The following is a 461373-nucleotide window of genomic DNA, read 5'->3' as shown; positions in this document are numbered from 1 at the left end:
ACGGTACGCCGTTAACAGTGTAAAAAAGCTCCTGTGTTGAAATCGGAACAGCGAATGTTGACGGATTTGAGAAGATATTAACTGCCGATTTTGGCGTTAACCTCGGTGTTGCATAGCCCTGGCATGGAAAGGTTGGGTTTAATGCCCAGATCAGTTCGGGGTTTACATCCCATTTTTCGGTAACCGCGTTTTGAATGGTTAGCTCGTTACGCAACTGATCTGAAAGGGAACCAACTGTAGGTGGTGCGACAAAGGTGTAAAGTTTAAGCCCGTTGGCTTCGCAGGCATCAATGGCAGCTTTACAGGCATCGGCGGCACGTTTCCATTTTTGCGGATCGGCAGTACTTGAAAATAAAGGCTGGCCATCTTTGTTTTTCATGCTGGCGTAGTCCGGGTTGCCGTTGAAAAGGGGACTGGCCTGAGTGGCTAACATTTCGGCTTTAATTGATAAAGCGGTTAGCTGGGTAATGCGGCCAAGCTCTTTTGCCTGGTTGGTGATAACCGGCGGCAAATCTGGAATAGCCTCATCCAGTAATTGTACGCAATAGTTAAATACCGAATCAACCGGCGAGCGTTTTACCCTTACCTCTTCGGTGCTGGCCGTAATATCGATATTGGTTTTTACCAGTGGTACCGGCCCATACAAGCGGCACAGGTAATAATGGTAATATGCTTTAAGGAACTTTACCTCGGCTATCCACCTTGCTTTTTCAGCTGGTGAAAGGTCAATAGGTTTGTCAATGTTTTCAAGCATGATGTTACACCTGCGGATAGAACGGAACAATGCCTGCCCGCCATTTTCGCCATCCCACCAGTTCACACCTGGGCTTGCGCTGTTTTGCGTGCCACGGATAAGGCTAAAGCCATTTTCATTAAGCGGGTGATTGGTGAGGTTGTTGGGATAAATGATTTCCGATGATGTGGTGAAACCTATGTTTGAAGTGGGGTCATAAAACTGCTGTAAGGTTGCGTAGCAGGTAAACAGGTAGTTTTCGGCCTCGTTACGGTTTCTGAACGCGTACTCAAGCGTGCCTGTATTATCTGGTGTTACATCAAGGTATTTTTTACATGATGCGCCCGAAACCAGGAGCCCTACCAGTAATAAAAGTTTATAATATTGTTTCATAATACTAAGTATTGATTTGTAAAAAATTATAGGTTAACGTTGATGCCTAAGTTGAACACCTTTTGTATTGGGTAGGCAAAACCATTACCGCCAAGCTCAGGGTCCCAAAGTTTAAAGGCGCTCCATGTATACAGGTTAAGGCCGTTAAAGTAGATGCGGCATTTGGTAACATTTAAGCGTTTTAAAATAGATGGCGGTAATGAGTAACCTATCTCCACCGATTTAAGCCTCAGGAAACTACCATCACGCATCCACCAGGTACTGTTTTGACGGTTGTTTTCGATCTGGTTTCCGGTTACACCTAACCTTGGATAGGTTGCATATAAATCCTGGTTCTCCTCGCTCCAGTGGCTGTCGGCAAAAGCTTTGATCAACTGTGTATTGCCGTAGATATATGGATCGGGGCTTTGAATGAATGGACTGGTACGGCTGGGGTCAATAAAGAACGATACACGCGCCTGGCCCTGGAAAAAGCAGGAAATGTCAAAGTTTTTGATCCCTGCTGATAAGCCGTAGCCATATACAATTTCGGGCACTGTTGGATAACCAATAAAAGTTTGATCGGCGCCGTCAATTTTACCGTCGCCGTTTAAGTCGCGGTATTTAATATCGCCACCACCCGGAGGGATGCCATTGGTTGAAAAGATCTGTGACGGAGAGTTTCTGGCTTCATTATCGTCAACAAATAAACGCTCGGCAATGTAACCGTACTGCCTGTTTATTTCCTGGCCTTTGTGGTAACGGTAAGCTTCTTTATACTGAGGCTCTTCATAGTTGCCATATTTGCTGCTTGCCAGGGTAAAGTTGCCGCGACCCTGCAGCCAAACATCTTTGTTTATAGCGGCCTTATAATCCATTTGCAGGTCGATACCTTTTGTATCGGCCGTGCCTATATTGGCAGTAACATTTGGGTTTCCATATTGGTCAAGTGCCTCAAGACCCAGTGTTGTTGGCAGCGAACTGCGTGTTTGAAGAATATTATAACGGTGATATTTGTAAACCTCGGCTACTACATTGAGGTTTTTAAACATGGTGAACTCCAGGCCAAGGTTTAGCTGGCGCGATGTTTCCCAGGTTACGTTAGGGTTTTCGTAGTTGTTAATGTAAACGCCCTCGCGCCTGTAACCGTTAAAGGTACCGAAGTAGGCAGGATTGCCGCCGTTAAGATTAACATCCGAAAGGAAGAAGAAACGTTGTGAACCGATGGCATCATTACCTACTAAACCATAGCTGGCCCTCACCTTCATGCGGGAGATAACATCATAAATCCCCTGTCCCCAGAATTTTTCGTCAGATACGATCCATGAACCGCCAATGGTTGGGAAGAAACCAAACCTGTGATTGGCCGAAAAGCGCTCGGTGCCGTTATACCCAAAGTTAAATTCCAGAAAATAGCGGCTTTTAAATGAATAAGTAGCGCGGCCTGCAATGGTGAGGTTACGGTAAGGCAGCGAGTATTGAAGGGTTGGCCTGTCAAGTACCGGATCTTTAGCTGCTGAATAAACTGTTTGCTGGCGCGTACCTATCAATGATGCGCTCAGATTATGACTGCCAAATGCGTGATTATAATCCAATACACCCTGGAAATAGATGTAGGTATTCAGGTTATCGGTGCTTGGGTCGCGGTAATAGCTCAGGTACTCTGTGGCTACGTTATTGCCGGTTGGCTGCGGGTTAAGCCAGGTTAAAGTATATTTATTAGTGGCTTTATCGTAGGTATTTACATTATAGTAAAATGGAGAGTAACCCATTTGCGACTGAAAGTATGAATACCTGTTGGTATGGAATAAGCCGTGAAAGTTAAATCCGTCAGTTATAAAATCCAGTTTCTGATTTAACTCCAGCTGAGCAGATAACCTTGATTCTGAATAGTTTTTATGGCCGCGCAATAACGCCGCATATGGGTTATTGTACGCGATGGCGTTTGACGTTGAACCTGCGTTGGCTGGCGCGGCGTTACCGAACAGGATATGTTTAACATCACGATTGGCGGAATCGGCAGGGAAATAAGCAGGAAACAATACCGGGCTGGTGTGTACAGCAACGTTATAAAGATCGGTCGAAAATGAAGCATCGGCAGTAAGAGGGCCATTATACTCATTGAATGAACCGGCAAGCCTTACAATAAGCTCGGTGCTTTTACTTAAGTTGATATTAACGTTTGATCGCAGTTGGTAATTTTCAAACTTTACGTTGTTGTTGTTATTGTTGGCAATATCCTGCCTCAAAATGCCATGGTCAACATTGTATGAGCCTGACACATAGTAGCGGGCTACGTCGCCGCCACCGCTTACGCTCATATCTGCACGCTGCGTAGCTGTGCGTTTTTTGAAAAGCATATCCAGCCAGTCCACGGCAGGGTAAACATATTTATTGCTACCGGGCGCATTACTGAGCGTTGCTTCGGTATTTAATATTTTATTTTGAGAGAAGGGGAGCGGGCTTAACGGATCGCGGGTTATGGTAGCTTCGTTAAACAGCTTCATATAAGTAATAGGATCGGCCAGCTGCAGCGTTTTGGCCGATTTCGATATGGAGTTTTCCACACGTACATTGATCTTGGCTTTGCCAATTTTACCTTCTTTGGTGCTTACTAAAATTACACCGTTGGCACCACGCGCACCATAAAGTGCAGTAGCACTTGCGTCTTTCAGTATTGAAAAGCTGGCGATATCGTCAACCTGTAAGCGGGCAAGGTCGGTTGTGGAAAGTTCAACGTTATCTATCAAAATAAGCGGATCTTTTTTGTAACCAAAAGTGGTTACACCGCGGATAAAGAAACTGGAATTATCCTGCCCTGGCTGGCCGCTTGGCTGAAAGGCGATGATACCTGCAACCTGTCCGGCAAGTGCATTGGTTAAGTTACTGGCGGGTATTTTCAGGTCGGCGGGTTTAACGGTGGTTACCGAACCTACCACGGCTTCCTTGCGTTCTTTTTTACCGTAAGCTAATACTACAACCTCATCGAGGCCTCGTTTTGATTCTTTAAGTACAATGTTTACTACCAGTTTGCCGGCCGAAACGGTGAAGGTTTGATCAATAAAAGTTACGTACGATACTTTAAGGATAGTACCGGGTTCGGCATCTATCACAAACTTGCCGTTAACGTCGGTAGTAGTGCCCAGGTTTTTGCGGTTGACAGCCACAATATTGGCACCTGCAATTTTGCCGCCCAGTGTGTCGGTCACGAGGCCGGTAACAGTTACCTTACTTTGTGCGTGCGTAAATTGGGCTGAGCAGATAAAACTCAGCAGTAATAATACAAAGTAATAAAAACCCGGTGCAGGCCTGTGAAACTGTCTAGGCTCCCGCCGGTTTTTGATCCGTTGGTAAAATTCTTTCATAAAAATTGGTTTGATAATGGTTCTTTATTTTTGAGATTTGGTTGATGGGTTTATTGGTTTCAGGCGCCGTTTAAATGCGCAGATGGTAAAAGGTTTTTTCACTGGTAAAAGGTTTGATCATTTTTTAGATATGTTAAGTTGACAATTAAAAGTTTTGAGCTGCGTTTACAGCGTATTGCTGTTTTTTAAAAAAATCAATTGGTTAAAAAATAGACTACCTGGCACGTGTTCCCCTTGCTGTTTTTGTTGTTATCGGTTTCAATTTTCAGGCTGAGCGTGTGCGGGCCTTTTTTGAGGTCGGTACTAAAGGTTACATACCAGGGCAGATAAATCCATGAGCTGAACTCTGTGTACAGGTCCATCTTTTTTTCAATGCCACCATCGATATTGTAGCTGATGATTCCTGCATCAGGCCCGGATACAATGGCTATGCCTATAGCGGTGCCGGTAAATGGCAATGTTAATGATGAGCCCGGTTTTGTGGCAATAAGCATTGGTTTGTGTACAAAACCTTCGCGGGTGCTCAGGTTATTGTTGGGTGCCCAATCGGGATTAATGGCCCATCCGTTCAAATTTTTTGCGTTTTGAATGCTGTAATAGCGGCCATTATTGAGGTTAAGCGCGTTAAGCGGTTTGGGCAAGTGATTTGCTTTAGTAGCAGCAGCCTGCTGTTTGTTAAAACATGAATTGAACAGGCTTTTTATGGTGGCGAAGTAAAGTTCCTGTCCGTAAATGGCTGGGTGCAAGTCTTTAAAATCATATTGCCATGAAAATTCATGGTTATTAAGTTTATCCGTAACCTCTTTGGCCAGGTTAATGGATGGCAAGCCATAATTTTCTGCAATTAATTCGTGATTTTTGATTTGCATCGGGATTTTGCCATTGTTGTAATCTTTGATCTTATCCGGATCAACAAATGACATCATGACGATGTCAATCAGCGGATTGGCTTTTTTTGCATGCCTTACAATTCCTTCCAGCGCCCGTACTTCGGTAAGGCTGTCCAGTCCGTTCACTTTATCGTTTACCGCGGCTTCAACAAACATCAAATCAACCTTGCCCGAATCAAGCACATCCCGCTGTAAACGGAATGCATGCGGTACACTACCTAACGAGGGGATGCCGGCTTGTATAAAATGAAAACTGGTTGCGGGAAAACGCTCGGTAAGGTAACGGCTTATCTTTTCGCGCCAGCCGGGGTTATAGGTAATTGATCCGCCTAAAAAAGCTACTGTAGCTTTCTTGCCCGCACTGAATACACTAAGACTGTTGGCCAAGCCGTTACGGGTTATAAAGTAATCGGTATATGGCAGCATTTTTTTTACAGGATAGCTGTAGCTTATGATCATATCGGCCCAGTGCCCGGGATTTTCGATAGGGAAGTGGTGCCCGTTCAACTCCTGCGGACCGGCAGTTACCGGGTATATCATCATCGGCCCGCCTAATGCGATATAACGTTGAGCAAGGATATTGGTGTTTTCGGCATTGGGTACCACTTTATCATTAATGTCTATAATATGCATAACTGGTACCTTAAAGGCAGCCAGCCCGTCAAGGTTATCAATAGGGTTGTCTTTATAATCAAGGGCTTGTTGTTCGGTAAAGTGATACACCTGTTGCAGCTGTTTCCACAGAGCGGCATCGCCCGGGGCACTTAGTTTACCTCCCGGCCAGCTTTGAATATTGCAAACAGGGGCTTCATTATAAATGCAACTAATTTTATCAGGATTGCGTTTGGCCCAGCCATATACATATAAACCGCCACGACTAACGCCTTCAAGGGCAACTTTGGCAGCGAAAGCTTGTTTAGCTGTTAAATACTGATAAAAAGCATCCCAAACCTGCAATGCATAGGGGCTGCCATATTGATCATCAACATTTACGAAAGCTACATGAAAGCCTTTGGTTAGCAGGATGCTGTCAATATCGGTATGCCAGTCAGGAAATGAAGCCCGCCACACCCAAGGGTTACCTTCAAGCGCCTTTTTAGGTTTTACATAGTAGGCCTTGTGAGTGCCTATAGCAATATTAACACGTTCAAAACCCTTCCAGCTATCATTAGCTGTATGTTGAATGGCATATACGGCTGGGGCATTGCCCGCACTCACATTTTCATGGTTTTGTGCTGAGGCAATACCGGCCGTGAACCCAAATAATAGCGTAATTAGTAAAGTTTTAATCATTCAATTTTGGATATAAAAATTCCACTTCAAAAACTTCGTCCTTTTTTGGGATTGTGGTTTTTGATTAAAAAATGTTTTGTAAACTTTTAGTAGCTGGCGTTTATAATCAAGGGTAAAAATATGGAGGGTATTAGCAATAAATTGTACATAAATTGATTTGTTTCGATACTATTTTGACATCGGTTTTTTGATTTTGAGTAAAAAATGACTTGCTGAAACAATTTAGTTGTATTAAGTGTGGTTTTCACAACAAAATAATATTGAAACGCAAAAAGTTGCGCAATATGGTATTGGTTACTTTTAGTTCGTGGTTCATTGCTGATGGTTCATGGAAGCATTAGGCGCAGCGAACTTTCAGAAACTTACGAAGTACTTAAAACTTCGTAAGCTTAATTGGTAGGTTAGTGTCCTATTACTGTCAACTGTGGTTCTTCCGATTCATCCGAATAAGTTTTGTTTTTTACCACATAGCCTTTAATTCCGTAATATAGTACGTACACATAGCACACCAGTGGTGCAATGAATGCCATCCTGATGCCTGATTGGTCTGATATCAAGCCCATTATTGGCGGGATAATGGCGCCGCCTACCACACCCATAATAAGCAATGACGAAGCCACTTTGGTGTAATCGCCAATGTTTTTAATGCTTAGTGTAAAAATGATAGGATACATCACCGAGGTAAACAGTCCTACTATTGACAGTGAAATTATGGATAGGTAACCACCTGTAAGCACCGATACCAGTATCAGTATAAAAGCGCCAATACTGCATAGGGTAAGCACTTTATTGGGTTTAACCTGCTTAAGCAAAAACGCACCCAGCAAGCGCCCGGTTAAAACCAGCGCCATGTAAAGTGTAATAAACAGGGCCGATTTTTGCTCGGTAATACCTGCAATATTTAAGGACTTTGTATACCTAATGATAAAACTCACCACGCCAACTTCGGCACCCAAATAGGCAAAAACTGCTAATACGCCCAGCATAGTATGCCTGAATTTAAATACTCCCGATAGTTTTTGACGGTTGTTGCCTTCATGTATAACCGGCAATTTCAAAAAATAAAGTACCGCGCAAAGGGCAATAAATAGCGCAGCCAGTGTCAGATAGGGTGGGATAACCAAATGCGCCTCGTTGTTTAAAAACGTCTTTAGTTGTTCGGGGCTAAAGGATTTGATAAGGTTTGCAGGAATATCCTTTTCATGCAATAAAAATTTGGAGCCGATGAAGGGCCCTATGGTAGCGCCCATTGAACCAACGGCTGCAGCTAAGCTTAGCCGGCTTGAGGCATAATTCGGATCGCCGAGTTTTGATATGTAGGGGGTAGCGGTAACTTCCAGTATAGCAAAACCCGACGCCATGGTAAATAAAGCCAGCAGGAACACAGGATAATACCTGGTGGTTGCTGCCGGATAAAATATGGCAGCCCCTATAGCGGCCAGAATTAGACCGGTAAGCATTCCTGCCCTGTAACCCATTTTTTCAATAAAGCGCCCCGCAGGTAAGGCCATCAAAAAATAAGCCCCAAAAAATGCCGACTGGATAAGTGACGATTGCAGGTCGGTTAGCTGGCATGCCCGTTTCAGGTGTGGGATAAGCACATCGTTGATATTACGGCTAAAATTCCAGAAAAACATCAGGCTCATTACTATCAGCAGCGGAGCCAGGTATTTTGATGTATTACCGTTGGTTTTGTTCATGGTTAAGATCTTGTTTTATCGTCTGTATCCAAGTTCGGCGCCACCGCTTACGGGCATAATGCAGCCGGTTACAAACCGGGCCGCGTCCGAAAGCAGGAAAACTGCGGCATCTGCTACTACATCGCCCTCTGGGCAGTAGCCTAAGGCATGGATATCGTTTAAGTATTTTTCTATCGATCCGGGATCAGGTTGTTCGGCGGCCCATTGTTTAAGCAATGGGGTCCACACACCCGCCGGCGAAACAGCATTTACCCTTATGCCATATTGTGCATAATCAAGCGCCATTGATTTGGTAAGGGCATTGATGCCGCCTTTGGTTGCTGTATAAGCAGCATGCAGACTTTGCCCAATATCTCCGGCCATACTGCTGGTATTCAAAATGCAACCTTTTGATGCTTTAAGCAAAGCGATGCCATACTTGGTTGTCCAAAACAGGCTCTTGAGGTTAATGCTCATCAGCGCATCCCATTCATCCTCTTCGGTTTCATCAACCGGTTTTGAGGGATGGGCTATAGCTGCATTGTTATGAATAGCATCGAGCTTGCCATAATGTTTCTTTATCGCATCGAAGGCTGCTTTTACATCCGCAGCTTTTGATACATCGCCCGGAATACCTTCATGATTGCCGCCAAAACGGTCAAGCGTTTTATAAAGGGCGCGTTCATTTACATCCATTATAAAAACGGTTGCTCCCTCACGGATGTAGGCTTCGGCGCAGGCCAAGCCAATGCCCGATGCACCTCCGGTAATAAATATTACTTTATTTAATAATTGGTTCATTTTTGGTTTTTAGCTGGTTACAAGGTCGCTGCTGTTGCCTGCTTCGGCAGGTACGGCGTAATAGCCCCCGCTAATATTGGCCGGATTTTTAAAGTATTTGGCCAAATGCGGTATATGTTCCAAAAATAAGTTTTCGTGTCCAATAGCCACATGGTTAAACAATACCAAATGCTGATGGATCTGCCCCATATCGCCCACATGCGGTACAACAGGGATACCGAACTTTTTTGCCAGCAGGCTTATCGTCAAAAATTCGGATACACCGCCAACCCGCACGCAATCAACCTGGCAAAAATCCATGGCGCCGGCCTGCAAAAAGTTTTTAAATATGATTTTATTAGGGATATGCTCGCCCGCAGCGATTTTAAGGGGCGCAATTTCTTTAGATAATGTTTGATGCGCCAAGACATCATCAGGATGAGTGGGTTCCTCTATCCAGTAAGGGTTTATGCTGTTCAGTTCTTTACAAATGGAGATGGCCTGAGGCAGGTTCCATTTTTGGTTGGCATCCAGCATAATAGTTGTTTTATCACCGGCTTCGGCCCTAACCAGCTTTGCCCTGCGGATATCACGTTGCGGATCATTTGAGCCAACTTTTAACTTCATGGCGGTAAATCCCCGGTCAATGGCGCGTGCTACGTTTTCTTTGATCTTCTCGTCAGAATAGTTAAACCAGCCTACTGATGTATCGTAAGCCTTATAACCTGTTTGTAAAACACCATTGCGTAATGTTCGGTCTGTAAAATTGCCCTTTAAAATGTTTTCTGCTTCTTCAACAGTCAATACATCTTCAAGGTAGTTTAGGTCGAGCGTTGCCACCAGTTCTTTCGGGCTTAAATCAAGTAAAAGTTTCCAGAGCGGTACCTGGCGACTCTTGGCCCAAAGATCGAAGCATGCATTTACTATAGCTGCAAGGGCTAATTGCATAACGCCTTTGTGCGGACCCAGCCAGCGGTAGGTGGGCGAATCCAGTATCGAACGGTAAACCGAACCAAAGTCGGCCATAAGTTCCTCAATTTCTCGCCCCTTTAATGTTTCGGAAAGGTATTGGATGGCTTTGCATACCAGGTCATTACCGGCACCAAGGGTAAAGGCCAGGCCAATGCCGTTTACGCTGCTATCGGTATGCAGTTCGCAAATGGCATAAGCATATTGGGTTGAATCGTTTACTGCATCAGAGCCGGCGCCATTGCCTAAATTAAAACGCTTGTCGGTAACTTCAATTTTATTGATATACATGTGGGTAAATATATTTTGCAAATAGTCCCGGGCCGTTCTATGTCGAAAAGCCCTAATGAAATCTTGTTCCTTGTGTTTATAAATCGGTTTATTATACCTTTCCGGATAAGGTATGATGCTGTAAAATTAGTGCCGTTTGATTTTTTACTTTCACTTTAATTGGCAACTTTCGATAGTATTTTTGCTTATATTTAGCTTTTCTCTTCATGTTTTGTTAAAATGAAACCAATTTTAGCCGTATTGTCTGACGGGGTACAGTCGGATGACCTATTTGTTGCACGGGAGGTGAAGCTTCCTTTTTTCTCAAGTGAGTTCCATTTTCATGAAGAATGCCAGTTGGTACACATTGTAAAAGGCTCGGGTAAGCGCATCATCGGCGATCTGGTTGATTATTTTGAAAGCGGCGAGCTTATTTTTCTTGGTTCAAATATTCCGCATGTTTGGCATAATACCCAGGAACAACCCAATGAGGATGACCCTGAACATTATGCGCATTCACTATCTATTCACTTCAATCCGTCAAAATTGCTCATGAATCTTTCGGCATTTGGTAACATACGCAAAGTGGAGTCGTTTTTAAGTAAGGCGCAAAGAGGGATGGAGCTAAAGGGTAAAAGCCGTGATATGGTAATAAAACTGATGTACCAGATAGTACAGCAGGAAGGGTTGCAAAGGATCATCACCCTGCTCGAGATCCTCAATATCATGAGTGCAGACCCGGAGCATAACCTGCTGGCCAGTATCAACTATATCAACTATTATCAATACCATGATAGTAAGCGCATGGACCAGGTATTTAAGTACATCTTTGATAATTTCAGGGAGGATATTTCACTAAATACCATTGCCGATGTGGCTAACATGAATACATTTGCCTTTTGCCGGTTTTTTAAGGCGCGTACCCAAAAGTCGTTTACCCAGTTTGTAAATGAAACAAGAATTGGTTATGCCTGCAAACTGCTAAGTAATAAAGATAACAGTATTACAGATATAGCCTATGAGTGCGGTTTTAATAATGTATCAAACTTTAACCGCTTTTTTAAAGTGATTAAAAAGGTAAGCCCGCGCCAGTACCGGAACCAGATTTTGTCTTAATATATGATGGTTACTTACCGGCGAAGTGAGCTTTCGCTGCAAGGTGACTTACTTCATTAAAAATGTCCCTCAGCTTACCTTCAGAATGAAGCCGGCGGAGGCTCGGTTATGCACTTCTGCATCCGGCAGGTCCCATCTTGTATTGATGGTAGTAACAATTCAATTACAAATCCATTCCTGCTAAAAATAAAAGTGTAATTAATACACAGTGAGTTTTTTAAATAGTAATATTGTGTTAGCCAATTGTTGAACAGCTTTTTAGCGATACTGCATTTCATATTTTTTGCCTTGTTTATAAATCCTTTTAGCAAGGTGATGGATTAATGCTGCTTTTATGGCTATTCATTAACTGTAAACCAATAATAACCTCAAACATGTCATTAAAAACAAAACTCACCTTCGTTTTTTTGACAGGATTAACTTTCCTGCTCTATTCCTTTAAAAAGCCGTCTGATAAGCCGCGTGTGCTGGTGTTTTCAAAAACTTTGGGCTGGCACCATTCATGCATCCCGTTTGGGATAGCGGCCATTCAAAAATTAGGTAACGAGAATGGCTTTGATGTGGATACCACCACCAATTCTGCTAATTTTAACGACGATAATCTGAGGAAATACCAGGCAGTGATATTTAACTGCACTACAGGCAATGTGCTTAATGCCGTTGAGCAGGCAGCTTTTGAACGTTACATACAGGCAGGCGGTGGTTTTATGGGTGTACACTCTGCGGCTGATACCGAGTACGACTGGCCATGGTACGGCAAACTGGTTGGTGCCTATTTTTCAAGCCATCCTAATAATTCCAACATTCGCAAGGCAACAATAGATGTAAACGATAAAAGCCAGCCGGCCACCGCCAACCTGCCCACAAGGTGGGAGCGTACTGACGAATGGTATAATTACAAATCTATATATAGTGGCATCCATGTGCTGGCAAGCCTCGATGAAAATACTTACGATGGGGGTACCAACGGCGCTAATCATCCCATAACCTGGTATCATGAGTTTGATGGCGGCCGGGCATTTTATACAGGCTGCGGCCATACCGACGAAAGCTACAGCGATCCCCTGTTTTTGGGACAATTGCTCGGCGGGATCAAATATGCGATGGGCAGTGGCAAACCGCTTGATTATGGTAAATCATATTCTAAAGTAGCGCCCGATCAAACCAGGTTTATCAAAACGGTGCTGGTAAGTAACATCGCTTCGCCCATGGAACTGGCGGCGGCAAAGGATGGCCGTGTGTTTTTCACCCAGTTATTGGGCAATTTTTCCGTTTATAACACCAAAACTAATAAGTTTAAATTAATCCATAAATTCCCGATCACCTATGAAGGCGGTACGGGTGTTATCGGTCTCACGCTCGACCCTGATTTTGACAGGAACCAGTTTGTTTACATTTACTACATGCCCGCCGGACAAACCATTGAACCGCTTAATTTCCAGCTTTCACGCTTCAAGTTAAGTCCGGCGGACGTGCTCGACCTTAAATCAGAGAAAATCCTCCTTAAAGTACCTGTACAAAAGGTAAGCGGCGCTCACCATGGTGGTTCGCTGGCATGGGATAAGGATAAAAACCTGTACTTGTCAACAGGTGATAGCTCAAGTCCCTTTCCTTCTGATGGTTATGCACCGCTGGATGAGCGCCCCGGAACGGAACATTACAGCCTTGACGCGCAGCGGAGCGCTGGCAATACCAACGATTTTAAAGGCAAGATCCTGCGGATCCACCCCGAGGCTGATGGAACTTACACCATCCCCGAAGGAAATCTTTTCCCGAAAGGGATGGCTAAAACCAAGCCCGAAATTTATGTTATGGGCTGCCGTAATCCATACCGGATTGCGGTAAATCCTAAAACATCGGTTTTATACTGGGGCGAGATTGGGCCTGATGCAGGTAAAGATTCACCGCGGGGGCCGCGCGGGTATGATGAGTTTAACCAGGCGCGCAAAGCAGGAAACTTTGGCTGGCCATATTTTGTGGGCAACAACTTTGCTTACTCGCACTGGGATTTTGTGAATGCCAAACCAGGGCCAAATTTTGATCCTAAAGCACCGGTAAACAATTCGCCGAATAACACCGGCTTAAATATACTACCTCCTGCTACCCCGGCCATGATCTGGTATCCGTATGCTGCTTCCGACGAGTTTCCTGAGTTGGGTATGGGTGGCCGCTGTGCCATTGGCGGCGATTTTTATGAGTTTGATAAGAATATCAAAAATCCGAACAAATTCCCTGAATATTATGACGGCGCCTTGTTTGTGGCCGACTGGATGCGCAACTGGGTAATAGACCTGAGGTTTGATAAGGATGAAAACTATTTACGCAACGAAGCCTTCATGCCCGCTAACGGCGATTTCCGCCGACCAATTGATATGGAGTTTGGCCCGGATGGTGCCTTGTATATGCTGGAGTATGGCTCGGTTTATGGTGCCCAAAATGAAGACGCTCGTTTGGTTAAGATTGAATACAATACCGGTAACCGTGCGCCGATTGCCAAAGCAAGTATTTCGGATACAGCGGCATTTAATAAATTCGCCAAAACCAAGTTTTTAACCGCGGAGTTAAAAGAGTTTCCGGCTAAAAAGGAAATAGCCGGCCAGGCGCCGCTTAAGGTAACTTTCAGCAGCCAGAACAGTAAAGATCTGGATGACGATGATAAGATTACTTATCAGTGGTTGTTTGATGGTAAAACTGTTGGGGCTGCCACTCCATCGGCAAGTTATACTTTTACAAAGCCGGGTGTTTATAAAACCATATTGAAGGTAACTGACAAGGGCGGCTTGTCCGGTCGGGATACGGTAATTGTAAGGGTTGGCAATACCAAACCCGAAGTTACCATAGCCAGTGCTGATAACAAATCATTCATCTGGAAAGGCAAACCTTTCCGCTATCATGTAGTGGTTAGTGACAAGGAGGACCGTAAAATAGATCCCAAAAGGGTAAAATTATTTTATATCTATAACCCGCAGCCCTCGGCCAATAGCACCACACAAAACTTAACGGCTTTGTCAACTACCGAGGTAAGCTATCCGGGTAAGGGGCTGATGGCTAATAGTGATTGCAAATCGTGCCATACTATTAACAAAACTGCCGTTGGGCCAAGCTTTTTAGCTATTGCAAAACGGTACAAAACACAAAAGGGAGCTATTGATCAGCTCTCCAAAAAGATAATTGCGGGCGGCGCGGGTAGCTGGGGTACCGAGCATGTAATGAGTGCGCATCCGCAACTATCAAATGCCGATACGCGAGAAATAGTGAAATACATTTTTTCGCTTACGGATAAAAAGAGCCCGGTATTGCCTTTGCCCTTAACCGGAACACTCAATCTGAAATTTAATGATGCCGAACCGCGCGGAGAATACACGTTGCTGGCATCTTATACCGATAAGGGCGGTAAAGTTGTTGGTCCACTGAAGGCTACAGATATGGTGGTGTTGCGTAATGCTGCAGAGAAGGCTGTTTATGCCGATGAGTTGAAAGGCTTTAATAGATTTAAAGATGACCTGTCGGCAGGTAACCATAAATCATATGTACTGTTTAGGAATATTGACCTGACCAACATCAGCAAGTTTGCTTATAAATATGCCTCGAAGGATTATGACGGGGAGATAGAGGTGAGGCTCGATTCGCAGGCCGGGCCGGTGATCAGTTCCGTAGCTTACCAAACCACTGGTTCATGGGATAAAACCGGTGAAGTAACCGGGGTGTTGGGTAAGCCAGTAAGGGGAAAGCATGATGTATATTTCTTCGCCATAAAACATTCTAAACCGAGTGATGGTATTTTAAATTTAAAGGATATTCAGTTTGTTGAGTAACGATTTCGAAGCGCAAAAATATGCAACCTCTGAAAGTGAAATGACAAAGCAGCTAAAGACTTACGAAGTTTTTAAAACTTCGTAAGTCTTTAGCTGCAATTATTAATCGTTAACCAATTTTAACAATGAAAAAATCAACCATTTTTATAGCCCTCGTAGCCGTCATGGCTTCGGGACAAAACAAAGCTTCAGCACAAGGTAAACCATTATTTACCGGCCCGATAGGGGTGCAGGCTTACACATTTCGCAGTAGTATGCCAAAAGCTACCGCTGCCGTGCTGGATACTATAAAATCATTGGGCATCACTGAAATTGAAGGCGAAGGGCCGAAAGGGATGCCACCCGAAGAGTTCAGGAAAATGTGCGATGACCGCGGTATCAGCATCCCATCAACCGGGGCGGGGTATGACGCAATTGTTAATGATCCGGGTAGTGTGATCAAGCTGGCTAAAATATTGGGCGCCAAATATGTGATGGTTGCCTGGATCCCGCATGGTAAAGAGTTTACTTTGGATGATGCCAAAAAAGCCGCTGCCGATTTTAATCGGGTTGGCAAGATATTGAGTGAAGCGGGTTTAACCTTCTGTTATCATAACCACGGTTACGAGTTTGGAACTTATAACGATGGTACACTGTTTGATTATATCGCCCAAAATACCGATCCGAAATATGTCTCGTTCGAGATAGATATCCTGTGGTCGTTCCATGGCGGGCAGGACCCGGCTGCATTGATCAATAAGTATCCGTCGAGGATGAAACTGATGCATCTGAAAGATATCCGCAAAGGCGTAGCTAACGACCTTACAGGTGGCACCGATACCAAAAATGATGTTGCCTTAGGCACCGGGCAAATTGATATCCCCGAAGTGCTGAAAGCTGCAAAAAAGGCGGGTATTAAACACTACTTTATTGAGGATGAAAGTCCCTCGTACAGCCAGCAATTGCCTGTTACCATTGCCTATCTGAAAGGTTTAAAGGATTAGTATATGAGTAATTTAAACCGTAGGCAAGTGTTAAAAGCGATAGGTTTAACGGCTGGGGCTGCCGTATTGAGCGAAACTGGAGCGGTAGCAGCGCCCATAGCTGGCAGCGGCTTTGTTTACTCATTAAATATGAGCACCATCCACGGGCATAATCTTGGTTTTGTTAAAGAGCTTGAAGTAGCTGCCAAAGCCGGTTTTACCTCAGTAGAGATCTGGATAGATACCCTGCAAACTTATCTGCAAAGCGGCGGGTCATTGACTGAAGCCAAAAAGATCATCGAGGGATTAGGCCTTAAAGTTGAAGATGCTATCGGTTTTGCCCCATGGCTGGCTGATGATGAACCTACCCGTAAAAAAGCGATGGAGCAGCTTCAACGGGAAATGAAAATGCTGGCACAGATAGGCTGTTATCGTATTGCAGCCCCTCCGGCGGGCGTAACCAAAGGCCCTGTACTTGATCTGGATGTGGTAACCGAACGATATCTTACCATCCTGAAGATGGGTGAACAAACCGGTGTTATGCCTCAACTGGAAATGTGGGGCGGCTCACAAAATCTGAAACACATAAGCCAGGTACTTTATGTAGCTACGCAATGCGGTAAAGCGAATGCCCGCATTTTGCTCGATGTATTCCACATTTTTAAGGGGCGATCAGCAGTAGAGAGCCTAAATTATGTTGGTCATCACGCACTGGATATTTTTCATGTAAATGACTATCCGGCAGGTATCAGTCCTGAGCTCATCTCCGAACCCGACAGAATCTATTGCGGAGATGGCATCGCCCCGATTAAACAGATCCTGCAAATAGTTAAAAACCCCGAACGGCCGCTGGTGATCTCGTTCGAGGTTTTTAATAAAAGTTATTATGCACAGGATGCTTTAACGGTGGCTAAAACAGCATTGAAGAAAATGAAGGAGGTAGCCTCTTGATTTTCGGAGGGATTAAACACCGTATAGACTCACCCCGACATCGCTGCGCTCGTCCCCCCTCTCTACGCGAGCGTAAAGAGGGGGGCATTTTTTATTTCCGTTTCCCTCTTTGCGGCGAAGCCGGAGAGAGGGTGGTCCAGCGAAGCGCAGACCGGGTGAGTTGACTTTGCGCGAAGATGGGGGTTTACTTCCCTTCATAAACAAAAGCTACACTGTCTTTCACGGTAAGCCCGCTCATATTTTGCCCTACGTAAATAACAGTATATTTCGACGGTTTACTGATGTCATAAGCCTTTAGCAGGTCAATGGTGGCCGATAGGCTATCTTTAGGATTAACCTTAATATAGCTGCTGGGCGGGGGCGGCATGATTCTTTTGGCCATTGCGCCTTTGTATAGTATTTCCTGACCGCTTGCATCTTTAACGTCAAGATATTTGCTCATCAACGGCTCAAATGGGGTATGCCATTTGCAAAATTGACGGGCAGTGTCGGCATCGTTGTAAACGGTGAATTTTAGCTCAACGGCGTCTCCAATTTTAATTGTGGGCTTTATTTGCATTTTGGCAAACAGGCTCGCGCTTACAGCATGGGCAGAACTTTGATTTTTAGCAGAATCAGAACCGGCAGATGTGTTTTTAACATGATTAACGCTACATGCCGATAAAGTAAGCAGGGTTGCAGATAAGATTATTTTGTAGTTTTTCATGCCGCAAAGGTAAGCACTTCAATTACCATTGGCCTGATAGAATTTTGAACCCCAGGGCCGACGCATTAGAAATTTTTGTTAGCTATAAGTGTTAGGAGAAACTTGTGATTCCACCCAGCCATTTTTCTTTTGGCCTTTATGCTGGCTTTGCTGGTTTTGTCAGCCTTTAGAATATTTAAAGCTATCTTTCTGACTACAGCAAGATTTTGTGCAGCCTGACTATTTCGTGTGGTATTATAATCTTCGGCAAAACCAACATCCAGTTGCCAGTGCAACTGGTTTTCTATTCCCCAATGTGTGCGGATGGCTTGGTTAAAATAGGCAGCGTCTGCCTGAAGGCTGGAGATGTAATAACGATTTTGTGTAGTACGGCTGTCCCCAATTATGCGTTCGGAGGTGATTTTGATAATACTCTTTATTCCTTTCCAATTTTCCTTTTCGTCAATCCAGTTAAGTTCATGTATGACCTTGCAGGTTCTGATCTCAGACCGCCCGTGCCCTTTATCCAGATGCTGGCTGTAACTGTCTTCCCTGAAGTTAAACTGGTTGGTTACCTGGTCATAAAACGTTTCATGGTTTTGCTTCAGGGCCAGGATATAATCCCCCTGACTTTCGATAATCTTTTCAGCGATTGCTTTTTGGGTGCCCATCGCATCGATGCTGACTACTGCCCCCTTAATGTTCAATAAAGATAGTAACGCCGGGATGGCACTAATCTCATTACTCTTGTCAGCCACCTTTTGTTGCCCAAGTACCAACTGATTACGGCCTGACCAGGCACTTACCAAATGTAATGCCCCCAATCCCTGATGCTTGCAGGCGCTATTGCAGACGCTCTTTCCATCGATAGCAATCAGTTCCCTTTCGCCAGATGTACCTGTTGTTTGAAGGCTCTGGCCAAGTTCCGCCGTCCAGGCGCGGAAACAGCGTTCAAAAACATCCGCATCGATCATCATAAAAACGCGATTGATCGTATCATGACTCGGTATGCCATTTTCAAGCGGTAGCAACTGTTTTAAAAAGTCTTCTTTTTCCTTGCCAAACTCCTCCATTTCGTACCAGCTTTCCGCACCGCATACAACCGCCAATACCGATAGGATTATTACTTCCAGTAAATTATGTTTCTTATTATTGCCCGTGCGCGGATCGGGTATCCATCTGAAATGATCATGGAGTGAGGTTGTCATATTCTTTTTACAAAGAAAAAACTCTAAAAGCCTTTACCCCCCCCGAACATTTAAACTTATTCCCTCTTTACCAACATTTTGTTGGTAACACTACTCATTTTTACCGTTTCTTATACGTCAGCCCTGTTTTGAACCCGTGATTTCAGGCTGGCCCTGTTAAACCCTAAACCCCAATTTAACCCTGCCTTAATATTAGGTTGCGTAATTTTGTTGACATCATGGAGCAGATGGCTTTAATTTCCTCGTTAAAACACACAGGCCCGGTCATCAAAAAAGATCAGCCGGATGACAGCTATAAATTTCAGCCCCTGCCCGAACCCTCCGGCAATTATCCCTATCATCTATTCATACATGATGTAGTGCCCGGCATTGCTGATGACAAAATGGTTTTTCATATGGTAGGGGATACCGGCAGCATCCGTAATCCGGGTTCGCAAAGGCGCATAGCAGCTTTAATGGCTGCACAGTATAAAGTGCTTTCCGGCGCTTGTAAACCAAAGTTTTTGTACCATTTAGGTGATGTTGTTTACAACTACGGAGAGGCTCAAAACTATTATGAACAGTTTTTTGAACCCTATAGCCTTTATCCGGGACCGATATTCGCGATAGCCGGTAACCATGATAGTGATGTAAACCCTGCTGCTGCAATGCCGTATCAAAGTCTTGATGCTTTTACAACTGTGTTTTGTGATACTGTTTCGCGCCCGGTAATGCTAAGCCGAAGGATAGACCGCAAAAGCATGCCGCAACCCAATATTTACTGGACAATGGACACCCCGCTGGCAACCATCATCGGTTTACATACCAATGTACCTAAGTACGGCGTTGTTACCCGCGAGCAGCGTGAATGGTTTATGGAGGAACTGCGATCTGCCGATATGCAGCGGCCAGATAAGGCAATTATCCTTTGTATGCACCATGCCCCTTACTCGGCAGATATTAATCATGGAGCCAGTTTACCAATGATTGATTTCCTGGAAGGTGTTTTTGAAGAAACCGGTATCCGGCCTGATATAGTTTTTAGCGGGCACGTACACAATTATCAGCGTTTCAGTAAGCAATATGATGAGTTAACCATGATGCCTTATATTGTAGCCGGTACAGGTGGTTTTGACGAATTGCATCCAATTGCTTTGACCGACAACACGGGTTTTATTCCCGATGATTCCAGGTTTGATGGGGTTAGCCTTGAATACAGTTGCGACACCCGCCACGGCTTTTTAAAGATCGCTGTTGAAAAGATTAACAATGGGCTCACCTTAACCGGTGAATATTACACCGTAGCTGATGAGGACGAAAATACATCTGTTTTGACAGACTGCTTTGTTGTTAAAATTTAAAACAAAAACACCCGAAGAAAGCAACTACTTCCTCCGGATGTTTTAATATTAAAGCTCAATTGCCTGTATCGCTTTATCTAAAGCAGTTTCCTGCATGCCCGGTACCTTTACACCTTCAACTCTAAATGCTTTAATATCCGTCATCCCCATAAAGCCCAGTACAGCCCTTAAATAGGACTCGGTGAAATCATAAGCTTTCATGAATCCTTCAGAATATACTCCGCCAGATGAAATGGCAAGGTATACTTTTTTATTTGTAACTAATCCCTCAGGTGTTTTTCCATCGTATTTGAAAGTTTTGCCCGCACGGGCAATATGGTCTATCCATGTTTTTAAGGTTGATGGAATGCCGAAGTTGTACATTGGTGCATCAATAACTACGGCATCGGCATTCATTAGTTCGGCAATTGCCTCGTCCGAATGTTTAACGGCTTCAACAAGCTCGGGTGTCCTTTTTTCTTCAGGAGTGAAAAAAGATGTTATGTGTGCTTCTTCCAGGTGCGGGAAGGGGGTAGCTGTTAAATCATGTGTGATTAAAGTATGATCCGGGTGGGCCGATTGTAATTCACTTACGATGGCCCTGCCTAATTTTACGCTGAATGATGCTTCGCCCCTCGGGCTGCTGATTAGATGTAATATTTTCATTGCTGTATGTTTTGTAGCAGCAAAATTACCCCTAACAGATATCAAAAAGATACTACTATCCTAAAGGATACCGGTATCCTTTAGGATAGCAGTATCCTGATTTTGAGATATTTGTTTGAACATCAATTAGATATGAGGTTCTCCGGTTTTGTCGATGTTACGCCGCGCTTAAATTATGGACTTTGAAGAAGAGTGCGCCGTGACAACTGGTTATCCATTTTAAAAAGTTCGTTTTTGATGAAATTTGCAGGTTTTGTGTTGTTTTAACCTGTTCATTACCACGTATTTATACGTGCCCTAATTGCGTATAAATACGTGTTAATTAACGTGCATACACTTGCAGGTTACTAAAGCCTGATGCCCAATTTTGGATTAACATCAGCAGCTAACCTGCAACCACCTATAAACATCTAATTATCATGATTTACCAAACCGTAAGTTTTTTAGCCGAGCAGTTAAATAACTATCTCAAAACAACCGACGGGAACAGCGGGCTCAGCTCAAGCTTCACCCAGCTTAAAAACGTAGCCCACCTGAGCGATGATGAGATCAAAGGGCTTGAGAATATCCTGGTAACGCTGGTAAATATATCTGAGGAGTTTACCATGAAAAATATACCCAATTATGTACGCAACGGCGATGATATTAACTATCGTAACGCGCCGATGTACCTTAACCTGTATGTTTTGTTTTCGGCCTGTTTGCATTCTTCTTATGAAAAATCACTGATCTTCCTGTCGCATATCGTCGAATTTTTTCAGGGCAAGAGCACTTTTACCAAACAAAACAGCCCGACCACGAAAGTAGGCCTCGGCGATTTTCGCCTTATACTTGATATCTACTCGCCCACATTTGAGCAGGCCAATTACCTGTGGAGCACGTTGGGTGGTAAACAATTTCCATATGTATTGTACCGCGTCAGGCTGATTGAAATACTGCGCGATAATGTGACCGAAACACGGGGCATCATTAAAAAGATAGAACTGAGCGATAAACTAAGCTAACGATTAGTGCCGGCGATTAACCTGTAAATTATAAACCCGATGGTACTGGACCTGAACTACGAAACGCTTTTTGAGGTTGACATCCGTCATCACTATCACCTGGATGACGGGATCACACTCTTTGACACGCTGAGCGCCGATGCACGCCTGGCCATGCTGGAGCGTTATGACATAGGCAGTTTCATGAGCGTAACGCCTACTAAAGCTACAAGGGCAAAGTTCGCAGGCTTGCACATGGTTTATAAACAAACAGAAACCGGCATTATTACCGGTATTCCTTATACCCCGAACGGCACCAAGGAACAGCCGCAGATAGTACCACCGGATAACACCGTATTTAGCTTTAGTTTGGCCATTAACGACGGGCTTTTTGCCAACTATAGCTCACTGCCTTTAAAAGCGCCGGATGGTATGGTATACTTTTTTACTAATGATCCTTCGTATTCGCCGCGTGTGGCGCCGTTTTTAACAGCGACACCGAATGTGTACAAGGCTGCTACCGATTATTACCCTGGCGATATGCTGGTTGACAACCAGGCTGCGCCAACTAAATTATTTATAGCCCAGAAAAAGAATAACCTTGACCCGGCAGCGGGCGCTACCCCGGCGGGCAACTGGGTAACTGATCCGCTGGTAGGCGGAAAACCACTGGCGTATGCAAGTAACAATGATTTGATCCGCCAGTTTGGACGCATATTTACTTACCAGGTTACGGTGGCTAATAAGACTCCGGCACTCACTATAAAAGATCGCTTTGGCAATGTTGTAAACGTGCCCGGCAGTGTGGAAACCGGGCCTTTGAACATCATCAAAGCTGATATGGGCAATTTGCCCGAAGGCTTATATACTGCCCACCTGGCAACCGCAGGTTATACTGACGATTTTCCGTTTTATTACAGTATGGACTCATCGGCCTGGGCTTTTATTGATATCTGTGTTAAAACAAGCGGTGCAACTTATAACCTGCTACAGGCGGATACCACACTTAAATCGCCGGTGTTTAGTTTACGGTTCAAAAACAGGGCCACTTATTGGCGGTATATAGGTACAGCTTTTGGTGCGGCATCAGTAAGCGATAACGCACTACCGCTTACAAGGCAGGGTTTTATATCGGTGAAGGTGAAGGATAAAAATAATCATCCAACCACTATCGACCTGCCCAATGCAACGGCATCCCTTATTAAACCAGAAACCAACCAGATTTTTTCAGACATATTTTTTTAGGAAGTAAAAAACAGTAATATGGCAACAACATACAAAACTCCGGGTGTTTACGTGGAAGAAATTCCGCTCCTACCTCCATCGGTAGCCGAGGTTGAAACGGCTATCCCGGCCTTTATAGGCTATACACAAAATATTAGCTATAACGGGGCATCGCTGCAGTACAACCCTGTCAGGATCAAATCGCTTAAAGAGTATGAGCAGATTTTTGGTTTTGCCGAGAATACCCTGTTCACCACAACCGGAACGGCAACCGGTATCAAAATCAAAAAGGCGGCCGGTGTATTTTCATTTGATGCCGCGGTTGACGATCCTTACGCAGCCCTGAAATTCAGGATGTACTATTGCCTGCAGCTTTACTTTGCCAATGGCGGCGGCCCTTGTTATATTGTTTCGGCAGGTCAAACAGGTGCAGCTGTTAATGTTGACAAAGCTTTGCTTGGAAACGCGCTTGCCGCGGTTCAAAAGGAAGATGAGCCCACAATCTTGCTGTTTACTGATGCCGTAACCCTTACCGCACCTGCAGATTATTATGGCTTGTTTACTGCGGCATTGGCCCAGGCTGCATTTCTGCAGGATAGGGTAGTACTTATTGACCCCTATGTGGCAGTAGCCGATAAAGGGAAAAAAGCGTTTGGCGATATCGCAACTGCGTTCCGCACAGCTATCGGGGTTAATAATCTTAGTTATGGTGCTGCCTATTATCCATGGCTGCAAACCAGCATCAACTATTTCAGCAATGAAAGCAAACAGCTGATCGTTTCCGGAACAGGTGTTACACCAACGGACTTTCCGGCCACTGCCGTTCTGCGCGATGATGCCAACACAGCCAATTCTATCTATCACTTAAACAGTGATCTGTATAATTATATCAAACAGCAAACCAGCCTGTTCTCGGTTATTTTACCTCCCGCAGCGGCAATAGCAGGTGTATACGCTTCTGTTGATAATACGCGGGGTGTTTGGAAAGCGCCGGCAAATGTGAGCCTTAACATGGTAGCAGCCCCAATGGTAAAAATTGATGATGCCGACCAGGAAGATATGAATGTTACCAGTACCGGTAAATCAGTAAATGCTATCAGGGCATTTTCGGGCAAGGGGGTACTGGTTTGGGGAGCACGTACGCTGGCAGGTAATGACAACGAATGGCGCTACATATCGGTAAGACGTTTCTTTAACATGGTCGAAGAATCGGTTAAAAACTCAACCCAGCCCTTTGTATTTGAGCCTAATGATGGTAATACCTGGGCAAAGGTACGTGGAATGATAGCCAACTTTTTAATACTGCAATGGCGTGCAGGTGCTTTACAGGGCGCCAAGCCTGAAGATGCCTTCTTTGTACACGTTGGTCTTGGTGAAACGATGACCTCGCTGGATATACTGGAAGGCAGGCTTATTGTTGAGGTAGGCATGGCTGTGGTCCGTCCGGCCGAGTTTATCATTCTTCGTTTCAGTCATAAAATGGTTCAATCTTAAATCAATTAGTCATGGCTTATAAAACACCCGGAGTTTACGTGCAGGAGATTGCACTGTTTCCGCCATCAGTTGCCCAGGTTGAAACCGCTATACCCGCCTTTATAGGTTTTACAGCTTTTGCATTAACTCCTGAAAGCAAATCATTGGTAAATGTACCAACCCGCATAAAATCGTTGCTGGAGTTTGAAAGCTTATTTGGCGGCGGCTATGTACCGGCAACCATTAAGGTTACTGTTAACCCGGCTACAAACCAGATCCTGAACGTGGTACCCGATAAGCGGTTTCACCTGTATGTATCTCTCAGGCAGTACTTTGATAATGGCGGCGGGCCATGTTATATCATTTCGGTGGGAGATTTCTCATCTGCAGTAACAGCGCCACCCATATCAGGAGGTATCGATACCCTATCGGCCGAGGATGAGCCTACACTGATCCTGTTTCCTGATGCGGTTGAGCTGGTAAGCGGCGGTAACCCCGACCTTGTTGCTTTTAGCGGTTTGCAAACCAAAGCGTTGGGCTTGTGCGCTTCTATGCAAGACAGGTTCTCAATACTTGATGTGCTGCAGGGCGATAAACGCCAGGATGTTAGCAATAAGCCTATTGACAACTTCCGCAGCTCGATAGGGATCAACAACCTCAATTACGGCGCGGCTTATTATCCCTGGATCATAACCACTTATAATGTCAATGTTGATTTCAGGCAGATGGAGTTTTGGAACAATGCGGGGGTACCGGCCAAGATCACCAATTATGATGGCTTTTCAAAAAGCACTGATGAAAAGGCGCTGGTCACCAACCTGCAAAATGCTATCAAAGATACTGATAAAGTAATCGGATCTGTATTTAGCAACGCTGCCGATGCAACTGCGTTGAGGGTAGGCGGGGTTGATGCAGTTAAGTCAAAGTTAACCGCATTGGCAAATAATATTGCCAAAAATATAACGCCCGATGTACAGCTAACCAGTTACCTCGATTTGTTGGCCGCCATTGTTACCGCGGGTAAAAAGGCTAAAGATGCGCCCGCTGTTGGTGCGTTATATGGCAAAGATATTGATGCATTGAGCAAAGATGCAAAGCTTTCCGCTGCCGTCACCAACCTCATTGCCTACGAAAAAAATGTCAAGGTGGCTGCTAATACAACCGCTGGTCGTAATCCAACGCCTGTTTATTCGGTATTGGATAATACAGCATGGATAACCAATTCAACCTATGCGGCGATAGCTGCCAATGCAGATAATTTTACCAAAGATGCAGCCGGTGCACTTTCCATTGTACAGGCATTACAGGATACAGTTGCCACCATTTTAACTGGTTTTGGCGCATTAATAAATGGTGCCCTGTTTTATGAAAACCTTGCTGAGCAGGCTTTATTCTCGGGCAACGTATTTTTCAGCGCTGCTAACTCGGCAATAACGCTTAAAATGAGCACTATTCCGCCGTCTGGGGCAATAGCAGGGGTGTATGCCAATGTTGACGGTACCCGGGGTGTTTGGAAAGCACCTGCCAACGTAAGCCTTAACAATGTCATAGGCCCCGCTGTGAAAATTGATAACAGCGACCAGGATGATATGAATGTTACTGCCACTGGTAAATCAATCAATGCTATCAGAGCCTTTGCGGGCCGGGGCACTTTGGTTTGGGGCGCGCGTACCTTAGCAGGTAATGATAATGAATGGCGTTATATCCCTGTCAGGCGTTTCTTTATTATGGTTGAAGAATCGGTTAAAAAGGCTACTTATCCTTTTGTATTCGAGAACAATGATGCCAATACCTGGACAAAGGTGCGGGTGATGATCCAGAACTTTTTAACGCTGCAATGGCGTGCCGGGGCCTTACAGGGCGCTAAACCCGAAGACGCATTTTTTGTACACGTTGGCCTTAACGAAACCATGACCGCACTCGATATTTTGGAGGGCCGCATGATCGTTGAAATTGGTATGGCTGTAGTAAGGCCTGCCGAGTTCATCATCCTCCGCTTCTCGCACAAAATGCAGGAGAGTTAATAATATAAAAGCTTAAAGCAGAATGCACAAAGCCTAAAGCTAACGGCTTTATTATTAATCGCTTTATGTGAAACTAATCAATAGGTTCTATATAAATCAATGAATTTCATTTAAAACAAATAAAATGGCAAATTATCCTCTACCCAAATTCCATTTCCAGGTTGACTGGGGTGGCACACGCATCGGTTTTACCGAAGTAACCGGCTTACAAATTGAAACCGAAGTGGTTGAATACCGCGAAGGTAGCAGTAAGGAATACAATAAGATAAAAATGCCCGGCATGCGCAAATATGGTAACATCACCCTAAAACGCGGCACATTTGCTAATGATAACGAGTTTTATGACTGGATGAACACCGTAAAACTAAACCAGATAGATCGCCGCGACCTTACCATTAACCTGCTTAACGAAGAGCATCAGCCGGTAGTTACCTGGTCGGTTAAAAATGCCTTCCCGGTTAAGATCCAGTCGGCCGATTTGAAAGCAGATGCCAACGAGGCTGCAATTGAAACGCTTGAGGTTGCACACGAAGGTTTAACCATCAAAAACGGCTAATCATGGCCTTCGACGCTAAATCGGGTTATCCGCCTTTAGGTTTTCACTTTAAGGTGGTGTTTACGGGCATTGGCGATGAAGAAATCGACAGCCGGTTCCAGAACGTATCGGGCCTATCCATGGAGATGGAAACAGAATCCAAAAAAGAGGGCGGCGAAAATCGTTTTGAACACGCGCTGCCGGTAAGGGCCAAGTTTCCGGCACTGGTGCTAAAGCGAGGGCTCATTACCGAATCAAAACTGCTGATGGACTGGTGCAATAACGTGTTCAATAATTTTATTATCGAACCCAAAGACCTGACTGTAAGCCTGCTTAACGAAGAACATGACCCGCTTTTAACCTGGAACGTAGTGCAGGCCTGGCCCAAAAAATGGAGCCTGAGCGATTTGAATGCCGAGCAAAACAGCATCGCAATTGAAAGCTTTGAGCTGCAATACCAGTATTACACCCTTCAAACCTGATGTTATGCCAATTGAGATCAGAGAACTGAACATCCGCGTGAGCGTAAATCAAAGCCCTGCCGAACAGGATTCAAAGCCCTCAGGTGGCGGTGGTGGTAGTGGCGGCGGCGATAAAGATGAGATCATTGCCGAGTGCGTAGAACAGATACTGGAGATTTTGAAAAATAAAAACGAACGCTGATGGCCGATAACGTAACCAAAATGAAGATCGTGGCCTGGTCCGATCCGAAGAGCAAAAATGAAGAAGGCTCTATGACGGTACAGGTTAACCCCGAAAGCTATAGCCAGAAGATCGAGATCAAGTATTCTGACAAGCAGGCGCAGGGAACCTCGGGCAAGCTGCCCAAGTTTTCCAAGATTGAGCCGCAGAAGATGGATTTCGAGCTGATGTTTGATCGTACCGGGGTAATCAATGGTGCTACCGCCGGTGAGTTGGGAGTTGACGAGGATATCGACAACCTGCAGAAACTCATCATCGAATACCAGGGCGATAAGCACCGGCCAAGGTTTGTAAGTATCTATTGGGGAACGCTTCAGTTTGACGGTGCGCTGGAAACAATGGATATCAGTTATAAACTGTTTGACAGCCAGGGCCGCCCGCTCAGGGCAATTGTAAAAGCTTCGTTCATTGGTTCGGTTGAGGACAAAAAGCGGGTAGCTAAAGAAAATGCCCAGTCGCCCGATTTAACAAAAGTGAGGGTGATTAACGAAGGGGACACATTGCCGCTGCTCTGCTACCAGATATACGGCGATTCAAAGTATTACATAGAAGTAGCCCGGGCAAACAGTCTTAACGATTTCAGGTACCTTAAAACAGGCACAAAGCTCAAATTTCCACCATTAAATCAATAACAGATCATGGCAGATAGCCGCACCATAGAAACCACCCGGCCAAGTACCGTTGTTACCCCGATTGTGAAAATTGAGGGCACCGAGATACCCCGCACCATGCAGGTGGAGGCTATGGTGATTGATAAAGGCGTAAACCGGATAGCAGCCGCCAAACTGGTGATCATTGATGGTGATACTTCGGCCCAAAAGTTTGATGCCAGTAACGGCGATTTGTTTGTGCCGGGTAAAAACATCGAGATTTTGTGTGGTTACGAATCGGATAATTATACGCTGTTTAAAGGTGTGGTTATTAAACACAGTATCAAGCTGCGCAACAGCGGCTCGCAACTGGTTATTGAATGCCGCGATAAGGCCATAGCCATGACACTTGCCCGCCACAGCAAGTACTTTGGCGAAAACGTGAAGGACAGCGATGCTATAACTACTATAGCAGGCACTTACAGCGGTTTAAGCACCGATGTTGCCGATATGAACATCACCACCAGCGATCTGGTGCAGTACGAAGCCACCGACTGGGATTTTATAACCGGTCGCGCCGAACTGAACGGGATGCTGGTTTATACCGATGATAATACCCTCTCCATCAAAAAGCCGGAAATAAGCGGCACCGCGGTTGTGGAATTATCATTTGGCGCCACCATGCTGGAGTTGGATGCCGAGATTGATTCAAGGATCCAGTTCCCCTCCATAACAGGCCGCACCTGGAACCCGGCATCACAGGAAATTGAAAAGGTTGATGCTAATCCGCCATCGGGCGAGTTGAACGGCAATCTTTCAAGTGATGATCTGGCTGGCGTATTTAATGAAAGTAAATATCAGCTTAACCATGGCGGCAAGCTTTCACAGCCCGAGTTGCAGGCCTGGGCAACATCGCTCAAGCAAAAACAGGTGCTTTCAAAAGTGCGGGGCAGGGTGAAATTTAAAGGCATTCATACGGTGAAACCGGGGATGATCATTAAGCTCAGTAACCTGAGCGACAGGTTTAACGGCAACACCTTTGTAAGCCATATTCAGCATCATATCTCGGCCGGCGACTGGCAACTGGAAGTACAGTTTGGTTTGGATCCGCAGTGGTTTACCGAAAAGTTTGAAACCAGTATAAAGCCCGCTTCGGCTTTGATCCAGGCAGTGCCCGGTTTGCAGATTGGCGTTGTAACCCAATTGGAAAGTGATCCCGATGGTGAATGCCGCATCCTGGTACGTATGCCGGTGATCAGCGCTGATGATCAGGGGATTTGGGCGCGGGTAGCAACTCTGGATGCCGGCAAGGAACGCGGAAGTTTCTTTTTGCCCGAAGTTGGGGATGAGGTAATTGTTGGTTTTTTAAACAGCGATCCTCGTAAGCCGGTGGTACTGGGCATGCTTAACAGCAGCAATAAAACCGCTCCTTTAACCGCGGCCGATGCCAACAACCAAAAGGGTTTTGTAACCCGCAGCAAAATGAAGCTCATTTTTGATGACGATAAAAAATCAGTAACCATAGAAACGCCGGCAGGGAAAAAGATAACTATGGATGAAGACGCCGGGGCGATTGAGTTAAAGGATGAGAACAATAACTCGATAAAAATGAACAGCGATGGTATTACCATCGAAACCCAGGGCAAACTGGTGCTTAAGGCCCAGCAGGATTTTAATGCCGAGGGAATGAACCTGGGCCTGAAAGCCAATACCGCCCTTTCGGCCGAAGGATCGGCCAGCGTGGAAGTAAAATCAAGCGGAACAGCAGCACTGAAAGGCTCAATTGTACAAATAAACTAATAACAAAAAATGGGAGCAGCAGCAAGGATAGGCGATATGCACGTATGCCCTATGTTCAACGGGCCTTCGCCTCACGTAGGGGGGCCGGTAATAGGGCCGGGGGTACCAACGGTGCTCATTGGTGGTATGCCGGCCGTATGCGTGGGCGATATGTGTACCTGCGCCGGTCCGCCTGACTCGATAATCATGGGTTCGGCAACGGTGCTGATAGGAGGGAAACCCGCCGCCCGTATGGGCGATAGCACGGCCCACGGCGGATCAATAGTGTTAGGCTGCCCAACAGTAATAATCGGAGGCTGATCAATGGAACCAAAAATACCTTTTATAGGCAGGGGATGGAGTTTCCCGCCAAGCTTTGACAAGGCTGCCGGTAAAGTTGAAATGCTTACCGACGAGGCCGATATTGAAAGCAGTTTGGGCATACTGTTCAGCACCCGGCTGGGCGAGCGCATTATGCAGCCAACTTTCGGGTGCGATTTACAAAAGATAGTTTTTGAGGCTGTAAACCTCACCCTCAAAACCTATATCAAAGATTTGATTGAAACCGCCATACTGTATTTTGAACCCAGGATAACGCTCAACAGCACCGAGGTTGACACCAGTATGGATAACGAAGGGATATTGCTTATTAAGCTCAATTACACGGTACGTACCACCAATTCAAGGTACAACTACGTGTTCCCTTATTATAAAAATGACATTACCAGCATAACTACCAACCAATAAGAACTAACCATGGCCTGTAACGATAAAAATCCGCTTCAACGTGATGGCTCAAGCCAGTCACAGCGCTTCCTGAAAGCGCTTGACCCAGCAAGCGCCCCAATTGAGGAATTGGGCATGGAAGACTGGCTGACGTTCGCTGCTGCTTATGCCGATAAAATAAACTATTATACCTTGAAAGACAGCAATTACCCCCAGGGCGATTGGAAACCGTTTTTCATCCAGGATAAAAAAGCGCTGCAGGATTTTTTGAAGCAGGTTGAGGTTAAAATGCAGAATGCCGGCCTGGGTTTTCCCGACTCAAGAATCAAAAGCGATGTTGAACCGCACCTGGCCCTGTTTATGTGTTTTATTATGCTTTTACAGCATTCGGAAGATGCATTGAACCAGTTTACCGGCCGGCACCTTGATTTTTATTTTAAACGGGTATTGCAGCTGCGCAACCGCCCCGAAGTACCCGATAAGGTACATGCAATATTTGAGCTTGCCCGTAACCTCACCGGTTTCCTGTTGCCGGAAGGCACACCACTTGATGCCGGTAAAGATAAAAGCCCCAAACCCAAACCGGTTGTTTTTAAAACAAACGCAGAGCTGGCTGTAAACAGCGCCACTATAGCGGCTATGAAAAGCTGGTACCAATCGCCCGCGGATAAGAAGGTAGCCTATGCCGATGTTACTTTTTCGGCCGATGGTTTGGGTACGCCTTTTAAAGATGATGTACCTAAGTGGAACCCTTTTGGCAGCAAGAGCTGGCCAACGGCATCAATGGGCTTTGCTTTTGCATCAAAAGTATTGCTCATGAGCGAGGGTGACCGTACCATAACTTTAACACTCAACTTTTCGGGGCTCGGTACTATTGATCCTGCACTGCTTGCCCAACTGTTTAAGGTTTTTTTAACATCAGAAAAAGAATGGCTGCAGGCCGATTTTCCAACTACAGATGCCTTTAAGGTTAATCAGCAGCAAATTATTATTACAGTAAATATACCGGCAAAGGCTAAGGCTGTTGTGCCCTATGATCAGGCTATTCATAAAGAAAATTATAAAACCGATTTCCCGGTAATCCGCCTGCTGATGAGTGTTCAGAATAATGCCTATCCTGTTTATATCGCGCTGAGTAAAGCTAAGCTCAATAATGTGCAGATAGATGTGACTGTGAAAGGCATGAAAAACCTGTCCGTTGAAAATGATAACGGTAAAATTGATCCGTCAAAGCCCTTCTTTGCCTTTGGCGCACTGCCAAAAGTTGGCTCAACCCTATATATCGGCAGCGCTGAGATCTTTCAAAAAGAGTGGACGGAAATTACGCCCAATATTGAATGGAAAGGTGTACCTGCTGACTTGAAAAGTTATTATACGGCTTATCGTACAGATTATCTCAAGTCGACATTAAGCCCCGGTGCATATAACATTAACGCCAGTAATGAGGCTTCAGATACTACGGGGACTTCGAGGGTGATAACTGCCAAAAGTGATTTTAAAGCAAAAGTAGCCTATATCAAAAATGGTGCATTGTTCCCAAGCGAAGGCAGCGAAATCAATGTGCTCGATAATGCCTTTACACTTAAGCCGGATGGCGTTCAGCAAGCGGTAAATCCCGCACCTTATTTTATTAATAAATACCTGTATTTTAATGTGTCGGGCTCTTTTAAACAAGGTAGCTGGCCACAGGCCGAAAAGGCGCTGGTGCAACAGTATGTGCAACCTATGCAGATGTTTTTCCCGGTGCTGGGTTTTGTTGGTTTTCAGCAAACTGCTACCACAGTTCAAACACAAACCGAAAATTTCTCAGCAGGAGTTAAGGATAATTATATCCTTATAAGCCTTGCAAAGGATTTTATGCATAGTATATATCCGCAATTGTTTGCCGCTGCCATGACAGATACAACAAGGGCCGCGCTTATCCCTAAAGAACCCTATACTCCCGAAATAGCATCGCTAAAGCTCGATTACAAGGCATCGGCTAAAAATAAGATTGACGATTTGACCGGCAGTAATGATAACCCTGGTTTGCTGGCTGATTACGTGAACCATAACGTTCAATTTTTTCACGAAACACCATTTGGCCAGGCCGAACAGCATGCTTTCCTCAAAAAACAATATCACGGGCTTATCGACGGGAATATTACAGCTATACCGCAAGCTCCTGATCTTGCAGCTTTTTACATAGGTATTGCAGGTATTGAAACGGGGTCTGTAGCCAGTATTCTTTTCCAGGTAGCCGAGGGCAGTGAAGACGCGCTTGCTCCCTCGTTCTCGGATACTATTCAACCTAAATGGTATTATTTATCAGGCAATGAATGGCTTGCTTTGGATAAAAGCAATATCATCAGCGATGATACCAATGATTTTTTGCGCTCGGGGATCATCAAATTTTTAATCCCCGAAGGCGCTAGAACCAACAATACATTCCTAAACCAAAGCCTCACCTGGCTTGGGGTTGAACTGCCAACTGCAGTAACGATAGATTCGGTTTGTAAATTCATCAACGTACATATCCAGGCTGCCGAAGCCGAATTTGCCGATAATGATAATGAACTTTCGCACCTGGAAACCGGGCTGCCCGCAGGTACAATCAGCAAACTGGTCGACAGGCTGCCGCAAATCAAATCGGTTACTCAGCCATATGCTTCGTTTGGCGGTTTGCTGCCGGAGGATGATGGCGCTTTCCGCCTGAGGGTAAGTGAACGGCTGAGGCATAAACACCGGGCTATCACCATCTGGGATTATGAGCACCTGGTGATGGCGCAGTTTCCGCAGGTGTTCAGGGTTAAATGCCTTAACCATACCAACGATAATATTGAAGTTGCCCCGGGCAGTGTAAGGGTGGTAGCCATACCTGATATCCGTAACCAGATCAGTTTTGATCCATTTAAACCTCGCGTAAGCAAAAATACCCTGAGCGAGATTACCAAATACCTGTCGGGATTAAACTCTATGCATGTTGACCTGCTGGCTATTAATCCTGATTATGAAGAGGTAATCCTTGATTTTAAGGTGAAATTTTACTTCGGGTTGGATGAAAACCTATATGCAGCCAGGTTGAATACCGATGTGATTAATTACCTGTCGCCCTGGGCTTTTAACCGTAATGCCGATATTGATTTTGGCGGCATCCTGTACAAAAGCGTGGTGATCCGCTTTATTGAAGAACTACCCTATGTTGATTATATAGCCGATTTTAAGATGTACTTCACAGCATCGGGGCCTGCAAACCCCGATGTTTTGGAGGCAGGCAATTCAAAGGCCATCCTTGTATCGGCAAAGCAACATTTAATTGATACCAAAACCATACCTACATGCCCATGATTGATCAGTTAACCATACCGAAACAAATTGATACCAGCCTTGGGCCTGAGTATAATACTTTGCGCACCGAAGGTATGCAGCATATCCGCGACCTGGCCAGCGCCATTTGGTCGGATTATAACGTGCATGATCCGGGCATTACCACGCTGGAGATGCTTTGCTATGCGCTCACCGATCTTAACTACCGCATTACCCTGCCCGTTGAAAATATTTTAGCGGTTGATCATGACAATACCACCAGTATGCATGAGCAGTTCTTATCTGCTATAAAAATATTGCCCACTTACCCGGTTTCCCCCGACGACTACCGTCAATTATTTGTGCGGATAGATGGTGTGCGGAATGCCTGGATCAAAAAATCGCCCCATAGTATTATAGCCAACTATAAACAACCTGATGGTAAACCGCTGCTTCGTTATGCCAAACCCGGCGAAAATGCCTTGACCGGTAAAGAGGTTAAATTCGATCTAAAAGGCATCAACGATATCCTGATAGATTTTGAGGATTTTCCTGAATTGGGGGGCGATGCAGCCAAGATCAAAGCGAAACAGGATGACATCATCAAACAAATAAAATCGGTATATCATTACTTCCGCGAATTGTGTGAGGATCTTGACCAGGTAAAGGCCGTTGAAAACCAGGAAATAGTTATCTGCGCGGAAATTGAGCTTCAGCCCCAGGCCGATCCTGAAATGATCTGGGCGCAGATCATGTTTAATATTGAGCAATACCTTACACCCGATATTAAATTTTACCTGCTTAAAGAATTGCTGGATAAAGGCATGCAGCCCGACGAGATCTTTGAGGGCCCGGTACTTGATTTTGAAAACCTGCAGGGTATCGACACCAAGTTTGCTAAACAAGGATTTATTATCCCTGCCGAGCTTGCAGCCTCGCAGTTGCGTACAGAGGTGCGCCTATCTGATCTGTACCGCATTATCATGGAAATTGACGGTGTACGATTGGTGAAAAGAATTTCCTTTGGTTTTTGCGGCTGTACCGCGCCGCAGAGAGAGGTTGCCGATAAGATCTATAAATCAAACGAATGGCTGCTTTGTGTACAGGATGGCCACAAGCCTGTTTTGTGCGAAACCAACTCCTCGTTCACATTTTACAAAGATGTGGTGCCTATCGAACTGAAACAGTCCGAAGCCCAGGCAGATCTAAACCAGCTTCGTAAAGACTGGCAGGACAATGTAGAGGCTAAAAAGATAGTTGATTTGCCGGTACCCGAAGGCGATTACAGGGATATAGGGCACTATGAAACCCTGCAAAATCAGTTTCCTGAAAATTACGGTATCTCGCCGCTGGGCCTGCCAGATACTGCTACAACTGAACAACGGTCGTTGGCTTTACAACTTAAAGGCTACCTGCTGTTTTATGACCAGGTGCTGGCCAATTACTTCGCGCAGCTTTCAAATGCCAGGATTTTGCTTACTGCCGATGACAGCATTCGCAAAACCTATTTCAGTAATACGGTAAATGGCATCCGCGATGCGGAAAAGCTGTTGGATGGTTATGCCCAATGGGAGAAAACGGTTGATGATGTAATTAAAGAAACCGGGCAGGATAACTATCCCGAACGGAAAAATAAATTCCTCGATCATTTGCTGGCCCGTTTTGCCGAGCAGTTTAACGAGTACGTATTTTTAATGTACCGCATTTACGGCGAAGATTATCAGCGCAACATCATCAGGCATAAGGTTAAGTTTTTGAAAGACTATGACCAGATGAGCATTTGCCGCGGCAGCGGGATGGATTTGTACAATGTCAAAACACCGGATCAGCAACTGGTGAATGTATCGGGCATGGAAAAACGGATTTCAATGCTGCTCGGTTTCTCTAACTATAAAATGCAGCAGCTAAGCGTTGAGGATTACCTTTTGTTTAAGGCCGATGCCCTGCATTACAACTGGACAATATCGCAGCTTGGCGTAGTTAAATTTAAAGGCAATGCCAACTTCCTGAAGGAGATAGATGCTTATGAAGATCTTGGCCTGGTATCCGTGCTGGCCTGCGACAGGGAAAATTACCGCTTAAGTCCTGGAGTTACCGTGGGTAAGTATGTTTATAATATAGCCAACTCCGCAGGTACTTTGCTTACCCATAATGATATGGAGTTCAGCGCCGCCGCCATCGAAACCGAGATTGCGTTCATTATCAAATTTATGCAAAACGATTTCAAGATGGAGGGTATGTACGTGATAGAAAATATCCTGCTGCGCCCGCCATTTGATTATACCGGCGATGACAGCACTCATCACCAGTTTATGCCGGTTTGCCTTGATCCTAACGGTGTGTACTGCGAGCCGCTTGATCCATACTCGTTCCGGGTTTGTGTGATACTGCCGGGATATAGCGTAAGGTTACGTAACACAGCTTTCCGCACCTATGCCGAGCGGCTCATCCGCACGGAAACACCCGCTCATATTTTGCCGCGGATCTGTTTCATCGGACATGACCAGATGGTTGGTTTTGAAGCGGTTTATAAAGATTGGCTTGCTGCCAAACACATAGCGATAAGTACTGATACGCCTATCGATCCGGTATTAAACAGCAAATTCATCGACGTGATTGAAAAACTGTACACCGTTTATCAGCAGGGCCAGCTAAGTGATTGCAATGACGACACCCAGGAAACCAACCCGATAATATTGAACAAAACCAGCCTTGGCACCTTGCAGGGCGGCACAAATAATAACAGTTAAAACCTAAATGAAAAAGCCATGCCACCAGTAACCAACATAAAGCTCACCGATATAACTTTAGAGTATAACTCCTTTGTTGACAGCCAGGTGCTTACAGCCAAACAGCTGAATGATATTGTAGAGTTTTTTGAAGATCAGCAGCGCCTTACCCGTACCTGTTTAATTGGTGTTGGCCTGGTATGCGGCTTAAGTTTCAAAGGCGATGCCAACGGCATAACCATAGGCAAGGGCTGCGGCGTAACTACCGACGGCGATTTGCTTTATATGCCCGAAACAACCTATAAAAACTTCAGGGCCTATGATAATTCGCTGATCAAATACCCGCCGTTTTATCCCATGGGCACCGATGCCGCGCAAATGGCTTTATGGGAGCTGGTAACACCCGATGATAAAGGCGCTTTCCCGGTTGATAGTTTTGCCCTTACCAATTTTAAATCAAAGGCCGGTAAGGACCTGACTGAAATGTACGGCCTGCTTTACCTGGAATATTACTCTAAGGATCCCGATGCCTGTACCGCTATTGATTGTGATAACCAGGGCCGCAAGCAGGTAGCCAAACCCAAAGTGTTGCTAATTGCCCAGGCTGATATGAACCAGATTATTGAGCAAACCGGTTCGGAGGTTATTTATGACGATATCTACAAAAAGTATTTTAACGCTTATAATGCCTATTTTGATGCTCCTGTATTAGCTGCAAAACGCGTGTTCTTTAACACGCAAACAACCGCTTCATCATCAGCGCTTACCGCGGCCTTTTCAAAAATTGCAAATGATGGCGCCGGTGGTTTATCAAGTGCTGTTCAAACGCTCTACAACACATTCAAATTCGCGCTCGATCCGCAATCTGTTTATCCTATTACCGGTATCGTTGCCAATATCAATACAACGCTGAGTAAAGTTACAGCCCCAATGCAGGCACAGTACCTGTATGATTTTTATAAGGACCTGTTAACCGGCTATAATGAATTGAGGGCCATACTTTCGGATATCATTTACCAGTGCTGCCCTAATATCTATGCTTTCCCGAAACATATTATGCTGGGTGCCTTAAATATTATACCAACGGCCAAGCCAACGCCTTATCGCCATAAGTTTTATGCTTCACCGGCTATCAGCGCCAATAAAGATAAGCTGAACATTGCTATTAACCTCCTCGACAGGTTGAACATCATGAGCAGCGGGTTTACGCTGCCTCCGAGCCCGGTGGTGAAAATAACGCCATCTACAGATAACAGTAAACCTTTAGAGGCAAGGGCTATTCCCTTTTATTATGGCAAACCGATTGACCTGGCTCAAAAATGGAGTTATAGCCGGTGGCTGCAGGGCACAGATAAACTGATCCTTGGTTATAATGCCGGGGCCTATTCGCCTGCAAATGATATGGTGGTAAACCCCCTGGCCTATTCAATCGACTCCAATAATTTTTTCAGGATTGAAGGGCACATCGGTAAAAAATATACCGAGGCTATTGCCGCGGTTGATAAGATCAGGCAGGACAGTAACCTGCCATTTGATGTGGTTGCCATTCGTTTAGGCGATGTAACGCTTAGCGATATCAATATAGATGATTATGCCTGCCAGTTTAATGATCTTGAAGCCACATTAAAAGCTTTTCAGGCCGAGCAGAATTGCCTTTATGGTGATGTTAGCAAGTTTTTTTCAAGCTTTAATACCCAAACAGGTTATTCGGTGGCGAATGATATCCGGTATCAGGCGGCCCAGCAAAGACTGGAATTGGCCAATGAGGAGGAAGCAGCCGCTCCTAAAATGCGAATGGCTGCTGCCAAAACAGCGGATACCGGCGAAATACAGGCAACTGCGCGTGAGGTAAGCAGCGGATTTGCGATCAATAAAAGCACCGATAGATATGTAATGGACGGCGGCATCGACGCGGTTGACAATAATATCAATATTGCTCAAGGCAGTATAGGTTACTATGTAGATCAGATCCGCAGGCAGGGCGGGGCCATCAGTATTTCTGACTATGCAGATGCCGCAGGCAAAACTGTGGATACCTCGGCAACAGGCTCATATGAGCAAGCTATTGCAGTTGATATCCCTGTGCGTATGATAGCCGGTACCCGTAACATAAGCCAGTGGCTGCCCGACAGGCTGGTTGATATTGACGAAGACACCATTGATAATTTTACAGCCCGCCTGGATGAACTTTGCAACGAAGTAAAGTTGGCTGCTCAAAAAAGCCGCCAGATTTTTGCTAAAAGCGATTATATACGCAAAGGGTACGAAGATGACTATGAATTACAATTATGGCGCTTATCTGAAAATTGCTGTGCAGGTCAGGCGCTTGCTGTAATATTAAAGGAAATACAGGACCGCAAAACCAAGCTGCTGCAACAGCTTACCTTTTCGGCCTATGCCGCCAATCATACCGGGTTAGAACACCTGGCAGGTGTGCCGGCGGGTGGTACCTTTGTAATGGTTTATGCTACCGCGGTAGCTGCACCCAGTCCAACCACCCCTTCAACCAAATCTCCGCTCGAAGACAGGCTAAAGTCGCTTGAAAGCGAACAGCAGTTTGTAAAAGGTTTTGCAAGTGATAGCGACGCGATGGCTTATATCGCCAAAAATACCGAGTATGATGACATTGCCGATGCTGTAAAATATTATGAACGCCGGTCGAAACGTAAGTATACCCCCACAAATGAGGCCGAGATCATCAAGAAAACTCAGGCTTTAGCGCTCGAACTGGGAAAATCAAGGGCCGTAGCTGCAAACCCTGATGTGCCTGCCGATATCGTATTTGCCGATTTTTGCCTGCCCTATATGTGCTGTTCCGATTGTCCGCCGGTAGCATTTATCATGCCTAAGCCACAGGTAGGACTTAGTTTACCTAAAGCCGTAGCATGTTCTGACGAAGGGTTGCTGCAGTTTAAAGTTAGCCCGGCTGATGGCGTAATCAAAGCCTCGGCTGGTTTTGAAACTACAGTTGTAACTAAAGACACAATAACCTATTTTGATACAACTAAAGTTAAAGACGGTGCATTTGGTCAGCAGATTAAATTTACTGTAAATGATCAGCCAACCGATTGCACTATTACCGTATTTAAACACCCGGCTGTTAAACCTGCGGCCAGCATAAGTGATACAACCCAGTTTGCCGTATTTGTTCAGCTAACGGCTACAACCAATCAGGCAGCAGGGGATACATTTGCTTACACCTGGACTATGCCTGACGGACAGGTACATGCTAATCTTACCACACCGGATGATAACATTACCTTCCAATACGCTGATCTTCGTGCCAAATTCCCTGATGGCAAGCTTACATTCACCTTATCTGCCAATAACCACGATTGTACCGATACCCAACAGGTTGTGCTTACTGTACAAATCCCCGAAGAGCCGGTAGACCTGCAGTTAGCCGCCAGCGAAGTCTGTTCAGATCAGGGTAATATAAACTTCACTGCCGTACAACCCGCAACAGGGATTATCACCTCAAAAATAGCGGGAGATGCTGTGAAATTGCTGGGCAGCAAGTGGGTTGTTGACCCATCCAAAGGTCCTTATGATGTCAGCATCAACGACTTTATGGTGAACGGCAAACCGGTTCCTGCTTGTATGCTCATAATCCATGAGCATCCGCAGGCTTCGTTTGACTATAAGGTAACTATGGATAATGAAAAAGGTGCTGCTACGGTTACTTTAACAAATAAAACACCTAATCCGGGCAGCTTCAAGTTTACATGGACATTTGACGATGGAACTACCAGTAATGAGGTAAACACAGTAAAAGTGTTTGATATGCGCCAGTTTCCGCGTGGCCGTAATACAGTTATTACACTTACAGCAGTGAATGGTAAATTTGAGAAGTGTCGTGCCGTGTTTACGCCTACGCCGCCTGTTGCTTTGCCTCCTATAACCACCACTCCGGTACTTACCCACTTGCCGCCGGAAACCACTACACCGGTAATTACTAAAGTTCCGCCTGTGGTTACTACGCCGCCAACGGGTACTACTGTACCGCCGGTGATTACAGTTAGGGATACACCTGCGGTAACACCATCGGTAACACCAACACCAACGGTAGACCCATCTGTGATTAAAACGAGTACAACTGTAACACCGGCGGCTACACCGAAGACAGATCCGGCTGTAACTCCTGTGACACCCAAAATAGCTTCGAAGATTATCAAAAAAGATCCGGGTACTACAGATCCGGGCACTGTTAAATAATGTTGAGCTATGGCAGGAAGCACACATATCATCCATAAGCTGGTACTTGATATAGAAGTATCGCATCGAAGCACTGCCCAAAAGGTGCAGGACGAGGCCGTGCGGTACTTTGAACAGGTACTGCTCAAAAAACTGGAGCAATTGCTGGATGATATGGATCTGCCTGCTCATGTTTTGATAGATAAGATTGATCTTGACCTGGGCTCCGGTAAGCTGGAGGATGTATTTGAACAATTGCAGGCAAGCCTGGCTAAGGTGCTTGAGCCGGTTTTAAATCCTGCCGTATTACCCGTAGGTGATGAGCCAGATAACGAGATCAGCTATTCATTGCTTACTGAAGAGCAGCAGGCCTTTAATGTATTTGTTTATTTCCTTAACACGGGCAGGCTTCCTTGGTACGCAGTGGCTGCAACAGAATGGCTGCAGCAGGAAAATGTTTGGTTGAGTGAACTGTCAGAATTATTGACAAAAGATCCAACTTATCAATCAAAACTTATCAATCTTTTTAAAGGTTCACAACTTACCGTAAGCAGGTTCTTTAGCCAGTTTGGTATAGCATTTATTAAAAAGCTTGCAGCGGCTCTGCTGGGTATAGATGTACATGAACTCCAAAAAAGACTCGATGCTGCCATAGCCGAAATTAAGGCTTTGATAAGCAGCCAATCAACAGATGGCCGTACAGGTTTGTCATTGGCAGAACTTACTGGTAACAAGGAGTATATCATCGAAAAACTTTTGCTGAGGATATCCCTCCGCACAGGTCTTGATGAATTACCTGTTGATAGCACAATCCCGAAAAAGTTAGCCACTTTAATATTGGGAGAGTCAGCTAATACGACTTCATTGTCAGCAACGAACCTTATTCAAGTTGCAGAAGCGTTTATCCAATCAACAGAAAATAAACCGCTACTACAAAGTAATAAGCCTATAACCACGCCCGATAATACTCCGGAAACAAGCTCAAAAAAAGAAGAAGAAATTGCCGGAACGTATGTAAATCAGGCCGGTTTGGTGATCTTGCACCCCTTTTTGGAGTATTTCTTTAAAGATTTCGGCTTGCTGCAGGACAACGATTTTGTTGATCTGCCTGCAAGGCAACTGGCCGTTCACCTGCTGCACTATTTAGGTACCGGTAATGTGAACGCTTTTGAATATGACCTTTATTTTGAAAAGTTTTTATGCCGGTGGCCACTTGACGAGCCCTTAGAACGTGAAGCTGAAATACCGCAGCGTATGCTTGATGAAGGAGACAATATGCTCCGAACTGTGATAAAATACTGGAAAGCATTAAAAAATACATCGCCCGGCGGCTTGCGCGAGGCATTCTTAATTCGCAACGGGAAACTAATTGAAGCAGAACAGCCTGCCCGCCTTATTGTAGAGCGGATGGACCTGGATATCCTGCTTTCATCATTGCCATGGGGCATTGGCGTAGTTAAACTGCCCTGGATGAATGAACCTTTTTACGTGGAATGGCAATGAAGACACCTCAAAAGGCAGCACCCGCAAACACCAAACAGAATCAGCCCGCAAACATGCAGGCGGCAGGGAAAGATCCTTTTTTTTCTGCCGCTCATGATGTTGAACAGGTACGGGAATCTCCTTTTTTTGAAGGGAATAAGGTTCAGCGTAAAATGACGGTGAATGAACCTGGCGATCATTTTGAACGGCAGGCCGACCAGGTGGCTGATAAAGTTGTTCAACATATTAATCAGCCTAAAACCGTAGCCAACGCTGCAACTGGTTCTACTACTACCACGGGTCCTGCTACTGCAGCTACCTCCGCTGTGCAAAAGAAAGAAGATAAGAAGGAAGATAAACAGGAAAAAGAGCAGAACGGAGCCGATAAAGAATTACAGCGCCGCCCCATTTTTGAAAGTGATGGCGATCCCAACGAGGGGAATACATTAAAACGCAGCAGCCAGTCGGCCGCACCTGATGTATCTCCACAAACGCAACAAAAGATCGAAGGCAGCAAAGGCGGCGGCGAACCATTGCCTGTCAATACCCGCGAGGAAATGGAAGGTGCCATGGGTGCAGATCTGAGTGCGATACGGATCCATAATAACAGTGAAGCCGCCGGTTTAAGTAACGACTTACAGGCGCAGGCGTTTACGCATGGTAATGATATTTATTTCGGGGCGGGCAAGTATGACCCGCAAAGTAAATCGGGGCAGCACTTGTTAGCGCATGAGGTGACGCATACGGTACAACAGGGTGGAAATGGTGTTAAAAAGAAAGGGGTTATTCAACGGGCGGAAACCGGCGTTGCAGAAAGTGGAAAAGCCAAGGCGCACACTGGTGAAGATAAAATTGACCAAACCAATAAAACTATAAAGGTTGAGAAAATAGATATTCCAGGTTTTAAATATGACATGATGCCATCTAAAACCGATTACTCGTTTAAAAAAACGACGAGAAGCGGGAAACATTTGGCTACCTGGGAAAAAGATGCAGCTACAGATGCTGGCTTTGGGAAAAAGTTTGATGATCTGAAAAAGGTTGAATTACCCAATGGCGGGACATCTCCCGCAGGAAATAATACTTATTTCATGGTATCAAAAACCAATGTTACCGGGGGCATATTGTTTGGTAATCCCGATGAGATAAGGACCCGGTCGGTAAGGCCTAACTGGCGGCGGGCGGGGCAAATGCATGAGTTTGAAGTTGACCATAAAGTAGAGTTGCAAATTGGAGGGGCCGATAACGATATCGGCAACTTATGGCTTCTTTCCCAAAAAATTAACGGCTCATCAGGCGGCACTATTCAGGCCAATATAAAAAGTGCTGTAGACGAAACTATTAAAGCCGAAAAAGCCAAGGACCCTGAAAAAGTAAAAGGTCTGTCGGTACAGGGCATTGTAGATAATTACAGTATCACCACTGCAAAGTTAAATAAAGCCGGATCGCCGGACAGTGTGGGCGATCAGGAAAAATATTCGCTTTCTGAAATTCAGAAGGGAGAGCATCTCAACGGTATGCGCTTTTTAGTGCCCGGCAAAGATGATAAGATTTTAAAAGAGCTTGTAGATACCAATACTGTACACCTGTTTTTGAATGAGAGGCGGAGTAAAGCTATCAAAATGCCTAAAAAAGGGCCTTTTAAACTTCAAAACTCAAAAAAGTATACTGCCAATATCGATTCTGTTACCTATGACCCCCAAACAGATATTATGCAACAGGGTGGAGCCGGCAGCATAACAGTAACCATGTTTAAAACCAGTAAAACTGCTGACAAGATTACTGAAAGTTTTACATTGAATCCTATTCCGGGGGTGTACGGGGGATACGTTTCGAGACAAGACATTTTAGATAAATTACGTCCGCAGGTCAAGGCCTTAAGCCCGGTTCAACTCTCTGAAGCCGGCTTCAGTGATGATGGCGAGCTTGAAGCAAAAGGAAAAGTACATACAACCATTCCACTTATCGACAATGCGGATATTGATATTATCATAAATAGCAACGGCTTAAGTATCCGGAAAGTTTTTGATGGCGGCGAGATCAAGCTTCCCCCTCCATTTAAAATTACAGATACTTCGCTCGGTATTACTTTGGGCGATTCGGGTTTGACGGTTGATGGTAACATGAACTTTGAGATCAAAAAACTCGGGAAAGGCGAAGTTCATGCAAAAGCAGGTACTTCAGGGGCTTTCGCGCTGGGTGGTTCATTTGATTTCGACTCCAAAACTTTTAATCCTGCCCGTATTACGGTTGACTATGTTAAGCCGGGTGATGGCGGCAGTGGCGGAGGTTTATCTGCTACAGGCGAGATAGGAATCGGCCCTAATAAGATAAAGGGGATCAAATCGGCCCATATTAATATAACTTATGCAAACAATGAGTTTACAGCTACAGGCACTGCCGAACCGGATATTAAAGGGGTAAAAAGTGCCGAGATCCACGTTAGTTACGCTAATGAAACCTTAGTTATTGGTGGCAGCTTCGTTCTTGACGAGAATATGCCGGGCATTCAAAGCGGCAGCGGCAGTGTGGAAGTTACACGCGGGCCGGACGAAATTTACCATGTTAAAGCCAGCGGTAAAGCCATTCCCAAAATACCGAAAATCAATACAGAGCTGTCAATATCTTATGACGATGGCGCGCTGACTATTGAAGGCAAGGCATCTTACGCTGCCGACAGGGTATCGGGCGAGGTAACTGTTGGTGCAACCAACCGTGCTATTGCCGCTGATGGCACACCATCAGGCCCGGCAGGGGATAAGTTTACTGCCTACGGCTCGGGTAAATTAACGCTTAAAGTTACCGATTGGCTGCAGGCTTCGGCAAGTGTAAGGGTGACCCCGGCCGGTGAAATTGAAGTCGTAGGCCGTTTGGACCTGCCTTCGGCGGTTGATGTTTTTCCGAAGAAGAGCATTAATAAAGAGCTTTTTAAAGTACCAACCATCCAGATCCCCATATTCGCCATCCCGCTTGGTCCTAAAAGCATAGGTATCGTAGCTACTATTGATGGCGGCCTCGATTTTGACGCTGCGGTTGGCCCCGGCCAACTCAAAGACGTTTTTGGACAGATAGAATTTAACCCTTCACATCCCGAAAATACCCGGATCAGCGGTGGGGCAAAATTTGTGATCCCGGCGCATGCCGGTTTAAAGTTAAAAGCCGCGCTTGGTATTGGTTTAAGTATTGGCCCGGCCAGCGTTACCGGTGGTATTCAGATAGTCGGCGGATTAGGGTTGGAGGGGGAGGCAAGCGCGGCTGCCGACCTGGCCTGGTCGCCCACAACCGGGTTTGAGTTTAACGCTTTGGGTGAGATCGAGGTACACCCTAAGTTTACGTTTGATGTAAACGCATTTATTAAAGCCGAACTTGATCTTTTGGTTACCGATATTTCAAAAGAGTGGACTAAAAACCTTGCGTCATTTAGTTATGGCCCGGATCTGCAGGTTAAAGTTTCGCTGCCAATCCACTATAAAGATGGCGAACCGTTTGATGTGAAAACCGATGATATTAAAGTTACCTATCCTGAAATCAGCATTTCTGATATAGCAGGTGGTATAGCAGATAAAGTAAAAGAAGAAATGTTATGAGCAACCGAAGCCAACTAACCGAACTGATAAACCTTGGTGCTATACAGCAGCTTAACGGCAATTTTGAAGCTGCCGAGGCTTATTATGCAAAAGCTGCCGATTTAAATGAACCCAATGTTACCCTGCTCAATAACCGGGGAATGTTGTTTTACCAGCAAAATAAATTTGCCGAAGCGAAGCCGCTGTTTGAACGTGCTTTAGAAATTGACAGCCAAAATGCTTCGGCATGGCTTAATTTGGCTAATACCGAAGTTTTGCTGGGGCAGTATGATAAGGCTCTAAACGCTTTCAGGCAAACCATTACGCTTAAGGCCGATCAGTTTGAAGCCTGGGAGGGCTTGGCAAAACTGTATATGTTATCGGCAGATATGGAAAGCGCTGAAACATGCTGGCTTAAAGCGGTGGAACTTAACCCCACAAGTTTAAATTTATTGATGGGACTGGCGCAGGTCTATCTTTCAACCGGCAGGTATGATGAAGCTTTTGAAATGGCCGACTATGTTTTATCAGAGAACCCGCAAAACAGCAGGGCATTGCAAACTGCGGGTCTGTCCCAATTAATGATAAAAAACTATGCGTCGGCTACAGGGTACCTGATCAGGTATTTGATGCTGTTTCCTGGCGATATTGCGGTACGTAACCACCTGGCCGTTGCTTATTTGCAAAGCGGTCAGTTAAATGAAGGGGCGGCAGAATACGAGCGGATCCTGGAATATGACCCTGAAAACGAGGAAATAAGGCTAAATACAGGAGTGCTTTGCCTTGGGCTTAACCGTTTTGACGCCGCGTTTGCACACCTGGAACTATTGCTTGAACAACATCCCGAAAACAAAAAAGGAAAACTATACCTGGGCATAGCGTTAGCTAATTTAAATCAGAGAGATAAGGCAAAGATGATTTTTGAAGACCTGCTGCATGACCCCGGCGAATGGGCCGCTCATGCCAAAAAGCAATTGGATCTGTTAAACAATTTAAACTAAACCTCCTATGAAATACATCCAAAATACACGCCAGCCGCTTAGTCAGAAACAGGCGGATAAAGCCGAGAAACCGTTTTTTAATGGCAGCCGCGAAAAAAGCAAGCAGGATAGTGATGCCTTTTTCCAGGCGAGGAAGATTGACGGCAACCAGGACAGTGCCCTTGAACAGGAGGCCGATGCGGTAGCACATAAGGTGACTATGGCACAGCAGGCAACTGCTAATTCATCGCAGCGAATGGGGCAAATGAGCGTTCAAAAAAAGGGGGCGGATGAGGAAAAGGATGCGAAATCGACTCAGAAAAAAGAACAAAAGGACGAGAAGGAGGAAGGCAAGCCGCAGAAAAAAGACGAAAAGAAAGAAGAAGAGAAACCAACTCAGAAGAAAGAGGAGGATAAAAAAGATAAAGAGCCCAAAATAAAGAAGAAGATAAAAAGGATAAAGAAGGGGTTCAGAAAAAAGAGAAAGAGAAAAAGGACAAAGAACCGCAAAAGAAGGAAGAAGACAAAAAAGACAAGGAGCCGCAAAAAAAAGGCGAAGAAGATAAAAAGGACGAAGGCAAGCCCAGAAAAAGGAAAAAGGCGACGAAAAAGACGATAAGGCCGCTGCCCAAAAAAAGGAAGAAAAAGGTGGCAGTGTGGAAAAAACCGAAGGCAGGCCCGAACCCCGGAAGCAAAGTTTGACAGGTTGCTGAACGAAAGCAAAGGCGGAGGTAGTCCCTTACCTGCCAAAGTACGCACACAGTTGGAGCATCAGATGAATGCCAATTTTGAGCAGGTAAAAATCCACACCGGGCAGCAGGCTGTTGAGCTTTGCAACCTTTCAAAAGCGCAGGCGTTTACGCATGGTAACGATATTTATTTTAACGCAGCCAAGTTTGACCCTGAAAGCACCGCCGGTATGAACCTGCTGGCGCACGAGTTAACCCATGTTGTACAGCAAAACGGCCCGCGTAAATAAAATGGATACTAATATTAAGCAATTAAAAGCGCTGATGCAGTATACAGCCGGTTGTGTTGAAGCCAGGTTGCAAACTGTATTTGGTAACGACGCAACTTATTTGCCTCCGCTGCTGCCCCAGTTGGAGCGAAATGGTAGTGTGCTCGAAAAATTAATTGATGATCATGGCTTGAACAGCAATGAGGTTATTATACTAATGATGGCCCTGGTACCTCATTTACAGGTTGAGTTTTTTGATGAAATTATTCAGCCTTACATGCGTGAATCGGGCGATTTTCAGCAGATTGGTGGAGTTAGGAGCCGTAACGGACGCAGCTTTTTGCCAACCGGTCAAACAGCGGTTTTTGTTTTGGCAGGCGATGACCTGGAAAAGCGGCTGGAGATAGCTGATCTTTTTCATCATCATAGTAATTTGGCGAAGCAGCACATTTTATACCTGGAGGATGTGCCCGAAGGTGAGCCTGCTTTATCCGGTAGATTATTGTTACAGCCCGAATATGTTGAACTTTTGATCAGCGGCACCGAATCTATTCCCAAACTAAGTATGAACTTTCCGGCACAACACCTTGAAACTACCTACAACTGGGACGACCTTGTATTGAACGATACTACCCGCAGGCAAATTGCTGAGCTGGAAAACTGGGTGAACTACCAGCAGGTATTAATGACCGACTGGGGCATGGAACGGAAACTGAAACCGGGTTACCGCGCATTATTCCACGGCCCGCCGGGAACGGGGAAAACACTTACCGCATCTCTGCTTGGTAAGTACACGGGTAAGCCGGTTTTCAGGATCGATCTGTCAATGATCGTATCCAAGTTTATAGGCGAAACAGAAAAGAATCTCTCCAAGCTATTTGAAAAGGCCGATAATAAAAACTGGATCCTGTTTTTTGACGAAGCCGATGCGCTTTTTGGCAAACGGACTAACGTTAAAGATGCGCACGATAAATATGCTAACCAGGAAGCATCGTACCTGCTGCAGCGTGTGGAGCAGCACAATGGCCTGGTGATACTGGCAACCAATTTTAAAAATAACATTGATGAGGCCTTTATGCGCCGGTTTCAGTCGGTTATTAACTTCCCGCTGCCTAATGCCGATGAACGCTATACTATCTGGCAAAAATCATTTCCGCCTAAAGCCAACCTCAACGGGCACATTAACCTTGAGCAGATCTCGCGTAAATATGAGCTCAGTGGTTCCGGGATCTTGAATGTAGTACAATTTGCATGCCTGCAAATGCTGGCCCGCAAGGAAAGCCGCATAACCTCTGAACTAATATTGGAAGGTATTGAAAGAGAGTATACTAAAGAGAACCGGGTTTGGTAGGAACCTCCGGGATATAAATCCGAAATTTTCCGTCGATCTATAATCTGTACAATGGAATCCATGATCTGTACATTGACCGGTTCAGCAGCGTTCGGGATTTTTATGCCGGTCCGGATCTTGGTTATTTCAGCAATAAAGAAAATTTAGCTTTCTGCTTATTGATGCCGTTTGCATAAAATTGAATAAATTTAGCAAATCATCGCCTATCACTATTCCGTGACTTTCACAGGAGATGATTTCGTTATGGTTTTGTCGGTAATTATCTCTGGGGCAATAAAATACTAAGTGTATGTTTAAATATATAGCGACATGTTTTATTGTTTTAATTTTTGCCCCAAGCGTATCCGGGCAAAAAAAGATGGACATTGCTACCATTAAACTAAACCTCGATAACCAAAAAAACAAAGCCGACACCAATACAATTAAACTACAAATACAATTAGGCAGCTATTATCTAAACAAGCAAGGCGACCACACAGAGGTGCTGGATAGCGGCATCAACGCTTTTAATAAAGCCATACAAATGAGTGTTGCCATCCATTCGGCAAAGTGGCTTAACGAAGCTATGATGCTTAAAGGGGCAGCGTATCTCAAGCAGGACAACCTGAAGCAGGGTAAAGCTGTTTTTTTGGAAGTGGTTGGTTATTACCATAAAACAGGTGATCAGTACCAGGAAGGTAAAACCCTGGCCCGCTTAGGCGATAATATATCAATAGATAATACAGTTGCCATTCCTGATAAAATAAATAGTTATGAGCAGGCCCGGGCTTTATTTCAGCAAACGGGCCATAAACTGGATGAGGCTGATATGAACAAGAACATAGCCGACATCCATCTTAGCCAAAAGAAACTTGATCTGGCCGAAACCGAACTGCGCCAGGTGCTGGCCCAATACAAAGCAATAGGCTACAAAAAACTTCATTATACCTATCATTCCCTTGCCGAGATAAGCAAACAAAAGGTTGATCTGCATAACGAGCTTTTATATCGCCACGAGGTAATAAAAAGTATGAACGCCACGGCTGATACGGCTTTGGCCGATTTTTATTACGCCAAACTTGCATTGGTGTATGCCGACCTGGATAAGTACGACCAAAGCCTTATTTACATCCTTAAATCGGCCGAGATATTAAAGCATAGAAAACAGTACGAGGATTTTTATGGGTACCTGAGCCTCATTATTTATGATTTCATAACAGCTAAAAGGCCTAAAGAAGCACTGGTATACTTGAAACAGGCGGTAAAAGATGTACCACCAAAGATCCTGGCGCAAAAGGTTGATATGTATGAGGCATTTGGCAATATCTACGTTGCCCTGAAAGATTACCCGGAAGCCGAGCGATACTATCTGAAAATGATGGACGTATATAAGGTTACTAACTTTAGTAAAGACTTTTATACCACCAACGAGCAAAAGGTTACTGATTTTGTTCATTACAACGAAACCATGGCCGGCTTTTACCTGCTTATTCAACAATATAAAAAGGCGGGCATTTATACAAAACAGATCTTATCGCTGCCATCAAATACCATCAGGCCTATCACACTCACCAAGATTCATAACTTGCAGTTTCGGGTCGATTCTGCATCGGGCAACTATGTAGCTGCGATAAAACATTTTGAGATCCATAAACGCCTTGATGACTCGTTGTTTAATGCCATTAAAAACAAGCAGATAGAAGAGCTCGATATCAGATATAAAACTAATGAAAACAAGCAGTCGATAAGGTTTTTACAGGAACAGAGTAAGAATCAAAAAGCCGAGCTGCAAAAGGTAAACATGCAGCGTAACATTACTTTTGGTGGTGTGGCCATGCTCATCATTATAGCAGGTTTGGCATTTAATGGTTACCGGCACAAGCAAAGGAGCAATCTGCAATTACAGTTAAAACAAACGGAAATTAATAATCAGAACCTATCGTTACAAATTCTGCTTAATGAAAAGGATGGCCTGTTAGATGAAAAGGACTGGCTTTTAAAGGAAGTGCATCACCGGGTAAAAAACAACCTGCAAATTGTAATGAGCCTGCTTAATACACAATCGGCATTTTTGAAGAACAACGCGGCACTTGCCGCAATCCGGGAAAGTCAAAACCGGGTACAGGCTATAGCGCTTATTCATCAAAAGCTGTACAGTAATTCGGATGTGGCTTATATCGATATGGCGGTTTATATTAATGAGCTGATCAATTACCTGGCCGATTGTTATGATCCCGGCGATAGGGGAATTCGTTTTGAGCAAATGATACAGCCTGTTAAGCTTGATGTTGCACAGGCCGTACCTGTAGGCCTGATACTAAACGAGGCCATTACAAACGCCATAAAATATGCCTTCCCCGTGCAGTGGGGCGAAATTAAAGTAACCTTACAACTGGCCGAGGAAACCATTATACTCACCATAGCTGATAATGGAATAGGCCTGCCTGTTAATTTTGACATCCAAAAAGCAAGCTCATTAGGAATGGAAATGATGAAAGCATTAAGTAAACAACTGGGCGGTTATTTTAAAATAGAAAATTACGGCGGCGCTATAATCACCGTCGAATTCAGGTCCGAGAAGATGTTAAGTAATATTGAACGAAAAACTTTTGCAGCTAATTAAAATATGAACAAAAAGATATTAATAGTTGAGGATGAGTCGCTGGTGGCGTATGATCTGAAATTAATATTAACCCGCGCCGGTTATAAAGTTTGCGGCATTGCCGATTCTGTATCCGAAGCCTTGGAGATCATTGAGGAGCAAAAACCGGAAATGGTATTACTTGATATATTTTTAAAGGGTAGCCTGAACGGTATCGACCTTGCCAAAGTGCTCACTTCAAAAAATATAGCATTTGTATACCTGTCGGCTAATTTTCAGGAAAGTATCCTGGAACGGGCAAAGGCTACGCAGCCCTATGGTTTTTTGGTAAAGCCATTCCGCGAAAAGGAGTTGCTGATAACCCTGGATGTTGCTTTTTACCGACATCAAAACAGTATCGAATCAAAATTGCGCCAGGAGCAGGCCCTGGAGCAGGTGTTTAAAAATATTGTTGCCGAACCGATAAACTGGAAACAGAAGCTGTTGAAAATAGCAATGAGCATCCAGCCGCATGTACCGTTTGATTATTTGACCGTTACTATGAAAAATGATACGGGTTTTCCTGATAACGCCCTCTCATTTTTACGCACAGGGTTTGATGAATACCAGGTTATTGGCAAGGATGAATTGGTAAACATCATAAAAACAAACAAGGCACAATTGAGCCAGATGCAGGAAGACAGTCCGCGGATAACCAAGGCTGATTTTTATAATGCTGCTAATTTTGTTAAGATTTGGCCGCAGTTTCCCGTTAAAAAGCTTATTGCCCAGTTTTTTAATATGCAATCGTTTTTAGGATTGCCTTTGCTTTCGTCAGGAGGGGATGTTATTCATTTTTCGTTTTACAGCCGCAAAACCGACTGTTATACCCATGATCATTTGATCTTGTTAGATCGGCTGCACAGATTATTACTGAGCACGGTGGAGGAGATCATCCCATTTGATGTGCCTGAGCCGTCACTAACGAGGGTTGATAAATTAGGCCAAAATCAATTGAGTGAAAAAAGCAAAGTTGCAGGTTTTAAAGATATTATCGGTAAAAGCCATCAGATGCTCACCGTACTTGACCACATTGGCATAGTAGCTCCGCTTGATACATCGGTATTGGTTTTAGGCGAAAGCGGTACAGGTAAGGAGCAGATAGCTAAGAGTATCCACTATCTGTCGCCTCGTAAAAACAAGCCTTTGGTAGTGGTAAACTGTGCCTCCATGCCGGCGACCCTGATTGAGTCCGAACTGTTCGGGCATGAAAAAGGTGCTTTTACGGGAGCTGTTGAAAAGCGTACCGGCAAATTTGAACTGGCCGATGGCGGTACTATTTTCCTGGATGAGATAGGTGAAATGCCGGCCGAATTACAGGTTAAGCTATTACGTGTTTTACAGGAGCAGGAGATTGAACGCATTGGCGGCAGAGGCCCGGTGAAGATCAACGTACGCATAGTTGCGGCTACTAATCGCAACCTTGAAAAAGAAGTTGAAGAAGGCCGCTTCCGGCTCGATTTATATTACAGGCTGTTTGTGTTCCCGATCATAATTCCACCTTTAAGAGAACGTAAAGATGATATCCCGGTATTGGCTAATCATTTTCTGGCACGTTACGCGCAAAAGATCGGTAAAGCGGTAACGGGGATCTCAGCAAACGTAATGGCCCAACTGCTTGAATACCACTGGCCGGGCAACGTGCGCGAGCTGGAACATTTTATTGAACGCAGTATCCTGTTAACGGATGGCCCGGTAATAAAAGACGCTTACCTGCCCAAGCTGCAGGGAAAAAAAGAAAGCCCTGTTTATGCCGAAATGCCGACCGACAGATTAAAAACCATTGATGAACACGCCCGCGACCATATTTTAGATGTACTGAAACGTTGCAATGGCAAAATAAGCGGTAAGGATGGGGCAGCTTCTAAATTAGGTTTGCCGCCATCAACCCTGCATTCAAAAATGCAAAAGCTGGGCATAAAAAAATGGGAATGAATGTTTGAAATTGAACAGTATTTATTTCCAAACCAAACAATAAATCCCGGCGCGGGGCCGGGACTGCTTACTTTTCTAAAGCCTGTTTAATATCCGCTATCAAATATTGAGGATCTTCCAAACCAATATACATCCGGATTAATTGATGATGGTCGTTATCCGCCGAATATTCATCCTCACTAAAAGAGGCAATGGCCGGCACAACAAGACTTTCATGGCCTCCCCACGACACTGCAAGTAAAATATGTTTCAGGCTGTTGCAAAACCTTTCAATTTTATTAAATGAACTGTGTTTTAATATGAGGCTAAATAAACCTCCGCAGCCCTGCATTTGTTGGCTAACTAAATCGGCCTGATTGAATTTGGGACTAAAAGGCCAGATCACATCCTGTACAGCCGGATGAGAGGCAAGCCATTCTGTAATGATCCTGGTACTTTCAAAACTGCGTTGCAGCCGGAGCGGGAGCGTTCTTAATCCCCGCAAAAGCAGCCATGCCGAGTGGGGCGACAGCGCCGGGCCGGTATTCATGAACTCGTGATCAAAGATTTTTTTAAGCACAGCTTTGCTGCCGGTAAGCACACCTGCCACAACATCCGAATGGCCGCCAATATATTTGGTAGCTGATTGCGCCACAAGGTCAACCCCCATAGATATTGGTTGCTGGTAAAGGGGGCTGCAATAGCTGTTATCAATCATGGTTATGATACCTCTTGATTTCGCAAAATCGGTCACTTTCCTGATGTCCTGCAGCTCATAGCAAAATGTGTTAGGGCTTTCGAGGTAAATTAGGCGTGTTTGCGGAGTTGCGGCTTGTCCAAAATTTTCAAAAACTGTTCCGTCAATAAATGTGGTTGTAATGCCAAATTTGGGTAAAAAGTCTTTAAATAATTTAATTGTCCAACTGTACAGGTTATCCACGGCTATAATATGATCACCGGATTTTAACAGCGATAAAATGGGGACACTTATAGCACTGATACCGCTGCTGAACAGCAGGGCGTCTTCAGCCCCGTCTAACGCGGCAAGTTTTTTCCTGAGGATATTAAGTGTCGGGTTTTGTCCCCTTGAGTACAGGCTGCTTTCAAATTCGTCACTCATTGCCTCCCTAAGCCCGGCAACATCTTTAAAACTGAAGTTGCTTGATTGCATAATTGGCGGCGAAACGGCGTTAAAGTAGTTTTCTCTTTCCTCCCCAAGCTCATTTAAAATAAATGACAAATCCATAATTAAAGTATAGTGTTAGGTTTTTGGCTTCGTTTTGTGATATAGTAAATAATAAGGCCGGCAATAAAAGCACAAATGCATATTAAAGCAGCCTGCGGGTTTTCAATAAAAATGCTGATAGTAACAAACCAATAAGTGGTAATAAATATGACAGGTATAACAGGGTACCACTTCATGATATAGATGCCGGTATTATTGAGCTGTTTGGTTTTACGCCGCAAAATGAAGATGGTTATAGCTGCAGTTGAAAGCCCAATTGTATCAAAAAACATTACATAATTTAATATGGTTTGAAACGAATTGGCAAAAAACAGGATAATGAGCACCGCGCCAACAAAAAAGCTCAATCCAAACTCCTGTACCTGGGTTTGGCTGTTTACACGTTTAAAGCGGGCAGGTAATATACCATCTTCGGCCATGGCATAATAAACACGCGGATTGGCCATAATATTAACGTTAACGAAAGCCAGTACCGAAACAAACATCAGCAGCGATACTATTTTATATCCCGCAGCACCAAACAAAACCCCTGCAAGGGTTGCCGCTAACGTAGTTTTATGCTGTAGCCCGCTAATGCCTAAAACCGAATAATAGGCAAAGTTGATAAGCATGTATAATGATATCACGGTAGCTATCCCAAAAAATATAGCCTTGGGGATATTGATCTTCGGGTTTATAATATCGCCTCCAAAATTTATAGTTTGCTGGTAACCGCCATAGGTGAAAAATACAGCTACCAAACTTATTCCGAACGCGCTTATATTGGTATTATTATGATATGCGATAACTTCTTTGGTAGTATTGATGTTACCTTTAAATACTGCCGCACACAAAATCAGGATCATGCCTATTTTAAAAAGGGTAAGCACATTTTGTGTGCGTGCACTCATTTTAATGCCCAGGTAGTTTATAATATATAAAACAACTACGGAAGTTATAGTCATGATTTTGATGCCCGCATCGTTTTGCAGGCTTTGTGGCATAATAATGGGGTTAATGTATTCCGCGCCTATAAGCGCTACGGCAGCAACGGAGGCCGCGTTGCTTATTACCAGCACCCAATTGATCATAAAGGCAAAAGCCGGGTGAAAGCAGTACGAAAAAACCTTGTAAAAGCCACCGGTGGTGGGGTAGCGGGCGCCAATTTCGGCAAAGGTGAGCGCCCCGCACAGGCTTACTGCTCCCCCAAGCAGCCAGGCTCCGAAATACAAAAGAGGTGTGCTTGAGTTTTTTGCTACTTCTGCCGGTGCTGCAAAAATGCCCATGCCTATTACCAGGCTCACAACAATCATTGAAAGATCAAAGCGGTTGAGTTTCGGGGTTATACTCATGAAGTTTTAAAATACCAATTAATCAGGGAAAACACAAAATCTAAATTTAGCATTAATTTGTTAGCAATTGATACGATGAAAGCTTTTATACACAGGTCTTCTATTTTAATTTTTTAATGATCTTAATGAAAGTTTATAACTGTATTGCAATAAATTGTTGTTGAAAAGGTCGAAAATGGAAGCCATACGCTATATTTACCAGTCCGGTTTTAAATGTTTATATTATAAGGTTAAAATATTGGCAATTAGCAAAATTAACTTGCCGGGTTTGATTGAAAAAAAAGCAAAAAGTTGAATTTTGACAGAGATACCTGTTTGACGAATTGCCGGTTTAACATAAAAATTGATAAGACTTTAAGATGTCGGGCATACTAAACCTTAAACCTGAATTTAAAAACGATGATGAAAAAAAAAATATCCATTAAGGATATAGCCAAACTTACCGATACATCAATAACTACTGTTTCATTTGTTTTAAATGGCAAGGGCCGTATTAGCAAAGAGATCAGTAAGAAGATATTGGATGTGGCCCAAAAAAATGGTTATGAACCTAATCGTATGGCGGTTGGTTTGCGTACGGGTGTTTCAAAAGTTATCGGACTGATAGTGGAGAGCATTGGCGGGCCGTTTTTTGGAGAGATGGCAAAGGTAATTGAAGAGGAGGCTGAAAAAGACGGCTATCGTATTATTTATTGCAGCACCAATAATAACCTGCAAAAAGGCAAGGACATGATCAGGATGCTGAGCCAGCAACTGGTTGATGGTTATATTATTACCCCGATGAAAGGGCTGGAAAAAGATATCCAGAACCTGGTTGATAATGAAAAGCCTGTAGTGCTCATTGACGGATATTTCCCCGGGACAAGCATCCCTCATGTGCTGGTTGATAATTATGCAAGCGCTTATAACGCGGTTGATTGTTTTGTACGATCGGGATATAAAAATATCGGGATGGTAACTGCCGACCTCGGGCTGATCCAGCTAAACGACCGGAGCCTGGGCTATAAAGCTGCTTTAAAAGATAATAACCTGAAAGATAGCAGTAAGATGGTTTTAAAGGTTCCCTTTGATATGGACAAGAATGAAGGAGTTGAGGCTGTTAAAGCATTTATTGAAAAGCAAAAACAAATGGATGCTGTTTTCTTTACCACCAATTATTTGGGTACCATGGGTTTGCAGGCCATCAAAGATCTTAAGCTTAGTATCCCGGATGATTTGGCCGTGATAAGTTTTGATGATAATGAAGTGTTTAGTCTATACCCGCCGGGTATTACTACCATACAACAACCTACTTACGACATTGCAAAATCGGCAATTGATATTTTAATGGCGCAAATCAACACACACAAACTTGATGCTTCAAAAATTGATCTGAAGATCCCGTCGAAACTGATTGAGCGGGGATCAACCCTGTCGAAGGCTACAGCGTGACAATAGTTTAGTATTGGGGCCACTAATTTCCTTAAAAATCATTTGGTAAAACGTTTTATTTAATTAGCTTTGAACATTGATGCTGCTCACCTGGTTAGTTAGAACCGGTTGAGGTAGTTGGGGGGCTAACTCCACCATAGTTCAACTGCTTCATAGTTCTTTTTCGATAATATTGTTTAATTAATAAAACGCCTGTTGTTTGAAGAGCAACAGGCGTTTGTTTTTGAATAAATTGAAAGGGAACTATTAATAATATTACAGCGTAATATGCTTTAATGATAAAACGTTTTATCTATATTTGGATGGTTTAATTATTATCAATCGTAAAAACCAAAACTATTCATGAAAAAAATATTTATTTTCTCACTATTCTTAATTTCGGGCTTGTTCATGGGTTTGAATGCCAATGCGCAGGAAGTTTTTAAACAAAAAGGCTACCAGGTAACTTTTATCAGTAAGGATGCTGCATTTAGCACAGATTTGAAAGACAGGCTGATCAAAACCTTTTTTGAAGTGTATCCAAAACTTTCAAAGGAGTACAACAAAAAAACATCTAAAAAAGTAACGTTTGTTATCGACACTGCTTATGACGGCGTAGCTGCTACCGGAAATGATACCGTAGTATTCAGCGCGAAATACATGACCAAACATCCCGGCGATATTGACGTGGTTACTCACGAAGTAATGCACATTGTACAGGCTTATGGCAACAGCGATGGCCCCGGATGGTTAACCGAAGGGATTGCTGATTATGCCAGGTTTAAATTTGGAGTAGACAACGCCGGGGCCAAATGGGCATTGCCAGCATTTAAATCAACCCAAAACTATGATAATGCATATCGCGTAACTGCACGCTTTTTGGTATGGGCAGAAAAAAACGCGAAGCCCGATCTGGTAAAAATACTTGATAAGCAACTGCGTGAGCATACTTTCACCAACGAGAGTTGGAAAAATCTAACAGGTAAAACAGTGGATGAATTGTGGGCCGCTTATGCTTTAAATCCCGCGGTTTAAACCGTTTTTTACAGGTATCTGTAACAAATACCACGTACTCCCATATTTAGCGGGCTGCTTTACATAAATTAGTTGCTTTGTTAAAAAAAAGATTACAAGGCCAGCGGCCACGACGCAGAATTTCCTCGTATATGAGAGGAAAAAATGAATATACTTAAAGATTACAATGAGAAGATTACTTACAGCATTATTAATAGGTACGGCCGTTTATAGCCAGGCTCAAACCAAAACAGAAAAGCTGGTTGATTATGTTAACCCTATTATAGGCACACAACGTATGGGGCATACCTATCCGGGAGCAACGGTACCTTTTGGTATGGTGCAACTAAGCCCCGAAACAGACACTGCCAGCTATGAAAAGGACGGTCATTACAATCCGGATGTATATAAATATTGTGCAGGATATCAGTATGACGATAAAACGATAGTAGGCTTTAGTCATACCCACTTCAGCGGTACCGGTCACTCAGATTTGGGCGACTTTTTAATTATGCCAACCGTTGGGGTTTTAAAACTCAATCCGGGTGTGGCCGATAAACCAGGCAGCGGCTACCGTTCGGCATTTTCGCATCAGAATGAGGTTAGTGGTGCCAATTATTACAAGGTGAAGCTGGATGATCATAACATCACTGCCGAGTTAACGACTACAGCGAGAGTTGGTTTTCACCAATATACTTTTCCTAAGTCAGATCAGTCGCACATTATCCTTGACCTCATGGCTGGGATCTATAACTATCCCGATAAAAACGTGTGGACTTACCTTAAAGTAGTTAATGATTCAACTGTTGTTGGCTTCCGCCAAACTAATGGCTGGGCCCGTACACGTACGTTGTATTTTGCCATGAGTTTTTCAAAACCTTTTTATCAGCATGGCTATAAAAAGTTTGATAAACGTGAAGTATACGGTGGTTTCTGGGGTAAATTCAATCAAACCAAAAACTTCCTGAAATTGCCGGCAGGCAGATCCGTACATACTTCGACTTTAAAACAGAAGAAGGGGAGAAGATTAAGATCAAATTTGCAATATCTCCTGTAAGTATGGATGGTGCGATGAACAACATGCGCACCGAAGCACCGGGCTGGGATTTTGATAAAGTAAAAAATGATGGTCAGCAACTTTGGGAAAAAGAACTGCACAAAATAGAGATTGCCGGAAGTAAAGAAACCAAACTGAACTTCTATACTTCTATGTATCATACCATGATCAACCCAACGTTGTACATGGATGCCGATGGTCAATACAAAGGCCTTGACCAAAATGTGCACAAGGCAGATGGTTTTACTAACTACACTACATTTTCGCTTTGGGATACCTACAGGGCGTTACACCCGCTGTTTAACATCATTGAGCCGAAACGTAACGCGGATATGATCCAGTCGATGTTGGCGCACTTTGATCAAAGCCCGGAGCATATGCTGCCGGTATGGTCAAATTCGGGTAACGAAAACTGGTGTATGAGCGGTTATCACAGTGTTGCAGTAATTGCAGATGCTGTAATAAAAGGCAATGTAAATTTTGATGCTAACAAAGCGCTTGATGCCTGCGTTGCTACAGCCCGTCACCGCGATTATGAAGGTATTGGCGAGTATATGGATAAAGGCTTCATCCCTGATGAAAAAAGTGGCGTATCGGTGTCTTCAACCCTGGAGTATGCTTTTGACGACTGGGCCATTGCTCAGCTTGCAAAAAAACTAAACAGAAACGATATCTACGAGGAGTTTATCAAGCGCTCAGAAAACTATAAAAACGTTTATGACGCCTCAATAGGTTTCATGCGCCCAAAACTGGCCAATGGTTCATTCAGGACTAAGTTTGACCCGTTGAGCACCATTAACGAAGGTTTTATTGAAGGTAACAGCTGGAACTATACCCTGTTCGCTCCGCAGGATCCCGAAAGCCTGATCAAACTGATGGGGGGCGATAAGCGCTTTGTACGTTACCTGGATTCATTGTTTACCATGAACCTGCCTGATAAATATTTTGCCGAAACAGAAGATATTACCCGCGACGGCATTATCGGTAACTACGTGCACGGCAACGAGCCGTCGCACCACGTAGCCTACCTGTACAACTGGACAGATAAACCATGGAAAACGCAAGAACGCGTACGCATGATTTTACCGATGATGTACAAGCCAACCCCCGACGGTTTAGGAGGCAATGATGATACAGGCCAGATGAGCGCCTGGTACATATTCACCTCACTTGGTTTTTACCCGGTTGCTCCGGGTTCAGATCAATATTCAACCGGCAGTCCAGCTGTTGATCATGCGGTGATCAATCTGGATAACGGTAAAAAGTTTACGATCAACGTGAAAAATCAAAGCGCTAAAAACGTTTATGTGCAAAAGATGGTATTAAACGGCAAACCGCTTGATAAGTTGTTCATCAGCCATGATGAGATCATGAATGGTGGTGAGATCACTTTTTATATGAGCGCCAAACACAAGTAGTGATCAGAGGTTAGTGATTAGAGATCAGCCAAAAGGGCCGTTCCTAACTGGAATGGCCCTTTTCGATTTTAAGGTGTGGTTAAAATTGATCAGCTATGATAATGTATCAGAAAAACGTCATTGCAACGACGTTTTTAATAGCTATAATACTTAAATTAAAACTGATTACTGTGGTAAAATTCAGCTCTTATTTGCAATAAAATGTCTTCGGCCTTTTGCAGGTCCGGTTTATCAGGTAGGGTAGAGGCTCGATACGTTTCATTGATTTGCTCCATTTTTTCGTCAACCATATTCATCAGTGCATCAAATTCAAACTCGCCGTTGCGTATTTTTAGCAGGAAATCCCTGTCGGGCCGGTTTACGATTACATGGCCGCATTGTGCTATTTCTCCGGCCATATTGAGCAGGCGAAAAGTGTGCATCATGTTTTTGGCATCGTAGCTTTTGCCGTGCAATAACGTGCTTTGATAGCGCGCCTCATTTCTCTTTGCTTCCCACTCGCGGTACTCCTTAAACTCTTTACAGTATACCGAATAGCTATCTTTATTAAAGTTCATCACCGCCAGATGTTCTACTCCTTCGGGTACGGGGCTCAGTTGTACATCATCAGCGTCGGCACCAGATGTTATTCCCCTGAAGTAGCCTGCCTTCAATTGTTTTTGGTGATAAAGTAGGTATACATCCCTGAAATGGTCCAGGTTTACCAAGCCGCAAGCCTGCTGTTCAAAATTATTTTCCTTAAGCCAGTCTTTTAGCGGGATGCTACCGTTATTATGGATCACATAGCAAAAATCCAATACAGATCTCCGTTCCTCATCCATCGGCTTATTGATCTTTTTGTTTAAACCGCGGGCCTTTTTTATTTGCGAATGTGCATATCCTGCAAAGGTATCCAGGCAAAGTTTCGACAGAAAATCTTCCGGCTTTACCAAGTCCATCAGCGGATGGCGGTACAATACAAATTGACTGGGCGTGCTTAATAACTCCAGTATATTGGGATTGTTTTTGGTTAGCAATTCCAGAAAACGCCTGATTTCAAAATAAACCTCGTCGTTAGTATTATTGGCAACCTGATCGGTTTGGGTAAAGCCATACAATTGCTTTTGAGGCATGATAAATATGCCTTTCTTATCCGTATCTGAGCCTTTAACGTTGAGATTATAAGCAGTGCTCCCGCTGATACAATCAAGCAGGAGCAGTTGCGGGTTTTGTTGCAGATGATCAAAGGTCATTGTAATATGTATTTTCTGAACAGTCGGTTCAATTCGTGTGGTTGCTTTTTTTCAGATGACAGCAGAGATATCTGCTGTTGGCAATAAGCCAGCATATCCTGCAGCCAGGTTTGTAATAGCGGTACTGGCTGTATCAACGTTTTTTCATCTGCTGTTTGCTTCTGAACAAGCAGGTCGTCTACGGTATTCTGAAAATGCGTGTCGGTTATCAAACTTCTTAGTTTGCTAAACTCCATAGGTGGCACTGTTTTACGGTCGACTATCCAAAGGCAGGCCAGTGTTGATCTTAGTGCATAAAAATAGCGTTTCAGTTTAACTTCGCTTCCCTGCAAATCATCTCGCAAGGTATTAAAAACCAATGACGAATAGTGGTTGGCCGATGCCCTTGGCGAAAAGTATTCCGACATTATGTTCCTTATCTCATTGGCAAAATCACTGGCTTCACGGTAAACTATAGGTGATTGTATCCATTCAAACAAGGATATGTTTGACTTCAGGAATAGCTTCAATGTTTTACGTATATCCCAGCCGCGTATATCCAGCACATCATTTATAGGCAGGTCTATAAAATCGGGCATATCTGTTATACTGAGGTAATAGTTTACCGGGCGGGCGTATATAAAACGCACATCGAAGTCACTGTCGGGTGAGGCAAAGCCCCAGGCCCGGCTTCCGGACTCGCAGGTATAAAGTATTTTTATGTTTTCGGTCTGCTCCAATTCAAGTAGTTTTTGTTGTATAGTATCAGTCATGGTTTTAATGTTAAAAGTTAAAAATGAAAGAGCTACTGGCAGCAGGTGGCTTTCAGGATTCGAACCTGTCTTCATGTATTGCTACATGTTTCAACCAACGAAGTAACACCCGCTTACGGCATCTTCCATTACTTATTCCCCAAAGGGGATGTTTTTGTTTAAAAATCATGGAATAAAGAGCAACAATTGACAAGTGCTGTGATTTTGCGTGACAGGCGAAGTAACACTTATCTACGGCATCTTTATTCCTGATTGCAACAGGTTTAGGTAAAAAAGTTTTAATGAACAACAGCTTAAAGGCAATTGCCAACAAGTGGTTCAGTCGTCCCATGCTCTAAACTTAATCTCTAAGCTACCTTAGCTTGCGGCTAAAGGCCGGGCTTTTACCGGCGACCTTGGGGTTAAAAAGCGAAGTAATACTTGTTTACGGCACTTTAACCTGTTGTTCATTTAAAAATAAGGGCGATGGTCAACAAATCTTCTGCATTATGCTCTACCAACTGAGCTACCGCGGTTACCAGCGGGCCGGGCTCGAACCGGCGACCCTAACGTCCCTAAACGAAGTAGTACTTGTTTACGGCACCTTATTTATTTTCAAAATTTTAAAAGAAGGGCAATAAGCTATAAGTGCTTGCTTACACCGTGTTTTAACCATCTCAACTACCCTTTCGGGGCCGGACTCGAACCGACGTCTCAGTTTTGGAAATCGAAGTAACACTTATAAACGGCACCTTCTGTATAAAGAGCAAAGGCGGCAAGAGACTTAGGGGACTTGCATGCGAGGACTCGAACCTCCATCATGGCTTTCGCCACAATGCCCTCCCCATTATTGGCTGCGAAGTAACTCTCGCCTACGGCATCTTTATTTTTTTAAGTGCAAGGATGTTAGCTAACATTCCTGCACATTTCTATAAATCTATATTGTTAATAATGTTCAGTGCTGAGCTTCCGTTTTCGATTGCTGCTAACACATCAAAAACTTTATCGCTCCAGCCTGCAATTAAATACACATCGTTTTGCAACAGCTGCAATGGTGCCTGTCCATAACCCGCCAAATCAAACAGGTACAGTTTTGCCTTTGGCGCAATGTGTTGTTTATAATAAACCCATTGCTCCTGGATGTGGTTGTTACCGCCATTACTGTTCCATAACTGGCAGTCAGTAAATAACATTACCTTATCCATTTGCACGCGGCGGGTACTTAGGTCATGGATAACCAGGTAACCATTGGTAGAGTAGCCCACTTCACCTTCGCGGCGGTAAAACTCCTGCACGTTGCCTAAAATATTACCGCGAGGCACTGTAATGGTTTTCCAGAAGTTACCAAACATACCCACTTCTACATTTTTACAACGCGACTGCAACAACATCGCCAGCATTAAACCAATATCATACAGCAGCACTTTTGATTTTGCCGAGATCGGTTTCTGCATGGAACCAGACACGTCGCAGGCCAGCAACACACGGGTATTTTCATCAAAGCCCCTGATATTGGCAGCGCTTGCCTGTACTGCTTTTTCCAAAGCATCCAGCAGTTCGCCGGTATAGCCTTTGTTGCCTGTTATGGCTGCTTTGGCCGCCCTTGCAATGTTTTGTACCGCAGATGCAGGTGTTATCAGCTCACGGTAAGCCGCCAAATAACGAAATGGAAACTGTTTGGCTTTAGCCACCTGTTCGCCATCGGCAATGGTTGTGCACACTTTTTTAAAGTGGGCATAGCTTACACCGGCTTCCTGTATATTACGCAGGTTACGCAGCAAAGCCATATAACCTATTTTACCACTGTCAATCAGTTCTTCCCATTTGGCACGGAACGCTATCGCTTTAGCTTCCGCACTGTCAAAATTCAGCTGGCCAAGGGCCGAGAGTTCTGTTTCCCAGGTGTAAGGCGTTTGCAGTTCGTTCGCTGCTATCTTGTTAAAGATCTGCTGCTGCAAATCATCTTTGGCACGTGGGTGTACCAGGAACAAAGCATCACGCATTTTTATGGCGCCATCGCGGTTATATTTGGCAAACTGGTATTCGTCAAAGCGGTTAAACGCCTGCGATAAACCTTTTTGCATTTGCTTTGACAAGCGGTTGAGCTTTTTAGTGCCTTTACGCTGATTTAATGTTTCGTAGCAGGCCAGCAATTCGGTGATCTCATCTGCGCGACCGATAACCCCGTCGGTAACCCGGGCAACCAGATCGTTGCCCGAGTGCAGCTTAGCCAATTCGGTAACCAGCACCAGCGGTACCGAACGCATATACATTTTGGTACGTGCATAAACTGCCAGTTTACCAACAAATACCGGGTTGCATTTAGCTATCAAGTTGCGCAGGCGCTCCATACGTGCCTGGTCTTTTTCATAAAAGGTGTCGTTTAAGCTCCAGGTTACCACCGTGGTGTACAATTCCAGTTCGGCACTCATGGTAAAGGCTTTTGCACCTTCATGGTTTACCGTTTTGGTTTTTACTCTGCTTAACAGGTTGAATTTCATTTTGAACCTCCTTTATTTCGTTTTGTTGATACAAAGGTTAGAGGCTACTGCGCAGTGTATTTGCGCAGTGAAAAATATTTTTATTTTTTTCAGAACCTTGGTTTGTAGGATTAAAAGATGGACTTGATGCTTTAATGATTTGCAGAAATTGGGAAGCTTAAATGTTACTTTAGGGTTCTAACTCAAGTAATCCTTTAATCCTATGAATCAAGGTTCAAATCCAATTGAAAAAAAATATTTTTCATAATTATTTTTTAATTAAAATATTGTTTGTATCATTGCATTATGAAAACAACAATATGTATACAGTGTCCATCACCCATACTGATTTATCAGAGGAGATAGCTATGTATATATAGTAAGTATATAACGACATTGAAAAATCCTCTTAGATAAAACTAAGGGGATTTTTTGCTTTACAGGGTAGTATATCAATTGGTCAGATTACCACATTTGGGATGTAGAGGTTCCCGGTTCGAGTCCGGGTTACCCTACTGATTTACAGCTGGAAATATAGCTCAATGGTAAGAGCAGCACCCTTATACGGTGTCGGTTAAAGGTTCAAGTCCTTTTATTTCCACAACATGGCCGGTTGCCCGAGTGGTTCAAGGGAGTCCTCTGCAAAAGGAATGCTCGCAAGTTCGAATCTTGTACCGGCCTCTTTTATTTTTGCCTGCGTAATAGCATTACGCAGGGCCTTAACTTTCATAATTCCGGCGCAGAGCCGGGTATGGATAGTTATTGTTTTTATTTATTTAATAATATTTTAATGATATTTTATTGAGTATTTTTGATTTTTATAATGATTGATAAAAGGTCATGAGTCTCAGGAAAAATTGCGCTCCGTTTGGCCCTCTCAAAACCAGGGTCTTTTGGCTCTAACCAAGGCAATATTTATTTAAAACAAATGTTGAAACAGGCAGTAGGGGAATTAAGGGGAATATGGGTTTTGAAAAGGCTTAATATTTCCTCGTCAAATACATCCACAGATTATTTGCTGATAAATGGTTTATGCACTATCGAAGCCTTGCTCATGGTTTGTTTTATCTTGTACAAACGGGTAGCATTTGAAAGCGCTCTTTATAACCTCGTTTCAAGCCTTCTTTCAGAAGTTCAATCTCAGCCTCGCTGAGTGTTTACCTGTTTGCCTCCATATCGTGGCTAATAAATTTATGAAAAATATGCTGTATGATGAAATTCGAAAAGGCCGTTGATAAGCAAGACTTACGAAGTTTCCAAAACTTCGTAAGTCTGTAAAAAATTAAATCTGTGAATAAGTTGTTGGCATCAGCATAGTTGATGTTATTTTGCTCACCAGTAGGGCATCAGCATATTCCGGTACGGCGCTGATCTTTTTCCATTGCGGATCACTACCAAAAGCTTTCCAGTGAGCATTCTTGGCATCAAGGTCATCAAAGGTGATCATATAGGTAAGGTTAGGCCTTTGTGAACCTATTACGGTTTCGCCCCAAAAAACGGGCTTGAAACCGAGGCGTTTAAATACGTCTATTTCGCCTTCATCATTAAACATTTCAATCTTCTTTTTACCTGCGGCTTCAGTTGCGCTTTGATACTGCCTCAACTCAAAGATCCTCGTTTTATTTTCAGGTGCTTCCAGGTGCGGCATGTGTACAAATGCTTTTAACAAAGAGCTTTCTATCCGTTCATAAGCAGGTGCAGCGGCCGGGGCATTAAGGTAAGCAGCGCCTTTGGCCTGCAGTTCTGCATCGCCGGCGAAACTATCGGTCACTGTTGCGAAATGGGCAAAACTGTTAAACTGCACCAGCACAAAAAGCCTGGTTTGACCTTCGGGCTTCATTTCGGTAAATACGCCTACATGTTTTACACCTAACCGGTTGAAGGCTGGTATAGCAGTATCTTTCAGGAAATCCTCTACCAGTTTTTGCTGTTCCGAATTTTTCAGGTTGTATACCCTTAGCTCATAGTATTCGGCAGCTTTGGGAGAAGTTTCTGTAGCTTTGCTCATGGCAGGTAAAACAGTTGCGGTAACACCGGTTAACAGGGTTGATTTAACAAAGGAGCGCCTTTTCATAGCAGGTTTGATTGTTTGGCTAAGATAGGTTTTTCGGCAAAAAACAAGTGTCACATTTTTGTTTTGAGGGGAAATCCGGTTGCTTAAGCATCATCCGAATGTATTATTAAACAGTGCAGGCGGAATCAATTTTGGACTGCCTGCAAATTTCTCTAATTTGGCTTTTCTGCTTTTTGCAGATCATTTTTAATTATGAGCCAGCTAATACTACCCGCCTCCACCTTTGATTTTATGAGGCAACTGAAACAGAACAATAACCGCGACTGGTTTTCGCAGCATAAAGAAACATACCAAGAGCAGCTTGAACTGGTGGAGGTTTTTACTGCCGGCTTATTGAACCTGCTCAATACGCATGACGTTATCGAAACGCCCAGCGCAAAAAAGGCCCTGCACCGCATCTACCGCGATATCCGTTTTTCAAAAGATAAAACGCCTTTTAAAACTAACTGGAGCGGGAATTTTAAACGGGCGGGAAAGCACCGCCGCGGTGGTTATTATTTTCACCTTGAACCGGGCAATACATTTATAGCAGGTGGCTTTTGGGCCCCGGATGCACCCGATCTTAAGCGGATCCGCGATGATATCGCTTTTGATGCCTCGCCGTTGAAGCAAATCATCGGCAGTACGGAGTTTACAAAAACTTTTGGCGTTTTAGAAGGCGAACAGCTGAAAACCGCACCCAAAGGTTATGCTGTAGATCATGAAGCTATTGAGCTGCTGCGTTATAAACAGTTTTTAGTAAGACGATGCTTTACCGATGAGGAGGCTTTACGCCCGGATTTCATCATAAAGGCTTCTGATACTTTTAAAAATATGCGCCCCTTTTTTGATTATATGAGCGATGTGCTCACTGCAAATGTAAATGGCGAGGAAGATTAACTATTAGTGCCTCGTTGAGCCGTCATTGGCCTCGGTGATCTTGCTTAGATTGTAATGCATCTGCCCGTTATGTTCTTCGCCCTTAATAAGACCTTTATTGTAAAGGCTGACAAGAGTGGTTTTAACCAGCGCGGTGACCTGTTCGTTCACAATGCCGGGCTGCAGGGTTTCCAACTCTTTCAGTACGCTATCTGCCGTACCTTCGCGAATTTGCGCCAGCGCATATATGGCTTTATTTTGCTGGGTATCCTGTGGATCAAAATGTGAAGGGATATGCAGTGGTTTATATTCTTCCCTGAATTCTTCGTCGCTTAATGTCATCGTAGTAAAACTTATAATAACACTACAAACGTTATTAAAGTTTGTGTGACATTTTTAGCTAAATCCCAAAACAATAAACGCGGGCTTGCGGCCCGCGTTCTGTTTTCTTATAAAAAAATAGTTTTTAAACTGTTGAAGGGCTTCTGATAATGCCAAGTAAAAATGAAATTACGGCAATTACCAATAAAGCATGAATTAATCCTGTTGCCGAATAGGCAAAAACACTGATCGCCCATCCTATTATCAGGATAACTGCGATGATATACAATAGTGATCTCATAGTTTGATGTTTTAGTTTGTTATATATAACACTTTAAAAATCGTGCCATAATTCAATCTTTATTGAAAAATATTATTTATACTGAAAGTAAATTAATTTTATAGAAATAATGATTGTGGCATCCCTCTTGCTATATTTTGATGTTATACTTAATGCTACATATGAAACCATTCTTTATTGCTATAGCTAAAAATTTAACTCTTCTTATAGTACCGGACAGTGATGCCCATGCAGACGGCCACCCGGTGCTAACCTATACTTATAGTATTTATCGCCGCGGTAAATCAACTGTAGCCAAGCTTAACCAGCCTGATAAGCTTTTACAGGCGAATAAAAAAAACAACCCCGATTACCTGGGTTATATCGCTTTTGAGCAACCGGGAAAAGTGTTTAGTTATGTTGCCGACGGTGAAAATGAACTGTCGCCCGATGAAGTTCTGGATGTGATTGAGGAGATCAATCATTTCAGGGATACCCCGCAATTGTGGACCATTTAAATTATTTATAAACACGCAAAACCGCGAAGGCGCAAAATAATTATTTTGCGCCTTCGCGGTTTGTGGGAGATTGCAGAGCGCAATGCTTATTTCTTAGTTGGCGGTATCAATTGCATGAAAGTTACAATGCTGCTGGCTTCATATGATTGAATATCGCCGGTTGGGGTAGGTACGGCGTAATTACGATAAGTAAGATTCCGGCCATCGCGATTATTCCAGCCTGTTTTAACATTGGTTTGAAGCCAGCTGAGGTATTGGCTTTGGGCACCCTCGTTGATCAGTTGCACTATATATTGCGCGAAGATAGCTTTCAGAACGCCCTGTTCGTTAAAATCTCCTTCGGCAGGTAATATACCGTTGGTGCACATATTGTTTTTTACATAATCGGCGTATAGTTTGGCATCGTTAAGGTAAGCTGCATCGTTGGTTTGTTTGTATAAGGCCATGGCTGCGCCAATTGCAGTACCTGAGTTATAAGTATAATCCTGGCCACCCGGAGGGTTATTGCCTATTTTGTTATCGTTCACTTTGCCCGATGCGTCAACCAAATTAGTTTTCGACCATGAATAGATAGATTTGGCCTTGTTGAGATAAGAAACATCCTTAGTGATATTATACAATTTCATGGCTGCTATAACGGTAGGGAAGTTGATACATGAGTTTTTTCCACTGTGCTGAAAATCCCAGAACATGCCGCCATCTACAGGGTCATAAGAGCCGTTCCAAACCCTGTCGAACCCGGATTTTGCTTTTTCAAGATAAGTGGCATTGCCGGTAAGCTGGTTGGCGCGCGCCAGGGCAATAACCCACCACATCATATCGTCGTAAATAAACCAAACGGTGGTGTTGTTCCAGTTGTAGCCATCGTAATGATTATAATTACCCTGGTATATATCGCCAATGCGGGTAAGCTGTGCAGCGGTTTTGGTACGCTCATAAACGTTCATGGCCATATCCCAGTAAATAGCCTGCGTCCATATAGCTGCAACGCCATCTTTTTTAGTGGTGCTGAAGTAAAGTTTATTATTTGAATCGTAAAAAGCGTTATTGAATGCTGTATAGGCAAGGTCGGCATCGGCACTGCTAAATCCGGTACTGTTATCGGTTTGGGTAGTATCTGTTCCCGGCTTAGCGGTAACGGGCGTAATATCCTTGCCCTTGCTGCAGCTTACAATAGTAATGAATAAGCTCAGGATCAAAAAGCGGATTGGTTTTTTCATATGATAAATGTTGGTTAGTAATAGGCTTATGTCTGGTAGCGGAATAAGGTAGTTATTCGCAGGCAAGGCAATTATAGGTTAAAAAACAACCGCTAACCAAGGTTTTAACCCACAAAAAATCATTAACCCAATTCTTAACCGTGATTTTAACCGGGGAAGGACACTGTTAAAAAGTGAATGTCAAACAAAAAATGTCATTGCGAGGAGGAACGACGAAGCAATCGCATGCTATACAGAGCCGATTTGCTTCCGTGCGATTGCTTCGTTCCTCGCAATGACATTTTTTTGGTGGATAATCTTATCTTGTAAACGCTTGTGTGCGATAGCAAAGCGATGTTTGAGTGAGGAAAACAGTAAGGAATTGTCTTACCCTTACGCGGGTTTACGTTTTGCGGCCGGTGGATTATTTCCCTTTTTCTCTGGCGAAGGTACCGCCGCGGTGGCCGTCGGAAGCTGGGGCTTATGTCCGTGTACCAGCCGCTCATGCATGAAGTGTGTAAGCTTATGATGGAATGGTACCAGCACGGAGGCCAGGCATACCAGGATCACCAACTCAAGTACGGGTAAATGGTTACTGAGGCGCTGCACAAAAGGATGAATAAACAGGGTTAGAAATTCAAAAGCCAGCAGCAGGCATAACACACTCATAAACTCAATCACCTTGCGGTGGGTACGGCTTTTGCTCAGCAGTAACACTACCAAAAAAAATGTCGGGATAAAAACAGCTATGCCTACCATTTGCAGATTAATTATCCGGGCCTCTTCTTCGCGGTGCTTTTCTTCGGCAATCTCTTCCTGCCGGGCTGCTTCGTTGAAACTTAGCGTTTGGATCTGCTTAATTTTTTCTGCATTGAACATACTATCTTTGGCGGCGAGTGCGGTTTTTAAATAAAGCAGTTCAAGGTGCTCATTTTTGCCCCGGTACACATCGGTAAGCAGGTTGCTGGCGTGAAAAATCCCCTCGGGATATAGCGCGGCTTTTGCAGCATTAAGGGCCAGCGTTGCATAATAGATGCTTGAATCGGCCATGCCTTTTTGCTTATAGAGTTGTGCTACGCTGTTATAGCTGTCGGCAAGGCTGTTTTGATCGTTTACTTTTGCAGCATAACTTATACTCACCCGGTAATAATCAAGCGCCAGGGCGGTGTGTCCCATTTTATAGTTAATGTCGCCTAAAATGGATAAAGTGTTAGGCATGGTAGCCGTATCTTTCAGGGTTTGCTTTATGGCATAAGCCTGCATCTCATAGTTTAAAGCCGAATCAACCTTGTTAAGCTTGATGTAGCAGTTGCCGATATTGGCCAGGATAATCCCCAGGCGCGCTGTTTCATGCAGTTCTTCGGCAACAGCTTTAGCCTTAAAATGGTAGGATAGGGCTTTTACGTTATCTAATTGGTCGGAGTAAATGATGCCTATATCGCTGAGACTTTTTAAAATACCCAGGCGGTCGTTAATTTCTTCGCGTATTTTTAGTGAGTTGAGCAGAAAAGAAAGGGCCTGGTCATACTTGCCGTTTTTCCATAAAACCACACCCAGGCGGTTCATGCAATCGGCCTCGCCTTTTTTGAACGAGAATTTGCGGGCCAGTTCAAGCCCCTGCTGCGCATAAATCAGCGCGCTATCAGGCCGGGTGGCCTGCAATTGTAAGCTTAATTGGCGTAATGGTTCAACACCCGCGGTATCATTTTTATGCCGGGCCGCTTCTGATCTTAACTGATTTATTATATTTTTTTGAGCATAGGTATCCGCGGCGATGCCGGTTAAAAGGCATACGCAAACCATTCCCTTTAGTATGTGGTTTAACATAAATTATAAAATAAAACAAAGCCCCAGTTTTTAGGAAGGGGATAGATATACAGGGCAATGGTACCAGCCGGATAAAACAGTTTCCTAACTATCCATCGAAGGTTCTTCAGCTGCATCATCCGGGTCGGGCGAAGCTACAAATCCGTCGGCGGCTTCGTCTTCGGGCTCAAGCCCTGTTTCATTATCAGCAAATCCCATTGAGGTATTTTTGTCCCTAAAACCCATAGAGGTGTTTTTGTCGAATGCTTTGGTTGATGTACTCATGGCTTTAATGTTTAAAAATCAGTTTGAGTTCAGTTAATGGCTAAGCGAGCAGGTATATAAATATACATTTATATTTTACTGATGGTCAAATCTTTACGCATTATGTGAAATGCTGTGCCGTTTTATGCGGATAGTTGCCGGTTTTGCGGAAAGTATATTAAATGAGACTGAAAAAAAGAAACCGTCAGCTCATAAAGGAGTGGATAAAATAGAAGTGACCGAAACAAATTTATTTACACTTGCGACAGGGCTTTTTTTCGATGAAGTAAGGCTTCTTTTACATATTCACCATGGTTTTTATGCCAGGTGGTTATTTCGGCCGGATCGACAAATTTTATTTCGAGGCTTTCTATGGATGTTTCGATATTGCCGCTAACGTATTTGCATAAATAAAGCACCACTACCGAACTATGGGGCTGCTGAAACTTTCCGGCGGGGACAGCGAAGAATTTAATGATCTCAACCGGTTCAACAATTAGCCGGGCCTCTTCCCAAAACTCACGTTTCATGGCTGTTTCCGGGTCTTCACCAATATCAACCCAGCCGCCGGGCAACCCCCATAAAAAGTCGTCGCTGCGGTGCTCAACCAACAGGCGGCCATGCTCATCAAACAAAATGCCGTTAACACCTACTTTAGGAGTAGCATAACCAAGGTCTTTGCGAAAGCGTTCCTTTAATACTTCGGTCTCCAGGCCGGTAAATTCGCTGTATTCCTGTGTGGCTATATCCAACAGCTTTTGATAGCGCTCCATATCGAAAGGGCTTTTGGTATACCTGATACCGGTTTGTGCCAGGGCATAGATGTTTTCAAGCAGGTCGATATAGTTCTTTTTCATATGGTGCCTGCAATATAGCTAACAGCTGATATAACCGGGGTAAAGAAATTATAAAATCATTGGTTAAAGATGTTTGCAGATGGAAGGAATTTATTACTTTTAAAAATCCTTGGATTTTCCTGTACCTGCTTCCTACCGATTAGGTTCGGGATATACGAGTTCGAATCTCGTTCTGGGCACACTTTATAGTTTCACGGCAATCTATAACTCTTGAGAGTTCGAGTCTCTCTTCGGAAATGAGTACTTTATTCTCTGTCGCATTCACCCTATCATTGGTCGCATATACACCGCAAGTATTATTGCCTTATTGCTGAGATTTGTATCATAATAAAAAACAAATTTTAAACATCAACCACATTGGGAGGTAAATCTTATGAGAAAGATAATCGTTTTAACATTCATGACATTAGATGGCGTAATGCAGGCACCGGGTGGCCCGGAAGAAGATCAATCAGGCAGTTTTAAATATGGCGGCTGGTCGGCACCTTTTATGGATGAAGTTTCGGGTAAGATTATGCAGCAACAGATGGAAGCGACAGATATTCTGTTAGGCCGAAAAACGTTCGACATTTTTGAGGAGTATTGGCCTAAACATGCAGATTACTGGCCAGGTATCAATGAGGTAACAAAATATGTGTTATCCAATACAAAGGATAAATCCGATTGGAGTAACAGCGTGTTCCTTACAAGCATAGAAGATATTAAAAAGCTAAAAGATTCAGAAGGTTCGGATATTAAAGTGTGGGGCAGCGGGGAATTGGTTAAGTTGTTACTGAGACATGACCTGGTAGACGAGCTTTGGCTCAAAATATACCCGGTACTTCTTGGCAAAGGAAAAACCATATTCAGTGAGGACACCGTGCCTACTACTTTGGAGGTAACAGAAAGCACCGTTACACCAAGCGGAGTGATCTTTGTTAATTACAAGCGCGCCGGAGAAGTTAAGACCGGTAATATGGGAGCTTAAATTGTCACAATTGTGTTTTAATAAAAGGGTGGACACTAATACAATAGTTTTATTAGAATCTTAAAAGGGTAGTTTGAAAATGATTGTATTACAGTGGTTTGTTTTGAGATTTGAATGACTTTGTGGAGGCGACTAATCGGTTGAAGAGGCAGTAATGAATGTTATTTTATTTGTTCTTGAATCATATATTGTCCAGCAAAAAGTGCCCCACCACTCTTTCCCGTCATCAAAATAGTTGCTCCAATTATCTGACCAGGAAATTATGTGTAGAAATTGAACATCAGAAATAGAATCACAACATAAAATCTTACTCAGGTAAGATTTTGTTATTGCAGAGTAGGCATCGTTTTCGCTTGCCTGGTAATCTTCACTTGCAAAATTGCCCCGTTTTTCAATCCTTAACCCATGCGGTGGATTTACCAGTGCCTTAGCAAAGCCTTTCTCAACCGTGTGATAGATAACCTTATTTTCACTATCGTAAGAAAATAGCTTGATTGTGCTTGTTGCAAAATCGAAGCCAACACCCAGAAAACTCTTGAAGTCTATTTTTTCGCCAGTTGGTTCTACCTCCGGGAAAATTTGAAACTTAAAATAATCATTGATGTTTAAATCGGGGGCGCGCAACCTAAATTGTAATCCAAACCTTTCCGCCAAAATCCCAATCCCCTTTTTTATGACTTCTTTAGAGGCTTTATAAATATCCGTTGGTGATTCTTCAAGATCAAAAATGACTGTTTCTAATATTACACCTAAATTCTCAAGATAATTAAGGAGTTCTTTTTGCTCTTGAGTATAATCGGTCTCTACTAATTTCACTGATGTTTGATTTATAATTTTCTATAATTCGTATGAAACTATCTATTCCCCAAATAGGATCCGCGTCATTTCGGCATGGTTATTCAGGAAGTGTCTGGTAACCATGTAATGTTCCGTTTCCTCATATTGTACCTGCTTTATGCCCGAATCGTCTAACTGGTAAATGGTTGCGCCCGGGTAGGCTAATAAAATAGGAGAGTGGGTAGCGATAATGAATTGTGAGTTTTCATTCACAAGCGTATTGATGAGCGAGAGTGCCGCCATTTGCCGGTTGGGCGATAAGGCAGCCTCGGGCTCATCAAATATGTAAAGCCCGTTGCCGGTAAGCCTGTTGGTTAGCGTAGCCATGAACGATTCGCCATGTGAGCATTCATGAAGCGACCTTACTCCGTATTGCCTTTCAAAGGTACCTTTATCATTTTCATAAACATCTTCCATATAAGTAGCCAGGTTGTAATAGCTTTCGGCCCGGAGAAAGAAGTAATCAGTTGGCTTTTTGAAGCTTTTTATACTGGTTGAGTAATTGAAAAGTTTCGAAGAATTATTATGCGTTTGAAACCGGGCATTTTTTGAACCGCCCTCTGTACCGAAACCCATATGCAAAGCTATGGCCTCAATTAAGGTTGACTTCCCCGAACCATTTTCGCCAATAATAAAAGTAACATCGCGATGGAACTTTAACGACTTTAGGCTCCTGATGGAAGGGATGTGAAATGGATAGGCATCAAAAGATGGTACCGTATCGCGTTTCAGTTGGATTTCTTTGAGGAAAGGTTTGACTTCCATAGTAGCATAAAGATAAGGATTGATAGATTATACTCGGAATAGCTTAATTAGGCTGCGATATATTATCCACACGAAAGGGTAACACATAGCAATTCCAAATACCAATAACGATAAAGCATACATATCTCTATTGAATTTATATTCTAAATTGGGTTTTGCAATAATTACTATTTCGGCCCCCAATATTAGCGTGTATAAGACCAATTTAATGGTAAATTTGTGCGCGGCAGCGGTTTGCTTTTGCTCCTTGGCATAGGCTTCATTTTCCTCGTTAACTTGTTGAATTGCGTTGAATTTATGCGTTTCAGTTCGCTCAGTTATTGTAGGCCATTCATGGTAATTATGAAGGGTGAAATCTTTGTATAAAATTAAAAAATCCAATATATCGGTGCGCAGATTATCAAAATGTTCCGGACGAAATGCCTCTTGGAACTCATCGCAAAATTGATATAACATGCCTTTTTCGTAACCGGCCATCGTATCATTTGAAGCAATGCGGTCCATGATATTACATGCTTGCTGTAATTCCAAATTACTGCTATTGAGTTTATGATAAATCAAGCCAAGTAACGCGTTGCCAATAATAGTGGCATTACTGATACTTATTTCATCTTTTATAAGCATCATTGCTTCTGTAATACTCCTGCTCATTGAAAGTTCAATGAAAAAGTAATCAGGAATATCCTCTGTAGCTATGATAATATCATCAGCCCATTTTACTACATCGGCTTTAGGAATAAGTCCCCATTGTAGCCCCCAATAAAATACTTCAAGCAGGAGGTTGTATGATTGTGGTGTTGTGGGCATTTAATGATTTGTGATTGAGGTATAAGTTAATCAAGTAAACTTTTAAAGCAATCCACAGCCATTCTTCATGGCATCGAAATAGTTTTTGTAATAATATTCCTTATACTTTGTGTGGAATTTAATAAAATTATCAGTGCGAGAATCGATATGTTGAAACGCAAACTCGTAATCAAATACAGATGTACAATTATCCATTATTAATTTAAACTTTTTTAAGTGTTCAGATCCCTCTTGAATTTCGCCATCAGAGAAACTATGAAAAGAAAAAGGGTCGGAATAATTTGAATCTGCATGTGCAAATTTTTTATCTCTGTCTCCTTTGAGTTTATTAAAAAAGTCTGAGGCTCTAATCTCTGATAGGAGATCTAAGTTGAGTTCGTGCTTTTGCTTGAAGTTATCTCCGTGATTTTTAAAAACAGTAATTGACAGCTTCTCTAAACTTGCATAATGATTTGTGGGATATTGTTCTTTATTTAATTCCATCAGCTTTATATATTCCATAGTAAACATATAATGCAATGAGACGCGATAGAAATCAAATGGTGGGCCATTAACTAATTCGATCTCGTTCGGGGTTCTCGCTCTATTAATAAAAGAAATCTCCGATAATGATTTAAATGACCGTTGTAAACTTGCTTCAACAAAATGAAAATTTTCAATTTCTTGTTTCATGATTTCTTGTAAACTAATACGTTAATATAAATAATTTTTACAATTGGGAATTCATTAACCCTCTTGTGTTTTGCATATATCTTCACTGCTATTGCAAGGTAGTGCCGTGGTAATGTGCTATGTTTAGACAAACTCCCCCTTTAGGGGGCCGGGGGGCTTCTAATCCTCCGGCTTTTCCTTAGCATCAGCCATCCTCACAATCCTCGGCTGAAAGCTTGCCAATACATCAACCAAATCATGTTGGGCGGCCATTACTGCATGGATATCCTTGTACACCATCGGCGCTTCGTCCAAATCGCTTCCCATTAGGGTAATGCGTTTATCTACCAGGTTAGCAGCAACCGCTTTGGGATCCACAGTTTTAAAGGCGGCGCTTCGGCTCATTAAACGGCCTGCGCCATGCGATGCGGAGTTGATAGAAACCGCATCGCCTTTACCGCGCACTACAAAGCCAGGTGTGCTCATACTGCCGGGAATGATCCCTAATACACCTTCGCCTGCCGGAGTAGCGCCCTTTCGGTGTACCATTACTTCGGTACCATCGGCAAGCTGCTCTTTCCAGGCAAAGTTGTGGTGGTTTTCTATCATCATAACCGGTTTAAGGTTAAGCGCACGGGCAATTTTATTATGGATTTCATGGTGATTGGCGCTGGCATAGTCGCCGGCCAGGTTCATGGCAATCCAGTATTCCTGCCCTTCGTCGTTATCCAAGTTTAACCATGCCAAATGTTTGGCCTCCTGCGGAAGCTTGGTTTTGCTCATAGCAATTTTTGAGTAATGATCGGCAATGCTTCCGCCAAACCCTCGTGAACCTGAGTGCGACAATAAAGCCAGGTAACTACCGGCCGGGATGCCTTCAAGCGCGCCTTCGGTAACAGTAAGCTCACCCCATTCAACAAAGTGGTTGCCGGTACCTGAAGTTCCCAATTGGGCATAAGCCTTATTCTTCAGGTTCCGGATCACCTTGGTTTCGCTCCATACAGGGCTGTCGAACAGCGAGGTATCAAAATGCGTTTTGGTAACCCCGCCAATCCCAAAGTTGGTATGATCAAGCAAAAGGCCTTTAAGCATGTCGGTTTCGGTATCAACCACACCGGCAGGTAAATCAAAAATGCTCAAACACATACGGCAGGCAATATCCACCCCAACAGCAAAGGGGATGATGGTGTTGGCAGTTGTAGCCAGCACGCCGCCAATAGGCAAGCCGTAACCCTGGTGGGCATCGGGCATTAAAGCGCCTGCCACGGCTATGGGTAATTTAACCGCGGTTTTCATCTGCGCAAGCGCACCCACTTCAATATGCTCAAGGCCGTAAACCGGAAAATCGGCAATTTCCTGCTTCAGGGCAAACGAAGTTCGCGGTTGTTTCAAAAATTTCCCTTCTTTACGCAGATCGATCACGGCTTCGGCCAGGTTCTTGAACTTACCGCCTTTTTTAAGGGCGTAAGGCATCGGTTCATCAATAAGGGCTTCCAGGTTAGCCAGGATCTGTTCCTTATCCATTACGCCGTGTTTTAACAGGCCATTGGCCACGCGGCTAAAGTTCTCTAATATCTTTACGTCGTTAATACCTAATGAGGTTAATTCGTTGTTGCTTATTTTTATCTTTTCCATAAAGTTGCCCCTCTAATCTCCCCGGTAGGGGAGACTTGGTTGTCTATTGATTTTTTTTAAAAGCCCTCTCCCTCCGGGGAGGGTTGGGTGGGGCTGATGATACAAAGTAAATTTTCAACTACGCAATGTATTTGCGTAGTTGAAAATAATTTAATAATATTATAACAAAAGTCATGAACTGGTATGTCGACTCACCCCGACATCACTTCGCTCGTCGACCTTCTCTCCGGCTGCGCTTCAAAGAGGGTAGGGAAATTAAAGAATAAATAAATCCGAAATCAAAATATGCCTGTAAACCGCAATGCCCTTATCCGTTACCGAACCATCGACAGTTGCCTGCAAAACCGCCGCCGGCAGTGGACACTTGATGATCTGATTGAAGCCTGCTCCGAAGCTTTGTACGAATATCAGGGTATAGACAGCGGGGTAAGCCGCCGCACCGTACAGGCCGATATGGAGATGATGCGCAGTAATAAGCTGGGGTACGAAGCGCCTATTGTAGTGGTTGATAAAAAGTATTACACCTACTCCGACAAAAATTACAGCATCAATAACATCCCCCTCAATAACCAGGACATGCAGGTGCTTAGCGAAGTGGCCGGTTTGCTGGGCCAGTTTAAAGGCCTGGGGCATTTTGCCGACCTTAACGAAATGGTAACCAAACTGGAAGACAAGATCTACAGCCAGAAAACACATAGCATACCTGTAGTTGATTTTGAAAAGAACGATAACCTGAAAGGGCTTGAATGGATAGAGATCATCCGCAAGGCTATTGTAAGCAAGAATACGTTGTGTGTTAGCTATCAGTCGTTCAAAGCAAGGGAGGCCAGTACATTTTGTTTCAGTGCCTATTTGTTGAAGGAATACCGTAACCGGTGGTTTGTTTTGGGTGTATCGCACGTAAGAAATAAGCCGCTGCTTACCCTGGCGCTCGACAGGATCCAGACTGTTGAAGTACATGCTGATGAATATATTGAAAACACCAGGATCAATCTCGCTACTTATTATAATGATGTGCTTGGCGTTACCAAATCGCCCGGTCAGCGCGATAATGAAGTCATATTTTGGGTAGATGATAAAAATGCCCCGTATGTTATTACCAAACCATTGCACCACACGCAAAAAATATTAAAAGTTACGGCAGACGGAACGATATTCAGTATCAGGGTAATCATGAACTTCGAGTTGGAGCGCGAACTGCTTGGTTTCGGGCCTAAACTGAAGGTGCTTGGTCCGCGGATACTGGTTAAACAAATGAAGGATCTGTACCGGAAATCACTGGAGCATTATGCTGGGGATAGCCCTGTACCGCAGGGAAAGAATTTGAGCAGTTTGTTAAATTCATGACGTAAAGCATTTATATTAGTGCTAATGATAAGCGAAAAAGAAACTACCAGCTTAAGTAAATTTTTAAGCCTGGTATTACGTCATCAACCCGAAGCAATAAATATTAAACTTGATGAGCAGGGCTGGGTAGCCGTTGACGAGTTGCTGCTTAAAGCGGCTGCACATGGTAAAGCCATAACTCTTGAAATACTGAACCACATAGTTGAAACTAACGCCAAAAAGCGTTTCGCATTTGATGTTGCCCGGCAGAAGATCCGCGCCAGCCAGGGGCATTCGGTTGAGGTTGAGTTGGGTTATGAAGCACAAATACCGCCGGATGTGCTGTATCACGGCACGGGGAGCCAGTCGGTTGAGGCGATTTTGCAAACCGGGCTCGAAAAGCGGAGCCGGCAACACGTACACCTGAGCAGCGACCTGGAAAGGGCTGTTAAGGTTGGTCAACGCCATGGTAAACCGGTTGTGTTAACCGTTGCGGCGGGTGAAACGCACCGGCTGGGCCATAAATTCTACCTGTCGGAAAACAAGGTGTGGCTTACCGATTTTGTCCCCAAAGATTTTATTTGTATAAATTAATCCAAACCCTGCAAATCCCAAATCGAACATCCGAATTTTGAAATTGGAAAATGACATTTTCTTGACTTTTGTACCAAATTAGTCGAAACTTTATTTTAAAAAACGCTTGCAGGTTAAGTAGCAAACCTGTTACATTTAGGAAATTATAAACTGAAATGCCAAAGCACATCCTAATTATTTACGTATTGGTTGCCTGTTGTATCCTGGTTATTATGGTCAACTCATTTGTTAAAAACAGGTTAAACAAAAAAGCTGAAGACCGGCGGATCCTGAAACCCGTTAACCGTTCTTAATTGTTTTTCAAATCCATTAAGAGGGCCGGCCCTGTGATCAAAGCGGGGCCGGCTCTGCAAAGCATTGATATCTCCTGATGCTCATATTGTTTATCTCCCGTCGTTTTTTTGAAGTTTAAACAAGCCTGTATTAAAATATACGTTGAGGAAAATATTTTTCCCTAAGACGCAAAGATTTTTTTGCCTTTGCGTATCAGTGAGCTTATTTAATCGCGGACGTTTGCTATTCTGCTAAAATCCATCAAAAACAAAAGTTTCGTTTACAAGCGGTTTCCTTGGCAGCATTTCGGGGCGGATACTGGCCTGGTACACAAATGAGGCTACGATGATGGCGGCTTGTTTCAGATCGTCTATCATCAGGTGGTCGTAGTCGTCCATATTGCTGTGGTGTGTGCGGGTTTCATAATCAATAGGGTCCTGCACAAACTGGAAACCCGGTATGCCAGCCCAATCAAACGCCAGGTGATCGGTTGACCCGGTATTGGCCATAGTTACCGTTGTGGCACCAAGGTCATTAAAGGGTTTTAGCCACTGTTCAAATATCGGTTTCATTTTTTCGTTGCTTTGCGCAAAGATCCCCCTGATTTTTCCGGTTCCATTGTCCAAATTAAAATAGGCCGATACTTTAGCTTGCTCGGGCTTTACAGTAAATTTAACGCCATCCCTGAAATGGTTTTTAACGTACCCGAATGAACCCAGCAAACCCTGCTCTTCGCCACTCCATAGTGCAATGCGGATGGTGCGTTTAGGTTTAAGTCCAAGCGAATCGAGCAGGCGAACAGCCTCCAGCATTACAATGCAGCCTGCCGCATTATCGGTTGCACCGGTAGCTGCCTGCCACGAATCAAGATGGCCGCCCAGCATCACCAACTGCGATTTTAATTTGGGGTCGGTACCGGGGATTTCACCTACCACGTTGTAGCCGTTTGTATCTTCGGTAGATGTTTTGTCCGTAAAACTCATGGCCAGCTCAACTTTCTGGCCCGATTGGATCAGCCGTTTGATCTTCTGCCCGTCCTCCGAAGCCATGGTAACCTGCGGTACAGTTTCCGGATCAGTTAATTTATAGCCGTAGCGGCCTTGCACAAAAACGGTTCCGTTAACATTGCTGCGGCCTGCGCTAATGAATCCCAGTGCACCGGCGTTTTTCAGTATCCGGTCTGCTGTTTTAAAGATCTTCAGGTATTTAGTAGTATACATGTCAATCATGGAGCGAGACACCATATAAGTATCCTTCAGGTTGGCTAACGCGGTGTCGGCCAGTCTTTCGGCCGATGGCTCAAAGTCTTTTTTATAATCGGTCGCATCACCGGTAACCAACACAAATTTTCCTTTAAACCCGGCGGCGTGACTATTCAGATAAGTTGTATCTATAGCCTGTGCCGATGTAATTATCATAACTTCACCTTGCAGCAGGCCTTTGCTGCCCGGGCTCCATGGATTAGGATAAGCCCTGATCTGGGCATTATAGGGTGCGCGCATCATCATACTGAAATCCTGCACTTCCCATTGTTTGCCAAAAGTGCCCCAGGGCTCGGTAGCGGCATTGGTCATTCCCCATTTTTTCATGGTGGCAACTGCCCAACTTGCTGCCCGGGCATAACCCGGCGAATTGGTTAACCGCGGACCGGATACATCGGTTAAATAATGCGCTATCTGCGGAATTTGTGAGCTGCTAAGCTCGGCCTTACGAATACGGCTGAAAGCCGTAGTATCAATAATTTCCTGTTGGGCATAGCTACTGGTGCCGGCAAGCAACAACGCGCCGAAAATAAAATTGCGTTTTATATATTTCATAGTGAGGGTTTTAGATTTGAATATAAGATTTTAGTTTGAAAAACATAAAATAAGAAAGGGTAAAACCTGAACTGAGCCGTGCCGTTAACACAATAAAACATTGGTAACACCGCCGATATCATTAAATAACGTAAAAACCGCATTCCGAAAGCGTATAAACACTATGTTACCCGGCTGTTTTTATCGTCAATTTTATCTTCTCTAATTAAAGTCATTTACCCGGAGGCTATTTGCAGTTTTCTGAATTTGCAAATAGCTTAAATCAATAGTATTTATAGTGTTCGGGCCGCCTGTATATGGCTTTAAATGTTTGTGAACCAACAATCAAATTATATAAACTTAAAACTACAACCTATGTCTTTTTTATCAAAAATGTGGGATCATGTAAAATCCCTGTTCCACAACGCTTCAGACGTTGTACATGAAATCATAACCGTAGCCGACAAAGTTGCTAACGGAATCAAAAACCTTGAAGCAAGCCAGGCCGGCCAGTTTTTGGAAACAACACTGGAAACCCTGGTGCCGGCATCAGCAGTAATTGTGAATGGCATTAAATTATGGCTGCCCAAAGTGGTTACCGATTTAAACTGGGCTGTACAGGAAGATGGTAAAACAGATGCGCAAAAAATAGCCGACGCGGTGGCTTATTTAGCAAAACTGAAAGGCGCCAATCCCGATGCTTATGCCAGCCAGCTGAACACGTTAAATGCACTGATCCAAAAATGGATGTCGGACCAGCAGGGTGCCGGGCTCAACATTCAACAGGCCCTCACCATTAGCCAGGTAAACCATAATCCAGACCTGGTTTCGGCCCAATGATATTAAATTGCAGAGGAGAAGCATCCCCGTGGCCGCATCATAAAACAAATGATGCGGCCTTCTTTTTTGCATATATATATATAAATATGACCTGTTTTTTCTTAAGCTTGTGGTTGGCCCATTAGCAACTGCTTGTCGGTAAGGATATTAGCGTACTTAAAGCGGCAGATAATAAATAAGCTCCTATTTTTTTGAAGTAGCAACTACAACAATACCGCCTATAACTAATAATCCGCCAAGGTAGGGCGGCCAGTTAACAGTTTTTTCCCTGTCGGCCGATACCTGTATAGGGCCGGCATCAATGATCTTTTCTTTTTTGGTGTAAGTAAAGCCTGTCCAGATGAGCATGGCCGCACCTACAATAATGAGTACAATCCCTATGGCTTTGTTCATGGTTATATAATTTGGTTATTGATAATAAATAGCGTTTAGTTACTATTTGTTTTGCGCTTGTCGTTCAGATTGGCATATTAAGTTTTTTTGCTTTCAACTTTTCTTTAGATTAGAAGCCTGGATCCAGGGTGAATGGTTTTCCTATAACATCCTGAAAATTAATTACCGTAGATGCAAGATGATCTGATACTGGAAACCATATCGGTTACTAAAAACTTTTTTGGGGATAAGTCTTCGGGGGTTAATAACGTTACCATTTTTATTCCGAAAGGAAAGATAACAGCGATAGTAGGTGAAAGCGGCAGCGGGAAAACCACTTTGCTTAACCTGTTATATGGTACCCTGGAGCCCGACCATGGCGAGGTGTTTTTTAAGGAAGAGCAGGTATTAAGCAGGCAAAAAGGTATTCAGCATGCCCATAAGGTTATGCGGATGGTAGCGCAGCAAGATAACGATCTTGATCCGCGAATATCGGTATGGGACACCATATGTGAAGGTTTGCCTGCCGAAGATCAAAGTCAGGCTATCCATCATGTTACTGAAGCCTTGAACCTTTTAAATATCTACACCATTAGAGAAATGCCCTTTGGTAAATTAAGCGGTGGCGAAAAGCAGCGCGTAACCATTGCCAAAGCATTGATTAGCCGCCCGGAAGTTTTACTGCTTGATGAACCTTTAACCAGGTAGATGCAACCTATCGGGAAGGTTTACAGCACGATATCAGGTATATTGTAAAGGAATGGGGAGTTACCGTAGTACTGGTATCGCATGATCCTGCCGAGATCCTTTCCATGGCCGATGAACTTATTGTACTTAAAGAAGGGGAGATTGTGGAGAATGGCAGTCCTGAGCAGTTATATCATTCGCCTAAATTATTGTACACAGCACAAATACTGGCCAGTTGTACCCGGCTAACATCGGCCCAGGCAAAAGTTTGCGGCATAAAAAGTAGACGCAGCGTGGTAGTTGTTTACGCCGAGCATATTAAAATTAGCAGCCTGGGCAGCAAATGGCTGGTAAAAATGGTGTTGTTCAAGGGCTTTTTTGAAGAGCTTATTGTTGAAAAAGATGGTTTAACATTGCGGATACTCAATTACGACAGGCGTAAGTACCCGGTTGGCAGTAAAGTTAGCATCAGTATCAGTAAATATTTTGAATTTGGGAAGTGGGAGAGTTGAGGTTAAAGGTTATTTAGTCCCCAATAATCTATTGTAAAGTAGAAAGCGGAGATCAGTCTCATCTTTTGAGGATTATTGCTTTTAAATAAAATGGATGCATAAAATCCTTTCTTTCCATGCTCAGAGGATGAACTATGCTTTTCAAGTCCATTATTTAATTCGTGATACCAGTTATTAAAGATAATATGCCTATTCCTTGCTTTACCGTCATTGGTCATACACATATATAAAATGGCATCGTTTGGTTGGTTAGCAAAAAAAATATTGATGATATGAACGATAGTGTGCTTTACCTTGCTATCATAACGTTGTTTATGCTGACCGGACCGTTTACAGGTGAAACCAAACGAAATCACAGTAATTTCGTTTTCATCGGGATCAAGCATTATGAATTCAGTAAAGTATGCTATGTAAATATCCCAGAAGATGTGTTGAATTTATATACGTTACCTTCCTCTAAAAGTTCAACGTTATAGCGGGCGGACAAATTTGATATCTTTTAACGTTGAGAGGATTGATCATTATCAACAGCATTGGCAATACGATCTTTGTCCTCCAATAATTTTTTGAATGGATTAACCTTTTTAGAGGTCGACTGGTTTTTATCCGAAGACTTGTCGATATTTGTTTTTGCTGTTTTCAATTAAACAAAGTTCGTTAAAAAATTCATCAAAACAAAACCATATCATTCCGTGACAGCCAGTTTGTGTTCTCCGTGTTTTGCCTTCCTATACTTCGATAAATTGATCAGCAACACACTGCTCAATATTACAACCAGTCCAATAACCTGGATCAGCGTTACATGTTCGCCTGCAAAAATTACCCCTAATAATACAGCTATCACCGGGTTAACATAGGCATAGGTACCAACCTGGGTAGCCGGTCGCACCTGTAAAAGCCATACATAAGCACTAAATGCCGCTATCGATCCAAATAGAATGAGATAAGCCAGGGCATACCAGCTTTGTACCGGTATGGCATGCCATTGTACGGTTTGTACCTCGTTGTTTAAAAAACTTGCGGGAATAAAAAATATGCCGGCTCCAAGCATTTGCCAGGCCGTATTTACCGATACCGATCCTTTAGTGTTATAATGTTTTGAATATAATGAACCGGAGGCCCAGCCCAGTGTACCAAGTAAAAGCAATATCATTCCTGGTAATTTTGATGGACCTGCCGATGATCCCAATACGTCCGCGATCTGATCCCGAAATAAAAGTATCACACCTATAAAGCCAATGATGAGGCCGACAATGGTGCTTTTGCTTTTAAAGTTGGTGCTCCAGTTGGGTTTATCAAGCAGCACGAACCAAATTGGCGGCGATGTTACCATAATGGCCACCATAGCGCTTGGTAAAGTTTGTTCGGCCCATATTACTGCACCGTTACCTATTACCAGCAGCAGGAAACCGCTTACTGCTGCATGTAATATGTTTTGTTTTACAAAAATCTTTTCACCCTTAATTGCACACCACGCCATTAACAGCAAACCCGCTGTGAAGAAACGCAGCGCGCCCAACAGCAGCGGCGGAAAACCAGCTACTGCAATTTTTATAAAAAAGTAGGTAGAGCCCCATACTATATAAACAGTGGCGAAAGCTATAATAACTAATAAGGGCGAAGTGGATTTTGCAGTAGTAGGTGCCATGGTATATTATTTTTCGGGTATAACCAATTGTTGTTGTTCTTTTTTGGTTTCGAGCACTATGGTGGTGCGGGTGCTCAAAATATTGGGTATTTTACTGAAGTGAGTGCGCATTAAATTCATTAGCGAGGCGGAGTCATAAGTACGCACTTTTATTAAATAGCAATCGTCGCCGGCTATGTGGTGCACTTCCTGTACTTCGGGTATCTTGGCCAGCTCGCCTGATGTAGCATCGCTTCCTGGCCCATCGGCCGCTTTCATAAATATAAAAGCAAGCATTTTTTGCTGCAGGGCCGCCGGATTGATGCGCGTTGTATATTGTTGGATCACATTTTTTTGTTCCAGTTTTTTTACGCGTTCAAGTATGCCGGATGGCGCCATGCCAAGCTCACGGGCCAGGTCGGCATTAGAGATCCGGGCGTTTTCCTGCATCAATCGCAAAATATGCAGGTCGGTTTTATCTAAAATAATTTCCGGTTCGTTAATCATACAGTAATATTCGGTATAAATCGAATAAAGTTCAAATATTTTTAATTAAAATGAATTTAATTCGACAAAACTATCTTCATGATGTTTAAACATCAGTTGCTCAAACCGCTTCTGCAATCAAATAAATACTGTTTTAGCTGTCTGAAATGACTTTTTGATATGCAATAAACTTTTTTGAAAAAAAATTAAAATGTTTTTAAATCACAATCGTCTTTATCTTTAAAAAGGATAAAGAAATTGACAACAGCGATAATGCCCCAGGACAAAAACAGCCACATCATACAAACAATTGCGTCGTATGGTAAAAGCCTGTTGGGATTTATTCGCCGGAGGGTAAAAAACGATGCCGACGCCGAGGATATACTCCAGGATGTTTGGTACCAGTTTAGCGCTGTTATTAATTCTGAACCGATTGAACAAACCAGCGCCTGGCTATACCGGGTGGCCCGGAACAAAATAACTGATAAGCATAAAAAAAAGACGGAAACCCTACTTGATGATATGCTGGCCGATGATGAGGATTATGACGATGAGGCACCGGACTTTAAAGCCATACTCCTTACTGAAGCTACCACTCCCGAAACCGAGTATTTGCGCAACCTTTTTTGGGAGCAGTTATTTTTTGCGCTGGATGAATTGCCCGAAGAACAAAAACAGGTATTTGTTTGGCATGAGCTTGAAGATATCCCCTTTGAGGAAATTGCCAAACGTACCGGGCTAAATACCAACACGCTGGTATCAAGGAAACGTTACGCCGTACTACACTTGCGTAAACGGCTTGCCCAGCTTTACACCGAAATTACTGAATATTAAAAATTAAGACATTATATAACATGAAACCATTTTTTTATAAAAGGCGATTTTTCTTCATCCCGCTTGGGTGATCGCTTGCCTGGCTGTCATCAGCTTTGTGGTAATGCAGCTGTGGAATAATTTATTGCCGGATATTTTACATGTAACAACCATTACTTACTGGCAGGCCGTTGGCATATTTATTTTATGCAAAATTTTGTTTGGTTTTGGAAAGGCGGCCCTAAAGGTGGGGGAGGAGCGCCCTGGATGCGCGGACGCATGGCCGAACGTTTTAAGAATATGAGCCCCGAAGACAGAGATAAATTCCGCGCTCAGTGGGAAGATCGCATGTGCGGATGGAAAGGCCACGGGCATGGCAGGTTTAGCCGTGACTGGGACGATTTTAAGACTACCACAAACGAAGAAAAGAAGGCTGAGTAAGCGATCAGGAATATCAGCTTTAAGCTTTATGCATTCCGCTTTCAGTTCTAAATAAATTGATATTTATCTACCTCAAATAACATAACAATGGATGTACTGGTATTTGCAACAAGTGTACGGCAGAGACGGCAGGTGAGCCGGGTACAAAATTTATTAACCAAAATACCCGCTATAGCCCAATGGAACTTTGACCTGGAAGACTGCGATAATATTTTACGGGTGGAAGCTAAGGATCTTTCGCCTCGTTACATCGAATCGTTGTTGCAAAACGCCGGCATCTATTGCCAGGAGCTGGATTATTAATACCTGTTTACAATGACAGCCTCGCTTGAACGTAAGCTGATCCGATGGGTCCATATCTTGTTAAGCATACCAGTTGTAGGGTATATTTATGGCCCGGTTGCTCAAATTCCTAACGCGGCTGCGGCGGTAAAATGGGTGTTCTTCCCAATAATAGTACTTTCGGGCTTTTGGCTGTGGAAAGGCTATTGGTTTAAAAAGAAATACAAAAATTTAGTTAAGTGATTGTTTTGCAGCCCGGTTTATTTTTTAGCCGGGCTGTTTATTTCAATCCAGTAGCCATCCGGATCCTGGAAATAAAGTTGCAATACGCCATCTGCCCGGTAGGTAGGTTCTTTACTGTCGCCTTTCCAGTTTGAGTACGGGATATTCATTTGATCGAGTGTTTTTGCAAACTCTTTTACCGACGAAACGGTGAAGCAAAGGTGTATGCCTTTAACCTGTTTTTCTTTGCGTTCGGCCTGTATAACATGTAGTTTTACATTATTGCCAAGGCTATACCATTGGTGTACGGTATCTGCAAAGGGGTTGTCAACTTTTTTAAGGTGTAATACTTTGGTATAAAATTCGGTGCTTTTTTTAAGGTTACCGGTAGTAATGGCAATATGATCAATTACCGGCGAAATATCGGTACCGTTTTGGGCTTTGCACACCACAGGCAAAAACAGAGTTATTGCCAGCAGCAACGTGGTTAGTTTGGCTGTTTTAAAGATTATTGATAAAGATCTCATTGTTAGGATTTGTAGTTTAAATGCCTAAAGATATAGGTTTAGCATTATGGTTAAAGTAATGCACAAATAAATTACACAAGCATTCAATGAAAACTGAATATCAATTTTTCGTCCTCTTGGTTAATACAATTGATATTGTGTAAATTCCAGTCATTAATATCAATAAGGCCCGCATGGGTCCTGTAATGACTGTCATCAACAGGGCATTTTACTACATATCCAATATCTTTAATCAGCACAATTATTGGTCTTGCACCGCAAACCTTGCAGCAGTTACAATCAACCGATCCTGGTATATTTACATAGCCCCTCATACTTCATCCGGCGTTTAATTAAGTTTTTAATTGCGATTAGTTATCAGGTCAATCAACTTGTTAAAGTACTCGTATTTTATCCTCAAAAGTTAAAAAAATGCTAATTGAGAATAAAATCCTCCATGAAAATATAATACGTATGAAACTGGGTTTATGTTACTGCCCTTTGCAGATTATTATTTATTTATGGAGATAATAATAGTTGTTTGTGTTTTACAGTATCGTTTTATATTAATTTAACGCTGCAAACAGCTATGGAGCAATATCATTATTGATCCTTATAACCTTTCTGGCCATCGGTTTTCTGTTTGTTTGGATTAACCGGGTTATGGCGCGACGGAGTTGCTGAGTTGTCGCTCGAAATAGTTATCGACTGATGATTATCCTACTGTAACATTCCTTTTACCGCTTTGTTGCCGCACTCTTATGGCATGATAACTGTTTGGCCATAGTTTATCTATCGAAAACTAATAAATCATTTGCTATGAAAACCACTGTTTCACGCTCAATTTCATTATTAATATTAGCAGCAATGGGCTTTACAAGCTGTTCGGCCGAATACCGGGAACGACACAGGCGACGACACGACGAAAGGGTTCGTGTACACGAACGTGTAGTTATACATAATTAAAACAAGTAAATACAGCAAAACAGGCCGTGCTGATAAAGCACGGCCTGTTTTGTTTATGGCGTTTAAAAACCGGGATTGTTTATGGTAAAATCAATCGTTCCAGAGGTGCCGTGAATGAAGGCTACCTTCCAGTTTGTTTTTAATTATAAGGTCGTCTTTATGCAAAATGCAATCGCCCTGATTGATGTCTTCTTCGGCAGTAACTTTGATGATGCTGCCTGATATCTGTTCAACTATACTTGATAAAGTAAAGATCTCTGAGTCGGGTATTTGTACGGTTAATATTGCCATGGGTAGATGATGTTATTTTTAATAATTCAAAAATATGGCAATAAAATTTAACCAATGTTTTATGAAAGTAAAATTTAAATAACCTTTATTTTACAAATGTATCAACAATATTAAATCACAGTTTTAGTTATCAGCACCCAGTCGACAATGGTTTTGGCATCACCGGCTTTTATTTTGTTAACTGTATTTTCTGATAAGCCATGATAGGGTTTGGTAACCTTGTTAACACCACCAGGATAGCCACCACCTAATGCAAAATTAAGGATGATGAATTTTTTATTATCAAAAGCCCAGCGGCCATATTTTTCAACCATTGCTTTTGTTACTGTATAGGTGATTTTGCCATCAACCTTAAAAACAAGGCTCTCAGGCAACCAGTCTACCGAATATACATGCCACTGGGTAACATCAATGCCTGCGGGGAAAAATACACGTTTTGCAAGCGGTGTATCGCCAAAATAGCCGGGGCCATGTAAAGCATGGCTTACCCAGCTCGAGTCGCCTACAGTTTCCATTACGTCAATTTCGCCGCAATTGGGCCATTTACCGTTTCCCAGCAGCCAAAAGGCTGGCCATAGGCCTGCGCCTGCCGCCATTTTCATTCTGCATGAGGCCGTACCATATGTAAACTCCATTTTAGCTCGGGTATTAATGCGGCCTGAAATGAAATCATATTTACGCTGCTCTTTACTGGTAAAGCCGGGTTTATATAAAGCCTTTAAAACAAGCGCGCCATGTTCGGCACCTTCGGCTTTACCATCTATCATATAAATGGTAGCCGCCGAATCAACATAGGCCTGCTGCTCGTCATTAACAGTGTTGCCCGTAACTTCAACATTCCACCTGCTCCTGTTGAGGGTTGGTTTATTAAAATCTTCAAAGAAAACAGTATCCGTAGTTTTATTCTGGGCGAATGCCTGTAACGCTAATAAAAGTGGAGCTGATAGCAGCAGATATTTTAGATTCATTTGAGGTGTGAGATAAGGGTTTAAAAGTAGATAAATTGGATGAGAGGAACTTAGTATTTACCAATTGCGATCATAATTTTACAGTGGCGTCCTGGTTTGAAACTAAAATACATCGATAAATAAACAGATGAAGAATCTCTGCTTGCATTGTTATATTTGTGTAATACTCATCTTAAGGTCATGGGTAAAAACACAACAAACTTATATTTCAGGTCAAAACAGGTTTCGTTAATAATGTTGGCGGTCATGGCTATCATTTGCTCCAGGTTGCTGTTCTTTTTTTTTAATGACCCTGAAGGCCCAAATCTTTTAATAGTTGGAGGTCTGGCACTGGCTGTATTTTTGTTATCCTGGGCAGTATATATATTTATCCCGTCCAAAATGAATGGTTTTAAACGCCTTTCTGCAGCAATTTGTATCCAAATACTATTGATTATTGGTCTTTATTTTTGCATGAAGTAATTTCCCGTCTTTCTCAAAATCTTTAAACCTGGCCTGCATCAGCAATTTTACCCTCTAATTACCTTTACTTTTTTAAATTGCAGTCTTATACGTATTTATATGCACAGTAGTGGTTTTTTGAAGGTATTCGCAATTATTGCGTTGATTAGTTTGTTGTTTGATTGGTACATCCATTCCGGCCTTAAAACCTTAACTGCCGACTGGCAATCAAACCTGTGGCGCAATGTTGTTTTATGGGGGTATCTGATCACATCTGTTGGTGTAACTGCGTTGTTTTTAATTGGCTTTGGCGCTTTTAGTACAGCAAGCGGCATGCGCCCGTTTCATGAGTGGATGCTAAGCCTGTTCCTGACGTTTTTTATTACCAAATTGGTTTTCATAATCGTGCTATCCCTCGGCGATCTGGGGCGGTTTTTCGTAGGTGTATTCAACTTGATCAGTGGTTCGGGCAGGGTTGCCGGGCAGCCGGCTTTTCCGGGCCGGCGTAAGTTCATCAGTGAAATAGCGGTACTGGCGGCTGCCGTGCCTTTTACTTCGTTTTTTTATGCCATGCTTAAAGGTAAATACGATTATAAGCTGCATAAAACCACTCTTTATTTTGATGATTTGCCCGATGCCTTCGATGGCTTTACCATCACCCAGCTTTCTGACATCCATTCCGGAAGTTTTGATAATACCGAGGCTATGCAAAGCGGTATCGACCTGGCTAAAGCGCAAAAAAGCGACCTGTTTGTTTTTACCGGCGACCTGGTGAATAATGCAGCATCGGAAATTGAGCCCTATATCGAAAGGTTCGGGCAGATCAAAGCGCCCTACGGACAGTTTTCCATTTTAGGTAACCACGATTACGGTGATTATATCCATTGGGATAACATGCAGGAAAAAGCAGCCAACCTCGATAAGCTTAAACAACATCACAAAGCCTTAGGCTATCGTTTGCTGCTGGATGAAAATGTCACCATTGAAAAAGGCGGGCAATCGATCTCCCTCATCGGGATCCAAAACTGGGGCAGAGGTTTCATCCAGATAGGCGATTTGAATAAGGCGCTTCAGGACGTACCCCGGGATGCCTTTAAAATACTGCTTTCGCATGACCCTACCCATTGGGAAGAACAGGTTCGTTATAACCCAACAACCATTCATCTTACCTTATCGGGCCATACTCACGGCGCGCAGTTTGGTGTAGAGATTCCCGGCTTTAGGTGGAGCCCGGTAAAATATCGTTATGTTGACTGGGCCGGCCTCGCTAGTGAAAAGAACCGGTATCTGTACGTAAACCGTGGTTTTGGTTTCCTGGCATTTTCTGGAAGGTTAGGTATTTGGCCGGAGGTTACAGTTATTGAGCTGAAGAAAAAGGTAGTGTAACGTTATAAAATAAGGATTTGATTTATCCGGGTTGATTTGTGGCAGGGTTTTTATGCTTATTATACTAGGCATTTAAACTTAAAATTATGGCAACTAATAATATAAAAAGGATAGGCAAACAAGGTCCCCAGGTACAGCATCAGCATAGCAATGCCTGGCAAGTGATGAAGCCTTTTGTACATTTTGGTGTGAAAGCTATAAGCGCAATAGCCCATACGCTTGTCTACATTGTAAAACATATTCCCAAACATGATTCGCCTAAACCTTCCGGGCAAAAAGGCGGTAAGATCATCAAAATATAGTAATGTACCCCGGTCTTTACCGACCGGGGGTATTAAGCCGGTGAATCACATTAATATCCTTTTTCCATTTGCTAAATCTTCTAAAACTTTATTTACCTGCTGCTTTAAATCCTCATCTTTGCAGCGAGTAGTAAAAGTTCGTTCATCTCTACCGTATTGGAAATGACCATTAATTTCAAACAGTTGGTTGCATAAATTAGCACCTATTAGTTTGATTGTTTCTCTTTTTGTCATAATGCGTTGTTGTTCTTGTTTTAAAATCATTGTTTTTGTTTTTATACTTCTATATATCGCTTTGCCTTTTTTGTTTCCCTTTAGGGAATTGATTTTTATTTCTATTAATTGTTGAAATGAAAACTTGTTAACGAAATTTACAGTCTCTAACATGATGGTATATATAATTTGCTTTTTTGTTTCCTTTAAAAAAATCCCAATTTTACTTTTTTTGTCACTCTAAAAGAGAAAGAAAGTAAGCTAAAGGTGAAATTTCTTTCCTGCACCTCTCCCAAATTTCAAACCTCTGAAAACGCATTGAACGCACGTTTTAAATTTTGTTTCCCCGTTAAAACACCCTTTTAAATACCGTGTTTTCACGGATTGCGGCGATGTTTTTAAATGTCGAGATTTAAGCGTTGATTAAATCCTGCAAAACAAGAACTGCCATTACCTATCACGGGTTGCTAATATTGCCTTCAATAATAATTGATATAATATTTAAAACCTAAACCTTAACTTTAACCTTGTCCTTACACCCGTCAGTTTGATGGGTGTTTTTTGTTTTATACCAGTTCAAATTCATAAGCGTTCAGTAAGTGGCTTGTTGTTTAAATTACAATTTGTACTTACTTTCACCCTCAATGAATCATCTGTTTACCGGTTACAAAACGCTTCAAAAATTAATACTTCCGGCGCTGTTACTTTCTGCTACATTATCAAAAGCGCAGGTGTTTGGCGGTAATCCGCCATCTATAAAATGGAAACAGGTAAACACACCGCCCGCCCGGGTGATATTCCCGGCCGGCTTGGATTCGGCGGGGTTAAGGGTTGCCAATATCGTGCAGCAAATGAACGGCCCGATCCGGCCAACAATCGGTTTTAAGCAAAAACAAATCAGTATTGTATTGCAAAATCAAACTACTGTAGCCAACGGTTATGTAGGATTGGCCCCCTTCAGAAGCGAGTTTTTTTTAACTCCCGAACAAAATAGCTTTGATATAGGCAGCCTGCCATGGCCGCAACAACTTGCTATTCACGAGTACAGGCATGTGCAGCAGTACAATAATTTTAATGTAGGCCTGTCGCATTTACTCCGCATAATTTTTGGCGAGGGCGGGCAGGCGCTGGGTAACGATTTGGCTGTACCCAACTGGTTTTTTGAGGGCGACGCTGTTTTTAACGAAACCCTGGTGAGCGAACAGGGCAGGGGCCGGTTGCCTTATTTTTTTACCGGTTACCGTGCGCTATGGGCGGCGGATAAAAACTACAGCTATATGAAGCTCCGAAATGGCTCGTACCGCGACTATGTGCCCGATCATTACCCGCTCGGCTACATGATGGTAGCCTACGGCCGCGAAAAATATGGAAGCGAATTATGGAAAAACGTGACACATGACGCCGCGGCCTATCGCGGTGGCTTTTATCCTTTTCAATGGGCTGTTAAAAAATACACCGGCGAAAGTTTCAAAACCTTTTCAAATAACGGGTTTGCTTATTTCAAAAAGCAATTTGCCGAAGATAACAATCAGCCCGTTGCCGAACGGAAGAAACATTTTGACGCCAACCGGCAATACCCGGCTTTTGTGAAGGATAGTACGCTCATCTATGCCAAAAATACTTACGATCATTTGCCCGCCTTTGTTGTTAAAACCGGTGATAAAGAAGTGAAAATCAGCACCCGTTCCTATTCATTGGATAGTTATTTTGATTATCACAACGGTAAAATAATTTATACATCCTATCGGCCGGATTTACGCTGGGGCTACCGTAATTATAGTGAATTGATGCTGCTTGATACAAAAACAGGCCAGGAACACCGGATCACATCAAAAGCAAAATACTTTTCGCCTGCTTTTAGTGCGATGGCCAGAGTATTGTTGCCGTACAGGTTGATCCATCAGGAATGAGTCAATTGCACATTTTAGATACAGCAGGGAAACTGCAACAGGAAATTCCAAATCCGCGGGGCTGTTTTATACGTATCCTAAGTTTTATGGCGATGGCAAACTGCTATCGGCGGCACGTAATAAGGACGGTAAAATGGGGATAGCCCTTACAGAGATTGCTACCGGTAAAACAGCGTATTTAACGCCGCTGAGTTATCGCCCGATAGGTTTTATCGCCCTGAAAAAAGATACACTTTACTTTACCCAAACCGATGGCAAAAACGACCGCCTGTTTGTAATGATGCTTAACGATAAAAGTGTTTATGAGATGCTGCCTACCGCTAACGACACTGGTATTGGCTATTATCAACCTGCTGTAAGCGACAATAAACTGGCCTGGGTAGGTTTTACTGCCGATGGTTACCGGATTAACCAGGCCAATAAAAAAGATTTAAAATGGATAGCGGCAGGCGGCGATTACGCCCGCTACCTGCCCGATCTGGGTATCACAGCACTCAAAAAAGATTCGGCTGTCAATTTAGTAACAGGGATAGTTGATAAGCCATTGCCGGTTACTAACTATTCCAAAGCGCATGGTTTGTTTAATTTTCACAGTATCATCCCCAATATCAGCGACCCTAATTATTCATTCGCTATCACGGGCGAGAATGTGCTGAATACTTTTCAGTCCGAGTTGTCTTTTGATTATAATACCAACGAAGGCTACAAGCAGTTTGGTTTCGATGCCATTTACGGGGCTTTGTTCCCCTATATTTCGGCCGGGGCCGATTACACACTCGACAGGCGGAGCTTTTATAAGGGCCAATACGTTTACTGGAACGAGACTGCTGTGCATGGTGGTTTGCGGGTTCCCCTGAATTTTAGTGAGGGCAAGCGCTTAACCAGTCTTACCTTTGGCAGCGACCTGTATTTTAACAGTATCAACTTTCAACAAGCCTACAAAGGCAGTTTTGCCGACCGGTCATATAGCTATTTGAATAATTATTTCAGCTTTAGCAATCAAACGCAACAGGCACAGAAAAATATTTATCCCCGGTTTGCGCAAAGCATAGGCGTCAATTATAAATCGGCAGTTTCAGGATCGGGCGCAACGCAGCTATTGGCTACGGGAAGTTTCTATTTCCCTGGTTTGTTTGTGAACCACAACTTTGTGATCAGCTTGGCGCATCAGCAAAAAGGGAAAGATAACGTGATCAGTTTCTCCAATGATTTTCCTTTCTCCAAAGGTTACACTGCCGAAAACCTGGATAATATGAATAAAGTTGGCTTAACCTATCATTTGCCGATAGCTTATCCCGATGCAGGTTTCGGTAATTTGTTTTACCTGTTACGCCTGCGTGCAGCTTTGTTTTTCGATTATACACATGCAAACGCATCCAACTTTTTTACCGACGGCAGCGGTTTTAAGCAAAACTTCAGGTCGGCAGGTGGTACCCTGTATTTTGATACCAAATTCTTTAATCAAAACAGTATCACATTCGGTATCAGATATAGCAGGCTGCTGGACGAAGATTTTTTTGGCGGGACAGGGCGCAATAGGATAGAGCTGGTTTTGCCGGTAACTTTCTTTTAGTTGGATGGTTGATCTAATAATCAGTACTTATGATGCCCACTATACAACCCGAACAGGTGATCAACTCTGATTTTCTATCGTTAACATAGGAGGCTATTCGAATGATCTCAACAGGAATTTTGACATTCTTTTTTTGAAGAGTTTTTATTCCGGCAACGCCGTAGGCTTGTTCCTCGCAGCAAAAGCTGAACAACAGATTTTTAAGTTTTTTGATATCCCTGTTTTTTACAAGCTCGTCAATATATTCCCCCATCTTCGTTTTAGGACTTGCGTCACCACAATAAAAGGCATACATTTTATATAGATTTAACTCTTTTACTAAATCTTCAATGTTTTTGGATGATTTGTAAAAGTCGTTGCGTCTTTTTAAGTATTGCAACACTTTCGTAGTATCTATTTTTGGATGATTTTCTCTTTTATTTAGTTTATCGTAAAGCGGATCTCCAAAGAATGAGTTATCATAGCACACAGAACTAATTAGAATGCTGTCGCCCATTGTTAGTAAATTAACATAGTAACGATTCGATCCATTAAAAATAACAGTTATGCGCTGGTGCTTATAACCAAAATCCACATCTCTGTTAAAGTAAGTAGTTACTTTGCTATCATGGGGCTGCCGGGTTTGTTTAATGCTGTCAATTCTTTGGAAAAGCCTGGTAGCGCTCTTTTCATTATTAGATACTGATTCTATTTTATGATAATAAGTCTGAAGCTGGGCATAACTTTTTAAAACGGTAACTTGGAATAAAAACAGAAAAAGTATTTTTCTATTCATAAATTTAACTGTTAGCCAGCCTGATCAATTCCTTAACGCGGTCAACCCCGGTTACATCAATGCTGTATTCATCCCCGGCTTCGGCGCTCATCATAATACTTTCATTATGAAACTTCATTTTACTGGCAACCTTGATCCTTGCCGATGAGTGAACTTCTTTTACCCCGGTAAAATGTATGAGGTCGGCCACATTTGCTTCGCTCACGCCACTGCCGGGCATAATACTGATACGGTCGGCGGCTTGTTCAACAAGGCGGTTCAAATTGCTGGCACCTTCAATAGCCGTGCTTTTGCCTCCTGAGGTAAGCACGCGCTCGCAGCCCATTTCAATAATTTCTTCAAGGGCTTTATGCTGATCGGCACACATATCGAAAGCCCGGTGGAACGTTACACCCAGGCCCCATTGCCGGGCAAGGCGTACCATTTCGGTACAGCGTTCTATATCGATAGAGCCATCTTCTTTAAGAATACCTATTACAACACCGTCGCAACCGGCATCAATACAATACCTGATATCGGCCATCATGAGCTTGTACTCCATATCATTGTACAAAAAATCACCACCGCGCGGCGGATGAGCACATACAGCTTGATATGGAGCAGGCTGCGGGCCATTAATATGGTGCCGTGCGATGGGGTGGTGCCGCCATCCTTCAAATTTTCACAAAGTTCAACACGCACAGCGCCGCCCTCCTGGCCGCCAGGGCCGATGTTACCGAATTAGCACAAACTTCGAGCGATACGGGTTGATACATTTTTCTTTTATGTTTTTTAGTTCATGGATCATAGTTGATAGTTCATAGCCAGATCCCTCTATTTAACCCAACGTCCTAATAGCTTTTCGCCATGAACCATGATCTATCAACCATGAACCAAATAAATCTATTTATAATAACTCTTGCCAGGTATTAACAGGTCCTGTTGTTGCGCATTACAAACGGCGTATGAAAAACCACTTTGTATAGCATAGGCACCATATTCGCCTTTTTTATTGATGGCTAAAAATCCTACCTGGATCTTTTTAGCTATTTCGGGCTTCTTTTTGATAATGCGGTTTACAGCTTCCTTGCAGGCATCCTCGGGCGATAAACCCTGGCGCATTAATTCAACCACCAAGAAGCTGCCCACATTGCGGATCACCTCCTCACCAACACCAGTTGATGTTGCTCCGCCAACTTCATTATCTACATAAAGGCCGGCACCTATAATCGGGCTATCACCAACGCGGCCATGCAACTTAAAGGCCATGCCGCTGGTAGTACATCCTCCTGAGATGTTGCCTTTGGCGTCAATAGCAAGCATACCAATGGTATCATGGTTGTATTTATTGCCCGGTTTACCGCCGTTTTCGATATTCATAACGGGGCTGTACTGAGCTTTTTTAAGCCACTCCTTCCAGATCTTTTCTGTTTCGGGGGTTAACAGTTTTTCTTTTTTCATACCCTGCTCAACGGCAAACTGGGTAGCACCTTCGCCAACCAGCATTACGTGAGGGGTTTTCTCCATCACCAAACGGGCTACCGAAATAGGGTGGGCTATATTCTCCATGGCAGCTACCGAGCCACAGTTGCCAAACTCGTCCATAATACATGAGTCGAGGGTTACATGTCCGTCACGATCGGGCAGGCCGGTGCGGCCTACAGTATGATTGGTAATATCTTCGGCTTCAGGAATGCGGGCCCCGGCTTCGATGGCGTCGAGCGCGCGGCCTCCGGCTGATAATACTTTCCAGGCTCCTTTGTTGGCTATAATGCCAAAATCCCAGGTTGAAATTACAATAGGATAACCGCCTTCGGGCTTTGATATGACAGTTTTTGCGATGGCAGATTTAGAAAGCGCTGCAAATGAAGCACCTGCGGCGGATAATTTAATGAACTTACGGCGGTTGTACATACCGCTAATATATGAAAAACAGTTTTAAGTCATAAGTTCTAAGTCTTCAGTCTGAAGTCGTAACTCTTGAGTTTTAAGTTAAGACCCTATCGGGTTATAAAAATGAAGACTTTTGACTCGCGACTTAAGACTTTCGACTTTGAAAAAAGCTATTCAAAATCCCGCTGGCAATTAAAACAATGCCATGCTTTGCGGCTATAAAAAGGGAATATCATCAATAAAAATGAGATGATGGCGGTGAACCAATGAACCTTTTTTTCGGTTGCTGAACCATAACGTACATTGGTTGAGCCACAATAAGGGCAAATCACGGCATTAAGCGTTTCGTCATCAATTTCAATATGGTCCTGGTCGTGCAGGTCACCTTCGGCGGCTAAAATCTCCCGGCATCGCTCCAGGTCGCGCTCAAATATTTTGAGTTTAATGCCGCCTACAGCCTGGTTATAAAGAGGATTGGAACCAATGGTGTTTTCATCGGCAATAAAGCAGGGGATACCATAACCTTCCAGTTTGGTGCGGATGATATGAGCAAGCATCACATCATAATAGGTTTCAAACGTTATGATCTTTTCTTCTGGTTGAACGGCCATATTGTAGATAAATATTAATCAAAGGTAAATTGTTTTTTATTTAATTTGGACGCCATGAACCGCATCGACCGAATATCAGCCATTTTGATCCAACTACAATCACGCAGGGTAGTAAAGGCCGGTGATATTGCCGATAGGTTCAATATTAGCCTGCGTACGGTTTACCGCGACATAAAAACGCTGGAAGAAGCGGGCATCCCCCTAATAGGAGAAGCCGGGGTTGGCTACTCTATTATGGATGGTTATCGCCTGCCCCCGGTAATGTTTACCCGCGAGGAAGCCACAGCTTTTTTAACCGCCGAAAAGTTTGTTGAAAAGCTTACAGATACCTCAACCATGGCACAGTACCAGTCGGCCATGTACAAGGTGAGGGCTATTCTCAAATCATCTGAAAAAGATGCCCTGGAAAACCTTGACGGGAGCATAGAAGTATTGAAAAGCCATAGTCAGAAAAGGGCCGGAAGTACCGATCATATCCAAACCATACTGGATTGCATTATCTGTAAAAAGATCATGAGCATTGATTACTTTGCCGCCCACTCACAGGAAAATACCAAACGCGAAGTTGAACCGGTAGGCGTTTTTTTTCTGGATAGTTTCTGGCACCTGATAGCCTACTGCCGTCTGCGTAGTGACTATCGCGATTTCAGGATAGACCGTATCAGGAAGCTGGTGGTTACCGATAAAAGTTATGTAAACAGTAAGCACCCTACGCTAAAAGATTATATTGACAAAATGGCCTGCGAAAAGCAGCTTGAACAGGTGGTGATAAAAGTTGACAAGGAGATTCACAGCTATCTTGATCATCAAAAATACTATGGCGGTTTTGTATCTGAGAAAACTGTAGGAAATAAAATTGAGATGACTTTTTTGACCATCTCATTGGAAGGTTTTGCCCGATGGTATATGACCTTTGGCGACCGTGCCGAGATCATCAAACCCGACACCTTGCTGCAGCGTGTGCGTGAAATCACCGCAACCATAGCACAAAAAATAAATTAATTTCTTTTCTTTTTTCCTGCTGACATAAGGCTGTCACCAGCGCGTTGTTACTTTGTTTCATAATGGCAGGGGCAGGGCTTTTATTGGTCGTGTTTTTGCGGTTAATTTAAACCATACACTTATGAAACATTGGATAATAGTAGTATCAAAAGATCACATTGGCCGTGGCATTTCCGGGGGATTTATTCAGGCCAATCATGGTAAACTGGCGCCGCTTAAACGTATGGAAGTTGGCGACTGGGTGGCGGTATATTCGCCCAAACAAAAGATGAACGGCAATGAGCCTTTGCAGGCTTTTACAGCCATTGGCCAGGTGCGTGACGAGGATATTTATCAGAAGCAAATGGCTATTGATTTTATCCCATATCGCCGCAATGTAAATTACTACGAATGTGCCGAAGTTCCGATAGCCCCGATGATTGACGAACTCGATTTTATTACCAACAAAAAAGCGTGGGGATACAACTTCAGGTTTGGATTTTTTGAAGTTCCCGGCGCAGATTTTAAGAAGATAAAGGAACAAATGATCACTGCAAAACAACCACTATTAAATAAGGCTACGTTATGGAAAAATTAACAGTAAATGTGCAGGTAAAATTTAAAGCCCCGATGGCTAAAGTTTGGCAAGGCCTGACTGATCCTGCTATGGTGAAAAAATATTTTTTTGGTACCGATCTTGAATCGAGCTGGAGGGTAGGGGAGCCCATAAAATTCAGCGGGGAGTGGGGGGGTAAAAAGTATGAAGACCATGGAACTATACTGGACATTGATCCGGGCACATTTGTAAAATACAGCTACTGGAGCAGCATGAGTGGCACTGACGACAAGCCCGAAAACTATGCCAATGTTACCTACAACCTCACCGAAAATAATGGCGAGACTGAACTTACTGTTACCCAGGACAACGTAAAAAACGAGGAAGCTAAAGCGCATTCAGAACAAAACTGGAAGGGGATTTTTGAAGAATTGAGGAAACTGATAGAGTAATTATAATATTAAATTAATAATTTATATAATCATTATAATTATTTGTAAAAAAGTTGATTATAAGTCAATATAACCAATAGTAATAACTCCGAAAATGGATAAAGTAACAATAAAAGGTTTCTATTTAGTTGGGATTTCGGTACGTACTACAAACCAAAACGGGCAGGCAATGAAAGATATAGCAGGGCTTTGGAACTGGTTTATGAGTGAAGCGGTTTTACAGCAGGTGGTGAACCGTCTTAGTGATGATATTTATTGTGTTTACACCGATTATGAAAGCGATGAGAACGGCTTTTATACCACAGTACTTGGTTGTAAGGTAGCTACTAAAGACAATATACCTGAAGGGCTTATCTGCATTACCGTGCCGCCCGGAAGTTATAACCGGTACGTGGCTAAGGGTGCACTGCCGCAGTCGGTAGGCGAAACCTGGCACCAGGTCTGGACCAGTGATATCGACAGGAGGTATATGGCCGATTTCGACGTATATGGAGAAAGGTCACAAAATGCTGATAATGCCGAGGTAGAGGTTTTTGTGGGAGTGAATAACTAACTATCGTCATGCTGAACTTGTTTCAGCACCCCATCAGAAGAGCCGCGTGGAATCTTGCTTGTGAGGTGCCGAAATAAATTCGGCATGACTTTTTAGTTAAAAGAATATAACGTTTAAACTCCAGAAAATTCTGTAATTTCTAAAATTTTATAAATTGTAATTAATATTACCTGTTAAAAGTCAAGCGCTTGCCGGCTTTACCTTCAATAAGACTTCCATTCGCATATGCCAGGTTTCCCGATATCAAAGTATAAGCTACCTGCGAACGGAAAGTATTGCCTTCAAAGGGGCTCCAGTTACATTTATACAGGATATTGCTTTTATTTACGTTCCATGGTTTGTTGAGGTTAACCAATACCAGGTCGGCCCAATAACCTTCGCGGATGAAGCCGCGTTTTTCTATTTGAAAGAGGGTAGCTACGTTATGCGCCATTTTTTCTGCAATTTGCTCGAGGCTTATTTTACCATGGTGATACAGCTCAAGCATGGCTGGCAAAGCATGCTGAACCAATGGGCCGCCGGATGGCGCCTGCAGGTAAGGCTGCTCTTTTTCTTCTATAGTATGCGGGGCGTGGTCGGTAGCAATAACGTCAATCCTTCCATCAAGTACAGCACGTAAAATACCATCACGGTCTGCCTCTGTTTTTACTGCCGGGTTCCACTTAATGTAGTTGCCTTTTGTGTCATAATCTGCATCGGTAAACCAAAGGTGATGGATGCAGGCTTCGGCAGTAATTCGTTTATCTTTTAATGGAATTGTGTTGTCAAAAAGATGTGTCTCCCGCTCTGTAGAAATGTGCAAAATATGCAAACGAGTGTTGTGCTTTTTTGCCAGCTCAACCGCCATTGATGACGACAAATAGCAGGCCTCTGCACTCCTGATTTTTGGATGCATCCGCACCGGAATATTTTCGCCAAGCAGTTGTTTGTAATGGGCAAGATTGCTCTTGATCGTAGCCTCATCTTCGCAGTGTGTAGCGATGAGCATGGGTGATTGCGCGAAGAGTTTTTCGAGGGTGTGCGGGTCATCAACAAGCATGTTACCGGTAGAGGATCCCATGAACACTTTGATGCCGCAAACCTTGCTGATATCGGTGCGCAAAACCTCATCTAAATTGTTGTTAGACGCGCCCATAAAAAAAGAATAATTAGCCAGCGAATTGCGCGATGCGATCTGGTATTTGTCCTCCAAAAGTTCCTGCGTTAAAGTGTTGGGAACGGTGTTTGGCATCTCCATAAACGAAGTGATGCCGCCCGCAACAGCAGCTCTTGATTCTGAATAAATATCGGCCTTATAAGTTAAGCCCGGCTCGCGGAAGTGCACCTGGTCGTCGATGCAGCCAGGTAACAAATGCAGTCCTTCTGCATTAATCACTTCATCTGCCTTGTGGTCGATAACTGAGTCGATACGGTCTATCAAACCATCTTTGATCAATATGTCGGCAACGTATTGTTTATGCTCGTTAACTATGGCGGCTGCTTTTATCAGAATTGTAGACATGTTTTGAAATTTCGGATTTGGGATATTCGATTTCGGATTTGTTGATTGAGCTCAAACTTACGAAGTTTTTAAAACTTTGTAAGTTTTGAAGGTAAACTACTGAAGCATGAAGCCCTGTTGCTCCAGTATTTCGGCATTTTTCAATATACCGTATGTTCCAGTCTTTTTAACGGCCATTTTGTTATGGATGTGGTATTTTAGTTTCCGCGAGGCTTTATTGATTTCCTCCCAATTCCATACACTTGCCGGTCCCATAATTGAGTTGGGTAATTCATGACCAATTGCACCTTTCTCATTAAAATGCCCGATGTGTGATTTGCTAAGTACGTTCCCCTTAATTTGTCCCAGATAAAGTCGTATCAACCCCCAACCCATGGTTGAGTACCGGAACGTATGCCCTTTACAGCGCTTAGGATCAAGATTGATTTTTTCGAAAACAGGTTGCCCCTTAAACTCCGGTGACCATAATGCGAAATTTAATCCAAAAGAGCCTCCGTTGTATAAATCAAATTTTGCGGTTATATCTGTTGCCGATGTATAACGAAGCACCTCTTCGTCATAAGCAGAATAATGATCAATAATTTGAAGTTTAGTCTCGGTCAAAATAAAATCGAGTAAGTCAATTTGGTCTTGTTTAATCGCGTAAAAGTCGTAAGTCATTCTATTCGTTTTTACATTTTGGCAAAAGTTTCTTCAGATGGAAACTCTCCTAAACTTCTGTAAATTGCATTACCGCTCGCCTCGCTGTCCTTCACTGCCCATGTTGCCATTGCGTACATTACCGGCCGCAATTCCATGCCTGATTCGCTGAGCCGGTAGGTTACATGGGGCGGTACAACCGGTTTGGATTCCCTGATCAGCAGTCCGTCTGCTTCCAGTTGTTTCAGGTGCTGGATCAACATTTTTTCGGTGATGGTTGGGATAGATTTTTTTAGCTCGCTGTAACGCTTGCTTCCGGCTAAGAGGTGAAACAAAATGATCGGTTTCCAATATCCACCTATGCGTTCCATAACATAAGTTACCGGGCATTCTTTAAATGCGGCTTGTTTGTTTTCCTGTATGGTTGAGCTTTCTTTTATCGCAGTCATGGTAATACATACTTTAGGGTAAGTACTTGTAAAAAAGTAAGTGTAAAAATACCTTTGCTTTCAATAAAAACAAAAACATTATGAAAATTATAGTAACAGGTTCAACAGGCAATATAAGCAAACCTTTAACACAAACTTTAATAGTCGCAGGGCATAACGTAACAGTAATTAGCAGCAATGCCGATAAGGTAGCCGAGATAGAATCATTAGGCGCTAAAGCAGCAATAGGTTCATTAGCCGATGCTGATTTCTTAACACAAACATTTACTGGTGCCGATGCGCTTTACGCCATGGTGCCGCCAAGCTTTAGTGCCGAAAGTTTAAGGGCATACCAAAACGAAACAGGTAAAAGCTATGCCGAAGCTATCAAACGCTCGGGTATAAAAAAAGTAGTTGCATTAAGCAGCATAGGTGCGCATTTGGATAGCGGCGTAGGCCCTATAAAAGGCATTCACGATGTTGAAGGTGTTTTGAGCGGATTAGATGGTGTGGCCGTTAAATTTATCCGTGCACCATTCTTCTATATCAATTTTTTCAGTAATATCCCGCTTATCAAGCACCAGGGTATCCTTGGATCAAATTATCCTGCAGATGCAAGACTGATCATGGTACATCCTAAAGATATTGCAGCCGCAATAGCAGAAGAGTTGCAAAAGGATTTTACTGGTAAAAGCATACGCTACATTGTAAGCGAAGAGTCGACACCCGGCAAGGCAGCTGCAATTTTAGGTGAGGCAATCGGCAACCCTAACTTGCCATGGATTGAGTTTACTGATGAACAGCTTGCAGAAGGCTTATCACAGGCAGGCGTTCCTCCTGAAATGACCCGCAACTTTGTTGAAATGGGCACAGCTGTAAAAAGCGGAAAAATCTGGGAGGATTATGATAAGCATAGGCCTGTATCGTCCGGTAAGGTGAGTTTGCAGGATTTTGCCAGGGAGTTTGCTGCGGTATACAACGGCTAAATTTTCTCATGTAAAAGTCATTATTGCTGTAAAAGCAGTAGTTGGCCTCACCCACCCTCCACCTCAGGTGGGGGGTGTTTACTTTTCTGAAGGCTTCACTTTTGGGAAATTTAGAGGTCCCCCATTGATTTGTACCCAGCGATGATTACTTGTGAACGATGCGCTCTTCTTGTTTCCTGGTTCTTACTTTCCTGACTCGCACTTTCCGCATTGTTCCTACTTCAACAAAAAGCCTATCTTTGCGGCATGGCAGTAACCTTTGAAGATCTTAAATTTAACCGGCAAATTTTAAACGCTATAGCCGATGCCGGTTATACCGAAGCTACGCCTATTCAGCAAAAAGCTATTCCGCCGATATTGAACGGACAGGATGTAATGGGTATAGCGCAAACAGGAACCGGTAAAACCGCGGCCTACGTATTGCCCATCATTATGAAGCTTAAATATGCGCAGGGCGAACATGCCCGGGCGTTGATTATTTCGCCGACGCGTGAACTGGCCATGCAGATTGAGGAAAACATTAAAGCATTTGCCGCTTATACCGATTTACGGGTTGTTTTACTTTACGGAGGTATTGGCCCCAAAACACAAATAGAGCAGGTAAAAAAGGGTGTCGACATTATTGTGGCAACGCCCGGCCGTTTTATGGATATTTACCTTGCCGGGCATATCATGACCAAGCCATTACAGGTGTTGGTGCTTGACGAGGCCGATAAAATGATGGATATGGGCTTTATGCCCCAGATAAACCGGATATTGGAAGTAGTGCCGGTGAAAAGGCAAAACCTGCTTTTTTCGGCTACCATGAGCGAGAAGGTGCACCAGCTTTCGGCTAACTTCCTGGAATTTCCTACGGTTATTGAGGTTACCCCGCAGGCTACGCCGGCGCAAACGGTTAATCAGCATTTATACCATGTGCCCAATATCAAAACCAAAATCAACCTGCTTAAAAGGTTGCTCGATAACGAGGGGGAGATCACCAAACTGATTGTTTTTTGTAAAACCCGTGCAGTGGCCGAGGATGTATTTAAATTTCTGACCCGCAAATTTGGCGAAGAAGAAGTGAAAGTGCTGCACGCCAATAAAGGGCAAAATACGCGCATCAACTCCATCAATTCATTCAAAAACGACGATGTGAAGATATTGGTGGCTACCGATGTGGCATCGCGAGGTATTGATGTTAGCGATGTAAGCCATGTGATCAATTTTGATGTACCGGTGGTGTATGAGGATTATGTACACAGGATCGGTCGTACAGGTCGTGCGTTGCAATCGGGCGAAGCCATTACTTTTGCTACACCGTCTGAAGAGTATTATATCCGCAAGATTGAGAAACTCATCAAGCAAACCATTCCCGTTGAGCGTATCCCCGACGATGTGTTTATTGAAGAAACCCCATATGAGGAAAGGCAGGACCAGGCGCGGGAAATAGATATGCAAAAGCGCAAAGAAGACCCCGATTTTAAAGGCGCCTTCCACGAAAAGAAATCCCTTAACCAGCGCAAAAAGTTTGATGCCAATAAGGATAAAGCTAAATACGGCTCAAAAGCAGCAAGGCAGGGTACAGGCCGATCATCCAAAAGCAAAAAAAGACACTAAGCTCCATCAATGAAATTCAGATTTACCCCTTTAAACTTTTTTACCGCGTTTTTGGTGGCGGTAGCAGCCTATGTTTTTATTTATGGGGCTGGTATGGCCGGACGCCCGCTTGAACACTGGGGTGGCACCATAGGCTGGATCTTTTTATTGTTTGCCTTCGTGGTTTTTGTGATTGATATCATGTTCCGCAACTTTTTTATCGAAACCAAAAAAATATGGATGGTGGAGACCTTCTTCATCGTTCTGGTTATAATTATATTCTTACTTGTTAAATAAAATTTGAAATGAAAACCGCTGAAATAAAGCTTACCGTTACGCTTGATGATAATAATGTTCCTGAGCACATTCTTTGGGAATCGACCGACTCAACCAACAAAGAGGCGTTGCCTGTAAAATCAATGATGCTTGCCCTGTGGGACCAAAGCTATAAAAATACCCTGCGCATTGACCTTTGGACAAAAGATATGCCTGTTGATGAGATGAAGCGATTTTTTTATGAAACCCTGCAAACCATGGGCGACAGCTTTTTACGTGCAACCGGCGAGAAAAATATTGTTGAAGACCTGCGCGACTATTGTGCCCACTTTGCCGATAAAATGGAAATAACACAAAAATAACAACCTAAATATGCGCCTTAGCTCAATTTTATCATTTGCAGGTTTTGCATTGCTTTTTGCTGCAACCTACTGCCCGCTGCTGCGGGTATTCCACGTAACCAGCTGGAATATTTACAAGCTTAACCAACCTTACGGGCTGGTACTTTTGTTGGTGGCTGTTGTTGGCATTATTGTATCGTTCCTTAACCAGGCTAAGATTATGCGTGTGGCGGCCTGGCTGTCGGTAGTACTTGTTGTACTGTTGCTGGTTGCTGCCATTTTTAAAGTAAATTCGGCATTTAGCTTTATTCCGTTTAAAGGCATTAACAGGTTTTTAACCAGCCAGCTTAAATTTCAATGGGGTTGGTATGTGATGTTTGCTGGCCCTGTTTTGGCTTTGATCGGCGCTTTGAGCAGCCGCCCTAAAGTTTTTATCTCAAACACTACCGATACTACGACAGTAAATTAATATTCCTGGTATGTTTAATTAGCTGTAATATTAACATTACAGCTTTTTTTAAACATATTTGTAATTCAGATTAATACGGATACCTAATGTTAAAGTTTTCCTTCCGCCAGCAGGTTTTAGCTGGCTTTGTAGTATCAATCATTCTTGTTTTTGTGGTGGGCATCTTGTCTTTTAACAGCCTGCGCCAATTCGAGGAGGATAACACCTGGGTTAATCATACTCAAAGGGTGATCCGTACTTCAACAAGTTTATTGCAGGAGTTAATTAATGCCGAAACAGGCATGCGTGGTTATGGAGCTACCGCTAAAAAGGTATTTCTTGAACCGTATAATGCCGCTTTACCTAAAGTAGCCGATGACCTGGCCACGCTAAAAGACATGGTGAAGGATAACCCTGTGCAGGTAAAACGCGTCGATTCAATCAATAAGCTCGTGAAGGAGCAATTGCTGATCCTTAAAACCAATGTTGAAACGCGCGATAGCCAGGGGCTTGATTACATGGTGCAGCGCAACATGTTTGTAAATGGCAAGGAAAATATGGATCAGGTCAGAATGCTGATCGACCACATGACCAACACAGAGGAGAGATTGCTTGCCAATAGGAAAGAAAATTCGCAGGAGGCATCAACCTTTGCCAAGATCGTAATCGCATGCGGTTCATTGGTTTTCCTGTTCATCATCCTCATGCTGTTCTTCTACATTCAAAAAACTTTCGATCAACAAAAGAAAATTGAGGACGAAATCAGGGTTGCTAATATTGAACTTGGAAAAGTGCTTGCCGATAACGAAGCCAAAAACTGGCTGCTCACCGGAACCGGTCAGCTTAATGAAAAAATGCAGGGCCAGCAGGTTGAAAAAGAATTATCCAATAATATATTAACCGAAGTTTGTACCTATACCAATGCCGCGGCAGGTACATTTTACCTTTATAACGAAGCAAGCAACAGGCTTGAGTTTTATGCTTCATACGCGTTCCACAATCCTGATTTTGTTAAAAAGTCGGTACAAATGACCGAAGGCTGGCTTGGCCAGGTAGCTAAGGATGGTAAAGCGGCGGTTGTAAAAGGTAAACTGAACGATAAGCTTGAGCTTTCATCATCGGTATTAAAAACTGAACTGGCCGAATCATTTATCATACCTTTCTTTTTTGATAAAAAGCTTAAAGGAGTAATGGAGGTTGCTTTTAATGAAGGGATCTCGAAAAATAAATCAGAATACATTTTAGCTATCGCTAATGATATAGGTATAGCTGTTAATACATCGCAGGCGCGTACTATTATGCACGACCTGTACGAGGAAACCCAGCAGCAGGCCGAAGAGCTGGAAGCACAACAGGAAGAACTGCGGGTTACCAATGAGGAGCTTGTTCAAAAAACTGAAGAGCTGCAAGCCTCAGAAGAAGAGCTCCGGGTACAGCAGGAAGAACTGCGTACCACCAATGCCGAACTGGAAGAAAAAGCCAGTTTGCTTGAAGAAAAAAACCAGGCCATTGAACAGGCCCGCCAGGCTATCAATCTTAAGGTTGAGGAACTGGAAACCACGGGTAAATACAAATCGGAGTTTTTGGCCAACATGAGCCATGAGCTGCGCACGCCGCTTAACAGTATCCTGGTACTGGCACGGATACTTAAAGATAACAAGCCTGCCAATCTTTCTGAAGACCAGATCAAATATGCCAGCGTTATCTTCAACGCCGGTAATGACCTGCTTACTTTGATCAATGATATCCTCGACCTTTCCAAAATTGAATCGGGCAAGCTGGATATGCAAAATGAGGATATTAAGGTAAGCGATATTGTTGGCGATATGGAAATGCTGTTTGCCGAAGTAGCCAGCAACAAAAAAATTAATTATACAACAAATATAGACAGGCAACTGCCGCAAACCATATTTACCGATAAGGTACGCATAGAACAGGTGATCAAAAACCTGTTAAGTAACGCGTTTAAGTTTACTTCTGAAAATGGTTCTATCGCTATCAATGTAAAGCCGGGTATTAAAGATAAAACCATCAGCTTTGCTATCAAAGATTCGGGTATCGGGATCCCTGCGGATAAGCAAAAAGTAATATTTGAGGCATTTCAGCAGGCCGATGGTTCAACAAGCCGTAAATATGGCGGTACCGGTTTAGGTTTGTCTATAAGCCGCGAACTTGCTTTCCTTTTAGGCGGCAGCATAACCCTGAGCAGTGAGCCGGGCATAGGCAGCGAATTTGTACTTACCGTGCCTTATGAAGCTAAATTAACACCCGCCACCTTAATTGAAGAGGTATTGCCAACTGCCGAAACTTTTAAACCTGTAACAGAGTTCCTGAGCCCGGTTAAAGCTGCCCCGCGTGACCCCGGTAAAGAACCCTTGGTTGTAATTGTTGAGGATGATAAAAACTTTGCAAACATATTGCAGGATTATGCCCGCGATCATGGTTATAAATCAATTATGGTATATGAGGGTACCCGGGCGGTTGAAATTGTGAAGGAAGCCAAACCCGATGCGGTGATCCTGGATATTATGCTGCCGGGTAAAGACGGCTGGCAGATTTTGAAGGAGTTAAAGAATGATGAGGATACAATGCACATTCCGGTTCACCTGATGTCGGCCGGGGATGCCGCGGCAAACCGCGTACGCCGGGAAGGTGCTATCAACTTCATGAAAAAGCCTATCAACACCGAAACGCTGGATAAACTTTTTGCCGATATCATGGTACAAAGCGGCACCAGGTTTAAACAGATCCTGCTGGTTGAAGATCACAAAGCCCAGAGCCAGGCTTTGAAAGACCTAATGCAGGGCCAGGGTATCACCGTCGACCAGGCTTTTGACGGCGAATCGGCATTCAGGATGTTGCATGAAAACGAGTACCAGTGTGTGATCCTTGATCTTAACCTGCCTGATATTTCGGGCTTGGATTTGCTGGATAAGATCAAAGAGGTTGACCGCTTTGCTTCGCTTCCGGTTATTATCAATACAGCAATGGAGCTTGATAAAACATCGGTAAACAGGCTAATGCACTATGCCAACGCCATGGTGGTTAAAACCAATAAATCATCCGACAGGCTGATTGATGAGGTTAACCTGTTCCTGAACAAGATCAGCGAAACGGCGATTGCCCCGGCACAGCAGGCACCATCATCGCCCAAACCTAAAACACTAACTAAAGGCAAGGATGCCATTAAAGGCAAGAAGGTGCTCATTGTTGATGACGACATGCGCAATATTTTTGCGCTGAGCAGCGCCCTGCAAAGCTATGACCTCAATGTAGAGATAGCTAATGATGGTGAAGAAGCCATAGCTAAACTTGAGGATATAAAGGATATTGACATAGTGCTTATGGATATCATGATGCCTAAAATGGATGGCTATGAGGCTACCAGGCATATCCGTAAGCAAAACAAATGGGCTAAATTACCCGTAATAGCCTTAACTGCAAAAGCAATGAAAGACGACCGCGAAAAATGTATAGCGGCCGGCGCCAATGATTATATCACAAAACCGGTCGACATGGACAGGCTGATATCGCTGATGCAGCTTTGGCTTGAAAGTTAGTTATGGACACAGAGCAGGGAATTATATCACATGCACAGGTTCATGAACTTATTGATATTGTAAAAAAGGTTCATGGCTTTGATTTTTCGGGTTATACCAAAGCTTCATTAAAACGGAGGTTGACCCGTATTATGCTGCTCAACAAGTTTGAGTTTTATGACCTTAAACATGTGCTTATTAATGATGCGGATTTTTTTCAGAATTTCCTGGAAGAGATTACGGTTAACGTAACCGAGATGTTCCGCGATCCTTCATTCTATCGTGCGGTTAACTCACAGGTTGTTCCATATCTTTCAACCTATCAGCACGTCAAAATCTGGAGTGCAGGCTGCTCAACGGGCGAAGAGGTTTACTCTATGGCCATATTGCTGAACGAGGCCGGTTTGGGCAAAAAGTCGTTCATATACGGTACGGATATCAATACCGAGGTTTTAAAGGAGGCCCGCAAAGGGATCTACAGTTTGCGTAATATAAAAAGCTACGCAGAAAATTATCAATACACTGATTTAAAAGGTTCAATTACAGATCATTTTACCATTTTGTACGATGCTGCGTCGATACACAATGAGTTAAAACAAAATACACTGTTTTCGGTGCATAATTTAATATCTGATACCGTATTTAATGAGTTTCAGATGATAAGTTGCCGGAATGTTTTTATTTATTTTGAAACGTACCTGCAGGAACGGATCCTTGACCTGTTTTATAAAAGCCTTTGTCCGCTGGGTTATTTATGCCTTGGCAGTAAAGAAACTATCCGGTCAGATTCGTTTAAGAGCAAGTTTAAGGTGATCAACCAAAAAGAAAACATTTACCAAAAAGTTGGGACCTGATAAGAAGTTACTGGAAAGATGGCACGCCGCCCAGATCGTATTATTGGGCGGATCGGCAGGCTCGTTCAAAATTTTATTCCGGATCATAAAAGATCTTCCCGAAAAACTGGGGAAAACCGTAATTCTTATCATACACAGGAAAAAAAATTTTTTCAGCGAAATAGAAAAACTATTTGCCGAGAACAGTCGTATGTACATGCGCGAAATTGAGGACAAGGATATTCTTAAAACGGACACTATGTATATTGCCCCGGCAAACTATCATACCTTAATTGAACCCGGCGGTTATTTTAGCCTGGATGTTTCGGAACCGGTATGGTATTCAAAACCATCAATTGATGTTACTTTTGAAAGCGCCGCCGAGGTTTATGGCGACAGGTGCATGGCGATATTGCTGTCGGGAGCCAACCAGGATGGCGCCAAAGGCTTATTGAAATTAAAGAAAAGCGGCAGCCTTACCATAGCGCAGGAGCCCGGCGACGCGGAAATGGCCGAAATGCCAAAGGCAGCTATAAATTTAGGTGCTGCCGATTATGTTTTAACACAGGATGAGATCTTTAAACTTTTACTTTCATAACAATCACCAGCCCCCTAATTAATATTAAATGACCCCGTTAATATTCTTATAGTTGATGACAGAGAAGAGAACATCATTGCTCTGGAGGCATTGCTTAAGCGCGATGATATCAAAATATTTTCTACTACCTCGCCAAATGAAGCCCTTAAAATTGCCTGGGAAACCAATATAGCCATTGCTTTAGTTGATGTGCAGATGCCCGAAATGGACGGCTTTGAACTGGTGGAAATGCTTAAATCAAACCCACGTACCAAAGATATCCTGGTTATTTTTGTTACAGCTATTTCAAAGGAGGCTAAATATGCTGTTAAAGGCCTCGGTACCGGCGCCGTAGATTATCTTTACAAACCGCTTGATCCTTACATTACATCGGCCAAGGTTGATTCATTTGTACAACTGGCCCGTACCCAGGCAGAAATAAAACAAAAGAACGATGAGCTGCAGAATTATGCCATCGTTGTAAAAAACTCGGCCGATATTATCACATCGGTCGACGCGCAAAGTCTCCGCATTGACAATATCAACCCCACTGTCGAAAAGATAATGGGTTTCAGGCCCGATGAACTTATTGGCAAAAGTATTGTTGACCTGGCCATAGACGATCATAAGCCGCCGTTTCGCAAAAAACTGGGCGAGATCATTAAAGACAACCTGAATTATGCCATTTTTGAATTTAAGTTTGAAACCTTTGATAAAAGGGTAATTTGGGTAGAGTGCCGGGCGGCATACCGTAACAAAACCATATTTATTAATATCAGCGATATTTCTCCGCAAAAAAGTTACCAGGAGCAGCTCATCAAATCGAAAGAAAACGCGGAGTACAGCAAAAAGGTGAAAGAAACTTTTTTGGCCAATATGAGCCATGAGCTGCGTACACCGGTTAATGGCATTATAGGTATTACTTCGCTTTTGCGTAAAACAGGCCTTACCGATCAGCAAGTGGGGATGCTTGATTTGCTTGATACCTCATCAAAATCGCTGTTGGGCGTGATCAATGATGTACTCGATATCTCAAAAATTGAGGCCGGTAAGTTCAGTATCATCCGCACCGCCAATAATGTTTATGACATTGTAAACTCGGTTTTTAACCTGCTTAAGTTTAAAGCCGACGAAAATAATATTGAGTTTTTGCTGGATATTGAAGATGAAGTACCTGAATACCTTATGGTGGATTCATTGCGCCTGAACCAGATCTTGATGAACCTGCTGAGTAACGCCCTTAAGTTTACCGAAAGGGGCTATGTAAAGCTGAAGATTACCGTACTTCAAAAACACAATGAAAAGGTAAAGCTGAAATTCAGTGTTGAGGATACGGGCATCGGGATCCCGGCCGACAGGCTTAACAGCATCTTTGATTCATTTGAACAGGCCGAAGACGATACCGTAAGCAAATATGGTGGTACCGGGCTTGGGTTAACCATAGTGAAAAAGCTGGCCGAGCTAAAGGGAGGCGAACTTACCGTAAGCAGCCAGGTAGGCAGGGGTAGTACTTTTAACTTTGTATGCTGGTATACCATCACTGTTAAACCCAAAACTAAGGTAACTCCCAAAACTGATAAGATATTGCCGCCGTTTAATAACGTACGGGTGCTGGTAGCCGAAGATAACATGGTTAACCAGTTTATGCTCTCCAAAATATTAAAGGACTGGAATGTAGAGGTAGAGATGGTTGATAACGGCCGCAAGGTTATTGAGAGGCTTACCAATAAAGACTATGACATTATTTTAATGGATACCCATATGCCCGAAATGAACGGTTACCAGGCAGCTAAAACCATCAGGGTTGATTTTGAGGAGCCTAAACGGAGTATTCCCATCATATCGCTTTCGGCAGCAAGTTATGACCATGAGCAGCAGGAAGCATTATCGGCAGGGATGAACGATGTGCTTTCAAAGCCGTTTCAGCCATACCAACTGCATGATAAAATATCGAGGTTATTGAAGGTGGGCGTTTAAAACTCAAGCCTGGTTTGCCCAACACCCATTACCTTTGCTTCATGCTCAAGCAGCCATTTTTTGCGCCATATACCGCCTGCATAGCCGGTCAAACTGCCATTTGAACCTATTACCCGGTGGCAGGGCACTACAACCCATAGGTTGTTACGGCCGTTGGCAGATGCTATTGCCCTTATAGCCAAGGGGTTGTTCATTTGGTTTGATTGCTGGGCGTAAGTAATGGTTGTTCCATAAGGGATCTGGATCAACTCGTCCCAAACCTGTTGTTGAAACTCACTGCCTTCCTGCTTTATAGGAAAAGTAAATTCCTTCCTTGTACCGGCAAAGTATTCATTTAACTCATCAATAGCAGCTTGCAGCAACGGGGTGGGAGCAGGAGCAATCTCATATTCCTCATCGCGTATCGATACTGATGCTATAAAGCCATCTTCTTCGGTAATGCGGGCAATGCCAACTGGCGTGCGGAAATAAGCTACAGGCATGGTAATTGGTATGTTATATTCAAAATTAAGCTAATTTTTTTAGCTTGTCAAATGCCCTTACTCACTCGCAGGTAATTATTACATTTGCGGTGATGAAACTTGTTAATGAAACCTGGTACCTGCTCAAAAAGGAAGTTTTGCTGGAGTGGCGGTCCAAATATGCTTTTAATGGCGTTTTGCTGTATGTGGTTTCAACGGTTTTTGTTTGTTATATCTCCCTCAACTTAAACCCCGGCTTTTCCAACAGCAGTGGTTACCCCATAGTTTGGAACGTGTTGTTTTGGATCATTATGCTGTTTGCATCGGTAAATGCCATAGCCAAAAGCTTTATGCAGGAAAGCAAAAGCCGGCTGCTATATTATTATTCTATTGCCAGTCCGCAGGCAATCATCCTGTCAAAAACAATTTATAATATTTTGCTGATGGCTTTACTGAGCACTTTGGCATTAATTATCTATAAAGTATTTTTCCCCAATGCACTTGGCGACCCACTGTATTATTTCCTGGCTGTGTTGTTGGGGAGCGTCAGTTTTTCAACCGTGTTCACCATGATCTCGGCTATTGCGTCAAAGGCCGGTAATAACGGTACCCTAATGGCCATATTAAGCTTCCCGGTTATTATCCCTGTTATATTGGTGCTTATTAAGTTAAGTAAAAGCGCAATGGACGGGGTAGACCGGAGTTTCTTTTACGGCAACATAGGCGTTTTGTGCGCTATCAATGCCATTGTAATAGCTACAGCTTTACTGCTTTTCCCATACTTGTGGAGGGACTAATTTGAATTGGCCGAACCGGATTTAAGAATCAAGAAACAGGCTGAATTAAAAAGATTAAAAATATAAATTCTCTAATTCAATAAATTCGGGTTCAGACATTACCGCAACAAAAATTATACACCGGCAATTCATTAACCGTTCATAAAAAATGCGTTTTTTAGCGGATTGAAAAAATATCCTAATTTTAATTAATGCGTTTTTATTGGTTTTTGCTTATCGCGTTTATATGTCCGCTCATAGTTTCGGCACAAACCGGTACTATTACAGGTAAGGTAGTGCGGGCCGATACTAAAAGCCCGGTAGCCAATGCCAGCGTATTTTTAAATAATGCCACCTACGGTACCTCAACTGCCGAGGATGGTACTTTTACCCTGGCCGGAGTTAAACCAGGCCAATACCAGTTGGTGGTTACCGGCGTTAGCATTGAAGAATACTCCACAACGGTACTGGTTGGCCGCGAACCTGCAAAATTAAGTATCGAGGTCAACCAAAAAGTGCTGATGCTGCGCGAAGTAGTGATCAGCAGCAGCGCCGACTGGAAAAAGAACTATGAACTGTTCCGTAAGGAATTTGTTGGTGATACCGAAAACGGCAAGGAGTGTAAAGTTACCAACCCTCATATTTTAAATATTATCTACCACAGGGGTAAACAGCAGTTGGAGGCCTCTGGCGATGAGTTTTTGGTGGTAGAGAACCAGGCCCTGGGCTACCGCACCAAATTTTTGCTCAAAAACTTTTTGTACGATGCTATTGAGCATACCATATCCTATTCGGGAAGTGCGCTTTTTGAAAACCTGCCCGGTAGTTCGGTACAAAAAAAACTCTGGAAGCAGAAACGCGAACAGGCCTATTACGGATCGGCCCAGCATTTTTACCGCTCGCTTTATAAAGGAAAGTTAAAAGAAGAAGGGTTTGAAGCGCATGATTTTACGAGGCAAATTAATCCGGAGCGGCCGGAAGAAGCCGTACTGATGCAGAAGATGAAAAAATACCGGGAAGGGCCGCGCGATTCGGCCATGCGTTATTATAACCTGTCGAAAATGACCAAATGGTACCGCGAAAACCTTGCGAAGCTGCCCTATCAGGAGTTTGAGATCCTGCGGAAAACACCACAGGATGGGATTTACGCGCTCACCTTTCCGCACTTTTTATATGTAGTATATACCAAACGTGAAGAAACTACCGAATTTAAAGATGTTTATCATCCTCTGGATATGCCTAATTATGAAACCAGTATCATGACCAAATATTCGGGCTATATTGCTTTTGATATGAACGGTATTGTGGTATCAAGCCCGAGCCCGCTTTATGAGGGTTCATGGTCAAAAGCAAAGCTTGGTGATTTGCTGCCGGTGGATTACGAACCGGGGGATTGATTAATTTCAGGAAGACTTTGCTTATTTCGAATTATATTTGCCGCCACCATCGCAGATATAATTCTTGTTACCATCCTTTATGAAATATATAAGCTATTTAGTGTTAGCTGTTGTTTTTGTTGCGCAGGGAGTTTCAGCACAACAAATAGTATTTAAAGACCAAAATTTAAAATCGGCTTTACTTAAAAGAGGCTATGATTTTAATAAAAACGGCGAAATAGAAGTATCCGAAATTGACACTGTGGCGAATTTAAACATTGCCAAAAGTGATATTAGGCTGTTAGATGATTTAAAATATTTTAAAAGTTTAGAAAGGGTTTATGCAATGTCTAACCAGATTGCGAACCTGGATGTGTTTTTTGACAATAATACGATTAAGGAAATTTATATCGGAGGCAATGTTCTCGGAAAAAAGTTGACGCTAAAGAATCTTAGAAATCTGACCGTTTTGGCGGCGGCCCATAATGACTTGGAAACAGTCGAATTAAATGGCACTGATAGCATCAGACAACTTTATTTACAGAGCAATGCTTTTAAAAACATCAAATTAGAAAACCTAACTAATCTCAGTGTATTAGAATTGATAGATAATAAGGCGTTAAAGACTATTGACATCAGACCAAACGTTGCTCTCACTTACATTGGACTGCTTTCAACGGCTGTATCCCAATTAGATATTTCCAATAACAAATTGCTGTCAACGTTTTATGTAAGTAATACTGTGAAAGTAATAAAGAGTGCCGGTCAGGAGAATTTTAAGTCCGCACCAGTTATAAGAGAGATTCACTAAAATGTGTAATACTTTATGTTTGCCTAAACTTAGCGTCGAATCAATGAGCAAATAATTAGTTACCTTTGCCTCCATAAATCATATGAAGTTTATTTATCAAACATGGTGGAAGGTTGCGGCTGTTTTGCTGGTACTGTCCACCTTTTACACCGGCCTGGTTTTCAAAGCGCCGAGGCTGCCAATTATTCACGAAACCATCCGTAATTTGTATTTCCACGTACCTATGTGGATGGGGATGCTGACGGTTTTTGTGGTATCGGTTTATTTCAGTATTAAATACCTGCAAACGGGTAAAGAAGAGCACGACCTTGCCGCCGTTGAGAGCGTTAATACGGGCTTGCTGTTTTACACCTTGGGCCTTTTAACCGGTATGCTGTGGGCAAAATTTACCTGGGGCGAATTTTGGAGCGGCGACCCCAAACAAAATAGCGCGGCCATTGCATTTTTGTTGTATTGTGCTTATCTGGTGCTCCGTAACTCTATTGATGAGGAGCAGAAGCGGGCCAAGATTTCGGCCATCTACAATATCTTCGCTTTCCCCATCATGATTGTGCTGATATTTGTTTTGCCCCGCATGACAGATTCATTGCACCCCGGCAGCGGCGGTAACCCGGCATTTGGTAAATACGACCTTGATAACGGTATGAAGATAGCCTTTTACCCGGCTATGTTAGGCTGGAGTTTTATTGCCCTTTGGATAGCAACTATCCGTTACCGCATCCGTTTAATTGAGAATAAGAAGAACGCTATAAATTAAGATGAAGAAATTAACGCTTTTATTGCTACTGCTTACGTTTTGTACCGCTGTTTTTGCACAACCAGGGCAGCAGGTTGAAATGGCCGATGCCCTGCGCCAGTCGGGAAAAATTTACGTGGTTGTAGCAACTATTTCCATAATTTTTGTTGGACTGGCCATTTACCTGTTTACTATAGACCGCAGATTAAAAAAAGTCGAAAACGAAAAGTAGTTCAAATAATATGTTTAAACAATTTAAACATATCATTCGTGACGATGTTGACTGGTGTATAGGGCACACTAACTAAGAAATATTTGCAATATTGATAAAAATTGTACCAAATTTGCTCACTTTTTTAAGAGATTAATATTTATACAATAGTTATGGCTACGAATATTTTGATTGCCGACCAGGAAACACACTTCTTCAGCGACGTGTGCAAAAACTTCGATCATGCTGCCCAATTCACCAAACACGATGCAGGCCTGCTTGATCAAATTAAATCATGTAACAGTGTTTACCGCTTCCGTTTCCCCATTCGCAAGGGTAACAGCTTTGAGGTAATTGACGCCTGGCGTGTGGAGCACTCGCACCACCAGTCGCCAACCAAAGGTGGCATCCGCTACAGCGAAATGGTGAACGAGGATGAGGTGATGGCCCTCGCCGCGCTCATGACTTACAAATGCGCCATTGTTAACGTTCCGTTTGGCGGCGCCAAAGGCGGTATCAAAATTAATCCTAAAAACTACACCGTGAGCGAGCTGGAAAACATCACCCGCCGTTATACCGTTGAGTTAATCAAAAAGAACTTTATTGGCCCAAGCATTGACGTGCCGGCACCTGACTATGGATCGGGCGAGCGTGAAATGAGCTGGATTGCCGATACGTATGCTACTATGAACCCTGGCCAGCTGGACGCTATGGGCGCTGTAACCGGTAAGCCTATTGCGCTGCATGGTATCGCGGGCAGGAGGGAAGCTACCGGCCGTGGTGTGGCCATCGCCACCCGCGAGTGTGTAAGCGTTGGCGAGGATATGCAAAGGATTGGCCTGCTGCCGGGTTTATCAGGTAAAAGGGTAATTGTACAGGGCCTTGGTAACGTAGGTTACTATTCGGCTAAGTTTTTATCCGAAATGGGTGCGATAATAGTTGGTCTTTGTGAGTTTGAAGGCGCTATTTATAACGAGAATGGTTTAGATATCGAAGCTGTATTTCAGCACCGCAAAGCAACCGGTTCTATTTTAGGATATGCTGCCGCAATACAGGAATTTACCAATACCATGGAAGGCCTTGAGCAGCCATGCGATATCCTGGTTCCGGCAGCTCTTGAAAACCAGATCACCGAAGCAAACATCCGCAACATACAAGCTAAGATCATTGTCGAGGGCGCTAACGGCCCAACCTCGCCAGAGGCTGAAGCCATATTTTATGCCAACGGCGGTATCATTGTACCCGATATGTTTGCCAACGCAGGCGGTGTTACCGTATCATATTTTGAATGGTTAAAAAACCTGAGCCACGTAGCTTTCGGCCGTATGAACCGCAGGTTTGAAGAAAACTCCAACCTTAACCTGGTGAACATGGTTGAAGGGATCACGGGCGTAGCTTTAACCCCGGTACAACGTTCAACCATTATCAAAGGTGCATCAGAGCTTGAACTGGTAAATTCAGGACTGGAAGATACCATGATCCGCTCATACCATGAGATCAGGGAGATCTACAAAAGCAACCCTGAAATTGGCACCCTGCGTAACGCAGCTATGGTTGGCGCCATTAATAAAATAGCGGTGTCATATCAAAATTTGGGTATCTGGCCATAATTAAGGATTTAATAGTTTTATATATGGCGAGGTGGGTTTGAAAAAGCCCGCCTCGTTTTGGTTTTCAATCATGCCGCGATAGGGATCGCAGCGGATACCGGCCAATGAGCGTAAAGCCTGCAGGCGTATGAGCGGAAAGCCCGGGCCGCAGGCATCGCCAAAATATTGTCAGAACTCGAATTAAACGAATTTCAAGAATTTATGGAATTTCTTCGCTTTTCGCAAAAGCACGTTTAACAGATGAGCACAACTATTAACATTCGACCAATTCCTGAAATTCATCAAATTCGAGTTTTGATGTTTTAATCAAGAATGATTCTAAATAATACATATGTCTTGTAATAAACATTATTCGCTGCACGTTTTGTATTTTTGCAAATCGTTATTTTAATAATATAAACCGCAGATGAAAAAAAGTGCAATTTTTGGTCTTGTTGTTATCGCTATAGCCATAGCGGTTATCATAAGTGTTTATTCAAGCTCAAGCACCTATGCAACCTTTGCCGAAGCGCAGCAAACCAGCAGTGAACTGCATGTAATAGGCCATTTTAGCAAGGGAAAAGAAATGGTTTATGACGCTGCTAAGGATGCCAATTATTTTTCATTTTATATGAAAGATAATAAAGGCGAAGAGCGTAAAGTTGTTTTTACCGGTACCAAACCGGAAGATTTTGAGCGTTCGGAGCAACTGGTACTTACCGGCCAGATGGTTGGGAGTGAGTTTCATGCATCAAAGATCCTGATGAAATGTCCTTCCAAATACACGCAGGATAAGTTAGAAGTTACAGAAGCGAAGGCTAAACAAGCCAGCATTTAATCATTTTTGATGAATACAGTTTTTAAGGGCGAACACCTTTTACCGGGACAAATCGGCCAGTTTTTTATTGTTCTTTCGTTTGGTGCAGCCCTGCTGTCATTTATAAGTTACTATTTTGCTACTACTGATGATGCCGGTAAGGCCGACAGCAGCTGGCAGCGTTTAGGCCGTTTAGGTTTTTACGTAAATTCTATCTCTATTTTAGGAATGGGCACCTGCCTGTTCTATGTGCTTTACAATCACTATTTCGAGTACCATTATGCCTGGGCTTATACCTCGCGCTCATTGCCTGTTTACTACTTGGTATCGGGTTTCTGGAACGGACAGGAGGGTGGCTTTTTGCTTTGGGCCTTTTGGCAGGCTGTTTTAGGTAATGTGCTTATTGCAAGGGCCAAATCATGGGAGCGCCCGGTAATGACGGTTGTAGCCCTGTCGCAAGTGATATTGGGTACTATGGTATTGGGTATCGATATTTTTGGTCAGCGGATAGGTAGTTCGCCGTTCTTGTTGTTACGTAATTCAGGTATCGAAGCGCCTATATTTTCGCAACCAAACTACCTGGATTTTATAAAAGACGGACAGGGGATGAATCCATCCTTACAGAACTACTGGATGGTCATTCACCCGCCTACGCTGTTCCTGGGTTTTGCATCTATTATAGTTCCGTTTGCTTACGCGGTTGCCGGGCTTTGGCAAAAACGTTATAAAGAGTGGGTACAGCCCGCTATATCATACGCCTTGTTTGGTTCTATGATATTGGGTACCGGGGTGATCATGGGTTCGTTTTGGGCGTATGAATCATTGAACTTCGGTGGCTTTTGGGCCTGGGACCCGGTTGAGAATGGATCTATTTTTCCGTGGTTAACCATGGTTGCGGCGTTGCATGTGCTTATCGTATTTAAAAATACAGGTCATTCCTATTTTACAGCTACACTGCTGGTATTGCTGAGTTTTGTACTGGTGTGGTACACTTCGTTCCTCTCAAGGAGCGGTATCCTTGGCGAAAGCTCTGTACATGCGTTTACCGATTTAGGTATGTTTTGGCAGCTGGTTATCGGCATCCTGATATTCCTTGTTTTATCTGTTTGGGTTTTGGTTTGGCGATGGAAAGAACTGCCTATCACCAAAAAAGACGAAGAAACCTACTCACGTGAGTTTTGGATGTTTGTAGGTTCGGTATTTTTAGGCCTGTCATGCTTCCACCTTATCGTTGTAACATCGGTGCCTGTATGGAATGCCATGTTTGGTACCAAAATAGCACCTCCTTCTGATGCTGTTAAACATTATAACGTGATCCAGTCGTCATTTGCGTTTGTAGTGACTTTACTTACCGGCTTTACGCAATTCCTGAAATATAAAAAGACTGATATTACCCGGTTCTTCATTACTACCGGTGTTTACCTTGTGTTTGCCATACTGGTAACAGCGCTTGTTGTTTACTTAACCGGGGTTTATCGCCTTAATTTCGTGTTTAACCTGGTGATGTGCGGTTCGGTTTACTCGGTGATCGCCAATGCCAAAGTATTGGTTGATGCCTTTAAAGGTAAGTTCAAGCTGGCCGGTTCGGCAGTGGCGCATTTAGGGTTCGGTTTGTTGATGGTGGGCGCGGTTATAGCGGCAGGTACCAGCAAAGTGGTTTCTGAAAATGCAAGCGGTGTGGTTAATGTGCAGGGCTTTGATGCCAAAGCCGGCAATGCCCGCGAAAACATCATGATCTACAAAAACACCCCGGTAAAAATGGGCGATTATACAGTTACCTATCTTGGCGATTCGATATCATCACCTTACCATTTTTACAGGGTTGATTATAAAAAGTTTGATGCCAATGGTAAATTGCTCGAAAACTTTGTACTTAAACCCAAAGTGCAGGCCAGCCGTGATGCGGGAATGTCTTCATCGCCCGATACCAAGCATTATTTATTAAATGACCTTTATACTCACGTTACCGCTATACCAAGCGAAGGTTTTGCCATGCAGGGCGAGGCCGGGCACGACGAAGGTAACGATGATAAAAACTACGATGAGCCTGTAGCCCATGAAGTGGCTATCGGCGATACCATCAGGTACCGTGATGGCTTTATGCTGGTTAAATCATTAAACAAACAGGCCACGGTACAAAATATCCCGCTTACCGCTAATGATGTAGCTATTGGCGCTAATATCGAAGTTCATGCCCGCGACGGCAAAGTATACAATGCCGAGCCCATATTTATGATCAGGGGCGGTAACGTGTTTGATTTTGCCCGTAAGGTTGAGGATGCCGGTTTAAAACTGCGTTTCTCAAGGATCAACCCTGAGAATAAAAAAGTGGAGATCACTGTTTATCAGCAGCCGCAAAACAAACGCCCATGGATTGTGATGCGAGCCATCAGTTTCCCGTATATTAACTTCTTCTGGAGCGGTACTATCATTATGGTGATAGGCTTCCTGCTTTCAATTCAAAGACGTAATAAAGAACTTAAAACTGTTTAACTTTTGTTAAATGGATATTACCAGGCATCAGTATGAAATAGTCCGGCAGGGGTTTTCTGTTGTTGAGCATATTTATACTGATGCTGAAGTAAAAGTCATCGTCGCCGGTATTGAAAACGTGGATAAAGCCAGTCCGCTGTTCAGGCAAACAGATGACCTGTTTGCGATAAGGCAGTTTTTAAAGGCAGTGCCCGAAATAAGCCCACTGATTTTTACGGGGAGATTAAAAACCTGCTTACAGCAATTGTTTGGTGACGGATATTTCGCCGTTAAATCCATCTATTTCGATAAACCCGGATCATCCAACTGGTTTGTAGCCTGGCACCAGGACCTGACCATTTCTGTTGATAAAAAGATTGAGATAACAGGCTACGGCCCCGGGACGGTTAAGCATAACCAATTTGCCGTGCAACCGCCTCTCCATATTTTGCAGGATAACTTCACCATCCGGATCCATCTTGATGATACAGATGAAGGTAACGGTGCCCTGAAAGTGTTGCCAGGTTCGCATCTCAAAGAGATCTATCGTCCTGAAAATATCGACTGGCAGCAGGAAACCGAGGTAAGCTGCAATGTACAGGCAGGTGGTATCATGATCATGCGGCCTTTACTCATGCATGCCTCAAACCGTACTACCAACAGCAAACGGCGTAGGGTAGTACATATTGAGTTTAGCAGGGCAACGCTTGCTGATGGGATTGATTGGGCGGAAAGGATTTATTGATCGTACTTCCTTGTTCCGTAAGGTACTCCGACGCTTATGAAGAACGCTTTCAACATATCGTATTTCTGTTTACAATCTATTCCTACGTTTATTTTTCGTGAACCGGAATCACTCGCGTGGCAAGTGAAACAGATATCAAGATGGTCGATTACCCTGTCATTTTTATCAAGAAATACGATCGAATTACGCGGTTCGAAGCAGCCAGGCAGGGATGTTATCAGGTAGTTTTTCATACCGCTGTAGCCATAGTTGAAGATAATGTCAGAGAATTTTTCAATTTGTTCACGTGTTAAGAATTTAGACTGCTTAACATTGTCGTATTTTAGGTGATCGTTTTCAATAATAATGCCGCCAATAGTATCCGGCTCTTCTGGGGCTTTAGGAAAACCTGCCGAATCAATAGTTCTGTTTGAATTCTTTGGCACACCTACGTATGATATAGCTAATATTTTTGCTGCGATTGAAAAAGGATATTTCTTTAATCGCTGGGTAACAGTGAACATTTTTGTATATAAGCAATTATCAAATTCCGGTTTATAGCCCTTAATGCTTTCACGCGTATAACTTACGTGATATACAATTTTTCGTTTGAAAATATGTTTTACTTTTTGATGAACCGTTGTATCTGTAAAATAATAACCATTGCGACTGCAGTTTGCGTAACAGGCAAGGTTTATCAATAACAAAAAGCAGGTAATCAATCTAAATTTCATCTGATAAAACTACAGATAAAATTGATTTTCCTACCCCTTCAAAAACGAAAGGATCTTAGCATTTACGGTGTCGGCCTTTTCAATCATGGGTAAATGTGCTGCGCTATCAACAGGGAAAAAGTCGGTCTTCAATACACTACGGATGGAATCACTAAAACGTAGGGGTAGGGTTTTATCAGCTTTGCCCCATATCAGTAATACGCTTTTGCCTGCACTGTTGAGGCAGGTATTGCTTTCACGACCATTTTGGTTGTAATTGTACAGGGTTGAAACCAGCGCGTTTCTAAACCCCTTATACGCCATTTGCGCGAGGTAGCGGTTTATCCACCCTGGGTGGTTTTTCGGATAAAGAAAATCGGTTGTTTGTCCTTTTGCTCTTTCGTCGGAGTTCACGGCTTCGTTATAAAGTGTGAAATATTGCGGAGCTACCGGCTTTTTTTGTTCATATACCGGGTCAACAAGAATAACTTTATTAATTAGGTTGGGGTGGCTACATGTAAAGTTTGTTATTACCGCGCCGCCGAATGATACGCCAGCTAAATTTACTTTGTTCCCTAATTTAAGCTGATTGATAAGATCAAGAATTTGCGTATTGTAAAGATTCTGAGTGTAAGGGACATCAGGCCTGTCTGAATAACCGCGCCCATACATATCATAGCGTAATACCCGGTATCCTTTTTTTATCAAAAAATCGTACGTTGGGTCCCAGATATAATAGGGTACGCTAAAACCGTGAACAAGTATAACAACCTGGGCACTATCAGGGCCTTCAAGCTGGTAATGGGTTACCCCCTGGCTTAATTTGATAAAGCTGCCAGGGATGTTTTTGCGGCTTGCATCGGTTAAGGTTTTGGTTTCTTTATTGTTATATCTATAGAAGCCGTATAGTATTAATGACGCGGCCCCGACAAGAAATATCACAATTATAATGCTTACTTTAAGTATTTTCATGCGGTATTAGATGTTGGTTTCTAAAATACAGAAATATTTATACTACAGTTAGTTAAATAATTATATCTATTGTAAAGAATATATGAACATTACTATAATAGGCTCTGGCAACGTAGCAACCCATATGGCAGCAGCGTTTAAAAATGCAGGCCACCGTATTGTGCAGGTATACAGCCGCGATATACAGCATGCCGCTTTATTGGCCTACCATGTTAGCGCCGAAGCGATAGATAGCCTTGACAATATTAATCCTGATACGGGATTGTTTGTTGTTTCGGTTAAGGACGATGCTATAACGACTGTTGTTAAAGCGTTGTCGGCCCATAAAAAGTTAATAGTACATACATCGGGCTCAACCGATTTGAACAGTTTGCTGGCTTTTACCCCGAAGGCCGGTGTATTTTACCCCCTGCAAACGTTTAGCAAGATAAGAGAGGTTGATTTCAGATCTGTCCCGCTCTGTCTTGAAGGTGCTGATGATGGTATACTTGCTGATTTAAAGCAGCTGGCATTTACCATCAGTAATAATGTATATAGCGTTAACTCCGCCCGGCGCAAAATATTGCACCTCGCCGCGGTATTTGCCTGTAATTTCCCCAATTATTTGTACGGGGTTGCCCAGGACCTGCTTGCGCAAAATCAAATGGAGTTTAACATGCTGCGCCCCCTGATCCTGGAAACTGCCCAAAAAGTGCTTGAACAGGAACCACGCAATGTACAAACCGGCCCTGCAGTACGCAATGATGAGGGCACTATGGCCACTCACATGCAGATGTTAAGTGAGATGCCTATGTTACAGGATATTTACAGTTTGTTAAGTCAGGGTATTATCAAAAACAACAAAGGGATTACCGCACCCGAGTAATTTTGTTACTTTTGCTTAAATGAACATTTATAAAATAAAGATCAATTTCGAGGAAAAAGGGCACGAAAGCGTTGAGTTACCTATAGCCGAAGGAGAATCTGTATTAGACGTATGCCTGGAGAATGGCATTGAACTACAGCACAATTGCGGTGGTGTTTGCGGATGCAGCACATGCCATGTTTATGTAAACAAGGGGATGGATAATATCCAGGAGATATCCGATAAAGAAGAGGATTTTATTGACAGGGCTGTTAACCCGCGCATTAATTCGCGCCTGGGTTGCCAGTGTGTGATTGTTGATGGCGACATTGAAGTTACCCTGCCGGATCAGTCGCAGTTTTTAGGCCACTAATATTTGCATCAATCCGTTTAAACAATAAATAAAACGTATAATTTACAACGTATTAGCGTAACCCCCGGGTAGTACGTAAAATCAACAACAATGAGTGATAATAAATTTGCCTTACCAATTCACTGGAATGATTATGAAGATATTGCCATTGAACTTTATGAAAAGTTTGGTGACGATTTTGACGAATCAAGAATATACCGCATCCGTTTTACCGAACTGCTGGAATGGGTATTGAGCCTGCCTAATTTTGCCGGTACCCGTGCCGAATCAAACGAAGGCCACTTGGAGCAGATCCAATCGGCCTGGGTATATGAGTGGCGGGATAATCAATAATTCAGTTGGCAGTTTTGAGCCGGCGGTTTGCAGTTTTAAATTTGCGATTAGCAGTTTAGCACGAAGCAAACATCTGTAATCAAAAAATCGGTGAAATCACCTCAATAAATCGGTGGGATCACGAAACAAAATCGGTGTAATCACAACCATGGAATCATTCCTGAATAAATTAAAAGATATTACTACCCTCATTTTTGATGTGGATGGCGTTTTGACCGACGGGTCTGTTTTTGTAACGGAAGCTGGCGAACAAAGCCGCGCCTTTAATATTAAAGATGGCTACGCGCTGCAGTTAGCTGTTAAATGCGGTTATAATGTTTGCGCGATATCGGGCAGCCGCTCAAAAAGTGCCATGTACAGGTTAAACAGCCTTGGCATCCAGGATGTGTATATGGGCACACATACCAAATCACAAAGGTTCAAGATTTACCTGGAAGAAAAAAGCATAATAGCCACTAACGTTTTATACATGGGCGATGATATTCCCGACCTGGAAGTGATGAAGCTTGCAGGCCTGCCTGTTTGCCCTGCCGATGCTGTTGAAGAGATCAAAGCGGTTAGCGCCTACGTATCGCCCTACGGCGGCGGCAAAGGCTGTGCCCGCGATATCATTGAAAAAGTGCTGAAGGTTCAGGATAAATGGATGAGCAAACAGGCGTATAGCTGGTAAACCCCACCCAAACCCTCCCCGAAAGGGAGGGCTTTAAGAAGAGTTCCTATCATATATTGGTTATGAATTTATCATCTACAAACACAATGCACAAGAAAGTCTCCCCTATCGGGGGAGATTTAGAGGGGGTGTTCCCACCCGTAATTCTCGCATCAAAATCGCCAAGACGGCAGGAGTTGCTCCGGCTTATGGATATTAATTTCAGGGTTGTGCTTAAAGAGGTTGATGAGTCTTTCCCCGATGGGCTTACCCCAACAGAGGTTGCCCTGCATATAGCCCGTAAAAAAGCAGAAGCATTTGACGAAACGGTAGGAGATGAGGTTGTGCTTACTGCCGATACTATAGTTTGTATTGATGGCCTGATACTGGGTAAACCCGAAACCCGCGCACATGCTATCGAAATGCTGCAAATGCTATCGGGCCGTGTACACCAGGTTATTACCGGTGTATGTTTGTTATATAAAGGGCGTTATAACAATTTTTATGATCTTACCGAAGTGCTCTTCCGCAAGCTTTCTGATGCCGAGATCAGTAATTATGTAGATAAGTACCAGCCGCTTGATAAGGCCGGATCATACGGCATCCAGGAGCTGATAGGCCTGATAGGCATCGAACGGATTGAAGGCTCATATACCAACGTTGTCGGCTTACCTACCGAAAAGGTTTATGCGCAATTGCGCAGCTTAAGCAAATAGATTTCACATACAGGCGCAAGTATTGTGCGGCTGCCTGTGCGGGGATTACTTGTGCCTTTCGCAAACCATTTTATTCGTCGTTACAGTTTCGGTAAACATCGTCAATTTTGATAAAGCGTGTTTTTTCCGGTACAATTAAATAAATAATTATTTAATTTAAACCTTTGTTTACTGCATAGTCTAACGTATTAAATAAAGGGAGTAATTTGTCATGAAAAAAACTATTAATACAGGGCTGGTGTTACTGCTGGTGGCTGCCTTGTCTGCATGCAGCAGTTACAACTATTACACCGCAGCCCGAAACAAAACAGATTTATCCGCTTACCGTACATTTGCCTGGCTACCTCCTGCAACCATGACCAATAAAGCCGGCGCAGTTGTAAAAAAGGAAGTGGCTGATGAAAGGGTTAAGGACGCGGCTATTTCGGCATTGGAAAACAAGGGGTTAAAATTTCAGGAAAATAACCCCGATCTGTTGGTAAGTTATACCACAGTTACCGGCCGGGGAATGAAAACTGAGTTTTATCCTTATTACTATGGCGGTTACCCGGGCTTCGGTTTAGGATTTGGCTGGGGTTGGGGCGGTGGCTGGGGCTATCGTCCGTTTTATGGCTACGGCGGCTGGGGTTGGGGATATCCTTATGGTTACGGTTATGGTGGCGGCGGTTATGCCCGCGTGCCTTACAAAGAAGGTACCCTGATTATCGACATTATGGATACCAAATCGCGCAAACTGGTATGGCGTGGTTTTGGTGTTGGCGAACTGCACAACCCGCAAAAAACTGTAAAGGAACTGCCCAAAGTAGTTAACGGCATTATTGAACAACTACAGCTTAACCAGGTACAGCAAGACCAGGTGCCAATGAAAAAAGCATAGGAAATTTGCTGATCAATTATTGAACTAATGCAAAAATCCCTTCGGGCGCTAAGCCTGGAGGGATTTTTGTTTGCGGTATAAATGGGTTACAGTAAAAATAAGGACGGCTACAGCTAAAACAATAACCCAGCCATCAAGCGGGCAGTTAGCGTCGCCGTCGGCATTATCACAGGGATTATCTAACTGGGCAAAACAGCTTAAGGTGCCGGCCGCAAAAACAAGGGCGGTTAAAAAGAACTTTTTTTTCATATGCGCAAATCGCTTGTTATTGTTTTAAAAATTTACCGGTGCCAATCAACTGTTTGGTTTTATTATCGGTAACTCTTATAATATATGTTCCCGGCACTAAACCGGTTACGTTGTTTTTCCAGTAAAGCTGTGTGATATTTACTGCCTTCAGTATCACACCACTGCTGTTGGTTAACTGAATATTATAGTTTGCTGAAGCGTTGGTTTGCCCTATGGTTAGGTTTAATGTTTCTGTTACAGGGTTTGGATATATCGTAAGCAGGCTATTGCTTATGTTATTTTTTGTATTGGCATACATTAATGGCAGCTCTTTTGACAGGCTGATATCATTGTTTAAATCAGTTAACTGAACACGGTAATTATTTAAGCCTTTTGCCGGGTTAGGGTCAGTATAAGAGTAAGTTCCCAAACCGTTCGATTTTATCACATCCAGGTTTTCCCAGGTTTTGCCGTTATCTGTGCTTCTTTGCAGCGTAAATGTGGTGTAGTTTGCCTCGTTTTCAACAATCCAGGTTGTTTTAGCCCCGCCGGTTGCTTTTACGGCATTAAAATCAAGCAGCCGCAAGCCCAATGCAGGTGATTGGCGCAATATCAGCTGAAAACGTTTTTTACCAAAAGTAGCCGGGATACTTTTATCAATATTGTAGCTGTAAATGTTGTTGTGTTTAAGATCCAACGAATCTTTAGTAAAGTTATCCTTAAGCCATATTTCATAAATGGCAGGTACGTTGCTAAGTGCTCTTAGTTTTAATTGATAAGGCCCGGATGAGGTAGCGTCAGACGTTAGGGGAATGATCTCCTGTTGCTTTTTGGGGAAAGGCCGGTGATGGATAACGGTTTTAACGCTATCGCTTGACAGGGCCGACAAGGCTATCTGTGCACCATTGGTGCCCAGGTCTTCCGCATCTTTACTATTTTCAAACGCTGTACTGGCGTCGTTATTAAATGCAATAACAATATCATCGGTATTAATGGAGTCCTTTATCATTTGCAGCCTTAATATCGGTTCGGCCGATGATGATGAAGTTTGTTGTGATGCTGCTGATTGTACTTCGGCAGCCTTCAATATGCCTATGTCGGCAGCTGTGGCAGCCAGTTTCTGTAACCCCTTATCAACAGGGACATTTAATAAGGCTATCAGATTTGATGCCGTTGGTTGCGTTGTTGACTTCGCCGATTCCCTGAAAGTTAATGACTGCGAAGCTGAGGTAGCCTGTATAAAAAACGCCTGCCCGCTGGCTATCATATTACTTGCGTAGCCATCGCTCGAAATACCGGGGTTAATATTGGTAGTCGTGTCTGCCGTAGATATGGCAGTCGCTTTTTGCATATAGCTTGCATACTGCTTAGTTTTGGGATTGTAAACCCAAATTTTGCCCGGAGCCGATAGGGTTGCAGCCGAAGATACTTCTGAAGGGAAACCGGCCCCGTAAATTGAGGATGTGGCGGAAACGGTTGTTGTTGTGCCCCTGCGGTTAAATTTTTCCCAATTGATGGTGGCTGCGTAAGGATTTCCAACCAGGTTATATCCGTTAACCTGGCTGCCTGTAGTATTGCTGAACAAGAGGCTGGTTGTGCCGCTGTACCAGTTGGTTACTGTAATGTCACCTGTGTTTAATGTACCTGTTGTTGTTAAAGTGGTGTTGGTGGGTACATAGCTTGCGGTTGTTGAAGTTGCAAGATCGGCGGCTGTCCTGTCTCCCCTGAAGAAAAAAAGGAAGCCGTTTCCGACAGGTATGGTATGTGAGCCGTCGGTATCAAAAATATAAGTTGGCGGGGAGTTGATATTGTTGATGCCCCTGAAATTACCGGCTGTAAAAGACGCTTGCGACGAGGCTATGTTTTCCCTGAAGCAATAAATTGTGGGATTGCCCGATTTATCAAAGCCGCCCGTTGTGCCTGTAGTACCGGTTACCCACGATGAGTTTTTAAGATAATTTATACTGATTACCTTGGCTGATGAACCTGTATTAACGGGTGATGAAAGTAACCTGTACCCCCTGTTATATGAATTGCCGCCGCTTATAAAACGCTGTACGTTTACATTGCCTGTAATTGCAGTGCCGGAAGGAATAGCATCTACAGTGGCTGAGCCTGTTGCATCGGAGTTTAACGTTAAAACACCGCCGGCAGCAAGGGTAGCTGTACCGCCCATAGTAAGTATACCCGAGGATGATACCGCGAATTTACCTGTGCCCGACATGGTTTTTATACCGCTGCCATTAACAGTAACATTATTAAATTTTGTGCCGTTGGTGCTGTTGTCTGTAAGAGATTGAGCGCCTGCTTTACTAAAAAACACTGTTCCGGTGCCTGCCGTAAACGTACCCGTGTTGGTGTAATCGCCATTTAAGGTTAGTGTGCCCGACCCGCCTGTAATAAAAGCGCTGTTAGTAGTGTTGCCGGTAATACTAATATTGCCCGAACCCTGGGTTACGTTTGCCGAATTGCTCCAGGTTCCTGTAACAGTTATAACAGGGTTGTTCGTGTTAAGGCCTATTGCACCACCGCTTGTGATCCAGTTTCCGCTTACGGTTAGCGCGCCGCCGTCGACAGTTTTGGCTGCCGCCCCTGATAAGGTGAGGTTATCATAGTTGGAGGGGGTTGTACCTATAAAGCTGTCATTAGTAGCGTGTACAGTTTGCGTGCCCGAAGTAGCTGCATAGTTAACAAGCCCGGTGCCGCTGCCGCCTGTGGTGAAATCGATAGTACCGCCTGTAGCAGCATTTATTGGGGTATTGCCTGTTAAGTTTAAAGTGGTAGCCCCGGTACCGGTATCCATATCAATGAGGGCCGTATTGGTAATAGTAAGTGCGCCGTCGTTTTTGTTTACATAGTTTGAATTTGTGGTTGCAATATTGCTTACCGTTAATGTACCCGAATTTAAATGGAATGTGGCGTTATTAACAGAATAGTTTTGCAATAAGGCAACTGCATAGGTTCCCAACGCCGAGGCTGTTGTATTTAAGGTTAATGAGTTGGTGATGTTAAATAAAGGAACTGTAGCATTTATTATAGTTGTGTTTGATGTTGGAGTGGTAAGCGAAGTAGGGGCAGGGGGAGTAGTATTATCGCCTAATACAAATGAATTGCAGTTTAAAGTAGCAGTTCCCGCGCCCGTAATAGTTGTTGTTACGCCGCCGGCACTGCTATTGTGATTTTGAGTAATTGCACCATTTACAGTAAGTGAATAGGTATTATTAATGGTTAACGTAATTGACGGAGACCCGGATAGCGTGCTGGTTAGAGGGCCAAATATCAGGGATGCTATGCTGGGTACGCTACTTTGAACAATAGGCTGGTTTTTAAATGAAACAACACCAATACGAGCCACGTTGCTTGAAGTTGGTACTGTTGCCGGGCTCCAGTTTCCGGTGTTGTTCCAGTTGTTATCTGAAGCGCCTGTCCAGTCAATCGCGTTCACAAAGGTGATGGTATTACCATTTGACGAGGGACCCGTATAGGTAATGGCTGAGCTGTTTCCATTCCCCGTAAGGGTATTAATGCTGGTGACGGTAATGGTACCGGTAGGGCTGCCACCATAATTTAGTTGGCTTTTTACCGTACCTGTATAAAAATAATAGCCGGGGACAGAGTAGGATCCATCTGTATTGCCCGAGCTTGAGATAAGGTCGCCCACACTATAATCTTGTATAGCGTTACCGGTGTACGTTACTGAACTTATCAATGCATCAGATGAGGTAGAATAATACGAATCATCTGATCGGTACAAGCTCCCTGAACTATTGAAATAGGCCTCGAACCCTGCACCGGATGTGTTCATTACCAGTTGATTAATAACAAAGTTGCCCCTTGATATTATTTTGAGGCCATAGAGGATTACACTTTCGCTTTCATAATAAGCAGGTTGCGTTACATTATTAGCCGTTCCGTTTGCTCCTGTAGTGGTAAATTGAAGCACACGGGTATACATATCAAAATTATCCCACTGAAAACGGCCATCTGTTGTGCATGTTGATTCAAGATAGGAATAATAATAAGTATTATATCCGCTGCCGGTTGTACTGGTACTTGAAGCCACAAGCGTTTTGGCCGTAGTCATGCCTGCTACAAAAACATCTTTAAAAATTGCCCAGCGGCCATTTTTTAAACGCTGTACCTTGATCATATATGTTTGCTGATCATTAGCCATTGTTGCATTAAGGAGTTCATTATAATGGCCCGAGTTCGTGCCACTATCATACCTGTACCGCAAACTGAGTGTCGTACCTGTATGAGTTATATAAATACCCTGCATATTATTGGTGGTATAACCATTGGCAATAAGCCAATAACGCCAGGTATTGTTACCAACAGCCATCACGTCAGGATCAGAGGGGCCTGTACTGCTGTTGTTTTTATAAATGAAGTTCCACTCAAAATCATTGGCGGTAAGATCTACGCTCCCTGATGTGCCGCTTCCGACAAAATCCCACCTGATAGCGCTTATAGCGTTGGTTGCAGGTACCGCGGATCGCAGGCTTACCGAGCCGTTTAAAGGGCTTGTAGTTGATGCGTCTATGGTAACCGATGAACTTGTGCGGGCGGCATTACCAACCCCGGTTGCTCCTAATGATGTTATATTACCGGCAGAGGAAGTTTCAAAGTTATTGTAATAGTAGGTAAGGTTATCGCTGGTTTCCTGGGCCGCAACTGCGCTCATCAGGCATAGCAGATATCCGGTAAATAAAACGCAGCGTAATTGTGATTTCAAATTAATAGGGTTTCGGGCAAGTAATATCAATAATGATGCTGGTTCAATAAAACCGGATTAAAGTACAAATTTCAACTCAAATATGCGGTTGTGTTGCCAATGGCATCGGTTGTGATGTTTTTTATTGAAAAAATGGAAAATTTAGAGAAATTAATTATTGATTACTGTTTACACATTTTGGGGAATATTTTCTACTATGCTTTTAATCAATAAGCAGGCTGTTAACTTACAGTAAGGACTAATTAATCACCGGGTAACGATAAATATTAAAAAATATTCCTGTTAGGAGTGAGGATTTTTGTTGCCGGTAAAAACTGTTCAGATTTGATTGGTGGTTATGTGTCCTGTAACAATCATCACCATTTTGACTTTAGTCAACCGAATGCCAATTAATGTGACGATGACTATACGCTACATGGGGTGTTTCGGAGCGGCGTCGGACAAGTGTTCAATTTTTAAAAAAGCGGGTGTTCAACTTTTTGCAGTGTGGAATTGCAATGTGCTGATTATCAAAGCGCATGTGTTCAATTTGTATTTTATGGAAAATGCAAGTAGTTGATAATCAGTATTTGTTTATTTAAAAAAATACGCCAGGTGTTCCACATTAAAAAATTGAACACCTGGCGTTATATGCTTTATTTAACCTTTTGACTGTTATTGCTGCGGTTAAGATCAGGCAGGGCGTTGTCGGGATCAATGGTCACCGATTCAGCTTCCTGTGTAGTAGGCAGCGTATACGTGATTTGCCTGGATTGCAGCCAGGTTTCAACCGGCAGGTAAAAACGTTTCTTATTGCCATCTTTAAATTCTACCTCAACAGTAAACGGCATGGGCAACTGCTCTTTGTTTACAGCTTTGATGGTGATACCTTTGGATGCATCTTTACCTGCATATTTTGTGTCGATAAGCGCTATATCAATCAGCCAGTTATTGTAAAACCAGCCCTTCCAAAACCAGGAAAGGTCTTCGCCCGCCCCATTCTCTATCGAACGGAAAAAATCATCAGGTTGTGGGTGTTTGTAAGCCCACTGGTTAATGTAATTTTTAAAGGCATAGTCAAATCTGTCTTTCCCTAAAATTTGCTCGCGCAGCAATACCAGGCCAAATGCCGGCTTATAGTAGGTAAGCGGATGGCGGTATTTTTCGGGGATAGCATCAGGAGCGGTCATAATACTTGGCGATTGCGGATCAAGCAGTGATGGGATAATTTCATCGGCAGGGTTGCCGCCGCCGGGAGCATACTCACTATCACGCTTGGGGGCATACTCGCCTTTATTAAAAGCATCGGATGCATATATATCGATAAAAGTATTGAGGCCTTCATCCATCCAGGCATAGCGGCGCTCGTTTGATCCTACAATCATCGGGAACCAGTTATGGCCTATCTCGTGGGCTGTTACCCAGTAAAGTACGCTGCCTTTATCGGTGATGCCGTCAAACACAATGCCGGGATATTCCATTCCTCCGGCAATACCAGCTTCGTTAATAGCAACCGGGTAAGGATATACAAACCACTTTTCCGAAAAGTATTCAATTGATTTTTTGAGATATTCGGTAGCCCGGCCCCAGGCATCGTTGCCATAGCTTTCGGCCGGATAAACGCTCATTGCTAATGATTTTTTTCCACCAGGCAGGTTAACCCTTGCTGCATCCCATATGTAAGCTTTTGATGCACCAAAGGCAACATCGCGGGTGTTGAGCATTTTAAAATGCCAGGTGAGGGTACCCTTGTTAACCGGGCGACTGGCCGGGTCATTAACTTCGGCCAAATCACGGACCATGATGGTTTTATCACTGTTGCGGGCTTGGCCTAAGCGGGCTATTTGTTTGGCGGTCAAAACCTCCTTTGGGTTAAGTAATTCGCCTGAGCCTGCTACGATCATATCCCATGGCACGGTTACGGAATAATCTATATCGCCATAATCTAAATAAAACTCACCGCTGCCCAGAAATGGTAGGGTATCCCAGCCGTGACTGTCGTCATAAACACACATGCGCGGAAACCACTGTGCAATTTCGTAGATCTTGCCATTTTTGGTATCGCAATAATCAGTACGGCCTCCAAAGGCACCGGGAATGGTGTAATGATAATTAATACGCAGTTTTATTGCCCCCTTTTGCAGCGGGTGTGCAAGGCGTACCTGCATGCGGGCATCTGTAATTACAAATGGTACGGGTTTAACTACATCGCCATTATCAACCGAAACGGATTCTATCTGGTAACCGCTGGTATGCTGGTCGGCGCCGGGTGTATGGTCTGTGAAGAAATTAGAGCGGGCATCCTGTTTATAAGTATTTTGATCAAGCTGCAGCCAAAGGTAAGGCAATGCATCCGGGCTGTTATTGGTATAGTTAATCACCACAGTACCGCTGATGGTTTTCTTTACGGTATCCAGGGTAACTTTCAGATTATAGTCTGCCCGGTTTTGCCAGTATCTTGGTCCGGGTGCGCCATTAGCCGAATGAAATTCGTTTCCTTTTTCGGTATAAAACATAGGCAAAAAAGCCGCCGACGGGTTGTAGTTTGATGAAGTATCGTTTGGATTGAGTTTCCCTTTTTGCGCGAATGCGCCGAGTGCTAACACCGACAGTAAACCAATGCCGATAAATTTTAATTTCATGGTGTGCATTTAAGCACCCAATATACAAAGGATGGGACTGAAATTTGATTTTATAGATATTTACTTATCAGCATAATAAAAAAACTATTTTAGTGCTATAAAAGCTAAACTTGCATTTTCCTGTAAATATACCTTTAGGCAACTCATCTATCCCGGTACATTTTGTTTGCGAAACATTGTCGTACTTTTTAGGTTACCGGTATTACGCCTGGTTACGGAAACATACTGCTGATAAGATCAGTACCGAACATCGACTTATCATCTTTATCGGTGCGGCGGCAGGCGCATTTATTGGCTCGCACCTTGTAGGGATCTTTGAAAACCCACCGTTGCTGTTCTCGCATTTCAATATCATCTATATTATGGGCAATAAAACCATAGTGGGTGGGATGCTTGGTGGATTGATAGGTGTTGAGCTTACCAAAAAACAATTGGGAGTAACCGCGTCATCTGGCGATTTGATGGTTTATCCATTGATCCTGGCTATGGTTATTGGCCGTACCGGGTGTTTTTTGGCCGGGCTGGAAGATGGGACTTATGGCATAGCCTCCAACCTGCCCTGGGCTATTGATTTTGGTGACGGAATCCGCCGACATCCTACTAATTTATATGAAATTGTATTTTGGGGAATGCTTTGGGTTGTACTCAAACTCATTGAACAAAATTATCGTTTTGCCGATGGTGCAAGATTTAAAGTATTCATGGCAAGTTACCTTGTTTTCAGGCTACTGGTTGAATTTATCAAGCCAGATTATTTTTTCGGTTTTGGTTTATCGGTAATTCAGTTAGTTTCTCTCGCCGGTATTTTGTATTATTATAAAGTATTTTTATATCCTAAAAAGCTGTTTGTAAACCATGCCTGAACGCCCGTATATATACTATGATTTTACGTTAAGCATTTGCTCCACCTGTTTACGACGGGTTGATGCCAAGATTGTTTTTGAGGATAATAAGGTTTACATGCTTAAAAACTGCCGCCGGCATGGTTTTGAAAAGGTGCTGATTGCCACAGATGTGGAATATTATAAAAACTGTCGCAACTATGCAAAGCGAAGTGAGATGCCGCTTAAGTTCAACGCCAAAACACATTATGGCTGCCCTTATGATTGCGGCTTGTGCCAGGATCATGAGCAGCACTCGTGCCTTACCGTTGTTGAAGTAACCGACCGATGTAATTTAAGCTGCCCTACCTGCTATGCCATGTCATCGCCCACATACGGCAGGCACCGCACTTTGACCGAAATAGAACAGATGCTGGATGTTGTAGTAGCGAATGAAGGTCAGCCGGATGTGGTGCAGATCAGTGGAGGAGAGCCCACGGTGCATCCTCAGTTTTTTGAGATCCTGGATATTGCCAAAACCAAACCTATTAAACATTTAATGGTAAACACCAACGGCATCCGCATAGCTAAAGATGAAAATTTTGTAAAGCAGCTGGCCACATACATGCCCGATTTTGAGATTTACCTGCAATTTGATTCTTTAAAAAAAGAGGCACTTGAGCAGTTGCGCGGTGAGGATTTGCGCGAAGTAAGGCAGAAGGCTATTGAAAATCTTAATAAGTACAATCTGTCCACAACGTTGGTAGTCACTTTGCAAAAAGGTTTAAATACCGATGAATTAGGTACAATTATTGAATACGCGTTGCAGCAACCCTGTGTCCGCGGCGTAACTTTTCAGCCTACGCAACAGGCCGGCAGGTTAGAGAATTTTAATGAACAAACCGACCGTTACACCCTAACCGAAGTACGTAACGCGATCCTTGAACAAACCAGTGTATTCAATAAAAACGACCTGATCCCGGTACCTTGTAACCCGGATGCCCTGGTGATGGGTTATGCCCTTAAGCTTGGAGGCGAAGTGATTCCGCTGACCCGGATGATAAACCCGGATGACCTGTTGGATAACTCAAAAAATACTATTGTTTATGAAAACGATGAACGCCTGAAAGGCCATCTGCTTAATATGTTCAGCACAGGTAATTCGGTTGATAAAGCTAACGAACACCTGCACTCGTTGTTATGTTGCCTGCCTGAAATTGACGCGCCAAGTTTAAGCTATGATAACCTGTTCAGGGTGATCATTATGCAATTTATAGATGCGCAGAATTTTGATGTTCGGGCTATCAAAAAATCATGTGTGCACATCGTAAATAAAGACATGCAGATCATCCCTTTTGAAACCATGAACATTTTTTACAGGGACGATAAGCGGGAATATCTTGAACAATTAAGAGGAGAAATTTTGGTATGATCGAAGGCGAAAATAATAATATACAATCTCAAGCGAATAGTAAGGTTCCCGATAATAATGAGGGAAAGAAGCCATCTGCAATGAAAATAGTTGGGTATAACCTGCTGGTATTCGCTGCTTACACCGTTATTTGTGCAGTTACGAGTAAAGATGGCGGGTTTGTTTTTGATATGTTTTTTATAGGTATACAGTTTTTTGCTTGTATCATATTTGCCATCATCAATAGAAGTTGGGGGTGGATATTAAGCGCGCTAATGGTTTTAATCATCGGGTTTTCGACCTGTGTAAGCATGTTGAGCATCAGCGGAATTTAACCGCGTTCCAACATCCCCGCCAAAACCCCTTCTTTTAACGAATTGGTACACATGCTTACCTTATGAATATCCAGCGCGTGCATAATAAAGCGTGTAATCAAAGAGGCAGCTACGATCATATCAACCCGAACAGGAATAATCCCCGGATTACCCAGTCTTTCTTTATGGCTTGAGAGAATGAGCTTATTGGTGATGGTTAACAGTTCTTCCTCATCAAAATCATAATGCTGAATACTCTTTAAATCAAAAACTCGGGCCTTTTCTGTTTCAATCAATCCGGCGAAAGTTTCAAACGAGCCTGATGAGCCAACAAGGGTATCAATTTCAATGCTCGTAGTTGCGATGAACAAATCATGTAGCCTATCCTCAAGATACAAATTCATAGCCTCGATAGATGCGGGCGGAATAGGGTCCGTGTGGTGAAACTGGTCCATAAGGCGTGCGGCGCCAACTTCAAAGCTCTGTTTCCACAGGATTTTATCGGTGTTGCCCAAAATAAACTCCACACTGCCGCCTCCAATATCCATGATGAGCGAATTTTTAGCCGATAGGCATCCACTTAACTTTACGCCATTATAAATAAAAACGGCTTCCTGTTCTCCGTCGATAATTTCGATAGCGATGCCTGTTTGGGCCTCCACTTCTTTAATGAAATCTTTACCGTTTGAGGCACTCCGCAAGGCCGAAGTAGCAATTGCCCTTACACTGGTGACATTGTTGGCAGCAATGAGTCCTTGAAAATATTGCATGGTATTCACGCCGCGCTGAAAGGCATCAGGCAAAATATAACCCTTATTAATGCCTCCCTCGCCTAACTTAACGGCTTCCGTAATATGTACAATTTCACGGTAGTCATGGATATCGCCTTCGGCAATCAATAAATGGAAGGTGTTTGTACCCAAATCCATTACTGCAACGCGTTTACTCATACGGCTAAAATAAATAATCCCCGAAAATGTTTATCATTCCCGGGAATTTTATTCAGTAAATCCGAAATCGAACATCCGATATCCGAAATCCAAAAACTATTCTTTATAAAAGAACCACTTAACCAATTCTTTATAACTTGCTTTTTTGCCATACATCAGCACGCCTACACGATAGATCCTTGCCGCGACATAGGTAGTAAATAAGAAGCCTACCACCATCATACACATAGATACTGCTACCTGCCAGGGTGCCGGATCAAAAGGAAGGCGTACCATCATGGCAACTGGGGCTGTAAAAGGAATTATAGACAACCAAACAGCCAGTGGGCTATCAGGAGCCCTAAAAAGTACTGATACCGATAAAATATAAGTGAACAGCAACGGCATGGTAATCGGAAACATGAATTGCTGGGTTTCTGTTTCACTATCTACTGCCGACCCTACTGCCGCAAACAGGGCTGCATATAACATGTACCCACTTAAAAAATAAAATATAAAACAGCCCAAAATATATCCAAATGGGATTGTTGATAAAGTAGCTATTATACCAGCCATTGGGCTTACCGGCGAATTGAAAGCATGCCCGGCTATTTTAGATGAAATTAGCGATAAGATTATCCAGGCACTGAACTGTGTTAAACCAACCAGTCCAACACCGATAATTTTACCCAGCATTAGCTGAAAGGGTTTAACGGATGATATTACTACCTCGATAATGCGGTTGGTTTTTTCCTCAATAACACCGCGCATAACCTGTCCTCCATAAATTAAAAGCGAGAGGTATATAAATATGGCACAGGCTATACTAACGCCTATATTGGCGCCGAGATTGGCATCTTTATCGCCTGCCTTCGTAATTTCGACCGCTGTTACTGAAAAATCTACTTTTTTTAGTGTATGAAGAACGGCAGTGTCAATATGATTTTTCTCCATAATATTAGCTGCCGTGATTTCATTCAATTGTTTTTGAATTTCATCGGTGATCTGTATAGCTGCCTTTTTCTTTGAAAAAACCTGTATAGCGCCAGATTTATGATAATTACCGGGTATATATAATGTTGATACAGTTTCATCGTCTTTAAATTTCGCTTTCGCTGTTTTTATATCGTCGTTTGTTACTGTAAATTTGATGTTTGGCGTATCATGAAATTTGTTTGCATATAATTTGGTATCATCAACAACATTTATTACATGCAATCCGGCGAGTTGCTCGCTGCTTTTTGCTATCCAGACAATAGCTCCACCCATAGCTAAAATCAACAAGGGCACTACAAATATCATAATGATGAATGATTTTTTGCGTACCCGTGTAAGGTACTCGCGTTGTATAATGAGTAATACTTTATTCATGGCCGGTGGAATTTAGGTTTACTTTTTCAATAAAAATTTCGTGCATGCTCGGGATAACTTCCTGCAGCATATTTACCCGCGCTTTAGGAATTAAGTATTGCAATACATCATTGGAATTATGCCCTTCCTTTAGTTTTATCTTGATATTGTGACTGTCGTCATCGGCAATAACTTCGCTCATTATTTCAAATGGCTGGCTGCCATCAAATGCAATACGTTTGCCGGCATACTCAATAAGGTAGGTTTCGTTACGGTATGAGTTGCGGATGTGTTTAACCTTGCCATCCAATATCTTGTGCGATTTATGGATAAGGGCGATGGCATCACAAAGCTCCTCAACTGATTCCATGCGGTGGGTGGAAAATAAAATAGTGGCTCCTTTTCTATTTAGCTCCAATATTTCGTCTTTAATCTGTTCGGCATTTACAGGGTCAAATCCGCTGAAAGGCTCATCTAAAATGATCAAATCGGGCTCATGGAGTACGGTTGCCACAAACTGGGCTTTTTGCTGCATGCCCTTTGAAAGCTCTTCTATTTTCTTTTTCCACCAGGTTTCCATCCCCAGTTTCTCAAACCAAAATTTGAGGCGTTTTTGAGCTTCAGCCCGGTTTAAGCCTTTTAACCGGGCCAGGTAGATCATTTGTTCACCAATCTCCATTTTTTTATAAAGGCCGCGTTCTTCGGGCAGGTAACCGATACGTTCGATATGAGATTGACTAAGTTTTTCACCGTTAAAATAAATCTCGCCCGAATCGGGAGCTGTAATTTGGTTAACTATACGGATAAGGGATGTTTTACCGGCGCCGTTAGGGCCAAGCAGGCCAAAAATTTGCCCGCTTTCAACTTCCAAACTTACATCACTGAGTGCACGGTGACCGGCGTATTGTTTAACAATATTGCGGATGCTTAGCATTTATTAAGGTTTATGTATCTGTTTTGCTTGTTAGATGGAGTTAATCAATAAAAGTTACAGGTTGGGTTTATCATACGGCCAGTTAACATTGAAATCGCTTTTATATTGTGCGGTGTTTAGGCCTTGTTCGCTGTTAAGCAGGTTTAATACTGTTACTCCGAGGTATATTCCTCCTATCGGTATAAGGATGTATACCAAATTTAGGTACTTCATGAAGTCTAATTGCGTTAATACGGAAAAATTCTCTGCTAAGTATCGTAAGGCGAAAGGTACAATATTATAAAATAGCATTATTATCAGTCTGCACAATACGAAAAATAGTAAAGGGGTTTTAATTTCCTTATGCCTGACCATAAAAGTTATTATAGTTAAATAGATTACGATAATAATTCCTGTTATGGCTGAAATCGAAGAATACAACATTAGGAATTGTTGATTCAATTGCATTGTACCGATTACTAAGCTGGCTAAATATTGGGTCAAACTAAAAATTATATAAATGGCAAAAGCGTTTGCTATAAGTTTCTTTTCATTTGCCGTTTTCAGTAGGCTTATCACAAATAGAATGATCCATAAGTAGCAAGCCATGATTGCAAATGATGATAAATAGTATCCCCATTCTGGCAAAAAAACATGTAGTACTGTGATAGCAAATGAGAGGATCAACAACGCCGCATATATAATTGAAAATGCAATGGTAGCATAGGTATTATTCAGGTTTATTTTCATTATTCAGGTATAGGTTAATTATATAAAAATATAAAGTAAAATTGCATAAACTAACCAGTCTCTTACTTCAGTTGCTTTAAACTAAACCTAAGCGTTTCAATTGCCTCCTTTTGCCTTGAAATGATCACGTACATATAGCCATTATAAATAATGGTATGCGGGTAACCGTATTGCCCGCCTTTCCATAAGCCTTCTTTTTTTAGATGGTACAGCTCATTTGCTATGATATAGTTTTTATCGAATGATTTGCCATCGGCAGAAAGGGATAACACCAGCGGGTTACGGTCATAATGGTGGAGCGTATCAGGGATACCGACATAATAAAATCGCTTATCCGGCAACCGGCCGAAATGAAATTTACTGTCATTATCCGAAAATGGAGCTTCCGCCGGGCGCGACCAATTGCTACCGTTATCCCTGCTTTCGGTTAGCCATAAATGGCCTTTCCAGCCTTTGCCGGTTACCCTGAGCAGCATGTGCAGTATATTGTCGTTTGTTTGGAAAAACGAACCTTCGCAAAGCGGCGGTAAACCGGATTTGGTAGCTGGTGCATAAAACATAGCGGGGTTATCCTGCTTATAAAGTGAATCGGGATAGAAACTGCTTAGTTTCCAACCCGAAAGCCCGCGGGGATCATCTGTGTAAGGGAAAGTGAAATTACCGCTGATGATCAGCCTTCCGCTATTGGTAACCTCCGGGCCATGGTTTGGTACGACAGGCAAATGCATATCAAGCGGTTCGCTCCAATGTTCGCCATCGGTACTGGTTTTGGCCCACAAGTGGGTGTTATTACGGTGTTTGTCATAATCGCCGTAATAGGCTACCAAAGTTCCTTTATATTGATAAAGCCCGGCGGCGGTGAGAACCGTGAGCGTATCGTTGACTTTGCCAGGATTGGCTAAGGTTTTTAATGCCGACCAATGTTTAAAGTCTTTAGAAGTGGCATAAACTACCCTTTGCCCCGGCGAATCCTCATCAACCATTCCGTTGCTCCATATAGCCACAAAGCGGTCTTTAAAATGGATAATGGATGCATGATGGTTGTAAAGCCACTCTTTATCCGGCGAGTAGATCATTGATCGTTCGATATTTAGCTTTGGTACGCCGGCTTCGGTTTGGTAATTGTTGCTAATGGCCGTAGTTTGTGCGTGGGTATTAAGAACGGATAAAAAAAGGCAGATAACAAAAGGGAGCTTTAATTTTGTAGACATGATTCTAATTAACGCAAATTATCCGGTTAGTGAAAGCTGAGTTGAAATTTGCCGAAGTAAAAGCCAGGTTTCTGCAGGGCGGTACTAATAATTGTAGTGTCCGTTACTCAAAAATATCGTGAGTAATAAAGGGTAAACATGTCTGAAAGGGGAGTTAACAGGGTTAACACTTTTTTAATATTTTAATTTGAATGTATTTATAATCAATTGCTTGTGTTTTTTAGGGGTTACACTAAACTGATATTTAGGTTAGCTAAGTTTGATGCTGATGGTTTACCTGCATCGCAACCATATTTCGTAACTATATTGCAACATTCATTGCTACTAAATATTTAAATGTGTTTGCCCTGGTCATTAATATGCCAGAATTTTGTAATCCCGGTCATGGCAATCCTTTTATCCCCAAAAATCAAGGTTCTTTTACTAAATTACAGGCGCTATCAAATACATCATTTATGAAGCGAACATTACTTCTAATCCTCGCGCTTTCAGCTGCATTTAACGTATTCGCCCAGCAAAAAAAAACTTTAAAACCTGCCGATGTGTATCGGATCCCAACGGTGAGCGATCCCCAATTATCGCCCGATGGCAAGTGGGTGGCTTATAGTGTTTCTGAAGTTGATACTGCTAAAGACCGCCGTGTATCACACCTTTGGATGCAGAGTTTTGATGGCAAAGAGTCCATCGAACTGACCCATGGTGAGGAGGCTGCCTCGTCGCCGCGCTGGAGCCCGGATGGTAAGTATTTATCATTCCTGTCTTCGCGCGATTCAAAAACAGGCTCACAGGTTTGGCTCATCGACCGCCGGGGTGGCGAAGGGGTAAAACTGACCAATATTAAAGGTGATTTGAGCGATTACGCCTGGAGCCCTGATGGAAAGCGTTTGGTGATGGTGATAGGCGACCCCGAAAATAAAGGCAAAGAAGAACCTAAAACCCCCAAACCCATAGTTATTGACCGCTATCATTTTAAACAGGATATAGTAGGATATCTTCAGCACTTGCATAGCCATCTATATTTAATTGATGTAACCACAAAAAAACTGGATACATTAACCAGGGGTGATAAAGATGAAAGTTCGCCGGTATGGTCGCCAGATAGTAAGACTATTGCATTTGTGAGTAACCGCAGTGCCGATCCTGATAAAAATCAAAATACCGATATTTTTACCATTGATGCCCGGCCGGGTGCCAGCATGTTGCAGCTAACCACATGGAAGGGGAGGGACGGTAACCCGCAATGGAGCCCCGATGGCAGATATATTTCTTACCTCCGTTCAACCAGCGACGCCGATTATATGATGTATGATCAGAGCGTGGTGTGCATTATGGATGTAGTTGGCCAAAATAATAAACCATTCACGCTTCAGCTGGATCGCCCGGCTGGTGCACAAACCTGGGCTAAAGACAGCAAGAATATTGTATTTATAGTAACGGACGACCGTACACGTTATTTGGCCAACATCAATATCAACAGCGGCAAGATAACTACGATAAACAAAGGCGATTACGTTTTTAACGACATAGCTACCAATCTTTCGGGCAATTGGGTAGTTCAAAAAACCGACCCGTATACTCCTGCCGAATTATTCGCTTTGGAAGATAAAAAACTTCGCAGGCTAACTTTCCATCACGACGAATGGTTAAATACAGTGCAATTGGCATACGCAAAAGGCTTTGAGTCAACAAGTGTCGATGGTACCAAGGTATCAGGCATTGTTTTAACGCCCGACAGTATTCCTAATAAGAAATATCCTTTGATCCTATTTATTCATGGTGGACCGGTAGGGCAGGATGAATTTGGTTTTGATGCTACAAGGCAAACGCTGGCTGCTGCCGGTTACGCTGTAGCGGCTGTGAACTACAGGGGCAGTAATGGCCGCGGGCTGGATTATTGTAAAGCCATTTATGCCGATTGGGGCAATAAGGAGGTAAAAGATTTGCTTGGTGCGGTCGATCAACTCGAGAAATTAGGCATCGCAGATCCTGATAAGCTGGGTATAGGTGGCTGGAGTTATGGCGGCATACTTACCGATTATACAATAGCCTCCGATACCCGCTTTAAAGCAGCAGCCAGCGGAGCGGGCAGTGCGCTGCAGCTTTCGGTTTATGGTAGCGACCAATATGTGTTACAATACGAAAACGAAATAGGTACGCCCTGGAAAAATGCAGACAAATGGATCCAGATTTCGTACCCGTTTTTTCATGCTGATAAAATAAAGACCCCGGTACTGTTTATGTCGGGCCTGAAGGATTTTAATGTGCCGACCATCGGCAGTGAGCAAATGTACGAGGCATTGAGAACCCAAGGCATTCCAACCGAACTGATATTGTATCCTAATCAATTTCATGGGCTTACTAAGCCAAGTTACCAGGTTGACAGGTTGCAGCGCTATGTGGAATGGTATGATAAGTATTTGAAAAAATAATATTTTTATGCCCTCGAAACGGTTTTTTTATCCTGTTTTATGAAATATGTCCTGTTGATTTTAAGTAGTTTGGCTTCTTCGCCTTTGATGGCTCAAACCACCAAAAAGCCGCTTAAACCTACCGATCTGTATAAACAACCAACGCTGATGGCGCCACAGCTTTCTCCGGATGGCAAATGGGTGGTTTATGAATTATCTGAAGTGGATACAGCTAAAGATAAGCGTGTGTCGCACTTGTGGATGCAGAGTTTTGACGGCAAGCAATCCATTCAGCTTACTTATGGTGATGAGCCGGCATCCACTCCTAAATGGACCCCTGATGGTAAGTTTATTTCTTATCTGTCCGAAAAGGATTCAAAAAACGGCGGGCAGGTTTGGTTGATGGACAGGCGCGGTGGCGAGGGGCACAAGCTCACCGATATTAAAGGTGAACTTGAAGAGTATGTTTGGTCGCCGGATAGTAAAAGGCTGGCATTGATCATTAAAGATCCCGAAAACAAAGGAAAGGAAACGCCCAAAACTCCTCCTCCTATAAAAATAGACCGTTACCATTTTAAGCAGGATATTGAAGGGTATCTGCAACATCTGCATTCGCATTTGTACTTGTATGATGTGGGTTCGAAAAAACTGGACACTCTTACGAGTGGTAACATGGACGATAGCTCGCCGCAATGGAGCCCAGACGGAAAAAAGATTGCCTACATAAGTAATCATACAGCCGATCCGGATCGGAATGAAAACACAGATATCTTTACGATAGAAGCTAAACCCGGTACCGAGCCGCAACAGCTTACTACTTTTACCGGCCATGATATTAACCCCATTTGGAGCCCTGATGGAAAGCGCATAGCCTACCTGCGGTCAACAAGCGATGCCGATTATTTCATTTATCAGCACGATGTTTTGTACCTGATGGATGCCGACGGAAAAAATAATCGTCCATTAACAGATCAGTTGGACAGGCCTGTTAGCAATATTGCATGGAGCAAGGACGGCAAAGACCTTGAATACGTAGTAAGTAGCGACAGGATCCGCTATATCAACAGGTATAATTTGCTTCTCCGTAAATCTGTGTTGGTTTATAAGGGGAACGAATGCAGTTTTTCTGATATCATTGGCCATTCCTTAGGCGTATGGATGGGTAAAATGACCACTCCATACATACCCAACGAATTGGTGGCTGTTGAAAATGGCAAGATCCGCCGTTTAACTTTTCACCAGGAGAAATGGTTAAGCGAGGTTAAACTGGCTTATGTGAAAGGTTTCCAGTCGTTCAGCAGCGATGGCACACTGGTTTCGGGGATACTTTATACGCCCGATAGCGTAGTTACTAAGAAAATGCCTTTCATTCTTTACATTCACGGCGGCCCTACCGATCAGGACGAGTTTGAGTTTGATGAGATCAGGCAAACGTTGGCTTGTGCGGGTTATGCAGTAGCCGCTGTAAATTATCGTGGCAGTACAGGGCGAGGCATTGAATATACCAAAGCTATTTATGCTGATTGGGGCAATAAGGAAGTGAAAGACTTACTGGGTGCTGTAGACGAATTGGTTAAACTTGGGATAGCCGATAAAGACCGCCTCGGCATTGGTGGTTGGAGTTACGGGGGCATCCTTACCGATTATACCATAGCTACTGATCCCCGCTTTAAAGCAGCATCAAGCGGGGCGGGAAGTGCCTTACAGTTAGCCATTTATGGATCAGATCAATGGGTGATGCAATACGATAATGAATTGGGAGCACCCTGGAAAAATGCTGATAAGTACATTAAGCTATCGTACCCGTTTTTTCATGCCGATAAAATAAAAACGCCAACCCAGTTCATGTCGGGTTTAAAAGATTTTAACGTGCCCACCGGCGGAGGCGAACAAATGTATGAAGCGCTGAGATCGCAGGGTATACCAACACAACTGGTACTTTATCCTGGCCAATATCATGGCATCACCGTGCCCAGTTACCAGGTTGACCGACTGAAGCGCTATATTGAATGGTTTGATAAATATTTGGCTCCCCAACCCCCTAAAGCGGGAGCTTTTTGATTAACAAAACTTAAGAGCAAGAGCGGCTTAGATAATTATACCTAAGCCGCTTTTTATTCTGTAAATTCAATAATTCAGACATTCTGATTTCAGACAACCAGCTTTCCCTCAACCGAATCATCAATGGTTTTGCCGATAGCTGCACCGGCGAGCCGTTTTACAAATGCAACGGCATTGCCATGTTTATTGTCCCAGTAATAGCCTTCAGTTGGTTCAACTTTAATAACGCTGATGCGCGGATCGTCGATACCTTCCGTAAACCACACTTTGAGTGTCGGTTCCCATAGTTCTTTGATCTTTTCTTTATCTTCGGTAATAGTAGCTATGCCATAAAGGTTTAAAAAGTCTGAATATCCTGACCCCTGGAAAAGCAGATGGACAAAGGGATCTTTAGCTAACTCATCATTTTTATGGCTGTCATTAGCACTCAGAAACCAGAAGTTGCCCTCATCATCAATTTTCTGTGCCGACATTGGCCTCACTGAAGCAGGTACGCCTGTTTTAAGACTGCTCACAAAGAAGCAGCTTTTTGCGCTTTCGGCAAGTTCTTTAATCTTGGCCAGGGCTTCAGGTCCATTCAAGTCCTTCATATTATCCTCAGGCTGTTGTTGATTGATACTATCCATTGTTTCAAGTTTTTGGTGGTAAATGTTATCAGAGTAACAAATCAAAAACTCAATTGTGTGGATTTATTTAACTTAGTAGATAATTATTTAGTTATAAGTTTTTATTAGAGGGATAGTCTACCCAAACACCACCATCCTGTCTGGATATTTTGAAGCATAAGTTGCTACAATATTTTTGATATAGTCATTCCCCGGATAAGGTGTGAGATAGCTTTTGAGTTGCTGTATGTTATTGGCATCAAAATAATGGGAGATATAGCCCATGCCATAAAACTGGCCTTTTTCTACCAAAATACAGCTATGTTCATCGCCGGTACGGCCCTCATCCCTGATAGCGTACGTTGGTAAAGCTTGCTTAAGCTGATCGATGGCATTGTTGACCTTTTCGTTATAACTGTCGGGAGGTTCAACACCTTCGCAGGCACAGGAACTTCCTGCTGCACTAACGCAGGGCTCATTGTTTTTTTGTATAAAACAAAGCTTAGGGCACAGGTCAAATGCTTCTATCAGTTTGTTGAGCAGGTTATAGCCATCAAGCAGGGAATTGCAGGTATATATTGGGTCGCTGTATTTGCGGTATTTATCAACTGCCAGGCGAATATACCCGCGTTGATCTTCAAAGGCATAAAGGCAGAACGCATTTTCAAAGCGTTTTAACGAGCGATTATATTTGGGCCATAAGCGTTTGATCTCAATAGCTTCCAACACAAAGGCGATGAGCTCGGTGCCGCAAACCTGATAAGTGATCTGGTATATATTGCGTAAAAATTCCTGGCGCTGAAAGCCGGGGTTGTTGCCTGTAAAGTGGCTGCTTACCCTTTTTTTAACGTTTTTGGCTTTGCCTACATATATCACTTTGCCTTTTTGATCATGAAAGTAATATACGCCCGGTGTATATGGCAACTGGTCAATGTCTTTTTTGGATAAGTTGGGTGGCAGCACCTGATCTTTTGAACCTTGCTTAAGCGACTGTTTGATGTGGTTCTCTGTATCACTGTTCAGCAATAAGGTAAACAGCTCGGCAGTAGCTTCAGCATCGCCCATGGCACGGTGGCGGCTTTGATTATCAATACCCAAATGTTTACACAATCTGCCAAGACTATATGAAGGCAAACCTGGCAATATCTTACGCCCAAGCCTTACAGTACAAAGCTTATTTGTTTGCAGATCATATCCCGCGGCAGCGAGATGATATCTGACAAAAGAAAAATCAAAATTTACATTGTGCGCTACAAAGATTTTACCGTGAATGAGGTGGTAAATATCAGCTGCCACATCCTCAAAAGGGGGGGCATCCTTTACCATCTCGTTGGTAATACCTGTTAAGGCGCTGATGTAAATAGGGATTTCACGCTGCGGATTAACAAGCGTTTCAAACCGCTTCACTACTTTTTTCCCATCATGTATGCATATCGCTATTTCGGTGATACCATTAGCGCTGGCATGCCCCCCAGTAGTTTCTATATCGACAATTGCATACATGATATTTCAAATGTAATATAAATTTGCTAATTATTTTAGTGTTGTTTAAAAAAGTCGGAAAGTTTGCAGTTGGAAAGTCCGAAAGTTAAAAAGTTTGGTTTGTGAGGAATTGAGCAGCTTTACAGCATGAAAATTAGGCACCAAAACAAAAGCCCCTGAGAAAGTTTCTCAAGGGCTTCAATATCTTTCGGACTGCGGACTTTCCGACTAAAGACTTAAGACTTCTTATTCTTATTTGCCTGGATCTGCTGTTGCTGGCGCATCATCTCTTCCATTTTAGCACCAAAGCCTGATTTTTTCTTCTTGGTATCTTCAGGTTTCTTTTTGTTTTCCTGGATCTGGGCATGGATCTTCTTGTCATCAACCATGAATTTGATCAGGTACTGCTGTAAAAAGGTGAACATGTTGGCCAAAAAGTAATAATAGTTCAAACCGGCAGGGTAGCTGTTAAGCGTGAAGAGGAATACCAAAGGAGTGATGTAACCAATGTATTTCATTTGCCCTGTAGCACCGGAGATCTGGTTGTTGAAATAAGTATAGATCAACGTTGAAATGGTCATCAGTAAACACATTAAACTAATGTGGTTAACGCCGCCAAGGAAAGCTATCGGAGCGAATTTAATAACCGAATCATAAGTTGAAAGGTCATGCATCCACAGGAAACTTTCGCCCCTTAGCTCAAATAAACTTGGGAAAAAGCGGAAGAACGCAATAACTATAGGCATCTGGATCAGCAATGGTAAACAGCCGCCCAATGGGTTAACACCTGCCTTTTTGTACAGCTTTAGGTACTCCTGTTGTAACAACGTAGGGTTATCCTCACCAACTTTAGCTTTAATTTCATCCATTTCGGGCTTCAGCACACGCATTTTGGCCATTGAAAGGTATGACTTGTAAGTAAGAGGTGATAATACCAGCTTAAGCAATACAGTCAATACCAGGATGATCAAACCATAGTTCCAGTTAAACTTGTTAAGGAAGTTAAATACCGGCAATACCGCGAAACGGTTGATGTATTTTAATGGTCCCCAGCCAAGGTTAACCAGTTTATCAAGGTCATGCCCCTGGTCTTTAAGCGTATTAAAACGGTTAGGGCCAAAGTAAAACTCCAAGGGTAAAGAACCATCTGTGCCGCGGGTAAGCGACAGGTCGGCTTTCATTTGTTTTACATCGGTGGTATCGTTAAAATCAGTAGCAACAGCAATATCTGTTTTGGTAATGCCCCCTTTAGCTATCAGCACATTTGAAAAGAAGTGTTGTTTAAAAGCAACCCAGGCCATTTTTTTATCGCTGATGCTTTTTTGATCGTCTTTGCCTTCGCTCAGGTAATCAGCATCCCCATCGGTATTATAATAGTACACCGTTGAATACTGGCGCTCCATTTTGATGTCTTTTTCCTGTTTGTGCAGGCTGGTGGCCCAGTTAAGGTTAATGGTGCTGCTATTGGCAATAACGCCGTCAAGACCGGTAGGCTTAATGGTTAACCCAAGTTTAAAACCATCACCTTTTAAGCTGTATATATAATCAATATATTGGGTAGGGCTATAGCTCAAACGCATAGTAACCGAACCGGAATCTTTTTCGGCTATGTTAAGTTCCTTTGCACTTGGGGTAAAATAGTAATTGTTAGTGTTGATATTGGCAACACCGGCGGCAAACTTCAATCCAAATTGGTTATTGTCACCGCTGAAAAGCACCAGGGGCTTCTTATCAAAAGTTTTGTAGTTTTTTAACTCAACGGAAGCTACTTTGCCTCCGTGGGTGCTTAATTTAATAAGCAGCTCTTTATTACCAATGGTAACAAACTCTTCTTTACCAACAGATGCGGCGCCAAAAGGCATTTTTAACAAGACCGAATCAACTTTGGCTGTTTTGGCGGTATCAAACTTAGCTGTGGTTTTAGCAGCAGCGGCAGCTACAGCGGCACCAGCTTTTTTCAGCGAATCCTGGTGCTGTACCTCGCGCTCTTTTTTAAGGTCGGCTTCTGATGGCTTTAAAAAGTATATCGAGCCGGCAATGATCGCCATGATCAGGAATAATCCTGTAAACGTATTTTTATCCATTATCTAATTATCGTACAATTACTTATTTTTTGCGGGCATAAGCTAGCGAAGCGGCGACAAAGTTAATAAAAAGTGGGTGCGGATTAGCAACTGTTGATTTTAATTCGGGGTGAAATTGCGAACCGACAAAAAACGGGTGGTTTTTAAGCTCTACAATCTCCACCAGGCCATTGTCAGGATTTATGCCGGATGGGGTAAGGCCCGCAGCCTCGTATTGCTTAAGGTACTCGTTATTAAACTCATAACGGTGACGGTGCCTTTCCGAAATATGGTTTTTTCCGTAAATAGCCGCCGCTTTAGTGCCTTTTTTAATATCGCAGGGATAAGCGCCTAAACGCATGGTACCGCCTTTGTTGGTGATATTTTTCTGATCTTCCATCATGCCGATAACCGGGTAAGGGGTTTCGGGGTTCATTTCGGTACTGTTGGCATTCTCAAATCCTAATACATTACGGCCAAACTCAACTACCGCACATTGCATACCTAAACAGATACCAAAGAAAGGGATATTATTTTCGCGCACATGGCGGATAGCCTGGATCTTACCTTCAAAGCCACGCTCGCCAAATCCTGGGGCAACCAGTACGCCGTGCATGCCTTTTAATTTTTCAACAGCGTTTTCGGGCGTAAGCTGTTCCGAAGGGATATATTCAAGCCGCACTTTACATTCCTGTTTAGCGCCCGCATGGATAAAGGCTTCGGTAATGGATTTATAAGCATCCGGCAGCTCCACATATTTACCAACTAACGCAATACGTACATCGGCAGTCGGGTTTTTCAGGCGGCCAAGAAATTCTTTCCAGTTTTCGAGGTTTGGCTCATTTTTGTGCGGAAGTTTTAATTTGGTCAATACGGTTTTGTCAAGCTGTTCTTTCAGCATTAACAGGGGTACATCGTAAATACTTGGTGCGTCAATCGACTCAATAACAGCATTGATATTCACGTTACAAAACAGCGCTATCTTTTTGCGGATATCGTTGGTAAGGTGGTGTTCGGTACGGCAAACCAGGATATCGGGCTGGATACCATACTCTAATAACATTTTTACCGAGTGCTGCGTAGGTTTGGTTTTTAATTCGCCTGCTGCTGCAAGGAATGGTACCAGTGTAAGATGGATAACCAGAGAGTTAGCCGATCCAATTTCCCAGCGGAATTGCCTTACAGCCTCAATATATGGTAATGATTCAATATCGCCTACCGTACCGCCAAGCTCGGTGATCACAATATCGTAATCGCCGCTTTCGCCCAATATGCGGAAGTTTCTTTTTATTTCATCGGTAATGTGGGGCACTACCTGTACAGTTTTTCCTAAAAAAGCCCCTTCACGTTCTTTATTAATTACATTTTGATAAATGCGGCCGGTAGTGATGTTGTTGGCCTTTGACGTAGGAGTGTTCAGGAAACGCTCGTAGTGGCCAAGGTCAAGATCGGTTTCGGCACCGTCTTCGGTTACATAGCATTCGCCGTGCTCATAAGGGTTAAGTGTTCCCGGATCAATATTGATGTAAGGATCAAACTTTTGGATGGTTACGCGGTAACCGCGCGATTGAAGGAGTTTGGCTAAAGAAGCAGAGATTATACCTTTTCCTAACGATGAGGTAACACCGCCCGTAACAAAAATATATTTAGTCATGATTTTTTTTGAAAATGACCGGGCTTTTATACCGCGGCCAATTGTTTCTGTACGGGATACAAAAGTAAGAAAATTTTCACGCTTCGCCGTATCTGTTTTTAAAAAATGGAACTGTAAATGTCTTTTGTTTGTAATTGGTTTTTACAGAGTGTATTATGCGCGTTTTGGAGCTGATACTTTTATAAACGGAAGTGAACTGGTTGACGGCTTTAACGGCGATAATTCTGGTAAGGTCCCCATAAGGGGGGAGGGCCGGTGACGCTGCCCGGTTACCGTCTGATATAATGAATACGTAATTTCAGTCATTTTTCTCGAGCTGTGCCTCCAAAAAGGTACTGTTTCGGCACTGTTGGCCTGTTTGTTTACATGGGTAGAAGTGCAGACTATAATGATTTTTCCAACTCAACCGCGGTACAACAATGCTGTCGTCATACACATCACTGCCCATGATTTCCCCAGTTGTGGAGGCAAAAACTACATTAGCATTAGGATAGCTCTTTTTAAGATAATCATAAATTTCAGGACCGATAATTAACTTCGGTGCACCGAAAGCAAGTACCAACTGACATTTTTCAGCACTAAATTCAGGGTCTGTAAAGTAATTTACCCAACCCTTGTTTACAAAATGATGCTGCCTTATCTTCAGGATGATTTTAGGTTAATAATAAGGTGATGCTACAGATGAAGTTAACAAATTAAAAAACAAAAATTTGTTAAAATACTAAAGTATTAAACGCATTGTTATTATGGTAAACATTTAATAGTATAGCTATGTTTCAATAGCTTAAATGGCCTCTGATATGGCGTATCTGCTTTATGCGCGTGAGCGGCCATAAGGTTTAGATCGGGTTAAAATATGGTACTAATGACAGCCTTTGTTTAGGAAAAGAAAGGCGAACGAGACAATTAAGATTCCAAAAACTATCTGCCAGCCGATTTTATTTTCTGCCGGTTGATCCGACCAATCTTTTGATTTAGACCGGAGGGGCGCTATGTTGTGGACGTAATTCCCAAAAATAAAATTCAGGTAATTGAAAACGTCAAAGTGAGCAATTTCCCGGTCACGGGCATTAATAAGTAAATCGAGATAATAATCGTATAGCTGAAATCTACGCCCGGAGGAATCAAGTACTTTTTGGATAATATGATAAACGGCAAAATTAATTGGGAGGCCCTTATCAAGCAGCTGTTTGTAAATTGATAATAATTGAGGCAGGTCATCTTGCCGCATGAATGTTTTGGCCAGGAAATAAGCAATTTCTGGATTGGGTTTGGGATTAGGATTACTTTTTAAATAAGTGATATACTCTGAAAATAGCTCGTAATTATTTACAGCTTCGCCGTTTTCTTTCAAACTTATTAATAGTTCCCGCTTATTGAAAAAGTTACTTTCACGTACAATTTTAATCAGTTGCGCCTTTATTGTTTCGGTTTCCTGATCGTCAATATTCAGCTTTTTTATTATTTGCTCACAACGCATCAAATAATATAAGCGATAGTAGTTTTCTGAAATATCGGTTGTAGCAAGTTTTTTAAAATAAATAAACAATGCTCTCTTTTCGTTGGCGTCAATGTAATGATAGGCGAGTGCTTTATCAAAGTAGCCATGATTATAGTAATGTTGAGCAGCTTCTATTAAATACTCATTGAGATTTGAAGCTTTGGGGCACATGGGATTACCTGTTAAATCAAGCGCAAAGGGGCTGTGTGGATCGGTTGGGAAAGGTGTGGTGATACAATTATTGCGCAAACTTATCCTATATAAATTAGGCAAGGAAAACAGGGGACTCGCATCTTCTATGATATTGTTGTCCAGTTCAATGTAATAGAGGTCAGTTAGGGTCTTGGCAAATGAAACATCCGAAATATTGCAATGTGTTAAGCTAAGACCTGTCAGTTTCCCAAACCTTCCAATTATAGTTCCATCAATGTATTTAATATGGCTCGCCGTGAGCTTTTTTAGATTTGAAGCATCACGGATAGGCAACAAATCATCGCAATAAACACCACCAATTTCTAAAAGTTCGAGTTTTTTAAGAGGTTCAAGGGGGCCAAGACTAATCAATTGATTTCCTGAAAGAATGAGCGATGTAAGTTTTAATAGGTGTTTTAGCGGGCTGATATCAGCTATTCTATTTCGCGCAGCGTGTAATACTTTGAGGTCGCTAAGTTCGGCGATTGGATAAAGATCTGTTATTTGATTACCATCTATAATTAATTGTTGGAGACTAAGTGATGATTTTAACGCCAAAATGTTTGTTATCGCATTACAGGATAACTTTACTGTAATTAATTTTGTATGCTCATTTAAAGCGGATATATCCGTTATTTTATTAGTTGATAAGTTTAAGTCGGTTAATTCTACAAGGTTCCTTACAGGCTCTATATTTTCTATAAGACCACCAGGTAAGTATAAAGTTCTGAGGCGTAGCATTCGACTCAACGGCGAAATGTCTTTATATCCGCCATTGATTATCACGAGGCATTCCAAATGGGTTAATGCGTCAATGTGATTAAGATCGTCTATAATTACATCACTATTTTCAACAGAAATGGATAAGTCTGTTAAAAAGTGAAATGATCCAATAAACTGCAATAAATTTCCGCTATATTCAAATGAGACATATTCGCTGTCATATACTTGTAAGCCAATTAATCTGCCAAATGCATCGAATTTTGCGTCATAGTTGGAATCCGGAAGTGTTGTTTCGTCTCTTAGTCGTTGTTCATCGGTCATTGATTAAAAATAGAGATAAATATTTGCAGGAGTCAGTGCAACATAACGTACTATTTTCCACTTACATTTTTATTTGATTCAGGCAGTGGTTCTGTCTGGAACAAATGAGGTTTAAAACGAATTCCCAGAGTTATATATCAAACTTCAGTTTCTCCAGATCTTCAGGCACATCAACGGCATGGGTTTCCAGCTCGGTTTCGGCAACTTTGATACGGTAACCGTTGTCTATCCAGCGAAGCTGCTCAAGGCTTTCGGCCTTTTCAAGCGGGGATACCGGTAGTTTGGTAACTTCCTGCAATATATCTGCCCGATAGCCATAAATGCCGATGTGTTTAAAAAAAGTGTGGAATTCGAGCCAGTTTTCGGGCTCCTGGCCGCGAATATGGGGCAGGGTAGCACGGGAGAAATAAATAGCTTCGGATAATTTATTGATCACCACCTTGGGCGAATTGGTATTATGCAGTTCCTGTTCGGTCAGGATCCTTTTTATAAGAGTGGCCAGTTGGGTTTCCGGATCGTTAAAGCAGGCTGTTAATTTGGTGATCTGCTCAGGGGCAATAAAAGGCTCATCGCCCTGAATATTGATGATCACATCATACCCGGGGTGCAGGCGGGCAACTTCGGCACAACGGTCGGTGCCGCTTTGGTGGTTGGCGCCTGTCATTACCGCAACGCCGCCAAAACCGTTTACGTGGTTAAAAATCCGGTCGTCATCGGTAGCAACGATAACTTCGCTCAGGCTCCGGCATTTTTTTGCCTGCTCATATACGCGTTGGATCATAGTTTTACCGCCGATATCAACCAATGGTTTACCGGGAAAACGTGACGACGCATAACGGGCTGGGATAATGCCTAAGATTTTCATTTGATTTTTATTACAATGGTTTTAAACATTTGCAAAGCTAATTCCTGATCCTGCTTTGATAAATTACGGCCTGACAGTTGGAAGTTTAAAGTTGATGATTTACTTTGATAATAAATACCAGTAATTCCTTTTGAAGGATTTTTTGGCCAGATTGTTTTTATAATAAAATCTTGTTTCGACTCTTCATTAAAGTTGTGATCTTTTATCTCTGCAGGGATTTCTATCGGAATATACACTGTGCTGTCCTTAGTAAGCATATTTGCGATGTAGTCAGCCTTAGGAAATTTGTTTTTTTGCTTAGCTGCAGGTTTATGCATCGAGATTTTGACTTTTATATTGGGAACGTCACTATATGTACGTTCTCTATCGCAAAAATCACATCCGCGTTGCCAATCGTTAGTTTTTATATACTCCTGTTCTGATAGTAATAGGTGATTAGCGTACCCCATCGAACTGATTTCGAAAGAAAGAGTATCTGTTGGAGCAATAATTCTACCTACAAAAGAGTCTATGCCTTGTTCCTGTTGGAAATGCCAGTTAGGAGGCAGCCATAGTTTGAAACCATTCAAACGGAGCAGATGCCATGTGCTGATATTTACTTGTTTTTCTGAACTATGTTCGCAGGCGAATAAAAGAATAGATAATAAAGCGAAGATCAAAAGCTTCTTCATACCCTATTAACTATTAAAACAACCCGTTAATCTCCCTTTCAATCAGGTTCACAATGGTAGCCATGTCCTCGGTATTGTTAGCAAAATCCAGATTATCCTTATCAAGGATCAACAGTTTGCCCAATTTATAATTGTTGATCCATTTATCATATTTTTCGTTCAGTTTGGAAAGATAATCTAAACGGATACCTATTTCATACTCACGGCCGCGGCGCTGAATATTGCTTACCAGGGTAGGCACAGATGCTTTAAGGTAAACCAGCAGATCGGGCGGTTTAATAAACTCGGTGATATTTTGAAAAATTGATTCATAGTTTTCGTAATCGCGGGTAGTCATCAAACCCATATCATGCAGGTTTTCGGCAAAAATATAGGCATCCTCGTAAATGGTGCGGTCCTGTATAATATTACGCCCACTTTTTTGGATATCGATGATCTGGCGGTAACGGCTATTCAGGAAGTAGATCTGAAGGTTAAAGCTCCAGCGTTTCATGTCGCTGTAAAAATCCTCTAAATAGGGGTTGTTATCTACAGCTTCATACAAAGGGTCCCATCCGTAATTTTTGGTCAGCATCTCGGTAAGGGTGGTCTTTCCGGCGCCTATATTTCCTACAATAGCTATGTGCATATATTTTAGTTCATGTCTGAATCAGAATTTTCCTAATTTACAGAATTGTCAGAATTAAAAAAGTTTTAGCCTAAATTCTGACAATTCTTGAATTCTGAAAATCCTGATCAAAATTTCCTGAAGCCGATGATCTCTCTAACTTCCCTTATCGTTTTTGACGCGCTTTCACGGGCCTTTTCGGCACCCATTTCGGCTACTTTACGCAGGTAATCTGCGTCATTGGCAATGGCGTTGATCTTGTCGCGGATAGGGGCTGTTGCCAGTACCATATCTTCGGCAAGCTGCTTCTTTAAATCGCCGTAACGGATAGCCATTTTGTTATAAAGCTCGTCAAAGTGGGCAAGTGTATCGGGTGTTGAAACAACCTTCATTAAATCGAACAGGTTTTGGATCTCCTGTGGTTTTTGCTGGTTTTCAACGGTAGGGCCGCTATCGGTTACCGCGCGCATTACTTTTTTGCGGATGGCTTCGGGTGTATCGCCCAAAAATATTGCATTGCCTTCGCCTTCTGATTTGCCCATTTTTCCCTTGCCATCCAATCCCGGAATTTTCACCAAACTTTCGCCAAAGCTAAAGGCAAAAGGCTCGGGGAAATAATCATGGTTATAAAGCCTGTTGAAACGGTTACCAAAAGTGCGGGCCATTTCAAGGTGCTGCTCCTGATCTTTACCTACAGGCACTTTAGTAGCTTTGTGGATAATAATATCCGCCGCCATTAAAACCGGGTAGGTAAGCAGGCCGGCGTTCACATTTTCGGGATTGGCGCGCACCTTGTCTTTAAATGATGTTGCTCGTTCCAGTTCGCCCAAATAAGCGTTCATGTTCAGGTACAGGTATAATTCGGTAACCTCCGGAACGTCGGATTGCACGTATATGGTAGCCTTTTCAGGGTCGATGCCCGCGGCTAAATATTCTATCAGCACCTGTTTTACGTTGCCATGTAAATTGGCAGGCGTAGGGTGGGTAGTTAACGAGTGGAGGTCGGCAATAAAAAAAAAGCAGTTGTATTCATCCTGCATTTTTATAAAGTTTTGCAACGCCCCGTAATAATTTCCTAAGTGTAAGTTTCCGGTCGAACGGATGCCACTAACAACAATCTCCATAGTGTGGCGAAAGTAAGGAATTTTTCTATTTTTGGTAATGATGAAAATGATATTGAGAAAAGTACACGTATATCTTTACATTGTGAGCGTGGCCCTGGGCTACGTTATATTATGGCCTTTTTTCTATTATTTTTCGCGTAAACCCGAACGCTATCATACGCTCAATTCATTCAGAAGGCTTTGGGGATTAGTGAGTTCTGCTTTTGTAGGTATATTTTACCAGTTTGAATATGAACAACCGATTGACTGGAACAGGCCTTATATCATTTGTCCTAATCACACCTCAAACCTTGATATTTCGGCTATGTGTATCCTGGTTAAAAGCAATTGCTGTTTTATGGGCAAACATGAGCTGGAAAATGGCCTGGTAACCGGTCTGTTTTTTCGTACGGTGGATATTCCTGTTAACCGTGATAGTAAAATGTCATCGTTTAGGGCGTTTAAAAAAGCATCCGAGAAATTACAGGAGGGCGTTTCTCTTATCATTTTCCCCGAAGGCGGAATTTCGGATCATTATCCTCCGCAGCTTTGCCCGTTTAAAAATGGCCCTTTCAGGCTGGCTATCGAGCTGAAAATACCTGTCATCCCGGTATCATCGGCTAATACCTGGCAAATACTTTGGGACACCGGCATTAAGCACGGCAGCAGGCCAGGAATCTCTAAATTTAAGGTTCATAAGCCTATTGAAACGGCACACCTGAGTATTGACGATGCCGATGCTTTACGGGATGAGGTATTTGAGATTATGAACAATGATTTAATGTTTGAAGGCGCTGTTTCTACTCTGGCTTAGTCAATAATATGACAGCAGACCGGGAATTTGTAATATATTTGTGCATAAACCCATTGAAGCGGCCCAGTTAAGCATAGATAATGCCGGCGCACTGCGCGATGAGGATCACGCTATTATAAAACAAAAAACAACAGGCATGACCATTGATAAAGAAACCGTTGAAAAAGTAGCCCACCTGGCCCGCCTTGAACTTACTGAAAGCGAAGTACAGGATACGATGAAGGATATGAGCAAGATCCTTGATTTTATGGCTAAATTGAACGAGGTGGATACCACGGGTGTTGAACCACTGGTTTATATGACCACCGGTGCCAACGTGCTGCGAGAGGACGTAGTTAAACAACAAATTACCCACGAAGAAGCTTTGGAAAATGCCCCTAAGCATGACGAAGACTACTTTTTGGTGGCCAAGGTGATTGAGAAATAGTTTTTTGTCCGAAAGTCCGAAAGTCGGTAAGTCGGAGAAGTCCGAAAGTTAAGACGGTAGTAAGTCAGACTAAAAACTTGCGGACATCGGACTTACGGACTACCGACCACTAAAAATAAAAACCACTGTAACATTCGGCACCCCAGTGCAGTCCAAACAAAAAATAATTCATGGAGCCAATAAATACTGCCAAGCCGTTAATAACCATAAAAGATATCGGGCGTAAATATGTAATAGGTGCCGAAGTGATCCACGCACTTAAATCAGTTTCGCTTACTATTAACAAAGGCGAATTTGTGGCTTTGATGGGCCCTTCCGGCTCCGGCAAATCAACCCTCATGAATATTTTGGGCTGTTTGGATACCCCAACCAAAGGGCAGTACATCCTTAACGGAATAGATGTAAGCCACATGACCGATAGCCAACTTGCCGAAGTACGTAACTCGGAAATTGGTTTCGTGTTCCAGACATTTAACCTGTTGCCCCGTAATACTGCTTTGGATAATGTGGCGCTTCCACTAATCTACGCTGGCGTTAATAAAGAAAAACGTAAGGAACGTGCCGGCAATGCATTGAAAAATGTTGGTCTTGGTCACCGTATGGATCATAAACCCAATGAACTTTCGGGCGGGCAAAGACAGCGTGTTGCCGTGGCAAGGGCGCTGATCAATAATCCATCCATTATACTTGCCGATGAACCAACAGGTAACCTTGATACCAAAACATCCATCGAAATCATGGGCCTTATCGAAGATATCCACGCCAAAGGTAACACTATTATCCTGGTAACACATGAAGAAGATATTGCTCTGCATGCCCACCGCATAGTGAGGATGCGCGATGGATTGATAGAAAATGACTACGTTAATACCAATGTTCAAACCGTTGACCGCAGGGTAGAGGAGGTGTAAGCCCCCGGCCGCTGAAGGAGGAGTTATAGCGTTTATTAACTCAATAATCTTCGCCGTGAAACAACTACAAACAGGCAGCTTCTACGGGCAAACCAATCATACAACGCATTTACAGGGTATCACCATAACTGATACCGAATATACCCTTGATAAGGTGGACTGGCATTACCATGAAAATGCCTACTTCACTTTTATATTGGCCGGTAATGTTATTGAAGGCAATAAAAAGGAAGTTTATCATTGCCCGGCAGGCACTCTACTGTTTCATAACTGGCATGATCCGCACTATAACATCAAGCCCAAAGGCTTTACCCGCGGCTTTCATATTGAATTGCAAAAGTGCTGGTTCGATAACCTGGAATTAAAACAGGATAAACTGGAAGGCAGCTTTGCTATTCAGGACCCGGATGTGAAATTTCTTTTATACCGGATCTTTAAAGAATCAAAGATTTGTGACGAGCTGACTGCAATGACTGTAGAAATGTTATTGCTGCAAACGCTCAATAAAATGCAGGTAAATAACGCCGGCATGTCACGACAAGTTCCTGCATGGGTTGGCAAGCTGAAAATATTGCTGGCCGATGATCCTGCCCGGAAGCATACGCTTGCCGAACTTTCCGGTCTATTACAACTCCATCCGGTTCATTTATCCCGTGATTTTTCGAGATATTTCAATTGTACCATGGGCGAATATATCCGAAAGCTCAGGGTTGAAAAAGCGTTTGCTTTATTGGCAGATGGCGGGTTATCCTTAACAGATATCGCCTTTACCTGCGGATTTGCCGATCAAAGCCATTTTTTACGCTGTTTTAAAAAGTTTAGCGGCAGTAATCCGTCGGTATATCGTAAGTTTTTATTAAGGCCATGTTAATTCTGTTCTATTTTAAAAGTGTTGATAAAAGCAGATTTGTAATATCTAAACAATTAAAATGAAACGTTATTTACTCATAATCTCCATTATACTTACAACCGCCTGTAAAACATTCGCGCAGGCGGGCAATATCATCGAACCTGAACCTATAACCTCCGTTCTTCAAAAAGCCAATATGGGTAAGGTTGTTTTTGAGGCGGATACTATCCCGCTTGAAAAACTGGAACAAACCGATCTGTTAACAAGCTATGAGGCTAAACCTGCCAATAATTTGTACATGCGGCTTTTGCTGGCCAATTCATTAACCAATTACCAGCATAGCTTAGCGCCGTCGTTAAGTATTGAACAATTGAACGGGGGAAATTTTCAATTTGTTTTTTATGTAGATGGCAGGCAGGTTTACCAGGAAAATCTGCATAAAGGGGCCAATTTACCCATCGCAAAAAATACAAAGACCACTATTTTTGTCCCGCTCATCAGTAGCCGGGGAGAAGATTCATGGGGACGCTTTTTGTGGGGGCGGTTTATGGCCCATGGCGGGGAAGATGCACTTACTACAGGTGCGCACCTGCTTAAAATTGAAGTAAGGCCCTATGTTGCTATCCCTGATTTGAAAGTAGGTGAGCTGATAGCACAGGGAGAGATCAGGGTTACCGTACCGGCAATTGATTTCAGAGACGCCGAACTGCAAAATATAAAACCGGGCAGCGGCTGGCAGGTATCAAAAGAAGACTTTGATAAAAAGAAGATCATGGAGATGAATGCCCTTATTGCCGGCAACAGGTTTAAACAGATCACCAGCGTGGTAGTGATCAGCAACGGCAAGTTGCTAATTGAGGAGTATTTTAACGGTAGCGCGCGCGATTCATTGCACAATCCCCGTTCGGTTGGTAAAACATTTGCTTCGGCCCTGATGGGGATAGCAGTTCATGATGGGTATATCAAAAGCGTTGATCAAACCTTGAAGGAGTTTTATGACCTTAAAAAGTTCAGTAACTACTCGCCTCAAAAAGAAAATGTAACACTAAAAAGCCTGCTTACCATGAGCTCTGTTTTTGGTGCGGATGATAATCAAAGTGATTCGCCGGGGAATGAAGAAAATATGTACCCCACCGATGATTGGGTGAAATTTGCCCTCAGCCTTAAAACAGACAGCAATAAAATGGCAGGTAAACAATGGAATTATTTTACAGCCGGAGTGGTGGTATTGGGAGATATTCTGAACAAATCGGTACCCGGCGGGCTTGATAAATATTCGGCCGAAAAGCTGTTCAAGCCATTGGTTATCAGTAATTATCGCTGGCAATACACACCGCAGAATGTACCCAATACCGCGGGCGGCCTGCAAATGCGCTCGCTTGATTATGCCAAATTCGGGCAGTTGTATAAAAATGGCGGTGTATGGAATGGCAAACAGGTAATTTCGCAAAACTGGGTTAAGGAATCATTTACCAAACACCTTACGTTACCAAAAGATGTGGTAGGTGAGGGCTTTTACGGTTACCTGTTCTGGAACAAAACCTATACGGTAAACAACAAAGCTTACGAAACTTACTACTGCTCAGGCAATGGCGGTAACAAGATCTTTATTTTTACTAATCAGCCGCTGGTTGTCATTATAACCGCCGAGGCCTACAACACACCGTATGCGCATCCGCAGGTTGATAAAATGATGAAGGAGTATATTTTACCGGCGGTGTTGAAATGATTGCTGTAGAGGCGCATAACATGAGTCTCCGAATATATTGTAGGGATAGGTTACGGGAGACGCAATTATGCGTCTCTACACACAACGGGAATTATTTTATCCGCTACTGTTATTACTATTCACATCTAAATTGTGTGCTCAATCGCAGGTGGTACACAACCTCGAAACAAACTCTGCCAGGTGCGTAGCTTTTTCTGCAGATATGGCGTGGGTATTACCGATAATGAGGGTGTGCTCAACAATCTCTATTACAAAATCATCCAGCCTGATATCCATTACCACGTTGCGGAAATTACGATCGGCACCAGTAATTGCTTTTTGGCGGTCGCTTACCAGCATATAAAAAGTGTCACTAAAGGCCTTGTCTTCGGCAAAATCAAGCTCAACCGGGTGGATCAGTTCAATGATCTTGTCAACCAATGTTTCGCGCCTGATGAGTACCCGGCCAAAATCATGCTTTAAATAAGCCAGTGCCCAGGTTTGATATGGTGTGTAGGTTACGGCCTTGTCATGATGATGCCCGATATGTTTTGACTGGCATTCGGTGAATAGCATATAGCTATCGTTATTTTTATTTTTTATAGCGTATGATTCCTTTACACTAATGTCGAGATAGTCTTTGAAAATGCTAAACTGCTCTAAATGAAAATCAATATGCCCGGTTTGTTCAATCCTGAATCTGTTTTTCAGGCTGGCCAGGACATCACCGAACTGGTCGGTTGCCGGGGATACAAACCGGCGTTTTCAATAGCGGATTCCAAATGTTAAAGTTTAGTGTTGTAGATGCTAATACAATAATAACTTTTTTGCTTTGAAATTCAAAAATATAGCCGTTAATAATGATAAGGCTTCATTTTACCGCATGAACAAGCGCAATTGGCATCGGTAATACCTAATTTCTTCAGGAAAAACTGGTAAAAGCCAATCCTGTCGTTCATATTATACATATTTTCGCCCTTGTTGCATTCTACTTCGCCGTTCACAATATTAATGGTCATACCAAAACCTGGCGTGCGGCCTGCGGCTTTATCTTCTGCATTGGGTTGCCACTTGCCTGTCATTACATCATGCGCCGATGGTTTGTGGGTTTGGGGCGTCATCCAGAAATAGATGGCGGTTTTAAAAGCCATCACCGGGTCGGTTTCTACCATCTCGGGATTTTGGAGCAAAATTTTATCATCGCCTAATATGCAATCTGAAGCATAGCCGTAATTGCCGTTATAGCTCAACTGCATCGGCCCGCGACCATAGTATTTTTTACCGGCCACGGGTGGGTATTCATCATTTTCGGCAACGTAAGGCAAACTGGTATTGCTTTCATGGATCAGCATGAGGCCATCGGTATATGTAGCATTTATGCCATGACGGGTTTCGTGCGCAATGTGCGCAAAAAAGGCGGCGAGCTCTTTTTTATTTACATCGGCATTGTATTCGGTGCAGAAATTGCCATAATCAATAGTGTAGGTGCTATCTGGTTTGGCTTTGGCCCATTCTTCGCTCCAATCAACATCCTGGCGTACAACGGCCTTTTTGCCTGTTTTTTTATCGGTACGTATCAACTGGTAAACGGATGTTGCCCGGCGGGTTACTTTTATACTGATCATGCCAAGGTCATCGGCTGCTTTGATAAAGGCAGCATAGGTATAAAATTTATCGCGTTGCGGAAAAAGATCATTAAATTGTTTTTCGCTTAATAAACTGGCCATGCTTACTTTGGGAGTGGCCGGTTTATCTGCTACTGCCTTGTTACTGTCGCTGCCACTGCTACTTTTACTGTTACCGCCGCAGCTAAACCCGGTTGAAAGCAGGATGATAAGAGATAAGGAGAGCAGCTTTGATGATAATATGATAGGTTTCATGAGTTTCACGCTAAGTATGTTTGATGTTATCACAGATGCAAGTTTAAGCTAACATATTAAAAATTACACTTTATTGGCAAAAAATATGCTAAAGTGTTATGAAATACAAAATTTAAGATGATAGATTTGAAATAACACCAATCATGAAAAAAGATTTATCGGGCTTGGTTTTAATTGCCTGATAATCAGAGTTAGCTTTTTTGTAACCTGATTGTTGGTAGCTTATTTGTTAAATTAAGTATGAAAATATATACTAAAACGGGCGATAAAGGGTTTACCTCATTAATTGGCGGTACACGCGTGCCCAAGCATCATATCCGCATTGAAAGCTATGGTACGGTTGATGAGCTTAACTCGTACATCGGGCTTATTGGTGATCAGGATATTGATGCACATGATAAGGAGGTATTGAAGCAGATACAGGACAGGTTGTTTACAATCGGCTCTTCACTGGCAGCCGACCCTGAACGGTCAAGGATGGTTATTCCGGACCTTAACATGAGTGATGTGGAAATGCTGGAAGCAGAAATGGATACCATGAATGAAAGCCTGCCGGCGCTTAGACATTTTATTTTACCTGGTGGCAGTAATGTGATTTCATTTTGCCATATTGCAAGATGTGTTTGCCGCCGTGCCGAGAGGATAACCGTTCAGCTTGCCGAAGAAAGTACAGTTGATGAAAAAGTGAATATTTATCTGAACAGGTTGAGTGATTACCTGTTCACTTTGGCTCGCAAAATTGCTAATGCTAATAAAATAGCTGAAAATCAGTGGATACCACGGGTTTAAAAAAATGAAAAAAAATATTGATATTCAATTTGAAAATGTTATACTTTTGCGAAAAAGTAAATTTTACTGATAATTATAAATATAAATAAAAACGATGTATTGGACACTTGAACTGGCATCGCACCTGGAAGATGCACCATGGCCGCAACTAAAGATGAATTAATTGATTATGCTATCCGTTCAGGCGCTCCTGTTGAGGTTATCGAAAACCTTCAGGCACTTGAAGACGATGGCGAACCGTACGAAAACATAGAAGAGATCTGGCCGGATTATCCGACTAAAGACGACTTCTTCTTTAATGAAGACGAGTACTAAACACGATAATGAAACCCTTAGCAATGAGGGTTTTTTTATTAACCGCTAATTTTGGAATGGTTTTGGTATAGGTAATTACACATTTACTTAACTACTAAAAACTAACAAAATGAGAGGTTTATTGTACATTATCGCTGTTATCCTGGTTATAGGATGGCTTTTTGGAGCATTTATACACCCATTTGGGGGTGGTTTGATTCACATACTATTGGTAATAGCTATCATAGCTGTACTTTTAGGTGTAATCAGACGGGCATAGCAAATTTAACCTTGTATTGCAAATCGAAAAAAGCCGCAGACTTTATAGCTGTGGCTTTTTGCTTAAAAGCAGTTCGGCAATGGCAATATCTTCAGGAAAGGTGATCTTGATGTTGCTATGATCGCCTTCGGTAAGTTTTATTTCGGCGCCATATTGCTCAACAACGCTGGCATCATCTGTAAACCTGGTATCAAATGGTTGTTCATAAGCTTTTCTTAATAGCGAAGCCCTGAAGGTTTGCGGGGTTTGCACCAGGTAAATCTCATCCCTTACCAGGCTTACCGACCGCCCTTCTTTTACCTGGCGTACCGAATCGCGACTTTTGACGGCCACTACGGCTGTACCATACTTAGCGGCGCATTGGTAAGCTTCATCAATAATATAGGGTGCAGTAAGCGGCCGTACGGCATCCTGTACAGCAACCAGGGCTTCCTGATCGGTAATCAGGTTAAGCCCGTTTTTTACCGAATGAAAACGGGTTTCTCCGCCCATAACCAACTGGTGGGAAATGGTAAATGAATATTCCTGAATCAATTGCTGCCAGTAAGTATGGTAAGCTGCTGGTAAAACCAGTATAATGGCTGGTTTCGCCTCCGATTGTTCAAAGGCTTCAATGCTATGCATTAATACGGGTTTACCGTTAAGTAGTAAAAATTGTTTAGGTACCGCCGATTGCATCCGGCTACCCGAACCTCCTGCTACTATAATAACGTAGTTGTTATTTTTAGATATGGGATGTGAGATATGAGATGTGAGATTGGACGTTGTCATAATTTAAGTTAACTAATATCTAACAAAATTGGCCGCAAAAAAATTAGACCTGAAAACAAATAGAATGTCTCAGATCTAATAAACTACAAAAAAAATGAGATATGAAACCATGGTCTCATATCTCAAATCTCATATCTCACATCTAAAAAGATTAGATGATCAACATCGCGTCGCCGTAGCTGTAAAAGCGGTATTTTTCTTTTACAGCTACTTCGTAAGCGTTCATTACATTTTCGTAGCCACCAAATGCCGCAATCATCATCAATAAAGTCGATTCGGGCGTATGAAAGTTGGTGATCATTGAGTTGGCAATGCTAAAGTCGTAAGGAGGAAAGATAAACTTGCTGGTCCAGTCATTAGCTGCTTTCAGTGTTTTGTTTGCAGATACTGCAGATTCGATGGTACGCATTGATGTAGTACCAACAGCACAGATGCGTGCTTTACGCTCGATGCCGCGGTTTACAATATCAGCTTGTTTTTGCTCGATAATGAATTGCTCCGAATCCATTTTGTGTTTGGTTAAATCCTCAACTTCCACCGGGCGGAAGGTGCCTAAACCAACGTGCAAAGTAACTTCTGCAAAATCAACACCTTTTAATTCAAGGCGTTTCATAAGTTCACGGCTGAAGTGTAAACCGGCAGTAGGAGCAGCAACGGCACCTTCATGTTTAGCGAAGATGGTTTGGTAACGCTCTTTATCTTCGGCGGTAGCTTTACGTTTAATGTATTTTGGAAGCGGTGTTTCGCCTAAAATTTCAACATTGCGGCGGAATTCCTCATCGGTACCGTCAAACAAAAAGCGGATGGTACGGCCGCGTGAAGTAGTGTTGTCAACAACTTCGGCAATCAGCAAATCGTCGTCGCCAAAATATAATTTATTACCTACGCGTATTTTACGTGCCGGATCAACCAGTACATCCCATAAGCGCAGTTCTTTGTTCAGCTCGCGAAGTAAAAAAACTTCGATAGTGGCACCTGTTTTTTCTTTGTTGCCATATAAACGGGCAGGGAAAACTTTGGTGTTATTAAGGATCATTACATCCTTATCATGAAAGTAATCCAGCACGTCTTTAAATATTTTATGCTCAATTTTGCCCGAATCTTTGTGTAAAACCATTAAACGTGATTCATCGCGGGTGGCAGAGGGTGTATGGGCGATAAGGGATTCAGGTAAGTTGAATTTAAATTGAGATAATTTCATGCTTGTTTTTATGAATTTTCAAGGGCGCAAATGTACGAATTTTTTTGTTAATTTAACAGATTTTTTTAAGAAGCAGTTTAATTACACTACCATTATATTAATTGCAAAATGCTGTAACTTAAATCATGTACTGTTGTCTAAAAAAATATTAGCAGGCGGCTTAACATATCAGTAATAAAAGCGCCTGTTATATTATTATTACCTCCACGCTTTAACCGTGCAATTAGGATTGATTAACAAGTAAGATCAAAATAAGTTATATGCTTTTTTTAAAACTTTTAAGGGAAAGTTTTTTGTTTGCCGGCGATGCCCTGCGGCAGAACAAAACGCGTACGTTGCTGTCATTGCTTGGGGTAACCATTGGTATATTTACTATCATAGCTGTACAATCGGCTGTTGATACCTTGCGTAATAACCTGCAAAATAGTGTTAATAAGTTGGGTAATAACAGTATATATGTGCAAAAGTGGCCCTGGGTGGGCGGGAGCGATTTTCCCTGGTGGAAATACCTGCAAAGGCCCGAATCTGATCTTCGCGATTTTAACGAACTTTCGCGCCGCATCACAACCGCCGAGGCATTATCATACGAAATAAATATTGATAACCGCACCATAAAGTATAAAAGCAACACAGTTGAAGGCGCCCAGGTAGACGCTGCTTCGCAGGATCATGACAAAACCTGGAATTTTGACCTTGAGAGTGGTCGTTACTTTACCGAAATGGAATCAAAAACCGGTGCGCCTATAACCGATATCGGTTATGATATAGCCCAGGCCCTTTTCCCCGATGGCGATGCCGTAGGTAAGCAGATTAAGGTGATGGGGCGGTATGTGACCATTGTAGGCGTGTTTTCAAAACAGGGTAAGGATATGCTTGGTATCTCTACAGATAAAGAGGTGCTGCTGCCCCTTAACTTTGCCCGCAACTTAATTGATATACAGAGTTCAAAATATGGTCCGTCAATTATTGTGCGTGGAAAAAAAGGAATCCCGACCGATGATGTTGAAAGCGAAATTAAAGGGCTTATGCGTTCTATCAGGAGGCTGAGGCCCGGTGCCGATGATAATTTTTCGCTAAACCGTACAACCATGATCACCCAGCAGCTCGACGATCTTTTTAAAGTGGTCAACATTGCCGGTGCTATCATTGGCGGGTTCTCCATTTTAGTTGGTGGTTTTGGTATCGCTAATATCATGTTCGTATCGGTAAAGGAACGCACCAATATCATAGGGATACAAAAATCATTAGGGGCTAAAAACTATTTCATATTATTGCAGTTTTTAATTGAATCGGTTTTGCTTTGTTTTGTGGGCGGGATCATCGGGTTGTTTTTTGTATATCTGGCCACGTTTGCCGTAAAGGCCGCTTTAGATGTACAGGTAATACTTGATGCTGCTAACGTTACGCGGGGTTTAAGCTATTCAATTATAATAGGGGTGATAGCTGGCATTATTCCCGCGTATTCGGCCTCGAGGCTGGACCCGGTAGAAGCTATCCGTACAAACTAATTTTAATATGAAAATAATTAAAGGATTTTGTTTTTTAGCGGCTTTAGCCGTTGCCGCTGCATGTAACCAGCCTGCCAAACAACAGGATACTGCTAAAGTGGATACGACTGCTGATGCTAAGCCTGCAGCGGAAACCCAGGTTGCAGATACAGGTAACACCAGTGATGTTTTTAAGGCTTATATCGCTTTAAAAGATGAGTTTATTAAATCAGACCCCGCCGGCATAAAAACAGCCGCTACAGCTTTGGAAGATAAGCTTTCGGGTATAAAAGGTTGCAGCGAAACAGCTGCTGTGGCGCACCAGATAAGCAATGCAGCAGATATCAAAGGCCAGCGCGAAGCGTTTTTGATATTAAGTAAAGATGTTATCGCTTTGGTAAAAGGCGCGAAATTCAAGTCGGCGCCAATTTATGTTGATTTTTGCCCGATGGCCGATGGGGGAAAAGGAGGGTACTGGCTTTCGTCAACAAAACCAATTGTAAACCCCTATTTTCCGGAGCATATGAAGGAGTGCGGAACGGTGAAGGAACAGATTAACTAAGACCGTTGATCTTACTGATTAGTTTGATTTCGTTGATCTTATTTAAAGCGATAGGCTATCCCTATCGCTTTTTTATTTTGAACCATGATTTTCATGATTGAAGGATTTTATGATATTTTAAAGCGGTTTGTATACTTATCGCTTCGCTGCCCGTAGACTTCGTCTACGGAGGATTTATGTATGTAGTTTGCAACCACATACATAGGCTATTGTGACATGATTTCGTTAGTGTGCAGGGCTGGAGTTGCAAACTCCAGGTATAGTTTAGTCGAAGGCATATGCTTCGAATAGCGGGACTTCGAATAGCGGAGGTTTTTAAACCTTTAGCCTTTAGTTTTTTACCTTTCGCCTCTATCCAAAATCGAACATCCGAACTCCGAAGTTACACTGATTGTTTGATATGTTTTGCTAATTTGCTGTACAGTACTTCCGGCACAAAAGGCTTAGTCAGATAATCACACATACCTGCTTCCAGCGCTTGTTGGTAGGTTTCGGGCATGGCGTCGGCCGTGAGGGCTATGATGGGCAAGTCGGGCTGAGTTTGTTTAATCATCGCCGTTGCTTCAAAGCCGTCCATAACCGGCATTTGCAGGTCCATAATAATAAGGTCATAAGAATTTTGATTAGCCAGGTCGACAGCTATTTGCCCGTTTAATGCTTCCTGAACGTGGGCATTCCATCGTTTTAAAAATTTGCCGGCTATCATCAGGTTCATTTTGTTGTCGTCAACAACTAAAATATTCATACCCTGTAAATTGTTGTTTGAAGCATTAGCCGTAACAGCAACCTGTTTCAGAGCGGTGGCTTCGGGGGCGAGAGCGAAATTTATAGCAAAACTAAATGTAGTACCCTTACCCAGTTCGCTTGATACTGCAATTGTACCTTTATGCAGCTCAACCAGCCGTTTGGTAATAGCGAGGCCTAAACCGGTACCTCCATAGTCATTATCAATTACCTGTTGGTCCTGCATAAAAGGATCAAAAACAATGTTGAAGCTTTCGGGCGAAATACCTATACCTGTATCGGTAACCGCAAATTTAATATTAACGGTGTTTGGGGTTATCACATCCTTATCCAACCGGATAATAACCTTACCTGTATGTGTAAATTTAATGGCATTACTGATCAGATTATTAAATACCTGGCTCAGCCGCATTGCATCGCCAATTAAATCTCCGGGAATGGTATCATCTGCTATCAATTCAAGCGTCAGTTTTTTTTCGGCCGCCTTTGGCTCAAAAGATTGCTTTATTTTATGGATTAGCTGGTGAATATTGAACCTTGAGTTATTCAGTTCCAGCTTGCCAGCCTCAATCTTATTATAATCTAAAATGTCATTGATAATGGCCAACAGGTTTTCGCCCGAAAACTTGAGCGTATTGAGGTATTCCATCTGTTCGGGCCTTGGGTTTTCGTCAAGTAACAGGTTGGTTGTGCCAATAACCGCGTTCATCGGCGTACGGATCTCATGGCTCATGATGGATAAAAATTCCGACTTGAACTTAGACGACTTTTCGGCCATTTCTTTAGCCCAGATCAGGTCCTGCCGCGCTTTCTCCTGGTCTGTTATGTCTTCGCCAAGCGCTGTGGTCTCCTTAAAAACGCCGTTTTCATCATAAAAAACCGTATTTTGCCAGCTTATTATCCGTTGCTCGCCGTTACGGCAAATAATAGGGTTAATGTAATGCGGTAAAAAACTGTCATTTATAAACCAGTTCTTTAAAAAATCTTTCAGATCATCGGGAATAAAATTGTCCATCCAATTCATGCCAATGATCTCGGCTTGACTATATCCTACCAGGTTTGCCAGGTATTTGTTGCAAAAGGTAACAATGCCACTGTCGTTAACCGTTATTGCTATCATATTAACAGTTTCTAATACCCGCCGGTATTTGCTTTCAACGTTTCTGAAATCAAGCTCAGCCTGTTTGCGTTCCGTAATATCCTGCAGGGTACCTATAATTTTACGCACACTTCCGTCGTCATTATACAGACGTTTGCCCGCTATAATGCTCAGGTGTTTGATATTGCTGCCAGTAGTTATGATGCGGTATTCATAGGATGAATCCATGTTGCTTAACTCGTTACGCAATAAGCTCCTGACAATAAACCTGTCGTTAGGATGTACATGCTTAAGTAGCAACTTTATAAAACAGCGCTGGCATGAAGAGGTATCCTGGTCAAGTTCATAAATGCCGTTCAACTCTTCCGACCATGACAGGTGACGCGACGCTACGTCATATTTCCAGTTGCCTATTTTAGCAATGGCCTGGGCTTCCATCAGTTCAAGCTGGCTTAGTTTAACCGCTTTATCGGCAAGGCGGGCCTCGGTAATATCCTGGATAATGCCAAATGTTCGTGTAACTGTGTCTGACAGTAATTTCTTTTCGCCGCGTTGGATCCTGATATATTTTAAGTTGCCCGCCGGTGTGATAAATTTATGCTCAAGTTGGTTTTGTGTTGTTGTACGGATGGATGCAAGGTATTCAAAAACGTTCTCCCTATCGTCAGGATGTGCCAGGCTTATATAATATTGAAAGTGGTTCATACCTGTGGGGATATCTTCAATCCCGAGCAGGTCATTGAGGTTGGCCGACCAAAATGTTTCCTTACTCTCGTGGTCATACCACCAATTGCCTATTTTAGCAATGTTTTGAGCTTCCAGTAACTGATCTTCGTTTTCTTTAAGGGCCCGTTCATATTTCTTTTGTTCGGTTATATCCACTACTGAAGCCGAGATCCGGCCGGTATAACCTGTTGTTTTATCAAATACGGGGGTAAAGTTAGCTGTAAAGGAATGTCCGGTTTCGTAGTCTGATAAAAACTCTATTGATATGGGTTTGCGGTTTTCTATTACATAGTTTAAAGCCCTGTCATACTTCTCGGCTTTTTGGGGGCCTACTACCTTATCGAGCGTTTTGCCAATCGCTATCCGCGGATCAACTACGCGCTCGGTCATTTCATTAAACCATACGTTAATACAGGTTTTGTTTTCATCAAACTCAAAAATGATGTCATTTAACGAGTTAATGAGCGCGTTGAGATGATTGCGACTTTCACGCAGCTTGGCATCATTAACCATAAGGCTTTGGTTAAGCTTCATTACGTTATTAACAGCATTTTTTAACTGGTATTGATAAGCCATCACCACTAAAAATGAGACATAGGCTATTACAGTGAAAACCAAAATAAGCACTATCAGCACTGCTGGCGAAATGGCAAGCCTGGGCGCGGTAAAATAGGCGGTTATAATAGCCGCAAGGTTAGCTTCGCAGATAATTATGAATTCCCTGCTTTTTTTGCAAAAAAGGGTTAAGGCAATAAAAATGGTTATTGCGCTAAACAGGTACACATGTTCAAACCCGTTTTTGGCAAGTAAAATGCAGTTGTTTATGACCAGGAAAGACAAAACGGTTGCAAAAATCCCCGCTTTGTAAAAAAAATTATTGTTACCGAAAGAAAAAAATAGCGTTATAGCACAAAAAAAACAGTTTATAGCCCTTAACCAAAAAGGATCGTAAGAATTGTGGAAGCAAAGATAGTGTAACGAGGGACTTGCAATAAATAAGCCTATGAGTAAAAGGCGGTAAACGGTAGCTTGGTTTTGGATCATTACCAATGAGTTACCTTTTAACGACATGTTTTGCAGTAATTTTTTAATCAATTATTAACGTCTATAAGCATAAATACAGGTTGTAAAATAATAAATTTGGCCGAAAATTTTTACAAACAGTAAATTATATTAGCGGTTATTAATACGCAGATTTATTTACATTTGTTGCAGATACAAATTTCTATGGCGGAAACAGCACAACTAAAAATTGGTGATAAAACATTTGAGCTCCCGGTAATTGAGGGCACTGAAGGTGAAAAGGCAATCGATATTTCTAAGCTTCGCGATCAAACCGGTTATGTAACACTTGACATCGGGTACAAAAATACAGGCGCTACCAAAAGCGCCATTACTTTTTTAGATGGCGAGCAGGGAATACTTAAATATCGTGGTTATCCAATTGAGCAGTTAGCCGAAAAATCATCATTTATTGAAGTTGCTTATTTGCTGATCTATGGTGAGCTGCCATCTGCCGAAAAGCTAAAATCATTCCAGTACGAGCTAAGCCGTCATACTTTGGTGCATGAGGACATGAAAAAGTTTTTTGATGGCTTTCCGTCAAAATCGCACCCAATGGGGCAGTTGTCGTCATTGGTATCTGCATTATCGGCTTTTTATCCCGAATCATTAAAGCCATCCCAAACCACCGAAGAACTTAACCAAAGCATTATTAAAATGCTTGCTAAAATGGCTACCGTGGTCTCGTGGATCTATAAAAAATCGTTAGGGCACCCTGTTATATATCCCCAAAATAAATACGATTACGTTACCAACTTCCTGCACATGACCTTTGGTCAGCGTACAGAGGAGGTGGAGATTGATCCGGTGGTTATTGACGCTATGAACAAGCTGTTGATTTTACATGCCGATCATGAGCAAAACTGTTCTGCTTCTACCGTTCGTATAGTAGGTTCGTCTGATTCCAATATTTATGCTTCGGTATCTGCAGGTATTTCAGCGCTTTGGGGACCATTACATGGCGGCGCCAACCAGGCTGTAATTGAAATGCTGGAGAAGATTAAAGAAGATGGTGGTGATACTGATAAATGGATTGCTAAGGCTAAAGACAAAAACGATCCTTTTCGTTTAATGGGTTTTGGCCACCGCGTTTATAAAAACTTTGATCCGCGTGCAAGGATCATCAAAAAGGCATGTGATGATATTTTAGAAAAACTGGGCATCAACGATGAGGTATTGGAAATAGCCAAAAAACTGGAAGAAGTTGCCCTGAAAGATCCTTACTTTGTTGAGCGTAAACTTTATCCTAACGTTGATTTTTACTCCGGTATCATTTACCGCGCCTTAGGCTTCCCTACAGATATGTTTACTGTACTGTTTGCGCTTGGCCGTTTACCGGGATGGATTGCTCAGTGGAAAGAAATGAAAGAAAACAAAGAACCTATCGGTCGTCCGCGCCAGATTTACGTTGGTGCCACCTCTAAAGAGTATGTGGAGATAGCAAACCGGTAAATTTATATGGTTCACAGTTGATGGATCATAGGTCATAGAAGAAAAAAATTACTTAAATAAAAAGGCGATGGGGGATGACCTCATCGCTTTTTTCGTCTGAACCTTGATTTTTAGGATTTTAGGATTTCCTTGATATCATATGCTTTCGGGGATTGATCTTATCAAAAGAAGAGCCATGTTAATATTCGTGTTTTATCAGGTTATCTTTAAAACGTGGAAGTGACCGTTTTTTTTAATGATCCTATAATTCTAAAATCATGCAAATCAAGGTTCAGTTAAAAAGCCCCGCAGGTTTTCACCGTGCGGGGCCATATAAATAAATCAATCAACTGCAGTGGTTAATCTTAAAGCTTAGTAATAGTAAAGGTGTTGGCCTTAGTATCTAATACTATTTTGTACGTACCGGCGGTTGTTATGGTATAATTACCTCCGCCTGGTGTAAGTGCCGCTGGCGTTCCGCCTAAGTTTAAATCCCAGCTGTGATTAAACCTGAATTTTATATCCTTGCCCCCTATTAAAACAGCGGTAACGCTCCAGGTTTTGGTGGTAGCATCGTAAAGCATATCGGTATCGGTGCTCCAGCCGCCCGGGGTGGCATCGCCGATAATGCTCCAGAACACAGGGGTAGCCGTAAATGTGCCTTTTGTTTTATCGTTTTGATCAATAACAGCATGCAATGCATAGTATCCTGCGGCAGGTACTGAAAGGTTACCGCCGGTAGTACTTATTTTTCCGCTGCCTGCATCTCCGTATGCAACGTCCCAAACCTTTTTAGGAGTAAGTTTAAATTCAAGCTTACCTGCAGGGAAACCGATATAACCATCATACACACCGTCATTATTTGGCGAAGTAAGGCTGTCGGCAGTTTTGGGGTCCCATCCCTGGTAAGCACCGGGAACATAAATATAGCCTGTACCCTGGTATGGTAATACAGTTAATGTAATAACGTTTGAGTAGGTAGCAGCCAGGTTTGGAGCCGCTGATGATTTAATGCGCACCTCAACTTGCGATGGGTTGTCATAAGATAGCTTCAATGCTGTTAACATATCGTTAAGTACACCCACTTTAAGCGTTTGGGTAAGCTTATCGGTGCTTACTTCTCTTGCGTTTTTAAAACTATTGCCTTTTACATCTAACTGTATAGTATAGGTGATAGGGGCATTGTAACCAGTTACCGGGGTTGCGGCCCAACTAAAGTTAATAGCATCATTATTGGCATTGGGCTTTGAAAGTTCAGGGGCGGTTGTTGTTGATGTTAAAGCGCCTACTTTGCCCACGTTTGCTACAACCTTTACTTCATCTTTTTTACATGATGCCAGCATCAGCAGCGCGATACCGCCAATTGCCAGGAGCGTGGTAAATATTTTTTTCATGTCCTTTTTTAGGTTTTATGGTTTTACGGGAGATACTTTAAGAGCATCTCCCGGTATATTATTAATATCCTGTATTTTGTTTCAGATTAGGGTTAGCTGTAACATCTGCCGATGGTAACGGATATACCGTGCGGAAGCTTTCAACGCCTTTTCCATCTTTTGAACCGCCTTTAAACGGCCACAAATAGGTAGCCTCTACAAACTTTTTGTAACGGATAAGATCCGTACGGCGGAAACCTTCCCAGTACAGCTCACGTCCTCTTTCATCAAGCAACAGGTCGGTTGTTAAGGCGGTTAACTGGCCGGTGGTAGCACTTTGGTAGGCACGGGCCCTTAATTTGTTAACATAGCTTAAAGCAAGTGCAGCATCACCGCCACCGCCGCGTGTAGTAGCTTCGGCATAGATCAAATATTGTTCGGCTAAACGAAAAATAGGAAGGTCCATATCTGCATAATCCAAACTTTGCGGGGGGGCACCGTTTATCTTAACATCTTTGAATTTACTGATAGCGTAGCCATCGGTAAAGCTACTTATGGTATTGATATCGATATTTTGGCCATCAGTATAAAACTGGGCACGTTTATCAGCGCTTGAAGCGCCTCCCGGAAACAGGTTTACAAAAGCTTTGGTAGTACGTAAACCGGCCCAGCCGCCTGAAATACCATAATCAGCAGCAGGCATTGAGCCACCAACGGGGGCATGGGTCATAAATGTGGCACCACCATAGCTTTGTGTATGCAAGCCATCGTAGTTAATGGTTAAAATAAACTCATTTTTATTGAGGTTGTTATCAGCGCGCATTAGTTTGGTGTAGTCACTAACTAATGAATAACCGGCATCAATTACCTTTTTTGAATAGGTTACCGCAGCTGCATAATTAGCTGTACCGGTATAAACCTCAGCATTAAGATAGATCCTGGCTAATAATGCCCATGCAGCCGCTTTATCTGCGCGGCCATATTCGTTAGTGCGGGCATCAGCAAGGCTTCCATCAATTGCTTTAAGCTCGCCTTCAATATAGGTAAACAGATCTTTACGGCTTATTTGCTTAGGCAAAGCACCACCCAAAGCATCGTTTTCGGTAACGAACGGAGGGTTCCCAAATAAATCCATTAAAATCGAATATTGATAAGCTCTCAAAAAGCGCGCCTCAGCAACATATTGATGAACTTTATCAGCATCGGCGCCGGTAATTCCCCTGCTGCTTAGTTTAGCATCAGACGACTGGCGGATAAAATCATTAGCCAATGTAATCTGATACATACAACGATAGTATAAACCTGTAAGGAACAGGTTGCTTGATGACCAGGTCATGCTGTGAAAATCCGGCAGCCCCACATCTCCCCAGCCAACAACAGCTTCATCGGTCGGTAATTCCTGAGCACACCACATCAGGCGGAAAAAATCAGACGTGCCTTCGTCAATACCTTGTACATCACCGTTGCCGGCAGGCCCTGTATTACCGGTGAGCGCGTATGCTGCATAAACCTTGGCAAATGCTTGTTTGTAACCCTCGGGCGAGCTGTAAACCTGCTCCGCCGTTACATCATTGGTAGGAAGCAAATTAAGCTTCTTGGTGCACGATGTTAAACTCCCGGCTATCAAACCGGTTATTAATATATATTTTAATGAATTTCTTTTCATGTCAATCTTTTTTGCGTTATCAGCTTTATATTATAATGAAAGGTTTAAACCTAACACATAGGTACGCGGCCTTGGGTAAAAATTGTTATCAATGCCGCTGCTAACTTCGGGGTCGAGGCCTTTATATTTGGTAATGGTAAATACGTTTTGTACGTTAGCACTTACACGTAAATTGCCGGTGTTGCCAAACACTTTGCCAAAGTTATAGCCGAGGTTAATGTTATCCATTTTTATAAACGACGCGTTCTGTATGTAGTAATCGGATAGCCTCATCTTATCAGAAGAGCCCACTATACCAGTTTGAAGCAAACTTGTAGAAGCGTTGTTCAAAATTCCTATGCCGTTAAATACGCTTAATTGTGTGCCCGAGCTTGCAAGCACGTTGTTGTAAGCATAATTACCTACACTTGCCCTTGCTGAGAAGCCCGCTGACCATTTTTTATAATTGAAGTTTGAATTAAGACCGAAGTATGCCTTAGGATCTGAGCTTTTATATCTGTAAAGGTCGCTGCTATTGATAATGCCATCCTTATTGCGGTCAACAAAAACGCCGTCAAGCGGTCTGCCATCGGCACCGTAAACCTGTTGATAAACGTAAAAGGAAAGGCGGGGATAATTAACCGAATTGATTTGGATTGTATTACCGGTGCCGCCTGATATGCCCCCCGTTAACACACCGGGATAGCTTGGATCAGGAGCCAGGGTAAGCCGGGTAATTTTGTTGGTATTGTAGGTGGCATTAAAGCCGATGCTCCAGTTCATATCCTGAGATCTGATCACATCTGCATTAATACTTAATTCTACACCCTTGCTGGTTAAATCGCCAATGTTGGCCACAATGGTATTTGAAAAGTTAGTACCTGCGGGCTGGGGTATGCTGTTAAGGAGTTTTGATGTTTTGCGGTAGTAAAAATCAAGGGTACCGGTAATGCGGTTGTCAAGAAATCCAAAATCAAGCCCGGCGTTTGATGATGCTGTTTGCTCCCAGGTACGTTGGGAATAATAACCGCCCGGACGGTACAGGTTGTATAAAATATCGCCTAACTGATATTTGGCGGCGTTACCACTAAGATTATAAAACGATATCACATCATAGTTACCAATGCCATCCTGCTGGCCGGTTATACCGTAACCCAGGCGTAATTTAAGATCAGATAATGCGGTTATTCCCTTAAACATCTGCTCTTGTTTTAATTTCCAGGCAAATGCTACAGAAGGGAAGGTACCAAATCTTCTATCGGGGTTGAATTTTGATGAACCATCGCGGCGTACAGTACCGGTTAGGATATATTTATCTTGAAATACGTAATTTAAACGACCATAAACGGATATTAACCTGTTTTCCGGTTCATCAAAATTAAAGTTTGGATTAGAGCCGGGTCTTTCGGTTCCGTCAAATGCATAGGATCCGTAATAGTAATTTTTTGTGCTAAAATCCTGGTATGAGTAACCGGCAACCGCATCGATATGGCTTGCGATGTTTTTTAGGTCTTTAGCATAGCTGAAGTAACCTTCAAATATAGTATTTGATTGTGTGCCTCTATACGGGTTTCGCTGGCCGCGGTGAGTGATCCCTTTACCGTCCTGAAATCCGTTATAGTTTGAAGCCGCACTATCAGGAATGTTCACACTGCCCGAGCCTTTAGATACATCGTAGCCTAAGTTAACATTTGCATGTAATTCGGGTAAAAAATGAAACTTATAATCCAATTGGAGATTGCCTATGCTACGATAAACATTACTGCGGTTGTCTTGCTCTTCAAGTAGGCCCAGTGGGTTAAGCGTGGCTAACCCTTTAAGCTGGCTTGTAGATGGTTTTGACGGATCATTCAGCCATTCATAATAGCCACCAAAACGATTGCTGCCCGAGTAAACAGGTTTAGTAGGATCAAAGCTAGCTGCCGCTCCAATTGCCCCCTCATTTGCAAACCGCTGTTTCACCTGTGAGCCTTTAGCATTCAGGGTTACTTTCAAATGGTCTGTAAAAAAGCTTGGGCTTAAGTTAATTGCGCCGGTAAACCGCTGTAATGAACTGGTTTTTAAAATACCTGTCTGATCAAAATACCCGGCAGAGACGCGATACGGCAGGTGTTTCGTTGCACCTGATATACTGATGTTATTGTCGGTAGTGATGCCTGTTTGGTAAATTTGCTTTTGCCAATTGGTATTTGCTGTGCCAAGCTGTGATTTTTGTATGGCTGTGCCATTGGCATTCACATAATCGCGTATTTGATCGCCTGTAAGCACGTCGACATACTTGTTGAGCTTGCTGGCCGAAAATTGAGTGCTGAAATCGATAACCGGTTTACCGCTTTTGCCCTTTTTAGTAGTAATCAATATGACGCCGTTTGAGGCCCTGTTACCATAAATAGCAGCAGCCGACGCATCTTTCAGAATGGAAAACGATTCAATATCATTTGGGTTAATCAAGCTCAACGGGTCTGCAACCCCCGGTATTTTCGATGTGCCATCACCGTTGCGCGGACGATCGATAGGTACACCATCAATTACGATCAGCGGATCATTGCCTGCCGCCAGTGATACACCCGCACGCACGCGAATCGTACTACCTGCACCAGGCGCGCCGCTGTTTGATATTACGGATACACCTGCAACCTTACCGGCAATTAACTGCTCGGGGGTGGTAATAACGCCTTTTTGGAAATCTTTGGCGGTTACGTTGGTGATTGCGCCTGAAAGATCTTTTTTGCGCTGGGTACCGTAACCTATAACCACTACCTCGTTCAGGCTTTTGCTTTCGGGAGCGAGGCTGAAGTTTTCGACCGTCGCGCCGTTAACGGTTACTGTTTTTTTGATGGTAATATAACCGATAAATTTTACACTTAGGGTGTAAGTACCGGCTTTTACATTGTTAATGGCATAGTTACCATTAGGGTCGGTAGTTGAACCAATAGTGGTACCATCGACGGTAACCGTAGCACCGGGGAGGGGCTGGTTGGTTTCGTCAGATACCTTTCCTTTAATACTCCCGGTTTGTGAAAACGCCATGAATGACATCATCAGGAAAGCACAAAGAAGAACATACTTTTTTGAGTAATTTTTTCTCATTTACTTATTGATTTTTATGAATAAAAAAAGGCTTATTTTGCCGTCTATAATTGGTTTATTATTGTGGCCGAAACAGCATGCGACTAATTTACATTTACAAATATCAATTGCAAATTTTATATAAAAGATAATTTCAAAGCGTTTAATTAAGTCTTTTTTAACTGTAAAGAAATATTGAAATTTATTAAAGTAGTGGGGAAAAATTATTGTTTTTATGCGAAATTTAGATTTAAACGCATATTTGTGAAATAAGTAAGTGTCAGGTGTACACAATAGGTGATTTTACTATTATGCAACCCCTTTCCGGGAACGTTCCCGGCAACGTTCCCGGTTTTTAGCTTTTTATGATAATGAAAAAAATAATTTTCTGCGCGTTTTTGCTTTTTGGACAAAATTTTTTGCTTTTTAGCCAGGTGAAAATCTCCTTTTTTACCGGCAAAATAGCAACCCTGAAAAGCTCGTCTGAACACCTGTTCCTGGCGGGCGATTTTAACGGCTGGAATCCTGCTGATAAAACCTGGGAACTGCTCAAAACCCCGGGCGGGAATTATGTATTGAACAAAGAACTGCCGGTTGGTATCGTGCATTTTAAAGTGACCCGTGGCAGTTGGAACTCCGTTGAATGCGATGTTGCTGGCAAGCCCATTGATAACCGCAACCTAAAAATAGCCGCAGATACAACTATTAAGCTGGACATTGAAGCCTGGCAGGATAACTTTGGCGTACCCGAAAAGAAACATACCGCTACAACGAGGGTACATTTGATCAGCGAAAAATTTCAGATGCCGCAATTAGGCAGGCAGCGGAGGGTTTGGATCTATCTGCCGGCCGGGTACGAGGCAGGCAAAAAGAAATACCCGGTAATTTATATGCACGATGGGCAAAACCTTTTTGATGATTACACCTCAAGCTATGGCGAATGGGGCATTGATGAATTGATGGATAAAATACCAGTACGGCAGGAAAGTATTATAGTAGGTATCGATCATGGAGGCGAGTACCGCATAACCGAGTATGACCCGTATAATTCAAAATATGGTGAAGGCAGGGGAGACGATTATGTTCAATTTTTGATTAAAGAGCTTAAGCCATATATTGATGCTCATTACCGTACCCAAACTGATGCCGCACACACAACCATTGCGGGCAGCTCCATGGGCGGACTTATTTCCATGTATGCCGCACTTAAGTATCCCGGGGTGTTTGGAAATGCAGGAGTATTTTCGCCCGCGTTCTGGATCGCGCCGCAAATTTATGACCAGGCACAACAGGCTGCAATAAATAAAAATAGCCGTTTTTATTTTGTTTGCGGCGATGCAGAAAGCGCCAGTATGGTAGCCGATATGCAAAAAATGGCCAATTTGCTGAAATCAAGAGGGGTAAAACCCGAAAACGCCCCCGTTACTGTAATCAAAGGCGCATCCCACAATGAAAAGCAATGGAACGGCGACTGGCCTGGGTTTTATAAATGGTTGATGGAGTTTTAATTAACTACCTGTTTTGCGTTAGCGATAGTAGCGGATACCGGCCAAGCGGCTAAGGCCTGCGCAGTATGAGCGGATAGCGCGGGCCGAAGGTAACGCCCACAATGATAATTTGGGATTTCGGATGTTCGATTTCGAATTTCTTTGCATTTGTAAATCCTTAATTCTATAAATTCTGATTCCGACCTTAACGTTCTATCCATAACCCGCCCAAATTTCCCTTAAATTTAATAGTTTTGAGGTCAGCGTTTACCCATGACCATCGAAGAAATATTAAAACAGTACTGGAACCATGATACCTTCAGGCCCATGCAGGCCGAGATCATCCAATCTGTTTTATTAGGAAATGATACTTTGGCGCTGTTGCCTACCGGTGGCGGTAAATCAGTTTGTTTCCAGGTGCCGGCGTTGGCTAAAGAGGGGATCTGTATAGTGGTGTCGCCGCTTATCGCACTCATGAAAGACCAGGTTGAAAACCTGCGGGCCAAAGGCATCAATGCTATATCGATAGTATCGGGGATGGGCCGCCGTGAGATAGACCTGGCGCTGGATAATTGCATTTATGGTTCGGTAAAGTTCCTGTACCTGTCGCCCGAGCGCTTGCTGAGTGAATTGGTGCGCGAGCGGGTGAAGTACATGAAAGTAAACCTCTTCGCGGTGGACGAGGCGCATTGTATTTCGCAATGGGGGTACGATTTCAGGCCACCGTACCTGCATATTGCCGATCTGAGGGAGTTGCACCCCAATGTGCCGGTGCTTGCGCTTACAGCAACCGCTACTGCTGATGTTAAGGCCGATATTCAGGAAAAGCTGAAATTCAAAAATCCGGTAGTTTACCAGCAAAGTTTCGAACGGCGAAATATCAGCTATGTAGTGCAGCATGAGGAAGATAAGTTCCGTAAAATGTTAAATATTGTACGCGGTGTTAAGGGAAGCGGCATTGTATATGTACGGAGCAGGAAGGAAACTTTTGAGATAGCAAAGTTCCTGACGGATAACGGTATACGGGCCGATTATTACAACGCAGGCCTGACTGTTGACCAGCGCGCCGAAAAGCAGGAGGCCTGGAAAAATAACCGGGTACGGGTGATCGTGGCTACCAATGCTTTTGGTATGGGGATAGATAAACCGGATGTACGGTTTGTGATCCACAAGGATATTCCCGAAAGTTTGGAAGCCTATTACCAGGAAGCCGGCCGGGGCGGCCGCGACGGTAATAAAGCCTTTGGCGTACTGTTATATAACCCTGCCGATAAGCTGAAACAGGAAAAGATGTATGAGCTTAATTTTCCATCGGTTGAGGAAATTAAGCAGGTATACCATAACCTGGCCAATTATTACCAGGTGGCTTATGAGGCCGGCGAGGGTCTAAGCTTTGATCTCGACCTTGGCGAATTTTGCAGCCGCTTTAAGCTCGATGCTATTAAAACACTCAACGCCCTTAAGTTTTTAGAGCGTGATGAATACCTGGCTTTTAACGAAAGCGTATTTTTGCCCTCGCGTTTTCAGTTTGAGGTAGTTAACGAACAACTATACAACTTCCAGATCCAGAACGCCGGCTGGGACCCGTTTATCAAAACCCTGCTGCGCTCATACGGTGGCGCGTTTGAAAATTATGTACGTATCAAGGAGTTTGATATCGCAAGGCGAACAGGTTTAAGCGTTCAGCAGGTTATTGAGGGGATGTTACAATTGCAGCAATACGGCCTGATAAGCTATATGCAGCAAACAGATAAGCCCCAGGTTACCTATTTAAAACCACGGGTACAGGGAAGCCACCTCATCATCGACCGGAAATATATTGAGCAGCGCAAAGAAGTGTACCGCCAAAAAATGGAAGCTGTTTTTGCCTACGCCATTCATAAACGCTGCCGGAGCCAGATGTTGCTGGCTTATTTTGATGAGCCAAATGGTCGTAAATGCGGGATCTGCGATGTTTGCCTTGAGGAAAAACGCAGGGTAAATCAAGACGAAATTTTCGACAACATCACCACCGAAATAGTACAATTGCTCAGGATCAGCAACCCCGATATCGGCGGACTGATAACCGGGATCAACATCGGTACCGAAAAAGAAAAAATGGAGGCCGTACGCCTGCTGCTCGATGCAGGGAAGATTAAGACCGACGGTGAGGCTTATTATTTAAGTTGATGAATAGCTCTCTTTTAATACCCACCCGTCATCCTGAACTTGTTTCAGGACCCCACAGGACAGGGCAACGCTTTGCTTAGCACGCAGAAGCTTAGCGAGTGGGGTGCCGAAACAAGGTTCGGCATGACGTTAATAATCATTTATGTGCTATAATCTTCATCTTATCCTCAAATTTTCTCCCCCACTTCACCGGGAAAAATCAGCCCTTTACCGACAAAAACCTGCCCTACAGCTAATTAGGCTCAACCTGCTGTAACGTTTTTTATTTGAGATCGTCATATGTATGTATTCAATGAAATAAAATAATAATCACTTGACAATCAAAATATTAATACCATGAAAACTACATTAACCGCCATCGCTACCGTACTGTTTATGGTACTTGGCTTCGCAAACATCGCATCTGCAAATACTGCTAAAACTGATGCAGGCATAATTTTAACCGACATCAGCAAAATCAACAAAATTGAAGTTTACGGCAATGTTGAACTTTATATATCAAGCGGCCCGGCCGACCAGGTGAAAGTTTACAACCGCTACTATTCTGAAAACGCTCTGGTTCAGTCACAAAAAGGCGTATTGCGCATCTCATCATATAAAGCCGAAAAATTGGTAGTTTGGGTAACTGCAAACCAATTAAGCGCCATTAACGCCTATGATAATGCCGAGATCAAATCATTCGGTTGCCTTTCAGGCATCGAGCTTGATGTTAAATTAAACAACAATGCATCTGCCAATCTTAACCTGGATACTTATAGCGCCAGCATCACCCTAAGCGGTAATGCCAAAGCCGAGCTTAAAGGTAATACCAATGAGTATAGTCTAACAAGAAATGCAACTTCAAACGTAAACAGCAACGGTTTAGCCTACACTCACGCTACCGAAACTTTGAATAAAGAAACCAAGCCAGCGGTTGATCAATTTGCAACTTTATAACAGCCATTTTTTTGAGTCAATTATATATAGTGCAGCCGCCCTGAAAGGGGCGGCTTTTTTGTGTGCTTTTGCGTTGCAAAGGGGCGCGTGTTAAAAGATGCTTTAATATTATTACCAATAAGATAACTAAAAAGTTATTGTTATGTTGAACTTGTTTCAATAATAGGCAGCGTTTATTTCAGGCGATATTCGCCATCTGCAACACCTTAATTGATGGTCTCAACAAAGTTTTTCTGCTCTGCCTCGATCAGCCTTTGGCGAAGAACTGCCATGGTAATTTGAACTGACCTCAAATTGTTTTCCGGAGCGTCGTTACCGTTAATAGGGTGGCGACGTTTTTGTTTTTTTATTAATAAAACTATTTTCAAAAAATACTTGCGCAAGCAAATGCTTGCATTTATATTTGCAAGTACTTACTTGCGCAATTATGAAAGCCAGACGAGATGTTTACCAGGCGATAGCCGACCCCACCCGAAGAGCGATTATCAATATGATTGCTGTACAGCCGCATAACGTGAATGCGATAGCTGCAAACTTTGATGTTACACGGCAGGCAATTTCACTGCATATCCAGATCCTGGCCGATTGCGGTTTGATAAACGTTAAACAGCAGGGCCGCGATAGGGTCTGCGAAGCCCGGCTTGATCAGCTTGGCGAAATATCAGTTTGGGTTGATCAATATCGCCAGCACTGGGAAAATAAACTGGATAACCTTGAGAAATATGTTGTAAACCTAAAAAATGAAAGAAATGGAAAACAATCAAAGTAGCACTGCAGATCGTGAACTGCGCTTAACCAGAACTTTAGATGCCCCGGTTGAGCTGGTATGGGAAGTTTGGACCCAACCCGAACATATTGCCCAGTGGTGGGGCCCCAACGGCTTCACCAATACCATTAGTAAAATGGAAATTAAACCGGGAGGGGAGTGGGATTTGGTGATGCATGGCCCCGACGGGACAGATTATAAAAATAAGAGTGTATTTAAAGAAGTTATTCCACTTAAAAAGATAGTATACGAGCATGTCAGCAGTCCAAAATTTGTTGCAACCATTGAGTTTGACGAACGGGGAGAGCAAACCTTTTTGAGCTGGCACATGCTTTTTGAAACGCATGAGCAGTTTGTACAGGTAGTAAAAACATTTAAAGCTGATGAAGGCTTAAAGCAAAACATCGAAAAGCTGAACCTGTATTTAAAAGGTGTGAGGAAGGGATAAACTCTATCGAAGGTCACATAGATATCTTCTTTTGTTAATGTATAAAGCGTTATTGAACAATAACGCTTTTTGCGTTTATAGCAGCCCCAATTAAAGAGGTTTCGAATGGCATTAATAGCATTGCCGTCATTACTTTTCATCTGCACATCTGAAATCTGCATATCTGCGCACAAAAATTCTTCCGCTGTTTACCGATGTAATTCCGCTGTTCGCCGACTAAAACCTGCTGTACATCTAATTTGCCCGAAACTGCTGTAACGTTTTAAAAATGGGGGCGTCTTATCTGTGTATTAAATGAAATAACAACACAAATAATTGACAATCAAAATATTAATCATCATGAAAACTACAATATTAACAATCGTAACCTCTTTAGTTTTAGCACTTGGAGTATCAACAGCAGCTAACGCAGCAACCAAAATTGACAACGGCGCAGCCGTAGTTTTAAACAACGTAAGCAAGATCAACAAGATCGAAGTTCGCGGTAACGTTGAAGTATATGTATCAGCCGGCGAAAACGAAAATGTTAAAGTTTACAACAAATATTATTCAGAAAACGCATTGGTACAAAATAACAATGGTACCCTGCGTATCACCTCGTACAAAAACGAAAAACTCGTAGTTTGGGTAACTGCCAATGATTTGAAAGCTATCGACGCTTATGACAATGCCGAAGTTAAATCATTCGGGAAACTTGCTGCCCTTGATTTGAATGTTAACCTTTACAACAATGCATCTGCTAAATTAAATATTGATGCTTACGCTGCCACTGTAAACGTTAACGATAAAGCTAAAGCAGAGTTTACAGGTACTGCCGATGTTTACACCCTTAACCACACCCGCGAATCATTTGTAAACAACAATGCTTTCGCTGCGGTAAACTTTACCGATAAAGTAACCAATGCCCCTGCTAAATACACCGTTGAAAACGAGTTTGCAGGCCTTTAATAACTCACTTTTGCAAAAGTCCATCATATATTCAAAAGCTATCACTCAAAATGTGATAGCTTTTTTTAATTTTGATGTAACACTAAACTGCCATTCGGCGTCATAACAACCATACTATGAAAAAATACCTTTTTACCTTCACTATAGCAGGCGCATTAATAACTACAGCCATATTATCATCATGTAATTACAGATGCGTACACGGTTCGGGAAACCAGACTACAGAAAAGCGCAAGGCCGAAGATTTTAAAAAAGTTGAGATCTCAGGCGCTTTTAAAGTACACCTGAAGCAGGATAGTTCGTTAACTATCGATATCAAAGCCGATGATAACCTGATCAAATATATTTCAACTTCGGTTGAAGGTGGTGTATTACATATTAAATCAAAAAAGAATTTCTGCGATCCCGGTGATATGGTGATCAACATCGGCGTGAAAAACCTTGAAGAAATTAAAGCTTCGGGCGCGGTTGAAGTTAATTCTGACGGCAAGCTCAACGCTAAAGATTTCAAGCTTGATCTTTCAGGTGCTACTAAAGTTACGCTTGACCTTAACGCCGCCAATGTTTCAACCGACGGCAGTGGTGCCACAGATGTACACCTTACAGGCCAGGCAGCATCGCACAAGATTGACCTGAGCGGCGCCGGTAAAATAGAAGCCTTTGATTTTGTTGTTGGTGACTATGATATCGAAACATCGGGCATTGGACATTGCAAGATCAATGTGCTTAAAACGCTGAACGTGCACACCAGTGGTGCTTCCGAAATTCAATACAAAGGCTCCCCATCTACCGTGAATAACGATAAATCGGGCGCTTCATCTATCAAAAAAGTTGACTGATCCACTTTATAATAATTAACGAAGAGGCCGGGGATATAACTAATTCGCGGCTTTTTTTGATTTTACAACCTATCACTGTTAAAAATTTGAATGAAAAAGTTTTTAAAATGGACGGCCTATGCAATTATAGCGCTTGTTCTTGTCGCTGTTGCCGGCATCTCCTACATAACCCTGGCATTGCCCAATGTAGGCCAACCCGAAGCTATTAAAGTTGATGCCACGCCACAACGCATTGCCCGCGGTAAGTATCTGGCCAATAATGTTACGGTTTGTCTGGATTGTCATTCTACCCGTAGTTGGGATAAATTCGCGGGCCCTTCAGATTCTACAGTTTCCGGTGCCGGCGGTGAAAAATTTGATGCTTCAGCAGGTTTCCCCGGCACGGTTTATTCGCCTAACATTACTCCTTTAAACCTAAGTAACTGGACTGATGGCGAAATCTTCAGGGCAATGACCACTGGTGTTAAAAAAGATGGGTCGGCCATATTTCCGATAATGCCATGGCCTTATTATGCAAAAATGGATAGGGAAGACCTTTATTCCATTATAGCCTATATACGTACATTGAAACCCAGTGGCAAAAACTATCCGGGCCATCAGCTCGATTTTCCGCTGAATGTTATTGTACATACCATGCCGCAAAAGGCTGCGTTGGGTAATATCCCCAATCCGGCAGATACTGTTAAATATGGAGCCTATTTGCTTGACGCCGCGGCCTGTAAAGAATGCCACACGCAATCAGATAAAGGTAAATTGAACGAGGCTATGGCCTTTGCCGGCGGACAGGGTTATATAGTACCCGGTGGAAGTAAAGTGTTTTCAGCTAATATTACGCCCGATAAGGAAACAGGCATTGGCAGCTGGACAAAAGAGCAATTTGTAAGTCGCTTTACTCAATTTGCCAATGGTAAAATGCAGCCGACACCGGTAAAACCGGGTGAATTTCAAACCATAATGCCATGGTGGAGATATGGCGCCATGAAAGTGTCAGATCTGGAAGCAATTTACGCTTATTTGAAAACAATAAAGCCCATCAGTAACCACGTTGTAAAATTTCAAAACAATATAAATTCAAGCGCTAATTAAAAATAAATTCATACTTTTGCGCCTCGAATTTTGTATAGCACGGATTAGGTTTTAGGCTATATTTCAAAGGATTAAATTAAATACCCGGTAAAAAGATGAATATTACACAGGAAAAAATTAATGACCTGAACGCAGTTGTTAAAATTAACATCAACCCTGAAGATTACCAGCCACGTGTTGAAAAAGCTATAAAGGAAAACGCTAAAAAAGCAAAAATTCCTGGTTTTCGCCCGGGCATGGTGCCTGCATCGCACATCAAAAAAATGTACGGCAAAAGCATCCTTGTTGATGAGATCAACAACCTGTTACAAGATACTTTAAATAACTATATCGACGAGCAAAAACTGGCCGTATTGGGTCAGCCATTGCCTGCTGCAGATGATAACAAAGAATACAACTGGGATTTTGCCGATAACTTTGAGTTTAGCTATGAATTAGGTTTAGCTCCTGAGTTCAGCATCGACTTTTCATCAAAAGATAAATTAACCCAATACGTAATCAAAGTTGATGACGAAACGCTGGCTTCAAGGATCAAAAATATCCGCCGCAGCTATGGCAAAATGACAAATCCTGACGTATCGGCAGATGATGACGTTCTTTACAGCGAATTGGTTCAACTTTCGGCTGATGGTAGTGTTTTTGAGGGTGGAATAACCAATACAGCGTCTGTACGTTTAGATCAGATCAAGGATGAAGCAATCAAAGCTTCACTGATCGGTTTGAAAAAAGGCGATGTGTTAACATTCGATATTCGTAAAGCTTTTGATAACGACGCGGCTAAAATTGCCGGTTTATTGAAAATTGAAGAAGACGATGCAGCTGATTTAAGAGGCGATTTCCAATTAACTGTTAAAAACGTTAACCGTTTAGAAGAAAGTGATCTTAATCAGGAGTTCTTTGACAAATTATTTGGTGAAGGTACTGTAACTACCGAAGAGGAGTTCACAGCTAAAATTACTGAAGAACTTGAAAGCATGATGGTTCAGGATGCCGACCGCAAATTGCAGGACGACATGTACAAACTGGCTATCGCTAAAGTTGATTTCGCCCTTCCTGATGAGTTCCTGAAACGTTGGTTAAAAGCAACTAACGAAAAACTGAGCGACGAGGAATTAGAAGGCGGTTACAACGATTTTGCTCAAAACTTGAAATGGACTTTGATTGAAAACAAGATCATTACTGATAACACAATCGAAATTAAATATGAAGATGTGTTTGAATTAGCTAAGATCCGTTTAGATCAGCAGTTCAGGATGTACAGCCCGACTGCTATCCCTGAGGATCAATTAGGCCAGTACACTGTTCAGTACCTGCAAAACAAAGACAACGCTAACAAGATATTTGAAGAGGTAAAAGCATTAAAGGTATTTGATTATATCAAAAATGTGATCACTTTAGATAAGCAGGATATCCTTTACACTGATTTCAGTGCATTGGTTACCGCAGCACAGTAAGCAGTTTTTCAATCGCCCTGAAAAGGGATAGATTTTATAGCATATTCACCAAAAGCAACTCAAAAGGTTGCTTTTGGTGTTTTATCTGTCGTTAAGATTATATGTCATTGCTTCGTCGCTACACTCGCAATGACATAAGAGAGTATCTGCCCGATGTTGGTATTTTCACCAACATCTTCCTGCCGACTCTACTGTTAGTTTTGACCAAAAAAAATCAGGTTTAGTCACGTAGGCCTCATCAAAAAATTACGTAATAAAAACTATCTTGCAAAAAATCTATTGAACTAAAAACTATATTTATCGCGGGTAAGACGCCCGCATTTCCTAACGAACAACAAACAAAAACCATGAGCAGTAATATCGATAAAAACGAATTCAGAAAATATGCTGTTAAGCATCACCGTATTAACAGTCTTTATGTAGACAAATATATTGCAGGTGTTGAAAGAGGCAATATGCCAACAGGTGGTATCACTACTGTACCAACCGGCATGACCCCTTACATCCTTGAAGAACGCCAGCTTAATGTACAGGCCATGGACGTGTTTTCACGTTTGATGATGGACCGTATCATTTTCCTGGGCGATGCCATTTATGATAATATTGCAAACATTATCCAGGCTCAGTTGCTATTCTTACAATCGGCTGATGCTAAACGCGATATTCAGATCTACATTAACTCACCAGGTGGCTCGGTTTATGCAGGTTTAGGTATCTATGATACTATGCAGTTTATATCAAATGACGTGGCCACTATTTGTACAGGTATGGCGGCGTCAATGGCTGCAGTACTGTTAGTAGCCGGTACTGAAGGTAAAAGGGCAGCGCTTCCGCATGCAAGGGTAATGATCCACCAGCCATCAGGCGGTGCTCAGGGCCAGCAGTCGGATATCGAGATCACTTATCAGGAGATCACTAAATTGAAAAAAGAACTGTACCAGATCATTGCCGATCACAGCGGTGCACCTTACCAAAAAGTTTGGGATGCATCTGACCGTGACTACTGGATGATTGCAGAAGAAGCCAAAGAATTTGGTATGGTTGACGAGATTTTAAGAGGTAACAAAGGGAAATAATTCTTGAAAGTCCGGATTCCGATAAGTCGGAAAGTCTGGATGTTTGGAATGTTAAAAAGTTATTAAAGTCCGGAAGCTGAGCTGCTTCCGGACTTGCTCACTTTCCCGACTTACGGGCAGGATTTTTTTTTTTGCCACTAATTTTTTAACTTTGAGTAAGAAGACAAATCAGATGAATAAAAACAGCAAAGAGATCAGGTGTTCATTTTGCGGTGCCGGTAAACAGGATTCCCTGATGTTAATAGCAGGACTTGATGCACACATTTGTGATAAATGTGTGAACCAGGCCAATGAAATATTGGCTGAGGAGTTGAAGGTACGTAAAGTCAAGTCATCGCCTCTGGCGCCGGCCTTGCTTAAGCCATCAGAGATGAAGGCACATCTTGATCAGTATGTTATTGGGCAGGATGATGCCAAAAAGATACTTTCGGTAGCTGTATATAATCATTATAAACGCTTAAATCAGCGTATTGATAAAGATGAGGTTGAGATTGAAAAATCAAACATCATCATGGTGGGTGAAACAGGTACGGGTAAAACCCTGCTTGCTAAAACACTCGCCAAAGTACTTAACGTTCCATTTTGCATTTGCGACGCTACTGTGCTAACCGAAGCAGGCTATGTAGGGGAGGACGTTGAAAGCATCCTAACCCGCTTACTGCAATCGGCCGATTATGATGTAACCCTTGCCGAAAAAGGTATTGTTTACATTGATGAGGTTGATAAAATAGCCCGTAAAAGCGATAATGCTTCTATCACCCGCGACGTATCCGGAGAAGGTGTACAACAAGCACTATTGAAGATATTAGAAGGTACCATGGTTAACGTACCACCACAAGGTGGCCGTAAACACCCGGATCAGAAAATGATCACGGTAAATACCAGCAACATCCTTTTCATTTGCGGTGGAGCATTTGACGGTATTGAAAGAAAGATCGCCAATCGACTGCGTACCCAAACTGTTGGTTACAAGTTTAAGCACGATGAGGGCGATATCGATACTAAAAACTTCTATAAGTATATTACACCGCAGGATTTGAAATCATTTGGTTTAATCCCTGAGTTGATAGGCCGTTTGCCGGTGCTTACCTACCTCAACCCGCTTGATAGAGAAGCATTGCACAATATCCTTACCGAGCCTAAAAACTCATTATTGAAACAGTACAAAAAACTGTTTGAATATGAAGGTGTAAAGCTTGATTTTGAAGACGAAGTGCTGGAGTTTATTGTTGATAAAGCAATGGAATTTAAACTTGGTGCGAGGGGATTACGCTCAATATGCGAAGCTATCATGATCGATGCTATGTTCGAGTTTCCATCCAAAAAAGATGTGAAACGTTTGAACGTAACTTTGGATTACGCACGCGAGAAGTTTGAAAAATCTGATCTGAAAAAGTTAAAAGTAGCTTAACGCACAGTATATAAGCAAACACTTATATTTATTAAAAAATAAAGCGCGCCCTGGTTCTTATACCGGGGTTTGCTGTATAAAAAGAAATCATATGAACGAAGAATTAAACATTAAAAAGGACGGAGATGCCTTGCCACCGCCGGTGAAGGAAGTGCAATCGCCCGTAAAATCAGGATTAAAAACAAAAGAAGCAATTGTTGCTAACTGGCTGCCACGCTATACCGGCAGACCACTTGAAGCATTTGGTGAGTATATTATCCTTACCAATTTTTCAAAGTATATCCAGCTGTTTTCGCAATGGAATGATAACGCGCCTATTATGGGGCTTGAAAAACCAATGCAAAGCGTTACAGCAAACGGTATTACCATTATTAACTTTGGTATGGGCAGTTCGGTTGCGGCTACTGTTATGGACTTACTTACAGCCATTCACCCTAAAGCTGTTATATTTTTGGGCAAATGCGGAGGCCTTAAGAAAAAGAACAACGTAGGCGACCTGATCCTGCCGATAGCCGCCATTCGTGGCGAAGGTACATCCAACGATTATTTACCTCCCGAAGTGCCTGCTTTGCCGGCATTCGCATTGCAAAAGGCTATCTCAACTACCATTCGTGATTACTCACGCGATTACTGGACCGGTACCTGCTATACCACTAACCGCCGCGTTTGGGAGCACGACAAAGTATTCAAGAAATACCTTAAAGATCTGCGTGCCATGGCCGTTGATATGGAGACTGCAACCATATTTACAACCGGCTTCGCCAATAAGATCCCTACAGGTGCGCTGCTGCTGGTATCAGATCAGCCGATGATCCCCGAAGGTGTTAAAACCGCCGAAAGCGATTCATCAGTAACCGAGCAATTTGTTGAAACACACCTGCATATCGGTATCGAATCCTTAAAGCAGTTGATCAATAACGGGTTAACGGTTAAGCATTTGAAGTTTTAAGTTCATTAGTTCACTGGTTCATTAGTTCATTTGTCTTAGCAAGCGCTAAACAAATGAACCAGATACCAATGAGCCAAGCATACCAATGAACTAATGAACAAATGAACCAATGACAATCTGTTTCATCCCCTCTCTGCCGTAAAATACCGGGAAATACATCAGTTCAGCTTTGGCCGGATTTAGGGTGTATTTGCCGTTGTATCGGGGGATGAGGTTTACGGTGAATGTATATTTGCCCTGTTTAAGACTGCGGCAAAATATACTTACCTTCTCCTTAAAATATTCGCGGTGTACTTCATTGTTGTCCCATTGCTGATCCTTGCTTTCGTACGAGCATCCGGCAGGTATCGGGATATCTATCATCACAAAATCAGCATCGCCGCGGGCTGTTACTTCTGCTTTTAATAATACAGGTTCGCCGCCTTTCAGGGTGGTTATTGTTTTTTCCTTACGCTCAAACCAGGTATTTACTGTAAAATCTTTACTTACTTTTTCGGGTTTACTGTTCCAATACTGCTGGTAGCCGGTGAGGTACACGGGCAGGCTGCCTTTTTTGCTGATACTGATCGTTTTATCAGTTAGCGTTGTCGAATAAGGGAATTTGTCGATCGTTTTTGTATCTGTGCCTGTAAGCGTGATCTGCGATGGTTTAACCTGTTTATTTTCTGTCAACAGATCTGGCAGAATAGTTTCCAGTATCAGCGCCGATTCATAAGTATTACGCCAGTCACCAAGACGGCGTTGTTCAAGAAAGTAGCCACGTATTTTGGCCAGTAGCTCAGGGTGCCTGCCTTCGCTTTTGATAATGCGGTAGGCTAATACACTTAACTGTACCGAATTGTCAAAAAAACGATAACCGTCTTCGCCCCAATATAGGTTACCAAACATAGTATGTTTGCTTGTGTTGATTAAACTGTCCATTTTTATGGGTAGGGTAGATTCCTGTCGTAGTAACATCATTCTTAACTTATCATAGCCTGATAACTTATAGTCGAAGTTTTTTTGATCCTTAGCCTGCTCTTTTTCAATGCCTGTTACATACTTCTGATAATCAACTTTGGCCCCCAGTTTATGAAGCAACTGAAGACAAAGTATTTTGTCCCTGCGTTTGTAACTTTCAAGCTGAAAGACGAGATAGTCAGTTAATTTTTGTTTATCCAGTTCAACAGCGTAGCCCTCTTTTTGCGCATCTATCAATGCTTCTACCACATGCAGGCTAATCCAGAGTTCTTCGTTACTATCTTTCCACCAGCCCCAGGTGCCGTTACTTTTGCGGTTTTCCTGTAGTTTTTTAATTACGTCTTTTATATTTCTCTCGTATTTAAACTCTTCGCCCAAAAACTTTTTAATGCGCCGTTCCATGAGCAGGCCTTTCAATTTTGAAGCCAGCTGCTCATTGCATAGATACTTGTACTCCCTCAGCTTACGGGTTTCTTCAGTCAACGCGGGCAATACAGAAGCCTCTGCCCGGAAAGTGACAGGTCCCAAAGCCGGATCAAATTTCATGTTCACTGTGGTATCGCGGTCAAGTGCTTCAAAAACTCCTTTGGTTTCTTTAACCCCCTGAGGCATCACCGGGATCCTGCGCTGCTCGCCGTCAAAATAGCCGTTATCCCGTTTAATGGTATATTCAAAAGTGAGGCTGTCGGTAGGAGCGATAGAAGCAGCGGCAGTAGCAGTAATAGTAAGTGTGTCAATTTTAGAGTTTTTAACTTCCAGCTCGTCTTGTTTCAAGGTTTGGCCGTTGTATTTAAAAATTCGGGTAAGCTTCGCGGAGGTATTGTTGTAGTTCATTACCTTACCAATCAAGTTCATTTCGTCGCCGGCTATGGCAAATTGCGGTGCGATAAAATTTGCGCTTAATGGTTTATATGATTTGATGCTGCTTTCGGTAAAGCCGGTTTGCCTATTGCCGGTAATGCCGATGATAAACGTTCGCCAGTTGGTGATATCATCAGGGTAAGTAACCATAAAGCTGGCTTTACCATGCTCGTCGGTAGTGAGTTTAGGCTGCCAGTAGGCGTAATCTGAAAAGTTTTTGCGCATGGTTTGCGTGCTGCCGGTTTGTGTACTGTCAGCCCTTTTGCTTCCGGCCAAACCGGGTTTAGCTTTGGTTCTGATCACGATGACGCCATTTGAGCCCCGGGCACCGTATATTGCCGTGGCAGCAGCGTCTTTCAATACACTAATTTCTGCAATGTCATCTTTATTTACGTCAGATAGCTTATCAACAATTTCTCCATCTACCACAATCAGCGGCTGGGCCGACGGTAATGATGCCATTCCTCTAATCATAATATTGATACCGCCTCCGGGCCCGCCATCGTTTATATTCAGACCGGCAACCCTCCCCTCTAAGGAAGATACCATTGCCAACGCGCCTGTAGTCTCACTTCTTTTTACCGCACCATATCCAATAACCATAACCTCCTGCAATAATTTTGAGCTTGGTTTTAAGGTTATCCTGACAGTTGCCCCGGGTTGTATGTTTAGCTCCTGCGTGTCGTAGCCTATAAAGCTTATAATGAGCTTGCCGGTTTTGGGAACTTTTAATTTAAAGCGCCCGGCTAAATCCGTGAGTGTGCCTGTTGATGAACCTTTTACCTTTATGGTTACACCGGGCACTGCTAATTTATCATCGCTGGCGATAATTGTTCCGCTCATCATGTCGCCGAAAGTACCGGTATCAAGATATTTATCATTAAAGGCCTCTTTTATTTTCAGGGCATCGTTTTCTATTTCGCGGTCACCGTGATTATAGCTGCCCGTCCTGTTATTGATAATGTTGCTGATCCGGGTACCTACCGAATCTTTGCCATGAGTGGGCAGTATCTCAAAATTGTAAAAATTAGTACCACCTTTTTTTATGGTTATATTTTCTTTAATATCATAACTATCGCCTTTAAGCAAAAATAAAAGCCTGTAGCTGCCGGCGTTTAGGTTATTAATGTATGTGGTATTGCCGGGATAGATCAATAAAAAGTCCGGGTCATCATATTTATAAACGATCAGGTTTTTAACCAGCAGTTTTTTGCCCTTAGGTTGATCGATGCTCATACTTAGTTTACCTGTTTCGCCCGTAATAACGGGGTTTACAAAAAGTGATTGCGTGTTGCTGCGCAGGTCAAGATATTGCTGCCAGATACTTTCGGCCTCAGGTTGGGTAAGTACCTGCTGTGTATAATCATCGGCAGGGCCGTGGTATGAAGATAGTATGGGATTGAAGGGATAGGCAGCAGCGATGCTTTTTTGTTTGATAAGACCGGGCTCAAACTGAAAAGAATAGCCTGGTTCGGTAACAAAATATCGCGAACCACTGCCCTGTACATCTAAATTGGCAAAGTTTTCGACCGAAGGACCTATGAGTACGCTGTTGTTCCGGTAACCATAGTTCGGGTCGGGATTGATCATTAATACCTTTTCGTTTTGGGTAAGGAGGGCCATCTTCCAGCCAAAATTATTGATAACGGTAATCAGGTAACGGTTGATGAGGTCGCTTTCATAGGTACTCAATGTATCCAAAACCTTTGTTGAGTGCGCATTATCAGCATTAATGCTGAAGATCAGCTTTTTCGATTTTTGTACATCTACACTATCTACCCAAATGTTTTGATGGCTGGTCCTGAACCGGAACATGTGCCTGCCCGGCGATACCGCGAAACTGTAGCGTTTAAGCTGTTGTGTTTGGTCAAAGTACACCGGCCGGTCATCAATATAGAGGATATGTACGGGCAGTACATCGCCGTTTTTAATCACAAAAGGCGCTACCTGTGTTAGCGAGTCTTTGGCGTCTTCTTCAACCCTGTAAATTTTGTTGGGGTGAATAAACCGGTAGTAAGCAATACTGTCAAGCCCCATTTCCTTACTCCAGCGCTTCCAGTTGAGCTGTAATGAACCATCACCATTTATATTGCCGGTATTAAAACCCATTTTTTGCTTGCGATATGCAAAGCCTTTGCCAAGGTAGGGTACATAGGGTGTCTTGTAGTCGATAAACTTACTCGTCATTGACCAGGCCGTTAAATCGGCATTGGCTACAGGCTGGCCTTTGGCATCGGTAACAACGATGTCGGTTTTAGCCTGTTGTCCCGGATAAACAGACACCGGCTGACGAACGTTGATGGTCAGCAGCTTATCACGGTACATGATATCGGTGGCTTCGGTTTTGCTTTCACCCGCCCAGATATAATGCACCTGAAAGTTTAGGAGGTTTTGATCATTATAAGCACGTATATAAAACAGGTTATTGGCCTGCCCAGCATCAATTAATTTGTTGCCGCCAAATACCGAATACCAAAAATGCAGGTGCTGCGTGTTGTCAACCTTTACAAACACCGAATCGGCGGTGCGGTAGCCCGATAGCGAGATGCCGGCGTTATTATCTTTTAGGTCGAGGTCGGCATAGGCGCTGTCTGTTTCGATATTGTAACTATCGGCATAAGGATTGATGATGGTTTTTGCCGGGAGCATTACCCTGACCCTGGTTATGGTATCATACTTTGCGTTAAGGGCGCTGATGGTAGCCATAGCATTTACGGCCTTCCCATTATCAAAGGCGGTACTCATCAATGTATCACCGTTTAACTTGGCGGTAATACTAAATCGGCTGTACCGGTAACTCATATCGTTATTGGCCGATTGCTGTTCGTTATTACTGTTCAGAAATTCTGAATTAATGGTGTAAGTAATATCTGCCTTAGGAAAGATGGAATCGGGGATAATTAGCCTGGTTTCACCAACCGGGTCAAGCTGTAGCTGGTGTGTCCAAAACTGGTCGGGCACAAAAGTGTAGCTTTGCCTGCGCGTACCGGTGCCACGGGTATTGAGTGTAACAGTAACCCTGCCATCCGTAACCGGCAGGTTATTTTCGTCAATTGCTTTTAAATATAATGTAGCCGGATTTCCGGGCCCGTGTTCTTCTTTATCAACCCTGGTGCTGAAGGTTATTGATTTAAGCTCGTATTCTTCATATTTAAACCGGCCCGTCAAAAAAACCTTGCGTTTGGCTAAAAAGCCCTGATCGTCATCGCCTTCATAATCGTCAAGTTTGTACTTTTCGCTTGACGGATCTTCGAGCGAGATGGTATAATCTTCATCAAGAGAAAGGTTAAGGCTATCAGTAAGCGCGAAACTATATTCATAAGCTCCTTCCCGGTAACTGTTTACTTTGCCTATGATCTTACCGTCATCCTCATACCGTTCTTTGAGCCGTACTAAAAGCTGAGCTGCGGTTACAGGTTGTTTTGATTTTTTATTTAAGATGATCGCCTTGAATTTTACCGTATCGTGTGGTTTATAAATGGCCTTGTTAAACACCATGAAGCCTTCATAATTATCTGCGGGCTGGCGGCTGTAATATTTATCGTGTCCCTTAAACAGGTTTTTAAAGCGTTTCCAGGCAGCTTTAAAAAAGCTCATATGGCGATACGGATTGTAATGATAGTAAGATGAGCGCTGCTGTTTTTTTATAACGTAATAGTTGGTAACGCCCGCGTAATCAACTTTTAGTATGGTATCCCTTTTTGAAGGATTGGCTATATATAAGCCGGCTTTTGAATCATAAGTAACGGTATGATTGTTAAACTGTACTAACGCGTTGTTAATGGCTTTACCTGCCTGGTCAACCAAAATAAAGCGGAGGTCATAGTTATTAGCCAGCAGTTTTAAATTGGCCGAGCGGTTTTCGATAAGCGAATAGCTTAGCAAGTTCTTTTTGGCAACTACTTTCAAATAGTTGCCGGGAGGGAGGGTATTGTTCCATTTATCGTTTGTTTTAAACGAGTCAATGGGGTTGTGCAATATTTGCTCATCAGGTTTTTTACGTGGGTAGCGGTAAAATTTAAGCACATCACTGGCCGTTATTTTATATATGTAGGTATAATAACTGCTTTGCCGGCTTAGGGTAAGCGGCTTTTGCCCAAATGCGGCAGTTGTACAAAAACTTAAGAAACTAAAAAATAATAACAATTTTTTTATTGGTGCCTGCATGTTTAGGTATATTTTGTGGTAATTGTCACCGGTTTAAATTTATTACATTTATGCTTGTGTGTTTATAGGATGCAGATCTATTTACTATTCCATAAAAGAAATATCATTTAAGAAACTTATTTTTGAGGCGTAACCCTGCTTTATATACCGGGTTAGTAGAGATTTAAATTATGTGGTACAACAACATACTCGATACCATTGGCAATACGCCGCTGGTAAAACTGAATAAAGTAGCAAAAGACATCCCTGCTACCGTTTTAGCCAAGATAGAGACAACCAACCCCGGCAACTCCATTAAAGACCGCATGGCCCTTAAAATGATTGAGGATGCCGAAAGAAGCGGCAAACTAAAACCCGGCGGAACCATTATTGAAGGCACATCGGGCAATACCGGTATGGGCCTGGCAATTGCAGCTGTGATAAAAGGCTACAAGTGTATTTTTACCAGCACCGATAAACAATCAAAAGAAAAGTTTGACGCTTTGCGCGCCTTTGGAGCGGAGGTAATTGTTTGCCCTACTAACGTGGAGCCTGAAGATCCACGATCATACTATTCGGTATCGTCACGCCTGGAGCGGGAAGTCCCTAACTCATGGAAGCCCAATCAGTATGATAACCTGAGCAACTCGCAGGCGCACTATGAAAGTACTGGTCCCGAAATTTGGGAGCAAACTGAGGGCAAGATCACGCACCTTATTGCAGGCGTAGGCACCGGTGGTACTATATCAGGTATTGCCCGTTATCTGAAAGAGAAGAACCCTGCCATACAGATTTTAGGTATTGATACTTACGGTTCGGTATTTAAAAAATACAAGGAAACAGGTGTTTTTGACAAAAATGAGATCTATCCATATATCACCGAAGGTATCGGCGAAGATTTCCTACCGCAAAACGTTGATTTTAGCCTGATAGATCATTTTGAAAAGGTGACCGACAAGGATGCCGCCCTCATGACCCGCGAAATCGCCCGTAAGGAAGGCATCTTCTCCGGCAACTCAACCGGCTCAGCCGTGGCGGGTTTGCTGCAGATGAAGGATAAGTTTAAAGAGGGCGATGTGGTGGTGATCATCTTCCCTGACCATGGTACGCGCTACCTTGGCAAAATGTACAACGACGACTGGCTGCGCGACCGCGGTTTCCTGAAAGACGAAAAACTAACTGCCCGTGATATCATTAGCAAAAAAGATGTGCAAGAGATCATCACTATTGATTGTGAAAAGAGCGTGCTGGAGGCTATCAATACTATCAAATCGCTCAATATCTCACAGATCCCGGTTACGCAAAAAGGTATGGTAATAGGCAAGATCACCGAAAGTGATATCCTGGATTCGCTGATCGAAAACCCATCTATCAAATCGCAGCCGATCAAGAATATCACCACAGCGCCATTCCCATTTGTAGATCTGAATACATCGATAGACAGGATTTCGGCCATGATCAATAAAGATAACATTGCCGTGCTGGTTGAAGATGGGCAGGGTAAAATTGAGATTATTACCCAGTATGATATTATAAATGCAATTTCGGCCTGATTTTAAGGTAAAAGGATAAGGCGAAAGGCAAAAGGTGTTGTGCGATGACACCTTTTGTCTTTAGCCTCTAATCGTAGTCGTCAATTTTACGCCATTTCCATTGCTGCGCATTTACATCATAAAAGTTGAACCCGATATCGATGGTTTGAGATTTATCTTTTATTTTGAATGTGAAAAACCGGCCGTCGGTAGTAATGGTATCTCGCGGCAAGTCACTGTATTCGATGAGAAGGTTAAACCGTTGAGAAAAAGTAGTATCAGTAACCTTTCCATTACGTAGGTAATCAGATAATAAAAAAGCTTCTGACTCGGTTAATTCTGCAATATTTTTTCCTTTTCTAAAACTTGAGCCTCTTATTTTATTAAATCTTGGACTAATAAATGGAAGTATAGACATCTTTGTTAAGGTCAATTGCTGATAAAGGTAGCGTACAGGGATATACGCCCAGGTAAACTCAAAAGGGGCAGATCTACCATAGTCATCAATGGTTTTGTAAATTCTCCCTTTTCGTATGAATGTGGTGCTTATTGTTTCATCATCTGACCAAGATCCGTTATATCTATCTTTTAGTGAAGCAATATCAGCTTTCGAAAAGTTTGCTTGTAGCTGTTGGAACTTTTCTTTCGTGATTTTACCTTCAAACATGCCTTTTTTACCGGTATATTCCAGTCCTTTAAATAATATGGTTCCATCATCATTCAATATAATGCTCATGATCGGACACGATCCATAACATCCGGATGTAGATAAAACGATTTTTTCGAAGGTGGGATTTTTATGGCTTCCGGGTTTGTAATGCTTAAAGGTTGCAAGCTTATTATCCCATAAGTCAAATTGCAAGGTATCAGGAGTTAACTTGGTTAATAGGTGGGCTTCCCATTTATTGCTGTTTGGATTTAACAAGTACAGACTATCAGCATTGATCCGGTATTTTGAACCACCTCCAAGGTTTATTGTGGTACTGTCTGTTCGCCTTAAATAACTGGTTTTATTTTCAAAAGTGCCATTTTTATAAAAGCTAAAGCCTGCTTTATCAAAATACGGAGCTTCAAGAACAATATTTTTATTTGCCGTGGTCGGATTTTTAACTTTAACCCAATTGCCTAAAATGTTCTTTTCATTTTGCTGGCGTGTATCATTGCACGATAAGATGAGGAGCAGCAAAAATAATGATAGAACATATTTCATGATATGGCAGGTTTAATTCAACTGCGTTAAAACGTTTGAAAAAAGCGATTTATTACCTGGCTTTTAAAAATAAGATTGTAACTGGCAAAAGCCTTTTGCCCTTAACCTTTCGCCTTTCACCTCAACATTACTCCAACCTCTTCTTCGCCAATTCCGGGCTATACCGTTGGTTTAGGCGGTAATTCGGTGTAATAATAAACACAGCCGTGCCTTTTTCGCGGGCAAGGGGATTGGTTATCTCACCAACCTTGGTAAAACTGCCTATCATATTGCCGGCCACAAATTCCTTAATATTTTTTCCGCCGTTTTCATCTACATAAATCAGGTATTTGCATTTGAGGCTATCGGGAGCCCAAAGGGTAAAGCTGCTGTTCAGCGATATTGCATCGGGATAGCCGTATTGCTTGCGGTAATGGTGGATTGCACCGGCTTCACCGTAGTTATCGGCATAAACCATAGTCTGTTTTTGATCTTCAGGGTTTAAGCTTTTGTAAGCTTTATCAACCAATGCCGCCATATCATCCCATCCCAGCATGTCGGCATAATCCTGTGTGGTAGCGTGTTTTTTACCGTCTTCCCAGGTCATCGAAAAACGAGCAGGGGGGAGATGTTTATCGGCAAATCGAAAAAATGCCAGGGTTTGGTCCATTGGTAAAATGGGCAATAAGATTGGCAGTAACAAAGCATTGGGCAACGTAAACAATATTACCAGGGCAGTACGCAAAATATAGCCAGTGGTTTTTAATAAACGCTCAAAACCAAAGGCCCCTGCTGCAAACAACATGGGGTAGGCTCCAAATATGTAATAGCTTTTACCATCCATCATCAGTAAAAAAAAGAAGATGAGCGCATAAGCCAATGCCAGAAACTGGAAATTACGCAGCCTGAATGAAAATATCAGGAACGCCAGTCCGTTAAGCCATACAAATAACGCTACGCCATTGACCAGTAATTGCTGTTTAATAAAGTCGGTTGGGGTAATGTAATCCAACTGCTCCTCGCGCAGGGCTTTCATATGCGTAAATACAGGCATGTGGTGCGTTATTTGCCAGATGAGGTTAGGCAGTACGATAACTATTGTTAGCAAGGCAGCGCCAAGAATATGCTTATTGAACAATAATTTACGCTGTTTGCTGATAAGGATACCGATAACCAGCGAACCGGTAAAAAACAGCATAGTGTACTTAGTAAGTACGCCAAAGCCGACGGCTGCGCCAAGCCAGTACAGGTACCTTACATCGGTAGTGTTGAGGTATTTTACGAGCAGCCAAACCGTTAATACCCACCAAAACTGATCGAATACTACAGGCTGAAAAAGATAGTCACTTGCTGCGAAGGCAGGCGCAAAAATGAGCGACAAACAGGCAAGGGTGATAGCAAATTTTTTTCCGCCAAATTCAATAACGATGAGGCCGGTAAGCAGGACAATGAGCCCACCAAACAGGGTAGGGAACAATCGCGCCGCAAAAACCGAGTTGCCAAAACAAGTTACAGAGATTTTTGCCAGGATGGCTATAAATGGCGGTACTTCCTTGTATCCCCAATCCAGGTGATCGGCCAATACAAGGTGCAGAAACTCATCTCTGTGGAAACCAAAATGCGATATCGCGAAAAGATTAAGAACAACTTTAATAAATACAAATATCAGTACAAAATAAACGTAGGTAGATTTCCGGTTTTTGTAAGGCATTGTTTATATAATGGGTTTTGAGCTGAAGGCCGAATGCTGAAAGCATAAAGCTATAAAAATATATTTATAAAGCAGAAAGCTCAAAGCCCCATTAAGCTAAAAGCTCAAAGCATAAGGCCGAAAGCTTTTGCTTGTCCTTATGTTTTGAGCTTTTAATAAGCTTCGGCTTTATGCTTTTAGCCTTACGCCTTAAGCTTTCAGCTTAAATACGGGTTATATCAGCGCCCAAAGCTTTAAGCCTGGTATCAATATGCTGATAGCCGCGTTCAATTTGTTCAATATTGTAAATGGTTGACTGGCCTTGTGCCGAAAGTGCGGCAATCAGCAATGAAACCCCGGCGCGGATATCTGGCGAGGTCATGGAGATGCCGCGCAGTTTAACCTGGTTATCCAGGCCAATAACGGTTGCACGGTGCGGATCGCAAAGAATGATCTGCGCGCCCATATCCAACAGTTTATCCACGAAGAATAAGCGGCTCTCAAACATTTTTTGATGGATCAGTACCGAGCCTTTGGCCTGGATAGCTACAACCAGCACGATGCTTAATAAATCGGGGGTAAAGCCAGGCCATGGTGCATCGGCAATGGTCATGATACTGCCGTCAATGAAAGTCTCTATTTCGTAATGTTCCTGGGCCGGGATAAAGATATCATCACCTCTAAGCTCCAGTTTAATACCTAAACGCCTGAAAACGTCGGGGATCATACCCAGTTCTTTGTATTGAACATCTTTAATGGTAATCTCAGATCCCGTCATGGCTGCAAGGCCGATAAATGAACCGATCTCGATCATGTCGGGCAATAATCGGTGCTCTGTACCGCCTAATTTTTCAACACCTTCAATAGTTAGCAAGTTTGAGCCAATACCGCTGATCTTAGCACCCATACGGCTCAGCATTTTACAAAGCTGCTGCAGGTAAGGCTCGCAGGCGGCGTTGTAAATAGTAGTAGTGCCTTTGGCTAATACCGCGGCCATTACCACGTTGGCCGTTCCTGTTACCGAAGCTTCGTCCAGCAGGATGTAAGTACCCTGCAGGTTAGAGGCATCCACATTAAAGAAACCATTTTCGGGATTGTAATTGAATTGTGCACCCAGTTTTTCAAAACCCAAAAAGTGGGTATCCAACCTGCGGCGACCGATTTTATCGCCACCTGGTTTAGGGATTGATGCCTTGCCAAAGCGGGCCAGTAATGGGCCAACAATCATAATAGAGCCGCGTAAACCACCGCCCTTTGATTTAAAAGCTTCAGACAGGAAAAAGTCCTGGTTGATATCTTTTGCTTCGAAGGTGTAAGTATGCTCGTTAATACGTTCAACAATAACGCCCATATCGCCAAGCAGCTCTATCAGTTTGTTTACATCCTTAATATCGGGGATGTTGCTGATGGTTACTTTTTCTTCAGTAAGCAATACAGCAGATATAACCTGTAAAGCTTCGTTTTTTGCACCCTGAGGGGTTATTTCACCTTTTAGCGGTTTGCCGCCATTTATTACAAATGCGTTAGTCATGCGGAGTTTCGGATAATTGATAAGATCACCAATGATAAACTGTAAAAGCTATGATCGGTTTTGTCAAATAATTTATATGCGGCAAAGATTAGAAAATTAATGCAGATAAAATAAAAGCCGGGTTGGATTTATCATTAATGATATTAACGCAAAACGTCGTTGCTGAGAGGTAAGCACAGGGAAACCCCGGAAAAATATGATAACGTTTAAGATATATTTTAGAGAGATAGTGCACGGGGCCGCGTTAGGGATGGGAGCGGATACCGGCCTGTGACTAAGGCCTTGTGCAGTATGAGCATACAGCCCGGGCCGCAGGCAACGCCCACATTTTATAAATCTATCAGTTTGCACTCGTTACAAATGAACGCAAAATTAAAAGCCTGATAAATAAAAAGATATGTCACTGTGAGTGCATCGTGGCAATCCCGTAGCCAATGCATGACAGTTTTGCAAAGCTATGGGATTGCCACGTCGCGCCGCATGCTCTGACCTGTGCTGCTCCTCGCAATGACATTTTTTCTTGTATCTGAGTCCTCCGGAAATATCTCGGGGTTAATATTTTTTTGCGCCGCCGTTGTTACGGTTGCGGTTTTGGTTGTTGTTACGGTTTTGGTTATTATTTTGCCTGCCGCCACTACCACCGCCACGGTTTTGATTGTTTTGATTATTGTTGCGGCCGCGGTTGTTATTATTAGTATTGTTTTGCTGGAAGTTATTAGGGCGGAAATCAACGCGGTTAAGGTTGATGTTCTCTTCCAGTTTCAATGTACCGCCCGATAAAGCGTATAGATCTGACAAGATGCTTTCGTCGCTCACCGAGTCTTTGTTCCATTGCACATAAGCCATTTTCATAAAGTTAGCTATCGCCTGGATCATGTGGCGTTTGCGTTCCGGCTCCTCAATGGCTTTGGCCTTTTCAATCATCAGTTCAATGGTTTTGCCATAGTGCTTGTATTTGATACGCTGATGAGGATAATTTAATGGCGCGGGTTTAATATGCACGGCATCAGGCGATGGCTTGGGGTACGGTGAATCTACATCAATCTGGTAATCAGATATGATATGCAAGTGGTCCCAAAGTTTGTGCTTAAAATCGGCCACATCGCGCAGGTGGGGGTTAAGGAAACCCATCAGGTCAATAACTACCTGTGCGTAGCGGTTGCGTTCTTCTTTGGTTGGCAGCGCTACAATATATTTAACCATATTTTGTACGTTACGGCCATATTCAGACAGGATCAGTTTGTTCCTGGTTGAGTTATAATCAAAATTTGCAGGCGTGTTTTCTTTAGCCATGGTAATAATTTTTTAAGAAAGTTGAAAGTTAGCCAGGCAAATTTCCCTGATTGGAAGGGCAAAAGAGGCTAAAATTGAATTGTTACTTGTATTGAAGTAGTGCAAATATAAACTAATACTTATAATACGCAAATTACGTTGGTTAATTGTTGCAAATATTTGTTTTATTTTAGCTTTTAAACATCTACAATTTGGAAAATCAGCAAATTACCATTACGCATACAGAGATCTACCGCTTCAGCATCCCGATGGAGCCGTTTACCATTGCCACCGGAACTTTATCTCACGCCCAAAATGTTTTTATCCGTGTACATACCGATGCCGGTTTTTACGGTGTAGGAGAATGCTCAGCTTTCCCGATGATTGTTGGCGAAACACAGGATACCTGCTTGATTATGGCGCGTGAGTTTGCCCGCTTATGGAAAGGTAAAGATGCACTTGATATCGAAGCCCGGCTTGGCGAACTTCACAGTTTTACTGCTGGTAATACCACTATAAAAAGCGCCTTTGATAACGCCCTGTTTGATATAGCAGCAAAAAACGCAGGCCTGCCATTATACCAGTTTTTGGGTGGCGAAAAACGCGTTGTTGAATCAGATATTACAATAGGAATCGCCGGCCATCATACCATGGCTTTAAAAGCGCTTGATTTTAAGGCCTCCGGTGCTAATATATTGAAAGTGAAGCTGGGCAAAAATGCAGTGGAAGATGTTGAGCGCATCAAACAGATCCGTGAAGCTGTTGGGCCGGCCATGAAAATCCGTATTGATGCCAATCAGGGATGGACTTTTAACGAAGCGGTTTTCGCCTTGCAGTCAATTGCGCAATATGATATTGAATTTTGTGAGCAGCCTATGCGTACCTGGTATGATGATAGGCTGCCTGAATTGATGCAGCTATCACCGGTTAAGATCATGGCCGACGAAAGTGTGTATAATCATCATGATGCCCGCAAGCAGATCAACGCGGGCGCCTGCCATTATATTAATATAAAGATGGCCAAGTCGGGCGGTATTTATGAGGCTAAAAGGATTCACGACGTTGCTGCTTCATACGGGATACCCTGTATGATGGGAGGGATGCTGGAAAGCCGGATAGCATTAAGCGCTAAATTACACTTTGTATATGCCAGCCCCAATATCCGGTTTTATGACATGGATACCTGTAAACTGGGGCATTTGGTTGACCCGTGTGTTGGCGGGGCCATATATGATGGATATCATTTAACCATCGACGACGCGCCAGGCATAGGCGCCGATGCCGATGAAGCATTTTTGGCCGATTGCGAACGATTTACTATTTAACGAATATGCTGATCAGAAAAGCTACCATTGAAGACCTGCCCGTATTGCTTCAATTTGAGCAGGGTATAATTACTGCCGAACGCCCTTTTGATAGCACACTCAAACCCGATCCTATCAGTTATTATGATTTGAAGGCGTTCATAACCTCAACAGATGTGCAGGTTTTGGTAGCCGAAATTGACGGGGAGATAGCGGGCAGCGGATATGCCCGAATTAAAAAGAACCCCGACGCGTACTATGACTTTGAAAAATATGCTTACCTGGGTTTTATGTATGTGCTGCCTGCATACCGGGGTATGGGAGTAAACCAAGCAATAATAGAAGAATTGAAGAAATGGATAGTTGAGCAGGGGGTGACCGAAATAAGGCTCGAGGTATATAATGATAATATTGGAGCCATTAAAGCCTATGAAAAGGCAGGATTTAAAAAACGTATGATTGAAATGCGGATAAGACTGTAATGGAATTATATAAAACGAGCCGGTAAGTTTCCCTTGCCGGCTCGTGGGGTGTTATAAATATCTTATAGCAGAGGCTTTCGCTTCATTTTATTTTCGCTTAAAGCCTTAGCTGTTTTTGTTTTGTCCTGTTTTGATGATTTTAGATCGCGCAACTGCTTAGATGCATCGGTCTTTTCTTTGTCCAATTCTTTAGTTGCCATGGTTTTGATTTTTGTATAGTTAGATAATATCATAAATATATTATTTGTTTTACCTAAATCAAAAAATAACTGTCGTTATCGCGCAAATTAAAGCTTCATGACATTAGTTTGATAACTCCGCAAAGTATTTGTGAAACAACGGAATGGTTTCTATGCCTTTATAATAATTGTAAATATCATATTTCTCATTAGGCGAGTGCAGAGCATCGCTATCAAGCCCGAAACCCATCAATACAGTTTTTAAACCAAGCTCGGCTTCAAACAAAGCAACAATTGGGATACTGCCGCCGCCACGGGTAGGGATGGGCTCTTTGCCAAATGATTCGGCAATGGCTTTTTGAGCAGCACGGTAAGCCACACTGTCGGTTGGAGTTACAGCAGGTTCGCCGCCATGATGTGGAGTTACCTTAACCTTAACATAGGGAGGTGCAATACTTAAAAAATGGTCGGTAAACAGTTTGGTTATAGCATCTGACGTTTGGTTGGGCACTAAACGCATAGAGATTTTGGCATTGGCTTTTGAAGGTAACACCGTTTTGGCGCCTTCGCCTATATAGCCGCCCCAAATGCCGTTTAGCTCAAGGGTAGGACGGGTGCCGGTACGCTCAAAAGTACTGTAGCCCTTTTCGCCCCAAAGCTCGGCTACATCAAGGTCTTGTTTGTACCCGGCTTCATCATAAGGCGCGCTGTTAAGGGCCTTGCGTTCTGCTTCGCTCAAAGGTACTACATCATTATAAAAACCGGGAATGGTGATATGATTGTTTTCATCATGCAGGCTGGCAATCATTTGGGCCAGTATGGTGATAGGGTTAGCTACGGCGCCGCCGTAAACACCCGAATGCAGGTCGCGGTTTGGGCCGGTTACTTCTACTTCAAGGTAGGAGAGGCCACGTAAGCCGGTTTCAAGTGAAGGGTGCTCCATGCTGATCATCGATGTATCGGAGATCAGCACCACATCGGCTTTCAACTTTTCCTTGTTGGCTTTCACAAAGATGCCCAAGTTGGATGAACCTACTTCTTCTTCCCCTTCAATCATAAACTTAATATTGCATGGCAGGGTACCGGTTTGCATCATCAGCTCAAAGGCTTTTACATGCATGTAAAACTGTCCTTTGTCATCGCAGGCGCCGCGGGCATATATCTTTCCATCACGAACAGTTGGTTCGAATGGCGGTGTTTTCCACAGTTCCAACGGATCTGGCGGTTGTACGTCGTAGTGCCCATAAACCAATACGGTAGGTTTGGAAGCATCTATGATCTTTTCGCCGTATACAATAGGGTAGCCGGCGGTTTGGCATATTTCAACATTATCGGCTCCGGCATCGCGGAGCTTTGCTGCCACATAGTCGGCAGTTTTTAATACTTCGGGTTTGTATTTTGGATCGGCACTAACCGATGCCAAACGTAACAGGTCAAATAACTCATCAAGTAAACGCTGTTTGTTTTGCTCAACATATTGCTTTATGTGCTGCATAATATTATTGTTTGCAGCAAATATAGTTAGTTCATCGGTTCACTCGTTCATTAGTTTATTGGTGAATAAAATTAATCGCGAAAACCGTAATTCACCAATTCAATAATTCCCTAATTGATTATCAATCTGCCGAACCCAGATCTGATTTTGGTGTATTTGCAGTCTTAGTGGCAAACTCAACTTTCTCGACTTTTATTTTAGCTTCTTGTTTAGGCGCTTTATGAGTTAATGATACAGCGGTAAGGCCTGTAGCTATTAAAACCGCTGCTGCAATGATGAATTTTTTCATGTTGTTAACTATTCAAATTTTAGTTTATAACATATGATTTTATAATGGAAGAGTTGTGGATTATGCCATAAAATCAGCAGAGCCTAAATCTCTTTTTGGACCAGGGCCAGACATAGCGAAGTCAGCAGAACCTAAATCTCTTTTTGGACCAGGGCCAGACATAGCGAAGTCAGCAGAGCCTAAATCTCTTTTTGGACCAGGACCAGACATAGCAAAATCAGCAGAGCCTAAATCTCTTTTTGGACCAGGGCCAGACATAGCAAAATCAGCAGAACCTAAATCTCTTTTTGGACCAGGACCAGACATAGCGAAATCAGCGGAGCCTAAATCTCTTTTTGGACCGGGACCAGACATAGCAAAATCAGCAGAACCTAAATCTCTTTTTGGACCAGGGCCAGACATAGCGAAGTCAGCAGAACCTAAGTCGCGTTTTGGCTGAGGACCGAAGGCGAAATCAGCAGAACCTAAATCGCGTTTTGGCTGAGGACCGAAGGCGAAATCAGCAGAACCTAAGTCGCGTTTTGGTTGAGGGCCGAAGGCAAAATCAGCAGAACCAAGATCACGTTTTGGCTGAGGACCGAAGGCGAAATCAGCAGAACCTAAGTCGCGTTTTGGCTGAGGACCGAAGGCGAAATCAGCAGAACCTAAGTCGCGTTTTGGCTGAGGACCGAAGGCGAAATCAGCAGAACCTAAATCTCTTTTTGGTTGAGGACCACGGGCGAAATCAGCGGAACCTAAATCTCTTTTTGGTTGAGGGCCACGGGCAAAATCAGCAGAACCTAAGTCACGTTTTGGCTGAGGACCGCGGGCAAAATCAGCAGAACCTAAATCACGTTTTGGCTGAGGACCACGGGCAAAATCAGCGGAACCAAGATCTCTTTTTGGTTGAGGGCCACGAGCATCAGCAGAACCTAAGTCACGTTTTGGTTGAGGACCGCGGGCAAAATCAGCAGAACCTAAATCACGTTTTGGCTGAGGACCACGGGCAAAATCAGCGGAACCAAGATCTCTTTTTGGTTGAGGGCCACGAGCATCAGCAGAACCTAAGTCACGTTTTGGTTGAGGTCCGTTAGCGGCATTTGCAAATGTGGCGGTCGATAATATGGTGCTTAATGCTAAAGTTGCTATTAGTGTTAAATTTTTCATGATGTTTTTAATGTGGGGGTACGTAAATATTTTTTGTTTATTAAATCTCTCGTTCGTTATTGTTTGTTTTTTAGTCGGCGCTGCCTAAGTCTCTTTTAAAACCGGTTGTCAGCGAGTTTACTGGTGCAATCACCATTTTGGTTTTGTTTTCATTTTTGTTTGTAGCTGATGATAATGCACCTGCGCTAAGGGCTACTGTTGCTATGAGGATGAATTTTTTCATGTTGTTTTATGTTTTATTGATCTTGAATGGATAAATCAGTCAGCACTTCCCAGGTCTCTTTTGTAACCGGTTGCGAATAAGTGAAGGTTAGCAAACTCAGCTTTTGGTCTTTCCTTTTTGCAGGATGAAATGGCCCCGGTGAACAGAATTGCTAAAGCGATGGTGATTATCTTTTTCATGATCGTGTTATATTATCGATGTGGAACTTCCTGTATGATTTAATTGAATTTCAGTCGGCGCTTCCCAGGTCGCGTTTAAAACCTGCCGGCGTTTTGTTGAAATTGACAGCTGTTGGCTGTACGTCTTTTTTTGCCGATGATGACAAAACTGATGACGATGAGAGCACTCCGGCGCCTATGGTAAAGAGTACAAAAAACACTGTTTTTTTCATATTGATTAATTATTGTATTTAATATTCTATTTTTTAAATTAATACGATATATAATATTTATTAAAATCCGTCAAGCTTATATAAAGCTTATCACAAATATTCTAAAAGTCTGATTTTACTCTCTGTTTTTTAAAAACTCTGTTTTTCTAAAATTTTAAATAAGATTCTCTGTTTCGTATTTTTATACTGTTAATTATGGCGTTAAATTACTAATTTTAAATGTAATATCATCTGGATTAATTACCGGTATGGTATACAATTTATTGCACGATTTTCACATTATTTCATTTATTTGATATACAAACTATAATTATATTGTTAATCTCAGGATATATGTTGCAATATTATTTGTAATTGCCTGTAATTTATTTGAAGTGATATTGAATAGGGTGTTTTTGTATTTAATATATTGTTTTTCAGATATTTAACAATGCAAATATAGATATGTTTTTAATAGGAGTAAAAAACATATGAAAATAATTTTCAACAATGTTTTTTATTCTTAACATTAAATATAATTCAGCATTATTTTATAACTTTCACCCCAACAGAACGTAAAAGTGTTTCAATGAAAAAAATCGGCACATTTATATTATTCTTTTTATTATCGCTGTCGGTATACGCGAATGATATAATTGATGTTGCTGCGAAAGATACTAATGAGGTAATAAGCCTGAACACCAGCGCTTATTCAAATAGGCTTACAAATCCGGAGCAAACCGTTGAAGATGCCACCAGGGCGCTGAAGCTATCTGTCAAACTCAATTATATTAATGGTATTGCAGAAGCTTACCGTGTTATAGGTATTGGTAAATACTACCTTGATCAGCCTGAAAAGGCTATTGAAAACTATCTGAACTCCCTTTCATATTTTACCCGCAACAATAACCTGAGGGGCGAAGCCAAGGTTTATAATAATATCGGGATCCTGTTCCGTGACCACGACTACGAACGCTCCCTTACCTATCTTAACCGATCGCTGGAGATAGCACAAAAAATAAATGATACCAAATTGGTAGGCTCATTGTATTTAAATATAGGTAACGTTTACACGCGAAAAAATAACCTGTATATGGCGCTTAAGTTTTATGATAAAAGCTTTCCCATATTTCAAAAACTGAGGGACTCGGTAAACCTGATCCAATGTTTGCAAAACCGTGGTGTTATTTATTTTAAACTTAAGGATTACGATAAGGCCCTGGGTTTACTGCTGGAGGCTAATGCCGGCGCAAAAGCACGTGACCTGAACGAGTCGGTAGCCAGCGTTGACCTTACGCTGGCAGCGCTTTACATGACAAAAGGCGATTTTAAAAATGCGGAAAAGATGGTGCAGGAGGGGACTGCTTACACCCAGTTAGTAAAGGACCCTAAGCTTGACTACGATTATAAATACACTACTTACGAACTGGAATATAACAAAAAGAATTTCGCCCGCGCGGTAAATTTATTACGGGAAATATATACCCAGGATAGTGTTACCTATAAAACCAACGTATCGGCTCAAATGAACCTGGTTGAAGCCAAACGCCGGCAGGAAGAGCAACTGAAAGAAAACGAAAGAATTGCAGAGCGGCAGGCTTACGACCGGTCGAAATTTTGGGCAGTAACGGTAGTTGCCGGTTTGATGCTTGTAGTAATTGGTTTGCTGATCAGCAATGTAAAACGTAAAGCCAAAACCAATGCACAGCTTACATTGCTAAACGGTGAGGTATCCCGGCAAAAAGATAACCTTGATAGGATCAATCATCATCTTGAAGAGATCATTGATGAACGTACCAAGGATCTGCAGTTAAAAAATAAAAAGCTTTCTGAGCATTCGTCATACCTGTCGCATCAAATAAGGGGGCCTATAGCTACGTTACGCGGTTTGATCAACCTTGAAAAAGAAGGCTTGGTTGACCAGGCCGAATGTTTGGATATGATGGATAAATGCGTATCCGAAATTGATGAAAAGATCATCGAAATGAGCGACATGCTACATAACCCTCCAAGAGTTTAGCTGCGTCCGGTTCTCCTCCAGGTTTAACTAAAGTGTACAGGCAGGCTGGAGTGGATCTGTGCTTCTATAAGCCCAAGGTAAATACAATACCACGATATCATTTGCAAAACCAGCAGCTGTCTGTGTTTATTATAGCCCTGTGTTTCAAAAGCCAATGTTGTCTCATCGCCGGCAGTTACAAAAAACCTTACTTCGCCTTGGCTTGGTTTAAAACGTGCCCGCAGCAAATCAAACGCCTTAACTTTTAGCTTACTTTTAGGATCATGGATGATACCGTCGCTCGAGGTTTCGTTTTTTGATATGGAAATAAGATAATTTGACATACAGTTTGCTTTAGTAACCTGCATGCCACAATTATTACTCCAAAATGGCTATAAAACGCTCATTACGGATAAATTAGCTAATACATTGGGAAGCTTTTTTATTCAAATTTCCTTTTGCTAAATATTGTTAACTACTATGCAATGTAGTAAGTAGGGCAGGACACTGATGCGACGCAAACAATGTACACTATCGGTAAATTGTAATGTTTACTGCACACCTTTAGATAGCTACACCGGCCTTATTACGCAGCTCTTCATAAAGTAATATTACCTTACGCTGTAAATTGGCGATTTCTGATTCGCGATCTATCAGTTTTTTTTGTGCAAGACTTAAACTCGACGGTTTCATATCAGTTTCTTCAGCATCGAGGGCCAGTATGTTCACAACGTTTACATCAAAAATATTGGCAATTTGTTCAAGACGCGACAGGTTTATATCAGTTACTCCAGTTTCAATTTTTGAAAACGCAGGAATAGAGATGCCCAAACGGTTAGCCACATCTTCCTGGCTCCATCCATGCTGATGGCGTAATACCCGGATGTTTTTACCAACGGATTTGTTTGTTTGCTTTTTAATAGTATCGCTCATATCAATTAATATTAATTAGGGAAAGGGGATACTTATGCAATCCAAATGGTATGCCATCATTAAATTACCTTTAAATTAGTGTTATTAAGGCGATTTAATGATGGACTGTGGCGGGGGGTGGGGAATCATTTCCTCAAAGTAGGGATTTTAACTCTTGGTTTATGTTTACTGAACTATGTAAAGTTTCGCAAATTTTAATAGCAACTGCTTTTGGCCAATTTCCTTAAAGAAGATTGTGGCTTTTATATCGGGCTTATTACCCTCAAGAGCGAGTACTTTGCCAAAGCCAAAACGTTCGTGTTCAACCTCCATACCCACTTGTAAACCGGATGTATCAGAAGGTTTGAAATTGGCCGAAGGTACATGCGCCTTGGCCAGTATCGAAGTGGTTTTTACCGGTGCTGCAGCTGCCGGTTTTGGTCGCGAAAATGTGTCGGGCTGCTTATCTCTGCTCCATGCTTTACGCTCATCATCAAAAAATGGATTATTGCCCGAAGCAGGTTTTGCGGTGTAGTCGAGCTCGAGATATTTTGCATCAATTTCGTCCAAAAAGCGGCTTGGCTCGCAATTAATCAGTGTTCCAAACTTAAAACGCGAGGTGGCGTAACTGATATGGAGCTTGCTTTCGGCACGGGTAACGGCTACATAAAACAGGCGGCGCTCTTCTTCAAGGTCGCTGCGTGAGTTAAGCGACATCTGCGAAGGAAAGAGGTTTTCTTCCAGTCCTACAACATAAACCTGCGGAAACTCAAGCCCTTTTGACGAGTGGATGGTCATGAGCGATACCGTATCGGCATCTTTGTTTTTGTCATTATCATCGTTAGTTAACAATGCCACATCCTGCATGAAAACATCGAGGCCTTTTTCTTCAATATCCTCCCGCTCTGAAAACTCCTTGATCCCGTTTAAAAGCTCCTGGATATTTTCGTAACGGTTAAGCCCCTCTACCGATTTATCTTCATAAAGGTCCTTTAATAAGCCCGAATGCTGCGCGATATATAAAGCCGACTCATAGGCAGACTTGGTTTTGGTCAGCACCTGGAAGCTTTGGATCATGGTAGCAAAAGTGGATACTGCCCCCGATATTTTACCCTCGAGGTATTTGCCCGGCTCAACAATAACTTCCCAGGGCGTTATACCATGCTGATCGGCAGCTACAATGATCTTATCAACCGAGGTATCGCCAATGCCACGTTTAGGGTAATTGATAACGCGCTTTAAAGCTTCTTCATCATTAGGGTTAAAGGTGAGCCTGAAATAAGCTATCAGGTCCTTAATTTCCTTACGCTGATAAAACGACAGACCACCATATATTTTATATGGGATGCCCAGTTTGCGTAAAGCCTCCTCCATAGAACGCGACTGTGCATTGGTGCGGTAAAGGATAGCAAAAGCCGACCATTTAAGCCCGTTTGAGCTCCGGTCTTGCATAATGGCTTCGGCTACTATTTTACCTTCCTCGTTATCACTGAAGGCCCGCATCACCTTGATCTTATCGCCCGATTCTTTTTCGGAGAATACGTTCTTCTTAAGCTGGTCTTTATTATTGCGGATGATGCTGTTGGCCACATTCACAATGTTTTGAGTTGAACGATAGTTTTGCTCCAGCTTAAACACCTTCAGGTCCGGGTAATCCTTCTCAAAGTTTAAGATGTTTTGAATGTTGGCACCGCGGAAAGCATAGATACTTTGAGCGTCATCACCTACTACGCACAGGTTTTCGTTAACAGCGGCAAGCTTTTTAACAATCAGGTACTGCGAAAAGTTGGTATCCTGATACTCATCAACCATAAGGTATTTAAACTTGTGCTGGTATTTGTTGAGCACATCGGGGTGCAGTTTCAGGAGCTCGTTGGTTTTGTACAGCAGATCGTCAAAATCCATGGCACCGGCGCGGTAGCAGCGGGTGGCATACATCTCATAGATCTTACCCATTTGCCCGCGGCCGCTCGAAAAGTCGTCGGCCTGGATCTGCTCGTTCTTGTTATATTCCTGCCACGAGATCAGGTTATTTTTTGATGCCGAGATGCGGTTAAGTACAAAGTTTACATTGTACAGCTTATCATCAAGGTTCATCTCTTTTAAAATGGCCCTTAAAACGCTCTTGCTATCGTCGGTATCGTAAATGGTAAAGTTGCTTGGATAACCGATTTTTTCGGCCTCAACCCTCAAAATCTTGGCAAACACCGAGTGGAAGGTTCCCATCCATATATTTTTAGCTTCGGTACCAACAACGTGGGTAATACGCTCGCGCATTTCTCGGGCGGCCTTGTTGGTAAAGGTTAACACCAGTATGTTAAATGAATCAACACCCTTGCGTATCAAATGCGCCACGCGATAGGTAATAACCCGTGTTTTGCCCGATCCTGCACCGGCAATAATCATCACCGGCCCCTCGGTTTGTTCAACCGCTGCCCTTTGTTCGGGGTTTAATCCCTGTAAGTAATCCAAAATCTTTTCCTCTTTGCTATGAGCCAGCGAAATTAAGGTTTTGGGGCGAAAGGGGGAAAAATTTCGGATATCGAATTTGAGATTTCGGAATTGGATTTTTTGTTGGGATTACGCAGATTGATTTTTGTTTCTGGGGTTACACCGATTGTTTTTTGATTCCACCGATTTTGACTATTGACGAAGATGATTGCGTTGATTTTTTTAAAGACGGGTTTTAGATTTGGGATTTCTTTTTTTTTTTTACATCATTTTACCCTTGCGCTCATCTGTGATGAGTGCTTAACATGGTTTCGCGATTGTATCGCATGGTGGACGGTCTTTAATACCGTTAAACAAAATTTTTATAGCTTTAACACATGCTACAGCACTATGATAAACAATGGCTCAGTCAGGAGTTTGAACAAGAGAAACCGGTTAAATATCTTTTCTTTTGGGGACACACGCCAAAAGCCGGTGAACAGGTAGGGAAATTTTGTTTTAGCCAATGGTACGAGTTGCCTTTTGAAGTTGACGGAATAACTTACCGCACAGCAGAGCATTGGATGATGGCCAAAAAAGCTTGGTTATTCAATGATTTTGAAATACACGAGCGAATCATCAACGCTGTTAAGGCGGGAGAAGCCAAAGATCTTGGTCGGGAGGTGAAGAATTTTGATGACCAATTATGGAAGACCGAACGGTTTGAGATAGTTAAACAGGGTAACATTCACAAATTTAGCCAGAACCAACGTTTTGCCGATTATCTCGTAGCGACAGGCGACCGCGTTTTAGTAGAAGCCAGTCCGCGGGATACTATTTGGGGTATTGGTTTGGGAGGTGAGAATCCTAAAGCGCAACATCCGGATACATGGAGAGGATTGAATTTATTAGGATTTGCGTTGATGGAGGTGAGAGATGTTTTGAAAGTTCATAAGTAACTATTTTACAAGTTTGGTATTGGTATATGAACGAATCAGTTCGATTTCATTTATCATAGGCGTTGCATTTATTAAAACTGATGTTTTTATAACCAAATTTGACAGTGCAGTTGCCTGTTGTATCGTTATCCATTTTTGAATCGACCATTTTGATAAATATTGGGATTGTACCATATTGATAAAGTTCATATCGAATTGCAGCGCGACCTGCAAATCCCTGGTCTATTACGTGTTTTACTTTATATCCTTTTATCTCCCATTCCTGATCAACAGTAATTTGGCCTGCCCCCAATATAAATGGAACGGTAAGAAGTATAGCCAGAACAAGCGTTAAGGCAGAAAGCTTGATTGTCAATGCACCTGATTTGTTTTTTTCTTTTATAATTATCGCATAGATTGATGACAGTAAAGTCCAAATTAATATCGGATAAATGAATTCATTGAGATAACGATAGCCTGTTAGTGCAGGCAGTAAAAATATTAATGAAGTAAAGAGAATGAAGATTATTTCTTTTTTACTAACAATCCTTTTTTGTATCCAGCCAAGCAATGGGAAGCTGCAACAGAAAATAAAGGTGTCGGAGTGCTCAATAAGCCAATCCATTTATATTAAGATTTGCTTAGCTTTTCTAATTCAAAAACCTGTTAATGGTTTTTACCAGCTTATTTATATCAAAAGGCTTGGGTACAAAGGCATCATATCCAAAATTAACCAGGGCAATTGCCTGTTCATGGTAGGCCGAAATCAGGATCACCGGGATGTGCCGGGTATCTTCGTTGCCTTTAATAAGCTGGCAAATGCGGCCGCCGTTGAGGCCGGGCAGCATATAGTCGGTTAATACAAGATCAGGGTTGTACGCTTTTACAGCACCAATAATATCATCAGTACGGTCAAGACCGGTAACCTCAAAATCATGAAAAGTGAGTACTGTTTCAAGTACCCGTAAAATTTCGGCGTCATCTTCAATTATGAGTATATTTCTTGCCATAGGTAACATGCTAATAGTAATTTGCTATTAACTTTTAATATTAAAAATAAACAAAATGTTTTATAATTAAAAATATTTCCAGTGTTTAATTGAAATTGATATGGGGCTGTATTAATAGGTATATTGCTTATTAATAGGTAGATATAATGTTTTTTTAAGGGTATTTTATGGTTTTGTAAAAGTTGTATAATTTTATACTGGCCGCGATAAAAACAACTCACTGTAAGCAAACAGAAGCGTCAAAAAAAGCGATGAGCCCAAACGCCCATCGCTTTTTGAAGTTCCCTCTAATCTCTAATCTCTAATCTCTAATCTCTAATCTCTTCACAAAAATCCGAAATCGAAAATCCAAATTCCGAAATCAAAACTACTCTCCCCTGTAAACGTTGTTTTTAAGGTCAACGTCAGGTAGTTGACGGTCAGGGTCTATTTCCATGCTTTTGATAGCGGATGTTGAGGGGTATTTAAATTTCCAAACCCCATCGCGCTGCCAGATGTTTACCGGCAGGTGAATAGTTTCGGTTTTGCCGTTGGCCTGAACAATTTTAAGATCAACAGGCATAGCCATTTTTTCGTTATTGTTAAGTGTGATCAGCGCACCTTCGGCCGGGTTACCTTTGATATAGCTTACCGAAGTAATGGCCTGGTCAAGCTTCCAGGTGGTGAAGAACCATGATTTCCAAAACCAGTTCAAATCCTCGCCTGTGGCATCATTCATGGCCCTGAAAAGATCGTACGGAAGCGGGTGCTTAAACGCCCAGTTTTTAACATATTCGCGGAAAGCATAATCAAAGCGCTCGGGGCCAAGCACTACGTTGCGCAATATATCCAAACCTAACGCGGTTTTGGTATAATACTGACCGTAATCATTGAGCCCTATGGCTTCAGGAGCGGTCATGAGCGGGTCTTTGCTGTTGCGGTAGCCGGCCAGTACATTTTGCGCCGAGCCACTTTTCTCAACATATTCGCCTTTATTAAAATGTTCGGTAGCGTACTCATTAATAAAGGTGTTAAAACCTTCGTCCTGCCACATGTATTTGCGCTCATTTGAGCCAACTATCATCGGGAACCAGTTATGGCCTATCTCGTGGGTAACATCACCCCAAAGCTGTCCTTTTTTCAGGTTGCTGAGGCAGAAGATAGCGCCCGGATATTCCATGCCTAATGCCACTCCCGATACGTTAACTGCCGAATTCCATGGATATTCAAAATATAGGTTTGAATAGATCTCCATGCTATTTTTCAGGTATTCGGTTGAGCGGCCCCAGCCGTCATTGCCAGAACTTTCAACCGGGTAGGCCGACATGGCAATACCCTTGCGGCCCGACGGGAAATTAACCCTTGCCGCGTCCCAGATAAAAGCGTCAGAAGCACCCCAGGCGATATCGCGGGTATTCTGCATTTTAAAGTGCCAGGTAAGCGTACCTTTAAACGGGCGGGTTGAGCCTTTGCCAACTTCACCTGCACTAATAATAGTTACCGTTTTATCGCTGTTGCGGGCTTCTGCCAGCCTTTTTTGTTGTGCCGGGGTAAGTACTTCTTCCGGATTTTGCAAATCGCCCGAGCCAACTACTATTTTGTTGGCAGGAGCAGTGATATAATAATCAAAATCGCCGTATTCGCAATAAAACTCGCCCAGTCCCATGTAGGGCAGGGTGTTCCAGCCTTCTACATCGTCATAAACGCACATGCGTGGGTACCATTGGGCAATTTCGTAAACATAGCCCTGTTTAAATTTTTTGCGGCCCATACGGTCGGCGCCATAAAATGGGATTGCAAAATCATAATTAACCTTGATCTCTATTTTTTCGCCTTTGCCATCCATTGGGGCATTAAGGCGTAATTGCATCCGTGCATCGGTAATGATAGGATCAACCTTGTAGGTTTCGCCTTTATAGGTAATCTCAACAGAAGCGATATGATAACCACCGCGACTAAATCCACGAACGTCAAACCTGTCGCCGGTGTATGGCGTTACCGCCGCTCCGCGCGAATCCGGTTTAAACAGATTTTGATCCAGTTGCAGCCACAGATAATCCAACTTATCAGGGCTGTTGTTGGTATAGTTAATGGTTACTTCGCCGGTTATGGTAGTATCCTTACCTTCATTAAGGGAAGCTTTGATCTGGTAATCAGCGCGGTTTTGCCAATAATTTGGTGAGGGCTTGCCTGCAGCCGAGCGTGTACCGCCACTGGTAACGGGCCATGTAATTGGGCCAAAAAGGTCCTGGTGATTGTATTTTGTGGTGTCGGTAGTTTGGGCCGATGCCGGTCGCGTTAACGGCATTAGCGCTACGGCGCATAATAAATAATTCAGTTTTAAACAGTTCATCTTAAATTTTTGATAACAAGGGGGCAAATAAAGGGAAATAATTTGTGAGTTTGATAATTTTTAGATGTCGAAAGGGTTGGATAAGTGATTTTTAACCTCACCTAAATTCTCTCCAAAGGAGAGGACTTTGAAATCAGTGGTGAAGTATCAAAGTTTTTACACCCTCTCCTTTGGAGAGGGCAGGGTGAGGTTAAAACTTTTCTAAATAAATTCCATTTAACCTACAGGTGCAATTATATCTGCATTTTTGCAGCAAACACACAGCTATATGAATCGCCTGGCTAATTCCACATCGCCCTATTTATTACAACATGCCAATAACCCGGTAAACTGGTACCCCTGGGGCAAAGAAGCCCTTGATAAAGCCAAAGTCGAAAATAAGCTTATCCTGGTAAGCATCGGCTACTCGGCCTGCCACTGGTGCCATGTTATGGAGCACGAAAGCTTTGAAGATGAAGCCGTAGCTGCCGTAATGAACGAATATTTTGTTTGTATTAAGGTAGATAGGGAAGAACGCCCCGATGTTGACCAGATTTATATGAGCGCTGTACAGCTCATGAGTGGCCGTGGTGGCTGGCCGCTTAATTGTATTTGCCTGCCCGATCAAAGGCCTATTTACGGTGGTACCTATTTCCGTAAAAACGATTGGACATCGCTGCTCTTTAACCTGGCCGATTTCTACAAGCAGAAACCCGAAGAGGCCGAAGACTATGCCGTTCGCCTTACCGAGGGCATTCAAAAATATGAGTCGATAGAATTTGTAGTGGCACAGGCCGAGCATACAAAAGATGATCTGCAAGCCATCGTAAACAATTGGAAACGATATTTTGATAAGCAGGAGGGGGGGACCGGTAACGCGCCCAAATTCCCGATGCCAAATAACTGGCAGGCTTTAATGCGCTATGGCTATTTAATGAAAGATGATGAAGTAGCGGGGCAAGTGAAACTTACTTTGCATAAAATGGCTTTCGGGGGGATTTATGATCATGTCGGCGGTGGATTTGCACGCTATTCGGTTGATGGTCGCTGGCATGTACCACATTTTGAAAAAATGCTGTATGATAATGCCCAGCTCATTAGCCTGTATGCCGAAGCTTACACCTGGCATCCGGATGAATTGTACAAACAGGTAGTTGATGAAATCATTACTTTCAGCACCCGTGAGCTGATGTCGCCTGAGTATGGCTTTTATTCGGCGCTTGACGCGGATAGTGAAGGAAAGGAAGGCAAGTTCTATATTTTTACCAAGGATGAGATTGAAGAGATTTTAGGCGATGAAGCCGGTTTGTTCTGTATCTACTATAATATTACTGAGGATGGCAACTGGGAAGAGGAGGAATCGAACGTATTGTTCCGAAAGGACAGCGATGAAGACCTGGCTGCGAAATTAGGGTTGCCTGCTCATGAATTGCTTGCTAAAATAGCGGCATCCCGTCAAAAAGTTTTTGAAGCCCGCGGTGTACGCGTACGCCCGGGATTGGATAACAAGATCCTGGCATCCTGGAATGGCCTTATGCTGAAAGGCCTGAGCGATGCTTACCGCACGTTTAATAAGCTGGAGTACCTTGAGCTTGCACTGAACAATGCCGGGTTTATTTTAAATAACCTGCTTGGCCAAAATGGCAGGCTCTCACGGGTTTACAGCGCCACATCGTCACCGGATAAGCCTGTAGCATTTTTAGATGATTATGCCAATATCATTGATGGGCTCATTGCCTTATATGAGGTTACCTTTAATGAGCGATGGTTGCAGCAGGCCAAAAGTCTTGCCGATACAGCTATAGCCCACTATTATGATGAAGCGAAGGGTATTTTCTTTTTCACTGCCGATGATGATGAGCAACTGATCGCCCGCAAATCTGAAATTATGGATGGGGTGATCCCTGCCTCCAATTCGGTTATGGCACGGGTGCTTAAAAAGTTAGGCTTGCTTTTTGATAACGAAAGTTACATTGAGGTTTCGGCACAGTTATTACGCAATGTAATGCCGCAGCTGGCAAAATATGGTTCGGCCTATTCAAACTGGACGATGCTTTTGCTGGATGAGGTGTTTGGAATAAACGAAATTGCGATAACAGGAGCCGGAGCGGAAACTTTCAGAAAGGAAATGGAAAATAATTACATCCCCAATAAAATTATGTTGGGCGGTAATACAGGAAGTTTACCTTTGCTGCAGGATAAGTTTGGTGCATCAACGCAAATTTTCATTTGTAAAGATAAAACCTGCGGATTACCTGCTCATAACCCGGCCGATGCCATAAAAGAGGTTGAAGCCAGATTTTACAACTAAAAACAATTTACAATGAAGATTGCACCTCAGCACGTAGTATCATTAACCTACGATTTGTACGTAGACCGCGAAAACACAGGTACCGAAACTTTGGTAGAAAGTACCACCCAGGAACAACCGTTAACCTTTTTATTTGGTGCAGGCCAGATGCTGCCTAAATTTGAAGATAACCTGAGCACACTTTCAACCGGTGATACTTACGAGTTTCGCTTATCTCCCGAAGATGCTTACGGCGTATATGATGAAGAAGCAGTAGCCAACCTGCCAAAAGAAATGTTTCAGGGCACTGAAATCCCTGAAATTGGCAGCATTTTGCCTTTACAGGATAACCAGGGCCACCGTTTCCAGGCTATGGTAGTTTCAATTGCCGAAGATGCCGTTATTGTTGATCTTAACCACCCGATGGCCGGTCAGGAATTGCACTTTAAAGGCAATATCCTTAACGTACGCCCTGCAACTCCCGAAGAATTATCACACGGCCACGCACACGGCCCGGATGGTCATCACGCTCACTAAGCCCCACCCACCCCTCCCTAAAGGGAGAGGCTTTAAATAAAAAGGTTCATTTTGGATGATGCAAAATGAACCTTTTTTATTTTGTTGCTATTAAAGTTTCTCCTTCCGGCGGAGATTTAGAGGGAGCTTGCTTGCTTAATAGAACTCCAGCCCCCCGTCGTTTCTGAATGCACATTTGATCAGCACCCGGCAGCTTACACCTTCGCCGTTTACGGTAGCCGGTACAAAGATCTTATCGGCAGGGTCGGGTACGTCAATGCTCATATTGAATGTTTTCTTGAACGAGCCGCTGTATACATGTACCTTGAATGAAGCAAGCCTCCCCAACGGACTAATAAGCAACTCTACCGCACCAAACGATACGTTAGGATTAAGGTTCATTAACTCGGGCGGAAGTTTAAAGAGGTTCAGATAGGGGAGGTAGCCAAAAAATCTGCCGCCTACTTTAAGTGGTTTGGTTGTTTTAGCTGTATCATTAAGTTTTACATCAACAAAATACTGCAGGTTTGACGTGCTGTCTTCAGGGGCCTCATAGGTGATCTGGTTGGTCCTGTAGTCGAAATTTTGTACCAGGTGCCCGCGGTTGTCAAAAAAATGCCATACGCCGGTTCGCTTATCATTATCGTAATAACCACTGGCCAGGGCATAGTTTTTTTGATACAGGGCCTGGTATAGCCCCTGCCTTATGCCTCTGTTCGTTTTAAGCACATTAAACCGCTCAACTACCGAATCGGTGAGGCGGCGTTTTACTATAACGGTTTTCGGGGCAGCTTTTGCGGCGGCAGCATCCTTGGTTTGTGCAAAGGTGCTGCCGATATATAATATCGATATAAAGGTTAAAATAAGTTTTCTCAATGCAGGGATATAGATTGTTGTAAATATATAACAGCGCTTAACGTTTTTCAAAAAAAGCAGGATACAAATTATCCCCTGCCACCACGACGACCGCCGCCAAAGCCACCAAAGCCCTTACCGCCGCCGTTACGCCCGCCCTGCGGACGGCTGCCGGTAAATTTTTGAAGCCGGATGGTAAAACTGAGCATAAAATACCTGCCCAGTCGGTTGGTGCGTGTATCAATGATTTGGTTACCTACTGCTGTACGGGTTATGCCTTTGTTCTCGTCAAAAATATCAAAAGCCTGGAACCGGAGCGAGGCTATATGCTTGTTTAAAAACTGGTATTCCAGATAGCTGCTCAGCAGGGTAGGGTTCGCTTTTACGGTACTGCTGAAACCATGATTGATGGTTTGAGTTAAGCTGTAACCGAGCACCCAACTGTAAAAAAAGTAATTACGGCCGTCGAGCCCTAATGTCCAGGTTTGGGCATCGGTATTTAATGAGGATGGCAGGCTGTAACGGGTAGTATTAATGCTGTAATTAGCGCTGATCTCGCTATCCATAATGCTGTCAAGGTCAACCCTAAGCTTAACACCCTGGTTAAGCACCCAGTTTTTACCCTCATTGCGCTGATTTTCAATATATGAAATGTTGTTGTTGTAGCTTGCGCCGCCGTTTAAGGATACGGTGTACTTGCGTTCGGCGAATGGTTTTGAAAAGGAATAGTTGCCGTTTACATTATAAAAACCGTTGGTGTTAATATAGCGGGTTGCCTGTATGGTATTGTTGCCTTTTGTGCTTTGGGTGCTATCGGTAACAGGGGCCGAATTGGTAACTATTTTATCCTGGGTTTCGGCAAATGATAAACTGGCGAACAATGAATTGCCGCTGGCAATATCAAACTGGTTATAACGCACATTAAAGCTGTTGGTAAATTCAGGTTTCAGGTCAGGGTTGCCATAAACCCTGTTTTGAGGGTTTGAATAATCGGGCTGAAGCTGCAGCTGACTAAATGAAGGCTGTGCATTGGAGCCGCTATAATTAAACGAGAAGGAATGGTTTTTTGAAAAGTTATAGATAAACCTTGCCGTAGGGATAATATTAAAGGTAGATGTGGAGGTATGAAAATTGTGCGATTCCCCGTCAAGTTTTGAAGGCTGAACAGCCAGGCCCAGCGTATAATTATATTTAGGTTGTATCCCGCGAAGGTTTAACCCGATGCGGTTGGTGATGAACTGGTAGTTATACAACGTACTCAATGAATCAACGTAGGTTTGATTGCCTGTTGCAGGATCAACCCGGTAGTTGTAGCGGTTATTATCGGTGTTTGAATAATTATAACTGTAATTACTTTCCAGGTAAGTTGTTTTGCCAACAGGTTCGATATATGAAAAATGCAGGCTTACCCTTTGCGATTGATTATCAGAGTTGATCTGCTGAAACAATGGCGTTACCACGGTATCCTGCCGGGTGGTGTATTTATCGTTCAGTTCCTGGTCGTTTTTAGAATAGCTTACATTGGCATTGACGCTGAAATTTCGTCCTTTTTTGTGGAACCTGTGGTTATAAAGCACGTTAAGGCTGCCTGTTTGTGATGAGTTATTGGTGAGGGCCAGCTCATTACCTGTAACTAAACTTTGGTTACGGGTATTGCTGAAGGTATCGGTACTCATGTTTTCGGCGGTGGCATATGAAAAGCCCGGGTTTATTTTGATATAGTTAGATGTATCTATTTTGTACTCGATATTGAAATCAAAACGGTGGTTGATACCATGGTTATGGTTAGTGCTGTTGTCCATATTGATGATATTGCCCGATTGATAAAGATTTTGCTGCAGGGTTGTGCTGTTGATATCCCTGTCTTTATCGGCAAAGCTATAACTGCCATATACCGTAACTTTTTTGCCCCAGTCATCGCGGTAATTGGTACCTATGGAGCGGTTGGTAGTAATACCATTGGCGGTACTCACCCCGCCTGCGCTGCTGCCACCTCCACGCCCAGCCCGACCGCCACCGCCACCGCTGCTGCCAAGGTTGAAACTATTGGTGTTATTGTTATTCCATGTGCCGATAACCGCCAGCTGCCTTGCATCATAAAATGAATTGGCCGAAAGACGGGCCTGGTACCGGTCGTCATTACCAACGCCAACGCTGCCCTGGCCAAAATTACCTTTGCTTTTTCCCTTTTGTATGGTGATGTTCAGGATCTTGTCCGGGTCGCCGGTTTTGATGCCGGTAAGGTTGGCCTGGTCGCCGTAATCGTCAATCACCTGTATGTTTTCCACAATATCGGCAGGCAGGTTCTGGGTGGCGGTTTGCACATCGCCGGTAAAATAATCCTTACCATTAACCCGCACCTTAGTAACCTGTTTGCCATGCGCGGTTACATTGCCATCTTTATCAACGCTTACGCCGGGCAGCTTTTTGAGCAGGTCTTCCACCGGCGATCCTTCCCGTACTTTATAGGCGCTGGCCTTATATTCTACGGTATCCTCCTTAATCGTGATAGGGATCACTGCCGAAACAACTACTGTGTTCAGCATATTGGTTTGCACCTTTACTTTGATGGGGTCGAGGTTAATGGGTTTGGTATCATTGTCCATTACGTAACGGCGGGTAAAGGGCTGGTAACCGATACCGCTGATGGTGAGTTTAAAGTTTTTGGAGGCAACGGCTGGGAAATAAAATGCCCCGGCAGTGCTGGTTGCTACCACTGCGCTGTCTTTATCGGATATCAGTTTTACGGTAATTCCGGGTACGGCGCCCACGCTGTCAACTACCGTACCGCGCACTTCGCGGGCTTGCTGGGCATAGGCAGTTGATAAAAAAAGAATACCGATAAACGCGAGCAGTAAGTGTTTTTTCATAGTTTAGGGTCAATTTAGGTTATTGACCATTAAAGTTTAACGAAGGTTTAACGATTTAACCCTATGTAATACTAATGTTGCATATATTGTATTTTAGTGCTTAACCTTATACTATATTATCATATATTATGAATCCCTTACCCGATACAGACGGCTATAAAAGCGTGGCATTTTCGCAGGCCACCATTACCGAACTGATGATCCCTTCATATTCTAATTTTGGCGGAAAGATCCATGGAGGGATCTTGCTTTCGCTTATGGACAAAGTAGCATACGTATGCGCGGCCAAGCATGCCGGTAATTATTGTGTAACAGCATCTATCGACACTGTGGATTTTTTGCAGCCCGTGGAAGTAGGGGAACTGGTATCGCTCATGGCATCGGTAAACTATGTAGGCAATACTTCGCTGGTGGTAGGGATCCGGGTAATATCTGAAAATATCAAAAACCATTCGGTAAAACATACTAACACCAGCTATTTTACTATGGTAGCTAAAGATGATTTTAACAAGCCAGCCAAAGTGCCTGGCCTGGTTTTGGAAAACCGGGAGCAGGTAAGGCGTTTTATTGAAGCCCGCCGCCGTAAAGAGATTAAGCAGAGTTATATGAAAGAGGTTGAACAAATTCAAATGCCTGATAATTACGAGAATTGTATTGAACTGCTGCAGGGCGAGCGGTGCATTGTTGCCGGATAACTATTGCCTGTATTAAGTTTATTGTTAGATTGCAGTCTGAAACTGTTAGCGAATGACAAGGCCCCTTGGTTTATTATTGCTGTTATTGATGCATAGTACTGTTTATGCGCAAAAAACAAGCGGAATTGAGCCGGAAAAATCGCCATCACTAATCAAAACCATCGACAGCCTTAACAAACTTGTTGAGGAAACCTATGTTAGTGCCCCCTACGAGGCAAGGATAAGAGCTGAGCATGCGTTGCTGCTTTCGGAAAAAATAAAATACAATGAAGGTACTGGTGCCGCTTTTTTAAATTTAGGGCATGTGTACTGGTCGCAGTCATACTATCCTATCAGTTTGTTTTATTTTAATTCGGCTTTAAATTATCTGCCCAAAAACAAGCCGCTGTTATTGGCCCACTGTTATAGCTCCATGAGCAGGGCTTATACAGATTTGCAAAACTATAGCAAGGCTCTAAAAAATTTAGGCATAGCCGCCCGCTTTGCAGGCCATGATCCAAAAATGCTTGCCGAAGTTTATAACGAACGTTCATTTGTTTACGCCAAGCTTAAACAATATGATAAAGGCATTGCTCTTGCCAAACTTGCCATGCAGCTTAGCCGTACGGTAAATGACCAGCCCGCGATATGTATATTATATAGCCGGCTGGCGAACGCTTATCGGTTAAAGGGGCAATATCAACAGGCGGTCGCTTATTCAGACACTGCCCTGCAAATGAGTTATATTGTGAATAACAGGCGTTTAAGAGCTATCTCATTTATTGAACGTGCTGTTATTTACAATTCGTTAAGCCGGTTTGACAAAGCCATTAACCTTGCAAAAAAAGGTGCTGCTTTATCCGATAGCATCGGTGTTATGGATGGCATTTCGTCGGCTTATAAAACCATGGCCTATAGCTTTGAGCAAAAGCACGATATGGTGCAGTCGTTAGCCTATCAAAAAAAATATACCCAGGCGCTTGATAGCCTCAGTGCTGCCAATAAGCGTAAAAGTACCGAGCTCATACAGAGTTATTTTGAGCTCAACAGCCGTCTTAATGCTATTGCCGCGGTTGAGGAAAAGGCAGGGCAATACCGCGAAAAAATTCATTTGCAAAAGGTTATAATCATTACACTGCTCATTTCATTGCTGGTTGTAATATTGGCTTTGTCGGTTACCTATTACCTTTATAAACAAAAGCGGGTATTAAATAACCGGATGCGCAAGCAGCATAAAGCCTTATTAATTCAAAAAGAACTGATTGAAGACCAATCGGCAAACCTGGCAAATATTAATAATCTTAAAGATAAGTTACTGGCTGTAATAGGGCATGATCTGCGTACACCGCTTGCTAATCTGAATTCTATATTACGTTTGTACAATACCCGTGTTTTAAGCGACGATGAAGTTCAGGACCTGATGAAGGAAATAGAGCCGGTGGTACAGGGCGCCGAATTAACCCTTTCAAACCTGCTTGAATGGGCGGGCAGCCAAATCAAAGGCGTTAATCTTGAAGCATCGGCAGTCGATATTTATTTAATTGGCAATGAAATCGGGAGGATTTTTAGTTACCTTTTTCAGCAAAAAAACATCAGGTTTGAAAACATGGCTTTACCCGGGATGTGTGTGCAGGCCGATGAGAGGCATGTAAAAGTAGTTTTAAGTAACCTGGTTAGTAATGCTATTAAGTTTACGGGCAATTACGGTATTATTAGTTTACTAAGCACCGTTGATGAAGGTATGGTGGTGATTAGTGTTAACGATACCGGCAACGGTATTCCTGCAGAAAAACTTGGCAAGTTATTTAGCCTTAATACGAAATATACAGCAACAGGTACTTCCGGCGAGAAAGGCACCGGCATTGGTTTGTTTTTATGTAAAGAGCTTATTGAGTTTAACGGCGGCAGGCTTTGGGTAAATTCAGAAGTAAACAGGGGCAGCACTTTCAGTTTTTGTCTTCCTTTGGTAACAGATTAAGCTTCCTCAAAAATTATTCCTTTTTTAAATTAATGGTTTGCTACACGATTAATGCTTATTAAGTAATATGTAGCTGATATTAACTTTTATAGTTTCTTATAAAGAAATTTAATTATTTTGAAAAAGTTTTAATCATTTGTTGGGTAATTTAAATCTATTTCTGACGTTAATACGTATAAACAATAAGTTATTTTTACTATATTGTGACAAAATAGACAGATATTTCCCACTCTTTAACTAACCTCCCAAAACTTAATGGCATTTTTAAACACTGTGCTCGAACCACCTGCATATGGTTGGACAGATGAACTTGGCAATCTCTCAAAACCCACCAACAAGCAAATTGTAAAGGAATTTTTTAAAAGGCTTAACGTATTCAGCAATAAAAAGAACTGGCTTTCATTTTTAAGCTGGTCGCTGGTTGTGGCTTTGGTGCCGTTTTTAGGCCTGTTCATTTTTAAATATTTCAGTATTACAGGGCTTATCGTTGCCTTTATATACAGCATGATCATTATGGGCACCCATGGTACTATCTGGCATCACCGGTATTGCACCCATGGCGCTTATACTTTTAAAAATAAATTCTGGCGGTTTTTTACCCAAAACCTTACGCTTAAAATCATTCCTGAAGAAATCTACGCAGTATCGCACCATGTGCACCACGCTTTATCTGATCAGCCGGGCGATCCTTACAATGCACAAGGTGGTTTTATGTATTGCTTTTTAGCTGACGTTAACCACCAGCCCATAGCACGAAACATGGACGAAGCCACTTACAAAAAATGTGTTAACCTGATGAAACACACCGGGGTAAATACAAATACTTACAAGCAATATCAAAAATGGGGCACCCTGGCTAATCCAACCCGAACCATAATTGGTATTATACTGAATTGGGGCTTTTGGTTTACAGCTTTCTACCTTTTAGGCGGACCGGCATTAGCCTGTGCTGTATTTGGCTCTGCCGGTATTTGGGCAGTTGGTGTACGTACATTTAACTACGAAGGTCATGGAAAAGGAAAAGATATGCGCCGTGAAGGTATCGACCATAACCGCGAGGATATGTCAATCAATCAGTTGTGGCCGGGTTATGTAGCAGGTGAGTGGCATAACAACCACCATTTATATCCTAAAAGCGCCCGATCTGGCTTTAAACCATATCAGTTTGATTTGGCCTGGTGTTATATTAAAATGATGAGTATGCTTGGTGCAGTAAGCTCATACAGGGATTCGAAAGCTGACTTTTTGAAGGAATATTGTACACCTGTTCCGGTAGCAGTACCTGCAGCTATACAGGTTACCGAAATATTAGTAGCTGCGGAGTAAGCTGTTATTAAATACATTAAAAGGCCATAGCAAAATTATTGCTGTGGCCTTTTTTTTGGTTTGCCGCCACTTTGGCTGCTGTTAGTATTGTCATCGTCATCTTGTGGAAAGAAGAAAAGGCGTGGGATTGCGCGATTCCCTCCCCTGGGAGGGTGTAGGGAGGGGTTTCGTCGACGTGCCTATACCGGAAATAGCAGATGAACCCCTCCCTGCCATTACACATTTCCATCACACCCCTCCCGGGGGAGGGAATTGAAAAACTTCTAATCAGTTATTCTGATAGCACCAACAACTACAGCAAATCCCCACTCCGTGTTAAAATTACACTTTGTAAAAATCTGGCTATATATCAAAAATGTGGAGAATTGTTAAAATAGTACTATCTTAATAGCGAATTGATTATATACCTTAGTGAACCGATTATAGTGTACACTAAACACCAAACCAATGCGCTGTAAAATATTAAATGTTGTGTTATGCATGGCTTGCATTGCCTTGTTTTCTGCCCGGGTTAGTGCTCAGGGCGTGGGAATATTTGAAGGCCAAACCGATGTTGGTACGGTCAAGCATCAGGGCAGCGGTGTATATGACGCTAAACTACAGCAATATATACTTACCGGTTCGGGCCAGAATATCTGGGCTACACATGATGATTTTCACTTTGTGTGGAAGAAAATGAAAGGCGATTTCATATTGCGTACCAACGCTGCATTTATAGGCAAAGGTGCTGAAGCACACCGTAAGGTAGGTTTAATGGTGCGTACTACGCTCGATTCAAATTCAAAACATATCAATGCGGTTGTTCATGGAGATGGCTTAACTTCGCTTCAATACCGTAAAACTGTGAGCGGCATTACCGAAGAAAAGAAAGCTTCCATCACCGCTGCTGACGTGATCCAGCTGGAGCGTAAAGGTAATACGTATACCATGTCGGTAGCGCGCAAAGGCGATTTGTTTGTGAGCGAAGAAGTTACAGATCTTGATTTGGGAGATGACGTGTATGTGGGCATTTTCATCTGCTCGCACAATGCTGATGTTACGGAGAAAGCGGTATTCAACAATACACGTATCGTCACACCCGCTCCGGCCACATTGATACCTTATAAACAATACTTAGGCAGCGCCATTGAGTTGCTTGACCTCGAAAGTCAGAACGCGACAGTGGTTTATCAGTCACCAAAATCACTCCAGGCCCCAAACTGGACACTTGATGGCAAATCACTCATTTATAACAGCGAAGGTTCACTTTATAAATTCGATCTTAAATCGCATATGCCAACGGCACTCAATACCGGCATCGCTAAAAATAATAATAACGACCATGTGCTTTCCTTCGATGGCAAAATGCTGGCTATCAGCAGCGGCGATGGTGGCCCATCAATAGGATACACAGTTTCTTCGGCCGGTGGCGAGGCTACACGGGTAACCCAAACCGGGCACGGCGCAAGTTATATGCATGGATGGTCGCCCGACAAAAAGTACATCGTTTTTTGCGGTGAGCGCAATAAGGAATTTGACGTTTACCGCATCCCCGCGGCAGGCGGGCCAGAAGAACGCCTTACCAATACTCCCGGCCTTGATGATGGCCCTGAGTATTCGCCCGATGGAAAATACATCTACTTTAATTCGGTGCGCAGCGGCCTGATGCAGGTTTGGCGCATGAAAGCCGATGGTAGTGAACAAACCCAGCTTACTAATGATGATTATAACAACTGGTTCCCGCATATTTCGCCGGATGGTAAATGGATAGTTTATATCACCTTCCTCAAAAGCGAAGTATCCCCCGGCGACCATCCTTTTTATAAGCATGTATATTTAAGGCTGATGCCGGTAGGCGGAGGCCCGTCAAAAGTAGTAGCTTATTTATACGGCGGTCAGGGTACTATCAATACCCCGTCATGGGCGCCGGATAGCAAGCACCTGGCATTTGTAAGTAATTCTGATTTATTGTTTCCTGTATTTCCTATTGCAAAATAACCTTAAACATATAACCATGTATACATCACGCAGATCATTTTTAAAAACCGGCGCAATGGCAGTAGCCGGGGCGGCACTACTTCCTGATAGTTTATTTGCCGCTACGGATAGTAAGCTTAAACGGGTGGGGGTGCAGCTTTACAGCGTACGCGATGCCATGAAGGCCGATCCGCAGGGAACGCTTAAAAAGATAGCTGATGCAGGTTACGCACATGTGGAACATGCTAATTACATCGACAGGAAATTTTACGGCTATACTGCCAAAGAATTTAAAAAGATCCTGGCCGACCTTGATCTGAAAATGCCAAGCGGTCATACTGTAATGACGCCTCAACATTGGGATGCAGCCAAGAATGATTTTACCGATGCCTGGAAATACACTGTTGAAGACGCTGCCACCATGGGGCAAAAGTTTGTGATAAGCCCATGGCTGGATGAAAAGGTACGTACAGATACCGATGCCCTGAAACGTACAATGGAACAGTTTAACAAATGCGGTGAGCTTTGCAAACAATCGTCAATGATGTTTGGCTACCACAACCATAACTTTGAGATCAGTACTAAAGTAGGCGATATCACCCTTTATGATTATATTATCCAAAATACCGATCCGGCTTTGGTGGCCCAGCAAATAGATATCGGTAACATGTACACTACCGGTGGCAGAGCGTTGGAGTTTATCAATAAATATCCCGGCAGGTTCCAGTCCATGCACGTAAAGGACGAAATTAAAGTACCGCCCCACGGTGGCGATGATACTGAAAGCACCATTTTAGGCGCGGGGATCCTGCCAGTTAGGGATATTGTAAAGGCCGGGGCAAAAAAAGGCGGCACCTCTTTGTTCATTATTGAGCAGGAAGCATACCAGGGCAAAGACCCAATCGATTGTGTAAAAATTGATTTACAAATCATGAAAAAATGGGGCTATTAATAGTATAAGACTAACTTACACCCCGTGAAGATTTAATTTTTACAGCCTTTGATTTTGAATTGTAATTATTAAGTTTGGGAGCACATTATAAATCATATTAAGCCTTTCTCGTTACCTGTTCAGTAAGCTAAAAGTTTTGTGACAGATAAATGGGCTTCGCTAAAACAATTTAGTTTAAACAATGGACCGGCGTACCGTCATTAAAAATCTGGCTTTGATAATAGGAGGGGCTGCGTTGCTCCCGGCCTGTTCGCAGGATAAAGCAAAGTCGAAGGTTGCACTCAAAAATATCGATATCACTGCCGATCAGGAACAGTTGATAGGCGATGTAGCAGAAACTATTATACCTAAAACAACAACGCCGGGTGCGAAAGACCTGCTGCTCCATTTATTTGTATTGAAAATGGTGGATGACTGCTATAAAAAAGAAGATCAGCAGGTGTTTGTAACCGGCATGGGCCATTTTGCGAACCAGTCTCAGAAATTATATAGTAAAACGTTTAATCAGCTCGATGTTAAAACCCGTGAAGCGTTTTTGCTGGATATAGAAAAAGAAGGTAAAGCGGAAGAAGAGACGACCAGGAAAAACAGTGATAAAAAAGATGCCGCACCTGCCACGCCTCCTGCCGGCAAATATTCACCCGAGCTTAAGAAGTTTTACGGCATGGTAAAAAGACAAACCATAAACGGTTATACCAATTCAAAATATTTTATGACTAAAGAAGTGGTATATGAGCTTGTGCCGGGCAGGTACAATGCGCATTTCCCTTACAAACAAAAGCAAGCAGTATAAGTAATGGCTAATTTAAATATCGACAGCGTTAAAGAACGCACTTTCGACGCGATAGTAATTGGCTCGGGAATGAGCGGAGGATGGGCTGCCAAAGAGTTTGCGGACAAAGGACTCAAAACACTGATATTGGAGCGTGGCCGCGATGTGAAGCATATTAAGGATTACCCGACTACCAATATGTACCCCTGGGAGTTTGAACACCGGGGCGAACTGCCGATGGCTGTACAGGAAGCTAATCCTATTGTAAACCGCTGTTATGCTTTTGGAGAAAGCGCCGCGCATTTTTTTGTTAAAGATGCAGAGCACCCCTACATACAAGATAAACCCTTCGACTGGATCCGCGGATACCAGGTTGGCGGCAAATCCCTGCTTTGGGCACGTCAAACCCAGCGCTGGAGCGATTTTGATTTTGAAGGCCCCGCCCGCGATGGTTTCGCGGTAGACTGGCCTATCCGTTACAAAGATATTGCACCATGGTATAGTTATGTAGAGAAATTCGCCGGCATTTCGGGTAACCGTGATGGCATTGCCGAATTGCCGGATGGTGAGTTCCTACCCGCATTCCCGTTAAATACTGTTGAAGAATATTTCAGAGATCACGTAAAAAGTAAGTATAAAAACCGTTACGTGATCAGCGCCCGTTGCGCCCACCTGTCAACCCCTAATCAAATCCACCTGGATCAGGGCAGGGTACAATGCCAAAGGAGAACGATCTGTGAGCGTGGTTGCCCCTTTGGTGGCTATTTCAGCGCAAATGCTACCACTATCCCCTGGGCTTTAAAATCCGGGCACGCTACGTTGAGGCCGTTTTCGGTAGTGGAATCTATTATATATGATGATAAGCTGGGTAAAGCTACCGGTGTGCGGGTTATTGATACCAATACCAAAGAAGCTATCGACTATTACGCCAAAGTAATATTTGTCAATGCAGCGGCGTTAAATACCAACCTGATATTGCTTAATTCCAAGTCGCACCGTTTCCCTAATGGTTTGGGCAATGATAGCGGTGTGCTGGGTAAATATGTAGCTTTCCATAATTATTCGGCCCATATTGGAGCCGAGTATGATGGCGCTAAAGAATGGACAACAGATGGGCGTAATCCTGCCGGCGGGGGGTACATCCCGAGGTTCAGGAACGTGTACAAACAAGAAACCGATTTTTTACGCGGCTATGCTTCAGGCTTTGGCGCTTACAGATCCCCGCAGCGTAGTTGGGACGGCGTAGGCAGCAGTCTGAAAGATAACCTGGCTAATAAAGAGCTTGGCCCGTGGCGTGTAGGCTCGCATATGATGGGCGAAACCATCCCGAAGGAAAGCAATTTTGTAAGTCTTGATGACAAGCAAAAAGATGCCTGGGGCGTACCATTATTAAAGATGAACATTGATTACGACGATAACGATGAGAAGATGAAGAAGGATTATGTGGAGCAGTTAACCGAGATGTTCACCAGCGCGGGTTTTACCAACATTAAAGCCAGTACCGATAAACGAGCACCGGGGCTTGATATTCATGAAATGGGCGGTGCCCGTATGGGGAATGATCCTAAAACATCGATATTAAACAAATGGAACCAGGTGCACAGCGTTAAAAACGTATTTGTTACCGACGGCGCCAGCATGACGTCAACCTCGTGCCAAAATCCGTCACTAACTTATATGGCCTTTACAGCAAGGGCTGCTGATTATGCCATGAGCGAGATGAAGAAGGGGAACTTGTAGTTTGCAGTTTTGAGTGGGCAGAAGCAGTTATTTAATAGTAGCAGTTGCAGTGAAAAGTAGCAGCTATTTAAAAGTAAAAGTTGTAGAAAAAAATGGCGATTGTAGCAGGAAAAAGTCACTGCAACTGCCAGTGCTACTGTCACTAAAATCTACTGCCAGTGCTACTGCAACAAAGAGCTATGTGTAAAAAAAACACAATGTAATATTTGGAAAATGAATTTTATTCATACATTTAACGAGATAACCAAGTAATAAACAAATTAAACTAATCATATTATTCGTATGTCTGCAAACACTTATGACGCAATAGTCATTGGCTCAGGAATTTCAGGCGGGTGGGCTGCCAAGGAACTAACACAAAAGGGTTTGAAAACCATCATGCTTGAGCGTGGCCGTAATATTGAGCACATTAAAGATTACGTAAACGCAACCAAAGATCCATGGGAATTTCCGCACAGAGGCGGCCGTACCCAGAAAATGATTGATGATTACCCGGTTCTTAAACGCGACTATCCTTTAAATGAAACTAACCTTGACTATTGGGCAAGTGATAAAGATAGTCCTTATACAGAGATTAAACGTTTCGACTGGTTCCGCGGTTACCACGTAGGCGGTCGTTCACTGATGTGGGGACGCCAATCGTACCGCTGGGCTGATGTTGATTTTGAAGCCAACTTAAAAGATGGCATCGCTGTCGACTGGCCTATCCGCTACAAAGACATCGCTCCGTGGTATAGCTACGCCGAGCAGTTTGCCGGGATCTCCGGTAATAAAGATGGTTTACCTATCCTTCCTGATGGCGATTTTATGCCGCCTATGGAAATGAACGTGGTTGAAAAAGACGTTTCAAAACGTTTGAAAGAATTTTATAAAGAAGCGCGTCACATGATCATCGGCCGTACGGCTAATATCACGGTACCGCATAATAACCGTACCAACTGCCAGTACCGTAACAAATGCTGGCTAGGTTGTCCGTTCGGTGCTTATTTCAGCACACAATCGGCTACGTTGCCTGCGGCTATGGCTACCGGTAATTTAACCGTTCGCCCTTGGTCTATCGTTACCAAAATATTGTACGATAAGGATACCAAAAAAGCCAAAGGCGTTGAGGTATTGGATGCTGAAACCAACAAAACTTATGAATACTTCGCTAAGATCGTTTTCGTAAACGCTTCAACCATTAACTCGGCCTGGATCCTGATGAATTCGGCAACCGACGTTTGGGAAGGCGGCCTGGGCAGCAGCAGCGGCGAACTTGGCCACAACCTGATGGACCACCACCTTAATGTTAGCGCTTATGGCCGGATTGAAGGTTATGAGGATAAATATTATTTCGGTCGCCGTGCAAATGGTTTCTATATCCCGCGCTACCGTAACCTTAACGGCGAAAAGCGTGATTACATCCGTGGTTTCGGTTACCAGGGTTCGGCAAGCCGCGAAGGCTGGAGCCGTGATATTGCCGAACTGAACATTGGCGGTGCGTTTAAGGATGCATTGACCGAACCAGGTTCATGGCATATAGGTATGGGCGCTTTTGGCGAAACATTGCCTTATCACGAAAACAAGGTTACCATCGACAAAACCAAAAAAGATAAATGGGGCTTGCCTGTTGTTGCTATTGATGCCGAATTGAAAGCGAATGAACTGAAAATGCGCATCGATATGGAAAAAGACGGCAAAGAAATGCTGGAAGCTATTGGCGCTAAAGATGTACAAACTTCAAGCACTAATCCGTTCCTTGGCCGTGGTATTCACGAAATGGGTACCGCACGTATGGGCCGTGATCCAAAAACTTCAGTATTGAACGAGTGGAACCAGGTTTGGGATGCTAAGAACGTATTTGTTACCGATGGCTCATGTATGACTTCGGCAGCTTGCCAAAATCCGTCGCTTACTTATATGGCATTAACCGCACGTGCTGCTAACCATGCTGTTGAGATCCTTAAAAAAGGCGAAATTTAATCTGCATCACATAAAAACAACCTAATAAAAACACCTATGACTGAAGAAAAGGACAAAACCCCAAACCCGTCGAGACGCCAATTTATTAAAAGCAGCGCTATAGCGGCCGCTGGTTTTATGATAGTTCCGCGCCATGTTTTGGGCGGTAAAGGTTTTATAGCTCCAAGCGACAAGTTATTGATTGCCGGCGTAGGTGCCGGTGGTAAAGGACAAAGCGATATTGCTAATTTTTACAAAAGCGGCAAAGCCGAGATCGCCTTCCTGTGCGATGTTGACGACCGCAGAGCGGCAAGGTCACGCAGCGATTTTCCTAAGGCAAAGTATTATAAAGACTGGCGCGAAATGTTTGACAAAGAACACAAGCATTTTGACGCGGTATCGGTTTCAACACCCGATCATAACCACGCCATTATTACCTATAATGCTATGCAGCTGAACAAACACGTTTATGTTCAGAAACCGTTGACGCATGATATCTGGGAAGCCCGTTTGCTAACAGAGGCTGCCAAAAAGTATAAAGTGGTTACACAAATGGGTAACCAGGGTGCATCAAATGATGGTACGCGCCTAATGTCGGAATGGTATGATGCCGATCTGATTGGCGATGTACACACTGTTTACTGCTGGACAAACCGCCCCGTTTGGCCGCAAGGCATTGCATGGCCGCCGCCACAACCAAACATTCCTAAAGAACTGGATTGGGACCTGTGGCTGGGTACAGCACCTAAAAAAGATTATGTTGATAAACTGGTACCATTTAACTGGCGCGGCTGGTGGGATTACGGTACCGGTGCCCTTGGCGATATGGGCTGTCACCTGGTTGAAGCTCCTTTCCGGGTGTTGGGTATTCAGTATGCTAAGGATGTACAGGCCAGTGTTGGCAGTGTTTATGTAGATGAGTTTAAAGAAGGACACTTCCCTGAAAGCTGCCCTCCGTCAAGCCACATTACCTTAACATTCCCTAAAACCGATAAAACCAAAGGTGATGTTACACTGCACTGGATGGACGGTGGTATCCAACCAGAAAGGCCTGCTGAATTATTAGCGAGCGAAGATTTTGGCGGTGAAGAAGGTAACGGTACATTGTTTATTGGTACAAAAGGTAAAATGTATGCGAGCACCTATTCTGATGCAGCAACATTATTGCCGAAATCGCTTACCAAAAGCGCTAAAGCTCCGCAGAAATGGGCACGTGTACCGGGCGGCGCTAACGGCCACTATGCACAATGGGTTGAAGGCTGTATTGCCGGTTACGGTAAAACAGAGCTAAGCTCATCGTTTGATAAGGCTGGTCCGCTTACTGAGGCTTTATTGATGGCTAACCTTGCGGTTCGCGGTCATGAGCTAAATGGCGGCAGGGTAAAATTAGTTTGGGATAACCAGGCTATGAAAGTTACCAACTTTGATGCTGTTAACCAATATATAAAACGCGATTACCGCGAAGGTTTCGTGTTAAAAGCGTAATTTAGGAATACGTGATTAGTTGGGAAAAGACTTACGAAGTTTTTAAAACTTCGTAAGTTTGGTAAACACTAATTCACTAACCCCAACTAATTCACTAATTCGTTAAATCAATAATTAAACATGAATAGAAGAGAAGCGATAGGCAGGGTAGGTTTGATCCTTGGCGGTACCATCATCGGCGCCGAGTTCTTCATCTCCGGATGTAAACCATCTTCGCCGAAAGTAAACGACCTTTTTACACAGGATGATGTGGCCCTGATGGATGAAATTGGCGAAACCATTTTGCCTGCAACCTCAACCCCGGGTGCTAAAGCTGCCGAAATTGGCAAATTTATGACGGTAATGGTACAGGATTGCTATACTGCCGATGATCAGAAAATTTTCACTAAAGGCCTTAAAGACCTGAATGATGCAAGCGACAAAAAATTTGGTAAAAAGTTTTTAGAGGCTACACCTGAGCAACGTACAGAACTGTTAACCGAGCTTGACAAAGAACAAAAAGCATATACCAAAACAAAAAAACCGGAAGATCCTAACCATTACTTCAGGATGCTGAAGGAATTAACCCTGCTGGGTTTCTTCACTTCAAAACCGGGTGCCACACAGGCATTGCGTTATATTGCCGTTCCTGGTAAATATGACGGCAACCTGCCATACAAAAAAGGTGATAAAGCCTGGGCAACCTAAAAAATTGCAATATCAATTGATTATACCTTTGATTTTTACAAAATTTGAATTGCTATCAAAAACAGCATTATGTAATAATGCTGTTTTTGATGTATACAATCGATTGAGAAGCGTTTAATCATCAAAAACATCAACCCCAACAAAAACAAATGAAATTAAGATTAGGAATGATAGGCGGCGGACAAGGTGCCTTTATTGGTGCCGTACACCGCATAGCTGCCCGTATTGATGGTGAGTATGAATTGGTTTGCGGCGCTTTTAGCAGTAATGCCGAAAAATCACAGGCCAGTGGTGTTTTGCTTGGTTTACCGGCAAGCCGCTCTTATAGCTCTTACCAGGAGCTTATCGAAAAAGAAAAACAACTGCCCGAGAACGAACGTGTGCAGGTGATCAGCATTGTAACACCTAACCATGTACATTTTGCCCCAACCAAAATGGCGCTTGAAAATGGTTTTCATGTGGTGCTTGATAAACCCATGACTTTTTCGCTTGAGGAAGCTAAAGAACTGGAAAAAGTAGTTAGTGCATCGGGCAAACTATTTTGCCTTACGCATACTTACACAGGCTACCCCATGGTTAAGGAAGCTAAGCAATTGATCAAAGCAGGTGCAATAGGTACAGTACGGAAGGTTTATGTTGAGTATCCGCAAGGATGGTTGAGCAGTTTTTTAGAAGGAGAAGATAACAAGCAAGCCTCCTGGCGTACCGATCCGGGTAAAAGCGGGATTGCCGGTGCCATGGGCGATATAGGTACACACGCCTTTAACCTTGCCGAATACGTTACCGGCTTACAGGTTACTAAAATTTGTGCCGATATCAACATCGTAGTTGCAGGCCGCAAGCTTGATGATGATGGCGCGGCATTGTTGAAATTTAACAATGGTGCAAGCGGCGTGCTTACGGCTACCCAAATTGCAGCCGGCGAAGAAAATAATGTGAAGATCAGGGTTTATGGTGAAAAAGGCGGTTTGGAATGGCACCAGAGCGATGCTAACTCATTAACTGTAATGTATACCGATAAGCCTGCCGAAACCTGGCGCACCGGCGGGGGGTATACCAGCTCATTCGCGCAGCATAATACACGTACGCCTGCCGGTCACCCCGAAGGTTATCTGGAGGCATTTGCCAACCTGTACCGTAATTTTGCTTTGACAGTTAAAGCAGGTTTGGAAGGTAAGCAGGCCACTCCCGAAGAACTTGATTTTCCGGGTATCGAAGAAGGCGTTCGAGGAATGGCCTTTATTGAAAATGTGATAGCCTCAGGTAAATCAGATGCCAAATGGACTGATTTCACTATTTAATCCACCATCTATTTAAAAAAAAGACATGACTACTATAAAAGGACCTGCCATATTTATAGCACAGTTTATAGGAGACGCGGCACCATTTAACAGCCTTGAATCTATTTGCCAGTGGGCAGCGGGTTTAGGTTACAAAGGTGTGCAGCTGCCAACAAACGATACCCGTTTTATCGACCTGCAAAAAGCCGCCGAAAGCAAAACTTATGCTGATGAAATTAAAGGTATAGTTAACGCCGCAGGGTTAGAAATAACTGAGCTATCAACCCACCTTCAAGGCCAGCTGGTAGCGGTAAACCCGGTTTATGACGATCTGTTCGACGGTTTCGCACCTGAGCATTTACGTGGTAACCCGGCCGAAAGGCAAAAATGGGCTGTACAGCAATTGAAATATGCTGCGCAGGCTTCAAAAAATTTAGGTTTAAATGCTTCGGTTACCTTTAGCGGTGCCCTGCTTTGGCCTATGGTATACCCATGGCCGCAACGCCCTGCCGGGATTGTTGAAACTGCTTTTGGTGAACTTGCTAAACGCTGGACACCGATACTGGATGTGTACGAAGAAAACGGGATCGACCTTTGCTATGAAATTCACCCGGGCGAAGACCTGCATGATGGTATCACTTACGAAATGTTCCTGGATCATGTAAAAGGCCACAAACGGGCCAACTTACTGTTCGATCCATCGCATTTTGTATTACAGTGCCTTGATTATTTAGATTATATCGATCTGTATCATGAACGTATTAAAATGTTCCACGTTAAAGATGCTGAGTTTAATCCAACAGGTCGCCAGGGTGTTTACGGTGGTTACCAGAACTGGGTTAACCGCGCAGGCCGTTTCCGCTCATTGGGTGATGGTCAGGTTGATTTTAAATCGATATTCAGTAAATTAACACAATATGATTACAAAGGATGGGCTGTGCTTGAATGGGAATGTGCGCTCAAACATCCTGAAGACGGTGCAAGGGAAGGTGCCCAATTCATTAAAGATCATATTATCCGTGTAACCGAACGAGCTTTTGATGATTTCGCCGCATCAGGTTCTGATGACGCTTTCAACAGGAAAACGTTAGGGATATAATTTCCGATTTCCGATATCGGATTTCGGATTTCGGATTTTCGATTTCGGATTTATTGAATTTAAAAAAAAGCGTCATGCCGAACTTGTTTCGGCACCCCACAAGATAGGTATGCGAGTGCTTAGCATGGCTGCCTGGCAAGTGGGGTGCTGAAGCAAGTTCAGCATGACGACATGATTTAAGACTTATGAAGTTTTTAAAACTTCGTAAGTCTGGATTCTAAAATTGTTTTTCCGTCATTGCGAGGTACGAAGCAATCCCCGATTAGCAGAGCAGCTATGCAAAGCGCTCAGTATAGTTCGCGATTGCTTCGTTCCTCGCAATGACGCAATTTGAAATTGCCACTTTGAAGATGAGCTTTGCAATGCTGGTAAATACAAAGCTGAAACAATTCAGTAAAAGCATTTTGATACAGCCAATTAACCAATTATCAAATAACCTTAAATAATTTAAAATGCAAACTATTAACCGTACACAGCTATTCAGGGCAAGCTGCCTGTCGTTGCTGGTAACCTCATTATCATTCGGTATCCGTGCCGGGATTTTGAATGACCAGGGCGTAAGATTTCATTTGAACGCTTCGCAACTGGGCACCATTGCAGCAACTGCTTTCTGGGGCTTTCCGCTGGCTATCATTGTAGGCGGCTTTATTGTCGATATCATCGGTATGAAAAAGCTGCTGGTGTCAGCTTTCGTGTTTCACCTGGTGGGGATCCTGCTTACCATTTTTGCCAATGGCTACTGGACGCTGTTTCTTTCTACCTTAATGATTGGTATTGCTAATGGTACGGTTGAAGCTTCATGTAACCCGCTTGTAGCTTCGCTATATACAGATAATAAAACTACAAAGCTTAATCACTTTCATCTATGGTTCCCGGCGGGCATCGTGATCGGTACACTCATCGTGTTCGGACTGGATACCACTTTGGCCCATGGCGTATCGCCCAAACCATATTGGATCTCGCAGGTTGAAATTGCTTTGATGCTGATCCCTACCATTGCTTATGGGTACCTGTTTTCGAAATTGGATTTCCCGGTTACCGAGCGTGTATCTGCCGGTGTAAGTACCGAGGATATGTATAAGGCATTGATCAACCCCTTGTTCCTGTTCATGATCATTTGTATGTTCGGAACAGCTATTACCGAATTATTCACCAACCAGTGGACTGACGTTTTATTCAAAACAGTTACGGACAACGCCATCCTTATTTTAACTTTTGTTGCCTCGGTACAGGTATTGGGCCGCGCGTTTGCAAGCCCGATAGTTCATCGTTTGGCGCCTCAGGGGGTACTATTGATCTCGGCCATATTATCAGCTTTGGGTATTTATTTGATGGTACACCTGCATGGTGATGCTATCTATTTTGCAGCAGTAGTTTTTGGTTTGGGGGTAGCTTTCTTCTGGCCTTGCATGATAGGCTTTGTGGCCGAAAACCTGCCGCGTACAGGTGCCGTAGGTTTAAACCTGATGGGCGGTGCCGGTATGTTCGGGGTATCTATTTATATGATGTTCATGGGTGGTTTTTACGATAAAATCATGGCTTCGAAATTACCGGCGGGCGCCAGTCTGGATGCTTACCGGTCGGCGCCGGCGGGCTCGGATATGGCTAAGGCGTTTGATGCAGCACGGTCGGCGGCAGGTCCTGAAGTATTAAATACTACCCTGATTATCCCGATTGCATTAATCGTTGCATTTATAGGATTGGTAATTTATATGCGCTCACGTAAAAAAACCGCTTCATTAGGCGCTATATCGGTTTAATGAGGCTTTAATTATGATAAAAAGTTGTAATTTTCGCCTGATTAACCAACCCAATTAAAATTACATGATGAAAAACAGCAGGGCATTGTTAATGAACAGGTTTTCTGTTAGGTTATCATCGAAAACAACAATTAAACTCTTATGAAAAAAGTATTCGTTATTCTTTGTATCAGCGCAGCGTTTGCTGCCTGTGGCGGAAATTCATCAAAAAACACCGGTGGTAGCGATAGCACTAACGGTACAAACCAATCAGCTAAAGCTGCCGATGCCAATGCTGATACTGTAGTAGCAAAAACCGGCACCGAACCGGCAGGTGGTTCTGCAGGTTCATCAGCCGGCGAAAAATTAATTGCAACGTTAGATTGCAGCACCTGTCATAAAGTTGACACCAAAGTTATTGGCCCTGCATTTCAGGATATAGCAGGTAAATACGAAGCTTCAGATGCTAATATCGAAATGTTGGCTAAAAAGATCATCGCCGGCGGTAGCGGCAACTGGGGCAACATAGCCATGACCCCGCACCCTTCATTGCCTGAAAGCGATGCCAAAGAAATCGTTAAATATATTTTATCATTAAAAAAATAACGAGAAGGATAAGTCAGTCTGGCTTTAAAATATAATTATGAATATCGGAATTAGGGTAAAACTTTCAACAATGATGTTCCTGGAGTTCTTTATCTGGGGAGCGTGGTTTGTAACAATGGGCACTTATTTAACAGTTACGTTAAAGGCTACCGGCACACAAAATGCGGGTGCTTACGCAACGCAATCGTTAGGTGCTATTATAGCCCCTTTTGTGATCGGACTTATTGCTGATAAGTATTTTTCGGCACAAAGGATTCTGGGTGTACTGCACCTGTTGGGCGCGGCCTCACTTTATTATGCAACTACCATAGCTGATTTTGATAAGTTTTATCCTAATATCCTGTTTTACATGATCATTTACATGCCAACACTGGCACTGGTAAATTCGGTTTCATTTAAGCAGATGCAAAACCCAAGTAAAGAGTTTCCTTTAATCAGGGTATTCGGAACAGCAGGGTGGATCATTGCAGGTATAGTTATCGGCTTATTAGGATGGGAAAAAAGCGGAACGCTTGTGCTCACCTTCAAAATGGCATCAATAGCATCCCTCATATTGGGTTTATTGAGCTTTACATTGCCTGATACCCCTCCGGTAAAAAGAGGGCAGAAGACCACATTTGGCGATATCATTGGCTTAGATTCAATCAGCTTATTAAAAAACAGGTCGTATTTAATTTTCTTTTTGGCGTCGGTAGCCATATGTGTGCCCTTGGCGTTTTACTACAACTTTACCAACCCTTTTTTAAATGAAGTGGGCGTTAAAGCCGCTGCCGGTGTACAGGCCATGGGGCAGGTATCCGAGCTGGCGTTCATGGCGGCGATGCCTTTGTTTTTTGTGCGGTTCGGTGTAAAAAAAATGCTGGCTATCGGTATGCTGGCCTGGGTACTGCGGTATATATTCTTTGCCTACGGCGACGCAGGTTCAAGCTACTGGATGCTTATTGCGGGTATAGTAATGCATGGTATCTGTTACGATTTCTTCTTTGTAACCGGTCAGATCTATACCGATAATTTAGCGGGCGAGCGTTTTAAAAGCGCGGCCCAGGGCTTTATTACCTTAGCTACTTATGGCGTAGGTATGCTTATAGGTTCGTACATTTCAGGCCCTATTGTTGATCATTGGAAAGTATCCGATACATCACATAACTGGCAAACCATTTGGCTTATACCTGCAGGTATTGCCGCTGTGGTATTGATATTATTCCTCGCTTTATTTAAAGATAAAACAAGCATGGCCACAAAACCAGGTTTGGATATTCAGGAACCATCAGCACAAACCGAAATATAATTATGGCATCAAATCAAAACAGGCGGTCGGCTATCAAAAGCATGATCGCGGGCACGGCGGCAATTGGCGCGTCGGGTGTATTATCTTCATTTACCACCGAAACTGAAAAACATATGCAGGCTGATGTTAAGCTCAAAGGCAATATTAACCATGCTGTATGCCGCTGGTGTTACGGCGATTTTACGGTAGATCAACTTTGTGCCGCCGCTAAGGATATCGGCATAAAAGGGATCGATCTGGTTGGCCCTTCAGACTGGCCTACACTTAAAAAATACGGCTTGTTCTCATCTATGTGCAATGGTGCCGAGATCAACCTTACCGATGGTTTTGGTGATAAACAGTTTCATGCCAAACTGCATGAAAATTATACCAAAATGATCCCGCTGGTGGCAGAGGCGGGTTATAAAAACCTGATCTGCTTTAGCGGCAGCCGTCGCGGTAAAACCGATGAGGAAGGCTGGAATAATTGCGTTGAAGGCTTGAAACCTATGGTTGCCCTTGCCGAAAAACACAACGTAATATTGGTAATGGAACTGCTGAACAGCAAAATTGATCACAAAGATTACCAGTGCGACAGGGTAGAGTGGGGCGCCGAACTTTGCCGCAGGCTTGGTTCAGAAAACTTTAAATTGCTGTATGATATCTATCATATGCAGATTGACGAAGGTGATGTGATCCGCAATATCCGCGCTAATCATCAGTACATCGCTCATTACCATACCGGCGGTGTTCCCGGCCGTAACGAAATTGATGAAACCCAGGAACTTTACTACCCGGCCATTATGCGTGCCATTGTGGAGGTAGGGCATAAAGGCTTTGTAGCCCAGGAGTTCATCCCGAAACAGAAAGACAAAATAGCTTCGCTTAAAAAGGCGGTGCATATTTGTGATGTTTAAACCTTACATCACCTTATCACTCTAAAAAGCTAAACTAATAAAACAAATACATGACAACCAGAAGAACATTTTTAGCACAAGCCGGATTAATGGCAGCAGGCGCAATGCTTACGCCGAAATTGGTATCGGCGAAAGCTTCAAATAAAGTGGGCCTGCAATTGTATAGCCTGCGCGATCAGTTACCCAAAGATGTTAAAGGTGTTATTGCACAAGTGGCAAAAGCCGGTTATAACGAAGTTGAAACCTTTGGTTTTAACAAAGAAACCGGTTATTGGGGATTAAAAGGTAAAGAATTTAGTCAGCTTTTAAAAGATAATGGCTTAACAACTCCAAGCGGTCATTATGGACTGGACGAATACTTTGGCTCTGGTAAAACTGACGACCTGAACGCATACATTGAGGTTGCCAATACCATTGGCCAGTCACATATTATTATCCCTTCTTTAAACCACAACTTTATTAAAACGGTTGACGACTGCAAAGGCGTTGCCGAGAAAATGAATAAGATTGCCGGGATCCTGAAAGCATCGGGCTTAAAATTAGGTTACCATAACCACAACTTTGAGTGGGCGCCTGTCGGTGATACTACTTTTTACGATGTAGTACTTAACAACACCGACCCTAAACTGGTGGCCATGGAAATGGATCTTTACTGGGTAGTACGCGCCGGAAAAAACCCGGTTGAGATTTTTGAAAAACACCCCGGCCGTTTCGCTTTTGTGCATGTTAAAGACAGGGATAAAACCAATGCCGAACTAAATACAGAAATAGGTAACGGTGATATCGACTTCAAAACCATATTGGGTAAAGCTAAACTTGCGGGCATTAAGCACTTTATTGTTGAGCAGGAAAACTATACCAATATTGATCCGTATGTGAGCATTGCAAAAAGTGCTTCATACCTTAAAAATACGCTTCACGTTTAAACCAATTATTTTAGAGAGATGAAATATCCATTAATACTAACCGCCCTTTTAGCAGGCAGCTGCTTCATGGCAAACGCGCAAAATGCCAAACCGGAAGACACCGAGATTTGGGAGCCGGTACCTAAGGTAGTTACACCGGGCAAAAATTTAGGCGATGCCCCTTCAGACGCAATTATTTTGTTTAACGGTAAAGGCCTTGACGAATGGGTTTCTGTTGAAGATAAAACTCCGGCTAAATGGCTGGTTAAAGGTGATGTACTTACCGTAAATAAAGCTACCGGTAACATCGAAACTAAAAAAAGTTTTGGCAACTACCAACTGCACATTGAGTGGAAAGTGCCTGCAAACATTACAGGCAGCGGACAGGCCCGCGGCAATAGCGGCGTGTTCTTAGCTTCGATAGGTAAAGGTGACGCAGGCTATGAGCTACAGGTTTTAGATTCGTACGAAAACAAAACTTATGTTAACGGCATGGCAGGCAGCTTGTATAAGCAAGTGATCCCACTGGCAAACCCTGGTCGTAAACCCGGCGAGTGGAATGTTTATGATGTAATTTGGACCGCCCCTGTATTTAATGAAGACGGTTCATTGAAATCGGCAGCAAGGGCTACCGTATTTTTCAATGGTGTACTGGTTGAAAATAATTTTGAGCTGCTTGGTCCTACACAATACATCGGAAAACCATCGTACGAAGGCAAAAAACATGGCCCGTCGCCAATTAAGTTACAGGCCCATGGCGATAAGAGCGAACCGCTTAGCTTCCGCAATATTTGGGTAAGAGAGCTGTAAGCAGCGCTACTAATTTTTGAAAATATGATAAGCCTCCCGGTAATGCCGGGAGGCTTTTTTTATGATATTTAAAGGCGAAATCTACGGTTGCTAAGCGCTGTCGCTATTTACATAGTGTATTTACTAATCAGTCTGTTAGCTTTGGTCTTTGTGTATTTCGCTTTCAGTTTTTATATCATTGCTTTTTTTTGTCTACATTAAACTTATAAATATTATAGCCGTATAAGTTAACTATAAACCATTCTGTTTCTCTTTTTAAGGAACGGATTTTCACGAAAATTAAAACTCAACACCGCCTGTTATTTTGAATATCTATAAATATTTGTTTGTTGTGGTTGCCTTGTTGATTACCCGAAACGGGTTTGCGCAAGATAGGAACCTTAAGTTTGAGCATATCGGCACCCGGGAGGGCTTATCACAAATTAATGTGAGTACCATAATTCAGGATAGCCGGGGTTTTATGTGGATAGGTACCCGCGACGGCCTTAACCGGTATGACGGGTATAGCTTTGTGATATATAAGCACAGTATCCAGGATGATAATTCATTAAGCAGTAACCTGATATCAGACATTGCCGAAGATAAAGAGGGCAACATATGGCTGGCCACGCTTTTTGGCTTAAATAAGCTCGACCGCAAAACAGGTAAGTTTATACATTACTTTCATGACAGCGCCAATTCAAACAGCATCTCAAGCAATTTTGTAAACAGGCTGATATTTGATCATGATGGTATTTTATGGATAGGCAGCCAAAAAGGTGGGCTCGACCGGTTTGATATCTACCAAAATAAATTTACCCATTATAAACACAACGAGGCCGACCTGTCGTCATTAAGTGACGATGATGTAACCGCATTAAAAGAAGACTCCAAGCACCGTTTATGGGTTGGTACCCTGAACCACGGCCTTAATCTGTTTGACAGAAAGAAGGAAACTTTTACACGATATCAAAGCCAGCCGGGGGTAAACGCCAGTATTTCAGGAGGCTATGTAATTGCTATATACGAAGATATTGAGGGCAGGTTATGGATAGGGACGGAAGATGGCGGGCTCAATTTATTTGACCCGGGAAAAGGCACATTTAAACATTACCTTGAGAGTAAAAAAGATTCCGGCTCTAACTCTGGCTATAGTGTTTTGGCATTAAACATGGACCTGAACGGTAATTTGTGGGTAGGTACCGAAAATAATGGCGTTAATATCCTGAACCCTGTAACCGGAAAAATAACAGCCTATAAGCATGATGATATTGACAGGGGCAGTATGAATGGTAATTCCATTTACAGTATTTGCCGGGATAGGATGGGGAATATGTGGCTTGGGGCATTTAGTGGCGGCATTAACCTGTATAAGCGCAGTACCGAAAGTTTTTCGCATTTCAGGCATAGCTCATCGCCAAACAGCCTGGCCAATAATTTTGTACTGTGCCTGCATGAAGATCAGGATAGTAATATTTGGGTAGGCACCGACGGGGGCGGTGTTAATGTGTTTAATAAGGATGGTACCGTTAAACATTATGTGAATGATCCGGCTAACGCCAATAGCCTGACCGGAAATTATGTATTGAACATCATCCAGGATTTTAAAGGTGACTTTTGGATAGGTACCTGGGCAGATGGTTTGTGCCGGTTTAATCCCCGCACCGGCAGTTTTACCGGTTTTAAACATGACGTGGCAAAGCACGGCAGCTTAAGTAATAACAATGTTTATGCCCTTACCCAAACCCGCGACAACCGCATCTGGGTAGGCACCTATAACGGCGGACTCGATTTGTATGACGAAAAGTCGGGCGCATTTTCGGCTTTTAATTATGATCCTAATGATCCTAAAAGTATCAGCAGCGATAGGGTATATTCCCTGCTTGAGGATCATAACGGCAATTTTTGGGTTGGTACTTTTGATGCCGGCCTCAATTTGATGGATAGGAAAACAGGTACCTTCACCCGGTTTCAGCACGACGAGAGGCGTAACAGCATCAGCAATAACAGTGTCCCCGATTTGTTTGAGGATAGCAAGGGCCGCATCTGGATCAGTACACTTTCGGGGCTTAATCTATTTAACCCGGTTACCAAACATTTTACGGCGTTTACGACCAAAAATGGCTTACCAAGCGATGTCATTTATGCTGTGCGCGAAGATAAGCTGGGCACCATATGGGTTAGTACCAATAATGGCTTATCCAACTACGATCCGGTTAAGCAAACCTTTAAAAACTATACTATTGAAGATGGTTTACAGGATGAAGAATTTAAATCACATTCGGCCCTGCAAACGAAGGATGGCAGGATCTTTTTTGGAGGGATTAACGGTTTTAATTCCTTTACACCCGGACAGATCTTAAAACCATCCGCCTTTATGCCCCTGGTTATCACCAATTTTCAATTGTTCAATAAAACAGTGAAAATTGCCCGCGGCAAGGATGATCCATCGCCCTTAAAACAAGATATAAGTGACACCAAATCAATTAAATTATCCTATACTCAATCTGTAATTACATTACAGTATGCGGCGCTTGATTACTCTTCATCTGATAAAAAGAAGTACAGTTACATACTCGAAAACTTCGACACAGACTGGAACAATGTGGGAAGCCGGAATACTGCTTCATACACCAATTTGCCACCGGGCGAGTATACATTTAAGTTAAAGTATCAGAATACATCAGGGTTATGGTCGCCACCTTCAGCGGGGTTGAAAATTACTATTGTGCCGCCGTTTTGGTTAACCTGGTGGTTTAAATTAATTACCGCGGTAACTATTGTTGCTTTGGTATACTTTATTTTCAAATACCGGATTAAATTTCTGAAAGCACAGAAAACCGTACTGGAACGTCAGGTAAAGGAACGTACCGAAAGCCTGGTAAAAATGACCGCGAATGAACGCCTGGCCCGTGAGGCATCAGAAAAAGCGCGTGAAGAAGCCGAAAGCGCCAATAAAGCCAAGAGTATTTTCCTGGCTACCATGAGCCATGAAATCCGGACACCTATGAACGGTGTTATCGGTATGGCAACATTGCTGGCCAGTACCCGGCTTACCAGTGAGCAGGAGGAGTATACCGAAACCATAAAAAATTGCGGCGATGCCCTGTTAACGGTTATTAATGATATCCTCGATTTTTCTAAAATTGAATCGGGCAATATGGAGCTTGATGAAGAGGATTTTGACCTGCGCGATTGCATAGAAGGTGTTTTGGATGTTTTTGCTGAGAAAGCTTCGCGGTTAAACCTTGATTTGGTTTACCAGGTTGAACATAATGTGCCGGTTCAAATTATTTCCGATTCGATACGTCTTCGACAGATCCTGATTAACCTGGTAGGCAATGCTGTGAAATTCACCACCCAGGGCGAAGTTTTTATACTGGTGGGGGTAAAAGAACAAAAAGATGACGACCTGGAATTGATCTTTAAAATAAGGGATACAGGCATCGGCATTGCCGAGGATAAACTGGAGCGTTTGTTTAAGCCGTTTTCGCAGGTTGATTCAAGTACAACCCGTAAATATGGCGGCACTGGTTTAGGCTTGGCTATAAGCGAAAAACTGGTTAAGCTAATGGGCGGCGAAATCAGCGTACAAAGTGAAATAGGCAGGGGGACTACTTTCTCGTTCACCATAAAATCAAAAGTGGGGCAAAAGGTAAAACGAAATTACGTTTACCTTAACCTTGCCGAGCTTGAAAACAAGCGTATTTTATTTGTCGATGACAATGCTACCAATCGCGATATAATTGACACGCAGCTGAGGCAGTGGAAATATGATCCTGTAGTTGTGGCATCGGCAACTGAGGCGTTAAAAGTGCTTAACGATCAGGATGAGCATGTTGACCTGCTGATAACAGATATGAGCATGCCCGAGATGGATGGCCTGCAGCTGGCTAAAGAAGTAAAACGGAAATTTCCTGAAATGCCCATTGTATTATTAAGCTCGATAGGCAGCGAACAAAGCAAACGGGAAGACAATGTATTTAACGCGGTATTGACTAAGCCTACAAAGCATAATCTGTTACATAAGCATATAGTTGAGCAGTTAAAAGCCGGCAGCGGTATTAAAACTGAGTACCACCAGGTGCAAACGGCGTTTTCTAAAGATTTTGCTAAAAATTACCCCATGAGCATCCTGATAGCTGAGGATAATTTAATAAACCAGAAACTTGCTATGCATATGTTAAGTAAAATGGGCTATAGCGCCGATATTGCCGAAAATGGCCATGCTGCGTTAAATGCTATGGTAGCAAAACATTACAACCTTATTTTGATGGATGTACAAATGCCCGATATGGATGGTTTGGAAGCAACGCGCTTTATCCGCAGTAACATGCAGGACCAACCGGTAATTATTGCCATGACCGCAAACGCAATGCCTGAAGATAAGCAGGCATGTATTGACGCCGGGATGAATGATTATCTGAGCAAGCCCATGAAACTTTCTGACTTAATGGAGATGCTTGAAAAATGGGGTAAATATATAAACGGACATAATGCAGGTTTAATGAATTGACATTATATTTACTTCGAAAATATAACGCAGTTATGAAACCTTTTGTAAAATCATCTATCGCTTTTTTTACCTGTTTATTTATCGCTGCAGTGGCATTGGCAAATGCACCGGCACGTAATTATTATCAGCTTAAAATATACCATTACAAAACCCAGGCGCAGGAAAATACCATTGAAAAGTATTTAGAACAGGCCTATATACCTGCGCTGCACCGGGCCGGCATTAAGAATGTCGGTGTGTTTAAGCCTGTAAGCCAGGCAGATACCGCGAAGCTGTTATATGTATTTACACCCTTTCAATCATGGGACAAGTTAATGGGTATCGATCAAAAGTTACAGGCCGATGCCGCATATCTTGCGGATGGAAAGGATTACATTGACGCCGCTTATAATGATCAGCCTTATACCCGTTTTGAAACAATTATACTACAGGCGTTTCCGGGCATGCCTTCAACAGCGGTGCCTAATTTGACCGCTAAAAAAGCCGATAGGGTTTATGAATTGCGTAGTTATGAAAGTCCTACCGAAAAATACAATGTCAATAAGGTAACCATGTTTAATGTGGGCGATGAAATAGGCCTGTTTAAACGGCTTGGTTTTAATGCCGTTTTTTATTCGGAGGTTATTGCGGGCAGTCATATGCCTAATTTAATGTACATGACCACTTTTAACAGCAAAGAAGACAGGGACAAGCATTGGGACACTTTTGGTAAAGATGCTTACTGGAAAACGCTTTCGGCTAAAGCCGAGTACCAGCATAACGTTTCCCATGCTGATATTATCTTTCTGCGCCCGGCAGATTACTCTGATTTTTAGGTTATCGCCAGGTTCAACTTATGGACTTGCACCAGAGGTGTAAAAGGTTTGCAGCATCTAAATGAATTGCATTTTTCGTCCCCTCAGGGTCTCTCGCAGAGGACCCTGAGGGGGCATGAACAACAACTCAACGATATAAAAATAAATCAGCGAAATCAACGCGATCAAAAAAGAATCAACGGTCGGTATTGAATATTTTGTCCGATATCGATCACTTTTTTAAAATTAAAAATATATAACTTATTGGTAATTAATGTTTTAATATTGGTATAGCTCTTGCAAAACCTTATCCAAATTTATCACAATGGATAAGGAAATTACACTTGAAGTTACAGCTGCCAAACGCAAAAAAAGCGCGGTTGTCATCATTATCAGCATAGCTGTTTTGGTGCTTGCCGTAATGCTTTTGCGCGGATATATTAAATCAACCATTACCAGGGCCGAAATTACAACCGCCAAAGTTGAAATCGGCAATATCGAAAATACCATAAACGCCACTGGCGAGGTTTTGCCTGAGTTTGAAGAAATTATCACCAGCCCGATAAATGCATCTATCAAAAGTGCGCTGATGGATGCCGGTAATAAGGTTAAAGCCGGCCAATCGATATTAACGCTGGATAAATCGGCTACCCAAACCGATTTTGAAAAACAAAAGTTTCAGCTCGAAACCAAACGCACCGAGATCAGCAAACTCAAGCTCGATTTGAACAAAAGCTTCTACGACATCCAATCCAACAACGATATTAAGCAACTCCACATCAGTAACCTTGCCGATGCCGTTGAAAATGCTAAACGCCTGTATAAAGCAGGTGGCGGCACCCGCGAAAATATCGAACAGGCCGAGCTTAACCTCAAAGTTGCACAGCTTGAAAAAAAGCAACTGGAAAACGAAATCAAAAGCAAGCAGCAAACCATGCAGCTGGAGATTAAAGAAGCCGAAATAGCGGCAAATATCCAGCAAAACGATTTGAAAGAATTACAACGTAAACTTGACCTGGCCAATGTGGTGGCAACACGGGCAGGAGTGATCACCTATGTAAACAGAAATATTGGCGCCAACATTCACGAAGGTGAAACCCTGGCACGGATTGCCGATCTGGGCAGTTTCAGGATCCAGGGCAGTATTTCTGATAACTCTGCCGATCAGCTGCATAGCGGCTTGCCGGTTATTGTGCGGATCAATGATGATCAGCTAAGGGGACATGTAAGCAACGTATCCCCATCGGTACAAAACAGCATCATTTCGTTTGATGTGCAGCTGGATGACCGGGCCAGCAAATTGCTCCGGCCCAACATGAAAGTCGACGTTTTTTTGGTGACGGCTACACATAATAAAATTATGCGCGTGGCTAATGGCCCGGCATTTAAAGGCCCTTCTGTTCAGGATATTTTTGTGCTGAACAATGGTAAAGCCGAACGCCGCACGGTACATATCGGTCTCACCAATTTTGATTATGTGGAGATACAGAGCGGCGTAAAGCCTGATGATGTGATAATCACATCGGATATGAGCGAATATAAAAACTCGAAGGAAGTGACGGTGAAAAATTAGAAAAACAGGAGCTTATGACACAACGGTGTTATCACGGCAGGCCCCTGGAAGAAACAAAAAAGCGAGGGCTGTGCGATTCGTGGACAAACAATTCGTTTAAATGGCGGATAAACCCCTCCCTGCCACTACGCATGCCTACACACCCCTCCCAAGGGAGGGAATTAAAAAATTTCCCAAACCGTTGTTGGTGACAACACCAACAACGGTTTGGGTAGCCATAACAGATTAAAAACGGTTAAAAAATAGAATCGGGCATCATGAAATTTTTATACATAATACTATTATTAATCATAAGTTCGGCGGCGTTGGCTCACAGTGGCACCGATACCCTGCGGCTAACCCTGCAGCAGGTAGTTGATTTGGCCAAAGCCAATTCAATAGCCGCCAAGCAGGCCGCTACTGTACGCGAAACCAAGTACTGGGAATACCGCACCTATAAATCAAACTACCAGCCGCAGCTGGCATTAAGCGGTACTTTACCGGGCTATACCAAAACATTTTCGCAGGTGCAGCAGCCCGATGGCACTATACTTTTCCAGCCTATTCATAATGACAACTCGTCGTTACAACTTAATTTTAGCCAAAGTATTACAGCTACCGGCGGTACTATTTATGGCACCACACAATTGCAGCGGTTTGATGATTTTGACAGGCATAATGTATTGTATAACGGTATCCCTTACGGTATAAATTATTCACAGCCGCTGTTTCAGTTCAACAGCCTTAAATGGGATAAAAAAATTGAACCTTTAAAGTTTAACGAAAGCAAGCAGGTTTACATTGAAGCCCAGGAAAAGATAGCGGTTGACGTGGAAGGGTACTTTTTCGACCTGCTGCTGGCCCAGGTAAACCTCAAGATTGCCGAAACCAACTTAACTAATACCCAGGGAATCTTAAAGGTAGCCAACCTCAAGTACGAGTTAGGAAAGGTATCTAAAAACGAGATCCTGCAACTACAGCTGGAAAAGATCAACGCGCAGAAAGCCGTTGGTACAGCCAGGCGCGATATGGAGATTGCTACACTGAACCTGCGCAGTTTTACGGGGCAGGAGGGGAGTGAGCGGATAGTGCTGGTAGTACCGAAAAATATTAGCCAGATGACCGTATCATCAGATAAAGTGCTGGCCGAAGCTTATGCTAACCGCTCGGATGCCATCGCTTTTTCACGCCGTATTGCAGAAGCAAAACGGGATGTGGCTAAAGCCAAAGGGCAAAATGGTTTAACCGCCACGCTTACTGCCAGCCTGGGCTTTTCAAATACAGCTACCAATATTCCTGATGTATACAAGAACCCTCAAAACCAGCAATTGCTGCAGGTACAGCTTTCTATACCGATACTGGATTGGGGCAGATCCAAATCCCGTGCTAAAACGGCTTTAGCCAACCAGCAGTTTACCGAGTATGCTGTTGAGCAGGATAAACAAACTTTTAAACAGCAGATAGTAACCCAGGTATCGCTTTTTAATGTAATGAAAGAGCAACTGGTTTATACCGCGCAGGCCGATAGCATAGCAGCCGAAAAATACCAGATAGCACGTGAACGCTATGTTTTAGGCGACCTGAGCATTACCGATCTTGGCATAGCCTTCCGCGAAAACGACCAGGCCCAGCGTGATTATGTAGCCGCCCTCCGTGATTTTTGGGGAGCTTACTACCAGTTGCGTTACCTTTCGCTCTACGACTTTGAAACAAACAAAAAAATCACCTATAACTAATTCAATAATTTATTTAACAGAAATCTAAACACACATAAACAATAAAAATCACTAAATCACTAAATCACTAATTCATTAAATCAATAATTAATCACTCATGATACGTTTACAAAACATTGAAAAGGTGTACCGCACCGATACCGTAGAAACCCTGGCTCTGAACAGCGTAAGCCTTGATATTGCCAAAGGCGAATTTTTATCCATCATGGGCCCCTCGGGCTGCGGTAAAAGCACCCTGCTTAATATTATGGGCCTGCTTGACGCGCCCTCAAAAGGACAGATCAGGATTGACGATCAAAAAACAGAAGGCATGAATGATAAACAACTGGCAGCTTTCCGGAATAAAAAGCTGGGTTTCATTTTTCAAAGCTATCATCTTATTAACGACCTGCAGGTGCTTGACAATGTAGAGCTGCCGTTGCTTTACCGGGATACTACCGCCAAACAACGCCGTGAACTGGCTGCCGAAGCACTGGAAAAGGTAGGGCTTGCTAACCGTTTAAAACATTTTCCTACACAACTGTCTGGTGGTCAGCGTCAGCGTGTGGCCATAGCGAGGGCCATTGTGGGCAGGCCAGAAATTATTTTGGCCGATGAGCCAACCGGTAACCTGGATAGCGCCATGGGCAATGAGATCATGGAGATCCTCCTTAACCTTAACCGTAACGATGGCACTACCATAGTAATGGTAACACATGATGAAAATATGGCACACAAAACCCACCGTTTGGTGCGCCTGTTTGATGGCGCCCAGGTTCAGTAATTAACCGGTTTTAACATTAGAAGTTATGCTTAAAAATTATTTTAAAATAGCCATAGCGGTACTTAAGCGCCGCAAGTTTTTTACATTCATCAGCTTGTTCGGGATTAGTTTTACGCTTACCATCCTGATAGTTTTAACAGCTTTTATTGATAAGGTAATTGGTGATAACTACCCGGATAAAAAGCGTGACAGGTCATTGTATATTACCCGGATCCAGGAGTCGGGGGATAATAATATGATGTCGAGTACCTTATCTTATTATTTTTTAAGCCATTATACGGGTATGATGAAAACCCCTGTAAAGGTTGCCATATCATCTATGTTTAAGGGCACCAATACCTATGTCAACAACAAAAAGATAGCTGTAAACTTCAAATACACCAATGCCGATTACTGGGATGTGCTGGATTATGATTTTACTGAAGGTAAACCGTTTAACAAGCAGCAGGTAAGCAATGCAGATCGTATTGCTGTTATATCTGAAGATATGCGGAGACAATATTTTGGTGACGTTGCCAATGTAGTAGGGAAGTATATTGAGGCTGATAACGTAAATTACAGGGTGATTGGCGTTGTGAAAAACGTACCGGTGACTAATTATATGCTTTACAGCGATATCTATCTGCCTTATACAGTATCAAAAGAAGATTATAAAAGCAAAGGTTATCTGGGCGGTTATCTGGGCATTCTGCTTGCCAACTCGCCAGGGGATGTCCCCAAAATGAAGGCCGAATATGAGAATATTATAAAACGGGTGCCTGTTGAACGAAAGGAATTTAAACACCTTTACAGCCATGCCAACACTTTTTTCAGGAGTTATGTTGATACCGGAAACGAAGAACATTCTGGCGTATTCATAGTAGTTACGGCCATAAGCATATTTGTATTCATTTTTACCTTGCTGCCAACACTTAACCTGGTTAACATCAATATCACCCGTATTATGGAACGTTCGTCAGAAATTGGCGTACGGAAGGCTTTTGGTGCCTCGTCAAAAACATTGGTTTACCAGTTTATTGTCGAAAACCTGATACTTACTTTATTGGGTGGTTTAATTGGGATTGTTTTATCGCTGATTGCGCTTTCTGCCATCAATAACGCCAACCTCATAGCCAATCTTGAGTTAAGCATCAACTTTACAGTTTTATTTATTGGATTGCTGGTTTGCCTTGTGTTTGGCCTGTTATCTGGCGTTTATCCGGCCTGGCGCATGTCAAAACTGAACGTGGTTACGGCATTAAAAGCTTAATGGTCATTTACTTTTAAATCAAAATATTATGTTCAAGCATTTATTTAAACTCATCTGGAATAAAAAGAAGCAGAACTTTCTGCTCATTACCGAGATGCTGGTATCCTTCCTGGTATTGTTTGCGGTATTTACACTTATGATGTATTACTATAACAATTACAAAAAGCCATGGTTTTGATTACCAGGATGTATGGGTTATTAATTATAACAATTCATACCAAACCAAAAATGTGGATTCACTTAATCTTTATTACGAAACGCTTCGCAAAACAATAAAATCATTACCCAATATAAAAGAAATCACTTTTGTTAGTGGCAATATTCCGTTTTCATCACGAACAAACGAAAGCGGGTTGACTTTCAGGGGTAAGCACGTTCAACATCTTAATAATTTTACTGTTGAAGATTACTATCAAAAAGTAATGAATGTTACTTTATTAGAAGGGCGCTGGTTTGATAAGGAAGATGTGGTTGGCAAAAACAAAAGTATCATTATTGATGCTGCTTTAAAGGAAGCTACGTTTGGTAAAGAACCTGCTGTTGGGAAACTTTTAGGCAACGATGATGATAAAAACAAGTTTAAGGTAGTCGGGTAATTCAAACTATTAAAAAGAATGGAGATTATTTAAACCCAGGGCCGGTATGTATTTCAGAACGGATACAGGCTCATTCCGCTGGCTCGATAAGATCCTGGTAAAGGTTGATCATGGTGCCGATGCTGCCTTTGAAGGTAAACTGTACAAAACAATGGCCAACTATATGAAAAATGCCAATATCGAAATTGAACACCTTGCCAGTAAACGAACCGATGCTAACTACTTTGCTTTGGTGCCTATGATCATATTGGCTATCGTGAGCACATTCCTGGTGATTAACGTGGCGCTGGGCCTGTTTGGCGTATTGTGGTATAATATTAATAAGCGCAGGGGAGAGATAGGTTTACGCCGGGCCATTGGTGCTACAGGTGGCGCGGTATCAGCCCAATTAGTGTCCGAATCTATGATCCTGGCAACGCTGGCCCTTATTATCGGGACCTTTTTCGCGGCCCAGTTTCCATTGCTAAACGTTTTTGATTTGCCTGCAATTGTTTATATCGAAGGGATATTAATATCTGTTTTGTTTGTTTACCTGCTGGTGCTCATTTGTTCGCTTTACCCCGGCAAACAGGCCGCGGCTATTTACCCGGCTGTTGCATTACACGAAGAATAATTACGATATTAACCGCCTGTTATGATATTGGTTATTGATGATGATATTGCCGTACGCACCTCGCTGATCCTGCTGCTAAAAAGCGAGGGGTATGATGCTGCAGGTACCGATGAGCCTGCCGAAGCCCTTAAGATCATTAAGAAAAAGGCCCCTGAACTGGTCATTTTAGATCTTAATTTTTCGATAGATACATCAGGGCAGGAGGGAATGGAACTGCTTGCAAAGATCAAAGCTTTTAACAGCGCTATCCCCGTGATCCTTATCACCGGCTGGGGGAGCATTGAATTGGCAGTTAAAGGTATGAAACTGGGCGCCAATGATTTCATCAATAAGCCTTGGAATAACGAGTACCTTATTCAATCAGTTAAAACCCTGCTCGATCTGCAGGATAAAAAGACCGAACACCATACCCGTAAGCAACTGGATAAAACCTACAACTTTGAAAATATTGTAGGCGAAGATCCCCGGATGCTCGATATCCTGGAAACCATTGGCCGGGTAGCCTCAACCGATGCATCGGTGCTGATCATGGGCGAAAGCGGTACAGGTAAAGAGCTGATAGCCGAAGCCATTCATCAAAACAGTCTCCGCCGTAATAAGCCATTCATCAAGGTGAACCTTGGGGGGATTTCTACCTCTTTGTTTGAAAGCGAAATGTTCGGCCATATCCGCGGAGCGTTTACTGATGCCCGGTTTGACAGGGTAGGCCGCTTTGAAATGGCAAATAAAGGCACCATTTTTTTAGATGAAATAGGCGACCTGGATGCCGGCAGCCAGGTAAAGCTGCTCCGTGTATTGCAGGACCGCACCTATGAGGTATTGGGCAGCAGCCGTACAAAAACGGTTGATACCCGTGTTGTATGCGCCACAAATAAAAACCTTAACGAGATGGTGGCCCGGGGTACTTTTCGCGAGGATTTGCTGTACCGAATCAACCTGATTACTGTTTACCTGCCGGCCCTGCGCGAGCGGCCAAAGGATATCCCATTGCTGGTTAGCTTTTTTATTAATAACTTGAAGCAGATCTATAACCGGCCCAATTTGTCGGTAGCGCCATCTGCTATGAAGTGGTTACAGCAGTTGCCTTTACCGGGCAATATAAGGCAGTTGAAAAACCTGGTGGAGCGCTCCATTTTGGTGAGCCGGCGGGATGAGTTGAGTATTGATGATTTTCGGTCGCAATTGGAATTATCACCAGTTAAAAAAGGAAATATCCAGTTGCCGGGGTGGGTACTTTAACTTTAGAAGAGGTTGAAGTAGAAATGATAAAAAGGGCTTTAGATCATCATAAAAACAAGATAAGCAAGGCTGCTGCCGCTTTGGGCTCACGCGCAGCGCCCTGTACCGGCGGCTCGAAAAATACCAGATCCCGTACGATGAAGCTGAGGACTAAATACATTTTATTCGTAGTGATCCTGCACCTGCTAACCTGGTGCTTACTTATTTTATTTTCAACGATAACAAGATCTATTTTATCATATCGGAGGTGGTTGTGATCATCTCTTCGGTAATTGCCGTGCAGCTTTACCGGCAGCTCATTCAGCCACTAAAAACGCTGATGCAGGGCGTTGAGGCTATTAAAGATAAAGATTTTAATGTGAAATTCCTTTCAACCGGCAAGCACGAGGTTGACGCGCTGATTGATGTTTATAACCAAATGATGGACGAGCTAAGAACCGAACGGACACGACAGGAGCAACAGCATTTCTTTTTAGAAAAGCTCATCCACACTTCGCCAACAGGTATCATCATCCTTGATTTTGATGACCGTGTGCAGCAAATAAACCCTAAAGCTTTGCAGGTTTTGGGTATTGATGAAAAAGCCGTGGTTGGTGAATTGATTGGTGAACTCAATCACCCCATTTTCAAACATATCAAAGCCCTTAAATCGGGCCAAACGGAGGTAGTTAAGCTGGACGGTATCAACTCATTCAAACTCCAAAAATCGCATTTTATCGACCGGGGATTTTCGCGCCATTTTATTATGCTGGAGGATTTGACAGCCGAGATCCTGGCAGCAGAAAAGAAAGTTTATGGCAAAGTGATCAGGATGATGGCGCATGAGGTGAACAATACCATAGGCCCGGTAAATTCCATCATGCAATCGGCCATGAAAACCGATCAGCTTTGGGCCGGTCATGATTTCGACCCAATAAAAGATGCCCTGCAGGTTGCAATGGACAGGAACCAGAACCTTAACCTGTTTATGCGCAATTTTGCCGATTTAGTGAAACTGCCGCCGGCCAACAAACAGCCTGTAGTATTGCAAAAGCTCTTAGCATCGGTAGTAAAGCTGATGAATATCCGTGCCAAAGAAAAAAATGTGGCGTTAGTCCTTCATTTACCCGAAGAACCGGTTAATATCATGGCTGATGAACAACAACTGGAGCAGGCATTCATTAACATTGTAAAAAACGCTATTGAGGCTATTGATGACCAGGGATCGGTAACCTTTACCATCAACCTCAAAGAAAAAAAGCTCGTTATTACCGATACAGGCAAAGGCATCACAGCCGAGCAAAATGCCAACCTGTTTACCCCATTCTTCAGCACCAAAAAAGACGGACAGGGGATAGGCCTAACCCTGGTACGCGAGATCATGCTGAACCACGGCTTTGAGTTTTCGTTGAAAACGGTGGCTGATCAGCAGACGGAGTTTGTGATTTATTTTTAACAACGATTTAAATACCTTTTAGAGATTCCCCTCTTGAGAGGGGCGCGAAGGGAAAGAGCGGTCGCAGGGGTGTGTTTCTGCGATTGGCTTATCAGAGCAGAAACACACCCCTCCGCCCCTCTCAAGAGGGGAATCGCGCAATCCCTTGCTTTAGATTACAGTGCTGTACCCACGTCAATAAAAATAATAATTGTATTAGTTTTTGCTTAATCCTTTTAGTAACGTTGTAAACCAATTTAAATGTTACCTTAACAGATAATCACTGCAATTACATCTACTATGCAAAGACGGCATTTTATAAAAATTTCTGCAGCCACGGGCGCTGCAATGCTTTTTAGCAAGCTTACTTATTCGGCCCTAAACGGAGCCGCGATGATGAACGCCCCTGATGAGGTTTGGGCTCAATCCGGTACCGATTGGGTTAAGCTTACTGCGTCAAACGGATCTCACTACGCTAATAAAGAAATAAGCGTAAGCTTGAAAACTAATGGCAATGCACTTGGCGTATTCGTTTCATCTCCAAAACAGGAATTAAACGCGATAAGATTAAAGTGGAAACATAACACTGCTGCATCAGCCAAGTTCCTGGGCGATCATTGGGAACGTTCATACGGCGACCTGCAATGGAAAACTATAGCTGCCGGCATTAAAAATCCATGGTATATAATTATTCATGATGATAAGCAAACGGCTTGCTTCGGGGTAAAAACCGGTGCTAATAGCATTTGCTGGTGGGGCGTAAATAATGACAGCGTTGAACTTACCCTGGATACAACTTCGGGTGGTGTGGGGGTGCTGCTGGGCGACAGGCAATTGCATGCAGCGGATGTTATAACCACCAATGCTAAAACAGGAGAGAATACTTTTACTGCAACCCATCGCTTTTGTAAAATGATGTGCGAAAAGCCGCGCATTCCAAAGCAACCGGTATACGGGATTAACGACTGGTATTTTGCTTACGGAAACAACTCGGCCGAACTGATCAAAAAAACCACCGCTATGATGGCCGAACTGGTTACCGATCATAGTAATAAACCTTTTTCGGTAATTGATGCCGGTTGGGCAACTTATTCGCCGTTATTACCCGGTGATGGTGGCTGGAACGATGACTTTTCAAAGCCAAACGATAAGTTTAAGGATATGCATGCGCTGGGGGATGAGATAAAAAAATTAGGTATGCGCCCCGGCCTGTGGATGCGTCCGCTTTGTGCTAAGCATGATGAGAAAGCCAGCCTGCTTGCGCCAAAGATCCCCGGCCGGGATGACCCGAAAAATCCGGTACTCGATCCAACCATCCCGAAAATATAGCCCGTATTAAACATAATTTTGATGTGTACAAGCAATGGGGATACGAAATGGTAAAGCATGATTTTACCACTTATGACATAGCAGGCCGCTGGGGTTTTGATATGAAGGACAGCTTTACTTCGCCGGGCTGGCATTTTAACGACAGGACAAAAACCAACGCCGAGATCATCCTGCACCTGTACGGCTCCATCCGTGAAGCCGCGGGTGATGGCATTTATGTGATTGGTTGTAATACGATGAGCCACTTGTCGGCCGGGGTATTTGAACTTTGCCGTATCGGCGATGATACCAGCGGTCATGAATGGGCGCGTACCCGTAAAATGGGCGTTAACACGCTCGCTTTCCGCCTGCCGCAGCACAATGCCTTTTATGCGGTAGATGGCGATTGCGTAGGCCTTACTAAAGATATTGAATGGAAAAGGAACAAGCAGTGGCTGCAATTATTAGCCGAAAGTGGCGCGCCGCTGTTCATCTCCGGTCAGCCCGAAGCCATGGGCGAAGAGCAAAAGAAAGCAGTAAAAACGGCTTTCGCACAGGCCGCTAAAGTACAGCCGCTTGGCCAGCCATTGGATTGGATGGAAACAATAACGCCCACCAAATGGAAACTGAACGGTAGGGTGGTTGATTTTGATTGGGCGTAAACCAAGAGAGGGGCTTGTCACCCTGAGTAGGGGTTTATTTGTTTACAAATGATCGCATTGCAGATGACATTTTTTTTCGTCTGATAATCAGCATGTTGCAAACTTGTCAATGGCAGCCAGTCGAAGGGTCGCGCGCAAAGGCCTTGCCCACCATGCTTCGATTGGCTCAACATGGGCCGTTGAAAAAAGCACTTTTCCGTCAGCAGGTAAGCTTCGGGTGAAAGCGGGCAGAACAATGGTGGCCTTGAGCGCAGGAAGGGGCATAGCAAGTTTTTGCAGAAGCATTGGGAAAGCGCGAGCGTAGCGGGGCAAAATAATTGCAGCCCGTGGTTCTGCCCGTTTTGCAGGGCAAAGGCCGGCGCGAAGGGCTGTGGAGTGGGTGAGCGCAAAGAAGCCTCCCTGCTGACTTGATTTTTTGGGTACTTTTGTATCAAGACAAAAGTACCTGGCCCCGCGCGGCCAAGAGCGCGACTATGTAAGTTCTGTACCACTAATGCCTGTTATCTGACCATAAGGATAGCGCTTCATAATGACATGATTGAATGCTATATTGCTTGAGAACCCGGGTAGCACTCAAATTATTTGAATTAACTGTTAGTCGATTAAAAAAATATAACGATTATTGGCGCGTGATAATTGCAGCTTGATTTGTGTTTACTGACATGGCTGTGTCAGTGTTCAATTTTTAAAAATCAGGTGTTCAATAAAATAAGTTGTTAAATGTTATTTTATTGATTATTAGTATTTTAGTTATTTTGTTGTAATATTTGAACACTTAAGTGCTTGATTATCAATATTGGTTTTTTTTGAAGTGTTCAACCTTTCTAAAATTGAACACCCTGTTTTTGAATATTAAATCTACGATATAAAAATGAGTGATACCAATACAAGCAATGCCTTCAGCATGATCAACACCATGCGCTGGTATGGCCCTAATGATCCTGTAAGTTTGGCCGATATTAGGCAGGCGGGGTGTACAGGCGTAGTAAGCGCCCTGCACCAGGTACCCAACGGCAAGGTATGGACAGTTGAGGCCATTAACGAGCGCAAAGCGATCATCGAAGCTGCCGGGCTTACCTGGGATGTAGTTGAAAGCGTACCCGTACATGAAGCCATCAAAACCCAAACCGGCGACTACCTGCAATATATTGAAAACTATAAGCAAAGCCTGCAAAATTTGGCGGCTTGCGGGATCCATATCGTTACCTATAACTTTATGCCCGTGTTGGATTGGACCCGTACCGATCTCGCTTTTACAGTTGAAGACGGCTCAAAAGCGCTCCGCTTTGAAAAAGCCGCTTTTATTGCCTTCGATGTATTTATGCTGAAAAGGGAAGGGGCCGAACAGGAGTATACCGCCGACGAACTTGCCCGCGCCAAAGCCCGTTTTGATGGCATGAGCGATGATGACAAGCAAGTGCTGCAGCGTAATATCATAGCCGGTTTACCAGGCAGTGAAGAAAGTTTTACGCTGGATAAATTCAGGGATGCCCTTGCTGCTTATGACGGCATTGATGCGGAAAGGCTGAGGCAAAACCTGATCTTTTTCCTGCAGCAGGTTATCCCGGTTGCTGACGCCAATAACATCAAAATGGTTATCCACCCGGACGATCCGCCATATGCAATTTTAGGCCTTCCAAGGGTGGTTAGCACTGCCGAACATATTAACGCACTTATTGAAGCTGTGCCTTCCTTAAACAATGGTTTATGCTTTTGCACAGGATCATACGGAGTGAGGCCCGATAATGACCTGCCCGCCATGGTTAAGCAATTTGGCGACAGGATCAATTTCATTCACTTGCGCAGTACCCGCCGCAACGAGTTTGGCGATTTTTATGAGGATAACCACCTGGAAGGTGATGTTGACATGTATGCTGTAGTAAAAGAGCTTGTACAGGTAATGAAGCAGCGCAAACTAAGTATCCCTATGCGCCCCGATCATGGTCACCAGATGCTTGACGACCTTAAAAAGAAAACTAATCCGGTTATTCGGCCATTGGCAGGCTTCGCGGTCTTGCCGAATTAAGAGGGCTTGAGCTGGGTATTATCCGCTCAATGGAATAGTGATCTTTATTGCTCCGAAGATAAAAACAAAAGGCCTTTGCGGAGAGCGAAGGCCTTTGTCATTTATTATTGGTTAGGTGCGCTCAGCCCATGTTATAAAAAAACTGCTCGGCTATAATTTTTCCGTCTTTCACTTCATAAACCGCAATTTCATTCATTGGCATACGGCCGCCTTCTTTATAGGTAACATCCATATCCATGGTTACCGCGAAAAAATTACCGGTAACAATCGGGTCAGATACCTCGCCGCTGTGAATCTCCTGTACCGAGGCATACCAATATTCTGTTTTGCCTTTCACTGCCTCTTTACCTTCGGTAAGCTCCATCGGCGAACCTTTTGGCTCGCGGCTCACAGTATTATCTGCATAAAGCTCATCAATAGCCTGAGTATGTTTGCCTTCGCGGCAATACTGAACTAATTTTTCTGCTACTTCGGTGGTGGTCATGATCTTATGGTTTTAATTGTTTATATAAAGTTAGTTAATAACACTTCAAACCAATTGCCTGTTTGGTTTAAATTTCTGTTAAGTTTGATCTGCAATTGCATCTTCCGAAAAAAAAATTAAAATTTTCTGTAACCATTTTACGCCGCCGAAGTACTTAAGGTATATTACATAATTACAAACTGATTGAACACGCTTACAGACAATGCCATTATGCTTAAGGTGAAAGCCGGTGACCTTGACAGGATGGGTATGCTCTTTGAACGCTACAATCGGCAGTTGTATGGCTTTCTGTTCCACATGACCTACCAGCGTGAGCTAAGTGAGGACATGGTACAGCAGGTTTTTTACAAAATGCTCAAATACCGGCACACCTTTACCGGCACCGGCGAATATATCCACTGGATGTACTCTATCGCCCGCAATGTGTTAAAAGATCACTGGCGCAAAAACAAACAGCAGGTACAACACGAGGGCGTGGAGGCGGCTGAAACCATGGCAGGGGGCTTGGTGCCGGATGAACAATTTGAAAAAAAGCAAGCTAAGGCCGAGCTTCACCGGGCCATGGAAAAATTGAGCGAAAGCCAGCGCGAGATTTTGGCCCTGAGCCGTTTCCAGGAATTAAAATGCCAGGAGATAGCCGAAATATTGGGCATGACCGAAGGCACAGTAAAAGTGCGCATCCACCGGGCTATGCAGGAGCTTAAAAGTATTTATGTAAAAATGGAACGATAAAACAGTATAAGATGAAATGTGAGCTATATGAGGAACTGTTTACCGGTTGGATAAACAAAGAGTTAAGTCCTGAAGAAAGTGGGGCTTTAGAGCGCCATATTGCAGGCTGCGCCAATTGCCGTGAAGAGCTGCGGGGACTTCAGCAAATGTGGGATACAATGGGCCATATCGAAACGCCCGAACCATCGGCCAATATGAGCGTGAAGTTTTATGCCATGCTGGATACCTACAAGGAATCTGTAAAAGAGCAAAGGAGTTTGTGGGCTGGTATTAAACACCAGGTAAGCCGGATCTGGGAGCGGCAGCCACGCTGGCCAATGGCCTATAACCTGGCAATGGTTGTGATTTTAGTGGGTGCAGGGTACCTGTTTTTCGGTAAAAGTAAAAGTGATAATCAGGATAAACAACTGAAAGCCCTAAGCTCGCAGGTGCATGAGCTTAAACAAACCATGATGCTGGCCCTGCTTGAAAATCCATCAGCCTCCGAGCGGATCAGGGGGGTAAGCTATACCAGTGAGATTAAACATGCAGATAAGCAGGTGATAGACGCCCTACTGGCTACGCTGAACAAAGATCCAAATGTAAATGTACGCCTGAGCACGCTTGATGCGCTGACACACCTTACCGGTTACCCGGAAGTAAGGGAAGGCCTCATCAAATCAATAGTTGAGCAGGATTCGCCGTTGATGCAACTGGCCATTGCCGATGTCATGCTGAAACTGCAGGAAAAACGATCAGTAAAATCATTTAAAGAACTGCTGAAACAAAAAGACCTTGATAATGGCGTTCGCGACAAAATCAAACAAACAATAACTCAACTTATTTAAATAAACCAAATCATGAAAAGATCATTAATACCTGTTGTAGCAGGTCTGGGCTTTGCGTTGCCCAAATTTCGGCCCGTGCCCAGGATTATAAAGAGCATATCAGTAAGCAATTCACTTTGCAGGGAGCGGCTTCGGCACTACGCTGGCCATTTACAATATTTGGGGCTCTATAACCGTGCAGGGATATTCAGGCAACCAGGTATCAATTGAGGTAGATGAAACCATCCGGGCAAAAGCGCCGGTGATGTAGAAACCGGTAAAAAAGAAGTTAAACTGGGATTTGATCAAAAGGCTGATAGTATTATCGCTTACACGGCCGAACCCTACGATACCCGCCCACGCCGCAACTGGAACCGAGAGGATCGTCATCATATAGACTATACGGTAAAATTAGAGTATACTGTTAAAGTGCCCTATGGTATAAACCTGTGCGTATCAACCGTAAACGATGGTAACATTGACGTTAAAGATGTATATGGGGCATTAAAAGTAAACAATGTAAACGGCGGCATAACCATTGCCAATGCCAAAGGTACAACCAGCGCACATACCATTAACGGGCCGCTTAATGTAACTTACCTCTCGGTGCCACCCGATGCTTCAAGCTATTATACACTTAATGGTAAGCTTGAAGTAACTTACCCGGCTAACCTGGCAGCTGATCTTGAATTTAAAAGTATGAACGGACAGTTTTATACCGATTTTCCGGATGCAGAGCTTTTGCCTACAAGAGTAAGTAAAACTGAATCAAAAAGCGGCAGCAGCACTACTTACAAGCTTAGTAAAAATAATGGCGTACGTATAGGGGCAGGCGGAAAGCTATTTAAGTTTGAAACACTTAACGGCAATATTTATATCAAAAAACAACAATAAAAAAACAACAACATGAAAACGATAAGATTTACAGGTATATTACTATTAACTGCGCTGTTAAGCACGAGGCTTTGGGCGCAGGATGGGGAAAAAGGGCAGTTAGTTGTGCCGTTAAGTGATCCGGGAAAGCCATATAAACTGGAAGTAGGATTGATTAATGGTTCAATAACCATAACAGGTTATGAGGGTAAGGATATTATTATTGATGCCCAGGGCGAAGAAAGAAAACACCGTGAAAAGGAACCGGCACCGGGCGGAATGAGGCGTTTATCGGCCGGGAGCAACCTGGATGTACAAGCCCAGGAAAACAATAACCAGGTAAACGTTCATGGCAGCCCTAATAAAACTACTAATTTGACTATTAAAGTACCCATGAATAGTACCAGCGTTAAATTGTCCACTGTAAATAATGGTAACATCAATGCCAGCAATCTGAGCGGCGACCTGGAAATACGGAATGTTAATGGCTATATCAAACTAAATAATATATCAGGATCTGTTGTGGCCAATACGGTTAATGGCAATGTTGAGGTTAGCTTTAAAAGCATTGATGCAAAAGCGGCCATGGCATTTTCAACGCTCAACGGCAAGGTTGATGTTACGTTCCCGGCAAGCCTTAAAGCCAATGTAAAGTTAAAATCAGATCAGGGTGATATATTTACCGATTTTGATGTGGTTACCGAGCAGCGCAAACCGGTTGTTACCAAAAATACCGGTGAAAAAGGAATGTACAGCTTGAAAATGGAGGATTGGGTTTACGGGAAGATAGCCGGTGGCGGTCCCGAATTATTGATGAAAACCACCTTTGGTAGTCTTTATATCCGCAAGGCAAAATAATTAAGCGGTGTTTAATAAGTTTTAACCAGGCATTACATTATTGGGGAACTATGGGTAATTTTATCAGCAATTTTCACCAGTTAACTAATAGTGGGAGGTGTTAACAGCAACGGTAAAAGAAAAAATCAAGCCGTGAATTCTCAAGCGATACCCATATTATATCAATCTTTTGAATAGTATCGATCCACAGTGATAATGCTCGTGTATATATATGCAGCTTAAGTAGCTAAATAAAGGGCAAGGAATTGATTATGAGTTGAGATAATAATTAAGACGCTCAAGAGGTTTGAATGGATATAATCCAAAGCGATTTACTACACAATTAGTGTGAAAAAACGTTCCGGGATAAGATCCGGAACGCTTTTTTTGTAAATAAGCCTTTAACAGATGGTTAAGCAATAGGCTAAACCATTTTTGTGCACTATATTTGCTGACTGGTTACCTATTGCAATTACTTGGTAGAGTATGATTAAGCTTTTTATCGTGGGTTTTCCGCGGGACATGGAAGAAATTGAACTTGTTGAACTGTTCAGTGCTTATGGCACGGTAAGTACCGTGAGGATAATTACCGATAAAGACAGCGGCATTAGTAAAGGTTATGGTTTTTTAGAAATGACTGATGAGGCAGGCGCTCAACGAGCAATTGACGCTATGAATGGTGCTACTATCGATGAGCGTGAGATAAGCGTGAGGATAGCAGAACAAAAGCACCAGCCGCAACAAAAGCAGCAATTTTCAAAACCTAAGCCGGGTTTTAACAAAGTAAAGCCACAAGGTTACAACAAGCCCCGCTTTCCGCGCGAAAATAACCGCTATGAGCAGCAGGACGCTGCGGCCCCGGTAAGAGCAAAACGCCCGCGCAGGCAACAGCCATAAGCTTTTTTGAAAAGCTTAAAGCAAAATGCATGAGGCTAAAAGCTAATAAATTGATTTTTTAATTAGCAGCAGCCTTAGCCCATTGATTTCAGGAAGTATAAAGCTCGTTTGCTAAAAATTGGTTTCTGAATTTTCCATGCGGATCGTATTCGGCTGCCAGGGCTTTAAAAGCATCCATCTTTTCATAACGTGCCGCTAATGTTTTAGCAGGGATGGTAAAGATTTTACCCCAGTGCGGTCTTGCTTTAAACGGAGAAAGCTCCCGTTCAATTTGAGGGAGCAATTTCAATACAGCGTCTGTTTCCTGTTTCCAGGTAAAATGGATAGCCACCGATTTTTGATTATGGGCAGGGCTCATCCACAGGTCATCAGCGGCAATGGTGCGGATCTCGGTAATAAAAAGATGGGGGCCAATCTGCTTCCTTAATCGCGCCACTGCTTCGATAGCTTCAACGGCATGATCAAAAGGCACAAAAAACTCTGATTGCAGCTCCTTTCCGCTGCTCGGTGTAAAGCCCATTTTAAAATGTGGCAACCGCTCATACCATGGCCCCGGAACGCCCATTTGCTCGGTGCAGTTTTCGGCAGAAAGTCCTATAATTGGGTGCAGGTTTTTTGTAGCTGCTTTTGCTCCGTAAAATTCCTTCAGGTTTTCATCTTTATCGGTACCCATCCGGCTTTTTATCCAAACTTCGTTAATATGGTCACTTTGCCAGTCGGTAAACAGGCTAACACTATACCCGGCCGAAACAATTTTTTCAAAATGCTGCTTTAGCTCGCTCATAGGTAAGCCTGTAAATACATGCTGTTTCATCATGTAAGTTGGTTGTATTTGAAGGGTAACTTTGGTGATTACCCCCAATGCTCCAAGCCCAACCACGGCCGCATTTAACTTTATCGAATCTTTTGCTTTTGAAAGATGAACGATACTGCCATCAGCTTTAACAATTTCCAGCCCCACTACTGCGCTTGATAGGTTGCCGTTTTTTACGCCCGAGCCATGTGTTGCTGTTGTAATTGAGCCTGCTACTGATATATGGGGCAAAGAGGCGAGGTTATGCAGGGCAAAGCCCTCTTTATCGAGATGCGGGGCAAGCTCGCCGTATTTTATACCTCCTTCAACCGTAACTGTATGATTTTGCCTGTCGATGGATACCACTTTGTTCAGGTCGCGTGTGGAGAGCAGGTTATCTTTACTGTCTGCGATATTATTAAAGCAATGCCTGGTGCCCAATGCTTTTATTTTATCGTGTTTTTTAATAAGCTGCTGTACCTCTTCAACCGATTTTGGGTAAAATACATTGCCTGTGCTGTAAGTTAAATTACCCGACCAGTTTTGCAGGCGGGGTTGTTGCGCGAATGATTCGAATGATGATAATAAGGGAGACGCCATCAAGGTAGTACTTAATTGAATGAAAGTTTTTCTTTTCATAACAAATTGGTTAGTACAAGGTAGCTAATTATTAAGCAGAACTGAAAGAGAAATTGCAGGTGTTTCTCTGGTAAGTACAAGGATAGAAAAGTTTTTATATTTTTTTAATAAGTAAATGTAGATTATTAAAAAATTTATAAACTTTTTATTTATTTTGGTGGAAAAATTAACATTAGCCTGTTAATTCTGCATGAATCATTGATTTGGGATGCGCTTTTAGTAAATTGAAACTAAACATTTTATAAAATAACAGTGAAGGAAGTTTACGCCCCCTTTATTCCGGGTACTTACAATGAAAATAACCTTGATGAGCTATCGGTTTTGCTCGAAAAAGGAAAAAAGTACGTTATCGATAATCTTTTATGGAGCGATACCGGATATTTCCCATCAGTTAATTTTTCAATAGCTCATGTCGAAAATGGTGTCGCCCTAAAATATTTTGTAGAAGAGCAGTATACCCAGGCAACTTATAAAACAGTAAATGATCCTGTTTATAAAGATAGCTGCGTAGAATTTTTTATAAGTTTTGCTGACGACCCAAATTACTACAACCTGGAATTTAATGCCCTCGGGACTGCATTGGTTGGCTTTGGTAAAGACCGCAATGGAAGGCTGGCTGTACCTGATGATACGGTGAGTGGCATAAAAGTATTAAGTAAGATAAATTGGGCTGAAGATTTAGCCAGTTTTAATAAATGGGAGTTAACGTTGCTGGTTCCTTTTGATGTTTTTATTTATCATGATATTCAAACAGTGAATGGCATAACCAGCCGGGCAAACTTTTTTAAATGCGGCGATGACCTGCCCGAACCGCATTTTATAAGCTGGAGCAACATCGATAGCCCTGTACCTGATTTTCATTTGTCGCAGTTTTTTGGTACGATAAAGTTCATTTAAAATAAAATACCTCTAAATAAAATAACATACTATGGCCCAGGCAACAAGTTCAGTAATCGAATCGCCGGTAAAAAGATCAGCGATAAACCCAATTGTAATTATCGGCACTTTATTTTTCATTTTTGGTTTTGTTACCTGGATGAACGGAACACTCATTCCCTACTTAAAAATAGCGTGCGAGCTGAGTACCAAGGAAGCATATTTTGTAACTACGGCTTTTTATATTGCTTACGTTGTTATGGGTATTCCCGCCGGAAAAACCATCAAAAAGTTTGGATTTAAAAACGGGATGGCCATAGGGTTGTTTGTAATGGCCATAGGTGCATTGATATTTATCCCCGCTGCAATGACCCGTACTTACGGGATATTTTTAATTGGCTTGTTTGTTCAGGGCACCGGGCTAACTGTGCTGCAAACTGCTTCTAACCCCTATATCACTATTTTAGGGCCTGTCGAAACCGCTGCCCGGCGGATCAGTATCATGGGGATTTGTAACAAGATCGCCGGCGCTTTAGCACCTGTTATTTTGGGTACTGTAGTACTCGCCAATATTGATTCGATAACCGAAAAGCTTAAAACTTTAAGTGCAGCAGAAAAAGCACTGGAGTTAAATGAGCTGGCATCAAGGGTGATTATGCCTTACAGTATCATGGTGGTAGTTTTGATTTTGCTGGCCATCCTTATTTATTTTTCGTCATTACCCGAGATCAACACCGAGCATGAAGACGAAACCGTAGCTGCCGCAAATACCAATAAAACAAGTATTGTACAGTTTCCGCATTTGATGCTTGGCGTAGCAACCCTGTTTGTTTATGTAGGTGCCGAAGTTATTGCTGGCGATTCAATTTCACTTTACGGCACTTCTCAACATATCCCATTATCAACAGCTAAATTTTTTACATCATGTACTTTGATCTCCATGATCGTTGGTTACCTGGTTGGTGTTTTCTGTATCCCGAAACTGATCACACAACAAAAAGCTTTGGTAGCTTCGGCAATTTTGGGTATCATTTTAACCATTGCAACGTTATTAACCCACGGCTATGCATCGGTTTTTTGTATTGCATTGCTTGGTTTGGCCAATTCGTTAATGTGGCCTGCTATATGGCCGCTGGCATTGGCCGGCTTAGGCCGCTTTACTAAAATAGCATCTTCATTATTGGTTATGGGTATTGCGGGCGGCGCTGTTTTACCCCCACTCTACGGTTATTTTTCTGAAAAATTTTCGGCGCAGTCTGCCTATATTTTACTTGTTCCTATTTACCTGTTTATCCTTTATTATTCCACAATAGGGCATAAAGCCGGCAGGCAAAACATAAAAGCCTGATCGTAACATTCTTTTAAGCGTTTTATCTAAAAGCCTGGGAAGCGAAACTTCTCAGGCTTTGTTGTTTGAAACTGTCCTGAATGCGATTTAAAAACTGTTTATAGCACCAATAAAAGGTTGGTTGTTTGCCGCTAATAATCGTTATATAATCGTCGATACTCGAAATATAGTCAATTTTAATTAGTGGTATCTATGTAACATGCTGATATTTAAACAGTTGATAAACGGCACGCGGTATGCATAAGTTTTTTACAGCAAACCAAATTAAAACATCTAAAAAAATAACTATGGAAACATTTATATTCTGGGTAACCCGCTCGGTATTGCTTGCCTGCCTTGCCATACTGGTTTATATGATGATGCCAAACTACACCGAACAAAGTGATGAGTGGGAATAAGCATGTGTCGATTAATAAATTTTATTACAATAATTTATTAATTAATAATCAAACCTTTAATTGGCCGATCTGTTAATATATCAATCATAAAACTAATCATGAACAACAGGAACAAAGCGGGATTGCATGACAACAGCCTCATCAATACCAGCGAAAATTATGAGGTTGAGTATTGGGCAAACAAATTTGGTGTTCGCCCGGAAAGATTAAAAACAGCGGTACGTGCCGTTGGGAATTCAGCCGCCGCGGTAGCCAAATTTTCGAACAACAAATAGTATCACTATGAGCCTGGAAAAATATGCGGAAAAACGCGATTTTAGCAAAACCCGTGAACCTAAAGCGGGGAGGAGCAAGGACAAAGACCATCTGATGTTTGTGATCCAAAAGCATGATGCTTCGCGTTTACACTATGATTTCAGGCTTGAAATGGATGGCGTGCTGAAAAGCTGGGCTATACCCAAAGGCCCTTCAACCGATCCTAAAGTTAAGCGCCTTGCTATGATGGTTGAGGATCATCCTTTTGACTACCGGAATTTTGAAGGCCTCATCCCCAAAGGTGAATATGGCGGCGGTACCGTTATAGTTTGGGATGAGGGTACTTATGAACCCATTGAAGAGATCAAAGGCAAAAAGGCCCAGGAAAAACACCTGCTTAAACAACTCGAGGCCGGCTCGGTGAAGATCAAGCTCCATGGCGAAAAGCTGGAGGGTGAATATGCCCTTGTTAAAACCCATGGTATGGGCGAAAACGGCTGGCTGCTCATTAAGCACAATGATCAATTTGCGTCAGGTAAAGATATTACCAAAAAAGATAAATCTATTCTTTCCGGCAAAACCATTGAAAGTATGGAAAAAACCAGCGAAAAGGTTTGGCAGCACGGGCATGAAGAGGATGTAGAAAAGCCTGAAAAAACAGGTAAAAAAAAAGTCCCGAGCGAACCCGTTGAACAACTGGAAAAGAAAGTAGACACTAATGATACGGAGGATTTTGATGTTGAGCAACTTCTGAAAAAAGCCCCTGAATCAAAAGCGCCAACTAACATAAAGCCAATGAAGGCCACCCTTGTAGACGAGCCTTTTGATGAGCCCGATTGGCTTTACGAGGTTAAATGGGATGGCTACAGGGCCATTGCCATGATCGACAAGAAAGGAGCGGAGCTGATCTCCCGCAATAATCTTCCTTTTGATAAATATTATCCAATTAATAAATTGCTGAAAGACTGGCAGATCAATGCAGTAATTGACGGAGAGATCCTGGTATTGAACGATAAAGGAGTCTCCGATTTTGGAGCGCTGCAAAACTGGCGGAGCGAGGCCGATGGCAATTTGGTTTATTACGTTTTCGATATCCTTTGGTACGAGGGCAAAAACCTGATGGGGTTACCACTTAAACAACGCCAGGCTATCTTAAGTGCGGTTCTGCCCACCAATGATGAGCGCATCCGTCAAAGCAAAGTGTTTGATACAGGCGGGATCGAATTTTTTAACGCCGCCGAAAGGATTGGACTGGAAGGTATTATCGCTAAAAAAGCCAGCAGTGTTTACACTTCCGATCTTCGCTCAAAAGAGTGGCTTAAAATAAAAGTGCAGCGCAGGCAGGAAGTGATCATTGCCGGCTTTACCAAAAATGCGGGCACTTCCAAATCGTTCAGCGCGCTGGTGCTTGCTTTATATGATGATAAGGGCAAACTACAGTATGCCGGTAAAGTGGGTACAGGCTTTTCTGATAAACTGCAGAAAGAAATGATGGAACAGTTTAAGCCGCTTATTACCGATAAAAGTCCGTTTGAGGTGGAGCCTGATGTGGATAAGCCATCAAGGTTCAGGCCGCAGCGCTTAGGGGCTAAGCCCACCTGGCTTAAACCAGAATTGGTTTGCGAGGTGGCATTTGCTGAGGTAACCGGCGATGGGGTGTTCAGGCAAGCCTCTTTTAAAGGGATGCGTAGCGATAAAAAAACAAAAGATGTTGTACTGGAAACTCCGAAACATACAGCCGAAACGGTTGAGGAAGCCGAAGGAGCTGATAATGATACACACGCTAAAGCCATTAAACCAGTAAAAAATACTGACCGGAAAACTCTGCTTAATCCTAAAGATGAAACCCAGGTACGCAAAATTTGCGGACATGAGCTTAAATTCACACATCTAAGCAAAGTTTACTGGCCCGAAGATGGTGTAACCAAGCGGGATATGTTCAATTACTATTACCAGGTCGCTGAATATATCTTGCCTTATTTAAAAGACAGGCCAATGTCGCTTAACAGGTTTCCTAATGGCATTCATGGGCCAAGTTTTTACCAAAAGGATGTGAAAGGTAAAGCCCCCGATTGGATCACTAAAACTTTCCCGTACACCACCAGCGAAGGGGAACATAAAGAATATTTAGTAGGTTCTGATGAATCTTATTTACTATGGATGGCATCACTGGGATGTATTGAAATGAACCCCTGGTTTAGCCGGGTACAATCGCCGGACAATCCTGATTACTGCGTGGTCGACCTCGATCCGGATAAAAACACGTTCGACCAGGTGATCGCGGCTGCTTTGGAGGTAAAAAAAGTGCTTGACGCTATAGATGTACCTTCATACTGTAAAACATCGGGATCAACAGGGATGCATATTTATATCCCGTTGGGCGCGAAGTATGATTATGATCAGTCACAGATGTTTGCGCGGCTCGTGGTGGGCATTGTTCATAAGCAAATTCCCGATTATACAAGTTTGGAACGTATGGTAGCCAAGCGAAATGGTAAAATGTACCTTGATTTTCTGCAGAACCGTCCGGGAGCTACAATAGCGGGGCCGTATTCCTTGCGACCTAAACCTGGTGCTACTGTTTCTATGCCCCTGCATTGGGACGAAGTGAAACCCGGGCTCACCATGAAAGATTTTACCATTTTTAATTCCATCGACCGCCTTAAAGAAACCGGCGACCTTTTTAAAGGTGTACTGGCAAAAGGCATCGACCTGGAAAAAACTATTAAGAAGGCGAAGAGTGTGTTTGAGTAAGCTATGTTAATCTATAGCAAAAAAATATCATTGAAAAGAACGAAGCAATCCCAATACAGAACGGCCTTGCAAATCGGGGGTTGCTTCGTTCATCGGTAATCATATTATCCTATCCTCATATATTTTAGTTGCTAAGCCACAGCAGCCGATAGTATTATCCCATTATGTGCATTCACTACACCGTTGGCATAGCCATTATTGTCTATGAACATCTTTTCGTTTTCTATCAGGAAATGCGCTCCGCCAACAAAGAAATTTCCTTTAATGGTTAATACGTGATCAGGATGCTGCGCGTGGATCTCATTCAGCACATGGCTTGATAAACCGCTGTATTCATGCGGGTCGAACTGGTAAACGTCCAGCACAGGCTCCGCGTGTCCGGGTTGAAATATCTTAACACGGCCTTTAGTTACATCAAGGCGTATATCAGCGCCGTTTTCATTGGCATTATCACTTATCCTGATGGTTTCGCCGTTAGGAGCGTTGATATTGGCCTCAATGGTAAGCACTTTGCCCTTTTGCTCATTATAAAATGAAAGGATCCTCAAAAACTCAATATTACTAAGCCCATCGCTATAAGTAAGCGTATTTTGCTCGCACAAAAATATGGTAGTCCCAAAAATGAATGCATGTTTCATGACGGAAATTTTAATTGGTTAATTGATATTGATACAATTAGCAAAATCTCAAAATGTTTTAAATTTCCATTATTCTTTCGAAGTAAAACAGCATGTTTTGTCAAACAACTATCACAAAGCATTAATATGGTAATTTTGCTCAACGCTACCCATGTTTTTTACGTTAGTTGCTATAGATACGCATCGTATTAAAACCTATATGTTATACATGAAAAAAATAACTTGTTTCATAGCTGTACTGTTAACGGCTTGTTTTTCTGTTTCGGCATCTGCCCCTAAAAAAGTGTTAGATACCGCTACTTTTGCTACAGGGTGCTTCTGGTGCACCGAAGCTAAATTTCAGCAATTAAAAGGGGTTGAAAAAGTGATCTCCGGATTTTCCGGCGGGCATGTGGCCAACCCATCCTACGAGTTGGTTTGCACTGGTACAACCGGTCATGCAGAAGCTTGCAATATCATCTACGACCCAGCAAAAATTACCTATGACGAGTTGCTGGCTGCATTTTTTGTGGCGCATGACCCAACGCAATTAAACAGGCAGGGTAATGATGTAGGCACACAATACCGGTCGGCTATATTTTATCATAATGCCCGGCAAAAGCAAAAGGCCCAATATTACATTACGAAGCTGAACGCCGAAAAAGCCTATAAAGATCCGATAGTGACACAGGTAGTCCCCTACAAAGCTTTTTACAAGGCCGAAGACTATCACCAGAACTATTTTAACCAGAACGGCAGTCAGCCTTACTGTAAATATGTGATCCAGCCCGAGCTGGAGAAGTTTAAAAAAGTATTTAAAGATAAACTGAAGCAATAATGAAAGCGGTATTTATGATAGCAGCGCTGTTGTTTTTTACAATGGGAATGTTTGCACAGCAGGCAAAGACAATAAAGGGGCACGAAAATAATCCTTATTACTCCAATACAGATACCCGGCATTTAAATGTATCGAACGCCGAGTGGAAAAAAATCCTGCCGCCTGCTTTGTACGCCACCGCGAGAGAACAGGAAACCGAACGGGCGTTTACCGGTAAATACTGGAATAAAGATACTAAAGGCACTTATTACTGCGCGGTATGCGGTAATAAGCTTTTTCGCTCGGATGCCAAATTTGCAAGCGACTGCGGCTGGCCGAGTTTTTATGAACCCGTGCGCAAAAACAGTGTAATTTATAAAGAGGATAACTCGTACGGCATGCAGCGTACGGAGGTGATCTGCGCCCGCTGTGATTCGCACCTGGGGCATATATTTGATGATGGTCCGCCGCCAACACATAAAAGGTTTTGTATGAACTCCGTTTCTCTTGATTTTGTGCCTGAGGGATTTGGACTGTAAGCTGGCCTGACAATTATTAACGACCGGTTCGTTACATAAATTTACCTGCTAAAGTCATCCACAAGTAAACCTGCAATATTCTCTTTGCCGCTTGAAACAAGTATGAATTAACTTGTGTTATTCACCAATAATCAAGCAATCACTTATGGAACTGCAAAGCCTGAAATATATCGCAAAACAGCTTATGGCCGGTAATAAAGGCCTTTTGGCAATGGACGAAAGTACTAATACCTGTAACAAACGTTTTAAAGCGCTGAATATCCCGCAAACGGAAGAATACCGCCGCAAATACCGCGACCTGATCGTGAACACGCCGAAGCTGGAAGAAGCCATTAGCGGGGCCATTTTGTTTGATGAAACCATAAGGCAAAGCACCTCGGATGGTAAACTGTTTGTTGAGATCCTGAAAGAAAAAGGAATTATCCCAGGTATCAAAGTGGATGAAAGTGCGAGGGACATGGATGGTTTTCCCGGCGAAAAAATAACTGAAGGGCTTGATGGTTTACAGGAGCGTTTAGCTGAATATTATAAGATGGGTGCGCGTTTTGCCAAATGGCGGGCGGTTATAACCATAGGTGAAAATACCCCGACAAGTGGAAGCATCAAAGCCAATGCTTTTCTGTTGGCCCGCTACGCGATTATTTGCCAGGAGGCAGGTATTGTGCCTATTGTGGAGCCCGAAGTTTTAATGGATGGAGATCACTCGCTTCAAACCTGTGCCGAAGTAACCAACGAGGTTTTACACACAGTATTTAACCAGTTGTACCAGCAAAGGGTAAATTTTGAGGGTATGATATTAAAGCCCAATATGATAGTGCCTGGTATTAAAGCTGCCCAACAGGATAGTGCTGATGTGGTGGCCGATGCTACCATCAATTGTTTTTTACGCTGTGTGCCTGCCGCTGTGCCCGGTATCGCGTTCCTTTCTGGCGGGCAATCTCCCGAACTGGCCTCCGAACGATTAAATGCCATGCATGTACGTTTCAGGGATAAAATGCCATGGGCATTAACTTTTTCATATTCAAGGGCTGTACAGCAACCTGCCCTCGAGAAATGGGGAGGTAAAGATGAAAATATTGAAGAGGCACAAAAGCTGTTATATGAACGTGCCTATATTAATACCGTAGCCCGTGATGGCAAATATACACCGGAGCTGGAGAAGCATCCGGTAGCATAAAACATAAACGCCGCCTTTTTCGGGCGGCGTTTTTGTTGGCTTGTTTTTATAGCCCCTTAACTTTGTAATGGGTATAGGTAGTAAAACCTAAAAAAGTATTGTCGATAGGGACACCAAGCGGTGCTTGTAAATCTCTTAAATATTTTAAGTTACCGGTATTGTAGTAGCCATAGGCAACCTCAACTCCCGGAAAAATTCGGCTGTTTAAGTTGCAGTAATCGCAGCCGGTTTTCTGCTCATAGGCTTTCCGCATAAAATCATATCCAAGACTGATGTTTTTATTGCCGATCGCCCATAAACTGCTATCTCCCCTTATTTTGGCGATGGCAGCAGCATACACATAGGCCGTTAGCGAATATTGGTAATGAACGCAATCTTTACGAACGCATAGTTCAGGCAGCGTACCGTCTGGCTGAATGATGTTGGGCAACTCTTTTACCAAAAGATCGTAGCCCTCCCGGTAAGCTGTCTCGTCATTTAAAAACACGCCAATAGCCATTTTTGCATAACCTGCTGATGCATCCCAGTTGTTTTTATAATCGGGGATCTTGCTGATGTAATTATCCTTTACATTGATAAGATATTTATTAAACTGCTCAATGTCAGCAGCCGTCCATCCCGCAGATTTACCCTTAACTTTATAATACCTGATAATCTCGGCGGCAGCAACAAAACTCGGGGTAGTCCATGATGCTTCAAGATCGGGTTGGTTTGGATTGGTTTTTCCTTCCAGCAGGCCATAGTCTTTAAATGCATATGCCCAGCCATTAAGTAAACCAATTGCCTTTTTTGCATAATCAGCGTTACCGGTAGCAGCCCAGGCCAGTGCGAAAGCGTAAACCAGTTCGCAATCTTTTCTGATCTGCGTTTTTGACGGTGATGTAGCCCCATTTGAACCTACAACGATGGTGGATGGGAACGACGCCGGGTACTCATGATCTTTAATAAAATCCAGCACTTTTTGATAGGCTGCTATACGCATGGTGTCGCCGGCTTTCAGCCGGGCACTGATAAAGTCCAAATTGGCCCTGGTATTTAAAATACCAGGGTGCACAAATTGGATTTTATTATTTTCCTGAGCTTGCAGACCAAGGCTTAAGAGCAGCAACAGAAATGCCAACATAGGCGTTTTATTATATCTCATCTTCAGCCTACTTATCCAATCCGCCGCGGCGCGTTGCTTTAACTTGTGCAGGCCATTTAATGCCTTCGGTTTTGGTGTTAACGGTTTTTTGTGGGTCTTCACTTGCCATGTAAGCCATGATTGCCGCTAAAATGGCGTTGTTTTTCAGATCGTCAAAAACAACTTTATCATAAGTATCGCGGTTGGTGTGCCAGGTATATGATCCGTACGACCAGTTAAGCGAACCCAAAGAAAAGCCGGGTGCACCAACAGCTACAAACGATGCAAAATCAGACCCGCCACCGCCTGGCTGACCAGGAAATACAGTTTTGATCCGGTTTTTGATGGTATCCGGTACAGCGGCAAGCCATCTGCTTAAATAATCCTTAGCTTCCACAAAACCCTGCCCGGTAAGGTTTACCACGCGGCCGGTACCATTATCCTGATTAAACAGGGCTTGCAGATTACTAACAATTTCGGGATGGTCCTCAACAAAAGCACGTGAGCCGTTCAGGCCTTCCTCTTCGCTGCCCCAATGGCCTACTAATATGGTACGTTTTGGGTGTGGATAGAATTTTTTCAGCAGGCGCATGGCTTCCATCATGGTCAAAGTACCTGTACCGTTATCGGTAGCACCCGTGCCCCCGTCCCATGAATCAAAGTGTGCGCTCAGCATTACATACTCATTGGGTTTTTCGGTGCCTTTGATTTCGGCAATGGTATTAAAGGTTGGCACTACACCTAATTCTTTTGATTCGCAATGAATACTAATCACCGGCTTGTTGCCCGATTCACTCAGGCGGTAAAGCATACCATAATCTTCCAATGCAATATCAACCGTAGGCACAATTTTGGTATAGGCAGCAAAGATCTTATCAACCCCAAATCCGGCCGACCAGTTATTGGTCAGGATACCTGCCGCGCCCGCATTTTCCAATGCTACAGGCAAAGTTTTATTGGTAAACCCGGTTTTGCTGATGCGTTTTTTCCAGGCATCGGTTTGGGCGGTACGCTCGGCCTTCATTTTTTCAAATGATTCCTTTAATGCAAACTCCTGCCAGTTATAATCGGGCCTGCCGGTTGGCTGCAGCATGGAGATCATTACAAATTTACCTTTAACATTGGGCAGCCATTGCTGAAAAGCTACTGAGTCAGCCACGTCCGGCAGAATAATTACCTCGGCAGTAGTGGTCTTTTTACCCATGCCCGGGCTCCAGGCCAGTTGCGTGCCTTCTAATGATTTTGCCCTTGGCGATACCATATCAATATGCGAGATCCCGCGTTCCCACCCGCGCCATTCGCCCCATTTTTCGTTTTTTGCCTGGATGTCCCAGCTTTTGTATTTAGCAACCGCCCAGTCGTTTGCCTGTTTCATTTGCGGCGTACCAACCAAACGGGGGCCGATACCATCAAACAGCTCATGCGCCAGCTTTTCCAGTTGCGAATTGGTGGTTTCTTCGGTCATGATGCTGTTTATAACCGGGTTAGTTGATTGTGCCGAAGCTATGCCACTGCAAAGCAGCATGCTAAGAACAATAGGCTTTGCCTTGTTCCAAAGGTTGTTGCAGGTATAATGGTAAATATGTTTCATAAGGTTAAAAATATGAAAAAGCGGATGAGGTAATACGTTTTATCTTAAATGATATTGGTAAGTAACATAAATATTGCAAAATGTTGAGTTGTTGATATCTTAAGATTCGATATAATTTGTTCCTGTAGGTTAAATTATTGTTATAGAATTAACAATAGGTTTACATGTGGCCGATTCCTTTGTAAAACTAATCGATCACTTATCAAATGAAAAAACAATTCCTCAGCGTCATCGCGTTATCCGCGGCGATCCTTTCTTCCTGCCACGATGATAATAAGATAAATCCATTCAGCTATCCTGATATGGCCGAGGCGCAAAACCCGGCTATCCTTTTCACCACTGCCGACGGTGTAAAGGTTTATAACGGCGGCTTTGGATCCGCAGTGGCAGCAGATCCAAACCAGAAAGATGTATTTTACATGCTTACCGACCGTGGTTCAAACGTGGCCGGGCAGACAGTCAATTCCATCATCATCGGTAAACCAGATTTTGATCCGCAGATAGGTAAATTCAGGTTAAAGGATGATAAATTGGTATTGGAACAAACCATAGAGTTAAAAAATGCCAACTGCGGGAAATTAAATGGTTTACCAAACCCCGCCGGAATGGGTGCTTCGGGCGAAATTCCATTTGATCTGAGCGGAAATCAGTTATCTCCAAGTGCCGATGGTATTGATTCGGAAGGTTTGGTTCTGGCAGCCGACGGTACTTTTTGGGTAAGTGACGAATACGGTCCGCATATAGTACATTTTGATGCCAGTGGCAAAACCATCGAACGCATTAATCCTTTCGGTACCGGAACTGGCGGCCGTAAAATTCCCGCGGTATTTGCTATCCGGAGGGCAAACCGCGGTATGGAAGGGTTAGCCATCACACCCGATGGCAAAACACTGGTTGGCATGATGCAATCGCCAATGTATAATCCATCTAAAGCAAAGGTTGCTAACTCAACTGTATTGCGCATCCTTACCTTTGATATTGCAACGGGCAATACAAAACAGTATGCTTACCTTATGGATAATACTTCATTAACAGGCGTTAGTGACATAACCGCTGTTAATGCCACTACATTTTTAACTATTGAACGCGATGGTAAGTTCGGAGGTGCACCTACCGATGCCGCTACGTTTAAAAAAGTATTTAAAATAGATATCAGCAATGCTACCGATATCTCCGACCCCGCAAACGGTGCTAACGGCAAATTATATAACACCAAAACTGTTGAAGAGCTTAATGATGCCGCCGGTTTGCAGGCCGCCGGTATTACTCCGGTTACCAAAACACTGATGCTCGATTTACTTAAAGATTTGCCAAAGGTATATCCTCACGATAAAGCCGAAGGTTTGGCTTTATTGCCTGGTAATATCCTCGCTATATCAAATGATGACGATTTTGGTGTTGCTGATAACGGTAAAAATGGCTTTGCAGCTAAAATACTGCCAGCTACCAATTCGCTTGACAGGAACAGGATCTATTTTGTGAAGCTAAAATAGGGGATTTAAAAAGTTAAAAATGATCAATGCCTTCCGGTGTTAACCGGGAGGCATTTTTGTTTATACAACCTGCAGAACGTTAGGGCAATGTTTTAAAATCAAATCAATTTTATTGTTAAAATAACATTTATTCGGTGATTTAATTTTAACATTGATATGTATTATTTTATCATGATGGCGATAATATATTGACTTTTGATTTTGTTTTCAAGTTTTAACTAATTGATAATTAGCTATTTGAAATTTTTAATTTCTATTTTTAACTTATGTTAAAATAATACAAAAAACCACTCGTATCGTATTACAATCGATTGTTACCTCTGGCTACTTTTACTTAGCATATAATCTATTTGGCAACAACTGTTAAGAAGTGATTATGTGCTTTAAACCAATTTTAACAAATTAAAGTAAAACGTATGAGAGGAAAACTACGTATCAAAAAAGTTGTGGCTTTATTCTGTACAAGTTTATCATTTGTGTTGATAAGCCTGTCGGGGCAAGCCCAAAGTAAATTGATTACCGGTAAGATCACCGGTTCGGACAACGGACTACCTTTGCCGGGTGTTACCGTTAAGATAAAAGGGAGCACGCAGGCTGCGGGTTCAAAGGCCGATGGTACCTACTCAATAACCGCCGGTAACAATGAAACACTTGTTTTTAGCTTTGTTGGCTTCTTAAACCAGGAAGTTGCCATAAACGGCAGATCGGTTATCAACGTATCGCTGGTGCCCGATAATAAAACCCTTACTGAGGTTGTTGTTGTGGGTTATGGTACCACTAAGCGTAAAGATTTAACGGGGGCTATTAGTTCAATCAACGCCGATCAGGTAGGTAAAGTGCCTGTGACCAGCGTTGACCAGGCTTTGCAAGGCAGGGCAGCGGGTGTACAGGTTACTAATAATGATGGCGCACCCGGTAGTAGTGTGAGTGTATTGATCAGGGGGGTAGGTAGTTTGGCTACAAATGGTAATGAGCCTCTATATGTGGTTGATGGTTACCCGATCAGCGGAGGCTTAAATAACGTTAATCCTAATGATATAGCTAATATTGATGTGTTGAAAGATGCTTCGGCAACAGCTATTTATGGTGTTAGGGCAGCAAACGGCGTTGTTATCATTACTACAAAAAAAGGCCGGAAGGATGGTGGGGTGCAGGTATCGTTAGATGCCTATGGTTCATTGCAATCAAAACCAAAAAAGTATAAAGTTCTTAACGCGCAGCAATGGGCAACCCTGGCCAATGAAGATCACGCATCTGAAGGCAATTTTACAGAATTGCCTGAATGGGCAAATCCTTCGGCATTAACCAGTGTTGACTGGCAGGATGCAATTTATCGCCAGGGGGCAAAACAGAGCTACAACCTTGGTATACGCGGAGGCAACGAAAAAATTCAATCTGCCTTTTCAGCTGGTTATTATGACCAAAAGGGGATTGTTTTAGGTTCATATTTTAAGAGGTTAAACCTGGGGATGAATATTGATTATACCGTAAGTAAATGGCTTAAATCATCTACCAGTGCTAAGTATTCAAGGCAGGATCAAAATAATCCATTTGGTTCAGGATCATTGCAGCAATTAACCGAGCTTATCCCTACGCTTGATGGTGGTAATAAGTTAACCAACCAGATAAAAGACAAAAATGGGAACTATGGTTTTTATAACCCGATCAATATTTATACAAAAAGCTGGAACAATCCATTATATACTATTGAAAAAAACGATTATAAAAACCTAAATAATTACCTTTTGGCAAGTAGCTCATTAGAGGCTACTATTATAGACGGGCTTAAGATCAAAACCAATGCGGGCCTAAACGTAAGCGACTATTCGGGTTACTTCTTTCAACCGGAAGACCTTCGCTGGCAGGAGCAATATGGTTTAAGCGGCGCTAACCAAAATTCTGTTTATTCGCAAAGCGCCAATAACACTTTTGAGTGGTTATGGGAAAATACCATATCGTATGATAAAACCTTCGGAAAGCATGCTATTAACTTTGTTGGTGGTGTTTCAGCTCAATCAAATACCTACCGATATATGACAGGTACTGGAGATAAATTGATCAATAATGCCCTTCGGGATCTGGCGCAGGTTAACGATCTTGTTGTTACAGGCAGCCAGTATACAACAACTTTTGCTTCACAATTTGGACGGTTAATCTATAAATACAATGACAAATATATTGTAACAGGTACCGTTAGGCGTGATGGTTCGTCGAAATTTGCTAACGGGCATCAATATGGTGTATTCCCTTCGGGTTCCGTAGCCTGGAAAGCTAAAGAAGAATCATTCCTGAAAAACGTTGCATGGCTGTCTGATCTGAAGTTCAGAGGCGGGTATGGCGAAGTTGGTAATCAGGGCTCTATTCCATTATTTCAATATAATGCCTTATATTCATCAGGTGGTGCAGCTACTACCGGCACAAACGTGGGCTATCCATTTGGTAAAAATGGTTCGTCAGGAGAGGTCTATCAACCCGGTTTGGCACCAACACAACCTGCCAACCCCGACCTCAGATGGGAAACTGATTACCAAACTGACATTGGTATGGATGCTGCCTTCCTGAATGGCGCGCTTACTTTTACAGTTGATTACTATAACAGGAGATCAAAAGACTTTTTGTTAAACCTCCCTGTATCGTCACAAACTGGCTTTAGCCAAAACCTGGCCCAAAATGTTGGTGAAATCAATAACAAAGGTTTTGAATTTGCTGTAAACTATAACCATACGGTAAATGATTTCAGATATGGTTTGGGTTTAACCTTTACCACGGTTAAGAATAAGTTGGTTAGCATTAACAAAAGCCTGACCTTTATCGATAACCTTACCACGGTTACCGGTCTTAACGGTAATGGCTGGGGCCAATTCAGCGAAACCAATATCGGGCAGGCCGTAGGTGAGTTTTTTGGTTATAAATCGCTGGGGATTTTTCAGTCGCAGGCGCAAATTAATGCTTTAAACGCCGCGGCTGCAACTAAATTCCCAAGTAACCCATACTACTGGAAAAGCGTTACCCAACCCGGAGACCGTTACTATGCGGACACTAATGGCGACGGACAAGTTACCCCTTCGGATAGGACAAGCCTCGGTAGTCCGATCCCTAAATTTTATGGTGGTTTAAACCTCGATTTTGCTTATAAGGCATTTGATCTTAACGCATACTTCTATGGCTCTTACGGAAATAAAATCCTGAATTATCAGCAAAGGACCCTTGAAAGCTTTCAGGCCCCCGGCTTTGTTGGTGTTGAAAACGTAGGTTACGATTATTATGTTAATCACTGGACCCCGAGTAATCCATCAAATCGTTACGCAAGGCTTACATATAATGATGATACCAGTGCAAATAATGTACCATCAAGTGTGTATGTTGAAGATGGTAGCTATCTCCGTTTAAGGAACCTTACCCTGGGTTATACATTACCGTCTGACGTCACCAAAAAGTTGACCTTATCAAAAGTGAGGATTTACTTTTCTACCCAGAATTTATTTACTATAACCGGGTATAAAGGTCTGGATCCTGAAATTGGAACAGCTAATGGAAGTGCAACAGCATCTGGTATTGATGCGGGTAATTACCCTTCATCTAAGTTTTATACACTTGGTTTAAATGTAACTTTCTAATTGGGCAGCGATAAAACAGTAAAGAAATGAAAATCAATAAAAAATATATCACACTAATTGCTCTCGGTGCCACACTTATGGTTCCATTGAGCTGTAAAAAGAATTTTCTTGACCAAACAAGCTATACACAGCTCACTAAAGATGCTTATTTTAATAAAGCATCTGACGGTATAGCGCTTGTAAACTCAATTTATGATACCTATCAAAATGCCGACTTGCTAAAAAAGTCGATCTGGTATTATGCTAACTTTCAAACCCATGATTTTTTTAACTGGGGAAATGACCGCTTTTATAATTACTACGCAATAACTACAGATTTTGGCCCGATCAGGACTTTTTGGCAACGTGCTTATGTGGGTATATCACGGGCTAACTCTGCAATTGAAATCATTCCCGAAATGAAAGCCAAAGGTATTCTTGACGAAAGTTTAGCTAACCGATTGCTTGGTGAAGCCTACTTTTTACGCGGAATGACCTATTACTACCTGGCGGGTAGTTTTGGCGGTGTGCCACTGGAGCTTAAATCAGTAACTGATGGTTTAACCGCAAGAAGTACACAAGAACAAGTATTTGCTCAGGTAATTGCCGACACCAAGCAGGCCGCAACTTTATTACCATGGAGGGAAGATTTGCCTGCTTCTGAACTTGGAAGGGCAACAAAAGGTGCTGCTTTAGCTTATGAAGGTGCCGCACAAATGTGGAATAAAGATTACGCCGGTGCATTGGCAAACTTTAACCAGTTGGATGGGCATTTTTCACTGATGCCTAATTTTATAGATGTAAATGAATACAACCATCAAAATAATGCTGAGTCGATATTTGAGGTGCAGTTCACAGTAGCAGGTACCCAAAGTTGGGGTGCAGGTAATGAAGTAGCCTGGATTTCGGATTTTAGCTGGCCGGAGGAGGTTTCAAACTTCGGTTATGATTATGCCAATCCGGGATTATATTATTCATACCAGGCTGGTGACAAACGTAAACTGGCAACAGTGATTGGCCCCGGCGATGAGAACATTAGTCCGGGAATTATAGGTCGGGGCGGCATTAAAGTTTATCCTTTAGTAGTAGCAGGTTTTGCGAGCTCCGATCCTAAGGTAAAAGCTAAATACACGGGGGATGACGGTAAGATCATCAATACCTGTGGCACACATGCCAATCCATGGTATGGTTCTGACGGTGATGGTTTACGTACCGGTTTCTACTGTGCTAAAATGTGGCGCGACCCCAACCTTGATGCTAACTCCGGCAATTCAACAATTTTTGGCGCTCAAAATCAAATACTGTTACGTTATGCCGAAGTATTGCTTGATAAAGCCGAGTGCCAGATTCGTACAGGTGACGCAGCAGGTGGCCTGGCCACGATTAAAAAGGTAAGAGACCGTGCGTGGGGCGGCACTGCGCCGGCTGTAATGCAGGATGGTGCAAATTATGACGGTTCGGCTTCAAGCCCAATCACAGACCCACTGCAAATGGTTTACAGCGAGTACAGGCATGAACTTTCGGGTGAATATTCTGTGTTTTATAACCTGCGCAGGGCTGGTGTAGCTGCCGAATTCATTAAAAAAGCTTACGGTACAGTCGACAACAATACCAACATGATCCCTAACCCTAACACTGCAGATGCAAAGCTTGATACAGATAACGGTTTAAAGCTTCATGGTTTGTACAATACATCACTTCCGGTAGGTCGTGATCTTTATCCTATTCCGCAGCTTGAGCGTGGGCTAAACCCTAACTTAACTCAAAATCCGGCATACGGTAATTAGTATATTGTTATCATTTAACAGAAAAGGCTTCTCCCGCAGGGAGAAAGCCTTTTTGTGTTAATTATTATCTTTAAAGAATAAACCAATCCCCTAATTGATGAAGAAAATTTTATCCATCGTTATACTATGTTCGTCTGTCTTATTCTCCTGTAAAAAAGCTTCACTTTTTCAGCAGGTTTCATCATCCCATTCGGGTATTCATTTTAAAAATGAGATCATCGAAAACGATTCGATCAACCCGTTAGACCTGGTTAATATTTACAATGGAGGGGGCGTAGGGATTGGCGATTTTAATGGCGATGGCCTGCCCGATTTATACTTTACGGGTAATATGGTGGCAAGCAAGCTATATCTTAATAAAGGTGATTTTAAGTTTGATGATATTACCGATGCCGCGGGTGTAAATGGCGCGGGCCGATGGGGAAGAGGTGTTGCGGTAGTTGATATCAACAATGATGGTTTACCGGACATTTACGTTTGCAATACCATTACCAAAGACTCGCTGAAAAGGCGGAATATACTATACGTTAACCAGGGAAAAGGCAACGATGGTATTCCTCATTTTAAAGATGAGGCTGCAGAATATGGCCTGGAAGCAGGAGCACAATCAACCATGGCCAGCTTTTTTGACTATGACAACGATGGTGACCTGGATATGTACCTTACAGTAAACAGCGCCACGGCAAGTTACAACCCTAATTTATTCGGTAATTCAAATTATACGGCAAATCATAGCCGTGGCAGGTTGTACCGTAACGATTGGGATGAAAAATTACATCATGGCGTGTTTCATGATGTATCCGCACAGGCAGGTATTAACCTGGATGGTTACGGCCATGCAGCCACAACGGTCGATTTTAACAACGACGGGTGGAAAGACATTTACGTATCGGATGATTTTATATCAAACAACATCCTTTACATCAACAACCATGATGGTACCTTTACCAATCGCACTAAAGAATATTTTAAACATACATCCTACAACGCTATGGGGCAGGATGTTATCGATATCAATAACGATGGCTTGCCCGATGTTGTTGAACTGGACATGAGTCCGGAGGATAACTATCGCAAAAAGATGATCCTCGGTCCTAATAGTTATCAAACTTATCAAAACTTTGATATTTATGGTACACAGTACCAGTACGTACGCAATACCCTGCAATTAAACCAGGGGCCGCGTTTAGGACAGAATGGCGCTATTGGCGCTCCCGCTTTTAGCGAAATAGGCTTTTTAAGTGGCATTGCCCAAACCGACTGGAGCTGGACACCGCTGATCACCGATTTTAATAATGACGGCTATCGGGACATGATCATAACCAACGGCTTCCCTAAGGATGTGTCTGACCACGACTTTATGACTTACCGTGAGCAGGCCTATGCAGTTACTTCCAAACAAAAAGTTTTGGATCAGATCCCCGAAATTAAACTGCATAACTATGCTTTTGCGAATAATGGCAATCTTACCTTTACCGATGTGAGTAAGGATTGGGGCTTAAGCCTGCCTACTTTTTCAAACGGTGCAGTGTACGTGGACCTGGATAATGACGGGGCTATGGATATGGTGGTTAACAATATCAACGATGAAGCACTGGTTTACCGCAATACATCGCGTGATGATAAAAATAAGCTTGATAAAACCCATTACCTGCAAATTACCTTTAAAGGTGATAAGCAAAATATTAATGGTTTAGGTGCTACGGCCGAGATATTTTACGATAAGGATAAGACACAGGTATATGAAAATGATCCCTACCGGGGATATATTTCATCCGTACAAAGTATAGCGCATTTCGGTCTGGGTAAAATTAACACAATAGATTCGGTCTTGATCAAATGGCCGAATGGCAAAAGAGAAAAGCTGGCAAAGCTAAAAGCAGATCAGTTAATAAAGGTTGATATAAAAAACGCTAATGACCCTTATTCCCTGGTTCAGCCGCAAATAGCCGCGAACGCTTTATTTAAAGAAATAACAGATTCCATAGGGGGCCATTATACCAACAAGGGAAGCGGTTTTCTTGATTTTAATATCCAGAAACTACTGCCGCACAAACTTTCTGAGTATAATCCGGCTTTAGCCGTGGGCGATATCGACGGCAATGGTTTTGATGATTTGATCATTGGCGGCACCGCTTACGATCAGGCGCAGGTTTTTTTCCAGATGCCCGACGGCAAATTTAACCGCCGTAACCTGTTAACAGGCAATATTAATGCTGTCCATAACTTTCAGGATGAGGGTTTGTTGCTTTTTGATGCCAATGGTGATGGCAAGCTCGATTTATATGCAGCCAGTGGAGGTTACGAGTTTGCAGCAAATGGCCCTGAATACCAGGACAGGCTTTATATTAATGATGGCAAAGGCAATTTTACGCTTGCAACGGATGCTTTGCCTTCAAACCTCACCAGCAAACTTTGCGTACGGGCTTGTGATTATAATAAAGATGGCAAGCCCGACCTGTTTGTATCAGGAAGAGTTGAGCCATGGAAATACCCCAACCCGGTTTCGAGTTTTATTTTGCGGAACGATAGTGAAAATGGTCATGCAAAATTTACGGATGTTACAGCACAGGTAGCCCCGGCTTTGAAAAACATAGGCATGATTTGCGATGCCTTGTTTACCGATTATGATAACGACGGCTGGCCCGACCTGGTCATGGCCGGTGAATGGATGCCGGTAACATTCCTTAAAAATGAACATGGTAAGTTTGTTAATACCACAGCTCAATCTGGCCTGGGCAATAAGCTGGGTTGGTGGAACTCATTGGTGGCCGGAGATTTCAGGCATACCGGACGCACGGATTATATTGTCGGAAATCTGGGCGAGAATAGCCTGATCAAGGCCAGTGACCAATATCCTGTTTACATTACAGCTAAAGAATTTGATAAGAGTGGCATCTACAGCGCGATTCCGTCTATTTTTCTGCCCGATCAAAATGGGGATAAAAAGGAGTACCCAATGTACGGTCGCGATGATATGCTGAAGCAAATGATCAGCATGAGAAAAAAGTTTACCAATTATCGCTCGTATGCTTTAGCAACTATGGACGAGGTGCTTTCACCCGAACAGAGGAGCGGCGCGTTGAGGCTGAAAGCTAATACATTACAATCATGTTTTTTAAGGAATGATGGCAATGGTAAATTTACAGCTACCCCGCTGCCGGTTGAAGCCCAGGTATCGGTATTAAACGGTATGGAAACCGGCGATTTTGACGGGGATGGAAACCTCGATGTAGTTATTAATGGCAACGATTATGGCAGTGATGCTACTATCGGGCGTTATGATGCGCTTAATGGTTTAATGCTGAAAGGTGACGGCAAAGGCAACTTTAAGCCATTAAGTATTATGCAAAGTGGTATTTATATTCCGGGGGATGGTAAGGCCCTGGTTAAGTTCCGCGATAAAAATGGGCAGGTAATATTGGCCGCCAGTCAGCATAAAGATGTTTTAAAAGTTTTCAGATCAGAAAATAAAACAAAAACTATCCCGGTCAAGGCCAATGATGTTTATGCACTGATTAAATATAAGAACGGGCATACCTCAAGGCAGGAATTTTATTTTGGCTCATCTTTTTTATCGCAGTCGGCAAGGTTTATACAGCTTAATGACAAAATATTAAGCGTTACCGTTTTTGATGACAAGGGTAATCAAAGGCTTGTAAATTAGGTGTTTTACCATCGGGTGAAATTATACCGGAAATTGATTAAAATATTCGTAATCGATTGCGTAAATTAATTATCTTGCGTCGCTAATATAAGGCCGCATTGTTATGCGCTTTAGCCAATAAACCATATTATAATTAAAAATCAATGCATTGCTTTAATCAATCTCCTAAACTCTTCGGCAGAAAAAAGTTTTGGATAGCATGTGTTTGCCTGCTGGGTTGCCAGCAACTCAGGGCGCAAAACACGGTACCTCTTAATGATCTTTCTTTTTTTGATAATCCATCATCCAATTGGAAAGTAGCGGCCGGCGCACAGGCTGATATTGCGCAGGATGAAGTTTTAACCCTTAAAGATGGTAGCGGGATTTTGGTAAACCTACCCGGTAAAAAGGGCGCAAAAGACCTGTTTACCAAATCTGTTTACGGCGATGCTGACCTGGAGCTTGATTATATGATGGCCAAAGGTTCCAATTCGGGTATTTATTTGCAGGGGCGTTATGAAATTCAGCTTTTAGATAGCTGGGGAACGGGTAACCCTAAATCGGGCGATAATGGCGGTATTTATGAGCGCTGGGATGATAGTAAACCCGAGGGGCAGCAAGGTTATGATGGCCATGCGCCACGGCAAAACGCAAGTCGTGCGCCGGGTTTATGGCAGCATATGAAAATTTCGTTCCAGGCGCCGCGCTTTGATAGCAATGGCCAAAAGATCAGCAGTGCCAAGGTCCTTTACGTTTGGCTCAATGGTGTTTTGATCCAGGATAATGTTGAGCTTGCCGGGCCAACCCGCGGAGCTTTTGACAATAAGGAGGCCACCACCGGTCCGCTGCGTTTGCAGGGCGATCATGGCCCGGTAGCTTTCAGGAATATCAGGATAACCAGTTTTGACAATCCTCACCCTGCACTTTCAAACCTGAAATACGGGGTTTATAAAGATGGGGTTATTGAGGGAGATAGTTATAAGAAACTAAAACCCGAATCAGAAGGAACTTCGCCTGTATTATCATCAAATCAGGGTAAGCTTACCAATAATTTCCTAATCCGTTATACTGGCAGTATTCAAATTAAAGAAGCTGGTGAATATGTTTTTAAACTAAATGTACCGGGTGGTAAAGGCAAATTGCGTATTGACGGAGCTGATGCGGTTACGTTAACCGAAAACAAGGGAGAGGGCAAGGCCCAGTTACAACCCGGTGATCATCCGTTTGAATTACTCTACTCAAAAACTGTCGAATGGGCCAGGCCGGCTTTAGGGCTTACGGTATCAGGCCCGGGCATCCGCGAGTATTTATTGAGCGATGCCAATGTAAGCAACAATGATCCTGTTGATCCTATTTTGATCAATGCAACTTCAAATACTGTATTACGGAGCTTTTCTGATTTACCGGGAGGTATCAGGGTTACCCATGGTGTAAATGTAGGCAGTCCAGAATTGTTACACTACACTTACGATTTGGATAAAGGAATGATTGTTGAGATTTGGCGTGGTGGTTTCTTAGATGCCACACCCATGTGGCATGACAGGGGCGATGGCTCATCGCGCCCGGCTGGTTCTGTACAATATCTTGGCAAACCTGTCCCCGCTATCGAAAAGCTGAGCGATGCAAATGCCGCCTGGGCTTTGGATACTGCAGGCACAGGATACAGGCCAAAAGGCTATGTTTTAAATGCCGACGATGTTCCTGCATTTAAGTACAATATTTATGGTACTTCGGTAAATGATGCCAGCAGTGTGATGGATAAAGGCCAGGGCATTCACCGGGAAGTAACACTTGCCAATGCAGTAGACGGCCTGTTTTATCACCTGGCATCGGGCAATATCGAAACACTTGGCAATGGATTATATGTCATTGACGATAAATCCTACTATATCCGTATTGATGATGCCGGCGGCGCCAAACCTATCGTTCGGGATGCGGGAGGGAAGCAGGAGCTCATCATTCCTATTCAAAAGAAATTAACCTATTCTATCATTTTTTAAGCTGCCTTGATCATGAACAATACTTTAAAACAAATGATAAACAAGGGCACGTTTTTATTTACGCTTATAATTATCGCGCTGTTGAGCGATATCAAAAATACTTTTGCCCAGGCCGAATCGCCTAAAGAAGATGACTTTTTTAAGATCATGAAAGTGCCCGCGCCTGAGGGTACTATCCTTGAAGTTGGCGGTTTGTGTACGTTGCCTAATGGCACCCTGGCGGTAACTACCCGTCGCGGGGATATATTTATGGTCGAAAATCCAACCGGTCAGCATCCCTTTTTTCGCAAGTTTGCTTCGGGTTTGCATGAGGTGTTAGGTGCGGCCTGGAAAGACGGTGCGTTGTACGTTGTTCAGCGCGGCGAATTGACCAAGCTGGTTGATGCCAATATGGATGGTAAGGCCGATGTTTTTGAAACTATTTATGCATGGCCATTATCTGGTAACTATCATGAGTATAGTTTTGGGCCTAAGATAGCGCCCGATGGCTCATTCTTTGTGACTTTGAACCTTGGCTTCCCGCCCGATTGGTGGCACCCGAAAAGTTTTGTGCCTTACCGGGGCTGGGCTTTAAATATTAAGGAAGATGGCACTGTTACGCCATGGGCGGCGGGCTTGCGCTCGCCTTGCGGTATCAGCATGATTGATGGCGAACTTTGGTATTCAGATAACCAGGGTGATTGGGTTGGTTCAGGCAGTATCATGCCGATCAAAAAAGGGGCTTTTATGGGGCATCCTTCAAGCCTGGTTTGGACAGGTTTACCTAACTCGCCGCTAAAACTCACTTCCGAGCAATTCTTCGCCAAAAACAACCCGAGGATAGAATTTGATAAAAACGGCCAACCTGTAAAGCCACAGGATATTGTTAATGAAAAATTTAAAACGGAGTTTGAGGCTAAAAAAGAAATCCCTGAATTACAACTGCCCGCGGTGTGGTTACCGCATGGGATCTTGGGAATCTCCAACTCCGAAATTGTTAAAATTCCCGAAGGCGCATTTGGCCCTTTTGCCGGGCAGTTACTGATCTGCGACCAGGGCCAAAGTATGGTTGACAGGGTGTTTTTAGAGAAGGTTAACGGCGAATACCAGGGCGCGGCCTGGGCTTTCAGAAGCGGTTTCCAGTCGGGCATAGTAAGGCTGGCCTGGTTACCTGATGGTTCATTGGTTGCAGGCGAAACCAACCGTGGCTGGGGATCTGCCGGGGAGGCCACTATGGGCTTGCAGCGATTGGTATGGAACAATAAAGTTCCGTTTGAGATGCGTGCTATCCGTGCAATGCCCGATGGTTTTGAGATAGAGTTTACCAAGCCGGTTGATAAGAAAGTAGCTGAAGATATTGCTTCATACTCTGTAGAAAGCTATATCTATAAATACCATGGCGTATATGGCAGTCCGCCGGTGAATACCGAAAAATGCCCGATAGCAGGTGTGAAGGTATCTGCAGATGGTTTAAAAGCGCGATTGATTGTGAATAACCTGCGTAAATATTATATCCACACCATTACGCTTGCAGGTATCCGCGATAAGGAAAACTATTTCAATTTAGTTCATCCAACGGCTTATTATACGTTGAATAATATCCCTGAAGGGCAAAAACTTTCCATGACGGAAGTAAGTACGGTAAACTCTGCCAAAGCTGCAGCCGCGGCCGATCTGAAAAAAGGCGTTGCCGGCAAAAAAGCTGCTACGGCAAAATCTGCAGCAGGGTTAAACACGGTTCCTACTTATGCCGAGGTGCAGCCGATCCTGCTGAAAAATACCTGTCTTTCGTGCCATAATGCTACAAAAAGACAGGTGGGCCCGGCGTATGTCGATGTAGCCAAACGTAAATACAGCGTGGCCGAATTGATCCAGCTGATCCGTAGTCCGAAGCCCGAGCACTGGCCAGATTATTCAACACCTATGCCACCTATGCCGCAGGTTTCAAAGGAAGAGGCCCGTAAGATAGCTTTATGGATCAAATCGCTGGCTAAGTAAAGCTGAAAGCCGAATGCTTAAAGCAAAAAGCTAAAGACCCAGTATTAAAAGTTTTCAGCCTTTAGCTTTAGGCTTTCAGCTAAACACGAATAGTTATCTGATTATTTAAACCCTGATCAATTGTTTTAAAATGAAACGCAAACTTATTTTTACTGCTTTATTAGCAGGCTGTTCTTTAACAATATTCGCGCAGCAAAATGCTAAGCCGGAGGATACCGAGATCTGGTCGCCGGTGCCGGCTGTGGTTACCCCGGGTAAAACTTTGGGAGATGCCCCTTCTGATGCCATCATTTTGTTTGATGGCAAAAACCTCGACGAGTGGGTAGCCACCAACGATAGTACATCAAGTCATAAATGGAAGGTTGACGATAAAATTATTACGGTAGATAAAACGGCGGGCGATATTCAAACCAAACGCAAATTCATGGATTTTCAGCTGCATATCGAATATCGCATTCCATCAAACATAACCGGCAGTGGGCAAGCACGCGGCAACAGCGGCATTTTCCTGGCGGCCCTGCCATGGGGAGCCGGTGGTTATGAGTTGCAAGTGCTTGATAACTATAATAATAAAACCTATGTGAACGGGCAGGTGGGCAGTTTATACAAACAAGCCATCCCCCTGGCAAACGCTTGCCGCAAACCCGGTGAGTGGCAAACCTACGACGTAATCTGGACAGCTCCCCGTTTTAATGAGGATGGTTCATTAAAATCGGCTGCCCGCGCTACCGCAATTCACAATGGTGTGTTGGTTCAAAACAATACCTCATTAATAGGAGATACCCCGTATATCGGCAAACCTGAATATCGTAAACATGGCGCTTCACCAATTAAGCTGCAAGCTCATGGCGATAAAAGTGAGCCTATCAGTTACAGGAATATCTGGGTAAGGGAATTATAAAAGTAACGGAATTATAAAAAACGTCATTGCGAGCGCAGCGCGGCAATCTCGTAGCCAGTGCGTATCCGCTCTGTACAGCTACGAGATTGCTTCGTCGTTCCTCCTCGCAATGACATATTTTTTAAGCCTTAACTCTTCACCGCCCTCTTCCCTTCAATATTTGGCAGTAGGCCAGTGAAAATACCTATTAGCGGCAAATAAGCACAAATCTTGAACACATAGTTGATACTGGTCATATCAGCAACTTTACCCAATATAGCCGAGCCTAAACCGCCCATACCAAAAGCCAGGCCGAAGAATAAGCCCGCTATTAAACCTACCTTTCCTGGTACAAGTTCGGTAGCGTAAACTAAAATGGCCGAAAATGCCGATGAAAGGATCAAGCCGATAAATACAGATAACACACCTGTCCAAAATAGTGAAACGTAGGGTAAGAGCATGGTAAAGGGCGCTACACCCAATATCGAAATCCAGATGATGTACTTACGGCCAAAGCGGTCGCCCAGTGGCCCGCCGAATAATGTTCCGGCTGCTACTGATCCTAAAAACATGAATAAATAAATTTGTGATTGCTGAATGCTTAAGTGGAACTTATTGATCAGGAAGAAAGTATAATAGCTGGTGATGCTGGCCAGGTAAAAATATTTGGAGAATATAAGCACCAGCAAAATACCCAGGGAGAATATCACCCTTCTTTTTGAGATGTTCAACTGAACGGTTTCTTTAGCATTTTTGTTTTTTGCATTAAAACTGAGGCCTTCGGCATACCATTTAGCTATGCGGAGCAATACCAAAATTCCGGCGAAGGCGATAAGGCAAAACCAGATCACGTTTGATTGTCCGTAAGGGATCACGATAAGGGCTGCAAGCAGCGGTCCAATAGCGCTGCCGGCATTACCACCCAGCTGAAAAATAGATTGGGCCAGTCCTTTTTTTCCTCCCGATGCTAAATGCGCCACCCGGGATGACTCCGGGTGAAATATGGATGAGCCAATACCAATAAGACTTACGGCCATCAGCATAATATAAAAGTTGCCGGCAAAAGAGGCAAGCATCAGTCCGGATAGAGTGAAACCCATGCCAATTGCCAATGAATATGGTTTGGGTTTTTTATCGGTATAAAGCCCTACAAAGGGTTGCAAAATAGAGGCAGTAATTTGATAGGTGAAGGTAATAAGCCCTATTTGGGTAAAGTTAAGGCTGAACCGTTGCTTGATAAGCGGATAGATAGACGGTATAACCGACTGGAGCATATCATTGATAAAGTGTGCAAGGCTTATTGTAAACAAAATTGAATACACTGTTTGCTGAACCAATTTTTTAGGTTCGGGGATAATAGTTGTTGGCGATGTAGATTCCATTAGCGACAGATTAATTTATAAAACATTATATCATCAGATGAATTTGCCGAAATTTTTTAATATTGATGAATTTCCATAGCTGTATTCCAGGCCTGTTTCGAATCGCAATCGAGAATGTTTTTCAGGAGCTTTTCGTGAAGGTGCTGGGTTTCGATAAAAATGCGCGTATCGGGATGGATTTCAGTGAACCATTTTTTTAAATGTACGGCTGCCGTTTTATATAGATCGCTCAGGATCTCGTTTTTTGATGCTTCGGCAATAGCGATGTGAAATTTAACATCAGCGTCAATACACTCTTCCAATAGTCCGGCTTCGGCAGTTCTGTTCCGGGTTTCCAAATGGCTTTTCATGTTAAAAATATCTTTTTGCGAGCGGTTTATAGCAGCTTTCTCAGCTATTTTCATCTCCAGTAATTGTCTTACCTCATCAAGGTCCTGAGAGCGGGCACGTTTTAAACGGGCTTCCATAGGTTCAGGATTACTGGCAGCGCGTTCCACAAAAGTCCCCGCGCCCTGTTGGCTCCTGAGCAAACCCAATTGTACAAGGCTTTTAGTTGCTTCGCGGATGCTTGAGCGGCCAACGCCAAACTCGGCCATGAGTTCGGGTTCGGTAGGCAACTTGTCGTTTACCCGGTAATGGCCGCTGCTTATCTGTTCTTTCAGCTTTTCTGCAATCTCTTGTGCCAGCGATCTTTTAATAATTTTGCTCATTTGTAAATCATCAGATGAATTGCAAAGGTATAGGTTTGTTTGAGAAATAAAAGTTATTTTGGGGGCAAAATCTATTTTTAAAAAATAGTACCAATTATTAGCCGGTGTTTTCTAAAGCATTAATATATATTTAAATTTAGCTTAACATTAGTGCCGTTACTTTGATGCCATAAAAATACCCCTTGTGAAACACTATTCAGATGCACAACTTTTACTTGAACTGCAGAGCGGTAACGACGGGGCATTCCGGGAGATTTATGAGCGTTATGCGGATAGGTTGATTGCCTTCGCATTAAAGAAAACGCAAAACGAGGATGAAGCGATGGATATGGTACAGGAGCTGTTCCTCTCCATATGGAAAAATCGTAATACCATCCAGGTAAATGGAGCGCTTGAAGCCTACCTCATGGTTTCTGTTAATTACATGAGCTACAAGTGGTACAAAAAGCAAAGCATCAAACCACGGTCATTAGATGATGTTTCCGAATTACAGGAAACTTATGAACACAGCACCGATCAAAAACTTTCCCTTGCCGAATTGCACTTGTTGATAGACCAGGAAATAGCGGATATGCCCGAGAAAATGCGACAGGTTTATTTGTGCAGCCGCGAGCAGGATATGACTGGCCCGCAGATAGCCGAATTTTTAGGCTTATCGCACCAAACCGTGCGCAACCAAATTAGTAATGCTTTAAGCAGGTTGAAGAAATCTGTTCAGAAGTATTACGATGTCATCCCCTTTGATAATTACAGCAGATTTTTGCTGCTGATAATTTTTTTCAAAAAGTTATAGTACACTCCTCCGTCTCCGGTCACTTATCAGGTATAAAGCCCCTGTTAGGTGAATCAAAAAGAAATAAAAAAACTACTCGATAAGTTTAACGCCGGTAAATGCACCGACGAGGAATTGCAGCTTTTACAACAAATGATGCATAACCTTGATGCGGATGCCAAAGTCGGCGATAATGTTAAAGCCTTTAAGCAGCCGCTTTGGGAACGTATAGAAAAACAAACCATAGAAAGAGGTAAAGTACGCAGGCTAAATACCACCTGGTTAAAAGTTGCCGCCGCTGTTTTGGTAGCTGTATGTGCCGGACTGTTCTACTCAAAATTAGCTGCCCATAAAAATGAGCAAATTGCTTACCAGGTAATCACCGCTCCTAAAGGCTGCATGAAACAGGTAATGCTGCCAGATAGCTCAACTGTTCAGTTAAACGCGGGTACATCGTTAAAGTTCCCGGTTAGTTTTGGCGATTCAAAAAGAGAAGTAACGCTGATAAATGGAGAAGCTTTTTTTGATGTAAAGCACGATATAAAAAGGCCATTCATGGTGCATGCCGCAAAAGTTATTACTCAAGTACTTGGTACATCGTTCAATATCAAATTTTATAAGGAGCTGCCCGACATAGAGGTTTATGTGAACAGCGGCAAAATTGAGGTGCATGATCAGCGCCATACATTGGGTTTTTACACGCCCAGGCAGCAGTTAATCTATAACAAACAACATGAAAGCTTTACACGCCAGGAACTAACGGCCGATCATTCACTAAGCTGGATGCATGATGAGCTGATACTGGATAATGCATCATTTAAGGAGATTACGGTTTACCTGCAAAACCGCTACAGTGTGAATTTTAAATACAATGAAAAACGACTGGCGCAGCAGCATTATTCGGTAAGGTTTTCAAATAGGTTGAATATCAGGCAGGTGCTGGATATACTTCAGTTTATTGATGGCCGAAAGTATAAGTTAAACGGAGATACAGTAAATATTAAATAGCAATATAAAAGGAAAACCAATGCCTGCTCCAACAGGCACTGGCTCAATTAAGTGTAGCTGCCAAAACTAAAAGCCAACAGGCAGTTACTAATCACTTTAAAAACAAATGTATGGAAAAATCTTTAACCCGGATTTCAAGAAGATTAATCTCAGCAATTTTATTGCTGGTAACAACCCTGACGGCAGTATTGCCCTCACGCGCCTTCGCCGAGCGTAGTGTGTCGCTGATGGATCAGCCGGTAACCGTAAAGTTTGCCGATGAAACCATGGATGCCTCGCTCGAGAAACTCAAAAAAGCGGTAAATACCGTTGCATTTAACTACAAAATGGATGATGTGGCCGTGGTAAAAGTAAAGGCAAATTCATTTGTAAACAAACCCTTAAAAGATGTACTTAGCGCTTTAACCGCCAATACCCAGTTGGAGTACCGCGAAAAGTATGGCACTATTATTATCTCGCACAAAAAAGTGGTGCGTGCGCAAGATAAAATTACGGTAACCGGTTCGGTGACTGATAAGGATGGCCCGCTTGCAGGTGTGGCTGTGCGCAGTAAAAGCTCAACTGCTGCTACGGCAACCGATATTAACGGTAATTTTAAAATTACCGTTGAAAAAGGCGAAGTGCTGATGTTTAGCTTTATTGGTTACAAAAGCCGTGAAGTTAGCGCTGATCAGTCACCGCTTAATATCACTTTAGAAGCTGATGTAACCGGTTTAAATGCTGTAGTTGTTGTTGGTTACGGTACACAAAAAAGCACGGATGTAACCGGTTCGGTAGGTTCGTTAAAAGTTAGTAATGTTAAAGATCGTTCGGTAGGTTCGGTGACCGAAATGCTGCAGGGACAAATTGCAGGCGTTACCGTACTAAATGAGGGCGGCGATCCAACTTCGGGCCCAAGCATCAGGCTACGCGGTCAAAGCTCTTTTAATACTGAAGGCCCGCTGATTGTGGTTGATGGAACCGTTTATAATGGTGGCCCTATTGACCCGGCCGATATCGAATCAATTGACGTATTGAAAGATTCATACGCTGCCATCTACGGTGCCAAAGCTGCCGGTGGCGTAATACTGATCACAACCAAACGCGGTAAACAAGGCAAAACCAATTTAGATATTACCGCAAAAGGCGGCGTACAAAACGCCTTGAAAATATTACAGGCCTTAAATGCTGCTGATTATGCCGATGCAATCAACACAGCTTATGATAATGCAGGCAAAAAGCGTTTGCCGGCCTTTGATGCTACTATAAATCCCGATTCGCGCATCACACGTACTAACTGGACTGACGCCTTGTTTAGGACAGGCTACATACAGGATTATAACCTGAATATCAGCGGCGGCAGCGAAAAATCTACTTTTTATATTTCGGGCGGTTATCGAAAAAACGACGCAATTCTTTTAAATACCAATGCTATTCGTTATAACTTCCGCGTAAACTCTGATCACCAAATCAACAACTGGTTAAAAATTGGTGAAAGTATGTCCTACTCTTACAATAATGGCCAGGGCGCTAACACAACAAGCGCTTATACCGGTGCTATTTTATCAGCTATATTTTATCCGCCAAACGCTTCTATCTATAATGCCGATGGTAGTTTTGGCGGTGTGCCGGCTGACTATGCGGGCTCTTATGGCGACGTAATTAACCCGGTTGCTTACCTAAAACGTTTAGATAACAGTGATGGTGTAAGCAGCTTCAACGTTAACCCCTATGTTGAAATAAACCTGATCAAAGGCTTAAAATTCCGCTCAAATTTAGGTATTACCAAAAACTCAGAAACTATCAAAAACTTCAGCACAAGGATATTGGAGCCGGGTAAAAAGTTTTTTGACAACTTTCTGTTCCAGGAGCAAAACAACTCGCGCACCATTCTTGCTGAACAAACTTTAAGCTTCGACAGAACATTTAGTGATAAACATCACGTATCGGCATTGGCAGGTTACACTTACCAGGATGATATGAACGAGTTTTTTAGCGTAAATACTGATAATTATCAGAGCGAAGATCCAGCGGTTCGTTATATTATTAATGGTACGCTTAATCCTACAGGTTTACCCTTACAGGGAGCTAAAGCCGAGCAGGGTTTAATTTCTTACATAGGAAGGGTAGGGTACGATTTTGAAGGAAAGTATTTTATTAATGGGATCTTTCGCCGTGATGCAACTTCAAGTATCGCAGCGCAGCACAGAGTTGAAAACTACCCGGGCGTTTCCGGTGGTTGGATAGTTAGCAAAGAAGATTTTTTCCCTAAAGACGGCTTAGTGTCTTTTGCCAAATTACGGGCAAGTTACGGTCAATCAGGTAACCTTGCAGGGCTTAATACCTATTTCCCTACTTCGGTTAGTGTGTCAAAAACATCCGGATATCTCGGAAACCCAGCTACAGGAGTTACCGGTGCAGCTGTTGATGGTTTAGCTAATCTTGATCTCATTTGGGAAAAAGCAACGCAAACCAACGTTGGCGTTGATTTAGGCCTGATGAATGGCAAATTGAATATTACTGCTGATGCATTCGTGAAAACAAATACTCATTTTATATTTCATCCGCCGGTTGCTGCTGTTTACGGTGTATCAAACCCGCCGTATGTTAATGGTGGAAAAATCCAGAATAAAGGTATTGAGTTATCTGTCAAATATCAGGGCAACGTTGGCGAACTTCATTACAATTTCATCGCCAATGGTTCATACATCAAAAATAAAATTGATGACATTTTATCAGGACAACAAACCATTCTTGCCGATCCAAGCGTAAGGGACAACCTGGTGCCTGTTTGGTTGAAGCAAGGTTATGCAATGTATTCTTTCTTCGGATACAAAACTGCTGGTTTGTTCCAGTCGCAGGATGAAGTGAATAACTACAAAGGTCCAACAGGGGCGCTTGTTCAGCCAAATGCCAAACCTGGTGATATCAAATTTGTGGATACGAATCAGGATGGTAAAATAACTGAAGCTGATAAAACGTACATGGGCACGCCGTTCCCTAAAGTTAGCTATGGTTTTACAGCCAACTTTAATTATGGCCCGTTTGATTTGAGCGTGTTTTTACAAGGTGTTGCAGGTAATAAATTGTTCAATGCGGTTAAATATACCGGCTTAAACGCTTCTATCCAAAACTATAACTTGCTGGCCGATGCTAAAAATGCATGGTCGCCAACGCATACCAATACCAATATTCCACGCCTTTCGGCAAGTGATGCAAATGGCAACTTTGGTAACGTATCCGATTTTTATGTTGAGAATGGCTCGTACATGCGTATCAAGAATGTAACCCTTGGTTATACCTTACCAAAAACACTGATGAACCAAATTGGTGTACGCAGCGCCCGCATTTTCGCCAACGCGCAAAACCTGGCCACATTTACCAAATACACTGGTCTTGACCCGGAAGTTGGTATCAACCAAAACGGCGTTGATTTAGGCTTATACCCACAAGCGAGAATCATTTTAATAGGTGTTAACGTAGGCTTATAAAAAATCAGGAACCATAATTAAGGAGATAACAGAGATGAAACTTAAAAATATAATTAGCAAAGGCTTAATGGGTGTAATGGTTGTTGCACTGGCCCAAAGCTGTAAAAAAGGAACTTTAGATAATATTAAACCAACAGGTTCGCCAACCACGGCTAACTTCTGGAAAACCGCTGATGATGCCCAGGCAGCTGCCAATGGTTTATACGAAAAACAAAGCAACAGCGAAGACCTTTATGGTCGCGGTTTCTTTTGGTTTATTAACGCCAGTGATGACATGGTTGTAGGTCGTACATCTGCCGATAGGGAAAACATCAAAAACTTTATCTGTACTGGTAATGAAAGTAGTATTTATGCGCCATGGCAGCTGCATTTCATTGTGATGAAACGTGCTAATGACGTCATCAACAACGTGCCGAACATTAACATGGATGCGGCTACCAAAAACTTTATTTTGGGCCAGGCTTACTTCATACATGCTGTAATGCACCTGGAAATTGCCGATCTATACGGATCAAACAAACAAGGCGCTCCTTTGCAAAATCGCGCTAATCCATTAGCGTTCCCGGCGCAATTGCCCTCAGTTAAAGATAACTACGCTTATATCGAGGCTGATTTGAAAAAGGCAGCTTCTTTATTGCCTTATTTCGATAAACTGGCTGCTGCCGATAAAGGCCGCGCTCATAAAACTGCTGCTTATGCTTATTTGGCTAAAACTTACCTGCATGCTAAGGATTACGCTAATGCCGAAAAATATGCCGACTCGGTTATCCTCAGCGGAAAACATGCTTTGCTAAGTAATTATGCGGATGTGTTCAAGATCGCTAATAACTATGGCTCTGAGTATATCTGGTCGGTTGCAAGTAACCTGAATGGCCAGAGTATTTTGCCTGGTGCAATGCTGGAGAACAAAGGCTGGGGTTTATATAACGGCTTCGGTTATTATCAGCCTACCAAAGAACTGGTTGATGAGTTTGAAGCAGGCGATAAAAGGCTTCCGGCTACTATCCTGCAAAAAGGTAATAGCTTCCAGTATTTCGGTCAAACTTATACTTACCCAATTGGTGGTAAAAGCAACAGCTTAACCGGCTACCAGTTTAATAAATATATGGAACCGTTTAGCTATGCAGGTGGTATTCACGTAAGCCCTAACGGCGATGAGCCGTCTACAGATTTAAACGTACCATTGTTGCGTTATGCCGAGATCCTGCTGATTAAAGCCGAAGCGCAGATCATGCAGGGCAAAAACGGTGATGCCGCGCTTAACCAGGTGCGTGTACGTGCAGGATTGCCCCCGATTACTAATGCTACGATGGCAAACCTCAAACACGAACGCCGCGTTGAATTGGCGGGTGAGTGGAGCGATCGTAACTTTGACCTGGTACGCTGGGGCGATGCACAGGCAATTTACGCAAAACCGTTACACGGTTCGGATGGCTCAGTTGTATGGAAAGCTCGTAACTTTGACCCGGCAAGGGATAACGTTTGGCCAATTCCGCCAAAAGATATCCAGATAAGCCAGGGCCAGCTGAAACAGAATGCCGGCTGGTAATTGACATATTGAAACTTACAAAAACCGGGCTCAGCCCGGTTTTGCTATATCTATACCAAATGAAAAAAAGTACTACCCTAATTACGCTGGCGGCGCTGCTGGCAAACGTTGGTTTAACGGCCAATGCGCAGGTTAAAAACTACACCGTAGCCGACGCACACTCCCACAACGATTACAAAAACAACATTCCTTTTTACCGGGCTTATGAAAAAGGTTTCGGTTCTATCGAGGCCGACTGTTATGCCGTTAACGGGCAGTTGATGGTGGCTCACGATAAAAAGGAGATTGACGCTAAGCGGTCGTTGAAAATCTTGTACATCGATCCGCTGATTGAAAAATTTAAACGCGACCCTCAGCGCCATTTAAGGCTGCTTATCGAAATTAAGGAAGATCATAAGGCGGTATTGCCCTTGGTGATTAAAGAACTGAAACCGTTAGAACAGTATTTTGATTATGAAGATCACCCGGGCAGGTTATCAATAGTAATGACCGGCGCGGTACCCCCTGCGGCAGAGATGACCAATTATCCGGCCTGGATCTCGTTTGATGTTGACCATATGAACGGCTTTACACCGGCGCAATGGAAAAAGATTGGCATGGTAAGCTTTCCGTTTGGTAAATATATGCACTGGAATGGTAAAGGTGTATTGAATAACGAAGAGATTGCGAGGATAAAAGCGGGGATCGATAGCGTACATAACTCAGGCAAAAAGGTGCGTTTTTGGGAGACTCCCGATACCAAAAGCAGCTGGCTGGCGCTGATCCGTTTAGGCGTTGATGTAATTGGAACTGATAAAATAGAAGAGCTTGGCGATTTCCTGAACAAGAAGCCAACAAACGAATACACCGCGCCACAAGCGTACACTATTTATAAGCCAACTTATAAATCGGACGGTGCGGTTAAGAAAGTCAAAAACATCATTTTGTGTATCGGCGATGGTATGGGTTTATCGCAGATCTATTCGACCTATACCGCCAACCGCGGCCAGTTGAATATTTTCCAGATGCTGAACATTGGCTTTTCGGTAACCAATTCTGCCGATGCTTATATCACTGATTCGGCTGCAGGAGCCACCGCTTTTGCATCAGGCCGAAAAACTAACGACAGGGCAATAGGCGTTGACCCAGCAGGTAAACCATTGAAATCATTGGCTGATTACAGCGCCGAAGCAGGCAAAAAGACTGCCGATATTGTGGCCTGCGAATTGACAGACGCTACCCCCGCGGCTTTTTATGCGCACGACTCGGAGCGGAGCCATTCTACAGCAATCGCCAGTCAAATTACTTCAACTCCAATTGATATTTTCTTAGGCTCATCATATAAAGATTTTATCTGGCCGGTTAATGGCGAGAGCCCGGTTGATAAAATGAAAAAGAGGGGATACACGGTGATCCGCAACTTTGATGAGTTTTTGAATAGCTCGGCCCCGAAAATCCTGGGTTTGATGGATGATAGCGTAACCCGCCCGAAAATGGAGGGTAGGGGGAATTATCTGCCGCTGGCATTCAATAAAGTAATCCAAACGTTTAAGAATGCCCCTAATGGTTTCTTTATGATGATCGAGGGTTCACAGATAGATCATGGAGGCCATGCCAATAACCTGAAACAAATTATCACCGAAAACGCGGACTTTGACCGGGTTGTAGGCGATGCTTTAAAATTTGCCGATGAAGATGGCGAAACCCTGGTAATTGTAACTGCCGATCATGAAACAGGCGGCTTAACCCTGCTTGACGGCAGTATCAACGATGGTTACGTATGGGGCGATTTTAGCACCAATGATCATACCGGTACCCCGGTTCCGGTATTTAGCTACGGCCCGCATTCCCTGGATTTCAGAGGGGTTTATAGTAATACGGAGATATTTAATAAGATTAAGGTTTTGTTGCAGTAGTAGCACATTGATAGCTGCTGTAGCTTAACAGAGCTTTTAAAGCCTAACGAAGCCTTTAAAACTTCGTTAGGCTAATGCTGTTTTGACGAGATTTATAGCTTAATTGACAGATACAATACAGCGGCAATGGAAGCCCCAACCAATGGGCCGATAATAGGAATCCATGCATAAGCCCAATCGCTGGTTCCTTTGCCTTTTATCGGTAGCAGCATATGCATAAAGCGTGGGCCAAGGTCACGCGCGGGATTGATAGCATAGCCGGTTGTGCCTCCTAATGACAAACCGATTACCCAAACCAGTAATGCTACCGGGATAGCGCCTACTGAGCCCAGGCCAATAGGGGTTTTAGCGGGCGTGATTTCGGCACCGGCTATGTAGAAAATAGTGAAGAGCAATACAAAAGCACCTATTACCTCGCTGGCGATGTTTGATATGTAATTGCGTACGGCGGGACCAGTGCAAAATACAGCCAATATCGAGGCCGGATCATTTGTGCGTTTAAAATGATCGTAATACATTACCCAAACTAAAAAGGCGCCGATACAAGCGCCCGCAAACTGGGCGATAATGTAAGGCACAACGTTTGCCCAGGCAAACTTACCCGCAATAGCTAAGGCTATGGTTACAGCAGGGTTAAGGTGCGCGCCGCTATACGGACCTGCAACAACTACCCCTACAAAAACAGCTAATCCCCAGGCAGTGGTAATTACTATCCATCCGCTGTTATTTCCCTTGGTATCTTTTAAAACTACGTTGGCCACTACACCATCACCCAATAATATCAGGAGCATGGTGCCTATCAGCTCGGCTACAAATGGAGACATGTTAAAATATTTTAAAGGTGGATATTAAATAACTGTTACAGGATGCCCGGAATTTGACCAACATTGAGCAGTGCTTACCGCACGTTTCCAACCTGCTATGCCGGTTTTTACTTCATCAAGATCGTCAGCCGGAGTAAATTCAGCTTCGGCGGCCCACAAGTGCTGAATTTCGGCTATATCTTTCCAATAGCCTACGGCCAGCCCGGCCATATAGGCTACGCCAAGTGCGGTGGTTTCGGTAACTTCTGGTCGGATAACCTTGCAGTTCAATACGTCTGATTGAAACTGCATCAGCAGGTTATTGGCAGTTGCGCCGCCATCCACGCGTAATTCTTTTATCTCCATGCCTGCATCAGCCTCCATTGCTTTAAGTACATCCATAGTTTGGTAAGCAATTGAAGCCAGTGCGGCCCTTGAAATATGGGCGGCAGTAGCGCCGCGGGTTAGGCCAACAATAGCGCCGCGAACTTCCGGATCCCAGTAGGGGGCGCCCAAGCCTGCAAATGCCGGTACGAAGTAAACACCCGCGGTATCTTTTACTGATGTGGCCAGCTTTTCAACATCAGCGGATGTTTTGATAATGCCCAGGCCATCCCGCAGCCATTGTACTACCGCGCCGCCTATAAAAATGCTGCCTTCAAAAGCGTAGGTGATCTCCCCGTTTATTTTCCAGGCGATGGTGGTAAGCAGATTGTTTTTTGATTTGATAAACTCATGCCCGATATTCATCAGCATAAAACAGCCGGTGCCATAGGTGTTTTTAACCATAGCTTTATCAATACACATTTGCCCGAATAAAGCCGCATGCTGATCGCCCGCTATGCCTGCTATCGGGATCCGTTGCGCAAACAAATTATTGGCTGTTTGTCCATATAGCTCGCTTGACTGTTTTACTTCGGGCAAGATACTTTTTGGGATATTGAACAGTTGTAGCAAGTCCTCGTCCCATTGTTGTGTGCGGATATTGAACAGCATGGTACGAGCGGCATTTGTTACATCGGTAGCGTGTACCTCGCTGCGGGTTAGCTGCCAGATGAGCCAGCTGTCAACCGTACCAAAGGCCAGTTCCCCGGCTTCGGCCTGTGCCCTGGCACCTTCCACATTATCCAGGATCCATTTAACTTTTGAGCCGGAAAAATAAGCATCGATTACCAGGCCGGTTTTATCGCGGATCATTTCGCTAAGACCGTTTTGTTTTAGCTCATCGCAAAAGGCAGCAGTGCGCCTGTCCTGCCAAACAATGGCATTGTGGATGGGTTCGCCGGTTTTGCGGTTCCATACTATGGTGGTTTCGCGTTGGTTAGTTATGCCTATAGCTTTGATATTGCCGCCACCCAGGCCTGCTTTCGCGATGGCCTCCACGGCTACTGCTATCTGCCCAGCCCAAATCTCGTTAGGGTCATGCTCAACCCAGCCGGGTTTGGGAAAATACTGCTTAAATTCTTTTTGTGCCGAAGCAATAATTTTGCCTGCATGATCAAAAATTATGGCCCGTGAGCTGGTAGTACCCTGGTCGAGCGCTAAAATGTATTCCTGCATAATTTGGTTTGGTTTACCTTGGTTTATTAATTGAATATCACATTAAATTTTATTTTAATGTGGTGTTAGTATATAATTTTTTGCTGTTTCGTTAAATGCTTTAATCTGTGCCGTCTCCCATGCAGCATCTTTCCCCAATTCGCCGGCCATGAGGTGTGCTACTTCGGGAGCCATTTCGATAGCCAAACGGGCATCTAAAAAAAGCACACGGGTACGGCGGGCCAATATATCTTCAACGGTGCGCGCCATTTCATTTCTTACCGACCAGATCACTTCGCCCTTAGTGTAGCTACTTTCGGCATGAACAAGGTTTTTCCAGTTCGGATTCTCTTTGTACAAAGCCAAAACGTTTTCAATATCGGCACCATAAACAAACATTGGGTTTGTGCGGTCGGGATTGAGGCGACTGCCATGGATAGATAAGGAGGCAGTTTTACACGGTATATTATTTAGCCCGCCAACCTCAATTGCTTTATCAACAATATCTTCTGCCATTTTGCGGTAGGTGGTCCACTTGCCTCCTGTTATGGTAATTAACCCTGACGCGGAAACGATCAGTTTATGGCTCCGAGAAATTTCCTTTGTTTTTGACGATCCATCCTGTGGGGCGGCAAGTGGCCTTAAGCCCGCAAATACACTTAAAACATCTGCACGGGTAGGGGCTTTGGTAAGATATTTGCCGGCGGTCCTTAAAATAAATTCCACTTCCTCATCCAGCGCTACCGGCTCAAGGCTGTGCGAATTGATAGGGGTATCCGTAGTACCTATCAATAGTTTCTCGTGCCACGGGACAGCGAAAAGCACACGTCCATCCTCGGTTTTAGGAATCATTAATGCATCGTCGGCCGGTAAAAAGGAACGGTCGAGTACAAGGTGTACGCCCTGGCTTGGCCTAACCATCGGTTTTTTCTCCGGCGTATCCATTTTTAGTACCTCGTCAACAAATACGCCGGTAGCATTGATCACTGTTTTTGCCTTTAGTTGATACCCGGGGCCTGTCTCTGTATCAGTGGCTTTTACGCCTATGATTTTATTAGTAGTATCTTTGATTAATCCGGTTACTTTAAAGTAATTGAGCAGGGTTGCGCTCTGTTCAATGGCGGTTTGCGCCAGGTTAATTGCCAGCCGCGAATCGTCAAATTGCCCGTCATGATAAATAACCCACCGTGAAGTCCTTTTGCCTGTATGCCGGGCAGTCGTTTAATGGTGTCCTTTTTTGAAATATGTTTTGCACGGCCAAAGCTTAGTTTACCGGCGAGCAAATCATAAAGGCTGAGGCCGATAGTATAAAAAACACCGTCCCACCAGGAGTAATTGGGATAATGAAACTTTCATTTTTTACAAGGTGTGGTGCATTTTGTAATAATAATCCCCGTTCACGTAAAGCTTCACGCACCAGGCCTATATCGCCCTGTGCCAAATAACGTACGCCGCCATGAACCAGTTTAGTAGCACGGCTCGAGGTTCCTTTGGCAAAATCGGCCTGTTCAAGTAACAATGTAGAGAAGCCGCGCGAAGCTGCATCAACTGCGGCGCCAAGCCCTGTAGCTCCGCCACCAATGATGATCAGGTCCCAGATCTTTTCGGTATCGTTAAGGTGGCTAAGGTTCGCTTCTCTTGTAAATGAGTTCATTTTATTTCGATATTTATTCAAATATATAAAATCGAAATAAAATAAAACTAAATGAAATTGAAAATAATTTTATTTGGTTACATTTGACTAACACGGAGCACAGTGAGCTTTGCAAAACATTACAGTCAATTTTTCTGTTTAATTTAGCGATTATGAGTAAAAACACCGACCGGCATAAGTTTATCCTGCAAAAGGTTGAGACAGATGGTTTTGTGAATGTGCAGGACCTGAGCAACGAGTTAAGTGTTTCGGAAGTTACCATCCGAAAGGACCTGAAACTTTTGGAAGATAAAAACCTGCTTTTCAGAACTCACGGTGGTGCGAGTAAAACAAACCCATACACCAACGACCGACCGGTAGCTGAAAAGGAGAAACTGAATGGCCCGGAAAAGCGAAAAATTGCCTTCGAAGCTGCGACGAGGATAGATACCAATGATTCAGTTATCATAGCCTCCGGTACTACAATGCTTGCCCTTGCCCGTGCCATGCAGCCCAATAAGCATCTTACGGTAGTCACCGCAGCTTTGCCGGTAGCGCTTGAACTTTTGCAGCATCCGCAGGTTGATATTGTTCAATTGGGCGGGCAAATGCGAAACACCTCCTCATCGGTAACCGGTAATTATGCCGAACTGATGCTGGACGATATGTTATGCGGCGTGTTGTTTTTAGGAGTAGATGGCATTGATCCTGAAATAGGTTTAACTACTACTAATTTATCTGAAGCCAGGCTCAACCAAAAAATGATCAATGCTGCCCAAACTACCATTGTGTTGGCCGATAGCACCAAATTTGGTAAGCGGGGCCTGGCCAAAATTTGTGCGCTTGATCAAATCAATGAAATTATTACTGATAACGGTATAAGCCCGGCAATGCTCAATATGCTGGAAGAAAAGGGGGTGAAGGTAACGGTGGTTTAGATAGACGCGTGATTCGCTGGAGGCGGCAGGTATTGAAATAAAAAATGTCATTGCGAGCGAAGCGCGGCAATCTCGTCGCTAATGCCAGTCCGATATGCGTGGCTACGAGATTGCCACGTCGCCCCGGATGCTTTTGCCCATGCCGCTCCTCGTTATGACATGGGATTTAGTTCAACATTAACATCCTCAGTTGTTCTTCGTCTTTCAAATACCTTTCGCTGAGGACGACCGCACAATCAACTGCGTATCCACCTTTTCGGTAGTAAACTCTTCAATGGGCCATTTGCTTTCTATGGTTTTAATAAGCATTTCTGTAGCCATTTGCCCAATCTGAAAAGCTGGTTGGCGTACTACGGTTAATGGGGGATCAAACAGATCAACAACATCCGAATTGGTGAATCCTGCTATCGCGATATCTCCCGGAACTTTTAATCCCCATTTTTTTAATATCGATATATTGCTGATGGTAAGCCTGTCACTGCCGCTAAAAATAGCCTCCGGTTTATCATCCAATGTCAGCAATTCTTTCAGCACAAGCTCTACTTCGTCGTGGATCATGCCGCCATGGTTGCAATGTTTAAGGTATTCGGGCCTGAACTCGATACCGTGTTTATCAAGTGCAGCCTTATAACCTTCAAAGCGCTCGTGGCTTATAAGCAGATTATTTGAATTGGTGAGGTGTGCTATTTTGGTAAAACCCGAATTGATCAAAGCTTCGGTGCCGTTAAATGAGCCCTGAAAATTATTGGCTATCACTTTGTGAGTATTCAGATCGGGCGCCGCCCTGTCAAAAAATACAATAGGGAAGCCTTTATCCAGCAGGTATTTATATTGGGATGTATCGGTTGTTTGGGCTGATAGTGACACCAGTAAACCATCCACATGCCTTGAGAGCAAGTGTTTTACATTGGCGCTTTCCCTGTCAAATGATTCGTGTGTTTGGGTAATGATAACATGGTACCCGCGATTATAAGCTATAGATTCGATGCCGTTAATAGCCTGCGAAAAATAGTCATTAGCCACTTCGCAAACCACCACGCCTATGGAGTGGCTTTTTTGTTCTTTAAGGCTTAAAGCAATAGGGTTAGGCCGGTAGTTGATTTTTTCAGCGTACTCAAGGACAAGCTTTTTGGTTTCGGTGCCTATTTCATAGCTACCGTTAAGCGCCCTTGATACCGTTGATGTTGACACACCCAAAGCCTTGGCAATATCCTTAATAGTAACTGATTCAAACATAATTTAGCGTGGCCATCGGTTTTTAAATATCAGGAAATATTTGATACGGGCTAAGTTATTTTAAAAATTGAAATATTTGAGTGTTTTCCATTGTCAAAAAGGTGTGGCTTTTTGGCGATAACGTCTTCAATTCCGGTAAAAGCAATTTTATATCAATTTAATTGTATTATTGATTTTTAATTAGGTGTAAATTTATTGTTATAATTATTACATTGTACCTGATTTCAATTGTAAAACGTTTTATCCCCTGGTTAAGCTATGTCTCACGAACAAATTGTTCATGACGATCATAATACTGCTGTCTGGCTTGCTTTTAAAGAAGGCAATTGGGATGCCTACACGCAACTGTATAATCAGTATTTTAAAATTCTCAATAATTACGGGCACAAATTTACCAGGGACGTTAACGTAATTGAAGATGCCATACATGATCTTTTTATCAGGCTTTGGACAAACAGGGCAGGGCTCGGCAATCCTGCTTCGGTAAAAAACTATCTTTTCAAATCGTTGCGCAGCATTATTTTTCGTAAGCTGCAGTCAAAATCGCGCTTTGTTGACCTTGAAGATGAAGCTGAACATAACTTTCCCTTTGAAATTTCATTCGACCATCAGCTCATGGCCGATGAGGAAGAACAGGAATTACAAAAGAAGATTAAATTTCATGTAAAAGCTTTGCCTGCACGGCAGCAGGAAATTATATACCTGCGTTTTTATGAGGGTTTAGCTTATGATGAAATTGCCGATATCATGGAAATAAACATTAGTTCGGCCTATAAACTAATCTATAAAGCATTCGATAATCTCCAGGATGTGCTAAAAACTTCAAAATTGGCTATTGTTTTAGCCCTGTATTCATGCTTCTGCGTAAATAATCATTAAAAATTAAATTTTTTTTCGGTTTGTAGGGATAATTAGGGTAGGCTGCTGTCTATAAGGATAAAATAACCCCTTATAACCAATGCAGACTTCCAAATACAGTAATTATACCTTGCCGGATTTTTTAGAGGACGATGATTTTCTCCGTTTTGTGATTAGCCCTTCACAAAATGATACCGTTTTTTGGCAGCAAGTAGCTACAGAGTATCCGCAGCAGACAGAAATAATTGCCGAAGCTTCAAAAATTATTAAAGCATACCGTAAACAGGATGTTTTTACCAACGAGGCTAATCAATCAAAAGTTTGGCTCCGGATTGAATCATCACTGCAAAAAGATCGGGTCAAACCAAAAATATTCACCTTAAACAAATACCTCCGTGTTGCTGCAATGTTATTGCTGGTATCCTCTATAGGTATTTCCTTATGGCTCATCAAAGACAGGCAAAATGAAATTGATACCACTTTTGGCGAGCTGCGTACTGTTACATTGCCCGATGGCTCAACCGTTGTGCTTAATGGTAACTCAAAGTTAACTTACTCCGGTAATTGGGATAAAAAATCGAGGGAGGTTTGGATAAGCGGAGAGGGGCTATTCAATGTAAAACATATCAATAAAGATCCCCGCAATATCAAACCTACTGAAAGATTTATAGTGCATTGCTCTGATATGGATATTGAGGTGTTGGGTACAACTTTTAATGTAAGAAGCAGGCACAATAAAACTAATGTAGGATTAGTACAGGGAAAGATCAGGCTTGACTATGTTGATGCAGCATCCGGAAAACTATCGCTTATTATGAAACCGGGCGATTATGTACAACATGCTTATAGAAAAGCCCTTACCCGGATGATCCTGCCGGTTCCTGAAAAGATCACCAAATGGACAAAACACCAGCTTTTATTTAATGATGCCACCCTGGCGCAGATCAGCGAGATCATGACCGATGATTACGGCTATCATGTTGATTTTTCAACCCCGGATTTGGCTAATCTAAAAATAGAGGGCGAAATCAATGTACCCAGTGTTGAAGAACTGATTGAGACAATATCTACCACACTACCTGTGAAAATTATACGCACTGATAAAAATATCACTATTACTAAACAAAACTAAAACCCCTAACCAAACATTTTATGCGAAAACTCGACTCATCAAATTTTTTTAGATGTTGCTGTTTCCTGATGGTTTTGCTCGGCCAGTCAGTTTACGGTTTTGCCCAAATGGCACTAACCAGTAACAACAGGATCCACGCAAAAAGCTTCGGTTATTCGGCCCCGCAGGCTGTTGAAAGCAAAGTGCTTTTGAAGGATGCACTGGATAACCTGAAAAAGCAATTCAACGTGCAGATAGCTTACCAGGAAGGTTTGCTTGATAACAAGTTTGTACCCGCCAATTTAACAAATAATATCAGTCAGTTCACGCTTGACGATAATTTGAAACAATTATTATCGGCCTTTCAGTTAACGTATCGGAAGATCAACGACAATCAGATCTCGATTTTTACAGTAAAGGACCTCACCCCGAACAATGTATCTGTTGCAGCAGTTACATTAACAGGTAAGGTAGTGGATTCAGGCGATGGTCAGCCGGTTGTTGGCGCATCGGTTTATTTAAAGATGGATAATAAGGTGGGTGCAATTACCGATATTATAGGCAGCTTCAGGTTGATAGTGCCTGATAAGTATTCGGGGAAACCATTAACCCTTGTGGTAGCCTTTATAGGATATAATCAGGAAGAGGTTGCCGTAAGCGACCCTGCATCGCCTTTACAAATCAAACTGGCCCCCAATAACAAAGCACTTAATGAGGTTGTAGTTACCGCGCTTGGTATCAGCAAGCAAAAAAAATCATTAGGCTATTCGGTGACCGAAGTTAAAGGTACAGAGTTTACTCAGGCCCGCGAAAATAACGTAGCCAATGCGCTTACCGGTAAAGTTGCCGGTGTTAACGCGGCAGGCTTATCAACTGGTCCGGGTGGTTCAAGCCGCGTGGTGATCAGGGGTAACGGTGGTCTTGCCGGCGATAATCAGCCGTTATATGTGGTAAACGGTATGCCTATCGATAACAGCGTACCCGGTGGTGCTGCTACTGTTAATGGTATCACCAATAACGTTGACCGTGGCGATGGTATAGCAGCCATAAACCCCGATGATATTGAATCGATAAGCGTACTTAAAGGTGGTACGGCGGCGGCGCTGTATGGCTCAAGGGCAGCGAATGGTGTTATTTTGATAACCACCAAAAAAGGCCGCATGCAGAAGGGGGTAGGTGTAGAATTTAACTCGACAGCTACTTATGATAATGTGTCCGTATTTCCAGATTACCAATATGAGTACGGGCAGGGCGATGGCGGCGTAAAGCCAACCACGCTGGCTGCTGCACAGGCAAGCGGAAGGCGCTCATGGGGTTCAAAAATTGATGGATCAACCGATTATGTTGCGGTTGACGGGCTTACCCACCCTTATACGGCTCAGAAAAATAACCTCAAAAATTATTATCAAACAGGAAGCACTTACACCAACAGCCTTGCATTTTTAGGTGGTAACGAGGCTTTTACCTACAGGTTTTCGGCTGCTGATTTGAATAGTAAAGGTATTTTGCCGGGCACTACCTATGATCGTAAAACTTTTAACCTCGCCCTGAACGGTAAACTGAGCGACAAGCTATCTATTGAGGCATTAGCCCAATATAATGTTGAAACCGGCCATAACCGCACCGGCGCAGGCGATGCTTTGGGCAACCCGAACTGGACACCGCTTGAGGTTGCCAATACCGTTGATGTACGCTGGCTTAAGCCGGGTTACGATGCTTTAGGCAATGAGCAGATCTGGAATGACGCATCCATTGCGTCAAACGGATATTTTGTGATTAATAAATACAAGGAAGATGATGTGAAGAACCGCTTTATTGGCCAGGGATCGGTTATTTATTCGCCTATAAAAAACCTTACTTTCAAAGCTACCATCAGCCGCGACTTTTTCAATTACAACTATACCAATATCTTGCCAACCGGTACATTGTATATACCCAATGGCCAGTATGCAGGCATTAAATCGGATGTGTCTGAAACTAACGAGTTAGCTACCGTTAGTTACAAAACGAAGATCATCAGTGATTTAAACGTAAATATTTTGGGTGGTGTGAACAGTCGTAAATACACAATCAACCAGCTAACGCTTAATGGTTCGCAATTTACGATTCCATATTTTTACAGCTTCACCAACCTTGCAGTTTCATCAACCCTACCATACAATGCCAAGATTGTGACCAACTCAATTTTTGGTTCGGCCGATTTTGATTACAAAAGTCTAATATTTTTATCATTCACCGGCAGGAAGGATTGGTTTTCAGTGCTTAGTCCTAAAAGCAACAGTATATTTTACCCAAGCGTGGGCGGAAGTTTCATCCTCTCTGATGCGGTTAAACTCCCTGACTTTTTTAATCTTGTAAAACTTCGCGGCTCATGGGCCCAGGTAGGCGGAGGCGATCCCGATGCATATGCTATTAACCTTACTTACAGTAATGTGCCAAGCGCAGGACAGCCGCTGCAAAACGTAACCAGTAATAACATTACCAACAGCAATCTTAAGCCCTATACTTCGACAACATTTGAAGGTGGTTTTGAATTGCAGATGCTTAAGAACCGTTTAGGTTTGGATGTTACGTTGTATGATCGTAAAACAACCAACGATATTGTGAATACCGCTATTTCTTCCACATCGGGTTACAATAACGTGATCCTGAATGTTGGTGAGGTAAGCAACAAGGGTATTGAGGTATTATTGAATGGTACGCCTGTAAAAACGAGCAGTTTTACCTGGAGCGCGAGTTATAATGTAGCCTATAATGATAATAAAGTGGTTAAGCTGGCCCCCGGCCTTAATACCATTCAGCTGGCCACTTCGGTAGGTAACTGGGGTATTTTAGATAACATTGAAGGTAAGCCCTTTGGCATGCTGGTGGGTACCCGCATGCAAAGGGATGCTAATGGTACTGTAGTATTTAATGCTACAACAGGTTTACCGGTACAAACCCCGCTGCAACAGTTAGGTAAAAGCGTTGCCCCGCTTACCATGGGTTTAACCAACGAATTCAGGTATAAAAGGTTCTCGTTAAACTTCCTGGTTGATGGCAAGTTTGGTAACAAGGTGTTTTCGGTTATGGAAGTTTACGCTACCCGTTTGGGCTTAATGAAATCAACGTTGCCGGGAAGGGAAAACGGATTGGTGTTGAACGGTGTTGATCAAACTGGTGCTCCTTACACCCGCACGGTACCTGTAAGTGGCCTGAGGTCATACTATGATAATTACAAAACGTATTCCGAACTGTTTTTGCACGATGGCAGCTTTGTTAAACTTCGCCAGGTTATCCTGTCATACGCGCTTCCAACAAGCCTTTTAAACAAAGTTAAAATCCAGTCGGCCAGTATATCTTTTGTGGCCCGGAACCTTTGGACAATTTATAAGCAGACAGACAATTTCGATCCGGAGCAAAGTTTTACCAACAGTAAAACCCAGGGCTTCGAGTCTATCGGCTTACCGCGCACACGTTCGCTTGGCGTAAACCTGGCTGTTAAGTTTTAACAATTAAATTGAATACGATGAAAAGACATTTAACCAAATATATTTATTACGCACTGGTAATGCTCGGCATTATCACCACGCAATCGTGTACCAAAAATTTTGATACGCTTAATGTTAACCCGGATGCATCTTCAAAAGCGGTACCACAATACATTTTTACCAAAGCCCAGTATGACGGTACAGCACGTATGCTTGATCTGTTACTGGGTACCATGCAGTACACCACCAGCTTTAATGATGTGGCAGGTTTCGGGTCAAAATATGTGTTGAGTCAAAGCCCGCAGTCGGCTGCCGCTTTCACTAATGCTTATCCAAATGAGATCAACGAATTGGGTGAGGTTTTAAAAGCGGTTGGTACCGATGCTTCGCAGGTAAACCTGCAAGCCGAAGCGCGGATCTGGAAAGTATATTGCTTCAGCAGGCTTACCGATTTGTATGGCGATATCCCATATTCACAGGCTGCACAAGGTTATAACCAGGCGATATACAAGCCTGCTTACGATGCACAAAAAGACATCTATGCCGATTTATTGAAGGAACTTGACCAGGCAGCCCAAAGCCTTGATGCAACCAAAGCAACCTTTGGTTCGGCTGATTTAATTTACGGTGGTAATACCGTAAAATGGAAAAAGTTTGCCTATTCGCTCATGCTCAGGTGTGCCATGCGCATGACCAAAGTTGATATTGCCCAGGCCCAAACATGGGCAGTAAAAGCTATAGCAGGCGGCGTTATTACGGATGACGCCGATGTTGCCAAAGTAGCATATATCGGCGCAGGGCAGGATATCAACAAAAATCCTTTAGCACTTGATCTTTATAATAATGACTATATAGCAGGTAACGGCAGCACTAACACTGAAGGCGGTAAATACCAGGATGTGTTTATTAATTACATGAAAGCTAATAAAGATCCTCGCCTGGCCGTTTTATCTGTAGTGTGGAATGGTGGCGTGGCTGATACTACATCGGCTATTCAAAAAGGTATGTCATCTGGTCTGAATGCCAAACCTGCGGATTTTGTGACCTATTCGGAACCGAATCCTAAAACCATATTGCTGCTGAATTCTCCGCGGTTGGTTTTTACAGCTGCCGAAAGCTACTTCCTGTTATCTGAAGCTGCGGCAAGGGGATGGTATACAGCCGCTACTGCCGAGTCATTATACCAAAATGGTATTGCTGCATCTATGCGCCAATGGAGCATCATTGCAGGCAGCGCAGGTACTATATCAACTGCCCAGATCAACTCATACATTAACGCGCATCCTTTTAATACAGGCGGTACGCTTGATCAAAAAATGGCGCAGATTTATACCCAGTTTTGGGTTGGCATATTTCCCGATGCGCAGGAGGTTTTTGCAAGCTACAGGCGTACCGGTTATCCTGCACTTGTGCCTAATAATTACGTAGGTAACGCTACCGGTGGCAAAATATTCAGGCGGATGCTGTACCCGGTTAGTGAGCAAAACCTTAATGCGGCTTCATACGCTGCGGCCATTGCGCGGCAAGGTTCGGATGATTTTTTAACCAGGATATGGTGGGATAAACAATAGTGTTTAAGTTTGATTAATTGATGTTGTATCGGGGAGGGCGTGGGGCTTTCCCTGATTTTTTTTTAACGGCTTTTTGATGTATAAGAAATACCTTTTTTTTCTCTTGGTACTGTGTGGAATCCAAACTGCGTCAGCACAGAATGATCTGGTTAAAGATGATAACGCCAGTAATTATAACCTGAACAAGCCCGAACGCGAGCTATGGCTTAAAAATACCGGCTTGGGTTTGTTTATTCATTTTAGTATGGATAGCCAGTTGGGTGTGGTGATCAGTCACTCGCTGGTTGGCGCAAGTGATGATTGCGTAAACCGTTATTTTAATGAGCTGCCCAAAACTTTTGATCCCTCCAAGTTTGATCCGCACCAGATAGCAACGCTGGCAAAACTGGCCGGAATGAAATACATCGTATTCACTACCAAACATCATTCGGGTTTTTGTATGTGGGATACCAAAACAACCGATTTTAGTATAACGCATACACCATACAAGAAAGATCTGTTAAAAGAGTTTGTGGATGCCACTCGCGAAGCAGGTTTGCAGGTAGGATTTTATTTTTCGCCCGAGGACTTTAACTTTTTGCGTGACCATCATATACCTATTAGTCGTACTGATGTTAAGATGGATACCCAAACCCGCCATGAGTATGACGAGTACACCCGGAAGCAATGCGAAGAGCTGATGACCAATTACGGTAAAATAGATGTACTTTTTATAGATGGCGATCCAAAGGAAGTGGTAAAGCAAACCTGCTGGAAGTTACAGCCTGATTTGCTGATAACCCGGGGCGCAATCAAAACCCCTGAGCAGATCATGCCCGGTGCTATGATCAACGAGCCATGGCTGTCATGCATTACAATGGGCACGGCATGGGGTTATCAGCCAACTAATGAACGTTATAAATCGGGCAGCCAGTTAATCGGATTATTGATTGAGGCGAGGGCAAAAGGCGGTTCGCTATTGCTTAATGTTGGCCCTAAACCAGATGGCTCATTACCCATTGAACAGGAAGAGCGGTTAAGGGAAATGTCGGCATGGTATTTTGTTAACCGCGAATGTATTGACAGCGTGCGAAGCTGGGTGATCAGCAAGGAGGGCGACACCTGGTTTACCGCAAAAGGCGGGCATATACTTTATGCTATTGTTACCAATGCTGCCGATTGGAAGGAGGGAACCCGCAAAACTTTCCTGATCCGTTCGGCCATCGCTACTAATCAAACTCAGGTTAGTGTATTAGGGCAAAATAGTAAGGTTATTGAATATAAAACTGATGATGTAAGCTGCAGGTATAAACAAACCGATCAGGGGCTTGAAGTATCTGTTGTGAAGGCACAGCGTATTTATGATGATCACCGCTGGCCTAACCCGGTAGTGATTAAACTGGAAAATGTTGCCCCTGTTTTTAAAGAAGCCGCCATTGTTGAAACAGGAGCAAGTTCAAAAACAAAGGCCGGTGCAGTTTTAAAAGGTAAAATTCTGAACTACAAAAGTATTTCGGTAAAAAGGGCCCGGTTTGATTATCGCCCTTACCATGGACAGGTAGAAACTTTATATGCAGGTAAGTGGACAGCCGGCACCTGGGTAAATATTAAGACTGATGGCACTTTTGAAGCGACCATTCCACTAAAAGCCGATTACGAATACAAGGCTGTAGTTGAACAGGCTAATGTTGAAATAGAAGGGGAAAACAAATTATTTAAGCAGTAATATTTGGTGAGATGCTGTTTGAAAATGGAAGAAAGAATTTTTGTAGAGACTTATAATTACGTCTCCCGAAGGACAAGCCGATTTCAAAAGCGTCTCAGCTGCGGTAAATTGCAAGCGTGAGACGCAATTATGCGTCTCTACATTCAAAAACTATCGTTTATAGGTAGATAAAACTTCATTGCCGTTGGTTTTAACCAACGGAATAATGAGTAGTGATAAGAGGGCTTCAGCCCAAATCTGCTTGCATAATTGGGCTAAAGCCAGAACTTTTTTGTCTTTTACCGTTGGTTAAAACCAACGGCAATTAATGTTTTTTAACAGCTTTCAAGATCATGAAAAACGGGGTTATGTTTTGCGTAACCCCGTTTTAGTTTTAAAGGTCTTTAATATTATCGTTAGGATTTCTGTCAATGAGTTTACTGAATGGATCAATTCCTACAGAGGCCGGCTTACCCTTAACAATAACACTAAATTGCTGTAACCCGTGTTTAAGCTTATACTTTTTAAGGTATAAGGTGTTACTCACCATGCGGTTACCGGCACCTTGAACCTGCTTGCCGAAGATTCCGATATCAATATAATCGTTCATGTTTATGGCCGGGATATCGTTGTTTTTGGCGTCTTTCCAAACTTTATCAATATCAAGCTTCAACGTAACTTTATATTCATTTTTATTACCTGTGGATTGACTGCTTGCTTCAACCACCCTGTTATCATATAGTGTGATCTTTTGCCAGGTATCGGTAAGGTAGTACTGCAGCGAATCGGGTACATGCTTTTGGAGACATTGGTAAAGGTTATTGGCACCGGCAAACGGGCCATCTTTTTTAAAAGTATAGGTCTTTTTAAATTCGCGCAGGGCTACGTTCAGGCTGTCTTCACCAATCAGGTCGCGCAGGCCATACAGTGCCACGCTTGCCTTGCCTCCCCATAAAAACCAATTGTTGGCTTTTATTAAAGGATGTTCGTTTTCATTAAGGTGCCTCCTGATAAAAAGGTAATACCATAACTGATCTAAAACAATATAGCGCATGTTATCCTTGCCATATTTATGTTCTGACATTACCAGTTGATCGTAGTTTGAAAGGCCTTCGGGGATCACCAGGCTGCCTACAGTGCTGTTTGGCGCTGTTTGAAAACGCCACCATTGTTGTGATAACAGTCTGGTTGTATTGGCATAACAATAATCAAAACTGTTAGGATCCCTGAAATCGGCATTCCATCCAAAGTATTCTGCGTAAGTGTCCAGCGTTGTCATGGAGGCATCCTGCGGACCGTAAACAGACGTCTCCACCAGTCGGATATCATTAAACGGATAGGCACCATAAACCTTGCTGTAATAAGTTAAGCCATCCTTATAAGCCGCAATATACCTGTCGATATTGGTGCTGTGTTCAGGATTATAATATACCTCGATATTTATGGTATGGTCCAGTTGAACGGTCGCTTTTTTTACGGCGAGTCTCTCTGATATAATACCCATCGGCATGTACATACCCGGTTTATCCTGCACATAGTGAAAGTAATTACGACCGTTTTGCTGCCAGTGTTTTACGAGCCGGCCGGGTACGATAGCGGTTTGATCGGCCAGGGTGCTAACAGTTACATCCAGTTTCAAAAGGTCAGCAGCTCTTCCTGCTTTTAAGGTGCTTATGCCCTCGGGATCATTTTGCTGCGTTTCCTCTTCCTTTTTTTCGGGCAAACCTGCTTTTTTGCGTTCGTAAGGGCTGCTTAGCTCATCATCTTCATCATACCCAAGGCCCGGCAATCCACCGTTAAAAAATGTGCCGTTGTTAATGAGAGCCGCAGCATACATGCCATTGGTAAACCCTTTTTGCACTATTTCTGAGTTGATCTCTAACGTTAATGAATCGCCCGGCATTAGCGGTTTTACGAACTTGTATAACCGAAATTCGGCAGTGTCAGTTTTCGGCCTGAACCAGTTGAAAAATCCACGGGGATAAAGCAGCGGGGTAGTAAACGGAACTAATGTGCCATTGGTTTTAAGCGAATAATTGGTGAGTTCATCGCCGTCGAGCAGCATCTGTAATATGGCAGCTTTATTTTTATTGGTGATGGTTACCCATGCGTGTGTGGCAACCTGTTGTTTATCCGGATAAAGCTCTACCTGCATTTTTATGCTGGTTACTTTAGGCAGGGGAAGGTGCTCATATTTTTTCAAGGTTTTTTCATACATCACTGCCCTGGCTGTGTTTTCGCTTTTGATAAGGTAGCTGTTTAAAAAACTTACGTTATAATAATTCCACACACCAACAGCTAAAAAAGCTATAGTCACTATTACGGTGATCAAAGCTGTGCTGCTGTTAAAACGCTGGGGCAATAAACGTAATCGCTCTTTAAAAGATGAGGTTACCCCCCGGTAATAAAATAATCCCGAAACAATGATCAGCAAACCCGCAAATAGCATCCAGTAAAGGTTGAACCAGCTAATGGGCGCTGCCATATGCCCTATGCCGGTCATATCAGATATTCCCGACGATGGGGTGTACGAGTACAGCAGCAGATTATAATCAAAAGTGCCGGTTTTGCGCAAAAAGAAAACAATCACCCATAAAAACACGCCTATGCCATGGGCTGCAAATTTGTTATTGATAACAACGTGCACAACATAGCAAAATACAACCATCTGCAGCAAAGCGGGCAGCAATATGTAGGCTATGTAGAGAAAGTACACTGATAAATTCAATGTGTGATAACCCTTTAATAATTGAACGGTAACCCCGGTTAATATGGGTAGGATGGATAAGCCGGTGCCAATAAGCAATAAGGTGATTAGCTTCGATCCGTTCAGGATCCAGTTTGGAGGCGGGAGGGAATCATTGATAAATGCATAGCGGGTAGTCCTGTCGCGGTGCAGGGTTTCGCCGGTATAAAACATCAGGATGAAGAAAATAAAGAATGGAAAAGCTTCATTAAAGATTGCGAGCAAGGTAACTGTACGCGGAAAATCAGGTACGCCATTCCTGTTATCGCCAAGCCAGAATACAAAACCGAGGAATAAGCTGCCAGCGATTAATATGATCCAGAAGTAGTTATCGCGGATGATATTCAGCAATTCAACTTTTACCAGGTTGTATAAGGTATTCCTGTTGTATTTGCCTGTAAAGCCAACAACTGGTTTAATAGTTACCTGGGTTTTAGTTTTTGTGCCTGCCTCGTCAATAGCAGCCTTATCACGCCTGCCGCTAAAGAAACGCTCAAAGCTAAACCTGAAATAAGTGAAAAGCACAATAACTATCCCAATACCGCCCCATAATACACGGTTGAGCATAAACGTACCGGTAACCGGGAATAAGGTAGTATTTTGCTCAATGGTGCTTGAAGAACTGGTTTGCATCCTGATACCGTTAAGCCCAAAAGGATCGCTGAGGTTTATTACCGTGGGGTTGTTAATGTGGTTAAGGAAAAACAACGCGATGAAGTAAAAAAGAAACAGCAGGATACCGCCAAAGTAAATAACCTTTACATTGCGGGTGATGGCTACAAGCCCAAAAAATAACGAAGATGTAAATAAAACGTTAGGCAGCCCGATAGTGAAAAATGGGTGCAGGTAGTAAATGAGGCTATTGGGGCCGTATTGCTTTGCATCTGTCCATCCCATAGCCGGGCCCAGTTTGGTGCCTATGAAGGCGCCAATGATAACCGCTGTTGAGATCAGGAGCATGAAAACGAACGAGCCCAGGTAACGGCCCCAAAAATAACCTGCTTTGGTGATAGGGTAGGTTAGGTAATAATCTTTTGTGTTGTATTCAATGTCGCGGTATAAGGCAGTGCCCATAATTGATGAACTCACAAGCGTCATCATCATGGTGATGCCCGAACACCACAACGCAAGTACATAAGGCGCGTTGATGTGCTCTTTTTCGCCCAATGGTAATGAGCCTTTTGAAAAAGTGAACACTGTAAATATCAGTGCTGCCAAAAAATAAAGGTAAACGGCTGGCCTGCGGACCCGATTCCGGATCTCGAACAGAAATATTTTAAGGAACATAAACTATTGGTTTATAGTAGTTTTAAATGGTATCTACATCTATACGTGTGGCGATGTTGCTGAAGTACACATCTTCCAGGTTTGGCGTGCTGCTGATAAAACCGTTGCCGGGGTCGGCTTCGTTTATAATGCGGATATGGAGTTTGCCGGTTTTAAGCTGCGTTGATATCACCTGGTAATCATCTTTGTAAAAGCCCAACTCTGATTGGGTGATCACCTTGCTGTAAATTTTTCCGTTCAGCTCATTTACCGCGCTTTCCGGGTCACCTGCGTATAAAACCTCGCCCTGGCAAATAATGGCAAAATTGGCGCAAAGCGTACTTACGTCCTCAACAATATGGGTCGACAGGATTACGATGGTATTTTCACCCAAACGACTAAGCAAGTTGTAAAAACGGTTTCGCTCAGCCGGGTCAAGGCCCGCTGTGGGTTCGTCAACAATAATAAGTTTAGGGTTACCAATTAATGCTTGTGCTATTCCAAAACGCTGTTTCATACCGCCGGAGTAGGTGCCAAGGTGCTTTTTCCGGTCTTTATAAAGGTTTACGTTTTCCAGTAATTGAAGCACAAGGTCTTTGCGTTCGGCGTTGTTGCCAACCCCTTTAAGCTGGGCAATATGGTCGAGCATTCGTTCGGCCGATATTTTGGGGTAAACACCAAACTCCTGTGGCAGGTACCCGAGTAGCTGCCTTACTTCGGTTTTGTTTTTCAATACATCCAGCTCATCTAAAAAAATGCTGCCTTTATCGGCCTCCTGTAGGGTGGCTATGGTACGCATCAGTGATGATTTACCGGCGCCGTTTGGGCCAAGCAGGCCAAACATGCCATTATTCAGGGTCAGCGAAACATCTTTTAAAGCATGTACGCCGTTGGCATAGGTTTTTGATAGCGAGTTGATTACTAATTTCATGATTTGCTAAGTTTTGGTTATTTATTATTACGGATCATCCTTGTATTTCCGTTCAGGATTAGTTTAGCGCTGTCGGCAAGTTTATAGGTTATGTTGCTGAGGCTATCGTCCTTGATCCATAAGCGGCTTTTGTTCCGGATATCGAGGTTGGTTTTATTGAATTGGTTGCCTGCTTCAATAGATAGATTTGAAGAGCTATTGTTGCTTTTACCGATAATGGCGTTTACTATGTTAAACTTGTTGTTTTTTAGTAAGACGGTGGAGGCATGGTCCTGGATAATATTGAGCTGATCCCCGTTGAAACCACTGATGGTGGTAGCCCGCCATTTAAAGTCTTGCGCGGCAGTGGTATCAATAATTTGAGTGTCGCCTGCTTTATATTTTGCATCGGCATAAAACGCATTTAATTGCGGCATGGATATGTACAAAACGTTTGGGGCTTGTACATTATGAAAGTTATCTTTAAACCCGGCACGAATAAAGAGCGAATCGTGCCGTTGTTCAATTTTCATGAACTCCATGGCGTCGGGATCAGCAAGTACTTTGAATGGCCCCTGAACCAGCATAATATTGATAGCCGTTGATGAACCAAGCTTAATAACCTTGAAATATCTGAAATTTAGGTTGTTAAAGCCATTATAAGGGTTTTTATACTCACCTTTAAAATATTCTGCTTTCAGCTGAAAGTCATAGATCCCAACCGAAACTAACAGTAACAATACCGCGGTAAGTAAGAATTTATTGCTTGTTTTCATCGTTGCTTGCCTGGTTTAATTCATTATTTTGTTGCGCCTGGAAATGTTGATATTGCAGACTGATCTCATCTATCGATATACCTAACAGGTACATGTTTTTAAAAAGCTCGGGTAAGTTCTGACGCACAAAGTTTTCTTTGCGGTAAGCTTTTACTTTGTCAAAGCCATCCTCTGCCACAAATAAACCCAGGCCGCGTTTATTATAAATAATTTCGAGCCCCTGCAAAAATTCGTATGATCGCATAACCGTATTGGGGTTTACTTCCAGCTCAACCGCCATATCACGTACCGATGGGATCTTTTGCCCGCCGGGCCATTTGCCCATCAGGATCTGATCGCTCACAAAAGCCGCTATCTGGAGGTATATCGCTTCGTTATCTTTAAATTCCATTATCGTCTTTTTTAAGCCTGTTTCTCCTTAAACCTAAAATATGCCGCTATCCAGATCAACAGCGATATAATGGGAACCACAATAAAAGCCCAGGCAGATTGCTGCGCATTTAAACCAATGGAGTAAAAGTTTATACCATCCTGGAAATTGAGAAATGAAAAAGGTGTTACCGGTTTGATTGGCCTGCCAACAATAAATCTTACAAACACTGTATTCACAAGGATTAGCAGGGCATAAAAAATAAAGAAACTGAAACCTGTTTTTATAAAGTGTAATTTTTCGAACCGGATTGCTCCATATATCGTGACGGCATGCAGCAACGAAAACAATATCATCACCAGTACAAATTTATCCTGAAACAGGGTGAGTATTTCAATTTGATGCCCGGGCCAGGGTTTGAGATTGATCAGGATAAATAATACCAGGTAAAAAACGCCTGTGTACACGAAAAGGAATATAACATACGAATAAACCCAGCCGACCATAAACTTCTCGAGTTGTGATGCAGGCAGGGTTAACATTGGAACTGCCCGGCGCTTATCGCCCAGATCAGTAAAAACCGTGCTTGTAAATAATGGCCCTGCGATAATCATGAGTACTCCGAACATGGCCATCTGAAAGCCGGGATCTACCGGACCCGGGATCATATAAAACACAAACGAACCGCCAAGTAAAAATACCCCCGCCAAAACCGCTGCCGACATTAAATAGGCGCGGTAATGCTCAACAGTGTGCTTCATAAACAACAGGCCAAAGCGCTTTAAACTGAAGTAATTATTCATGATTTGTGCTTGGTTTTAGTGCGTTTAGTAATTTGCTGCTATTGGTTGTTGCTGCGTTAAATAATAACTCAAGGTCCATTTTTCCGTACTTGCCAGTGGTGTTTTGTACAATAGCGTATTTGCCCATGAGGGTTTCTTCTTCGTACAGCGCATTCATCCCGGTAAGGTCTTTAAAAACACCGAAAAATAATTTCTCGGTAAGCTCATCTATCGAGTTCTCAATTACGATGCGGTGATCGTCCAAAATCAACACGGTATCAATAAGACTGTCCAAATCCCTCACCTGGTGGGTTGAAATAATAATGCAGCGCTCATCATTTAAAACCGATGCTATCAGTTTTCTGAACTGAACTTTTGAAGGAATATCAAGCCCGTTGGTAGGCTCATCAAGGATAAGCAAACGGGTATTGGTAGCCAGCCCAAAAGCGATGATCATCTTTTTTTGCTGCCCGTATGACATTTTGGTCATCAACAGATCCGGGTCAATATCCAATGTTTTCAGATAACTGTAAAAGTCAGTAATACTGAAGGCAGGGTAGAAGCTTGCTGTCCGGGCCAAAAACTGGCCGGGAGTTAGTGCCGGTACGTGAACTTCTTCGGCAATAAAATAAAGGTCTTGTAAAGTGGATACCAGGCGCTTTGAGCTTTTTGTTCCGTTAATAAGGCAATGGCCCGATTGCGGAAAAGCCAGACCGGCGATATTTTTCAGCAGGGTTGATTTCCCGGCTCCGTTTTTACCCAGTAGACCATAAATGTGGCCGGCCTTTAATGAAAGGTTCAGATTTTTGAACAACGGCTTCCGGTTGTTGTAGCTAAAATTCAAATTGCTTATTTGAATCATTTTATAGTGTATTAGTATGGTAGTACACTGCAAATGTAATTAAATATTTTTAAAATGCAAGCGATATATTGGTTAAGAAAGATCTTTCTGAAAACCAATCATTCCCTTAACAGTTATTAAGATATGTCAAAGAAGAGAACCATGCCAAACGAGCCAGATGAAATGCCGGTAAACCCGGAGCGGCCCGAAATCAGGCAGCCCACGGACCCCGGAGAACCGGAAATGCCCGAAGAAGCGCCGGAAAATATCCCGAATGAAATCCCCGATCCTGAGCCAAGCCAGCCTGAAGTAGACCCGGATGAGTTTGAAAAGTAAGGGGATATTTACTGCTCATGAGCCATCACAACTAATTGCTTGCGATGGGTGGCCGTGCTTTTAATATTTGGGAACATGCATGATATAACCTAAACTATTTAAATTGCATCATGAAAATAGCTACGTATAACGTAAATGGTGTAAATGGGCGCCTGCCTGTTTTGCTCCGCTGGTTAAAGGAAACATCCCCTGACGTTGTCTGCTTGCAGGAACTTAAAGCTCCACAGGAAAATTTTCCGGAGCAGGCTATACTTGACGCAGGTTATAGAGCCATCTGGCATGGCCAAAAAAGCTGGAACGGCGTTGCAATACTGGCAAAAGACAGGGAAATTACAGAGGTATGCCGCGCACTTCCCGGCGATCCTGAAGATGAGCATAGCCGTTATATTGAAGCACTTGTTGATGGTATTACCATTGGCTGCCTGTACCTGCCTAACGGCAATCCTGCACCCGGACCCAAGTTCGATTATAAATTAGGTTGGTTTGAACGCCTTAAAATCCATGCAGCCGGTTTACTTGCTGCTGATAAACCGGTTGTATTAACCGGCGATTATAACGTTATGCCTACCGAGCTCGACGTTTATAAACCGGAGCGCTGGGTAAATGACGCGCTCTTTCGCCCTGAAACACGCGAAGCCTTTAAAACACTGGTGCAACAGGGCTGGACGGATGCTATCCGCAAAATTTATCCTACCGAAGTGATTTATACCTTTTTCGATTATTTTCGCGATGCCTACGGCCGTAACGCCGGTTTACGGATCGATCATTTTTTACTGAGCCCTCACCTGGAAAAACGTCTTTTAGCTGCAGGTGTAAACCGGGATGTACGAGGCTGGGAAAAAACAAGCGATCACGCACCGGTTTGGATTGAACTGAAGGATGATGAATGAGTTTAAGAATTGAAGACTTACGAAGTTTTAAAAACTTCGTAAGTCTGGTTCAAAAACTTGTTGCGCTTACCTCCGCATACCAATGTTTTCGTGCACCCATTTGGCCTCTTCTTCCGGAGTTACTTTATCAATGGTACTGTTTATCCTGCTAAAAGTAGCCCCGGGGAAATCATAAGGTTTGCTATCGTCAAAAAACGGACCGACAACGCCAAGCATCCACCCGTTTTTAGCAGCCCAGTGGGGTGGGTTTACACGGTATTTAAACACCTCGTAGTGGATAAAATTGTTTCTGCCGTCAAAATCAATGGTAACCCGTTTAATATGTTCAATTTCGTCGGGGCAGGCATCCAATTCGGTAGGGAACTCCAGCCATTGGGCCAGTGAGCTTTCCGCTCCTTTAATAAGCGTAAGGTATGCCTCCGGGAACAAGTGTAATTCCTCAAGTTCTTTTAAATACAAAAAGGTGTCGTAGCGGGTAAGCAGATTTTGGGCAAAGGGCAAAACATCTTCGGCGGTTAAACCTGCAGCCGCTTCCGCCTTTTTATAAAGTGGTAAAATCCTTGCTGATCGCTCCAATTCAAGTTTCTTCTTTTTCTTCTTAACATCAAATAACCTGAAAGCCGCAAATGCTATAATAAAAACTATAATGGTAATTACAATAAGCGTGATTAGATCCATAATGCAATGAATGTAAGCTTTTATGCATACAAATATCAAATTTATCGCGTTACCAAAGTAAAATCCACACTAACGTTTTATCCGGCGCCGGAGTAGTTGCAGTTAAGGTCCTGTTATCCTTATCGATAGCGCTATTTATGTCGCCATCCTTTATGCTGTAACTTTGCTCCCGGCTGCTTCTACAGTCGGAATTTTTAGTGATTTTCCCTGTGCCAGTAATTCGGAAGTGATAGCTCGTGTATAGGTTTTGATCTCGTTCTGGAATTCGGTAACGGATGCTCCTGAACGGATCTCTTCCAAACGTTTTTCCCATGTTCCGGTAAGTTCGGCCTGGGCTATCTGTTGGTTTTTTACCACTTCATAAACGGCAATGCCGGTAGTTGTGGGTACCAGGTTTTTCTTTTCCCTGATAATATAATTGCGTTTAAGCAGTGTTTCGATGATGGCTGCCCTTGTTGCCGGCGTTCCGAGGCCGCTGTCTTTCATGGCATAACGCAGCTCCTCGTCGTCAATCTCTTTGCCTGCCGTTTCCAATGCCTTAAGCAGGGTTGCTTCGTTGTATAGTGGCCGTGGTTTGGTTTGCTTTTCGAGCAGGGCTTTGGCTGTTATCGGGAGATTTTCGCCCTGGGTTACTTTAGGCAGCGTTGCGTTTTCTTCGTCCTTTTTGTCGTCTTCTTTATCGTTAAATACAGAACGCCAACCTGCAGTATGGATTACCGTTCCGCTGGCGTTGAATTTAGCGCCCGATTGCACCACAATTTTTGTGACTTCCTTAATACAATCCTGATGAAATGCTTCGAGCATACGACCGGCTACCATATCGTAAATGGCCTGCTGATCGGGCGAAAGCTGGTGCGGGTTTTCGCCGGTGGTAAGCACGGCGTGGTGATCTGTTACCTTTTTTGCATTTACACTTCGTTTGTTAAGCGTAGCGCTGCCCAACGCAATGGCTTGTTTGCCAAACAGCGGATGTTGTTCCAGCTTTTCAATTAATGCAGGTACGCCTGCAAAAACATCGTCGCCTATATAGCGGCTGCCGGTACGGGGATAGGTAACCAGTTTGTTTTCATACAGGTTTTGGAGAATGGTAAGGGTTTGATCTGCAGTGAAACCTTTGCGTTTGTTGGCTTCCTGCTGCAGACTGCTCAAGTCATGCAATAGTGGAGGTGGCTCTTTGCGCGGCTTGGCTTCCACCTGTAAAATATGGCCGCCCTGCGGAAAGCCGCCTTCAATATCCTGTACCTTGTCAAGTACGGCCTGTGCTTCTTCTTTTGTTTTATAATTTTCGGCAGATATCGCTTTAAATACCTGTCCGTCTTTATCAGGATGGATACTTACCTGGTAAAAGGTTTCGGGTACGAAGTTTTTGTTTTCGAGGTACCGCGAACAGATCATGGCAAGGGTAGGGGTTTGCACTCTGCCTAAGGAAAGCACAGCGCCGCGAATGCCCGAAGAAAGACTAAGCGCCTGCGTGGCGTTCATACCCACCAGCCAGTCCGACTGGGAACGGCAATGGGCCGAATTGAACAGTGTATCATAATCGCTGCCGGGCTTCAGGTTACGGAAGCCCTCTTTGATAGCCTCATCAGTTTGCGATGAGATCCAGAGCCTTTTAAAAGGCTTTTTGCATTTTAAGTAATAGTAAATATAGCGAAAGATGAGTTCCCCTTCGCGCCCGGCATCCGTTGCTACAATGATCTCAGTGGATTCATCAAATAGCTTTTGAATGGTATCCAGTTGTTTTTTTACTGATGGATCATCCACCAAACCATCCTTGGTTTTAACCTTGCGAATGGAAAGCTTAAACTTTTGAGGCAGCATCGGCAGGTGCTGAACGCTCCAGCCGTAATAACCATACTCCTGCGGGGCGGCAAGCTGCAGCAGGTGACCGAAAGCCCAGGTAAAGGTGAAACCCTTGCCTTCAATATAACCGTCTTTCTTTGTAGTCGCCCCAAAAACTTTGGCAATTTCCCTAGCTACAGATGGTTTTTCGGCTATAATAACTTTCATAAATGTTGTTTCCCATGCCCCGGTTTAGGCCGGTTGCTGCCAATACGGGCGTCGAAAGTATGAATTTAGCGAGGCCTGTGCAAGGTTTGTTGGTAACATTGTGCGGCCCGACAGGTAGAATGACCTGTTAAATGCCGTTGGCAGTGGTCAGTAATTCTTTATCTACACCGGCAATTATTTCTCTAAATACAGGTTCGGCATTGATGTAACCTTCAAGTAGTTTAAACTGGTTTTTAGCCCTGATCAAATTATGCCCTTCATATTGGGTACCATAGTAAATATCATTATTTAAAAAATCTGTTAAAAAACGGAGGCCCTGCATATAGATCATTAGTTTGCCCGAAAAGGTGAAATACTGTTTTTCAGTTTCAGTAAGGATGTTGCTCATTTCGCTCATATAACCTTTATATATCGCTCTGAAAAAATCTGTCCTGATGATAATTTTATCCAGATCTTTTTCCTCTTCGTTGGCGGGCGATAAATAGGTGCGCATCATATCGCCAACATCGCTTAAATAATAGCCGGGCATTACTGTATCAAGGTCAACAATACATAGCGCGTTTTGGTCTTTGTCGAATAGTACGTTATTTATTTTGGTATCGTGGTGGATCACCCGGAGCGGGATTTCGTTATTGGTTGTAAACAGGTTATAGGTATGCAATATGTTGATATGATCATTAGCAGCTTTTACTTCCTTAGCTGCCTGTTCCAGTTTTCGGGGTTCGGCTGTTTTTAAAGCCTGTTCAAACTGTGTAACCCGTAATTTTAAATTATGAAAATCCGGAAGTGTGTATTCGAGTTTGCTGATGTCAAAATGATTTAACAGACGGGTAAACCGGCCAAACTGCACCGCAGCGCTATAGGCTTCCTTTGTATCCTGCAAAAAGTTTACTGTATGCGATCCTTCAATGAATGGAAAAAGCCGGTAAAACTTACCGTCGGCGGCTTGAATGATCGATTTCCCTTTTTGATTCTTTAACGGGGCTACAAATAAATAACCTGGATTGTGTTTATCAAAATATTCTTTGATTAGTACAAGGTTGCTGTCGATATGATCGGGCCTTTTAAAAACGGCAACGTTGATTTGCTGAAGAATATAGGAATGGTTAGCACCACTTATTTTATAAGTATAGTTTATTAAACCCGAGCCAAAGGGCCGGATATGGTATTCAGAAACGTTTAATCCAAAATTTATTAGGATATCATCAAACATATTATAGACGTTAACTCATCAAACATAGCTAATTTCATAAACGATAGCCATGCGCAAACGTTTGAGTGTTTTTTGTTTAGGTTTATTTTTTGTTTTCAACCAGTTGCGATTCAATAATCACCTTGTAAAAGGCACTTGGTTCATTGCCGCCGGTACCCTGGTGGTGCAGCAGGTCCATCAAAATGTCAGTTGCTTTTTGCCCCTGTAAATATGGGAATTGTTCAACAGAAGCGGCGGGAATATTCTCCATATAATTGATTAGCGGTAAATTGGCATAGCTTACAAATTCAAGATCCTTATTGATCCTGATGTTTAATTTGCTGGCATGTTTAATGGCAAAAAGTGCTACATAATCATTAAACGTTACTATAGCGGTTGGCTTACGTTTGCTGGCCAATAATTCATCTAACGCTTTCCTGGTGCCTTCTTCGGTAAGGTCGCACGAAACTATGAGCGAAGGGTCATATTTAAGCCTGTTTTTGGTCATGGCTTTGATGTAGCCCTCTTTACGCTCGCCGGTAGCAACCATGGTTTGCGGCCCGTTGATCATGCCTATTGCCCGGTGACCTTTTTTTAGCAGGTAACTCACTGCCTCAATGGTGCCGATTTCCATATTGCAGGCTACATAATGGATGTTGGGTATGGCCGGGATCCTATCGAAATAAACTACCGGGATATTGTATTTTTTTAAGTTTTCAAAATGTTGGTACGAGGAGGTATTTTTCCCTACCGATACAAGCAGGCCATCAACCCGGTGGTTTTTCATTTTTTCAACCAGCTGTTTTTCCTTTTGCTCATCATCATGTGATTGTGCCAGCAATACGGTATAATTTTTTTTATAGGCAGTATCTTCAATAGCGCTTATGGCCGAGGAGAAAAAAGCCTCCGAAAGTTCGGGTAAAATGACCCCGATGGTGAGCGTTTTGCCCTTTTGCAAAAAAATAGCGGTTTGGTTAGGCTCATAGTTTAACTCGCCGGCCAGTTTTTTAACTTTCGCCCTTGTGGTGAGTCCTATGCTCGGATGATCATGCAAGGCCCTTGAAACTGTAGAAACCGAGATGCCTAATATTTGTGCTATCTCTTTTATAGTAGTTGGCTTTGTTTGCATCAATTACGGGCTAATGTTGTTTTTATAGTTAAAGTTAAGCGATTATTATGAAATAGCTTGTATTAACTGCATTGCAAACGTTTGCGTGCTAAATCATCAGTTTGCATAGGTTGGCTGGTTAGCATAGTGGAGATTTGAACATTAGCGATGGCATATAGTGCCCTTTAATTTTATTCAGAGAACCCTGCTTATCTGCAATAAAGGAATAATCGCTTAACAGGCATATTTACCTCCAATTTTAGAAGCGGAAGTAATCAAGCCATAATGTTGGATAAATACCTGTTTTTCAATTAATGCCAGTAAAGGGATAATTATGCCCATTTTTCAAACGTTTGCGTTGAAATTGAAGCATTTATTTTTTCCTAAAGCCACTAATGCGAGTACATTTATGAAACGATACTTGTGTTATAACCCAATGATGAAGAAAACCGCTATAATTTGTCTTTCAATATTGTTTATTTTCATAGGAAATAGAGCTGCCATTGCGCAGACGGTACACATTGATGCTTCAAAACTGCGTCATGTTATCCCTTTTGGCGGCAATGCCTGGGTAAACGCGCCGGATACCATAACCGATGAAGGGTTGATTGGCCTGAGAAGCATAAAATCAACCTGTAATATTTATTTCAGGGTTAGTGTTGCACAGGACCTTGAGCTTGCGCTGGTGGTACGGGCGCCGCAGGGGAACAGCTTGCTGCGGTTATCGGTAGGAAAAAATGCGATCGTCAAAAAAATAAGCAATACCAGGTTTGATACTGTCAGTTTTGGGAAGGTTCACCTCAGTCGGCCGGGTTATGTAAAGATCAGTTTAAAAGGCATCAGTAAAACCGGGACTGTTTATGCAGATGTATCTGACCTTGTGGTTACTTTGCAAAAGCCGGATAATGACATTTCATATGTTGCAAAAGGCAGCTCATTTCATTTTGGCAGAAGGGGGCCTTCTGTACATTTACGCTATCCTGTTGCGGCCGATAAGGAGAATAAAGTAAAATGGTTCTATAACGAGATCATAGTACCCAAAGGACAGGACGTGATAGGTTCATACTTTATGGCAGATGGTTTTGGCGAAGGATATTTCGGTATGCAGGTAAATTCGGCAACCGAACGAAGGGTGCTATTTTCAGTATGGAGTCCTTTTAATACTGAAGATCCAAAAAGCATCCCTGATAGCATGCGTATTAAACTCGTTAAAAGCGGCAGTAATGTCCACATCGGCGAATTTGGCAACGAAGGCTCGGGCGGACAAAGCTATATGCGCTTCCCCTGGAAAGCCGGGCAAGCTTACGCTTTTTTGCTTAGCGCCGAGCCTGATAATGCCAGGCATACAACCACTTATACTGCGTACTTTAAAGATGTAGCTGCAGATAAATGGTTTCTGATAGCCAGCTTTACCCGCCCGCAAAAGGCTACTTACTTAACGCATTTGTATTCGTTTGTTGAGAATTTTGAACCTGACAACGGCGATAAGATCCGCAAAGCGTATTTTACCAACCAATGGATAGGGGATAGCGATAATAACTGGCTGGAACTTACACATGCCATATATACTGGTGATGCTACAGCCAATGCTAATTATCGTAAAGATTATGCCGGAGGAAAAGAAGGTGATAAGTTCTTTCTGCAAAACGGAGGTTTCTTTGATAATTATATCCAGCTCAAAACCCCTTATGATCGTGAACCAACAGGAAAGAAGCCTGTAATTGACTTTGAAAAATTACCCAATAAATAAGCCCCAAAAACCTCAATATTATATATGGAAAGAAGACAATTTTTGAAAACCAGCGCAATTGCAGCGGCAGGTTTTAGCATTTTACCGTCAGGAAGGCTGTTTGCATCGGCACCTGCAAAAGTCCGTTTAGGTTACATAGGCGTAGGTGCCCGTGGCATGAGCCATATTGCCGAAGGTTTGCTTCGCGATGATGTGGAGATCGTAGCTATTTGCGATACCCAGGAAAGCTCCCTGAAAATTTGCCGCGAATACATCGCCAAAAAAGGCCATGCACCTGTAAAGGAATACACCGGCGGACTGGATGCCTACAAAAAGCTGCTGGATCATAAAGATATCGATGCGGTGATTATTGCTACCCCATGGCAGTTTCACCACCCACAGGCTATTGACGCTATGAAAGCCGGCAAGTATGTTGGTTGTGAGGTAATTGCCGGTCTTACAGTTGAAGATCACTGGGATATTGTTAATACTTCAGAAAAAACAGGGATTCCTTACATGACGCTCGAAAACGTTTGTTATCGTCGTGATGTAATGGCTGCCTTGAACATGGTACGCCAGGACTTGTTTGGTGAGATCATTCATTTAGAAGGAGGATATCAGCATAATTTAAGAGGTGTATTGTTCAATAATGGTAAGCAATATTATGGCGGCGGCGTTGAGTTTGGCCCTAAAGCCCTTAGCGAAGCCCAATGGCGTACGCAGTTCAATATCGATGTGGATGGTGATATTTACCCAACCCACGGCGCAGGCCCTTGTATGCATTATGCCAATATCAATGCGGGTAACCGTTTTACTAACCTGGTATCGTTCAGCACCAAAGCAAAGGGTTTGGCAGCATACGTAGAAGAATTATCGCCCGGTCACCCGAATGCTAAGATCCACTACAAAAACGGCGATGTTACCACTACGATGATCAATTGTGCCAATGGTGAAACTGTAATGCTAAGTCATGACACGCACCTGCCACGCCCTTATTCATTAGGTTTCAGGGTGCAGGGCACTAAAGGTTTATGGATGGATGTTAACAAAAGCGTGTATATCGATCATAAATCAAAAGAAGATGACTCATGGGATCCGGCAAAGGAATGGTTTGATAAATATGACCACCCGCTTTGGAAAAAATACGAAAAGTTTGCCGAAGGTGCCGGTCACGGTGGCATGGACTGGTTTGTGTTTAATGCTTTCGTAGAGTCGGTTAAGCAAAAACGCCAAACTCCTATAGATGTTTATGATTCTGTTACCATGAGTGTAATTACGCCCTTGTCAACAAAATCATTGAAAGAAGGTAACGCAAGTGTGGCATTTCCTGATTTTACCAAAGGTAAATGGAAAGAGCGGAAGAATACCTTCGCGCTTGACGACAGCGGCTTTTAATTATCGTTTATATTTTTGCATGTTTTATGTTTAGCCTGGCCAAAAGCCGGGCTTTACTTTTTTAAAGCAGTATAGCTACCCTGCTACAGGTAAGCAGTGGCTTTTAGTGTAACCCTATGCTTTGTTTATGTGATTGATTTTTAGGTTTTTAAGTTTAAATAATTAAAAATCCGTTAACCCTGTTAACCCCTTTGCCGTCTAATTTAACGCCTATAGCTGGAGCTGGGTGGCGGCTGATACCACAGTGGGGTTGCGTTTGTAGATCTTATTCCAATCCACTCATAATCAAATTCCTCAAGCTTAGTCCTCAAATACGCAGAATCCATAAAATTGGCGCCTGAATCATCCCGGTTGCGATCTGCTCAATACCACAAAAACCTTCAGGAATCAATTTTTATCACCGCAAAATACTTTGAGTCAAACGTTTGCGTAGGTCCGATTTTGCCCAAAACAAACGTTTGCGCTGTGTTTGGAGGGGCGAATTTTTGCTTTCGAAACCCTGTATCTCTAATTTCCAATATTCAAAAACAGAGCTAAATCACAATAAAAAGCTAACAATTAATTAATACTAACACCACCACGTATGATTAAAATTTACTCAAACCCCGATCAGGGCTTCAGCAAACACATTTATTTAAGGAGGCAGATCAACAGCCTTTTTAAATTGATTTGCTGTTGCCTGCTACTATTATTGCCAGCACTTGCCAACGCGCAAACAACAATCAGCGGTAGCGTAAAAGATAAAGACGGCCCGGTAATTGGCGCTACCGTTATTCAAAAAGGCGTCAAAAATACTACCACAACCGATGTCAATGGTAAGTTTAAAATTACATTAAAGGGCAGTTCAACAGTGTTGGTTGTTTCTTATGTAGGGTATAGACCACAGGAAGTATCAATTAGCGGTTCCTCAGACGTTACTATCACTTTACAGGAGGACCTTAATAAACTGAACGAAGTAGTGGTAGTAGGTTACGGTACCGTTAAAAAAGGAAATATAACAGGATCGGTTAGTTCAATAAAAAGTGATGACCTTACACTTGGTGGTACAACTACTAATATCGGGCAGGCCATTCAGGGTAAAGCAGCCGGTGTTCAGGTGCAACAAACCAGTTTTGCGCCGGGCTCCGGAATCAATATCACCGTGAGGGGTGGTAACTCTATTAATACCTCAACTTCTCCATTATATGTTGTTGATGGCTTCATCAGCGATAATGGTAACCAGGTTAACCCTAATGACGTGGAGGATATCCAGGTGCTTAAGGACGCTTCGGCAACAGCTATTTATGGTGCGAGAGGCGGTAACGGCGTTGTGTTGATCACCACCAAAAAAGGAAAAAACGGCAAGGTTTCTTTAGATGCTGATATATCAGGAGGTACACAATACTTGACCTATAAGCCAGATCTGTTAACCGGCCAGCAATATACAGATATTCAAAATGCTACGGCTCTTGAAGATGGTAAGCCACAACCATACCCGTCAAGTTTCCAGGTGGCCAACACCAATTGGTTAAAGCTTGCAACCCGCAACGCGACAGTTCAAAATCAAAGCATCAGTTTAAGCTCAGGTGATCAGAATTCAAAGATCTACGTTGCAGGTAATCACATTAAACAGGTAGGTGTGTTACAGCATACCGGTTATGAAAGGTATACTGCAAGGATAGGTGCTGAGAAAACGATGAACGAAAACCTGAAGATCAGCGCTAACTTTTACGGCGCCAGCTCAAGTTCGACATTGCAATCGTACTCTGGAGACATAACTGCGCCATTATTTAGTTTATTGACAGCACCACCTAATGTAAAGCCTTATAATGCCGATGGTACTTATAATTATTATGTTACCCAGGGCACAAAGACCAACGCTTTAGCAGGCCTTTTGGAGCCTACAAATAACAGTGGTAATAAATTGGTCAATGCCAATATCGGGTTGGATTATAAGATTATCAATGGTTTAACCTATCATCTTACAGCCGGTACTGAATATAGTCAGACTACAGCGGGCCAGTACCTGCCTACCACAACTATTGCCGGTGCTAAACAGGGCGGTGTTGCCACTGAGCAGTCATCATCAGCTTTCAGGTGGATAGTGGAGAACTACTTTACCTATAAATTCAACATAGCTAAAGATCATGACTTTACTGTTTTATTAGGTACATCAAATCAAAAAGATGTTACCGAAGGGTTAAGCGCCGGGGCTAAAGGCTTCTCAACCGATGCGTTCTTATACTACAACCTTGGTGCCGGATCATTGGTAAATGGTTATGGCAGCAGTAAGGCAGAGGCTATGTTAACCTCGTATTTTACAAGGTTTAATTATGCATATAAGGATAAATTATTAGCCTCGTTCTCTTATCGTGACGACCGTTCGTCAAACTTCGGTTCGAACAAGCGTTCAGGTTTTTTCCCCGCAGGAGCAATAGCGTATAAACTTACCGATGACGATTTTATAAAAGATCTGAATACCTTCTCAAACTTAAAAGCGCGTGTTAGTTACGGTGTTACCGGTAATGACCGTATCCCTGCGAGCTTATATCTTTCAACATTTGGGCCTTATGGTGTAGTACTGAATGAAACCGGTAATCTTCAAACAGGGATAGAACCAAAAACATTGGCTAACCCTAACCTAAAATGGGAAAGCACCAGGCAGTTTGATGTTGGTTTGGATATGGGTTTTGCCAATGGCCGTATTAATGCAAGTATCGATTATTACAGTAAAAAAACAACCGACCTGTTAATTCAGATCCCTATAGGACAGCAATGGGGGTTCAGTAATCAGTATGTAAACGGTGGCGCAATCCAAAACCGCGGTATCGAGCTTTCAGTAAATACCAACAATGTGCGTGGTAAAGATTTATCGTGGAACAGTACGGTTACTTTTGCTTACAATAAGCAAAAAGCATTGGATTTGGGTCCGGGAGTAACCGTGATCAGTACCAATACTGCAAACCCAAGCGGTACTGTTTCCGGACAGGAATTTACAAGGGTTGTACCGGGTATTGAATTAGGTGAGCTATATGGCTACGTTTACGAAGGCGTAGTGAAAACTGGCGAAAAATATGCTCCGCAACCAAATTCTAAGGCAGGTGATCCTAAATACAAAGACGTTAATGGTGATGGTGTAATTACCCCTGCCGACCGTACCTACCTGGGTAATTCAAATCCACACTACATGGCCGGTTTCGGTAACGATTTTCATTATAAAGGCATCGATCTGGGTATATTTTTTCAGGGCGCATTTGACTATTACCTGTATAACATGAACGCCATGGTATTAGAGTCAACCACAGGTGCTGCTGCATTGAACAGGTTTGTAGTCGGCAAAAACGAAAATACCCCAATCCCGCGCGAAGGTTATTATCTAAGTACCTATGGTAGCTACGTAAACTCACGATTTGTTGAAAATGCATCTTATGTACGTTTAAAGTCGCTTACGCTGGCTTATAATTTCCCTGCATCGTTGTTTCAGCACCTGAAAATTTTACAGGGAATAAGAGTTTATGCCGAAGCGCAAAACTTATGGACAATTACGGGCTACAAAGGTACCGACCCGGAAGTTAACGTACATTCTGGTGCTACCGGCGGCGGCTTAGACTTTAACTCGTTCCCGGCATTCAGAACCATAACATTCGGCATTAAAGCATCTATCCATTAATGAAATTATCCATTTAAAGGATCAACAAAATTTGAATCAAAATGAAAAAATATAATATTCTACTCTTAGCAGCGGCGGTAGTTACGCAGTTTTCGTGTAATAAAACCAATCTCGAGCCTAAAATATACAGCAGCTTAACAAGTCAAAACGCATTCTTAACCAAATCAGACGCTATTGCAGCAGTTAACTCGGTTTATGCCCGCCTTAAAGGCCCGGCGGTTGGTGACAATTTTGATTATTGGACGGTAAGGCACTTCGCTCTTACCGATTTAACCACTGATGTCGGCCACTGTAGCTATGCAGGTGACCCGGGGCAGTTATCACTCGTACAATGGAACTCGGCCAATGGTTTGATAGCCGAAGATTACAGGCAGATCTATAAATTGGTAGCCAACGCAAACAACGCTATCTATAATATTTCGGCAATGAAAAGTATTACAGATGCCCAGAAAAATCAGTTTCTGGCCGAGATGAAATTTTTACGTGCCATTGCTTATTCCGATCTTACTGATGCCTGGGGACCGGTGATCTTAACTACCGAAAAAGATATAGCCAATCCTGATTATAAGGCTCAAACTGCGCCAAGTCCTGTTGCGGATGTTGACGCGTTAATGATCAGCGATCTGCAAAATGCAATCAATGTATTGCCTAAAGATTATACCAAAAGCGATATCTATACAACCAATGATGTTGGTCGCGCTACTAAAGGTGCAGCGATGTTCCTGCTGGCCAAGATCTATCTGCGCGAGCATCAATGGCAAAAAGCTGCTGATTTAACCAAACAGGTGATGGATTTGGGAATCTACCAGTTGTATCCATCGTACGAAGGCCTGTTTAAAGAATCAAACACCTGGTGTGCTGAAAATATCTTCTCGGTATTAAGCGATGCTAACGTTAATGGCACCGAATTATTGAACCACTTTGGTCCGTTGAGCCATCCGGTTTTAACCGACAGGTGGCAGTACTACGCTGTAACCTGGGATTTTTACAACAGCTATGGCGATGAAGACGATCGTAAAAAAATGTTCTTTACTCAATACCAGGGTGTTGACGGCTTAACGCACAAACAAGCTCCCTCGCAGGGCGCTACCGCTCCGGATGGTGTATTATACATGCCGGATGTTGCAACCATGAAATATGCAGATCCAAACGGTGCCAACACTTACTATGATGGTCATAGTGTTGATGTTTTACGTTATGCTGATGTATTGTTAAGCCGCGCTGAAGCTTTAAACGAATTGAATGGTCCAACCGCCGAAGCGATTTCATTGGTAAACCAGGTTAAAGGCAGGTCACATGCCAAGTTATTGGTACAAGCCAATCTTACCCAGGCAACTTTCCGCGATGCATTGTTACAGGAACGCGGCTGGGAGCTATATTATGAAGGCAAAAGAAGGGCGGACCTTAAACGCTTTGGCAAATATGATGTGATCGTAAACGCTTATCTGAAACGCATTGGCCAAACCAACACCGTACAGTTGCCGCGCGACGAGTATTTCCCATATCCGCTTAATCAGGTTAACATCAACCCTAAGCTGAATAATGCGGGCAGACAACAATAAGCACACAATTCAAATATTAGTAAAGAGTATACAGCCTTCAATGGGTTGTATATTCTTTATTATTTAACCGATGTTACAAATTTTAGTGATGAAAGATTGGTTTAAAGTTTTGGCGGCAGGTTTGTTGGTTTCGATCATCTGCGGTTGCTCACGCAGCAATCTCATAAAAGAAATTCACATAGGCCTGTATAATAATAACAAGCTAAAAATTAAGCTTGATGTTATGACCAGCAAGCCTGTTGATCTGTATGCCGAATACTGGATAGAAGGTAAGCAGCCGGTTAAATACCGGTCGACTACTACCACCAGCGGCACGTCATATAAGCTTTTGCTTTGTAATATTTTGCCTGATACTACTTATTCCTACCATATTGTAACTGTAGATGGCGGCGATACAGTTGTCAGTAAAACCCACGCTTTTAAATCGCATCAACTGCCGTTGTTTTTGCAGGAGCAGTTTCATGCAAAAACTGCTGCAAAAGCAACACTACCGGTACAGTTTAATGACGGCTTAATGCTTATCAACAAACGTTATGCGCCTGGTGTGGCGTTTTTGGTTGATGCCAAAGGGCAAATCAGGTGGTACCACATGATTGACAGTCTAGGTTTTAAAGTGATCAATTTTACAAAAGATAAAACCCTGCTTTCTATTTTAGGCCGAAATGACGAGCCTACCAGTTACGGCAGCGAGATACTGGAGGTCAATATGCTTGGCGATACGCTACTGCACCTCACCAAAGGGCAAGGCGATTTCAGGCAAACCATTCATCACGAAATCCTGAAGAATAATAAAGGCCAGCTGGTAACTATTTTTGTTGATAAAAAAATCATGGATCTCACATCGGTAGGGGGAAGTAAACAGGATACGGTTAACGGAGATGGCATTATGGTAATGGATAAAGCCGGCAAGCAGCTTTATAAGTGGAGCGTGTTTGATGTGATGGATCCGTTGAAAGATCCTAAAATCCTGAAAACTAAAAAAGACTGGATGCATGCCAACAGTCTCAGCTATGATACAGATGGCAATTACCTGATGTCGTTCTACAACAACGGGCAGATCTGGAAAATTAACTCGCGCGATGGTAAGATTATCTACAAGTTTGGTAAAGGCGGTACCATAGCCATGCCTGCCGATTGCAACTTTACCCAGGCCCATGCCGCCCATATCAATAAACAGGGCAATCTGATGTTTTTTGATAATGGAGTGGAGAAACACCAGTCAGGCGTGTATGCAATGAAAATTGATGAGAAAAATCAAACGTCAACCATTGCCATGCACATTAAACTACCTAAAGAAATTTTTAACGGACGTATGGGCAGTGCCTATATGATCAATGATACAACCACATTGGTATGTTGCTCCAAAAGGCATATTGTGGTGCTGGCAAATGATAAAGGCGTTTTGCAATGGACGATGGAAACATCGGTTCCAACTTACCGTGCCGGCTTTATCAAATACAAACAACTTGATCCATTTTTAAAACCAGAATAATTAAAAATGAAAAAGAAATATCAATATATAGCTTTGCTGATGTTGTTAGTCGCTTTGGCGAGCATTGTCCAGTTAGTTTCATGCAGCGGGAGCAAAGCCGAAGAGGCGAATAAAGCTGATTCGGCGGCTGTGAATAACCTGGTTTCTGTAGATACCGCCAAAATGCCCGGCGGTAAATACGGCGATGCGGTGCGCTATGGTCGCGAACTGATGCTGCATACCGCATACTATATTGGCCCCGAAGGTGTTAACGGCCATTACACCGGCAATAAAATGAATTGTACCAATTGCCACCGTGATGCAGGTACAAGACCATACGCTTTTAATTTGGTTAGGTCGTTTCGTGATTATCCGCAGTACAGGGCAAGAGAGGGCAGGATCTTATCTTTGGCCGAGCGCATCAACAATTGCGTAATGCGTCCTAACCTGGGCAAACCATTGCCGTTGGATGGAAAGGAGATGATCTCGATCATGGCTTACCTGAAGTTTTTGAGTGATTCGTCAAACATATCTAAAACTACCAAAGGGTTAAAGAATATGGAAGTCGAACTGCCGGATGTTGCGGCATCATCAGACAGGGGCGAAGTGCTATACGCGCAAAACTGCGAGCGCTGCCACGCCAAAAACGGCGAAGGCAAAATGCGTTTTGACAATGTAACTTACGAATATCCACCGGTATGGGGATTGTTGGCGTACCGTCCGGGTTCAAGCATGCACCGTGTGGTTAAACTGGCGCAATGGTTAAAGGGTAATATGCCTTATGATAAAACTGCCGAAGGCAAGCCTTTCCTGACTGATGCTGAAGCGCTTGATATTGCCGCTTTTGTTAACGACGATAAAAAGCATAAACGCCCGTTGCCTAAGACTACTAAAGAGGTTGATTATCCGCATTATGAAGAAAAAGCGATTGATTATGATAAAGGGCCTTTTAAAGATCCTTTTTCTGAACAACAGCACAAATACGGGCCGTACAAGCCGATCATTGATTATTGGGAAGGCAAGGGGATTACACCGGCTATTTAAAAATAGCGCCATTCCCCTCAAAAAAATATGTCATTATAAGGAGGGACGACGAAGCAATCTCGTAGTTATGCATCTTCGATATGCATTTGCTACGAGTTTGCCACGCTGCGCTCGCAATGACATATTTGCAATACAGAACGGCCGCGCGATAGCCGCGCTACGCAATGACATACTTTTTATTATAAAAAGACTGACTAAATTTATTTCATGAAAAAACAATTTTTAGCGCTCACTTTCCTTTTATCGGGCTTTGCTGCTTCGGCACAAAAAGTGCCTTATACTAATTGCGATAAATGCTGGCTGGCCGATTCTTTGGGTAACCATCGTGTAGTGTTAACCTTTAACGGTACAGGAAAAGTGGCTAAAGCAATAATCAACTGGCGGCGCAGGGATAATGAGCCCGAAAATAAGCGGATCATTATTCAGGATGCAAAAACCAAACAAAAGGTTACCAACGTAAAAATCGGTACAGTAAACCGAGAAAGTGGCGAATTGTATTTTGAGCCAACATCGGGCAAGGGTACTTATTTTGTGTATTACATGCCTTATAAAAATGAAGGCCGTTCCAATTATCCCAAGGGCGTTTATCTAAAACCTGAAAATACAGCTTCGGCCGAATGGCTTGATGCAGTGAGTAGTAAAGTACCTTTAGCTTCGGTAAAAGAATATCAGTCTGTAGATGCTTTTAATAGTTTTTACCCGATGGAGGTGATTGCTACTAAAGCAGAAACTGAAGCGTTGATTAGTAAACATAAAGCAGAAGCATTTTTAGTTTTCCCGGAAGACAGGATGAACTCCATTCGCATGATCAAAGATCTGCCGCAGCGTTGGATAGAGCTTGGTCCGCAAAGCAAGTACACCGGCGAGGCCTCCCGCGGCGAAAACTTTGCATTTCAGCTGGGTATTTACGCATTGCAAAATATCGAAAATGTACAGGTAACATTCAGCGATCTGAAACCTGCCACCGGAAAAGTTATTCCGGCATCAGCATTGTTTTGCATTAATACCGGCGGTACCACTTATGATGCCAAGCCACTTACTAAGGTTGTAAATGTAGCTAAAGGTGATATCCAGGCGTTATGGTGTGGCGTGAATGTTCCTACCGCAGTTCTTCCTTCGGTTTATACAGGTAAAGCTACCATCAGTATCAACGGGAAACCGGCAAAAACAATTGCTTTATCGGTTAAAGTAAATAGCAAAATATCAAAAAATGGCGGTGTAAGCGAACCTTATAAAATGACCCGCCTGGGTTGGTTAAACTCAACCATGGCACAGCAAAATACGGTTATCGCGCCATATACCCCGCTTGAAGTTAGCGGTAATACCATAAGCTTGTTAGGCCGCAAGGTTGAGGTGAATAAGGATGGTTTCCCCAAACAGATCCAAACCTACTTCACGCCCGAAATGACCGAGTATGCTGCAGCACCTAACAACCTGCTTACCGAGGGCATTCACTTTCATTTTATCAACGCTGCCGGAAAAAAGATAAACCTGAAAAGCCAGGGCGTGCAGTTCACCAAAAAAGAAGCAGGAACAATTCAGTGGACGGCAATAAGCGCCAATGATAGTTTACAAATGGATGTAACTGCCTCATTGGAGTTTGATGGCTTTATGGCTTATGCCGTAAAAGTAAAAGCCCTGCAGGATGTTAGCCTGAAAGATATTACCATGCATATCCCTTTTAAAAAGGATTTTGCCAAATACATGATGGGCCTGGGTCAAAAAGGCGGCTACCGTCCTGAAAACTTTGAATGGAAATGGGATGTAGCCCATAAAAATCAGGATGGTGCCTGGATAGGCAATGTGAACGGCGGCTTGCAGTATTCGTTAAGGGATGAGAAATATGTCCGTCCGCTGAATACTAATTTCTACCTGCAAAAACCTTTGTTGTTACCAACTTCATGGGGTAACGATAACAAAGGTGGTATTAAAGTAGCATTTGACGGTAAAGCGGTATTGGCCAATAATTACAGCGGCGAGCGCGACCTGAAAAAAGGGGATGAGCTTTATTATAACTTTACTTTATTGATAACGCCTTTCCATACCATCAATACCGATTTTCAGTGGGCAACAAGATTTTATCATGCGTATAAGCCTATTGATACCATTAAAAGCGCGGGAGCAACGCTTATCAATATTCACCACGCCACAGCAATAAATCCAACCATCAACTATCCGTTCATCGCCTGGAAAAAAATGAAGGCCTATGATGATTCGGCCCATGCTGCGGGTTTAAAAGTGAAGATCTATAATACCATTCGTGAGCTGTCAAACCATGCTTATGAGACTTTTGCCTTACGCAGCTTGGGGCATGAGATCTATTCGCCGGGTAAGGGTGGAGGCTTTAGCTGGCTACAGGAACATGTGGGCGATGATTACATAGCCGCATGGTTTGTACCCGAAATTAAAGATGCGGCCATTATCAACAGCGGTATGAACCGCTGGCACAATTACTACGTGGAAGGCATGAACTGGCTAACCCAAAACGTAGGCATCGACGGTATTTACCTGGATGATGTGGCTTTTGACCGCGTTACTATGAAACGTATCAAACGCGTATTAACCAAAGATGGTCACCCGGGTATTATTGACCTGCACTCTGCTAATCAGTACAACAAAAGCGACGGGTTCAATAACAGCGCTAACCTGTACATGGAGCATTTTCCTTACCTGAACCGTTTATGGTTTGGTGAATACTTCGATTATGAAAAAAATGATCCTGATTTCTTCCTGACCGAAGTGAGTGGGATTCCATTTGGTTTAATGGGCGAGATGTTGCAAGGCGGCGGTAATAAATGGCGTGGCATGGTTTACGGCATGACCAACCGTATGCCATGGAGCGATGGTGCCGATCCCCGCCCGATCTGGAAAGCCTGGGATAATTTTGGTATGAAGGGCACAAAAATGATCGGTTACTGGGTTGATGATAACCCGGTGAAAACTGATAAGGCCAAAGTTATAGCAACAGTTTACAAAAAAGATGGTGCAGCTATGGTGGCTGTTGCCAGCTGGGAAGATGCTGATATCGATTTTCAGTTAAATATCGACTGGAAAAAATTAGGCATCGACCCTGCCAAAGCAACAATTACTGCTCCCGAAATAAAAAGTTATCAGCCGGCTAAAACATTTGGCTTGAATGACAGGATCCCGGTTGAAAAAGGCAAAGGCTGGTTGTTGATCATTAAATAACAGTTATGGATAAAAAATGGTTTATAACCATATACTTTTACATTGGCAGATCACTGAGTTAAACCCGTAGCCTGCCTTTGTGGTTTATTGATTGCTGGTTTATTATGTTAGTTTGCAGTAGTGGTATGTACCAAAAGCATGCATACCGCCTGCATTTTTATAAGAGCCGTAAACCATTGAAACTGAACGGTAACAAGCTCTTTGATGCATTTGGGTAATAAAGTGAATTGAAATAAAATGAAGATATTTTAATCGAATCGGTAAATTGTTGGTACTTTCATAAAAAAATAACCAAAATATTGAATTGCTACCAATGAATACACAGCATCCATGGCATGAAGTTTCAACCGGGCCGAAAATTCCCTATGTTGTAAACGCCGTTATTGAAATTCCCAAGGGCTCAAAAGCTAAATATGAGATTGATAAAGAATCCGGACTTTTAAAATTAGACCGTGTGCTTTTTTCTTCTGTAATGTATCCGGCTAATTATGGATTTATCCCTCAAACCTATTGCGATGACGAGGATCCGCTTGATATTTTAGTTATATGCTCTGTTGATGTTTTTCCGATGTCTATTATTGAAGCAAAGGTGATTGGGGTAATGCATATGATTGATAATGGCCAGCAGGATGATAAAATTATCGCTGTTGCTAATAATGATATGTCGGTTAATTATATAAATGATTTAAGCGAATTACCGCCGCATACTATTAAAGAGATTGAGTGCTTTTTTAAAGATTACAAGGTTTTGGAAGGCAAAAATGTAACTGTTGAACGCTGGATGGGGGTAAGTTACGGCCATCAGGTGATAGAAGATAGCATGGTATTATACGATGTTAATTTTAAATCCGTCCAAACCAAAGTTGCCGGTTGAAAATATTAAGGTCTGATAAAAAATGTTTAACTCTGCTTCTTTTTAATTGAGCTGCGGCGTTAAACATTTTTTATTTTTACTTCGTCCCGGCGGGGAGCGTAGTAATCTTTGAGAGTTAGTACCGTTGGTTTCCTTCGGGATTTGCCTGCTCCGCTTATACCTCGTTAATTTTAGGTTTAAAATTGTAGGAGGCTAAATAATTCCTCCGCGGATGCATATTTGCAATCTCATATTGCTAATGATGTTTTATGAAAATACTGCACATTATACCTGCTTATAAACCCGCTTACGGCTACGGAGGTCCAACTGAATCTGTATCTCGGCTTTGCGAGGGATTAGCAGCTAATGGGCATGTTGTTGACGTTTTTACCACTACCGCTAATGGTAAAAACGAACTGGATGTAATACCCGGAGCTAAAACGAATGTTGAAGGGGTTAATGTGATTTATTTTAAACGGATCACCGGTGATCATACGCACGTTAGTCCGGCATTATGGCGCAGGCTTGTTAAAACTGCCAACCACTATGATGTGATCCATATTCATTCGTGGTGGAGTATTTTAAACGTAATTGCTGCATGGATCGCCTTGTTCAGTAAAGCCAAGGTTATTTTGGCGCCCCGCGGCATGCTAAGCGGGTACGTATTTGAAAGCGGGAACAACAGCTACAAAAAATTGATCCATAAATTAGGTGGTCGTAAAATTTTAAAGAAATGCGTGCTGCACGCTACCGCGCAATCCGAATATATGGAGTGCAGGAAGTTGATTCCGGGCTGGCAGGGCTTTGTATTACCTAATATTTTATCATTACCTGATATCGAAATAAAGGAGCCCCGCAATGAATACTTCACGGCTATTTTTATGTCGCGCATTCATCATAAAAAAGGACTTGAAAAACTTTTTACTGCTATAAGCAAGCTTTCTTTTAACCTGAAACTTGTTATTGCCGGCGACGGCGGGGAAGCATATATACAGCAATTGAAACAACTTGCAACTGAGTTAAATATAGCTTCAAAAATTGACTGGACAGGCTGGGTGAATCGGGAGGAGAAATTTGAACGCCTTAACCAGTCTGACCTGTGTGTCCTCACCTCCTTTAATGAAAACTTCGCGAATGTGGTGGTTGAATCGCTGCATATGGGTACTGCTGTTTTAGTTTCCGAAAATGTAGGTCTTTCCGATTTTGTTGGCGAAAACAACCTGGGCTGGGTTTGTACATTAGATACTGTCGACATTGTCGAAAAGCTGAACGAAGCTCACCTTGCAAAGCAAAAATTAGATCACATCCGCAAGCATGGCCGCGAAATTATCCGAACGACGTTTCATGAGCAGGTGCTGATAACAAAATATTACGAAGAGTATTTAAAATAATCCCTCTTTCTTTCGGTCAATTTACTATTCCCGATGGCTGCCTTCCTTTAAAGCTAAGGCCGAAATGTGCGTTGGAAGTGAAGTTGGTACTATTAAAGGGCCAGACTATTGCCGGCCCTTCTGATACTTATAATGTAAATTCTTTAGCGTTTCGATAGTCGCCTCATCTGTCGAGATCCCGTAGCCCGTTACCAGCGTACCTTTAACACCTTCCGCTGAAGCAAGGGCGTAAACAATAGCCTCATCGGCAGGGTCGGAGGGGCCTTCGTAGCGGTACAGGTCCACTATTTCAAATTCTTTTACCGGGAAGTTTTCCGCGCCTGCCTTAAGATGGTCACCTTCCAGGCTAAATTCATGGGTATAGCCCTGTTCTTTTAATTTGGTTATAGCTTCGGTTACCGTTGCGTAATGAAATTTTTGTTCTTCCATGAGATAGGTGTTTGTTATCAATAGCTAATATACAATTAAAGTACGCTGCCTGTTTCAGTAATTTCTGCCGAAAATGTTTCGGGTTGTACCAACACAAAGCGCACCAAACTAAACTCCTGCTTAATACAATCCCGGATCCGGCCTATAGCTTCGTTGATTTGTTCGGTATTCAGATCATCTTTAAAAGCTACTATCAGCATCAAAATAATTTCATCGGGCGATTGATAGGTTGACAGCATGTGCATCACCTTTAAAACAGCATTGTCCTGTTCAACGAGGGTGCTTATCTTAGTCCGCGATTCAGACGAAATGCCTTCGCCCATAAGCAAACTCCTGCTCTCCCGGGCTAATATGGCCGAAACACCAACCAATATCAATCCAACCAATAATGATGCTATACCGTCAAGCACGGGAAGGTGGTAACGATGGTTCAGGAACATGCAAATGCCAACAATAAAAAGCCCTGCAACGGCTGCACTATCCTCAAACATCACTAAAAAGTTTGATGGGTCTTTGCTTTTAACTACGGCGTCCCACCAGGTTTGATCACCCCTTATGGCGTTAAATTCTCTCAGGGCGATGATGAGCGATGAGCCTTCAAATATGACGGATAATCCCAAAACGATATAACTCATCGTAGGATCGCCAAGGGGTTGGGGTTCGCGGATATGTAATATGCCCTGGTAAATGGATAACCCTCCGCCCAGGCCAAATATCATGATAGATACAATGAACGACCAGAAATACAGCTCCTTACCGTAGCCAAAAGGGTGGGTTTTATCGGGCTCTTTGCGTGCCCGGTGCAGACCAAGCAATAGTAGCAATTCGTTAGCGGTATCCACTACCGAGTGAATCCCTTCGGAGATCATAGATCCGCTTCGGCCTATAACGCCCGCTATAAATTTGGTTACTGCTATGAGCAGGTTGGCAATAAGTGCGCTATATATCGATTTTTTTGATGAGGGCATATTCCTTAATGCGCTATTACCTCGGCATCGCCAAGTTTTTTAACATATAATTCATCAACCAAAATCACAATGATGGCCACAATAGGAACTGCCAATATGATGCCCAGTACCCCCGAAAGCGTTCCCATAACCACCTGGCTGATGATGGTAAGCGCGGGAGGCAGGTTGATCATACGGTTTTGTACTATGGGCACTACGATATTGCTCACTATGGTTTGCGATACAACATAAATGAGCGCCACTATAATAGCTGTATTTGTGCCCACGGTAAGGGCAAGTAATACACCCGGTATCATGGCTATAACCGAACCCAGGTTGGGGATGATCTTTAACATGCCTGCAAATAAGGCTAATATCAATGCTGCCGGAATTCCCATAATGCTTAAGCCCGTGGTAAGCAGCAAGCCCAATAATACCATAGAGAGCAGCATCCCTTTAATCCAGCCTTTTAATGAAAGACTGATCCTGTCGATAATATCCTGTCCCAAAGGTTTTTTTTGATCTGATAGCAGCATTAAAATGCCATTTTTATAAACATCGGGATTGGTAGTAAAAAAAATACTCAGGAACAGTATGATATAAATATCACCCAGCACGCCAAAGCTGGTGCTGAAAAAATGCTGTACCGTAACCACAACTTTATCGGGATCATTATCGCCCGAAAAATAATCAAGTATTTGCTGCCCCGTTGGGTTTGAAGCCAGCTTAGCCTTAAAATTATTAATCGTATGCGGGAGTGTATCTTTAAGTAAAGTTATCTGGTGCTGTATGGTTGTGCCCATTAAATAAAACAAGCCGGCTACAATTAAAAATGAACCAACTACAGATATGATCATGGCATACCGCCGGGGCATTTTGGTATTGCGCTCTATCAGGTCGCCAAGGCCATGAAAATAAGTCGCGATCAGCGCGCCTGAAAGTACCATGAGCAGTACGTTAAAAGCCACCCGGGCTATCAGTATCACTACAACCAATAAGGCAACAATAGCAACAGTGTGCCATACTTTTTCGATATAAGTAAGCTCTTTTTCTTTTTTTGGGGTCATATAGCAGGTATTTGTTCCATTAACACGTTCATGTACCCTAAATGTTTTGATTGAATTAAGTTAACAGGATATTACTTTAAACTTTTTAAATAGTTAAAAAGGAAGCGTACAATTTAAGTAAGTTTTTGGAAAATTATTCCGCCAAAGGATTTTTAACGATATTAGGTTATACCGAATCAAAAACCATACACCTCCAATTGATGAAGAAAAACTACTACATCGTAACGCTTATCACGCTAACATTTTTTGTTATTTCATTTTTAAGCGATATTATCTGGTCGTTATCTCCGGAGTTTATTAAGGATTTCAAGCCGAGCGATGTAATGGCAGGGGGATTGCCCTTTGCGTTTTTTATTGCCTATGGGGTTATATCAATCCCGTCGAGCATGCTTGTTCAAAAGTATAATGAGAAAACCATTTTACATTCGGTTACATGCTTAGTATAGGCTTTGGGGCTAAACCGCTGGTTACCAATAAAACTATTTTTGATAATAAAGCATAGTAAATAAATGAGCAATATAAAAGTTATAGGCATTGATCTGGGTGCTACCAATATCCGCGGTGCGGTGGTTAATAATAACATCATCGGTAATATCATATCGCAACGGATAAAAAGCGACGGCAGTGTAGAAGATGTGCTGAACGATATTTATGCCGTTGTTGATGCCCTGCTGCAAAACGATAAGGCCAGCGCCATAGGCATAGGCGTGCCCAGCGTGGTTGATGTAGTTGAAGGTATTGTTTATGATGTGCAATATATTCCCTCATGGAAGGAAGTACACCTGAAAAAACTGATGCAGGAGCGATACGACATCCCGGTACATGTAAATAATGACGCCAATTGTTTTGCCGTAGGTGAGTTATATTTTGGAAAGGGAAAGGGTGCCGATAGCATGGTTGGCGTAACCCTGGGCACCGGGCTTGGTACTGGCATTATTGCCAATGGCAAACTGTACGCAGGCCATAATTGCGGTGCCGGTGAGATAGGTCTTTTTCCCTATATCGATAACGTCCTTGAGTATTATTGCAGCGGCTCATTCTTTAGCAATTTGTACGGACTGAATGGCGTACAGGTATTTAAAGATGCGCAGGCCGGCAAAGAGAGGGCATTGGAGCTGTATGCCGAATTAGGAAACCATGTAGGGAATGCCGTAAAAATGATCATGTATGCTTATGATCCCGAACTGATTATTTTAGGCGGATCGGTAAGCCAGGCCTTTGAGTATTTTAAAGATACCATGTGGCAGCAGGTGAAAACCTTTGCCTATTCAAAAACGCTTGAACGTATAAAAATCGAGATCTCGGAACTGGAAAACAGCGGTATCATAGGTGCGGCTGCTTTGTATTACGACAATCAGAAGTGAAGTTAATCTATCATGAAAAAAATATTATTAATGTCGGTAATAGTCCTGCTCAGTACAAGGGTATTTGTGCAGGGGCGACGGGAGTAATTATGGATTGCCCAAGGAGTAGTTTATCCGGGAAATAAGCTGGGCATAACCTGTTTTTCTTTGGCTAAAACATTTGGTAAAATTTATCTCCGGGGGATAAATACAGGTGTTTTTCGGGCTAATTTCCGGTGATTGGTGAAATAAATAAATCGCTGTTTATTATATTCGGCAAAACCCAAGCAGATAATGAAATCACTATCTAATTTAACCCTGTCATTTTGCCTGTTTTTTTGTGCCGGTGTTTGGGCTCAGCAACCTGTTAATATGCAATATTCGGTGTCAATGGAAAAGGCGGCCGAACATTTGTATCATGTTGAGTTGACCAATAAAACCCACCTCAAAACGCTTGATTTTAAGATGTGCGTTTGGACGCCGGGCTATTACCAACTAATCAATTTTGCCGGAGCTGTACAAAATTTTACTGTTGCCGATGCAAAAGGCAATTCGCTTAAATTTGATAAGCCCACTAAGGATACCTGGAAAGTTATTAACCCTTCGGCCGGCGATGTAAAGATCTCGTACGATGTTAAAGCGGTTGTGCCGTTTGTAGGCAACGTTTATCTTGACGAAACAAGAGGCTACATTACCCCCGGAGGCCTGTTCATGTACCTCGACCAGGAATTACGCCATCCGGTTACCATCAAAATGAAGCCCTACAGCAAATGGAGTGATCTGGTAGCAACAGGCTTGGATACCTTGAAAGGACAATACCATGTTTACAAAGCTGCCGATTTTGACGTGCTTTATGACAGCCCATTTTTAATGGGCGAACTGGAAGTTTTGCCGCCTTTCAGCGTGCAGAATAAACCACACAACTTTATCGGTTATAAGTTGCCTGCTTTTGACAGGCAGGCGTTTATGGACGACCTGAAAAAGATAGTAGTGACGGGCAGCAACATCATAGGCGAAATACCTTATACACATTATACCTTTCTATCAATAGGCGCCGGCGGTGGCGGTATCGAACACTTAAACTCAACCTCGTTAAGCTTCAGCGGCGGCGAAGGATTTAATACACCCGAAGCCCGTAAAAAGCTGTATAATTTTATAGCGCATGAGTATTTTCATCATTACAATGTTAAACGCATCAGGCCGGTGGAGCTTGGGCCGTTTGATTATTCCAAAGAGAACCACACCAATATGCTTTGGGTATCAGAGGGCTTTACCGTTTATTATGAGTATATGATCACCAGACATGCGGATTTAATGAATAATGAAGATATGTTTGGCGATTTTCAAAACAACCTGCGTAACTACGAAAATGAGCCGGGACATTTGTATCAATCGGCGACACAGGCCAGTTACAACACCTGGGACGACGGGCCTAACGGCAGGCAGGGCGACGATTTTAATAAAACCATTTCATACTACGATAAAGGGCCGATTTTGGGCTTGATGCTTGATTTCAGCATCCGCCATGCAACGCAAAATAAAAAAACGCTTGATGATGTAATGCGCCTGCTTTATTACAAATATTACAAAAAGCTAAATCGCGGCTTTACAGAGCAGGAGTTCAGGAATGAGTGCGAGAAAATGGCGGGTGTGCCGTTAACAGAAGTGTTTGAATATGCATCCACCGTTAAACCGCCTGATTATCCAAAATATTTCGCCTTAGGCGGTTTAGCTGTAGATACCGCTACGACCACAGTTTCTAATGCCTGGGCCGGGCTAAACATGCGTCAGGTGCGGGATTCCATGCGCGTTACCACGGTAGCTTATCAATCACCTGCCTGGAATGCAGGCATTCGTGGGCGCAGTGTTATTTTGAAGGTTAATGGCGAGACCGCTAATCCGGAAGCTTTGGTGAAAGCACTGGATAACGGTAAAGAAGGCGATGTGGTGAAGTTTACCGTTTTAAAAAACGGCGAAACAAGAGATATAGATGTAACGCTCGGTAAGAAACGCGAAAAATCATTCAAGATCAAGCCGTTGCCTAATCCGGATCCGCTGCAGGCCGCCATTTTTAAAAGCTGGACAGAAGGGAAGTAATAGGTTTAGTGAGTGGTTGATTGGGTTGATCAGGTGAATGGTTGATTAAGAGATAACGTTTGTTATAATGTAAGGCACTTCGTATAATTACGTGCAATTCAACGCTTATGAAAGTCATTGAAAAAGCTGAGCGATTGGCAAGGTTAGGGGTTGATCCAGTAGTGTTAAACCATTACCGGGAGCCCCATCGGTTTTACCACACCCTTGAGCATCTGGACGATGTATGGCAACAATTAGAGAACCGGGGCTACAGTGATAATGATGTATTATTGCTGGCTACAATTTTCCATGATATCATTTACGATCCGAGATCCGGCACAAACGAAGAGGATTCGGCGAGATATTTTAACGAAACGTTTACGGGGGATGGAGCGCTCAAAGCTCTTGTAACAGATATTATCCTCGATACCAAACATCACAAGCCGGGCTCGGCATTGTCAGAGATTTTCAGCGCAGCCGATCTTAATATCTTAAAACAGCCATTTGAAAAATTGCTGACTTATGAGCAACAGATTTTTAAAGAGTTTCAGTTTGTCGATCATAAGGTTTACCGTGAGAAGCGGATAGATGTTTTAAAGAGCCTGCAACAAAGTGTTGATAACCCGGCCCTGGATTATTTAATAGACTATGTAGAAAACTTTAAACCCCGTATAGCAGTATATCCGGGGAGCTTTAATCCATTCCACAAAGGGCATTATAATATACTCCAAAAGGCCGAGCGAATTTTTGATAAGGTGATTATAGCCCGTGGTATTAACCCAGGTAAAGATAAAGCCACATACGAATTGCCGGAAATATTAAGATACAGGCAAACTGAAACTTACGAAGGCCTGCTTACCGAATTTGTGGATACCCTGAATTACGATGTTACCATCATCCGCGGATTAAGAAATGGCTCCGATCTGCAATATGAACTGAACCAATACCGCTATCTTCAAGAATTAGGCGGTAAAAACATCAGTGTAACAGCCATTTTTTGTGATATGGAATTTGAACACATCTCCAGTACGGGTATCAGGCAACTGGAGAAGTATGGCAAGGCAGGGGAGTATTTGTTGTTTTGATGGTTGGCTGTTGGTAGTATAAATTGATTTCGGAGTTGGGATTTTCAATTTCGAATTTATTACGTCTGAGCCCCACTTTATGGAATTTAAAGAATAGACAGAGTAATTGCAAATTCTATAAATTCCCTTAACTCCATAAATTCGAGTTCAGACAATAACAACCACTCACTTAATCCACTCAATCAACCGCTGACCAAACCTCCAAAAACAAATCATTCTGCCCCTTGCTTTTGCATAATTAATCACTATCTTTGCACCCACAATTAATAAAATAGTTAACGCTTTAATATTATTCAAGTAATGTATTTAGGTAAAGAAGCAAAGGCAGAGATCTTTGCAAAACACGGTAAATCAGCAGCTGACACAGGTTCGGCCGAAGGTCAGGTAGCATTATTTACTACTCGTATTGCTCACTTAACAGGGCATTTGAAAAAAAACAAAAAGGATTTTTCAACTCAATTATCGCTACAAAAATTAGTAGGTAAACGTCGTGCGTTACTTGCTTACCTGTATAATAAAGACATTGAAAGGTACCGTGCTATCATCAAAGCTTTACAGCTAAGGGATATCATTAAGTAATTCTCTCCTTTTTTATTTAAAAGCCATCCCCATTTTAGGATGGCTTTTTTACTTTTGCAACATATATTTACACACATAAAATCCGATGCGCTCCCGAAGATGAAAAGTGCATCACAAACAAAAAAAGATGAGTTTAAACGTAATTAAAAAAGTTATTGATCTGGGCGACGGACGCACCATTGAGATCGAAACAGGTAAACTGGCCAAACAAGCGGATGGTTCGGTAGTGATAAAAATGGGTGACACCATGTTATTGGCTACTGTTGTATCGTCGCCTGAAGCTAAAGAAGGAGTTGACTTCTTGCCTTTATCTGTTGACTACCAGGAAAAATACGCTGCAACAGGCCGTATCCCGGGTGGTTTTTTACGCCGCGAGGCCCGTTTATCAGACTATGAGGTTTTGATCTCCCGTTTGGTTGACCGTGCTTTACGTCCTTTATTCCCTGAAGATTATCACGCTGATACACAAGTGATGATCTCCTTGATATCTGCCGATAAAGATATTATGCCCGATGCGTTGGCCGGTTTGGCAGCATCTGCAGCTTTATCTGTATCTGATATACCTTTTAACGGTCCAATCTCTGAGGTACGTGTTGCTAAAATTGACGGGCAGTTAGTAATTAACCCTACTTTAAGCCAGCTTGAAAATGCAACTTTAGAATTTATTGTTGCAGGCAGCGAGCACGATATCAACATGGTTGAAGGCGAATCAAAAGAAATTCAGGAAGCTGAATTGGTTGAAGCCATCAAGTTTGCCCACACTGCTATCAAACTGCAATGTTTAGCTCAAAAAGAACTGACCATTGAAGTTGGTAAAACCGAAAAACGTGTTTACAGCCATGAGCATAGCAATGAGGACTTGAAAAAAGCTATCTACGCTGCTACTTATGATCAGGTTTACTCCATTGCTTCTGCTGCATCTGCAAAAGAAGAGCGGAGTGCTAAGTTTAAAGAAGTGCGTGACGCCTATATCGAAACCTTAGGTGAGATAGATGATATTACTAAAAGCCTTGCTAAAAAATATTACCATGATGTAGAATACGATGCTATCCGTAACCTTGTATTAGACGAAGGCAAACGTTTAGACGGCCGTACTACTACCCAGATCCGCCCGATATGGAGCGAAGTAGGTTATTTGCCATCGGCTCACGGTTCGGCGATATTTACCCGCGGCGAAACACAATCATTAACTACCGTTACCTTAGGTGCTAAGGATGACGAGCAAATGATTGATGGTGCGTTCATTAACGGTTACCAAAAATTCCTGTTACACTACAATTTCCCTGGTTTTTCAACCGGCGAAGTTAGGCCTAACAGGGGTGCCGGCCGCCGTGAAATTGGCCACGGTAACCTGGCTATGCGTTCATTGAAACAGGTATTGCCATCCGAAGATGAAAACCCATACACTATCCGTGTAGTTTCTGATATTTTGGAATCAAACGGTTCTTCTTCAATGGCTACAGTTTGTGCTGGTACACTGGCGCTTATGGATGCTGGTGTTAAAATTAAAGAGCCTGTATCAGGTATCGCGATGGGTTTGATCACCAACGAAATGGGTACCAAATACGCTATCCTTTCTGATATCCTTGGTGATGAAGACCACTTAGGTGATATGGACTTTAAAGTAACCGGTACTAAAAACGGTATCGTTGCTGTACAGATGGACTTGAAGATCAACGGCCTTTCATACGAAGTATTAACCAACGCGTTAAACCAGGCTAAAGATGGCCGTTTACATATCCTTGGCGAAATGGCTAAAACCATTACCGAGGCACGTGCCGACTACAAACCACATGCTCCGCGTATCGTTACCATTAAAATTGATAAAGAATTTATTGGTGCAGTTATCGGGCCCGGTGGTAAGATCATCCAGGAAATGCAACGTGAAACAGGCGCTACCATCTCTATCGAGGAAAAAGACAACCAGGGTATCGTTCAGGTATTTGCCGATAACAAGGCTTCTATCGACGCAGCGTTGGGCCGCATCCGCGCCATCGCTTCAAAACCAGAAGTTGGTGAAATTTACGAAGGTAAAGTAAAATCAATTATGCCTTTCGGTGCGTTTGTTGAAATTATGCCAGGTAAAGATGGGTTGCTGCACATATCTGAAATTGATCACCGCCGTATTGAAACGATGGATGGCATCTTCCAGATAGGCGACGAAGTAAGGGTTAAACTGCTTGACGTAGATAAGCAAGGTAAACTGAAGCTATCGCGCAAGGTTCTGTTACCTAAGCCTGAACCAAAGCAAAATAATTAAGTATTTTTATACAGTAGCAAAACCCTCATAAAGAGGGTTTTGTTATTTTGTTTGATTTTTTTTTATTTTTTTAAAACAAAAAGCGGATGTTTAAACTTATTAACTGTTAATACGTAGTTGATAAAACCATAATTCCGATCCTGTTTGATAAAAAAATGACCCCTGCTACTAACGATCCTTTAGATTTTCTGAGCAAGAATTCGGCTGGAATGCAGACGGGTACTCAAATTGATTTGGTTCAGCAGTTGCTGTACGAAATAATAAGGGTTAAAGAAATTATTGTTTATTATGACTCTATTCCCAATGGAGGCGGTCAGCTTGGATCATCTATCCTCAATGAGCTGGTTTCAGAAGCTTATCAGTCGCTGGTTAATTACGATACCGTACTGATGCGGAAATATTATGATTTATTGTTGAACTGCGATTAAGTCCGAACCCGGATTTGGGGGGATTTATACGATTTCACAGATTGTCTGAATCAGAATTCACAGGATTTCTGAATTAACCGAATGCTTTTCTCCATCGAAATCTCTAATTCTGAAAATTTTATAATTCTGTAAATTCTGATTCAGACAATCTACAGCAACAAAATATCAATCTGATGCGCATGCACCATGCCTACAACCGGCGACCATGCAAATACCGTAAACCGGCCATCCTGGGAAGCTACCAAAGCTAAAGCGTCCTTTTGATCAAAAACAAACTGTGCTGCCGCTAAATGCCTTGTACCGCCGTTTTGCGCCGGGTGGATCACCCTGGTTGAGCAACCGACGATAGGCTCGGTCACCACGATCTCTTCAACAGGTGAGCTTTTTGCTGCGCGGCCTATTTTGGCGCCGAAAGCCAGCAGCTCGTGTTTATCATTTATTAGCGTAGCGCCGTCTATCGAGGTTAATCCGCCTATGGTATCAACCGCGCGGCGCATTTTTTCCTGCCATGAGGTGTGGTAACGGTCGATGCCTTCGTGAATCATCAAATCGGTAAGGCCCGAAAATGGAGGGTCGACAGGGTAAGAGATCGGGGTAATGATAGATTCGCGCCATTCTTCGTTTCCGGACGGCACAACTAATAATATGCCGCCACGTTTGTGGGCTTGCATGGAGGTAGCCAGTTGAACCAATACGTTTACCGGATCATTCCATAGTGATGGCAAAGTAAAATCAAGCATGGCCGAAAGTACATTAGGGCAATCAGAAATACTGGAGCCGTGCTCGTCAACTACTTTGATATCGTCGCCTTTTAATATGGCTATGTTTACAAATTTGCCAAAACCCTCTACACGGCGATGTTTGATCACCAATAATCCGGGTTCAATTACTTCCAGCACAAAACAGTAAGCCGGAATGGCCAGGGTAGTTCCCCAGATGTATAGTTCATCATCTTCTATCCAGATGCCTAAATGAATGCCCGGCTGTTGTACTGCCGAGGCAAATTTGGTGAGGATATTAGGCGCGAGTTTAATTTTTCCACCAAACAACAACGGCTGACCGGCAGCTTCGGGCGGCAAAAAAGCAAGTGTGAATTTTGGTGAAAATCCCTCTTCCCGTCGCAAGCTTGCCCAAAATGAGATATCGATGAGTGATTCGATAGTGGTGCAGCTGGGGGTAGGAGCAAGGTCTATCTCATTATTATCGGCAAGCGCCTTGGCATGAAAATGCCTGAAATGCCTTTCAATAATGGTTGCTACTTTACCGGCTGCTTTATATGTAGGTCCTGAACTCAAAGTTTTGGTGGTGTCTTTCATTTAAATACTTATCTCAAAAGTAAAGCTAAAAAAACATGCTAACAAACTAACGCATCAATATTGCAATTAGATGAGCCTCGCTCCAAACCACTCTCCAAATGAGAGGAGTTTTTCAAGTCCTCTCCCCCGGAGAGGATTTAGGTGAGGTTGTTTGTCAACCGTTTATCATACTCATTATCAATTATCTTCCTAAAGTCAGTTGTTGATCCGGGTAAATTTTTTTTGAAACTATTGTAGCAATTTTGCAGCTTGAAACGATAATGTAATCATGAAACTCATATCACACCTCATATCACTCACCCTGCCGGATACCACACCACTGCAGGTATCAGCCCTTTTAAACCTCGGTTTAACTTATGTACAACAAGGTTTCAATAAAGTTTTTCATAAAGCGGCTCAAAATAATCAGCCCTGCGGCGAGCTTCAGCCATGTATGTAAGCTGCATTTAATTGCAGATAACGGCAGCCGTACTTATAAATTATAGCTAAATTTGCGCGTAATTATTAAGTATGGATCAGCTAACGGCTGCGGGCAAATCAAAAATGCGGATTGCCAACAGTGTCTTCTTCTTTGTTTCGGGCTTCGGGTATTCTTCATGGGCCTCGCGTATTCCATCCATAAAACATCAGCTAAATTTAAACGAAGCCCAGTTGGGGGTTGTGCTGTTTGCCATGCCTGTTGGCCTGATGCTTACCATGCCTTTAACGGCTAAAATGATCAAGCATTTCAGCAGCCGCATAATGATGCTGATAGGTGCACTGGCCTTTAGCCTGGTGCTTTGCCTGCCTGGTTTTGCGGCTTATATGTGGCAACTGATAGTAGTTTTATTTTTTGTTGGCTCAACCCGTAATATATTAGGTTTATCCATGAACTCGCAGGCCGTGGGGATCCAGGCTTTGTATGATAAATCGATCATGGTAACATTCCACGGCATCTGGAGCCTGGCCGGTTTTGGCGGCGCCGCTGTTGGCTATTTAATGGTATTATTTAACGTAGCGCCTTCATATCATTTATTAGCAGTAGGAATTGCAATGTTGATCCTCTCGGTAATATTTTATCCCTCAACATATGATTATCAGCCCGCCGAAACACCCAATAGATCGGTGTTTTCCATGCCCGATAAACATCTGCTTAAGTTTTCTTTAATATGTTTCGCCTCTATGGCCTGTGAAAACACGCTATACGACTGGAGCGGTGTTTATTTTGAGAAGGTAGTGCATGCCACCAAATCATTTGCCGAAGCCGGTTTTGTAGTTTACATGGTTACCATGACCATTGGCCGCTTCGCGGGCGATCGGGTAGTATCGGCCATTGGCATAAAAAAAGTGCTAACTTATAGCAGCTCGCTGGTTTTGGCCGGTTTGCTGGTATCCGTGTTTTTACCATATACTTTAACCGTTTATTTGGGCTATGCCATGATAGGCATGGGGGTGTCATGTATAGTGCCGCTGATATTTAGCATGGCAGGTAAATCAAAAACAATGAACAGCAGCCAGGCCCTCGCCGCCATATCAACAGTTGGTTACCTGGGTTTTGTTATAGTGCCGCCGATAGTTGGTTTTATTGCCCAGGCAGCCAACCTGCAAATAGCCTTTTTTGTTGTTGCCGCCTTTGCTGCCATGATGATATGGCTGGTGCGTAAAATTGAAGATGAGCCTGTGGTATCATAGTTTTGTCATATAAACTGCTTAGTATTTACGCCAGCCCCGTTTTAGCTTATAATTGTGTCATCAAATCCACTGGTTTGATATTACATCTGCAAAAAATGAGCGCAAACATTACCGAAACCACCGTACAGCCGTCAACCGAATTATTTATCAAGATGGTAGTTTCCAACTGGGAATTACAAAACAGCCGCCTAAACGGTTTGCTTGATAAGTTGACTGACGAGGCCCTTGCAACAGAAACAGCTCCTGGTCGCAATACCGGCGTGTACCTGCTGGGCCACCTTACTGCTGTTAGTGACGGAATGTTTACCTATTTAGGTTTGGGCGAAAGACTTTATCCTCAGCTTGATCAAATATTTGTTAAAAGTCCTGAAAATTCTGGGTTGGAGAAACCGTCACTGGCTGAGCTTAAACAATATTGGGCTAAAGTAAATGAGGTTTTAACCGAAAGGATGAATGCTATGCAGCCCGAAGAATGGTTTAAGCCGCATAGCGCCATTGCAGCAGATGATTTTGCAAAAGAGCCGCACCGTAACAAATTAAATATCCTGATTAATCGTACTATACACCAGGGCTATCATATTGGGCAATTGGTTTACCTGGTAAAAAAATAAGCGTTTGCCGACCGGATTTTGCTCAAAAGGTTTAATCCGTGACAATTGGATGAAACGTTTTTTACAAAGGGATGGTAAATAATCCTTAAAACCGTTATACTTTTGCTTAACACTGTTAAATGATTTAATAGTATAATCAAAATGGCAAGTAAAGAACGAATACAGCGCTTAAAAGAGGAAACCAGGGTCAATATTCTGGATGCCGCGCTCCACATAGTTAAGCATGAAGGCTGGCAAGCTTTAAGCATGCGCAAAATTGCTGACGTAATTGAATATACCGCCCCTATTATATATGAATACTTTGCAAATAAGGATGCCATACTAATGGAACTTACCCGCAAAGGTTACCTGATTTTAGCTAAGGATATGGAGGTAGCAAAAGAAAACTATCTGCGTCCCGAAGAGCAACTGGAAGCCATGTGGCTTGCATACTGGAGTTTTGCTTTCGATAATAAAGAACTTTACCAGGTGATGTTTGGCGTACAGATGAACTGTTGCTGCGAGGTGGTAAAAGCAATGCCCGAAGCCCAACGTTTCACAACTATGATTAGTGAAGCGATTATGCAGGTTATGAATATAAAAGATATCAACGACGAAATGATCTGTACCAAATATTACACCTTTTGGTCGGTTGTACACGGGCTGGTATCCATCAACTTACTAAGCAGAGGATTCTCTGACGAAGTAAACCGCCAGGTTTTGAAAGATACCATAGGCGGTATCATCCGGTCAATGAAAGATCAGGTTTTTTCTTGATCATAAAATAACACTGTTAAATTTCCTTACAGTGTTAAGTAAATGTTAAAGCACTTTTAAAACAAACTCTTATATACAATGGAAAAGCTCACTCACAACCCACACAATCTATTTAACAGTGTTAAACGATTTAACGGTGTTGTAACATCTAATTTACGCGACTGCTGTAATTAGCGTACGTCGTTTCGGTATATCGTCATGAAAAATCGTGAAAATAACGATATAAGGCATTGGAAATTAAATATTATAAATATAAATAATTGATAGTCAGTTCAGTAGATGACTGGCATCTCAATTGAAAATGATCGGCAATAGCAAAACAATGAAAACAATCAAATCATCATATATCACAAGCCCAACGGCTTTTTCTAATCCTATTCATTCACCACTCTTAAAATCATCACTCATGAAAACACTCCTTTTAGCAGCAGTTGCAGCTTTAACATTATATGGATGTTCATCTGCACCGCAGGCTCCAACAGCACCTCCACCGCCGGCCTTACCGGTTGCTTCTATAGTATCAGGTACCGAAACAACTTACCAGGAATATCCTGCTTCAATTGAAGGTGCGGTTAACGTAGAGATCAGGCCACAGGTGAGCGGTACTTTAGATAAAGTATTTGTTGACGAAGGCGCTTTCGTATCTGCCGGTCAGCCAATATTTAAAATTAACGAACAACCATACCGTGCGGCTTTAAATAACGCGTTAGCAAGCTTACACGCCGCAGAAGCAGCACATGTAAATGCGCAATTGGAAGTTGAAAAATTAACTCCGCTTGTAGCTAATAAAGTAGTTTCTGACTACCAGCTAAAAACAGCTAAGGCAGCAGCTGATGTAGCGAAAGCCAATATCGAATCGGCTAAAGCTAACGTAGCTACCGCGCAGATCAATTTGGGTTATACCTTAATAAAAGCTCCTGTAAGCGGTTATATCGGTCTGCTTGCTAAGAAACAAGGTAGCCTTGTTGCTCCTGCGGATGTTGCTCCACTAACTCAATTATCAGATGTTCATGATGTACACGTTTACTTTTCATTGGGCGAAAAAGATTTTGTTGCCTTTAAAGAACAATATCCAGGCGCTAACCTGAAAGATAAATTGAAAAATGTACCATCAGTATCATTATTGTTAGCCGATAATACAGAATATGCTAAACAAGGTAAAATTGATATTGTAGACGGCCAGTTTGATAAAAACACCGGCGCTATCACTTTAAGGGCAAATTTCTCAAACCCTGACGGGCTTTTACGCTCTGGTAATACCGGCAAGATCCGTTTAAGCCTGAGCCATAAAGATGCTTTGATCGTTCCGGAAGCTTCAACTATCGAAATGCAGGATAAAGTATTTGTATTTGTAGTTGGCGATAGCAGCAAAGTGAAAAAACAACCTATCGACATAATTGGCAAATCAGGTGATCACTACCTGGTTAAAGATAAAGAAGCTATTAAAGCCGGCGACCAGATCGTGTTAGAAGGCATTGATAAATTACAGGAAGGTATGGTTATCCAGCCTCAAAAGGCTGCAGATAAAGTAGCCGCTGTAGTTAAGAAATAATACATACACTTAAACTTTAATGTCATGTTTCAAAAATTTATAGAAAGACCGGTACTCTCAACTGTTATCTCCATATTGTTGGTGATAGTGGGTGTGCTTGGTTTAACAAAACTGCCCTTAGAGCGGTTTCCTAATATTGCCCCTCCGTCAGTATTGGTATCGGCTGTGTACCCGGGCGCCAATGCCGAAACTATTTTACGTTCCGTTACTCCTTCGTTAGAAGAAGCGATTAACGGGGTGGAAAATATGACCTATATGACCTCTACCGCAAGTAACGACGGTACATTGGGCATAACCGTTTACTTTAAACAGGGTACTAACCCCGACCAGGCAGCGGTGAACGTTCAAAACCGTGTTTCACAGGCTTCAAGCCAGTTACCAGCCGAGGTTTTGCAATACGGTATTACAACTACCAAACAGCAAAACAGCTTTATCGGTGCTATGGCCATCTACTCTGAGGATCCTAAAAAATACGATCAAACCTTTGTGGCCAACTATGCGCAGATCAATATCGTTCCGGAAATTAAACGTATTCCGGGTGTAGGTTCTGCCAGTATCTTTGGTGGTATTAAGGATTATTCAATGCGTGTTTGGTTAAATCCTACCCAAATGGCAGCTTACAATGTTACACCGGCCGAAGTAACCGCCGCTATACAGGACAAAAACCTTGAAGCAGCACCAGGTAAATTTGGCGAGCGCAGCAACGAAGCGTTTGAGTACGTAATTAAATATAAAGGTAAACTTACCAAACCAGAAGAATATCAGAACATCGCCATCCGTGCTAATGCAGATGGTTCTGTATTGCGTTTAAAAGACGTAGCACGTGTTGAACTGGGTGCTTATTCATACAATAGTGTTAGTAACCTGAACGGCCACGATGGTATTATCATCGGTATTATCCAATTGTCAGGTTCAAACGCCAACGAAATCCAGATCGCTATCGACAACCTGATGGTGAAATTGTCTAAAGATTTCCCTGTCGGGATTAAATACAACCAGTTCTATCGTACTAAAACCGACCTTGATGAGTCAATCAACCAGGTTGAGCATACATTAGTTGAGGCCTTCATCCTTGTATTTATTGTAGTATTTATATTCCTGCAGGATTTCAGATCAACATTGATCCCGGCTATAGCGGTTCCGGTTGCTATTATCGGTACGTTCTTCTTCATGAACCTGTTTGGGTTCTCGGTTAACTTGTTGACACTGTTTGCGTTGGTGTTGGCCATCGGTATTGTGGTGGATGATGCCATTGTGGTAGTGGAGGCGGTACATGCCAAAATGGAGCATGACCCCAGTCTAACCCCGAAGGCTGCAACCACCGAAGCGATGCACGAAATTACAGGTGCCATTATATCCATTACGCTGGTTATGGCGGCGGTGTTTTTACCGGTGAGCTTCATGACGGGCTCAACAGGTATCTTCTATCGCCAGTTTGCGTTAACCATGGCTATATCTATCATTATATCGGCTGTTAACGCTTTAACCTTAAGTCCTGCTTTGGCTGCGCTATTCTTAAAGAATAAACATAGCGAAAACGGTCATGATGCACCTAAGAAAAGCTTTGTAGAGAAATTTTACGCGGGCTTTAATGGTGGCTTCAATTATATGACCAACAGGTATGTTGGCGGCTTGAAAGTTTTGATCCGTAATAAATGGATCAGTATGGCCGGCCTTGCCTTAGTAGTTGTTGCTACAGTTTACATGGTAAACAAAACCAAAACAGGCTTTATTCCTACCGAAGACCAGGGCTTTGTGGCGATAGCAGTAAATACACCATCAGGTACTTCATTAGCAGGAACTAATAAAACCTTTAAACTGGCTGAGGATCAGTTGAAAACATTGCCATCTGCGCGATTTGTTACCGCCTTGTCGGGCTTTAACTTCTTAACACAATCCAGCAGCCCGTCAGCAGGTGTTATCTTCCTGTTGTTAAAGCCTACTGAAGAAAGGGGAGAAGTTAAAAATATTGATGCTATCCAGAATATTGTTAGGGGCAAATTAGCAGGCATACCAGGTGGTACGTTCTTCGTGTTCAGTTTTCCAACCGTTCCTGGTTTCAGCAACGTGGAAGCGCTTGACGTAATGTTGCAGGATAAAACCAACGGCAGGCTGGATAAATTTAGCGGTGTTGCCAATAACTTTATCATGAAACTGATGCAAAAGCCGGCTGTTGCTTTCGCCTTTACCTCATACAAAGCTGATTATCCTCAGTTACAATTAGAGGTTGATGACGAAAAAGCCAACCAGTTGGGTGTAAGCGTTAAAGACATTCTGTCAACCATGCAGGCTTACTTCGGTACCGCACAGGCATCAGACTTTAACCGCTTTGGTAAATACTACCGCGTGGTTGTTCAGGCTGATATTGCCGACAGGACAGATCCATCAGCAATTGACCGTGTATTTGTTAAAAACAAATCGGGCGAAAATGTGCCGATCAATACCCTGGTTAAATTAACCCGTGTGTATGGTTCAGAAACTGCTTCACGTTATAACCTCTTCAACTCTATCGAAATTAATGCTATCCCTAAACCGGGCTACAGCTCTGGTGATGCCATCAAAGCGATTGAGGAAACAGCTAAGGAGCAATTGCCGCAAGGTTTTGCATATGAGTTTACCGGCCAAACCCGCGAGGAGATTGCTTCAAGTGGTCAGTCGACTGTGATCTTCCTGTTATGTTTGGTGTTTGTATACTTCCTGCTGTCTGCGCAGTATGAAAGTTATATCCTGCCATTGGCGGTAATACTTTCAATACCTACAGGTTTATTCGGGGTGTTCATTGTGTTAGGCTTAACCGGTATCGAAAACAACATCTATGTACAGGTTGCGCTGATCATGCTCATCGGCTTGCTGGCCAAGAACGCGATTCTGATCGTAGAGTTCGCGGTACAGCGGCGAAGGGCAGGGCATGGGCTGGTTCAATCGGCTATTGAAGCTGCTCAGCTCCGTATCCGTCCAATCATCATGACCTCAATGGCATTCGTATTCGGTTTGTTCCCGATGAGTATCGCAACCGGGCCATCTGCACAGGGTAACCACTCTATTAGTATCGGTGCAGCAGGCGGGATGGTTTCAGGCGTATTGTTAGGTTTATTTATCATACCTGTACTATACGTGATATTCCAGGGCTTGCAGGAACGCATTAGCGGTAAACCTAAACCGCTTGCCGCTGCCGGCGACCATGGTAAGGATGCTGTAGTTCTTGAAAACGAATATTCAGCTTAATCAATCAAAACATCAACTAAAACTATCACGGCCTTTAAAATCCGTGATAGTTTAAAAAAGATATAACAATGAAAAATATAATAGGCAGTTTGGCTTTAGCACTGGTGGTGCTTGCCGGCTGTAAAGTTTCAAAAGATGTTGCTACGCCAAAGGACGCGCAACCTGAAGCCTTCAGGAACGCGGTTACCACCAGCGATACCAGCAGCATTGCCGACTTGCAATGGAAAAACTTTTTTACCGATGCTGCTCTTCAAAAGCTGATTGACAGTGCTATCGTTAAAAATTACGATATGCAGGTGGCCGTAAAAAATATCGAGGCTGCACAATTGCAGTTTAAACAAGTTAAGTGGAATTATGTTCCTACTCTTGGCTTAAACGTTACTGCAAGTACCAACCGCCCGTCTGATAACAGTGTTACCGGTTTAAGTATCAAACAATACAATATTGGTACTAAACATGTCGAAGATTATAATGCTAACCTGGCGCTGTCATGGGAAGCTGATATCTGGGGTAAAATCCGCAGTCAAAACCGTGAAGCTTTGGCCCTGTACCTGCAAACTAATGAAGCTAAAAGGGCTATCCAAACCAACATCGTATCAAGTGTATCACAAGGTTACTATAACTTGCTGATGCTTGACGAGCAACTGGAAATAGCTAAGAAAAACGTAAAACTGAATGACAGTACATTGCGCATCATCAAATTGCAGTACGATGCCGGCCAGGTGACACTTTTAGGTGTTCAGCAGGCACAGGCCCAGTTAGAAGCTGCCGCGCAATTGGTTCCTCAGTTTGAACGCGATATCAATGTTCAGGAGAATGGCTTAAGCATATTGGCAGGTAGGTTACCTGATGCTATTGAACGTAGCGCTAAACTTAATGATATTACTTTCCCCGAAACACTTTCGGCAGGTGTTCCATCAGCAATGGTGAGCCGCAGGCCTGATGTACGCAGTTCGGAGTTGGCTTTAAATATAGCTAACGCGAGGGTTGGTATCGCTAAAGCCCAGCTTTACCCTTCATTAACTATAACCGGTCAGGGTGGTTTAAACTCATTTAAATCAAGCAACTGGTTTAATATTCCGGCTTCATTGTTTGGTACAGTAGCAGGTGGTATAGCGCAACCGTTGTTACAACATAAACAACTGCGCACCCAATATGAAGTTGCCAAAGTTGACCGCGAAAAAACAGTGATCCAATTCCGTCAGTCTGTATTAAATGCAGTAGGAGAGGTATCTGACGCTTTGGTAAGGCTCCAAAAGCTTAAAGAGCAACAAACTATCGCAGCTAACCGCGTTAAAACATTGCAACAAGCTACAAACAATGCGAGCATGTTGTTTAAAAACGGGCTTGCTACCTATCTTGAGGTAATTACTGCGCAAGGTAATGTATTGCAAGGTGAGCTTGAATTAGCATCTATTAAAATGGCTCAACTTAGTGCCAACGCTGAGCTTTACCGCTCATTAGGCGGCGGCTGGAAATAAGCGTTATCCACCCCGTGAAAATGAAAAACGGCTGATCAGAGATCCTGATCGGCCGTTTTCCATGTTAGGGATATGCCTTTCCCTGCGTTTTATTGCACCGGCTTTTTTTTAGCTGATGTTATATATTCATTTATAATCAGCAATAAAACAGGCAGCAGCAAACCTGTCAGTAAAGCAAAAAAATATACTAATAATGATTTGGAGAGCATTGATTCCCTCGTGTGCCACGTTTCATTTATAATGAGCCTTGGCGCGGGGTCTTGCCCGCCTGAGCCATGTAACAGCCTGTTATACTGTTGTTGCTTATTTTCAATTAAAGCTTTTATTTGGGCGATAGAATCATTCAATTGCAGCGATAAAAATGATGCTATTGATTTTGAATCTTTTGGGTGATCGACATCTTCTGGTTGTACACTATCTTGAGGTTGCTCAACATCTTTTGGTTGATCAATGTACTTAAGTTGGCGGACATCTTTAACTTGATGAGCATTTCTGATTTTCTGTTCTTTTACCGTTATGCTGTTAACAAGTGCTTCTTTTATTGAATTAAGTTCGAGTTTGAAAGCGTAAACGCTTGCATCAGCATTGTCCGAATCCTGCATTACCCGCTGTTTATTGAGTTGCGCTTTATTAAAATCTTGTATGAGTGCTTCGATACGGTAATCGCTAACCTGATGATTATCCGGTATGATAACAAAAGCGTCATTAGGTTTCAAGGCATATGCTTTTACTGCAGTAAGTGCATTTAAGCCGGCTCTTTCTTTTTCAGTCAGTGCCGTTTTCGCCGTCACCAGTACCGGAACAGCTCTCCGCTTCGGCATTTGTCTGGGTTTTTTGATGTTGTTCAGTATGGCTTGCTGTTCATGATATTTATCGGCCATTGCTTTATAGTATGTTATACTATCGTTTAATTTAAGAAGTAACGTGGCATCAATAACCGCCGGTTTAGCGGGTGAACTTGGTTTGGCATATTGGGCATTAATAATTTCTACAAGTTTATTCAAAAAATCATGCCCCTTTTGAGCATTATCCGCGTTTATGCTCAATTCAAAAGTGTTACTACTCAAAACTTTTGCAGTTAAACTTTTACTAAAATGTTCGGTTAAGTTGGCTGGGGGAGTGAGCTTCACTATCAGCGGTAGTTGTATTGGTTTAAAGGCAGGCCCTTTTATTATGGTATAGCGTAAAGATCCGTATTTAACCGGGTGGTATAAAGGCGCATCTATGAGTACATTATCCTGATCAATCCTGCAAACGCTGCCATTAATTAAATTGATGGTGATCTCAACAGGAGTAGTATAGAAGTTGCTCTTTCCAGGTATAAGCTTAATGGGTAATGAATCCCCGTAAATCTCTTTTGTTGTAAAAGTTCCCTTATGATAATAACTTACCTGGAGCCCCAATGCATTGACCGCTTTTTTTATCGTGGTTTCAGAGCGCAACTCGTTAATTGCTGTCGTTAATAGTTCCCAATCATCGGAAGCATCCAACTCTACGCTCACTTTGTATTTAGGGATGAAAAAAGTAAATAAACTGAAGCTGCTAAAACAACAATTACTACCGAAGCAATCACGAAATATCTGTTGCGGAATAACAGGCCAGAAATATTCCTTACCGCTCCATTGATGCGAGCCTGGTTCATAGGATGCAATACTTGTGCTGATGTAAATTGCTGTAATTTAGTAATTTGCAATTTATTCAGAACGCTCGTTTTGCGATTGTTCTTCGCGCTGTGGTAATTTTAGTAACGCTTTACATGTTGTTATAGCTAACTCCACAATCGTATCTCAAAAATTGTGAAGCAATTTATACAACTCCCGGAACGCATTAACAGGTGATTTCATGACCTCACGGATAAAAACCTGCCCGGTTGCAGCAGTTAAACACTTTGTTACAAACAAATTATCGGGTTTTTCAAAGAAAATTCATATCATAGCAGCCCCAAACTATTTGAGTTGTTTTTAAATGAAATTTAAGATCGTACTTGTATTTATTTTGTTTTCCGGATACGTACGGGCGCAAAATGTCAATATAATCCCGCAGCCCAAGTCTGTTGTTAATGGTACAGGGCAGTTTACATTTAGTAATCACAGTACCGTTGGTGTGAATGATGCTTCGTTGTTGCCAATAGCCCGTTACTTCCAAAAACAGGTAAGCCAGTCGGCAGGTTTTACGCTTGCCGTTGATAATAAAGATGCAGGCAGTGTTATTCATTTGTTGTTAACCAATGGCGATCCCGCCGCGGGGGCATATTCCTTAAAAATTGTTGCCAATGAAATTACCATTTCTTCGTCAAACCGTGATGGGGTGTTTTATGGGATGATTTCCTTGCTGCAAATGATCAAAGATCAGCCCCGGGGCGAAACCATCAGCTTAGCGTCTTTAACCATTACCGATACGCCGCGCTATCAATGGCGGGGGCTAATGCTCGACGAATCCCGCCACTTCTTCGGGATGGAAAAAGTTAAGCAAATCCTTGACTGGATGGCTTACTATAAGCTGAATAAATTTCACTGGCATTTAACCGATGCCCAGGGCTGGCGTTTGGAGATAAAAAAATATCCTAAGCTGACACTGATTGGCGGAATCGGTAATTACAGTGATTCAATAGCCGATCCTCAATATTATACCCAAACCCAGATCAAAGAGATCATTGCTTATGCCGCGGAAAGGTTTATAACCGTGATCCCCGAAATTGATATGCCCGGCCATGCTACCGCAGCCAACAAAGCGTATCCGCAGTTTAGCGGCGGCAGTGTTGAAGGCTATCCTAATTTTACTTTTAATCCTGCAATCGATAGTACCTACCAGTTTCTTGGTAACATCATTAAGGAAACCAGCACGCTTTTCCCTTCTAAAATGATCCATTTGGGAGGCGATGAAGTGGCTTTGGGTGTTAAGGCCTGGTCGCTTAACCCTTCAATAGCCGGGTTTATGCAGAAGAATAATTTTGCCGATGTAGGCGAGCTGGAGCGTTATTTCTTTAAGCGCGTAGCCGACACTGCCATAAACGCAGGTAATAAAGTATTGGCCTGGGATGAAGCTACCGGAACAAACCTGCCGGCTGATAAAACTATTATCTTTTGGTGGAGGCAAAATTTACCGGGCCAGCTGCATTTAGCCGTTCAAAAAGGGTACCAGGTAGTGCTTTGTCCGCGCCTGCCTATGTATTTTGATTTTGTGCAGGATGCTGACCATATCTCGGGCCGCAGGTGGAAAGGTGTGTATAATACTGTGGGCAGTGTTTATGGTTTCCCTGAAAGGCAGATGCAGAATAACGAAGACCTGCAATCAAAACAGATCATTGGTGTACAGGCCAATATCTGGACTGAAATGATCGGCTCTGAAAAGCGCCTTGATTTTATGCTATTTCCGCGTATAGCCGGTTTGGCCGAAGCCGGCTGGACTGCTCCTGAACTCAAAGATGAAGAAGCGTTCAATAACCGTTTAAAAGCAAGTATCAAGATCTACGATGCCGCTAACATCTATTATTTTAATCCTTTTGATAAGTTTTTCCATGATGAGGCTATTGACTTTGGTCCGAAGATCAGGAAAATGGAGAGACCGGCAGATCAGAATATAGAAGATGAAGGTTACCGCCCAAGGAGAAGACATGGAAAGTCTTCAAAAAGAACCTCTCATTCGTCAAAACATTCTTCTTCATCAAAGCATTCTTCCTCTAAGAAGTCATCATCTTCAAAAAAATCTTCTTCTTCAGGTAAAAGCAAAAAATCATCTCATAAAAAAAGGAAATAACCTCTAATAGGTTATTTCCCTTTTGAAATTACTTCCGGATGTTTATCTGTATGAAGATAAGTGTGTAGTTTTAATATTAAGGACAAACGATTTGCCAACGCTTATCTTTACATTTTTATCCTTTAAAATCGCTTTAACAGCTTCATCGGCTTTAAGGAGTTCATACAAATCGCGCGCCACTGCCGATCCGCTGATGTTGTTGGTGACCTTGCCGTTTTCGATATTGATATTAAAGGTATAACCGGATTTTCCCCTGCTGCCGGCCGCTTCAAAATCAGTTATATTTAACTTAAACTGCTGCTCGTCCTGCAGACTTCTTTTCAAGTGCAGGCGTATTACAGGCATGTACTTTTGCCACGTGCTTAAATAATTTCTTTCGTCCATAATAGTGTTTGTAAAAGCGAAAGCCCTCGTAAAGTATTTATACAAGGGCTTCGGTTATCGGGTTAAAGAGATTGTTACACCTCCCGGCATTAATAGTTCTCAATAAATCAGCTTAATGTAACGGCCAATTTTTATAAGTTTCAAAGTTACCTAAATAAAACGGGTAAACAGGCAGCATGTTATAGTTTGTTTTAATACCCCAATTAAATTATAAAGAGTTGTTGGATAAATTGTAGTGGTAAATTAGGGGGATGGTTGCCGCTTTTTAGGCCAGGGTTACTAACTGTAGGTTTATAAATACTGTAAATTGCATTGACCATTAAACTGCATTTACATGAATTCATTTGTCCGCCAAATTATCCTGTCAGCCTTTTTTTCGCTGTTTTGCTGTCTGTGCAAAGCGGATCCTATTTTTTACATGAACCAGGTAGGGTATGATGCCCGGGGAGCAAAAACTGTTGTTGTGCGTTGCGATACCAAACTTGAGCCGGGTATACTTTTCGCGTTACAAAACTCAAATGGTAATGCTGTGTATATCGCTCCGTTAAATGGTCCGTTAAAGGTTGAGGAATGGGACAAGGACGGATATTTTTACCAGGCCGATTTTTCAGAATTTACAGCGGAGGGGAAATACAGGGTTTACATTGGTGCCAAAGATTTTCGTTCTCAATCTGATTGGTTTCAGATTAGGGAAAACGCGTTGGCAGTAACTACCATCCCATCGGTATTGAGCTATTATAATAAGCAGCGGGCTAACACACCAACGGAGCTGCAGGCCGACGCAGCCGTTCAGCTTTATGGCGGCGATAAAACAGTTGATATGCATGGCGGCTGGTGTGATGCGTCGGGCGATGTAAGCAAATACTTTTCGCATTTGGCTTATGCTAATTTTATGTCGCCCCAGCAAATACCGTTGGTAACGTGGTCAATGATCAATACGGTGCAAACTGCGCCAGGTTTGTTAAATAAACAGGGGATTTATGATGGCATGATGAATGAAGCATTTTGGGGGGCCGACTACATGATGCGCGCCCTGTCAAAAGACGATTATTTTTACATGATCGTATTCAGCTATTTTAATAAAGACCCTAAAGCCAGGCGTGTTGTAGGGCTAAAAGCAAACAGCGTTACTACAGATGAGTACCAGGCTGCTTTTCGGGAAGGAGGGGGAATGGCCATTGCATCGTTGGCGCGAATCTCGCAACTGAAAAAAGACGGTGACTTTAAGTCGGCAGAATATCTTGCAGCTGCCAAACGGGCTTTCGCGCACTTGCTGGCAAACAATACCAGATATGATGACGACGGCAAGGAAAATATTATTGATGATTATTGTGCCCTGATGGCTGCTACCGAATTGTGGATTGCTACCGATAGTTCCCTTTATCGTGATGAAGCCCGAAAACGTGCGCTAAGTTTGAACAAGCGAATGAGCCCCGCAGGGTATTTTATTGCTGATGACGGCGACAGGCCTTTCTGGCACGCAGCTGATGCCGGCTTACCCGTTATTGCTTTATGCAGGTACCTGGATAAGGAGCAAGAAGCTGATAAACGTTCCGATGCATTATCAACCATAAAAAAAGCACTGGATTATAACCTGAAGGTAACCGCTAATGTGGATAATCCGTTTGGCTATGCCCGCCAATCTTTTAAGTTTAGAGGTGCGGTAAAAGATGGCTTTTTTATCCCGCATGAAAATGAAACCGGCTGGTGGTGGCAGGGAGAAAATGCCCGCCTGGGTTCGCTGGCTGCTGCGGCATTGGTAGGAGGGCGGTTAGTATATCCCGAAAAAGGTGGCTGGGGCATAAAAAGAGAACTGGCAGAGTATGCATCGCACCAGATAGCCTGGATACTGGGTTGTAACCCTTACCAAATGTGCTTTATGTATCAGTATGGTAAAAACAATGTGCCTTATATGAGTTCAAATTTCGGCCATGGATCGGGCAAGGGCGGGATTTCTAACGGAATTACCGGTAAAAAGGAAAATCCCGACGGCAGCGGTATCGATTTTAAAATAAAAGACAACGGCAACGAATGGCGATGGACAGAACAATGGTTGCCTCATGCCGCGTGGTATTTTCAGGCCGTTACCGCTATGGCTGTGCAGCAATAATTCGGAGCTGTCATTTTTTATACCTCAAATTGTCATATTTACTACCCGGTGCCTTATCTTCATACTGCTAAGTTTGTATTGAAATAAAAACCTATGGATATGGCACAAACAAATATTGCGGGTAACTATGCCGTTGTTAACGGCCTGAAAATGTATTATGAAATTCACGGCGAAGGCTTCCCGCTGGTATTGATTCATGGCGGTGGTTCAGATATCGGCGTTACTTTTGGCAGGGTATTGTCGAGCTTTGCGAAAAATCACCAGGTTATAGGGGTTGATCTGCAGGCGCATGGCCGTACGCCCGATAGAGGTGTACCTACCTCATTTGAACAAGATGCAGATGACGTAGCTGTTTTGCTTAAGCAATTGGACATAAAACAGGCCGATATTATGGGTTTTAGCAACGGAGGTAACACCGCCATGCAGGTAGCCATCAGGCATCCACAATTGGTTCATAAAATAGTGATTGCTTCTTCGTTCTATAAACGCAGTGGTTTTGATGACTGGTTTTGGGATTTTATGAAGAACGCGACCCTTGACAGTATGCCCAAACCTTTGCAGGACGCATTCCTCGCCATAAACAATGATCAGGCCGCATTAGAAGTAATGCACAAGCGTGACCTTCACCGGATGCAGGCTTTCCAGGATTGGAGCGATGACGCAATCCGTTCCATCACTATGCCCGCGTTGGTTATAGCCGGGGATAAGGACGTGATCAGGCCTGAGCATACGCTTGAGCTATTCCGCATGCTTCCCGATGCGCAGCTTTGTATTTTGCCTGCAGGCCACGGCGATTATATAGGTGAGATTGAGGATCGCCGCGGAGATGGAGATTACCCGGCCGTCGCTATTATTGAAGAATTTTTAACCAAGACAAAAGCTTAAGCTTTTGCCTTGGTTTCTTTGCGTACAACAGGGGCAACCCGGGTACCGTAAAGTTCAATTGTTTTTAAAATATCCTTGTGTTTGGTAAAACCGGTTACCAACTGGGCCACGAAACGGGTATTGCCAAAAAGCTCATATTGCTGCATGATTTTGTCAATAGCCTGTTGAGGATCGCCTACCACCAAAGGCCCAAAATCGCGCAGGTACTCAAATTGTTCCCTTGTCATGGGCGACCAACCCCTGTCTTTGCCAACGCGGGTCATGAGGGCTTCGTAGCTTGGATAAAACTCGTCGGCTGCCTGTTGTGAGGTTCCGGCAATATAAAATTGCGAACTGATGGCCAATTGGAGCTTGCTTACATCGTGCCCTGCTTTGGCTGCCGACTCGCGATAAAGTTCGACAAAGGGTACAAAATGTTTTGGCGCGCTACCCAAAATAGCGATGATCATAGGGAGGTTAAGCGCTCCTGCCCGTTTAGCTGAGGCAGGGGTTCCGCCAACGCCAATCCAAACCGGAATTTCCTGTTGCAGCGGACGAGGATATACACCCTGGTTTCGGATTGGTGCCCGGAAATTACCCTGCCACGAAACAATTTCCTGCTTGTTGATCTGCAAAAACATTTCGAGTTTCTCGGTAAATAATGCATCGTAATCATTCAGGTCGAAACCAAAAAGCGGGAAAGATTCAATAAAGGAACCCCGACCGGCTATCATCTCCACGCGACCGCCAGATACCAGATCGGCGGTGGCGAAATTTTGAAATGTACGCACAGGGTCGACTGAACTCAATACGGTAACCGAACTTGACAGCCGGATGTTTTTGGTAATAGCGGCTGCTGCTGATATCAATATTTCGGGTGCCGAGATCACAAAATCGGGCCTATGGTGTTCGCCGAAGGCATATACATCAAGGCCAACCTCATCGGCCAGCTTTACTTCTTCCAATAACTCCTGAACCCGCTTATGGGCGTTTACAGCGTTGCCGCTCGTTCCGTCGGGGTGGATCTCACCAAAGGTGCTAATACCTAATTCCATGTATCAATAATAAAGATCGGCTGCGTTAAGCTCCTTCTTTTCAAAACTTCCGGGTGCGGTAACATATACTTTAAGTGGTGCTGCACGTTGCCTGTACCTGCCGGTTGGGGGAGGCGGTGCGTTGTATATATACTTTACCTTTAATTGATGAAAACCTTTCGCCAGTGGCAGCGCATATTCGGCTTCTGTTAGTTGTACGCCATCAATAAATAATTGACTGGCGGCATAACTTGCAAGGGTAAAGTTATAAGTACCATCGGCCAATATATTCACGTAACCGTCATAAACTACACCAAAATTCGGGTTGTCTTTTTTCAAAAGCTCGGCATCCAGTTTATTGGTTGCTGATGAATCCTGTGCGGTAACGTAATTAAGCTGATCGGGCGAAGTGAACATGTTTTTTGCCCATTTATATTTAAGCCCTGGCATATTGACTGTGTAATTTACAGCAGGCATCAGTGTTTTATTATACATTAAAGTGCGTGTGGCTATGCTGCGGCGACCTGAAGGCGTAATTACCCTTGTCCTCAATTCCCGTTTTTCGTTTTGCGGAATGGAGAACGTGATGGGCCCGTCGTACTGCAGATCAGTATCCAGGGGATCGCGTCCGTTCAATGTATAATAGATCCTGGCGCTGGGCACCACTGATTTTAGCATGTAAACAAAATGAGGGCCTATAACCATGGTATCAATAGTAGTTAACGCGGTTGGCACACGGTAATTATAGTTCATGGCATCAAGCCTTGCAAAGTGTTTGGCAAGCCTTACTTCAGAAAAATTGGTATAGTCCTTGTTCTCCGGCTTACTCCAGGCTACTTCTGAAAGGGCGAATACCCTTGGCAAGATCTGGTATTGAAGCTTCGCTACTGTAGGCACATACTCCGTCCAAAGGTTGCCCTGGGTGCCTATTACATATTTCTGTTCGTCGGGAGTCAATTGCTTTGAAACAGGATCATAATTGTAAGTTTCCTCTAAGGTGGCGTAACGGCCAAATGAAACCGACTCCTGCGGCGAACTGCTTTGATAATGATCAAAGTAATTACCGGTGGTTTGCGGTGTCATGATCACATTATGTTTTTGATGGGCAGCGTTAATGCCGCCTTCCTCGCCCTGCCAGCTCATTACAGTGGCGTTAGGGGCGAGGCCGCCTTCTAATATCTCATCCCAGCCTATAATGCTGCGGCCTTTGGAATTGATGAATTTTTCTATTCTTTGGATAAAATAGCTTTGCAGTTCTTTTTCATCTTTCAGGCCTTTTTCCTTCATCAAAGCCTGGCAAAATGCCGATTGTTTCCATGGTTCCTTGCCGGCTTCGTCGCCACCAATGTGGATGTATTTGCTTGGGAATAGCGCCATAACTTCGGTAAGTACATCCTGTAAAAAGGTAAAAGTTTGCTCGGTAGGGCAGTATAGATTGTTAATATCGCGCGGGGCTTTCTGGCCAGCAACGGTATCGCATTTAAACTCGGGATAGGCACGTAAGGCAGCTTCTGAATGTGCAGGCATTTCAATTTCCGGGATGACATTGATATACCTGTCTGCAGCGAATTTTACCACGTCCCTGATCTGTTCCTGCGTATAGAATCCGCCGTAGCTAAGCGAATCGGGCCAGTCGCGGTTGCTGCCAAACATGGTTTGCTGACGGAATGCACCCACCTGCGTAAGTTTAGGATATTTTTTGATTTCGATACGCCATCCCTGGCCATCAACCAAATGCCAGTGAAAGGTATTGAGTTTGTAAGAAGCGATAAGTTCGATCACCTTTTTTACCTGCGGAATGGTGAAGAAATGACGCGATACATCCAGCATCATTCCCCGGTATCCAAAGCGGGGCGAATCTTCAATTATCGTGCAAGGTAATTTGTAAACGGCAGCGTTTTCAACCGGAAAAAGTTGCAACAAGGTTTGGATACCGTAAAACAGGCCTGCATCCTTACCAACTATGATGATATTACGTGGTGTGATAGTTAGTTTATAACCTTCCACGGGCAATTTATTGGCTCCCTTTGCTGTTAATATTAGCCCCCTGCTTTTTGCGGCTTTAAGCTTTGAATTGTATTTAGCTACTTTAATATTCAGGTGCCGGGTATCCTGCAGATAGCTTTTTAGCCATAAAACAGCTTTATCTTTCGGATTATCAGCCTTGATTGCTATAAGCTGGCTAAATGTAAACGTGCCGCTATTTTTGGTAATGGAAGCAGGGGCAGGGATAATGCCCAGATGCGGATCATCGGTAGTGACCTGGGCCGATACTTTGTTTGTTTGCCCTAAAAAGATAAAAAAGCTTGCGAGCGTGATGAGTTTTGTTAAATAGTGTGCTTTAAAATTCATACAGGCGTGGATAATAATGAAAGGATAAATTTAACCATTATCCTATGCTGGAATGGGGCTAAGGCTTATGTAACAAACAATTGACGTTTAATCGTAGCCTGCGTAATCCCATGCGCTTTGATAGCCGTTTAGCTGTTCCGCATAACTGATCATATCTCCATAAAAAGGAGCATACGCAAGCGTTGAACTATCGCCGATCATTACCAGTTTTTTGCGGGCGCGGGTCATGGCCACGTTCATGCGGCGGATATCGTTCAGGAAGCCTATCTCTCCGTTGGTATTGCTGCGTGTGAGGCTGACGTAAACCACGTCGCGTTCCTGCCCCTGGAAACTATCAATCGTGTTCACGGCAATTTTATCAGCATAAATCAGCAACTCCGGTGAATCCAGTAACAATTGGTTTAAAATCCTGATCTGCTCCTTGTATGGGGAAATAACTGCTATCGTTGGGAAGTTTTCTGTTGAATAAGATCCCGTGAGTTCGCTAACCAGCTTATGCAGGTGTTTGAACAGAAATGCGGCCTCTTCGGGATTTACGGTGCTGGTGCCTTCCTGTTTCTCGTCGTAACCACAGCCTGCGGTATCAACGAAGCTTAGGGGCAAATCGCTCGGAAATAACAGCTGGTGGGCAACGGTGGGGTGTGCCTTTAACCTGTTGCCATAAAACTCTTTTGATGAAAAACCCATGATTGCTTCATTCATACGATACTGTTCTTCGAGCAATATCACCGCTCCGGGGTGGAGGGTAACACATTTTTCGAGCAGGGTAGTGCTAAGGCCATCCTTACCTGCCTGTTGCGATTTGATGGTAGGAGGGAGCTGCAAATGGTCACCGGCAAAGATCACTTTTTGCGCCTTCGATATCGGGATCCAACAGGCGGGTTCAAGCGCCTGACCGGCTTCGTCAATAACTACCGTATGGAATTTTAAATTGCGGATGGTATAATGGTTGGCGCCTACAAGGGTTGCTGTAATTATCTGAGCTTTAGCAAGCAGGTCCTCGGTAATAAATTGTTCGGTTTTATCAACTTCTTTAATAAGCTGGTGCGCTGCTTCAAAAAGCGCCTTGCGCTGGTCGCGTTCGGCTTTGCCAAAATTACGCTTGTATTTGTGCGCCATATTCTTATACTCTGAAGCCTGCTTTTTAAGTTTTTTAATCTCCTTCATATCGCTATGGGCACTTATCCTGTTATCTAAGGTTAAGGCCATCAGCCTTTCGGATACTCTTGCCGGATTACCTATACGCAGTACATTCAGATCTTCATTGCTCAGCTTTTCGCTTAGCAAATCAACCGCTGTATTACTTGGCGCTACAACAAGGATCTGTTGTTTGTTTTGCCTGATAAGTGCCTTGATAGCCTGTACAAGCGTAGTTGTTTTACCAGTGCCCGGAGGGCCGTGAACTATGGCGAGCTCCTGTGCTTCAATTATTTTTTGAACAGCCTGCTGTTGTGAAGCGTTTAAACCATTAAGTGGGTAATGAATTGTTTCGGGGATAAAAGCAGGCACACTTTGGCCGGTTAACACCCGGGTGAGGTGGCCTTCTTTATGATCATCAATAAGCTTGGCAGATAGTTTGAGCGCCTTCTGCATCTCGTCATAGCTATTATCATCAAACAGCAGGTCGATGCCAAGCTTGCCGCTCCTGGTCCAGTCGGGCAGCTCGTCGGTATTCAAAGTTAATTTTAGCCGGTTGCCGCCCTGGTATGATACTGTGCCGTTTACACGATCGGTTTTAGGATCATGGTTGGAGAACAATGCTGCCGAAGCGCCGAACCTGAACTGGTGACTAAGGTCCTGGTGCGAAGGCCGTTCCACCTCAACAGTAAGGTAATCGCCGCGGCCTATTTCGGTGCCTTTTATGGATATGGGGTACCATGTAAGCCCTGCTGTCCGGCGTTCGGCAGTTGAAGATGTTTCAGTTAGTTTGAGGTAAGCCTGGCGGTCTTCGTTCTGCTCAGTTTGTAATAAACTGAGCAGTTTTTTAAAATAGTCCATTTGCAAAGGTAAAGCTTAGCCCTGGCTTTTATGTAATTACACAAACACAAAAGGGAACTTGAATGTTCCCTTTTCATATCCTGATTAACAATTTATTGTTGCCAATTAGGTGCCTGTTTTGCTTCAATAACAATAGTGTTCCTTGAAAGCTCTTCATTTATCTTACCCAAAAAATGCCTTGTTAATGGTTTTGAAATAAAGCTTTTAACAAAGGGGTATGCTTTAGCTCGTTTCTGATCGGCAGGATCAACGGAGTTTGAAATAATGTAAACCGAAACAGGTTTTACTAATGAACTGTAAATGTTATTGAATAATTTTAAAAATTCCCGCCCATCCATTCCCGGCATATCGAGGTCAAGAAAAATAATGTTGGGTATTTCTGCACGTTTATTATGGTTGTTATATAATGCTTGGTAAACAGGTTCCGGATCCATATAAAAGCTTGCATTTAACCAATTATCTTTCAATATGATTTTAACCGTTTCATGAAAAATTATGTCATCATCAATGATAGCAACCGAACGGTGCTGATCGTCTTTAATAAGATTGAGTATATCTTTTTTGATTTCGATAAGTAACGGGGACAAAAGTTCGGTGCCGCATTCAATACAATTCAACGTACGTGATAACGCAACCTCAAGCGGTACTTGTATCGATAAGCAGGTGGCATCGTTATATATGGAGTTAGCGCAATCTTTATTGAAGCAATAACAAGTGATTTTTTCGGAGCTGGCCATAGTGTAAAGGTTTTTGTTTAGTTATTCATTTTAAATTGCCTCAACATTGATGCCCCTTGTTGGTTTGTAGTTAAATATTTACAAAGTAGCTTCTGTTTCGTCAGGATTGTTAAGGGCTGTAAAATTCAATTTCCTAATGCTGAGTTGGTTACAATTATGAACTAAAATAGTTGCACTTTAACATTTTTATAACTTCAGCTGTTAAGCGAATTAATTTAAATATAAAAAAGATTAACTATAAATACAAGTGTGTTTTTTTAAAACCCATGTGTATGTTTAAACTGACAATCCGTTTCTTTTTGAGGCGGCCATTGGCAGTAAAATATTAACTTTTAATACCTATGAACAAGCTGTTTTAAACGATGATTAGATGCTGAGTTTAGGTGGAATAAGGATAAAAAACCACAGCGACTTTTTTTTGTTATATTGAAACACTAAACTATTAACATGAGCCGATTAACCAGCTTTTTATTATTCCTGTTTGCTTTAGTGATAGCGCAATCATGTCAAAGTAACCGGCATGCCAATAATTATAACAAGGCCCTGGTTGACGACAACTGTTTATTGTTTATTAAAAACGGGGAAGAATCAACCCTCGCCTCTGTGAAAGCATCTGGTTTGGCAATCGCCAATTCAAAAAATCAACGCGTGATTCAATTTGCCAAGCTCATGATTGTTGACCATACCATGCTGGCAGATGATTTCAAAAAATTAAGGACCGATAATTTTATTGCCGATTCGGTTGTTATTAGCCCTATGCATCAGCAAATTATTAATGATTTGGATACAAAACGTGCCGGCGCGTTTGACAGGGCTTATATCCAATTGGTTATAAACGATCATACTGAACAAATAGCTTTATACAAAACAGCAGGAAAAGACCGGAGAAATACAAGCCTTGCCGATTTTGCAAATAAAATGTTACCTGGTTTACAGGCTCATTTAGATTCTGCAAAACTGATTGGCAGTACATTAAAATAACTTTAATTGCTGCTCAACAGGTGGTTTGGCTTTGCCAAAAACGGTACGGCCCCCATATTTCCACGAGTCGTTACGTTCCTTTTCAATAACTTTATCAAAGTTGGCATTGGGCGTGAAATCTTTTTCAGCCCTTTCGGCTATTTGGGAAAGGCGTTTGATAGCTTCATTTTTATCGCTGTTGCCCATTTTTGCCTTTTGAATAGCCGTTTGCAGGGTGCTTAAGGTTTCGTCATAAACTTTGGTAGGCACCGGGAATGGGGCGCCATCTTTACCACCATGAGCAAAGGAAAACCTCGCCGGGTCTTTAAACCGGGATGGTGTGCCATGGATCACTTCACTTACCAGGGCCAGCGACTGTAAGGTGCGGGGCCCTAAGCCTTGCAGCAATAGCAGATCTTCAAAATCTTTGGGTTGTTTTTCATGAGCCAGCCAAAGTACGGCACCAAGGCGTTTCAGGTCGACATCTTTGGCATGTACTTCATGATGGCTGGGCATCACCAGTTTACTGATCTCGTTGATCATGATGCCCGGGTTTTCAGCGGCAATCTGCATAACACCATTGCGCGAACCATCCGCTTCCTTATCTGTCATGTTCAGGATATAGCCGCTGTTCTTACCATAGATAAAAGTATGCGGGTCGTTAACAAATGAGCTTAACTGTTCGGAATGCCAGTGGTATCTGCGGGCCGTACGGCTTACATCGCTCATGCCTTGCTGCACCACGGCCCATTTGCCGGTATCGCTTAAAATAAAATTATGCGTGTAAAGCTGGAAGCCATCCTGCATGGCAGTATTATCAACTTTGGCGCTCAGCTTGCTGCATTTCACCAGGTAATTTGCATCAAGCCCGGTGGTTTGGCTAACCTTAACCAGTTCGGCAGGTGTTTGAGTAGAGTGTTTACCTTTACCGCCACAGATATAAATGCCCAATTCGCGACTATGCGGGTTAATGGACTTTTTTAAAGCTCCCATTACAGAAGTGGTTATGCCCGAGGAATGCCAGTCCATCCCCATAACAGCGCCCAAACTCTGAAACCAAAAAGGATCGCTTAGCCGGCGAAGCACTTCATCCTTACCATAGTCCATTACAATGGTTTCCACCACAGCAAGGCCAAGTTTAGCCATGCGCTCGGCAAGCCATTGCGGTACATAGCCATAATGTAAAGGTAAGTCAGCACTGCCGGATCGCTTCATGCTAACAAATTTAGTAAAAAATATCAGAACCCTGATGTGCTTGATTTTAGGATTTCTTGATAGTTTACTATTTTATTGAAATAAAGCATGATTAATTCGATAAAGGAATCTCCCGAATGCATAACATATCAAGAAATCCCTAAATCCTAAAAATCATGGTTCCGCTTAATCTTCCTCCGTTTCGCCGGCATACAGCTCATCAATATCAGCTGCATATTTCTTTTCGATGACTTTGCGTTTGGCTTTCATGGTAGGGGTGATCTCGCCCTCATCCATGCTGAAAGGATTGCGTTTTATCTTAAATGATTTGATGCGCTCAAACTTAGCCAGTTCATTGCTGTGTTTCCGGATGTCGGCGCCTATCCAGTCAACTATTTCTTTATCGTCAATGAATACTTCAGGGCGTTCGAAGAAATCATCCTGGATGTTAAAAGTTTCCTGCAGAGTCTCGCGTGCCGGCACAATGATGGCGGCAATGTATTCGCGTTTATCGCCCACTAAAAATACCTGTTCAATTTTGGGGCTTTTGAGGTAGGTATTTTCTACCGGAGTAGGGTAGATATTTTTACCGTAAGCGTTCACCAGCATATTTTTGAGACGATCAGTAATTTGAAGATTGCCGCGGAAAAACCTGCCGATATCGCCGGTATGGAACCAGCCGTGCGAATCAATAACGGTGGCGGTTTCTTCGGGCTTGTTCCAGTAGCCTTTCATTACGCAATGCCCGCGAACAATGATCTCGCCTTCTTCGGTAAGGGTATCTTCTTTAAAGTTATCGTGTGTTTGTATGCTGTAAATATGTTTGGTATCCACATTTTGGATAGCCACTTCAATACCGGGAATAATACGGCCAACGGTGCCATAAATTACCCGGTGGCGTTCTGTAACCGCCATTACAGGTGATGTTTCGGTTAAGCCAAAACCTTCTAAAATTACAATGCCCAGGTCGCCAAAAAATTCACCAATGTTTTTAGGCAGTGCTCCGCCTCCTGATACCATGAATTTCAGCCGTCCGCCGGTTTTTTCCTTGATCTTGCTGAATACCAGTTTCTCAGCAATGCCGTGTTGTGCTTTTAGAATAACATTTGGCGATTTACCGGATTCCTGAACCAGGCGCACTTTTTTACCGATTTCAAATGCCCAAAGGAAGATTTTGGTTTTGAGGCCGCCTGCCGATGTGCCACTTTTGATGGCTTTGTCATGAATACGTTCCAGTAGCCGCGGCACGCAGCAAAGTATAGTAGGCTTAACTTCGGCCATGTTTTTGGCCAATAGCTCCAAACTTTGGGCAAAGGCTATTTGCGAGCCACGGTAAATGGCTATGTGATAAATGGTGCGTTCAAATACGTGCGATAGGGGCAGGAACGACAGAAATCTATCAGTTTTTTCAACAAACGGAATCTGGATAAGGCTATTGATAGCGTTTTGCGTGAGGTTATGGTGGGTTAGTACCACGCCTTTAGGTACCCCTGTTGTCCCCGAAGTATAAATGAGGCATGAAGTATCAGTTGTTAAGATAGCTTCACGTGCGGCATTAATAGCGTGGCGGTATTGCTCAAGCAATTTGCTGCCTTCGGCAATCACCTGGTCAAAACCAATTACGCCGGCGTTTAAGCTTACCTTATCGCTGAATTTTTCAAAATCATCAAATGCCGGGATCAGGCGGATCAGCTCCGGACAGTTGTTTGCCACTTTTAAAACTTTCCTGAACAGGAAAGGGTTGCCGCAAATGATAGTACGAGCCCCCGAATCATTTAGGATATATTCTATCTCGTTTTCGGTAAGGGTGGGGTATATAGAGGTGTTAACGGCACCAATCTGTTGCAGGGCCTGATCATAATAAACGTAATTGGGCCCGTTTTCAATGATGAGCGAGAGCCTGTCGCCCTTCCTGATACCGATGTGCAGGAACCAGGCCGAAATCGCGTCTATTTTTTCTAAGGCCTCACCGTAGCTGATCTCCACCCAGGTATCTTTAACTTTATGGAGCAGGAAAGTATGATCTAAAGGATGGATTTTGGCAACGGTATTGCGAATGAAACTTGGAACAGTTGAAAGCTCGGTATTTTTACTCATTTATATAATGGGATATTGGAACAAATCTAAATCTATTTTTATAAAAACAAGCATTGATACAGGTATTTGACAGACGGGGTGTGTTTTACTTTGTGATGATACGCATTTAAGCAAACAGTTATTAACTTGTACAAAAAACATATACTATGAAGATAATTATCATTGGTGCTTCGGGCACTATTGGCAAAAAAGTTACCGAAGCATTGCAAGGCAAAAACGAAATTATTACTGCAGGCTCAAAAAGTGGTGATTTTCAATTGGATATTACTTCGCCCGAATCGATTGAAAGATTTTATGAAAAGGTTGGCCCGTTTGATGCGTTGGTGAGTACTACCGGATCGGGGCATTTCGGCCCACTGGCGAGTACAACCCCTGCCGATTTCAAAAAAGGAATTGAAAGCAAGCTACTTGGGCAGGTAAATCTTGTACTGATAGGCCAGCATCATATTAATCCTAAGGGCTCATTTACGCTTACCTCAGGTATCCTATCGGAAGATCCGGTTGTAAACGGCGTAAATTTGGGTACCATTAACGGTGGGCTAAATTCCTTTGTAATAAGTGCGGCCATTGAATTGCAAAATGGTGTGCGGATCAACGCCGTAAGTCCGGGTGTTGTTGAAGATTCGCCAAGCTATTTTGAATACTTCCCCGGCCACGAGCCTGTTGCCATGGATAAGGTAGCTAACGCTTACGTTAAAAGCGTGCTTGGCGCCATTACAGGGCAGGTGATCAAGGTTTTTTGATTGGCCTCGATGTCATTGTGAGCGTAACGTGGCAATCGCATACTATACAGAGCGGCAAAGCTTCTGTGCGATTGCTACGCTGCGCAATGACATTCTTTTATAATCTTCAAACTTTCACTATCTTCACTGCATAATTACTATCTCCACATATAAAACAAGGGTTGCCTAAGGGCCCGGCCTGTTGATACAGGTTTGGTGACACGCTGCATTCGCGGCAGTGTTTTGTATTGTTTCAAAATTTCCAATCAATTTTATTTAACCGGTAATGAAAATTACTCAAGTATTTACTTTGGGCATATGCTGCATTTTAATATGCGCTGCCCGTGATGCAAAGTCTGATACCTGTATGGATACCATAACCAATAAACAAAAAGTATTGTCCTTTTATAAACAAATGGTAGGGCAACGTAAAACAGAGCTGATCCCCGAATTTATAGTTGAAAACTATAAGCAGCACAACCCAACCGTTAAACAGGGGAGGGCAGGCATAACCGAAATGATCAATTACCTGAAAACTTTACCGCCACCACCGCAGGATGCAAAGTCGCCAATTGTAAGAGCGATACAGGATGGCGACTTAGTAGCAACTCACCTTGATATTTCATTTTTGGGGAGGCGTATGGCTGTTATCGACCTGTTTAAGTTAGAGGACGGTATGTTAACAGAGCACTGGGATGCTATCCAGCCTTTGCCCGATGAAAGCGGGAAAACAGTCACTGCTACTAATGGCACAACTGAAATTGATCATAATGCTTCCACAGAAAATAGCAGGTCTATTGTTGATCAGTTTTATAAATCGGTTGTAAATAAACAATCTGATAATCTGTTTATTGATACCGCTTACGTTGAGCATGCTGCTTCTGTAATCGCGTCAGGTGTGGGATTGGCAGGCTATCTTTCGGAGCCTGATCGATCTGTTAAAATTCATAGGCTCATTGCTGAAGGGGATTTCGTGGCAGCCCAATCACAGTTTAACAGGGATGGCAAAACGTTTGTATTTTATGAGATATTCAGGGTGGCTAATGATAAAATTGCAGAACACTGGAGTGTAGAGCAGGTTGTACCTGATGGTGTTATAGCAGAGGATATGTTTTAGTGAGTTCAGCTGAAAGCTGAAGCCATGTTAAACCCCGCGCTTGTGAAAGCCCGCGGCAGATTGTAAAACAAAAAGAGGCGCTCATCGCGCCTCTTTTCAATTATTTTAAGGTTGAATTTATACCGAAAAACTTTCGCCGCAGCCGCATGTACGGCTGGCGTTAGGGTTGTGGAAATTAAAGCCTTTACCGTTAAGACCGTCAGAAAAATCAAGTTCGGTACCGGCAAGGTACAGGAACGATTTCATATCAAGTGCCATGCGGACTCCTTGGTCTTCAAAAAACTGATCGCCTTTTTTTTCCTCGTTATCAAAATCAAGATTGTATGATAAGCCAGAGCAACCACCGCCCTGAACAGATACACGCAGAAAGTACGAGGCATCAAGCCCTGCATCCTGCATCAGGTGTTCTATTTTGCTTTTTGCTTTATCAGTTACAGTTACCATTTTTTTAGATTTGAGATATGAGATTTGAGATATGAGACCAAGTCACACCGCAAATCATCAAAATCAATTATACGTATACAAATCAGATATGAGTCTCAAATCTCACATCTAATATCTCACATCTTCTTAGTGATGTACTTTTTCGCTTTCAATTGGCGCTAAGCCGTTTTTAACGCGGAAATCATTGATCGCTGCTTTGATAGCATCCTCTGCCAAAACTGAACAGTGGATTTTTACCGGTGGAAGGGCAAGTTCTTCAACGATGTCCATGTTGTCGATTTTCATAGCATCATCAATGCTTTTGCCTTTAAGCCACTCAGTAGCTAATGATGAAGAAGCGATTGCTGAACCGCAACCGAAAGTTTTAAATTTTGCATCGGTGATAACATTGTTATCATCAACCTGGATCTGTAGGCGCATTACGTCGCCGCACTCAGGTGCACCAACTAAACCGGTACCTACTTTGTGGCTGCTTTTATCCAAAGTGCCCACATTGCGGGGGTTAGTGTAGTGATCGATTACTTTATCTGAATATGCCATTTTTTTAAAGTTCTTAAGTAGTAAGTTATAAGTTTTGAGTTTCTTAAACTCTTGTATGTCAATTCGCAAATGGTCAATCCGAAACCGAAAATCCCAAATCCGAAATTAAATTAATGTTCTGCCCACTCAATTGAGTTAAGGTCGATACCTTCTTTAAACATTTCCCAAAGTGGTGAAAGGTCGCGCAGGTGGGTAACCGCTTTTTTGGTTACTTCAATTGCGTAATCAACTTCTTCTTCGGTAGTGAAACGACCTAAGCCAAAACGGATAGAAGAGTGCGCTAAATCGTCAGACAGGCCTAAGCTTTTCAGTACGTATGATGGCTCCAATGAAGCAGAGGTACAAGCAGAACCTGATGATACAGCCAAATCTTTCATAGCCATCATCAAACCTTCACCCTCAACATATTTAAATGAAATGTTAGCAACATGTGGTAAGCGGTGTTCAACATTGCCGTTTACATAGCTTTCTTCTAACACGGTTAAAGCCGATTGCAGTTTATCGCGCAAAGCTGAAAGGCGTTTTGCTTCGCTTTCCATTTCCTGGCCGCAAAGTTCGCATGCTTTACCTAAGCCAACAATACCCGGTACGTTAAGGGTGCCTGAACGCATACCGCGTTCGTGACCGCCACCGTCCATTTGGGCTGTAACTTTAACCCTTGGTCCTTTACGGCGTACATATAATGCGCCAACACCTTTAGGGCCATATATTTTGTGTGCTGATAAAGCCAAAAGATCAATACCATCAGCATTAACGTCAACAGGGATCTTACCTACAGCCTGTACAGCATCGGTCATAAATAATGCACCATGTTTGTGGGCTATGGCCGAAATTTCTTTAATTGGCTGAATAACGCCAATTTCGTTATTGCCATACATAATAGATACCAGGATGGTTTCAGGCGTCATTGCAGCTTCTAAAACTGCAAGATCAACCAAACCATCTTCTTTAACTGGCAAATAAGTTACTTTGCCGCCCAGTTTTTCAACGTGTTTGCAGGCATCAAGTACAGCTTTATGCTCTGTAACGGTAGTTATGATGTGGTTACCTTTGTCTTTGTACATTTCAAACACCCCTTTAATAGCAAGGTTATCTGATTCTGTAGCACCAGAGGTAAAGATGATCTCTTTTTCAGATGCGCCTATCAATTTGGCTACCTGTTCGCGTGCGTAATCAACCGCCTCCTCTGCAACCCAGCCAAACGCGTGGTTACGGCTTGCTGCATTACCAAATTTTTCGTTAAAATATGGTAACATAGCCTCCAGTACCCTTGGGTCCATCGGTGTAGTTGCATTGTTATCTAAATAAATTGGGATATTCATAGTCCTTTTGAAATATATTAACAAAACAAAGATACGCAAGTTTTTATTGAAATTCAGCTAAATTCCTTCGCAAATAACCAAAGCTGACCAATAATTTACAATATTTGGACATGAACAAAGTGGAGCACATTGGTATAGCAGTTAACAGTGTTAAATTAGCAGGTGAGATTTACGCTAAACTGTTGAACACACCGGTGTACAAAACCGAAACAGTTGAAAGCGAACATGTGATTACTGCTTTTCTGCAGAGCGGCCCTAATAAGATCGAACTACTCGAAGCGCTTAACGACGATAGCACTATAGCCAAGTTTATAGCGAAAAAAGGCGAGGGGATTCATCATATAGCTTTTGAGGTAGATGATATTGAGGCGGAAATGAAACGGTTAAAAGCTGAAGGCTTTGTTTTATTGAATGATAAGCCTAAACAAGGGGCTGACAATAAACTGGTATGTTTTGTGCACCCCAAAAATGCTAATGGGGTGTTGGTAGAGTTGTGTCAGGAAATGGCTGTCTGAATCAGAATTACAGAATTTGAGAATTTATAGAATTGAAAAGCGTGTTTTACAGATGCTTAAGTTTAATTAGGCATGTTGCGGTTAGTATTATGTTAATCCTAAAATTCTGTAAATTCTGATTCAGATAATATTTTTAATTTGCTTTTCCAGTTTTCACTTTTATTATTACATTTGCACCTCTTTTAAGTAAAGTACAGAAGGTAAGTTTATATAATATAATGAAAAAAGATCTGCATCCATCAAACTATAGGTTAGTTGTATTTAAAGATATGTCAAACGACTATTCTTTTATCACTAAATCTTGCATCGATACCCGCGAAACCGTTAAATGGGAAGATGGTAACGAATATCCATTGGTTAAATTAGAGATTTCTCACACTTCGCACCCGTTCTACACCGGTAAAATGAAACTGGTTGATACTGCAGGTCGTATTGACAAATTCCGCTCACGTTACAACAAAAAGTAATTTTTGTTTAATTAATATTTACAAGTCCCGGCTTTGCAGTCGGGACTTTTTTTATTTTTGCGCCATGGCAATTATCCTTTTTGACGATAACGCACACCATACGCTGTTACCGCTTACGTATACCCGGCCGGTTGCCGATCTTCGTATCGGGATGCTCACCATTGCCGAAAAATGGGCCAGGTATTTAAAAAGCGCCTATTCCTTTCATACGCTTGATTACCTAAAGATTAAGTTCCCGGTAAATATTGAGGCTGATAACGTTTTTGTCAATGGCGCTGTATGTCCGGATGAAAACCTGATTGAAGCGATTGATAAGCTGCAAACAGGTCAGGCGCTTAAATCCAATGATCAGTTAATGGCTGTTAAACTTAATGCCGCGGATGCGGAAAGCTTTGACGTTAACGCTGATTTTGGCGATGTGATAAACTATTCTAACCTTTTTGTATCGATCAAATACCCTGAAGATATTTTCAGGAAGAACGACATCGAGCTTCGTAAAGATTTTCAACTGCTTACTAAAGGACGAACAAGCGCTGCTATCAGTTTAACCAACGTTATTATAGGCGACGATTTTTTTGCAGAAGAAGGTGCTGTTGCCGAATGTTCAACATTTAACACGACTAACGGACCGATTTACCTTTCGGCTAATACCGAAATTTGGGAAGGTACCCATATCCGCGGGCCATTTGCTATTTGCGAACATTCGCAGGTGAAAATGGGGACTAAGATTTATGGTGCTACCACTGTTGGGCCGTATTGCCGGGTTGGAGGCGAAATAAATAATTCGGTAATTTGGGGATATTCGTCAAAAGGTCACGAAGGCTACCTTGGCAACTCGGTTTTAGGCGAATGGTGTAATATCGGCGCTGATACAAACAATTCAAACCTGAAGAATAACTACGCCGAGGTAAAACTTTGGGATTACAGTACACAACGTTTCCGTAAAACGGGCCTCCAATTCTGCGGCCTCATTATGGCCGATCATGCAAAAAGCGGGATCAATACCATGTTTAATACCGGTACAGTAGTAGGGGTAGGGGCCAATGTTTTTGGAGCAGGTTTTCCGCGTAACTTTGTGCCCGACTTTTCATGGGGAGGTGCGCAGGGCTTCGAAGTTTATTTGATCAATAAAATGTTTGAAACCGCTCAGAAAGTATTCGACCGCCGCGATCACCGTGATTTTGATGAAATCGAACAGAATTTATTAACAGCCATATTTGAACAGACGGAGAAGTATAGGCAGTTTTGATTTTGGTGAGTGGTTGATTAGGTGAGTGGGGTAATATCACCATTTAATTGAACTTTATGAACTACTCACCTAATCAACCCAATCAACCATTCACTAATAAATAAAATAATAAAATCATGAGAAAGAAAATCGTTGCCGGAAACTGGAAAATGAACCTTGATTACAATGAAGGTTTGGCTTTATTTTCAGAGATCATCAACATGGTAAAAGATGAGGCTACCGGCACGCAGGAAGCAGTGATCTGCAGTCCGTTCATCCACATTCATAGCCTGGTGCAATTGTCAAAAGGTTATAGCAAAATTGCTGTTGGCGCACAAAATGCCCACCAGGAAGAAAAAGGTGCTTACACAGGCGAGATCTCTGCTAAGATGATTAAATCTACCGGTGCCGCTTATGTGATCCTTGGCCACTCAGAACGCCGCCAGTATTTTGGCGAAACCAATGCTTTGCTTGCCAAAAAAACGGATACTGCTTTAAAAAATGATCTTCGCCCTATCTTCTGCATTGGCGAAACTTTGCAGGAGCGTGAAGCCAATACACATTTTGATGTGATCAAAACTCAGTTGGTTGAGGGCATCTTTCACCTTGATGCTGACGCTTTTGCTAAATTGGTTATCGCTTACGAACCGGTTTGGGCTATCGGTACAGGTGTAACTGCTACATCAGCACAAGCTCAGGAAATTCACGAATTTATCCGTAAAGAAATTGCCGCTAAATATGGCCAGGAAGTTGCCGATGCTACTACCATTTTATACGGCGGTAGCTGCAACCCAACCAATGCTGCCGAACTGTTTGCTCAGCCTGATATTGATGGTGGCCTTATCGGCGGTGCTTCCCTGAAATCGCGCGACTTTACAGATATCGTTAAAACATTTAATTAATATTAGATATGAGATTTTAGATATGAGATCTGAGAGAATGCCCAAACTTAATTTCAAACAGAAAGAGGGTTTGTGCTGTTTACAAAAAAGTAAACTCTCAAATCTCATATCTCACGTCTCAAATCTAAGAGAAGCATGAAGCTTTTAAAAGTTCTTTTACCCGTTTTGGTCGACTTTGGCGTATTTTGGGCGGTTGTATACCTCAATATGCCCGATCACCCTATGCGCATTGGCGAAATTGGTAACGGTAACCTGTATAGCCTCATGGCTTATTTCAGCTTTTTTTGGACCTTATTGCTTGCAGATGGAGTCCTGACCCAGTACCTGATCATCATACCACTTTGGAATTGGGTTAAACATAAAGGAGCTTCGGCGCGCTTTATTGCCGGAGGCTGCATTGCCCTGGTTTGTATATTATTTGCCGGAGCCCTAAGCTATATTATATGGTTGCCCGAGGATGGATATAGCCCCCTGTTTAGTTTTTGGTGGTATATGACCGAAATACAAGCTGTTTACTGGATTGTTAACTTTGTTGTACTGTATTTACTCGACAGGAAGAGGACAAGCGCAGATAGTGAGCCGGCTGAACCTGAAGCTGCCGCTTAAATTCTCCGCCGGCTGACCGGATTCCTGGTGAAGGTTAATGACGAAAAAAATCAAAATGAATTACTACGAACTGTTTTTTACTACCATCACTACCGAAGATTACCAGCAGGACCTGCTGATCAATGCTTTGGGTGAGATAGGTTTTGATACTTTTGAAGAGCTTGAGCTTGGCTTTAAAGCTTATATTCCCGAAGATGTTTTTGACCAGGAGGCGCTTGATGCACAACTTTTACCCTATAAAGACCTGTTTACTTTTAGTTACGAGATAATGCTCATTCCGCAGAAAAACTGGAACGAGGTATGGGAAAGTAATTTTGAACCTATAGAGATAGTGGATAAGATTTATGTACGGGCAACCTTTCATGAACCAAAGCCTGAGTTTGATTATGAGATTGTTATTGATCCTAAAATGGCGTTTGGTACCGGGCACCATCAAACCACTGCTATGATGCTGGGGCTGATGCTTGAAAATGAATTTGCCGGTAAAAAAGTGCTTGACATGGGCTGCGGTACGGGGATCCTTGCTATTATGGCAGCCAAACTGGGTGCCGACGATATCATCGCCATTGATTACGACCCGGTTTGTTATGAAAGCACTATCGAAAATTCGGCTTTGAATAATGTGGGTAATATCAAACCACTTTGCGGGTCAAAAGAAGTTATCCCAATGAGCAATATGATACCATCCTGGCCAACATCAACCGCAATATCCTTATCGACCAGATGCAGCGTTATGCTGAAGTATTAAAGACCGATGGCGAGATTTACTTCAGTGGTTTCTATGAATCGCCAGACCTGGATATCATTACCGACGAAGCCGGAAGTATGGCCTGAAATACATTACCCATAAAAAAGATAAAGAATGGGTGGCTGCTAAGTTTATAAAGTAAAGCCCCACCCAAACCCTCCCTAAAGGGAGAGGGCTTTAAATGAAGCTTTAAAAGTCTCCCCCTTTAGGGGGAGATTTAGAGGGGCTTAATATCCCACAGTAAACCTTCTCTTTACAAACCGGTTGTTTTCCAGTTCATCCAATATAGCAACTGCCAAATCTTCAACCGAAATTTCGTGTTCGTGCTTATCATTAAACACAGGCTCATCCGTACCGGTGCGGTATACACCTGTGCGGGTGCCGGGATGCAGGTGTATGGCCGGGCTCAGGAAGGTCCAGTCTAAATCTTCTTCTTTTTTGATAATGTTCAGATAGTCGCGGGCCGCTGTGGCGCCTGTTTTCCATTCGGCAGGGAATTGAGGGCTATCAACTAATTGTACGCCCGGAGCAATAAAAAGACTGCCTGCACCGCCTACAACCAACAGACGGCTTACACCAGCTTGTTTAGTGGCCTGTTGTATAGCCTCTGACCCTTTAATAAAATCATTGTACAGGTTAGGGTTACCCCAGCCGGCGTTAAATGAGTTTACAACAGCATCATGCCCTTTCAATGTTTCGGTTAACTCATCAACATTATATACATCGGCAGTTTTGAGTGTTAATTTAGGGTTTTCAATATCTGTTTTCGGGTTACGGGCTATAGCAGTTACCTCGTATCCACGTTGTAACGCTTCGTTTAAAACGGCTTTGCCTACAAAACCTGTGGCTCCAATTAATGCGATTTTCATTGTTTTTGCTTTTATATTGTAATTAAATTTGTTACAGTTTGTTTTAAATTTTTTTAATCAAATTGATTTACAAAATCAAAAATGGTTATGGTGCTTAGTTTTTTGATAATGGCTGCTTCAACCTCATCGGCCAAATGATCAAGGTGAGCTCCAATTTGCTTGCCGACAGGGCAGGCGGGGTTGGGCTTATTTTTAGCCTGGCCTAAAGCCGGCGGCAGTTTTACAGCTTTATAAACATCGGCAAGGGTTATTTTTTGCGGAGCGAGGGCAAGGCAATAACCGCCTGTTTTACCTTCCTTGCTTTCAATAAGCCCGCAGGCGCGTAATTTGCGCATTTCTTTACGTACCAGAACTGGGTTTACGTTCATGCTGCCGGCAACATAATCAGACGATAATAGCTCGCCCGGCTGTTTACAAAGCAGGGTTAATACATGGGTTGCTATTTGAAATTGTCCGTTCATTTATCTGTAATAAAAAATATTACAGTACAAAAATGAAATTTTAATTTTAAAAAGAAGAATTTTTTGCGCTTTTTTGCGCACTAAATTACAATGGGATGAAAATCCAGACCTAAATTACTCGAAAAAAATACCGTGTAGCAGGTATGTTTTAGAATGATTTATTTGCTTTAATTTAAGGGATTTGCCAATCGCAACAATTAACTACACTTTAAAATAAAAAATTACGCAAATTAGTTGATAATTAGCGTGATAATAAATATTATTGTAAAGTAATTAACTTTTGCGAAACCTACACTATTAATTTAACCAAATGAAAACTCTCGGAAAAAAAATCAGATTATTACGTCATCAAAAGGGGTGGAGCCAGGAGGATGTTGCAAAGAGATTGGATATTTCAATTCCTGCTTTCTCAAAGATTGAAACAGGGATCACTGATATTAATTTATCAAGGCTTGAGCAGATAGCAAACCTGTTTGAAATGTCAGTAGTTCAGTTGCTTACGTTTAATGATACCGAACAGGATCAGAAATTTGTTAACGAACTTGAAACCGTTAACAAACGCTTAATGGACCGTGAAACTGAAGTAATCGATTTGCAGAAAAAAGTAATTGAGCTATTTGAAGAACTTCGACATTCAAAAGTAACCGCATAATTTGGTGGCCCGGTTTGGCCGGGCTAATCAAAAATGTAACGCATTGTTAAATGCTTTTTGCCAAATGTAGCACCAACTGCTTCATGGATGGCTATCATTTTGTCGTTAAAATCGCCTACCCAGGATAATTCAAGCTCATCATAACGCTTGAGAGGCAATACGTATTCCTTTAATTTTATAAACATTGCCGACTCGAGGCCGTGCTTTTGGTACTTTTGTTTCGTGCCCATCACAATAGCCCGCATGCGGGATACCCCTTTCCAGCGGTAGTATAAAAATTTAAGTTTACCTATCATGTTCAGTTTGCCGTTAAGCGGTTTAAGCATCTGGTTGGCATCAGGTAAAATGATCATGAAGGATGCCGGCTCATCATCTACGTAAGCAAACCAGATCAATTTTTCGTCCATCAGGGGCTTCATTTTTTCGAAGCTTTCCATGATCGTATCATATGTAATGGGAACGAAGTTTTCAAAATCTTTCCATCCATCGTTGTAGACCTCAATGAAATCAGCCGCGAATTTCTCTATTTTCTTTATTTCAAAATGCCTGAAATCGTACCCTGGCTTTTTGGCTACCCAATTAGCTATTTTAGTAAACCGCTCGGGAAAGGTTTATGAGCGTCAACATGGTTAGTGATCTGCGCGTACTGGGTTTTAAAGCCGTACTCATCAAAAAAAGCCTGGTAATACGGATGATTATAGTTCATGCCGTAGGAGGGGGCGTAAATCCTTCAACCAGCAAGCCCCAGAAGTTGTCGTTTTCGCCAAAGTTGATGGGGCCGTCCATGGCTTTCATGCCGTTTTCCCTAAGCCAGTTTCTCGCGGTATCAAATAAAAAAAAGGCAGCTTCTTTGTTATCGGTACACTCAAAAAAACCCATACCGCCGGTTGGCTGCTCGTAATTGTATGCCTTTTTTTCATTAATAAAAGCAGCAACCCGGCCAATTAGATGGCCATTGTCATCTGTCAGGATCCAACGGGTACATTTACCATGTTGATGAAAGTTGTTTTTTGCCGGGTTAAATACAGCTTCAATATCATTATCAAGCGGGCAAACCCAGTTATCGTCATCTTTATAAATGATGCGGGCCACATCTAAAAAAGCCTTTTTTGTTGCTTTGTCCTTTACTTCTGTTACTTTCATTTATTGTATGCTACCGGTAGATAATAAAAAAAGCATCCAGAGGCATAGTCTGAATGCTTTGTAAAATGTTATGTATTAAAAAGAATTAATAGTCGTCTTCGTCGTCGTCATCGAATGACTCGTAACCCCTGCCCAGATCATCATCTAATGGTCCGTCAAAATCATCATCATCGTCATCAACTACCTTCTTTTTCACTTTTGGGTCAAACTCATCATCATCATCAGGATCATTATCTGAGTTTTCGATCTTTTTAGTGTTCGGTTTCTTTGGCGCTCCCATTGTAATGGATTTTATAAATTAAACTTTGTCAATAATAATAATTAAAATCAGATAAAGAAAAGCGTTTCTAAAATCTTTTACCCTATTGATTCAATAGTAAAAATAATGAAAAATGGTTTTTTTTAAAACAGAAATTAAAATTATTCTGATTGCTCGCCAATGGTGGCCGTGTTGTTTGTAAAGTCCTTAAGTTGAGGTAATTCCTCAATACTGTTAATGCCAAAATAGTCCATAAACAAAGCACTTGTACCATAAAGGATAGGTTTTCCGAGCCCTTCTGATTTGCCAATTATAGCTATTAGCTCTTTTTCGAGTAACTTTTGGATCGAATAATCGCAGTTTACACCCCTGATCTGTTCTATATCGGGCTTAGTTACGGGTTGTTTGTAGGCGATGATAGCCAGGGTTTCCAAAGCGGCCTGGCTTAGTTTTTTCTTTGACCGTTGCAGCTGCAAAAGGTTAATAACAGCATGATATTCCTTTTTAGTGAGGAATTGATAGCCGTTGCCAATTTTAACCAGCTCAATGGCTAAGCTATGATGCTGGTATTTTTCGTGGATCCTGCCTATAGCATCGGTTACTTCTTGTATATCAAAATCACGCTCAAAAGCAGCCTGGAGGCAATACATGATCTCTTCCAACCGGATTGCCTGCTCTGATGCAAAAATTAGGGCCTCTATGTGTTGTTCCATTTTTAGTCAGTGGCAGTTGCAGTTTTTGGTTGCAGTTATTTTTTTACTGCCACTGCTACTAAGGGCTTAATAATTTATAACCTGTTCTTCAATTTCAACGGGAATTTCGCGCCACTCGTATCGCTGGGTACGAAGCTGGGGCTCAAAGCCGGCTTCTTTTATGGATTCCTGGATGCCTTTAGCAGTAAACCTGTGAGGTGCACCGGCTGCGGATACAACGTTTTCTTCAATCATGATCGATCCAAAATCGTTAGCACCGGCGTGCAAGCAAATTTGGGCAACCTGTTTACCCACGGTAAGCCATGAAGCTTGAATGTTTTTGATATTTGGCAACATGATCCGGCTCAAGGCAATCATGCGGATATATTCGTCGCCGGTAACATTATTGGTGATACCGCGTACTTTACGTAAGAGGGTACCATCATCCTGGAAAGGCCAGGGGATAAATGCTATAAAACCATAGTTGCCTTCAGGTTTTTCGGCCTGTACCTCGCGGATCCAAACCAAATGCTCAAAGCGCTCTTCAATAGTTTCAATATGGCCAAACATCATTGTAGCCGATGTTGGCAGGTTAAGCTGGTGAGCGGCACGCATTACATCAAGCCATTCCTTACCGCCGCATTTGCCTTTTGATATCAGGCGGCGTACGCGGTCGTTCAGGATCTCGGCACCGGCACCCGGTAATGAATCCAGGCCTGCTTCCTTCATCGCTCTTAGTACCTCAATATGCGGCATGCCCTCTAATTTGGCAACGTGCGCAATTTCCGGCGGACCTAATGAATGCAGTTTTAATTTCGGATAAAGCTGTTTCAGTTCGCGAAACAGGTCGGTATAAAATTTCAGTCCCAGATCGGGGTGATGCCCGCCCTGTAACAGCAGTTGATCGCCGCCGTACCGAAATGTTTCCTCGATCTTCTTTTTATAAGTTTCAATATCAGTAATATAACTTTCCTCATGACCAGGACGGCGAAAGAAATTACAAAACTTGCAATTGGCTATACAAACGTTGGTAGTGTTAACATTACGGTCAATTTGCCAGGTAACCTTGCCATGCGGAACCTGTATTTTACGAAGTTCGTTGGCTGTGTACATCAACTCGGCAGTAGAGGCGTTGTTATACAGGTAAACGCCTTCTTCAAGCGTTAAAAAATCAAACCGCAACGCGCGCTGCAACAGATCGGCTGTATTCATATCACGCAAATATACGCAAGTTGGTAATTTGATTTTGCGCGCTGTTAAATAATTGACAAAAAAGATAGAAAGGAAGCGTAAAGCCTAAAGCTGAAAGCCCAAGGCTTGTTATTCCTTCAGCTTTCAGCTTTCAACTTTTGGCTTTCAGCTTAAAAAACTACATTCCCTTATCCAACCTCAAAACTTTATCAACACTGTTGGGTATTTCATGCTGATAGTGGGTGACATAAATAAGCGTAACATTACTGAGGCTGCAAATGGTATCAACCAGGTTTTTAAAGTGGAGTTGCTGATGATCGTCCATTCCCTGGCAGGGTTCATCAAAAATAAGCAGTGCCGGGTTTTTAATGAGCGCCCGGGCAAGCAGACAGAGGCGTTGTGCACTTGCCGGGATGTTTTTGAGCAATACACGCGCGTACTTTTCAATTTCCAAAGCCTTCATCCATCGTAAAGCAACCTCTGCACGGTCTTTATTGCTTGGCCTGAATAAGCCGAGGGTGTCGTAATAGCCCGACTCGATTACCTGTAAACAGCTATTATCAGTAGGGAAGTACTGATGCAGTTCGGGCGATACGAAGCCGATCTTTTTTTTGATATCCCAGATGCTTTCGCCTGTCCCGCGTTTTTTATCAAATAAAATAATGTTGTTGGCATAAGCCTGTGGGTTATCTCCGTTGATTAAGCTTAGCAACGTTGATTTGCCTGCCCCGTTAGGACCCAGCAAAGCCCAATGTTCTCCAGGGTTAATCTGCCAGTTTACATCATCCAGCACCACCTTATCGCCATACTTAATGTGTACCTTATCCATTTTTACAATGTGCTTGTAAGTGGCAGGGTTTTTATCGATGTTGAGTAAGGCATTCAATTCATTGGTATCAATTGTATCGCTTTTGTCCTGCTCAAAAAGTTCTGCTTTAAAATCCTGTTTTAGGCTTTCGTGGATAATAGCCCCTTTGCTTAACACGGCGACATGGGTAATAGCTGTCGGGATTTCATGGATAGAGGTGGCTATTATGATGTTAATACCTGATGCCATGATTTGCTCAATAATGCCATTAAATTCTTCGCGGGTTTTTATATCAAGGCCGGTTAGGGGGCTGTCCAGCATTAATAATACCGGATTTTTAAGCAGGGCGGCTGCCAGCATCAGGCGTTTGGTTTCGCCGTTTGATAGTTTAATGATCTGTTTATTGAGCAGTGGTTCGAGCCGTAATAATGAAACCACTCTTTCAAATGTCCAGGATGTATTGGTGCCGGGAAAGTGCGGTATCGTATTAAGATAGTCTATAACGGTAAGCGCATCTTCCGAATCGGATGAATTATAGCGTTGCTGGTAGTAGAAATCAGTAGTGTTTGAAAGATTGCGGAAATGATGTTTAGGCTCAACCAGGGCTATAAGCTTATGTGGCGTGGCAATATCACCGGCCTTGAAAAATTTGGAGTAATCATTCCAGAAATGATAATCTATTTCACCGCCTGTGATATTAAAACGCCCGGCTATGGTTTGTAGCAGGGCACTTTTCCCCGATCCGCTTTCGCCGATAAGGGCCCAGCTTTCGCCTTTTTTTATACTAAAGCTTAAGCCGGTAAATAATGTTGTATTTAAAAAACGTACAGTTGCTTTATTTATTGATAGAAGTGCATTTGTCATAGCTTAGCCAGTAGAGTAGCGTGTAAATGTACTCATCTGAGTTAAAGTCATAAAAATTTTTTGTGGATTTATGGCTTTATTATCCTTCTGCTGTAATTAAGCGGTACGTTTTAAGGTTTCAGTTGTAGCCGGTATTTCATTGGCCTTTTTGTTGAGCCGGTTCCAGGTGGCAAAGTCGATAGTGAGCGCTTTTACAAAGTTTTTGCAGCTCTTGTTAGGACATGTAAGTACCCAATATTTTTTATGTTGTTCAACATGAGGCCTGTTACCGCATTTAATGCAGTTTTCACATTGAATGTTTGGTTGTATCGGTATTGTCATAGTTGGTTGGTGATAAATTGTTAATAAATTATTTTATGCTAAACGCAACACACCTGCTGTAGGCAGCCAGTATAAACATGTGACCTTCTATAATCTTTAAATATTGATATGTTTAATTGGTTTATAACTAATTATGTTATGAACGATTAATGGCAGTGTTTGGTTTTAAAATTTGAAGATTATTTAGAAATTATTTCGGCTATTAAATTCCGGTTAAAAGCGGCCGCTTATTTATCACCCGGAGGCATCATTGTATACATACCTATACAATTAATTAACTACAATATACCGCTATTTAAATTGGTTCCCTCCAGTTAGCCTGATGATAAAAAGGCCTGATTATTGCATTCCTCTTATCGATAGTAACCGGGGCTTGAACCAGCCATCATACTTTTATCTATTTAAACATTAACCATGAAAAACGCACACCTTTTATTATTCATTTTTGCCTTATTAACTATGAGCGGGTGCTCGGTTATAGGCGATATTTTTAAGGCCGGGGCAGTAACCGTATCATAGCTGTAATAGTTGTTATCGCTATTATTATTTGGGTGATCTCTTTATTTAGAGGTAAAAGTTAATTTTCATTTTGGATTATTTTTTATATAATTAATTAAACAATTTAATTTTAAAGGGGTTTGTATTATATAAAAACATCTAATCATGGAAAATACACAAGCAACAGTAGAGATTTTAAATGATCTGATACAGATCAACAATGACAGGATTGAGGGCTATCAACGCGCCTCAAAAGATTTGAAGGACGGCGACACCGAACTGAAATCGCTTTTTACAAGGTTTATTGGCCAAAGCCAGGGTTACAGGCTTGCTTTGGGTACAGAGGTTAGTGCTTTTGGAAAAGACATTGAAACCAGCACAACCACCAGCGGCAAAATACACAGGGCTTGGCTTGATGTTAAAGCCGCGTTTACCGGGCATGATACCCATAACGTACTGGAGGAATGCGAATTTGGCGAAGATGCCATTTTAAAAGCATACCGTACCGCGCTTGAAGACGAAAATTTACCGGCCTACCTGCGCGAAACGATCAGCCAGCAGGAAAGTGAGCTGCTTGATGCTCATGACGAGATTAAAGCCCTGCGTGATACTGTTCACTAAATTTATTGATAACTAATTAACCACCGGGGGCAGTTTTATAACTGCTCCTTTTTTATGATTACTGTTAAGTAAATGGTTTATGGTTGAGGGACAATGTCTATTTTTTTAACTTGCCAGCTATTTTTTTCGGCCCAGTCACCATCCGTATACAACATTTTAACTTCCCAGGCCGATTGTTCCATTTTGCCACTATCGTTCTCAATTTTTACCGTTGATTGTACCTCGTAGCTATTAGTTGTTGTGTCAATAACCGATTTAAAACTATTGTTAGGAAAAATAGCTTTTTGAGGTTGTTTCAGCTTTTCCTTTACAAATAATTTCGCCATGGTAAAAGCTTCCTTTGCAGTTGGTTTGCGGTTAAGATGAATTGTGCTGTTTTTACTTATGCCAAGCACTACAATAATAAATGTTATCGCAAAAACTATGGCAAAAAGGGTAGCAGTGCGTATATGCGGATGACGGTGCCAGCCAATATTTTGACGCTCATCGGCACTAAGCGTTTTCCATTCAGAATATTTCATATTTTATTATGTATCACATTAAGCAATACCAATAGAAATTGTTTGGCGGTTTTGAGCAAAAAAAAACGCCCCCGGTTTTCCGGGGACGTTTTTAACATAAAAAGTTAAATTACTTTTTAGTAGTGTCTTTTTTAGTGGTGTCAGCTTTAGTAGTATCAGCAGCCATTTTAGAAGTGTCAGCTTTAGTAGTATCAGCAGCCATTTTAGAAGAATCAGCTTTAGTTGAATCAGCAGCAGAAGATGATGAAGAACCTTTACAAGCAGCGAAAGAAACAGCGATAGCTAAAGCTAAAAAGCCTAATTTGAAATTTTTCATGTTTAATTTTTTTAATAAGTGATTTAATAGTTTACTGCTTAATACCAGAAATAAAAAAAGGTAACCCATAATTTTGAAAAAAAATCACAAGTCACCTTTTTTATTGATGGATAACTAAAAAATCAATAGAAAAAGGTTAAAAATGATATTTAACTACTTTCTATCTTATCAGAAATAATTATTTCTTGGTGGTGTCTTTTTTAGTAGTATCAGCAACAACTTTAGTAGTGTCAGTTTTAGTAGAGTCAGTAACAACTTTAGTTGAGTCAACTACAGTTGTTTTAGTAGTATCGCCATCAGTTTTTTTAGCGTCACCGCCACAAGCTGAAAAAGAAGCTGCCAGAACTAATGCTACGAATGCTAATTTAAATGTGTTTTTCATTTTCTTAATTTTTAAAATGTTAACGTTTTGTGATCGTTTGTTACTTAATACGCATTAATGGAAAAGGTAACCCATAAAAATTAAACCTTTGTAAATTCCATAGGGTTTATAGTTTACGTATCGGTTTTTGCAAGCGGTTTTTTTATTGCAGATTTGCCTGCATAGTTTTTAACATTGGGGTTACCTTGTTTACCCGCAGGTATTAACGGTAAATTAATGCAGTACACAATTGTTACAGGTAATGAAATGTAATGCCAATGTTATTAATTTATTTTAGTTTGATTTTTTTTGATAATAGTGGGTTACAATTTGACCTAAATAGTATTAAGAGTGAATAAAGACTTAAAAGCTTCGGCTCCAACAGATAGTGAAATAGTTCTTGGGATACTTAATAACTCGGAAATAGTGCTGAAGAGGCTCTACACAACCTACTTTCCAATGATATTACAGTTGATCATTAACAACAATGGCGATGAGGATGACGCGAAGGATATTTACCAGGAAGCCATTATCGTTCTTTACAATAAAATTAAAGCGGGTGATTTTGAGCTAAACAGTAAGCTTAAAACATATATATACTCAGTTTGCCGGCGGCTTTGGCTTAAAAGGTTAAGCCAAATGAACCGATATGGTGGTGACATCAGGGACTTTGAAGAACACTTACCCGTTGAAGAAGAAATTGATAACCATAACGACAGGGACATCCAGTTTGGTAAAATGGAGAGTGCGCTCCAGTTATTAGGCGAACCCTGTAAAACCATTATGGAAGATTTTTATATAAAAAACAGATCGATGCAGGAGATTTGTGAGCGGTTTGGTTACACCAATGCGGATAATGCCAAAACGCAGAAGTATAAATGCCTGCAAAGGCTGAAAAAATTATTTTTTCAGCAGAAATAAGGAGATCAAGAGATGAGTGATAACCAACTAACAGAATTTATTGAACGGTACCTCGACGGTAGCATGACCGCTGAAGAACGTGTTCAATTTGAGCTGCTCCGCAAAAACGACGCGGCTGTTGAAAGTAAAGTTACCGAGCATGTTAAATTTATAGGCTTACTGAAGCAATATGGCGAACGCCTTGAGCTTGAGAATCGCTTAAACGCCATTCATAATGAAATTGATGTTCATGCTTTAAAAGAAGAAGTGATGATCCACCCGGTATGGATTGTGCGTATGTGGCGTAATCATCATTCAAAAATATCGGTAGCCGCTTCAATTGCGATCTTTGGCGTTTTGACTATCCTGATCCTGACAGGTAAGCTGAATAATGATAAGTCAAAATATCAGCAACTGAGCGAAAAGATCAACAACATGGAGAAAACGGTTGCTCAGATAGGCCATGGACGTACTCCGGTAAAACCCAAAATAACCAGGACACCAGCTAATTTCAGGGGCACCGGTTTTGCGCTTACATCAAATGGTTACCTGGCTACAGACTACCATGTGATTAAAAATGCTGATTCGGTTTATGTGCAGAATGCCGCAGGCGAATCATTTCATGCTAAGGTTATTTATACCGAGCCACAATATGATCTTGCTATTTTACAGATCAATGATCCATCATTTAAAAACCTTGGCCCTATACCATATAACGTTAAAAGGGCCGAAGGTGATCTTGGAGAGAGCGTATACACACTCGGTTACCCGGCCGATAATATGGTTTATGGAGGAGGTTATTTAGCTTCGGCAGCAAATTATTCGGGCGATACTACCGAATATGTAATTTCTGTTCCGGTAAACCCCGGTAATTCAGGCGGACCCTTACTTGATGAAAAAGGAAACGTAATAGGTGTAATTACAGCACGTCAAACCCAGGTTGCAGGTGCATATTTTGCTAAAAAATCAACTTACCTGTTAAAGGCGATACAAAATATTCCAACCGATTCGTTGTCGAAAACGCTTAATTTGAATACCAAGAATAAATTAGCTGGATTAAGCCGTACTCAACAGAGCAGCAAGCTCAAAAACTATGTATTTATGGTTAAAGTGTATAACCAGTAATCATCAATAGCCCACTCAATAAAAATTAATATATTAAAATGAGAAGAGACGCCGTGAGGGGTCTCTTTTTTTGTTTGTCTGAATCAGAATTTTCAGAATTTGAGAATTTTCATAATATGGTAAACTACATTGCTGCGTCCTTTATAAAACCGGATGAATTTTGTTAATCCTAAAATTCTGTAAATTCTGATTCAGACAACTTAGTCTACCTATCCACCTCGCCTAAAACAAAGTCGATAGAACCTACAATTGCTATCAAATCGGCAATTAATACACCTTTGGATAGCTCCGGCAGTACCGAAAGATTATTAAAGCTCGGTCCGCGGGATTTTACACGGGTTGGGATCTCCGATTTGCCGTCTGTAATAAAATAAAAGCCAAGCTCGCCTTTGGCGCCTTCGCAGCGTACGTAATAATCCTGTGCTTTAGGAATGGTTTTGCGGGGCATTTTAGCACGGGGATCAAAATCAGGCGTACGTTTCAATTCTTTCTGCAGACGGTCAAGGCATTGTTCAACTATTCTTAATGATTGTTCAATTTCATCAACACGTACCTTGTACCTGTCCCAGCAGTCGCCAACTTTACCCATCAGGCCCTGCCCAATCGGGATTTCAAAATCAATTTCGGGGTAGGCCGAATAATTATCAATCCGCCGCAAATCCCATTTTAAGCCCGATGCGCGTAACATTGGGCCCGAGCAGCCATAGTTAATAGCCACATCAAGCGGCAAAACGCCCACATTTGCTGTGCGCGAAATAAATACCTGGTTGTCGGTAAGCAATTGGTTTAGCTCAACCATTTTAGGTTTAAAGTATTCCACAAAGTCCCTGCAGCGTTCTTCAAAACCAACCGGCAGGTCGTAAAATAAACCGCCTACCCAAATGTAATTGTATAGCATACGTGAGCCCGATGCCCACTCCAGCATCCCCATAATATGCTCCCTGTCCCTGAAACACCACAGGAAGGGGGTAAAGGCGCCTATATCAATGCCGTAAGTGCCAATGGCTATCAGGTGTGATGCTATGCGGTTTAGCTCGCAAACCAGCACGCGGATGTATTCAACACGTTTAGGGATATCCTTGTCAATACCCATCATCCGTTCAACACCCATTACAAAGGCGTGGCTGTTGTTCATCGAAGCCAGGTAATCCATCCTGTCGGTAAAAGGGATGGTTTGTTGGTAGGTTAATGATTCGGCATGTTTTTCAAAGCAGCGGTGCAGGTAGCCGATATGGGGGATCACCTCTTTTACTATCTCGCCATCGGTAATTAATTCCAGGCGCAAAACCCCGTGCGTTGAGGGATGTTGCGGACCTACATTAAGTACCATATCCTCAACGCTGGCCCCGGCTATCTTTTTATTATACCTGAGGAGTGCTTCTTCGTATTTGGGGTTTGTAATGACCAATTTTATATCCGGTTAAATTTATATCCGGTCATATATTGCTTGGGGCATATTGCCGGATACCAAAAATCAGCTTTTTTTTTTATTTATGGGCTACTTTCGCTGTAAAAATGAAGTAAACAAAGCTGTTATTTAATAGCCTGCCTTTGGCTCATTTCGCTCCGTTAACACCGGGAAAGCTTATTTGAGGTTAATCTATCCTGATGCCTTTATAAAATTCGGCGTTCTGGTAATCTTTCCGTAAAGGGAAACCTTCCCAATCGTCGGGCAGCAAAATCCGGCGAAGATCGGGGTGCCCTTCAAAGTAAATCCCCAGCATGTCATAGGCTTCGCGCTCATGCCAGTCGGCAGTGCGGTAAACAGAGGTTATGCTTTTAAATTCGGGTAGTTCAGTGCTTTCTTTTGGATGGGCTTTGCTTGTTTTTAAAGTAAGTTGTGTTTTATAAGGGATTGATGCCAGGTGATAAACCACACCATAGCGGTTTGCTTCGTCATTATAATGCACTCCGCTCAGGCTCGACAGGAAATCGAAATAAGTTTTAGGATTGTTCCGCAACTCCAGGCATACGGCAGCAATATCATCAGGGTTAATTAACAAAGCCGGTTGCAGACCGCCTGTTTCTTCGCCGGTAATTACGGTATCACCAAGTTTTTCGGTGAGCAGGTTTTTAATATCGTCAAAACTCATGGTGCAAGGCGTACTTTTTTCCAGGTTTTTTTATCAGTTTTTTTATACAGGATGCGGTCGTGCATGCGGCTTGGCCGGCCTTGCCAAAACTCCACCAATTGCGGGTTTAAGATATATCCACCCCAATATGATGGTTTAGGCACTTCTTTGTCAGCGTATTCGGCTTCCAGTTGGTTCCATTTTTGCTCTAATGCATCGCGGCTTTCAATTTCCTGGCTTTGGGGAGATACTATTGCGCCAACCTGGCTGCCTTTAGGGCGCGAATGGAAATATTTTTCAGACTCTTCTTTGCTTACTTTTTCAATAGTGCCTTCAATACGCACCTGGCGCTCAAGGCCTCCCCAAAAAAATGTTAACGCGCCCTGGGGGTTCTTGGCAATCTCTTTGCCTTTGCGGCTTAAGTAGTTGGTAAAGAATATAAAACCGCCTGCATGGAAGCCTTTTAAAAGTACAATACGTGCCGAAGGCTTGCCGGTTACGGTGGCAGTTGAAAGCGTCATGGCGTTGGGTTCATGCAATTTTGCCTCCAAAGCTTCGTTAAACCATTGTTCAAACTGTTTAATAGGATCGCCCTTAGTGCTGTTTTCTGATAGGGTAGAGGCACTATAGTCCTGCCTTAAATTTTGTATTTCCTGCTGATTCATTTTGATGCAAACTTACAAATTAATTAAACCGTATATAATGATGTAAATCATTATTCATAATTGAACTTATTTTTGCTATGCTTGTTATGTATTTAAACGCTAAACTTTATGCTTAGTCCTATAGCGGCCGCGGCAGGCCATTTACTCATTTCGGAACCGTTTATGATGGATCCGAATTTCAGGAGGTCCGTAATAATTTTAACAGAATACTCTGAAGAAGGAGCTATGGGCTTTATCCTGAACCATCAAAGCGAATATTTATTGGGCGATGTACTGCCTGATGTATCATACTCCGAAATGCCTGTTTACGAGGGCGGCCCGGTAGCCAATAATACACTGCATTTTATCCATTGCGCCCCTGACAAAATAGAAGGCGGCATTGAAATAGCAAATGGCCTTTACTGGGGCGGCGATTTTGAGCAGGTGAAATATTTAGTATCCAATTACCAGTTAAGCACCGAAGAAATTAAATTTTTTGCCGGATATTCGGGCTGGACGCCTCAGCAACTTGATGAAGAAATAAAAGAAGACAGCTGGATTGTGACTAATAAGTTTGATATAGAAACACTATTTACCCTTGATGAACAAAATCTATGGCGCAAGGTGGTGATCAGTCTTGGCCAGCGGTATGCCCACATTGCTAATTTTCCGGAAAATCCGGCTCTTAATTAAGTTGGCAGTTTGCAGTGGCAGTTTGCAGTTTATGAAAAAGAAAGCGGGATTTGATTTTTAATCAAATCCCGCTTTTGTATGATAGTGTTAGTTGCTTTGCAGGCGTTACTGCTAACTGCCACTGCAAACTGCCAACTATTCTTCCCCTTCCATTTCCCTTGCCGACTCCTCAACTTTCTTTTTAAGGTTTTCTTTAAAATTGATAAGGTTTTTTACCAGGTATTCATCTCCTGTTGACAGGATCTGTGCAGCAAGGATACCCGCGTTTTTGGCTGCGTTTAAAGCTACTGTTGCTACCGGGATACCGTTTGGCATTTGTAATATGGATAGGATGGAATCCCAGCCGTCAATAGAGTTGCTTGATTTTACAGGTACTCCAATCACTGGCAAATGGGTTAATGAAGCTACCATGCCCGGCAAATGGGCTGCGCCGCCTGCACCGGCAATAATCACTTTAATGCCCCTGTCGGCAGCGGCGCGTGCATAGCTGAACATGCGATCGGGTGTGCGGTGGGCCGATACCACGGTTATTTCATATTCAACGCCTAATTCGGCTAAAACATCAGCAGCATCCTGCATTACATTTAAATCGGATTTGCTGCCCATTATAATGGCGACTTTTGGTGTGTTGTTCATAGTTAATGGTTTCATAGATCATAGTTCATGGGAAGATCAGCTATATGGAGTTTTTTAACGCCGTGATCATTTTTACTAATACTTCATAATCAGCATAAAAAATTTTAAAGTTTTCTTCAGCGATATAGTTTCTTCTCTTTGCAATAAAAAGACAGCTTACCACTTCAATGGCAGATCTTAGTGAATAACCTAAAAAGACCTTAAAAACTGCTTTACTCTGTCCAGTTGATCGTTCAGCGATATTCAGAACAACAGAATCAGCCGCACGTTTTATCTTTGATGTTAAAATATAAATTTCTTCTTTCGGAAATGTTTTCGTTAGTTGATTTATTTGTTCATCCAAGTCCATAGCTTTTTGCCAAACCTGAGATCCTCAAATCTAAATGCCATTTGTTCTACTATAAACTATGACCTATGAACCATGAACTACCAATTAACTAATTACCTTTAAAGTTTTCTGCACAAACCGTGCCTTTTCAATCGCTTTTTCACGATCTGCGTCAACAATAGTGACGTGGCCCATTTTCCTGAAAGGCTTGGTCAGCGCTTTGCCGTAAAGATGAATATATACACCCGGTACTTTCAATACTTTTTCGATGCCCTGGTAAATAGCTGGTCCTTCATAACCGGCTTCACCTAAAACGTTTACCATAATGGCATTATTAAGGCAGGAGGTATCGCCCAAAGGCTGATTAAATATCGCCCTTAAATGCTGCTCAAATTGTGATACCACATTGCCTTCAATAGTTTGGTGACCACTGTTATGCGGGCGCGGGGCCAGTTCATTAACCAGGATGCGGCCCTGTTTGTCTAAAAACATTTCAACCGCCAGCAAACCAACAATTTTAAGGCTGTCAGCTATTTTCTTAGCTATCTGTTCTGCTTTTTGTTGGATGGCGAATGGAAGGGTAGAGGGAGCGATCAAAAACTCCACGAGGTTGGCTTTAGGGTTGAACTCCATTTCAACCATCGGGAACGTGCTGATCTCGCCGTTTTCATTACGGGCCACAATTACCGCAATCTCTTTTTCAAAATCTATCCATTGCTCAATCAGGCTTGGCTCTTTAAAGGCACCGGCAAGGTAACTTTCGTCAATTACTTTATATACACCTTTGCCGTCGTAGCCGTCTTTGCGTAATTTTTGGATATACGGAAATGGGATCAGGCTTTGTTGTAGCTGCTGGGGCGATGATATGATCTGAAAATCGGCAGTGGGGATATCGTTTTCCTTGAAAAATTGTTTTTGCAAGCCTTTATCCTGGATCAACCGGATAATGCGCGACTGCGGGTAAACCAGTACGCCCTCTTTTTCCAATTGTTCAAGAGCGTCAACGTTAACCTTTTCTATTTCAATGGTAAGCAGGTCGACAGTTTTACCAAAGTTATAAACGGTTTCATAATCACTCAATGAGCCTACGGTAAACTCGTCACACAGTTTGCGGCATGGCGCTTCGCGGTCGGGATCAAGAATTTTAACAGTAACATTATAGTTTATGGCTTGCTGTATCAGCATGCGGCCTAATTGTCCGCCGCCTAAAATACCCAGTTTTAAATCTCCGTAAAATGCTTTCATATTTGAAGATGCAAGTTTAGCCTAAATCTTTCAAAAAGCCTATAAATGCTTTAAACAACAATGGCTTAACGACGTTTTTTGGTCATTAGATAATAGAAAACGCTGTGTACTACGATAAAACTAATAGCCGTAATAAAGTAAAGCGTTTTGTTTTCGGGGTTTAGCTGTAAACGGAAAGCAGTAATAACAAATACAACAGCGCCCGAAAAATAAAGCACCAGCCTTATAGATAGATTGTTGTAGTATACGGGGTTGGCCAAAAACAACATGGGCAAAGTCATTATTAAAATAAAGATGTTGAGCAAAGCCACACTTTCAGACAATGAGGGGAGTATCCCGTTTAGGTCCTGGCTTACACCTTTATGCTGCAGCGAGTAATAAACAGCACTTGCTACTATAGATATGATTACCGAAAAAAGGAAAGTTTTGAAAAGTTGCCTGGCGAGTGCCTTCATAGTGATATTTATTGATATAGATTACCGCAAAACTGTGCAGTAATTTTATTATTTGCAAAGTAACGCATCGGGATGCAAAATGCACTAATCCCAATGTCACAAATTGAAGATACCTGCAATCTGTTGATCTCGGGACGCGATGTCTTGAATCTTGTATCCTGAAGTCTTAATTCTGTTATTATCTTTACGCCGCATATGAAAGTATCCGGTTTTACCTTTATCAGGAACGCTGTACGTAATGATTATCCCATTGTTGAGGCTATTACATCCATATTACCGCTTTGCGATGAATTTATTGTAGTGGTAGGTAACTCCGATGATGGTACCCGGGGATTGATCGAGGGCATCAACTCGCCCGTTATAAAAATCATTGATTCGGTTTGGGATGAATCATTAAGGGAAGGCGGAAAGGTTTTCGCTGCCGAAACAGATAAGGCTTTTGCAGCTATATCGCCCGATGCCGACTGGTGCTTTTATATCCAGGGCGACGAAGCAGTGCATGAAAAATATCATCCGCTTATCAAAAAGGAAATGCGTGAAGCGTTAAATAAACCCAATATTGAAGGCTTATTATTTAAATACCTGCATTTTTATGGCTCATATGACTATTACGGGCATTCAAGGCGCTGGTACCGCCGCGAAATTCGTTTGCTCAAAAATATTAAGGGTATCCACGCCTATCGCGACGCGCAGGGCTTCAGACTTGAGGATCGGAAGATTAACGTAAAACTAATTGATGCCTATATTTATCATTACGGTTGGGCAAAGCCACCACAAGGACTGAATAACAAGGTGCGTAACTTTAACCAGTTTTATCATGATGAAAACTGGATGGCACAAAACCTGCCCGAAACCTATGAGTTTGACTACAGCAATGCCGACCGTCTCATCCGCTTTACCGGGACACATCCGGCGCCAATGCAAAAACGAATTGCGGCTACCAATTGGAATATCGATTTTGACTCCAAAAAGCTAAGGGCTGGTATGGACTTCCGCCGTAAGGCATTGCAAAAGGTTGAAGACCTTACGGGATGGCGCGTTGGTGAGTACAGGAATTATAAGATAGTGGAACGGTAGATAATAAACGCTATTAAAAATAGGTATTTACACTCATAACTTTGGTGGCGCTATTTTGTCAGCGCTATTCCTAACCGGCGCGGTCAATATCAAAAAAATCAAAAAAGCTTAAAAATAGGCTAAATAAAAATGGTGTTTTAACTCGTATGTGAACCGGAAGCGCTTACTCCTTAAAGTTTTAATTGTTGATAGTTAGATATTTAACAGTGTTTCGTGTAAAATATTATGTATTTGATAATCAATGTGTTTCATTTTTAAAGCGTTCCGCGTTTTCACTCTCAAAAAATGGAACAGCCCTTTTTAAAAAAAATAACGCCGGAGCTTTTTCCATTTTTTTTGGAGAATCGAAAAATTGGGACACCCGATTTGTTACAATTGCAAAGAGGATTTTATTGGCCTGGTATCACTGAGCATAGACATCAATTGGTGGGTTAGCTTGTAAAATAGCATCAACGAAATCAGCGCAATCACAAAAAAATCAACGGTCATATGTTCTGCGCAATCACAAAACCGCTTGCCCAGGCCCATTGAAAGTTATAGCCCCCAAGCCAGCCGGTAACATCCACACATTCGCCGCCAAAAAACAACCCTGGGACTTTCTTAGCCTCCAATGTTTTGGATGATAACTCATCTGTAGATACACCACCGCGCATTACTTCGGCTTTGTCATAACCTTTATCGCCGGCAGGTTTTACCTTAAAATCATGAATGAGGGTGCTGATGTTTTCAATGTCGGTTTTGGTGAGCGATGCCATGTTTTTTTCGGCGGGGAGTTTGTCGCTCAACGCTTCGGCAAACTTGCGGGTATATAAAGATGCGATGTATGCAAGCAGCATTTTTTTGCCGTTGGTTTCCTTTTCCTGCTGAATGAGGTCAGCAATATTTTGATTTGGCAGGAGATCGATGTTAATGGTTTCGCCGGGTTTCCAATACGAGGAGATCTGTAATATGGCCGGTCCGCTGAGGCCCCAGTGGGTAAACAGGATGTTTTCTTCAAAGCTTGCCCTGTCATTCCAAACACGACAGAAAATGCTGTTGCCCGATAATTGTTCATACCATGGCTGATCTTTGCCGGTAATGGTAAGCGGCACCAGGGCAGGGGCGGTATCGGTAACTTTTAAACCGAAATTGCGCGCCGTTCGGAGTCCGAAATCGGTAGCGCCCATTTTGGGGATGGGCAAACCGCCGGCAGCCATCACTACACTGGCAGCGCTTATATATTCCTGTTTGCCGTTAACTTCGGCCCTAACTGTAAAACCATCGTCAGTTTTTTCTACCATTTTAACTTCAGCATTTACCCAGATCTCCTGGGCAAGGTCATCGCATAGGTTAGTGAAAACTTCAACTACGTCTTTGGCCTTGTCACTCACCGGGAAGAGCTGGCCGAGCGTTTTTTCTTTACCGGTGATGCCATAAGTTTCAAAAAAGCTGATGGTATCATCAACTGTCCACTGCGAAAATGCTGATTTACAGAAATGTGGGTTTTGCGAAATAAATTGCTGATCGGTAGCGTAAAGGTTGGTATAGTTACAACGCCCGCCGCCGCTGATGAGTATCTTGGCGCCAACACGGTCGTTTTTTTCAAGTACCAATACACGCTTGCCTAAAAAGCCGGCCTGTACGGCGCACATGAGGCCGCATGCGCCTCCGCCAATTATTATAGCGTCAAAATCTGTTTGTTTTACTAAATTTGTACTCATGACGGATGTTTCGCAAATATCAGAATTTGGAAAGATACTCATCTTTATTATTACTGGGATAATAATGGTGTGCGTGATATTTTTTATCAACAAGCTTTTAGCCCCCAATAATCCCAATGCGGAAAAATTAAGCTCATATGAATGTGGCGAAGAACCAACCGGCAATGCCTGGTTACCCTTTAATCCCCGCTTTTATGTGATAGCGCTGGTTTTCCTGCTTTTTGATGTGGAGATGGTGTTTATTTTTCCCTGGGCAACGGTATTTGGCAGCCATGAGCTTGCAGCACAAGACGCACGCTGGGGCTGGCTTTCACTTGCCGAAATGTTTGTGTTTTTGGGCATCCTAATCATAGGTTTAATATACGTTTGGCGCAAAGGTGATCTGGACTGGATTAAGCCAACTCCCGTTGTACCGCATACCGATGTGCATATTCCGCCATCCTTGTACGAACAGTTGAACCAGGAACAAAGCAGGTTTACGGTAAAAGCTTTCAACGCTGCTCCTGTTTCAATTGCTGCAACTGCAACCGCCGCTGCTACTGCCACTCCGCTAACTGAGCCCGCCCGCAAACCAATGTTTAAACCCGCCTTTAAAAAGCCTGCAAATGAATAACGATATAACAAGTGAAAATGGTGGTGTAGTGGTAACCAAAATGAACGACCTGCTTAACTGGGCGCGTTTATCATCATTATGGCCGCTTAGTTTTGGTATAGCCTGTTGTGCTATTGAAATGATGGGCTCCATGGCATCTACTTACGACCTCGACCGCTTTGGCGTTTTCCCGCGCCCATCTGCCCGGCAGGCCGATGTAATCATTATTGCAGGTACCGTTACTTTTAAAATGGCCGAGCGTATTAAACGCCTGTACGAACAAATGCCTGAGCCTAAATATGTGATTTCGATGGGCTCGTGCTCCAACTGCGGCGGTCCTTACTGGCAGCATGGCTACCATGTGGTAAAAGGCGTTGACAGGGTGATCCCGGTTGATGTGTATGTACAAGGCTGCCCGCCAAGACCGGAAGCCTTAATTGGCGCTATATTAGAATTACAGAAGAAGATTGAGGGGGAGCAGTTGATAAAAGCATAATATTACCGTTATGTTTGGCTGGCGAAAAGAAAGAAAAACAAAGAGTCGGATATTGTCACTGATAAATTTGGCTGAGCAGTTAGGTTTAAATGAAAAGGATATAACGAATGCCAAAGAATGTCTTGAATATAACGAATTGGAATTAAGCTTTGACTGCGTGATAACCCAAATTCATGAATATGATGTTGCGATAAACAAAGCGTTTTATTCAATGGTAACTGCTATTGCAAGCGAGTTGAAACTACCAGCTAATGAATACGATTTTTTGGTTCCTTTAATAAAAAAGGAACTCTCTTAACTTTACCATCTAATCTTTTATTTGATCCTTATGAAAGTCCTGCTCGTTCTCATCATAAGTTTTATCCTTACGACCGTTATTTCCCGTCTATTTGTTGACGACTGGAACATTATGCTTAACGGTAATGTAGCCATGATGCTGATGCTTTGGTTTACCTCATTGGGGCATTTTATGTTTACCAAAGGGATGGTTATGATGATGCCTTCATTTATCCCGTTTAAAGGAGCGTTAGTTTATTTAACCGGGATAATGGAAATAGTTCTCGGCGCTTTGCTGGTGGTTAACGCTGCAAGGCATATAGCAGGGATTATTTTGCTCGTCATGTTTGTGGTCATGCTGCCTGCTAATATCAATGCTGCCATAAAGCACGTGGATTTTGAAAAAGGCACTTATGATGGCAGCGGCACCGGCTATCTATGGTTCCGCATTCCTTTACAATTGTTGTTTATAGCCTGGATATTATATTTTTCGGTCGGGATTTAGTTGGTGATTTTTAAGGATATCGATTATCTTTAAGCAATTAACCAATTATGAAAAAAATAACCCAAAACCTGCTGGTCATTTTGATCAGCACCTTGTCTGTGTCTGCTTTGGCGCAAACCTCAAGTCCCAAGCAGCCATTTTTCCCGAAGGGAACTATTTTGTACGGAGATGTAAACTATGCAGGGGATACGTTAAAGAAACACTTACTGGATATTTACCTGCCACCAACGGCAAAAGATAGTTATCCTGTTATTATCTGGATCCACGGTGGTGCGTGGATGCTGAATGATAAATATGCCGATATGGGTTACATGCAGAAAACCATTCAGGGTTTTATTGATAATGGTTATGCCGTTGCCTCTATCGATTATCGTTGGAGTACAACAGCACCATTTCCTGCGCAGATTCAGGATTGTAACCAGGCTATTGAATTTGTCTATCAAAATGCTTCAAAATATAAACTCAATAAAGATAAGTTTGGGGTGATTGGTTTTTCGGCCGGAGGGCATCTGGCATCGTTACTTGCTTTATCCAATAACAATAATATTAAAGAGTTTTATCCCAACGGAAACAAACCTCATTTTAAAATAAAACTGGCGCTTGATTTTTACGGGCCGTCAAATTTTCTGTCGCTCAAAGGCACGGATGTCAATGATCCCAAAAGCCCGGTTAACCTGCTGCTTGGCGCTTATGCTATTGATAGGCCCGATCTTGCCAACATAGCCAGTCCGGTTACCTATGTTGATAAAAACGATCCGCCATTTCTCATTGTTCAGGGCGAAAAGGATGAATCGGTCAATTACACCCAATCGGTTTTGCTAAGTTCATACCTTAAACTTGCCGGTGTTAAAAATGAACTTATTATTGTGCCCAACGCGCCTCATTACGGGGTGATGTTTGATGCAGAAGAGATCAGGAAAAGGGTGTTTTATTTTATGGATGAGTATCTGAAGTAATAATAAGATCAAGTGATTAAAATGGAAGTTACGCTCCTAAAGCTAATAGGTAAAAAATATGTTTCATTCGCCATTTATAGCACGCTAAAAGCATAAATTTACGCTTTTGTAATTTCTGCCATGTTAAAAAAAGAAAACCCGAAAAAGAAAAGTAAACTTGTCAATATCCTGTTCGCCGGGTTTATAACGGGTACGCTTGATGGACTTGCAGCCATGATCCTAAACTATAAAGTAAACCCGGGTGTTATTTTTAAATTTATTGCCAGCGGGGCTTTCGGACCGGCGGCTTTTGCAGGTGGGGCTGAAATTATAGTTGCCGGGGTTATCTTTCATTATGTAATCGCTTTTGTATTCAGCGCGGTATTTTTTCTGCTTTATCCGTTCTTTTATAATGGATTGCGCAATAAATATTTCGTAGCTGTTATTTACGGTATAGCTGCGTGGCTCATCATGAATTTAGGAGTTGTGCCGCTGAGTAAAATAACCATGAAGCCGGGATATCATATCCCGGTAAGTACTATTGTGATCGGGATGTTAACGCTGATAATTTGTGTGGGTTTGCCCGTAGTTTTCATTGCCGATAGAGAAACCCAGAAATCCAAATAGTTATGATGGGAATGCATATTTTAAATACCGACCGTTTGGGCTTACGCGGATTACTTGAGTCGGACGCCCTGAAAATATTGGCTCTCCGCTCCAATGCGGAAGTGAACAAACACCTTGACCGTGCTGCTAATACCACCGTTGACGAGGCACTGTTATTTATTAAAAAGATAGAGGCTATAGTTGGTAATAACGAAGGCTTTTATTGGGCTATAACCTTAAAAGACAAGGATGAGCTGATAGGAACCATTTGTTACTGGAACCTTAATGCTGCCAATAAAAGTGCAGAAATAGGTTATGAACTCCACCCTGATTATCAGGGGCAGGGCTTTATGCAGGAAGCCATTTCAGCGGTTTTGGCCTTTGGTTTTAATGATCAGCATTTAGAATTGATAACTGCTTGCCCGAAACAAGGGAACGAAAGTTCGGTGAAGTTATTGAAGAAAACAGGGTTTTCGCTTACAGGAAATTTTACAGATGGGGAAACTGGCAGCACATATCTCGATTTTAGAATGAATAAAGCCGATTACTTAACAGGCCTGTCATAAATGGAAAAACCCGGCTTCAACAGCCGGGTTTTTCGTGGATTTAAAATTTAAACAAAGTATTTTGTGATTAAGGCATCATGACGCCGTTAATACCGTGTACAACACCGTTGCTTGCTTGTGTGTCAAATGCGGTAACCAACACCGCATTGCCTTTGGCATCGGTGATCTGCAAATTGCTTTTATCATTTACGGATAAATGCAATGTTTGCCCGTCGATGGTTTTCAGGTCGGCTTTGCCTTTGCCTGCACCTAAGGCCTTAATGATATCGGTTTTAGTGTATTTACCTGCAACCACGTGATATTTCAGTATCGGAGCAAATTTGGCCGGATCTTTCATCAGGGCATCAAATTGTGCTTTTGGCAATTTGCTGAATGCTACATCATTTGGTGCAAATATGGTGAACGGACCAGGTGCCTGCAAAGTTGGCTCAAGCTGAGCAGATTTTATCGCAAGGGCCATTGGCGCGTAGTTAGTTGAGGTTGACATCACACCAACTACATCGCCTGATGCGGCAGTTGTTGATGTTGCAGGAGCAGCAGTTGCTTTTGTAGTATCTTTTTTGGTTGTATCCTGTGTTTGGGCTACTGCCTTGTTTGATAAAAAACCAATAGCTAACGAAGCAACGGCTATTAAAACTGACTTTTTCATGTTCATCTTTCTTTCTGTTTTTTTAGTGAATTAAAATGTAATGAGTAGTCGTTTTGATCGATATAAATTAATTAAGAGTTATTTATTTGGTGAATTACTATAGTTTAATAACTTTTAATTACGTAAAATAGTTTTGATTTATTAATATTTGTGCTTAAATACGTGATGTTCAGGAAGAAAAAAAGAGGGGAGAATCCGTTTTTTTGCGTGCTTTAAAACCTGAACAGAGGTCAAAAGAAGCGGATTTTGCGTTAAGGATAGCAGCGGATACCGGCCTTGTGGCTAATGCCTGTGAGTATGAGTGGATAGCCCGGCCGCAGGCAAACGTCACTATTAGATTTGAGATGTGAGACATGAGATTTGAGAGACATAATCTTTGTCTGAGAATGTATTGTACAATGTTCCAAAAAAGACGACCTGATCTTTTCAAGTCGTCTTTTTATACACCTTAATAAATCTCCAAGGTGAATATTTTCTATTGCCTTGCTTTTTGCAGTTCGTCAAATTTGGCAATGAGCTTATCGATATTCTTGAGATTGAATTTATGCTCATGGATCTGATCAACAAGGTCGGGTTCATCTCCCATGATATCACTCATAATATCTTCAAAATTTTCATCGGTTAGGCGTTTCATACCTGCAGTGTTTTCACCATAATAATAGGTTGTTTTTGAACTTCCGCCCCGGCCACCGCCGCCGCCAAGGTTAATGCCGATTCCGCCGCCAATTCCGCCGCCGTAACCACCGCTTCCGTAGCCTGCTGATATCCCCGGTGTAATGCCAAAGCCGCTGCCACCGCCGCCTTTACCTCCCTTAGCCATAAATAGCTTCACCGGCTCATCAAGCACTACTTTTACAAAGTCGGTTTCTTCTTTGGTCCACGATTCGTTTGCCGGAGCATGCGCCACAACAAAGCTGTCCTGACCAACAACATACGATCTTAAATCGCTGGCGCTTAATTTATATGGATTGGTTTTTTCGTTTTCCTTAAACTCAATGAAACCTTCACCTTTTATTGGCCCTTTTCCAGAAGGATTAGTGCGGATCAGCCCGGTTTCGCGGTTGCCCTTTACATCAGTAAAGCTACCCTGTTGCCATTTTTGCGATTTTGCTGATACAAAACACAGCATGAAAAATAAAATGATTAAAATTGAGCGCATAACGAGTTCTGAATACTGATACAAAGAACGCAAATTTCGACTTTTTAATATCCTTGCCTGTTTTACTTTAAGTTTTTTGGCAACTCGCCGGTTTTGTAGTATTTAACAAGATTACCTATGTGTTTGTAGTCAAACGTTTTATCGGAAATTCGGGTAACTGTCTCGGGTTTATCAGCCATTATTTTTGATAACATTTCCACAAAGTTATCTTTAGTGATTCGAGTAAGGTGTTCGCAGTCGGGGCCGTAGTAAAAAACTGAGTAATTTAAATCGATGCCTGATCTGTAATAGGGTAGCATACCATTTATGTTCCCTCCATGTACTGATGATGTATATGGTAAATAACTGTATAACTTTTCTGGATTGTTATTTACAACAACTTTAATAATGGGATTTAGTTTAAACGTTTTGTCTTTAACCACCACAAATGTGTCAGCTTCCATGGTGAAAGATTTCATCCACTCGGTTGATATATAAACAAAATCAGCATCTTTGTTTTCCTTGTAGGAAATGCAACCGCCCTTGCCGAACATATTTTGATCGGCGAGGGTCCAACTGATCAAACCACTACGGGTTCGGTTTGCAGTATCAGTAAAAGAACCGGGCACCCATTTGTCAAACCGCTTACTTTGAGCATGTGCACTAACAGTAACACTTAAAATACATAGTAACAGAAAAATTGTACGCATAAGATTTAGATATTTGGGTCTAAAATATAAAGAAATATTAATGCAACACACTGTTGATTTACGAAGCGATACTGTAACCAAGCCAACCCCAGGCATGCTTGAAGCTATGTGGAGCGTCAAAGTAGGGGATGATGTTTTTGGCGAGGACGAAACTATAAATGCCCTTGAAGCTAAAGCTGCCGCTATGTTTGGTATGGAAGCTGCTATCTTTTGCCCATCAGGTACCATGACCAACCAGATAGCAATTAAATGCTTTACCCAGCCGCTTGATGAGCTCATTGCCGACCAAACCGCGCATGTTTACAGGTACGAGGGTGGGGGCATTGCTTTTAATTCTGCAGTATCAACCCGATTATTGGAGGGTTACAGGGGTATACTGACAGCCGAAATGATAGAACCCGAGATCAATGCCGAAAATATCCATTACCCCCATACCAGTTTGGTAGTGTTGGAGAACACAGTTAATAAAGGCGGCGGCAGCTGCTACACGCTTGAAAATATCAAACCTATTGCCAACCTGTGCCGGGAGAAAGGTTTAAAGCTTCACCTTGATGGTGCCCGGATCTTTAACGCACTTACGCATACCGGTGACGCTGCGGTTGAGTATGGCAGATATTTTAATGGTATTTCGGTTTGCCTGTCAAAAGGATTGGGCGGACCTGTAGGTTCGGTTTTATTAGCCGATAAGGAAACTATTAAATATGCACGCCGCATCCGTAAAGTGTTGGGTGGTGGTATGCGCCAGGCGGGTTTTTTAGCTGCCGCGGGGATTTACGCGCTTGACCATCATGTTGAACGCCTGAAGATAGACCATGCCCATGCGCGTATTCTGGGTGAGGAACTGGGCCGATTGCCATGGGTAAGCAATGTAATTCCGGTTGAAACCAATATTGTTTTATTTGATACGGTTGAACCGGCTGCTGCGGTGCTTGCCAAACTTGCAGACAAAGGCATTAGGGCAAGCGATACAGGTAAAAACCGCATCCGCTTTGTAACACACCTTGATGTACATGCCGAACAGGTGGAATATACAATAGAGGCATTGAAGGGATTATAATGTAGGTCCTGGGCCAAATATTCAGAGATAGTTTTGGCCCGGGCTATTTATTTTTTGTGTTGCTGCTTATATTTGAGTATCGTTAATTAAAACCTTTTATTATGGGTAAGTTTTTTAATGAGATACTTGATCATCATAAGGATTTTATTGCCCATCAAAAAATATTTTTTGTGGCAACGGCCCCTTTAAGCTCCGGTGGCTATGTGAACCTTTCGCCAAAAGATAATGCCAGTTTCTGCATTCTTTCCAATAACCGAGTAGCTTATATGGATATTATTGGCAGTGGTAATGAAACCGCTGCCCATCTGCTCGAAAACCAACGCATAACTTTTATGTTCTGCGCTTTTGACGGGCCTCCGAACATTTTGCGCTTATATGGCAAAGGTCACAGCATTTTACCCAATGGTAGTAATGCCGTGTGGAATGAGCTGTCTTCATATTTCAACATCCATATGGCAACGCGGCAAATAATAGTGGGTGATATTGATTTGGTACAAACTTCGTGCGGCTTTAGTGTGCCGCTTTATGAATATTCAGGCGAACGTGATTATGCTATAAAATGGGCCGAAAAAAAAGGTGAACAGGGTTTGGCCAATTATAAGCAAGAAAAAAATCGGGTTAGTTTAGATGGTTTGCCAACCCCATTGTACTGATTGACATTTATTTAATACATACTTAATAGTTAAAAAACTTTGAGAATGTGACCGTTTCATATTTTTTCAAACATTTTCAATTTCTTTACAGTTATACGTTGGTTTCATCGATATAATTATTAATGCTGCAAATACTGCGAATTTTATAATATTTGCGGCAACCATACATTAGCCTATGTTTGAATTTACTCAATCAAATGAGAAGGAACTGCTTTTTCAAGTGGCTCAGGGTAATGAGTTTGCTTTTCGTCAATTGTTTTCTGTTTATCACCAGCGTTTAGGCGTTCATATCTTGCGTATAACCCATTCTGCTGAACTGGCTGAAGAGGTTGTACAGGATGTGTTTATGAAGATCTGGATGACCCGCGAAACGCTTACGGGGGTTGATAATTTCAAAGCTTACCTGTTTGTAATTTCAAAAAACCATGCTTTAAACTGTTTGCGCAAAGTTGCCCGCGAGCAGATGCAGCTTAAAAAGTTGGAAGAAACCCGCATTGTGCCTTTTAATGCCGAAGTTCAGGAAACAGATCATTATTATAACTTGATTGATGAGGCCATTGATCAGCTGCCGCCTCAGCAGCAAAAAGTTTACCTCATGAGCAGGCATAACCGCTTAAAGTATCATGAGATTGCCGATGAGCTTGAGCTATCCCGCGAAACCGTCAAGAAATACCTTCAAATTGCCACCTCATCCATAAAAGATTATGTGCATGAACATATGGAGGCGATAGCGTTAGTAATGGCGCTGATTCATTTTTTTATTTTTTTCAAAAAGTAATACCCCCTTTTTAATCTCACAGGTGTCATGTATATAAGATCTGCCCCAACTCACTGTAGCCAATTATACAGTTATACTGAAAAACATTTACTATGAGCGAACTTTACGCCCGGCTTGATTATTTGTTTAATACTTATTATAATGGCACTGCTACGCCAGCCGAGCGCGATGAATTATTTGAGATCATCAACTCATCGGCAACCGATGCGGAGCTTGCATCGCTCATACATCATGCCTGGGATAAGCTTGACGATCATGGCCCGCTTTTTGACCGCTCGAAAAGCGAGGATATGCTCATGCAGATTTTAAGAACTAATCCCGAACAATCTGTTGCTGCACCTGTAAAGAATAATAACCTCCCCTGGAGAAGGTTAGGGGTTGCCGCTTCATTTTTATTACTTGTTGGGTTCGGCGCTTACATTTATAGCAATCAAAAAAAGCAGGTTATTGCAAAAAAAAATATTGCCAAAATTTATCCTAAAAATGATGCTTTGCCTGGTGGTAACAAAGCAATTTTAACATTGGCCAATGGCAAAACTATTACGCTTGACAGTGCGCAAAACGGCCTGCTGGCGCAACAGGGTACCACCAAAATCAATAAAACCCGCAACGGTCAGCTGGTTTATGAAACCGGTACTAATGTTGATGCTCCGGTAATAAATACTGTTTCAACTCCGCGTGGCGGTCAATACCAGTTAGTTTTGCCGGATGGGAGCAAGGTTTGTTTAAATTCGGCATCATCATTAAGCTTTCCAACCAGGTTTACGGGCAAAACGCGTGAGGTCACCATCACCGGCGAAGCTTACTTTGAGGTTGCCAAAAATCCACAGATGCCTTTCAGGGTTAAATCCGATAACACTACAGTTGAAGTTTTAGGTACGCATTTCAATATCATGGCCTATAATGACGAGGCGGAAATGAAAACCACATTATTAGAAGGGTCAGTAAAAATAAGTAACGGCACTGCAAACGGCATTTTAAAACCCGGACAGCAGGCTGTACTCAATAAAGCAGGCAGGCTCAAAGTACTTAACGATGCTGATGTAGATGATGAAATAGCCTGGAAAGACGGCATTTTTCAATTCAGGGATGCGGGGATAGATGCCATTATGAGGCAGGCTGCCCGTTGGTATGATGTTGAGGTGGCCTACGAAGGTAAAATACCACAGCGCGAATTTACAGGCCGGATCTCCCGAAATGTAAAAGCATCCGAATTAATGAGCATGCTTGGCTATGCCGGAGTAAAATTTAAAATTGAAGATAAGCGCATTACCATACAACAATAGCATAATTATTATACCTACTATATTAAGCAACCAATTGTTAACAATTTAAACAACCCTATGATGGAAGAAATACCTGAGATAAGTTAGCCCGACCCTTGGGATCAAATTGGTAAAACGGTTTATCATGCGTTCAAACATGTGTATCGAATTCCAAAACCAGCACATGAAAAAACCGGGAAGTATTCGCAGTACTTTCCCGGCATAAACATCTGGGTCCCAAATTTCTACAATCGATGAATTGAAAGTTAATGTTTAACCCAAACTCTACAAACTTATGAATTTTAATTCTAAGGCCACGCCTTTGGCATGGCCTCAATTACGCAAATTTATATTGGCCATGAAGCTAACTGCCTTTATTATAATTGCGGCCCTTACCAATGTGAGTGCCAAAAGTTATAGCCAGATAGTTACTTTGCACCAAAAAAACACTACCGTTGAAAAAGTACTCCGCTCAATTGAAAAACAAACAGGCTATCATTTCATGTATGATAAGCAGGATGTATCAAAGGCCGGAGCAATCAACATTGAAGTTGCAAACGTATCTATAGAGAGTGCGCTTGATCAATGCTTTAAAGATCAGCCGCTTACCTACAAAATTTTTGATCAAACTATTGTCGTAAAAAAGAAGGATGAGCCTGTTGTATCGCAGGTAGCCGTTGCCCCAATTAAAATAACGGGCACGGTAAGCGATGCTAAAGGCCCCCTTCCGGGTGTTACTGTTAGGGCAAAAGGCACCAATGTTGGTGTGCAAACTGATATTAACGGTAAATATACCTTAAACGCACCTGATGGTAATGGTACGCTGGTTTTTACCTTTATCGGGTATACTACTAAAGAAGTACCAATTGGCGGCAAAAGCCAGATCGATGTTACTTTGGTAGAAGAGCCAAAAGCATTGAGCGAGGTTGTTGTGGTTGGTTACGGTACCGCTAAAAAAGTCGATCTGACAGGTTCTGTAGGTAGTGTGGGGGCAAAACAATTGCAAGAGCGCCCGCAAACCAATCTTGAGCAGGAGTTATCAGGTAAAATTGCCGGTGTAAACGTGTCAAGTAACTCAGGTGCACCAGGTGGCGCAACCAAAATCAGGATCCGCGGTTACAGCTCCATCAATACCAATACCGATCCGTTATATGTTGTGGATGGCGTGGTTTGGACAGAAGGTGGTAACGCCATTAACCCTAATGACATTGAAACTATCGACGTACTGAAAGACGCATCATCAACCGCTATTTATGGTACACGCGGTGCAAACGGTGTAATTTTGGTTACCACTAAAAGAGGTAAAAAAGGCGGTACCATTTCTTACGATGCCTATATGGCCGTAAATCATATGTTTAAGGAGATACCCGTTCTTAACTCAAAACAGTTTATGCAGATTGAGGATGTTTCTTACGCTAATATCAAAAAATATGACCCTACCGGCTGGGCTGCGGGCGACTATACCGACCGTAACCCGGTAACGCAAAGAACAGCCCTTATCGGTAAACTGTTTGATCAAAATTTAAATCCATTATATGACGTTGACTGGCAAAAAGCTACAACCCGTACTTCGGTAAGCCAAAACCACAACGTTGCATTTACCGGCGGCGCCGAAAATGTAAACTATGGCTTGTTTCTGAACTATGCTGATGACGAAGGTATTATCCTTAACAGCTACCTGAAACGTTATAATGTGCGTTTAACGGTTGATAACCAGATAAAACCATGGGTAAAAGTTGGTGCTACATTAAACTACAACTACCAGGATGGCCGCAACCAGGATCAGGGTACAGGCGGTAACAACATCCCGCGTATGTTAATTGAGATGGTGCCTTTTATTCCTGTTAGATACCCTGACGGAACCTATGGTAAACGTACTGATTATCCTAACCTTGAAGGCGGTGATAACCCGGTAGCACAAGCTAACGAAATTCAATCTCTTACCCGCAACCGTATCTTCAGCGGTAATGGTTATTTAAATTTAAACCTGTTGCCAGGTCTTGAATTCCGCAGCGTTTTGGGAGTAACCACATCTGCTAATTATAACCCGGCTTCTCAAAGCGGGCTTGTTGGCGGCCCTGTTGCAGGACAAAGCTATAGCTCGGCCTCGATAGAGGAGTTTAACAGGACGTTTTGGCAATGGCAAAACTATTTCACCTACAACAAAACCTTTAACAAGGTACATACTATAAACCTTGTTGCAGGTGCCGAACGTCAAAACTATCAGCAACTTCGTTTAAAAGGATCAACGGGTACATTGTCTGACGATTTTTATGAGTATTATAACTTATCTGCCGGTATTGTACCCAATAAACCAGAGTCTGATTATGATGCATGGCAAATGCAGTCGTTTTTTGCCAGATTGAACTATAACTACAACGAGAAATACCTGTTAACTTTAACGGGGCGTGAGGACGGCTCCTCACGCTTTGGTACCAACAAAAAGTACGGCTTTTTTCCTTCTGCGGCGTTTGCATGGCGCGTATCTCAGGAAGATTTCTTAAAGGATAATAAAACTATATCAGATCTGAAATTGAGACTGAGCTACGGTTTAACCGGTAACTCCGAAATTGGTGAATATCGTTCACTCGCAAATATTAATACAGTTGGCTACGCCTTTGGCGGCAACAGTGCGGTAGGTACTACGCAAACCTCGATAGGTAATGAGGATCTGCAGTGGGAAAAAACCGCGGAGTATGATTTAGGCTTTTCATTGGGCTTGTTTAATAATCGTTTAAACATTGAAGCAGATGCTTATCTGAAAAAGACAAAAGCATTGCTTTTAAATGCACCACTGCCAGAAACAAGCGGTTTTCAAACCGTATATAAAAATATAGGTAAACTGCAAAACAAAGGTCTCGAGTTCACGATCAATGCTACTCCTATAAAAACACAGGATTTCACCTGGAACTCAACCTTTAATATTTCATTCCTGAAAAACAAGATCCTGCAGTTAGGTGCATCTAATGATGATATCTTCCTTGCTCCAACCTTCCTTTCGCAATTTAACCTGATGCGGGTTGGTCTTCCGGCCGGTAGTTTTTATGGTTACAAAGTGCTTGGAACATGGGGAACTGCTGAGGCGACCGAAGCTGCTAAATATGGCTTGTTACCAGGCGACCTGAAAATACAGGATACCAATGGCGATGGCAAAGTTAGCGCTGACGATAAAGTGGTATTAGGTAAATCAATACCTGATGGTTATGGTACTTTCAGCAACAACTTCCGCTACAAAAACGTTGACCTGGGTGTTGATCTGCAATTTAATTACGGTAATCAGATCATGAACCTTACCCGCCACTCGGGCCAGGACCGCACTGGTCAGGCAAACAGCTATGCTACTGTACTTAACGCCTGGACACCGACTAACCAAAACACCAGCATTGCCGAAAGCAGGCCCGCTTATGTTCGTTATCAAACCGAAATTTATTCAACCAAAGTTGAAAGCGGAAACTTCATTCGCGGCAGGGCGATAACACTTGGTTATACTTTTAATGACAATATTCTTAAAAAGTTAAAGTTAAGCCGTTTAAGGGTTTATGCGCAGGCACAAAACCTGTTCCTGATAACCAAATACACCGGTTATGATCCAGAGGTATCAACATACAATGCCTCAAGCAACTTCACCCAGGGTATCCAGTTTTATGATTATCCAAAACCACGTACTTTCCTGTTAGGTGTTAATGTTAGTCTTTAATTAAAAAATGTTAAAACATCATATTATGAAATTTAACTTTAAAAAATACAGGGTAGGTGGTTTGTTACTTATCCTTGCTGCTGCTACAGGCAGTGGTTGCAAGAAATATCTTGATGAAAAAAATAAGAGCAACTTTGTTAAGGATAATTATTTTGTCAGCTCAAACCAGGCTTTAACCTTTGTAAATGGTTTGTACAACGTAATGTATTTTTTTCAAAATGGAGATGCTTATGGTGAAAGCCCTTTTATTACATTGGAGTTGTTTGCCGGCCATGCCACTTCGTTAGGACAGAGCGTAAACAATGGTAACGTGATCCATCAGCGTACCGATGCAGTTAATCCTGGTTTTGAAACAGTATGGTACAACTGCTACAAGGGGATTGCCAATGCAAATCTTGCCATTGAAAAGATCCCTGGTATATCACCAATGGATGATGGATTAAAAAAGAAACTGATAGGTGAAGCTTACTTTTTCAGGGCATTTTATTACTACCACCTGGTGCGTTTATATGGCGATGTTCCGCTGATTACCGCGTCGCAAACAGTGAGCAGCCCCGATCTGTATCCTTCACGTACACCTGTGGCCGATGTTTATAAACAAATCATCAGCGATTTACAGGCAGCCGAAGCATCAGGGATGCCGAATACTGATGCTTCGGGTCGCGTTTCATTGGGGGCTGTTAAAACCTTATTGGCCAGCGTTTACTTAACAACAGCAGGCTTCCCGCTAAAACAAACTGAAAACTATGCCAAGGCGGCATCAGAAATTGAGCCTGTTTTAAGTTGGTACTCTCTGTTTTCTGATTATGCATTCCTGCATGATAATGCGCATAAAAATCAGCAGGAATTAATATTCCAGATCAATTACTTGGTGGGTACTCAAACTAATGCTATTCCTCAGTTAACTATTCCGTTTAACCTGTTGGTTGGTGCATATGGAGACCACCTTGGCGCTATGATCCCTACCAATCAGTTTGTGGCAAGTTACGAGGCGGGCGACCTACGTACACAGGAACGCCAGTTTTATTTCTCAAGCTATCCTCAATACGGTAACCCAGGCAACATCATTCAGTTTGGCGAACATGCACTTTATAAATATTTCCATGTTGAAAGTGCTGCTCAAAGCGGTCGAAGTGATGAGAACTGGACTTTATTGCGTTTGCCCGAAGCTCAGTTGATCTATGCCGAAGCAACTAATGAGGTAAGCGGGCCAACTGCTGAAGCTTATGCCGCTGTTAATGCTATCCGTGCACGCGCTAAACTTGCGCCATTGAGTAATTTAACCAAAGATACCTTCCGCCAGGCAATCTGGAGAGAACGCTACCATGAGCTTGCTTATGAAAATAAGGCATACTTTGATATGCAGCGTACCCATATGGCTTACTTGCCCCAATCAAACACCTTTGCTGATCCTACCGCTTCGCAAACAGAGCAGGGCGTAACCTTTAAAACTCAATATTACCTGTGGCCTATACCACAGCGTGAAATCAGCACTAACAGTAAATTAACCCAAAATCCGGGTTGGTAATTGTATAATGCAAATAATACACTTAAAAGACTGGCTATATCAAGCCAGTCTTTTATATTTACGGCAGGTAAAACGTTTCATCAAAAATCAAATATCAAAACAATGAAAAAAGCCCTGGTACTTATCACATCAGTGTTGTTGGCATCCGGTACTTTTGCTCAGCAGGTAAATAAGGTTACCGATCCTGTTGAATACATCAATCCGTTGATGGGTACCGACTCGCACTACGACCTTTCAAATGGTAACACTTATCCCGCTATTGCCCTTCCCTGGGGGATGAATTTCTGGACACCGCAAACCGGTGTTATGGGCGACGGATGGGCGTATACTTACGATGCGCACAAGATCCGCGGTTTTAAACAAACCCACCAGCCATCACCGTGGATGAACGACTACGGGCAGTTTGCCATTATGCCGGTTACCAAACATGCAGTAGTAGGCCAAAATAAAAGGGCAAGCTGGTTTTCACACAAAGCCGAAACTGCCAAACCATACTATTACAGTGTGTACCTGGCCGATCATGATGTAACTACCGAAATTACTCCAACTGAGCGTTCGGCACAGTTCAGGTTTACTTATCCTAAAACTGATAGCTCCTTTATCGTTATTGACGCACTGAACAAAGGCTCATACGTAAAGATCATGCCCGATCAAAAGAAGATTGTAGGCTATTCAACCAAATATGCGCGCGGCCCGCTTAAAAATTTTAAGAACTATTTTGTTATTTATGTGGATAAGCCAATCACCTATGCACATACTTTCAGCGATACTACGCAAGCTGATGGCCTGGAGCTAAAAGCTGAACATGCAAGCGCTCTGATAGGTTTTAAAACTACGCAAGGCGAAAAGGTTCATTTGCGCGTCGCTTCATCATTCATCAGCATTGAACAGGCCGAGTTGAACCTGGAGCGTGAGCAGGGTAAAGACAGCTTTGATGTAACTTGTCAAAAGGCAAAAGCTGTTTGGAACAAAACCCTAAACCACCTGCAAGTTGAAGGCGGCTCTGTTGATCAGATGCGTACCTTTTACTCATGCTTTTACCGCATGGTATTTTTCCCGAACAAATTGTATGAGATAGATAAGGATAATAAGATTGTACACTATAGCGCATCGACAGGTAAAGTATTCCCGGGTTATAAATTTGCCGGTACCGGCTTTTGGGATACCTTCCGGGCGCTATATCCCTTCCTGAACCTGGTTTATCCATCCATCAATAAAGAAATGCAGGAAGGCCTCATCAACGATTATAAAGAAGGTGGCTGGTTGCCTGAGTGGTCGAGCCCGGGTTATTCGGCGGTGATGATCGGTAATAATTCGGCTTCGGTAGTTTCTGAAGCTTATTTAAAAGGTTTACGCGGGTATGATATCAGTACTTTGTGGGAAGCTTTGGTGCACGGCGCAAATAATGCCGGTCCGCAGGCTACCGGCAGAGAGGGAGTGGAGTACTATAACAAATTGGGTTACGTGCCTTATGATGTTAAGATTAATGAAAACGCAGCCCGTACTTTAGAGTATGCATATGATGATTTTGCGATTTATAAATTAGGCAAGGCACTGGGCAAACCCGAATCAGAGATTGGCATTTATAAAAAACGTGCCATGAACTATAAAAACCTGTTCGATCCGGAAACAAAATTGATGCGTGGTAAAAACCAGGATGGTACTTTTGAAAAACCATTCAGTCCGTTTAAATGGGGTGATGCCTTCACCGAAGGTAACAGCTGGCATTACAGTTGGAGCGTTTTCCAGGATATGCAGGGCCTGATTGACCTGATGGGCGGCAGGCAGAAATTTATCGCCAAACTGGATTCGGTATTTACCATGCCCCCGGTATTTGACGATAGCTATTATGGTGAAACCATTCACGAGATCCGTGAAATGCAGATCATGAATATGGGGCAATACGCCCACGGCAACCAGCCTATTCAACATATGATTTACTTGTACAATTATGCAGGTGAACCATGGAAAACCCAGTTCCATGTGCGTGATGCTATGGAGAAGTTATACAAAGCTACTCCGGATGGTTATTGTGGCGATGAGGACAACGGCCAAACATCGGCATGGTATGTGTTCTCGGCTATGGGCTTTTACCCGGTAACTCCGGCCAGTGATCAGTACGTTTTGGGTACACCACTGTTTAAGAAAATTACGCTAAACCTTGAGAACGGTAAAAAGGTAGTGATCAATGCAGCTAACAACAGTCCGGCTAATAAATATATCAATACGTTAAACCTTAACGGCAAGCCATATGATTTGACCTGGTTAAGCCACTCGGAACTTAAAAAAGGAGCTGTGCTTAACTTTAATATGGTACCTAAGCCTAATAAAATAAGAGGTGTGAAGGTTAGTGATGTTCCGTATTCGTTGAGTACGGAGAAATAGCCCAAGCCCCTAACCCCTAAAGGGGGAACAATGGTGGATATTAAAACAACAAAAGTGAGGTAAACCTCGCCTTTGTTGTTTTAATATTCTAACTGCCGCGGCTTTCAGCCCGTGGTGAACCATCGTGTCAGCTTTCAGCTGACGTAAAAACAAAATCCGAAATCGAAAATCCCAATTCCGAAATCAAGAATTAATGCCATTCTTCCCGGTACACAAATTTGGGCATTTGCCAGTTATATTTAATAGAAAGTAAACGTAGTGCAAGACCAATAATACAAGCTATTACAATTGCCACTCCATTGGGGGCACTCACATGTTCGAGACCTAAATAGCATGCCCCAGTTACAATGGATGCACTGGCGTAAACCTCCTTACGGAACAGCAAAGGTACTTCATTACACAAAACATCGCGAAGCACACCGCCTGCACAGCCGGTTATCATGCCGCTTAGCAAAATGATAAGCCAGGGCAGATCAATTTGCTCCGCTATCTGGCAGCCGATGATAGTGAATACCACCAATCCCAAGGCATCAAGATAAAGAAACAGCGTTTTCATTTTGGTCATGAGGCGGGCAATAATAGCGGCCAATATGGCTGCGGCAGCTGTAATCACTAAATATTCGGGGTGTTCAACCCAGCTCATGGGGTAATGATTAAACAATATGTTGCGAACGGTGCCGCCGCCTAAAGCTGTAACCCAGGCTATGATACAAACACCAACCCAATCCATATCTCTTCGCCCGGCGGACAATGCGGCTGTCATTGCTTCCGCAATTATGGCTATAATGTAGAGAATGTGAAGCATACAGGTAGTGAAGGGTTTATTTATACGCCAATATAATAAACCTTTATTGAATATGCTATAGTTCACCCTTAGCGGGGGGCGGTTTCATCCAGTCTTTTCCTTCCGTAAAGCGTGCCACCAGCATGGCAGCGGCCGTATCGCCGGTTGCATTTAACAATGTGGCCATTGGGTCAACCAGTGTACCAATAATAATAGCCGGAGGGAGCGCTTCGGGCGGGAAACCATAGGCCGAAATAAAAAGTAGCTCGCCGATATAACCGCCGTTAGGAATGCCACCTTCAACCAGGCTTACTAAAACTGTCATAGCAAGTGCTATGATAATAGTCTCGGCATTGTCAAAGCTTTTACCAAACAGCGCAAACACTACAGCCATTTTTACTATTGATGAAATGCTTGACCCATCTTTGTGCAAAGTGCCGCCAAGCGGAATGGTAATATTGGCAATAGCATTAGAGATCCCCATTTTTTTTGCGGCATCCAAATTTGCCGGTATGGTTGCGATGCTGCTGCAGGTTCCCACTGCTGTAGCCGACGGAACAATATTGTTTTTCCAATATCGTTTAACCGCACCAATACCACCGGCAATAAAGGCGTAGAGGCTGAATATCGCCAAATAATAAAACGCGCCAACGCTATAATATAAAGCCATAGAACGTGCGTAACCTCCAAACAATTGTGGACCGAACACGCCAACCTGGTAAGCAAAATAAGCACCCAGGCCAATGGGGCCAATCCTCATAATGAGGCTGAATATATTTTTGAACACCTCGTTGCCGCTATGTAAAAAGGCTGTAAATGCTTTGCCTTTTTCGCCTGCGTGCAGAGTAGCAAAGCCGGTGATCACTGCAAAAATGATCATGGCCAGCATGCTTTTGCGGGATAACAGCTGGTAAAACTCGCTGGTAGTAAAAAGGCTTGTTAACTGATCTCCGAATGGTTTTTTGGTGATAGCTTCAGTTATGGGGCTGGCAACAAGGTGCTGATGGATAGGGAAGATCCAAATAGCTATAATGGTAACCATGGCAGCTACTAAAACAGTCGACACAAATACCAGCGAAGTAACGCCTAATAATTTGCCCAGTTTTTGCGAACTATCCAATGCTGCAATAGCCGATGCTATGGCAAAGAAAACCAGCGGCACAACGGCAGTGAACAGCAGGTTCAGGAAAATATCACCAATAGGTTTAATCACTTCAACTTTATTCCGTAAAACTGCCCCGGCGATACTTCCAATAATAATGCCTGTTAGTAATAAGATAATGCCTTTATAGTTTTTAAACCAGCTGTTCATTGTGCTAAGATAATTGTTTAAGCTCTGTTTTATTGTAGAGACAATTGCCGCTTTAAATATTTATTTCGATCATGCAATGATGACCTGTACGAGGGAGACGCAATTATGCGTCCTTGTGTGTATTCGTATATTTCTTAAATTAATATATTAGCGCCATTATAAATACTGAATGCAGGTAGAACAAGCCAGGGGCTTTATCCTCGACAAAATAAAGAAAGAGCTCCCCAAACATTTTCATTACCATAATGCTGATCATGCGCTTGATGTTTATACTGCTGCAAAACAAATTGCGGCGGGTGAGGGGATAATCGGAGACGAACTGGAGCTATTACTTACGGCCGCTTACTATCATGATTCAGGTTTTTTGTTCGGTCAGGTCAATCACGAGGCTGGTTCATGCAAAAATGCGAGGCAATATCTGCCTGATTTTGCTTATACGAGTGACGAAATTGAGCAGGTTTGCGATATTATTATGGCAACCAAAATGCCGCAAAGCCCTCACAATCATTTGGGCCAGATAATTTGTGATGCCGATTTGGATTATTTGGGCCGAAATGATTTTTTTATCCTCAGTAAAAGGTTATTTTCGGAACTTGTAATTACAGATCACCTTGAATCGGAATTGGAGTGGGACAGGCAGCAGGTGAAGTTCCTGCAAAGCCATCATTACTTCACCCAAACGGCGCTCAGGCTCAGGGCTGAAGGTAAAAACGAGCATTTGAAAATTATCACAAAAAAAATTTAAATACTGCTATTAATGACACAACCGGGTTTGAAAATTGAAGAAATTTTAAAAGACGTAGTCACAGTAATTATCGGCATTTTATTTTGCGGTTTTGCACTTAAAGGCTTTTTAGTACCCAACAGCTTTTTTGATGGCGGGGTAACCGGTATCTCATTGCTAATTCATGAGCTTTATCATTTCAACATAGCCTATGTAATAATTATAGCCAACATCCCTTTTATTATTATGGGGATGTTCCAAGTTAATAAATCATTTGCGCTAAAAACGCTTGCCTGTGTAATTGGACTTGGCCTGTGCCTGCAGTTTATAGAGTACCCGGTTATAACTCAGGACAAATTGCTGGTATCTATTTTCGGCGGTGTATTTATGGGCCTGGGTGTGGGGTTATCGATAAGAGGAGGCTGCGCGTTGGATGGTATCGAGATATTAGCTTTATACACACTGAAACGCAGTAGTTTTACTATCAGCGAGATTATTTTGGGTATCAATATCATTATTTTCCTGATAGCGGCCGTTGAGTTGGGTTTACAAACAGCATTATATTCTATTTTAACTTATTACACTGCATCACGAACAATAACGTTTGTAATAGACGGATTAGAGGAGTATACGGCTGTAAATATCATTTCGGGCCAAAGTGAGATTATTAAGGAAAGACTGGTTATGGAACTCGGTCGCGGAATCACCATTTACAAAGGCGAACGTGGCTTTATGAAAGAAAGTTTTGATGTTCACCAGCCGGTTGATATTATCTTTACGGTAGTAACCCGTTTGGAAGTACGCAGGTTAAAAAACCTCGTACATAGCATTGACCCAAAGGCATTCGTTTTTACAAGTAGTATTAAAGAAGCCGCAGGGGGGTGTTGAAGAAGAAGGTGAGGGATCATTAATTGGAAGTTCTAAGTATTTAGTTTCAAGTCATAAGTCGTTTACTGCTAAAAACAGCAATGCCATCCCAAAAGGATGACATTGCTGTTAATAACAAAACTACTTCGGGTTTAGCGGAGCGTAACCTGGAGTGGGCATTACTTAAGCTTCCAGCTTAAGCGCAAAAGATTAGAACACCAACAACGGCAGATTCTCGCCATGTGTTCGTTATCTATAGTTTAAGTGATGGGATGGATGAAGTCGGAAACTTCAATGATGCTACACGGGTTACGCTACGCTAAACCCGCGATAGTTATTTTTCTTAATCCACCACCTCGTAAATCTCCACCGGTTTTAACTTGTTCTTGAGGCTTACCTCACCAATTTTATTGAGGGCGAAAGATCCTTTAGCCTGTTCATATACATCGGCACTAACGATGATCTGGTTGGCTTGTGCTACTGTTTGCAGGCGCTGAGCCAGGTTTACAGCATCGCCTATTACAGTATAATCTAATCGTTTTAAGGTGGCCGAACCGATATTACCCGAAATCATCTCGCCCGAATTAATGCCAATTGAAACAGAAGGCTTAAAAGTTTTATCACCCGCCTGGATTTCATCGGCCTCGTGCATTTTATCGCGAACAGCGAGGGCTGCGTCAATAGCCCGGTCCAGGTGATATTCACCGCGGAAAACGGCCATTACGGCATCACCCATAAACTTATCTATGTGGCCATTTTGAGCAATGATTTCTTGTACCATTACATCAAAGTACTTATTGATCATGCCTACAACAGTGTTGGCTGCAACATGCTCGGTTATGGCGGTAAAGCCGCAGATATCAATAAATAGCACAGTGGCCTCGATAGTTTCATTACTCAAAAGGCTGTTCTCAAACTCCTTATGGGTCATGAAGTTAAGTACATTTTCATCAACATACATCCGCAGGATATTGTTCTCCTTAATAGCCTGCATGGTTTTCTTAAGCTCGATAACGTGTTGTAAAGTTTTCTCAATAGTAATGTCAAGATCTTCGAAGTTTACCGGCTTACAAACAAAATCAAATGCACCGCGGTTCATGGCCGTGCGGATATTATCCATATCGCTATACGCAGAAACCATCACTGCTTTTAATATCGGATTAGCATCGGGAAGTTTGGTAAGCAGGGTTAGTCCATCCATTTCAGGCATATTGATGTCGCTTAAAACTACATCAATATCGGGGTGGGAGGCCAGTTGAGTTAACGCTTCAAAACCATTTTGGGCAAATACAAATTCATACACGCCTTCCCGTATCTTTTTCCTGAATTTTTGCCTGATCAGTAATTCCAGGTCCTGCTCGTCATCTACTACCAGTATCTTGGCCATTATTGTTCTAAGTGTTTAAGTTTGTCTTTTAAGTTGCTAAAATCAAGCGGCTTGGTTAAAAAGTCGTCGGCTCCAAGTTCCATTGATTGTTTATAGTTTTCATCATCGCCGTAAGCGGTAATCATCATCACTACCGGCGGTGGTTTTTCGTAATGCTGCCTGATGTTGCGCAATAGTTCAAGTCCGCTCATACCCGGCATATTGATATCAGATAAAATTAGTATAACCTGCGAGTGGTGGTCTTCCAAAAAATGAAGAGCCTCTTCACCTGATAGTGCGAAATTGAACTCTATCCGCCGCTTTTGATCTCTTTCCGGAAACGTTGTAAAAACAAGGGTTGAACATCGGCCTCGTCGTCAACAACAAGTATTTTCATAGTACTTCAAAGTTAAATTTTTGTGTGGTTTTATTGGTGGTTAAACGCAAAAATTACCCGCGTTTAACTTTGGGCAACATTGCCAACAGGTATGCAAATTACAAACCGCGCAAACTCGCCTTCGGCGGTTTCAACCTTCAGTTCGCCACCGTGCCCTTTGGTAATAATATCATAGCTCATGGAAAGGCCAAGCCCGGTGCCCTGCCCGGTAGGTTTGGTGGTAAAAAACGGCTGGTAAATTTTATCCAGCACTTTTTGCGGAATTCCAGTGCCATTATCTTCCACCGTAATTTGTACCATGTTAACACCCGATGGCGATTTCACTTTTTGGGTATTAACCGTTACCGTTGGATCATAGCCTTCGCCCAAAGCCCGTTTCTTTTCGGTAACAGAATAAAACGAGTTGTTAAACAAGTTAAGCAGCACGCGGCCCAAATCCTGCGGAATAGCTTCTATTTTACCCAGATCAGGATCAAAACTGGTTTTCATGCCTGCATTAAATGATTTATCCTTGGCACGCAGACCATGATAGCTTAGTCGCAGGTATTCATCGGCAAGGGCGTTGATATCAGTGGGCTCCTTTTTACCAGTTGTAGCACGCGAATGCTGCAGCATGCCTTTTACGATGGCATCGGCACGTTTGCCATGCTGGTTTATTTTGCTCAGGTTTTGGGTAATGTCGTTAATAATATCGCCCGCATCTTCCTTCACATCGTCGGGCAGTTTGTCAAGTACTTCGTCCTTTAGTTCCTCAAGCAGTTCAATGCTTACCTCGCTAAAGTTGTTCACAAAGTTCAGCGGGTTTTGAATTTCATGTGCAATACCGGCAGTGAGTTCACCTAATGAAGCCATTTTTTCCGATTGGATCAGCTGCGCCTGGGTGCTCTTAAGCTCGGACAGGGTCTGCTGTAATTCTTCTGTTTGGCGGGTAAGTTCGGCTGTGCGCTCACGAACTTCGCTTTCAAGGTTTACCTTCATGGCGGCCATCATGCGGTTTTGCTCCTGCTCGGCAAAGCGTTGTTTGCGCTCATTTTCAAGTGCTTTGGTTTGTTTGCGACTGATAAGCCAAAGCGAAAATGCCCAGATAAGCGAAAACATTACCAGGCTTTGTATCAGGTTATCGTGATTGTCGTAAAAATTAGGGAACCATTTTTCCAATAAGTCTTTTATTAAACCGGCAATTGCATAAGGAATCAATGCAAAAGCAAGTTGTTTGCCTGATTTCAGGTCTTCGATATAATAGGGTGATATGACAACCCCTAAGAAAAACAAATGGGAGAGTATCATAGTCAGCCTCTCGCCGTGGTCAAAACTTACACCAAACACAAATATGGCAATAGCAATATAATAGCCTATGTTAAGGTATTTGTTCCATTTGGTTAGCAGCCCGTCGTTCTTCAGGTGCCTCCTGAATTGGGTGATCACAAATACGGCAAGGAAAGGTTCTAAACTCATGAAGGTTGTTTTACTTCTTTTATAAATGCGAAGCCGAAATTTAACAATTTTATAGAGATTATTAAACTATGCCTGTGATTTATCAAAAGTAACAGCTTAAACAATTTACTTTGATTGCTTGTCGGGCATTTTATCCCCCTTTATAAAGCAACCTTAAAGGTGCGTAAAACGTAGTTAACAATGAAACCAGTGATGAACCTGGTTTTATTGTTTTATCATCCTCTTGAAGCAAATTTTAAAAAGTATTCTGCTCATCCTTGATCGATCTGAAAAGCGGAGGCTCGTCAGGTCAATTATTGTCGATATTGTTATCGCCATGTTGGATGTTGCTTTTTTAGGCTTACTGCTGTTGATAGTTAATTTTTATTCAAAGCGAGAGCTGGGAAATAATTATATTTTTTTACCGGCCGGCTTTGCCAATAATAAATCATTGTGGCTTATCGGTATTTTTCTGGTGCTTTTTGCGATAAAAAACTGTATTGGTTTCTTTGCGCAAAATGCGCAGCAGCATTTTTTTTACAGGGTGGCGTCAAGGCTGTCCGAACGTAATATCAGGCATTATCTTGATGCAGGTTTTGATCAGTTTATTCACGTTGATTCATCTATCCATATCCGGCGAATCAGCCAGCAGCCTATCGAGTTTAGCCATTACATCCTCAACAATTTTCAGCAAATAGTATCTCAAACGGTATTGATCCTTTTTACTATTGGGGCTATTGTGTTCTATCACCCGGCCTTGTTTGTTTTGTTGTTTGTGTTGCTGCTGTCGCCTGTCGTGGCTTTGGGCTGGTTCATTAAAACCAGGCTAAAATTTATCAGGGCACAGATCAAAACTGTGAGCGAAAAAACGCTTCAGCATTTAAACGAATCCTTATCAGGTTACGTGGAGAGCAATATTTATCAAAAAAATGATTTCTTTAGTCGTCGGTTTTTTAGCTACCAACAGCAGCTTAATCAAAATATAGCTTCACAGCAAACCTGGCAAAACCTGCCTTCACGGTTGATGGAAGTATTTGCCGTTCTGGGTTTTTTTATCCTCATCGCTGTAAATAAATTAACGAGCGATACTCCGATGGTTAGTATCCTGACCATTAGCATTTTTGTGGCGGCAGCATATAAGATCATCCCCGGTATTGTAAAGATCCTGAACAGCAGCGGGCAAATGAAAACCTATGAATTTATCCTGGCCGATCTCACAGTTGAACAAATTGATAAACCACAGGTTAAGGAAGTTGTTGACGAACAGATTTGGTCATTGAAATTTGAAAAAGTAAGTTTCAGTTATTCGGACAAAACTATTTTGGATGAGCTTTACTTTGAGATAGCTCCCGGTGATATTATGGGCATTTCGGGGAACTCAGGGAGGGGGAAAACTACTATCATTAACCTGTTAACCGGTTTTTTGGAGCCGACACAAGGGGACATTTATATCAATAAAAAAATTGCTACTGCGCCAATGCGCCGGCTTTACCGTAAAAACATCTCCCTGGTTAAACAACAACCGTTTTTTATATATGATACTATCCTGAAAAACATCATCCTTGACGATAAAACTGCCGATGAGCAAAAGTTAACCAGTGTACTGGAGTTTTGCGGATTAAATAAGCTGGTTGCGGATTACCCAGAAGGCACAGCTAAAGTTATTACCGAAAACGGCAAAAACATCAGCGGCGGTCAGCGCCAAAGGATCATGCTGGCCCGGGCGCTTTATCATAATCACGATCTGTTAATTTTAGATGAGCCGTTCAGTGAAATGGATACAGATGCGGAAAATGAATTGTTAACCAAATTGAGGCAACTGACCCGGCAGGGGAAAATGATCATCCTGATTACCCATAACAAGGCCAGCCTGGCTATCTGTAATAAAGTGATCTCGCCCAATGGATGATAACCGTAAAAAAGCATTGCTTATCCTGAGCCCCGGTTTCCCAGAAAGCGAAGCCGATACTACCTGCTTACCACCCCAACAAGTTTTTGTACGAGCATTAAAGGCCGAAAATCAGGAACTGCATATCATTGTGCTAAGTTTTCAATATCCCTTTTTCGCTGCCGAATATGATTGGCATGGTGTACGGGTGATCAGTTTTGGAGGAAGAAGCCGTGGTAAATTATTCAGGCTGAATACCTGGCTAAAAGTATGGCGAGTTTTAGGGCATTTAAATAAGCAATACCAAATAATGGGCTTGTTAAGCTTTTGGCTTGGCGAATGTGCCTTTGTTGGTCATTATTTTGCCCGGATAAAAAATATTAAGCACCGCTGCTGGATGCTTGGGCAGGATGCTAAAGCCGGGAACAAATATGCTAAGTGGATAAAGCCAAAAGGAGAGGAGCTGATAGCGCTGTCGGATTTTATTGTGATGGAATTCACTAAAAACTATCATGTGAAACCACTGAATGTTATCCCTGTGGGAATAGATATTTCATTATTTGGTGATTTATCTGCCGGAAAAGACATTCATATTTTAGGGGCAGGGTCACTTATTTCCTTGAAACGGTTTCACCTGTTTATAGAAACTGTTGCCATGCTGAAGCAGTATTACCCGGATATAAAAACGGTAATATGCGGCGACGGCCCTGAAAAGGAAAAGTTAATAAAACGAATTAAATCAAAGCAACTTGAAAGTAACGTAACCCTTGCAGGCGAACTACCGCATCACGAAGTGCTTAAAATGATGCAGCGCTCGAGAGTGTTATTTCATCCTTCGGAATATGAAGGCTTCGGCGCCGTTTGCCTTGAAGCCCTGTATGCGGCAGCCGAGGTGGTAAGTTTTGTTAAGCCGATGGATAATGATATTACCAACTGGTATATTGTAAATAATATGGAAGAAGCCGGGCAAACTATCTGTTGTATTTTGGATGAACCGGATTCGGGGAAGAAAAATGTATTGGTTTATGACATCAGGGATAATGTGAGGAAGATGATGGAGGTGTTTGAACAGTAGATTGGATTTGCGACCGGTAAAGGCAAGCAGTGCTTAAAGGCTTTGCACTATGCTCTCAACCCTCTCGGCAATAGCCTCAAACGATAAGTTTTGCTTATAATATTCAATGCATAATCTCCGCTTTTCTGCAACATTCATTTGTGTAGTTTGCAGAAGCGCATCAAGTAATGCAGCTTCATTTCCCGGTTCGTATAATACGCCGCATTCCCCATTGTTAGTGATCATCCTGAACGAAAGGATGTCTGTAACCAACGGCACGCACCCGCATGACATGGCTTCGCAAATAGCGGTGCCGCTGCCTTCATAATGTGAGCCGGAGAGGATGAAATCGGCACTGTTGTACCAGTATAATAAATCGGCGTGAGGAACTTCGCCAATTAATTCAATGGCTTCTTTATGGGGAGATGAGTTTAACAATTCGTTGATCTTCGGCAGTAACTCTTCGGTATGGTAGATCATAAAGAGCTTTGCCCCGGGCGAACTTTCGGCGAATTTCAAAGAGGCTTTCACCACGTTTAACGGATCTTTATTTTCGTTTAAACGGCCTACCCATAAAAACACCGGGTTGCCTTGTGCACCTGTTTGAGAGTTGGCTTCCAGGCGGCTTATAGGATAAAAAACAGAGGAAACTTCCATTACCTCATGTATTTTACCGGGCGATTTGAGGTTGCCGGCGGCAATCCATTCCATCCCCATGTCATGCGATGCAAACAAGTTGGCGTTAACCAACCGGTCGGCTGCCCGCTGAAGTAGTTTTTTTAAACCGGTGAAAGGTTTTTCAGCATGATTTTGTACAATGACCTTT

392 protein-coding genes, 3 tRNA genes and 4 pseudogenes (2 of these 399 only partly in view) are annotated in these 461373 nt (G+C 42.8%); 240 read left to right on the top strand and 159 right to left on the bottom strand.

The window, feature by feature from the left end; genetic code table 11:
- From DIU38_RS14905 to DIU38_RS14880, 6 genes are all read right to left on the bottom strand, one after another.
- Positions 1-1126, bottom strand: partial view of a RagB/SusD family nutrient uptake outer membrane protein gene (locus DIU38_RS14905; RefSeq protein WP_112655427.1) — the 5' portion only. Its footprint begins 785 nt before the window's first position; the window shows 1126 of its 1911 coding nt (coding positions 1-1126); its start codon is at positions 1124-1126; its stop codon lies beyond the left edge, outside the window.
- A gap of 26 nt (positions 1127-1152) precedes the next feature.
- Positions 1153-4470 (bottom strand): SusC/RagA family TonB-linked outer membrane protein, encoded by a 3318-nt coding sequence (locus tag DIU38_RS14900; RefSeq protein ID WP_112655425.1) that lies wholly within the window; start codon positions 4468-4470, stop codon positions 1153-1155.
- 194 nt (positions 4471-4664) lie between these two features.
- Positions 4665-6653: an SGNH/GDSL hydrolase family protein gene (locus DIU38_RS14895; RefSeq protein WP_112655423.1), complete on the bottom strand. Its 1989-nt coding sequence runs from the start codon at positions 6651-6653 to the stop codon at positions 4665-4667.
- A 401-nt stretch (positions 6654-7054) separates the two neighbouring features.
- Positions 7055-8353, bottom strand: a complete 1299-nt coding sequence (gene fucP, locus DIU38_RS14890) for an L-fucose:H+ symporter permease (protein WP_112655421.1) — start codon at positions 8351-8353, stop codon at positions 7055-7057.
- Positions 8354-8368: 15 nt separating this feature from the next.
- A complete protein-coding gene (locus DIU38_RS14885) occupies positions 8369-9133 on the bottom strand; it encodes an SDR family NAD(P)-dependent oxidoreductase (protein WP_112655419.1) in 765 nt (254 codons plus the stop codon).
- 9 nt (positions 9134-9142) lie between these two features.
- Complete coding sequence (locus DIU38_RS14880) at positions 9143-10372, bottom strand: enolase C-terminal domain-like protein (protein ID WP_112655417.1); 1230 nt, start codon at positions 10370-10372, stop codon at positions 9143-9145.
- A 219-nt stretch (positions 10373-10591) separates the two neighbouring features.
- On the opposite strand from DIU38_RS14880, the gene DIU38_RS14875 reads away from it, so the two are divergent.
- The 4 genes from DIU38_RS14875 (at position 10592) to DIU38_RS14860 (ending at position 17195) form a co-directional block, all read left to right on the top strand.
- Positions 10592-11467, top strand: a complete 876-nt coding sequence (locus DIU38_RS14875; RefSeq protein ID WP_112655415.1) for an AraC family transcriptional regulator — start codon at positions 10592-10594, stop codon at positions 11465-11467.
- Positions 11468-11841: 374 nt separating this feature from the next.
- The gene (locus DIU38_RS14870) at positions 11842-15282 is read left to right on the top strand and encodes a ThuA domain-containing protein (RefSeq protein WP_243770746.1); all 3441 of its coding nucleotides are present in this window, start codon (positions 11842-11844) and stop codon (positions 15280-15282) included.
- A 125-nt stretch (positions 15283-15407) separates the two neighbouring features.
- Positions 15408-16265 (top strand): sugar phosphate isomerase/epimerase family protein, encoded by an 858-nt coding sequence (locus tag DIU38_RS14865; protein ID WP_112655411.1) that lies wholly within the window; start codon positions 15408-15410, stop codon positions 16263-16265.
- A 3-nt stretch (positions 16266-16268) separates the two neighbouring features.
- Positions 16269-17195: a sugar phosphate isomerase/epimerase family protein gene (locus DIU38_RS14860; protein WP_112655409.1), complete on the top strand. Its 927-nt coding sequence runs from the start codon at positions 16269-16271 to the stop codon at positions 17193-17195.
- A 184-nt stretch (positions 17196-17379) separates the two neighbouring features.
- Here DIU38_RS14860 and DIU38_RS14855 read toward each other — a convergent pair whose 3' ends face one another.
- The gene (locus DIU38_RS14855; protein WP_112655407.1) at positions 17380-17901 is read right to left on the bottom strand and encodes a protease; all 522 of its coding nucleotides are present in this window, start codon (positions 17899-17901) and stop codon (positions 17380-17382) included.
- 65 nt (positions 17902-17966) lie between these two features.
- Complete coding sequence (locus DIU38_RS14850) at positions 17967-19088, bottom strand: ISAs1 family transposase (protein WP_149354031.1); 1122 nt, start codon at positions 19086-19088, stop codon at positions 17967-17969.
- Between the two features lie 218 nt (positions 19089-19306).
- Between DIU38_RS14850 and DIU38_RS14845 the strand changes: the two genes are divergently transcribed.
- A complete protein-coding gene (locus DIU38_RS14845) occupies positions 19307-20428 on the top strand; it encodes a metallophosphoesterase family protein (RefSeq protein WP_208057808.1) in 1122 nt (373 codons plus the stop codon).
- 48 nt (positions 20429-20476) lie between these two features.
- Here DIU38_RS14845 and DIU38_RS14840 read toward each other — a convergent pair whose 3' ends face one another.
- Positions 20477-21073 carry an FMN-dependent NADH-azoreductase gene (locus tag DIU38_RS14840; RefSeq protein WP_112652165.1) on the bottom strand — a complete coding sequence of 199 codons (597 nt, stop codon included), beginning with the start codon at positions 21071-21073 and terminating at the stop codon, positions 20477-20479.
- Positions 21074-21492: 419 nt separating this feature from the next.
- On the opposite strand from DIU38_RS14840, the gene DIU38_RS14835 reads away from it, so the two are divergent.
- From DIU38_RS14835 to DIU38_RS14735, 22 genes are all read left to right on the top strand, one after another.
- Complete coding sequence (locus DIU38_RS14835) at positions 21493-22077, top strand: DUF4255 domain-containing protein (protein WP_090524152.1); 585 nt, start codon at positions 21493-21495, stop codon at positions 22075-22077.
- A gap of 39 nt (positions 22078-22116) precedes the next feature.
- Entirely contained in the window at positions 22117-23301 is a 1185-nt protein-coding gene (locus tag DIU38_RS14830; RefSeq protein ID WP_112652164.1) for a hypothetical protein, read from the top strand.
- An 18-nt stretch (positions 23302-23319) separates the two neighbouring features.
- Positions 23320-24774 carry a phage tail sheath family protein gene (locus DIU38_RS14825; RefSeq protein ID WP_112652163.1) on the top strand — a complete coding sequence of 485 codons (1455 nt, stop codon included), beginning with the start codon at positions 23320-23322 and terminating at the stop codon, positions 24772-24774.
- Between the two features lie 11 nt (positions 24775-24785).
- Complete coding sequence (locus DIU38_RS14820) at positions 24786-26777, top strand: phage tail sheath C-terminal domain-containing protein (protein ID WP_112652162.1); 1992 nt, start codon at positions 24786-24788, stop codon at positions 26775-26777.
- Between the two features lie 124 nt (positions 26778-26901).
- Positions 26902-27333 carry a phage tail protein gene (locus tag DIU38_RS14815; protein ID WP_112652161.1) on the top strand — a complete coding sequence of 144 codons (432 nt, stop codon included), beginning with the start codon at positions 26902-26904 and terminating at the stop codon, positions 27331-27333.
- 2 nt (positions 27334-27335) lie between these two features.
- Positions 27336-27794, top strand: a complete 459-nt coding sequence (locus DIU38_RS14810) for a phage tail protein (RefSeq protein ID WP_091171169.1) — start codon at positions 27336-27338, stop codon at positions 27792-27794.
- A 4-nt stretch (positions 27795-27798) separates the two neighbouring features.
- The gene (locus DIU38_RS33095; RefSeq protein ID WP_167516189.1) at positions 27799-27975 is read left to right on the top strand and encodes a DUF5908 family protein; all 177 of its coding nucleotides are present in this window, start codon (positions 27799-27801) and stop codon (positions 27973-27975) included.
- A complete protein-coding gene (locus DIU38_RS14805) occupies positions 27975-28646 on the top strand; it encodes a CIS tube protein (RefSeq protein WP_090524172.1) in 672 nt (223 codons plus the stop codon). The genes DIU38_RS33095 and DIU38_RS14805 overlap by 1 nt, the downstream gene beginning before the upstream one ends.
- A 6-nt stretch (positions 28647-28652) precedes the next feature.
- Entirely contained in the window at positions 28653-30404 is a 1752-nt protein-coding gene (gene vgrG / locus DIU38_RS14800; RefSeq protein WP_112652160.1) for a type VI secretion system tip protein VgrG, read from the top strand.
- A 9-nt stretch (positions 30405-30413) separates the two neighbouring features.
- On the top strand, positions 30414-30704 hold the full coding sequence (locus DIU38_RS14795; protein WP_112652159.1) for a PAAR domain-containing protein: 291 nt from the start codon (positions 30414-30416) through the stop codon (positions 30702-30704).
- Between the two features lie 3 nt (positions 30705-30707).
- Entirely contained in the window at positions 30708-31130 is a 423-nt protein-coding gene (locus DIU38_RS14790) for a GPW/gp25 family protein (protein WP_090524180.1), read from the top strand.
- A gap of 9 nt (positions 31131-31139) precedes the next feature.
- Positions 31140-34436 (top strand): baseplate J/gp47 family protein, encoded by a 3297-nt coding sequence (locus tag DIU38_RS14785; protein ID WP_112652158.1) that lies wholly within the window; start codon positions 31140-31142, stop codon positions 34434-34436.
- On the top strand, positions 34433-37144 hold the full coding sequence (locus tag DIU38_RS14780) for a hypothetical protein (RefSeq protein ID WP_112652157.1): 2712 nt from the start codon (positions 34433-34435) through the stop codon (positions 37142-37144). The genes DIU38_RS14785 and DIU38_RS14780 overlap by 4 nt, the downstream gene beginning before the upstream one ends.
- A gap of 18 nt (positions 37145-37162) precedes the next feature.
- Positions 37163-41338, top strand: coding sequence for a hypothetical protein (locus DIU38_RS14775; protein WP_112652156.1), 4176 nt, complete (start codon positions 37163-37165; stop codon positions 41336-41338).
- A gap of 9 nt (positions 41339-41347) precedes the next feature.
- Positions 41348-42820: a contractile injection system tape measure protein gene (locus tag DIU38_RS14770; RefSeq protein ID WP_112652155.1), complete on the top strand. Its 1473-nt coding sequence runs from the start codon at positions 41348-41350 to the stop codon at positions 42818-42820.
- Positions 42817-46386 carry an eCIS core domain-containing protein gene (locus DIU38_RS14765; RefSeq protein WP_167516188.1) on the top strand — a complete coding sequence of 1190 codons (3570 nt, stop codon included), beginning with the start codon at positions 42817-42819 and terminating at the stop codon, positions 46384-46386. Before DIU38_RS14770 ends, DIU38_RS14765 begins: the two co-directional genes overlap by 4 nt.
- Complete coding sequence (locus DIU38_RS14760; protein ID WP_112652153.1) at positions 46383-47366, top strand: tetratricopeptide repeat protein; 984 nt, start codon at positions 46383-46385, stop codon at positions 47364-47366. Before DIU38_RS14765 ends, DIU38_RS14760 begins: the two co-directional genes overlap by 4 nt.
- Before the next feature lie 7 nt (positions 47367-47373).
- Positions 47374-47964, top strand: a complete 591-nt coding sequence (locus tag DIU38_RS33090; protein ID WP_167516187.1) for a hypothetical protein — start codon at positions 47374-47376, stop codon at positions 47962-47964.
- A gap of 87 nt (positions 47965-48051) precedes the next feature.
- Positions 48052-48324: an eCIS core domain-containing protein gene (locus DIU38_RS14750; protein WP_167516186.1), complete on the top strand. Its 273-nt coding sequence runs from the start codon at positions 48052-48054 to the stop codon at positions 48322-48324.
- A gap of 1 nt (position 48325) precedes the next feature.
- A complete protein-coding gene (locus tag DIU38_RS14745; protein WP_112652171.1) occupies positions 48326-49654 on the top strand; it encodes an ATP-binding protein in 1329 nt (442 codons plus the stop codon).
- 289 nt (positions 49655-49943) lie between these two features.
- Positions 49944-52256: a tetratricopeptide repeat-containing sensor histidine kinase gene (locus DIU38_RS14740; protein WP_112652151.1), complete on the top strand. Its 2313-nt coding sequence runs from the start codon at positions 49944-49946 to the stop codon at positions 52254-52256.
- A gap of 3 nt (positions 52257-52259) precedes the next feature.
- Positions 52260-54209: a sigma 54-interacting transcriptional regulator gene (locus tag DIU38_RS14735; protein WP_112652150.1), complete on the top strand. Its 1950-nt coding sequence runs from the start codon at positions 52260-52262 to the stop codon at positions 54207-54209.
- A gap of 67 nt (positions 54210-54276) precedes the next feature.
- Here the strand turns inward: DIU38_RS14735 and DIU38_RS14730 are convergent, their stop codons facing one another.
- Positions 54277-55434 carry a trans-sulfuration enzyme family protein gene (locus tag DIU38_RS14730; protein WP_112652149.1) on the bottom strand — a complete coding sequence of 386 codons (1158 nt, stop codon included), beginning with the start codon at positions 55432-55434 and terminating at the stop codon, positions 54277-54279.
- Between the two features lie 2 nt (positions 55435-55436).
- On the bottom strand, positions 55437-56765 hold the full coding sequence (locus DIU38_RS14725) for an APC family permease (protein ID WP_112652148.1): 1329 nt from the start codon (positions 56763-56765) through the stop codon (positions 55437-55439).
- A gap of 399 nt (positions 56766-57164) precedes the next feature.
- Here DIU38_RS14725 and DIU38_RS14720 point away from each other — a divergent pair, with 399 nt between their 5' ends.
- The 3 genes and pseudogenes from DIU38_RS14720 to DIU38_RS14710 all read left to right on the top strand — a co-directional run bounded on the left by DIU38_RS14720 (position 57165) and on the right by DIU38_RS14710 (position 61664).
- Positions 57165-58196 carry a LacI family DNA-binding transcriptional regulator gene (locus DIU38_RS14720; protein ID WP_208057809.1) on the top strand — a complete coding sequence of 344 codons (1032 nt, stop codon included), beginning with the start codon at positions 57165-57167 and terminating at the stop codon, positions 58194-58196.
- A gap of 342 nt (positions 58197-58538) precedes the next feature.
- A complete protein-coding gene (locus tag DIU38_RS14715; RefSeq protein ID WP_091171233.1) occupies positions 58539-59210 on the top strand; it encodes a basic secretory protein-like protein in 672 nt (223 codons plus the stop codon).
- 166 nt (positions 59211-59376) lie between these two features.
- A pseudogene (locus tag DIU38_RS14710) lies at positions 59377-61664 on the top strand (GH92 family glycosyl hydrolase).
- Between the two features lie 155 nt (positions 61665-61819).
- Here DIU38_RS14710 and DIU38_RS14705 read toward each other — a convergent pair.
- Together DIU38_RS14705 and DIU38_RS14700 are read right to left on the bottom strand one after the other, a co-directional pair.
- Positions 61820-62896: a DNA polymerase beta superfamily protein gene (locus DIU38_RS14705; RefSeq protein WP_112652146.1), complete on the bottom strand. Its 1077-nt coding sequence runs from the start codon at positions 62894-62896 to the stop codon at positions 61820-61822.
- Entirely contained in the window at positions 62893-63648 is a 756-nt protein-coding gene (locus tag DIU38_RS14700; protein ID WP_167516185.1) for a nucleotidyltransferase domain-containing protein, read from the bottom strand. Before DIU38_RS14700 ends, DIU38_RS14705 begins: the two co-directional genes overlap by 4 nt.
- Before the next feature lie 488 nt (positions 63649-64136).
- On the opposite strand from DIU38_RS14700, the gene DIU38_RS34470 reads away from it, so the two are divergent.
- Positions 64137-64268: a hypothetical protein gene (locus tag DIU38_RS34470; protein WP_262714361.1), complete on the top strand. Its 132-nt coding sequence runs from the start codon at positions 64137-64139 to the stop codon at positions 64266-64268.
- A 288-nt stretch (positions 64269-64556) separates the two neighbouring features.
- Here DIU38_RS34470 and DIU38_RS14695 read toward each other — a convergent pair whose 3' ends face one another.
- Positions 64557-66128 (bottom strand): TROVE domain-containing protein, encoded by a 1572-nt coding sequence (locus DIU38_RS14695; RefSeq protein ID WP_112652143.1) that lies wholly within the window; start codon positions 66126-66128, stop codon positions 64557-64559.
- A 420-nt stretch (positions 66129-66548) separates the two neighbouring features.
- Between DIU38_RS14695 and DIU38_RS14690 the strand changes: the two genes are divergently transcribed.
- The 3 genes from DIU38_RS14690 (at position 66549) to DIU38_RS14680 (ending at position 66788) form a co-directional block, all read left to right on the top strand.
- Positions 66549-66622 (top strand) — tRNA-Pro (locus tag DIU38_RS14690).
- Between the two features lie 13 nt (positions 66623-66635).
- Positions 66636-66708, top strand: a tRNA-Ile gene (locus tag DIU38_RS14685).
- 6 nt (positions 66709-66714) lie between these two features.
- Positions 66715-66788 (top strand) — tRNA-Cys (locus DIU38_RS14680).
- A 601-nt stretch (positions 66789-67389) separates the two neighbouring features.
- Here DIU38_RS14680 and DIU38_RS14675 read toward each other — a convergent pair.
- Complete coding sequence (locus DIU38_RS14675) at positions 67390-68181, bottom strand: NIPSNAP family protein (protein WP_112652142.1); 792 nt, start codon at positions 68179-68181, stop codon at positions 67390-67392.
- 192 nt (positions 68182-68373) lie between these two features.
- On the opposite strand from DIU38_RS14675, the gene DIU38_RS14670 reads away from it, so the two are divergent.
- Positions 68374-69060, top strand: a complete 687-nt coding sequence (locus DIU38_RS14670; protein ID WP_112652141.1) for a DUF2461 domain-containing protein — start codon at positions 68374-68376, stop codon at positions 69058-69060.
- 3 nt (positions 69061-69063) lie between these two features.
- Here DIU38_RS14670 and DIU38_RS14665 read toward each other — a convergent pair whose 3' ends face one another.
- On the bottom strand, positions 69064-69381 hold the full coding sequence (locus tag DIU38_RS14665; protein ID WP_112652140.1) for a hypothetical protein: 318 nt from the start codon (positions 69379-69381) through the stop codon (positions 69064-69066).
- A 124-nt stretch (positions 69382-69505) separates the two neighbouring features.
- Positions 69506-69661, bottom strand: coding sequence for a lmo0937 family membrane protein (locus DIU38_RS14660; RefSeq protein WP_112652139.1), 156 nt, complete (start codon positions 69659-69661; stop codon positions 69506-69508).
- Between the two features lie 161 nt (positions 69662-69822).
- On the opposite strand from DIU38_RS14660, the gene DIU38_RS14655 reads away from it, so the two are divergent.
- Positions 69823-70158: a hypothetical protein gene (locus DIU38_RS14655; RefSeq protein ID WP_112652138.1), complete on the top strand. Its 336-nt coding sequence runs from the start codon at positions 69823-69825 to the stop codon at positions 70156-70158.
- An 86-nt stretch (positions 70159-70244) separates the two neighbouring features.
- Here DIU38_RS14655 and DIU38_RS14650 read toward each other — a convergent pair whose 3' ends face one another.
- The 4 genes from DIU38_RS14650 to DIU38_RS14635 all read right to left on the bottom strand — a co-directional run bounded on the left by DIU38_RS14650 (position 70245) and on the right by DIU38_RS14635 (position 74284).
- Entirely contained in the window at positions 70245-71378 is a 1134-nt protein-coding gene (locus tag DIU38_RS14650) for a glycoside hydrolase family 76 protein (RefSeq protein WP_112652137.1), read from the bottom strand.
- 372 nt (positions 71379-71750) lie between these two features.
- Entirely contained in the window at positions 71751-73184 is a 1434-nt protein-coding gene (locus tag DIU38_RS14645) for a tetratricopeptide repeat protein (protein ID WP_112652136.1), read from the bottom strand.
- 84 nt (positions 73185-73268) lie between these two features.
- Positions 73269-73448 carry a hypothetical protein gene (locus DIU38_RS14640; protein ID WP_112652135.1) on the bottom strand — a complete coding sequence of 60 codons (180 nt, stop codon included), beginning with the start codon at positions 73446-73448 and terminating at the stop codon, positions 73269-73271.
- A 233-nt stretch (positions 73449-73681) separates the two neighbouring features.
- A complete protein-coding gene (locus tag DIU38_RS14635; protein WP_112652134.1) occupies positions 73682-74284 on the bottom strand; it encodes an NUDIX hydrolase N-terminal domain-containing protein in 603 nt (200 codons plus the stop codon).
- A gap of 373 nt (positions 74285-74657) precedes the next feature.
- On the opposite strand from DIU38_RS14635, the gene DIU38_RS14630 reads away from it, so the two are divergent.
- Positions 74658-75251, top strand: a complete 594-nt coding sequence (locus tag DIU38_RS14630) for a dihydrofolate reductase family protein (protein WP_112652133.1) — start codon at positions 74658-74660, stop codon at positions 75249-75251.
- 132 nt (positions 75252-75383) lie between these two features.
- Here DIU38_RS14630 and DIU38_RS14625 read toward each other — a convergent pair whose 3' ends face one another.
- The 5 genes from DIU38_RS14625 to DIU38_RS14605 form a co-directional block, all read right to left on the bottom strand.
- Positions 75384-76067 carry a hypothetical protein gene (locus DIU38_RS14625; protein WP_112652132.1) on the bottom strand — a complete coding sequence of 228 codons (684 nt, stop codon included), beginning with the start codon at positions 76065-76067 and terminating at the stop codon, positions 75384-75386.
- A 42-nt stretch (positions 76068-76109) separates the two neighbouring features.
- Complete coding sequence (locus DIU38_RS14620) at positions 76110-76853, bottom strand: AAA family ATPase (RefSeq protein WP_112652131.1); 744 nt, start codon at positions 76851-76853, stop codon at positions 76110-76112.
- A gap of 27 nt (positions 76854-76880) precedes the next feature.
- Entirely contained in the window at positions 76881-77660 is a 780-nt protein-coding gene (locus DIU38_RS14615) for a hypothetical protein (RefSeq protein ID WP_112652130.1), read from the bottom strand.
- Between the two features lie 42 nt (positions 77661-77702).
- On the bottom strand, positions 77703-78332 hold the full coding sequence (locus tag DIU38_RS14610; RefSeq protein WP_112652129.1) for a hypothetical protein: 630 nt from the start codon (positions 78330-78332) through the stop codon (positions 77703-77705).
- Positions 78333-78491: 159 nt separating this feature from the next.
- Positions 78492-79946, bottom strand: coding sequence for an RtcB family protein (locus DIU38_RS14605; RefSeq protein ID WP_112652128.1), 1455 nt, complete (start codon positions 79944-79946; stop codon positions 78492-78494).
- Positions 79947-80231: 285 nt separating this feature from the next.
- On the opposite strand from DIU38_RS14605, the gene DIU38_RS14600 reads away from it, so the two are divergent.
- The 3 genes from DIU38_RS14600 (at position 80232) to DIU38_RS33085 (ending at position 82159) form a co-directional block, all read left to right on the top strand.
- Positions 80232-81293: a helix-turn-helix transcriptional regulator gene (locus DIU38_RS14600; protein ID WP_112652127.1), complete on the top strand. Its 1062-nt coding sequence runs from the start codon at positions 80232-80234 to the stop codon at positions 81291-81293.
- A 24-nt stretch (positions 81294-81317) separates the two neighbouring features.
- Complete coding sequence (locus tag DIU38_RS14595; RefSeq protein WP_112652126.1) at positions 81318-81866, top strand: RNA 2'-phosphotransferase; 549 nt, start codon at positions 81318-81320, stop codon at positions 81864-81866.
- 155 nt (positions 81867-82021) lie between these two features.
- Complete coding sequence (locus DIU38_RS33085; protein ID WP_167516184.1) at positions 82022-82159, top strand: hypothetical protein; 138 nt, start codon at positions 82022-82024, stop codon at positions 82157-82159.
- Positions 82160-82390: 231 nt separating this feature from the next.
- Here DIU38_RS33085 and DIU38_RS14590 read toward each other — a convergent pair whose 3' ends face one another.
- Positions 82391-83956, bottom strand: coding sequence for a M20/M25/M40 family metallo-hydrolase (locus DIU38_RS14590; RefSeq protein WP_112652125.1), 1566 nt, complete (start codon positions 83954-83956; stop codon positions 82391-82393).
- Between the two features lie 354 nt (positions 83957-84310).
- On the opposite strand from DIU38_RS14590, the gene DIU38_RS14585 reads away from it, so the two are divergent.
- Complete coding sequence (locus DIU38_RS14585) at positions 84311-84775, top strand: hypothetical protein (protein ID WP_146750448.1); 465 nt, start codon at positions 84311-84313, stop codon at positions 84773-84775.
- A gap of 183 nt (positions 84776-84958) precedes the next feature.
- Here the strand turns inward: DIU38_RS14585 and DIU38_RS14580 are convergent, their stop codons facing one another.
- Positions 84959-85168 (bottom strand): hypothetical protein, encoded by a 210-nt coding sequence (locus tag DIU38_RS14580; RefSeq protein ID WP_090524308.1) that lies wholly within the window; start codon positions 85166-85168, stop codon positions 84959-84961.
- 171 nt (positions 85169-85339) lie between these two features.
- Here DIU38_RS14580 and DIU38_RS14575 point away from each other — a divergent pair, with 171 nt between their 5' ends.
- Together DIU38_RS14575 and DIU38_RS14570 are read left to right on the top strand one after the other, a co-directional pair.
- Positions 85340-85855, top strand: coding sequence for an ATP-binding cassette domain-containing protein (locus DIU38_RS14575; RefSeq protein ID WP_149354105.1), 516 nt, complete (start codon positions 85340-85342; stop codon positions 85853-85855).
- Between the two features lie 104 nt (positions 85856-85959).
- Complete coding sequence (locus DIU38_RS14570) at positions 85960-86346, top strand: hypothetical protein (RefSeq protein ID WP_149354104.1); 387 nt, start codon at positions 85960-85962, stop codon at positions 86344-86346.
- 2 nt (positions 86347-86348) lie between these two features.
- Here DIU38_RS14570 and DIU38_RS14565 read toward each other — a convergent pair whose 3' ends face one another.
- From DIU38_RS14565 to DIU38_RS14555, 4 genes are all read right to left on the bottom strand, one after another.
- Positions 86349-86732, bottom strand: a complete 384-nt coding sequence (locus DIU38_RS14565; protein WP_112652122.1) for a DUF6169 family protein — start codon at positions 86730-86732, stop codon at positions 86349-86351.
- Positions 86733-86845: 113 nt separating this feature from the next.
- On the bottom strand, positions 86846-86989 hold the full coding sequence (locus DIU38_RS33080) for a hypothetical protein (protein WP_167516183.1): 144 nt from the start codon (positions 86987-86989) through the stop codon (positions 86846-86848).
- Between the two features lie 42 nt (positions 86990-87031).
- On the bottom strand, positions 87032-87994 hold the full coding sequence (locus tag DIU38_RS14560; protein WP_112652121.1) for an EamA family transporter: 963 nt from the start codon (positions 87992-87994) through the stop codon (positions 87032-87034).
- Positions 87995-88000: 6 nt separating this feature from the next.
- Positions 88001-88480: an Lrp/AsnC family transcriptional regulator gene (locus DIU38_RS14555; RefSeq protein WP_090524317.1), complete on the bottom strand. Its 480-nt coding sequence runs from the start codon at positions 88478-88480 to the stop codon at positions 88001-88003.
- A 237-nt stretch (positions 88481-88717) separates the two neighbouring features.
- On the opposite strand from DIU38_RS14555, the gene DIU38_RS14550 reads away from it, so the two are divergent.
- The 4 genes from DIU38_RS14550 (at position 88718) to DIU38_RS14535 (ending at position 90238) form a co-directional block, all read left to right on the top strand.
- Positions 88718-89293: an RNA polymerase sigma factor gene (locus tag DIU38_RS14550; RefSeq protein WP_243770747.1), complete on the top strand. Its 576-nt coding sequence runs from the start codon at positions 88718-88720 to the stop codon at positions 89291-89293.
- 186 nt (positions 89294-89479) lie between these two features.
- On the top strand, positions 89480-89713 hold the full coding sequence (locus DIU38_RS33550) for a hypothetical protein (protein ID WP_208809241.1): 234 nt from the start codon (positions 89480-89482) through the stop codon (positions 89711-89713).
- An 87-nt stretch (positions 89714-89800) separates the two neighbouring features.
- Positions 89801-90016 (top strand): hypothetical protein, encoded by a 216-nt coding sequence (locus DIU38_RS14540; protein WP_091171302.1) that lies wholly within the window; start codon positions 89801-89803, stop codon positions 90014-90016.
- A 12-nt stretch (positions 90017-90028) separates the two neighbouring features.
- Positions 90029-90238 carry a hypothetical protein gene (locus DIU38_RS14535; RefSeq protein ID WP_112652120.1) on the top strand — a complete coding sequence of 70 codons (210 nt, stop codon included), beginning with the start codon at positions 90029-90031 and terminating at the stop codon, positions 90236-90238.
- A 17-nt stretch (positions 90239-90255) separates the two neighbouring features.
- Here DIU38_RS14535 and DIU38_RS14530 read toward each other — a convergent pair whose 3' ends face one another.
- Entirely contained in the window at positions 90256-90744 is a 489-nt protein-coding gene (locus DIU38_RS14530) for a VOC family protein (protein ID WP_112652119.1), read from the bottom strand.
- 798 nt (positions 90745-91542) lie between these two features.
- Here DIU38_RS14530 and DIU38_RS33075 point away from each other — a divergent pair.
- A complete protein-coding gene (locus DIU38_RS33075) occupies positions 91543-91689 on the top strand; it encodes a hypothetical protein (RefSeq protein ID WP_167516182.1) in 147 nt (48 codons plus the stop codon).
- 90 nt (positions 91690-91779) lie between these two features.
- On the opposite strand, the gene DIU38_RS14525 is transcribed toward DIU38_RS33075, so the two are convergent.
- From DIU38_RS14525 to DIU38_RS14515, 3 genes are all read right to left on the bottom strand, one after another.
- On the bottom strand, positions 91780-91980 hold the full coding sequence (locus DIU38_RS14525; protein WP_090524329.1) for a hypothetical protein: 201 nt from the start codon (positions 91978-91980) through the stop codon (positions 91780-91782).
- 110 nt (positions 91981-92090) lie between these two features.
- A complete protein-coding gene (locus DIU38_RS14520; protein WP_112652117.1) occupies positions 92091-92948 on the bottom strand; it encodes a glycoside hydrolase family 16 protein in 858 nt (285 codons plus the stop codon).
- A 167-nt stretch (positions 92949-93115) separates the two neighbouring features.
- Complete coding sequence (locus DIU38_RS14515; RefSeq protein ID WP_112652116.1) at positions 93116-93328, bottom strand: hypothetical protein; 213 nt, start codon at positions 93326-93328, stop codon at positions 93116-93118.
- A 181-nt stretch (positions 93329-93509) separates the two neighbouring features.
- Between DIU38_RS14515 and DIU38_RS14510 the strand changes: the two genes are divergently transcribed.
- Together DIU38_RS14510 and DIU38_RS14505 are read left to right on the top strand one after the other, a co-directional pair.
- A complete protein-coding gene (locus DIU38_RS14510) occupies positions 93510-94775 on the top strand; it encodes a metallophosphoesterase (protein WP_112652115.1) in 1266 nt (421 codons plus the stop codon).
- Between the two features lie 86 nt (positions 94776-94861).
- A complete protein-coding gene (locus tag DIU38_RS14505) occupies positions 94862-95077 on the top strand; it encodes a hypothetical protein (protein ID WP_112652114.1) in 216 nt (71 codons plus the stop codon).
- A gap of 45 nt (positions 95078-95122) precedes the next feature.
- Here the strand turns inward: DIU38_RS14505 and DIU38_RS14500 are convergent, their stop codons facing one another.
- Positions 95123-95464 carry a hypothetical protein gene (locus DIU38_RS14500; RefSeq protein ID WP_112652113.1) on the bottom strand — a complete coding sequence of 114 codons (342 nt, stop codon included), beginning with the start codon at positions 95462-95464 and terminating at the stop codon, positions 95123-95125.
- A gap of 470 nt (positions 95465-95934) precedes the next feature.
- Here DIU38_RS14500 and DIU38_RS14495 point away from each other — a divergent pair, with 470 nt between their 5' ends.
- Positions 95935-97200 carry a hypothetical protein gene (locus DIU38_RS14495; protein WP_149354103.1) on the top strand — a complete coding sequence of 422 codons (1266 nt, stop codon included), beginning with the start codon at positions 95935-95937 and terminating at the stop codon, positions 97198-97200.
- Between the two features lie 133 nt (positions 97201-97333).
- Positions 97334-98773 (top strand): hypothetical protein, encoded by a 1440-nt coding sequence (locus tag DIU38_RS14490; protein ID WP_149354102.1) that lies wholly within the window; start codon positions 97334-97336, stop codon positions 98771-98773.
- Between the two features lie 13 nt (positions 98774-98786).
- On the opposite strand, the gene DIU38_RS14485 is transcribed toward DIU38_RS14490, so the two are convergent.
- From DIU38_RS14485 to DIU38_RS14470, 4 genes and pseudogenes are all read right to left on the bottom strand, one after another.
- On the bottom strand, positions 98787-99548 hold the full coding sequence (locus DIU38_RS14485) for a hypothetical protein (RefSeq protein ID WP_112652111.1): 762 nt from the start codon (positions 99546-99548) through the stop codon (positions 98787-98789).
- A gap of 4 nt (positions 99549-99552) precedes the next feature.
- Positions 99553-100229 (bottom strand): annotated as a pseudogene (locus DIU38_RS14480) (copper homeostasis protein CutC).
- A gap of 201 nt (positions 100230-100430) precedes the next feature.
- Complete coding sequence (locus tag DIU38_RS14475) at positions 100431-101441, bottom strand: N(4)-(beta-N-acetylglucosaminyl)-L-asparaginase (protein ID WP_090524345.1); 1011 nt, start codon at positions 101439-101441, stop codon at positions 100431-100433.
- 149 nt (positions 101442-101590) lie between these two features.
- Complete coding sequence (locus DIU38_RS14470) at positions 101591-102031, bottom strand: putative signal transducing protein (RefSeq protein ID WP_149354101.1); 441 nt, start codon at positions 102029-102031, stop codon at positions 101591-101593.
- A gap of 54 nt (positions 102032-102085) precedes the next feature.
- On the opposite strand from DIU38_RS14470, the gene DIU38_RS14465 reads away from it, so the two are divergent.
- From DIU38_RS14465 to DIU38_RS14450, 4 genes are all read left to right on the top strand, one after another.
- Positions 102086-103033: a helix-turn-helix transcriptional regulator gene (locus DIU38_RS14465; RefSeq protein WP_112652109.1), complete on the top strand. Its 948-nt coding sequence runs from the start codon at positions 102086-102088 to the stop codon at positions 103031-103033.
- Positions 103034-103154: 121 nt separating this feature from the next.
- Positions 103155-103610 carry an EVE domain-containing protein gene (locus DIU38_RS14460; RefSeq protein ID WP_090524351.1) on the top strand — a complete coding sequence of 152 codons (456 nt, stop codon included), beginning with the start codon at positions 103155-103157 and terminating at the stop codon, positions 103608-103610.
- On the top strand, positions 103598-104020 hold the full coding sequence (locus DIU38_RS14455; RefSeq protein ID WP_091171350.1) for an SRPBCC family protein: 423 nt from the start codon (positions 103598-103600) through the stop codon (positions 104018-104020). Before DIU38_RS14460 ends, DIU38_RS14455 begins: the two co-directional genes overlap by 13 nt.
- 94 nt (positions 104021-104114) lie before the next feature.
- Complete coding sequence (locus DIU38_RS14450; protein WP_112652108.1) at positions 104115-104573, top strand: GyrI-like domain-containing protein; 459 nt, start codon at positions 104115-104117, stop codon at positions 104571-104573.
- Between the two features lie 166 nt (positions 104574-104739).
- Here DIU38_RS14450 and DIU38_RS14445 read toward each other — a convergent pair whose 3' ends face one another.
- The 3 genes from DIU38_RS14445 to DIU38_RS14435 all read right to left on the bottom strand — a co-directional run bounded on the left by DIU38_RS14445 (position 104740) and on the right by DIU38_RS14435 (position 107162).
- A complete protein-coding gene (locus DIU38_RS14445) occupies positions 104740-106074 on the bottom strand; it encodes a dihydroorotase (protein WP_112652107.1) in 1335 nt (444 codons plus the stop codon).
- Between the two features lie 96 nt (positions 106075-106170).
- Positions 106171-106734, bottom strand: coding sequence for a hypothetical protein (locus DIU38_RS14440; RefSeq protein ID WP_112652106.1), 564 nt, complete (start codon positions 106732-106734; stop codon positions 106171-106173).
- 11 nt (positions 106735-106745) lie between these two features.
- Positions 106746-107162, bottom strand: a complete 417-nt coding sequence (locus DIU38_RS14435; RefSeq protein WP_112652105.1) for a winged helix-turn-helix transcriptional regulator — start codon at positions 107160-107162, stop codon at positions 106746-106748.
- A gap of 80 nt (positions 107163-107242) precedes the next feature.
- On the opposite strand from DIU38_RS14435, the gene DIU38_RS14430 reads away from it, so the two are divergent.
- From DIU38_RS14430 to DIU38_RS14390, 9 genes are all read left to right on the top strand, one after another.
- A complete protein-coding gene (locus DIU38_RS14430; protein WP_112652104.1) occupies positions 107243-108127 on the top strand; it encodes an NmrA family NAD(P)-binding protein in 885 nt (294 codons plus the stop codon).
- A gap of 246 nt (positions 108128-108373) precedes the next feature.
- A complete protein-coding gene (locus tag DIU38_RS14425) occupies positions 108374-109726 on the top strand; it encodes a DEAD/DEAH box helicase (RefSeq protein ID WP_112652103.1) in 1353 nt (450 codons plus the stop codon).
- 9 nt (positions 109727-109735) lie between these two features.
- Positions 109736-110002 (top strand): hypothetical protein, encoded by a 267-nt coding sequence (locus DIU38_RS14420; RefSeq protein WP_090524369.1) that lies wholly within the window; start codon positions 109736-109738, stop codon positions 110000-110002.
- A gap of 8 nt (positions 110003-110010) precedes the next feature.
- The gene (gene gldC / locus DIU38_RS14415) at positions 110011-110343 is read left to right on the top strand and encodes a gliding motility protein GldC (protein ID WP_090524371.1); all 333 of its coding nucleotides are present in this window, start codon (positions 110011-110013) and stop codon (positions 110341-110343) included.
- 10 nt (positions 110344-110353) lie between these two features.
- Positions 110354-110791, top strand: coding sequence for a hypothetical protein (locus DIU38_RS14410; RefSeq protein ID WP_112652102.1), 438 nt, complete (start codon positions 110354-110356; stop codon positions 110789-110791).
- Between the two features lie 86 nt (positions 110792-110877).
- A complete protein-coding gene (locus tag DIU38_RS14405; RefSeq protein WP_112652101.1) occupies positions 110878-114330 on the top strand; it encodes a response regulator in 3453 nt (1150 codons plus the stop codon).
- A 2-nt stretch (positions 114331-114332) separates the two neighbouring features.
- Positions 114333-115163, top strand: coding sequence for a CheR family methyltransferase (locus DIU38_RS14400; protein ID WP_176844517.1), 831 nt, complete (start codon positions 114333-114335; stop codon positions 115161-115163).
- The gene (locus DIU38_RS14395; protein WP_112652100.1) at positions 115153-115740 is read left to right on the top strand and encodes a chemotaxis protein CheB; all 588 of its coding nucleotides are present in this window, start codon (positions 115153-115155) and stop codon (positions 115738-115740) included. Before DIU38_RS14400 ends, DIU38_RS14395 begins: the two co-directional genes overlap by 11 nt.
- A gap of 90 nt (positions 115741-115830) precedes the next feature.
- Positions 115831-117696, top strand: a complete 1866-nt coding sequence (locus DIU38_RS14390) for a response regulator (RefSeq protein WP_317132445.1) — start codon at positions 115831-115833, stop codon at positions 117694-117696.
- Here DIU38_RS14390 and DIU38_RS14385 read toward each other — a convergent pair.
- Positions 117693-118178, bottom strand: coding sequence for a methylated-DNA--[protein]-cysteine S-methyltransferase (locus tag DIU38_RS14385; protein ID WP_091171391.1), 486 nt, complete (start codon positions 118176-118178; stop codon positions 117693-117695). The two genes, DIU38_RS14390 and DIU38_RS14385, sit on opposite strands and share 4 nt — an antisense overlap.
- Before the next feature lie 92 nt (positions 118179-118270).
- Between DIU38_RS14385 and DIU38_RS14380 the strand changes: the two genes are divergently transcribed.
- From DIU38_RS14380 to DIU38_RS14340, 9 genes are all read left to right on the top strand, one after another.
- Positions 118271-118954, top strand: a complete 684-nt coding sequence (locus DIU38_RS14380) for a heme exporter protein CcmB (RefSeq protein WP_112652098.1) — start codon at positions 118271-118273, stop codon at positions 118952-118954.
- A 191-nt stretch (positions 118955-119145) separates the two neighbouring features.
- On the top strand, positions 119146-120330 hold the full coding sequence (locus DIU38_RS14375) for a carboxypeptidase-like regulatory domain-containing protein (RefSeq protein ID WP_112652097.1): 1185 nt from the start codon (positions 119146-119148) through the stop codon (positions 120328-120330).
- Positions 120331-120409: 79 nt separating this feature from the next.
- A complete protein-coding gene (locus DIU38_RS14370) occupies positions 120410-121120 on the top strand; it encodes a leucine-rich repeat domain-containing protein (protein WP_129567542.1) in 711 nt (236 codons plus the stop codon).
- A gap of 82 nt (positions 121121-121202) precedes the next feature.
- Positions 121203-121877 carry a cytochrome c biogenesis protein CcsA gene (ccsA, locus tag DIU38_RS14365; protein WP_317131846.1) on the top strand — a complete coding sequence of 225 codons (675 nt, stop codon included), beginning with the start codon at positions 121203-121205 and terminating at the stop codon, positions 121875-121877.
- A 1-nt stretch (position 121878) separates the two neighbouring features.
- Entirely contained in the window at positions 121879-122088 is a 210-nt protein-coding gene (locus DIU38_RS14360; RefSeq protein WP_090524403.1) for a CcmD family protein, read from the top strand.
- A gap of 152 nt (positions 122089-122240) precedes the next feature.
- Positions 122241-123677, top strand: coding sequence for a Glu/Leu/Phe/Val family dehydrogenase (locus DIU38_RS14355; RefSeq protein ID WP_090524405.1), 1437 nt, complete (start codon positions 122241-122243; stop codon positions 123675-123677).
- A gap of 406 nt (positions 123678-124083) precedes the next feature.
- Entirely contained in the window at positions 124084-124494 is a 411-nt protein-coding gene (locus DIU38_RS14350; RefSeq protein ID WP_091171412.1) for a cytochrome c maturation protein CcmE domain-containing protein, read from the top strand.
- A gap of 9 nt (positions 124495-124503) precedes the next feature.
- Positions 124504-126966: a cytochrome c biogenesis protein CcsA gene (ccsA, locus tag DIU38_RS14345; RefSeq protein ID WP_112652096.1), complete on the top strand. Its 2463-nt coding sequence runs from the start codon at positions 124504-124506 to the stop codon at positions 126964-126966.
- Positions 126967-126976: 10 nt separating this feature from the next.
- Positions 126977-127690, top strand: coding sequence for a phytanoyl-CoA dioxygenase family protein (locus DIU38_RS14340; RefSeq protein WP_112652095.1), 714 nt, complete (start codon positions 126977-126979; stop codon positions 127688-127690).
- On the opposite strand, the gene DIU38_RS14335 is transcribed toward DIU38_RS14340, so the two are convergent.
- On the bottom strand, positions 127684-128370 hold the full coding sequence (locus DIU38_RS14335) for a hypothetical protein (protein WP_146750449.1): 687 nt from the start codon (positions 128368-128370) through the stop codon (positions 127684-127686). The two genes, DIU38_RS14340 and DIU38_RS14335, sit on opposite strands and share 7 nt — an antisense overlap.
- A gap of 63 nt (positions 128371-128433) precedes the next feature.
- Entirely contained in the window at positions 128434-129354 is a 921-nt protein-coding gene (locus DIU38_RS14330) for an alpha/beta fold hydrolase (protein WP_112652093.1), read from the bottom strand.
- A gap of 82 nt (positions 129355-129436) precedes the next feature.
- Here DIU38_RS14330 and DIU38_RS14325 point away from each other — a divergent pair, with 82 nt between their 5' ends.
- The 6 genes from DIU38_RS14325 to DIU38_RS14300 all read left to right on the top strand — a co-directional run bounded on the left by DIU38_RS14325 (position 129437) and on the right by DIU38_RS14300 (position 133146).
- The gene (locus tag DIU38_RS14325; protein ID WP_112652092.1) at positions 129437-130219 is read left to right on the top strand and encodes a Rossmann-like and DUF2520 domain-containing protein; all 783 of its coding nucleotides are present in this window, start codon (positions 129437-129439) and stop codon (positions 130217-130219) included.
- Positions 130220-130238: 19 nt separating this feature from the next.
- Entirely contained in the window at positions 130239-130571 is a 333-nt protein-coding gene (locus tag DIU38_RS14320; RefSeq protein ID WP_090524420.1) for a 2Fe-2S iron-sulfur cluster-binding protein, read from the top strand.
- Positions 130572-130661: 90 nt separating this feature from the next.
- On the top strand, positions 130662-130904 hold the full coding sequence (gene iscX, locus DIU38_RS14315; protein WP_091171429.1) for a Fe-S cluster assembly protein IscX: 243 nt from the start codon (positions 130662-130664) through the stop codon (positions 130902-130904).
- 148 nt (positions 130905-131052) lie between these two features.
- The gene (locus DIU38_RS14310) at positions 131053-131574 is read left to right on the top strand and encodes a KdsC family phosphatase (RefSeq protein ID WP_090524424.1); all 522 of its coding nucleotides are present in this window, start codon (positions 131053-131055) and stop codon (positions 131572-131574) included.
- Positions 131575-131660: 86 nt separating this feature from the next.
- Positions 131661-132269 (top strand): Maf family protein, encoded by a 609-nt coding sequence (locus tag DIU38_RS14305; RefSeq protein WP_112652091.1) that lies wholly within the window; start codon positions 131661-131663, stop codon positions 132267-132269.
- A gap of 211 nt (positions 132270-132480) precedes the next feature.
- On the top strand, positions 132481-133146 hold the full coding sequence (locus tag DIU38_RS14300) for a DUF4136 domain-containing protein (RefSeq protein WP_112652090.1): 666 nt from the start codon (positions 132481-132483) through the stop codon (positions 133144-133146).
- Between the two features lie 48 nt (positions 133147-133194).
- Here DIU38_RS14300 and DIU38_RS14295 read toward each other — a convergent pair whose 3' ends face one another.
- The 3 genes from DIU38_RS14295 to DIU38_RS14285 form a co-directional block, all read right to left on the bottom strand.
- The gene (locus tag DIU38_RS14295) at positions 133195-133395 is read right to left on the bottom strand and encodes a hypothetical protein (RefSeq protein ID WP_112652089.1); all 201 of its coding nucleotides are present in this window, start codon (positions 133393-133395) and stop codon (positions 133195-133197) included.
- A gap of 16 nt (positions 133396-133411) precedes the next feature.
- Positions 133412-138058: a T9SS type A sorting domain-containing protein gene (locus tag DIU38_RS14290; protein ID WP_112652088.1), complete on the bottom strand. Its 4647-nt coding sequence runs from the start codon at positions 138056-138058 to the stop codon at positions 133412-133414.
- Between the two features lie 686 nt (positions 138059-138744).
- Positions 138745-140730, bottom strand: a complete 1986-nt coding sequence (locus tag DIU38_RS14285; RefSeq protein WP_112652087.1) for a M1 family metallopeptidase — start codon at positions 140728-140730, stop codon at positions 138745-138747.
- 110 nt (positions 140731-140840) lie between these two features.
- On the opposite strand from DIU38_RS14285, the gene DIU38_RS14280 reads away from it, so the two are divergent.
- The 3 genes from DIU38_RS14280 to DIU38_RS14270 are packed head-to-tail and all read left to right on the top strand — an operon-like array spanning position 140841 to position 143297.
- Positions 140841-141593: a prolipoprotein diacylglyceryl transferase gene (locus tag DIU38_RS14280; RefSeq protein ID WP_112652086.1), complete on the top strand. Its 753-nt coding sequence runs from the start codon at positions 140841-140843 to the stop codon at positions 141591-141593.
- On the top strand, positions 141586-142983 hold the full coding sequence (locus DIU38_RS14275) for a radical SAM protein (RefSeq protein WP_112652085.1): 1398 nt from the start codon (positions 141586-141588) through the stop codon (positions 142981-142983). Before DIU38_RS14280 ends, DIU38_RS14275 begins: the two co-directional genes overlap by 8 nt.
- Positions 142980-143297, top strand: a complete 318-nt coding sequence (locus DIU38_RS14270) for a hypothetical protein (protein WP_112652084.1) — start codon at positions 142980-142982, stop codon at positions 143295-143297. The genes DIU38_RS14275 and DIU38_RS14270 overlap by 4 nt, the downstream gene beginning before the upstream one ends.
- Here the strand turns inward: DIU38_RS14270 and DIU38_RS14265 are convergent.
- The 5 genes from DIU38_RS14265 to DIU38_RS14250 form a co-directional block, all read right to left on the bottom strand.
- A complete protein-coding gene (locus DIU38_RS14265; RefSeq protein WP_112652083.1) occupies positions 143294-144226 on the bottom strand; it encodes a Ppx/GppA phosphatase family protein in 933 nt (310 codons plus the stop codon). The genes DIU38_RS14270 and DIU38_RS14265 overlap by 4 nt on opposite strands.
- 96 nt (positions 144227-144322) lie before the next feature.
- A complete protein-coding gene (locus DIU38_RS14260) occupies positions 144323-145576 on the bottom strand; it encodes an ABC transporter permease (protein ID WP_112652082.1) in 1254 nt (417 codons plus the stop codon).
- A complete protein-coding gene (locus DIU38_RS14255; RefSeq protein WP_112652081.1) occupies positions 145569-146489 on the bottom strand; it encodes an ABC transporter ATP-binding protein in 921 nt (306 codons plus the stop codon). Before DIU38_RS14255 ends, DIU38_RS14260 begins: the two co-directional genes overlap by 8 nt.
- 54 nt (positions 146490-146543) lie before the next feature.
- Positions 146544-146702 (bottom strand): hypothetical protein, encoded by a 159-nt coding sequence (locus tag DIU38_RS33070; protein ID WP_167516181.1) that lies wholly within the window; start codon positions 146700-146702, stop codon positions 146544-146546.
- Positions 146703-147280: 578 nt separating this feature from the next.
- The gene (locus tag DIU38_RS14250) at positions 147281-148429 is read right to left on the bottom strand and encodes an exo-alpha-sialidase (RefSeq protein WP_112652079.1); all 1149 of its coding nucleotides are present in this window, start codon (positions 148427-148429) and stop codon (positions 147281-147283) included.
- Positions 148430-148884: 455 nt separating this feature from the next.
- Between DIU38_RS14250 and DIU38_RS14245 the strand changes: the two genes are divergently transcribed.
- Positions 148885-150858: a S9 family peptidase gene (locus DIU38_RS14245; RefSeq protein ID WP_112652168.1), complete on the top strand. Its 1974-nt coding sequence runs from the start codon at positions 148885-148887 to the stop codon at positions 150856-150858.
- Between the two features lie 39 nt (positions 150859-150897).
- Positions 150898-152898, top strand: a complete 2001-nt coding sequence (locus tag DIU38_RS14240) for an alpha/beta hydrolase family protein (RefSeq protein WP_112652078.1) — start codon at positions 150898-150900, stop codon at positions 152896-152898.
- A gap of 89 nt (positions 152899-152987) precedes the next feature.
- Here the strand turns inward: DIU38_RS14240 and DIU38_RS14235 are convergent, their stop codons facing one another.
- From DIU38_RS14235 to trpS, 10 genes are all read right to left on the bottom strand, one after another.
- Entirely contained in the window at positions 152988-153524 is a 537-nt protein-coding gene (locus DIU38_RS14235) for a pyridoxamine 5'-phosphate oxidase family protein (RefSeq protein ID WP_112652077.1), read from the bottom strand.
- A 117-nt stretch (positions 153525-153641) separates the two neighbouring features.
- Positions 153642-155006 carry an exonuclease domain-containing protein gene (locus DIU38_RS14230; protein ID WP_112652076.1) on the bottom strand — a complete coding sequence of 455 codons (1365 nt, stop codon included), beginning with the start codon at positions 155004-155006 and terminating at the stop codon, positions 153642-153644.
- Between the two features lie 215 nt (positions 155007-155221).
- Positions 155222-157069 (bottom strand): membrane protein insertase YidC, encoded by a 1848-nt coding sequence (yidC, locus tag DIU38_RS14225; protein WP_112652075.1) that lies wholly within the window; start codon positions 157067-157069, stop codon positions 155222-155224.
- A 22-nt stretch (positions 157070-157091) separates the two neighbouring features.
- The gene (locus tag DIU38_RS14220; protein WP_112652074.1) at positions 157092-158702 is read right to left on the bottom strand and encodes a CTP synthase; all 1611 of its coding nucleotides are present in this window, start codon (positions 158700-158702) and stop codon (positions 157092-157094) included.
- 298 nt (positions 158703-159000) lie between these two features.
- Positions 159001-159264 carry an FIST N-terminal domain-containing protein gene (locus DIU38_RS34895; RefSeq protein ID WP_112652072.1) on the bottom strand — a complete coding sequence of 88 codons (264 nt, stop codon included), beginning with the start codon at positions 159262-159264 and terminating at the stop codon, positions 159001-159003.
- A gap of 300 nt (positions 159265-159564) precedes the next feature.
- Positions 159565-161439: a leucine-rich repeat domain-containing protein gene (locus tag DIU38_RS14215; protein ID WP_112652071.1), complete on the bottom strand. Its 1875-nt coding sequence runs from the start codon at positions 161437-161439 to the stop codon at positions 159565-159567.
- 130 nt (positions 161440-161569) lie between these two features.
- Positions 161570-162304, bottom strand: coding sequence for a 3-deoxy-manno-octulosonate cytidylyltransferase (kdsB, locus tag DIU38_RS14210; RefSeq protein WP_112652070.1), 735 nt, complete (start codon positions 162302-162304; stop codon positions 161570-161572).
- Positions 162301-162975, bottom strand: a complete 675-nt coding sequence (locus DIU38_RS14205; RefSeq protein WP_112652069.1) for a hypothetical protein — start codon at positions 162973-162975, stop codon at positions 162301-162303. The genes kdsB and DIU38_RS14205 overlap by 4 nt, the downstream gene beginning before the upstream one ends.
- Before the next feature lie 13 nt (positions 162976-162988).
- A complete protein-coding gene (locus DIU38_RS14200; RefSeq protein ID WP_112652068.1) occupies positions 162989-163603 on the bottom strand; it encodes a deoxynucleoside kinase in 615 nt (204 codons plus the stop codon).
- A gap of 107 nt (positions 163604-163710) precedes the next feature.
- A complete protein-coding gene (gene trpS, locus DIU38_RS14195; RefSeq protein WP_112652067.1) occupies positions 163711-164706 on the bottom strand; it encodes a tryptophan--tRNA ligase in 996 nt (331 codons plus the stop codon).
- Between the two features lie 37 nt (positions 164707-164743).
- Here trpS and DIU38_RS14190 point away from each other — a divergent pair, with 37 nt between their 5' ends.
- From DIU38_RS14190 to DIU38_RS14170, 5 genes are all read left to right on the top strand, one after another.
- Complete coding sequence (locus DIU38_RS14190; RefSeq protein ID WP_243770748.1) at positions 164744-165499, top strand: lysophospholipid acyltransferase family protein; 756 nt, start codon at positions 164744-164746, stop codon at positions 165497-165499.
- A 40-nt stretch (positions 165500-165539) separates the two neighbouring features.
- A complete protein-coding gene (gatC, locus tag DIU38_RS14185; RefSeq protein WP_317131845.1) occupies positions 165540-165926 on the top strand; it encodes an Asp-tRNA(Asn)/Glu-tRNA(Gln) amidotransferase subunit GatC in 387 nt (128 codons plus the stop codon).
- Positions 165927-166096: 170 nt separating this feature from the next.
- The gene (locus tag DIU38_RS14180; protein ID WP_091171524.1) at positions 166097-166837 is read left to right on the top strand and encodes an ABC transporter ATP-binding protein; all 741 of its coding nucleotides are present in this window, start codon (positions 166097-166099) and stop codon (positions 166835-166837) included.
- A 55-nt stretch (positions 166838-166892) separates the two neighbouring features.
- On the top strand, positions 166893-167708 hold the full coding sequence (locus DIU38_RS14175; protein ID WP_112652066.1) for a helix-turn-helix domain-containing protein: 816 nt from the start codon (positions 166893-166895) through the stop codon (positions 167706-167708).
- A 58-nt stretch (positions 167709-167766) separates the two neighbouring features.
- Positions 167767-169416, top strand: coding sequence for a serine hydrolase domain-containing protein (locus DIU38_RS14170; RefSeq protein ID WP_112652065.1), 1650 nt, complete (start codon positions 167767-167769; stop codon positions 169414-169416).
- Positions 169417-169554: 138 nt separating this feature from the next.
- On the opposite strand, the gene DIU38_RS14165 is transcribed toward DIU38_RS14170, so the two are convergent.
- Positions 169555-169971: a hypothetical protein gene (locus DIU38_RS14165; RefSeq protein ID WP_149354099.1), complete on the bottom strand. Its 417-nt coding sequence runs from the start codon at positions 169969-169971 to the stop codon at positions 169555-169557.
- Positions 169972-170058: 87 nt separating this feature from the next.
- Between DIU38_RS14165 and DIU38_RS34465 the strand changes: the two genes are divergently transcribed.
- Positions 170059-170184, top strand: a complete 126-nt coding sequence (locus DIU38_RS34465; RefSeq protein ID WP_262714360.1) for a hypothetical protein — start codon at positions 170059-170061, stop codon at positions 170182-170184.
- A 65-nt stretch (positions 170185-170249) separates the two neighbouring features.
- On the opposite strand, the gene DIU38_RS14160 is transcribed toward DIU38_RS34465, so the two are convergent.
- Positions 170250-171275, bottom strand: a complete 1026-nt coding sequence (locus DIU38_RS14160) for a chitinase (RefSeq protein ID WP_112652063.1) — start codon at positions 171273-171275, stop codon at positions 170250-170252.
- 240 nt (positions 171276-171515) lie between these two features.
- Here DIU38_RS14160 and DIU38_RS14155 point away from each other — a divergent pair, with 240 nt between their 5' ends.
- From DIU38_RS14155 to DIU38_RS14145, 3 genes and pseudogenes are all read left to right on the top strand, one after another.
- Positions 171516-172064: a cob(I)yrinic acid a,c-diamide adenosyltransferase gene (locus DIU38_RS14155; RefSeq protein WP_112652062.1), complete on the top strand. Its 549-nt coding sequence runs from the start codon at positions 171516-171518 to the stop codon at positions 172062-172064.
- 94 nt (positions 172065-172158) lie between these two features.
- Positions 172159-172379 (top strand): annotated as a pseudogene (locus DIU38_RS14150) (DUF2795 domain-containing protein).
- A 109-nt stretch (positions 172380-172488) separates the two neighbouring features.
- Complete coding sequence (locus tag DIU38_RS14145; protein ID WP_110585189.1) at positions 172489-172638, top strand: lmo0937 family membrane protein; 150 nt, start codon at positions 172489-172491, stop codon at positions 172636-172638.
- 42 nt (positions 172639-172680) lie between these two features.
- Here the strand turns inward: DIU38_RS14145 and DIU38_RS14140 are convergent, their stop codons facing one another.
- Both DIU38_RS14140 and queA read right to left on the bottom strand, forming a co-directional pair.
- Positions 172681-173409, bottom strand: a complete 729-nt coding sequence (locus DIU38_RS14140; RefSeq protein WP_112652060.1) for a 2-C-methyl-D-erythritol 4-phosphate cytidylyltransferase — start codon at positions 173407-173409, stop codon at positions 172681-172683.
- Between the two features lie 151 nt (positions 173410-173560).
- Entirely contained in the window at positions 173561-174610 is a 1050-nt protein-coding gene (gene queA, locus DIU38_RS14135) for a tRNA preQ1(34) S-adenosylmethionine ribosyltransferase-isomerase QueA (RefSeq protein WP_112652058.1), read from the bottom strand.
- 260 nt (positions 174611-174870) lie between these two features.
- Here queA and DIU38_RS14130 point away from each other — a divergent pair, with 260 nt between their 5' ends.
- Together DIU38_RS14130 and DIU38_RS14125 are read left to right on the top strand one after the other, a co-directional pair.
- Positions 174871-176118 carry an ABC transporter permease gene (locus DIU38_RS14130; protein ID WP_091171548.1) on the top strand — a complete coding sequence of 416 codons (1248 nt, stop codon included), beginning with the start codon at positions 174871-174873 and terminating at the stop codon, positions 176116-176118.
- Between the two features lie 7 nt (positions 176119-176125).
- Positions 176126-176659: a DUF3347 domain-containing protein gene (locus tag DIU38_RS14125; protein ID WP_112652056.1), complete on the top strand. Its 534-nt coding sequence runs from the start codon at positions 176126-176128 to the stop codon at positions 176657-176659.
- Between the two features lie 382 nt (positions 176660-177041).
- Here DIU38_RS14125 and DIU38_RS14120 read toward each other — a convergent pair whose 3' ends face one another.
- Positions 177042-180323, bottom strand: a complete 3282-nt coding sequence (locus tag DIU38_RS14120) for a PAS domain-containing hybrid sensor histidine kinase/response regulator (protein WP_112652054.1) — start codon at positions 180321-180323, stop codon at positions 177042-177044.
- Positions 180324-180455: 132 nt separating this feature from the next.
- Here DIU38_RS14120 and DIU38_RS14115 point away from each other — a divergent pair, with 132 nt between their 5' ends.
- Positions 180456-181742 (top strand): citrate synthase, encoded by a 1287-nt coding sequence (locus DIU38_RS14115; RefSeq protein WP_091171554.1) that lies wholly within the window; start codon positions 180456-180458, stop codon positions 181740-181742.
- Between the two features lie 344 nt (positions 181743-182086).
- On the opposite strand, the gene DIU38_RS14110 is transcribed toward DIU38_RS14115, so the two are convergent.
- The 3 genes from DIU38_RS14110 to DIU38_RS14100 all read right to left on the bottom strand — a co-directional run bounded on the left by DIU38_RS14110 (position 182087) and on the right by DIU38_RS14100 (position 187829).
- Positions 182087-183115, bottom strand: a complete 1029-nt coding sequence (locus DIU38_RS14110; RefSeq protein WP_112652052.1) for a SusE domain-containing protein — start codon at positions 183113-183115, stop codon at positions 182087-182089.
- A 61-nt stretch (positions 183116-183176) separates the two neighbouring features.
- A complete protein-coding gene (locus DIU38_RS14105; protein WP_112652050.1) occupies positions 183177-184760 on the bottom strand; it encodes a RagB/SusD family nutrient uptake outer membrane protein in 1584 nt (527 codons plus the stop codon).
- A 30-nt stretch (positions 184761-184790) separates the two neighbouring features.
- The gene (locus tag DIU38_RS14100; RefSeq protein WP_112652048.1) at positions 184791-187829 is read right to left on the bottom strand and encodes a SusC/RagA family TonB-linked outer membrane protein; all 3039 of its coding nucleotides are present in this window, start codon (positions 187827-187829) and stop codon (positions 184791-184793) included.
- Positions 187830-188179: 350 nt separating this feature from the next.
- Between DIU38_RS14100 and DIU38_RS14095 the strand changes: the two genes are divergently transcribed.
- From DIU38_RS14095 to DIU38_RS14040, 12 genes are all read left to right on the top strand, one after another.
- Positions 188180-189316 (top strand): alpha/beta hydrolase, encoded by a 1137-nt coding sequence (locus tag DIU38_RS14095; RefSeq protein ID WP_167516180.1) that lies wholly within the window; start codon positions 188180-188182, stop codon positions 189314-189316.
- Between the two features lie 252 nt (positions 189317-189568).
- A complete protein-coding gene (locus DIU38_RS14090) occupies positions 189569-191464 on the top strand; it encodes a RecQ family ATP-dependent DNA helicase (RefSeq protein ID WP_112652044.1) in 1896 nt (631 codons plus the stop codon).
- A 336-nt stretch (positions 191465-191800) separates the two neighbouring features.
- A complete protein-coding gene (locus DIU38_RS14085; RefSeq protein ID WP_112652042.1) occupies positions 191801-192400 on the top strand; it encodes a GIN domain-containing protein in 600 nt (199 codons plus the stop codon).
- A 427-nt stretch (positions 192401-192827) separates the two neighbouring features.
- Entirely contained in the window at positions 192828-193169 is a 342-nt protein-coding gene (locus DIU38_RS14080; protein ID WP_112652040.1) for an ArsR/SmtB family transcription factor, read from the top strand.
- On the top strand, positions 193150-193614 hold the full coding sequence (locus DIU38_RS14075) for an SRPBCC family protein (RefSeq protein ID WP_091176413.1): 465 nt from the start codon (positions 193150-193152) through the stop codon (positions 193612-193614). The genes DIU38_RS14080 and DIU38_RS14075 overlap by 20 nt, the downstream gene beginning before the upstream one ends.
- 339 nt (positions 193615-193953) lie before the next feature.
- Complete coding sequence (locus DIU38_RS14070) at positions 193954-194562, top strand: GIN domain-containing protein (protein WP_112652038.1); 609 nt, start codon at positions 193954-193956, stop codon at positions 194560-194562.
- A 116-nt stretch (positions 194563-194678) separates the two neighbouring features.
- Positions 194679-195401 (top strand): head GIN domain-containing protein, encoded by a 723-nt coding sequence (locus tag DIU38_RS14065; protein WP_112652036.1) that lies wholly within the window; start codon positions 194679-194681, stop codon positions 195399-195401.
- 90 nt (positions 195402-195491) lie between these two features.
- Positions 195492-196487, top strand: a complete 996-nt coding sequence (locus DIU38_RS14060) for a c-type cytochrome (protein ID WP_112652034.1) — start codon at positions 195492-195494, stop codon at positions 196485-196487.
- A 95-nt stretch (positions 196488-196582) separates the two neighbouring features.
- Positions 196583-197941, top strand: a complete 1359-nt coding sequence (gene tig / locus DIU38_RS14055; protein WP_091176391.1) for a trigger factor — start codon at positions 196583-196585, stop codon at positions 197939-197941.
- Positions 197942-198288: 347 nt separating this feature from the next.
- A complete protein-coding gene (locus DIU38_RS14050; RefSeq protein ID WP_090524532.1) occupies positions 198289-199017 on the top strand; it encodes an ATP-dependent Clp protease proteolytic subunit in 729 nt (242 codons plus the stop codon).
- 172 nt (positions 199018-199189) lie between these two features.
- Positions 199190-200428, top strand: a complete 1239-nt coding sequence (clpX, locus tag DIU38_RS14045) for an ATP-dependent Clp protease ATP-binding subunit ClpX (protein ID WP_090524534.1) — start codon at positions 199190-199192, stop codon at positions 200426-200428.
- A 91-nt stretch (positions 200429-200519) separates the two neighbouring features.
- On the top strand, positions 200520-201377 hold the full coding sequence (locus DIU38_RS14040) for an AMP nucleosidase (protein WP_091176387.1): 858 nt from the start codon (positions 200520-200522) through the stop codon (positions 201375-201377).
- Positions 201378-201467: 90 nt separating this feature from the next.
- Here the strand turns inward: DIU38_RS14040 and DIU38_RS14035 are convergent, their stop codons facing one another.
- Positions 201468-207365: a carboxypeptidase-like regulatory domain-containing protein gene (locus tag DIU38_RS14035; RefSeq protein ID WP_112652032.1), complete on the bottom strand. Its 5898-nt coding sequence runs from the start codon at positions 207363-207365 to the stop codon at positions 201468-201470.
- 170 nt (positions 207366-207535) lie between these two features.
- On the opposite strand from DIU38_RS14035, the gene DIU38_RS14030 reads away from it, so the two are divergent.
- Positions 207536-208897, top strand: a complete 1362-nt coding sequence (locus tag DIU38_RS14030; RefSeq protein ID WP_112652030.1) for a cystathionine beta-synthase — start codon at positions 207536-207538, stop codon at positions 208895-208897.
- A 67-nt stretch (positions 208898-208964) separates the two neighbouring features.
- On the opposite strand, the gene DIU38_RS14025 is transcribed toward DIU38_RS14030, so the two are convergent.
- From DIU38_RS14025 to DIU38_RS14010, 4 genes are all read right to left on the bottom strand, one after another.
- Positions 208965-210086, bottom strand: coding sequence for a DUF6438 domain-containing protein (locus tag DIU38_RS14025; protein WP_112652028.1), 1122 nt, complete (start codon positions 210084-210086; stop codon positions 208965-208967).
- A gap of 127 nt (positions 210087-210213) precedes the next feature.
- Positions 210214-211776 (bottom strand): ArnT family glycosyltransferase, encoded by a 1563-nt coding sequence (locus DIU38_RS14020; RefSeq protein WP_112652026.1) that lies wholly within the window; start codon positions 211774-211776, stop codon positions 210214-210216.
- A 202-nt stretch (positions 211777-211978) separates the two neighbouring features.
- Positions 211979-213286, bottom strand: coding sequence for a UDP-N-acetylglucosamine 1-carboxyvinyltransferase (murA, locus tag DIU38_RS14015; protein ID WP_090524545.1), 1308 nt, complete (start codon positions 213284-213286; stop codon positions 211979-211981).
- 552 nt (positions 213287-213838) lie between these two features.
- On the bottom strand, positions 213839-214579 hold the full coding sequence (locus DIU38_RS14010) for a DUF4290 domain-containing protein (RefSeq protein WP_112652024.1): 741 nt from the start codon (positions 214577-214579) through the stop codon (positions 213839-213841).
- A gap of 206 nt (positions 214580-214785) precedes the next feature.
- On the opposite strand from DIU38_RS14010, the gene DIU38_RS14005 reads away from it, so the two are divergent.
- Both DIU38_RS14005 and DIU38_RS14000 read left to right on the top strand, forming a co-directional pair.
- Positions 214786-215883 carry a mandelate racemase/muconate lactonizing enzyme family protein gene (locus tag DIU38_RS14005; protein WP_112652166.1) on the top strand — a complete coding sequence of 366 codons (1098 nt, stop codon included), beginning with the start codon at positions 214786-214788 and terminating at the stop codon, positions 215881-215883.
- A 5-nt stretch (positions 215884-215888) separates the two neighbouring features.
- Positions 215889-216344: a GNAT family N-acetyltransferase gene (locus tag DIU38_RS14000; protein ID WP_112652022.1), complete on the top strand. Its 456-nt coding sequence runs from the start codon at positions 215889-215891 to the stop codon at positions 216342-216344.
- 62 nt (positions 216345-216406) lie between these two features.
- Here the strand turns inward: DIU38_RS14000 and DIU38_RS33065 are convergent, their stop codons facing one another.
- The 7 genes from DIU38_RS33065 to DIU38_RS33040 all read right to left on the bottom strand — a co-directional run bounded on the left by DIU38_RS33065 (position 216407) and on the right by DIU38_RS33040 (position 220067).
- On the bottom strand, positions 216407-216544 hold the full coding sequence (locus DIU38_RS33065; protein ID WP_167516179.1) for a hypothetical protein: 138 nt from the start codon (positions 216542-216544) through the stop codon (positions 216407-216409).
- A gap of 103 nt (positions 216545-216647) precedes the next feature.
- Positions 216648-218018 carry a dipeptidase gene (locus DIU38_RS13995; RefSeq protein ID WP_112652020.1) on the bottom strand — a complete coding sequence of 457 codons (1371 nt, stop codon included), beginning with the start codon at positions 218016-218018 and terminating at the stop codon, positions 216648-216650.
- A 121-nt stretch (positions 218019-218139) separates the two neighbouring features.
- Positions 218140-218307, bottom strand: a complete 168-nt coding sequence (locus tag DIU38_RS33060; protein ID WP_167516178.1) for a hypothetical protein — start codon at positions 218305-218307, stop codon at positions 218140-218142.
- A gap of 60 nt (positions 218308-218367) precedes the next feature.
- Positions 218368-219453 carry a hypothetical protein gene (locus tag DIU38_RS33055; RefSeq protein WP_167516177.1) on the bottom strand — a complete coding sequence of 362 codons (1086 nt, stop codon included), beginning with the start codon at positions 219451-219453 and terminating at the stop codon, positions 218368-218370.
- A gap of 70 nt (positions 219454-219523) precedes the next feature.
- Positions 219524-219676, bottom strand: a complete 153-nt coding sequence (locus DIU38_RS33050) for a hypothetical protein (RefSeq protein WP_167516176.1) — start codon at positions 219674-219676, stop codon at positions 219524-219526.
- Positions 219677-219711: 35 nt separating this feature from the next.
- Positions 219712-219855, bottom strand: coding sequence for a hypothetical protein (locus DIU38_RS33045; RefSeq protein WP_167516175.1), 144 nt, complete (start codon positions 219853-219855; stop codon positions 219712-219714).
- A gap of 50 nt (positions 219856-219905) precedes the next feature.
- The gene (locus tag DIU38_RS33040) at positions 219906-220067 is read right to left on the bottom strand and encodes a hypothetical protein (protein ID WP_167516174.1); all 162 of its coding nucleotides are present in this window, start codon (positions 220065-220067) and stop codon (positions 219906-219908) included.
- A gap of 568 nt (positions 220068-220635) precedes the next feature.
- Here DIU38_RS33040 and DIU38_RS13985 point away from each other — a divergent pair.
- Positions 220636-222066: a tetratricopeptide repeat protein gene (locus DIU38_RS13985; RefSeq protein WP_112657932.1), complete on the top strand. Its 1431-nt coding sequence runs from the start codon at positions 220636-220638 to the stop codon at positions 222064-222066.
- A gap of 23 nt (positions 222067-222089) precedes the next feature.
- On the opposite strand, the gene DIU38_RS13980 is transcribed toward DIU38_RS13985, so the two are convergent.
- The 3 genes from DIU38_RS13980 to DIU38_RS13970 form a co-directional block, all read right to left on the bottom strand.
- On the bottom strand, positions 222090-222389 hold the full coding sequence (locus DIU38_RS13980) for a hypothetical protein (RefSeq protein WP_129571954.1): 300 nt from the start codon (positions 222387-222389) through the stop codon (positions 222090-222092).
- A gap of 220 nt (positions 222390-222609) precedes the next feature.
- Entirely contained in the window at positions 222610-222978 is a 369-nt protein-coding gene (locus DIU38_RS13975) for a helix-turn-helix domain-containing protein (protein WP_091175464.1), read from the bottom strand.
- A gap of 165 nt (positions 222979-223143) precedes the next feature.
- Positions 223144-225429: an ATP-dependent helicase gene (locus DIU38_RS13970; RefSeq protein ID WP_112657936.1), complete on the bottom strand. Its 2286-nt coding sequence runs from the start codon at positions 225427-225429 to the stop codon at positions 223144-223146.
- Between the two features lie 356 nt (positions 225430-225785).
- On the opposite strand from DIU38_RS13970, the gene DIU38_RS13965 reads away from it, so the two are divergent.
- A complete protein-coding gene (locus DIU38_RS13965; protein WP_112657938.1) occupies positions 225786-226346 on the top strand; it encodes an NADAR family protein in 561 nt (186 codons plus the stop codon).
- A gap of 46 nt (positions 226347-226392) precedes the next feature.
- Here DIU38_RS13965 and DIU38_RS13960 read toward each other — a convergent pair whose 3' ends face one another.
- The 3 genes from DIU38_RS13960 to DIU38_RS13950 all read right to left on the bottom strand — a co-directional run bounded on the left by DIU38_RS13960 (position 226393) and on the right by DIU38_RS13950 (position 229667).
- Positions 226393-226950 carry a hypothetical protein gene (locus tag DIU38_RS13960; protein ID WP_112657940.1) on the bottom strand — a complete coding sequence of 186 codons (558 nt, stop codon included), beginning with the start codon at positions 226948-226950 and terminating at the stop codon, positions 226393-226395.
- A 25-nt stretch (positions 226951-226975) separates the two neighbouring features.
- Positions 226976-227335, bottom strand: coding sequence for a response regulator (locus DIU38_RS13955; RefSeq protein ID WP_167516173.1), 360 nt, complete (start codon positions 227333-227335; stop codon positions 226976-226978).
- A 367-nt stretch (positions 227336-227702) separates the two neighbouring features.
- Entirely contained in the window at positions 227703-229667 is a 1965-nt protein-coding gene (locus tag DIU38_RS13950; RefSeq protein ID WP_112657942.1) for a M1 family metallopeptidase, read from the bottom strand.
- A 268-nt stretch (positions 229668-229935) separates the two neighbouring features.
- On the opposite strand from DIU38_RS13950, the gene DIU38_RS13945 reads away from it, so the two are divergent.
- Positions 229936-231957 carry a thioredoxin domain-containing protein gene (locus DIU38_RS13945; RefSeq protein ID WP_112657944.1) on the top strand — a complete coding sequence of 674 codons (2022 nt, stop codon included), beginning with the start codon at positions 229936-229938 and terminating at the stop codon, positions 231955-231957.
- Positions 231958-231969: 12 nt separating this feature from the next.
- Positions 231970-232473 carry an FKBP-type peptidyl-prolyl cis-trans isomerase gene (locus DIU38_RS13940; RefSeq protein ID WP_112657946.1) on the top strand — a complete coding sequence of 168 codons (504 nt, stop codon included), beginning with the start codon at positions 231970-231972 and terminating at the stop codon, positions 232471-232473.
- Between the two features lie 135 nt (positions 232474-232608).
- On the opposite strand, the gene DIU38_RS13935 is transcribed toward DIU38_RS13940, so the two are convergent.
- Complete coding sequence (locus tag DIU38_RS13935; RefSeq protein WP_146750322.1) at positions 232609-233328, bottom strand: toxin-antitoxin system YwqK family antitoxin; 720 nt, start codon at positions 233326-233328, stop codon at positions 232609-232611.
- A 68-nt stretch (positions 233329-233396) separates the two neighbouring features.
- A complete protein-coding gene (locus DIU38_RS13930; protein ID WP_112657950.1) occupies positions 233397-236177 on the bottom strand; it encodes a TonB-dependent receptor in 2781 nt (926 codons plus the stop codon).
- A 128-nt stretch (positions 236178-236305) separates the two neighbouring features.
- Here DIU38_RS13930 and DIU38_RS13925 point away from each other — a divergent pair, with 128 nt between their 5' ends.
- The 33 genes from DIU38_RS13925 (at position 236306) to uxuA (ending at position 276758) form a co-directional block, all read left to right on the top strand.
- On the top strand, positions 236306-236872 hold the full coding sequence (locus tag DIU38_RS13925) for an acyl-CoA thioesterase (RefSeq protein ID WP_112657952.1): 567 nt from the start codon (positions 236306-236308) through the stop codon (positions 236870-236872).
- A 52-nt stretch (positions 236873-236924) separates the two neighbouring features.
- Entirely contained in the window at positions 236925-238829 is a 1905-nt protein-coding gene (locus DIU38_RS13920) for a tetratricopeptide repeat-containing sensor histidine kinase (RefSeq protein WP_112657954.1), read from the top strand.
- 255 nt (positions 238830-239084) lie between these two features.
- Positions 239085-240155 (top strand): fatty acid desaturase, encoded by a 1071-nt coding sequence (locus DIU38_RS13915; RefSeq protein ID WP_112657956.1) that lies wholly within the window; start codon positions 239085-239087, stop codon positions 240153-240155.
- Between the two features lie 447 nt (positions 240156-240602).
- Positions 240603-242132, top strand: coding sequence for a TolB family protein (locus DIU38_RS13910; RefSeq protein WP_112657960.1), 1530 nt, complete (start codon positions 240603-240605; stop codon positions 242130-242132).
- A 16-nt stretch (positions 242133-242148) separates the two neighbouring features.
- Positions 242149-243063 (top strand): TIM barrel protein, encoded by a 915-nt coding sequence (locus DIU38_RS13905; protein ID WP_091175478.1) that lies wholly within the window; start codon positions 242149-242151, stop codon positions 243061-243063.
- Positions 243064-243244: 181 nt separating this feature from the next.
- Positions 243245-243856, top strand: a complete 612-nt coding sequence (locus DIU38_RS13900) for a gluconate 2-dehydrogenase subunit 3 family protein (protein ID WP_112657962.1) — start codon at positions 243245-243247, stop codon at positions 243854-243856.
- 3 nt (positions 243857-243859) lie between these two features.
- A complete protein-coding gene (locus DIU38_RS13895; RefSeq protein WP_112657964.1) occupies positions 243860-245575 on the top strand; it encodes a GMC oxidoreductase in 1716 nt (571 codons plus the stop codon).
- Positions 245576-245857: 282 nt separating this feature from the next.
- A complete protein-coding gene (locus DIU38_RS13890) occupies positions 245858-247537 on the top strand; it encodes a GMC oxidoreductase (protein WP_090524591.1) in 1680 nt (559 codons plus the stop codon).
- Positions 247538-247573: 36 nt separating this feature from the next.
- Complete coding sequence (locus DIU38_RS13885) at positions 247574-249001, top strand: Gfo/Idh/MocA family protein (protein WP_091175426.1); 1428 nt, start codon at positions 247574-247576, stop codon at positions 248999-249001.
- 120 nt (positions 249002-249121) lie between these two features.
- Positions 249122-249688 (top strand): gluconate 2-dehydrogenase subunit 3 family protein, encoded by a 567-nt coding sequence (locus tag DIU38_RS13880; protein WP_090524595.1) that lies wholly within the window; start codon positions 249122-249124, stop codon positions 249686-249688.
- A gap of 149 nt (positions 249689-249837) precedes the next feature.
- Positions 249838-250989 (top strand): Gfo/Idh/MocA family protein, encoded by a 1152-nt coding sequence (locus tag DIU38_RS13875; protein WP_243770749.1) that lies wholly within the window; start codon positions 249838-249840, stop codon positions 250987-250989.
- Positions 250990-251014: 25 nt separating this feature from the next.
- Positions 251015-252067: a sugar phosphate isomerase/epimerase family protein gene (locus tag DIU38_RS13870; RefSeq protein ID WP_112657968.1), complete on the top strand. Its 1053-nt coding sequence runs from the start codon at positions 251015-251017 to the stop codon at positions 252065-252067.
- Positions 252068-252519: 452 nt separating this feature from the next.
- Positions 252520-253827: an MFS transporter gene (locus DIU38_RS13865; protein WP_112657970.1), complete on the top strand. Its 1308-nt coding sequence runs from the start codon at positions 252520-252522 to the stop codon at positions 253825-253827.
- Between the two features lie 141 nt (positions 253828-253968).
- Positions 253969-254412, top strand: a complete 444-nt coding sequence (locus DIU38_RS13860; protein WP_091175416.1) for a c-type cytochrome — start codon at positions 253969-253971, stop codon at positions 254410-254412.
- A gap of 37 nt (positions 254413-254449) precedes the next feature.
- Positions 254450-255700, top strand: a complete 1251-nt coding sequence (locus tag DIU38_RS13855; RefSeq protein ID WP_091175413.1) for a nucleoside permease — start codon at positions 254450-254452, stop codon at positions 255698-255700.
- Positions 255701-255702: 2 nt separating this feature from the next.
- On the top strand, positions 255703-256596 hold the full coding sequence (locus DIU38_RS13850) for a hydroxypyruvate isomerase family protein (RefSeq protein WP_112657972.1): 894 nt from the start codon (positions 255703-255705) through the stop codon (positions 256594-256596).
- A 50-nt stretch (positions 256597-256646) separates the two neighbouring features.
- A complete protein-coding gene (locus DIU38_RS13845) occupies positions 256647-257522 on the top strand; it encodes a sugar phosphate isomerase/epimerase family protein (protein WP_112657974.1) in 876 nt (291 codons plus the stop codon).
- A gap of 18 nt (positions 257523-257540) precedes the next feature.
- Positions 257541-258311: a 3-keto-disaccharide hydrolase gene (locus tag DIU38_RS13840; protein ID WP_112657976.1), complete on the top strand. Its 771-nt coding sequence runs from the start codon at positions 257541-257543 to the stop codon at positions 258309-258311.
- 427 nt (positions 258312-258738) lie between these two features.
- Positions 258739-262806, top strand: a complete 4068-nt coding sequence (locus DIU38_RS13835) for a hybrid sensor histidine kinase/response regulator (protein WP_146750321.1) — start codon at positions 258739-258741, stop codon at positions 262804-262806.
- Between the two features lie 32 nt (positions 262807-262838).
- Positions 262839-263621 carry an NIPSNAP family protein gene (locus DIU38_RS13830; protein WP_112657980.1) on the top strand — a complete coding sequence of 261 codons (783 nt, stop codon included), beginning with the start codon at positions 262839-262841 and terminating at the stop codon, positions 263619-263621.
- Positions 263622-263925: 304 nt separating this feature from the next.
- Positions 263926-265173, top strand: a complete 1248-nt coding sequence (locus DIU38_RS13825) for an efflux RND transporter periplasmic adaptor subunit (RefSeq protein WP_112657982.1) — start codon at positions 263926-263928, stop codon at positions 265171-265173.
- 257 nt (positions 265174-265430) lie between these two features.
- The gene (locus DIU38_RS13820) at positions 265431-266888 is read left to right on the top strand and encodes a TolC family protein (RefSeq protein WP_112657984.1); all 1458 of its coding nucleotides are present in this window, start codon (positions 265431-265433) and stop codon (positions 266886-266888) included.
- A gap of 97 nt (positions 266889-266985) precedes the next feature.
- Entirely contained in the window at positions 266986-267651 is a 666-nt protein-coding gene (locus tag DIU38_RS13815; RefSeq protein ID WP_112657986.1) for an ABC transporter ATP-binding protein, read from the top strand.
- Between the two features lie 25 nt (positions 267652-267676).
- Entirely contained in the window at positions 267677-268900 is a 1224-nt protein-coding gene (locus DIU38_RS13810; protein WP_112657988.1) for an ABC transporter permease, read from the top strand.
- Between the two features lie 28 nt (positions 268901-268928).
- Positions 268929-269078, top strand: a complete 150-nt coding sequence (locus tag DIU38_RS33035; protein WP_167516172.1) for a hypothetical protein — start codon at positions 268929-268931, stop codon at positions 269076-269078.
- Between the two features lie 52 nt (positions 269079-269130).
- On the top strand, positions 269131-269496 hold the full coding sequence (locus tag DIU38_RS13805; protein ID WP_167516171.1) for an ABC transporter permease: 366 nt from the start codon (positions 269131-269133) through the stop codon (positions 269494-269496).
- 46 nt (positions 269497-269542) lie between these two features.
- On the top strand, positions 269543-270109 hold the full coding sequence (locus DIU38_RS13800; protein ID WP_149354097.1) for an ABC transporter permease: 567 nt from the start codon (positions 269543-269545) through the stop codon (positions 270107-270109).
- A gap of 21 nt (positions 270110-270130) precedes the next feature.
- Positions 270131-271348, top strand: a complete 1218-nt coding sequence (locus DIU38_RS13795) for a sigma-54-dependent transcriptional regulator (protein WP_208809240.1) — start codon at positions 270131-270133, stop codon at positions 271346-271348.
- Positions 271349-271371: 23 nt separating this feature from the next.
- Positions 271372-271605 (top strand): hypothetical protein, encoded by a 234-nt coding sequence (locus DIU38_RS34890; protein ID WP_407716482.1) that lies wholly within the window; start codon positions 271372-271374, stop codon positions 271603-271605.
- Positions 271542-272783, top strand: a complete 1242-nt coding sequence (locus DIU38_RS13790) for a sensor histidine kinase (protein ID WP_208809238.1) — start codon at positions 271542-271544, stop codon at positions 272781-272783. Before DIU38_RS34890 ends, DIU38_RS13790 begins: the two co-directional genes overlap by 64 nt.
- 279 nt (positions 272784-273062) lie before the next feature.
- Positions 273063-274091 carry a twin-arginine translocation signal domain-containing protein gene (locus DIU38_RS13785; RefSeq protein WP_149354096.1) on the top strand — a complete coding sequence of 343 codons (1029 nt, stop codon included), beginning with the start codon at positions 273063-273065 and terminating at the stop codon, positions 274089-274091.
- Between the two features lie 23 nt (positions 274092-274114).
- Complete coding sequence (locus DIU38_RS13780; protein WP_149354095.1) at positions 274115-274732, top strand: alpha-amylase family protein; 618 nt, start codon at positions 274115-274117, stop codon at positions 274730-274732.
- Between the two features lie 871 nt (positions 274733-275603).
- Positions 275604-276758, top strand: coding sequence for a mannonate dehydratase (gene uxuA, locus DIU38_RS13775; protein ID WP_317132444.1), 1155 nt, complete (start codon positions 275604-275606; stop codon positions 276756-276758).
- A 121-nt stretch (positions 276759-276879) separates the two neighbouring features.
- Here uxuA and DIU38_RS13770 read toward each other — a convergent pair whose 3' ends face one another.
- On the bottom strand, positions 276880-277242 hold the full coding sequence (locus DIU38_RS13770; protein WP_112655351.1) for a nuclear transport factor 2 family protein: 363 nt from the start codon (positions 277240-277242) through the stop codon (positions 276880-276882).
- 183 nt (positions 277243-277425) lie between these two features.
- Between DIU38_RS13770 and DIU38_RS13765 the strand changes: the two genes are divergently transcribed.
- A complete protein-coding gene (locus DIU38_RS13765; RefSeq protein ID WP_208057811.1) occupies positions 277426-277974 on the top strand; it encodes an RNA polymerase sigma factor in 549 nt (182 codons plus the stop codon).
- 11 nt (positions 277975-277985) lie between these two features.
- Positions 277986-278801 carry a zf-HC2 domain-containing protein gene (locus DIU38_RS13760; protein WP_112655349.1) on the top strand — a complete coding sequence of 272 codons (816 nt, stop codon included), beginning with the start codon at positions 277986-277988 and terminating at the stop codon, positions 278799-278801.
- A 150-nt stretch (positions 278802-278951) separates the two neighbouring features.
- Here the strand turns inward: DIU38_RS13760 and DIU38_RS33540 are convergent, their stop codons facing one another.
- Entirely contained in the window at positions 278952-279173 is a 222-nt protein-coding gene (locus DIU38_RS33540) for a hypothetical protein (RefSeq protein ID WP_208809237.1), read from the bottom strand.
- 36 nt (positions 279174-279209) lie between these two features.
- On the opposite strand from DIU38_RS33540, the gene DIU38_RS33535 reads away from it, so the two are divergent.
- The 3 genes from DIU38_RS33535 to DIU38_RS13745 all read left to right on the top strand — a co-directional run bounded on the left by DIU38_RS33535 (position 279210) and on the right by DIU38_RS13745 (position 281387).
- Positions 279210-279674, top strand: a complete 465-nt coding sequence (locus DIU38_RS33535; protein ID WP_208809236.1) for a DUF4097 family beta strand repeat-containing protein — start codon at positions 279210-279212, stop codon at positions 279672-279674.
- Between the two features lie 12 nt (positions 279675-279686).
- Complete coding sequence (locus tag DIU38_RS13750) at positions 279687-280511, top strand: DUF4097 family beta strand repeat-containing protein (RefSeq protein WP_112655345.1); 825 nt, start codon at positions 279687-279689, stop codon at positions 280509-280511.
- Between the two features lie 465 nt (positions 280512-280976).
- Positions 280977-281387, top strand: coding sequence for an RNA recognition motif domain-containing protein (locus DIU38_RS13745; protein ID WP_090524634.1), 411 nt, complete (start codon positions 280977-280979; stop codon positions 281385-281387).
- Between the two features lie 88 nt (positions 281388-281475).
- Here DIU38_RS13745 and DIU38_RS13740 read toward each other — a convergent pair whose 3' ends face one another.
- A complete protein-coding gene (locus DIU38_RS13740) occupies positions 281476-282819 on the bottom strand; it encodes an FAD-binding protein (RefSeq protein ID WP_112655343.1) in 1344 nt (447 codons plus the stop codon).
- 252 nt (positions 282820-283071) lie between these two features.
- Between DIU38_RS13740 and DIU38_RS13735 the strand changes: the two genes are divergently transcribed.
- The 4 genes from DIU38_RS13735 to ligD all read left to right on the top strand — a co-directional run bounded on the left by DIU38_RS13735 (position 283072) and on the right by ligD (position 288450).
- Positions 283072-283716: a carbohydrate-binding family 9-like protein gene (locus tag DIU38_RS13735; protein WP_167516170.1), complete on the top strand. Its 645-nt coding sequence runs from the start codon at positions 283072-283074 to the stop codon at positions 283714-283716.
- Positions 283717-283747: 31 nt separating this feature from the next.
- On the top strand, positions 283748-285043 hold the full coding sequence (locus tag DIU38_RS13730) for a sugar MFS transporter (RefSeq protein ID WP_112655339.1): 1296 nt from the start codon (positions 283748-283750) through the stop codon (positions 285041-285043).
- A 496-nt stretch (positions 285044-285539) separates the two neighbouring features.
- A complete protein-coding gene (locus tag DIU38_RS13725; protein WP_208057812.1) occupies positions 285540-285716 on the top strand; it encodes a DUF3606 domain-containing protein in 177 nt (58 codons plus the stop codon).
- Positions 285717-285723: 7 nt separating this feature from the next.
- Positions 285724-288450 carry a DNA ligase D gene (gene ligD, locus DIU38_RS13720; RefSeq protein ID WP_112655335.1) on the top strand — a complete coding sequence of 909 codons (2727 nt, stop codon included), beginning with the start codon at positions 285724-285726 and terminating at the stop codon, positions 288448-288450.
- 131 nt (positions 288451-288581) lie between these two features.
- Here ligD and DIU38_RS13715 read toward each other — a convergent pair whose 3' ends face one another.
- Positions 288582-289088 (bottom strand): hypothetical protein, encoded by a 507-nt coding sequence (locus DIU38_RS13715; RefSeq protein ID WP_112655333.1) that lies wholly within the window; start codon positions 289086-289088, stop codon positions 288582-288584.
- Positions 289089-289296: 208 nt separating this feature from the next.
- On the opposite strand from DIU38_RS13715, the gene msrA reads away from it, so the two are divergent.
- The 3 genes from msrA (at position 289297) to DIU38_RS13700 (ending at position 291600) form a co-directional block, all read left to right on the top strand.
- Positions 289297-289905, top strand: a complete 609-nt coding sequence (gene msrA, locus DIU38_RS13710; protein ID WP_090526174.1) for a peptide-methionine (S)-S-oxide reductase MsrA — start codon at positions 289297-289299, stop codon at positions 289903-289905.
- Positions 289905-290423: a peptide-methionine (R)-S-oxide reductase MsrB gene (msrB, locus tag DIU38_RS13705; RefSeq protein WP_112655331.1), complete on the top strand. Its 519-nt coding sequence runs from the start codon at positions 289905-289907 to the stop codon at positions 290421-290423. The genes msrA and msrB overlap by 1 nt, the downstream gene beginning before the upstream one ends.
- A gap of 145 nt (positions 290424-290568) precedes the next feature.
- Positions 290569-291600, top strand: coding sequence for a class I fructose-bisphosphate aldolase (locus tag DIU38_RS13700; protein WP_112655329.1), 1032 nt, complete (start codon positions 290569-290571; stop codon positions 291598-291600).
- 46 nt (positions 291601-291646) lie between these two features.
- Here DIU38_RS13700 and DIU38_RS13695 read toward each other — a convergent pair whose 3' ends face one another.
- Both DIU38_RS13695 and DIU38_RS13690 read right to left on the bottom strand, forming a co-directional pair.
- Positions 291647-292744: an alginate lyase family protein gene (locus DIU38_RS13695; RefSeq protein WP_112655327.1), complete on the bottom strand. Its 1098-nt coding sequence runs from the start codon at positions 292742-292744 to the stop codon at positions 291647-291649.
- Between the two features lie 7 nt (positions 292745-292751).
- The gene (locus DIU38_RS13690; protein WP_167516169.1) at positions 292752-294314 is read right to left on the bottom strand and encodes a M20/M25/M40 family metallo-hydrolase; all 1563 of its coding nucleotides are present in this window, start codon (positions 294312-294314) and stop codon (positions 292752-292754) included.
- A 206-nt stretch (positions 294315-294520) separates the two neighbouring features.
- Here DIU38_RS13690 and DIU38_RS13685 point away from each other — a divergent pair, with 206 nt between their 5' ends.
- The 7 genes from DIU38_RS13685 (at position 294521) to DIU38_RS13655 (ending at position 309714) form a co-directional block, all read left to right on the top strand.
- Positions 294521-295807 carry an esterase-like activity of phytase family protein gene (locus DIU38_RS13685; RefSeq protein ID WP_112655325.1) on the top strand — a complete coding sequence of 429 codons (1287 nt, stop codon included), beginning with the start codon at positions 294521-294523 and terminating at the stop codon, positions 295805-295807.
- Positions 295808-296223: 416 nt separating this feature from the next.
- Complete coding sequence (locus DIU38_RS13680; RefSeq protein ID WP_112655323.1) at positions 296224-299424, top strand: SusC/RagA family TonB-linked outer membrane protein; 3201 nt, start codon at positions 296224-296226, stop codon at positions 299422-299424.
- A 26-nt stretch (positions 299425-299450) separates the two neighbouring features.
- Complete coding sequence (locus tag DIU38_RS13675) at positions 299451-301190, top strand: RagB/SusD family nutrient uptake outer membrane protein (protein ID WP_112655321.1); 1740 nt, start codon at positions 299451-299453, stop codon at positions 301188-301190.
- A gap of 97 nt (positions 301191-301287) precedes the next feature.
- Complete coding sequence (locus DIU38_RS13670) at positions 301288-304857, top strand: VCBS repeat-containing protein (protein ID WP_112655319.1); 3570 nt, start codon at positions 301288-301290, stop codon at positions 304855-304857.
- A gap of 143 nt (positions 304858-305000) precedes the next feature.
- The gene (locus tag DIU38_RS13665; RefSeq protein ID WP_112655317.1) at positions 305001-306836 is read left to right on the top strand and encodes a family 16 glycoside hydrolase; all 1836 of its coding nucleotides are present in this window, start codon (positions 305001-305003) and stop codon (positions 306834-306836) included.
- Positions 306837-306848: 12 nt separating this feature from the next.
- Positions 306849-308813 carry a c-type cytochrome gene (locus DIU38_RS13660; protein ID WP_208057813.1) on the top strand — a complete coding sequence of 655 codons (1965 nt, stop codon included), beginning with the start codon at positions 306849-306851 and terminating at the stop codon, positions 308811-308813.
- A 130-nt stretch (positions 308814-308943) separates the two neighbouring features.
- Positions 308944-309714 carry a 3-keto-disaccharide hydrolase gene (locus DIU38_RS13655; RefSeq protein ID WP_091168262.1) on the top strand — a complete coding sequence of 257 codons (771 nt, stop codon included), beginning with the start codon at positions 308944-308946 and terminating at the stop codon, positions 309712-309714.
- Positions 309715-309842: 128 nt separating this feature from the next.
- Here DIU38_RS13655 and DIU38_RS13650 read toward each other — a convergent pair whose 3' ends face one another.
- Positions 309843-311075: an MFS transporter gene (locus tag DIU38_RS13650; RefSeq protein ID WP_112655315.1), complete on the bottom strand. Its 1233-nt coding sequence runs from the start codon at positions 311073-311075 to the stop codon at positions 309843-309845.
- 56 nt (positions 311076-311131) lie between these two features.
- On the bottom strand, positions 311132-311785 hold the full coding sequence (locus DIU38_RS13645; RefSeq protein WP_112655313.1) for a FadR/GntR family transcriptional regulator: 654 nt from the start codon (positions 311783-311785) through the stop codon (positions 311132-311134).
- Positions 311786-311969: 184 nt separating this feature from the next.
- Between DIU38_RS13645 and DIU38_RS13640 the strand changes: the two genes are divergently transcribed.
- From DIU38_RS13640 to DIU38_RS13620, 5 genes are all read left to right on the top strand, one after another.
- Entirely contained in the window at positions 311970-312578 is a 609-nt protein-coding gene (locus DIU38_RS13640) for an RNA polymerase sigma factor (RefSeq protein ID WP_167516168.1), read from the top strand.
- A 48-nt stretch (positions 312579-312626) separates the two neighbouring features.
- Complete coding sequence (locus DIU38_RS13635) at positions 312627-313565, top strand: FecR family protein (protein WP_112655309.1); 939 nt, start codon at positions 312627-312629, stop codon at positions 313563-313565.
- A gap of 110 nt (positions 313566-313675) precedes the next feature.
- Positions 313676-317035, top strand: coding sequence for a SusC/RagA family TonB-linked outer membrane protein (locus tag DIU38_RS13630; protein ID WP_112655307.1), 3360 nt, complete (start codon positions 313676-313678; stop codon positions 317033-317035).
- Positions 317036-317069: 34 nt separating this feature from the next.
- The gene (locus tag DIU38_RS13625; RefSeq protein ID WP_208057817.1) at positions 317070-318584 is read left to right on the top strand and encodes a RagB/SusD family nutrient uptake outer membrane protein; all 1515 of its coding nucleotides are present in this window, start codon (positions 317070-317072) and stop codon (positions 318582-318584) included.
- A 59-nt stretch (positions 318585-318643) separates the two neighbouring features.
- On the top strand, positions 318644-320479 hold the full coding sequence (locus DIU38_RS13620; protein WP_112655305.1) for an alkaline phosphatase: 1836 nt from the start codon (positions 318644-318646) through the stop codon (positions 320477-320479).
- A gap of 92 nt (positions 320480-320571) precedes the next feature.
- Here the strand turns inward: DIU38_RS13620 and DIU38_RS13615 are convergent, their stop codons facing one another.
- From DIU38_RS13615 to DIU38_RS34695, 4 genes are all read right to left on the bottom strand, one after another.
- Positions 320572-321303, bottom strand: coding sequence for an MIP/aquaporin family protein (locus tag DIU38_RS13615; RefSeq protein WP_112655303.1), 732 nt, complete (start codon positions 321301-321303; stop codon positions 320572-320574).
- A gap of 24 nt (positions 321304-321327) precedes the next feature.
- Positions 321328-322842 (bottom strand): glycerol kinase GlpK, encoded by a 1515-nt coding sequence (gene glpK, locus DIU38_RS13610; protein ID WP_112655301.1) that lies wholly within the window; start codon positions 322840-322842, stop codon positions 321328-321330.
- 54 nt (positions 322843-322896) lie between these two features.
- The gene (locus DIU38_RS13605) at positions 322897-323955 is read right to left on the bottom strand and encodes a glycerol-3-phosphate dehydrogenase/oxidase (protein WP_317132449.1); all 1059 of its coding nucleotides are present in this window, start codon (positions 323953-323955) and stop codon (positions 322897-322899) included.
- A 130-nt stretch (positions 323956-324085) separates the two neighbouring features.
- Positions 324086-324475 carry an FAD-dependent oxidoreductase gene (locus DIU38_RS34695; protein ID WP_317132443.1) on the bottom strand — a complete coding sequence of 130 codons (390 nt, stop codon included), beginning with the start codon at positions 324473-324475 and terminating at the stop codon, positions 324086-324088.
- Between the two features lie 152 nt (positions 324476-324627).
- Between DIU38_RS34695 and DIU38_RS13600 the strand changes: the two genes are divergently transcribed.
- Positions 324628-325392: a DeoR/GlpR family DNA-binding transcription regulator gene (locus DIU38_RS13600; protein WP_112655297.1), complete on the top strand. Its 765-nt coding sequence runs from the start codon at positions 324628-324630 to the stop codon at positions 325390-325392.
- A 204-nt stretch (positions 325393-325596) separates the two neighbouring features.
- On the opposite strand, the gene DIU38_RS13595 is transcribed toward DIU38_RS13600, so the two are convergent.
- On the bottom strand, positions 325597-326628 hold the full coding sequence (locus DIU38_RS13595; RefSeq protein WP_112655295.1) for a LacI family DNA-binding transcriptional regulator: 1032 nt from the start codon (positions 326626-326628) through the stop codon (positions 325597-325599).
- A 258-nt stretch (positions 326629-326886) separates the two neighbouring features.
- Between DIU38_RS13595 and DIU38_RS13590 the strand changes: the two genes are divergently transcribed.
- The 5 genes from DIU38_RS13590 to DIU38_RS13570 all read left to right on the top strand — a co-directional run bounded on the left by DIU38_RS13590 (position 326887) and on the right by DIU38_RS13570 (position 335343).
- A complete protein-coding gene (locus DIU38_RS13590; protein ID WP_112655293.1) occupies positions 326887-327507 on the top strand; it encodes an RNA polymerase sigma factor in 621 nt (206 codons plus the stop codon).
- A gap of 79 nt (positions 327508-327586) precedes the next feature.
- A complete protein-coding gene (locus tag DIU38_RS13585) occupies positions 327587-328618 on the top strand; it encodes a FecR family protein (protein WP_112655291.1) in 1032 nt (343 codons plus the stop codon).
- 20 nt (positions 328619-328638) lie between these two features.
- Positions 328639-332088, top strand: a complete 3450-nt coding sequence (locus DIU38_RS13580; protein WP_112655289.1) for a SusC/RagA family TonB-linked outer membrane protein — start codon at positions 328639-328641, stop codon at positions 332086-332088.
- Between the two features lie 17 nt (positions 332089-332105).
- Positions 332106-333638, top strand: a complete 1533-nt coding sequence (locus DIU38_RS13575; RefSeq protein WP_112655287.1) for a SusD/RagB family nutrient-binding outer membrane lipoprotein — start codon at positions 332106-332108, stop codon at positions 333636-333638.
- Positions 333639-333714: 76 nt separating this feature from the next.
- Positions 333715-335343 (top strand): alpha-L-fucosidase, encoded by a 1629-nt coding sequence (locus tag DIU38_RS13570; protein ID WP_112655285.1) that lies wholly within the window; start codon positions 333715-333717, stop codon positions 335341-335343.
- A 373-nt stretch (positions 335344-335716) separates the two neighbouring features.
- Here the strand turns inward: DIU38_RS13570 and DIU38_RS13565 are convergent, their stop codons facing one another.
- The 6 genes from DIU38_RS13565 to DIU38_RS13540 form a co-directional block, all read right to left on the bottom strand.
- Entirely contained in the window at positions 335717-339286 is a 3570-nt protein-coding gene (locus DIU38_RS13565; RefSeq protein ID WP_146750320.1) for an ABC transporter permease/M1 family aminopeptidase, read from the bottom strand.
- A gap of 91 nt (positions 339287-339377) precedes the next feature.
- On the bottom strand, positions 339378-340265 hold the full coding sequence (locus DIU38_RS13560) for an ABC transporter ATP-binding protein (protein WP_091168203.1): 888 nt from the start codon (positions 340263-340265) through the stop codon (positions 339378-339380).
- A 17-nt stretch (positions 340266-340282) separates the two neighbouring features.
- Positions 340283-341020, bottom strand: coding sequence for a hypothetical protein (locus tag DIU38_RS13555; RefSeq protein ID WP_112655281.1), 738 nt, complete (start codon positions 341018-341020; stop codon positions 340283-340285).
- Positions 341004-341411, bottom strand: a complete 408-nt coding sequence (locus tag DIU38_RS13550) for a GntR family transcriptional regulator (RefSeq protein WP_112655279.1) — start codon at positions 341409-341411, stop codon at positions 341004-341006. Before DIU38_RS13550 ends, DIU38_RS13555 begins: the two co-directional genes overlap by 17 nt.
- A gap of 11 nt (positions 341412-341422) precedes the next feature.
- Positions 341423-342193 (bottom strand): hypothetical protein, encoded by a 771-nt coding sequence (locus tag DIU38_RS13545; RefSeq protein WP_112655277.1) that lies wholly within the window; start codon positions 342191-342193, stop codon positions 341423-341425.
- Positions 342186-343034, bottom strand: a complete 849-nt coding sequence (locus DIU38_RS13540) for an ABC transporter ATP-binding protein (protein ID WP_112655275.1) — start codon at positions 343032-343034, stop codon at positions 342186-342188. Before DIU38_RS13540 ends, DIU38_RS13545 begins: the two co-directional genes overlap by 8 nt.
- 123 nt (positions 343035-343157) lie before the next feature.
- On the opposite strand from DIU38_RS13540, the gene DIU38_RS13535 reads away from it, so the two are divergent.
- Together DIU38_RS13535 and xth are read left to right on the top strand one after the other, a co-directional pair.
- Entirely contained in the window at positions 343158-343349 is a 192-nt protein-coding gene (locus DIU38_RS13535) for a hypothetical protein (protein ID WP_143020760.1), read from the top strand.
- Between the two features lie 110 nt (positions 343350-343459).
- A complete protein-coding gene (gene xth, locus DIU38_RS13530; RefSeq protein ID WP_112655273.1) occupies positions 343460-344239 on the top strand; it encodes an exodeoxyribonuclease III in 780 nt (259 codons plus the stop codon).
- A gap of 66 nt (positions 344240-344305) precedes the next feature.
- Here xth and DIU38_RS13525 read toward each other — a convergent pair whose 3' ends face one another.
- From DIU38_RS13525 to DIU38_RS13510, 4 genes are all read right to left on the bottom strand, one after another.
- Positions 344306-344917 (bottom strand): hypothetical protein, encoded by a 612-nt coding sequence (locus DIU38_RS13525; protein WP_112655271.1) that lies wholly within the window; start codon positions 344915-344917, stop codon positions 344306-344308.
- A gap of 150 nt (positions 344918-345067) precedes the next feature.
- Positions 345068-346927, bottom strand: coding sequence for a DNA topoisomerase III (gene topB, locus DIU38_RS13520; protein ID WP_112655269.1), 1860 nt, complete (start codon positions 346925-346927; stop codon positions 345068-345070).
- Positions 346928-347054: 127 nt separating this feature from the next.
- Entirely contained in the window at positions 347055-348140 is a 1086-nt protein-coding gene (locus DIU38_RS13515; protein WP_112655267.1) for a phosphotransferase enzyme family protein, read from the bottom strand.
- 82 nt (positions 348141-348222) lie between these two features.
- A complete protein-coding gene (locus DIU38_RS13510) occupies positions 348223-349248 on the bottom strand; it encodes a LacI family DNA-binding transcriptional regulator (protein WP_090524728.1) in 1026 nt (341 codons plus the stop codon).
- A gap of 415 nt (positions 349249-349663) precedes the next feature.
- Here DIU38_RS13510 and DIU38_RS13505 point away from each other — a divergent pair, with 415 nt between their 5' ends.
- The 9 genes from DIU38_RS13505 to DIU38_RS13465 all read left to right on the top strand — a co-directional run bounded on the left by DIU38_RS13505 (position 349664) and on the right by DIU38_RS13465 (position 365510).
- A complete protein-coding gene (locus tag DIU38_RS13505; RefSeq protein ID WP_167516167.1) occupies positions 349664-350977 on the top strand; it encodes a DUF3472 domain-containing protein in 1314 nt (437 codons plus the stop codon).
- Between the two features lie 24 nt (positions 350978-351001).
- Positions 351002-352351 carry a Gfo/Idh/MocA family protein gene (locus tag DIU38_RS13500; RefSeq protein ID WP_112655263.1) on the top strand — a complete coding sequence of 450 codons (1350 nt, stop codon included), beginning with the start codon at positions 351002-351004 and terminating at the stop codon, positions 352349-352351.
- A gap of 583 nt (positions 352352-352934) precedes the next feature.
- Entirely contained in the window at positions 352935-356000 is a 3066-nt protein-coding gene (locus DIU38_RS13495; protein WP_112655261.1) for a SusC/RagA family TonB-linked outer membrane protein, read from the top strand.
- A gap of 41 nt (positions 356001-356041) precedes the next feature.
- Entirely contained in the window at positions 356042-357562 is a 1521-nt protein-coding gene (locus DIU38_RS13490) for a RagB/SusD family nutrient uptake outer membrane protein (RefSeq protein ID WP_112655259.1), read from the top strand.
- 70 nt (positions 357563-357632) lie between these two features.
- Positions 357633-359054, top strand: coding sequence for an aryl-sulfate sulfotransferase (locus DIU38_RS13485; protein WP_112655257.1), 1422 nt, complete (start codon positions 357633-357635; stop codon positions 359052-359054).
- 6 nt (positions 359055-359060) lie between these two features.
- Positions 359061-360077 carry a c-type cytochrome gene (locus DIU38_RS13480; RefSeq protein WP_208057818.1) on the top strand — a complete coding sequence of 339 codons (1017 nt, stop codon included), beginning with the start codon at positions 359061-359063 and terminating at the stop codon, positions 360075-360077.
- Between the two features lie 207 nt (positions 360078-360284).
- Entirely contained in the window at positions 360285-363266 is a 2982-nt protein-coding gene (locus DIU38_RS13475; RefSeq protein WP_112655255.1) for a glycoside hydrolase domain-containing protein, read from the top strand.
- A gap of 313 nt (positions 363267-363579) precedes the next feature.
- Complete coding sequence (locus DIU38_RS13470) at positions 363580-364140, top strand: inorganic diphosphatase (protein WP_112655253.1); 561 nt, start codon at positions 363580-363582, stop codon at positions 364138-364140.
- Positions 364141-364388: 248 nt separating this feature from the next.
- On the top strand, positions 364389-365510 hold the full coding sequence (locus DIU38_RS13465) for an XrtY-associated glycosyltransferase XYAG1 (RefSeq protein ID WP_112655251.1): 1122 nt from the start codon (positions 364389-364391) through the stop codon (positions 365508-365510).
- Between the two features lie 105 nt (positions 365511-365615).
- Here the strand turns inward: DIU38_RS13465 and DIU38_RS13460 are convergent, their stop codons facing one another.
- From DIU38_RS13460 to DIU38_RS13450, 3 genes are read right to left on the bottom strand one after another with little or no spacing between them, the layout of a single operon-like run.
- Complete coding sequence (locus DIU38_RS13460) at positions 365616-365939, bottom strand: hypothetical protein (RefSeq protein WP_091168146.1); 324 nt, start codon at positions 365937-365939, stop codon at positions 365616-365618.
- Between the two features lie 35 nt (positions 365940-365974).
- The gene (locus DIU38_RS13455; protein WP_112655249.1) at positions 365975-366907 is read right to left on the bottom strand and encodes a cation diffusion facilitator family transporter; all 933 of its coding nucleotides are present in this window, start codon (positions 366905-366907) and stop codon (positions 365975-365977) included.
- A gap of 5 nt (positions 366908-366912) precedes the next feature.
- Positions 366913-367953, bottom strand: coding sequence for an AI-2E family transporter (locus DIU38_RS13450; protein WP_112655247.1), 1041 nt, complete (start codon positions 367951-367953; stop codon positions 366913-366915).
- Between the two features lie 125 nt (positions 367954-368078).
- Between DIU38_RS13450 and DIU38_RS13445 the strand changes: the two genes are divergently transcribed.
- The 7 genes from DIU38_RS13445 to DIU38_RS13415 all read left to right on the top strand — a co-directional run bounded on the left by DIU38_RS13445 (position 368079) and on the right by DIU38_RS13415 (position 375724).
- Entirely contained in the window at positions 368079-368399 is a 321-nt protein-coding gene (locus DIU38_RS13445; RefSeq protein WP_112655245.1) for a hypothetical protein, read from the top strand.
- A gap of 63 nt (positions 368400-368462) precedes the next feature.
- The gene (locus DIU38_RS13440; protein WP_112655243.1) at positions 368463-369317 is read left to right on the top strand and encodes an ROK family protein; all 855 of its coding nucleotides are present in this window, start codon (positions 368463-368465) and stop codon (positions 369315-369317) included.
- 273 nt (positions 369318-369590) lie between these two features.
- On the top strand, positions 369591-371393 hold the full coding sequence (locus tag DIU38_RS13435; RefSeq protein WP_112655241.1) for a M61 family metallopeptidase: 1803 nt from the start codon (positions 369591-369593) through the stop codon (positions 371391-371393).
- Between the two features lie 107 nt (positions 371394-371500).
- On the top strand, positions 371501-372457 hold the full coding sequence (locus tag DIU38_RS13430) for an adenylyltransferase/cytidyltransferase family protein (protein ID WP_112655239.1): 957 nt from the start codon (positions 371501-371503) through the stop codon (positions 372455-372457).
- 300 nt (positions 372458-372757) lie between these two features.
- Entirely contained in the window at positions 372758-373036 is a 279-nt protein-coding gene (gene rpsO, locus DIU38_RS13425; protein WP_090524765.1) for a 30S ribosomal protein S15, read from the top strand.
- A gap of 127 nt (positions 373037-373163) precedes the next feature.
- The gene (gene pnp / locus DIU38_RS13420; RefSeq protein ID WP_112655237.1) at positions 373164-375296 is read left to right on the top strand and encodes a polyribonucleotide nucleotidyltransferase; all 2133 of its coding nucleotides are present in this window, start codon (positions 373164-373166) and stop codon (positions 375294-375296) included.
- 155 nt (positions 375297-375451) lie between these two features.
- Positions 375452-375724: a hypothetical protein gene (locus DIU38_RS13415; protein WP_091168111.1), complete on the top strand. Its 273-nt coding sequence runs from the start codon at positions 375452-375454 to the stop codon at positions 375722-375724.
- 149 nt (positions 375725-375873) lie between these two features.
- Here DIU38_RS13415 and DIU38_RS13410 read toward each other — a convergent pair whose 3' ends face one another.
- On the bottom strand, positions 375874-377040 hold the full coding sequence (locus tag DIU38_RS13410; RefSeq protein WP_091168108.1) for a putative sensor domain DACNV-containing protein: 1167 nt from the start codon (positions 377038-377040) through the stop codon (positions 375874-375876).
- Positions 377041-377308: 268 nt separating this feature from the next.
- Between DIU38_RS13410 and DIU38_RS33030 the strand changes: the two genes are divergently transcribed.
- The 7 genes from DIU38_RS33030 (at position 377309) to DIU38_RS13380 (ending at position 386336) form a co-directional block, all read left to right on the top strand.
- The gene (locus tag DIU38_RS33030) at positions 377309-377479 is read left to right on the top strand and encodes a hypothetical protein (RefSeq protein ID WP_167516166.1); all 171 of its coding nucleotides are present in this window, start codon (positions 377309-377311) and stop codon (positions 377477-377479) included.
- Positions 377480-377550: 71 nt separating this feature from the next.
- Positions 377551-378711, top strand: a complete 1161-nt coding sequence (locus tag DIU38_RS13405) for an MFS transporter (RefSeq protein ID WP_112655235.1) — start codon at positions 377551-377553, stop codon at positions 378709-378711.
- A gap of 95 nt (positions 378712-378806) precedes the next feature.
- The gene (locus tag DIU38_RS13400) at positions 378807-379322 is read left to right on the top strand and encodes a DinB family protein (RefSeq protein WP_112655395.1); all 516 of its coding nucleotides are present in this window, start codon (positions 378807-378809) and stop codon (positions 379320-379322) included.
- Between the two features lie 141 nt (positions 379323-379463).
- On the top strand, positions 379464-380078 hold the full coding sequence (locus DIU38_RS13395) for a TetR/AcrR family transcriptional regulator (protein WP_112655233.1): 615 nt from the start codon (positions 379464-379466) through the stop codon (positions 380076-380078).
- 406 nt (positions 380079-380484) lie between these two features.
- Positions 380485-381630, top strand: coding sequence for an efflux RND transporter periplasmic adaptor subunit (locus tag DIU38_RS13390; RefSeq protein WP_112655393.1), 1146 nt, complete (start codon positions 380485-380487; stop codon positions 381628-381630).
- A 24-nt stretch (positions 381631-381654) separates the two neighbouring features.
- A complete protein-coding gene (locus DIU38_RS13385) occupies positions 381655-384855 on the top strand; it encodes an efflux RND transporter permease subunit (protein WP_112655231.1) in 3201 nt (1066 codons plus the stop codon).
- Positions 384856-384923: 68 nt separating this feature from the next.
- Positions 384924-386336, top strand: coding sequence for an efflux transporter outer membrane subunit (locus DIU38_RS13380; protein WP_112655229.1), 1413 nt, complete (start codon positions 384924-384926; stop codon positions 386334-386336).
- An 89-nt stretch (positions 386337-386425) separates the two neighbouring features.
- On the opposite strand, the gene DIU38_RS13375 is transcribed toward DIU38_RS13380, so the two are convergent.
- Positions 386426-387217, bottom strand: a complete 792-nt coding sequence (locus DIU38_RS13375) for a hypothetical protein (RefSeq protein WP_149354094.1) — start codon at positions 387215-387217, stop codon at positions 386426-386428.
- Positions 387218-388301: 1084 nt separating this feature from the next.
- On the opposite strand from DIU38_RS13375, the gene DIU38_RS13370 reads away from it, so the two are divergent.
- Entirely contained in the window at positions 388302-390092 is a 1791-nt protein-coding gene (locus DIU38_RS13370) for a beta-N-acetylhexosaminidase (RefSeq protein ID WP_091168086.1), read from the top strand.
- A 42-nt stretch (positions 390093-390134) separates the two neighbouring features.
- Here DIU38_RS13370 and DIU38_RS13365 read toward each other — a convergent pair whose 3' ends face one another.
- A complete protein-coding gene (locus DIU38_RS13365; RefSeq protein ID WP_112655225.1) occupies positions 390135-390476 on the bottom strand; it encodes a hypothetical protein in 342 nt (113 codons plus the stop codon).
- Between the two features lie 334 nt (positions 390477-390810).
- Here DIU38_RS13365 and DIU38_RS13360 point away from each other — a divergent pair, with 334 nt between their 5' ends.
- Entirely contained in the window at positions 390811-392586 is a 1776-nt protein-coding gene (locus DIU38_RS13360; RefSeq protein ID WP_112655223.1) for a glycoside hydrolase family 9 protein, read from the top strand.
- Between the two features lie 99 nt (positions 392587-392685).
- Positions 392686-393471: an alpha/beta fold hydrolase gene (locus DIU38_RS13355; protein WP_243770751.1), complete on the top strand. Its 786-nt coding sequence runs from the start codon at positions 392686-392688 to the stop codon at positions 393469-393471.
- Here DIU38_RS13355 and DIU38_RS13350 read toward each other — a convergent pair.
- The 4 genes from DIU38_RS13350 to DIU38_RS13335 all read right to left on the bottom strand — a co-directional run bounded on the left by DIU38_RS13350 (position 393468) and on the right by DIU38_RS13335 (position 399571).
- A complete protein-coding gene (locus tag DIU38_RS13350; RefSeq protein WP_112655219.1) occupies positions 393468-394505 on the bottom strand; it encodes an Atu2307/SP_0267 family LLM class monooxygenase in 1038 nt (345 codons plus the stop codon). The two genes, DIU38_RS13355 and DIU38_RS13350, sit on opposite strands and share 4 nt — an antisense overlap.
- A gap of 3 nt (positions 394506-394508) precedes the next feature.
- Entirely contained in the window at positions 394509-396836 is a 2328-nt protein-coding gene (locus DIU38_RS13345; RefSeq protein ID WP_167516165.1) for a family 20 glycosylhydrolase, read from the bottom strand.
- 87 nt (positions 396837-396923) lie between these two features.
- Positions 396924-398834 (bottom strand): AAA domain-containing protein, encoded by a 1911-nt coding sequence (locus DIU38_RS13340; RefSeq protein WP_112655217.1) that lies wholly within the window; start codon positions 398832-398834, stop codon positions 396924-396926.
- A 92-nt stretch (positions 398835-398926) separates the two neighbouring features.
- A complete protein-coding gene (locus DIU38_RS13335) occupies positions 398927-399571 on the bottom strand; it encodes a response regulator (RefSeq protein WP_112655215.1) in 645 nt (214 codons plus the stop codon).
- 447 nt (positions 399572-400018) lie between these two features.
- On the opposite strand from DIU38_RS13335, the gene DIU38_RS13330 reads away from it, so the two are divergent.
- Positions 400019-400552 carry a DUF4142 domain-containing protein gene (locus tag DIU38_RS13330; protein WP_112655213.1) on the top strand — a complete coding sequence of 178 codons (534 nt, stop codon included), beginning with the start codon at positions 400019-400021 and terminating at the stop codon, positions 400550-400552.
- Here DIU38_RS13330 and DIU38_RS13325 read toward each other — a convergent pair.
- Both DIU38_RS13325 and DIU38_RS13320 read right to left on the bottom strand, forming a co-directional pair.
- The gene (locus tag DIU38_RS13325) at positions 400544-401746 is read right to left on the bottom strand and encodes a DUF763 domain-containing protein (RefSeq protein ID WP_112655211.1); all 1203 of its coding nucleotides are present in this window, start codon (positions 401744-401746) and stop codon (positions 400544-400546) included. The two genes, DIU38_RS13330 and DIU38_RS13325, sit on opposite strands and share 9 nt — an antisense overlap.
- Positions 401747-401911: 165 nt before the next feature.
- Positions 401912-403822, bottom strand: coding sequence for an AMP-dependent synthetase/ligase (locus DIU38_RS13320; protein ID WP_112655209.1), 1911 nt, complete (start codon positions 403820-403822; stop codon positions 401912-401914).
- 146 nt (positions 403823-403968) lie between these two features.
- On the opposite strand from DIU38_RS13320, the gene DIU38_RS13315 reads away from it, so the two are divergent.
- Both DIU38_RS13315 and DIU38_RS13310 read left to right on the top strand, forming a co-directional pair.
- A complete protein-coding gene (locus tag DIU38_RS13315) occupies positions 403969-404565 on the top strand; it encodes a short chain dehydrogenase (protein ID WP_112655207.1) in 597 nt (198 codons plus the stop codon).
- Positions 404566-404830: 265 nt separating this feature from the next.
- Positions 404831-405661 (top strand): nuclear transport factor 2 family protein, encoded by an 831-nt coding sequence (locus DIU38_RS13310; protein ID WP_112655205.1) that lies wholly within the window; start codon positions 404831-404833, stop codon positions 405659-405661.
- Positions 405662-405778: 117 nt separating this feature from the next.
- Here the strand turns inward: DIU38_RS13310 and DIU38_RS13305 are convergent, their stop codons facing one another.
- The 3 genes from DIU38_RS13305 to DIU38_RS13295 all read right to left on the bottom strand — a co-directional run bounded on the left by DIU38_RS13305 (position 405779) and on the right by DIU38_RS13295 (position 407967).
- Complete coding sequence (locus DIU38_RS13305) at positions 405779-406105, bottom strand: HesB/IscA family protein (protein ID WP_090526181.1); 327 nt, start codon at positions 406103-406105, stop codon at positions 405779-405781.
- A 126-nt stretch (positions 406106-406231) separates the two neighbouring features.
- A complete protein-coding gene (gene iscU / locus DIU38_RS13300) occupies positions 406232-406645 on the bottom strand; it encodes a Fe-S cluster assembly scaffold IscU (protein ID WP_076378185.1) in 414 nt (137 codons plus the stop codon).
- Between the two features lie 110 nt (positions 406646-406755).
- A complete protein-coding gene (locus DIU38_RS13295) occupies positions 406756-407967 on the bottom strand; it encodes an IscS subfamily cysteine desulfurase (RefSeq protein ID WP_112655203.1) in 1212 nt (403 codons plus the stop codon).
- Between the two features lie 110 nt (positions 407968-408077).
- Between DIU38_RS13295 and mce the strand changes: the two genes are divergently transcribed.
- From mce to prmA, 6 genes are all read left to right on the top strand, one after another.
- Positions 408078-408482 carry a methylmalonyl-CoA epimerase gene (gene mce / locus DIU38_RS13290; protein WP_112655201.1) on the top strand — a complete coding sequence of 135 codons (405 nt, stop codon included), beginning with the start codon at positions 408078-408080 and terminating at the stop codon, positions 408480-408482.
- 218 nt (positions 408483-408700) lie between these two features.
- Complete coding sequence (locus DIU38_RS13285) at positions 408701-408949, top strand: type B 50S ribosomal protein L31 (protein ID WP_090524811.1); 249 nt, start codon at positions 408701-408703, stop codon at positions 408947-408949.
- A 64-nt stretch (positions 408950-409013) separates the two neighbouring features.
- Positions 409014-410198 (top strand): GlmU family protein, encoded by a 1185-nt coding sequence (locus tag DIU38_RS13280; RefSeq protein ID WP_112655199.1) that lies wholly within the window; start codon positions 409014-409016, stop codon positions 410196-410198.
- Between the two features lie 116 nt (positions 410199-410314).
- The gene (gene tpiA, locus DIU38_RS13275) at positions 410315-411079 is read left to right on the top strand and encodes a triose-phosphate isomerase (protein WP_112655197.1); all 765 of its coding nucleotides are present in this window, start codon (positions 410315-410317) and stop codon (positions 411077-411079) included.
- Positions 411080-411214: 135 nt separating this feature from the next.
- Positions 411215-411685: a hypothetical protein gene (locus DIU38_RS13270; protein WP_112655195.1), complete on the top strand. Its 471-nt coding sequence runs from the start codon at positions 411215-411217 to the stop codon at positions 411683-411685.
- A gap of 55 nt (positions 411686-411740) precedes the next feature.
- Entirely contained in the window at positions 411741-412433 is a 693-nt protein-coding gene (prmA, locus tag DIU38_RS13265; RefSeq protein WP_317132442.1) for a 50S ribosomal protein L11 methyltransferase, read from the top strand.
- Positions 412434-412660: 227 nt separating this feature from the next.
- Here the strand turns inward: prmA and DIU38_RS13260 are convergent, their stop codons facing one another.
- Together DIU38_RS13260 and DIU38_RS13255 are read right to left on the bottom strand one after the other, a co-directional pair.
- Complete coding sequence (locus DIU38_RS13260) at positions 412661-413302, bottom strand: NAD(P)-dependent oxidoreductase (protein WP_112655191.1); 642 nt, start codon at positions 413300-413302, stop codon at positions 412661-412663.
- Positions 413303-413355: 53 nt separating this feature from the next.
- Positions 413356-413763, bottom strand: a complete 408-nt coding sequence (locus tag DIU38_RS13255) for an Rrf2 family transcriptional regulator (protein WP_112655189.1) — start codon at positions 413761-413763, stop codon at positions 413356-413358.
- 310 nt (positions 413764-414073) lie between these two features.
- On the opposite strand from DIU38_RS13255, the gene DIU38_RS13250 reads away from it, so the two are divergent.
- Positions 414074-414415: a helix-turn-helix domain-containing protein gene (locus DIU38_RS13250; RefSeq protein ID WP_090524822.1), complete on the top strand. Its 342-nt coding sequence runs from the start codon at positions 414074-414076 to the stop codon at positions 414413-414415.
- Between the two features lie 23 nt (positions 414416-414438).
- Here the strand turns inward: DIU38_RS13250 and DIU38_RS34885 are convergent.
- The 6 genes and pseudogenes from DIU38_RS34885 to DIU38_RS13220 all read right to left on the bottom strand — a co-directional run bounded on the left by DIU38_RS34885 (position 414439) and on the right by DIU38_RS13220 (position 419693).
- A pseudogene (locus tag DIU38_RS34885) lies at positions 414439-415558 on the bottom strand (GNAT family N-acetyltransferase).
- An 85-nt stretch (positions 415559-415643) separates the two neighbouring features.
- On the bottom strand, positions 415644-415838 hold the full coding sequence (locus DIU38_RS13240; protein WP_090524826.1) for a hypothetical protein: 195 nt from the start codon (positions 415836-415838) through the stop codon (positions 415644-415646).
- Positions 415839-415978: 140 nt separating this feature from the next.
- Positions 415979-416530 (bottom strand): SMC-Scp complex subunit ScpB, encoded by a 552-nt coding sequence (gene scpB, locus DIU38_RS13235; RefSeq protein ID WP_112655185.1) that lies wholly within the window; start codon positions 416528-416530, stop codon positions 415979-415981.
- Positions 416531-416596: 66 nt separating this feature from the next.
- Entirely contained in the window at positions 416597-417721 is a 1125-nt protein-coding gene (gene mqnC / locus DIU38_RS13230) for a cyclic dehypoxanthinyl futalosine synthase (protein WP_112655183.1), read from the bottom strand.
- A 157-nt stretch (positions 417722-417878) separates the two neighbouring features.
- Complete coding sequence (locus tag DIU38_RS13225; RefSeq protein ID WP_112655181.1) at positions 417879-419372, bottom strand: ATP-binding cassette domain-containing protein; 1494 nt, start codon at positions 419370-419372, stop codon at positions 417879-417881.
- A gap of 96 nt (positions 419373-419468) precedes the next feature.
- Positions 419469-419693 carry a hypothetical protein gene (locus DIU38_RS13220; RefSeq protein ID WP_112655179.1) on the bottom strand — a complete coding sequence of 75 codons (225 nt, stop codon included), beginning with the start codon at positions 419691-419693 and terminating at the stop codon, positions 419469-419471.
- 663 nt (positions 419694-420356) lie between these two features.
- On the opposite strand from DIU38_RS13220, the gene DIU38_RS13215 reads away from it, so the two are divergent.
- Positions 420357-420812: a PA2169 family four-helix-bundle protein gene (locus tag DIU38_RS13215; protein ID WP_090524838.1), complete on the top strand. Its 456-nt coding sequence runs from the start codon at positions 420357-420359 to the stop codon at positions 420810-420812.
- Between the two features lie 77 nt (positions 420813-420889).
- Here the strand turns inward: DIU38_RS13215 and DIU38_RS13210 are convergent, their stop codons facing one another.
- The 3 genes from DIU38_RS13210 to DIU38_RS13200 form a co-directional block, all read right to left on the bottom strand.
- Complete coding sequence (locus DIU38_RS13210; protein ID WP_112655177.1) at positions 420890-421333, bottom strand: hypothetical protein; 444 nt, start codon at positions 421331-421333, stop codon at positions 420890-420892.
- A gap of 109 nt (positions 421334-421442) precedes the next feature.
- Positions 421443-421649 (bottom strand): hypothetical protein, encoded by a 207-nt coding sequence (locus DIU38_RS13205; RefSeq protein ID WP_090526183.1) that lies wholly within the window; start codon positions 421647-421649, stop codon positions 421443-421445.
- 178 nt (positions 421650-421827) lie between these two features.
- Entirely contained in the window at positions 421828-422031 is a 204-nt protein-coding gene (locus DIU38_RS13200) for a hypothetical protein (protein ID WP_091168007.1), read from the bottom strand.
- 330 nt (positions 422032-422361) lie between these two features.
- Here DIU38_RS13200 and DIU38_RS13195 point away from each other — a divergent pair, with 330 nt between their 5' ends.
- Both DIU38_RS13195 and DIU38_RS13190 read left to right on the top strand, forming a co-directional pair.
- On the top strand, positions 422362-422931 hold the full coding sequence (locus tag DIU38_RS13195; protein ID WP_090524843.1) for an RNA polymerase sigma factor: 570 nt from the start codon (positions 422362-422364) through the stop codon (positions 422929-422931).
- 12 nt (positions 422932-422943) lie between these two features.
- Positions 422944-424035 (top strand): S1C family serine protease, encoded by a 1092-nt coding sequence (locus tag DIU38_RS13190; protein ID WP_112655175.1) that lies wholly within the window; start codon positions 422944-422946, stop codon positions 424033-424035.
- Positions 424036-424240: 205 nt separating this feature from the next.
- Here DIU38_RS13190 and DIU38_RS13185 read toward each other — a convergent pair whose 3' ends face one another.
- The 3 genes from DIU38_RS13185 to pdxH all read right to left on the bottom strand — a co-directional run bounded on the left by DIU38_RS13185 (position 424241) and on the right by pdxH (position 426772).
- Positions 424241-425365, bottom strand: a complete 1125-nt coding sequence (locus tag DIU38_RS13185) for an NADH-quinone oxidoreductase subunit D (protein WP_090526184.1) — start codon at positions 425363-425365, stop codon at positions 424241-424243.
- A 265-nt stretch (positions 425366-425630) separates the two neighbouring features.
- A complete protein-coding gene (locus DIU38_RS13180; protein WP_112655173.1) occupies positions 425631-426128 on the bottom strand; it encodes an NADH-quinone oxidoreductase subunit C in 498 nt (165 codons plus the stop codon).
- Positions 426125-426772, bottom strand: coding sequence for a pyridoxamine 5'-phosphate oxidase (gene pdxH, locus DIU38_RS13175; protein ID WP_112655171.1), 648 nt, complete (start codon positions 426770-426772; stop codon positions 426125-426127). The genes DIU38_RS13180 and pdxH overlap by 4 nt, the downstream gene beginning before the upstream one ends.
- Positions 426773-426880: 108 nt before the next feature.
- On the opposite strand from pdxH, the gene DIU38_RS13170 reads away from it, so the two are divergent.
- Positions 426881-427444, top strand: coding sequence for a YqgE/AlgH family protein (locus DIU38_RS13170; protein WP_112655169.1), 564 nt, complete (start codon positions 426881-426883; stop codon positions 427442-427444).
- A gap of 135 nt (positions 427445-427579) precedes the next feature.
- On the opposite strand, the gene purE is transcribed toward DIU38_RS13170, so the two are convergent.
- The 4 genes from purE to DIU38_RS13150 form a co-directional block, all read right to left on the bottom strand.
- Entirely contained in the window at positions 427580-428095 is a 516-nt protein-coding gene (purE, locus tag DIU38_RS13165) for a 5-(carboxyamino)imidazole ribonucleotide mutase (protein ID WP_243770752.1), read from the bottom strand.
- Positions 428096-428120: 25 nt separating this feature from the next.
- Positions 428121-428429, bottom strand: a complete 309-nt coding sequence (locus tag DIU38_RS13160; protein WP_243770753.1) for a four helix bundle protein — start codon at positions 428427-428429, stop codon at positions 428121-428123.
- 84 nt (positions 428430-428513) lie between these two features.
- Positions 428514-429653, bottom strand: coding sequence for a 5-(carboxyamino)imidazole ribonucleotide synthase (locus DIU38_RS13155; RefSeq protein ID WP_112655165.1), 1140 nt, complete (start codon positions 429651-429653; stop codon positions 428514-428516).
- A 65-nt stretch (positions 429654-429718) separates the two neighbouring features.
- Positions 429719-430108, bottom strand: coding sequence for a hypothetical protein (locus DIU38_RS13150; protein WP_112655163.1), 390 nt, complete (start codon positions 430106-430108; stop codon positions 429719-429721).
- A 195-nt stretch (positions 430109-430303) separates the two neighbouring features.
- Here DIU38_RS13150 and DIU38_RS13145 point away from each other — a divergent pair, with 195 nt between their 5' ends.
- On the top strand, positions 430304-431185 hold the full coding sequence (locus DIU38_RS13145; RefSeq protein WP_112655161.1) for a glycosyltransferase family protein: 882 nt from the start codon (positions 430304-430306) through the stop codon (positions 431183-431185).
- 485 nt (positions 431186-431670) lie between these two features.
- Here DIU38_RS13145 and DIU38_RS13140 read toward each other — a convergent pair whose 3' ends face one another.
- Positions 431671-432885, bottom strand: coding sequence for a BaiN/RdsA family NAD(P)/FAD-dependent oxidoreductase (locus DIU38_RS13140; RefSeq protein WP_112655159.1), 1215 nt, complete (start codon positions 432883-432885; stop codon positions 431671-431673).
- 64 nt (positions 432886-432949) lie between these two features.
- Here DIU38_RS13140 and DIU38_RS13135 point away from each other — a divergent pair, with 64 nt between their 5' ends.
- The 7 genes from DIU38_RS13135 (at position 432950) to DIU38_RS13105 (ending at position 436861) form a co-directional block, all read left to right on the top strand.
- Positions 432950-433498: an NADH-quinone oxidoreductase subunit A gene (locus DIU38_RS13135; protein WP_243770834.1), complete on the top strand. Its 549-nt coding sequence runs from the start codon at positions 432950-432952 to the stop codon at positions 433496-433498.
- On the top strand, positions 433491-433973 hold the full coding sequence (locus DIU38_RS13130) for an NADH-quinone oxidoreductase subunit B (protein ID WP_112655155.1): 483 nt from the start codon (positions 433491-433493) through the stop codon (positions 433971-433973). Before DIU38_RS13135 ends, DIU38_RS13130 begins: the two co-directional genes overlap by 8 nt.
- 10 nt (positions 433974-433983) lie before the next feature.
- Positions 433984-434271, top strand: a complete 288-nt coding sequence (locus DIU38_RS13125; RefSeq protein ID WP_112655153.1) for a MafI family immunity protein — start codon at positions 433984-433986, stop codon at positions 434269-434271.
- A gap of 30 nt (positions 434272-434301) precedes the next feature.
- On the top strand, positions 434302-434754 hold the full coding sequence (locus tag DIU38_RS13120) for a DoxX family protein (protein WP_112655151.1): 453 nt from the start codon (positions 434302-434304) through the stop codon (positions 434752-434754).
- A 47-nt stretch (positions 434755-434801) separates the two neighbouring features.
- Entirely contained in the window at positions 434802-435710 is a 909-nt protein-coding gene (locus DIU38_RS13115) for an alpha/beta hydrolase (RefSeq protein ID WP_112655149.1), read from the top strand.
- A gap of 120 nt (positions 435711-435830) precedes the next feature.
- Positions 435831-436316 carry a hypothetical protein gene (locus DIU38_RS13110; RefSeq protein WP_112655147.1) on the top strand — a complete coding sequence of 162 codons (486 nt, stop codon included), beginning with the start codon at positions 435831-435833 and terminating at the stop codon, positions 436314-436316.
- 2 nt (positions 436317-436318) lie between these two features.
- Positions 436319-436861 carry a GNAT family N-acetyltransferase gene (locus DIU38_RS13105; RefSeq protein WP_112655145.1) on the top strand — a complete coding sequence of 181 codons (543 nt, stop codon included), beginning with the start codon at positions 436319-436321 and terminating at the stop codon, positions 436859-436861.
- A gap of 67 nt (positions 436862-436928) precedes the next feature.
- Here DIU38_RS13105 and DIU38_RS13100 read toward each other — a convergent pair whose 3' ends face one another.
- The 3 genes from DIU38_RS13100 to DIU38_RS13090 all read right to left on the bottom strand — a co-directional run bounded on the left by DIU38_RS13100 (position 436929) and on the right by DIU38_RS13090 (position 439358).
- Positions 436929-437510, bottom strand: coding sequence for a fasciclin domain-containing protein (locus tag DIU38_RS13100; RefSeq protein ID WP_167516164.1), 582 nt, complete (start codon positions 437508-437510; stop codon positions 436929-436931).
- A 475-nt stretch (positions 437511-437985) separates the two neighbouring features.
- Complete coding sequence (locus DIU38_RS13095; RefSeq protein ID WP_146750319.1) at positions 437986-438639, bottom strand: hypothetical protein; 654 nt, start codon at positions 438637-438639, stop codon at positions 437986-437988.
- Between the two features lie 92 nt (positions 438640-438731).
- Positions 438732-439358 carry a hypothetical protein gene (locus DIU38_RS13090; protein WP_112655139.1) on the bottom strand — a complete coding sequence of 209 codons (627 nt, stop codon included), beginning with the start codon at positions 439356-439358 and terminating at the stop codon, positions 438732-438734.
- Positions 439359-439398: 40 nt separating this feature from the next.
- Here DIU38_RS13090 and DIU38_RS13085 point away from each other — a divergent pair, with 40 nt between their 5' ends.
- The 7 genes from DIU38_RS13085 (at position 439399) to DIU38_RS13055 (ending at position 450721) form a co-directional block, all read left to right on the top strand.
- Positions 439399-440415, top strand: coding sequence for a threonine aldolase family protein (locus DIU38_RS13085; protein ID WP_112655137.1), 1017 nt, complete (start codon positions 439399-439401; stop codon positions 440413-440415).
- A 101-nt stretch (positions 440416-440516) separates the two neighbouring features.
- Entirely contained in the window at positions 440517-441068 is a 552-nt protein-coding gene (locus DIU38_RS13080) for a pyridoxamine 5'-phosphate oxidase family protein (RefSeq protein ID WP_112655135.1), read from the top strand.
- Positions 441069-441243: 175 nt separating this feature from the next.
- Positions 441244-441846, top strand: coding sequence for an RNA polymerase sigma factor (locus tag DIU38_RS13075; protein ID WP_112655133.1), 603 nt, complete (start codon positions 441244-441246; stop codon positions 441844-441846).
- A gap of 92 nt (positions 441847-441938) precedes the next feature.
- Positions 441939-443132, top strand: a complete 1194-nt coding sequence (locus DIU38_RS13070) for a FecR family protein (RefSeq protein ID WP_112655131.1) — start codon at positions 441939-441941, stop codon at positions 443130-443132.
- A gap of 274 nt (positions 443133-443406) precedes the next feature.
- Positions 443407-446808: a TonB-dependent receptor gene (locus DIU38_RS13065; RefSeq protein ID WP_112655129.1), complete on the top strand. Its 3402-nt coding sequence runs from the start codon at positions 443407-443409 to the stop codon at positions 446806-446808.
- Between the two features lie 25 nt (positions 446809-446833).
- Entirely contained in the window at positions 446834-448336 is a 1503-nt protein-coding gene (locus DIU38_RS13060) for a RagB/SusD family nutrient uptake outer membrane protein (protein ID WP_112655391.1), read from the top strand.
- A 102-nt stretch (positions 448337-448438) separates the two neighbouring features.
- Entirely contained in the window at positions 448439-450721 is a 2283-nt protein-coding gene (locus DIU38_RS13055; protein ID WP_112655389.1) for a GH92 family glycosyl hydrolase, read from the top strand.
- 190 nt (positions 450722-450911) lie between these two features.
- Here DIU38_RS13055 and DIU38_RS13050 read toward each other — a convergent pair whose 3' ends face one another.
- Together DIU38_RS13050 and DIU38_RS13045 are read right to left on the bottom strand one after the other, a co-directional pair.
- Positions 450912-451526, bottom strand: coding sequence for a trimeric intracellular cation channel family protein (locus DIU38_RS13050; RefSeq protein WP_112655127.1), 615 nt, complete (start codon positions 451524-451526; stop codon positions 450912-450914).
- A gap of 55 nt (positions 451527-451581) precedes the next feature.
- Positions 451582-452817: a dicarboxylate/amino acid:cation symporter gene (locus tag DIU38_RS13045; protein WP_112655125.1), complete on the bottom strand. Its 1236-nt coding sequence runs from the start codon at positions 452815-452817 to the stop codon at positions 451582-451584.
- A gap of 169 nt (positions 452818-452986) precedes the next feature.
- Here DIU38_RS13045 and DIU38_RS13040 point away from each other — a divergent pair, with 169 nt between their 5' ends.
- Positions 452987-453562, top strand: a complete 576-nt coding sequence (locus DIU38_RS13040) for an HD domain-containing protein (RefSeq protein ID WP_112655123.1) — start codon at positions 452987-452989, stop codon at positions 453560-453562.
- A gap of 12 nt (positions 453563-453574) precedes the next feature.
- Positions 453575-454429 carry a YitT family protein gene (locus DIU38_RS13035; protein ID WP_149354093.1) on the top strand — a complete coding sequence of 285 codons (855 nt, stop codon included), beginning with the start codon at positions 453575-453577 and terminating at the stop codon, positions 454427-454429.
- A gap of 322 nt (positions 454430-454751) precedes the next feature.
- Here the strand turns inward: DIU38_RS13035 and DIU38_RS13030 are convergent, their stop codons facing one another.
- The 3 genes from DIU38_RS13030 to DIU38_RS13020 all read right to left on the bottom strand — a co-directional run bounded on the left by DIU38_RS13030 (position 454752) and on the right by DIU38_RS13020 (position 457626).
- Complete coding sequence (locus DIU38_RS13030; protein WP_176844457.1) at positions 454752-455795, bottom strand: adenylate/guanylate cyclase domain-containing protein; 1044 nt, start codon at positions 455793-455795, stop codon at positions 454752-454754.
- Entirely contained in the window at positions 455795-456043 is a 249-nt protein-coding gene (locus DIU38_RS13025) for a response regulator (protein WP_208809235.1), read from the bottom strand. Before DIU38_RS13025 ends, DIU38_RS13030 begins: the two co-directional genes overlap by 1 nt.
- A gap of 191 nt (positions 456044-456234) precedes the next feature.
- Positions 456235-457626, bottom strand: a complete 1392-nt coding sequence (locus DIU38_RS13020; RefSeq protein ID WP_112655119.1) for a sensor histidine kinase — start codon at positions 457624-457626, stop codon at positions 456235-456237.
- Between the two features lie 223 nt (positions 457627-457849).
- On the opposite strand from DIU38_RS13020, the gene DIU38_RS13015 reads away from it, so the two are divergent.
- Both DIU38_RS13015 and DIU38_RS13010 read left to right on the top strand, forming a co-directional pair.
- Entirely contained in the window at positions 457850-459514 is a 1665-nt protein-coding gene (locus DIU38_RS13015; protein ID WP_146750318.1) for an ATP-binding cassette domain-containing protein, read from the top strand.
- On the top strand, positions 459507-460568 hold the full coding sequence (locus DIU38_RS13010; protein ID WP_112655115.1) for a glycosyltransferase family 4 protein: 1062 nt from the start codon (positions 459507-459509) through the stop codon (positions 460566-460568). The genes DIU38_RS13015 and DIU38_RS13010 overlap by 8 nt, the downstream gene beginning before the upstream one ends.
- Before the next feature lie 33 nt (positions 460569-460601).
- On the opposite strand, the gene DIU38_RS13005 is transcribed toward DIU38_RS13010, so the two are convergent.
- Positions 460602-461373, bottom strand: the 3' portion of a protein-coding gene (locus DIU38_RS13005) for a glycosyltransferase family 4 protein (protein WP_112655113.1). The gene runs 329 nt beyond the window's last position; only the last 772 of its 1101 coding nucleotides appear in the window; the start codon falls outside the window, past its right edge — the gene reads right to left on this strand; the stop codon is at positions 460602-460604.

Source organism: Mucilaginibacter metallidurans (genome assembly GCF_003286435.2).
Taxonomy (GTDB): domain Bacteria; phylum Bacteroidota; class Bacteroidia; order Sphingobacteriales; family Sphingobacteriaceae; genus Mucilaginibacter; species Mucilaginibacter gossypii.
This window is presented reverse-complemented; position numbering and strand designations above follow the sequence as displayed.

Coding starts and splice junctions, on each gene's coding strand:
- DIU38_RS14160 (WP_112652063.1), bottom strand. CDS start 171,275: ATGAAACCTATCATATTATCATCAAAGCTGCTCTCCTTATCTCTTATC.
- DIU38_RS33065 (WP_167516179.1), bottom strand. CDS start 216,544: ATGGCAACTAAAGAATTGGACAAAGAAAAGACCGATGCATCTAAGCAG.
- DIU38_RS13840 (WP_112657976.1), top strand. CDS start 257,541: ATGAAATATCCATTAATACTAACCGCCCTTTTAGCAGGCAGCTGCTTC.
- DIU38_RS14190 (WP_243770748.1), top strand. CDS start 164,744: ATGATGAAAATGATATTGAGAAAAGTACACGTATATCTTTACATTGTG.
- DIU38_RS13770 (WP_112655351.1), bottom strand. CDS start 277,242: ATGACCACCACCGAAGTAGCAGAAAAATTAGTTCAGTATTGCCGCGAA.
- topB (WP_112655269.1), bottom strand. CDS start 346,927: ATGAAAGTTATTATAGCCGAAAAACCATCTGTAGCTAGGGAAATTGCC.
- DIU38_RS13470 (WP_112655253.1), top strand. CDS start 363,580: ATGAATACACAGCATCCATGGCATGAAGTTTCAACCGGGCCGAAAATT.
- DIU38_RS13115 (WP_112655149.1), top strand. CDS start 434,802: ATGAAAAAAATAACCCAAAACCTGCTGGTCATTTTGATCAGCACCTTG.
- DIU38_RS14445 (WP_112652107.1), bottom strand. CDS start 106,074: ATGTCTACAATTCTGATAAAAGCAGCCGCCATAGTTAACGAGCATAAA.
- kdsB (WP_112652070.1), bottom strand. CDS start 162,304: ATGAAAATCTTAGGCATTATCCCAGCCCGTTATGCGTCGTCACGTTTT.
- DIU38_RS13860 (WP_091175416.1), top strand. CDS start 253,969: ATGAAAAAAGTATTCGTTATTCTTTGTATCAGCGCAGCGTTTGCTGCC.
- DIU38_RS14350 (WP_091171412.1), top strand. CDS start 124,084: ATGAAAAAAAGTGCAATTTTTGGTCTTGTTGTTATCGCTATAGCCATA.
- DIU38_RS13500 (WP_112655263.1), top strand. CDS start 351,002: ATGGAAAGAAGACAATTTTTGAAAACCAGCGCAATTGCAGCGGCAGGT.
- DIU38_RS14425 (WP_112652103.1), top strand. CDS start 108,374: ATGGCAGTAACCTTTGAAGATCTTAAATTTAACCGGCAAATTTTAAAC.
- yidC (WP_112652075.1), bottom strand. CDS start 157,069: ATGGATAAAAATACGTTTACAGGATTATTCCTGATCATGGCGATCATT.
- DIU38_RS13690 (WP_167516169.1), bottom strand. CDS start 294,314: ATGAAACATATTTACCATTATACCTGCAACAACCTTTGGAACAAGGCA.
- DIU38_RS13590 (WP_112655293.1), top strand. CDS start 326,887: ATGTCTCACGAACAAATTGTTCATGACGATCATAATACTGCTGTCTGG.
- DIU38_RS13510 (WP_090524728.1), bottom strand. CDS start 349,248: ATGCAAACAAAGCCAACTACTATAAAAGAGATAGCACAAATATTAGGC.
- DIU38_RS14305 (WP_112652091.1), top strand. CDS start 131,661: ATGCACAAGAAAGTCTCCCCTATCGGGGGAGATTTAGAGGGGGTGTTC.
- DIU38_RS13410 (WP_091168108.1), bottom strand. CDS start 377,040: ATGAAAGACACCACCAAAACTTTGAGTTCAGGACCTACATATAAAGCA.
- DIU38_RS14140 (WP_112652060.1), bottom strand. CDS start 173,409: ATGACAACGTCCAATCTCACATCTCATATCTCACATCCCATATCTAAA.
- ligD (WP_112655335.1), top strand. CDS start 285,724: ATGAGCCTGGAAAAATATGCGGAAAAACGCGATTTTAGCAAAACCCGT.
- DIU38_RS13525 (WP_112655271.1), bottom strand. CDS start 344,917: ATGGATCTAATCACGCTTATTGTAATTACCATTATAGTTTTTATTATA.
- DIU38_RS14460 (WP_090524351.1), top strand. CDS start 103,155: ATGAAACATTGGATAATAGTAGTATCAAAAGATCACATTGGCCGTGGC.
- DIU38_RS14030 (WP_112652030.1), top strand. CDS start 207,536: ATGTGGTACAACAACATACTCGATACCATTGGCAATACGCCGCTGGTA.
- DIU38_RS14010 (WP_112652024.1), bottom strand. CDS start 214,579: ATGGCTAAAGAAAACACGCCTGCAAATTTTGATTATAACTCAACCAGG.
- DIU38_RS13125 (WP_112655153.1), top strand. CDS start 433,984: ATGTTTGGCTGGCGAAAAGAAAGAAAAACAAAGAGTCGGATATTGTCA.
- DIU38_RS14240 (WP_112652078.1), top strand. CDS start 150,898: ATGAAATATGTCCTGTTGATTTTAAGTAGTTTGGCTTCTTCGCCTTTG.
- DIU38_RS14825 (WP_112652163.1), top strand. CDS start 23,320: ATGGCAACAACATACAAAACTCCGGGTGTTTACGTGGAAGAAATTCCG.
- DIU38_RS14285 (WP_112652087.1), bottom strand. CDS start 140,730: ATGAAATTAAAATTTATCGGCATTGGTTTACTGTCGGTGTTAGCACTC.
- DIU38_RS13875 (WP_243770749.1), top strand. CDS start 249,838: ATGAAATTAAGATTAGGAATGATAGGCGGCGGACAAGGTGCCTTTATT.
- DIU38_RS14145 (WP_110585189.1), top strand. CDS start 172,489: ATGAGAGGTTTATTGTACATTATCGCTGTTATCCTGGTTATAGGATGG.
- DIU38_RS13670 (WP_112655319.1), top strand. CDS start 301,288: ATGAAGAAAATTTTATCCATCGTTATACTATGTTCGTCTGTCTTATTC.
- DIU38_RS14220 (WP_112652074.1), bottom strand. CDS start 158,702: ATGACTAAATATATTTTTGTTACGGGCGGTGTTACCTCATCGTTAGGA.
- DIU38_RS14325 (WP_112652092.1), top strand. CDS start 129,437: ATGAACATTACTATAATAGGCTCTGGCAACGTAGCAACCCATATGGCA.
- DIU38_RS13145 (WP_112655161.1), top strand. CDS start 430,304: ATGAAAGTATCCGGTTTTACCTTTATCAGGAACGCTGTACGTAATGAT.
- DIU38_RS14085 (WP_112652042.1), top strand. CDS start 191,801: ATGAAAACTACATTAACCGCCATCGCTACCGTACTGTTTATGGTACTT.
- DIU38_RS14695 (WP_112652143.1), bottom strand. CDS start 66,128: ATGAAATTCAACCTGTTAAGCAGAGTAAAAACCAAAACGGTAAACCAT.
- DIU38_RS14610 (WP_112652129.1), bottom strand. CDS start 78,332: ATGAAACAAGAAATTGAAAATTTTCATTTTGTTGAAGCAAGTTTACAA.
- mqnC (WP_112655183.1), bottom strand. CDS start 417,721: ATGAATACAGCCGATCTGTTGCAGCGCGCGTTGCGGTTTGATTTTTTA.
- DIU38_RS14855 (WP_112655407.1), bottom strand. CDS start 17,901: ATGAAAAACTACAAAATAATCTTATCTGCAACCCTGCTTACTTTATCG.
- DIU38_RS13040 (WP_112655123.1), top strand. CDS start 452,987: ATGCAGGTAGAACAAGCCAGGGGCTTTATCCTCGACAAAATAAAGAAA.
- DIU38_RS13900 (WP_112657962.1), top strand. CDS start 243,245: ATGGACCGGCGTACCGTCATTAAAAATCTGGCTTTGATAATAGGAGGG.
- DIU38_RS13645 (WP_112655313.1), bottom strand. CDS start 311,785: ATGAGCAAAATTATTAAAAGATCGCTGGCACAAGAGATTGCAGAAAAG.
- DIU38_RS14440 (WP_112652106.1), bottom strand. CDS start 106,734: ATGACTTACGACTTTTACGCGATTAAACAAGACCAAATTGACTTACTC.
- DIU38_RS13205 (WP_090526183.1), bottom strand. CDS start 421,649: ATGAAAAATTTCAAATTAGGCTTTTTAGCTTTAGCTATCGCTGTTTCT.
- DIU38_RS13930 (WP_112657950.1), bottom strand. CDS start 236,177: ATGAAAAAACACTTACTGCTCGCGTTTATCGGTATTCTTTTTTTATCA.
- DIU38_RS14570 (WP_149354104.1), top strand. CDS start 85,960: ATGGCCGATGAACTTATTGTACTTAAAGAAGGGGAGATTGTGGAGAAT.
- DIU38_RS13035 (WP_149354093.1), top strand. CDS start 453,575: ATGACACAACCGGGTTTGAAAATTGAAGAAATTTTAAAAGACGTAGTC.
- DIU38_RS13950 (WP_112657942.1), bottom strand. CDS start 229,667: ATGAACTGTTTAAAACTGAATTATTTATTATGCGCCGTAGCGCTAATG.
- DIU38_RS13110 (WP_112655147.1), top strand. CDS start 435,831: ATGTTAAAAAAAGAAAACCCGAAAAAGAAAAGTAAACTTGTCAATATC.
- DIU38_RS13095 (WP_146750319.1), bottom strand. CDS start 438,639: ATGCTGTGTTTTGTATCAGCAAAATCGCAAAAATGGCAACAGGGTAGC.
- pdxH (WP_112655171.1), bottom strand. CDS start 426,772: ATGAATCAGCAGGAAATACAAAATTTAAGGCAGGACTATAGTGCCTCT.
- uxuA (WP_317132444.1), top strand. CDS start 275,604: ATGAGTGATACCAATACAAGCAATGCCTTCAGCATGATCAACACCATG.
- DIU38_RS13515 (WP_112655267.1), bottom strand. CDS start 348,140: ATGTTTGATGATATCCTAATAAATTTTGGATTAAACGTTTCTGAATAC.
- DIU38_RS13825 (WP_112657982.1), top strand. CDS start 263,926: ATGGATAAGGAAATTACACTTGAAGTTACAGCTGCCAAACGCAAAAAA.
- DIU38_RS13360 (WP_112655223.1), top strand. CDS start 390,811: ATGAATTCATTTGTCCGCCAAATTATCCTGTCAGCCTTTTTTTCGCTG.
- DIU38_RS13625 (WP_208057817.1), top strand. CDS start 317,070: ATGAAACTTAAAAATATAATTAGCAAAGGCTTAATGGGTGTAATGGTT.
- DIU38_RS13540 (WP_112655275.1), bottom strand. CDS start 343,034: ATGATTCAAATAAGCAATTTGAATTTTAGCTACAACAACCGGAAGCCG.
- DIU38_RS33035 (WP_167516172.1), top strand. CDS start 268,929: ATGTTCAAGCATTTATTTAAACTCATCTGGAATAAAAAGAAGCAGAAC.
- DIU38_RS13975 (WP_091175464.1), bottom strand. CDS start 222,978: ATGAGCGATACTATTAAAAAGCAAACAAACAAATCCGTTGGTAAAAAC.
- iscX (WP_091171429.1), top strand. CDS start 130,662: ATGAGTGATAATAAATTTGCCTTACCAATTCACTGGAATGATTATGAA.
- glpK (WP_112655301.1), bottom strand. CDS start 322,842: ATGCAGGAATACATTTTAGCGCTCGACCAGGGTACTACCAGCTCACGG.
- DIU38_RS14560 (WP_112652121.1), bottom strand. CDS start 87,994: ATGGCACCTACTACTGCAAAATCCACTTCGCCCTTATTAGTTATTATA.
- DIU38_RS13915 (WP_112657956.1), top strand. CDS start 239,085: ATGGCATTTTTAAACACTGTGCTCGAACCACCTGCATATGGTTGGACA.
- DIU38_RS13820 (WP_112657984.1), top strand. CDS start 265,431: ATGAAATTTTTATACATAATACTATTATTAATCATAAGTTCGGCGGCG.
- clpX (WP_090524534.1), top strand. CDS start 199,190: ATGAATAAAAACAGCAAAGAGATCAGGTGTTCATTTTGCGGTGCCGGT.
- DIU38_RS14235 (WP_112652077.1), bottom strand. CDS start 153,524: ATGGATAGTATCAATCAACAACAGCCTGAGGATAATATGAAGGACTTG.
- DIU38_RS14540 (WP_091171302.1), top strand. CDS start 89,801: ATGGATGTACTGGTATTTGCAACAAGTGTACGGCAGAGACGGCAGGTG.
- DIU38_RS34470 (WP_262714361.1), top strand. CDS start 64,137: ATGCTCTACCAACTGAGCTACCGCGGTTACCAGCGGGCCGGGCTCGAA.
- ccsA (WP_317131846.1), top strand. CDS start 121,203: ATGAAGTTTATTTATCAAACATGGTGGAAGGTTGCGGCTGTTTTGCTG.
- murA (WP_090524545.1), bottom strand. CDS start 213,286: ATGACTAACGCATTTGTAATAAATGGCGGCAAACCGCTAAAAGGTGAA.
- mce (WP_112655201.1), top strand. CDS start 408,078: ATGAACAAAGTGGAGCACATTGGTATAGCAGTTAACAGTGTTAAATTA.
- DIU38_RS13050 (WP_112655127.1), bottom strand. CDS start 451,526: ATGCTTCACATTCTCTACATTATAGCCATAATTGCGGAAGCAATGACA.
- DIU38_RS13855 (WP_091175413.1), top strand. CDS start 254,450: ATGAATATCGGAATTAGGGTAAAACTTTCAACAATGATGTTCCTGGAG.
- DIU38_RS13740 (WP_112655343.1), bottom strand. CDS start 282,819: ATGAAAAGAAAAACTTTCATTCAATTAAGTACTACCTTGATGGCGTCT.
- DIU38_RS14265 (WP_112652083.1), bottom strand. CDS start 144,226: ATGAGTAAACGCGTTGCAGTAATGGATTTGGGTACAAACACCTTCCAT.
- DIU38_RS13415 (WP_091168111.1), top strand. CDS start 375,452: ATGACCCCTGCTACTAACGATCCTTTAGATTTTCTGAGCAAGAATTCG.
- DIU38_RS14530 (WP_112652119.1), bottom strand. CDS start 90,744: ATGAGATCTTTATCAATAATCTTTAAAACAGCCAAACTAACCACGTTG.
- DIU38_RS13305 (WP_090526181.1), bottom strand. CDS start 406,105: ATGGTAACTGTAACTGATAAAGCAAAAAGCAAAATAGAACACCTGATG.
- DIU38_RS13655 (WP_091168262.1), top strand. CDS start 308,944: ATGAAACGCAAACTTATTTTTACTGCTTTATTAGCAGGCTGTTCTTTA.
- DIU38_RS13550 (WP_112655279.1), bottom strand. CDS start 341,411: ATGGAATTTAAAGATAACGAAGCGATATACCTCCAGATAGCGGCTTTT.
- DIU38_RS13630 (WP_112655307.1), top strand. CDS start 313,676: ATGGAAAAATCTTTAACCCGGATTTCAAGAAGATTAATCTCAGCAATT.
- DIU38_RS14375 (WP_112652097.1), top strand. CDS start 119,146: ATGCGTTTTTATTGGTTTTTGCTTATCGCGTTTATATGTCCGCTCATA.
- DIU38_RS14355 (WP_090524405.1), top strand. CDS start 122,241: ATGGCTACGAATATTTTGATTGCCGACCAGGAAACACACTTCTTCAGC.
- DIU38_RS14095 (WP_167516180.1), top strand. CDS start 188,180: ATGAAAAAAATAATTTTCTGCGCGTTTTTGCTTTTTGGACAAAATTTT.
- tpiA (WP_112655197.1), top strand. CDS start 410,315: ATGAGAAAGAAAATCGTTGCCGGAAACTGGAAAATGAACCTTGATTAC.
- DIU38_RS14520 (WP_112652117.1), bottom strand. CDS start 92,948: ATGAATCTAAAATATCTGCTGCTATCAGCTCCACTTTTATTAGCGTTA.
- DIU38_RS13615 (WP_112655303.1), bottom strand. CDS start 321,303: ATGTCTCCATTTGTAGCCGAGCTGATAGGCACCATGCTCCTGATATTA.
- DIU38_RS13325 (WP_112655211.1), bottom strand. CDS start 401,746: ATGAAGCGATCCGGCAGTGCTGACTTACCTTTACATTATGGCTATGTA.
- DIU38_RS14870 (WP_243770746.1), top strand. CDS start 11,842: ATGTCATTAAAAACAAAACTCACCTTCGTTTTTTTGACAGGATTAACT.
- DIU38_RS14645 (WP_112652136.1), bottom strand. CDS start 73,184: ATGTTAAACCACATACTAAAGGGAATGGTTTGCGTATGCCTTTTAACC.
- DIU38_RS13475 (WP_112655255.1), top strand. CDS start 360,285: ATGAAAAAACAATTTTTAGCGCTCACTTTCCTTTTATCGGGCTTTGCT.
- DIU38_RS13885 (WP_091175426.1), top strand. CDS start 247,574: ATGACTGAAGAAAAGGACAAAACCCCAAACCCGTCGAGACGCCAATTT.
- DIU38_RS14490 (WP_149354102.1), top strand. CDS start 97,334: ATGGGGATAGCCCTTACAGAGATTGCTACCGGTAAAACAGCGTATTTA.
- DIU38_RS14125 (WP_112652056.1), top strand. CDS start 176,126: ATGAAAATAATTAAAGGATTTTGTTTTTTAGCGGCTTTAGCCGTTGCC.
- DIU38_RS13595 (WP_112655295.1), bottom strand. CDS start 326,628: ATGTTTGAATCAGTTACTATTAAGGATATTGCCAAGGCTTTGGGTGTG.
- DIU38_RS13100 (WP_167516164.1), bottom strand. CDS start 437,510: ATGAAAAAGTCAGTTTTAATAGCCGTTGCTTCGTTAGCTATTGGTTTT.
- DIU38_RS13210 (WP_112655177.1), bottom strand. CDS start 421,333: ATGAAATATTCTGAATGGAAAACGCTTAGTGCCGATGAGCGTCAAAAT.
- DIU38_RS13390 (WP_112655393.1), top strand. CDS start 380,485: ATGAAAACACTCCTTTTAGCAGCAGTTGCAGCTTTAACATTATATGGA.
- DIU38_RS13830 (WP_112657980.1), top strand. CDS start 262,839: ATGAAACCTTTTGTAAAATCATCTATCGCTTTTTTTACCTGTTTATTT.
- DIU38_RS13285 (WP_090524811.1), top strand. CDS start 408,701: ATGAAAAAAGATCTGCATCCATCAAACTATAGGTTAGTTGTATTTAAA.
- DIU38_RS14785 (WP_112652158.1), top strand. CDS start 31,140: ATGGCCTGTAACGATAAAAATCCGCTTCAACGTGATGGCTCAAGCCAG.
- DIU38_RS13455 (WP_112655249.1), bottom strand. CDS start 366,907: ATGCCCTCATCAAAAAAATCGATATATAGCGCACTTATTGCCAACCTG.
- DIU38_RS13220 (WP_112655179.1), bottom strand. CDS start 419,693: ATGACAATACCGATACAACCAAACATTCAATGTGAAAACTGCATTAAA.
- DIU38_RS13985 (WP_112657932.1), top strand. CDS start 220,636: ATGAAAAAAATCGGCACATTTATATTATTCTTTTTATTATCGCTGTCG.
- DIU38_RS14660 (WP_112652139.1), bottom strand. CDS start 69,661: ATGAGATCACTATTGTATATCATCGCAGTTATCCTGATAATAGGATGG.
- iscU (WP_076378185.1), bottom strand. CDS start 406,645: ATGGCATATTCAGATAAAGTAATCGATCACTACACTAACCCCCGCAAT.
- DIU38_RS13405 (WP_112655235.1), top strand. CDS start 377,551: ATGGATCAGCTAACGGCTGCGGGCAAATCAAAAATGCGGATTGCCAAC.
- DIU38_RS14675 (WP_112652142.1), bottom strand. CDS start 68,181: ATGAAAAGGCGCTCCTTTGTTAAATCAACCCTGTTAACCGGTGTTACC.
- DIU38_RS33050 (WP_167516176.1), bottom strand. CDS start 219,676: ATGAAAAAATTCATCCTCATAGCAACAGTAGCCCTTAGCGCAGGTGCA.
- DIU38_RS13905 (WP_091175478.1), top strand. CDS start 242,149: ATGTATACATCACGCAGATCATTTTTAAAAACCGGCGCAATGGCAGTA.
- DIU38_RS13355 (WP_243770751.1), top strand. CDS start 392,686: ATGGCACAAACAAATATTGCGGGTAACTATGCCGTTGTTAACGGCCTG.
- DIU38_RS14110 (WP_112652052.1), bottom strand. CDS start 183,115: ATGAAAAAAATATTTACCACGCTCCTGGCAATTGGCGGTATCGCGCTG.
- DIU38_RS14475 (WP_090524345.1), bottom strand. CDS start 101,441: ATGTACAACCGCCGTAAGTTCATTAAATTATCCGCCGCAGGTGCTTCA.
- DIU38_RS14100 (WP_112652048.1), bottom strand. CDS start 187,829: ATGAGAAAAAATTACTCAAAAAAGTATGTTCTTCTTTGTGCTTTCCTG.
- DIU38_RS14505 (WP_112652114.1), top strand. CDS start 94,862: ATGGCAACTAATAATATAAAAAGGATAGGCAAACAAGGTCCCCAGGTA.
- DIU38_RS13075 (WP_112655133.1), top strand. CDS start 441,244: ATGTTTGAATTTACTCAATCAAATGAGAAGGAACTGCTTTTTCAAGTG.
- DIU38_RS14485 (WP_112652111.1), bottom strand. CDS start 99,548: ATGAATAGAAAAATACTTTTTCTGTTTTTATTCCAAGTTACCGTTTTA.
- DIU38_RS13675 (WP_112655321.1), top strand. CDS start 299,451: ATGAAAATCAATAAAAAATATATCACACTAATTGCTCTCGGTGCCACA.
- DIU38_RS14795 (WP_112652159.1), top strand. CDS start 30,414: ATGGGAGCAGCAGCAAGGATAGGCGATATGCACGTATGCCCTATGTTC.
- DIU38_RS13810 (WP_112657988.1), top strand. CDS start 267,677: ATGCTTAAAAATTATTTTAAAATAGCCATAGCGGTACTTAAGCGCCGC.
- DIU38_RS14400 (WP_176844517.1), top strand. CDS start 114,333: ATGGACACAGAGCAGGGAATTATATCACATGCACAGGTTCATGAACTT.
- DIU38_RS14330 (WP_112652093.1), bottom strand. CDS start 129,354: ATGAAAATACTTAAAGTAAGCATTATAATTGTGATATTTCTTGTCGGG.
- DIU38_RS33045 (WP_167516175.1), bottom strand. CDS start 219,855: ATGAAAAAGATAATCACCATCGCTTTAGCAATTCTGTTCACCGGGGCC.
- DIU38_RS13925 (WP_112657952.1), top strand. CDS start 236,306: ATGAATCCCTTACCCGATACAGACGGCTATAAAAGCGTGGCATTTTCG.
- DIU38_RS13465 (WP_112655251.1), top strand. CDS start 364,389: ATGAAAATACTGCACATTATACCTGCTTATAAACCCGCTTACGGCTAC.
- DIU38_RS14180 (WP_091171524.1), top strand. CDS start 166,097: ATGGAGCCAATAAATACTGCCAAGCCGTTAATAACCATAAAAGATATC.
- queA (WP_112652058.1), bottom strand. CDS start 174,610: ATGAAATTATCTCAATTTAAATTCAACTTACCTGAATCCCTTATCGCC.
- msrB (WP_112655331.1), top strand. CDS start 289,905: ATGAAAGCGGTATTTATGATAGCAGCGCTGTTGTTTTTTACAATGGGA.
- DIU38_RS14605 (WP_112652128.1), bottom strand. CDS start 79,946: ATGGAAAAGATAAAAATAAGCAACAACGAATTAACCTCATTAGGTATT.
- ccsA (WP_112652096.1), top strand. CDS start 124,504: ATGAATACAGTTTTTAAGGGCGAACACCTTTTACCGGGACAAATCGGC.
- DIU38_RS13665 (WP_112655317.1), top strand. CDS start 305,001: ATGCATTGCTTTAATCAATCTCCTAAACTCTTCGGCAGAAAAAAGTTT.
- DIU38_RS14075 (WP_091176413.1), top strand. CDS start 193,150: ATGGAAAACAATCAAAGTAGCACTGCAGATCGTGAACTGCGCTTAACC.
- DIU38_RS13685 (WP_112655325.1), top strand. CDS start 294,521: ATGAAAAAACAATTCCTCAGCGTCATCGCGTTATCCGCGGCGATCCTT.
- DIU38_RS33070 (WP_167516181.1), bottom strand. CDS start 146,702: ATGAAGTACCTAAATTTGGTATACATCCTTATACCGATAGGAGGAATA.
- DIU38_RS14525 (WP_090524329.1), bottom strand. CDS start 91,980: ATGGCAATATTAACCGTACAAATACCCGACTCAGAGATCTTTACTTTA.
- DIU38_RS14835 (WP_090524152.1), top strand. CDS start 21,493: ATGATTTACCAAACCGTAAGTTTTTTAGCCGAGCAGTTAAATAACTAT.
- DIU38_RS14385 (WP_091171391.1), bottom strand. CDS start 118,178: ATGCCTGTAGCTTATTTCCGCACGCCAGTTGGCATTGCCCGCATTACC.
- DIU38_RS14410 (WP_112652102.1), top strand. CDS start 110,354: ATGCGCCTTAGCTCAATTTTATCATTTGCAGGTTTTGCATTGCTTTTT.
- DIU38_RS14245 (WP_112652168.1), top strand. CDS start 148,885: ATGAAGCGAACATTACTTCTAATCCTCGCGCTTTCAGCTGCATTTAAC.
- DIU38_RS13215 (WP_090524838.1), top strand. CDS start 420,357: ATGGAAAATACACAAGCAACAGTAGAGATTTTAAATGATCTGATACAG.
- DIU38_RS14420 (WP_090524369.1), top strand. CDS start 109,736: ATGAAATTCAGATTTACCCCTTTAAACTTTTTTACCGCGTTTTTGGTG.
- DIU38_RS13070 (WP_112655131.1), top strand. CDS start 441,939: ATGAGCGAACTTTACGCCCGGCTTGATTATTTGTTTAATACTTATTAT.
- DIU38_RS13295 (WP_112655203.1), bottom strand. CDS start 407,967: ATGAATATCCCAATTTATTTAGATAACAATGCAACTACACCGATGGAC.
- DIU38_RS14105 (WP_112652050.1), bottom strand. CDS start 184,760: ATGAAAAGAAATTCATTAAAATATATATTAATAACCGGTTTGATAGCC.
- DIU38_RS13260 (WP_112655191.1), bottom strand. CDS start 413,302: ATGAAAATCGCATTAATTGGAGCCACAGGTTTTGTAGGCAAAGCCGTT.
- DIU38_RS14380 (WP_112652098.1), top strand. CDS start 118,271: ATGAAACTTGTTAATGAAACCTGGTACCTGCTCAAAAAGGAAGTTTTG.
- DIU38_RS14080 (WP_112652040.1), top strand. CDS start 192,828: ATGAAAGCCAGACGAGATGTTTACCAGGCGATAGCCGACCCCACCCGA.
- fucP (WP_112655421.1), bottom strand. CDS start 8,353: ATGAACAAAACCAACGGTAATACATCAAAATACCTGGCTCCGCTGCTG.
- DIU38_RS13725 (WP_208057812.1), top strand. CDS start 285,540: ATGAACAACAGGAACAAAGCGGGATTGCATGACAACAGCCTCATCAAT.
- DIU38_RS14200 (WP_112652068.1), bottom strand. CDS start 163,603: ATGCACATAGCTATTGTAGGAAATATAGGCGCCGGAAAGACCACCCTT.
- DIU38_RS13980 (WP_129571954.1), bottom strand. CDS start 222,389: ATGTCAAATTATCTTATTTCCATATCAAAAAACGAAACCTCGAGCGAC.
- DIU38_RS14640 (WP_112652135.1), bottom strand. CDS start 73,448: ATGAGTACATCAACCAAAGCATTCGACAAAAACACCTCTATGGGTTTT.
- DIU38_RS14865 (WP_112655411.1), top strand. CDS start 15,408: ATGAAAAAATCAACCATTTTTATAGCCCTCGTAGCCGTCATGGCTTCG.
- DIU38_RS14775 (WP_112652156.1), top strand. CDS start 37,163: ATGCCACCAGTAACCAACATAAAGCTCACCGATATAACTTTAGAGTAT.
- DIU38_RS13695 (WP_112655327.1), bottom strand. CDS start 292,744: ATGAGATATAATAAAACGCCTATGTTGGCATTTCTGTTGCTGCTCTTA.
- DIU38_RS14360 (WP_090524403.1), top strand. CDS start 121,879: ATGAAGAAATTAACGCTTTTATTGCTACTGCTTACGTTTTGTACCGCT.
- DIU38_RS14585 (WP_146750448.1), top strand. CDS start 84,311: ATGTCTTTTTTATCAAAAATGTGGGATCATGTAAAATCCCTGTTCCAC.
- DIU38_RS34695 (WP_317132443.1), bottom strand. CDS start 324,475: ATGAACTCATTTACAAGAGAAGCGAACCTTAGCCACCTTAACGATACC.
- DIU38_RS13120 (WP_112655151.1), top strand. CDS start 434,302: ATGAAAGTCCTGCTCGTTCTCATCATAAGTTTTATCCTTACGACCGTT.
- DIU38_RS13750 (WP_112655345.1), top strand. CDS start 279,687: ATGAAAACGATAAGATTTACAGGTATATTACTATTAACTGCGCTGTTA.
- DIU38_RS14715 (WP_091171233.1), top strand. CDS start 58,539: ATGAAAAAAATATTTATTTTCTCACTATTCTTAATTTCGGGCTTGTTC.
- DIU38_RS14455 (WP_091171350.1), top strand. CDS start 103,598: ATGGAAAAATTAACAGTAAATGTGCAGGTAAAATTTAAAGCCCCGATG.
- DIU38_RS14155 (WP_112652062.1), top strand. CDS start 171,516: ATGAAAATATATACTAAAACGGGCGATAAAGGGTTTACCTCATTAATT.
- DIU38_RS14090 (WP_112652044.1), top strand. CDS start 189,569: ATGACCATCGAAGAAATATTAAAACAGTACTGGAACCATGATACCTTC.
- DIU38_RS13385 (WP_112655231.1), top strand. CDS start 381,655: ATGTTTCAAAAATTTATAGAAAGACCGGTACTCTCAACTGTTATCTCC.
- DIU38_RS14215 (WP_112652071.1), bottom strand. CDS start 161,439: ATGACCGATGAACAACGACTAAGAGACGAAACAACACTTCCGGATTCC.
- DIU38_RS14495 (WP_149354103.1), top strand. CDS start 95,935: ATGAATCATCTGTTTACCGGTTACAAAACGCTTCAAAAATTAATACTT.
- DIU38_RS14250 (WP_112652079.1), bottom strand. CDS start 148,429: ATGTCTACAAAATTAAAGCTCCCTTTTGTTATCTGCCTTTTTTTATCC.
- DIU38_RS14580 (WP_090524308.1), bottom strand. CDS start 85,168: ATGAACAAAGCCATAGGGATTGTACTCATTATTGTAGGTGCGGCCATG.
- DIU38_RS13320 (WP_112655209.1), bottom strand. CDS start 403,822: ATGAGTAAAAATACCGAGCTTTCAACTGTTCCAAGTTTCATTCGCAAT.
- DIU38_RS33090 (WP_167516187.1), top strand. CDS start 47,374: ATGAAATACATCCAAAATACACGCCAGCCGCTTAGTCAGAAACAGGCG.
- pnp (WP_112655237.1), top strand. CDS start 373,164: ATGAGTTTAAACGTAATTAAAAAAGTTATTGATCTGGGCGACGGACGC.
- DIU38_RS14595 (WP_112652126.1), top strand. CDS start 81,318: ATGATAAGCGAAAAAGAAACTACCAGCTTAAGTAAATTTTTAAGCCTG.
- DIU38_RS14740 (WP_112652151.1), top strand. CDS start 49,944: ATGTTTAAATATATAGCGACATGTTTTATTGTTTTAATTTTTGCCCCA.
- DIU38_RS13065 (WP_112655129.1), top strand. CDS start 443,407: ATGAATTTTAATTCTAAGGCCACGCCTTTGGCATGGCCTCAATTACGC.
- DIU38_RS14065 (WP_112652036.1), top strand. CDS start 194,679: ATGAAAAAATACCTTTTTACCTTCACTATAGCAGGCGCATTAATAACT.
- gldC (WP_090524371.1), top strand. CDS start 110,011: ATGAAAACCGCTGAAATAAAGCTTACCGTTACGCTTGATGATAATAAT.
- DIU38_RS13185 (WP_090526184.1), bottom strand. CDS start 425,365: ATGGTACTTAATGTAGGTCCGCAACATCCCTCAACGCACGGGGTTTTG.
- DIU38_RS13380 (WP_112655229.1), top strand. CDS start 384,924: ATGAAAAATATAATAGGCAGTTTGGCTTTAGCACTGGTGGTGCTTGCC.
- DIU38_RS14655 (WP_112652138.1), top strand. CDS start 69,823: ATGAAACCATTCTTTATTGCTATAGCTAAAAATTTAACTCTTCTTATA.
- DIU38_RS14275 (WP_112652085.1), top strand. CDS start 141,586: ATGCCTGAACGCCCGTATATATACTATGATTTTACGTTAAGCATTTGC.
- DIU38_RS13030 (WP_176844457.1), bottom strand. CDS start 455,795: ATGGCCAAGATACTGGTAGTAGATGACGAGCAGGACCTGGAATTACTG.
- DIU38_RS13795 (WP_208809240.1), top strand. CDS start 270,131: ATGATATTGGTTATTGATGATGATATTGCCGTACGCACCTCGCTGATC.
- DIU38_RS14435 (WP_112652105.1), bottom strand. CDS start 107,162: ATGACTGCGATAAAAGAAAGCTCAACCATACAGGAAAACAAACAAGCC.
- DIU38_RS14745 (WP_112652171.1), top strand. CDS start 48,326: ATGGATACTAATATTAAGCAATTAAAAGCGCTGATGCAGTATACAGCC.
- DIU38_RS13850 (WP_112657972.1), top strand. CDS start 255,703: ATGGCATCAAATCAAAACAGGCGGTCGGCTATCAAAAGCATGATCGCG.
- DIU38_RS14830 (WP_112652164.1), top strand. CDS start 22,117: ATGGTACTGGACCTGAACTACGAAACGCTTTTTGAGGTTGACATCCGT.
- tig (WP_091176391.1), top strand. CDS start 196,583: ATGAATATTACACAGGAAAAAATTAATGACCTGAACGCAGTTGTTAAA.
- DIU38_RS13055 (WP_112655389.1), top strand. CDS start 448,439: ATGAAAAAAGCCCTGGTACTTATCACATCAGTGTTGTTGGCATCCGGT.
- DIU38_RS14255 (WP_112652081.1), bottom strand. CDS start 146,489: ATGCTAAGCATCCGCAATATTGTTAAACAATACGCCGGTCACCGTGCA.
- DIU38_RS13250 (WP_090524822.1), top strand. CDS start 414,074: ATGAAAACTCTCGGAAAAAAAATCAGATTATTACGTCATCAAAAGGGG.
- DIU38_RS13785 (WP_149354096.1), top strand. CDS start 273,063: ATGCAAAGACGGCATTTTATAAAAATTTCTGCAGCCACGGGCGCTGCA.
- DIU38_RS14020 (WP_112652026.1), bottom strand. CDS start 211,776: ATGCCTTACAAAAACCGGAAATCTACCTACGTTTATTTTGTACTGATA.
- rpsO (WP_090524765.1), top strand. CDS start 372,758: ATGTATTTAGGTAAAGAAGCAAAGGCAGAGATCTTTGCAAAACACGGT.
- DIU38_RS14880 (WP_112655417.1), bottom strand. CDS start 10,372: ATGTATATCAATAAAATTGAAGTTACCGACAAGCGTTTTAATTTAGGC.
- DIU38_RS13365 (WP_112655225.1), bottom strand. CDS start 390,476: ATGGACGAAAGAAATTATTTAAGCACGTGGCAAAAGTACATGCCTGTA.
- DIU38_RS13715 (WP_112655333.1), bottom strand. CDS start 289,088: ATGAAACATGCATTCATTTTTGGGACTACCATATTTTTGTGCGAGCAA.
- DIU38_RS14130 (WP_091171548.1), top strand. CDS start 174,871: ATGCTTTTTTTAAAACTTTTAAGGGAAAGTTTTTTGTTTGCCGGCGAT.
- DIU38_RS14735 (WP_112652150.1), top strand. CDS start 52,260: ATGAACAAAAAGATATTAATAGTTGAGGATGAGTCGCTGGTGGCGTAT.
- DIU38_RS13730 (WP_112655339.1), top strand. CDS start 283,748: ATGGCCCAGGCAACAAGTTCAGTAATCGAATCGCCGGTAAAAAGATCA.
- DIU38_RS13890 (WP_090524591.1), top strand. CDS start 245,858: ATGTCTGCAAACACTTATGACGCAATAGTCATTGGCTCAGGAATTTCA.
- DIU38_RS14760 (WP_112652153.1), top strand. CDS start 46,383: ATGAGCAACCGAAGCCAACTAACCGAACTGATAAACCTTGGTGCTATA.
- DIU38_RS14230 (WP_112652076.1), bottom strand. CDS start 155,006: ATGTATGCAATTGTCGATATAGAAACTACTGGGGGGCATGCCAGCGCT.
- DIU38_RS13435 (WP_112655241.1), top strand. CDS start 369,591: ATGAAATCACTATCTAATTTAACCCTGTCATTTTGCCTGTTTTTTTGT.
- DIU38_RS13845 (WP_112657974.1), top strand. CDS start 256,647: ATGACAACCAGAAGAACATTTTTAGCACAAGCCGGATTAATGGCAGCA.
- DIU38_RS14615 (WP_112652130.1), bottom strand. CDS start 77,660: ATGCCCACAACACCACAATCATACAACCTCCTGCTTGAAGTATTTTAT.
- DIU38_RS34890 (WP_407716482.1), top strand. CDS start 271,372: ATGATAAAAAGGGCTTTAGATCATCATAAAAACAAGATAAGCAAGGCT.
- DIU38_RS14310 (WP_090524424.1), top strand. CDS start 131,053: ATGGAATCATTCCTGAATAAATTAAAAGATATTACTACCCTCATTTTT.
- DIU38_RS13460 (WP_091168146.1), bottom strand. CDS start 365,939: ATGGAAGAACAAAAATTTCATTACGCAACGGTAACCGAAGCTATAACC.
- DIU38_RS14060 (WP_112652034.1), top strand. CDS start 195,492: ATGAAAAAGTTTTTAAAATGGACGGCCTATGCAATTATAGCGCTTGTT.
- DIU38_RS13020 (WP_112655119.1), bottom strand. CDS start 457,626: ATGAGTTTAGAACCTTTCCTTGCCGTATTTGTGATCACCCAATTCAGG.
- DIU38_RS14705 (WP_112652146.1), bottom strand. CDS start 62,896: ATGACCTTTGATCATCTGCAACAAAACCCGCAACTGCTCCTGCTTGAT.
- DIU38_RS14465 (WP_112652109.1), top strand. CDS start 102,086: ATGAACCGCATCGACCGAATATCAGCCATTTTGATCCAACTACAATCA.
- DIU38_RS13960 (WP_112657940.1), bottom strand. CDS start 226,950: ATGGATTGGCTTATTGAGCACTCCGACACCTTTATTTTCTGTTGCAGC.
- DIU38_RS14665 (WP_112652140.1), bottom strand. CDS start 69,381: ATGACATTAAGCGACGAAGAATTCAGGGAAGAATATAAACCACTGCAT.
- DIU38_RS34465 (WP_262714360.1), top strand. CDS start 170,059: ATGAAAATCAATATGCCCGGTTTGTTCAATCCTGAATCTGTTTTTCAG.
- DIU38_RS13190 (WP_112655175.1), top strand. CDS start 422,944: ATGAGTGATAACCAACTAACAGAATTTATTGAACGGTACCTCGACGGT.
- DIU38_RS33040 (WP_167516174.1), bottom strand. CDS start 220,067: ATGAAAAAAACAGTGTTTTTTGTACTCTTTACCATAGGCGCCGGAGTG.
- DIU38_RS13345 (WP_167516165.1), bottom strand. CDS start 396,836: ATGAATTTTAAAGCACACTATTTAACAAAACTCATCACGCTCGCAAGC.
- DIU38_RS14770 (WP_112652155.1), top strand. CDS start 41,348: ATGGCAGGAAGCACACATATCATCCATAAGCTGGTACTTGATATAGAA.
- DIU38_RS33060 (WP_167516178.1), bottom strand. CDS start 218,307: ATGAAAAAATTCATCATTGCAGCAGCGGTTTTAATAGCTACAGGCCTT.
- DIU38_RS14780 (WP_112652157.1), top strand. CDS start 34,433: ATGATTGATCAGTTAACCATACCGAAACAAATTGATACCAGCCTTGGG.
- DIU38_RS13865 (WP_112657970.1), top strand. CDS start 252,520: ATGCAAACTATTAACCGTACACAGCTATTCAGGGCAAGCTGCCTGTCG.
- DIU38_RS13800 (WP_149354097.1), top strand. CDS start 269,543: ATGTATTTCAGAACGGATACAGGCTCATTCCGCTGGCTCGATAAGATC.
- DIU38_RS14500 (WP_112652113.1), bottom strand. CDS start 95,464: ATGTTAGAGACTGTAAATTTCGTTAACAAGTTTTCATTTCAACAATTA.
- DIU38_RS13495 (WP_112655261.1), top strand. CDS start 352,935: ATGATTAAAATTTACTCAAACCCCGATCAGGGCTTCAGCAAACACATT.
- DIU38_RS13620 (WP_112655305.1), top strand. CDS start 318,644: ATGAAAAAAAGTACTACCCTAATTACGCTGGCGGCGCTGCTGGCAAAC.
- prmA (WP_317132442.1), top strand. CDS start 411,741: ATGAATTACTACGAACTGTTTTTTACTACCATCACTACCGAAGATTAC.
- DIU38_RS13315 (WP_112655207.1), top strand. CDS start 403,969: ATGAAGATAATTATCATTGGTGCTTCGGGCACTATTGGCAAAAAAGTT.
- DIU38_RS14290 (WP_112652088.1), bottom strand. CDS start 138,058: ATGAGCGCAGTTGCGGCCCAGGAAACCAGCGATAACCTTACCTACTAT.
- DIU38_RS13225 (WP_112655181.1), bottom strand. CDS start 419,372: ATGACAAATGCACTTCTATCAATAAATAAAGCAACTGTACGTTTTTTA.
- DIU38_RS13575 (WP_112655287.1), top strand. CDS start 332,106: ATGAAAAGACATTTAACCAAATATATTTATTACGCACTGGTAATGCTC.
- DIU38_RS14050 (WP_090524532.1), top strand. CDS start 198,289: ATGAGCAGTAATATCGATAAAAACGAATTCAGAAAATATGCTGTTAAG.
- msrA (WP_090526174.1), top strand. CDS start 289,297: ATGAAAAAAATAACTTGTTTCATAGCTGTACTGTTAACGGCTTGTTTT.
- DIU38_RS13965 (WP_112657938.1), top strand. CDS start 225,786: ATGCTACAGCACTATGATAAACAATGGCTCAGTCAGGAGTTTGAACAA.
- DIU38_RS14600 (WP_112652127.1), top strand. CDS start 80,232: ATGCCTGTAAACCGCAATGCCCTTATCCGTTACCGAACCATCGACAGT.
- DIU38_RS13010 (WP_112655115.1), top strand. CDS start 459,507: ATGGATGATAACCGTAAAAAAGCATTGCTTATCCTGAGCCCCGGTTTC.
- DIU38_RS14040 (WP_091176387.1), top strand. CDS start 200,520: ATGAACGAAGAATTAAACATTAAAAAGGACGGAGATGCCTTGCCACCG.
- DIU38_RS14430 (WP_112652104.1), top strand. CDS start 107,243: ATGAAAATTATAGTAACAGGTTCAACAGGCAATATAAGCAAACCTTTA.
- DIU38_RS14765 (WP_167516188.1), top strand. CDS start 42,817: ATGAAGACACCTCAAAAGGCAGCACCCGCAAACACCAAACAGAATCAG.
- DIU38_RS13570 (WP_112655285.1), top strand. CDS start 333,715: ATGTATAAGAAATACCTTTTTTTTCTCTTGGTACTGTGTGGAATCCAA.
- purE (WP_243770752.1), bottom strand. CDS start 428,095: ATGAAACCATTAACTATGAACAACACACCAAAAGTCGCCATTATAATG.
- DIU38_RS14000 (WP_112652022.1), top strand. CDS start 215,889: ATGCTGATCAGAAAAGCTACCATTGAAGACCTGCCCGTATTGCTTCAA.
- DIU38_RS14860 (WP_112655409.1), top strand. CDS start 16,269: ATGAGTAATTTAAACCGTAGGCAAGTGTTAAAAGCGATAGGTTTAACG.
- DIU38_RS14405 (WP_112652101.1), top strand. CDS start 110,878: ATGTTAAAGTTTTCCTTCCGCCAGCAGGTTTTAGCTGGCTTTGTAGTA.
- DIU38_RS13580 (WP_112655289.1), top strand. CDS start 328,639: ATGCGAAAACTCGACTCATCAAATTTTTTTAGATGTTGCTGTTTCCTG.
- DIU38_RS13870 (WP_112657968.1), top strand. CDS start 251,015: ATGACTACTATAAAAGGACCTGCCATATTTATAGCACAGTTTATAGGA.
- DIU38_RS13505 (WP_167516167.1), top strand. CDS start 349,664: ATGATGAAGAAAACCGCTATAATTTGTCTTTCAATATTGTTTATTTTC.
- DIU38_RS14370 (WP_129567542.1), top strand. CDS start 120,410: ATGAAATATATAAGCTATTTAGTGTTAGCTGTTGTTTTTGTTGCGCAG.
- DIU38_RS13130 (WP_112655155.1), top strand. CDS start 433,491: ATGAATAACGATATAACAAGTGAAAATGGTGGTGTAGTGGTAACCAAA.
- DIU38_RS14875 (WP_112655415.1), top strand. CDS start 10,592: ATGAAACCAATTTTAGCCGTATTGTCTGACGGGGTACAGTCGGATGAC.
- DIU38_RS14730 (WP_112652149.1), bottom strand. CDS start 55,434: ATGGATTTGTCATTTATTTTAAATGAGCTTGGGGAGGAAAGAGAAAAC.
- DIU38_RS13160 (WP_243770753.1), bottom strand. CDS start 428,429: ATGGACTTGGATGAACAAATAAATCAACTAACGAAAACATTTCCGAAA.
- DIU38_RS13280 (WP_112655199.1), top strand. CDS start 409,014: ATGGCAATTATCCTTTTTGACGATAACGCACACCATACGCTGTTACCG.
- DIU38_RS13680 (WP_112655323.1), top strand. CDS start 296,224: ATGAGAGGAAAACTACGTATCAAAAAAGTTGTGGCTTTATTCTGTACA.
- DIU38_RS13330 (WP_112655213.1), top strand. CDS start 400,019: ATGAGCCGATTAACCAGCTTTTTATTATTCCTGTTTGCTTTAGTGATA.
- DIU38_RS13045 (WP_112655125.1), bottom strand. CDS start 452,817: ATGAACAGCTGGTTTAAAAACTATAAAGGCATTATCTTATTACTAACA.
- DIU38_RS14630 (WP_112652133.1), top strand. CDS start 74,658: ATGAGAAAGATAATCGTTTTAACATTCATGACATTAGATGGCGTAATG.
- DIU38_RS33075 (WP_167516182.1), top strand. CDS start 91,543: ATGAAAACCACTGTTTCACGCTCAATTTCATTATTAATATTAGCAGCA.
- DIU38_RS33030 (WP_167516166.1), top strand. CDS start 377,309: ATGAAACTCATATCACACCTCATATCACTCACCCTGCCGGATACCACA.
- DIU38_RS14840 (WP_112652165.1), bottom strand. CDS start 21,073: ATGAAAATATTACATCTAATCAGCAGCCCGAGGGGCGAAGCATCATTC.
- DIU38_RS13310 (WP_112655205.1), top strand. CDS start 404,831: ATGAAAATTACTCAAGTATTTACTTTGGGCATATGCTGCATTTTAATA.
- DIU38_RS13370 (WP_091168086.1), top strand. CDS start 388,302: ATGAAATTTAAGATCGTACTTGTATTTATTTTGTTTTCCGGATACGTA.
- DIU38_RS13760 (WP_112655349.1), top strand. CDS start 277,986: ATGAAATGTGAGCTATATGAGGAACTGTTTACCGGTTGGATAAACAAA.
- DIU38_RS14115 (WP_091171554.1), top strand. CDS start 180,456: ATGGCGGAAACAGCACAACTAAAAATTGGTGATAAAACATTTGAGCTC.
- DIU38_RS13535 (WP_143020760.1), top strand. CDS start 343,158: ATGTCAAAGAAGAGAACCATGCCAAACGAGCCAGATGAAATGCCGGTA.
- DIU38_RS13545 (WP_112655277.1), bottom strand. CDS start 342,193: ATGAATAATTACTTCAGTTTAAAGCGCTTTGGCCTGTTGTTTATGAAG.
- DIU38_RS13135 (WP_243770834.1), top strand. CDS start 432,950: ATGGTGTGCGTGATATTTTTTATCAACAAGCTTTTAGCCCCCAATAAT.
- DIU38_RS13995 (WP_112652020.1), bottom strand. CDS start 218,018: ATGCAGCACATAAAGCAATATGTTGAGCAAAACAAACAGCGTTTACTT.
- DIU38_RS33085 (WP_167516184.1), top strand. CDS start 82,022: ATGCCAAAGCACATCCTAATTATTTACGTATTGGTTGCCTGTTGTATC.
- DIU38_RS14635 (WP_112652134.1), bottom strand. CDS start 74,284: ATGAAAAAGAACTATATCGACCTGCTTGAAAACATCTATGCCCTGGCA.
- vgrG (WP_112652160.1), top strand. CDS start 28,653: ATGGCAGATAGCCGCACCATAGAAACCACCCGGCCAAGTACCGTTGTT.
- DIU38_RS14895 (WP_112655423.1), bottom strand. CDS start 6,653: ATGATTAAAACTTTACTAATTACGCTATTATTTGGGTTCACGGCCGGT.
- DIU38_RS14590 (WP_112652125.1), bottom strand. CDS start 83,956: ATGAAATATATAAAACGCAATTTTATTTTCGGCGCGTTGTTGCTTGCC.
- DIU38_RS14165 (WP_149354099.1), bottom strand. CDS start 169,971: ATGCTATTCACCGAATGCCAGTCAAAACATATCGGGCATCATCATGAC.
- DIU38_RS13910 (WP_112657960.1), top strand. CDS start 240,603: ATGCGCTGTAAAATATTAAATGTTGTGTTATGCATGGCTTGCATTGCC.
- DIU38_RS13480 (WP_208057818.1), top strand. CDS start 359,061: ATGAAAAAGAAATATCAATATATAGCTTTGCTGATGTTGTTAGTCGCT.
- DIU38_RS14850 (WP_149354031.1), bottom strand. CDS start 19,088: ATGACAACCTCACTCCATGATCATTTCAGATGGATACCCGATCCGCGC.
- DIU38_RS13255 (WP_112655189.1), bottom strand. CDS start 413,763: ATGAACGGACAATTTCAAATAGCAACCCATGTATTAACCCTGCTTTGT.
- DIU38_RS13440 (WP_112655243.1), top strand. CDS start 368,463: ATGAGCAATATAAAAGTTATAGGCATTGATCTGGGTGCTACCAATATC.
- DIU38_RS14035 (WP_112652032.1), bottom strand. CDS start 207,365: ATGCAGGCACCAATAAAAAAATTGTTATTATTTTTTAGTTTCTTAAGT.
- DIU38_RS13105 (WP_112655145.1), top strand. CDS start 436,319: ATGATGGGAATGCATATTTTAAATACCGACCGTTTGGGCTTACGCGGA.
- DIU38_RS13650 (WP_112655315.1), bottom strand. CDS start 311,075: ATGGAATCTACATCGCCAACAACTATTATCCCCGAACCTAAAAAATTG.
- DIU38_RS13920 (WP_112657954.1), top strand. CDS start 236,925: ATGACAAGGCCCCTTGGTTTATTATTGCTGTTATTGATGCATAGTACT.
- DIU38_RS14725 (WP_112652148.1), bottom strand. CDS start 56,765: ATGAGTATAACCCCGAAACTCAACCGCTTTGATCTTTCAATGATTGTT.
- DIU38_RS14900 (WP_112655425.1), bottom strand. CDS start 4,470: ATGAAAGAATTTTACCAACGGATCAAAAACCGGCGGGAGCCTAGACAG.
- DIU38_RS13180 (WP_112655173.1), bottom strand. CDS start 426,128: ATGAGTTTTGACGATATTAAAAACCTGCTCACCGAAAAACTTGGTGAT.
- DIU38_RS13395 (WP_112655233.1), top strand. CDS start 379,464: ATGGCAAGTAAAGAACGAATACAGCGCTTAAAAGAGGAAACCAGGGTC.
- DIU38_RS13350 (WP_112655219.1), bottom strand. CDS start 394,505: ATGGAATTAGGTATTAGCACCTTTGGTGAGATCCACCCCGACGGAACG.
- DIU38_RS14025 (WP_112652028.1), bottom strand. CDS start 210,086: ATGAAATATGTTCTATCATTATTTTTGCTGCTCCTCATCTTATCGTGC.
- DIU38_RS13815 (WP_112657986.1), top strand. CDS start 266,986: ATGATACGTTTACAAAACATTGAAAAGGTGTACCGCACCGATACCGTA.
- DIU38_RS33550 (WP_208809241.1), top strand. CDS start 89,480: ATGCAAAATTTTGTTTGGTTTTGGAAAGGCGGCCCTAAAGGTGGGGGA.
- DIU38_RS14700 (WP_167516185.1), bottom strand. CDS start 63,648: ATGACTGATACTATACAACAAAAACTACTTGAATTGGAGCAGACCGAA.
- DIU38_RS14295 (WP_112652089.1), bottom strand. CDS start 133,395: ATGAAAAAAAAGTTCTTTTTAACCGCCCTTGTTTTTGCGGCCGGCACC.
- DIU38_RS14805 (WP_090524172.1), top strand. CDS start 27,975: ATGGCCGATAACGTAACCAAAATGAAGATCGTGGCCTGGTCCGATCCG.
- DIU38_RS13155 (WP_112655165.1), bottom strand. CDS start 429,653: ATGAAAGCATTTTACGGAGATTTAAAACTGGGTATTTTAGGCGGCGGA.
- DIU38_RS14205 (WP_112652069.1), bottom strand. CDS start 162,975: ATGAAGAAGCTTTTGATCTTCGCTTTATTATCTATTCTTTTATTCGCC.
- DIU38_RS13745 (WP_090524634.1), top strand. CDS start 280,977: ATGATTAAGCTTTTTATCGTGGGTTTTCCGCGGGACATGGAAGAAATT.
- DIU38_RS13090 (WP_112655139.1), bottom strand. CDS start 439,358: ATGCGTACAATTTTTCTGTTACTATGTATTTTAAGTGTTACTGTTAGT.
- DIU38_RS14885 (WP_112655419.1), bottom strand. CDS start 9,133: ATGAACCAATTATTAAATAAAGTAATATTTATTACCGGAGGTGCATCG.
- DIU38_RS13400 (WP_112655395.1), top strand. CDS start 378,807: ATGAGCGCAAACATTACCGAAACCACCGTACAGCCGTCAACCGAATTA.
- DIU38_RS13600 (WP_112655297.1), top strand. CDS start 324,628: ATGAGTAAAAACACCGACCGGCATAAGTTTATCCTGCAAAAGGTTGAG.
- DIU38_RS13560 (WP_091168203.1), bottom strand. CDS start 340,265: ATGAAATTAGTAATCAACTCGCTATCAAAAACCTATGCCAACGGCGTA.
- DIU38_RS14815 (WP_112652161.1), top strand. CDS start 26,902: ATGGCAAATTATCCTCTACCCAAATTCCATTTCCAGGTTGACTGGGGT.
- DIU38_RS13945 (WP_112657944.1), top strand. CDS start 229,936: ATGAATCGCCTGGCTAATTCCACATCGCCCTATTTATTACAACATGCC.
- DIU38_RS13335 (WP_112655215.1), bottom strand. CDS start 399,571: ATGGCCAGCTCCGAAAAAATCACTTGTTATTGCTTCAATAAAGATTGC.
- DIU38_RS13485 (WP_112655257.1), top strand. CDS start 357,633: ATGTTACAAATTTTAGTGATGAAAGATTGGTTTAAAGTTTTGGCGGCA.
- DIU38_RS14670 (WP_112652141.1), top strand. CDS start 68,374: ATGAGCCAGCTAATACTACCCGCCTCCACCTTTGATTTTATGAGGCAA.
- DIU38_RS13085 (WP_112655137.1), top strand. CDS start 439,399: ATGCAACACACTGTTGATTTACGAAGCGATACTGTAACCAAGCCAACC.
- DIU38_RS13060 (WP_112655391.1), top strand. CDS start 446,834: ATGAAATTTAACTTTAAAAAATACAGGGTAGGTGGTTTGTTACTTATC.
- DIU38_RS14450 (WP_112652108.1), top strand. CDS start 104,115: ATGGATAAAGTAACAATAAAAGGTTTCTATTTAGTTGGGATTTCGGTA.
- DIU38_RS14555 (WP_090524317.1), bottom strand. CDS start 88,480: ATGATTAACGAACCGGAAATTATTTTAGATAAAACCGACCTGCATATT.
- DIU38_RS33095 (WP_167516189.1), top strand. CDS start 27,799: ATGCCAATTGAGATCAGAGAACTGAACATCCGCGTGAGCGTAAATCAA.
- DIU38_RS14790 (WP_090524180.1), top strand. CDS start 30,708: ATGGAACCAAAAATACCTTTTATAGGCAGGGGATGGAGTTTCCCGCCA.
- DIU38_RS14470 (WP_149354101.1), bottom strand. CDS start 102,031: ATGGCCGTTCAACCAGAAGAAAAGATCATAACGTTTGAAACCTATTAT.
- DIU38_RS14340 (WP_112652095.1), top strand. CDS start 126,977: ATGGATATTACCAGGCATCAGTATGAAATAGTCCGGCAGGGGTTTTCT.
- DIU38_RS13140 (WP_112655159.1), bottom strand. CDS start 432,885: ATGAGTACAAATTTAGTAAAACAAACAGATTTTGACGCTATAATAATT.
- DIU38_RS13150 (WP_112655163.1), bottom strand. CDS start 430,108: ATGAAGGCACTCGCCAGGCAACTTTTCAAAACTTTCCTTTTTTCGGTA.
- DIU38_RS13940 (WP_112657946.1), top strand. CDS start 231,970: ATGAAGATTGCACCTCAGCACGTAGTATCATTAACCTACGATTTGTAC.
- DIU38_RS13270 (WP_112655195.1), top strand. CDS start 411,215: ATGAAGCTTTTAAAAGTTCTTTTACCCGTTTTGGTCGACTTTGGCGTA.
- DIU38_RS14270 (WP_112652084.1), top strand. CDS start 142,980: ATGATCGAAGGCGAAAATAATAATATACAATCTCAAGCGAATAGTAAG.
- DIU38_RS13340 (WP_112655217.1), bottom strand. CDS start 398,834: ATGGACTATTTTAAAAAACTGCTCAGTTTATTACAAACTGAGCAGAAC.
- DIU38_RS13490 (WP_112655259.1), top strand. CDS start 356,042: ATGAAAAAATATAATATTCTACTCTTAGCAGCGGCGGTAGTTACGCAG.
- DIU38_RS14170 (WP_112652065.1), top strand. CDS start 167,767: ATGAAACGTTATTTACTCATAATCTCCATTATACTTACAACCGCCTGT.
- DIU38_RS14535 (WP_112652120.1), top strand. CDS start 90,029: ATGACAGCCTCGCTTGAACGTAAGCTGATCCGATGGGTCCATATCTTG.
- DIU38_RS14300 (WP_112652090.1), top strand. CDS start 132,481: ATGAAAAAAACTATTAATACAGGGCTGGTGTTACTGCTGGTGGCTGCC.
- DIU38_RS33055 (WP_167516177.1), bottom strand. CDS start 219,453: ATGAAAAATTTAACACTAATAGCAACTTTAGCATTAAGCACCATATTA.
- DIU38_RS14845 (WP_208057808.1), top strand. CDS start 19,307: ATGGAGCAGATGGCTTTAATTTCCTCGTTAAAACACACAGGCCCGGTC.
- DIU38_RS14320 (WP_090524420.1), top strand. CDS start 130,239: ATGAACATTTATAAAATAAAGATCAATTTCGAGGAAAAAGGGCACGAA.
- DIU38_RS13080 (WP_112655135.1), top strand. CDS start 440,517: ATGGGTAAGTTTTTTAATGAGATACTTGATCATCATAAGGATTTTATT.
- DIU38_RS13895 (WP_112657964.1), top strand. CDS start 243,860: ATGGCTAATTTAAATATCGACAGCGTTAAAGAACGCACTTTCGACGCG.
- DIU38_RS13555 (WP_112655281.1), bottom strand. CDS start 341,020: ATGAAAACAAGCAATAAATTCTTACTTACCGCGGTATTGTTACTGTTA.
- DIU38_RS13170 (WP_112655169.1), top strand. CDS start 426,881: ATGCTTAGTCCTATAGCGGCCGCGGCAGGCCATTTACTCATTTCGGAA.
- DIU38_RS13450 (WP_112655247.1), bottom strand. CDS start 367,953: ATGACCCCAAAAAAAGAAAAAGAGCTTACTTATATCGAAAAAGTATGG.
- DIU38_RS33540 (WP_208809237.1), bottom strand. CDS start 279,173: ATGATGACGATCCTCTCGGTTCCAGTTGCGGCGTGGGCGGGTATCGTA.
- DIU38_RS14650 (WP_112652137.1), bottom strand. CDS start 71,378: ATGAAAAAACCAATCCGCTTTTTGATCCTGAGCTTATTCATTACTATT.
- scpB (WP_112655185.1), bottom strand. CDS start 416,530: ATGGAACAACACATAGAGGCCCTAATTTTTGCATCAGAGCAGGCAATC.
- DIU38_RS14810 (WP_091171169.1), top strand. CDS start 27,336: ATGGCCTTCGACGCTAAATCGGGTTATCCGCCTTTAGGTTTTCACTTT.
- DIU38_RS14720 (WP_208057809.1), top strand. CDS start 57,165: ATGATGAAAAAAAAAATATCCATTAAGGATATAGCCAAACTTACCGAT.
- DIU38_RS14565 (WP_112652122.1), bottom strand. CDS start 86,732: ATGCTTGATCCCGATGAAAACGAAATTACTGTGATTTCGTTTGGTTTC.
- DIU38_RS13200 (WP_091168007.1), bottom strand. CDS start 422,031: ATGAAAAACACATTTAAATTAGCATTCGTAGCATTAGTTCTGGCAGCT.
- DIU38_RS13660 (WP_208057813.1), top strand. CDS start 306,849: ATGAACAATACTTTAAAACAAATGATAAACAAGGGCACGTTTTTATTT.
- xth (WP_112655273.1), top strand. CDS start 343,460: ATGAAAATAGCTACGTATAACGTAAATGGTGTAAATGGGCGCCTGCCT.
- DIU38_RS14070 (WP_112652038.1), top strand. CDS start 193,954: ATGAAAACTACAATATTAACAATCGTAACCTCTTTAGTTTTAGCACTT.
- DIU38_RS13375 (WP_149354094.1), bottom strand. CDS start 387,217: ATGGCCGATAAATATCATGAACAGCAAGCCATACTGAACAACATCAAA.
- DIU38_RS14620 (WP_112652131.1), bottom strand. CDS start 76,853: ATGGAAGTCAAACCTTTCCTCAAAGAAATCCAACTGAAACGCGATACG.
- DIU38_RS14575 (WP_149354105.1), top strand. CDS start 85,340: ATGCAAGATGATCTGATACTGGAAACCATATCGGTTACTAAAAACTTT.
- DIU38_RS14260 (WP_112652082.1), bottom strand. CDS start 145,576: ATGAATAAAGTATTACTCATTATACAACGCGAGTACCTTACACGGGTA.
- DIU38_RS13240 (WP_090524826.1), bottom strand. CDS start 415,838: ATGGGAGCGCCAAAGAAACCGAACACTAAAAAGATCGAAAACTCAGAT.
- trpS (WP_112652067.1), bottom strand. CDS start 164,706: ATGGAGATTGTTGTTAGTGGCATCCGTTCGACCGGAAACTTACACTTA.
- DIU38_RS13955 (WP_167516173.1), bottom strand. CDS start 227,335: ATGGCAAGAAATATACTCATAATTGAAGATGACGCCGAAATTTTACGG.
- DIU38_RS13585 (WP_112655291.1), top strand. CDS start 327,587: ATGCAGACTTCCAAATACAGTAATTATACCTTGCCGGATTTTTTAGAG.
- DIU38_RS14820 (WP_112652162.1), top strand. CDS start 24,786: ATGGCTTATAAAACACCCGGAGTTTACGTGCAGGAGATTGCACTGTTT.
- DIU38_RS13880 (WP_090524595.1), top strand. CDS start 249,122: ATGAATAGAAGAGAAGCGATAGGCAGGGTAGGTTTGATCCTTGGCGGT.
- DIU38_RS13700 (WP_112655329.1), top strand. CDS start 290,569: ATGGAACTGCAAAGCCTGAAATATATCGCAAAACAGCTTATGGCCGGT.
- DIU38_RS14510 (WP_112652115.1), top strand. CDS start 93,510: ATGCACAGTAGTGGTTTTTTGAAGGTATTCGCAATTATTGCGTTGATT.
- DIU38_RS13430 (WP_112655239.1), top strand. CDS start 371,501: ATGAAAGTCATTGAAAAAGCTGAGCGATTGGCAAGGTTAGGGGTTGAT.